The following is a 458,185-nucleotide window of genomic DNA, read 5'->3' as shown; positions in this document are numbered from 1 at the left end:
CAGCCCCTCCACGTCGGTGAGGATCACCAGCTTGGCAGCGCCCAGCGCGGTGGCCAGCGCCGCCGCGGCGGTATCCGCGTTGACGTTCAGCACCGCGCCGGTGGGCTCGCCGTCGGCGTCGAACTCCGGGGCGACGGTGGAGATCACCGGGATCATCCCGGCGTCCACCAGCGAGTCGACCTGGTCGGTGCGCACGCGGGTGACCTCGCCGACCAGCCCCAGATCCACCGGCAGCCCGTCGACGACCGTCCCGGTGCGCACCGCCTGCAAGGTGGCGCCGTCCTCGCCGGACATGCCCACCGAGTAGGGCCCGTGCGAGTTGATCAGGCCGACCAGGTCGCGCTGCACCTGGCCGGTGAGCACCATGCGCACCACGTCCATGGCTTCGGGGGTGGTCACCCGCAGCCCGCCGCGGAACTCGGATTCGATCCCCAGGGTGTCGAGCATCTTGTTGATCTGCGGGCCGCCGCCGTGCACGACGACCGGGTTGATCCCGGCGTGGCGCAGGAACACGATGTCCTCGGCGAAGGCGCGGCGCAGCTCGTCGTTGACCATCGCGTTGCCGCCGTATTTGATGACCATGGTGCTCCCGGCGAAGCGCTGGATCCAGGGCAGCGCCTCGATCAGCGCTTCGGCCTTGGACTGGGCGGTATCCAGGTTGGTGCGGGCGGTGTGGGCCATAGCTGAATTCCCTTGCTTCTGCCTAGCTGGAGTAGGCGGAGTTCTCGTGGACGTAGTCGTGGGTCAGGTCGTTGGTCAGCACGGTCGCTTCCTCGGTGCCGGCGTTCAGGTCGATCTCGATGCGCACATTGCGCTCCTCGAGGCTGACCAGGTTGCGGTCCTCGCCGACGCCGCCGTTCTTGCAGACCATCACGCCGTTGATCGAGACGTTCAGCTCGTCGGGTTCGAAGGCCGCCTTGGTGGTGCCGACCTCGGAGAGCACGCGGCCCCAATTCGGGTCCTTGCCGAAGACGGCGGTCTTGACCAGGTTGGAGCGCGAGACGGCCTTGGAGACTTCCAGCGCGTCGGCCTCGGTGGCGGCGTTGAAGGTGCGGATCGCGATGGTGTGATCGGCCCCTTCGGCATCCTCGATCAGCTTCGCCGCCAGCTCGCAGCAGGCGTCGGTCAGCGCGGCGGTGAAGTCGGCCAGGTCCGGGGTGGTGCCCGAAGCGCCGGAGGCCAGCAGCAGCACGGTGTCGTTGGTGGACATGCAGCCATCGGAATCCGCGCGGTCGAAGCTCATCGCGGTGGCGGCGCGCAGGGCCGCATCGGCCTGCTCGGCGGTCAGCTGCGCGTCGGTGGTGAGCACCACGAGCATGGTGGCCAGCGCCGGGGCGAGCATGCCCGCGCCCTTGGCCATGCCGCCGATGACCACCTGGCCGGAGCCCGGGGCCCCGACGATGCGGGAGACCAGCTTCGGCACGGTGTCGGTGGTCATGATGCCCGCGGCCGCCTGATCGGCGGCGTTCTGGTCACTGGCCAAGGCGCTGGCGGCTGCTTGCACGCCGGGCAGCAGCTTGTCCATCGGCAGCTGCACGCCGATCAGCCCGGTGGAGGCCACCGCAACATCGCCGGCGGAAACCGAGAGCAGCTGCGCGGCGTATTCGGCGGTCCTATGGGTGTTGGCGAAGCCTTCGGCGCCGGTGCAGGCGTTCGCTCCGCCGGAGTTGAGCACCACCGCGTCGATGCGGCCATCGGCCAGCACCTGCTTGGACCAGTGCACCGGGGCGGCGGCCACGCGGTTGGAGGTGAACACGCCGGCGGCGGTGAACTGCGGGCCGAGGTTTTGCACCACGACCACGTCGTTCTTGCCGGTGGACTTCAGCCCTGCCGGCACGCCGGCGGCGCTGAAGCCTGCCGGGGCGGTGACGCCGGTGCCGGATGCCGAGGGGTGGGTGGGGGTGTAGGCGAGGCTCACGGTGCGACTCCTTGCATGAGCAGTCCGGTGTTTTCTTCCAGTCCCAGTGCGATGTTCATCGACTGGACGGCGGCACCTGCGGTGCCCTTGGTCAGGTTATCCAGCGCTGCGGTGGCGATCACGCGGTTCGCGTGCGTATCGAAGGCCAGCTGCAGCTGGACGTGGTTGGATCCGAGCACCGCACCGGTGGTCGGCCACTGGCCCTCGGGCAGCAGGTGCACGAACAGCTCGTGGGCGTAGGCCTCGGTCCAGGCCTCGCGCAGCTGCGCTGCGGTGACGCCCGGCTTCACCTTGGCGGTGGCGGTGGTCAGGATGCCGCGCGGCATCGGGGCCAGGGTCGGGGTGAAGGAGACGGTGACATCTTCGCCGGCCAGCTTGGAGAAGCCCTGCTCCATTTCCGGGATGTGGCGGTGCGAGCCGCCCACCCCGTAGGTGCTCATCGAGCCCATCGCCTCGCTGCCCAGCAGGTGGGGCTTGAGCGACTTGCCGGCGCCCGAGGTGCCCGAAGCCGAGATGATGACCACGTCGTCGGCTTCCAGCAGCCCGGCGGCGAAGCCGGGGGCCAGGGCCAGCTGCGCGCCGGTCGGATAGCAGCCGGGGACGGCGACGCGCTTGGTTCCGGCCAGCTTTTCGCGCTGCCCGGGCAGCTCGGGCAGCCCATAGGGCCAGAAGCCTGCGTGCTCGGAGCCGTAGAACTTCTCCCAGGCGGCGGCCGATTCCAGCCGGTGGTCGGCGCCGGCGTCGATGACCAGGGTGTTCTCGGGCAGGGCGGCGGCCACGGCAGCCGAGGCGCCGTGCGGCAGGGCCAGGAACACCACGTCGTGCCCGGCAAGGTTTTCCACGGTGGTGTCCACCAGGACCCGGTCGGCGAGCGCATGCAGGTGCGGGGCGATCGAGCCGAGACGCTGCCCGGCCTGCGAATGCGCGGTGATCGCGCCGATCTCTACCTCTGGGTGCGCTGCGAGGATGCGCAGGACCTCGCCGCCGGCGTATCCGCTGGCGCCGGAAACAGCTACTGAAATCGTCATGACCAGATTCTACCGCGAAATATTCACGCACGCTAATAAATATTCATAAAATTCTTCGTCACGTAACCCGACATCCACCCGCGCGGCGCCCGCACGGCCGCCCGAAGTCCTACACTGGCCGTAGAGACCGCCCGGCATCGAGCGCATCGAGCGCCGGGATCCAAATACGCAGAGTTTCGAGATCTGCAGAGCCAAGGAGCGCCATTCCATGCAGCAGCAAGCCATCGTGGTCAACGAACCGTCCGACGCCAGCGGACTGGTGCCGGCAGAAATCCCGGTCCCTGCCCCGGGACCGGGCCAGCTGCTGGTGAAGATCGCCGCCACCGGGGTGAACTTCATCGAAACCTACCAGCGCAGCGGCGTGTACGCGGTGGACTACCCCTTCACCCCGGGCTCCGAGTTCTCCGGCGTGGTTCAGCAGATCGGCGACGGCGTGCAGAACTACAAGGTCGGCGACCGGGTGGCCACCGCCTCCGGTTCCCGGGGCTACGCCCAGTACGCGCTGGTGGATGCCAAGCGGGCGGGCAAGGTGCCCGACGCGGTGAACCTGAATATCGCCGCCGCGCTGCCGCTGCAGGGCATGACGGCGCACTACCTGGTGCATTCGAGCTACATGGTGCGCTCCGGCGACGTGGTGCTGACCTATGCCGGCGCCGGCGGCGTGGGCCTGATCCTCACCCAGCTGCTCAAGCTCAAGGGCGCGACGGTGATCACCACCGCCTCCACCCAGGAGAAGAAGGACCTGGCCCGGGCCGCCGGTGCCGACTACGTGGTGGACTACGACCAGGTGGCGGCCACCGTCGAGCAGGTCACCGGCGGGGCGGGAGTGCATGCGGTCTACGACGGCATCGGCAAGGACACCTTCGAGACCTCGCTGGCGGCGCTGCGCCGGCGCGGCACGCTGGTGCTCTTCGGCGGCGCCTCCGGCCAGGTGCCCGACTTCAACCTGCAGCGGCTGAACGCCGGCGGCTCGCTGAGCGTGACCCGGCCGAAGCTCGACGACTTCCTGGCCACCGAGCAGGAGCTGCACTGGCGCTTCGGCGACATCTTCGGCTGGGTCGCCGCCGGCCAGATTGATGTGCGCATCGGTGCCGAGTACCCGCTCACCGAGGCCGCCGCGGCGCACGCCGCGCTGGAATCGCGGGCCACCACCGGCAAGATCATCCTGGTTCCCTAGCGCAGGATCCCCAGCCATGAACGAGCATCAATCCGGCCGGCACGCCGGCATCGGCCCCGCCACCGACGAGGAGGTGCCGGCATACCTGCAGGCCCTGGGCATCCCGGGGCTGATCGACCTGCACGTGCACTTCATGCCGGATAACGTGCTGGCCAAGGTCTGGTCCTACTTCGATGGCGAAGCGCAGCGCACCGGGCACCCGTGGCCGATCAGCTACCGGATGCCCGAAGCACAGCGCGTCACCGCGCTGGAGGAACTGGGCGTGATCGCCTACGGCACCTTGAATTATGCCCACCGGCCGGACATGGCCGCCTGGCTCAACGAGTACTCGCGGCAGTTCGCGCAGCGCCATCCCAAGGCGATCCGTTCGGGCACCTTCTACCCGGAGCCCGGGGCCGCCGAACTGGTGCGCGCCGCGCTGGTCGAGGGGGTGCAGCTGTTCAAAGTGCACGTGCAGGTGGGCGGCTTCACCCCGCTCGATCCGCTGCTCGACGGCGCCTGGGAGCTGGTCGCCGAGGCCCGGACGCCGGTGGTGATCCATTGCGGGCATGGGCCGCATGCCGGCCGGTTCACCGGGATCGAGCCGATCCGCGAACTGGTGGCACGGCATCCGCAGCTGGTGCTGGTCATCGCCCATGCCGGCTTGCCCGACTACGTGCAGTTCGCCCAGCTGGCCGCAGAGAATCCCAACGTCTACCTGGATACCACCATGGTGGGCACCGGGTTCATGAACCGCATCGCCCCGCTGCCGGCGGAATATCCGCGGCTCGTGGCCGGGCTCTCGCACAAGATCGTGTTCGGCTCCGACTTCCCGAATATCCCCTATTCCTACAGCCACCAGATCCAGGCGCTGGAATCCTGGTCGCTGGGCGCGGGATGGATGCGCGACGTGCTGCACGATTCCCCGCGCAGGCTGCTGCAGGCGGTGCGCAACAGTTGAGAGATGCATGACAGTTCAACCATATTCTTGCGGCGGTCCGCCCGCGGCAGGCTTTAATGGTTGATGGAACCCCGTGTTCCGCCCCTCCAGGATCCGCTTCGCTTCCGGACCGCTCTCCCCCAGCGGACCGACACGCTCTTTGGTGAAGGGACGGATCCGATCAGCATGGACAACGGACAGACTCCAGCGCCGGATGCACCAATCCACCCACCCCAGTTCCCCTCCGGAGCCCTGGCGCCGCCTGCGCGCACCCTCATGGACATCCTGCAGGCCACTGCAAAGGCCCACCCCGGCGCTCCGGCCAGCGACGACGGGCAGCGCGTGGAAAGCTACGCGGAACTGCTGGACGAGGTCAAGGACAAGGCCCGGCGGCTGCACGAGCAGGGCCTGGGCGCGGTCTTGGAATCGGCGTGCTGGCGCATCGATGAGAATTCGGCATTCCAGGAAATCCAGCCACTGCCTGGTCAGCGGAAACCAGGCCTTGAAGACGCTTTCCTTGGCGCTGAAGATCAGCCGCTCCCAGAAGATATGCGGATAGCGTGCCGATAGGTCTTCGACCATCGGCCGCTCTTCGGGAAGCAAGATGATGTCGAGGATTTCTTCTGGCAACGGGACATGCAGCTCGGCGTCGATGCCCACGCCACGGATATCATTCGTGGAAGCTACAGCGGCTGCCCGGAAGCCCGCGCAGTGGGTCATGCTCCCGGCAACGCCAGCTGGCCAGATTGGTGCCCGCTTCTCATCCGGGACCAGGGCAGCACCTTCATGGCCCAGTTCTCGAAAGGCTCGGCGAGCGCACACCCGGACGGTGCGGAATTCACGCTGCCTTTCGGGCACCGCATCGGCGATGTACCGTTCTTCTTCGGGATAGTACGGGCCTTCCTCCAGCTCGATGCGGGTCTCAACGACCCGCATCGCCGGCGGCAGCAAGTCTGCAAAGATATTGTCGGATTTCATCAGAAGCGGGAGGATCCGCCAGCGCCCGAGAAGCTTCCGCCACCGGAGTAGCCGCTGGATACTCCGCCGGAGGAGCTCGCCGCTTCACGCGAGGCAGTTACTGCGCTGACGCCTGAAGAATATCCGTGGTGGTAGCCGCTCACCCGCCAATACATCGATGCGGGATTCAGGACATCCAGGATGGTGCCGGAACGGCCGTCATAGGCACGGGTTTCGTACCGGGATTTCTTGAGCTCCGACTGCATATCGGCCTTCTCTTCCGCATTCTCCGCGTACACCTCGATTTGCGCTTGGGCGAAGATGTCCAGCTTTTCGGTCAGCTCGGCACGCAATGCGGATAATCCATCAAGCGCCTGGTCCACGGTGATCGATTCTTCCGTCAGCTGCGCCGTCAGCTCGTTGAGCTCGGTGGTTGCAGTTTCCCGGTAGGAAGCCAAGGCGGCAGCGCTGCCCTTCAGCTCCGGTTCGACGTCATTGAGCAATTCACGGATATCGTCCAGGTCGTCTTCCAATGGCTTGGTCTGCGCATGCCAGGCATCTTGCCATGAGGCCGAACGGGTATAGAGCGCGGCCGCGGCAATGATGGCGTCATCCGTCAGGTCCAAGGACTGGGTTGACTCTCGGAATTCCTTGGCCTGGCGCACGCCGTTGGTGCCCGAACGCTCTTTCTTGCTCTGTTGCTCCAGCGACTGCTGCGCTTCGAAGCAATCACGGTATTTGGCCATGAACTTGCTGAAGCGTTGTTCCAGCTCGGCGGCATGACCTGAAGCGGACGGCAGGGTACGAGCCGCCAATTCGGTCTCTTCCAGATCCATCGTGACGTTGGTCAGGTGAACGGTTCCCTGATGCAGTTCTTCGGCGAAGGTTTTCCGCCGTGCCGACCGGGTATGTAGCACGGCTCCGCCGACGCTGGCGGCAACGAGTCCACCGATGCCGGTGGTAATCCACAATGCAGGGTGCTGGTACCAGGGACGATTCATGATCACGGATGCCTTGTCGGCTACGGCGATGACGCCATCGGTCCAGCGGGACAGGTTGAAATCGTCGTAGCCGGCTTCATGGATGCTCTCCATGGAGCTCTCGGAAACTTTGCGGTCTTCACCGAAGTACGTGCCGATCTGCCCGTCTCCCTCTCCTTCGATGGACAAGGTGATGATGAACAGGCCGTCGGCCCAGTAGTCGCCGTAGTCTTCGGGCTTGCCGGATATCCATTCGGGATGCGTTGACTTGGCGTAGTCGAGAGTTTTGGTGTTGATGTCGTCGGAGTATTCCCCGTTACGGGCGTAGATCGCCACATCGGTCGGCTCATTGAAATCGAGTTCTTCCAAGGCATCACGCAGCCGCTGCTCATTGAGCTTGCCCGTGGAGTCATCGATGGTGACCGATTCCAGGTTCTGCCCCGCAGCGACCTGTACTCCGGTGGCCGCATGCGCGGCAGGCAACGCCCCGGCCAGTCCCAAAGAGAGCATGGCTGCGGCACCGGCTATCCGGATGTTCCAGGTTCGTGGGCTCAAGTTGCGTCTCCTTCATGGGGATTCCGGATTATCTCCGGCTGATGGCCTTTCCCCATCCTAGCGATCTTGGATGCGGCACGGGTCATCATTAAGACGGCTTTTGGCGCATCAAGCCTGCCATGCGCTGGCGCCGGGCACGGTTTCGCCAAAAGTGATGGATTCCTCAAGCTGGTCCATTGCCTGCCTATTCTTGCCTAATCAACGGATGGGAATCCTCCGGGCTCGGCAGGAAAAAGTGAACGGTCGGTTTCAACTGTGCATCGCTGCCACGAATTCGGGGATAAAATTGCAGAATGACTAGCATTGACGATTCAGGGGCATCCGTCCTTTCAGAACCAGAGCGCGAAATCCTCACCTGGGACACCTTCGGTGCGGCTTCCCGCGAGCTGGCACAGACCATTGTCGACGATGGCTTCGAGCCAGACATCGTCCTGGCAGTTGCACGAGGCGGCCTGCTGCTCGCCGGCTCCATTTCCTACGCCCTGGGTGTCAAGGCCTGCGGTGCGCTGAACGTGGAGTTCTACACCGGTATCGGCACCGTCCTGCCTGAACCAGTGGTTCTTCCCCCAATGCTTGATGACGGCCACCTGCGCGACAAGAAGATCCTGATCGTCGACGACGTCTCCGACTCCGGCCGCACCCTCGAAAAGGTTGTCGATCTGGTGTCCGCCTGGGGCGCCGATGTCAAGACCGTCTGCCTGTACACCAAGCCACGCACCATCATGGTCCCGGACTATGAATGGCGCCGCACCGATAAGTGGATTACCTTCCCATGGTCGGACTTGCCACCGGTTACCGCTGGTGGAACCAAGTAAAGTTCTTCAACTTCAGCAGGGAACGACGAAATTTCGTCGTTCCCTGCTTTTGTTTTGCCGTGCCTGCCACGGGAATGGAAGAGGCCAGTGTTCCAAGCAATGCCCGCAAACTCGGTGCGACTCAATCAGATCAAGTCCAAATTTCGGTCTCCAGTCCAAGCCATGGCCGTCTTTACTGGGAACTGACGGTTCTTGCCATGAAACCGCTTGGCTCGTGAAACGAAGCTTGCCTTCCTGCCGTGCCGGCATAGGCTGAAGCCATGGGTCCTTCACTGGTGCTAACGCCGATGGCCACGACAGATACGGATTTCGTTGCACGCCTCGCGGCAGATGAACGCGTCACGGCCTTTATCGGAGATGGCAGCACCTGGAGCCACGAATACACCGCGCAACGCGTGGAGCACGCCCTGAGCGATCCGGCGATCTCCTGGTTCATCGCGCGCCGCCAGAATTCACCGGTTGGCCTCTTCACCGCTACCGAACGCGGACAGGCCACCGAAATCGGCTATTGGATCGACCCGGAATACTGGGGCCAAGGCTTGGCGAAGGCAGTCGTCGGCGAAGGGCTCTCACAATTGCAGGAATCCGGCCGCAGCGCTTTTATCGCACGGGTGGACGACGCGAATATCGCGTCGCTGAAAGTGCTTGTCCGCTACGGGTTCATCGCCCAGGCGAAGGAAGGACCCGGGCTCATTACGCTGACACTGGCTATGCCCACCGTTCAGATGCCGCCTGCCAGCTAAGGCGTGAACGTTTCCGACGGGCGAAGCGGATCGGGTGCTTCTTCCTCCACCGAAACGCTCGGCGTGGGCGGCTCATCGAGGTGGGTTCCTGCACCGCGCTGGATAAACAGCACCGCCGCCCATCCGGCCGCGATGAGCACGGCAACGGCCAAGATGCCGAGGAAGAACACCAGCAGCGCAGCACCGCAAGAACGCAAACCCTTCACTTCCAGCCTCCTGCTGCATCTCGACGCCGTGTCGGTTCATCCCAGATCAAGTGTAGACCTCAAACATGCAGTCCCTGTGCACGGCCAGAACGCGAAATGCCCTGCTGCTATCCCGAGTTCCGGGATAGCAGCAGGGCATGCGGCACATTCAGGGCCTAGCGCTGGGAAGCACCGAACTTCTCGGTAGCCACTGCCACCGCGGCGGCGCGGGCCTCGGACGCCTCATCGGCGGTCAAGGTGCGGTCGGCGGCACGGAAACGCAGGCCGAAGGCCAGAGACTTCTTGCCGTCTTCGATGCCCTGGCCCTGGTACACGTCGAACAGCGCGATGTCTTCGAGCAGTTCACCGGCACCTTCACGCAGCGCGTCGCGCACATCGCCGGCCACGACGTCCTGGTCGACAACCAGTGCCACGTCCTGGGTAGCCAGCGGCTGTGTGGACAGGTGCTGCTGGGCGACCACCACGGCAGGTGCAGCGGCCATCATGGCAGCGGCGTCCAGTTCCATGGCCACGGTTCGAGCTGGCAGGTCCGCATCCTTCAGCAGCGCCGGGTGCAGTTCGCCGGCGTAGCCAACGATCTCGCCAGCAACCTTCAGCGCCGCGACGCGGCCCGGATGGAAGGCCTGGTGGCTGCCCTGGCCAACCTCCAGCTCAACGCCAAGGATATCCGCCGCGCAATAGGCGGCATCCAGTGCGTCGGCCCAGTCCCAAGCACGCGGTGCGAAGCCGGCAGCAGGCGTTGCCTCGCGGCCGGTGAGCACTGCGGCCAGGTGCCATGGCTGGTTCGGGACGCCATTGAACAGCTCGGCCAGGACCTCATCGCTTGGCTTGGCGCCCAGCGGAGGCAGCACCGAGGAGCCCAGCTGCTCACCTGGCACGAAGACGAGTCCGCCCTCGTACAACGCCAGATCGCGGAAGCCGCGGCCGATGTTGCGGCGTGCGGTGTCCAGCAGGCCTGGCAGCAGCGAGGTGCGCAGGAAGCGGAATTCCTTGGAGATCGGATTGGCCAGCGCAATGGACTTCACCTCGGTCCCCGCCTGCGCGGCACCGAAGGTGCTGTTCTGCGCTTCAGAAACGAACGGGTAGTTCAGGACCTCGGTCAGCCCTGCATCCGCCAAACCCTGCAGCAGGCGGCGGCGCTGGGACTGGGTGCGGGTCAGGCCGCGGCCCGGAGGTGCCACCGGCAGGGTTGCCGGAATCTTGTCGTAGCCGACGACGCGGGCTACTTCCTCGACCAGGTCTTCCTTGATGGCCAGATCCGGGCGCCAGCTTGGCGCGGTGACCGCGAAGCCCTCGGCGTTCTGCTCGACGCTTGCGCCGATGCCTTCCAGCGCGGTGATGGTCTGCTCGTCGGTGTAGTCCACGCCGACCAGTGCGCCAGCGAAACCGGCCGGAAGCTGGATCGTGGTGTCGGCAGGAACCTGGCCCGCATCGGTGACCTTGGCGGTCTCGGTGCCGCCGGCCAGCTCCACCAGCAGGTCCACTGCGCGCTGCGCGGCGATCTGCATGACGCGCGGGTCCACGCCGCGCTCGAAGCGCTTGGAGGCTTCGGACGGCAGCTTGTGGCGGCGGCGCGAACGGCCGATGGACACGGCATCGAAGTGGGCGGCTTCGATCAGCACGCGGCTGGTCGAATCCGAGACCTCGGTGGCCGCGCCGCCCATGACGCCGGCAATGCCAATGGCGCCGGACTCGTCGGTGATCAGCAGATCCTCGACGGACAGCTCGCGTTCCTTGTCGTCCAGGGTGGTGAGCTTCTCCCCTGCGGAGGCACGGCGCACGGTGATGGCACCGGTCAGCTTGTCAGCGTCGTAGAAGTGCAGCGGCGCGCCGAGTTCCAGCATCACGTAGTTGGAAATGTCGACCACCAGCGAGATCGAGCGCATGCCGGCCAGCTGCAGGCGCGATGCCATCCAGCGCGGGGTCGGACGGCTCGGGTCGATGCCGTTGACCTCGCGGGTCAGGAAGCGGGTGCAGCCTGGCACGCCGTAGATCGGCGCCTCATCGGCCAGCACGACCTCATGGCCGGCTTCTGCCGCGTCGGAGACGACCACCTTCGAAGCCGGATCGGTGAAGGAGGTGCCGGTGGCCAGCGCGTACTCGCGGGCTACGCCGCGGATCGAGAAGCAGTAGCCGCGGTCCGGGGTCACGTTGATCTCCGCCGCCTGGTCATCCAGGCCGAACAGCTCCATGACATCGGTGCCCAGCTCGGGGTCCAGGCCCAGGCGGGAGAGCACGATGATGCCGTCGTGGTCCTCGCCGATGCCCAGCTCGCGGCTGGAGGCGATCATGCCGGCCGAGGTGTGCCCGTAGGTCTTGCGCGGGGAGATCTTGAAGTTCCCGGGCAGCACGGCGCCGGGCAGGGTGACAACAACCTTGTCGCCTTCCACGAAGTTGTGCGCTCCGCACACGATGCCCTGCACGCCTGACGGGTCGATGCCCTTGCCGGCCAGGGTTTGCTCGGCCCCTTCGGGAACCACGCGGACCTGGCACCAGTTGATGGTCTTGCCGTTGGAGGCGACTTCCTTTTCCAGGGACAGCACCTGGCCGACCACGATGGGGCCCGAGAGCTCATCGGAGGGGCGGTGGACGTCTTCTTCCTCCAGGCCGACCTTGACCAGGTCTGCCATGACGTCTTCAGCCGAGGCGTCGGCTGGTACCTGCGCGTACTCGCGCAGCCAAGATAGTGGAATACGCATTGCTTAGATCTCCATCCCGAAGTGCTGGCTGAAACGGATGTCGCCCTCGATCATGTCGTGCATGTCGGGGACATCGTTGCGGAACATGAGCGTGCGCTCGATGCCCATGCCGAAGGCGAAGCCGGAGTACTCTTCCGGATCAATGCCTGCGGCGCGCAGCACGTTCGGGTTGATCATGCCGCAGCCGCCCCACTCGATCCAGCGCGGGCCGCCCTTGGCGCCCGGGTGCCAGATGTCCAGCTCGGCCGATGGCTCGGTGAACGGGAAGTAGGCAGGGCGCAGGCGGATCTGCGCTTCGGCGCCGAACATCTGCCGGGCGAAGTGCTCCAGGGTGCCGCGCAGGTCGGCCATGGTCAGGCCCTTGTCCACGGCAAGGCCCTCGAACTGGTGGAAGACCGGGGTGTGGGTGGCGTCCAGCTCATCGGTGCGGAAGGTGCGTCCAGGGCACAGCACGTAGACCGGCACATCACGCTCGAGCATCGAGCGGACCTGCACCGGGGAGGTATGGGTGCGCAGCACCAGGTGCGCGTCGGCAGGCTCCACGAAGAAGGTGTCCTGCATTTCGCGGGCCGGGTGATCCGGCTTGAAATTCAGCGCATCGAAGTTGAACCATTCGGATTCGACTTCCGGGCCCTCGGCGATTTCCCAGCCCATGCCGACGAAGATGTCAGCGACACGGTCCTGCAGCACCGAGAGCGGGTGGCGGGCGCCGACGCGGCGGCGGCGGGCTGCCGCGGTGACGTCCACGGTTTCCTCGATGAGGATGCGGGCGGCTTCGGCTTCTTCCAGCACCACGGTGCGGGCGGCCAGCGCCTTGTTGACCCGTCCGCGGGCCCCGCCCACGAGCTTGCCGGCCACGGCCTTTTCGGACTTGTCCAGCTTGCCGATCTGCCGGTTGGCCAGCGACAGCGCCGACTTTTCGCCGGTATGGGCCAAGCGGGCTTCCTTCAGCTCGTTCAGGTCGCCAGCTGCCTCGATGGCTGCCAGGGCGGCGTCGACCGTATGCTGGATGCCTGCTTCATCGGTTGGGTGCGGAACATTTGACTCCCCGACAGGAGCTTGTTCAGTTGTCTGATCAGACATGGGATCGATCGATCCTTACTCTTATCTTGTACTTACGCGTAGAATTCTCTGCTTCCATTCTATGGCTAAGGGCCCGTGATCGTTTCACCGATGACGGGCCCTTGGCGTGAAGCTTCTTACCTTGAAGCGGGGTTGCCGCTTTCTAGTGAGCTTCCTTGGCGGCCTTGGGTGCGAATGCAGCCACGAAGACCAGGCTCAAGACCAGCAGCGCACCGCCGAACACTGCGGAGTAGAACATGGCGTGGTTGACCTTGCCGGTGGCCTCGTAGGCGGCGGCGCCCTGGATCATGTCGAAGGTGACGGTGTGGTGCTCAACGGTACCCGGGGTGTGCGAGGTGACAGCTCCCGGGAAGGTGACGTGCAGGTTAGCTTCGGTGAAGGAGGAATCCACGGCTGCCTTGTCGCCCGGCATCGAGAAGGTGTATTCCTGCCCGTCGTCGCTCAGGTTGATCTCGAAGCCGAAGAGGCTGAATGCGTCGGCCAGCTGGACGTAGGTCATCGGGCTGGTGGTCTCGAAGCGCAGGCCCACGTTCTCGCCATCATCAACGTTGCTGTAGGTCCACTTGTCCCCCAGCTGCTGTTCCATCGCTTCGATGTCGATCTGGCTGTTGAGCACTTCCTCGAAGCTGACGCCGTTGAGCGTCGACTTGTGCAGGGTCAGCTGCATGGCCCCGGCGACCTTGTCCTTGCCCAAGATGTCGACTTCTGCGTTCATGTTGACGCAGCCGGAAAGTGCTAGGACGGCGGCGAAGGCCAGAGCGATAACGCTCATAATTCGCTTCACGAAGTGTGCTCCTCAAAAAATATCGGTGATAGGCAATATGCCAGATGCTGGCGTGGTATCAAGCTTACGGGTGTTCAGCGCTGCGCCCCTGCACGTGCCTGGGCCAGGCATGCCGCAACGATCGGCGCATCGGCTGGAATCCATGGAACGATAGCGCCCAGCGAGTCATCGAGCTGGAGCCAGGCCAGCTGGTCATGCCCGTCCAGGGGTGCTGGTTCGCCCTCGGCGATCTGGGCGAACCACATGCGCATGGCGGCCTTCTCGTTCAGCTGCCAGCCTTGCGGATGCGGGCCCGGGATAGGGGCGCCAAGACGCAGCTGCACCCCGAGTTCTTCGCGCAGTTCGCGGTGCACGGCCTGGATTTCGCTCTCCCCCGGTTCGACCTTGCCACCGGGAAATTCCCAGAGTCCGGCGAGGGCTGCTGGGCGGTTGCGGCGCGCGGCCAATAGCTTGGTGGGCTTCGCCAGGTCATCGACAATGGCCACGGCGACAATTTGCTTGAGTTCAGTGCTCATGGGAAGTCAGGATGCTCCTCTGCGCCTAGCGCTGGGCGCGGGCCGAGGCGTACAGGCAGACGGTGGATGCGGTCCCCACGTTCAGGGATTCGGCGACACCGTAGAGCGGCACTGCCACTCGGTAGTCGGCGGCATCCTTCTCGTGCTCGTCCAGGCCCTGGCCTTCGTTGCCGAACAGCCACAGGGTGGGCGCTTCGAGCACCGGCTGGCCTTCGGGCGCGGCGGTGCCCGGTTGGTGTGCACGAAGCACGGCGGCATCCTGCAGGGTATCGAGGTTGTGGGCGGCATAGCCGTCGGCTGCCAGCACTTGGCTTCCGGTGCTCTTCGCGGCGGCGACCAGGTGGTCGAATTCGATGTTGCTCAGTACCGGCAGGTGGAACAGCGAGCCGGCGGTGGAGCGCACGGCCTTCGGGTTGTAGATGTCCACGCTGCCCTTGGTCAGGATCACCGCATCAGCTCCGGCGGCATCGGCGGCGCGCAGGATGGTGCCGGCGTTGCCCGGATCCTGCACGCGGCAGAGCACGGCGATCAGCTTCGGCTTGGTGTCCAGCACCTCGCTCAGCTGCGGCTGGGACATGGCGACGACCGCGAGGATGCCCTGCGGGGTCTGGGTGTCGGCCATGGCGTGCAGCACCTCGCCGGTGACGATGCGGGTTGGCACCTTCGCCTCGTCGAGCAGCTGCGCGAATTCCTCGTGGCTTTCCAGGAAGCCGCCGACGGCGTAGACGCCTTGGACCAGGTTGTCGTCCTCCAGATGGGCCTTGAGCGCTTCGCGAACAGCCTGCGGGCCTTCGGCGAGGTATTCACCGGTGGCTTCGCGGCCCTTGATCTTGGCCAGCCGCGCGATGGCCTTGACCCGTTCAGCGCGTGGATTGGACATCACTTCTGGAGGAAAACTGCTCATGACTCGAGAATACCGGTAGATGCACGCAAAGGACGGGTCCGCGCTATGCGCGGGACCCGTCCTTCGTTGTGATCTGTCCTACCTGAGCCTCAGCTCAAAGGGAGAAGAGATTTACTTCATCTGCTGACGGGATTCTCCGCCAGCTGGTTCGAAGCCTGCAGCCTTGGCAGCTTCGATGGAGTTGAACCAGTACTCTGCTTCAGTCTGCTCGTACCAGGTCGAACCTGGAACGTGGTACTTGTTCGAGCCGGCGTTGCCCTTGATGACGAAGCCCTCAGGAGCGTCTTCGCCTTCAACAGCCTTGATTACGCCTTCACCCTCGACAGCCTTGGCAGCAGCCTTTGGAGCCTTCTCAGCCTTAGGGGCAGCAACCTCAGCAGCAGCCTTTGGTGCGTTGACGTCAGCTGGAAGAGCGTCCTTTGCAACCTTCACCAGGGTGGCGAAAGCGTTCGAGTCCGAAACAGCCAGCTCTGCGAGCATGCGGCGGTCAACCTCGATCTGGGCAGCCTTCAGGCCCTGGATCAGGCGGTTGTAGGTCATGCCGTTGGCGCGGGATGCAGCGTTGATGCGCTGGATCCACAGGCGGCGGAAGTCGCCCTTGCGCTTACGGCGGTCGTTGAAGCTGTAAACGAACGAGTGGAGCAGCTGCTCCTTGGCCTTACGGTACAGGCGCGAACGCTGACCGCGGTAACCCTTTGCGCGTTCCAGAACGACGCGACGCTTCTTGTGGGCGTTTACTGCCCGCTTCACACGTGCCACGTGTGTACTCCTTCAAGTCAGTTCCCCAGTGCCCGCAATGTCGCGGGATGGGTGAAATCTATGGGTGGTGGGGTATTGCTTCCCCGTAGTGCGAAAGGGAGAGCTTAGAGGCCCAGCATCCGCTTGATGGTCTTCACATCGGCCTTGGCGACGATCTGGTCAGAAGCCAGGCGACGGGTAACGCGCGAGGACTTGTGCTCCAGGTAGTGGCGACGGTTGGCCTGCTGGCGAGCGAGCTTACCGCTGCCGGTGAGCTTGAAGCGCTTCTTGGCGCCACTGTGAGTCTTGAACTTCGGCATAGCTGCCGTTCTCCTTACGTGCTCCACCCGGTAAGGCACCGGGTGGGGATCATCCGAAGCGGGCCCCGATAAAGGTGACCGCTGTTGTTCTCTTGTAGTTGGATCTTCCCGGAGGAAGTTCCTTCACCGTGAACGGTGACGGGCCCGAAAGCCCAACAGGCTTGGCTAGGCGTCGCCTTCAGCTGCCTGACGTGCCTGCTCCAGCTTGGCGCGGGCGTCATCATCCATGGAAGCTGCGACATTCTGGCCCTCGGTCTCAACCGGAGCGTCGGTGCGGATCTTGCGCTTGGCCGAATTGCGGCCACCCGACTTCTGCTGCTGCTCGCGGCGAGCCTCTGCCTTGTTCTTCAGCGGACCAACAACCATGACCATGTTTCGGCCATCGATGCGCGGGCTGGACTCAATGACCCCAACTTCGGCGACGTCTGCTGCAAACTTTTCAAGCAAGCGGATGCCCATTTCTGGTCGCTGCTGCTCACGACCACGGAACTGGATCATGGCCTTGACCTTGTCGCCTGCGCCCAGGAAGCGCAGTGCGTGGCCGACCTTGGTCTCGTAGTCGTGGGTGTCGATCTTCAGGCGGAAGCGGACTTCCTTCAAGACCGTGTTGGTCTGGTTCTTACGAGCTTCGCGAGCCTTGACGGCGGCTTCGTACTTGTACTTGCCGAAATCCATCAATTTGCACACTGGAGGCTTGGCGCTGGGTGCCACCTCGACCAAGTCCAGATCGGACTCGAGAGCAAGACGAAGCGCGTCCTCAATGCGGACGATGCCTACCTGCTCACCATTAGGGCCGACGAGACGTACCTCTGGCACGCGAATGCGCTCGTTAATGCGTGGATCGCTGATGTGTCACTCCTGAAATTCGTAATCCATGACCGCAAACAAAGAAGGCCTCCGTCTGCGATTGCAGGCGAAGGCCAGAAATAACGACATAGCCGAACACGAGAAAGTTCCCGCGTAAGCGCTTGGGGATCGCATTGCTGCGATCCTGCCGAACTACCCGGAAGCCTCAAACGGCGACAGCGGGTGGGAGTTGGCCTCCACTTGCATGGCTCAATACTAGTACGAATCCCTCGTCCAGGGCTAACTGGAGAACTGCGAGAAGTACCGGCATCGAGTCGGTCTGTGACAAGCTTAGCAGTATGACTAACGAAGACACCAACTCGCACCAGCACTCTGTGGACCAGCAGGTGCGCGATATCGCTGAAGTTGCAGCAGTTGAAATCATCACCACTGCCGCTGTCCACCTGATGAGTGCAGCAGCAGTCAAGTGCGGCCTTGCAGAGGGCGAAGATGCCAATGAGCTGAAGGATCTCGACGAGGCCCGCAAGCTGATCACCGCGCTGGCAGGCCTAGTCACCGCCGGTGCGCCGGAGATCGGCTCGCAGCACGCGGCGCCTTTGCGCGACGGCCTGCGCAGCCTCCAGCTGGCCTTCCGCGAAGCTTCGATCATCCCCGATGCACCAGGCAAGGGCCCGGGCGAGAAGTTCACCGGACCGGTCAACTAGGTAATATTGGCTGAATTTTAAGAGATTAACATCATGGACTCGTTTCCTTCGGGAAACGGGTCCATTGTTGTTTGGATCACCGGCTAGGTTGGAAGCATGCAGATGCTCGAACAGCCAGTGCTGGACGCCGGGGCCTACCGGCTGCGCCCTTTCCAGCCCAGCGACATCCCTGCCGTGCGGCAGGCGTCCGCCGACCCGTACATTCCGCGAATCACCACTGTCCCGGCGCAAGGGACCGAAGCGGACTACGCGGCATTCATCGAACGCCAGCATCGCCGTGTCGCCGAGGGCAGCGGCTACTCATTTGCCATCGCCGACGCGGCGACAAATGCTGCCGCCGGGCAGATCGGCCTCTGGCTGCGCGATGCCCATCAGGGCCGGGCAAGCATCGGATACTGGATCGCCCCGGGGTTCCGGCGCCGGGGCATTGCCAAGCAGGCATTGACGGCGCTGGCGGCCTGGGGCTTGGAGCATCCGGGCATCGAACGGGTGGAGCTCTACGTGGAGCCCTGGAACGAGGGGTCGTGGCGGACCGCCGAAGCCTGCGGCTTCCAGCGCGAAGGGTTGCTGCGCAGCTGGGAACGGGTGGGCTCCGACCGCAAGGACATGTACATGTACTCGCGGCTCAGGCCAGCGCCTCGCGCCTAGGCGATCGTTTCCAAGCGACGGCGGCGGGCACGGCGCACGCGACGGCGGATTTGCTGGGCGATCAGCGCGATCACCACAACCAGCGCGGCCATCGTGCTGATGCCGATGAAGGCAGGGGCCGGACCGAGGTTGTCGACGAAGATGCCGGTGATTGGAGAGCCCAGCGCGGTACCCGCAGTCATCGCCGAACCGTACCAGCCCATGGCTTCGCCGCGGCGCTTTTCGGCCACCAGGTCGGTGAGCCATTCGGAAGCCGCCGACAGCGTTGGCGCGCAGAGGAAGCCGGGCAGGGCGGAGAACAGCGCCAATGACCAGGTATCCCACGCAAAATACATCGGTATGGTCAGCACTGCCATGCTCAGCAGCAGCACCAGCGGAGAGATAACCCGGGTCATCGACCCGTAGATCAGGCCGCCGATCAGCGAGGCGCCGCACCAGAAGAAGAACACCAGCCCAAGCTGGTGGCTTTGCGCCGACGCATCCAGTTCGGCCACGATGGCCACCTCGGTGCCGGTGAGCAGCATGCCCGCTCCGGCCGAGGCGATGAAGACCGCCAGGACCGAAGCGCTGACCCAGTTGAAACGGTTCTTGAAGTTGCGTCCGCGCTGCTTGATCCGGGCACGGGCGGATTTCATGCCGGCGGCAATCAGCTCGCCTTCGACTTCGGGCACGCCCATCGGTGCGGCGGCAATGAAGCTGGCTTCCGCGCCCAGGCGTTCTTCGTGCACGTTGGCCCGCGAAGCAATCGCCTTGGGGTCGTCGCTGCGTGTTGGCGGATTCAGGATCATCAGCGCCAAACCGGCCACCGTCGAGGTTACGCCAATTACGCTCAAGCCGATGACGCTGCTGACCTGGGTGGCGACAATGCCGGCACTGGCCGGGCCGACGATGAACACCAGTTCGGTGGCGGTTGCGTCCAGGGCGAAGGCGGTACGGCGCTGCTCACCGGTGGTCATGATGCCCAGGGCGGTACGCACCACGGAGAAGACCGGCAGTGCGAAGAGCCCGCCGATGAAGGCCAAGGGGTAGACCCAAACCAGCGGAACATGGGGCACCGTGCACCAGACGAGGGTTTCGACGATCACCGAGGGGATCATCGCGCGGCGCAGTCCCCAGACATCCACGCGGGCTCCGCGCCAGGGGGCGCCGATGGCGATGCCCAGGGTCATGACTGCCGTGACCAGGCCCGCTGAAACCCAGGATTGGTCGAGGTTGTTCACCAGATGCAGGAGCAGCAGCATGCTCAAGGCAGAGTGCGGCAGGCGGGCAATCATGCCAATCAGCAACAACAGTGAGATCTGCGGCTGGCGCAGGATCTGCCAATAGCTTTTCATGCCCGGAAAGTTCCTTATCTGGTCAAAAGGAGCCCGCCGGTCTAGCTCGGCGCGCTGTGCAAACTGAGTTCGAGGGAATCCACTGCTTCAGCGAATTCGGTGTTCTGGGACAAACGTCCGTGGATTGCGCGAGTTGCCTCGCGTGCGTCGTTCTCGCTCGTTCCAGGAGCAAAGACGAACTGCAGGTTAAGTTCCGGTCCGGAACCTCCGCCAAGGACAACTTGCCCGTCCTTGCTGCGGGAGCCGACTCCCCTGCCCGGGGCAACCTTGACGGTCTGCAACTGGCTGAAGCCTTCGGTTGCATCCTGCACTAGGTTGGCGATCTGCTGATTCTGATAACTCGGAATCCACTCGATCTGCTTAGCCAGGTTCCAGACCCCGGGTCGTCGAAGCACGAAGGTGAAATCGCTTCCGGGATCGAGGACCAGCAGCTGGCATTCCTCGCTGACTGCCGAGAGGGCCGCCCGCGGGGCGTAGACCGCCACCGGCCGAGCTTCCTTGTGCCACGTCTGAAGCCGTTCAACTGTGGTGAAGATCGGCAGGGCCATGCGGCCATCCGGAGCCTTGATCTTCACCAGCGCCATATCGGCTTCCTTATCGGAGGCGAAGCCGTGTTCAGTCATCGCTTCTTCACCGAGCTGGGCGACCACCGCAACGAAAACGCGCGCCTGTGACAAGGATTGATGCACTTCGCCCTCCCCCGCGGTGCCGGCTCGCAAGGCTGCCAAGGCGGCAACGACATTGGCGTCGGCCATGCCGTCGTCCTTGTCGAAGTTATGCAGGGGGTTGCCTTCGCCGCTCAGGTCGCGGCCTTCCCAATCCTGGCCGGCAGAGTCGGTTTTTGAACCTGCCTGCGCCAGCGCAGCGACAATATGTCCCGGCAGATGGCGTTTGGGTGCAGATTCAGGTTGCTCGGTGCTCATAGCTCCATGCTATCGGTGGTTTCGAGGTTGTTGGCAGGAAGTTCCAAAACTGCATTCATGAGCTTGGACACCCCGAGCGGGGCATTTCAGATTTCATCCCCTGCCGGCTGTGCGCCATCGCTGCCAGGAGAAGGTATTGCAGGAATCTGGCTTCACAAATGGAAAGGCGATTCAGAAGCAGGGAGCTTCTGAATCGCCTTTCGCGGATGGTACTTGGTGCCTAGCGGCGGCCTGCCACATCGAGCGCTTCTTGCAAGGTGAACTGGCCTGAGTACAGCGCCTTGCCCATGATGGCGCCTTCGATGCCTTCAGGAACCAGCTCACGCAAGACGCGGAGGTCTTCGAGCGAGGAGATGCCGCCCGAGGCGACAATCGGCTTGCTGGTCTTGGCAGCGATTTCGCGCAGCAGTTCAACGTTTGGACCGCGCAGCGTGCCGTCCTTGGTCACGTCGGTGACAACATAGCGGGCGCATCCGGCGTCTTCCAAGCGAGCTAGGACGTCCCACAGGTCGCCGCCGTCCTTGGTCCAGCCGTGGCCGGACAAGGTGGTTCCGCGCACGTCCATGCCCACGGCGATCTTGTCGCCGTGGCGGGCGATGGCCTGCTTCGTCCATTCCGGGTTTTCCAGTGCGGCGGTACCGAGGTTGACGCGGGTAGCGCCGAATTCCAGTGCACGTTCCAGGGAGGCGTCGTCGCGGATGCCGCCGGAGAGCTCGACCTTGATGTTCAGTTCCTTGGCAATGCGCTGGACGATCTCGACATTGCTTCCGCGGTCGAAGGCTGCGTCCAGGTCGACCAGGTGCAGCCATTCGGCCCCGGCGTTCTGCCAGGAAAGCGCAGCTTCCAGCGGGTCGCCGTATCCGGTCTCGGTACCGGCTTCGCCCTGGACCAGGCGCACTGCCTGGCCGCCGGCGATATCTACCGCAGGCAGGAGTTCGAGGATTGGTTGCTCGCTCATGATGTCCTTAATGAAGAAATAAAAAGTGGTTAGTAGGTCAGGGCCCAGGCTGCGATCAAGCTCATGCCTGCAAGCACCCAGAGCGCGATGATCCATGAAATATGGGCCTTCTGGTTCTTCAGCGAAATGGCCCCGCCGATCAGGAAGGCCCCGATAACACCCAAGATGAGGCTCCACATGCCTAGAGTGTCCCCAACCAGTTGCGCAGCAACTGTGCGCCAGCGTCGCCGGACTTCTCCGGGTGGAACTGGACTGCCGAGAGCGGGCCGTTTTCGACGGCGGCCACGAATGGCGTCCCGTGCGTCGACCAGGTCACCTGCGGCGGGGTCATCGCTGGCTGGGTGACGTCGAATTCCCACTTCTGCACAGCGTAGGAGTGCACGAAGTAGAATCGCTCGTCCTCGATGCCTGCGAAAAGCTTGGATCCTTCCGGCGGGCGCACCGTGTTCCAGCCCATGTGCGGAATGACATCCGACTGGAGGCGTTCAACCTTGCCCGGCCATTCGCCGATGCCTTCGGTTTTCACCCCATGCTCCACGCCTTCTTCAAAGAAGACCTGGTGGCCCACGCAGATCCCCAAGACGGGCAGGCCACCGGCGATGCGGCGGCCGATCCAGCGCAGGGAACCGGTTGCGGTCAACTGCTCCATGACCGAGGCGTAGGCGCCGACTCCCGGGACTACCAGTCCGTCGGCAGCCACGATCTTCTTCGGGTCTGCGGTCAGTTCCACCTCGGCGCCGGCGGCTTCCAAGGCGCGCACGGCGGAACGGACGTTGCCTGAACCGTAGTCCAGGACAACTACTGTTTTCTTCTCCACTTACAGGGCACCCTTCGTGGATGGGATCTTGTCGCCCATGCGCTCATCGCGCTCTACGGCTTCGCGCAAGGCGCGGGCGAAGGACTTGAATTGCGCTTCGACAATGTGGTGCGGGTCGCGGCCCGAGAGCACCTCGATGTGAGCGCAGATCTGTGCGTGGAAGGTGATGGCTTCGAAGACGTGGCGGGTCATCGAGCCGGTGAAGTGCCCGCCGATCAAGTGGTATTCCTGGCCAGCAGGCTCGCCGGAGTGCACGAGGTATGGCCGGCCCGAGACATCGACGACTGAACGGGACAGCGCCTCGTCCAGCGGAGCGTAGGAGGTGCCGAAGCGGCGGATGCCTGCCTTGTTGCCCAGCGCCACGCGCAGCACTTCGCCGATGGTGATCGCGGTGTCCTCAACGGTGTGGTGGACATCGATGTGGGTATCGCCGGTAGCACGCACGGTGAGGTCGATGAGCGAATGCTTGGAGAGCGCAGTCAGCATGTGGTCATAGAACGGCACCGAGGTGCTGATCTCCGAGACGCCGGTTCCATCGAGATCCAATTCAACGAATACGGACGATTCGCTGGTCACGCGTTCCATGCGGGCGCGACGTGCGCCAATCAATTCGGCAGACATGTCTTCCTTCGCTTGTCTTTGATTACTTCTGCGAGCCGAGCAGTTCGGCAAGTCGTTCCAAGAAGGCTGTGGTTTCTGATTCGGTTCCGGCCGTAACACGCAAGGTCCCCGGAATTCCATTGTCGCGGATGATGATGCCGGCTTCCAACAGGCCTTCCCAAATAGCGTGGGGGTCTTCGACGCCACCGAAGAAGACGAAGTTGGAGTCGGAGACCGATGGCTTCAGGCCCAGTTCCTTCAAGCGCGCGACGATGCGGTCACGCTGGGACTTGATGTCTTCGACCTGCGCCAGCAGCAACTCGATGTTCTTCAAGGCGGCGATCGCCGTTGCCTGGGTCACGGCCGACAGGTGGTACGGCAGCCGCACCAAGCGGATGGCATCGGTGACCTCTGGCGCGGCGGCCAGGTAGCCGACGCGTGCGCCGGCCAGGCCGAATGCCTTGGACATGGTGCGCGAGACGATCAATCGCTGGCGGCCTTCAAGCAGACTCAGTGCGGACTTGGTGCTGGCCAAGGAGAATTCGGCGTACGCCTCGTCAACGATCACCATGCCGTTGTGCTCGCTCATGGCTTCGTACACGGCCGTGATGACATCAAGGCCAAGGGCGGTGCCGGTGGGGTTGTTCGGCGAGCACAGGAACACGATATTCGGCTTGTGCTCGCGGACCTGCGCGGCTGCAGATTCGGCGGACAGGGTGAAATCCTCGGCGCGTTCACCGGCGATATAGGTGGTATCAGTACCACTGGCCAACAGCGGGTACATGGAGTAGGTGGGGCCGAAGCTCATCACGGTACGGCCTGGACCACCGAAGGCTTGCAGGATCTGCTGCAGGATTTCATTCGAACCGTTCGCGGCCCAGATGTTCTCCTTGGTGAGCGAGTGGCCGAGGTAATCGGCAAGAAGTTCACGAAGCTCGGTGAACTCGCGGTCGGGATAGCGATTCAGAGTTGCCGCTGCCTTGGCCACTTCCTGGGCAATGGCGTCTACGACTACCGGTGGCAACGGATGGGTGTTCTCGTTGACGTTCAACTGGATCGGCACGTCAATTTGCGGTGCGCCATAAGGGGATAGCCCGCGGAGATTCTCACGCAAGGGCAGCTGACTCAAAAGTTCACTGCGGTCATTCACGCATCAAGTCTACGTGCGCAGCGAGCCCGCCAGTGAATCCGCTACGGCTGCAGGTAACAAACTCTAGACAGCGGGGGAAGCTAGCCGGCAATGACCGGAATCGACAAGGTATCTCCAACCTGGATTTCGCTGCCGTCCAAGGCGTTGAGCTCCGCGATGTGGCCAACTGCGGAAGTCACGTCGTAACCGGTGGCATAGTCGCGAGCCAAACTCCATAGCGTATCCCCGGGGATCACGGTGACATCGATGGTTCCAACCCCAGCAGGATCTTCTGCCGCGGCATGCGCGTCAGAGGCGAACATGGAGAAGAAGAAAGCAGCAGCGATCGTGAGTGCGAAAACGGGCATCCCCACCAGCACAGCCCAACCGCGGCGGTTGATGCGGATTTTCAGCGGCGCTTGGGTCTGATCTGAGTCAAGTGCGACGGTAGCCATGACGTTGTCTCCTCAAGAAATTCAAGTGATGCGAATTTTTATTCGAAAGAACGGATTCGAAAACTTGTTCGAACCTCGTATATCTGTTCTAACAGAGATTCGCGGAACTTGTCCAGAAGTTTTCGAACAAATCTTTGAAAGAAGCTCGCTTATCTACTAAGATTTCGAAGTAGACGAGCAATGAAAACATCTCACCATCTAGCTCCGACAGTTTGGACACGCAAACTTTCGAATGATTGCTAGGGAAGGCAAAATCTCATGTCAGCATCACAACGCACTCCCCGATCGAATGCACGTTCGCTGACGATTCGCCAAAAGAAGATCCTTGAGACGATCCAGCGGTCTATCGGCAAGAACGGTTATCCGCCATCGATGCGTGAGATTGGCGACGCTGTCGGACTCAAGAGTCTTTCGAGCGTGACCCACCAGTTGAGCCAGTTGGAAAAGCTCGGCTATATCCGTCGAGACCCACGCCGTCCGCGCGCGATGGAAATCCTGCTTCCGCTGCAATTGTCCGACGATGCCGAAAAGGCCGAGGTCTCGGAGCCGGTCGAGCCGGCTGCCAGCGAAGACGCCAAGATCATTGAGCTGAGCACTTCTGCTGACACCACCATGGTTCCGCTGGTTGGCCGTATTGCTGCTGGCGGTCCGATCCTGGCAGAACAGTCCGTCGAAGATGTTTTCTCGTTGCCTCGTCAGCTCGTGGGCCACGGGGAACTGTTCATGCTCAAGGTTTCCGGCGATTCAATGGTTGACGCCGCGATTTGCGATGGCGACTGGGTAGTTGTCCGCCGACAGCAGACGGCAGACAACGGCGACATCGTCGCAGCCCTGCTGGACGAGGAAGCGACCGTCAAGACCTTCCGGCAGCGTGATGGGCATACTTGGCTGCTTCCACAGAACTCGCGCTACGAACCGATTTTGGGTGATGCAGCAAAGATCATGGGACGGGTCGTCTCGGTCATGCGCTCACTCTAGATTTCGTGTGGATATTGCGCTGGTGCTTGGCACCAGCGCAATTTTCGTTTAATCAGCTACTCGCCGGCCTCGAGCTCGATCTGGGCGGCCGCGGCGAAGATCATCCAGCGCTGGACTGCCGCCGAGAGCCGGCGCGGTTCCTGGTCGATCAGATGGCCTGCAGTTGCCGTGACCAGTTGCCTGGCCTGCTCCCTGCTTGGTGCTTCCAAGCGGTGATCTTTCGCGGCGAGGGCCAGATACCGGCACAGGATTCCGGCAAAAAGGTTCCCGTCTCCCCCGCGGTTGAACGCGAGTACTCGGGCCGCGGAAGACAGCGAGTGCGTGGTCGCATCGATCAGCACCTGGGCGTGAGCCAGATCGGCTGGCTCGCCAAGCTCAAGCAACGCGCCTAGCACCGTGCCCTGGTTATAGGTATAGATCGCTGGCTCCACCGTATGCCCCTGGCTGGCCAACCGCAGCCCGTCCAAATACAGCCCACGCTCGGCGCTGAACAGGTTCTTCTCCAGCCATTGGAGAACCTGCCGTGCGGTGTCCTTCTGTCCGGTTCGGCCGAAGAACAGTGCCGCCGGCGCATTGGCCGGCGTATTCTTGAAATCCCGTTTTTTCGACCAGTACAGGCCGCCGCCCAGCACCTCGTCCATGCCAGCTTGAAGCTGTTCTCCCAGCACCCGCATTGCAGTCTGAGCAGCGTGGTTTCCTTCTCCCCTCACGGCCAGCGTGAACTGCGCCAGACGGCCGCTGGCCAAGGCAAGCCACGCCATATCGTCGAAGAAGTAGTTGGGCAGCATCCCGAAGTTGCGAATTCGAATGCCACGCAACAGATGATTGGCCCGGGCCAGCTCGGCACGCGCCGATTCCGCGTCGCCTGCGGCCAGATAGGAGTGGCCGTCATCAATGATGGCATCCAGATAATGCGCCTGCCACCAATAGTTCCACTCCGAAAACGGGTGCGCGCAGCCATTGAGATCGCTGAGCAAGCTTCCGTCGCGCAACCGGTGCGCCCTGCTGTAGCTCTGCCCAATCCAGGTTCCGGGCAGCCGCAAGAGGCGCCGTCCGAAACGCTGGTGGGTGTCGATGGCGGCTTGGTGTGCCAATTCCTGCATGGACTCCATGGTGCCTTCCGGTTCACGCGGCATCAGTTCTTCTCACAGACCTTAGTGCATATCCAACCATCCTGCTGATAGTGCTTTAAGTACTTGAGCTGCCCCAAGTCCAAGGACAGCTCAAGTTCATGCTCTGGCTGCGGCTATTTCCCGTCCGGGTTCAAGCGCTGGAGAACTCCGGTGATGACCTTCTTGTCGACAGTCGGCCACATCGGCGGCAGCGTCGCTTTCAAGAAGCTGCCGTACCGTGCAGTGGCCATGCGCGAATCGAGGATCGCCACCACGCCCTTGTCCCCGACCGAACGAATCAGGCGTCCAGCGCCCTGGGCTAGGCGAATCGCCGCATGGGTGGCGGCCACCTGCATGAAGCCGTTGCCGCCATGCTTGGCCACGTCCTCGGAACGGGCTTTGGAGATCGGATCGTCCGGGCGCGGGAACGGGATCTTGTCGATGATGACCAGCCGGCAGGAATCTCCTGGCACGTCCACGCCCTGCCACAGGGTCATGGTTCCGAACAGGCAGGTGTCGCGTTCGCTGCTGAACTGCTCGACCAGCGACTTCATGCTGCCCTCGCCCTGGCACAGGATCTCCACGTCCAGGCGTTCGCGCAAGATGCTTGCCGCTTCTTCGGCGGAGCGTTTCGAAGTGAACAGAGCCAGTGCACCGCCGCCGGAGGCCTTGATGAGATCCTCGATCTCATCAAGCGTCTCGGCGGCCAGTTGGCGGCCCGGCTTGGGCAGATGCTTGGCTACGTACAGGATGCCCTGCTTCGGGTAATCGAAGGGACTGCCGACGTCCACGCCGGTCCAGGACGGAGCCCCGGCGCCCATCAGACCCAGGGAGCCTGCGACCGAGTCGAACTGCGCGCCGATAGCCAAGGTAGCGCTGGTCAAGACGACCGTGCGCCCGTCGAAAAGCCCTTCGCGCAGCTTGCCGGCAACGGACAACGGGGCAACGTTCAACGTGGCTGGCTGGGTCTCGTCAGCTTCGACGTAGCCCCGGCCTTCGACAAACTCCCGCGGACGGGTGGTGTACAGCACCTCGCGGCGCTCTTCGGATTCGAGCATGCGAATCGCATCGTCCATCACCGCCTGCAGCTGGGAGCGGGCGGTCTGTCGTCCGCCGTCAGCCGGTGCATTGGCTTCGGGCTTGGACAGCGCCAACGCCAGCCGGGCCTGTTCCACGATGTCGTTCAGGGCGATGCCCATGTCTTCGCGCAGGCCATGTTCCAGCAGTCCCGTGGGCACACCGGTCAACGACTTCTCCAAGCGGTTCGCCGCCTTGACCATCTCGTCCACGTTCACTCCGCAATGGCGCTTGGCGCCGCCTGCCGCGGTGAGCACCATGCGTGCGGAGAGCGCCCCGGACACCGAGCTGGTCACGCGGTCTTGCAGTTCGTGGGCCTCATCGATGATTGCGACTTCGAAGTCCGGGAGGACCGAAAGCCCCTCGAAGGCCGATACCGCCAGCAGGGCGTGGTTGGTAATGACCACGTCCGCCTCCGCGGCACGGGCACGAGCCATCTCCGAGAAGCATTCATCAGCCATCGGGCACTTCTGCGACCCCAAGCACTCCATGGCCGAAACCGAGACCTGCTTCCACGCCTTGTCGCTGACCCCGGGCACCAGCTCATCGCGGTCACCGGTCTCAGTCTCTTCAGCCCATTCGCGCAGCTTCATGACCTCGCTGGCCAACGGCGAATAGGTGGTGCCGGCAGGAGCTGCCGGCTCATCCATCGAGAAAAGCGTGCCTTCGTCATCCGGGTACCCGCCGCCGAGCTTGTACTGGCACAGGTAGTTCGAGCGTCCCTTGAGCAGGGCCACATCCATCGGGCGCGAGAGCTTGCCCTTGAGCGATTCGAGCAACCGCGGCACGTCACGGCCGACAATCTGCGATTGCAGCGCCAAGGTCGCGGTGGAGACGATCACCGGCTTGGCGCTGGTCTGCGCGTGGGCCAATGCCGGAATCAGGTAGCCCATCGACTTGCCGGTGCCGGTGCCTGCCTGCACCAGCAAGTGCTTTTCATCTTCCAGCGCGCTGACCACATGCTTGACCATTTCCTGCTGGCCGGTGCGCATGGCACCGCCCATGGAAGTGACCGCGGCCTCCAGGAGCCCCAGGGCCTGCTCTTGCTTATCCATGGAGGTTGAAGGTCTCCAACTCTGCAGCTAGGGAATCGCGCACCTTGACGATCATCCGGGTGCCCTCCTCCAGGTGTTCGCTTTCCAAGATCTCTGATTCGCTCTGGTGCAGCTTGGCGATCAAATCCCCGCGGTTGTAGGGAATGAGCACCTCAAGCTGGATGCCGGGGCGTGGAATCGATGAGCTGATCTTTTCGAGCAGCTCCTGGATGCCTTCACCGGTGTGCGCGGAGACGACCACGGTGTTGGATTCCCGGTTGCGGATGCGTTCGATAACGAACGGGTCAGCCACATCGGCCTTGTTGACCACGATGATCTCTGGAATGTTCAACGCGTCGACTTCGCCGAGCACGGTGCGCACGGCCTGGATCTGCCCTTCGGGATCAGGGTGGGACCCGTCAACGACGTGCAGGATGAGATCCGAATCGGCGATTTCCTCCAGCGTGGATCGGAAGGCTTCCACCAGCTGGGTCGGGAGGTTGGATACGAAGCCGACGGTATCGGCCAGCGTGTAGGTCAACCCGTCCTCGGTCGCCGACTGGCGGACGGTTGGATCCAGGGTAGCGAACAGCGCGTTCTCCACCAGCACCCCGGCGTTGGTCAAGCGGTTGAGCAGCGATGACTTGCCGGCGTTGGTGTAGCCGGCAATGGCCACGGCTGGAACCGCATTGCGCTTGCGGTTGGCACGCTTGGCTTCACGCGCAGGCTTCATGGCCTTGATCTCGCGGCGCAGCTTCGCCATGCGGTCGCGAATGCGGCGGCGGTCCATCTCGATCTTGGTTTCACCCGGTCCACGCGAACCGATGCCACCACCGGCGGCACCTACGCGGCCACCGGCCTGGCGGGACATCGATTCGCCCCAGCCACGAAGACGCGGCAGCAGGTATTCGAGCTGGGCCAGTTCAACCTGGGCCTTGCCCTCGCGCGATTGGGCATGCTGCGCAAAGATGTCCAGGATCAGGCTGGTGCGGTCGATGACCTTGACCTTGACGATGTCTTCCAGGGCGCGGCGCTGCGATGGCGCCAGCTCTGCATCGACAATCACGGTATCGGCACCCGTTGACGCAACGATTCCGCGCAGCTCTTCGGCCTTGCCCGAGCCGAGGAAGGTCGAAGGGTCCGGCTTGCTGCGGCGCTGCACCAGGCCATCGAGGACTTCGGAACCTGCGGTCTCCGCCAAGGCGGCGAGCTCGCGCAGGGAGTTCTCGGCGTCGGCGACGGTACCATCGCTCCAGATGCCCGCCAGCACGACGCGTTCCAGGCGCAGCTGGCGGTATTCAACCTCGGTGACGTCTTCCAGTTCCGTGGACAGGCCTGCGACGCGACGCAGCGCGCGGCGATCCTCCAGATCTTCCTGGTCCCCGTCGAAATTGCTGAGGCCTGAGGAAAAACGGTTCAGTGCAGTAGCCTGGCCAGCGAAAATGGAATTCTCTTCTTCGCCGAAGTGCTGAACCTGCGGGCTCTGCGCATCATCGGCTGCGAGAATTCGATCGATGGCGGCCTGGATCTGGGCATCATCCATCGATGCCGAATCGTGCTCGTGTGACTCGGAGTTAGTCATGGTCTCCTTAGAAGTACTTCGCTTTCCAGAATAGTGCGGGTGGACCCCACTTTGCGACGTGGCGCGTTCAGTTTCGGTTGGTTCATCAAACATTCGTGGTCCTTTGCAAGGAGTAAAGGTCTATGGGCAGACAGGTGAATGCATGGTTACCGGTAAGCAAAGGCGTGTGCGGGGTTCTGGAAAGAAGAACTGCCAGGTAATGGGAAATGACTTTGCCGTCTGCTGATTCAGCCCGGTGGGCGCGCAAGAACTGCGCGGCCAGCTCGTGGAACCGCGGGTAACCAAGAGGGCTACGTATTAGACGAAAATGAAAGTCATAGGGAAAACTCTATCAGTGATATCTGCTCACGCCCATATCGCCTTGCTCACGTTGCCGACGCTGATCTTTGGGGTATCCGTACTGGGCGATAAGCTTTGCCTATGACCTCGGATCACTACTTCACCGCCAGCCCGGCCTCGGCAGATGAACGGCGCACCATCGAAGTCGAGCTCAACGGCTCGTTGCGCAAAGTGCAGACGGCCTCGGGAATCTTCTCCCCCGCCGGTCTGGACAAGGGAACGGCGGTGCTGTTGCAGTACGTGCCAACCCCTCGCGGACGCATTCTGGATATCGGGTGTGGCTGGGGACCCATCACCCTGGCCGCCGCCGAGCAGTCCCCGCAGTCCGAGGTCTACGGCGTGGATGTCAATGAGCGTTCCATCGACCTGGCCCGCTTGAACGCCGCGGCGCTCGGCTTGTCCAACGTAGTTGTCGGCACCCCTGAGTCCGTGGATCCGAGCCTGCAATTCGACACCATCTGGTCGAACCCGCCCATTCGCATCGGCAAGGATGCCCTGCATGAATTGCTGATGCTGTGGTTGCCGCGGTTGGCCCCGGGTGGCGAGGCATGGATGGTGGTGCAGAAGAACCTAGGCAGCGATTCGCTGCAGAAGTGGCTGGTTGAGCAGCTTCCCTCGGATTGGAAGATCACCCGTGAAGCGACCGCCAAGGCCTTCCGCGTGCTGAAGGTAGCGCGTCCGGCCTGATTGCCAAAAGCAAAATCGCAGAATAGCTCGCGAAGCTATTCTGCGATTTTGCTACGGAGCCGATCAGGTCTACTCCGAACCGATGATCCCGCGGGCAACCAGGTCTGCCGGGCCGCTGAGGATCGTATCTTCGCCGCCCTCTGCATTGCCACGGAATTCAACGCCGACGACTCCGCCGGGCACCTTGACAGCCCACTGGTTGATCAGCGCGGTGCTGCGTGCCCAGTAGCGTACGGCTGCCGCGGCCGCACACGCACCGGTACCGCATGAGAGCGTCTCGCCGACCCCGCGTTCATGGACGCGCATCTGGACCTGGGCAACCCCGTCCTCTTCGATCAGCGGCTCGGAAGGAACCACGAATTCCACGTTGGTGCCGTTGGCAGGGATGGGAGAAACCTCTGGGGCTTGGAACAGGTCCAGTTCTTCAAGCATCTGGACGTCTGGCAAGGCAACTACGGTGTGCGGGTTGCCCATGGTGATGCTCAAGGCCGGCAGCGCCTGCTCCCAGCCTCTGGGCTTGACCATGGAGTCCACCGATTTTTCCGCGGCTTCCTGCTCGAAGATCAATCCCCAGGGGCCGAGGTTCACCGCGTAGCCATCAGCGAGTCGGGTAATTTCCTTGACGCCGGCACGGCTGCCGAGCTGGAAACTTTGCCCGACCTGGAGGCTCACGAGCCCTTCGGCAATCAGGTAGTGAGCGAAGGCGCGTACGCCGTTGCCGCACATCTCGGCGATGGAGCCGTCATTGTTCCGGTAATCCATGAACCAGTAGGCCTTGGGATGCTCCAGGAACTGCCCTTCGTATCCGGGAACCTTGGCGGTGGGCACGGCACGGATCAGCCCGTCACCGCCAACGCCGAAGCGGCGGTGGCACAGGGCCGCCACCTGTTCGGCGTTGAGATCCAGCTGCGCTTCCGGGTCGGCAATCAGCACGAAGTCGTTGCCGGTGGCATGGCCCTTGGCGAAACGTTGTCCAGCCAGCTGACCTAATTCGGTGCGGTACATCAATGCTCCTAGAGTTTTCGTTCGTACGTTGGCTAGCCGATGATCTTCAGTGTTTTTTCCAGCAGCCCAGGTTCCAGCGGGTTCAGCCAGTTGACCCGCTCATCTGCGTTGAACCAGGTGATTTGGCGGCGCGCGAACTTGCGGGTGGCAATGACCGTCTGGTCAATGGCTTCGTCCCGGGTGATCTGCCCGTCGAGGAAGTCGATGTACTGCTGGTAGCCGATGGCGCGCGAGGCGGTCTTGCCGTCACGCAATCCCTGGCCGAGCAGTCCCTCGACTTCCGCGGCCAATCCCATGGCATCCATCTTGTGCACTCGAGTTTCCAAGGCCTCATGCAATGCCTGGCGGTCGTAGTTCAAGCCGATCTGGATTGCCGGAGCGGCATACTCGCGTTGCGGCATGAAGGAGCTGAAGGCCCGACCGGAAATCTCGTGGACTTCAAGGGCGCGGATCGCGCGGCGCAAGTCAAGATTGCGTGCTGCGGATACCGGGTCAACCTCGGCCAGCCGGCGGCGCAGCGGTCCGTCTCCTTGAGCCTCGACCTCGGCCTCCAGCCGTTTCCTGACGTCTGGATCTGTCGGCGGGAAATCGATGACATCAAGGGCCGCCCGCACATACAGTCCCGAGCCTCCGACCATCACCGGAACCTTGCCGCGGGCACGGATTTGGGCGAAGTGGTCGCGGGCTTCGGCTTGGAAGGCGGCAACGGATGCTTCCTCGGTGATGCCCATGGTGTCGAGCAGGTGATGCTCGATGCCGCCACGCTGATTCACCGGCAGCTTCGCGGTGCCGATGTCCATGCCGCGGTAGAACTGCAGGGCATCGGAATTGACGATTTCCCCGCCCAGTTCTTGCGCCACGGCGATGGCCAAGTCCGACTTGCCGGTACCGGTGGGGCCGACGATGGCAATCACCGGCAGGTTCGAAGTGGCCATATGGCTAGCTGCGCACTTTCAACGTCGGCATGCCCAAGCTCGTGCGGCCCTTGGATCCGCTCCCCGCCGGTGCTGGAACCCCGCAGCTTTCGGCCTGCGCCCGGTCCCACGCATCCCCGGCGCGTGAACGGCGCAGGGAGTACTGGTCCACGGTGGGATCCGAGATCAGGTGGAATGCCGCCACTTCGGTGATCGGCAGGGTCACCAGGTCGCCAGGGCGCGGGGCCTGGGCACCTTCAGGTACCGAGAAGTGCACCAGGCGCTGGTCCTGCGAGCGTCCGGAGAGACGGTGGGTCTCTTCGGCCTTGCGTCCGGACTGTTCGGTGGCCATGACTTCCACGGTACGGCCCAGCTGCTTCGCGTTCTCCTCCTTGGAAATGCGGTCCTGCAACGCCGTCAAGCGCTCATAGCGTTCCTGCACCACTGCCTTGGGAAGCTGCTCGTCCAGGTCGGCTGCCGGGGTACCCGGACGTTTGGAGTATTGGAAGGTGAAGGCCGAGGAGAACCGCGACGCTTCAACCACGTCGAGGGTGGCCTGGAAGTCTTCTTCGGTTTCACCCGGGAAGCCGACAATGATGTCGGTGGTGATTGCCGCATGCGGGATGCGTTCGCGGACCTTGTCCAGGATCCCGAGGAATTTCTTGGACCGGTAGGAGCGGCGCATGTCCTTGAGCACCTTGTCCGAGCCGGACTGCAGCGGCATGTGCAGCTGCGGCATCACGTTAGGTGTTTCCGCCATGGCATCGATGACGTCATCGGTGAAGGCCGCCGGGTGCGGGCTGGTGAAGCGCACGCGTTCCAGTCCTTCGATTTCACCGCAAGCGCGCAGCAGCTTGCCGAAGGCCAGGCGGTCTCCGAATTCCACGCCGTAGGAGTTCACATTTTGGCCCAGCAGGGTCACTTCGATGGCGCCGTCGTCTACGAGGGCCTGGATTTCGGCGAGGATCTCGCCCGGGCGGCGGTCCCGCTCCTTGCCGCGCAGGGAAGGGACGATGCAGAAGGTGCAGGTGTTATTGCACCCTACGGAGATGGAGACCCAGCCGGCGTACACGGATTCGCGTCGGGTAGGCAACGTGGAGGGGAAGACATCCAGGGATTCAAGGATCTCCAGTTGCGCCTTCTGGTTGTGGCGCGAGCGGGCCAGCAGCGTGGGCAGCGAGCCGATGTTGTGCGTGCCGAAAACCACGTCGACCCATGGGGCCTTCTTGATGATGGTGTCGCGGTCCTTCTGAGCAAGGCAGCCGCCGACGGCAATTTGCATATTGGGGCGTTCAGCCTTCAGGTTCTTGAGCATGCCCAGGTGCCCGTACAGCTTGTTGTCTGCGTTCTCACGCACTGCGCAGGTGTTGAAGACAACAACGTCGGCGACTTCTTCGGCCAGCTCTTCCGGCTTGCGGCTCAGCCCTGCATCTTCCAGCAGGCCAGAGAGGCGCTCGGAGTCGTGGACGTTCATTTGGCAGCCGAAGGTACGTACCTCATAGGTACGGGGTAGTTCTTCGCTGCCGATGTTGCTCAAGGTATGTTGCTCAGTCACCCTTAAAGATTACCGAAGATCGGGTGCCGCTGAAATGTAGGCGAGCCTCCGCTGGACTCCTGGTTGCCTTCACGGTTACGGCCTAGTGGCCGTCGGTGCGCGCCTTCGGGTGGAAGGCCAGGAAAAGGAATAGGCTTTTCGATAGCTGATTCGGCGTATGAAAGGGCAATCCGTGGAAAACCATTCGCCAGGCAAGCACCAGAAAACCGGCAAGTACCGACCGTTGCGGTTGTCGCGCGGCATGAAGATCTTCCACTGGTGGATGGCAGGATTATCCGCGCTTTTCCTTCTCGCCATCCCGATCGCTATTGGCATCATCCCGCCCATTGATGGACAATCCGACAGCCTGCTGTTCAATATCGGTGTCGGCTCGATGCTTGCCGGGGTCCTGGTTTTGAGCCTCTGGGCCTACCAGGGCATTGACGATTGGCTTGAGCGCCGGAGAAACGCACCAGGGCGGCATCCGAAACGACATCAGTAGCGATTGCCGAAGCGCTCTTCCCATTCCTCGCGGGCGACCTTGAACGCCATGCCGCCGTTGTAGCCTTTGCGGCCCAGCATCCCCACGAGCCGGCGCAGGGCTTTGTCCCGATCGGCGCCCATGGATTCGGGACGCAGCTTCGCGCGCACCAGTTCGCGGGCTCGCTGCTCCTCCGCTTCGTCATCGATTTGCTCCAGCGCTTCAGCGGCCAGCTCGTCGTCCACCCCCTTGGTGCGCAGCTCGCGCTTGATCGCACCGCGGGCTAATCCACGCGAGCGAGCGCGGGCAACGACCCAGGACTTCGCAAAGCGTTCATCATCCACGAGGTTGATCTCGGCATAGCGGTCGATGACCTCATCGGCAATGTCTTCCGGGCATTCATTCTCAAGGAGCTTGTCCTTGAGCTGCTTGGCGGTCTTGTCGCTGGCCGTAAGCTGGCGCAGCAAAATTCCGCGCGCCTTTTCCCGCCACTGGTCGTCGCTGAGCTCTTCAGGCTCCCCCGCTTGGCGGGCAGCTTTTCGCGCTTCGCGCGCTTCGCGCGCTTCGCGGCGTTCCTGCTTCGACGGTTTGGCCGGCGCGGGCGCAGCCACAATCTGCTCCATGGCCGCGCGCAGCTCTTCGATGCTGCCCGGTTTCGCCGGCTGCTCGGAGAAACTGGCAATGGTTCGCGAGGTGCTGCCGGCCGGCATTGCAGGCGCCGCAGCGCGCTGGGATGCCCGCTGAGCCGCCCGGTCCCGCTTGGCTGATTCCCCAGCCGCTTGGGCTTCCAATTCTTCCGGGCTGGGCTTGGCCCAGTCCGGCATGTCTTCGAGGTCGCCCTGGAACTCTTTGGAAACGGACGTAGCGTCCGACCCGGAATTCTTTCCGGGTCGGACGCTACGTCGTTGGAAGCCTGAAGCCACTACTGATCGCCCTCGACGACTCGCAGTTCTGTCTCGTCTTCTTCAACTTCTTCCATTGGCAGGACGCCGAGCTTCTGCAGGATCTGGCGTTCGAGCTCGTTGGCCAGATCCGGGTTGTCGCGCAGGAAGCGGCGGGCGTTTTCCTTGCCCTGGCCCAGCTGGTCTCCGTCATAGGTGAACCAGGCACCGGACTTCTTGACCAGGTTGTGCTCGACGCCCATGTCGATGAGCGAACCTTCCTTGGAGATGCCGTGGCCGTACAGGATGTCGAACTCGGCCTGCTTGAAAGGAGGAGCCATCTTGTTCTTGACGATCTTGCAGCGGGTACGGTTGCCGACCGCGTTGGTGCCCTCTTTCAGGGTCTCAATGCGGCGAATATCGATGCGCACCGAAGCGTAGAACTTCAGCGCCTTGCCACCTGTGGTGGTTTCCGGGCTGCCGAAGAAGACACCGATCTTCTCACGCAGCTGGTTGATGAAGATTGCGGTGGTCTTCGAGGCCGAGAGGCGGCCGGTGATCTTGCGCAATGCCTGGGACATCAGTCGAGCCTGCAGGCCGACGTGGCTGTCGCCCATCTCGCCTTCGATTTCGGCGCGGGGAACCAGTGCCGCCACGGAGTCGATGACGATGATATCCAGTGCACCGGAGCCCACGAGCATATCCATGATTTCCAGTGCCTGCTCGCCGGTATCCGGCTGGGAGACCAGCAGCGCATCGGTGTCGACGCCCAGCTTCTTGGCGTATTCCGGATCCAGCGCGTGCTCGGCATCGATGAATGCCGCGACGCCGCCGGCCTTCTGTGCGCTGGCGACTGCGTGCAGGGCAACCGTGGTCTTGCCCGAAGATTCCGGACCATAGATCTCCACCACGCGGCCGCGTGGTAATCCGCCAATGCCAAGGGCGGCATCCAGGGCAACCGAGCCGGTAGGGATTACTTCAATGGGTGCGCGGGTTTCGTCGCCCAGGCGCATGACCGAGCCTTTGCCATAGGCCTTGTCAATTTGGCCCAGGACAGCCTCTAGCGCCTTTTCCCGATCATTTTTTGCTGCCATGGTTCACCTTTGCTCTTGCAAGCCTGCTACGTACTTGCTCATGATTTTTGTCCTGCAATAGACAGTATGCTTGCCCACCGACACTTTGGACTCCGATAGCCCAGAAGTGTGGACAATCCCAGTGCTTAAGTTCTTGGCGCAGTTTCCTGCGTTGTTTCCAGCATAACCCTATCCGAACAGGTGTTCGAAATTCAACACGGCGTGTTCGAAGAATTACTGCATGGGTATTCGAATGGAATCCCTACGATTGCTTCGGCTCGATATCCACGCCAAGCCAGCGTTCAGCCGGAACATCTTGCGCCCGGCACAGGGCTTCCCAGATCTGCTTGGGCTTGATGCCCCTATCGAGCGCCTGTGCCGCAGTCAGGCTGCCGAGTTCGGTCAGGGCCATGGAATCGGCCAGCACGCGGGAGTACCGCGGGCCGAACTCGTTTTCCATATTTCGCCAGAAATCGCTGATTTTCACCTGATAATTCTCCCACGCAAAGGCAAGGAGCCCGCGCATTTCGCGCAGGCTCCTTGCATGGCTGCCGGCAGTCTCGATTACTGAGTAGCGGCGGCCTGGAAAAGATGATGCTAGACCGAGGCCAGTGGCTTGCTGTTGCCCTTGTCGGCAAACTCGTCGGCCATATCCGTCGGGACGGTATCCGGGATCGCAATACCCTCTGCCAGGGCAACGCGCTCGGATACTTCACGGAGCATCAATGACAATGGGATTTCCAGCGCAACGCAGATTGAGGAGAGCAGCTCCGAAGAGGCTTCCTTCTGGCCGCGCTCAACCTCGGACAGGTATCCGAGGGAAACTCGTGCGCTGTGCGAAACCTCGCGCAGGGTACGACCCTGGCGCTGGCGGACGTCGCGCAGGACATCGCCGATTTCATGACGGAGTACTACCATTTTGTGCTCCTCCTTCTCGGGCTGGACCATATGGGCTTCTCCCATATCGCGCCAACGGACGACACCATTGACAGTTACGGGTTGCTTGACCATGAATTTAGCCTCTGCTCCTAGGTCCATCTCGAAGATCTAATCAAATACGGGGGCCATCCTTGCGGCCCTGCAATTCGTACAACGACAGGTCATACGATTTTGTTCCCGTACGTTCACCCTAATCACATAAATGCGAGCTACGCCACATCCGGGATGGTTTTTGCGTAATATCCCAGGAAGAAAAGTATTTCGTGTCTTACTGTGAAGAAGCTTTATCCAAGATGGCAGCGAACTGGTGAAGTGCCGCTTGGGTGCTCTGCTCGCGGATCTGCGCCCGGTCCCCCACAAAGTGGTGGGCCTCGGACCCGGAGTCGTCTCCCATGGCCCATCCAATATACACGGTGCCCACGGCCTTGCCATCGTGCGGCTCAGGGCCGGCGACTCCGGTTGCCGAAATCGCCGCGTCTGCGCCGCAGGCTCGCTGCGCGCCGACGGCCATCTGCCGGGCCACCTCGGGGTCCACCGATCCGTTGGCCGCAAGCAGTGCTTCGTCGACGCCCAGCAGCGAGGCCTTCACTTCGGAGGAATAGCTGACAACTCCCCCGCGCAAAACCGCCGAGGCACCGGGAACTTCGGCCAGGCGCGCGGCGATCATTCCGGCGGTCAGCGATTCCGCGGTCGCCAGCTGCACGGCGCCGTCGATGGCCTTGGCAATCACCTCGGGGGCTGCGGGCTTCATCTGTCCCTACTTCCGCTTCTTGGCGGCCGCCACCAGCTGGCCGGCCTTGATGAGGTATTCGATGCCGGTGACCACGGTGACCGCCAGGGTCAGCAGCATCAGGTACCAAGCCGCGGTGCCCAGCCAGTCAATGGTGTGGGTGTAGGGCAGCAGGTAGACCCCGATCACGATCGCCTGCAGCACGGTCTTGATCTTCCCGCCCATGTTCGCGGCGATCACGCCGTAGCGGATGACCACCACGCGCAGCAGGGTGATGCCCCATTCGCGGACCAGGATCACGATGGTGACCCACCAGGGCAGCTCGGCCAGGATCGAGAAGCACACCAGCGCCGAGCCGGTGAGCAGCTTGTCCGCGATCGGGTCGGCGATCTTGCCGAAATTGGTGATCAGCCCGCGGCTGCGCGCCAGGTCCCCGTCGAGCTTGTCGGTGTACATGGCCACCACGAACAATGCCAGGGCGACCCAGCGCCACAGGCCCTGCTCGTGGTTGTCCGCCATCAGCGCCCAGATGAAGAACGGCACCATGATGATGCGGATGGTGGTGAGCACGTTGGCGATGTTCAGCGTCGGTACCGGTGGCTGGGCACTGCGGCCAGCTTGCTCGCTCATGGGTATCAGTTTCTTCCTGTCAGGTTCCAGGCGTCCTCGCCCGAATCGTCGTCATCGGAGCCGTCGAAGTAGTCCACGGCCTGCGGGCGATCCTCCAGATCCCTGGCGACCAGGTCCTCGGCATAGTCGGTGACCGGCTCGGCATGGTTCACATTGGCCTCGGCGACCAGCGCCGCCTCGGTGGCCGACGGGGTGCTGGTGGCCGGATCGTCCCCGCGCATCGCAGCCAGCACCATCGGCAGGTCGTCCGGCTGGATCAGCACGTCGCGGGCCTTGGAGCCCTCGGAAGGGCCGACCACGCCGCGCGATTCCATCAGGTCCATCAGGCGACCTGCCTTGGCGAAGCCCACGCGCAGCTTGCGCTGCAGCATCGAAGTGGAACCGAACTGGCTGGTGACCACGAGCTCGGTGGCCTGCAGCAGCAGCTCCAGGTCGTCTCCGATGTCCTCGTCGATCTGCTTCTTCTTCTCGGCGGCCGGGATCACGTCGTCCCGGTATTCGGGCTGCAGCTGGCTCTTGACGTGCTCGACGACGCGGTGGATCTCCGATTCGGTGACCCAGGCACCCTGGACGCGCATCGGCTTGGAGGTGCCCATCGGCAGGAACAGCGCGTCGCCCTGGCCCAGCAGCTTCTCCGCGCCGGGCTGGTCGAGGACCACGCGGGAGTCGGTGACCGAAGAGGTGGCGAAGGCCATGCGCGAAGGCACGTTGGCCTTGATCAGGCCGGTGACCACGTCCACCGACGGGCGCTGGGTGGCCAGCACCAGGTGGATGCCGGCGGCACGCGCCAGCTGGGTGATGCGCACGATGGACTCTTCCACATCGCGCGGGGCGACCATCATCAAATCGGCGAGCTCGTCGACGATCACCAGCAGGTACGGGTAGGGCTTGAGCACGCGCTTGGAACCCTCGGGAGGGTGCACCTTGCCGGCCTTGACCGCCTTGTTGAAGTCGTCGATGTGCTTGAAGCCGAAGTTGGCCAGGTCGTCGTAGCGGGTGTCCATTTCGCGGACCACCCACTGCAGGGCCTCGGCGGCCTTCTTCGGGTTGGTGATGATCGGGGTGATCAGGTGCGGCACGCCTTCGTAGGCGGTGAGCTCCACGCGCTTGGGGTCGACCATGACCATGCGCACCTCGTCGGGGGTGGCGCGCATCAGGATCGAAGTGATCATCGAGTTCACGAACGAGGACTTGCCCGCGCCGGTGGCGCCAGCCACCAGCAGGTGCGGCATCTTGGCCAAGTTGGCCACGACGAATCCGCCCTCGACGTCCTTGCCCACGCCCATCACCATCGGGTGCTCGGACTTGCGGGCGTTGGAGCTGCGCAGCACGTCGCCCAGGGCGACGACTTCCTTGTCGGTGTTCGGGATCTCGATGCCGATGGCGGACTTGCCCGGGATCGGCGAGAGGATGCGCACATCCGAGGAGGCCACGGCGTAGGAGATGTTCTTGGACAGCGCGGTGACCTTCTCCACCTTGGTGCCCGGAGCCAGCTCGATCTCGTAGCGGGTCACCGTCGGGCCGCGCGAGAAGCCGGTGACCTGCGCGTCGACCTTGAACTGCTGCAGCGTGTTGGTCAGCGCGTCGACCACCACCTGATTGGCTTCGGAGGCTTCCTTGGCCGGCGGGCCGGCAGGCAGGTAGTGCTCCTCGGGCAGGGTGTAGGTGACATCCCCGGAGAGCTGCAGCTGCTCGCTGCGCGCCGGGATCGGCGCCTGCGGGGAAGTTCCGAGCCCGGCGGCGCGCGAGGAGACCTGGTCCATCGCGGAGGTGGTGGCTTCGGGTTCGGCCTTCAGCCCGATGTTGGCCATGATCTCGGCCATTTCGGCCTCGGCCTTGGTGGGGCGTTTGACCCCCGGCGGCGGGCCGGCCGGTTTCGGGATCGCCACTGTGGCGGCGTCTTCGCTGGCATCGGCGGGGCCGGAGCCATCCAGCTGCGGGCGGGCGATGGCCTGGGTGGCCGCCTCGTCGGCGTCGAAGATCTTGCCGGAGTTGCGGCTGGCCGCAGGCATCGCGTCGGTGGCAGGATCATCCTCGCCGATGACCGCCTGGTCGTAGGCGATATCGCCCGAGCGGTCGGAATTCTCCGTCCCATCCACGTCGTAGACTTCGGTGACCTTGCGGGCCGCGGCTGCACGGCGCTCGAAGAAGCCCGGCTTCTTCTTTTTCGGTGCCGGGGCCTCGGCCTCGGCCTCGGGATAGAGGTAGGACTGGTCGTGGTCCTCGCGGGTGGCATCCAGTTCCATCGCGGCGGTGGCCCGGGTGGCGCGCGGCGTATCCGGGTCCTGCCCAAGCAGGCGGTTGTAGCCGGCGCGCACGCGCGCAGGGATCTGCATCACCGGGGTGGCGGTGACGATCAGGATCGACATGAACACCAGGAAAATGAACACCGCCATGGCGCCCGGAACCGATATCAGCAGGCCCAGCGGGGTGCCCAGGATGGACCCGGCCATGCCGCCGGCATTCCACAGCGCTTCGAAGTCGTCGGTGACCGCCGGCGAGCCGTTGGCCAGCGAGGCGATCGATGAGCCGGAGAGCGTCATGATCAGCAGCCCGATGCCGATGCGGTTGTTCGCGGTGACAGCTTCGGGGTAGCGGAAGAGCCGGAAGGCGCCGATGAACAGGATGACCGGCAGCAGCACCGCCATGAAGCCCAGGGTGCCGCCGGCGACAGCGTGCACGCCGGTGCCGAACCAGCCGGCATCGCGCAGGCCCCACCATTCGATGACCGCGACAATGATCGCGATCAGCGCGAGGAACAAGCCGGTGCCGTCGCGGCGCAGCTCGTAGTCAGGCTTGACGGTTCCGCCGATGCGGCGGAACGCGCCGCCGAAGATCCGGGCAATGCCCATCCACACGCTGCGGATTGCGCGCAGCGGCAGGGCGAGTTCCGCATCCGGGTTCTCGGGCGTTTTCTTGGAGGACGAGGAGCTGGACGCCTTGGGTTTGCGCGTCGCAGTCTTCTTCGTCCCCTGAGACTGGGTACGTGGGGCCATACTCCAAGGGTATCGCCATAGGCTGGATGCGCCCCGAATTTACACGTCTGCACAGGGTTTGGCGAGGACTAGAGAATGATCACGTACCCAGCAAGGGGATCAACTTACTTGTCGTAGTTGATGACCATCATGTATCCACTACCATGGCGCATGCACGATGCGCTGTAGACGGTGTAGTTCGCATCCTGCAAGACGCGCACCTTGGCACCCTTGACGGCATTGCAGATTTGATAGCTGCTGTAGCCATAGGTCACTTGGGTGTCGGCTTGGGCAGCTGGCGCGAGGGCCAGACCAACGCCTGAAGCGAGCGCCAAGGCCATCAGGCCCGATGTGAATCGACGTTTCATACTCATGATCTCTCCTTTGAGATTTCGGTGATTCTGACGTCGCGCGGGCACAGCTACCCTGCAGCAGTCGAACGCGCCAGCGCAGTACTCACGGTTCCACAGCAGACGGTCAATATCAATAGTTTCTGGATTTAAAGCGTAGAAACCTGAAAAAGATATTAATTGACATGGCTATATTGCGGATATTTGTTGTAATTTCAAGGAGATATGAGTTGCAACCGGGCAATACTCAAGGTTCACGGGAATGCAGCGAAAACCGGCGAGCGCATCGGCTCAAGACGGGAAAAGCGGCGCTTGGCTTCCAATCGATGCGGTGTACGGCTGAAAGCATTGTCTTAGAAGCGGTTCAGAAGCCCATGGATCGCTGATGGTGGCAGTTCAGGCCCGCGGTAATGAGGTACCCGGTGGCACTGCAAACAGACAGGAACCCGAGGGCGATCAAGCTCAGCAAGCCCCACTGTCCCGCGGAACCGCCCATCAGTATCAGAATCGACGCAGGCAGCAGACCGCCAATGCCTGCGCCAAGTGCCGCGGAAGCTGCTTGCCGGGATGGGCTGTCACCCTCATTGCGCACTGCGCGGATTTCCAGGGCGACGTATATTCCTGAGGCGCACAGCAACCCCACTGCTAGTCCAATGCCGCAAGCGATCGCGACAATCTGCAAAGTTGCAGCAGCCGAGCCTGGCTGGAATCCTCCGGCAACTACTTCCCAGAAGAGCGCGAGCAACGCGAGCACACCGAATAGCGCTCCTGCCGCACCAGCGATCAAGAAGATCCGCGAGGCGATCGATGACACTGGTGCGGCAGTTTTTGCGTTCATGGCTCAAGCGTACGACGGCTTAGCCGTATTTCAAATAGTCGGTTAGCTAGGGACTTTAGGAGAAGTCCAGGCCGAGCAATGCGTTCTCGGTGACCTCCGGCAAGGCAGGGTGGATCCAGTACTGCTGCGTGGCGACCTCGCGCACATCCAGTCCGAAGGCCATGACCGTAATCATCTGCTGGATCAGCGTTGAAGCTTGCGGTCCCATGTAGTGCGCGCCCAGCAGCTTGCCGGTTTCCCTATCAGCGATGAGCTTTGCGATACCGGTGCTGTCTTCCAACGCCCAGCCGTAGGCCACATCCCCGTACCTCTGCACCTTGGCGGTAATGGCATGCCCGGCCTCGCGGGCTTCTTCCTCGGTCATTCCGACGTAGGCGATCTGCGGGTGGGTGAAGACCGCCGCTGGCACGTGCTCATGCGGCATCTTCTTCATGTTCTGCGGGTTCAGCAGGTTGTGGCGCACCGCGCGCATTTCCGCGTTGGCCACATGCTTGAGCAAGAATGGCGAGGAAATGTCGCCCAGCGCCCAGATGCCCTCGGCGGACGTCGAACGGCCGTATTCGTCCACGCTGACCCGTCCGTCCTCGGAGTCGATGCCCGCACGGTCCAGATCCAGCTGGTCGCCGTTGGGGATGCGCCCCGTGGCCACGAGCAGCACTTCTGCACTGGCGGTGGAGCCGTCATCCAGGGTCAGTGCTACCCCGTCGGGCTCCTGCACGGCACTGATCACGGTCCTGCCCTTGCGAACGTCATAGCGTTCTGCGGCCATCTGGTTGAACGGCTCGCGCAGATCGGCATCCAGCTGGCGCATGAGTTCGGAGCGGGCCAGGATGGTGACCTTGGTGCCCAGTGCTTCGAAAACGTGGGCGAACTCCATGGCAATGTAGCCGCCGCCGATGATCACGATGGACTTGGGCTGGCGGGCCAAGCGCATGATGTCTTCATTGGTGTGGAAGGCCACGCCCGAATCGATGATTTCCTGCGGAATGAAGGGGCGTGAACCGGCGGCAAGGACAATCTGGTCCGCGCTGATGGTCTTGGTTTCTGCTCCCTGCCCGGTACGCAGCGTGCGCTCGCCGACAAAACGCGCGTGCTGGTCGTAGACATCGATATTCGGTGTCTGCCCGCCACGGCGGTAGTCTTCGCCGCCCTGGGCAATGGGATCGATGCGCTTATCGAAGACCCTGCTCACGATGCCTGGCCAGTCCACGGAATTGACCTGGGCATCGATTCCCAGCCTTGCCGCTTGCCTGGTTTCCAGGGCGACGTCTGCGGCGTAGACATACATCTTGGTGGGGATGCAGCCGACATTCAGGCAGGTACCGCCGAAAGCGCCCTTCTCGATGATGGCAATGGATTTTCCATCGAATTCTGGACCCGGAATGGAGTTGCCAGAACCTGTGCCGAGGATGATCAGATCGTAGTGCTTGCCTGCCTCGATTGCGGCGGAAGACGTCATGGCAGTGGTACCTTTCACGGTCAATGCTGGGGCCCGGCAGGCAGGCGCTTGGCCATTGCTTGCCTACCGGGCAGGCTATCATCCGGGCACTGAACTGCCACTATGTTGCAGTGCTGGCTCATCTGCCAGGCTGAAGACCAGTTGCACGATGCCGTTCACGAGCACCGGCTGCGCATGGATCCCGTAGACCTGCAGCAGAAGTTGAGGTTTCAGCACCTCCTGGGGCGTCCCCGAAGCGATGACCCCGCCGTTGGCCAGCATGACCAGCTTGCTGCAGTAGCGGGCGGCCAGGTTCAAATCGTGCAGCACCACCACCGTGGTGGTTCCCAGTTCCCCGACCATGCGCAGCAGCTCATGCTGGTAGCGGATATCAAGGTGGTTGGTGGGTTCATCCAGTAGCAAGTGCTCGGCCTGCTGGGCCAATGTCCGGGCAACCAGCACGCGCTGCTTTTCGCCGCCGGACAGGGTCGAGTAGCGGCGGTCGGCCAAGTGCCGGGCGCCGACCCGGGACAGCGCCGAGGCAACTGCCTGGTGGTCCTCGCGGGCAAAGGCGGCCAGCGCCTTGCGGTGCGGAGCCCTGCCCAGGAGCACCATTTCGGCGACACTGACCGGCAGCTCGGTGGGCGTTTCCTGGGCCACGACGGCAATCCTGCGAGCAAGGTCGTTGCCGCGCAGCTCGGTGACGGGGCGCTCGTCCACGAGCACCAGTCCTGCCTTGGGCCGGAGCGCCGCATAGAGCGTGCGCAGCAGGGTGGATTTGCCGCTACCGTTGGGGCCGATCAGCCCCACGACTTCCCCGGGACCCGCCTGCAGCCCTGCCGATTCAATGACCAGCTTTCCGCCATAGCCCACGGAAATATCTGTAGCAGTAATCATGGTTCTTGCCTTCTTCCAGGTCTTTGGTTCTTATTGGGCCGCATTGAGCTTGCGAACCAACGCGAACAGCAGCGGGGCGCCGAGCAATGCGGTGACGATGCCCAGGGGCAATTCCTGCGGCGCCATCGCCGTCCGGGCCAGCACATCGGCCCAGACCAGGAAGATCGCGCCGAGCAGGGCGGCTACCGGAATCAAGGTTCGGTGCGTGGAGCCGACGCACAGCCGGGCTACGTGCGGAATCACCAGCCCGACGAATCCAATGCCGCCGGAGGACGCAACCAGCGCGCCCACGCACACCGCGGTCACCACCATGACGGCCGCACGCAGCTTGGCCGGAGATATTCCCAGCGCTTGCGCAGTGCCATCGCCAATGGCCAGCGCGTCCAGCGGCCGCGACCAATAGGCCAGCAGCGTGGCGGTCCCGAGCACCACGATCCAGGTGATCATTACCGATTGCCCGGTTGCCTGCGCCAATGAACCCAGCGTCCAGAAAAGCACCGAGCGGCCCGCATTGGGATCATCCGAAGCGAAGATCAGCAGCGAGGTGAGCGCGTGGAGCACATAGCCCACGGACACCCCGGCCAGCACCAGCCGGGTGGACGTCATCTCCGAACCGACCCGCGCCAGCAGGTAGACGAAGATCCCGGCGGCCAGCGCGCCGGCAAAGGCGCTCGTCGCCAGCGAGGCCGTGCCGATGCCGGCGGTGGCGCCAAAGAGGATCGAGGCCGCCGAGAGCGTGGATGCCCCGGAGGTCACGCCCAGCAGGTAGGGTTCGGCCAGGATGTTGCGGGTCAGCGCCTGCAGCGCCACCCCGGCCAGGGCCAGCCCGGCCCCGACGGCGGCACCCAGCAGCACCCGCGGCACGCGCAGCAGCAGGACGATGGACTCATCGGAAGCGCTGAACGCGCCAGGTGCGGATATCCCGGACAGATGCGCCTTGAGGATCTGCAGCACGGTGGCCGGCTCGATGGACACCGGGCCGAGCCCTACGGCCACCGGCAAGGTGGCCAGCAGCGCGGCCAGCAGCCCGGCGATCCACAGCCACGTGTGCCGGGCCCGCCGGTCATGGTCCAGGTCATCGCCGGAGCAGGCCAGCGGTTCCCGGAGTTCTCGCAATGCAGGTTCCAACGGGGTCATGGTTGCCTTTCCGGGGTTACGCCAATGGAATCGGTGCGCAGGCTCAGTGCCGCAGCCAGCGCAATCAGGGTCAATGCGCCAAGCACGGCAGCGGCGGCCAGGTAGCCGGCGGCGCCCAGCGCCGCTCCGGAGGCCGCTGTGCCCAGGAACAAGCCCAGGGACATTCCGGCCGCGTTCAGGCTCAGCGCGGTGCCGCGCACCTGCGTGCAACGGCTCACCAGCAGGCTCATCACGGCGGCCGAGACCACCGCGTGGCTGGCCGAAAGCACCGCCGTGCCGGCCACCGCCAGCGGCAGCACCGGCGACAGGTAGACGCCGAACAGCGCCACCAGGGAAATGCCCAGGCTGAGGGCCATCACGGCACGGGTGCGCCGCTGCGAATCCTCGGCATTGAGCATCCGCCCGGCCAGCAGGTGGCCGAGGAAGAAGGCCCCGCCGCTGACCGACCAGACGAAGGCGAACCAGCTGGCGGTCAGCGCGAACTTCTCCGCGTACAGCGGGGCGAGGAAGGCCAGATGCCCCATGAAGGCGCCGGCGCGGCCGAAGGAGACCAGGAGCAGCGCCCGGGCTCCGGGCACGCCAGCCAGGGTGCGGAAGGCAGCCAGGTAGCCCAGCCGGGCTGGAGCGGCGACAGGGTTTCCGGCGGATTGCCCGGCACCGCGGCGGCCGTAGCGCAGTACCGCCGGAATCAGGGCCATGCTGACCACGGCGATGGCGACCAGGTTGCCCTGCCAGCCCCAGAACAGGGCCGGCAGCACCAGCAGCGGCGCACCTACCGTGGAGGCCAGGGTCTGGGCCGTCATCACCAAGGTGGCTGCCCGGCCCGCGGCCGGGGTGGTGCCGAAGCGGTCCGCGGCCGCGGTGGACAGCGCGGGGTAGAGCAGCGCGTTGGACACGCCGGTGGCCAGGCAGAAGACGGCCAGCGCGGCCAGGCCCGAAAAGGTCCCCACGATGGCAGCCAGTCCCATCAGCCCCAGCGCCGCGGCGGCCACGGTGCCTGGGGCGATGCGCCCGATCAGCGGGGCCAGCGCGACTCCGGCGAGCACCGCGCCGATGCCGGCCAGCCCGCGCAGGGTGCCGGTTTCGGCATAGCCGGCCCCGGCCCAGTCGGCGATGGGCACCAGGAAGGTGCTCAGCACCGTGAAGGGCAGCAGGCCCAGCGCCGAGGCCAGCAGGGCTGGCCAGATTTCGGCGATAATGCGCCGTTCGCTGGGCAGCGGGTGCGCAGTTTCGACTTCTGGCTGGCTCATGCGGCACTCCCGATTCCGGCGCTGATCATGCCCAGGTCCTCGGCGAAGTCCTGCACCGCGAAGGCCGGCGAGCATCCCTGGCCGGCCCGGGCCGAGGCGGCTTGCACCAGGGCGTTTTCGTAGGCGGCGAGCATCGAGTCGATCATCGGGCAGGGAACGGCCAGTTCCCTGGCCAGCCCGGAGATGATCTTGGTGCGGTAGTAGTCTTCCTTGGGCATCCGCGGCGCATCCCATTGGCCCTGGTCATTTTGGAAGACCGGGCGGAAGGCGATGGCCGAGAAGTCGAAATAGCGGCCCTGCGCGTCGGGCTGCGAGAAGGGATCGATGAGCAGCGAGGCATAGCGCACGTAGAGCAGGTACTCCTGCTCTATGGCCGGCAGCTGCTCGAATCCGGCCGCTTTCGCCGGGTCGATGCTCTGGGGGTGCACTGGATATCCGTCATCGAGCATGAAGGCCAGCAGGTTGACCGGCTGCCCGCCAAGCGCGGCGGTAATGGCCGACAGCTCCCGCCAGGCCTCGGCCATGGAGTGGATCAGTGCCGGGGTGACCGGGCCTTCGGGATAGAGCTTGTACACGTACTGGGTGGGCGGGGCCGGGGCGAAGACCGCGCGCAGTGCCACATCGTTGAAGAACAGGGCCGGATGCACGTACAGCGACATGTTCCGCGCTTCGGCTTCAACCGGCAGTCCCATCAGTTTCACCTGTGTGCCAGCTGCGGCATGCACTGCGCGCACCCGCTGCAGCGCTGGCGTGTCCCCGCCAGTGGAGCCGGCGTAGATTCGGTTCTTGGCGCCGGCGGTCAGCACCAGCGCTCCGCCGGCCCCCTCCACCTGCCTGGTGTCCGCCAGATAGCTGGAGAGGCTGATGATTTCCGGGTCGGCGCCACTGCTGCGAGCGAATTCGCGCACCAGCGCCGCCGAACCCAGCGTGGGCGAGAGCAGCACGATCCTCGCAATCGTGTCCAGCACTGCCTGCGGCAGGTCGCGCAGCACTGGCAGGTAGGCGTCGGCGGTGACCGCCAACACCAGGGTGCCCCAGACCCCGCGCACCTGCTGGTAGCTGCGGTAGCGGTGATCGATACACACCCTCCCCGCCAATGCGGCATGGCCAGTGTTCTGCACCTGGACCTGGGCGATGCCGGCATTGGCATCCAGCGCGGCGAAGAAGGCGTCCGAGCGCCGCGAGGCGCGCCCCGCAATGCCCAGTTCTCCGGGCAGCGCCCCGAGCAGCACGGCGCATTGCACCGCGGCCGGCCCAGTTCCGGCGATAAGGATATTCCCTAGTTCATTCATCGGCTAATTGCTTTCAGTTTTCGTGTGCGCCTTGGTGTACAGCGCGATGTCAAAGACCTGCCCGGGCTGGCTGATGGTGCCGGTCAGCTGCCACAGCCGGGGGTCCACCGGTTGCATCGGGTAGTTGAACAGCGATTTCAGCCCGTCACCGAAGCGCATTGCCACCACCACGTCATCGCGGGTGCACGCGTGCAGCTGGTGCAGCAACTCGTATTTCAGGGAGACCGTGGAGCTGAAGACGATGTGCGTGACGTCGTGCAGGAAGTCCAGCTGGTCGATTTCCTCGCCCAGCAGGCGGATATCCAGGCCCTCCCCCAACTGCTCTACGACTCGTCGGCCCAGGTCCAGCGCCTCAGGATCGATGTCGATCCCCACAGCGGTTGCTCCGGTGAGCGAAGCCAAGTTCAGCAGAGTCATCGGGAAGGAACCCGAGCCGACCAGCAGCACCTTGGAACCGGCATCCGGGGCGACAGCCCCAAATTCCTCCGCGATGCAGGATTCGATATTGGCGAAGTACCCGTCTGCTGCGGTTCGCCCTTCAAGCAAGCGCAGTGCCCTGTACTTCTCGATGACCGCGACGCAGCGCGCCGATTCGGTACGCAGCGCTGCCACCAGTGCCGTGCCGGATTCAGTGGCGGCCAGTTGGCCATAGCCCGGTTCATTGGCAGGGTCGGTGACCAGCTGGGCATAGCTGGCCAGCAGCTCTTCAAGTGCAGCCGCGTGGCGCGTCGAGCCGTCATAACCTTGGGCAGCTTCAGCGAACCGGTCGAGGTAGCCGCGCAACACGACAGCCAGGCCAGCCTCGACGGCGGACGGGGTGCCCGGTGGTATTTCAATCATGGATATATGCAGTCCCTTCGGCCACGATGCTGACTTCCGTGCAGATCTGCAGCGCGATGGCCCCGGTGCCGCAATCTGCGTGCACCTGCACGGTGCCTCCGGGCTGTTTCACGCTGGCTTTGACCGGAGCTCCAGTTTTCGCAGCGAGGTAGGCGCCTAGAGCGGCGCTTCCTGATCCGCAGCTGCCTTCCCAGACGAGGCTCCCAAGCGCCGGAACGCTGACCAGCGGGGCCAGCTGGCCACGTGCCGGATCGTAGAGCATGATGCCCACCACGGACACCGCTTCGCGAGCGCCCAGCTCCAGGGCCTGCTGCTGCGCCCGCTTGCGCAGCTGAGGATCCGAACCGTCGCATTCGGCGACCAGATGCACCGCATCGGCGAAGCGCACGAGTCCGGCGTCGGCAACGCCCGGGAATGGATAGGGATCGATGCGCAGCGGCCATGGAATCTCCAGCTGGCAGCGGTAGGCAGTGCCGGCCGGTTCTACCCGGCAGCTCAACGGCTCAATGGCCCCGGAAACCTCGATCAGCAGCTCCAATGGGCCGAGGCCGGCCCGGCGCGCGGCATGCAGCGCGGCGAGCGACAACGCGGCATTTGCGCAGAACTCCCCACCGGCCATGTGCAGCCGGGCATCGGCTTTCGGCGAGCTGGGCGGCAGGATGAACCCGACTTGCTCGGCATGCACATGCTCGGCGCGCAACAACCGGTCAGCAATGCTGTGGTAGTGCGCCTCCGGATGTCGGCTGGTCACCAGCACGGTGGTATTCGATGCCGGGCTGAGCTTGGCAAATTCCACTTCCGTAGCCCACCTGGCCAGAGCACTGCGGGGACTGTAACCGTGTACCGAGCGAGCTTGCCTGATCTGAGAGTGCATTGGACGGCGCACTGCCGCTGGCCGGCGCATCAACGGGCCAGCCGGTCGGCGATCAGCTCGACCCCGTCCACGGCCAGCGGACCGGGCGAGGAATAGTAGTAGTTCAGCGGCACAATGGCGCTGTCCTGGTCAATGGCGGGCAAACCCGCCAATTCGGGGCGGTTGCGCAGCTCGTCGATGACCTGCTGGTCCGTTTCCAAGTTCGAGGACCCGGTCGGCAGGTACATGGCGAAGACCTTGTCGGCTGAGCTGTTCACGAGTTCTTCGGTGGAGGGCTCGAAGTAGCGCTTGGGAACGTCGCTGAAGACGTTCTCCATGCCCAGTAATTCCATCTGCTCGGCAATCAGGGATTCATGGCCATAGGATCCCAAGGTGCCGGAGACGGGCACGTACAACGGCATGCCCCGCTGCCCACTGGCCTGCTTGGCATTGCGCGCTGCCTGCTCGACGCGGGAGCGCATGTCCTTCACCGAGCCGGCGGCTACCTGTTCGGTGCCGAAGAGCTGTCCGTAGGATTCCACATCCTTGTAGATCTGGTCGAAACCGCTCAGTCCTCCGGTGGATCGATCCTCGAATCCAGCGCAGTACCCGCTGACGGTCAGCATCTTCACTCCGGCGCTTTCCAAACGCTCTGCCAACGAATCCAGATCGATTCCGGCTGCGATATCGGTTCCGATCACCACGTCCGCACCCGAGGCCAGGATCATTTCGTAGGAGACGTCATGGGAGTCTTCGGTGATCCGATCGGCCTTGCGCACCACCGCCATGGTTTCTTCGTCGAAAGGCACCTGCATGCTGCCTGCGTAGTGCGTGAGCTTGTCTCCCGCTCCAGCGGCAGTCAATAGGGCTGGCGCTTCCGAGCCCACAGCGAGAACGCTTTCCGGGGCCTTGTCGAAGACTACTTGCCTTCCGCAGCTGTCTAGGACAAGGTTTGTCGTCTCGGCACCCTGCGGCGCGCCGCTGGCGGATCCGGGCGGCGTGCTGCACCCGGTTACCAAAGCCAAGACTGCAACTGGCACGGCCAGCTTCCAGGGGTTGAGTTTTTTCATCTATCAGTGCTCCATTCATGGCAGGCGGGCGTCGACCGCCGAATTCCAGCGAGTCCTCAGCCAACAACGCTAAACACTAATGAGAATCATTATCAATTGTCAAAATATGTCAGCACCGTGCTCTTCCCAGCCCAAGCCGTTTTCGGGCAATGAAAAGCAGCCGCACTGCCCGATATTGAACGGGCGGCACGGCTGCCGTGATGCTGCTTTTCTGTGCTGGATTGCGGGCTAGAGTCCCTCGGAAGCCAGCCAGGCCGAAGCGATGTCGGCTGCCGATTTCTTGTCCACGGTGCTTTGGACATTCAGGTTCACCAGAACCTGCGCCGTCAGTTTCTCGCTGACCGGATTGAGGACTTCCGCCAATTCCTCGGATTGATCAGCAGCCACCAATGGCACCACGTTTGATGCCAGGAACAGCGACTTCGGATCTTCCAGAACCACGAGGTCTTCGGTCTGGATGCGCGGATCGGCGGTAAAGACGTTGGCAATATTCACCGTGCCGGCGACCAGGTCTTCAACGGTCGTATCGCCCGTTGCAGAGAACTCCGCCTTCACGCCGTAGGTGCTTTCCAAGCCCTTGGGGCCGTAGGGGCGCTCAGCAAGTTCGGGCGGGCCGCCAACGATCAATGGTTCGGAGATGCCGGCAAGGTCCTCGATGCTGGTGAGCTTGTTGGCTTCGGCGAATTTTTTCGTCACCGTATAGGAGTCCTGGTCCGAAGCCTCGGCGGCTTCGAGCACCGCGAGTGATTCAGGCAAGGACTTCTTCAGCTCGTCATAGACTTCCTCGGAGGAACGTGCTTCGGTGTCTTCCTTGTAGAACTGCAGCAGGTTGCCCGTGTATTCAGGGAAGACGTCAATGCTTCCGTCTTCCAGCTGGGGCATATAGGCATCGCGCTGCCCGATGCTGAATTGCCGTTCTACTTCCATGCCGGCTCCTTCAAGTGCCTGGGCATAGATCTCGGCGACAATTTCATTTGAGTAGTAGGCCTGCGAACCTACCACGACCGTTGTTCCGCCATCCTGGGCGGCATCGCTTTCCGTGGCCAGCGGGTCCGCACTGGAGCATCCGGCCAGTACCAGGCTTCCGGCCAGCACGAGAGCGCTTGTGGAGAAAAACTGCTTCCTGTTCATGACATTTCCCTTTCGAGGGTGATTTGGTCATCGGTATAGTGGAACTTCTTCTTCGTGCGCGCACCCAGACCGCGCGGTACGGCAGCTTTCTGGGCCATGGCAAATGCCAAGTCCAGCACAAGGGCCAGCGCCGCAACCATCAAGGCTCCACCCAGGACCATGTCGAAGCGCCGCAGGTTCAGTCCGGTGATGATGGGCAAGCCCAGGCCGCCGAGGTTCACGTAGGCGGCGACAGTTACCGTGGCCACCACTTGAAGCACTGCGGAGCGGATCCCGCCCACGAGCAGGGCAAGGCCTAGTGGAATCTCGACTTTGAAGAGTATCTGCCATTCGGTCATCCCCACGGCCCTGGCAGCGTCAATGGTTTTGCGGTCAATGGCTTCGAAGCCGGTGTAGGCTCCCGCAAGCAGTGATGGAATCGCCAGCACAACGAAAGTCAGCAGGGCCGCTTCTGGCTTGTGCAGTACACCGAGCAGCAGCACCAGCAGGATCAGCAAGCCGAAGGATGGCACCGCCCGGGCAATGCCGGCGATGCCGACCGCAATTTCGCGCCCTTTGCCAGTGTGCCCGATTGCCCATCCGGCGGGGATGGCAATCACGCCAGCGATCAGCACTGCCAGCACGGTGAACAGCAGGTGCTGCCCCAGCAGGGCAGCCAGTCCCCCATCGCCCTGCCACTGTTCAGCTGCGAAGATCCATGACAGCGCATCGGAAATCAGATTCATGATGCCGCCTGTTCAGTGGACTTCGGCGCCGGCGTTCGCCGCTTCAAGGTGCTCGCCGTGGTCCACGGCATCAGCCAACGACCCGCCAAAAGCAACAGCAGGTCGACCAGCAGGGCGATCGCTGCCACTGCGATAATGCCGGCCAGGACTTCCTCGATAATGCGGCGCTGCAAGCCGTTGGTGAACAAGTAGCCCAGGTTGGTGACGCCGACCAGGATGCCAACCGTGGCCAGCGAGATCGTGCTGACCGCGGTCACGCGCAATCCGGCCAGAACCACGGGACCGGCCAACGGGAGGTCAACAGCAAAGAAACGACGTGCCGTTCCGTAGCCCATGGCCGTTGCCGCCGACCTGGTTGCCGGGTCGACCGAGTTCAGCCCGTCGACCACGCTGCGCACCATGATGGCGACCGCGTAGATCGCCAGAGCGAGAATCAAGTTGGCTTCGCTGATCGCGCTCATCCCGGTGAGCACGGGCAGTATCATCAGCAAAGCCAATGAAGGGATCGTGTAGAGCAATCCAGTGAGGCTCACGACTGGTCCGCGCAGGAGCTTGTATTTCCAGGCCACCCAACCCAGCGGGATCGACGCAGCGAATCCGAGAACGATTGCTATCACGGACTGGCGCAGGTGCTCCAGCGAAAGCGACCCAATGAGTCCGAGGTTTTCCAGGATCCAGTTCACTGGACTGTTCCGTCCTCGACAAGCTTGCCCTGCGTCCGACCTTGCGCATCGATAAGGACGGTTCCATGTTCCGTCTGCTTCAGGCTCAATGCCCGGGACCCGCGCTGCGCACCGATGAAGGAGGCGACGAAATCATTGGCTGGATGCTCAATAATTTCACTGGGGCTGCCTACTTGGAGCTTCTGTGCGCCGGCCGCCAGAATCACTACCTGGTCTCCCAGCAGGAAGGCCTCGTCAATATCGTGGGTAACAAAGACAATGGTCTTGTCGAGTTCTCTTTGGAGTCGAAGCAATTCTTCTTGCAGCTCGGCGCGAACGATAGGGTCAACCGCGCCGAAGGGCTCATCCATGAGCAGGATGTTCGGGTCCGAGGCAAGTGCCCTGGCGACACCGACTCGCTGCTGCTGGCCTCCCGAGAGTTGGTGCGGATAGCGGTCGGCCTGCGCAGGAATTAAACCTACGGTTTCCATGAGTTCGAGGGCTCGTTTGCGTGACGCGGCTTTGGACTTGCCTTGAAGCCGCGGCACGGTAGCGATGTTCTCCGCGACGGTGAAATGCGGCATGAGTCCCGAGTTCTGCATGACGTAGCCAATGCTTCGACGCAGTTCCACCGCTGGCTTGTTGGTGATGTCCTCCCCATCGATCCGAAGCACTCCATGGCTCGGATCAACCATGCGGTTTACCATCCGCAGCAAGGTCGTCTTGCCGCAGCCTGAGGATCCCACGAAGACTGTGGTGCGGTGTGCCGGAATTTGCAGGCTGAAATCCTTGACGGCAACCGTGCCATCCGGATAGTGCTTCGAGACGTTCTCGAACTCAATCATGCGCATTCCTCCTCGGCGGTTTCATTCCGAACCTTGTGCGATGCCTGAGCATGTTTCGTCTCCTTGAGCTGTCGTTGAGCCCAATTCTGCCTCAAATGCGCTGTGACAGCACCCAATGCCGGGAATCATTCAGCTTCAAACAGTTTGGCGCTTACCGTATTCCTACCAGAATGTCGGTAGAGTGAGCCAAAAGCATTTTTACGGCATTTGGAGAATACATTGCACAAACGCTCGAAATTCATGGCTACTGCCGCTTTGGCAATTGGTGCCTTGGCTCTCTCGTCACCAGCAATCGCTGACACGCAAGGTTTTACCCCAACCGGTGATTGGGACAGCGCAGTTATCATGGACACTCGCACCGGGGAGGTGCTGGAGCGGATCGATGCGGACCAGTGGGATTCGGTCATTGTCATGGACGCGCAAACGGGGCACGTCGTGCCTCAAAGTCCTGCTCCGGCAATCGAACGGCCTGACTGGCCGAAGCCTGCATTCTTGAGTTTCGTTGGATGACACTGAATTTCTACACAGGCACTGTTGGAGCTGTCCAAAAAATTATTGCCTCGAACCATAATTGGTTCGAGGCAATAATTCCGGAAGTCTAGGCTTCGAGCACTACCGGGACGATCATTGGGCGGCGGCGCAGCTTGCGCGATACCCACGAGCCGATCACGCGGCGGGTGATCTGCTGCAGCTGGTGCGTGGTGTGGTTCGGGTTGTTGCCCACTGCTTCCACAATCGCGGCTGCAATCTTCGGCTTGATCTCGTTGAAGACCGAGTCCTCTTCCGCCACACCGCGTGCGTGGATGTCCGGGCCGGAGATGATCGTGCCGTTCTGGCGGTTGATCACGGTGATGACCGAGATGAAGCCTTCCTCGCCCAGGGTGACGCGGTCCTTCAAGTCATCGTCGGTGATGGTGCCGACCTTGGAGCCGTCAACGTAGACGTATCCGCATTCGACCTGGCCGACGAGCTTCGCAACGCCGTCCTTCATGTCGATGACCGAACCGTCGTCTGCCAGCAGCACGTTGTCCTCCGGGACACCGGCCTGCGCGGCCAGCCGGCCGTTGGCAATCAGGTGGCGGGTTTCGCCGTGCACCGGGAGCACGTTCTTCGGGCGCAGGATGTTGTAGCAGTACAGCAATTCGCCAGCCGATGCGTGGCCGGAAACGTGGACCTTGGCCATGCCCTTGTGGATGACCTCCGCGCCCAGGCGCATCAGGCCGTTGATCACGCGGAAGACCGAGTTCTCGTTGCCCGGGATCAAGCTGGAGGCCAGGATGACGGTGTCGCCCGGGTTGACCTGGACCTTGTGCTCGCCGTTGGCCATGCGGGACAGGGCGGCCATCGGCTCGCCCTGCGAACCGGTGGACATCAGCACGACCTTGTGGTCCGGCAGCGAGTCGATCTGCTTCAGGTCGACCAGCACGCCCTGCGGCACGTCGAGGTAGCCCAGGCGTTCGGCGATGCCCATGTTGCGCACCATCGAGCGGCCGATGAAGGCAACCTTGCGCCCGTGCATCGCGGCCGCATCCAGCACCTGCTGCACACGGTGCACGTGCGAGGAGAAGGACGCGACAATGATGCGGCGGCGGGCGCGCGCGAACTTGGCTTCGAGGACCGGGCCGATCTCGCGTTCGGCCACGGTGAAGCCCGGGACTTCGGCGTTGGTGGAGTCCGGCAGGAACAGGTCCACGCCTTCCTCGCCCAGACGCGCGAAGTGGCGCAGGTCGGTGATGCGGCCGTCCAGCGGCAGCTGGTCCATCTTGAAGTCGCCGGTGTGCAGCACGGTGCCGGCCTCGGTGCGCAGGAATACTGCCAGGGCGTCGGGGATCGAGTGGTTCACGGCAACGAATTCGCATTCGAAGTTGCCAACCTGCGCGATCTCGCCCTCCACCACGATGTTGGTGTTGGCCTTGATGCGGTGTTCTGCCAGCTTTGCTTCAACGAAGGCCAGGGTCAGCTTGGACCCGTACAAAGGGATGTCTTCGCGCAGGCGCAGCAGGTAAGGAACAGCACCGATATGGTCCTCGTGGCCGTGGGTCAGCACGAGGCCCACCACGTCGTCCAGGCGGTCCTTGATGTAGGAGAAGTCCGGCAGGATCAGATCCACGCCAGGCTGGTGCTCTTCGGGGAAGAGCACGCCGCAGTCGACGATCAACAGTTTCCCGTTGAGTTCGAATACGGTCATGTTTCGGCCGACCTCGCCCAAGCCGCCGAGGGGAACAATGCGCATTGTCCCCTTCTTCAGCTTCGCCGGAGTCTGCATACGCGCAGCGTCAGCCTTGCCTACTGAACTCTCAGTCATATGTGGTTAGTCCCTTTCGTTACAGATCCCATCCACCTTCACGTAGGTCCGCGCGGATGGCATCTAGCTCTGCGTCCGACGGTGCCAACAGCGGCAGCCGGACGACGGTGTTCGGCAGGACACCCTGCCAGTGAAGTCCATATTTTGCGGCAACGGCGCCCTGAATGTGGCCCATGATGCCGCGCTGGATCGCGTCCAGCTCAAAGTGTGTGGTGCGTGCAGTTGCCAGATCTCCTGCATGCATTGCATTAACTAGCGTACGGTACTTGGCGGCTGCAACGTGAGCGGTGACCGAAACCACGCCGACTGCACCGGCCGCCATCAGCGGCAGGGTCAGGCCGTCATCGCCCGAGTACACGTGCAGATCGGTGTTGGCCAGCACGGTGGTGGTGGACTGGTAATCCGCTTTGGCATCCTTCAGCGCAATGACCTGAGGAATCTTGGCCAGCTCGATAATGGTTTCCGGTGCCAGCGCAATGCCGGTGCGTCCAGGGATGTCATAGAGCATGATGGGCAGCTCAACAGCTTCGGCGATGGCCTTCACGTGGGCGATGACGCCTGCCTGGCTTGGCTTGTTGTAGTACGGGGTGGTCAACAGCACACCGTCGACGCCCGCTTCCTTGGCTGCCAGCGAAAGCTTGATGGAGTGGCGGGTGTCGTTCGTGGTGGAACCGGCCAGCACCGCGGCCCGGCCGCCCACCGCTTTGGCGACGGTACGGAACATCTCGATGTTCTCTTCATCGGTCAAGGTCGAGGTCTCGCCGGTGGTGCCGGTGACAACTAGTCCGTCGCAGCCATCATCAACCAGCTTCGTTGCCAGTTTTGCGGCCAACGCGTAATCGACTTCACCCGCTTCGTCGAAGGGCGTGACCATAGCGGTCAGCACGGTTCCGAACGGGTATGCCTGCTTATCAATTGCACTTGTAGCCATGGGATTAAATCTACACTCGCGCATGTTGCATTGGCATCCCCGGAACTATTCGTGGTGCGATGATTCCATGAACGATTCGGGTAGTTCCCAGCGCCTGCTGGGCGTGGATGCGGCGCGGCTTGCCGCCATCCTCGGCATGTTCGCCGCGCACGTCTTCGCACTGTATGAAATCAGCGGCGCACCCGCCTACTCCCCAACGTTTACCGGGGCTGTCGCCTCCGGCAGGGCATCGGTCCTGTTCATGGTGCTGGCCGGATTATCCCTGTGTTTGCTCTCGAAATCCTTGGCCCGGAAGGGCTTCTCCCACCCTAAGGTTTACTCAGTCCTTGTGCTGAGAGCATTAATTATTGCCGTGCTCGGAATGGCAATTGGGTCAATAAATGAAGCCATCGCAGTCATCCTTGTCCACTATGGGCTACTATTTCTATTGCTTCCGCTGACTCTGAAGCTCTCAAGAATAACCATTTGGGTAGTCTCAGCTTTGTGGCTGCTGCTGATGCCGGCACTTTGGCGGCCCCTGGCCGGCAGCTGGATGGGGAACGCCCTGGGCCATAATCCAAGCTTCGGCGACCTTCTCGCCCCGCAATTGCTCCTCAAGGATCTGGTCGTCACCGGATACTACCCTTTGATGATCTGGTTCGGATTCGGCCTGCTGGGAATAGCCATCGGAAGATGCAATCTTCACAGCACGAGAACCGCTGGTCTGCTTGCCGCGGCCGGGACGCTCATCGCCGCGGCGACCTATGCAGCGGGACATCTGGTAAGCATGAAGAATGCCGCGATCATAGCCCGTGAACTGGATCTGGATCTGTCCCTCGTTCCAACAATGATCACCACCGGGCGCTTGCCGGGCACCAATCTCGATCCGTTCCTGGATAATCCCGCCTACCTCTGGTTGCCAACCGGCCACAGCAATTCCTTGCTGTCCACGCTGCACAACGCCGCCTGCGCTGCCGCTATCATCGGACTGCTATCGCTGATTATTGGCCGACTTGGCGTGCTGGGCCGGATTCTGGCTGGCGCCGGCCACGCACCACTGACCCTATACGCCGGACACATCATCTTGCTGCCGGCGATGAAAGAGAACATGGATCCGACGGCCATCTGGTGGATTCTCTGTTCAGCCACTGCCGTCTGCGGAATTTGGCTCGGCTTCAGCCGGGCATCCGGTCCGCTGGAATATGGCGTCAGGGTACTCAGCGGAGCTGACACCGATCCCGAAACGAAGATGAAGTTCTAGATCGACGGCCCGGGCTCGTAGGAGCCCGGGCCATCGGCACGATGCTGGTATTCGTGATTTCTACTGGCTGACCTTCTGATCTGCTTGCCAAAAGGTGATCGCCGTACGCATGGATTTGCGAGCCCGCGGCTTATCGCCACAGGCTTCATATGCCAGCGCCAGGCGGTACCAGGATTTCCATGACTCCGGGTTCTCTTCCACGTCCCGCTGGTGGTTGGGGAAATCCGCGTCGGCCGCCGAACGGATGAAGCGCCCCGATGGCATGCGTGGAAGATCTTCTGGCAGCTCACCCGAAGCGGCTAAGGCCTTGCCCATCTTCTCGGTGCGTAAACCGAAGAGCACTTCGCGAATCAGTATCCAGACGCACAAGGCAGGAATCACCAAGATCGCAATGCCCATGATCTGGGCGACCAGCTCCCCGGTATTCAGCAGTCGGATGGCCTGGGTGAATGTCATGCCAATGTACAGCGCGAACAGCAGCAGAATGCCGCCTACCCAGAGTTTGGTTTTCACTGGCCCAGCTCCAGGTAGCCGTCGAGCCCATAGGTCAACCCCGGACGGGAACCAACGGTGCGCAGGCCCAGAAGGACGCCCGGCATGAACGAGGCACGGTCAAAGGAATCATGGCGCAACGTGAACTGCTCGCCGGGTCCGCCAAAGAGCACTTCCTGGTGGGCTACCAAGCCACGCAAGCGGACCGAATGGACGTTGATTCCATCGACAACTGCACCGCGGGCACCGTCGAGCTGGGTCTCGGTAGCATCAGGGCTGGCAGGTACCCCAGCGGCCTCACGCGACTTGGCGATCAGTTCAGCGGTACGCACCGCGGTGCCGCTGGGAGCGTCCACCTTATTGGGGTGATGCAGTTCGATGATCTCGACGGATTCAAAGTACTTCGCTGCCGTGGCAGCGAACGCGCTGGCCAGCACGGAGCCGAGGGCGAAGTTGGGCGCAATCAGCACACCGGCTTCGGGATGCTCGCTCAGCAACGCTTCCAGATTTGCCCGGCGGGCATCATCCCAGCCGGTGGTGCCGACGACCGCATGCAGTCCATGCTCAACGGCGAAACGCACATTGTCTTCGGTGGAAGCTGGCACGGAAAGGTCAACGATGTGGGTTGCTCCGGCTTCAAGGATCTGCGACAGGTCGTCGCCTCGCCCCAAGCTTGCAACCAGTTCCATGTCTGCAGCCTCAGTCACGGCCTTGACCGCTTCCGAGCCCATTCGTCCTGCCGCGCCGAGCACGGCCACCTTGATCTGTGCACTCATGGGCTTAAGCCTATCCTCCTGAACGCACCAGTCCTGCCAACGATGACGTGATCTCTCTCGAGTTTTGCAACGGCTTCTCAGCAGGGAGCAGTCGGCAAATCATTGCGGAGGCACCCTACGGCCAGTCCAACTTGTTTTGCCCAGCAAATAGGGGAAAAATATGTGTCAGGAGTTCCCAAATAGTGAGCAGGGCCATGGGTCAGAAAATTAAGCGTATCGGTTTCGGCATCGGTGCAATCCTCGCCGCGACCTTCGCATGCACTTCCTGCGGTTCTGGCAGCGAACCGATCACCCTGTCGGATGACGAACGAGCATCAATCATCGATATCGTCCAAGAGCAGGGAACAGTTATCGAATCACCGACATGCCAGGTAGAAGTTTTCCGAATCGAGGATTCCACGACCTACGGCTGGGCTACCTGCGCACCCGATAGCCAGGAATCCGCGGATGCTGCGGCTCAAGCCGACGCCTTCCCATTCCGCATCGACGGGCAAGAACTGCGTCGTCCAAGTGACGGTTCCGACTACGAAAAAGACGTGAAGGAACTCTTCCCGGAAGATCTCCGTTCCGCCATTAATCAGCATTCGACCGGGGTGGGCGGCTAGCTCCCTTGGTGCTCGTCTCGCCATTTCTGGCGAGTGTGCCGATTTTCCCTACCGATAGTATGTGCGCACTTTTCGCACGATGAAAGGCTGGCGTGCGCCACGAGCACTTTGGGCATTTGCCCGAATCCTTGAAAACCAGGCTCTCGGTTCGAGTCGCGGGCCAGGGGCCCGACGTGGTGCTCCTGCATGGGCTCGGGGCTTCCAGCCGCTATTTCACTCCGCTGGCAAACATCTTGGCGCAGAAGCATCGGGTGATCGTTCCCGAGCTGCCCGGCCATGGCAAGAATCTCGATGATGGCCGCCCGGTGACCGTACCGCGTTTTGCACACGAGGTGGCACTGGCGTTGCGCGAGCTGAAGGTTGAGAACGCAATTGTCCTCGGGCATTCCATGGGTGCGCAGGTTTCCATTGAGCTGGCCCGCGCGTGGCCCGATCTGGTCAAGCACCTGATCATTGCAGCTCCAGCGGTCAACGACCGCGAGGCGACGCTCTTCAGGCAGGCACGCCGGCTCTTCGAGGATTTCCCGTATGAGTTGAACTCGGTGAAGGCAATCTTGCTCGTCGACTACCTGCGTTGCGGTATCCCCTGGTGGGCCAAAAGCTGTGCCCAGATGCTGGATTACTCCACCATCGATTTGCTCCGCACAGTGCACTGCCCGGTTGATGTCGTATGCGGCACCCGGGATCCGCTATCTCCCCCGGAGTTCGGTCTTCGCTTGGTCGCCAAAACCCCGCAGGCCAAGCTTACTGTCATGCGCCACGGTGCGCATGGGTTCAATTTCTCCCATGCGCCCGAGCTTGCGGCGCTAGTCGAAGCCGTTGCTTGAACAAATAAAACGGCAATGCCCCGTGAACCGACTTCGGCAGATTCGGTCCAAGGGGCACTGCCAGTGGATTCTAGAGGCCTAACACGGCTTCATTCTCAAACGGTCCTACCACGGTGATCACACGATCCTTGGCCGCCAGTTCCTGAGCCAGTTGCTGCACATCCTGGGCGGTGACTGCATTGACGCGGGACAGGGCTTCGTCGATATCTTGGAATTCGCCGGTAATCATTTCTGCCCGGCCCAAACGGGACATGCGGCTTCCGGGATCCTCCAAGGCCAGCACCGTTCCGCCGGATAGTTGGCCCTTGGCCTGCGCCAATTCAGACTCGCTGATGCCGTCCTTGGCCAAGCGATCCAACTCGTCGCCGAGCAACCCGATAACTTGAGCCGCCTTGGCCGGGGCGCAACCTGCGTACATGCCAAAGTATCCGGCATCCGTATAGGCGGCGGAGAAGGAGTAGGTCGAGTACACCAGTCCGCGCTTCTCCCGGATTTCCTGGAACAAGCGGGAGCTCATGCCGCCGCCGAGCACAGCGTTCAGCACCGCTAGCACCTGGCGCCGGTCGTCGTGGCCGGTGATGCCCGAGCAGCCCATGATGATATTGGCTTGCTCGCCCGGGCGGTTGATGACTTCCAGCCCGGCCTTCGAGGTGATCTGTGCCGGCTCGCCCATGCGGCGTGGCTCCGGTACGGCCATCGGGTCCAGTTCCCAGCCAGCTTCAGCCAGCGCCTTGAGAACCAGCTCGCACAGCTTGTCGTGCTCCAGGGAACCTGCGGCAGTAACAATCAGCTCGCTTGGGCGGTAGTGCGCACGGTAGTGCTCCATGACTGCCTCGCGGGAGATCTCCATGATCTCTTCTGGAGTTCCGCCAATAGGCCGTCCCAGCGGGTGATCGCCCAGGACGTTGGCAACGAAGCGCTCGTGGGCGACGTCCATCGCGTCATCTGCATCCATGGCAAGTTCTTCGATGATCACCCCGCGCTCCTGCTCCAGTTCCTGCGGATCGATCACCGCTGAGGTGACCATGTCAGCGATGACCTCCAGCGCCATCGGCAGATCCGTGTCAAGCACCCGGGCGTAATAGCAGGTCGATTCCTTGGCGGTGGCTGCGTTCGATTCGCCGCCCACTGCGTCGAAGGACTGGGCAATTTCCAAGGCGGTTCGCTTTGCAGTGCCCTTGAAGAGCAAGTGCTCCAGGAAGTGGGTGGAGCCGTAGTGTCCTGCTTCCTCGTCGCGGGAACCGACCGGAACCCAGAATCCCACAGTAGTGGACCGCTGTCCGGGCATCGCTTCCGTCAGGACTCGTACGCCACCAGGCAGGATGCTGCGCCGGACTTCAGAGCCGCCTTCGCCGCGGTGGACCAACGTCGGGTCCGCCGGGTCAATCGGAGAAAACTGCGTGGTCTCCACCGAATGCAACGGCAATGGAATCATGGCCACGAATATACGTCCTTAATTCGTCGAGAATAGCGATTTCAAGCTAAGTACACTGTCTTTCATTCTCCCATAGAAACGCTATTTGAAGGCAATAGCTCATTGGTGATGGAGCCATCACATTCTGGGAGATTACGAGATCGAACCGCTGCTATCGAAATACCGTCATGCAGATTTGCAGGTCATGTCGCATCGAGATATCCGCGTTTCGCGGCATCAGCGCACACTGGGGTCCGCCGCGCTGGGTCGCTGGAGGCACAGGCAAGGTAAACGGTGTTCGCGGCATCTTCTGTACTCAATTCCGGATATCCCATCGATCCGGGATTATAGGAGACAGCAGTGCTCCACTCATCGAGGTCCTTGCAAGCACTAAGCGACTTTTTCTCGGCTTCGCCGATCATCTCTTGGGATGATTCAGGATCGGACCAGGCTTGGTTCTGCCGCTGGATTGCCGATTGGCATTCCTTGCCGATGCTGGATGTCCTTGCCGCATCGAAATTCATGCATCCACTAACAGCCAACGACATGGCGCCCAGTACTGATGCCAAGGAAAGAACTCTGCGCATGATCTTCATGCTAGCGCCTGCTCGCAGTGGTTCTGCGGCTTATTTACGGCTTGGCGCCTGCCTTTCTGCCAGGCCAGGAAACAGCCAAGCAAGAAAAAATCCCGCGCGTCCCCAACAGAACACACGGGATTTCCAGTTCACAAGCTACTGCTTAGGCAATCTTGGAACGATCGAACGCGTCAAGGCTAATGCCTTGTTCCAAGACGACCTTCGCCCATTCGCGAGCCGAGTGCAGTGAATGGTCACGGTAATTGCCGCAGCTCACGGCTTCGGTTCCCGGAACATCCTCCCAGGTAACCTTCTCGGCAATGTCTTCCAGCGAGCTCTTGATAGCAGCGGCGACAACCGCCGGGGTCGGTTCGCCCCACAGGATCATATGGAAGCCGGTGCGGCAGCCAAATGGGGAGAAATCGATCAGGCCATCAATGCGGGTACGCAGCAAACCAGCCATGGTGTGCTCGATGGTGTGCAGGCCAGCCGTTGGAATCTCGCCGTGGTTTGGCTGGACTAGACGGATGTCGTAGTTGGTGATGGCATCGCCCTTGGGACCGTGTTCCACCCCGATTTTGCGCACATACGGCGCCTTCACCTTGGTGTGGTCCAGTGCAAAGCTTTCAACTTCAGCAAGTTCAATATCACTCATATGCAAAGTCTATCTGCTCACCGTCTGGCGAATCGAGACCTCAGTGAAGGAGGTAACCGATAGACTTCTTAGGACGTTCGGGGCAGCACTCCCCGAGCCGATTTCTTTAGAGGGGAAGTTCATGTCGGACCAGAAGTCCTTGCTCGTCTTTGCGCACGCAGACGAAGCCGTAGCCTTTGCAGATGTCGAGCACCTCGTTTCCGGTGTTGGCAAGATCAACGCATCGGTAGCCTTGGCTGGAGTGCTCGCTGAGGGCAACATCAAGAACGTCGTAGTACTGGGCACCGCCGGCGTTGTAGGTCATGCCGGTGAAGATCGCCCGAGCCTGGACACCATTTACCAGGTCACCAAGCTGATCCAGCACGATTTCCCGCTGCCTTCGGCGGATGTGGATCCCGCAGGTGAAATTCTGCTTCCTGATTTCCAGGCCACCATGGCTACCGGTGACGTTTTTGTTTCCAATGACGAACAGCGCATCCACATCAAGTCTTTGGGCGCCTCGCTCGTCGACATGGAAGGCTACGCCTACGCCAGCATCTGCCAGCGCTTCAATGTCCCGCTGCAGATCTTCAAGATCCCATCCGATTACGCGGACGATTCGGCGTCGATCGACGAATGGGATGACATCGCCAAGCAGAAGAGCGTCCAGCTGCGCGAGTTCTTCGACAAGCATCTGGTCTAGCAGGCCGCCGACGCGACCGCAGGCTGAAGGCTCGTTCTATTATTGTTACACCAGCATCGAAGGGAGACAGTTCCATGACAGCACAGGCAAAACCACACGTCGGTGCAGTAGAGGTCTCCATGCCCCGCCACCACCAGCTCATCGTTTCGCTCTTTGGAATGCATGCCCGCCAGCATGATGGAGCCTTGCAGGTGGCAGCAATCATCTCCTTGATGCAGGACGTGGGAGTCGAGCCTGCGGGTACTCGTTCCTCGATTTCACGGCTGAAGAAGCGCGGAATAATCGAAAGCGTGCAAGTCCGCGGCCGCAATGGATACTCGTTGTCCGAATCGGTGCTGACCACCTTCGCCGAAGGCGATGAGCGGATCTTCCATCCGCGCCGGGCAACGGCCGAAGATCGCTGGCTGCTGGCAACCTTCACGGTCCCCGAAACCCAGCGCAATATCCGGCACAAGATTCGTTCCGCTTTGGTGCGCATGGGCTTCGGTTCGGTGGTTCCCGGACTCTGGATAGCACCGGAACATGCCAAGGACCCCGCTTTGGGCTACTTTACCCGGCATGGCTTGGACAAGTACTTCGAGTTCTTCCTGGCCGAGCACATCGGCGGCGTGCAGTTGCGAGAGAACCTGAATTCTTGGTGGGATCTAGGAACCTTGGAAGCAATGTATTCCGAATTCCTAGAGGAAAATCAGGGACTGCTGGAATTCTGGAAGGAACGCGCCAATACGCAGCAGAGCGCTGAGCTCGATGCTCAGGGCTTCGCTGACCATCTGATACTGCTTACACAGTGGCGCCGATTCCCCTATTCCGACCCGGGGTTGCCAGCCGAGTTGCTCCCGGAGGGTTGGAACGCATTGAAGGCAGAAGCGTTATTCAAAGACCTGCATACCCTATTGTCGCCGCTCGCGTCACGGCATGTGCAACGGGTGATTAGCGAACAACGCTGATCCTTGCCTTCTCGCCACAGGAAAAAGGGCTGCGAAACCGATTGGTTTCGCAGCCCTTTTCCGCATTCCGGGGCTAGTCGCGGTCCTGGATGACAGCCACACCCTGGATTTCAATCAGGGCTTCCTTCTGCCACAGTCGGCTGACCCCGATTCCGGCCATTGCTGGATATTCCGAACCGGCCATCTCGCGCCAAAGGCGCCCAATTTCTCTGCCATGTGCCATGTAATCATCCACATCAGTCAGGTATATGGTCACACTGGTCAGATCCTCCGGACGCCCCCCGGCTTCAACCAGGGTGGTCAGCACGTTTGAAAAAGCCTGCTTGAACTGCTCCACAATGCCACCGGGAACGATATTCATGTCCTTGTCCAACGCCGTCTGGCCGCCGAGATAGACAGTATCTCCCGCTTTAACTCCGTGGGCATATCCAGAGGGCTTTGCCATGGATGCCGGGTTGATCGTCTCGTTGCGGTGCAGCTTGGTTTCAGTCATTTCCCACTCCTTGTACCGGGTGCATGAAATTTGCCCCAATTAGCTCTAGCGCCATCTTTGTGATGCGTGCTACATTGAGCTTACGTGACGACGGTAAAAAAGTCGACACATAGATTTTCACTCACGAACAAAGGGAATGCACTCATGAAGCTCGCAACGATCAACGCCGGCGGGAAGAGCCTGGCGGCAATCCAGACCGATCAGGGATACCTGCCCCTGCCAGCTGGCGATCTTAGCGAGTTCATCAAGCGTCAGGACTGGAAAGCAACCGCCGCAGAAACTCTGGCATCCGGCACCGCAGACGATCTCATCCCAGCGGGGCAGGCCCGGCTGCTCAATCCGCTGCCAGCACCCGCAAAGGTGGTCTGCTGCGGGCTGAACTACAGCGAACACATCATTGAAATGGGACGCGAACTACCCGACTACCCCACACTGTTCGCAAAGTTCGCAGACACCCTGGCAGATCCCGACGCGGAGATCTCCAGCGCTTCCTCGACCAATGTGGATTGGGAGGCTGAACTGGCAGTTGTGCTTGGTTCAGATGCATCCTCAGCGTCATTGGAAGAAGCCCAGGCCGCTATTGCGGGATACACGGTAGCCAACGATATTTCGATGCGCGACTGGCAGCGCCGCACCCTGCAATGGTTCCAGGGCAAGGCCTTCGATGGCACCACTCCCCTGGGTCCCGTGCTGGCTACGGCAGATGAGATCGACCCGGTTGCCGGGGCGGAGGTCATCTGCCGCATCAACGGCGAGGAAGTGCAGCGCGGCAACACCTCGACGCTCGTCTTCTCCGCGGCGCGGCTGATCAGCTACATTTCCGAATTCACCACTTTGCGTGCCGGAGACATCGTACTGACCGGGACCCCCGGAGGAGTCGGGATGGGCATGGAACCACCGCGATTCCTCGCTGACGGGGACCGGATAGAAACCGAAATCCCCGGTATCGGCATCCTCTCCAACAAATTCCGGATCCGGGTAAACAGCCCAGCCCTATCCCAATGACCATCAACAGCATCCAGCAACCAACACCGAAGGAGCACATCATGACCGAAACACCCATGACCTACCGCACCGAGGGCGATAACTCGATCTACGCCTCCGAAAATGGACAGGTTGTCCCCGTAGTCACCCGGGCAGGATCCGAGGACACCAACACCGCACAGTCCGGTGACTGCATCCGCGTCTCCGGCGTGAGCATCCAGCACACCCCGGCCACCAAGATCTGGTTCGGACAGGTCTCCAACGTCCCTGGCTACCGTTCCCTGCCGCACCACCATGGGGAGGCGGAAACCGGCGGCTACGTGCTGCGCGGACACGGCCGGATCTACTACGGAGAGAACTACGAGCAGTACGCAGATATGAAAGCCGGCGACTGGGTCTTCGTCCCTCCGTTCATGCCCCATGTCGAGGCCAACATGTCGGTCACCGAGGAACTGGTGTGGCTCACCGCCCGGACCCCGGAGAACATCGTGGTCAACCTGCCCGATGTCGCCGACGAAACCTTGGAAGGATACCGCCGAGCATGAACACCACATCACTGTCCGCCCAGGTTTTCCTGGACGCCATCAACATGGCCGAGTGCGAGGCCGAAGTCTTCGACCAGGCTTTCACCGCCACTCCGCAGTACGTGCCGTGGCCCAAGGCCTACGGTGGCGACATGGTCGCCCAGGGCGCCCTGTCGCTGATGAAGTCGGTTGGCACAGACCGCAAGCTGCACTCGATGCATTCCTACTTCCTGCGGCCCGTGGATATGCACCAACCGGTCCGCTACGAGGTGGAGCATCTGCGCGATGGCCGTGGCTATTCAACCCGCCAAGTGCGCGCTTTCCAGAACGGCAAGCCGGTCTACTGCGCACTGGGATCTTTCCACGTGCCCGAAGACGGGGCCGAATATGCAATTGACGCCCCGGGCGAATCCCTTGATCTGGATCCGCAGTCACTGGCCAGCGCAGCCCAGGTATTGGAGGGCGTCGAAGGCGATGCCGCCAAATACTGGGCCGGGGGCCGCAGCTTCGACATGCGCCATGTTCCCGAAGCGATCTACCTTCCCGGCGAGCGCGAGAAGACCGGTAGCCAGGCCGTTTGGATCCGAGCTTTTTCCCCGCTGCCCGATGATGCGGTGATCCAAAAGGCAGCGCTGGCCTATGTCTGCGATTACACGATTCTGGAGCCGATCATGCGCAGCCTCGGGTTGAGCTGGGGAGACGAAGGACTGGTGACCGCCAGCCTGGATCACTCCATGTGGTTCCACCGCGAAGGGCGGATGGATGAATGGGTGCTTTACGCCCAGGAAGCCATTTCAAGCCAAGACAACCGTGGTTTGGCCATCGGGCGATTCTATGCCCGCGATGGCAAGCTGCTTGCCACCGTAGCCCAAGAAGGAATGATCCGCCCCGCGCGGAATGCCCACTAGGACTTTCCACCGAATCTGCCAACGGAGTTGCCTCATGGAACTTTCACCTTCAGCACATGATGATAGCTTTACCCGAGATCATCTTCCCGCACCGGAATTATGGCCCACGCTGGAATTCACGCTGCCCGAGCTGCAGTACCCGGACCGGCTAAATGCCGCCGAAGTATTGATCGACCAGGCTGTCGAGCAGTTCGGCGCTGAGCGCACGGCACTGCTGGCACCCGATGGCACCAGCCTGAGCTATGGACAGCTGCTCCAGCGGGCTAACCAGGTAGCCCAGGTGCTAGTCGAGGACTACGGGCTGGTACCGGGAAACCGGGTGATGCTGCGTGGACCGAACAATGCATGGCTCGTGGCCTGCTGGCTCGGCGTGGTCAAGGCCGGTGGCGTCGTGGTGACCACCATGGCGGCCCTGCGCTCCGCAGAGATAGCCAAACTGGCGGCGCTGACCCAGCCGACGGCAATGATCACCGATCATCGCTTCGCCGAGGATGCGCTCACGGCCAGTAGCGGCAGCTACCCGGTGATCAGCTATGGCGGGGCGGAACCCGAGGACCTGGTCCGCAAAGCTGCAGCGAAGTCCGGCGAATTCGCCGCGGTGGCCACGGCCGCGGACGATGTGGCGTTGTTGGGACCGACTTCGGGAACCACCGGCGTTCCGAAGATCACCATGCATTTCCACCGCGACATCCTGGCCAATGCGGATACCTTCGCCCGCTACATCCTGGAACCGACCAAGGACGATGTCTTCGCCGGTTCCCCGCCGTTGGCCTTCACTTTCGGGCTGGGCGGGCTGGTGGTGTTCCCCTTGCGCTTCGGTGCCAGTTCGCTGCTGACCGAACGCGCCACCCCGGTGCAGCTGGCCGAACAAGCCCACGCGGCGGGGGCAACGATCCTGTTCACCGCGCCGACCGCTTACCGGGCCATCTTGAAGAACGGCAAGGCCGAGATGCTCAAGTCCTTGCGTATCGCAGTCTCTGCCGGAGAACACCTGCCAGCCGACACCTGGCACCAGGTTAGGGAAGCCACCGGACTGGAACTTGTCAACGGCATCGGCTCCACCGAGATGCTGCACGTTTTCGTCTCTGCCGCCGGCCCGGACATCAAGCCGGGAACCACCGGCAAGGCGATTCCTGGATTCCGCGCCACGGTGCTGGACCCCGAGGGCAACGAAGCCGCGGACAACGAACCCGGCAGACTTGCAGTCATCGGGCCGACCGGTTGCCGCTATCTGGATGACCCGAGGCAGACCAGCTACGTGGAAGACGGCTGGAATATCACCGGGGACATTTTCTCCCGGGACGAGGACGGCTACTTCACCTACCAGGCCCGTAGCGACAATATGATCGTCTCCTCCGGGTACAACATCGGCGGACCGGAAGTCGAACAAGCCTTGGATCAGCATCCCGAGGTGCTGGAAAACGCGGTAGTCGCCCGCCCTGATCCAAATCGCGGATCGATCGTCTGCGCATTCGTAGTCCTGGTCGAAGGTGCCCAGGCTGATGACGGCAAGGCCAAGGAATTGCAGGATTTCGTCAAGGCAACGATCGCTCCATACAAGTATCCGCGGGAAATCCGCTTCGTCACCGAGTTGCCGCGCAATCCCAGCGGCAAGTTGCAGCACTTCAAGTTGCGCGAGGCCTTCAACAGCTCGCCGGTCGCATAAAACTACCCAGAAAATTTTCGGGCCACGGCCCAATCGCCCTCCGGGGCTGATGAAAGGACACACCATGAAGATTGCAGTTATCGGCGGCGGCCCTGGCGGCCTGTACTTCGCGGCCCTGATGAAGCAGCTGGATGCACACCACGATGTCACCGTGTGGGAACGCAATGCCGCATCAGACACTTTCGGCTTCGGCGTGGTGTTCTCCGATGAGACCCTCGGAGGCATCGGCAATGCCGATCCGGTGGTGGCCGAGTACATGTCCCGGCGCTTCGCCCGCTGGAGCGACATCGATATCCACTTCCGAGGCCAGATGCACACCGTGGGTGGCCAGGGGTTCGCTGCCATGAGCCGCAAGGAACTGCTGCAGCTGCTGCAGCGCCGCTGCCTCGAGCTGGGCGTGGATGTGCGCTTCTCCACCGTTGCCCCGGATGTTGAGCAGCTGGCGGCCGACTACGATCTGGTGCTCGCGGCCGATGGGCTGAATTCCGCGGTGCGCACCAAGTACGCAGCTTCCTTCAAGCCCACCCTAGATCCGCGGACTTCCAAGTACATGTGGCTGGGTACCGACCAGGTCTTCGAGGCCTTCAAATTCTTTGTCAAGGAAACTGATGCCGGAACCATGCAGATCCATGGCTACCCATATTCCGACGAGGGTTCGACTTTCATCGTCGAAATGCACGAGGATGTTTGGCGTGCGGCCGGATTCGATGAGACCGAGCATGAGGTCTTCGCCCCCGGCGTGAGTGACCAGAAGTCGGTGGACAAGGTCGCGGAGATCTTCGCCGAGGAACTGGCCGGCTACCAAGTACTGACCAACAACTCGAAGTGGATCAACTTCACCACGGTACGCAACGAGAATTGGCGCCACGAGAACATCGTGCTGTTGGGCGATGCCGCGCACACCGCCCATTTCTCCATCGGCTCGGGCACCAAGCTGGCCATGGAGGATGCCCTGGCCCTCGCCGCCTGTCTGCATGAGCATGCCGACGTGGACTCGGCACTTGCCGCCTACGAGACCGAGCGCCGCCCGGTGGTGGAATCGACCCAGCGCGCGGCCCAGGCCTCGCTGGAATGGTTCGAGAACATTGGCCAGTATAAGGATCAGGACCCGGTTCAGTTCTGCTTCAACCTGCTCACCCGCTCGCGGCGCATCACCTATGAGAATCTCAAGCTGCGCGATACCGGATTTGCACAGCAGGTAGACGAGAACTTCGCTCGACTCAACGCTTCACCTTCCGCGGCACCAGCGATGTTCCAGCCGCACCGATTGGGCAACACCGACCTGGTGAACCGAATAGTGGTGTCTTCCATGGACATGTACTCGGCCACCGACGGAGTGCCCGGTGACTTCCACCTGGTCCATCTGGGCTCCAAGGCAATGGGCGGAGCGGGGCTGGTGATGACCGAAATGGTCTGCGTTTCAGATATCGGGCGCATCACCCCGGGCTGCACCGGCCTATACACCGATGAGCAGGCAGAAGCCTGGAAGCGCGTGACCGACTACGTGCACGGAAACTCGAATGCCAAGATCGGCGTGCAGCTGGGTCACTCGGGCCGCAAGGGCTCGACAAAACTGATGTGGGAAGGCATCGACCAGCCGCTGGAAGAAGGCAACTGGGAAGTCATCGCCCCGAGTGCACTCCCCTATGGCGAAGGCTGCCACGTACCGGTGGAAATGGACCGTGCGCAGATGGACGAGGTGCGCGAACAGTTCGTTGCAGCAGCCCGCCGTGCCGATGCCGCAGGCTTCGACGTGCTGGAAGTGCACATGGCCCACGGCTACCTGCTCTCGTCCTTCCTCTCCCCGCTGTCCAACCAGCGCACCGACGAGTACGGCGGCAGCCTGGAGAACCGGTTGCGCTACCCGCTGGAAGTGCTGGATGCGGTCCGCCAAGCTTGGCCAGCACACAAGACCATCGGCGTGCGCGTTTCGGCCACCGACTGGGCCGAGGGCGGGAATACCGACGATGACGCAGTTGACATCTCCCGAGCGTTCATCGCCCACGGCGCGCAGTTTATCGATGTTTCGTCCGGGCAGATTGTGAAGGACGAGAAGCCGGCCTTCGGGCGCAGCTACCAGACCCCGTTCGCTGACAAGATCCGCAACCAGGTTGCCGCACAGGCAGGAGCCTCGGTCATCGCTGTCGGTGCCGTGTCCTCCTACGACGACGTGAACTCGATCCTGCTGGCGGGACGTGCCGACCTGGTGGCGCTGGGCCGTACCCACCTCTACAACCCGCAGTGGACCTTGCAAGCAGCTGCCGAACAGGATTACATCGGCGACGGCGCAACGTGGCCGCTGCAGTTCAAGGCTGGACGCCGCAAGCCGCCTGCCGCGCGCACGGATGCCGTGCGCCCTCGGCTCGCGCTGGTCCGCGAGAACGAGGAGCTGGAGCAAACGCATCTTCGCTGGACGCCGGACAAGAAGTCCGAACCCTCTAATTTGGTAACCAGCGCATAGCTGTTACTGCAAGCCGCAGGTTCGACGGCCCATTCAGGGCCGTCGAACCTGCGGCTTTTTGCCGGGCCGGGAACCAGCATGCGGGACTTGGCACGGATCCCGGTCCATCACGGAACCGTCTTTGGACTATTCAATGAATCCTTCTCGGGCTCAAATCGCGCAGCGTGAAGCCGGCCTCTCAAAGCAATTGAGCTCGCGCCAGCTGGGCAAGAATGCCCTTGGCGACGACAGCATCAATGCTGGTTCCGACTTTGTTCGCCCAACAGCTCTCCATGGCATTGCTCCTTGGCATTCCATTCGCCTTGGCTGTCGCTGACGTGTCTTTCCAGTTGCGCAAACGCTTGAAGCTGGCGCAGGCTGGAACCTGCGCCTGGCAAGATGCGATCGGACTATAGGCCAGGCGCGCAATGCCTAGAACGTCAGCGGCGTCCTCTAGCGAAAAAAGAAGACCCCGGCGTTGCGCACTTTGTGCACGCCGCGCCAGGGTATCCAAGCAGCAACCGCTATTCCTGCACAGGGTTAGTGCCCCTTGAAGGCCTCCGCGAGCCACCAGGCGCCGCCGTCCGAAGCGATTTTCGCGTCAATGATCAGCGGCCGGTCGGGATCCGAGCCTAGCCACTCGGCGACCGCTGCGAGATCCGCAAGCGTGCGCACCGTGATGCCATCAGCCCCGAAGCCACGGCCGATGGCTGCGAAATCACTGTCCGGAAAAGTCACCGAATCCATATTCTGTTCCGTGCCAGGCTCGCCGAAATGATGCACTTCCGCCCCGTAGGCGGCATCGTTGTAGACGATGCACACAAGTGGCAGCTTCAGCCGGACCGCAGTATCCAGTTCGGCGATGGCCATGTGGAATCCGCCATCGCCGGTACCCAACACTGGCAAACGGCCGGGTTGGGCCAGCGCCGCACCGATAGCGGTGTACAGCCCCAGGCCGATCGCCTGGAATGCCTGGGTGAAACAGAAACCGTGCTCGTCGGGAACTGACAGGAACTGGCTGGGATACCCCATGAAGTTGCCCGAGTCCACGCTGACGAGGCGCTCTTTCGGCAGCAACTCATCCAGCGCCTTGGTCAAGGTTCGCGGATCGATGCAGTCTTCCGTGGACAGATCCCGATAGTCAACATGACTCCAGTTGGCGCCTTCGTCGATCCGCTGGCGCACCGCAGAGGTGCGGTAGCCTTCGCGCATCGGCATCCGCTGCGCCTCAAGATATTCCAGCACGTCGCGCGCGCATTGCGCCGAGTCGCCGACGACGCCCAAATCGATCGGACGATTCGCTCCCAGCGCGGGCTCTTCCAGATCCACCTGCACTACCTTGGTGCCATCGGATATGAGACGTCCATGGCGCATGGTCCACATATTCAGGGCGCAGCCAAATCCCACAATCAAATCCGCGCCGGAAATCAGCTCCGCAGCCAGCGGCGAAGAGAACCCGCCGGAAATCCCGAGACTGAATTCCTCGCCATTGAACAAGCCTTTGGCCACCGCCGAGGTCGCCACCAGTGCCCCGCTGTGCCGAGCAAGCGCGAGAATCTCTGCCTTGGCGCCGCGTCCGCCACGTCCGGCGATGAACACCGGGCGCCGGGCATTCTCGATCAGCACTGCCAGTGCCCGCACCGCGGCACGCGATGGGCGAATCGGCTCCATCGGAACGATCTCGGTTGCAGCAGGGACTTCCGGTGCTTCGAGGCCTTGGATGTTCAGTGGCAGATTCAACACCACGGTCCGCCGGTCGTTGACAGCCCTGCGGTAAGCACGAACTGTATCGGCCACCGCACTTTGGGAGCTGTGCACGCGTTCGGAAATGGCATAGATAGAGCCCGCTAGCGCATCCTGGTCCATGGCGAAATTCGAGTACACCGCGCTAGGTGCCGCCTCGGCCGCGAGCACAATCATCGGCGTGCGGGATTTGGCAGCTTCGCCAATACCCGTGGCGGCATTAGTCAAGCCGCAGCCCTGATGCACCGACAGCACAGAAACCTTGCCGCTGGTGCGCGAATAGGCGTCGGCCATCGTCGCTGCTCCGCCTTCATGCCGAGCAGCGGTGTACGGCACCCCGCTCGCAATCAGCGCATTCGTGACAGCGAAATTTCCACTGCCAACCACCCCGAAGGAATGTCCCACTCCGAGTTCGGCCAAGGTCTTGCCAACTAGTTCAGCGACATTCATTGGTTTTCCTCTCTTTCTGCGCAATGCCGGTGGCCACGGATCGCCGGAACCTCATTTCTGAACCATTGCCAGTACCCGGGTTGGCGCACCAGTGCCTCCGACGATGGGCAGCGGGGCGACGACGATCATGGCACCGAAAGCCGGCAGCTTGTCCAGATTCTTCAGCGAGGTGATTCCGTATTTGTCGGCACCGAGCAGGAAATAATGCATGGGGAACGGAGGATCCAGTTCACCGGCCCTGCCGGCGTCAATTCCCACGGTCTCCACACCAATACCGGAAATGTCCAGTTCCTCAGCAATGTACTTGGCGCATTCGGAGGTGAAACCCGGCGTATGCGAGCCGGACGCGTCGAAATTCAAGAAAGCCTGCTTGTCATGGTCATGCTTCTCCCACCCTGTACGGAACAGGAGCCAGGCATTGGCAGGGAAGGCTCCATGGTCCTCTTGCCACTGGTGCAGGTGCACAGCATCAATGAGGAAATCCGGATCGGCTGCCGCTTGTTCGCTGAAGTCCAGCACGACTGCCGGACCCACTAGCCGTTGCGGATCGATTTGCGACACATCCTTGCCTTCTCGACCTGAAACCCAATGGATCGGCGCATCGATATGGGTTCCGATATGTTCACCCGTATGGATATTGTGGTGTTTCCAGAACGGACCAGGCTCGTTGTAGGCCGAAACCTCCTCGAGGCTGAAATCGATCAGGTTCGAGAACGGATCTGGCAACACCAAGGTCGGTGTGGTGTCCGACAGCGGAGCAGTCAAGTCGTGGACCTGGATGGTGCCGGCGGCCAACGCCGTCAGCATCGTGTTCAGATCGGCTTCTTCTATGGCAGGCATTGCGTCTCCTCGGGCAAAGGTGATCCAGGGCCATGTGAACCCTAGAGTAATTATGACGATCGTCACATTTACCAAATTAGGTTCAATCTACCAGTCGCGCCACCAGGAACCAACAACATGCCCAAATGAGACCATGATCCGCAATGCACGGACGGGCACTCACGCCTGGCGGTACGCGAGCGAGGGATGAATCCAAGTCAGGAACCAGCCTCGATACTCTCGAGGATTTCCTGAGGCCAGGGGGCCGAGCTCTCCGCGCCGACAGGAACACACACGGTTACAAAGCGGCCTTCGGCGGCAACAACGAGCCCGCGATCTCGATGCGGATGTCCCCAGACCTTGAATCCGAAGGTCATGGAGCTGCGTCCAACTTTTTCCACGCGCACCGCCGCGGTCACCACTTGGCCGAAATACAGCTTGGCCCGGTAGTCGACCTCATGCCTGGCTCGCGGCGAGATGGAGAAGTAGGACTGCGCACCGGCCTCACGGAACAGCTTGGCTTCGGCCGCCTCGACGAAGCGCAGGATGGCCGAGTTGTGCTGGTGCCCTGCAGCATCGGTATCCACCCACTCGATAGTGCGCTCCAGCGACGTTCCCGCGATTCCTGAAGCAATGAAGTCGGCAGCCGGAGGCAGCGGCACTTCGCTCGGTTCATCTGCCCTAGCGGAATTCGGCATCAAGATCCCCCTCAATTATTCTGTATTGCTATTGTAACGCACGTCACTTTAACGTGATAATCCTATTGGTGTTCACCGAATTCCGCCCAACCCACCCAAGGAGAGTGAAAAGATGCAAAATTCCCCCGCATCCGCGGATTGGAAAATCCCCAAACGAACCACCACAATGGTGCTCTTCGCGTGCTGGCTCGCCATCCTGGCTGAAGGCTACGATGTTGGCGTGCTCGGTGCAGTGCTCCCGGCATTGGCAGACTACAAGGAATGGTCGCTGAGCCCCATGGAGCTCGGAGGACTGGGCGCCTACGCGCTGGTGGGCATGCTCTTCGGCGCGCTGTTCATCGGCACGCTCAGCGATATCATCGGGCGCAAGCGCATGCTCCTGCTGGCCATGCTGGTCTTCACCATCACCCAGGCCGGTGCCGCCTTTGCCCCAACCCCGGAGATGTTCGGGCTCTTCCGGCTGATCGGCGGACTGGGCATGGGCGGCATCATCCCGGTGGCCGCTGCGTTGACCATCGAGTATTCGCCACCCAAGAAGCGGTCGCTGAACTACGGAATCATGTACTCGGGCTATTCACTGGGAATCGTCGCGGCTGCTTTGGTCGCCATGTCGCTCCTGCCCACCCTGGGCTGGCGCGGGGTCATCGCGGTGGGTGCGCTTCCTGTCGTGCTGCTTCCGCTAGTTGCCTGGATGCTTCCGGAGTCCCTTGAGTATCTGGTGTCCAAGGGCCGGATCAGCGAAGCCAAGGCATTGGCCGCCCGGCAGGGCATCTGCAACTACGAACCCGTTGCGCCGCCGGTTCCCGCCGGAAAAGCCCCTTGGCGCCAAGTCATGGCTTCCATGTTCTCCGGCACGTACCTGCGTTCGACGATCTTCTTCTGGATCTCGCTGTTCTGCGGCATGGTCCTGGTCTATGGCTTGAATACCTGGCTGCCGCAGATCATGCGCAGCGCCGGGTACAACCTCGGTTCCTCGCTGACCTTCTTGCTGGTCTTCTCCCTTGCCTCGGCTGCCGGCGGATTGGCGCTGGGTTTCCTGGCCGACAAGTACGGGCAGAAGACAATTCTGGTGATCTTCTACCTGCTCGGCGCTGGCGGCATCTTGCTGTTGATGTTCCCCAACACCATGCTGGTCAACCTGTTCTTCGTGGCTTTTGCCGGCATCGGATCGATTTCTACCTCGCTGGTACTCACCGGATACATCGCCGATTACTATCCGGCCGCGCAGCGCGGCACAGCCACAGGCTGGGCCTTGTCCTTCGCCCGCATCGGCGCAATTTCTGGTCCCATCATCGGCGGCTGGATCGCGGCAACAGGAATCAGCTTCGAGTTCAACTTCGTATTCTTTGCTGTCGTCGGCGTGATCGCCGCAATTTCTGTGGCACTGATTCCTCCGCGAATCACCGTAAGCGCACCGCAGCCAGTTGACTCGCAGCGGGCGCTGGCCTCCGAATAATACTGGTCTTCTCTCGTCCGCGGCCTTCGGCCGCGAACCGTGGCATACCCCCTGGCGGTGGTGTGCCACGGTTCTTTCTTGTCCATCCTGAAACCGAGCCAGCCCATCCTTGATCCATGCCGACGCTGCAGCATGCGGACTTCGCTTTCTATCAAGTGATCTTGCAATACTCCCGGATGCATCTATTCCGTGCGATTCCCAACGTTGAGCATAGATGCGTTTGCCCCCTACTTCGCCTGTCCTTTTACTGCGTCCACCCCTTTGCCACCGCGTCCTTGGCAGGACCCCCTGCTTGGCTTATCGCATCTGCAGCGAGCCAGCGCAGCACCTTGCAACTAGACGTTTCCGAGCTTGAGCGGCAGAACCGGAGCGATCAGCAAACCCCATCCACACATTGTGCAGATGGGGTTTTGCCGCCCAGTTAGGGCTATCTCGATGGCCAGTGCTAGCCGGTGAACGTGAAGCTGGTCTGCAGCTTGCGGGCCGTCCGATCCGGATTGAGCATCAGGACGCAGAAGATGCCGACGATGACCAGATAGATGCCGATCATCCCGAATGAGGTATTCATGCCCTGGGCCAGCAGCCCTGCCATCTCCGCCGAGTCGGCCACGCCCTTCGGGCTGGGAATGTAGCCTGCGCGATCCATCAAGCCGCCAACCATTGCCGGAGCGACCACGCCACCCACTGAGGCCAGGCCCGTCAACGTGGCCATGAGAGCCGCACGCTGCTTGGAACAGACACTGAATGCGATCGCTGTGGGAGCCAGCGGGTAGATCATGGCGGTTCCTGCGCCCAGGGTCAGCATCGCCACGGCGGCGTAGCCGGAGAGGAACGGAAGGATCGAGAAGCAGATCCCCGAGATCAGCAGCGTAGCGCCGAACAGCGCACCCAGGGCCCAGCGAACAGTCACCCCGCGCTTCATCAAGTAGCGGGAGCCGAAGCCCAGGACCAGCAACGCGATGGCGCCGACCACCCATGGGAAGGTCGAAACCAAGCCGATCATCTCCGGGCTCAACGCCACTACGGATCCCAGGTACTTCGGCGACCAGGTGGTCAAGAATCCCTGGGCCCAGAAGCAACCTGCACCCGCGAGGACCGCCGCCACGAACATCCACGAGCCAAGGACGCGTCGTATCGGGACGATTTTCAGCAGATCGGAAGAATCCGCAATGCTTCCCTTGCCCTCGGGATCAAGCGCTGCCGGTTGTTCCTGCTGCGGTTCACCTGTTGCGGCGGATTCAGCATGGGCCCCGGAATGAGCAACGGAGTCGTTCTTCGAAGGTTCCGGCTTCGCATGGCTATAGGGTCCGTCGCGGCCTACCAGCAACCAACCCAGGCTCCACAGGAGCCCGAAAATTCCCAGGAAGCCGAAGGCCCAGCGCCAGCCGAGAGCCGGGTTGGCGATGATCCACGCCAGGATGGGAGCAGCGACAATCGGCCCCAACGTGGAGCCGGCAGCGATGACGCTGCTGGGCAGGCCTCGCTCCTTGGCGTTGAACCAGCCATGGGCATGCTGCAGCGAAATGGGAGTCGCAGGCCCTTCCGCGCCACCCAGCAGGATGCGTGTGACCAGGAGGATGGCCGCGCCTCCGCCAAAGAGCATCGGGAACTGCAGCACGGCCCACGCAACACCCATGGTCAGCAGGATCCAACGGGTGGATACCTTTCCGGCCAGGAAACCGACAACAATGCCGACGATGGCGAAGAGGAAGAAAAAGGCGCTGCCGATGAAACCGAACTGGCCTGCGCTTAGCCCCAGTTCGCGCATGGCAGGATCCGCCACAAGCCCCAGGACTGCCTTGTCCGCGAAGTTCACGATCTGGAAGAGCACCAGCATGCCGGTAACCAGCCAGGCGCGCCGGTTCATCTTGCCGTTGGCGATGGCAGCACGCAACGTGTGGTCAGCGAGATTCTGCGTCGTGCTCATACCAAGCTCCCATTGGATTCTGCAGCGGAGATTTCCACCGCTACCGGGCCGACGCTGTAGACGTCATTGTCTTCGGCGATGGTTACGTTCCCGGAGAAATCACCGCGTGCGGTCTCCAGCATAGCCTCCAAATCGGCGGCGCCAGGGGTGTTGGGAACAATATGGTGCAGCACCAGAGCACCAACTCCGGCCTTCGCGGCGACCTTGCCTACCTCGCTGTACGGGGTGTGCGACTCGCGCAGGTGCACCTCGATGCCATCACGCGTCGGGCCATCCGGGAATGTCGCCAGGATGCCCGGCAGGTCGATGACCTCGTGAAGCAATAGGTCGGCGCCCCGGGCAAGCTTGATGCAATTCTCCGAGTAAGCGGTATCGCCGGAGACCACGACCGATCCGTATTGCGAATCGATGCGGTAGGCAAAAGCCGGGAAGCAGAGGCGGTGGTCGACCAGGATTGCGGAGATGGTCACCAGCTCATCACTGTAGATCTCGAAGGGTTCCATATCCGGATGCCGGTTGTCCACGGCGCAGGCACCTGCCGATTCAGGAATCTGGATGTTCTGCGATCTGATCCATTCATGTGGTTCGTCGCGTCCTTCATCGGCCATGCGGATTACCACGTCAGAAGAGAAGACCTTGTCCAGCAGCGCATCCACAATTTCCTCGGTGCTCGTCATTTCCCGTTCGGCGATGCGTGCGGCGATCTGCTGTTCATGCTCCCCGTCAAGCGCGGGGATGCGGTTGGGCCGGCCGGGGCCGAATACTTGAATAGGACGGGTGAAGGACTCTCCCGGAACTTGCCACCCGGTCACCAAGTAGGAGCCGAGGTCGTAGATATGGTCCGAGTGGTGATGCGTCAGCAGCACCGCGCGCAATTCGCCCCAATCGGCATGCGCGCGGTAGTTGCGGATGCTTCCCATGCCGCAGTCGATCACGTAGGTTGCCCCATCGACCCGAATCGCCGTACTGGTGCCAGCACGGGAACTGGAGACGATCGGGCCGCCTCCGGTGCCGAGCGTATAGACGCTCATTCCTGTTGCCTGAGTGTTATTCACATTGGTGCCTTACTCGTGGAGTGCAGCAAAGGGTCCCATCGACCACGATGCGTGAATTGCGAGGGTAGTGAAGAATCCGGCGACATTGGCCGAAGTGTTAGAAAGCATATACAGCAGATTTTGCGATCGCAAGACCTATTGCATATCCAATGTGATTCATGTCATGCTGAATGCGCCAGTTATCTACCCTTCCTAGGAGTCAACATGGAACAGCAGCAAGGCCAGGAAATCATTCTCGGCGATTTGCCCAAGGGCATCACCTTGGCCAGCGAATCAATGGGCAACAAGACGTGGAATGTCCTGGGCCACACTTATCTGTCCAAGGTCGAGAGCTCCAGCAGCTTTGCATGGCTGTCCTTGGATCCCACCGGCACAGGCGTCCCCCCGCACGTGCACCCTAACCAAGATGAGCACATCTACATCATGGAAGGCACCTACACCCTCTACCTGGATGGAGAATGGTTCAAGGCCGGACCCGGCGATACGGTCCGAATGCCGATGGGCCTTCCACACGCGTACTACGTCAAGGATGGCGCACCGGGCAAATCGCTGTTCTGGGTCAGCCCCGCAGGCCAGCTGTCCACACTCTTCGACGAACTGCACAACTTGGCCGATCCGGAGGAAGTTGTCCGACGCTCAGCCCTGCGCGACGTGAACTTCCTGCCGCCGGGTTCCGTACCCGGTGCGGAGTAGCACTGCCAGAAATGTCTAGATGGCCGGCGGGGGTTCCCCGCCGGCCACTGCTTGATGAAAGGAACAATGCAGTGCCGGATCAGTCGCAGGAAACCGAAGTCTTCAGCTATGGGGAGCACCCCGACCAATATGTCTCACTAATGCACCCGGATCGGCGACCATCTGCGGGCACTGCGGTCCTGGTGCATGGCGGCTATTGGCGCCAACGAATCACCGCCGGCGTGATGCAGCCGCTGGTTGACGACCTGCTGCGTTCGGGCTGGAGCGTAGCCAATGTCGAATACCGGCGTGGACCGGAGCATTCCTGGCCTATCCCGTCTTTGGATACAGCCAAGGCCATCGCGCTCGTGCGCGGCACACTACGCCGTCAGGGGCGTCCGGACACGGTAATCCTCATTGGGCATTCGGTCGGCGGACAATTGGCGCTGCTCAACTCCGGTCTGGCAACGGCCGTAATCGCCCTCGCCCCGGTCACCGACGCGGCCAAGGTGCATGCAGAGGGACTAGGCGAGGATGCTGCGAAGGAATACTTCGGCGGTTCCCCGGCTGAGATTCCGGCGATCTACCGCATGGCCTCGCCAATCCAGGCTCTGCCGCCCGAGGTGCCGATTCTCCTGGTCCATGGGGCCAACGACGACAGGGTCCCGCTGGAGCACACGCGGCAGTACGTGCTTGACCTGGCCGGAAAAGCACGGCCGGACCAAATGTTCCATCAGCAACTCGACCACTTCGAGATCATCGACCCGCAACAGCACCACTGGCAGGACGTACGCTCCTGGATGGGGAAAGTGCTAGCCGACGCGCGAGCCGAGTAGCCGGTTCGCGTACAGCTCCGCATGCGGGGCCAACAACGCATGCAATGCCAGGAAGGTCTTCTTGGCTTGCGGGGCCTTCCACCCTTCAGGCAGGTACTCGAAGGGCAGGTTCGGGTCTCGGTAAGGGAATCGACGCCATCTGGTCAGCATCGGGACATAGAAAGAAAAGGCAGCACGCTCCAGTTCAATGCGCTGCTCGAAGGAATCGAAAGGTCCTTCCAGTTGTAGTTGCCAGCTTCCCAAACGCCCGACATATAGCTGGAGGAAGTCCGTATACTGCCGGTCCAGCGCTTCAAGATCCCACCATTGGGCCACCCGGTCCCGGATTTCTTCAGGCGACATGTAATCTGCCCGGAAGAACTCGACATACTTGGTCAGCTCTCGTGCGTCTAGCCGGGCTTTGGCTTGCTCGAAGGCCAGTTGCGGGCCCACGGCTACCCCGCCAGTCACCATCCCGAAGCCCATGCTCGCCAACTCGCTGCGAAGTTCGTAGCGGCGATTCCGCTCACTCTCGGGAACCGAGAAAATGGCCAAAATCAATGCTTCTCCGGAAGAAGAACGGGACGGGGCAAAGATCCGCCGGTCATCCTTGCGGAAGCTGTCCAGCACCTCGGCCGATAGCTGGTAGTGGGATTCGCCGCGCGCTCGCTCATTTACGAGCACGCCGTTGCTTTTCAAGCGCGAAAGGGTTGACCGTATGGCTTGAGAACGGATTCCCAGCGCGTCGAACATTTCGACAATGGCTGAAACGGGGAACGATCCACCTGAGGTTTCGCCATACAAGCCAAACAGCGTCACCAGCAGATTCTGGTGCTGCAATTTCGTCCCGCCGATATCCACTGATCCAACGTCCTTCATTTGCCGTACGGCCGAATTTCCATGTCTCATTACCATCCTAGGTGGTCAGTGCAAGAATTCCGGGTAGCGGCTCCCGACCGCGGAAGCCAACGCATTGCGATATTCCGCCGATGCCCCTCGTGAATTGCGCCCGGTACGCTGATCTCTGCCCGATTTGAACTGGTGCGCGCTCGGAGAAGCACAAATCAACCACGAGAGCGAGCATTGCAGCGCTCCCACCGTATCTTCTGACGAACCATGCCCTCGATAGGCCACCCCTCGGAATGGGCGGGCCACCGATTCGAGTCCCGACATGGGTCGGTAGCGTAAACTCACTTCCACGGGTTGCGCAACAGCGGTACAACCGCATCGCATAGTTGCGAGAAGCATAGGGTGCGGTCACTGCCGCCGGCAGAGGACACAAGGAGGATTCATGGTAAGAGCACTGAACTACGCAAAGCAGTCGCTGCGCGGAATCTGGTTCCGGGCCACAGTATTCACCGTAGCTGGAATCATTCTGGCCATCGCCGCACCAGCACTGGGCAATCTCATTCCGGCGAACCTGCTGGAAGCGCTCGGCAACGATGCCGCCGCGACGCTATTGCAGATCCTGGCCACGTCGATGCTGGCTGTCACGACGTTTTCCCTGACCACGATGGTCTCGGCATACTCCACTGCCACGCAAATCGGTACTCCCCGCTCCATCCAGCTGCTGATTGCCGACCGGACCTCGCATACTGCCCTGTCTACCTTCGTGGGGGCTTTCGCATTCTCCATCGTCGGGATCATCGCGTTGTCCTTGGATGTCTATTCCAGCTCGGAAAAAGCGCTGCTGCTGTTGGGAACCATCCTGGTCATTGCCGTGGTGCTGGTGACCTTGCTGCGCTGGATCTCGTTCCTCACCACCTTCGGCCGCATGGCCGACATCATCGACCGGGTCGGCGATGCCGCCTCGCAGGCCATGTCGGACTACGCCGAGCAGCCGCTGCTCGGCGGACGGCGGTGGGTTGATCCGCCTACTACTGCCATCCCGCTGGAATGCGACCATCCAGGATTCGTGGTCAAGGTCGACGTGGCAGCCCTGCAGCGCATTGCCGAGCAGGAAAACTGCCAGCTCTGGGTCGAACGCCGCCCAGGCTCAAGGATCTTTGCCGGGCACCCCATTGCGTACCTGAGCGGCAAGGTGTCGGAAGAGAGCCAGGAAGCGATCCAGCGGGCCTTCGTGATCGCCAACCACCGGACTTTCGAACAGGACCCGCGGCTCGGGCTGCTCGCGCTGTCGGAAATCTCCAGCAAGTCGCTCTCCCCCGGAATCAATGATCCGGGAACCGCCATCGAGGTCCTGGAAGCAACGCACCGCGTACTGGACATCGCCATGCAGGCAAGGATTCCGGATTCCCCGGACGCCGGGCGGGTCCACCTTCGCCTGCTTGAGCCGCAGGACATGCTCCAGGATGCCTTCCGGGCGACCTCGCGCGATGGCGCTTCGGACGTCGAAGTCATGATGCGGATCCAAAAGGAACTCGGTGCCCTGATTGCGCGCTCCGATGCCCCATGGACGGCAGTCTTGAAGGCTCAGGCAACGGATTCCTTCGCCCGGGCCGAGCGGGCACTGGAGCTGGAGGAGGATCGCCGCGAGGTTGAAGTCCTGCACGTCGAGGCGCTGAACGCCACCGGCATCAGCAAGGATGCGGCACCCGCGTAGGCGCTGACCTGCCAGCCATGCCAATCAAGCTGGTCTGAAGAGAAGGAAAACCCCGATTCACCAAAGTGAATCGGGGTTTTCCTTCAGGAATCTAAAGACTACTCAGCAGCTACTGATTCTTCAGCTTCTTCCTCGACGACTGGAGCCAGCGACAGCTTGCCACGGTCATCGATCTTGGTGATCTCCACCTGCAGCTTCTGGCCAACGCCGACGACGTCTTCGACGTCCTCGACACGCTTGCCGTCGTTGATCTTGCGCAGCTCGGAGATGTGCAGCAGGCCGTCCTTGCCCGGGGTCAGCGAAACGAACGCACCGAAGGTGGTCAGCTTCACGACGGTGCCCAGGTAGCGCTCGCCGACCTCAGGAACCTGAGGGTTGGCGATGGCGTTGATGGCCGAACGGGCAGCCTCGGCGGATTCGCCGTTGGTTGCGCCGATCAGCACGGTGCCGTCATCCTCGATCGAGATGTCAGCGCCGGTGTCTTCCTGGATCTGGTTGATCATCTTGCCCTTAGGGCCGATGACCTCGCCGATCTTGTCCACTGGAATCTTCACCGAGATGATGCGCGGGGCGTTCACATTCAGCTCATCCGGAGCGTCGATGGCCTGGTTCAGCACGTTCAGGATGTGCAGGCGTGCTTCGCGAGCCTGGGTCAGCGCGGCGGCCAGCACCGAAGCCGGAATGCCATCCAGCTTGGTGTCCAGCTGGATCGCGGTCACGAACTCGGAGGTACCTGCAACCTTGAAGTCCATGTCGCCCATGGCGTCTTCGGCGCCGAGGATATCGGTCAGGGCAGCGTAACGGGTTTCGCCGTCAACGGTGTCCGAAACCAGGCCCATGGCGATGCCTGCGACAGCGGCCTTCAGCGGCACGCCGGCGTTCAGCAGCGACAGGGTCGAGGCGCAGACCGAGCCCATGGAGGTCGAGCCGTTGGAGCCCAGTGCCTCGGAGACCTGGCGGATGGCGTATGGGAATTCCTCGCGGCTTGGCAGCACTGGAACCAGCGCGCGCTCTGCCAGTGCACCGTGGCCGATTTCGCGGCGCTTCGGCGAACCAACACGGCCGGTTTCGCCGGTCGAGTATGGCGGGAAGTTGTAGTTGTGCATGTAGCGCTTGGACTTCACTGGGGACAGCGAGTCGATCTGCTGTTCCATCTTGAGCATGTTCAAGGTGGTGACGCCCATGATCTGGGTTTCGCCACGCTCGAAGATGGCCGAACCGTGCACGCGAGGCAGCACCTCGACCTCGGCGGAGAGCTGGCGGATGTCAGCCAGGCCGCGGCCGTCGATGCGGATCTGGTCGGTCAGGATGCGCTGGCGCACGATGTGCTTGGTCACCGCACCGAAGGCCTTGGAGATCTCGGACTCGCGGCCTTCGAAAGCGTTGCCTTCGCCAGCCAGCGATGCCAGGATCTCGTCCTTGTAGTCGCTTGCGGCGTTGTCGCGCTCCTGCTTGTCAGCGATGGTGTAGATCTCTGCCAAGCGGGTCGAAGCGGCAGCCTCGACAGCGGTGAAGGCATCGTCTTCGTAGTCGCGGAAGACCGGGAACTCAACGGTTTCCTTGGCAGCGCGGGCAGCCAGGTCGGCCTGGGCCTCGCACAGGACCTTGATGAATGGTTTGGCAGCCTCAAGGCCTTCGGCGACAACCTCTTCGGTTGGAGCCTGGGCGCCGCGTTCCTTGATCAGTTCCCAAGCGTTGTCGGTAGCTTCGGCTTCCACCATCATGATGGCAACGTCATCGCCAGCGATGCGGCCGGCAACAACCATGTTGAAGACAGCGTTCTTCAGCTCGGAGTGCTTAGGGAAGGCAACCCACTGGGCGCCGTTTCCGTCATCAACCAGTGCAACGCGAACGCCGCCGATTGGGCCGGAGAATGGCAGGCCAGAAAGCTGGGTGGACATCGACGAAGCGTTGATTGCCACGACGTCGTACAGCTCATCCGGCTCGATGGACAGCACGGTGACGACAACCTGGACCTCGTTGCGCAGGCCCTTGACGAAGGCTGGGCGCAGCGGGCGGTCCATCAGGCGGCAAGCCAGGATGGCTTCGGTCGATGGGCGGCCTTCACGGCGGAAGAAGCTGCCCGGGATGCGGCCGGCAGCGTACATGCGCTCCTCGACATCCACGGTCAGCGGGAAGAAGTCGAAGCCTTCGCGCGGGTGCTTGCCGGCGGTAGTTGCCGAGAGCAGCGCGGTCTCTTCGTCGATGTAGACCATTGCCGAGCCAGCAGCCTGCTTGGCGAGGCGGCCGGTTTCGAAGCGAATGGTGCGGGTACCGTAGCGGCCGTTGTCGATCAGCGCTTCGGCGAATTGGATTTCTGGACCCTCCATTAAGGGGGTGCTCCTTTCGATCGCTCCCACATGGTGGATGAGCGAACCGTATAGCCCTACCCAGATCTGGTCTTCGATCGAGACCCGCGCTGGGGCAGCTATTTGCCCTAGCGAAAGTCACTACCGAGGACCGGGAAACTGGCGGTCGGGACCAACGGTCAGTCAGTCCTGGGAGTTATTTTCATTCGGGGCCCGCACAGAACATGCAGACCCATGTACTAGCCTACCGGGAATTGGCAAAAGACGCAGTTCTTGGGCGATGGGCGCGTGCTGTCCCCGGCTCCGCTGCATGCCGCGAACTCGGAGGAAGGAAATTTACTCAGACCGGGATTATTCATAGCCTGCCGATTGTTGTTCTCCATGGGCCACGCCCTGATGGACTGCGGCGATCGCCGCAGCCCAGAACATTGCCAGTCGCAACCCGCAAGACAAAGGAAATACCCTGATGGCAACTATGGTCAACGCATACGCAGCGCACTCTGCGGCTGAAGGACTCATCCCGACACAGATTGAGCGCCGTGCTGTAGGTCCGCACGACGTCTTGATTGATATCAAGTTCTCCGGCATCTGCCACTCCGATATCCACACGGTCCGCGGTGAATGGGGAAACCAGAACTATCCGCTGGTCCCGGGCCACGAAATAGCTGGCATCGTCACCGAAGTCGGCTCAGCAGTCACCAAGCACAAGCTGGGCGATCGCGTTGGCGTGGGCTGCCTAGTCAATTCCTGCATGGAATGCGAAAACTGCCTGGCTGGCGACCAGCAGTTCTGCGAGCAGAGCGTGGGAACCTACGGTTCGCTCGACCGTGATGGCAGCATGACCCAGGGCGGCTATGCAACGCACGTCGTGGTTGACGAGAACTTCGCCTTGAACATCCCCGAAGGCATCTCCTTGGATGTCGCCGCACCCCTGCTCTGCGCCGGCATCACCACCTTCTCCCCGCTGAAGCACTGGGGTGCAGGACCGGGCAAGAAGGTTGCCGTGGTGGGACTCGGCGGCTTGGGCCATATGGCAGTCAAGCTCGCCAGTGCCATGGGCGCTGAGGTCACCGTGCTGTCGCAATCGCTGAAGAAGAGGGAGGACGGCCTGAAGCTGGGCGCCAGCGATTACCGGGCCACCAGCGACGAGAACACCTTCAAGGATCTGCGCAAGAGCTTCGATCTGATCATCAACACCGTCAGCGCCTCGATCGACATCAGCTCCTACCTCGGACTGCTGCGCGTGAACGGCACCTTGGTCAACGTTGGCGCGCCGGCTGAACCATTGCCGGTCAACGCCTTTGCTTTGATCGGCGGACGCCGTTCCTTCGCCGGTTCGCAGATCGGCGGCATCGAAGAAACCCAGGAAATGCTGGACTTCTGTGCCGAACATGGAATTGGCGCAGAAATCGAGGTCATCGGTGCCACGCAGATCAACGAGGCCTACGAGCGCGTGCTGGCGTCCGACGTCCGCTACCGCTTCGTGATCGATACCGCGACGCTGGCCTAGCCTAGCGATCCCAACGCACGCGCATCACGGGAACGGCGCCGGTGCTGCCTCTGCATTGCAGGGCAGAACCGGCGCCGTTTCCTTTCTGCCGGACTAGCGGCTATTCGCCGCGGCGCGAGCGTCGCGTGCGGGGACTGCCCGTTTGGTTCCCGAGCTCCGTGACACCTGCTGTTATGGCGGGCGCGGGCAAGATCGCCTTTATCTCGGCGAGCTCGGCCTGCAGCTGCACCACCGTACCGCGGAGATTCAGCAGGTCCTTCCGGCGCCGGCGGGCAGCCCGGAAAGTCCGGATCATAATGGCAATGATCAATGGAATGGCCACGAGCAGTGCCCAGCCGCTGCGCGTAAAGAAGTCGAGAGCCACCGGCAGGGCCTGCCTGAATTCCCAGAAGGAGTTCACTCCCCCCGGCGATTGCTTCCAAAGCCGATTCCAGGGGAACCAGTTGCTGGCCCACGATCGGGGTTCCGGATAGTTCCGGTGCGCTCACCGGGGGCTCGCCTGCGGTCCACCGCGGATCACCCAGCCGTTTCAGGATATAGATCCCGGCGCCGGCGTTGAGAGTAGCGAACAGGAGCACCGAGGCAAGCGCGACAGCCACCAGTTGGCGCCGGCGCCATAAACCTACAGCGACGGCAAAGGCCAGCACCAGAATCCAAATCCACAGTCGAAGTTGTTCAAGGCTAATGCCGGTCAAAATATCCATGAATCTTGCCTTATTGCTCTTGGCCGTCACGGCCCCCAATTGCGTGGGAATTTATCCCATGCAAGTAGCGTATCCCCGGTAGCGGACAATCCGCCGCTTGGCTGGTTGACGGAACTTGAAATCGAGATGGCCGGAAGGTTCTGTGGCATCTCTGGCATCAGATGAGGTGGCATAGCCTCCCATGCCTAATCCCCGAGTCGTGTTGGCCACCAGCTCTTGCCCAGAAGCTGGTTCCCGTTGCCGCGACGGTCCATCTTCTGGGTTAATAGGTCTGGGTCTGCTAATCGGCGGATCATCCGAAACCCCGGAGGCAGGCATTGACGGAACCCAATTTCGCTGAGTACTACTGGGAGTTCCTTGAACGGGGAACTATCTTGGCAGTGACGCTCAGCGGTCCGGCCAATCTCCGATTGATGGATCCAGAGAATTTCGCGGCATTCCAAGACGGAGAAAAATTCGAATCGTACGGTGGGCTGGCACGCCGGGCACCCTACCGGATCAAGGTGCCCAAATCCGGGCCCTGGTTTCTCGCGATCGATTTGGCAGGTCTTGGCGTGCGCGGGGTACGCCACGAAGTCAGCGTCGTACCTCCACAGAAGCTGGAGGCGAGGCGCACTTCCCGTGACTAGCCGGACGGCAGGTCCGGGAACTTAGCCTGCAAGATCGTTTGAAATATCAATGAGCTCCTGCATCCGCATTCCTGGCCAGCCGTGGACCATCTCCACCCACTGCTCCGGGATGCTTTCCAAGCCAGTGGCCGCGCCGATAAGCGATCCGGCGATGGCTGCCACGGTGTCGGTATCCACGCCTCCGCGAACGGCAGCTTCCACCACCGGAACCAAGCGGGCTTTCCCGTCCACCGCATCGGCGGTGGTGATGGCGCTCCAGGCCGCCTGGAATGCTTCAACAACCCAGCCATTGTTGCCGAAGTCCCGAGGCAGTTGGGTTTCGGCCTGCCCGATGCGCTGTTCCCACACATGGGCGCGATCTGGCTTGAGAAGCTCAAGCCCGATGCGAATATCAAGTTCTCCGGTGAGCACCGCGTGCTGAATGGCGACGGTCCACAGACCGCACGCTTCAGCGGCTTCGTCATCGAAATGGGTCAGCTTGCTGATGGCCGCCGCTGCGTCGAATGCGGCGGCAGGCGTTCCGGACAGATAAGCCAGGGCAACCGGTGCTGTGCGCATCAGGCTGCCGTTGCCTCCTGAGCGGCCGGTTCGCCTGTGGATCTGCTCGGAACCGGCGAGCGCGTCTGCGGTGTTGGGTTCAGTTCTCCCGTCAGCAGACGCGGTGCTCTGGGCGAAGGCGAGGACGGCACGGGTCTGGTTGCCGACGTCCGGTGCGTTCACCGCCCATCTGGCCCATTCGCGCACCATGTAATCGCTTGCGGCGCCATCAAGCTTGCCGTTGGAACCCAGCAGGCCCTGGGCAACGACTATCGCCATCGAGGTATCGTCGGTCCACTCCCCGGGTGCAAAGTTGCCCAGCCCTCCGCCGATCATGTCCACTTGCGCGGAATCGGGCAACGGCGCATTGAATTCATAGCCCGCGCCTAGGGCGTCGCCGGCAGCCATGCCGGTCATGACCCCGAGAATCCGATCTAGCACTTCTACTGGATATGCCATGCGTGCCTTTCTATGGGTGGTCGCCAAGGCAGCGAAGAACTGCCTAGGTTCACTGTACCGATGCGCACCGACACCATGGCAGGCCGCGCGGTTTCGGATTACCGCAGCCACAAATGGCCAATGCCCTGCAGGAACCGGGTTCCTGCAGGGCATTGGCCGTCTTGGTTTGGGTCACGGTGTCAGGGCGAATCCAGGTGATGGCGGGGTCGTCGGGTCTGAGGGGTGCCCCGGTGGCGGTTGCGTGGGATCCAGCGGGCCTGGAGGCGCCATCGGGCCATCCGGGTGCGAAGGGCTCGGCGGCGCATCCGGGTGGGATGGGCTTGGCGGTGCGTCGGGAGCCGGCGGCTGCGCAGGAGGTTCAGGCTGGTCGGGAATACTCGGATCGCCCTGCATCGGAACACCTGATTCGTCTAAATGATTCATGGGAACCTTCCTTACCTTCCTTCATATCGATCCGACCATTCAACGACGGATCACCGGTGCGATGCAACGGCATTCAGGCTTCGCAAAGCTGGGACAACAACAGGCCTGGGCGGAAGCTGCCCAGCCCACCTACAAGAGCAGGCGCACGATCGGTGTCGCGATGAGGATGGTCAGGACAACGCGCACGAACCAGATGGCAACCATTTGCGGGATGTTCAGCGGAATCTGCGTTGCCAGGACGCATGGCACCAGTGCCGAGAAGAAGATGATCGCCGAGACGCAAACAATGGCGATCACCATGCGCAGCTCGATCGATTCATGTCCCGCAACCAGGGTCGCTGGCAGGAACATTTCGGCGATGCCGGTCGCCGACGCCTTGCCGGCCAGTAGCGGATCTTCCAACCCGACGATCCAGGCGAAGGGCACGAACAGGTAGCCCAGCCAGTCGAAGACCGGAGTGAAGCGTGCCACCACCAGCCCGAGCAGTCCGACGGAAAGAATGGATGGCAAGATCGCCATCGCCATTTTCAGTCCGTCCCACACATTGGCGCCGATGTTCTTGGCCAGCGACGGTGCCCGCCGAGAGGCTCCCAGAGCTTCGTTCCAGGCCACGCGTGCGCGGTTGCCAGTGACCACCTGTTCCTTGTCGTGCTCCATGCCCAGGTACGTGGTGTCCGGAACCCGGCTCAGCGGCGGAATGCGCACCGAAATGGCAGTCACCGCAAAGGTGACGACCAGCGACAGCCAGAAGTACAGGCTCCAGTGGTCCATCAGATCCAGCGCCTTGGCAACGATCACCATGAAGCTGGCTGACACCGTGGAAAAGCCGGTAGCGATAATGGCCGCTTCGCGTCCGGTATAGCGCCCACCGCGGTACATGCGGTCGGTGATCAGCAATCCCAGCGAGTAGCTGCCAACGAAGGACGCCACGGCATCCACGGCCGAACGGCCTGGGGTACGCCAAATCGGGCGCATGATCGGCTGGCAGAAGACGCCGAGGAATTCCATCAGGCCGTAGCCCACCAGCAAGGCCAGGAAGATGGCCCCCACGGGAACGATCAGGCCTACGGGAATCACCAATTTTTCCAGCAGGAACGGCCCCATGTCCGGATCGTTGAGCCATGCTGGAGCGAAGTCGAAGAGCAGGGAGCAGCCGACAACCAGGCCGAGGATGTTCAAGAACGCGAAGACGCCCCGGACCTTTGATGCCTTCCAGCCACCGGTGGCGAAGGGAAGAACCGTTCCGCAGACGAGCATCAGCAAGATGATGTACGGAACCACCGGTGCCGCGGCCGTTTGGATCCAGGTAATCAGGTGATCCAGCGGGATGGTGCTCTTGCCGTTGATGGTGATGGGCAGGAAGAAGAACACGATGCCGACGAGGCTGTAGACCACGAATCGCAGAACGACTGGAAACGTGCCTTGGGTTTCAACGCTTGAAGTTGTCATTGGATACCGCTTTTCGATGAGGACAGGGCCGTCAAAATGAATCGATGCGATATCCAATACAACGCGATCTTCGACCGTGAATGTGAGCTGGATCGCTTTTCATGTCCGGGGTTTCAGACTTGCTTTCGATCAGCTGTGCGGATGGAAGAAAGCCCACAGGATGAACGGCCCACTTTTCATGATTCTCATAGGACTAGTCTGTAGGATCGATATAGTCTGCATAGATCCTGCATCTAGCTTTCGGCTGAAAACTCGCGCTCAAGTACGTCTTGGCGCGATGCAGGGAATAACCTAGGGAGTATACATTCGCAGCCCTGGGCACTTTCCCATCGGCACAGACGTTTCAACGCAGTACGCAGCATATAGATAGTCCAGCAGAAACGAAGGCACCATTTTGAACGGCAATGCCACCTTTAAGCACCACAACGTTGCGCTTTTATCAGTGAACAGCGTTCTCGCACCAGAGGTGGTGAGCTCGGCAGAATTCGATGAGCGGCTGGCTCCTAGCCTGAAACGCCTGCGCCTGTCCAAGAAGCTTCTGGAACGTGTCTCCGGTGTCAAGGAACGCCGTTGGTGGTCCGACGGTGTCGGCTTTGACGATGCCGCGATCATGGCCGGCAAAAAGGCCCTGGATGCCGCTGGTGTCGACGCCAGCAGCATCGGACTGCTCATCAACACGTCGGTGACCCGCCGCAACCTGGAACCATCGGTGGCCTCCAAGGTGCACAACGGCTTGGGCCTGCCCTCCTCTGCCATGAACTTCGACGTGGCCAACGCCTGCCTCGGTTTCGTCAATGGCATGAGCCTGGCGGCGAACATGATCGACTCGGGCCAGATCAAGTACGCCCTGATTGTTGCCGGCGAAGATTCCAAGCCGACCCAGGAAACCACCTTCCAGCGCCTGAACGCCGAGAATTCCACGCGCGATGACTACATGCGTGAATTCGCCACCCTGACCCTGGGCTCCGGTGCCGCGGCTGCGGTCATCGGCCCGGCCGATGCGCACCCGGATGCGCACCGCATCCTCGGCGGCGTCTCGCGAGCCGGCACCGAGCACCACGAACTGTGCGTCGGAGGCCCCTCGGGCATGTACACGGACACCAAGGGCCTGCTGGACAACGGCCTGGAACTGGTGGTGAACGCTTGGAACGAAGCTCATCAGTCGGGTTGGAACTGGAAATCCATGGACCGCTACGTCACCCACCAGGTGTCCAAGTCCTACACCAACGCCATCATCAAGGCCGTCGGACTGGTCAAGGACCGCGTGCCGATCACGTTCTCCAAGTGGGGCAACGTCGGTCCGGCTTCCCTGCCGATGACCCTGTCCCAGGAAGCTGATTCGCTGAAGAAGGGCGACCGGGTGCTCTGCATGGGCGTCGGTTCCGGCCTGAACACCGCGATGATGGAGATTGCCTGGTGACCGAGCTGTTCCCCGGTGTAGATGCAATTTACTCGACGTATCTTCAAGTGCCGTCCACCTCGCAGGTTGACACCCCGGGCAGCACGCACCGGTGGCACATCCTGGACAACCATGAAGAACTCCAGCAACGTGGCATCGATCCGGTCGGCACCCTGCTGTGCGTGCATGGCAACCCCACCTGGTCCTACCTCTGGCGCAGCCTGCTGAACCACGTCAGCGAGCACTCATTGCCGTGGCGCGTGGTGGCAGTCGACCAGCTGGACATGGGCTTCTCCGAGCGGACCGGCACCTTCCGCCGCCTGTCCGACCGGGTCAACGACCTGGGCGACCTGACCGGCGCGCTGGGGCTGGCCGGCAAGGTCACCACCGTGGGCCACGACTGGGGCGGCATCATTTCCCTGGGCTGGGCCGTCTCCCATCAGGAGCAGCTGGAAAACGTGGTGCTGACGAACACCGCAATCCACCCGGCAGGCTTCGAGCTTCCCGCCGCGCTGAAACTCGCCTCCCACCCTGCGGTGCATTCCTGGGGCACCAAGACCTCCCCTGCTTTCTTGCAGGTCACCCACTCGTTGGCGCAACCGGCCTTGGCCCCTGAGGTCCGCAAGGCCTTCATGGCCCCGTACACCAGCGCGGCGAAGCGCGATGGAGTTGCCAACTTTGTCGCCGACATCCCCTTCTCCCCCGAGCACCCGAGCCGCCCTGCCCTGGACGAGATCTCGCAGGCCGTGCGCTCGCTGAAGGTGCCGGCCCTGATGCTCTGGGGCCCGAAGGACCCGGTCTTCTCCGACCGGTACCTGCGCGATCTGCTCTCCCGCCTGCCGCACGCCCAGGTGCACCGCTTCGAGGGCTCCAGCCATCTGGTGGGCGAGGACAACGACATCGCCGCCCCGATCTTCCAGTGGCTTGCCGGCGAGAAAGAATCCAGGAACACTTCGCGGGCCGAATCCCTGGGCGATTACCGTCCGATGCTTGCCGAACTCGATTCGCGCACCAATGACCATTCGGCAGCTGTGGTGGACATCAACCCTGCGCGCTCGCTGTCCTGGGCCGAGCTGGGTGAGCGGGTGAACGCCCTGGCCACCGGCTTGCGCCAGATCGGGGTGAAGGCCGGAGACCGGGTGAACCTGCTGGTGCCCCCAAGCATCGAGCTGACCTCGCTGATCTATGCTTGCCTGCGCTTGGGCGCGGTCATCGTGGTGGCTGATGCAGGCCTGGGCGCCAAGGGCATGGGACGCGCCATCAAGGGTTCCGGCCCCCGCTTCCTGATCGGCATCGAGCGTGCCCTGACCGGCGCACGGCTCTTCGGCTGGCCAGGCACCAGGATTTCTGCAGACAACCTGCCAGCTGCCAAGCGCAAGCTGCTGGGCGTTGCCCACACCCTGCCCGAGCTCTATGCAGCCGGCGGCAAGGCAGCCACCGGATCCTCGGCCTTCGAGCCGGCCGACCCGGATGCCGACGCGGCAGTGCTGTTCACCTCCGGCTCCACCGGCCCGGCCAAGGGCGTGGTGTACACCCACCGCCAGCTGGCAGCCATGCGCGATACCCTGCGCGAAACCTACAACCTGAAGGCCGGTTCCGCGCTGGTGGCAGGCTTCGCTCCGTTCGCGCTGCTGGGTCCTGCGCTGGGCGCCACCTCGGTCACCCCCGACATGGACGTGACCGCCCCGCGGACCCTGACCGCCACCGCATTGGCCGATGCGGCCGCCGCCGTGCACGCCACCACGGTCTTCGCCTCACCCGCGGCGCTGGCCAACGTGCTGGAAACCAAGGATGCGCTGGACCAGGTCCAGCGCAAGACCCTGGAAGGGGTCTCGCTGATGCTTTCGGCCGGGGCACCGATCCCCGAACCATTGCTGGCCAAGGTGCAGGAACTGGTTCCGCAGGCCAAGATCCACACCCCCTATGGCATGACCGAGGCCTTGCCGGTCACCGATATCGACCTTCCCGGCATCCGCGCTGCCGGAGCGGGCAATGGAGTGTGCGTGGGCACCGCCGTGGCCGGGGCCACCGTTGCCATCGCACCGATTGATGCGTTGGGCGTGGCCGGCGATGAGCCGGAGTACACCCCGAATGCCACTGGCGAGATCCTGGTGCGCGCGCCGCACGTCAAGGACCGCTACGACCGCTTGTGGGTCACCGAACAGCACAGCAGCTCGATCCCCGGCTGGCATCGCACCGGCGATGTCGGGCACCTGGATGACCAGGGCCGGCTCTGGGTCGAGGGCCGGCTGGGCCATGTGCTGCGCACCGCCACCGGCGCGATTACCCCGGTGGCGGCCGAGCACGCTGCCGAGGCGGTCGCCGGGGCCGGCCGTGCCGCGCTGGTTGGCGTGGGACCCGACGGAACCCAGGCAGCAGTCGTCGTCATGGAGACCGTGCCCCCGGCCCGCAAGCCGGGCCCGGCCAGCAGCGAACTGGCGCGCCAGGTGCGCTCCGCGGTCGCTGCCACCGGCACCGACGTGGCAGCCGTGCTGGTAGTGCCCAACCTGCCGACGGATATCCGCCATAATTCGAAGATTGACCGTGCCGCGCTAGCCGGCTGGGCCGCCGCTACGCTCGCCGGTGGAAGGATCCGCAACCCGTGAGTGCTCCAGACACTGCTTCGACCCCTCGCCGCGTGCTGGTCACCGGCGCCAGCGGCATGCTCGGAGGCGCCGTGGCACAGCTGCTGCGCGACAACGGCCACCACGTGCGCACCTTCCAGCGCGGTGCCTCGGCCGGTGCCACCGATGAAGTCCGCGGATCGCTGACCGATCTGGACGCCGTGGCTGCTGCCGTAAAGTCCATGGATGCAGTCATCCATCTGGCGGCAAAAGTCTCCTTTACCGGCCAGTGGGAGGATTTCGTCGCCACGAATATCGACGGAACCAGCAATCTGCTGGCAGCCTCCAAGGAATCAGGCGTCAAGGATTTCGTTTTCGTTTCCTCGCCATCCGTAGCCCACTTTGGCGATTCGCTGGCCGGCGCCGGTGCCGGCGAAGCCGATCCGCAGCAGGCGCGTGGATTCTATGCACGTTCCAAGGCAGCCGCCGAGCGGGAGGCCCTGGGCAACGACTCGCCTGAGTTCCGTGTAGCAGCCATTCGCCCGCACGTGGTGTGGGGACCGGGAGACACCCAGCTGGTAGAGCGGGTTATCGCGCGGGCCAAGGCCGGACGGCTCCCGCTGCTGGACCATGGCGCGGCATTGATCGACACCACCTTTATCGATAATGCGGCGGCGGCCATCGTGCGCGGCTTGGAGCGCATGGAGCACGCCCATGGACGTGCCCTGGTGGTCACCAATGGCGAACCACGCCCGGTGGGCGAACTGATCGCCGGCATCTGCAAAGCCGGCGGAGCACCTGCCCCGAAGCTCAACGTTCCGGGCTGGCTGGCCCGCGGTGCCGGTTCAGTGATCGAGAAATTGTGGTTGGCCGCAGGCTCGCGCGATCTGGTGCACGATGAACCGCCAATGACGCGCTTCCTGGCTGAGCAGCTGTCCACTGCGCACTGGTTCGACCAGCGCGAAACCCACGAAGTGTTGGATTGGAAACCTGAAGTGGGTATCGATGAAGGCTTGCAGAAGCTGGCGGATCATTACCGCGCATCCTGACACCGCTTAGCGACCAGCGCGATACAGCCCCGAAGCCTTGGGGGAAGCTTCGGGGCTGCATTCCTGCTTAGCTGGCGTTTCTCCGTTTTGGGGGAACGGGTGAAAAGCCTTGCAGTTCTTTTCAGGCGATGTTGGCAATCGCCGAGTTCTGGATAACGACGGCTCCCTCCTCGACTAGATGAGTCAAGACGCCGGCGGCCGGTGCGTTGATTTCCATGTCAATCTTGTCTACGGCAACTTCTGCAATCAGTTCGCCTTCGGCCACGGTGGCTCCGCTATCCACAAACCAGGTGGCAACGGTGCCTTCAGCATCGGGGTCTTTCTCGGAAAGTATGGGGAATAGTACCTGGCTCATCGTCCCACCTGCTTCAATACCGCTTCCTTAATTCGCTCCGGCGTCGGCAATACCGTGTATTCCAGCGTCCGAGCGTATGGGATTGGAAGATCTGGATTGGCCACGCGGCCAATCGGCGTCTTCAAGATGGTTGGATCATGCTCCGCGATCCGGGCAGCGATCTCACCGGAAAGGCCAAAGGACTGGTAGTCCTCGTCTACGATGACCAGGTGTCCGGTCTTGGTTACCGAGTCGATAATCGCTTGGGTATCCATGGGAACAATGCTGCGCAGGTCGATGACCTCGACATCCACGCCCTCACCGGCCAACTCCTCGGCCACGTCCAGTGCGTGGTGCACCGAAAGCGAAAGCGTCACGATGGTGACATCCTTGCCGCTGCGCGGTACCGCGGCCTTGCCGATCTCCACGACGTGGTCCCCCTCAGGAACCGGGCCAATCGAACGGCGGTTCTTCTTCATCCACGCCAAGCCTTGGATGCCCTTGTGATACATGAACACCACTGGGTTGTCGTCGCGGATCGCCGCGGTCATCAGTCCAGCTGCATCCGCTGGGTTGCTGGGCACCACGACCTTCATTCCCGGCAGGTGGGCGAAGGTGCCCCACAGGCATTGGGAGTGCTGCGCGCCGTCGGAGTATCCGCCGCCCACTGCGGTGGTCAGCACCAGCGGAACCTTGACGTTGCCGCCGGATTCATAGTGGATCTTGGCCATGTGGTTGTAGATCTGGTCCATGCAGACTCCGAAGAAGTCCACGAACATCAATTCCACAATCGGGCGCATGCCCTCGGTGGCAGCACCGATCGCAGCCCCGATGAAGCCTGTTTCGGAGATGGGCGTATCGATGATCCTCTCTGGCCCGAAACGCTCCAGCAAGCCGGTAGTCGAGGAGAAGATGCCGCCGTAGGGTCCCACATCCTCACCCATGACGAACACGTTTTCATCGCGTTCCATTTCCCGGGCGATCGCCTCAACGGTGGCCTTGGCAGTATTCAGGCGGCGAGTGCCTGTCGCTTCCGTAGTCATTTCATGCTCCTTATTCGCTATGCGAAAACGTAGTCGCCGGCGGTGGCTGGGTCAGGTTCAGGGCTGGATTTGGCGAATTCCACTGCAGCTTCCACCCGCTTGACCGCTTCGCTGCGGGTTTGCTCCACGAAGGAATCGTCAATGACCCCTGCATCGCGCAAGGTCTGCTCGTAAGTCGGAATCGGGTCGCGGCCCGGAACTCCTTCCAGATCGGAGCGGTATCCCTGGGCATCGCCTTCGAAGTGGCCCCACAGGCGCAGCGTGCTCACTTCCAGCAAGCTCGGTCCCCCGCCATTGCGTGCCCGTTCAAATGCCTTGCCGGCTTCTTCGTAGACGGATTCAACAGCGTTGTCTTCAACCCGGACTCCGGGAATGCCGTAGGCGGCTGCTCGCACCGCGTTGGATGGCACCGAGGTGGACTGCGAGCGCGGAACCGAGATTCCCCAGTCATTGTCTTCCACCACGAAGATCACTGGCAGCTTCCACAGGGCCGCAAGGTTCAGCGATTCGTGGAAGGCACCTTGGTTGGCGGCGCCTTCGCCGGCTACCGCGATAGCTACATTATTGGTGCCTCGGCGCTTCATGGCCAGGGCCTGGCCGACGGCTACTGGCAAGCCTTCGCCGATGATTCCGGAACAGGAGAATTTGGCTTTCGGATCAAACAGGTGCATGTGTCCGCCTCGACCGCGGCCTAGCCCGTCAACCCTGCCGAAGATCTCGGCGGTCATCGCATTGATCTCCACGCCGTGGGCCAGTGCGAAGTGATGCGGACGGTGCGTCGCGGTGACGGAGTCGCCGTCGATGGCATGCGCGCAGACTCCGGCGGCTACTGGTTCCTGTCCTGCGGCCAGGTGCATCTCGCCGGGAATCAGGCCAGCACCAATATCGAAGACCGGCTTTTTATCGGCGTGATACTCACGCAAGATCGTCTCTTCGTATGTCCTGATCGTTACCATCTGCTGGTAAAGCTCACGTTGAGTGTTCGAGTCCATGTCCCCTCCTTGGGCCTAGGATTCAATGATGTAATCCACGTCACACACTCAACAAGAGGAGGAATTTCAAATGGTGATAAGAGGTGTCCCCATGGCCAGCCCCAACCTGCGAGCGGCGCGCTTCAGGCTCACCAATTCTTCCGCAGCCAACGTGCGCTGCGAGGGTAGTGAAACAGCAACAGCACCGACCAAGCCATTGGAACAGATCGGGGCGGCATGGCAGCTGATCCCCAGCAGGTACTCTTCCTTATCCGACCAGATGGGAACATCCTCGGCCAGGCTGCGCTCCAGGTTGCCCTTGCTGGTGATGGTGTTGGGTGTCAGGTCATGCAGGTCATGGCTGTTGATGTAGTCATCGCGCAATTCCTCGCTCAAGTTGGCAAGTATCGCCTTGCCGAACGCCGTGGCATGCCCCGATTCATGGACGCCCACCCACAGATCCACACTGCGACCTTCAGGCCCTTCGACCATGGCGAGCAAATGGATTTCGCCTTCTTGGTAGGTAGTCAAATAGGTGGCCGCGCCCAGCTCGGCACTAAGTGAGCGCAAAACTGGCCTTACACGAGGAAGGAATTCTTGCACGGCCTCGTTCTGGACGGTCAGCGCTGTGGCGCCTATCGCATACCCGCCGTCAACCTTGGACAGATACCCCTCGAACTCCAAAGTTCGCAGCAAATGGTAAGTGGTCGGCAAAGGAAGCTCTGTCATACGTGCCAGCTTTTTCGCAGGCAAAGGCATGGTGCTGGACGCCACAGCTTCAAGCAGGCGAAGCGCCTTTTGCACCGAACCAATCAAGGTAGGTTCTGCCAACTTGCACCCCCAAGAACAGAAGAAGACCCCACAGCTTCATCTGTGATCCGCATCATACCCCAATGATGCTACTGCCCAACAGGGAGCCGATTCAACATCCATCGCACTCCAGAAGCACTTTCCCGAAAGGCGCACGAAACCTTGGTATTTGCTTTTCTGCCCTCCGGTAGAGCTGGGATATGTTGGTTCAATGCGCAAGAAGATTTCCTACCAAGGCGAGGCCGGTTCCAACTCGAATATGGCCTGCATGCAGCGTTTCCCCGAGATGGAAGCCGTTCCGTGCGCCAGCTTCGAGGACGCATTCGCCATGGTGGAAAACGGCGAATCCGAACTGGCAATGATTCCGATAGAGAACTCCATTGCCGGCCGCGTTGCCGATATCCACGTCCTGCTTCCCGAATCGGATCTGCACATTGTCGGCGAGCATTACCTGCGCATCCGCTTCGACCTGCTCGGGCTGCCGGGCAGCAGCATCGCCGGAGCCACCGAAGTGCACAGCCACATCCATGCGCTCGGCCAGTGCCGCAAGGTCATCCGCAAGCACGGGCTGATCCCGGTGATCGCCGGTGATACCGCAGGTTCGGCCCGCGAAGTGCGCGACTGGAACGATCCTGCCAAGCTGTCGCTCGCGCCGCCCATGGCAGCCGAACTCTACGGCTTGGATGTGCTGGCCTCCGGGGTCGAGGACGACCAGACGAATACGACCCGCTTCGTGGTGCTCGCCCGCAAGCAGGACCTGCCGCACCGCTCGCAGCTTCCCGACTCAGTGATTACCACCCTGGTGTTCCAGGCGCGCAACGTGCCCAGCGCCCTGTACAAGGCATTGGGCGGATTCGCGACGAACGGCGTGAATATCACCCGCTTGGAAAGCTACATGGTCGGTTCGTCCTTCGCCGCCACCACCTTCATGGTCGACATCGAGGGCCATCCCGAAGACTTGCCCGTGCGCCTGGCGTTGGAAGAGCTGGAATTCTTCACCTGGGAAATCAAGATCCTCGGCACCTACGCCGCCAGCGAGCATCGCCAACGCGTTTCGGCAGCTTTCGTCTAGGCCTGCACCCGCTTCCGGCGCCTGCAGGCATCGGGAAGCGCCAGGGGCCTATGTCCTCCACGAGTAGCGGCGTTCGGGCCTGCCGACTCCCCCGTAGCGCAGGTTCACCTGCGCCAAGTTCTCTTCGGCAAGGTATTCCAGATACCGGCGAGCGCTCACCCGGGAGGTCCCGAGCTTTTCAGCCGTTTCGGTGGCCGAGATGGGTTCGGCGGCTTCCTTGACGATGTTCTGGACCAGCTCCATGGTTTCGGCGCTGCAGCCTTTGGGCAGCGGGCGGCGCTGCTGTCCGGCGAGGCCGAAGAGCCTGTTGACGTCGGCCTGCTGCAGTTCCTGGTCGGTGGCCTGCCCCAGCGGCTGGTAGGTCTTGGCGTAGTGCTCCAGGCGCTCGCGCAGGTCCTCGCGCGAGAAGGGCTTCATCAGGTAGTGGACAATCCCTCCGCGCAGCGCACGGCGCACGGTCTCCATTTCCCGCGCCGCACTGATCACCAGGACGTCGAGTTCCGGCTGGACTTCGCGCAAACGCTGCAACAGGTCCAGTCCATTCATGTCGGGCAAGTGGATGTCGAGCAAGATCAGATCCGGAGATAGTGCGGCGGCGGCCTTGAGCGCGTCGCTCGCGGAGTGCGCCACGCCGACCACGGTAAATCCAGGCTCGCTGTTGACGAACCCTGCGTGCACCTTGGCGACCATGAAGTCATCGTCGATCACCAGTACTTTGATCACTTCTTGCTTCCTACTTCCTGAGCGTGGCGGTAAACCGGGCACCGTGGCCACTGGCTGCGGCCAGCTCCCCGCCGCGGCGCCGGCACACGAGGCGGCTGATCGCCAGGCCGAAGCCCCGGCCGCCGGAGACCGAGCTGTCCTTGGTGGAGAAACCCTGGGTGAAGATCTCGTCGATGGCATCTTCGGCGATCCCTTCTCCATTGTCGCTCACGATGACGCGGACCAGCTCGTTGGTTTCCTCGATGCCGACCTTGATTTGAGGCGTGGATGCCGAGATGGCCGCGTCCATCGCATTATCGACGAGATTGCCGATCACCGTGGTCAGATCCCGCGCCAGCTGGTCCTCGCACCGGCCCAAGGCCGAGTTCGGCACCATCGCCAGTTGCACCCCGCGTTCGGTGGCGACGCTGGACTTGGCAATCAGCAGCGCAGCAATCGTGGGTTCTGCGATGCAGGCGGAGACGTCCTCGAAGATCTTGCTCCTGCTGAAGCTCACGCCATCGATGAAGCCGATGACCTCGTCGTATTCCTCGAGCTGGATCAACCCGGAAATCGCGTGCAGCTGGTTGGCGAATTCGTGGGTCTGCGCCCTTAGCATGTCGGCCGTGGCCTTGCTGTCGCCCAGTTCCTGCTCCAGCAGGGTCAGTTCGGTCTTGTCGCGGAAGGTGGTGACGGAGCCCAGGTCCCGCCTGGCGGTCTTGACCGGCATGCGGTTGAACACCAGGACCCGCTCGCCGACAAGGAATTGGCGGTCGGGCTGCTCCTGGCTGGTGTTCAGCGCGTGCCGCACCTGCGGCGCCACCTCCAATTCGTCCAGGGTCTTGCCGACACAGTCATCAGGCAGTTGCAGCAGCTCGACGGCGATGTCATTGGCCAGCATCACCCGGCTGTCCGGAGACACCGAGATGATGCCTTCCTTGACTCCGTGCAGCAGGGCCTCTCGGTGCTCGAACAGCTCCGCGATTTCGCCCGGTTCCATCCCGCGGGTCTGGTGCTTGACCCTGCGGGAGAGCAGTACCGAGCCGGTGGTTCCCAGCACCAGGGAAATGAGCAGGGTGGCCAAGGCGCTGGGAGCGATATCCTGGATCATTTCGCCGGTACTGGGATAGCTTTGGCCTGCGCTGACAATGCCGACCATCTTCCCGTCGTCATCCAGCACCGGTACCTGGGCAATCAGCACATGGTTGCCATTGCGCCAGATTTCCCCGGTCCATCCGCGGCCTTCGGCGACAGCGGATTCGGGGTGCAGGATCGAGGTTCCCACTTCATCGGGGTAGCTGGAGGTGATGACGGTGCCCTGGGGATCGGCGATGATCACGAATTGCAATCCCGAGGTGCTGCGTACCGATTCACCCATGGCAGGCAACGCCGAGCCCATTTCCGGCTCCGCTTGCGGAAGCAGAACGCGCAGCAGCGGGTTGGCGGCCAGCGATTCGGCTGCCGAGAGGCTGCGGCGCCCCTCGATCTTCTCGAAGTTATTGGTGGCCTGGGTCAGCGCGACCGTGATGACTCCTGCGAGCACCACGGCGATAATCAGCAGTTGCAGGACCAGGTACTGTCCGGCCAGGGTCACCCTGCGGCGCGGGTACAGCTGAGCGAGAAATAAACGCATGGACTTCATTGCCTCGCCCCCAAAATTCCAGAATTCCACTGCGCCCACGGCAAACCCCCGCTGGGCGGCTTGCAGCTGGCACTGTGCTACCTTATCGAAGATTCGAATGGTTCAGATCACAATTTCTGGTTACACAATGAACAGTATTTTCTTTGAGTACGCAAGAGTGACTTGCTTCACCATCGCGCATAGGTTGGAATCACTCGCAACCCCGATGAAAGCAAAGAGGCTGAGTCAACATGAAACCATTCAAGTCCTTCCGTGCGCTGACGGCGCTGGCCGCGGCTGCCGCGCTTGCACTGACCGCCACTGGCTGCGGCGTGACCTCCGAGACCTCCAGCACCGACGCTGCAGAGTCCAAGGGCCCAATCGCGAACCTGCGCATCATGGTGCCGAACACCCCAGGCGGCGGCTACGACACCACCGCCCGCGTTGCTGCCAAGGTGATGGATGACGCGTCGCTGGCCAGCAACCCAGAAGTCTTCAACCTTGCAGGTGCCGGCGGTACCGTCGGCCTGGCCCGCATTGTCAACGAGAAGGGCAATGGCGATCTGGCCATGCTCATGGGCCTGGGTGTGGTCGGTGCCAGCTACACCAACGAAACCGACGCCAAGCTGACCGAGACCACGCCGATTGCCAAGCTCATCGAAGAGCCCGGAGCGATCATGGTGTCCAAGGATTCGCCATACAAGACCATCGATGACTTGGTGAAGGCCTGGAAGAAGGATCCGAGCAAGCTCTCGGTCGGCGGCGGCTCCTCCCCTGGCGGACCGGACCACCTGCTGCCGATGCAGCTGGCCGAAGCCGTGGGCATTGATCCCAAGGACGTGAACTTCGTATCCTACGACGGCGGCGGCGATTTGCTGCCTGCCATCCTGGGCAACAAGCTGGCCTTCGCGGCCTCCGGTGCCGGCGAGTACATGCAGCAGATCGAAGAGGGCTCCGTGCGTGTGCTGGCCACCAGCGGCGAGGAGCGCCTCGAAGGCGTGGACGCGCCAACCCTGAAGGAATCGGGCATCGACCTGGTCTTCTCCAACTGGCGCGGCCTGGTGGCTCCGCCGGAGATCTCCGAAGAGGACAAGGCCAAGTGGGTCAACCTGATCACCGATATGCACGATTCGGCCGAATGGCAGGAAGCCTTGAAGACCAACGGCTGGAGCGATGCCTTCATGACCGGCGATGAGTTCTCGGCCTTCCTCACCGAGCAGGACGAGCGCGTTGCCAACGTCCTGAAGACCCTGGGTCTGGCGTGAGCGAAGTAGGCACCGCAAAGAAGAAACGCGTCGAACTCCTGTTCGCCGCGTTTCTTCTTCTCGTCGGAATCATCGTGTTTGTTGATGCGTCGCAGCTGCATGTGACGTACTCCCAGGCAGACGTGGTCGGCCCCAAGGCCCTGCCCTACGTCGTCTCGGGCATTCTTGTTCTTTCAGCCATTGCCTTGGCCATTACCGTGATGCGCGGAAACCTCGCCGAGGGCGAAGAAGGCGAAGACGTGGATCTGAGCCAGCCCTCGGACTGGAAGGTCCTGCTGCCGCTGATCGGCGTCTTCGTGCTGAACCTGCTGATCGTGAACTGGGCCGGCTGGGTCATCTCGGGAACCATCATGTTCTTCGGTGCGGCGACCTGCCTGGGCGCCCGGCGCTGGGTTTTGACCCTGGTCATTTCCCTCGCACTGGCTCTCGGCTCCTTCTACGGCTTCTACCTTGGCCTGGGCATCAAGCTTCCGGCCGGAATCCTCTCGGGGGTGCTGTAAGTGGAAACTCTTGACCTCTTGATGGGCGGCTTCGCCTCGGCGCTGACCCCGATCAACCTGCTCTTCGCCTTCGCCGGAGTCCTCCTGGGCACCGCTGTCGGCGTGCTGCCGGGCATCGGCCCGGCCATGGCCGTGGCCTTGCTGCTGCCACTGACCTTCGGCATGGAAACCTCCAGTGCGCTGATCATGTTCGCGGGCATCTACTACGGCGGGATGTACGGCGGGTCAACCACCTCGATCCTGCTCAATACCCCCGGCGAATCCGCGACAGTCATCACCGCCATCGAAGGCCACAAGATGGCCAAGGCGGGCCGGGCCGCGCAAGCTCTGGCCACCGCGGCCATCGGATCCTTCGTTGCCGGCACCATCGGCACCGCGCTGCTGGTGACCGTTGCCCCGATCGTCGTGAAGTTCGCCGTGAGCCTGGGCGCGCCGAGCTACTTCGCAATCATGGTCCTCGCTTTGGTCACCGTGACCGCCGTGCTGGGTTCTTCCAAGATCCGCGGTTTCGCCGCCCTGGGCCTGGGCCTGGCCATCGGCCTGGTCGGCATGGACCCGGTCTCCGGGCAGAGCCGCCTGACCTTCGGCTTCGCGCCACTGGTCGACGGCATGGACATCGTGGTGGTCGCCGTGGCGATCTTCGCCATTGGCGAGGCGCTGTGGATTGCCGCGCACCTGCGCACCAGACCTGCACGCACCATTCCGGTGGGTGCCCCGTGGATGGGCAAGGAAGACTGGAAGCGTTCGTGGAAGCCCTGGCTTCGCGGCACCGCCTACGGGTTCCCCTTCGGCGCGCTGCCTGCCGGCGGTGCCGAAGTTCCGACCTTCCTCTCCTATGTCACCGAGAAGAAGCTCTCCAAGCATCCGGAGGAGTTCGGCCACGGCGCCATCGAGGGCGTTGCCGGCCCGGAAGCTGCCAACAACGCCTCGGCCGCTGGCACGCTGACTCCAATGCTTGCCCTGGGCCTGCCCACCAATGCCACCGCTGCGGTGATGCTGGCGTTCTTGACCATGAAGGGCATCCAGCCCGGTCCGCTGCTCTTCGAGAATGAGCCCGACTTGGTGTGGGCGCTGATTGCCAGCTTGTTCATCGGCAACACGCTGCTGCTGCTGATCAACCTGCCTTTGGCACCGCTATGGGCTAAGTTGCTGAAGATCCCGCGCCCCTACCTGTATGCGGGCATCTTGTTCTTCGCTACGCTCGGTGCCTTCTCGGTGAACATGCAGGTCGCCGACCTCTGGCTGCTGCTGATCATCGGCTTGCTGGGCTTCGCCTTGCGCCGCTTCGGCCTCCCGGTGCTTCCGCTGATTCTGGGTGTCATCATCGGCCCCATGGCCGAGGAACAGCTGCGCAAGACCTTCCAGCTCAGTGCCGGCGAGGTCTCGGGGCTGTGGAGCGAGCCGCTGGCCGTGGGCATCTACGTGCTCATCGCCTTCCTGCTCCTGCTGCCGGTGCTGATCTCCATCATCCGGCGCAAGCGCGGAACCGGGTCGGACGTTGCAGAAGCCCTGCTGGGCGAAAACGCAGCTGGCGGCGACCAGACCGAGCTGGCAGAGCCTGCCCACCGCAATGAGCACAGCCACGGTGCTGGAAGGAATGAATCATGACAATCGTAGTGGGGTACATCCCCTCTCCTGAAGGCGAAGCCGCCCTGGAACGGGCAATTATCGAGGCTAGGCGCAACGAGGCGCGATTGATCGTGGTGAACTCCTCCAAAGGCGACCAGCTGGTAGACGACAGGCTCATTGATGCGAAGCAGTATCACGAGCTGGAAGCCCGGCTTGCTGAGGCAGGCATCGATTTCTGGATTGAACGCCATTCCCAGGGAGCCGATGCGGCAGACCAGATCCTGCACATCGCCGAGGCGCAACGTGCCGAGCTGATCGTGATCGGTCTGCGCAAGCGCACGGCCATGGGCAAGTTCCTCATGGGGAGCAACGCGCAACGGATCCTGCTCCAAGCCTCCTGCCCGGTGCTCTCGCTGAAGGCATCCAGCGACTGGTAATCCTGCCAGTCCTTCGCGCGAAACGACCGATGGCCCGCACCAGTGGTGCGGGCCATCGGCCTCTAACCCTACTTCTGGTAGGGGTTGGCTGGCGGAGTGTTGTTGCCGCCATTGGCAGTTGGATCCTGCGGCTGCTGCGGAGCCGGGGGATTTCCCGGGTGCGGGCGGTAGCCGCCGTCTGCCGGCGGGATGCCGCCGGCCAGGCGAACCAGTTCAGTGGTGTTCTCCGCGGTGCGGATCTGCGCCAGCAAGGATTCGAGGCTTGCACGGACCAGAACCAGGTAGACCAGGGACACCAATGGACCGACGATCAAGAGCATCAGGAAGCCGAGCATTGCATCAGCCATGAACCCGGTAATCACCAGTCCGAGGTAGCCGATAGCCAACAGGACCATGATCAAGATGTAGACGATCTTGATGATCGATGGCGTGATGAACTGCCTGAAATCCAAGTCGAAGAGGGACTTCACCGTATTTCCTGCTTTCTTTAGAGAAATCGTGCTGTCACGCCCACGCTATCGAATTTCTCAGGAATCGCACAGTAGCTGGAGCGGAATATCATCATTTGTTGCAAAAAATTTCGCCAACAATTCCCGAACAGTCACTGCAGCTATTCCCCCAAGCTACGCCAGGGCCTAGACTGGTGGAATGCCAAGCCCACTGAAGCCGACCGTCATCCCTGCCCGATTGCAAGCCGGAGACGCCGTCAGGGTCATCGCACCCTCGTGTTCCCGCACCTTCGTGATGGAATTCGACAATACGCAGTGGGTCAATGAACGCTTCGATGCCATGGGGCTCAAGCTGGAATTCGGCGAGCACGTGGATGAGAATGACGATTTCGACAGCTCGCCCATTCCATCGCGCGTGGCCGATCTGCACGCCGCGTTTGCTGATGCATCTGTCTCAGGGATCATCTCGGTCATTGGCGGCTTCAATTCCAACGAACTGCTCCCCTACCTCGACTGGGAGCTCATTGCCGCCAACCCCAAGGTCTTCTGCGGCTACTCGGATTTCACTGCGCTGGCCAACGCCGTGCACGCCAAGACCGGGTTAGTGACCTACATCGGCCCGCACTGGTCCAGCTTCGGCATGCGCGATCACTTCGAGCCGACCGGCCAGTGGTTCCGGGCCGCAACCCACGAGCATGCCTGGAGCATCGAGCACGCCACTGAATTCACCGACGACCTGTGGTTCATGGACCAGGACAATCGCAGCGTCAACGCAAGCAGCGGACCATGGATCCTGAACGAAGGCGCTGCCACGGGCATGGTGATCGGCGGGCACCTGGGCACGCTGAGGCTGCTGCAGGGAACCGAGTTCATGCCGTCCCTGGACGGGGCTGTGCTATTCGTCGAGGACGACGGCGCCGCGGACGTCCACGAATTCGCGCGCAGCCTTGCCTCGCTGCTGCAGATTCCTGGAGCCGAGAAAATCCGCGGCCTTGCCATCGGCCGATTCCAGCTCGAATCCAGCATTTCGCGTGACCTGCTGGAACAAATCGTTGCCAAGCATCCGTTGCTCTCCACCGTGCCGGTGGTCGCCAACCTCGACTTCGGGCATACCTCGCCGATGTTCACCATCCCCATCGGCGGCATCGCCCGGCTCGAAGCCCGAGGTCAGGTGCCCCGCATGGATTTTGCCCACGAGGCGCACCAGCTGGATTAGCAGCCATTCCCAGCCGCACGGGCTGAGCACCTGAGGCTCCCGCGTGCTTCTAGTGCTGCAGCAGGTAGCGGGACAGCTCGGCCAGCCGCGGGTTGAGCTCTTCCTTCTTGTCTTCCCGGTGCAGCCGGTACTCCAGCAGCCGTTCGACCAGGTACCACTCTTCGACGCTGGGCAGCCACGATTCGCCGTTGACCGGGCGTTGCTGGTTCGGGTCCCAGTAGCCGAAAATTTCCAGGATCTCGGACTTGTCCAAGAAGAACTCCGGCTGCGCCGAGTAGCGTTGCATGCGATCCGGGATGTACCTACCGGCGCGGATGAACCACCCGGCGAACGTCGAGTCGCACTCGATGTTCCGGTCCCGAACATCATTGCCCTTGTACTGTGCCAGGCGCGAGGCCATGTGCTCCGCCATCGCCGTTGGATCATCCATGAGCTTGCGCCCCCGCTGGGTGGTGGTGAGCACTCCCTTGGCCTTGCGCAGAAGCCCCATGCGCTGCGCAGCTTCGCGAATCGTGGCCACGGTTAGCATGTTGTTTTCGCGCTTGGAGGACCCGCTTTCGAAGTCGATGCCTTCCAGGTCTGAACGTTCCACGAGATCGCCGACAACTTTCGGCGGCATCCAGCCAGCCTTGGTGAGAATCAGCCCGTCGCTGCACAGCTCGGCGAGCACCGTGAAGGGCCGCACCAGCTGAATGAACCAGGACGGCTGCGGCCCGCCGGCCGGCTGCAAGCCCAGGCCGATTTGGGCGGCAGGTACGGACATGGCCAGGCGCAACTCCGGATCCATCGACTCGAACCAACGGCCCAGGCCATTGAAGCCGGCGCCCTGGGCGGCGAGCAGTTCCAAGCGCCGACCGGCTACTTCGGCATCGAAGACTCCGGGATTGAACGGATTCCAGCGCCCACCGCGCCAGTGCATCCAGGCGATGATCTGCTCCGCTTCATCGTCTTCGAGGTCTTCCCAGCTGTCGGGCGCTGGATTGCCGTTGAAGATACCCAGCTTCTCGTACCAGCCGTGGATTCCGCCGCTATCCTCCAGCGGGGCACGCAGCTCGCCGTCCACGACCCGGTAGGGCGGGTCGCCAGCCGCCTTGGCGTGCTGCGATACCACCGTGATCTTGTGCATCCAGCCGTCGCCGAAGTCGTATTCGAAGTAGAGTTCACCTTCCGCCGCCTTGAGCGCCTGGCCCAGGGTGGTGGTCTCCTGGGCTTCGCCCAGTCCGATCTCCAGCCGGCTCTGTTCCTAGTACCAGGTGATGGCCTCGTCGGTGCGCGATCGGAGATGCGGGTTGATGCTGTGGAAGGCCTGCAGGTGCGCGTGCTCCCAGCCCATCGCGCACTGCAGGGCCAGTCCCGCCTCGTCGAGCATGATGATGTCGTCCATGTCCATGGTGCGCCAGATCAACGGGTCGGACCCGACAAGTTCGATTCGCACGGTCAGCATTCGTTGCAGTGAAATCGCACCAGTCATGGTCTTGAGCGTATCTGCCCACTGCCCGAATCCAGAACGGCGAGCACGGAAGAAGACGCGGCAAGCATCCGCGAAAAGGTCGAGGGACCCGCCCGGACAAATCCCGGCGGGTCCCTCGACAGCAAAAGTGGGCGATCAGGCCTTGGCGATCGCTTCTTTCAGCGCGGACAGCAGCAACGCCACCGACCCCGGATTCGCGTTGGGGCCCATCATGCCGATGCGCCACACGGTGCTCGCGTACTTGCCCACGCCGCCGCCGATTTCAATATTGAAGCGGTCAAGCAGGTAGCCGCGGACCTTCGCAGAGTCAACGCCTTCAGGAACGTAGACGGTGGTCAGCTGCGGCAGGCGGAACCCCTCCTGGGCAAAGAGCTCCAAGCCCATTTCCTGCAAGCCAGCTTGCAGCAACCCGCCAGCTTCCTGGTGGCGAGCAGTCACTGCTTCCAGGCCCTCGGCCATGATCCGGTCGATGCCCGCCTCCAGCGAAGCAACCATCGCGACCGGCGCGGTGTGGTGGTAGGTGCGCTGCCCTCCGGTGGAACCGGTGGCGTAGCCTCCGAGCAAGCCCAGATCCAGGTACCAGGACTGCGGCTTCTGGACCCGGCGTTCGAAAGCGCGGTCCGAAATCGTGAATGGCGCCAGGCCGGGAGCCACGCCGAGGCATTTCTGCGTGCCTGCATAGCCGACGTCGATGCCCCATTCATCTGCCAGCACTGGCATGCCGCCAATGGAAGTCACTGCATCGGTGATCAGCAGGGCGTCGCCCTTGATTGCTCCGAGCGCGGCAATATTGGAAACAACGCCGGTACTGGTTTCGGCATGCACGCCGGCAATGACGGTTGGGTTCGGGTGCGCTGCGGCAACGCGTTCGGCGTCGATTGGAGTTCCGTATTCATGCTCAACGCGGACCACTTCCGCGCCAACGCGCGATGCAACTTCGCACATGCGCTCGCCGAACAGGCCGTTGATGGCGATCACCGCAACGTCGCCCGGATTGATGGTGTTCACGAACGCGGCTTCCATGCCGGCTGATCCCGTCGCGCTCAGCGGCAGGGTGCGGGAGTTCTTGGTTCCCCAGAGAGTGCGCAAGCCATCGGCAACGCGGTCCATGCGGGCGATGAACTCCGGATCCAAATGTCCCAGCAGCGGCAGGCCCAGTGCCGCTGTGGCTTCTGGGTACGGGTTGCAGGGACCTGGTCCGAACAGATGGCGCTGAAGAACAGTCTTGCTCATGACGACTCTCTTTCATCTCAATGGGATGTTCCAACTAGAGCCCAGCTTATCCCTCATTTCACGGCAAAACGAAACATATCTTCCGCATTGCAAAATTTTCGCAAGGGACTAGGCAGCCTCGGACTCGATGGCCGCAAGATACTCTGGCAGCTCTGCGACCGACTCGAGAATGGCGGCATGCGGGTGCCGCTCCAGGTCCTCGCGGCCCAGTTTGCCGGTAAGCACGCCGATCCCATTGACTCCCGCATGGTGGGCGGCCAGCAAATCATTGGCGGTATCCCCGGCGGCAACGACCGTGGCTACATCCCGGACTCCGGTCAGTTCCATGGCGCGATGGATCATGTACGGAGCGGGGCGCCCGGCGGCGGTTTCATCCCCGGCAACCACAGCATCCAGAAGCTCGCCAGGACCCACCTTCCAGCCCAGGCCGTCAAGGATGATATCGGCGACATCGCGTGAGAAACCCGTGGTCAATGCGATCTTCGTGCCACTGGCAGCCAAGTGCTGCAGCGCTTCGACGACTCCTGGCAGGGCAACGGGCGGGTTCTCCTGGTAATAACCGAGCAGCAGCTCGCGGAAACGGTCGAATTGCGCTTGAACCTGCTCATCGCTCGCGCTGCCGCCACCGAGTTCAATCAGCGCCTTGATCGCTTCCTTCTTTTCGGCGCCCATCCAATGCTGCAGGTCTTCTTCCCTGACCTCGACGCCGAATTCGCGCACAGCATTCTCCAATGCCCGGTAGACGTCGGCATGCTCGTCAATGGTCGTTCCAGCCATATCGCAGGCGATGAGTTCAAACATTTCTTCTCTTTTCGTCGTGTTTTCTGTTTCAGCCAGCAATGCTTCGCACACGGCTTAATGAGGCACGCTGCTCGCTGGTGTTTTCAATGGTGAAGTTGGCAAGGTGGGGCAGATACCGGTCATCGGAGAACTCGAGTTTCTGCCCCGATTTGGAAGACGTCACGCGCTGCTCGCGCAGCAGAGGGGCGCCGACGGGCACGCCGAGCAGCTGCGCGTCCACTTCATCGGCCGCCACCGCATCAATGGTGTGCTTTCCGCGGTAAAGGTCAACCCCTTGTTCGCGCAGGTACTCGAAAATCGACCCGCTGTCCGTATCGAAGTCGAAGAGCAACCGGCCAACTTCTTGCGGAAAGCTGGTCCGCTCCAGCATCGCCGGGCTCCCGTCGAGCAAACGCAGGCGCAGGAGCTGCACCACCTTGGCGTCTTCGTCGAGTTCAAGCTGCTCGGATACGAAGGCTTCGGGCCGGCGCTGCGCCAGTTCCCTGGTGTCTTGCCCAGCTTCCAAGCCGATGGAACGCGCCCAGTCAGTGAAGGACATGAACGTGGTGAACGATTGGGATTGAACCTGCTGCGCCACGATAGGCGGCTTGCCTTGCCCGCCGGCGATGACTCCCTCCGATCGCAACTGGGCGAGTGCATGCCGAACCGTGCCGCGCGAGGCATTAGCCCGTGCGCAGAGCTCGGACTCGCTGGGCAGGACGTCTCCTTCATGCCAGGTGCCGGCCGCGATTTCCTGCCGCAACCAGGTGGTGAGAGCTTGGTACTTGGGTTGCTTCTTGTTCTCCATCACCACTTGATCATACAAGCCGTTTCACCGATAAATCAGCGATTCATGTGACATTTTGGTGAACTGAATATGAACGAATGGGCCTCATTCTGAACACTTGGAAAACTTGTACAGACAAGTGCAGATCTGGCTTGATTCCCTGACTTTCGAGCATGGATGATCACTGTCGTGAGCAACGAAAAAACTTCCCCGCAAACCCAACCAGGCACTAACCAGGCAGACGTGCTGGTTATCGGCGCAGGCATTGTCGGTATGGCCCATGCCGCCCGTTCCCTGGACGCAGGCCTGTCCGTCATCGTCATCGACCGCGACCATGAGGCCGTCGGTGCATCGGTCCGCAACTTCGGCCACTGCTGCATCACCGCACAGTCCGGAGAACTCTACGACCTCGCGCAGTCGGGCCGCCCACTATGGCTCGACTACGCTGAACGGGCCAGTTTCTGGGCCGTTGAATCGGGTGCCGTTGTGGTCGCCACGACGGAAACAGAATTGCAGGTGCTGCGCGAGCTGTCCGCGCGCCGCGACACCGGCCAGGTCGAAATGCTCAACGCGCAGGACGTCGCCGAACAGCTCGGACGCGAAGGCGCAGAAGGCATCCTCGGCGGAGCGTTCCTGCGTGATGATCTCCGGGTCGATCCGCGCACCACGGTAGCCAAGCTGGCCCAGTGGGTTGATGCCCACGTTGCTGGCAGCGTCCAGTTCAACACCAGCGCCTTGGGGTTCGGTGCCGGCAAGCAACGCCGGGCCAGCGTGCAAACCAATCGCGGCAGCTTCGAGGCCGACCAGGTCTTCATCTGCGTCGGGCACGACGTGGACTACCTCTTCCCGCAGGTCGCGCAAGAGCACCAGATCACCCGCTGTGCACTGCAGATGCTCCGCGCAGAAGCATCCGAGGACCTGGAGCTGAAGCCTGCAGTGCTTACTGCCACCTCCATGCTGCGCTACGAAGCCTTCACCGAGGTGCCGGCAGCCAAGGCCCTTCAGGCTGAAGTCCTCGCCGAACACCCCGAGCTGCTGGACATCCAGGCGAACGTCATGTTCACCCAACGGCCCGACGGCACCCTGCTCCTGGGAGATTCCCACAGCTACGCCGCAACCCAAACTCCCTTCCTCAAGGAATCCACCTCGCAGACCCTGCACTCGGCTATCGGCGGCTACCTGCGTGGCACCGAGCTGAAAGTGCTTGAACGCTGGCAAGGAATCTACGCGTCCAGCGCTATCGGCCCCTTGCTGGTCCGCAATGTTGCCGACGCCATCACCATCGTCTCCGTCACCGCCGGTGTCGGCATGACCCTGTCCTTCGGCCTGGCCGATAAGAACGTCAACGAAATCGCCCTCCCGGCGACTGCTTCCCCAATCACCGCCTAACGCAGCAACAGAACACTTGGAGCAAACCATGAAGATCTCCCCGATGATCAAATTCTCTGCCGTCTCGCTGGGCCTGCTGGCCCTCACCGCCTGCGGGTCCGCCCAGGCAGATGGGCAGGCCAATTCCGAGACCCCGGCGTTCTGCGCCGACGGCCCGATCAATTTCGGCATCGAGCCTTATGAGGCCCCTGCCAAGCTGGAACCTGCCTACGGCGTGCTCGCCGACGCATTGGAACGCGAGCTCGGCTGCGAAGTCGAGGTGCAAGTTGTCGAGGACTACGCCGCAGAAGTACTGGCAATGCGCAATGGAAAACTGGACCTGGGCCAATTCGGCCCCGTGGGATACGTGTTCGCCAGCCAGCAGGCTGGAGCTGAACCGCTTGTATCCTTCGGCACCTCCGAAGGCGAACTGAGCACCTACACCGGCGGCATCTGGGTGGCCAAGGATTCAGAGATCAAGACCCTCGAGGATCTGCGCGGAAAGGACTTCGCGTTGGGCGGCGTCGGCTCGACATCCGGAGATGTCCTGCCGCGCTACGCGCTGAAGACTGCTGGCATTCCCGAGTCGGAGGTCAACTTGAACTATGCAGGTGGCCATCCCGAAGCACTGCTCGCCCTGACCAACGGAACCGTCGACGCAGCCCAGCTCAACTCGCAGACCCAGGCAGTCGCCGAAGAAGAAGGCACCTACAACCCGGAGGACTACCGCCAGATCTGGACGTCGGACCCCATCCCAAATGACCCGATCACCATCAGCGCAGATGCCGACCCTGAATTGAAGAAGGCCGTCAAGGACGCGCTGCTGAACCTGCCCAAGGAAGACATCGCACAGGTCGGTGCCTTCCTGGATGTCTCCCCTCCAGGCCCGCTGTTGGAAGTCACCAAGGAGACCTACGCACCACTGTTCGACCTGGCATCCAAAATGGGTCTCACCGAGGATGACATCTAGCGATGAACACTACGCTGAATACCGGCCCAGCCCTCTCGGTGAAGTCCCTGGCCAAGACCTTCAACCAGCGCCGCGTGCTTGATGACGTCGATTTCTCCGTCAACCGCGGCGAGCTCGTGGCGTTCCTGGGTGCCAATGGCTCCGGAAAATCCACCACCCTCAAGTGCGTCGCCGGTTTAACCAATCCGGACACTGGAAGCATCGAATTGGATGGCGTCCACCTCGCTGATCTGCATGGCCGCGACCTGGCCCGTGCGCGATCCCGGGCAGCCATGGTGTTCCAGAAGATCCACCTGGTGCCCCGCCGCACGGCATTGGACAACGTCTGCGCCGGTGCCCTGTCCCGCGTCTCCGGCCTGGGATCGCTCTCCCCCGCGTTCTTTTCGCGAGAACTGCGCCAAGAAGCGATGGCCTGCCTGGACCGGGTTGGCATGGCTGACCGGGCACTGGACAAGGTCGGACGCCTATCTGGCGGACAGCAGCAGCGTGTAGCCGTCGCCCGGGCACTGTGCCAGCGTGCCTCGGTGCTGCTTGCCGATGAGCCGGTTTCCGCGCTGGACCCGCATGCGGCCGAGAACATCATGGAATTGCTCGCTACCCTGGCGCACGAAGAAAACCTCGCTGTGGCAGCGGTATTGCACCAGCCAGTGCTTGCCCAGAGGTACGCAGACCGCGCCATCGGGCTGCTGCACGGGCGCATCGCCTTCGACGGCCCCGTACAGAACCTCAGCACCGACTTCCTGGATGTTCTCTACTCCCCCGAAAGGATTGCAGCATGAGCCTCCATACCCCAAGCCGCGTCAAGGAGCAGGCAGTGGAACGAACTTCGCACAAGGCCGCGGCAAAGACGGCACCGGCACTGCCCAAGGATCCGCACAAGACGACCCGCCGCACCCTCTGGGCAACCGGAATTGCCGTGATTGCCGTCCTTCACTACTTGGCCATCACCGGAACTGACTTCGATCCGGCGCTGCTCGTGGAAGGCTGGCGCGGTATGGCACGCTTCATCAGCGATGCATTCCCGCCGGATCTGAGCTGGGACAAAGTCATCCGACCTGGCTTGGAGGCAACGCTGGTCACCTTGTGGATCGGCCTGCTGGGCACCACCCTCTCCATTCCCACGGCCCTGGTGCTCGCCGTGCTGGCCTGCCGGACAACGACGCCGCATCCGCTGGCCTACCAAACCGCACGCAGCATCCTGTCGTTCTTCCGTGCAGTACCCGATATCGTCTTCGCACTGATCTTCGTCACCGCGGTGGGCCTGGGTCCGTTCGCCGGTGTGCTGGCGTTGATCTGCCACAACACCGGCGTGATGGGAAAGCTCTGGGCCGAATCCCTGGAAGAAACCGATCAGGGTCCGCAAGAGGCACTGTCCACCACCGGCGCATCACGACTGCAGCAGCTGGCTCATGGATCATTGCCACTGGTCATCCCGCAGTTCGTTGGCCTGCTGCTGTACCGCTTCGATGTGAATGTCCGTTCCTCGCTGGTTCTGGGCCTGGTCGGCGCCGGCGGCATCGGCCTGCTCATCAACCAGGCGATCAAGTCCTTCCAGTTCGATACGATGCTCACGCATATCATCATCGTCCTGCTCTTGATCATCGTGGTTGACCAGGCATCGGGCTTCATCCGCCGGAAGCTGGCTGTCTAGCCTCCACAACAAGCGGCAAAACTCGCTCGACCCCAGCTGGTGTCCATGATCCGGAAAGGATCATGGACACCAGCTGGGGCTCTTGGCGTCTGGGCGGCTTTCAGCTTACCGGGCCTGCGTCTAGCTCACCGGCACGCTCAAGGATTCAAGACGGTCATAGACTTTCTGCCCGCTGAACCAGGTTTGCTGCGCAGTGATCAGCGGCAACTGGTCGAGGGCCACTTCGAACGGGTCCGCCGAGAGCATGATGAAGTCGGCGGATTTGCCTACTTCCAGCGATCCGGTCAGTTCCTCCAGCCCCATGGCCTTGGCGCAATTGATCGTGTAGATGCGCAAGGCATCAGCCAAGGTCGCCGCTTCCTCTTCCCAGAGGGTTCCGGGGAACGACCCGGTAGGATCCTTGCGGGTGATCAACCCGTAGATTCCCTCCCAGGCATTCGGAGAGACGCTCACCGGCCAGTCCGAGCCTCCGGCAACCAGCGCCCCGCTGGCCAGCAAGGTCTTGTTCGGGTGCATCCTGGATGCCCGTTCGGCGGGAAGGACCAGTTTCATCGCTTCGGCGATCACCCCCGGGAACCACAATGACGGCGAGATGTCCGCGGTGACTTCCAATTCTGCAAAGCGCGGCAGGTCGTCCGGGTGAATGAACTGGCCATGGGCGATATGGTACTTCGGCTCGCTTAAGCCAGCCTCGCGCACCTTCTGGATAGTGTCCAGGACCAGTCGCACCGAGGCATCGCCGGTGCAGTGGATCTTTGCTGAAATGCCCCGCACTGCTGTGCTCATCAGCCAGCCTTCGAGTTCTTCTGGCGGCATGGTCGTGCTGCCGCAATGGCATTCCGGGAAACCCACGCCCTCCAGATACGGTTCGATGAAGGCTCCGGTACCGGCCGGAGGGACGCCGTCGAGGAAGATCTTGATGAAATCCGGACGGTGGTGGGCGGACCTGGTTGGCTCACGCTGCGCAATGATCCCCTCGCCCAGCGGATGGGTTCCGAAAATGAAGTCGTTGGCCTGCATGCTGGTGACCACCCAGGCGTGCAGGTTCCCCGCATTGTCCAATTCTTTCAATGCCTGCATGAGCTGCAAGGAGGCGGCGGCATCCTGGAATCCGGTGATGCCGTAGGAATGCAGTATTTCCATGCCTCGTGCAGCGGCTTCGGCCACTTGCGAGGTCGGTGTCGGGCTCAAGCTCTCGCGTGCCTGCTCGACAATGACTCCGGCGGCTTCAAGCAGCACACCGGTGGCACGCCCTTCGGCATCCCGCATGATTTTCCCGCCGTCGGGGTCAACGGTCGCATCGGTGATGCCAGCAAATTCCATTGCGCGGCTGTTCGCCCACCGGTTGTGCTTTGCATCGTCCTTGAACAAGGCCGGCCGTCCACCGGTGGCCTCATCCAGCCGCTCCAGCGCCTGGGGTGTGTTGAGCTCGCTGAACAGGCTCGAGCCCCAGCTGCCGCCGATAACCCACTGGTCCGCGTCCAGCTTCTGCGACCATGCCGCTACGGCTTCCAGGAACCCATCGAGGGTGAGCGTCGGCGGCACGTTGAGCTCGAACAGGTCCATCTGCCCGGCAATCATGTGATGGTTGTGCACATCCATCAGCCCGGGCATGATCGCGGACCCGCCCAGATCGATCATCTCCGTTTCTTCCCCGCGCAGCTCCAGGGCATCATCGCCAAGCGCAACGATTTTTCCTTCGCTGACCGCCATCGCTGTGGCGATGCTGTCTCGCGGATCCAGCGTATGAATGGTGCCGTTGAAAATAATCAGGTCAGGGACTGTGTTCACGAATGCATTCCTTTCGACAGGGACCCGTGGCGGATGGCCTGTGCAACCTTCTGGAAGCAAGGCGGGCGGCCGCCCGGCGGGTGCATTCATTCTGGCAAAGTCCGCACCTGGGGTGTTGGCTTTGCGCGCAGGATTCGTTGTCATTGCACGCCAACGTCACATGGAATTGCAGGCCAGGGAAGGTTCCGCTAGCTCACATCTTGGTGCATGGTTCCGCACAACATGCTGGCAACTTGTGCGTCCCCCTTGCGACAGCCTGCAGGTTGTACAAGGGTGGAAGGACGAATGCGAAAGGAGCACACCTTGAAGAAAATCCTCATGGTCCTGACCAGCGTTTCCGAAATCGGCGAGGACAAGGAGCCTACCGGTTACAACGTCGCCGAGGCCGCGCACCCATGGAAGGTGTTCCGGGATTCCGGGCACTTCGTCGACTTTGCGTCCATCAAGGGCGGACAGCCCCCGCGCGACACGGTGGACCAGGATGACCCGATCCAGGTGCAATTCACCCAAGACGAGACAACCCGTGCCGGCTTGTACAACACGGCACGTGTCGAGGTGGTGGATCCTGCGCAGTACGACGCGGTGTATCTCGTGGGTGGCCACGGCACCATGTGGGACTTCGCAGGCAATGCTGGCCTGCAGAAGGTGGTCAGCGACATCTACAACAAGGGTGGCGTCGTCGGCGCCGTCTGCCACGGACCAGCTGGACTGCTGGATGTCGAGTTGCATCATGGCCTGAAGCTCCTGAGCGGCAAGACCGTTGCAGCGTTCACCAACGACGAAGAAGTGGCCGTCGGCAAGGACAAGATCATTCCATTCTTCCTCGCAGACAAGCTCACCGAGCAAGGCGCTACGCATATCGCCGCCGATAACTTCGAAGAAAATGTACAAGTCTCCGAACGACTGGTGACCGGGCAGAACCCGGCGTCCGCAGCCGGGGTCGCGAAAGAGATGGAAAAGCTCTTGGCCGAGGTGATCCATCAGGAAAAGGCCGAAGAGGCCGCGGCAGCCGAAGCTGAAACTGAGGCCAAGGCAGAGTAAGCGGCGACGCGGTTCAGCCTGGAGCAGCACGGAAAGGGATCGCCCCCAACCGCGGCTAAGCGGATCTTCCCCTGCCAGGCAAGAAAAATCCCCGCCTCCTGGAATGGAGGCGGGGATTTTCTTGCTCTGAAGCCAAGGACTACTTGCGCAGGCCCAAACGCTCGATCAGCGAACGGTAACGCTCGATGTCGGTGTTCTTCAGGTAGCCGAGCATACGACGACGGCGACCAACCAGAGCCATCAGGCCACGGCGGGTGTGGTGGTCATGCTTGTGCATTTTCAGGTGCTCGGTCAGGTCCGAAATACGGCGGGACATGACGGCAATCTGAACCTCAGGCGAACCGGTGTCACCCTCGTGGGTAGCGTAAGCCTTGATGATTTCGTTCTTGATAGTGGCATCCAAAGCCATAACAAACTCCTAGAGTTGGACCGCGTTCATAAGTCAGTGCGAACGCCGAGGCATTCACAGGGGAAACTCGCAACCGCGGACTGCAGCGAGAACCATCGTCAATCATATCACCGACGGGGACGCCGGCGGGACCTCCAAGCATGGGTGAGATACGGCACCTGCACCTTCTTATCTGGCTCATGCCCCAAATGCTCATGCCAGTACCATGCCAGGTTCGCTTCGACCTTGGCCCGCGTGGTGTCCGAGGACTTGCGGTAGTAGCTGCGTGATTTGGTCAGCTCGATAATCTCGTGGAAGTCCAGCTCCATGGACCAATGCCAGATGCCATGCTCCGGCTTCTGGAACTGCGGTCCCAACGGCGGCTCCAGCTCGGGCCGGTGCACGTCGCCTGCATGCATGATCCGTGCCAAGCGGTGCACCCAGGGAACGGTGACATCCAGCTGGTTCCACAGCAACGTCAGCCAACCGCCGTTACGCAGCAAGCGCGCCGCTTCGGCACTGGCTTGCGGGTGGTCAACCCAATGCCATGCCTGCGCGTAGGTCACCAGGTCGGCACTGCCAGCGTCCAAGCCGGTGGCTTCGCCCGTGGCGCAGACCACCTCGATCTGCGGCAAGCGCTTGGATAGGACCGAGAGCATGTCCGCGGACGGATCTACGGCGGTGACTTCCAAGCCTGCAGAAACCAGTTGCTCGGTGAAGATCCCCGAACCGCAACCGATATCCACCGCAGTTGCCGGTCGGTTCTGCAACGTGAAATCCAGCGCTTCCTGGGGATAGGAAGGACGGATCTTGTCATAGCTTTCGGCATCCGACTGGAACGCCGATGCCAATTCTTCGCGGCGCTGTGCTCCCACAACGAAGGCGCGTTGCGGCAACGAAGGTATTTCAGCCATGATTCCTAGTGGCGTTCGGCAGCCAGTACCGCACGGGCCTGGTCGACATCCTCGGTCATCTGCTCAATCAAGGCTTCGATGCCGCGGTAGGCGACCATCGGACGCAGATGGGAAATGAACTCGACGACAATCTGCTGGCCATACAGGTCGAAATCTTCCACCCCTTCTTCGGGACGGTCGATCACATGCGCCTCGACCACGCGGGAGACACCATCGAAGGTCGGGTTCGAGCCAACGGAAATTGCCGCCGGCCAACGCACCTCGGCCTCATCAATGACCCAGCCGGCATACACGCCATCGGCAGGGATGATCCCGGTGGCTTCGGGATCCAGATTTGCGGTGGGGAATCCCAGCTCGCGTCCGCGGGCGTGGCCATGCACTACTTCGCCGCGCATGCGATGCGGCCGGCCGAGGATCGCGGCGGCGGCCTCAACGTTGCCAGCCGCCAGTTCCTCGCGCACCCAGGTCGAAGACAAGCGCCGCTTATCCCCCACGTCTTCAACGCCGATGACCTCGAAACCGTATTTGGCTCCCAGCTCCTGCATGTAGCCGAAGTCTCCGGAATTGCCGCGGCCGAACCGCACATCGTGCCCGACAACGACGGCTACGGCGTTCAGCTTCTCCACGATGATGGAACGGACGAACTCTTCAGCGCTTTGATCCGCAAATTCCAGGGTGTAGTGGATCATCAGCGTGGCGTCCAGGCCAACGCTAGCCAGGGTGTCGATGCGGTCGGCGATGCCCATGATCAATTCAGGAGCACTCTCGGGACGGTGCACCAGCGCCGGGTGCGGGTCGAAAGTGATTGCCACCGATTGTGCAGAGCGCGCTTTGGCCTGTGTGACAGCTGCATCCAGCACTTCGCAGTGGCCCAGGTGGACACCGTCAAAGTTGCCAATGGTCACGACAGTGGGCGCCATATCCGCGGGGACGGCATCCAAGCCCTTCCAATAGTGCACTTTGCTCCTTCAGAAATTCTGCTGCGGTGGATGGAAAACCCACCGAGGTAATTCTTGCACGTCTTTAGACGTGACGCTCATTACGGTTACGGTACAGCCACCACAATCCGATGAGCGGCAGAACCAGCGGAACGTATCCGTACCCTTCGCCAAAACCGCTCCACACCGATGGATGCGCGAATTCTTCGGGGTGGGTCAGCGACAGGATTCCCACGACGATCACGCCCACCAATTCAATGGCTACCGCATACAGCGAGACCAGCCAGGCGCCACGCTTGGCCGAGGACAGCGAGAACGTGGCCAGGATGTAGATCAGGCCGGAAACCAGCGACAGGCTGTACGCGATCGGAGCCTCGTCGAATTTGCTCATGATCTGGTAGACCGCGCGGACCGTCGCCGCAAGAGCGAGGATGCCGTAGACGGCAATGATCACGCGGCCCAGGCCGGTGGACCGGCTCGGCTTGGGGGCCTTGTTGGCGCTGCGGGCCTCGGCGGCCTGCATGATGCGCGAGTTGCGCTGCTTTTCACCCATGGGGTACTCCTACTGCCAGATCTGTTCCATGCGGAACACCATAACGAAAGTGACCGCGGCTGACGCGGCCAGCACGGCGTTGGACCAGCGGCTCTTCTCGCTGATGGCCCAGAAGAAGGCGATCGGCGGCATGATCAGCGCCGTGATGAAGTAGCCCCAGAATTCCACCGGGTCCCCCTGCACCGCGTTGCCGCCAGCCTGGCGGATCACCGCCGCAATGCCGTAGGCAATCAGGAACAGCTCGGTGGCCACCGCGCCGATCAGCGCCCAGTCATCCGGGTGCTTGCGAATTGCTGTTGCAATCACTGCCACCAGAAACGCCAGCGCACAGACCACCGCGCCGGCGATGAAGAATCCATTCAGGGCAATCAAGCCAGGTCCTTTCGGGATTACTTGGCGGTGAAGACCAAGGCGGTACGGGCCTTGTCGCCCTTGTCTTCCAGCAACGCGACGAGCACGCCGTTGGGCGCGAACGCGGCAACGGTCTGACCTTCGGCGATGTCCATGCTCAAGTGCGAGGCGGGGATGGTGCGGCCGAACGACAGCTCGACTGCTTCGTCGACGCTGACCGTGCGGTTGGGGAACAGCGCCGCGGCAGCCTTTTCAATGGGGAGGATCTCGAATTCCTGGGCCAGCTGCTCCAAGGTGCGGGTGAGCTCGATCTTGTACGGGCCCACCTCGGTACGGCGCAGCGCGGTGAGATGCCCGCCCACGTTCAATGCTTCGCCCAGATCGCGGGCCAGCGCACGGATGTAGGTTCCGGATGAGCAGGAGACGGTGACGTCAACGTCGAGGATCTTGCCGCCGTTTTCGCGGCGCACCTCGTGGATCTCGAAACGCGAAATGGTCACCGGACGGGCCTTGAGCTCCACCTGTTCGCCGGCGCGCACGCGGGCGTAGGAACGCTTGCCATCGACCTTGATGGCCGAGACCGAGCTCGGGGTCTGCTGGATGTCGCCGCGCAGCCGGGCCACCTCGCGTTCGATGTCCTCGTCGCTGACAGCTGCTGCGATGCGTTCGGAAATGATCTCGCCTTCGGCATCGTCGGTGACGGTGTTCTGCCCCAGGCGGATGGTGGCGGTGTAGGTCTTGTCGTGGCCCACGATGTAAGTCAGCAAGCGGGTTGCCTTGTTCACGCCGATCACCAGCACGCCGGTGGCCATCGGGTCCAGGGTGCCGGCATGGCCGACTTTCCTGGTCCCAGCGAGTCGGCGGATGCGGCCCACCACGTCATGGGAGGTCATTCCCTGGTCTTTGTCGACTAATACGAGGCCTGATGCCTGCTCTTGCGTGTTCTGCCCGGCTTTACTCACGCCTTCCAGTATATGGGCTGTGCAGAGAATAAGCCTGCCGCGGGTTCCAAGCGTGGCAGATCCCACGTGCGGACCAATCCCCCTCCGATAGCGTGGCTGCAGACCCGCCCGGACGCCGCGTCACAGAGGGACTGGAAAATTATTTTGACGGGATTCCAATCCGCCAGGCATCCGGCACCGAATGCTCCATGACAGCCTGCTCCGCACGGACAGGAAAGGAACCGACGACAATAGTCGCGGCGAAGCAAGGAGAAAATCATGAAGCGCACATACAGCAAAGCCGCTGGAGTCTTCGGGCTCATCGCAGTCGCCGCCATGGGACTGAGCGCCTGCTCGACAGGTTCGGAAACCATGGAATCGCCCACCGCTTCCGCTTCGGAAAGCAGCTCTCCGATGGCCAGCGAGTCGGCCATGGATCCAGCCGGAAATCTCGTTGGCCCAGGCTGCGCAGCCTACGCCGAAGCAGTCCCGACCGGTGATGGCTCGGTAGAAGGCATGGCGCAGGATCCAGTAGCCGTCGCCGCCTCGAATAACCCGCTGCTGACCACGCTGACCTCGGCGGTATCCGGTGAGCTGAACCCGGACGTGGACCTGGTCGATACGCTCAACGGCGGCGAATTCACCGTCTTCGCACCGGTGGATGACGCCTTCGCCGAGATTCCGAAGGATGACTTGGCAGCAGTGGCCAAGGACGCCGACACCCTGACCAGCGTGCTGACCTACCATGTGGTTTCCGGCCAGATCGCACCGGCTGATCTTCCCGGAACCCACAAAACGGTCCAGGGCGAGGATCTTGAAGTCACCGGCAGCGGTGATGATCTGGAAGTCAACGGGGCCTCGGTCATCTGCGGCGGCGTGCAAACCGCCAACGCGACCGTGTACCTGGTGGACACCGTCCTGATGCCGCCGGCCAAGAAGTAGCACCCCCGGAAACAGCAGGTCCGCCGGCATGGAGGTGGTGCGTGGAATACCTTCCATGCACCACCTTCGCCGGTGCTGCGGGAACGTGGTTCCCTCAGCCCAGCTATTTCCCGAACGCCACGCCACCGCAGAGCGCCGCTGAGGCACAAATGCATGAGACTCTAGGATTCATGAGTTCCAATAGACTCGACGCCATAGAAGACGATTCCGTGCAAACGCCAGACGACTTGTTGCGGCAGGTCGCGCTGGGGGCCGAATCTGCCTTCGAATCGCTCTATGATGCCATGGCATCGCGGGTCTTCGGCCTCGTGCTGCGGGTGCTTCGCGACCAGGCGCAGAGCGAAGAGGTCACCCAGGAAGTATTCGTCGAAGCGTGGCAGCAGGCCAAGCGCTTCGATCCGTCCCGCGGAACCGCTGCATCCTGGCTGCTGACCATAGCCCACCGCCGAGCCGTGGACCGGGTGCGCTCCAGCCAAGCGAGCCAAGCCCGGGATCTGCGCATTGGAATCAAGGAATTCCAGGACAGCTACGAAGACGTGGAAGAGAACGCCATCTTGCACGACGAGACCGTACGCGTTGCCCGGGCACTGCAACAGCTCAGCGCACCGCAACGCGAAGCCATACAGCTGGCCTACTTCGGCGGATACACCCACCTGGAAGTCGCTGAGCTGCTGAAAGTACCGGTGGGAACCGCTAAAACGCGAATACGCGATGGCATGGGCAAGCTTCGAGAACTGATGGGAGTGGCGTAATGGAAAAGCATGAGAACGAGCGGACCGACAGCTTCGCCCTGGAAGCTCTGGGAGACGAGGACCGCGGCAAGCTCGCGCACCAGGACTCAGATGCCGCCCAGGCCCGCCACGAGCTGGATGCCTTGCAGGAAACTGCTGGACTGCTCGGCTTGGCAGCGCAGCCGGTTGCTCCCCCAGCACGGCTCAAGAACGATGTCATGGCAGCTATCCGCGCCACCGAGCAGCTGCCGCCCGTCCAGGACCAGGAGCCTGCCTCGGGCAGCTCCCCCGCCAGTGGCTCCACGGCTGGTGCGGAACGTGAATCCGATACCCCGGCTACGCCCCCGGCGTCGCAGCCCGGGGCACCGCGCGGCAACCAGCGCTTCTTCGCCTTGGCCGCCGGCGTCCTGCTACTGGCAGCGGCGGCGTTGGGCGGCTTGGCCATCCAGCAGAATTCCGAGCAGCGCGAGCTGGAAAGCAAAATGGCAGCCATGGCCGAACATCAGGAAGAGCTCGCCCGGATCCTGGGGGCTCCCGATGCCAAGTCCAAGACGCAGACCTTGGATGACGGGGCAACGATCACGCTGTCCTATTCCGCGGCCGAAGGACTGATGGCGGTTTCCACCTCGGGCATGCCGGAGCTGTCCAGCGACAAAGGGTACGAGCTGTGGCTGATTTCCGCCGACGGCGCAGTCCCGGCAGGAATGCTCACGGGCAGCGATGCCAACGGCATGATCATGGTTTCCGATCCGATGCAGGGGATCACTCATTTCGGGATCACCGTCGAGCCGGCCACCGGCTCCCCCGCCCCGACGACGGATCCCATCATGCTGCAGTCGCTATGAGATCGCAGAAAATCTTGTAGCCGGTTCCAATCTGCTGTGCGTCCCGTTCCGAAAACACTGTGAGTGGTTGTTCCCCCGCATTAGGGAGGGGAACATGGAACGAAACGCATGAGGTGAGTGGCAGTGGGCTTCAAGAACAAGCGCGGCAGCAGGGTTTACGTTTTCCACGCGGTAGCCGGAATATGTTCGGCAGCGCTCATGTTTGCCGTCGCCCAGTTGGCCTCGGCATTTTTCAAGAGTGCTTCCTCGCCGTTTTTCGCACTGGGGTCTGCCATCATCGACTTGACGCCTCCATGGCTCAAGGACTTCGCCATCGCCACCTTCGGGACCAATGACAAGCTGGCGCTGTTCATTTCCATCGGCGTGGCGGCAGCGGTGCTCTCTGCCCTGATCGGCCTGCTGGCCAAGCGGAGTTTCGCGTTGGCCTGCACCGCCATCATTGCTTTGGCGCTGGTGCTTGCCAGCGCTGTGGCCGCCCGCGCGTCCACCAGCCTGCTGGATGTTGTCCCTACGGTGCTGGGCGCAGTCGCCGGCATCGGAGCTCTTCATTGGCTGGCCCGGCTGGCTACAGCCACCGTCCCCGAACCCGGCCAGGGCACGGCAGCTGCCGGCCCAAGCCGCAGAATATTCTTGCGCGGCGCGGTCCTGTCCTTGGCGGCCGCGGCACTGGCCACCGCGGTGTCCACCTCCGTCTCCGCTACACGCAATATGGCTGTCGCCGCCCGCAACGCCCTGCGCCTGCCAGCGGCCCGGACGAAGGCCAAGGCCCTGCCCGAAGGAGTGCAAATAGAGGAGGCGAATATGCCCCGCTTCGTTACTCCCAACCAGGATTTCTACCGCATCGACACCGCGCTGTCGGTGCCGCAGATCGACCCGAACCAGTGGTCCTTGCGCGTGCACGGCATGGTGGAGAATGAATTCACCATCGGCTTCGACGAGCTGCTGGGCGAGGAACTCGTGGAAACGTATCTGACCCTGACCTGCGTATCGAATCCTGTCGGAGGAGATCTGGTAGGCAACGCGAAGTGGCTGGGCTACCCGCTGCGCAAGGTGCTGGAGCGCGCGGTTCCCCAGGCCGGCGCCGATATGGTGCTTTCGACTTCTCATGACGGTTTCAGCGCTTCCACACCGCTACAAGCGCTGACCGATGACCGGATGGCCTTGCTGGCTATCGGCATGAACGGCGAGCCGCTGCCCTTCGACCACGGATTCCCCGTGCGCATGGTGGTTCCCGGCCTCTACGGCTATGTCTCGGCCACCAAATGGGTGATTGATTTGGAGGTGACGCGTTTCGAGGACAAGGCCGCCTATTGGACTACCCGCGGCTGGTCTGAACGCGGTCCCATCAAGATGTCCTCCCGCATCGACACGCCTCGGCCCTTCGCCGAGGTCCCTGCAGGGGAAGTTGTCTTGGGCGGAACTGCTTGGGCGCAGACCCGGGGCATTTCACGCGTGCAGGTGCAGATCGATGACGGCCCCTGGGAGGATGCGCAGCTGGCCGCCGAAGCGTCGCTGGATACATGGCGGCAGTGGCGCTTCGTGTGGAAGGACGCGGCACCGGGCATGCATGCGGCGTCGGTGCGAGCCTATGATGCGCAGGGCAAGATGCAGACCCGCGAGAAAGCCAACCCTGTGCCCAATGGCGCCAGTGGTTGGCAGCGTCTGCAGTTCACCGTGCAGTAGCCTTGCTCACCAGCACCCTATTCGTCGCGCAGCGCCTTGATAGCTTTCTCGACCCGGCGCGTCCTGGTGTCTTCGCCGCGGGCAGCCACGATGGGCTCCACATGGCCTCGTTGCTTGCTGTAGGACAGCTTGTTCCACGCTTCAAGGAGCTGCGGCTCGGCGGAGAGCAGCACGGCCAGTGGCTCGGGAATTTCGACGGTCCGCGGCTCTTCATCCAATTCGAGTTTCACGCTGATCTCATCGCCTGCGCCCTTGCCCGTGGCAGCGCGGGTTTCAGCGTTGAAGGAAATCAGGAGCTGGCCACGCATCGATGAAATGGTGTTCCGGTAGCTATATCCCCCGTCAATGGTTACCAAGACAGGAACGCGCTTGCCACGGCCGAATCCGGCAACGACGTCATCTGGAACGACAATTCCGACGTTGTTCCCGCCGGTGGCACTGAGCACGGTGATGAATTCTGGCATTCTCGGGACCCCTGTTTCGGCTTATGCTGGTGATGGCTACGCTATCCCACGAACTCGGACCGGGTCTATGGGCCCGCACGGTTCCATGAGTGCTCCCGGCACGAGTCAGCCAGCACATCACACCGGTCCAGAGCATCAGAACGGCCAGCTGCCGCTCGGGGTTCGCGAGCACTTTAAAATGAGTCTCGACGGACCCTTGACCACCCCTGTGCCCCGGCCTAGAGTTCGATTCATATGAGCGCATTGCCACGCGCCACCGCTGGGCTCGACATCCATGGGGGATGCCGCCAGGACCGTGTTCCACGGATTCAGCAGGCTCGTGCCATGGTTCTGGAAGCATCTGGTACTCAGCGGGTTCAAGTCTGCGTCTTCTTCGCGGCCGTCATCTGGTCGCGGCTCACTCGCACTCCCAGGAGAATCTCCCATGAAATCCCGAGTTCTCGCTGCCCTCGCGGCGGGATCGCTACTTGCCGTGCCGCTCGTCGCTGCCCCGGCCCACGCTGCCGGTGCGTCCGAGCACAGCAAGCCGTCCATTGATTCGGTGCAGTCCGTTGCCGAGGGACTCGTCGGTCCGCTCAAGGTGGCTTTCGGTCCCGAAGGCTCGTACCTTGTCGCCGAGGCCTTCGGCGGAATCCTGTCATCCATCTCAACTGATGGCACCCGCCAGGTCTTGGTATCGGCTCCCGGCAAGGAAATCGCGGGCGTCTCGCATGACCGTGGCAACACCTATTACTTCGAGAACCTCGCCGGCACGGATGAAGATCCGCAAGCCGAAGGGCCCGCACTGGTCAAGGCCATTGATGCCCAGGGATCCACCCGTACCTTTGCGGACCTGTTCGAATACGAGGTGGCCCACGACCCGGATGGCCAGACGCTCTACGGCGTACGTGACGCCTCACCCGAATGCCTGGCCCAGGCCCCGTACCTCCAGACGCATGGCGAGGTGTACTCGCACCCGTACTCCAGCGTTCCGGCCGCCAACGGCCTGTACGTGGGCGATGCCGGAGGCAACGCCCTCTACCACGTCGCAGCCGACGGCACGGTCACCCTGCTGAAGACGTTGCCGGCTGAGCCGATCAAGATCGCCGAGCAAGTAGCGGCTTTGGCCGGGGAAATGGGCTTGGCCGTTCCGGAGTGCATGATGGGCCTGGATTACTGGGCCCAGCCGGTGCCTACCGACATCACCGTGCACAAGCAGTGGCTCTACTACGCCGTCTTGCCCGGCGTTCCGGGCGAGGGCCTGTCGAAGGGCAAGGTCTACCGGATGAACCTGCACAGCAAGGTCACGCAGCTAGTGGCCACCGGGCTGAATGCCCCGACCGGGGTGGCGGTCGATGACCGCGGCCGGGTGTTCGTGGCCGAGCTCTTCGGTGGCGGCGTGGGAGCCATCCGGCACAGCGAGTCCATGACGGTGCTGCCGGTGCCGATGGCTTCTGATGTGGCAATCGACGGCACCAGGGTGGCGGTCACCGCCAACGCCCTGACGCCTTCGGGCACCCTGCTCAGCGCCCGGATAGCCCGCTGATCACCGGCATCCACCGGAGGGCTTGCCGCGACGGAAACTCATGAATTAAAAATGCTGGGGATCGCACCATGGTGCGATCCCCAGCATTGCATCCGGGCGGAAGGATTCCGGGAAGCTCCTAGGCTTCTTCGGCGTCCTCGTCCTTCTTGTATGGGTCCTGGTCTCCGGCGAAGTCCTTGCCTTCGCGCAGGGCCGCGACCTCAGCGTCCTTCTCGCGGGCCTTGGCCAGCAGTTCCTCCAGGTGCGAGGCACCCTCGGGAATCTCGTCAGCGACGAAGGCCAGCGTCGGGGTCAGGCGGATGGTCAGGTTCCGGCCCAATTCCTTGCGCAGGGCGCCGCCACGCTTTTCCAGCAGGGCGGCGATGTCCTTCTTCATCTCGTCATCGCCAAAGACGGTGTAGTACACCGTAGCGTGCTGCAGGTCGTTGGTGACGCGGGCATCGGTCACGGTGACGTTGTCGATGCGCTCGTCCTTGATGACGTTGCGCAGCGACTGGGCCATGAGGACCTGTACGCGCTTAGCCAGGCGTGCGGCGCGGGCTGAATCAGCCATGGTTTTCTCCTAATGGTTCAAAACTCGTGGGCGCTTGACCAAAGCTTATCGGTCAAACGCCCACGAATCAGTGAGTCACACTGCTAATTGCCTGTCGGCAATTAGTCGCGTGGCTTTTCGCGCATCTCGAAGGTCTCGATGATGTCGCCTTCCTTGATGTCGTTGAACGACCCCAGGCCGATACCGCATTCGAAGCCCTCGCGGACCTCGGTGACATCGTCCTTCTCGCGGCGCAGCGAATCGATCGACAGGTTGTCGCCCACGACGTTGCCGTCGCGTACCAGGCGGGCCTTGGAATTGCGCTTGATAGTGCCCGAGCGGATGATCGAACCGGCAATGTTGCCGAACTTCGAGGAGCGGAATACCTGGCGGATCTCGGCGGTACCGAGGGCCACTTCTTCGTATTCCGGCTTGAGCATGCCCTTGAGCGCTGCTTCGATGTCGTCGATCGCGGAGTAGATGACCGAGTAGAAGCGCATGTCGACGCCTTCCTTGTCGGCCAGTTCTGCCACGCGCTCGGCTGGGCGGACGTTGAAGCCAATGATGATGGCGTTGTCCACGGTTGCCAGGTTGACGTCGTTCTGGGTGATCGCACCGACACCGCGGTGGATCACGCGCAGCTGCACGTCGTCGCCTACCTCGATCTTCATCAGCGAGTCTTCCAGTGCCTCGACAGCACCGGAAGCGTCACCCTTGAGGATCAGGTTCAGGGTATCGATCTTGCCATCGGCAACAGCCTTGTCGAAGTCTTCCAAGGTGATGCGCTTGCGGCGCTTGGCCAGCAACGCATTGCGCTCTGCGGTCTCGCGCTTGTCAGCGATCTGGCGGGCGGTGCGCTCGTCTTCGGTGATCAGGAAGCCGTCGCCAGCACGCGGAACCGAGGACATGCCCAGGACCTGTACCGGACGCGATGGCAGTGCCACGTCGAGGTTCTCGCCGTTCTCGTTGAACATTGCACGCACACGGCCGTGGGCGGTGCCCACCACCATGGTGTCGCCAACGCAAAGGGTACCGGACTGGACCAGGACGGTGACAACCGAACCGCGGCCCTTGTCCAGGTTCGCTTCGATAGCCACGCCGCGAGCGGACTTGTCCGGGTTCGCCTTCAGTTCCAGGACATCGGAGGTCAGCAGGACAGCGTCCAGCAGCTCTTCGATACCTTGCTTCTGCAGTGCAGAAACCTTCACGAACATGGTGTCGCCACCGTATTCCTCGGGTACCAGGCCGTACTCGGTCAGCTGGCCCATGACCTTGTCAGGGTTGGCGCCTTCCTTATCGACCTTGTTCACTGCGACGATGATCGGCACGCCGGCAGCCTGTGCGTGGTTCAGCGCTTCCACGGTCTGCGGCATGACGCCGTCGTCCGCTGCGACAACCAGCACTGCAACGTCGGTGACCTCGGCACCGCGGGCACGCATGGCGGTGAACGCCTCGTGGCCCGGGGTATCGATGAAGGTCATCGCGCGCTGGCGGCCCTCGTGCTCATGGTTGATCTGGTATGCACCGATGTGCTGGGTGATGCCGCCGTGCTCGCCCTCGATGACGTTCGACTGGCGGATGGCATCCAGCAGTCGGGTCTTACCGTGGTCGACGTGGCCCATGATGGTGATGACCGGGGCGCGCTCTTCGAGCACGTCTTCGCCTTCGGCCTCAAGTTCGGCTTCCAGGTCCAGTCCGAAGCCTTCGAGCAGCTCCTTGTCCTCGTCCTCTGGGGAGACGACAAGCACCTTGTAGCCCAGCTCTTCACCGAGCACCTCGAAGGTCGCCTCATCCAGCGACTGGGTTGCGGTAGCCATTTCACCGAGGTGGAACAGCACGGTCACCAGCGCGGCCGGGTTGGCGCCAATCTTGTCAGCGAAATCGGTGATCGACGCGCCGCGGCGCAGACGGATCTCGGTGTCACCGGTGCCGCGCGGAACATTCACGCCCCCCAATGACGGAGCACTCATCTGCTCCAATTCCTGGCGCTTTGCGCGCTTGGACTTGCGCTGCTTGCCGCGACCGGCGCCTCCCTTGCCGAAAGCGCCGCCAACGCCACCGCGGCCGCGTGGTGCGCCTGGGCGGAAGCCGCCACCGGTGCCGCCACCGCCGCCGCCACCTGGGCGACCGCGTCCGCCGGCACCTGCACCCGGACGTCCGCCGCCTGCTGGGGCTGGACGATCGGTGCGATTAGGCATCATGCGCGGAGTTGCAGTGGTGCCGGCGCCTGGGCGTGGACCGCCTGCACCAGCTGGGCGTGGAGCGCCCTGGCCTGCTGGGCGTGGGCCGCCTGCGCCGGCTGGACGTGGACCGCGCTGGCCATCGCGTGGCGGGCGTGGGCCGCCCTGGCCGTCGCGGGCCGGGCGTGGACCGCCAGCACCAGCTGGACGTGGACCGCGCTGGCCGTCACGTGGCGGACGAGGACCGCCCTGGCCACCTTCGCCGCGCATGCCCTGCTGCGAGGAGAACGGGTTGTTGCCTGGACGTGGACCGCCCGGACGTGGGGCGCCTGGACGTGGGGCACGACCGCCTTCGCGGCTGCCGCCGCCACGGCGTTCGCCGGACTCAGCGCCGCGCATTCCCTGCTGGGACGAGAACGGGTTGTTGCCTGGGCGCGGAGCGCCTGGCTTTGGAGCCGGCTTGGCGCCTGGCTTCGGTGCTGGGGCTGCACCCGGCAATGGAGCGCCAGGGGTTGCCTTCGCGGTTGGAGCGGCAGGTGCTGCTGGTGCAGCAGGAGCCGGAGCCGGCTTGGCGCCTGGCTTCGGCGCCGAGCCACCTGGGGTAGCTGCCGGCTTTGGAGCTCCAGGGGTCGCTGGCTTGGCGGCGGCTGGCTTCGCAGCTGCTGCTGGCTTGGCGGCACCGTTCGAACCCGGGAATGCGTCGCGCAGCTTGCGCGCTACGGGTGGTTCAACGGTCGAGGAAGCGGAACGAACGAATTCGCCCATGTCCTGCAACTTGGTTAGTGCTTCTTTTGAAGTGATTCCGAGCTCTTTGGCGAGCTCGTGAACGCGGGGTTTAGCCACATCTCTCCTGTGTCGATGTGATCTGCTCAAACCCCGGTATCAAAAGATAAATCTTTGGATCAGCGGTCTGGCAGATCAGCTGTGTAATTCGTGAAATTCTTCCGTCGCACGGTGGATCACGCAGAACTGATAATTCATCGTTGTGCGCTCAGCATTGCCGACTCATCGGGTTGCCATCAGATTTCTGACCCGCTTTCATCATGTTTGCCAGATAGCTGGCTTGCTGCCAACTGATCTTCGTATGCAGTGAATTCCTGCAGTACCTGCGAATCGTCTACCGCGGATCTGAAGGTCCGCGCGAACGCTCGGCGCTGCACTGCTTGCTGCACACACTTTTCGGTCCCGTGGGTCCAAGCGCCCCGCCCGAAAGCGGAACCTTGCAGATCCAGATTCACCGCACGCAGCGGTGCACCGTCTTTGAGGACCCAACGGAGCAGCTCGTTCTTATTGGTTACGGTTCGACAGCCAATGCACGTGCGTTGCTGATGCAGCTTCATGCGAGCGCCGTCGCCACCTTCCCAAGTTATTACGAGCCATCTACTAGTCTAGCGCGTTTGGACGCCATAGCGCGCATGAGATGCGGCTCACACGCAACCAGGCGTCCAGCACGCTGAACCGGAATTCTTCGGCAGCTGCTTACAGCTGCGGTTCCTTGCCGCCCGATGCGGCCAGGATGTCGATGCGCCAACCGGTCAGCTTGGCTGCGAGGCGGGCATTCTGCCCTTCCTTGCCGATCGCCAGCGAGAGCTGGGAGTCGGGGACAACCACGCGGGCACGGCGTTCACTTTCGTCCAGGATCTCCACCGAGATGACTTTCGACGGGGACAGAGCCGCTGCGATGAATTTTGCTGGATCCTCGTTGTAATCGACGATGTCGATCTTTTCGTCATTCAGCTCGTTCATCACAGCGCGCACGCGGGTTCCCATTTCGCCAATGCAGGCGCCCTTGGCGTTGACGCCGGCCTTGGTTGCACGCACGGCGATCTTGGTGCGGTGGCCAGCTTCGCGGGCCAGCGCCTCGACCGCGACGGTGCCGTCAGCGATTTCCGGAACTTCCATTTCGAACAGCCGGCGAACCAGGTTCGGGTGGGAGCGCGACAGGGTAATGGCCGGGCCCTTGTTGCCGCGCTCGGCCGAGACAACGTAGGCGCGCAGGCGGTTGCCGTGCTGGTACTTCTCGCCTGGCGACTGCTCGACCGGCGGCAGCAGCGCTTCCAAGTCGCCGAGCTTGACCTGCACCATGTGCGAGGAGTAGCCCTGCTGGATGACGCCGGAGATCAAGGTGCCGACACGGGCCGCGTACTCGCCAACGACCTGCGCATCTTCTGCTTCCCGCAGGCGCTGCATGATCACCTGGCGTGCGGTCGAAGCGGCAATGCGGCCGAAGCCGTGAGGAGTATCGTCGAATTCGCCCAGCAGCACGCCGGCGTTATCGCGGTCTTCCACCAGGATCGCCACATGGCCGTTGCTGCGCTCAATATGCGCGCGAGCGCCAGGCATGGCGCCTTCGGTCTTGTTGTAGGCCAGCAGCAGGGCCGACTCGATGGTTGGAATCAAGACATCCATCGGGATGTCGCGGTCTTTTTCCAGGATGCGCAGCGCATTCATATCAATATCCACGCTTAGCCCTCCAAATCTTCAGTATCGACAGTGTCCAAGAGCGCGTCGTCGAAGTTCAGTTCTGGATCGACAACTGCTTTGCGGATATTTTCAAATGCATGGGCCGCAGGTTCGAGCACCTTGACCTTCATGCCCTTCTTGGCCGGCTCGCGGTGCTCGGCAACCAGCACGTCATTTTCGTTGACCTCTAGCAGGCGTCCGCGGAGCTTCGTGCCGTCCGCCAGTGAAAGCTTGACCATGCGGTTGATGGCGCGGATCCAGTGGCGCTGGGCAGTCAACGGTCGGGAGAGTCCAGGGGAACTGACTTCGAGTTCGTATGGAGCCGCATTCGCATAGACGGCGTCCTTGTCCAGGGTATTGGAGATGGTGGTGGTGACTTCGCCAAGTTCATCGAGATCCAGCGTTTCATGCCCGTCAGCTTTGTCGACGATGATCTGCAGGATCATTTGCTTGCCGGAGGGACGCAAGGTGACTTCTTCTAAGAGAAGCCCGTGGGATTCTACGTCTTTGGAGAGCAATGCAGTCAGACGCTGCGCTTCCTGTTCGGTATCGGCCGGCATTCCGGTCATGGATATCCTCCCACGCTATTCGATGTTGTCCTTTAAGCCTATATTGCGTTCCGCTCATTGAGAACATCCAAACGGGCACAGGTGAAGGAACTCACGCCCATTTTCCATTCATCGTGGCGCGCGGCACCGCCAATGCCCTCATTGCCTGTGTTGATCATGGCATGATCGAAACGCTATGACTGAAAAAACGCCTTATTCCTCCCCTCGCTCCGACAGGCAAGCACGCCGTGCTCCGGGCTGGATTGCTCCGGCCTTGGCTGGCGCAGTTGCCGTGGGAGTGACGTGGGGAATAGGCAGCACGCTCTTTCATGGTGCCCTGGTCGAGCACGGACTGCCCGAACAAGTCAGCGAGGCCAGCGCCGATCAACGCACGATGTGGGAACAGGGAGCAAAGCTCGCGGATCTGGCATCCCAGGCCCAGGCTTTGGCCAAACTGGCACCCGAGGAAAACGCATCGCAGCTGTCCGCACTGGCAACTTCCTTGTCGCAGGGTTCAGCGCTGCTCGGCGAATTGCGTTTCGATGACCAAGAACCTGCGGCGTTGCCGCAACGCTACTCCCCCGACGCACTGGTTGCCCTTGCCACGAATGTCGCCCATGCCTCGGCACAGATGCCTGCATTCGAGGAGCCGTCGCTTCCCAGGGATTCGAAACTGGCCGAGATTGCCTTCCAGATCAATCTGGATGCCCGCCGTGCAGTTGCATCATCAGGTGACGAGCGCGACCTCGACTTGGCCCTGCCGCTGAGCAAAGTCGCGGGCGAGGAAAAGCAGAATGACCAGCTGGTAGCCTGCCTGCCGCATGCAGATCTGCTGGACCCGGCTATGGAAATCACCGGAGCGCAGGACATCGAGCCAACGGCCGTCGCCCGTGCACTGGACCGCGGCTACGCGCTGGATTTCCTTCTTCAGCTCACGGCTGCTCGTGGCGCCGAGTCAGCCAAGGATGCCATTGAAGATCGGCGCAGCGAATTGGGAAATCAGCTTCGCGGCCTGCGCGACGTCGTTGACGACCGGTGTGCAGACCTGCGCGAGCCCGCCTATGCATTGCCCGAAGGCGGACTGGAAGAACTAGCCAAGCTCTCCGCAGCAGCCGAAGAAGATTTTGCTGAATCGCTGGTCGTAGCAGCGGGAAATACCGATGGCGCCGCTGGATTGGAAATTTCCGCCCTAGCATTCCAAGCTCTCCGCGAACTCCACGGATCAAGTAGCGACTACCGTCTCTTGGAAACTGCCGAGTCCAAGAAATAGCTTGAGTTCCAGCAGATTTTTCTGGCATATTTCCCACGTCGTTGATTTATCACGAAATAATTACAACCTTGATTCTCCACGGCGAATTATGGCCAGGGTTGGAACAGGCGTTTCTGCCGCGTTGAAGCGTGCAATACTTCAACGATCAGTGGTTTTTAACCTTGCGTCTCGTTGAAACTGGTATGCGCAATACCGGTTTTTCGTAATCGACAGTATTTTCAGCTACCAGCCTCCCCTATTCCCTCCACCATGGAATGAAGCTGCAACTATGTGAATTTCAATCCTATTCAACTGCTCTCGATATTCACTGCCAAAGGGTCTATGGTGAATTACAAGTGCTTAAGATTCGGCATTCAGCTCCGCTAAAACGGAGTGAAAATTTCCGCTTTCTTCCACTTATTGGGGAACTAACCACTTGCAGCTAGGTCGTCAATTGGAGGTATTGAAATGTCAGGTCGATACATGCGTTCGACGATAGCTGAACTGGTCAGCGAAGTGATCAGTTCACGGCAAGGCCGTGCGCAGCTCAGCGCACATGGTTGGATTCAGGGCATGCCCATTGTCATCGCGCAATCCGGAGAATCTGTCAACGACGTCATGTCGCTCGTAGCCGCGCATCAGCCTCCGGTGCTGGTCGCTACCCTCGACCCCGAGAACAACGATTTGTGGTTCTTGTACGTATCAATCGGCTGCACCGCGTTGAAGACCGTGGATCCGCTGGAACCCCGCACGACAATTGCCCAACTCTACAAAGCCGCATTAGGCTCTAGCTTCCTGACCTTCAGGATCGCGCAAATGCCGTCCAGTTCCATGGTTCATGCCATCGAACCGCAACAGGTCCAGCATCATGCCGGTTACCCGCCAATTAGCACATCAGCTGCCGGAAGCCGCTAGACCTTTCAGTTTCCGGCCAGGATCAGGTCCGAACCGAGCTTGATGATCAGTGCCGAAACGACGATCACGAAGACGATGCGTATGAAGGCGCTGCCCTTTGAGATGGCCATGCGCGCGCCGAGGTAGCCGCCGAGCATATTCATCAAGCCCATGGCCAGGCCCAAGGCCACCAAGACGTGCCCCGTCGGGACGAAGAGCAGCAACGCACCCAGATTGGTGCACAGGTTCACGATCTTCGCCTTGGCGGAGGACTGCAGGAAGTTGTAGCCCAGCACCGTCACCATGGCGATGATCAAGAACGATCCAGTGCCTGGCCCGATCATCCCGTCGTAGCCGCCGATCAGCAGCCCGATCAGGATGGCGCGCACATAGTGCCCATGCCCGGTGTAGCGCAGGCGCGACAGCTCCCCCGCTTTGGGCTTGAGGATCGTGAAGAGCAGCACCGCAATGAGTGCTGCGATGATGATGGGCTGAATCGCTTCGGCTGGAAGTATTGTTGCCAGCGCGGCTCCGCCGAACGCCCCGAGCATCGCGGTCAATGCCATCGGAATCGCAGTTTTCAAATCCGGGCTGGTGCGCCGGTAGTAGGTCACCGCGCTGGTTGCAGTCCCGAAGATCGAGCCGAGCTTATTCGTGGCCAACGCCTGCACCGGAGTGATGCCGGGGAAAAGAAGCAGCGCGGGCAATTGGATCAGGCCGCCGCCGCCAACCACCGCGTCGATCCATCCAGCGCCCAAGGCTGCCAGAAGCAGCAAGGCCAGGGGCCAGAAGGAGACGGGTTCACCGTTGACGGACAGCAATTCCAAGATCTCTTGCACCGCGCTACTCCCCTATTCAGTTTTCGGCTGCCGCGCTCTTAGGCAGACAGCTCCCCAACGACGTCCTCGACCTTGACGTCGCGGCGTTCGCCTGAGGTACGGTCCTTGACCTCGACTACGCCCTCTGCGAGGCCACGGCCCACCACGACAATGGTTGGGATGCCGATCAGTTCCGCATCGGAGAACTTCACGCCAGCGGAAACCTTTGGACGGTCGTCCAGGATGACCTCCAGGCCGGCCGCTTCGAATTCGGCGGCCAGCTTCTCGGCGGCTTCCAGCAGCTCTGGGCCCTTGCCGGTGACAACCATGTGGATGTCGGCTGGGGCAACCTGCTTTGGCCATGCCAGGCCGTTTTCGTCGTGGTACGCCTCGGCGAGCGCGGCTACAGCACGGGTGACGCCAATGCCGTAAGAACCCATGGTGACGACGGTCAGCTTGCCGTTCTGATCCAGGACCCGCAGATCCAGTGCTTCGGCGTACTTGCGGCCGAGCTGGAAGATGTGTCCCATTTCGATGCCGCGTTCGGTGCGCAGCGGGCCGGAGCCATCCGGTGCCGGATCTCCTTCGAGCACGTTGACCGACTCGATGGTGCCGTCAAAGCCGAAGTCGCGCTCGGCCACCAGGCCGAAGACGTGCTTGCCCTTTTCGTTTGCGCCGGTGATCCACGAGGTGCCGGATACAACACGGGGATCAACCAGGTAGGTGATGCCGCTGGTTCCCTCGGTACCCAGAACAGCCTTGTCCAGGCCGTTGCCCGGGCCGATGTAGCCAGCAACCAATTCTGGGTGCTTGGCCAGGTCTTCGCCGTTAGCGGCTTCAACCTGGACCTCGCCGATGATGCCCAGCGGGGCACCTACGGTAGCTTCGACGCGCTTCAGGTCCACCTGGCGGTCGCCTGGAACACCGATGATTACCAGCTGGCGGTTGCCTTCAGGGTCGGTCACGGCCAGGACAACGTTCTTCAGGGTATCCTTGGCTTCCCAGGCACCGGCCTCGCGTGGTCGCAGCTCGTTGGCCGCGGCCACCAGGGTTTCGATGGTCGGGGTGTCCGGGGTATCGACGACCTCGAACGCAGGTGCGTTGGTGTAATCGATGGATTCTGGCACCACGGTGGTCACAGCCTCGACGTTCGCAGCATAGCCGCCTGCCGAACGCACGAAGGTGTCCTCGCCGATAGCCGTTGGATGCAGGAACTCCTCGGATTTGGAGCCACCCATGGCGCCTGCCTGCGCGAAGACCGGGACAACTTCCAGTCCCAGGCGCTCGAAAATCTTCAGGTAGGCGGCGCGGTGCGCCATGTAGGCCTCGTCCAGGCCCTCGTCATCGATGTTGAAGGAGTAGGAATCCTTCATGATGAATTCGCGGCCGCGCAGCAGGCCCGCGCGCGGACGTGCTTCGTCGCGGTACTTGTTCTGGATCTGGTACAGGTAGACCGGCAGATCCTTGTACGAGTTGTACAGGTCCTTCACCAGCAGGGTGAACATTTCCTCATGGGTCGGAGCCAGGAGGTAATCCGCATCTTTGCGGTCCTTGAGGCGGAACAGGCCTTCGCCGTATTCGGTCCAGCGGCCGGTCTGCTCGTAAGGCTCGCGTGGCAACAGCGCTGGGAAGTGGACTTCCTGGCCGCCGATAGCGTTCATTTCCTCGCGAACGATAGCTTCAACACGCGCAAGGACCTTCAAACCCAACGGCAACCAGGTGTAGATTCCCGGGGCCGCACGACGGATGTAACCGGCGCGTACCAACAACTTGTGGCTGGCGACTTCGGCGTCAACCGGATCTTCACGCAAGGTGCGCAAGAAGGTAGTGGAAAGCTTCAAAACCACTCGGGGTGTCCTTTTCCGTCCGTCGACTTCAGAGATATTTCCGGATGCCGACTAGCTATGCAAAATCAAATGGGTTTTGGCCAGAAAATTGGCCTTAATCAATGCTACAGCTTTCGGCGACTTCCCAATAAATTCAAGGGGTCGAGCGGAACCGTGTTGCGTTTTCAGTAGCTTGCTCCCGCTTCTGGGCCACTGCTGGGCGTTGCAAGGTTCTTGCTTATTGAGGAGGTGACTTTAAACGAGACACCGCCTCGGTGCGCGTTTCTCACTGATTCTTGCTCGGAGCGTGTCCGCACATTGCGCCGCTCCACTGGCCATGGACACGGTTCATCAGCAGGTTCTTAACCGAACCTTCGTCTGAGACCACTCCATCCATCGGCAGCTGCTGCCTCACTTTGGAAGTATTTTCCATGCAAATGCGCGAAGCCCCTCTGGTCCAGGAACCAGAGGGGCATTCGCCACCGGAAGCGAGCTTACTTGGCCGCCGCCTTGACCTCTGCAACCGCCTTGTTCAGTTCATCAACGAGAGTCTTCACAGCCTCGTCTTCACTTTGTTCGGTGGTTTGGGTGTGGGAGACGGCAACGACGTTGTCGCCAACTACGCCCTGAATCTGGTACGAACCGCCCGGCACTTCAGCACCGTTCATGGTCATGGCGGTGTGGGTAGCGATAGTCTTGTCTGCGTCAGACTCAGCATCCAGGATCTTGGCAGAGGCCGAAACTTCCTGGCCTGCTACCTTCATCGAGAAGTCCTCGCAACCCTGCAAGTCCTTGGCATCTGCCATCTTGTTGATTGCTTCCAGCTTGGCAGCATCCTCGTAGCCAGCGACCGAATAGCTGCTGCTCTCACCGGCCTCGCCGACGACAATCGCTGCAGCCATGTTGACGCCGTCCAGGTCCTGGGTTCCCTGCTGCGCAACGTATTCCGCGCACTGCGCTGGTTCGATCTCCATCTGATCGATCAGTCCCTTTGCGCTTTCAACCGAGGCGCTCAGCGCAGCGCTATCCAGAACCTGCACATTCGGTTCGTCTCCACCGAGAGTTTTGGCGACCGCAGCGGCTTGCTCGGCGGTCAGCGCCGGGACTGCCGTGCTTTCCTGTTCCTGAGGGGCCTCCGAAGAGCCTGCAGCTCCTTCGGTTCCCGAATTCGAGCTGCAACCGGTCAGTGCCAGGGCAACTGCTACGGGCAGCACCCAGAGTGAACGCTTTTTCATGGTGATTTCCTCACTATGGTGATGATAAGCCACCCCCAGCATTTCACAATATGTTGGAAATAAAAAGACAACAAGAGAGTGTTGCAGCGAATGGACTTGGGCAAGCTGTTCACTTGAATCGTCAAGAGCTGGTCAAGCGCCACCCACTGCCAGGAAAGCATCAGTCAAAGAGAAATCCGCAGGTGCCACACATGGACAAGCCCCTGGCAGTCGAATCGCACTTCAACTGCCAGGGGCTTCAATGTGACTCGGAAGATGCATTGCTTCTCGGCAAACTATCCGCGTCGCTACCGCCACGGGCATCCCGCTCCTACGCGCAGCACCGCCTGATATTGGCGAGTCGGGGCACCGAGCACATACGACTATTGCTTTCGAACCGCGTCGATTTCGGCGAACGCACGATCCGTCAATTCCACGGCTTGCACGGCCAGCTCAGCTGCTTGCTGCGAACCTGTCTGCAAGGTAACCAGGACGAAATCGCCGTCCCGCAGCGCCTGCACCACGACCGAGGTCAATAGCTGTCCTCCACCTGCGTCCATTTGAGTCGACATGGTCAACGACTGGTCAGCTTTGACATCCAAGGGCAGGATCTGGCGTTCAGTTTCGATTTTTTCGCCACCGGTCTCAACGGTGACGTTTTCGCATCCCTCTAGATCATCCAGGGTCAGCGCCTGTGAAACGTTGTTGCGGGTGGCATCGTCTGTCAAGGAGAAGACCTGCACGACCTTGCCGACGGATTCCGAGGAGCTGGTTGCCGTTGCGGATACGGATGCTGTCAAGTCGGTGACTGAATACTTGGCATTCAACTCGGCGCATTTCTCCGGCTTGATGCCGCTGGGAGCCTTCGCATTCTTGGCAATTTCCAGTTGCTGCTGCATTTGCTCGTTGCCGACCACCTGGACTGCGTTGTCGCCTTCCATAAGCTTGGAAGCGACGGATTTCACCTGCTCGGCAGTGAGCGCGCCATCCGAGGCAGCCTCTTTCTGGCTGTCTACGGAGGTCGTTGAAGCAGCCGATTGCGCAGGTTCACTAGCTGAATTTGAAGAACAGCCGGCCAGCATCATGCTCATCGCCAATGGCAGGGCCCAAAGGGTTAAACGCTTAGTCATTTACTGCTTTCCGTTGTTGCCGCCGAAGAGCCGACGACGTCGTAAAAATAAACTACTGGGTCAGCTGGCCCATGAGCTTTTGAAGGATCTCTGACGCTTCTTCAACTTCATTCGCGGTGTTCCCCGCTGATGTGGAGCGCTGTAGGCCGAGAAGGACATTCGAGCTGGCAGTGCGAATGATCAGCTGCTGCTGGGTCGACGACCCATCACTGCTGGTGATCACATACCCATCGGATAATCCTGCTGAAGAATCTATGGGCTGCTTGGCAAGATGATAGGCACGAGTCTCGTTGCCCCGCTTTACGGTGTACCGCGCGCAATCAGCGTTGGCCGCCGTTTTGGCATCCCATTGGGCCTGCAAGAATTCAGAATCCTTGTAGATTGCGACCGTGAGGTAGCTGTCCTCGAATTCAACGGCGCCCATCGTGGCGTTCCTCAATTGATCGGCTACTGGCTCAGCAAAAGTGACCCCGCATTTGCTGGGATTCACTTTGACGTTCTCGATCCATTCCTGGGCTTGCGGAATGTTCTCACGAAGTTGCTTGTCGCTGATGACCTCGGAATTCTTTTCTCCTTGGGCGAATTCCTCGAGCAGGTTCTCCAGCTGTGCGCCATCGAGGCGAACCTGGGCTACCGGTGATGCGCCGACTTCGGATTCTGGTGAGCTGCACCCGCTCATCAGGAGTACTGCTGCGCACATAGCAGCGCCCAAGTGCGCTCTAGCGCCAAAGCCTCGAACCACCAATTTTCCCATCACCGTCGCCGTTACACCTTCGAGTCTAGAAGACCGCGGATCATTCGCTGGGCATTGTTGCTTCCGCGTTGGGCGCAAGACGAAACATCACGAGGACAATGCCGGGGTCGACATTTTCATTGCGGCGCCCGTCGCGCGATCGGGTTGCGCTGCAATTCCCCACGGCATCGAGGCTCGCTGTGCTGAAGCCATACAGGAATCTGCGAACGAATCAGCATCGTCGGCTTCGAAAATTAACGCTTTTCCATGGCGCCGGCTTCGGAGATCAGAACAGGATCGTCGCGAAGGTTCCGACCTGTTCAAATCCGATGCGCTGATATGTCTTAATCGCAGCGGTGTTGAAATCGTTGACGTAGAGGCTCACGACTGGCGCGAACTGCATTGCGTAGTCCACAGCGGAGGCCATGTAGCCGGCAGCCAACCCCTGTCCGCGGTACATCGGATTCACCCAAACACCTTGGATTTGCACAACTTCATCGGTGACCGTGCCCAGGTCAGCCTTGAAAATCACGTTGCCCCGCTGGTCGCAGTCCATGAGGGTATGCCCGTCACGAATTAGCTGGCGTACACGATTGCGGTAGAAGCTTCCCCCGTTTTCCAACGGCGAATAGCCAAGTTCCTCTTCGAACATTGCTGCGCTGGCCGGCAGCACTCGATCGAATTCCTGGACCTGGGCCGGACGGAGCCGATTGCGTCGAACGCCCGACGGGTTGTGCGAGATCGCCATTAATGGCTGATTCGCCCGGAGCTCGAAAATTTCTTGCGGACCGTCCCGCAAGACCTCATGCATGGCCAGCACGGTTTCCGCCGGGCCGAAGACCGAGGCGAATCGCTGGCGGGTCTCGATGGCATGCATGGCGAATTTCTGGGCATCGGCCTCCGGCATGGCGGTGGGCGCCATATTGGCGCCCACCCAGCATGCCGATTCAAGGCCTTCGCTGCCGTCCAAGCCAACGATATGGGCAAAGCCATCTGGAACCGCTGACTTGTGGATGTTCACCTGCGAACGGGTGAAGATGTTGGCGACGGGGTCGCGATCGAGCAACTCGATGAGGGCGGCCGTGTCACGACGGCCCAAGATGCGCGGCGCTCCCTCGACGCTTCGTCGGCTAGTTCTAGCTGACGGAGACCACGGGAGAACCCGAGGAAGGATTCTCGTCATTGTCCAGTCCCATTTCTGCCGCCAAACGGTTGGCTTCTTCGATCAAAGTCTCGACAATCTGGTCTTCCTGGACGGTCTTGATGACCTCGCCCTTGACGAAGATCTGTCCCTTGCCGTTGCCCGAAGCTACACCGAGGTCCGCATCGCGGGCTTCGCCCGGTCCGTTGACGACGCAGCCCATGACTGCCACGCGCAGTGGAGCCTTCATGCCTTCCAGCCCAGCAGTAACCTGCTCAGCCAAAGTGTAGACATCCACCTGGGCACGACCGCAGGATGGGCAGGAAACGATGTCCAGCTTGCGCGGACGCAGGTTCAGCGATTCCAGGATCTGGTTGCCGACCTTGACTTCCTCGACCGGTGGGGCCGACAGCGATACGCGAATGGTGTCACCAATGCCCTGGGAAAGCAGTGCACCGAAAGCGGTCGCGGACTTGATGGTGCCCTGGAACGCAGGACCGGCCTCGGTCACGCCCAGATGCAGCGGCCAGTCGCCGCGCTCTGCCAGCATCTCGTAGGCGCGGACCATGATCACCGGGTCGTTGTGCTTGACCGAGATCTTGAAGTCGTGGAAGCCGTGTTCCTCGAACAGGGAGGCTTCCCAGACAGCCGATTCGACCAGTGCTTCAGGGGTGGCCTTGCCGTACTTCTGCAGCAGGCGGCGGTCCAGTGAGCCGGCGTTGACGCCAATGCGGATCGACGTGCCGTGGTCCTTGGCAGCCTGTGCGATTTCCTTGACCTGGTCATCGAACTGTCGGATATTGCCCGGGTTCACGCGTACGGCGCCGCAGCCTGCCTCGATGGCGGCGTAGACGTACTTCGGCTGGAAGTGGATGTCGGCGATGACCGGGATCTGCGACTTCATCGCGATGATCTTCAGCGCTTCCGCGTCCTTGTCCGTTGGGCAGGCAACGCGCACGATGTCGCAGCCGGCAGCGGTCAGCTCAGCGATCTGCTGCAGGGTGGCGTTGATGTCGTGGGTCTTGGTGGTGGTCATCGACTGGACCGAAATCGGCGAGTCGGAGCCGACACCTACGGATCCAACCTGGAACTGGCGAGTCTTACGACGTGGTGCGAGTACCGGCGGTGGGCCTGCCGGCATGCCTAGGCTGACCGAAGTCAATGGACGCCTCCGAATAGATTGTGGGTATTTCTCTACTCCAAGTATGTCACCGTATCGCGGTGAGCGGGTATTGATGCGAGAAAGGCCACGGGAACCGTGGCCTTTCTCCCGTCATTTTGCAGCTGGAGCCTGCGAAAGCCTAGTTGGCTGCGGCGATTTCCTTGATGCTCTTCAGCACGCCGGAAACCTGCTCGACAACTTCAGCGTCGTCCTTCGGGTGCAGTTCTGCGAAGCGCACTACCGAGTTCGGGATGGCCAGCTTGACGTTTTCAAGTACGTTGGCGCCGGCGATGTTCAGTGCCTTGCGTGCTTCGTCCTGTGCCCAGACGCCGCCGTACTGTCCGAAGGCGGTGCCCAGGACTACGGTTGGCATGTCCTTTAGTGCACCGGCACCGAAGGGACGGGACAGCCAGTCGATGGCATTCTTCAAGACAGCTGGCATGGTGCCGTTGTACTCGGGGGTGACCAGCATCAGCGCGTCTGCTTCGCCGGCTGCGTCGCGCAGGGCCTGGGCTGCGGCTGGAACGCCACCTTCCACGTCATGGTCCTCGTTGTAGAACGGGATATTCTCCAAGCCGCTGAACACTGAAACTTCCATGCCTTCGGGGGCGTTGTGCGAAGTGGCTTCCGCCAGCTGCTGGTTGGTCGAACCGTTGCGCAGGGAACCGACGAGGGTGAGGACTTTGGTGGTCATAAGGTGTTCTCCTTGGGGCAGAATAAATAGAAAGCTGACGCTTCATCTACTTTCAACCGCATCGCCAAACCGGGCATTCCGCCGATTCCAGTGACATGGGACACAGTAGTTGCTTTCTCCGGTCAGTCCATTCCCGGCTTGCGGCGAAGCTGCTTCGTGGCCGAGCGATTGGCCTTGGCGCTCAGCCTGCGCCGGTGCGATCCCCGGGTGGCTTTCGTTGCTTTGCGCGCGGGCGCATCCGGGGCCAGGGCTTTTTCGATGATGCGTCCCAGCTTCTCCTGCGCAATCTGGCGGTTGCGCCATTGAGATCGTTCCTCGGCGGCAGTCACGACCAGTGCTCCAGCCACGAGGCGCGGTCCGAGTTTCTCGAGCAGCCTCTGGCGCTGCCAGTCGGACAATGCCCGTGAAGCGCCAATCACCCAAGCGAGCTCCACGCGGGAGTCAGAGGTATTCACATGCTGGCCGCCTGGGCCTGAAGAACGGGAGAAATGCCATTTCAGCTCCGCTGCAGGGATCGCCAGTGCCGGCGTAATCTGCACATCCATAATGCTCTCCCCTTTCTTCTCCCCTACCAGTCTGGGCCATCGATGCCGTTTAAGGCAGCCAGCCTCCGCCGTTCTTGGTACAGAACAACGGAGGCTGGCACATGCAACCTGTCGCCTAGGAAGCGAATTCCTTCAGCAGGCCCATGACCGGGTTCCATTCTGTGATGGTGGCCGAGCCGACTGCGCCAACCAGCTGGAATGGGTCATTGGACAGCACGTCTTCCAATGCCACCTGCGATTCGGCTGCGAAGATCAACAGCGCGCCGTCGCTGACCGGAGTTGGCCCCGAAGCCAGAAGGCGTACCGAACCTTCGCCAAGGAATCCCCCGAGGTACTCGCGGTGCGCTGGACGGTGTTCGTCGCGCAGCTCGGTGGAATTTTCGGCGTAAGCGTATTCAACAGCAAAAACAGTCATGTCTACAGCTTATTTCTCTCGTCTCAGAACAGTTGTATCGGCTTGAAGATATCCGCATATATTAAGAGCCCGCCCATGACCAGCATCGCCACCACGACGACATAGGTCAGGGGCAGTAGCTTGACCGTGTCAACCGGCTTGACCTTCTTGATCTTGAAGATCCGTGCAAACATGCGCTTCAGCCCCTCGTACAACGCGCCCACCACGTGGCCGCCATCCAGCGGCAGCAGCGGGATCAGGTTGAAGGCGAACAGCGCCAAGTTCAGGCCCCCGACGAGCGACAGCAAGGTTGCGAATTTGTCGGCGACCGAGATGGAATCCTCGGCGCTAATCTCACCGGCGATGCGTCCAACGCCCACAATGGACACCGGCCCGTTGGGGTCGCGTTCCTCATTGCCGAAGGCCGCTTGGGCGACATCCACCATGCGCTGGGGTAGGTGAAGGATGACGTCACCGATCTTCAGCAGCTGCTCCCCGATCACACCGGGAACCGCGCTCAGGGGCTGGGTCAAGTCGCGTTGCAAAGAGCCCATCCCGACGAAACCGACCTTGGTCATGATGTATTCGCCGTGCTCATCGAGCAGCACATAGCCGTTCTCGTCAGTGGCCGGACGCTCGGTCAGGTACGGGGTCAGCTCAGTGGTATGGCTCTGCCCGTCACGGGAGTATTCCAGGGTGATGGGCTCTCCTGGGTGATCGCGGATGACATCGGTGAGCTTGTTCCACTCGGCTTGCGCGACAGGGGTGCCGTTCACCGCGGTAATCGTATCGCCGGGCAGCAGGCCAGCCTCGTAGGCAGGAGCCGGGACGTCCTCGTCGGTGCATTCGGTCTGCTCCGCGTTCTGCGCGCTGGCAATGCACTGGTACACCTCGGAGACCGTGGTGGTCGGGGTGGCCTGCCCGAAACTGGTGAGCACTATGGCGATCACCACGAACCCGATGAGCAGGTTCATGATCGGGCCGCCGAGCATGATGATCACGCGCTTGTAGATCGGCAGCTGGTAGAACAACCGGCCTTCATCGCTGGGCAGCACGTTTTCGTTGGCCTGCGAACGCGCGTCATCGACCATCTGGCCGAAGACCTTCTGGAAGAGATTCGGCTTCTTCCCCGGAGCATCGGCAGCGACCTGCTCGCGTGGCGGGTACATGCCGACCATCGAGATGTAGCCGCCCAGTGGCAGCGCCTTGATGCCGTATTGGGTTTCACCCCGCTTGAAGGAAACCAGTGTCTTGCCGAAACCGATCATGTACTGCGGAACCCGCAGCTTGAAGAGCTTCGCGGGCACCAGGTGCCCTATTTCATGCAGCGCGATGGACAGCCCGACGGCTACCAGCATGAACAGGACGCCGCCGATGAACAGCAATGCACTCATGCGCTCGCCTCGATGATCTTCGTTGCATGGGCGCGGGCCCAACGATCGGTTTCCAGCACTGTTTCCACCGACAGCTCGGCATTCACCGGGGTGTACGCGTCCAGTGCGCGTTCAATGGTCTCGACGATGCCGGTGAAGCGGATCTTTCCATCATGGAAGGCATCCACTGCAACTTCGTTGGCGGCGTTGTAGACGGCCATATGCGTCCCCGACGAGGACGCTGCCTGCTTGGCAAGCTTCACAGCGCTGAAGACTTCTTCATCCAGCGGTTCAAAGGTCCAGCTGGCCGCGGTGGAGAAATCGCAGGCCTTCGCGGCCCCGTCGACCCGATGCGGCCAATTGATGCCCAGGGCGATGGGCAGGCGCATGTCCGGCGGCGATGCCTGGGCAATCACCGAACCGTCGATGAACTCCACCATCGAGTGGACGATGGACTGCCGGTGCACCACGGGCTCGATCTTCTTCAGCGGCACGTCGAAAAGCAGGTGGGCTTCGATGACTTCCAGGGCCTTGTTGACCATGGTGGCCGAGTTGGTGGTGACCATGCGCCCCATGTCCCAGGTCGGGTGGGCCAGTGCCTGGGCAGGGGTGACATCACGCAGCTGCTCGTAGCTGCAGCCGAAGAATGGGCCTCCGGAGGCCGTGACCAGCAACTTGGCCACTTCCTCCGGCGCACCAGAGCGCAGGGCCTGGGCAAGGGCGGAGTGCTCGGAGTCTACCGGCGAGATCTGGCCAGGGGCTGCGATCTGCTTGACTACCTGGCCTCCGATGATCAGGGATTCCTTGTTTGCCAGGGCCAGCAGGTGGCCGGCTTCCAGCGCAGCGATGGTCGGAGCCAGTCCAATGGCACCGGTGATGCCATTGAGCACTACGTCGGCCTCGGCGAACGCGGCTACCTCGGTGGCTGCCTGCGCGCCAACCACCAGCTCGGGTTCGTATCCGGTCACCGATGCGTCCTCGGCGGCCTCCTGGATGGCCGCGGCCAGCTCATCCTTTGATTCCACGGCGCTGCCGACCATTGCAGGACGGTGCTTGATGGCCTGGCGAGCCAACAGTTCAAGGTTATATCCGCCGGATAAGGCGGCCACGGAGAATTGGCCGGATGCCTCTTCGATGACGTCCAGTCCCTGCGTACCGATGGAACCGGTGGAACCGATCAGGCTGACTCGACGGGGATGCCCGGCTGGAATGAAGGTTTTCTGGAAGCTCACCTAACCTATTATGGTTCGTTTAACTGTGAGCGCCCAAAGAGCGCCACACCCTGGAATCAGAATGCGGCGCTCCCTGCGGGTGGTGTTCAGAGACCAAGGCTGCGGGCAATGAGCATCTGCTGGACCTGCGTGGTCCCTTCTCCGATTTCCAGGATCTTCGAATCGCGGTAGTGGCGTGCCACCAATGACTCATTCATGAATCCGTACCCGCCAAAGATCTGGGTAGCATCTCTTGCATTGTCCATCGCCGCTTCGCTGGCAATCAGCTTGGCGTGCGCGGCTTCAATCTTGAAGTCCTTGCCGGCAAGCATTTTTGCCGCGGCCGCGTAATAGGCCAAGCGGGCAGTGTGGGCGCGCGAGGCCATGCGGGCAATCATGAAGGAAATGCCCTGGTACTGGCCGATTGCCTGGCCGAAGGAGGTACGGGTCTTGGCATATTTAACCGCCTCGTCAAGGCAGCCCTGCGCAGCGCCGGTGGCCAGGGCGGCGATGGCGATGCGTCCTTCGTCGAGGATTTCCAGGAAGTAGGCGTATCCGCGTCCGCGCTCGCCCAGCAGGTTCTCCTCCGGAACCCGCACTCCGCTGAAGCTCAGCGGATGGGTATCGCTGGCACGCCAGCCGACCTTGTCGTAGGCCTTTTCCGCGGTGAATCCCTCGGTACCGGTCGGCACGATGATGGCAGAGATTTCCTTTTTACCGGTTGCTTCATCGACGCCAGTCACTGCGGTAGCCGTGACGAGGGAGGTGATATCGGTGCCGGAGTTGGTGATGAATTCCTTGGCGCCGTCGATGACCCACTGGCCACTTTCAAGTTTCGCCTTGGTCAAGGATGCTGATGCATCGGATCCTGCGCCCGGCTCGGTCAGGCCGAAACCGGCCAAACGTTCACCAGCGGCCAGGTCAGGCAGCCACTTCTGCTTTTGCTCCTCGCTGCCGAAGCGGTAGATCGGCATCGCGCCCAGGGAGACACCGGCTTCCAGGGTGATGGCTACCGACTGGTCGACCTTGCCCAGCTCTTCAAGCGCCAGCGCGAGGTGGAAGTAGTCGCCGCCGGAACCGCCGAATTCTTCGGAGACCGGAAGTCCAAAGAGACCCATCTCCCCCATTTGCTTGACGATGTCGTAAGGGAAGGCATGGTTCGCATCGTTCTGCGCGCTCTGCGGAGCAACGACTTCTCGGGCGAATTCGCGGACCATGTCAACCAGGTCTTGATGCTGGTCGTCGAGTTCGAGGTCAATCATCAGGCTCTCTCTTCGTTGAGGGACGAACCGACACCGGCTGCGGAGTGTGCATTATCCGATGGCGGTCATGTTCTGCGCTTGGTGCGCGAGTTTCTTGGAAGCGCACGCTGCGACGAGTATGGTTAATATTTATTAACTGGTCACTGCCTACGGGTGGGTAGAACAGCTACATTTTTGACAGTAGTGGCAGCCGTCACAGTTGTCCAGACTGGGCTTGGCAAACGTAAGGAGTTGATGGTGTTGGCGAGCAAATATCAATCGCTCAATGAACCAACAGATCGCGAGCGCGCCAAAGCTGAACGACGCGAAGCGCTGTTACGCGAAGCCACGAGGCTATTTGCCTTGAATGGCTACGCGGGCGTTTCCCTGGAAGACCTCGGCGCGGCCTGCGGAATTTCCGGTCCGGCAGTGTACCGGCATTTCGCTGGCAAGCAGGCCGTGCTTATCGCCCTGCTGGTAGACATGTCCAAAGACATCTACGCCGGAGGTTGCACAGCGGCGGAAGCCGGCGGCACTCCCCTGGAGGTGCTGTCGCGCTTGGTGGATTTCCACACCGATTTCTCGCTGTCCCGCCCGGATATCCTGCAGGTCCAAGACCGCGACCTGAAATCGTTGCCGAAGGCCGAGCTGGAACTGGTTCGCAAACTCCAGAACTCCTATATCGGGCTATGGACTACCGAATTGGCAAAATTGCATCCCACCGGAAGCAAGCAGTCGCACCGGTTCCGTGCGCATGCTGTCTTCGGCTTGCTTAACTCAACAGCCCATTCCGCTCACTCACCGAGGACTAAAAAATCGGGTTTGAAGCCGTTATTGTCCAATATGGCACTCGCGGCGCTCACTTCCCCGGTAGTGTAGGTTTCAAGCCACTATTCCCTGGCGTGCCGAAACCGGCACGCTGACCCATACGATTGAAAGGCCTTTATCGTGCAGCTACGTGAAGTCCGCCCTTCCGACTTGGACGCATTCTTCGCTCACCAGCAAGAACCCGAGGCGAACCTCATGGCCGCTTATCAGGCGCGTAACCCAGCCGACCGCGCGGTATTCGACCACCACTGGAACTCGATTCTGAACGATCCTAATGTTCTAGTTCGCACCATCGAGAATGAGGGCGAAGTCGTTGGATCCATTCTGGTCTTCGACGGCGAAGTACCAGAAATCAATTTCTGGACTTCGACCAAGTACTGGGGCAAGGGACTGACCACCAGCGCAGTAGAAGCATTCCTTGCCGAATACACCAAGCGCCCCTTGACCGCACACGTGGTCCAGGACAACCTGGGTTCGATCAAGGTCCTGGAACGCCGCGGTTTCAAGACCATCGGCACCGAGCAGATCTTCTCCAACGCCCGTGCAGAGGTTGTCACCGAAAACGTCATGCAGCTGGATTAATTTCCCAACGCATTAAGCAAGAGCTGGCTCTCAATTGAGAGCCGGCTCTTGCTTCTTAACACGGTCCTGCAGCCAAAGTTGGCCCCTCGGCGGGCCGCAACGTTGCCTTCGTTCTGCGAAAGGCAACGTTGTTTCCGCGGGAGGCTGGCTGGGCGTCTGTTCATCGGAATTGAGCCTTCACCCAACCTGCCGGGCACAACGCTGTGGTACTCAACTCCCGTCTTCCGCGGGCCTGCAAGCACCGCTTTCAACGTGCGGACAACCGCAAAATGCCATGGCGGGCGAAAGGGGCGCGTTTCCAATGGCAATATTGGAAACGCGCCCCATTCGCTGTTCAGCGCAATGCCTACTTCGTGTTGTTCAGCAGGCGCCAAGCCTCTCGGCGTACTGCCTGCTCATGCGGATCCGGAACAGGTGCCGCAGCCAACAGCCGCTTTGTGTATTCATGGGTTGGGGCGTGCAGCACGGTGTCCACCATGCCCTGCTCAACCGCCTTGCCGGATTGCATCACCACGACCGCGTCCGCCAGCATGTCCACGACCGCCAGGTCATGGCTGACGAAGAGGCAGGCGAAGTTGAAGTCCCGCTGCAGCTCCTGGAGCATTTCCAGGACAACTGCCTGCACCGACACGTCCAAGGCGCTGGTCGGCTCATCGGCGATCAGCAGCTCCGGGTTCAAGGTCAACGCACGGGCAATGCAAATACGCTGGCGCTGGCCGCCGGAAAGCTCGTGCGGGTACCGGTTGATCACGTTGCGCGGCATCTTCACGGCATCGAGCAATTCTTCGGCACGCTTGGTGCGCTCGGCCTTGCTGCCGATCTTGTGCACCACCATGGGTTCTGTGATGCATTCTCCAATCGGGAATCGCGGGTTCAGGGATGCGGCCGGGTCCTGGAAGATCACGCCGATGTCCTTGCGGACCTTGCGTGCTTCCTTCGGGGAAAGCTTGGGCAGGTTGTGGCCCCTGACCGACAAGGTGCCGCTAGCTACCGGCAACAGGCCCAGCACCGCCTTGGCAATTGTGGACTTGCCCGAGCCGGACTCGCCCACAATGCCCAGGACTTCGCCCTTGGCAACATCGAAGCTCACGTTTTCCACGGCGCGGAAGATCTTCCCGCGCATGTCGTACTCCAGCACGAGGTCCTTGGCTTCCAGAACCAGCTCGCGCCCTGGAGGGGCGGTTTCCGAGCTGTGCGCAGCGGCCTGCGTGGTGACAACGGCCGGAGTGGACAGGCGGGGCACCGCAGCCAGCAGGCGCTGGGTGTATGGATGCTCTGGGCGCAGCAATACCTGATCCACGGTGCCCGTCTCCACGAGGTTGCCCTGGAACATCACTGCCACTTCATCGGCCATATCCGCAACAACACCCATATTGTGGGTGATGAGCAGGATGCCGGTATTCAGCCGGTCTTTCAGCTCGCGCAGCAGATCGAGGATCTCGGCCTGCACCGTCACATCAAGTGCGGTGGTCGGCTCATCGGCGATGATGACCTTCGGGTCGCAGGAGATCGCCATGGCGATGACGATGCGCTGCCGCTGGCCGCCGGAGAACTGGTGCGGGTACTGCTTGATGCGCTTGGCGGGATCCGGGATGCCCACCATTTCCAGCAGCTCGATAGCCCGGTCGGTCGCTTCCTTGCCGTAGGCGATGTCGTGCAGTTCCAGCGCTTCGGTCAGCTGGCGCTCGATGGTGAGCACCGGGTTCAGTGCCGTCATCGGCTCCTGGAAGACCATGGCGATATCGGTGGCGCGCATCTTGCGCAGCTTGCCTTCGTCCAGGCCAACTACGTTGACGTTTCCGACCTTGGCGGCACCGGAGACATTCGCGTTTTCCGGCAGCAGGCCCATGGCCGCCGTCGAGGTGACCGACTTGCCGGAACCGGACTCGCCGACCAGCGCGACGACCTGCCCCGGGCGGACGGCCAAGGACAAGCCCTTGACCGCGTGGACGTCGGCACCGCCGGTGGCAAAGACGACGTTGAGGTCGTTGAAGCTCAGTGCGAAGTCTTCTGAGCCTTGTTCATTCATTGGTGCTGCGTGGCTCATGGCTTCTCCTTGCGGGTTGGAAGGGCGAACATGCCAGCGCGGCGGCGGCGCTTCTTTCCGACCTGGCGCGGGTCGAAAGCATCGCGCAGGCCGTCACCCAGGAAGTTCACCGACAGGGCGATGGCAACGATGATCATGCCTGGCCACCAGAACAGCCATGGACGGGTGGTGAAGGCGTTCTGGTACTGGCTGATCAGCAAGCCCAGCGAGGATTCCGGGGCCTTCACGCCGAAGCCGAGGTAGGACAGCGAGGACTCCAGCAGGATCGCGCCGGCGATCGCGAAGGTGGCGTTCACGATGATCACGCCCATGGTGTTCGGGATCAGGTGCTTGAAGATCACGCGGCTGGTCTTCGAGCCCATGGCCTGGGCTGCGGCCACGTATTCGCGTTCGCGCAGCGACAGGATTTCGCCGCGGACCAGTCGGGCCAGTCCGGTCCAGGTCACCAATCCGAGCACCAGGGCCAGTGTGATGATGGAGCCGGTGGAGGCACCGGCCATCTTGCCGAGCACTGCCGCCAGGACCAGCAGCGGGATCACGATGAACAGGTCGGTGATGCGCATCAGGATTTCATCGACCCAGCCGCGGAAGTAGCCGGAAACAGCTCCGATGACGGTTCCCAGGACGGTGGCGACCAGGCCGACGACGACGCCGATGATGATGGACTTCTGCGTTCCGTTCATGACCAGCGCGAAGTAGTCCTTCCCGACCGAGTCCTGCCCGAAGGGGTGCTCGCCGATGCGGAAGCCTTCGCCGCCAAGCCAGGTGGGAACCAGGCTCAGCGTCGGCTTGCCGCCGTCCACGACCGCTCCGGCATGGTAGTAGTTCTGCCCCCACCAGCCGGGGAACGGGCCCCAGCCGATGGAGCTGAATGCGAAAACGGTGATGACGATCAGCACGATCGTGGAAATCATCGCCGGCTTGTGGCTGACGAAGCGATCGAAGACGATGCGTCCCTGGCTCTTCGGCTTTTCGTGGATCTGGGCCAGCTTGGCGTCTTCCACCTCGGCCACGGAAGAGAGATTTTGGGGCTCGTTCAAGTTGTTATTCGTGGTGCTCATCGCTGGTCCTTAGGGTTGCAGGCATGAAGGAAATTCATTGGTTCATGCCTCCTAGACTCGGATTCGTGGGTCAAGCAGGGCGTAAACGATATCCGCCAGCAAGTTGAAGAGGATGGCGGCGGTACCGGTAACCAGGAAGAACGCCATCACAGGTGCCGGGTCGACATGGTCCAGGCCGGTGGCGAACATTTCGCCCATGCCCTTCCAGCCGAACACGCGCTCGGTGATCACTGCGCCGCCGATCAGGCCGGCGAAGTCGAAGGCGGCGATGGTGGCAATGGGGATCATCGCATTGCGGAACGCATGGCGGAAGATCACGGTGCGTTCGCTCAGGCCCTTGGAGCGCGCGGTGCGGATGTAGTCCTGGCGCTGCACTTCGAGCATGGAGGAACGCGTGTAGCGCGAGTAGCTGGCCAGGGAGATCACCGCGAGCAGGATCGTTGGCATCAGCAGCTGGGTGCCGTTATCCAGGAAGTGGTCCCAGAAGCCGCCCTCGAGGTTGGCCGTGGAGGAACCGATGGTCGCGATGGGGCGTCCCTTGACGTCCAGGAACCCGGGCCACGCACGGAACAGGTGGTCGATAACGGTCAACGCTGCGCCGGCGACACCGGTGATGATGGAAACGGACATGGCTGCCTTGCGCAGGCGGCCTCCCATGAAACGCCCGATGGCTGCCGGGATCACTACCGCGAGAACCAGGCCGAAGAAGAGGATCCAGCCATTTGGCTCCAGCAGCATGTAGAAGGTCGCGTAGTACATGGCCAGGACCAGCACCACGGTAATCAATGCCGGGTACAGCACGCGCTTTTCCTTCAGGCCAACGCTCATGGCGGTGGCGCTCAGGGCCAGCAGAGCCGTCAGCACGATGATGATGGCCGGGCCCATTTGCGGGTAGCGGTAGAAATTCAGCCACAGGCTGTACTGCAGCACCAGCGGGACGAAAACCGCGGAGGCGAAGAAGGTGATGCCACGGCGCTTGAGCGAGCCGCCGAGGAACATCTGCAAGACGAGGCCGACAACGATGCCTATGGCTATGGACGTCCCCACGGATATCTGCGGATCGGCCAGCCAGTCGTTGTAGCTGATCGCCAGGTACTCCTTGAGCAGCACAGCTGCCCAGAAGACGGGAAGCGAGAAGAAGAGGAAGGTCAGGAAGGTAACGATGTAATCCAATCCGGAGTACTGGCGGATTGCAGTCAGCACGCCAATGGCGATACCCAGAACCGCGGCAATCACCGTAGCGAGCACGACCAGGCGCAAGGTGGATGATGCGGCGTTGGCCAGCAGGCCGGAGACCTCTACGCCGTTGATATTCCGGCCCAGGTCGCATTGGCCAATCAGGCACTTGCTGGCACCTGTCAGCCAGTCCCAGTAGCGGCCGTACCACGGTGCATCCAGGTTCATGTATTCCACACGCTGGGCCATCAGGTACTCGCGGTTATCCGCGTTGCTTTCGCGGAGGTCCTTGAGCGGGTCGCCTGAATTGATAACCAGTACGTAGAGCAAGAGCGATGCGGCAAACAGCACTGCCAGCGCTGAGCCCAGTCTCTTGGCGATAAATTTCCACACGGTTCTAATGTCCTACTTTCATCTCACGGAAGTGAGCCGGCCCTTGCGGTTGGGGACCTTTGAACACACTGCGGGGCCCGACTTGTGATCGGGCCCCGCACGTGTTCGCTCACGTTGTGCAAGTACGCTGCCTAGGGCAATTACTCAGCACGTACCCACTGCTCGGCGTTCCAGACGATCTGGTCCTGCGTTGCGGTGTGGCGGACATTCTGGATATCCGAACCCGAGGCGCTCAAGCCTGGGTGGGCGAATACCGGGATGCCGAACAGGTCATCCCACAGCAGCTTCTCGATCTTCTTGGTCTGTTCCGCGTGGACTGCTGGGTCCAGCGAACTTGCCAGGGTCTCCCATGCGGCGTCGACTTCAGGGTTCGAGTACTGGCCGAAGTTCTGCGGCTTGCCGGTGGCGTAGATGTTCTGGCCGGAGGTGATCTGGCCGGAACCTGCCCAAGCGAACAGCGCTACCTCATAGTCGCCACGATCCTGTGCACCATTTGGCGAGAAGAAGTCAGCCGAACCGGAGTCCACGATCTTGAAGCCGGCTTCGTCACAGGAGGACTTGATGGCCGAAACCTCGTTGGCACGACGCTCGTTAGGTGCCGAGTAGCCGATGCGCACTTCGGTGCCAACAGCATCCTGCTCTTCGAGGATCTTCTTTGCGCCCTCGATGTCCACTTCGTCGTAGCGGCCGTCATAGGATGCGTCCACTACTTCCTGGTAGTTGTCCTGGAATGGGAAGACTTCGCGGGCGTTCATCACGATGGCGTCAGGGTTCAGCGGCTTGACCAGGTTGTCAACAATCTGCTGGCGTGGAACGCACATGGCGAAGGCCTTGCGCAGTTCCAGGTTGGTCATTGCGTTGCCCTCGGCAAAGTTGAAGTCAAGGTGCTCCCAGGTCAGGGTGTCACCCTTCTGGATAGCCACCGCGTCGCCCAGGTTCTCCAGCTGCGCGAGCGTATCCACGGTCGGCTGCGGATTGATGACGTCGACGTCCTTGTTCTGCAGCGCCTGGACCATGCTGGCGTCTTCAAGGAATCGGAAGGTCAATTCCTTGGTTGCCGGTGCAGGGCCGTAGTAGTTCTCGTTGGCAACCAGAGTTACGGATTCGCCAGCCTTCCAGCTGCCCAGCTTGTACGGGCCGGATACAGGCGAGATCTTCTCATCGGGCAGCTTGCCCGGGTCGGTCATCCAGCCTTCGTTCCAGAAGTCGGCTGCCTTCTTCAGCTTGTCGGACTCCCCGGCGCGGATGGCGCTGACGAGTTCTTCGGTGCTCATGCCCGATTCCTCGGCCACAACGTGCGCTGGGTGCAGCATCCAGGTCTGCAGAGCCCAGTCCGGATCAGGCTCGGCGAACTCAACAGTGAATTCCTTGCCGTCCCAGTCGCCCTGCGGGCCTTCTGGCACGGTGTCGCCGAGATCAACGGAAACCGAGTTGAACAGCGGCTTTTCCTTGGAACCCTCATTGAGGTTCAGGTTCTGCACTGCCCATGCGAACACGGAGTCGGCGACGGTGATCGGGGTGCCGTCAGACCACTTGGCATCTTCAGCGATCGTGTACTTGATGGTGAGCGGGTCGTCGCTGACCTTTTCGTAGCTGCCCAAAGCCTCGTTCGGGTACAGGGTGCCGTCGGTGCCGAAGTAGCTGAAGCCGGCAAACATGCGATCCACGATCGCCGAGTTGTAGGTGGAGTACGTGTTCGGAGTAAAGCCGTTGTAGCTGATGAATTCCGGTGCACCCACGGTGACGTTGATGGTGTCGTCGGCAGTGGTGATATCACCGAGATCAGCCTTGCCGCTGTTCGCTGCTTCTGCCGAGCCGTTGCCTCCACCTGCGTTGGCATCCTTCGATGCGTCTGCGCCGGTGTCTCCGCCGCCTGGAGCACAAGCCGACAGGGCCAGGGCCAGGGCAGCTCCTACAGCTACTGCTTTCGAAACGCGCTGAAACCGCATTTCGCCTCCTAGAGTTCTTGAATGGTACGAGTTCCGGATCGGTGGATCCACTGTGGATCAGATCACATGATCAATCCATTGAGGAATAGACTAACCCGAATTTTCTGGCTTGGATATAGAAAGAAGCGCTTCAGATCTCCGCCACCCCCTGCCCCTGAGAGTCATTCGCAATGCGCTTGTTACTCGCCAGTTTTCGAGACGCACCTCACATCCCCGAGATTTCAAGGGTTTCTTTCAGATTGGGAAAAATCAATCGGGCAACTGTTTCACGCATGTTGACTCGCGGAGTGATTTATAACATTTTTGCAACGTTTGTTTCAGTTTCATTAAATCTGAAATATTCGTTGAATATGACGCCGGTTGAGCTTACATTAAGCGCCGAATGGGCCGGCGAAACCTTTCGGTTTCACCGGCCCACTCAGTTGATTCCGGAGCTGCTAGATCAGTGAAGCACCAGGAATAGCAGCCAGCAGATTGCGGGTGTAAGCGCTCTTTGGCGTATCGAAAATCTCGTCCGTCGTTCCCTGCTCTACGATCTTGCCGTGTTCCATCACGCAGACGTTATCTGCAATCTGGCGAACCACGGCCAGGTCGTGGGTAATGAACAGGTAGGTGAGGCCCATCTCGCGCTGCAGTTCATCGAGCAGCTCCAGCACCTGGGCCTGGACCAGCACGTCCAACGCGGAAACAGCCTCATCACACACGATCATTTCCGGTTGCAGGGCCAGGGCACGCGCGATGGCGATGCGCTGGCGCTGCCCGCCGGACAGCTCATTCGGGAAGCGGTGCATTGTGGAAGCGGGCATGGAGACCTGCTCCAGCAGCTCCTTGACCTTCTTCTCCCGCGATGCCGCATTGCCAATGCCGTGAATGCGCAGCGGCTCTTCGATCGTCCGGAAAATCGAGTACATCGGGTCCAGGGAACCGTACGGGTCCTGGAAGATCGGCTGCACACGCCGGCGGTACTTGAACAAGTGCTTCTCGCTCAGGTTGCCGATCTGCTCGCCATCAAAGATGATCTCGCCCTCGGTCTTGTCCAGCAGGTTCAGCACCATCTGGGCGATGGTCGACTTGCCTGAACCTGACTCGCCCACCACGGCAGTCGTGGTGCCCCGGGGGATCTCAAAGGAAACGTTGTCCACCGCGGTGAACTTCTCCTTCTTGCCGAAGCCCTTGCGGATATCGAAGACCTTCGTCAGGTTGCTGACCTTCAGCAGCGGTTCAGCCTTGCCCGGCTCAATCTCGTCCACAATGGCCTCGTGCTTGTCCCCGCGCTGCGCAGACAGCGACGGAGCCGAATTGATCAGGCGCTGGGTGTACGGGTGCTGCGGGTTGCGCAGGATCTCCAGCGCCGGGCCGTATTCGACGACGCGTCCCTTGTACATCACGACGACCTTTTCGGCACGCTCGGCTGCCAGGCCCAGGTCGTGGGTAATGAGCAGCACCGCGGTGCCCAGTTCACTGGTCATGGTGTCCAGATGGTCCAGGATCTGCTGCTGCACGGTGACATCCAACGCACTGGTTGGCTCATCGGCAATCAGCAGGCGCGGACGGCAGGCCAGGCCAATGGCGATCAGCGCACGCTGGCGCATGCCACCGGAGAATTCGTGCGGGTACTGGCCAGCACGGGTCTCCGGATCGGGCAGACCTGCATCAGCCAAGACCTGGGCCACGCGCTTGTTGGGGTTGTCCCCCGCCAAGCCGTTGGCCTTCAAAGTTTCCTTGACCTGGAATCCGATCTTCCACACCGGATTCAGGTTGGACATCGGATCCTGCGGAACCATGCCAATATGGTTGCCGCGCAGCTCGACGAAACGCTTTTCGCTGGCTTGGGCAATGTCTTCGCCGTCAAAGAGAATCTGGCCGGAGGAGACCTTGCCGTTGCCGGCCAGCAGGCCGATAGCGGCCAGGGCCGAGGTCGACTTGCCCGAACCGGACTCGCCGACGATTGCCACGGTTTCGCCGGGCATCACGGTGAAGTTCGCGTCGCGGACCGCGTGGACCGGACCGTCAGGGGTGGAGAAGGTAATCGCCAGGTCCTTGACTTCCAGCAGCGGCTTTGGAGTTGCACTCTGAGTCATTGCTTAGGCTCCCTTCCGGGCCTTCGGATCCAGTGCATCACGCACTGCATCACCGAGCATGATGAAGCTCAAAACCGTCACCGAAAGGAACAGCGCTGGCCACATCAGCATGGTCGGGTTGTTGCGCAGCTGGGTACGCGCCGAGGAAATATCGTTGCCCCAGCTCATGACGTCAGGTGGGAGCCCGACGCCCAGGAAGGACAGCGTGGCTTCGGCCACGATGTACACGCCCAAGTTCACTGTGGCAACAACGATGATCGGTGCCAGGGAATTCGGAATCACGTGCTTGAGCAACGCGCTGAACTTGGACAGGCCCAGAGCGCGCGAGGCCTTCACGAAGTCCGCATTGCGGGCCTCGATCACAGCACCGCGGGTAATGCGCGCCAGCTGCGGCCAGCCGAAGATCGCAAGCGTGACGATAACCGTCCAGACGCTTCGGTTCTCGCGGAATGCCGGCAGCTGCATCACGATGATGGCGCCCAGGATCAGCGGCAGGGCGAAGAAGATGTCACCCAGGCGGGCCAGGATCGTGTCGACCCAGCCACCGTAGTAGCCTGCCAGCGCGCCGATGGCGCCACCAAGCAACACCACGATAAGGGTAGTGAAAACGCCTACCAGCAGCGAGGCACGCGTGCCGTAAATAGTGCGCGCATAGATATCGCAGCCCTGCAGGTTGAAGCCCATGATATGTCCAGGGCGTGCTGGTTCGTTGGAATTCTCCAAGAGGCAAGCCTGGTTGCCAGCCGGATCAATCGATGTGAAGAGCTGCGGGAAGGCAGCTACGACGATGACCGCGATGATCATGATCGTGGAGATGATGAATAGCGGCTGCTTGCGCAGCGAACGCCACGCTTCGGCCCACATGGACAAGGGCTTGCCGGTTTCCTTGACCGAGTCCACGGCTTGCAGGGGGGTTTCGTCCAGCGGAGCAACGTAGTGCTCGATCTTGTACTTGGAAACCTTGCCGGCGCGGTTGCTGCGGATGGGCAAGCCGTCTTCGGGATTAAAGTTCTGGTTCTCAGGCATAACGGATCCTTGGGTCAAGCAGTGCGTACAGCATATCCACGATCAGGTTGGCAAGTACGAAGACGATCACCAGAACGCCTACGACTGCAACCACTGTCGGGGTTTCGCCCTTCTGGATTGCTTGGTAGAGCAGGTGGCCGACACCGGGCACATTGAAGATGCCTTCGGTGACAATCGCGCCACCCATCAGTGCACCCAAGTCGGCGCCTAGGTAGGTCACCACGGGGATCAGGGAGTTGCGCAGGATGTGCACGGTAACCACGCGATTGCGACTCAGGCCCTTGGCGGTCGCGGTGCGTACGTAGTCAGCGGTCTTGTTCTCGATGACGGAAGTACGCGTCAGGCGCAGCACGTAGGCCAGCGATACCAGGCCGAGCACCAATGCGGGCAGGATCAGTTCGCCCCAGGTTGCCGCGCCGGAAACTGTAGGTTTGGCCCATTCGAGCTTGACACCGACCACGTACTGCAGCAGGAAGCCGAGCACGAAAGTTGGAACTGCAATGACCAGCAGCGACGCAACCAACACGGTCGAGTCGAACAGCTTGCCCTTGCGCATACCAGCAATAACGCCGAGGATGATGCCGAATACGGCTTCAATCACCAATGCGAGGATTGCCAGGCGTGCCGTGACGGGGAACGCCCGCGCGAGCATCTCCTTGACTTCCTGTCCGGAGAACGAGGTTCCCAGGTCCAAGGTCACCAGGTTCTTCAGATACAGGCCATATTGAACCCAGAACGGCTTGTCCAGGTTGTATTGCGCGGTCAGCGCGGCTTTGGTGGCATCGCTCATGGGCTTGCCACCAGAAAGCGCGGCGATCGGGTCACCTGGAGTGGCGAAAACCAGGAAGTACACTAGCAGCGTTGCTCCGATGAAGACCGGGAACAGCTGCGAGATTCGCTTCAGGGTAAAACTTAACATGCTTGCATCTCACCTCGAGACACGTGAGGGCACAGGGCCATTTTCATCCTCTTTCCGTCGATAAGTAATTCGACGTTTGTTTTTGCGAGGCAGGACAAACACGCCAAAGGGAGACCCTGTTGTTCTCGGGTCTCCCTTAGCGCGTTTTCAGCTTCTATCCGGTCTGACTTGGTCGGAAGCTGAAGGGAACTTATTTGCCAGTGATTTGCTGGTACAGCGGAACACCGTTCCACCCGAACTCGACGTTATCCACGTTCTCGCTCCAACCACCCTGGACTGCCTGGTACCACAGCGGGATGGCTGGCAGATCCTTGAACAAGATCTCCTGTGCCTCGTTGAAGATCTTTGCGCCCTCGGCAGGATCCGTGGCCGACAGGCCCTCGGCCAGCTTGTCGTCGAATTCCTTGCTGGAGTACTTGCCATCGTTCGAGCCAGCCCCGGTGCCGAATAGCGGACCAAGGAAGTTGTACAGCGATGGGTAGTCGGCCTGCCAACCGGTACGGAATGCACCGGTCATCTTGTAGCTGGTGACCTTCTCGCGCAATTCCTTGAATGACGAGAATGGCTGGGCAACTGCATTGATGCCCAGGTTGCTCTTCAGCTGGTTGACGACAGCTTCGACGTATTCCTTGTTGCCAGCGCCGTCGACGTTGTAGCCGATGGAGAATTCGTCGCCGGAGTCCCACTTGCTGATCTCATCAGCCTGTTCCCACAGCTTCTTGGCTTCAGCTGCATCGAAGTCCAGGACTTCGCTGCCTGGAATGTCTGCGCTGTAGCCTTCGAGCACTGGTGCGGTGAAGTCATCGGCCTTGACCTTGCCACCCTGGTACACCTTGTCGATGATCAGCTGGCGGTCAATGGCCCGGGAGATCGCAGCACGGCGCAGGTTGCCCTCTTCGCCCTGCTTGAAGTGATCCAGGTAGCCCGGGATGGTGATGGTTGCGTTGCCGGCATATGGCGAGTTGACCGAGCGGTCGCCCAGGTCAGTCTCGTACGAAGCCAGAGAGCTTGGCGGGATCTGGTCCAGCACATCCAAGTTATTGGAGAGCAGATCGCTGTAGGCCGAGTCCGTGGACTGGTAGACCTTGAAGTCGATGCCGCCGTTCTGGGCTTCGCGTGGGCCCTCGTAGCTTTCGTTGACTTCCAGCTTCAGGTTGACGTCGTGGTTCCATTCGGTCAACTTGTAAGGGCCGTTGCCAATTGGCTTTTCGCCGAAGGCCTTTGGATCCTCGAATGCCGCTTCAGGCAATGGCATGAATGCGGTGTAGCCCAAGCGCAGCGGGAAGTCGGACTCAGGCTGGGACAGCTCGACGGTGAAGGTGGTGTCATCCACGACCTTCAGGCCCTCCATCTCATCCTTCTTGGAGCCTTCCTTGTTGACCTCGTCGAAGCCCTTGATGGACTCGAAGAAGTACGAGTTCAACTGCGCGTTCTTGGCTGCGGCACCGAAGTTCCAGGCATCCACGAACGAAGCAGCAGTTACTGGGGATCCATCGGAGAAGGTCTGTCCGGCCTTCAGCTTGATGGTGTAGTTCTGGGAGTCTTCGGTTTCGATGGACTCGGCGAGTTCATTGACCGGCGCGCCCTTGGCGTCGTAGCTGACCAGGCCGGTGAAGATCAGGTCCATGACGCGACCGCCGCCAACTTCGTTGGTGTTAGCCGGCAGAAGGCCATTCTGCGGTTCGGTGGTGTTTGCGGTTACGACATACGAGCCGTCACCTTCGCCACCGGCGGTTTCGGTCGAACCGCCGCCACAAGCGGACAGGGTCAGCGCCAAGGCTGCAGATAAAACGACAGCCTTAGATGCGTGCGAGTATCGCATCCTATTTCTCCTCAACAGATCGTTGCTGCTTCTGCATTTCGCAGAGCCGTGCAGGCAAGCGTGAGCTATAGCACGTAGTGAATGAGATTACATCAAACATTGCGAAACAACCAATGAATAGTCATGAAAGTAATGCTTGAAATCGGTTTATTCACCCGGCTGAATTTACTTCAGCCCGGTCATGATTTACTTTGAATCAAATAAAAATATTCATCATTCCGGGGTCCTCCAGCACCGAGCCGACACCTGCGAGGAACTCGCTTGCTTCTTTGCCGTCGACCACCCTGTGATCGAAGGACAACGCCAGTGTCATGGTATGGCGAAGTGCAACTTGGTCTTGGTATTCCCAAGGTCTGCGCTTCACTTGGCCTAGTGCCAGAATTCCTGCCTGCCCCGGCGGCAGAATTGGGGTGCCGGCATCCACGCCGAAAACCCCCACGTTGGTGATGGAGAATGTGCCACCTGTCAATTGGGCTGGTGACAATGTTCCTTCGCGGCCTTGGAGAATAATCCCGCTGAGTTCGGCAGCCAATACTGGCAGCGTCTTAGCTTGGGCATTTTTCAGCACCGGAACCAGCAGACCACGATCACTTGCCACGGCCATGCCCAGATTCACTGACCCGAATTCAATGATTTCGTCAGCCTTTTCATCCCACGTCGAGTTCAGCGCGGGATAGGTCTTCAACAGTCTCGTCACCACGAGCGCTGCCAGCGTTGTGATATTGAGCTTCAGATCCTTGAGCAGTCGATGCGACCGCATGCGTTCCAGCAGCTCCATGGATTCGGTGACATCAACCGTGAGGAACTCCGTGGCATGCGGGGCGGTAAACGCCGACTGCACCATGGCCTTGGCCGTGGCCCTGCGGACCGCGGTGATCTTCACATGGCGATCCGCTCCTAGTGAAGACATGGATTCGCTGTCCTTGGCCGCTGGCGTGCTGGCACCGGCGGAGTCGATGGCCTGCTGGACGTCCCGGCGCAGCACCAGGCCGTCCTCGCCGCTGCCGGCGAGCGCCGAAATATCGACCCCGTGATCGCGTGCCAGCTTGCGTACCGGCGGGGTGCACCTGGTCACCGCATGCTGTTCACGTTCATGGGTGCCCGGACCGTCAGCCGACTGGGATGCAACTGGTGCCGAAGCTGCTGGTGCAGGTGCTGGCACAGCTTCCGGGTTGCGCGAGCCGCGGGCTTTGCGCTTCGGACGGTTTCCGGTATCTGCCGGCGCACCGTAGCCAACCAGGGTGGGGGTGCGTTCGCCGGCCTTGCTTTGCTCCTGTTGCGCCGAATCAGCCGCTGCCGGCTGCTCGCCGGACCCGCCGGGCTCCTGGTCGAAAGTGACCAGCGGACCGCCGACCTGCACGGTTTCGCCTTCGGTGGCGTGCAGGGCCTGGACGAATCCGGCAAAGGGCGAGGGAAGTTCAACGACTGCCTTGGCGGTTTCGACCTCGGCAATGATCTGGTTGAGCGCAACATGCTCGCCAACCTTGATCTTCCAATTCAGCACCTCGGATTCGGTGAGCCCTTCGCCGAGGTCGGGGAGTTTGAAGGTGTGGGCGGTCATCACTTGGCAGCTCCTTCGGTTGCCTCGTGGTGGCGCATCACGGTATCGACCGCGTGCATCACTCGATCCAAGTCGGGCAGGTGGTGGCTTTCGAGCCGCGATGGCGGATACGGTATGTCGAATCCGGTGACGCGCAAGGGTGCGTGCTCCAGGTAGTCGAAGCAGCGCTCGGTGATTTCGGCGCAGATCTCCGCGCCGATGCCGCTGGTCCGGCTGGCCTCATGGACCACCACTAGCTTGCCGGTGCGCTTGACGGACTCGGCTACGGTGTCGATGTCCAGCGGATCCAGCGTGCGCAGGTCGATGACCTCCAGGCTGGTGCCTTCATCTTCCGCGGCCTTGGCCGCATCGACCAGGGTGTAGGTGGTGGGTCCGTAGCCGACCACGGTGACGTCCTCGCCGGGGCGAACGATCTTTGCCTTGGGCGATGCATCGGGCGCCGGGGGGAGAAGTTCCGCGGTGGTTTTCTCGTGGTAGCGGCGCTTCGGCTCGAAGAAGATCACCGGATCATCGCAAGCGATGGCCTGGCGCAGCATGGAGTAGGCGTCCTCGACGCTCGATGGCGCGAAGACCCGCAGGCCTGCGGTGTGGGCGAAGTAGGCTTCGGGCGATTCGGAGTGGTGCTCCGGCGAGCCGATTCCTCCGCCATAGGGAATGCGGACGGTGACCGGCATCTTCACCCGTCCCCGCGAACGGTAGTGCAGCTTGGCCAGCTGGGACACCAGCTGGTCGAAGGCCGGGTAGGTGAAGCCGTCGAACTGGATCTCCACCACCGGGCGATAGCCTCGATAGGCCAGGCCGATGGCGCTGCCGACAATTCCGGATTCTGCCAGCGGGGTATCGACGACGCGGTGCTCACCGAATTTGGATTTCAGCCCATCGGTGACCCGGAAGACTCCACCGAGGGTTCCGATGTCTTCGCCGAGCAGGATGACCTTCTCGTCCTGGTCCAGCGCATCGTGCAGCGACTTGTTCAGCGCCTTGAGCATGGTGGTTGCCACGGTTACTCTCCACCTTCAAAATCTGCCAAGTAGTCAAGGTAGTTCTTGGCTGCTCGTTCGGTTGGCTCATGCTTTTCTGCGTACACATTGGTGAACAGCTCTTCGGCCTTGGGATCTTCCATGCTGGTGATCGCCGCGCGAAGCTTCGCGGCGAGGTCATCGGCGGAGTTCTGCGCGCGCTGCTCGTAGGACTGCACATCGGCACCCATCTCATGCAAGTACTTCACCAGGCGGTCGATGGGATCCTTGGCCTTCCACTCTTCGAGCTGCTCGCTCTTGCGGTAGCGGGTTGGATCATCGGCGGTGGTGTGCGAGCCCATGCGGTAGGTGACCGCTTCGATGAAAGCCGGGCCCAGGCCATGGCGCGCATGGTTCAGCGCGGCCTTGGTGGCGGCGTAGACGGCCAGGATGTCGTTGCCATCCACCCGCCAGGTCTTCAGCCCGAAACCGTGGGCGCGGTCGGCAATCTGGGTGCGGCTTTGCAGGGCTACAGGTTCTGAGATTGCCCACTGGTTGTTCTGGCAGAAGAACAGCACCGGCGCCTGGTAGCTGGCGGCGAAGACCATGGCTTCGTTCACGTCGCCCTGGCTGGTGGCGCCATCGCCGAAGTAGGCTACGGAGACTTGCTTGCCGCCATCGAATTTGATGCCCATGCCGTACCCGGCGGCGTGCAGGGCCTGCGAGCCGATGACAATCTGCTGGCAGGCGATATTGACTTCATTCGGATCCCAGCCGCTGGCCTGCGCTCCGCGCCACACGCTGAGCAGGTCCTCTGCCTTCACTCCCCTGGCCCAGGCGACACCATGCTCGCGGTAGGAGGGGAAGATGAAGTCGTCGTCATTGGTGGCCCGCACGGAGCCGATTTGCGCGGCCTCCTGGCCGAGCAGCGGAGCCCACAGGCCCAGCTGGCCCTGGCGTTGCAAGGCGGTGGCTTCATTGTCCATGCGGCGCAGGACAACCATGTCGCGCAGGAAATCTGCAAGGTCCGCTTCCTTGAGGTCCTTGAGATAGTGGTCAAGTTCTTCGTCCGGGATTCGTTTCCCGTCGACGTTCAGCAGCTGATGCGTGGGTAGGCATCCGGCGGCTACGTCAATGTGCTGTGTGGACACGATCGGCATCCTTACTCTCACGTAGTCGGTTGCGGGTTTTGATTCTCAAACGCCGCTTAATGTGATGCTACTCACGCAAGGCAGGATGCACAATGGTGTTTTTAAAATTAGAGCAAAACGCACTGTTTGATTGCCGTTAAGGATGCTAACGTGCACATTATGCAACTTCTGGACACCACCGACCGGCGCATCCTGCTTGCGCTTTCCAGCGCTGCCAAGCGCACCGGCGCAGCCATTGCCACGGCCTTGAACCTCGGGCGCAATACAGTGCAGACGCGGATGACCCGCCTGGAAAACGAGGTGCTTGATTCCATCGACCGCCGCATCCCGCCCGAAGTCCTGGGCTACGGGCTGCTGTCCTTTGTCGAGCTGCACGTCGACCAGCGCTGCCTGGGCGACATTGCCGCCAAGCTTGAAGCCATCCCCGAGGTGCTTGAGGCGCACGGCCTCACCGGCTCTGCCGACATCCTGGTGCGGGTAGCTGCCAAGGACGCCGAGGAACTGTTCCGGGTGCACGGCCAGCTGCTGCATATCGACGGGGTGAATCGCGCGGATTCGGCGCTGTCCATGGCCGAGCTCGTCCCCTACCGCACCACCGCCCTGCTCCAGCACTCGCTCTCCGGCAACGCATAGCGCTCTAGGGCAGCAAAAAAGTTCCGGGAACCAGCCTGCTGGCTGGTTCCCGGAACTCTGCTTTTGCGCTTTGCCGGTTTCCCGGCTAGTGGTCGACAGCCTTTTCAGCACCGACACCGGTCAGCGAACGGACTTCCATTTCCGCCTGCTTGGTGATGTCCTCGACACCCTTATCGGTGACCGAGCCCAGCCAGCCCAGGAAGAAGGCCAATGGAATCGAGACGATGCCCGGGTTGGCCAGCGGGAAGATCGCCATGTCGATGCTCGGGATCATCGAGGTTTCCGAACCGGAGAAGACCGGCGAGATGATGATCAGGAGCAGGGCCGAGCCGAGGCCGCCGTACATGGACCAGACTGCACCGCGGGTCTTGAAGCCCTTCCAGAACAGCGAGTACAGGATGGTCGGCAGGTTTGCCGAGGCTGCCACCGCGAAGGCCAGTGCCACCAGGAAGGCCACATTCTGGCCCTGGGCGCCGATGCCGCCGGCGATGGCGAAGACGCCGATCACCAGAACCGTGCGGCGAGCCACCTTCATTTCCTTCTCCGGGGTGGACTTGCCCTTGGCGATCACCGAGGCGTACACATCGTGGGCGAAGGAAGCGGCTGCGGTGATGGTCAGGCCGGCAACCACCGCGAGGATGGTTGCGAAGGCCACCGCGGAGATCAGGCCCAGCAGGACGGTGCCGCCCAGTTCGTAGGCCAGCAGCGGTGCCGCCGAGTTCACGCCGCCGGGAGCCGCCTGGATCCGCTCCGGGCCGATCAGCGCGCCGGCGCCGAAGCCCAGCACCAGGGTGAACAGGTAGAAGGCGCCGATCAGCCAGATGGCCCAGACCACCGACTTGCGGGCTTCCTTGGCGGTAGGAACGGTGTAGAAGCGCATCAGCACGTGCGGCAGGCCTGCGGTGCCCAGCACCAGGGCCAGTGCCAGCGAGATGAAGTCCAGCTTGGAGGTTTCCGAAACGCCGTACTTCATGCCCGGGTTCAGGATCTCCGGGTTGCCGGCCACTTCAGCTGCCTTGCCCAGCAGTTCGGAGAAGTTGAAGCCGAACAGGGCCAGCGTCCACACGGTCATGATCAGCGCGCCGGCAATCAGCAGGCAGGCCTTGATGATCTGCACCCAGGTCGTGCCTTTCATGCCGCCTACCAGCACGTAGAGGATCATCAGTGCGCCAACGATGACGATCACCAGAGACTGGCCGAACTTCTCGTCGATGCCCAGCAGCAGGGAGACCAGCGCACCTGCGCCAGCCATCTGCGCCAGCAGGTAGAAGACGCACACCGCGAGGGTGGAGATCGCCGCAGCGATGCGCACCGGGCGCTGCTTGAGGCGGAAGGACAGCACGTCGGCCATGGTGAACTTGCCGGTGTTGCGCAGCAGCTCTGCGACCAGCAGCAAGGCAACCAGCCAGGCGACCAGGAAGCCGATCGAGTAGAGGAAGCCGTCGTAGCCCTGGATGGCGATAGCGCCGACAATGCCCAGGAAGGATGCCGCCGAGAGGTAGTCGCCGGCAATGGCGGTGCCGTTTTGCGTTCCGCTGAAGGAGCGGCCGCCGGCGTAGTAGTCGGCTGCGGTCTTGTTGTTCTTGGAGGCACGGAGCACGATCACCAAGGTGACGCCCACGAAGGCCAGGAAGATGGCGATATTGACCAGGGGGTTGCCGACCTGGGTCGACTCGCCTGCGGCCTGGGCCAGGATGCTGAGCTGGTTCATTTAGTTCACTCCCTCGCGCTCAAGGCGCTCACGGATCTTGGTTGCCTTCGGGTCGAGCTTCTTATTCGAGAAGCTGACGTAGGCAGCGGTGATCGCGAACGTCGACACGAACTGCAGCAACCCGAGAACAATACCCATGTTGATATTGCCGAGGACCTTGATGGACATGAAGTCATGGAAGTAGTCGGCCAGCAGCACATAGGCGAAATACCAGACGAGGAAGAAGATGGCCATCGGGAAGACGAAGCTGCGGTGGGTCTTGCGCAGTTCCTGGAATTCCTCGGATTGGCTCTCCTTGACGAAATCAACGCCGGCAGAGACGTCGTGTTCCGGGTTGGCACTCATGATGCCCTCCTTGAGCGAGTTGGTGATGTGACTGAGCGCACATCGCTTGTGTGACTAAGTTCACTATTGGGGATTAATCCTTTGGCGACTAGGGGGCCTGTGCCGCTCGTGGCTCAACGGACTGCTTTCTGCGCCCAACGGCGCACCTTGGCGCGCTGAACGGTCAACGGATTTCGCGGGGCCCTAAGATGGGGTACATGTCTCCAGCACTGCAAGTCACCCTGATCGTCGCCATCGTGCTGGTCGGAATCGCCCTTGTCGGCTACTTCGGTTTCAAGATCTCCCGCTCCACCCGGGAAATGGGCACCGACGTCGAAGAAGCCACCTACAAGACGCTGCACCACATGTCGGTTGCGGTCCCCCATTTGGAACGCGGCCTGACCGAGGACGGAGCGGCGAAAAGCGCCAAGGCGCTGCGCCGGCTGCTGAACTGCCAGGTGCTGCTGATCTCCGACACCACCCACGTGCTGGCCACCGATGCCGGTGCCGATTTCACTGCGGAGCATGAAGAGACAGCAGCCAACGTTTCGAAAAGCGCGCTGGCGACCGGCAAGACCCAGGTAGAGCGCTCTTCCGGCATGGACTTCGTTTCAGCACCCATTACCGTAGGAGATCTGAGTGTCGGGACCGTGACGGCCCTGTCGCGCAGGGCAGGCGCCAGCTTTGTGCGGGCCGTCTCCGAGGTGGCAGTCTTCGTTTCGGCGCAAGTCTCCACCGCGCAGCTGGATGAGTCCAAGGCCATGCTGCTCGAAGCGCAGATGCGGGCCTTGCGCGCCCAGATCTCCCCGCACTTCATCTACAACTCGCTGAATGCGATCGCCTCGTTCATCAACACGGATCCTGCCCGCGCCCGCGAGCTGGTCATCGAATTCGCGGACTTCACCCGCTACTCCTTCCGCCGCCGCGGCGAATTCACCACCCTGGCCGAAGAGCTGGAAGCCATCGACCGCTACCTGCTGCTGGAAAAGGCCCGCTTCGGCGAGCGCATCAAGGTCTCCCTGCAGATCGCCCCCGAGGTGCTGCCCACGCAGATTCCGTTCCTGGCCCTGCAGCCGCTGGTTGAGAATGCCGTGCGCCATGGCCTGGAAGCACGTCCAGATGGCGGAGTCATCTCCATTACCGCCACCGAGGACGGAATGCACGCGCTAATCAGCGTGGAAGATGATGGCATGGGCATGGATCCCGAGCAGCTGGCCAGCGTGCTGGCCGGCGACACCCCGAATATGCATGTGGGCCTGCGCAACGTGGACCTGCGCATGCGCCAGCTCTACGGCAATTCAAATGGTCTGGTCATCGAGACCGCGCCGGGGGCAGGAACACTGATCACCTTGCGCGTCCCGAAGTTCCGTCCACCCAGCGCCATTGCGTCCGATGTTTAGATAATCCCGATAAACGGTAGAATTTTCGCATGATTAACGTGGTGGTTGCCGATGATGAACTTCCAGCGGTAGAAGAGATCGCTTTTCTGCTCAGCCAGGATTCCCGCATCGGGAAAATTCACCGCGCCACCTCGGGTGCCGCGGCGCTGAAGGCGCTGGAGGAAAATGCGGTCGACGCGCTGTTCCTGGATATCCACATGCCTGCGTTGTCAGGCCTGGATATCGCCCGCGTCATTTCCCGCTTCGCCAATCCCCCGCTCATCGTCTTTGTCACTGCCGATGAGGACCAGGCACTGCAGGCCTTCGAATTGGCCGCCATCGACTACGTGCTCAAGCCCATTCGCCCGCAGCGCCTGGCCGAATCCGTGCGCCGCATCTGCGAACTGGTGGAAGATACCCCTGCCAAGCCGGAAATGATCACGGTGGACCAGGGCGGCATCACCAAGCTGATTCCCCGCTCGGACATCGCCTATGTCCAGGCGCAGGGCGACTATGCACGCCTGCACACCAAGGATTCGAGCTACCTCATCCGGGTTCCGCTCAACGATCTGGAGCAGCAGTGGGGCGAGTCCGGCTTCGTTCGGATCCACCGTTCCTATCTGGTGTGCATGGACAAGATCGAGACCGTGCGCCTGCAAACTGGCAAGGCCGCCGTGGTGGTCAACAGCACCGAGCTTCCCATTTCCCGTCGCGCATTGCCCTACCTGCGTGAGCGCCTGGCCGCCAATCGCGTCCGCCCGCTGTAGGAAGCAGCTGGCCTTCCGTGGAACAGATTCCCCAAGACAGCAGCCGGCAAGAGCCCCCAACGCCCGGACGATTCGCTGAACAGCGTCCGCAACGTGTGCGCGTGCAGGCTCCGCAAGACGCCTCCTTGACAGTCTCCCCTGCCCGCCCCGAGCACACGGCAGAAGAGTTCTATGTTCGCCAGCTGATCCGTTCCCAGCTGCGGCTGGCCTGCGCCGTGGCTGCGGGCCTGCTGGCGCTGCTGGTCGGCATCAGCGCGCTGCTCGTCTTCTGGCCGGTCTTCGAGGACATCCGCCTGCTCGGCCTGCCGCTGCCTTGGTGGGTTTTGGGCATCGGGATGTATCCGCTGATCATCGTGGCTGGAATGCTCTATAACAGGGCCGCCGAGCGCAATGAAGAACGGTATCGGAGCATCAGCCGTGGCTAGCTTGCTGTCAGTTTCATCCTTGGTGCTGGTCTGCCTGACGACCATGCTGATTGCCTTCCATGGCTTGCGCCTGTCCCGCACTACGTCCGACTTCTACGTCGCTTCGCGCACCGTGCGCCCGTGGTGGAATGCCTCGGCGATTGGCGGCGAGTACCTTTCGGCGGCGTCGTTCCTGGGTGTTGCCGGGCTGATTGTGCTCTCGGGGCAATCGGGGTTGTGGTTCCCCATCGGCTACACGGCCGGCTACTTGATGCTGCTGCTGTTCGTTGCCGCTCCCCTGCGGCGTTCCCGGGCCTACACCATTCCGGACTTTGCGCAGATCCGCTTTGAAGGCTCCCCGATGCTGCGCAAGCTCACCACCTATCTGGTGGTGGTGATCTGCTGGCTGTATATCGTTCCGCAGATGCACGGAGCAGCCCTGACCCTCTCCATTGCCACCGGATTCCCCAGCTGGGTAGGTCCGGTCATTGTCGCGGCGGTGGTCTGCGTGACGGTGCTGTCCGGCGGGATGCGTTCGGTGACCTTCGTCCAGGCATTCCAATACTGGTTCAAGCTGGCTGCCCTGGTCATCCCCACGATCTTCTTGCTGGGGCGCGCCATCCCAGAGCATTCGTCCTCCGGCCATGCGCAGGCCCTGTACGCGCAGCTGGAGTCCGCGAATGCGATGAATCTCTACGAGACGGTCTCCATCATCTTGGCGCTGCTCTTCGGCACCCTGGGCTTGCCGCATGTGCTGGTGCGCTTCTACACGAACCCGACGGGCCAGGCAGCGCGTACCACCACGGTGATTGTGCTGTGCTTGCTCTCGGCCTTCTACCTGTTGCCCACGACGTTGGGTGTCCTGGGCTTGCTGTACACCCCGGAGCTCGGGGCCACCAATGAAACAGATGCCACCATCCTGTTGCTGCCCTCACGCCTTTTCGAAGGATTCCTGGGCGACGCGCTGACCGCAATCGTGGTCGGCGGCGCCTTCGCGGCATTCCTGTCCACCACCTCCGGGTTGGTGGTATCCCTCGCTGGCGCTCTGTCGCAGGAATTCTTTTCCGGCACCGTGCGCGGGTTCAGGATCTCTACCGTTCTGGCTACCGCACTGCCGGTCTTGATTGCGGTGGTGACCAATTCCTTGGCCTTGGCCGGTGCCATTGGCAACGTCTTCGCTTTCACTGCATCGACGATCTGCCCGCTGCTGCTACTAGGCATCTGGTGGCGTTCGCTGACCGCGCGAGGTGCGATTGCCGGCCTGCTGGCCGGCGGCATTTCCTGCGGGCTGTCCTTGATGATCGGCACCTTCCTGCCCCAGGAAGACGAGATCTGGATCCATCTCTTGCGCCAGCCCGCGGCGTGGAGCGTTCCGCTGGCCTTCCTGGTGATGATCTTCGTTTCGCGCAGCACCAAGCGCAGCGTGCCAGCCAACGTTGAACGCGTCATGGCCCTGCTCCATGTCCCGGACTGGCGGGCGAAGTTCTAGCAGCTCTTCACCGCTTGCCCGGCAGGCGCGTCGCGGCTCGGCAACTCTGGTTCGGGAAGCGGTTTGCGCCGGGAGCCGTTGGCCAGCCCCAGCAGGACCCCGCCGAGCACCAAGCCCATCCCCAAAATGCTTTGAAGCCCAAGGCTTTCGGCTGCCAGCAGGGATCCGAGCAGGACGCCGGTGACTGGATTGAGCAGGCCGATAAGGCCCACGGACGATGCTGTCAGTTGGCGCAGCCCGGTGAACCAGGCGAGGTATGCGGCCGCGGTAGCGACGAGGCTGACATATCCGAAGCCCGCCGCCGCCTGGATACCAAGCTGAGGCGGAGCTCCATGCACGAGCAGCGCGCAGGGCACCAGGACTGCCCCTCCGGCCACCAGCTGCCAGGCCGTGACCCGGACAATCGGCAGCCCTTGCGACCACCGCTTGGTCAAGATGAATCCGGCACTTGAGCAGAGCATCGCGACCAAGGACGAGATGATGCCCCGGATATCGATGCCGCCCTGCGCATCGAAGACCATGACGGCCACGCCGATGAATCCCATGAGCGCTCCGATCATCGGCCAGCGTGCAGGTCGCTCGCCGAGCATGAGCCAGGCGAACAGCATGAGCACACCGGCGGAACTCGCCATGGTCGTCGCAGCGACACCCGATGGCAGCAGTTGCGCCACCACGTAGACCAGAGCGAAGAAGGCGCCGATGTTCAGGATGCCCAGGACCGCGGATTTCCACCACCAGCTGCCGTGCGGCAGTTTCCTGGATATCGCCAGCAACACCAGGCCTGCGGGCAACGCGCGGATCGCCGCACCCCAGAGCGCCGAGTCTTCCGGAAGGAATTCCCTGGTGACGTAGTAGTTGGACCCCCACGCGATCGGGGCAATCGCGGTCAGCGCAACCCATCCGAGTGTCCGCAGCCGGATTCCGGCAGAAGCTAAAGTATCTTCCATGGAAGATACTTTAGCTTCCTTGGAAGATATAATAAAGGGATGCAGCACAATGACCATGTCTCGCGCATCCAGCAGCAGTGGGCCGAACAGCGTCCGGATCTCGACACCGGTCCGCAGGGAATTATCGGACGGCTTCACCGGCTGGCCAATTACCTCACTGAAGAGCTCTGTGCGGTGTATGCAGAACACGGGCTGACCGAAGCCGAATTCGATGTGCTGGCAACCTTGCGGCGGGCAGGCGGACCGTTCTCCCTGACTCCCGGCGAACTTGCCTTGCAGACGATGGTGACCACCGGAGCCATGACCAAGCGGCTGGACAAGCTTGTAGGCAATGGCTGGGTCACCCGGACCCAGTCCGGTGAAGACCGTCGAGGACGCCTGATCTCCTTGACTGCCACCGGCAAAGAGAAAATCGACGAAGCCTTTGCCGCCCACATGCGCAACGAAAAGCGCCTCGTGGAACAGCTCTCCCCCGCCGACCGTCCGGTGCTGGAGAACATGCTGCGCGACTGGTTGGCCCACCACGAACAGCCAGGCCTCTAAGCTGTCCGGTTCTTCCCTCTATGAATGCAAAAAGCCGCGGACGGCAACGGGAGAGAATTTCCCGCTGCCGACCGCGGCATGGCTTTGGAGCCGGTGGCGGCGACTAGTCGATCGAAGCCATCAGCTCGACTACACGGTCGAGGAACGCATCGACCTGCGACTCCTCGTAGCCATCGGTGCCCTGCGCAGAACGGAATTCCACGCGGCGCACGGTGTCAACGGCCATCGGCACGTCGTTCTCGAAGTAGTCGATGAGCTGATCGCACAGGCGATCGACGTCCTCGATGTTGTAGCTCGACGCGTTGGAACGCGAAGGACGGCGGAAACGCTCGCCCTTGGCACGGTGCAAGCGGCCACGCAGGATCGCGGCCAGGCGGCCAACCTGCTGCAGCCAAACCTCTTCGCCCTGATGGGCAATCAAGTCATCACGCTCGCGCTTGGCAAAAACATCTTCCAAGCGGTCCAGCGCGCCATCGACTTCGCGGGCCTGGTACCCGCCCTTCTGCGGTGCAAAAGTGGTGCGGCGGATCAGGTGGCTGGTGACCACGCTGTCGTCGTTTCCTCCACCGTTGAAGGTGGCACGGGCACGGCTCAGGAACGCATCAACTTGCTTTGCGTTGTAGCCGAATTCCGAGTCCGGTACGCGGGAAAACGGAGCATCTTGCTGCTGCGACACGACAGTTCCTTTTTCTCTAGGGAGATATCCGTTGGGCACCGCACTCAGGCGATACCCCTCATATTCTATTGGCTTGTGCCGATAGTTGGCCTGATGGCCACACCAGCGAGTGCATTCCGGTAGCGGATCACACCCGCTGGCGTCGCGGGACGGGGACGCGGTCAGAAGACTGCGACACTCCAGGCCAGCACATGTGAAATCACGTAACCCAGCGGAATGACGAACAAGACCGAGTCCAAGCGGTCCATGATTCCGCCATGGCCCGGAAGCAGGTTGCTCATGTCCTTGATGCCCAGTTCGCGCTTGACCATGGATTCCGAGAAGTCGCCGGTAGTCGCTGCAATGGTAGTGAAGAACGCCAGGATGACACCCGTCCACCACGGCATGTCCATCCAGAAGTGCATTGCGCATGCGCCGATGGCCATGGAACCGAGCATTGATCCGGCAAAGCCTTCCCATGACTTCTTCGGCGAAATCTTCGGCGCCATCGGATGCTTGCCGATCAGCACGCCCACGATGTAGCCGAAGGTGTCATTGGCGACCGCAAGCAGCAGTAACGTGGCGATGAGCCACTGGCCATTGACCGAATCGAGAATGAGCAGGGCAAAGGACAGCAGCAGCGGCACCCAGCTGATGATGAACACGCTGCTCATCACCGAGGCCACCGCTCCCTTGGCGCCATCCATCAGCCTGAAGAGCAAAGCGATCAGGATGCAGGCAATATAGCTGAACCCGAGTGCCTCTACCCCGCCCCAGATGGCACTGGCTGGCAACAAGATCGAAGACAGGTACAACGGCAATTGCGGTACCGCCGTCTTGGCATGGGTAGTGGCCCTGGCCACCTCCCAGCAGCCAATGCAGCTGAGCGCGATCAGCGCGATGACCAGCAACGGGTGGAACCACAGCAGGCCAACCAGCACGACTCCGAGCAACAGCACGCCGACGCCGATGGCCGCTGGCAGATTGCGCCCTGCACGCGACTTCTTCGGTTCCGGGGTTCCGATCAGCAGCTCGGCAGGGATATCTGCTTCTTCCGCGTCGGGTTCCCCGGTCTCGGCAAGATCCGTGGAATCGGATACCGGCGGAGCAGGCAGCTTGCTGTCTGCGGGCGCGGGATTCTGCGCCGCAGATGCAGCTTCCGGTGTGGCTGTTTCTGCCTTCTTCGGCTTGTCATCTTCGGCCGCGGGGTCCGGAACCGTCTTGTCGTTTCCGGGTGCCGCCGGCTGTGCAGGCTTCGCTGGTTCTGCCTGCATGGCAGGTGCCTGCGCCTCATCTTTCACCGGCTTGGACAGGTCGGCCTTGAAAGCGGCTTTGGCGCGCTCTTTCGCTTGCCCGGTATCAGCCTTGGCGGTATCAGCCTTGGCGGTATCAGCCTTGCCGGTCGATTCCGCGGCTGCCTGGCTGCCAGCCGCAGCTGGTTGAGGGGTCGGCAAGGCGGCATCTTTTCCGGCATCCGGTTTCACTGCTGATACCGGCGTTGGCATGGCCGGTGGAGCGGGTACCGTAGTGGCAGGTGCAGGCTTGACCGGTTCCTGGATTCCAGTGGCAGGTTCTGGAGCTTCCTTTGCCCCGCGGTTTTTCATGAAACCGCGTTTCTTCCCCTTGGCGGCGGCCTCGCGCCGCGCGCGAGCTTCACGTCGGGTCAGGGGCTGGGATTCTCCGGATGCCACTGAGGGCACCGCCGAAGCGTTGCCCTCAGTGTTGTCTGTCGAGCCTGGCATTAGACTTCCAGCAGCTCTGCTTCTTTTTTCTTCAAGATCTCATCGACTGCGTCAACGTGCTTCTTGGTCAGCGCGTCGAGGTCCTTTTCTGCACGGGTACCCTCGTCCTCGCCAATTTCGCCATCCTTGACGAACTTGTCGATGGAATCCTTGGCCTTGCGGCGGTGATTGCGCAGTGCAACGCGAGCGTCCTCGCCCTTGGCCTTGGCCAGCTTAACGTATTCCTTGCGGCGCTCTTCGGTCAGCACCGGAAGGACAACGCGGATCATCTTGCCGTCCGAGGATGGGTTGGCGCCAACTTCTGGATCGCCCAGAGCCTTTTCGATTTCGCGCAAAGCGGTCACATCGAATGGGGTGATGGTGATGGTGCGTGCTTCTGGCACTGCGAAGGAAGCCAGCTGCTGCAGCGGGGTTGGGGAACCGTAGTAGTCCACCATGACCTTCGAGTACATGCCTGGGTGGGCACGACCAGTACGGATCGTCGCGAAGTCCTCCTTGGCGGCCTCAATGGTGCGTTCCATCTTTTCGGCGGTATCCGCCAGCGTTTCCTCAATCACCGGTACTCCTCAAGTACTTCATCTGTGTTTCCGCTACGGGAAATTAAATCTACTTCAATCCTAAGCCACGATCACCGATTAGACGGTGACGGTGGTGCCAATCCGCTCGCCGCGAATTGCCGCGGCCACATTTCCTTCGCCTTCCATGCCGAAGACCAGCATGTCCAGCTTGTTGTCCTTGCACATGGTCATGGCGGTCTGGTCCATCACGCGGATGTTCTTGACCAGGGCGTCGCTGTAGGTCAGCGTATCCAGCTTGGTGGCGGTTGGGTCGGTCTTCGGGTCGGCAGTGTATACGCCGTCCACCCCCGACTTGGCCATCAGGACTTCGTCAGCATCGACTTCCAGGGCACGCTGCGCGGCCACGGTATCGGTGGAGAAGTACGGCAAGCCGGCGCCGGCGCCGAAGATGACGACGCGATCCTTCTCCATGTGGCGGATGGCACGGCGCGGAATGTAGTTTTCGGCGACCTGGGCCATGGCGATGGCCGACTGGACGCGGGTTTCAACACCGCACTGCTCCAGGAAGTCCTGCAGCGCCAGGCAGTTCATGACGGTGCCGAGCATGCCCATGTAGTCCGCGCGCGAGCGGTCCATGCCGGAAGCGGAGAGTTCCGCGCCACGGAAGAAATTGCCGCCGCCAACCACGATTGCCACCTCGACCTCGCCAACGGTCTGGGCGATCTGCTGGGCGATGCCGCGAACGGTATCTGGGTCAACGCCGATCTTGCCGCCGCCGAATACTTCGCCGGAGAGCTTGAGCAGTACGCGGCGTCGTTTGGTTTCTGGGGTGCTTGGCATGAGGTGTCTTACTCCTGGAGGTCGGAATCAAGCTGGGGGTTCTACGTCCCAGATCCCAAGCTATCGTGAGATCCGGGCTCAAGAAAAGGGAGGCGAGTCACCGAGTTTTCTCTCGGTGCCCACCTCCCTTTGATCTTGTGCGCTCAGGTTGCCCCGAACGCGGTTCGCTTAATGCGTATGGCTACTGCTTAGAGCTGTAAAGCCTAGGCGCCAACGCGGAAGCGTGCGAAAGCCACTGGCTTGGTGCCAGCTTCTTCGAAGACCTGGCCAACGGACTTCTTTGCGTCCTTGGCGAAAGCCTGGTCAACCAGGACGATTTCCTTGAAGAAACCGGTCAGGCGGCCTTCAACGATCTTGGTGAGTGCAGCTTCTGGCTTGCCCTCTGCGCGAGCGGTTTCGTCAGCGATGCGGCGCTCGTCGGCAACCTTGTCAGCTGGAACCTCTTCACGGGACAGGTAGGTAGGAGCCATTGCAGCGGTGTGCACTGCAACGTCGTGCGCGACGGTTGCGGCAGCTTCGCTGTCAGCGTCAACAGCCATCAGGACGCCAACCTGGGCTGGCAGGTCCTTGCTGGTCTTGTGCAGGTACGAAGCAACCTTGGCACCCTCGATGCGTGCAACACGGCGTACGACAACCTTCTCGCCGAGGATTGCGCCCTCTTCGATGACGGTGTCGCCAACGGTCTTGCCATCCAGCTCGTAAGCCAGCAGTGCTTCTGCATCTGCAGCGCCGGAAGCCACAGCGGCATCCAGAACCTTGTTGGCCAGTGCGATGAACTTGTCGTTCTTCGCTACGAAGTCGGTCTCGCAGTTGATCTCGATCATCACGCCGACGTTGCCCTCAACCTTGGCAGCAACCAGGCCTTCAGCAGTCGAACGGCCTTCGCGCTTGGTAGCGCCCTTCAGGCCCTTGACACGGATGATCTCGATGGCCTTCTCGGCGTCGCCGTTGGCCTCGTCCAATGCCTTCTTAACGTCCATCATGCCGGCGCCAGTGCGCTCGCGCAGTGCCTTGATATCAGCAGCGGTGTAGTTTGCCACGTGCAATCCCATTCAGCTAGGAGTTTCAAGTTTATTTTGCTTATGGGACGGGTCGGATTTCCGGCCCGTCCCACAAGACTTGGTGAAGTTCACCTCGAGCTACACGCTAGTGCGCCCAGGCAAACTTCTGGAGTCACGGAGGTGACTACTTGGCTTCTGGAGCCTCGGTTGCAGCGTCTGCAGCTGGAGCTTCGGCCTTGGCCTTCTCGCCCTCAAGCAGTTCGCGCTCCCACTCAGCCATTGGCTCAGCAGCACCCTCGGTCTTGCCGGCAGCCTTGTTGTTCTTGGCGATGAGGCCTTCGGCCACAGCGTCAGCAACAACGCGGGTCAGCAGGTTGACGGAGCGGATTGCGTCGTCGTTGCCTGGGATTGGGTAGGTAACCTCGTCTGGATCGCAGTTGGTGTCCAGGATGGCCACAACTGGGATGCCCAGCTTCTGGGCTTCGTCGATAGCCAAGTGTTCCTTCTTGGTGTCAACGATCCAGATAGCGGAAGGGGTGCGGGTCAGGTTGCGGATACCACCGAGGTTGTTCTGCAGCTTGGTCAGCTCGCGCTTCAGCAGCAGCAGTTCCTTCTTGGTGTGGCCCGAGCCGGCAACGTCCTCGAAGTTGATCTCTTCCAGTTCCTTCATGCGCTGAACGCGCTTGGAAACGGTCTGGAAGTTGGTCAGCATACCGCCGAGCCAACGCTGGTTGACGTATGGCTGGCCAACGCGGTTAGCCTGCTCGGCAATGGCTTCCTGAGCCTGCTTCTTGGTACCGACGAACAGTACGGTGCCGCCGTGGGCAACGGTCTGCTTCACGAACTCGTAAGCGCGGTCGATGAACGACAGCGACTGCTGCAGGTCGATGATGTAGATGCCGTTGCGCTCGGTGAAGATGAAGCGCTTCATCTTCGGGTTCCAGCGACGGGTCTGGTGGCCGAAGTGGACGCCGCTGTCAAGCAGCTCTCGCATGGTTACGACTGGCATGTCGCAACTCCTTTCAGCAGTGGCGGACCGGGCGCGCGTGCGCCCGCGGTAACTGCTCTTGGTTGTTCGGGTTGATGCAGATAGCCATTGTGGATATCCGCCCTAGCATGAGTACCGATTGATGCTTGGCATCTCGACTTCGGTCCACCGATTCTCTCGGACCACTGGAACCTCAGGCCACAGCCGATTTAGCTGTGAATACTCATACGCGAAGTCAATCTCCTGCCCGATGCACCCAATTTTGGACACACCTGTGACAAGACACTGCTGCTTCAAGTGTACTACAGAGAACCCCTTGCCCCGCACCGCGGTTTCGGTGATGTGCAGCCCATTGCCTTGCCCACAATCCGTTCCCCCGGTTGCCCATGATCCATGTTCCGGGGACACCTTGGAAGGATGAAAATCAAGTATCTCTTCGCAGGATTGCAGGTTCTGCTGCTGGCCTTCAGCTTTCCTCCGGCCGCGCCCACGGACGCCGAGCCGCAGCAAGTCCAGATACCTGCCGCACTTGCCGCCACCAATGGCTGGCGCTGGCCGCTGGCTGGCGAACCGGCAATTCTGGCGCCCTTCGACAAACCGGAGAAAAATTGGCTTCCCGGGCACCGAGGCGTGGACTTGGCAGCCAGCGCTGGTGATGCCGTTTTCGCACCGCAGCGCGGCCGGGTCTCGTTTGCTTCAGTGATCGTGGATCGGCCTGTGCTGGTTATCGATCACGGTTCCGGGTTCAAGACCAGCATCGAACCGGTTTCCGCTGAAGTCTCGGTGGGCGACTGGGTGGAGGCCGGCACCAAGGTGGGCCAGACAGCAACCGGGGCGCATTGCTCTGGCCGTTGCATCCACTGGGGTGTGCGCCTCGATGGAGAATATATCGACCCGGTATTGCTGATCCGCGACATGCGTCCATCGATTCTCTTGCCGTTGAACGAATGACGCGGCATCGCCCGAGGGCCGCACGAGCCGGATCACCATCCGGCTCCAATGCACTACTTCACACACCCGTGCATCCAGCGGGATCAGGCTGTGCACTGGAGCGGAACCGGGAACAAGAAAATCGTCCAGCAACTCATTTTTCAATAGCTGCTGGACGATCTGCCTTGGTAGGGAGTGACGGACTTGAACCGACGACCAAGGGATTATGAGTCCCCTGCTCTAACCAACTGAGCTAACTCCCCACATGGGTCCATCGCCGAAGCGGTGCAACCACACTCGAAATATTCTAGGGCATCACTAGCCGAAACACCGATTTGGCGCACCCAATGATGACATTCCGGCTAGTGGGTGCTCACTTCTTGGCCCCGGTAGAGGGCTTCGAAGGAGTTCATCGTCTTTTCCTGCGCGTGGTTCTTCACCTTTTCGTGCCCAGCTTCACCCATCTTGGCGCGGCGCTGCTCGTCCAAGGCCAGAACCTGGTCCAGCTTGTTGGCCAGATCCTGCCGATCACCCGGCGTGAACATATAGCCATTGACGCCTTCATCCACCAGATGCGGCAGCGCCATCGCGTTGGCCAGGACCACTGGCTTGGACGCCGAAAGCGCCTCAAGTGTCACCAATGACTGCAGCTCGGCGGTGCCTGGCTGGCAGAATACGTCGCAACGCAGGTAGGCCTGGCGCAATTGCTCGTCACTGACGTGTCCCAGGAAACGGACGCGGTCTCGGATCTGCAAATCATCTGCGATCTTCTCCAGATGAGCGCGCTGCTCTCCGCCTCCGACGATCTCGATGATGGCGTCAGGCACCTTGCTCATCAGAGGCAAAGCCTCGATCAGCTCGTTGATGTTCTTTTCCACCGCGAGGCGGCCCGCGAACAAGATCGTAGGGAACTCATTGCGGATGATTTCTTCCCCGTCCGCCAGCTCGTAGTTGCCGATCTCAATGCCATTGGACAGCGGGAGCACGTGATTCAGTTTGGCCCGTTCGCGCATGGCCTTGGCGGCCAGCGGAGTGGGGGTCGTGACGGTATCCGCACGGCCAAAGATCTTCCCCATGTCTTTCCACGAATTGTGCGCGACAATTCGCTTGAACCATTGCGGGAACGGCAGGAATGGGTCCAGGTTTTCCGGCATGAAGTGGTTCGTCGCGATGGAGCGAACGTTGTTCTTCCGCGCCCATGCGATGGTGCGCTGGCCAATCATGTAGTGGCTCTGGGCGTGGACCACGTCGGGCTTGATATCCGAGAGCAGCTTGCTGATCTGCTTATTGACTTCCCACGGGAACACGATGCGGAAGTATTCATGGGTCGGTACCGAGTGCGATTCCAAGCGATGGACAATAGCCTCATCGCGGATTTCCGTATAGGTCTTTCCCTTGTCGCCACGGGCTGCCAACACGTGCACCCGGTGGCCTCGCGCATGCATCGCCGTAGCCAACCGGTAGCAAAACATCGCTGCTCCGTTAACGTCTGGCGGATAAGTGTCAGCAGCAATGACGATGGTCAGCGGTTTTTCCTTGGCCACGGGCATCCTTCGGCGTTCACACGCGTTGTAGTTTTTGATAGAGAAATTTGCAGCTTCAGTCTATTTGGAATCAGGCATGGATTTTTCGCCTTCGGTCTTGTTCCGGCGTTCGATCACGTCGGGGTGGTGCCTGGACAGCGCGGTCACGCCGACGATAGCCAAACCGGCAGCCACCAGCATCAGCACGGTGACCAGTACCGGGACATCGGGACGCAGCTCTCCGAGGATGCTGATTCCTATGGCAATGCCAATGATCGGATCGATCACGGTCAACCCTGCGATGACGAGGTCTGGAGGCCCTTTTGAGTAGGCCTTTTGCACAAAGTACGAGCCGAGCAACCCGGCGACTGCCACCGATAGTCCAGCCAGCCACGGCAGCTGGAAAAAGCTGCTGTCGCCGATATTCAATACGGCGATGGCAATGGTTCGCACCAGCACGGCAACGAATCCGAAAAGCACACCGGCGCCGAGGATGAAGAAGAACGCGCCAAGCTTCTTGTGGAAGAAGATGGTGGCCAATCCCACGATGGCGACGACTACCGCCAGGATCATTTCAATCAGGTGGGCTTCGGTTTCAGTCACTTCCTGGTTGCCGCTGGTGGCCGTGACTGCCAGCAGCACGAACCCAACCGAACCAACCATGCAGCTGATGATCGCCAGTACGGTGGGACGGTTCATCGTCAGGTCGGTTTCCTTGGCATTGACCATAGCGGTGATCACCAGTGCAATGGCGCCGATCGGCTGTACCACTGTCAGCGGTGCGCTGGCCAGGGCGAAGACGTTCAAGGCCATGCCCAGGGCCATGAGGCCCAAACCGCTCATCCAGCGTTTATTGCTGGCCAGCTTGCCGACATTCTTAAGCGTCAGATCCAGCCCACCGACTGCGTTGCGTACTGCCTGCGATTGGAAGTGCGCGCCAAAGGCAAGGCAAAAGGCACTGCATAGTGCCGCTGCGATAGCGATCCAAACCATGTCAGTGCCTTTCTAGCCTAAGTTTTCAAATGACGGGGCTGGTACACGCGTATTAAGGCCGATACACGGCCCCGTCGGCGAAAGACCTAGGAGCGCTTGAACAATGCCCGGATAACAGCGACCAGTGCCAGCCCGGAACCTGCCATCACGATATATGGACGTGCCTGTTCAGCGCGGTGCGAGCCGACTCTGTCAGCCTCCGATTGGTCTTCGGAAGACGAAGACGAGGAAGGGCGGACAAATCCCTTGGCCTTGGCCGCTGCCCCGGCAAACTTTTCTCCAGCACCGTGGGTGAAGGAACGCACCTTGTCGATCTTGGCCAGCGGAGCCTGCACGCTTTCGCCCAGGTTGTCACGCAGTGCCTGGATCTGGCGGCGGCGACGCTTGGTGCGAAGGACCAGCTCATCGGCGCTCGGTGCCGGCGGCTTCGGTTCCTTCTTCTTGTCTGCGGACTCATCATCCTCAGCCGACTTCTTCTTCAGCGGCTCGTCAAGAGTGCTGACATCGAAGGCGCTGCCATCCTTGAGCACGCCAAAATCGTGGCGGAGTCCGCGAATAGCTGCTTCCGGCTTCAGCGGCAGTGCCTTCTTGACCTTTGAATATCCGACCAATCCCAAGATGGCGGCAATCAGCAAGAAGAAACCTGCAACGATCAATGCGGCGGCCCAACCTGGCAGCCAAAGAGCCAACACGTTGACCAGGGTTACTACTACGGCAATGACGAAGAGCAGCACTACGAGCAGTGCGGCGCCTGCAAGCGCCGCGGCCATGCCAATGCTGATTCCCTTGCCCTTGAGCACGGTGGTCGCAAGCTTGATCTCGTCCGAGAGCTGTTGTGGAACAAGCTCCTTGAGTCCATCAACCTGCGCCTTAGCACTCTTGACACTCGACTTAAGGCTTTCGTCAGCTTGCGTCGATTCAGCTTCAGACATGGTTTCTCCATATTCTCGATCGCTCAGCAACCGGTACAACAAACGCTAACACCCCGGTTGCCGCATACGACTCAGTCTTCAGGCGTAAAACCCACTGCTTTATCTCATGCTGTGGGTGTAACTGGTAACGATTCGAAAGTCTATCGTCTAATCACCTGTGGTTATAGGAGATTCAGGCGTTGCCGGGTTTTCACTTCAATTTTGCGCACCGGCACCACTGTTTTCGGGTAAAGCAAAACCTCCCAGTTGCTGGTGCAACTGGGAGGTTTTCTTGGCTCCTCCAACTGGACTTGAACCAGTAACCCTTCGATTAACAGTCGAATGCTCTGCCAATTGAGCTATGGAGGAATGCAACGAGTAATACTTTAGCACTGGCCAAGTCCGGTTTTCAAATCGGCAGCTCCTCATGCGGAGCACACCTTCCCTTCCCCGATTTTCCGCCATTATTCGCGTGCGACAAGGTGCTCAACCGCCACTGCGAAGCAAATTACTTTCTGTGATCTGCCGCATACCTGGCCAACTCCAGCAGCTGCTGCGCCGACTGCTCCCATGAGTAGTGGGCGGCTCGTTCCACAGCCCGTTGCGAATATTCTTTCCAGGCTCCGGGCTCATCCAGGGTGCGTACTTGGTCCGCGAAACCCTGCGCATCATCTGCCGACGCATACAGCGCGGCGTCTTCTGCGACTTCCCGGAAGATCGGCATGTCGGTGGCAATCACCGGAGTTCCCATGCTCATGGCTTCAACCAGTGGCAGGCCGTAGCCTTCTTCGCGCGAAAGGGTGACCAAAGCCGTGCACTCGCTGAGCAACCGTTCGTATTCCTCATCGCTGACTCCCCGGTGGAATACCACAGTGGCACCTGAAGGAATGAGCTTGGTTAATTCGGCATGACGCTGTTCGCTGATCCCGCTGAGCAGATGCAGCTCATAGTCGGGCAGATGCGCCATACCTCGGATGAGCGTCTCGGCATTCTTGTATTCCATGAAAGAGCCCATATAGATCAGGGTCTTCCTTGGCCGCTGCGCCTGGTCCCGGGGTGCAAAGTTTCCCGTCGGTGCGTTGGACACCAAGCCAATATGCTTCTTGGTCAATCGATGCTTGCGCATCAGCTTGGCGGTGGTGTTGGAGACGGTAGCTACCGCGTCGGCACGATTCAGCAGCATTCTTTGCGGCCAGTAGACCTGGTGGAACAGGAACCACCCGGCACGGATCGGCAGGGGCAGGAATTTCGGCGCGTGCGGATGCGAGTAGTAGATCAAATCATGCAGGGTCAGGATCACGGGATATTTTCGCCCCACGGTCCCCATGGTTTGCATGGGCGAAAACACGACATCAGGGTTGAGCTTATTGACCTGCAAGGCCACGAACGGTTCGAACACACTGGTGGGTCCGGAAATCTTCAAATACGGGACATCTGGAAGCATACCCAGTTGCCTGGTGTCGTTGACCAGCATCGTGACGTCGGCAACTTTGCTGGCGGCTTCGATCAACCCAGCGGTGTACCGGCTGATGCCGTCGTGGTGGGTGATGCGGGTGTATCGAGCGTCGATAACGAGTTTCACGTGCGCAGTTGCCTTTAGTTCGTGGTGCTTACGCTGTCCAGCCTAACGGGTTGCCGGGCCGCGCATCGCCAGATAGCTGATAACCGAGAGGGCCGCGGCAACAACCCAGCCAAGCAGTCCGGCGGCAATCCCCCATGCGCTGGCCACTGCGCCGCCAGCCAAACCGCCGACGGGAACCACTCCAAAGGTGAATAGCCGTCGTGCACTGAGCACTCGTCCCAGCAGGTGCTCGGGAACGATCTGCACGACCCATGAGGAGGCAGCAATGTTGAAGAGCAGCACGATGATTCCCCAGCCCAACGAGAACGTGCCCAGCAGCACCATGGACCACAGTTCTGGTGCGTAGGCTGCGGCCAGTACACAGCCAGTCAATGCCGCCTGCAGTGAACCGGTGTAGACCAATAGCGTTGCCGGCGGAAACTTCCCAGCCAGCTTTCCTGCGACTGCTGCGCCGATCAGCCCGCCGATGCCGCCAATCGAGACGAAGATGCCGTACCCGAATTCGCCAAAGCCGAGCTCGTTGATGATGAAGATCGCCTCCACCGACGAGCCGATGGCCAACCCCAAGTTGGAGAACATCACGGCAACCGTGATCGCCAAGAGCAGCCGATGCCGGAGAAGATATCTGAGGCCGGCGAGCATGCCGCCCTGTTCGGCCGACGGCTTGAGCGTGCCATCAGGGCCTTGCGATGGGCGATGGGAATGCACACGCAGCGCCATCAGCAAGGCCAGCAGGCCCAGTGCCGCCGAGATGCTCAGCAGCGGCGGCGCTCCCCACAGCGCGAAGCCGGTTCCCGCAAGGGCCGGGACAACCACTGTCATGGATTGGTCCGCCGCGCTCAGCGAGGCGATCAGCTTGCTAATGCCCGCTGATCGGTTCTCGGGATCATCTTCGATGAGTTGCGGGACGGCAGTGGTTTGCGACGTTTCGGAAAAGACGTTGCAGATGCCAAGCAATGCGCACAGCAGCATTCCCATCGGGATCGATAGCGCGTCTGCGGATGACAGCACCGCCAAGCACCCCAGCAGGAACAGTTTGGCCCCGAGACCGATGCGCAGCACACGGAACGCGGAATACTTGTCGACCATATGGCCCGCGGGAATGCTTGCGAGCACGAAGGCCAGGGAACCAAGCGCATTGAGCATGCCCATTTGCATGGCGGTTGCCCCGAGGGCGCCAACGAACAACAGGTCAATCGTGATATCCGATAGCGAGCGTCCTGCCGCGTCAGTGGCATTCGCCCCGAGGAGCAGACGCTGGGATCGCTCGGCTTTCCGTGGGCTTACCGTAGTCACCTGCCCTCCCTTGCTCCAACTGTTTGTTCATACATCCTCGCACTGAAAACACAATCAAACGATTAGCGATACTTCTTGAACGCTACAAGTCGAGTCGATTACTCCGCTTCGCTATTGAAAGAGCTAATTATTGAAACATCAACATACAGGTCAGAGGGCAACTTACCACAACCACGTGCCACTGATGCGAAAATTGAGAAATTTTTCCCTGGGAGAAGCCATCGAATTACTCGGCTTGCATTAACTAATTGAAGTGTGTTGTTAATAGATTCTTGTTAGGTGAGCCTGACCAATTATTGATTGTCTCTATCTGAGGAGCATGCTCTTGGGTGCCTCACTGCCTACCCTGCAAATACCTGATCTGCCGCTGCCGATCTACGACGATGCGCTGCTCTGCGCAAACACCGTCCACGTCTACGAAAACGAATCACGTGATGCCATCTCACATGTGGCCAACCGATTGGCATCGGTCAACGCGCCGACAACCGGACCGACCCCGCAGCAGCTGAAAGCACGCATCGACCTGGTCGATCTGCATCGCCCCTTGGGTTCGACCCAGGACTCGTTCACCGAGTTGAACGAGTTGTACTTCAACGACGCGGTCTACTTCCACGACCCGAAGTATGCTGCGCACTTGAACTGCCCCGTCGTGATCCCTGCAGTCGCCGCCGAAAACTTCGTCACGAGCATCAACACTTCGATGGACACTTTCGACCAGAGCGCCGGAGCCACACTGATCGAACGCAAGCTCATCGAGTTCACCGCCGAGCTGATCGGCTTCGAGGCCGGGCAGGCCGATGGAATCTTCACCTCTGGCGGAACGCAATCCAACCTCCAAGCCATGCTGATCGCGCGGAACACCGCGACCGCGAAGCTGCGCGGAACTTTGCCTGAACGGCTGGCCAACCTGCGGATCTACTGCTCGGAGGACGCGCATTTCTCGATTCGCAACGCCGCGATGCTCCTGGGCCTGGGCTACGACGCAGCCGTGTCCATCCCTACCGACGCCCAGCACCGCATGGATGTACAGGCCTTGCGCGTGCAACTTGACGCGGATCGCGCCGCCGGCCTGGTGCCCATGGCCATCTCCGCCACCAGCGGGAATACCGACTTCGGGGCCATCGATCCGCTGTCCCAGTTGCGTGCCATCGCCACGGAAGTCGGTGCTTGGTTCCACGTCGACGCCGCGTACGGTTGCGGTCTGCTCGTCTCCAGTTCCCACCGCCACCGGCTGGATGGAATTGAACAAGCCGACTCGGTCACCGTCGACTACCACAAATCGTTCTTCCAGCCCATCGGTTCAAGCGCCTTGGTGGTCCGCTCTGCGGCTTCCATGGAATCCATCGCCCACTATGCCGAGTATCTGAACCCGCGTGCGGAGGCCGACGCCACCCCTAACCAGGTGGCGAAGTCGTTGCAGACCACTCGGCGCTTCGATGCGCTGAAGCTGTGGGTCACCTTGCGCTCCTTGGGGGCTCAACGCCTGGGCGACATGTTCGACCAGGTCATTGCGTTGGCCGAGGACGCGCAGCAGGAAGTGGCCATGCGCGCCCAGTTGCATATGGCAGCCGATGTGCAGCTGAGCACGCTGGTCTTCTCCTTTGAAGATCCGCAGCACCCTATGGACCTGGCAGAGCACAATGCACTGGCCAACCAGATCCGCCAGCGCCTCTATTCCAGCGGCGAGGCAATGATCGCCGCCACCACCGTCAAGGGCAAGCGGCTGCTGAAACTCACGCTGCTGAATCCGAATACGACCCTGGCCGATATCAACGAGATCCTCGACGCCATCTGCCGCATTGGTTCCGGCATCCTGGCCGAACGCACCCTTGGAGAGAAGAAATGATTCAACCTGCCGAACACTTTCATGCCATCGCCATTGGAGCTGGCCCCTTCAACCTGGGCTTTGCGGCCTTGACCGACGGCTTGGCCGATCTGGATGTCGCCGTGCTCGAAGCCGGAGAGGAGTTCATCTGGCACCCCGGGATGATGCTTCCCGGAACCCACCTCCAGGTTCCCTTCATGGCGGACCTGGTGACCATGGCGGACCCGACCAGCAAGCATTCATTCTTGAACTACCTCAAGGAAAAACAGCGGCTTTACCCGTTCTACATCCGCGAAGACTTCTATGCCTTGCGCGAGGAGTATTCCAACTATCTGGCATGGGCGGCGGAAAATATCCGCAGCGTTCGTTTCGGGCACCGGGTGCTCGAAGCCGACTACCGCGATGGGACCTACCAGCTGTCGGTGCTCACCGCCGCGGGACTGACCCGCTTCACCGCAGACAAATTGGTGCTCGGCACCGGAACCCAGCCTTATCTGCCGCCTGTCATCACACCGGAAGCGCAAGCCAGCGGCAAGGTGCTGCACTCCAGCGACTACGCGTTCCACCGCGAACGGATCCTTTCGCCCCGGGCACCAGGTTCATCTCCGCAGGTAACAGCTGTGCTGGGCAGCGGCCAGAGTGCCGCAGAAGTCTTCCTGGATCTGCTGCGCAGCTTGCCAGCCGAGGACCATCTGGTGTGGGCAACCCGTTCGGAACGCTATTTCCCGCTGGAATACACCAAGCTCACCTTGGAAATGACGTCTCCGGAGTACATCGACCACTTCCACTCCCTGCCCATGGACCAGCGGGATGTGCTTTCAGCTGAGCAAAAGGGGCTCTACAAGGGCATCAATGCGGATCTGATCAACGAAATCCATGAAGAGCTCTACCAGCGAAGCGTCAATGGAGCCCCGAATGTGCACCTGCGCACCGGTTGCGCTGCCACGAGCATCGACGCCGACCCGGATTACCTGGCCGTCCGCCTGCACCATGAACGCACCGGAGAAGACTTGGAGTTCCTTGCCGACAACCTGGTCATGGCAACCGGCTACCGTGCCAGCGCGCCGGACTTCCTGGAAGGCATCAGCCAGCGTATCGACTACCTCCCCGACGGCCGATTCAATGTCGACCGCGAGTATTCCATCGGGCTGGATCAGGACATCTTCGTGCAGAACGCCGAATTGCACACCCACGGCTTCACCGCCCCGGACCTCGGCATGGGCGCCTACCGCAATTCGGTCATCATCAACCGCCTGGCTGGACGCGAGGTCTACCCGGTAGAGCAACGGATCGCCTTCCAGCGATTCGGCGCCGCTGAACTCAGCGGCCTGCCCACTTCCTCCAATGCCAGCGCACGAGCCTAAGGATTTACCGATGACCAGCTACACCTTCCGCCCCGTTTCACTGCCCGACAATTCGGCGCTGCTTCATTCGTGGATTGCCACCGAACACGCCTCGTTCTGGGGCATGCCCAATGCGACCGAAAAGGAGATCGAAGCGGAATACCGCACCTTGCTCTCTACCCCCGGATACGAAGTGCTCCTCGGCATTGACGCTTCGGGCGACGAGAAATTCCTGGTCGAGCTCTACGACCCAGCCGCATCCCCACTGGCCGACGCGTACAACTATGTACGTGGCGATCGCGGATTGCATTTCCTGGCGCCGGCGGCAGCGAACCCCCAGCCCGGGTTCACGCTGGAGGCGCTGGCCGCAGCCATGGTCCAGGCATTCGCCCTGCCTGGAACTGAACGAATCATCGTGGAGCCAGATGTGCGCAACAAAGCCATCCATGCGCTGAATGCCCGCGTCGGCTTCCGACCGGTACGGCCAGTGGAGCTTTCCGAGGCAGACGGCTCGATCAAGCAGGCTCTGCTGTCCATTTGCACCCGCCAGGATTTCGAGAGCGCAACCGGCCGCCGCTTGGAATCCTCGTTCCTCTCCCCCGTGCGTTGGGATATCGCCAATCGCCATGTTCTGGCCAAGGCCTTGGGCGAATTTTCGCATGAGCGCCTGCTGGAACCTGCCGAGCATGGAGAGAACCGATATTCAGTCCAGAAGGACGCGCACCGCTACAGCTTCAGCGCCCAGCGCTACCAGCTGAACCACTGGATGGTTTCACCGCAGTCTGTGGAACACCACGTTTACGTTGCCGGCAGCTGGCTGGCGGCAGACGCGGATGCCATCGAATTCATCACGCTCTTCGCCGAGGAACTCACGCTCTCCCCAGCGCAGCTTCCCACCTATCTGGAGGAGCTCTCCTCCACGTTGAGCAGCCACTGCTACAAGCAGGTCCATGCAACCCATGATTCAGCGCAGCTGGCCGAATTCAATGGCAGCGCCGCACAATCATTCCAGCTCATCGAATCCTCGATGACCGAGGGGCACCCGTGCTTCGTTGCCAACAATGGACGCATGGGCATCGGACGCACCGACTACTTGAAGTACGCCCCCGAAACCGGGGCCGCGCTGCACCTTGGCTGGGCGGCGGCCCACAAGTCCAGGGCGCAGTTCGATGCCATCGATTCGCTGGATTACGAAGGCCTGCTGGCTAGCGAGCTGGATCCAGCCGAACGCCAGCGACTGGACGAGGCCTTGGAGTCCGCCCTGTTCGGTACCGGCTATGCATCCGAAGACTACCTGTTCATTCCGGTACATCCCTGGCAGTGGGAGAACCGCCTGTCGATCACATTCGCCAACGACATTGCCCGCAAGCAATTGATCTGGCTCGGCAGCAGCGCCGACGAATACCAGGCGCAGCAGTCGATCCGCACCTTCTTCAACCTGTCCACCCCGCACCGGCACTACGTCAAGACGGCAATGTCGATCTTGAACATGGGCTTCATGCGCGGCTTGAGTGCCGAGTACATGAAGGTGACTCCGGCCATCAACCAGTGGCTGGGCGAGCTGTTTGCAAAGGATCCGGTGCTCTCGACCCAGCCGGTCGCCCTGCTGCGTGAAATCGCGGCCGTCGGCTACCGCAACCCGCAGTTCGAAGCGGCCACGGCCAAGAGCGATCCGCAGCGCAAGATGCTTGCCGCGCTGTGGCGGGAGTCCCCGATCAGCTTGCTCGGCCCGGAAGAGAAGTTGGCCACGATGGCCAGCTTGCTGCACGTCGATGCATCCGGCCGATCCTTTGCCGGCGCCCTTATTCGCCGCAGCGGACTGGCTCCGGCCGAGTGGCTGAGCCGCTATCTGGATGCCTACCTGATTCCGCTGGTGCATTGCCTGGCAGCCTATGATCTGGTGTTCATGCCGCATGGCGAGAACGTGATCATGGTGCTGGAAAACGGTGTCGTGGAGAAGGTGCTGCTCAAGGATTTGGGCGAAGAGATTGCGGTGCTGTCGGATCGGGTGGAGTTGCCGGAGGAGATCCGCCGGGTGCGTACCGGAGGGGACCCGGTCTTGTCGGTCTTCACCGATGTCTTCGATTCATTCTTCCGCTTCCTCGCCCCGCTGCTGGATGCCGAAGGCCTGCTGTCCGAAGCTGAATTCTGGAAGACCGTGGTGGATCGGCTGCTTGAGTACCGTGGGCAGCACCCGCAGTTCGCTGGCCGCTTCGACGAGCTGGGGCTCTTTGCACAGAGTTTCCCGCTCTCCTGCCTGAATCGCTTACAGTTGCGCAATAACCAGCAGATGCTCGACTTGGCCGACCAGTCCGGAGGACTGCTCTACGCAGGGGATCTGGAGAACCCGTTGGCCGCCGTGGCCGCCCCGGTATCCTGACCGATTACTTTCCCCAGCGCCGCCGCGCCCAGATCAGGCGCGGCGGCGCTGCCGTTCATTGGCCTAGTCAACGCCCCAATCCACAATTCCAGAAGCAGTACGGTGGCTATTGGTGAAATTTTCTTTGGAAAATTACTTGACGCTTCAATCAATTGCTCCTAGTATTTAGTTAAAGCTTCAATCAACATTTCCAAGGAGTCATCATGGTCAACGTCAGCATCATCGGCAAGGGCAACATGGGCCAGGCCATCTCGTCAGTCTTCAGCAAGGCAGGGGCAACCATCCAGCTGCTCGGCTCGGGCGATTCGGCCACCGCCGCCTACGGCGACATCATTGTTCTTGCCGTCCCATACCCGGCCATCGAAGGCATCATCGCCGAGCGCGGCGAACAGCTGGAGGGCAAGATCATCGTGGACATCACCAACCCGCTGAACTTCGAGACCTTCGATTCCCTGACTGTCCCGGCAGACAGCTCGGCCACCGCAGAAATCAGCAAGGCGCTGCCTAACTCGCGCGTGATCAAGGCCTTCAACACCAACTTCGCCTCCACCATCGCTGAAGGCAAGGTCAGCACCACCCCGACCACCGTGCTGATCGCCGGTGATGACGAGGATGCCAAGTCCCAGCTGGCCGATTTGGTCACGGCCGGCGGCCTGCGCGCCATCGACGCTGGCGCCAGCAAGCGCGCCCGCGAGCTGGAAGGCATCGGCTTCATGCAGATCTCCCTGGCTGCCGGCGAGAAGATCGCTTGGACCGGAGGCTTCGGGGTCAACTAATCCCGCCAACCCCTCATGCGCACCATGCCCCGGCGGTGGACAATGTCCACCGCCGGGGCATGGCCGTTCACAAAGCTGCCCGCACTCCCCACCTCTGGCTGGCAGTTGCCTATGTCCGCGCTTGCGCTGCGATCCTGCGGTCGAGTTCTTCAACCCCTGCGCCTTCAAGCCGCGGGAGCACCTGTTTCCTGCCGGCCATGGCGAGGAGAAGATCGAGCAATCCGCCGCGAACCTCGGGTCCCGCCCCGCTGCTGAAATCATCATCGGCTGCCGAGATCCGCAACCCCTTGACCAGGGTGCTGCTGTTGACCGCGAAATCCCTGGAGGCGAAGAATTCTGCCACAACGCGCAGCACCTGGGGATCCGGGAACAGCGGCAGATCCAGCGCCTTGGCGATATCTTGTCCATGCACCACCACTTCGCCCAGCAAACCGGTCACCGAGTTCAGCGGGGCAATGCATTTGGCCGCGGAACGGTTGAAGTTCTCCAGTGTTTCCCGGGGACTGGCCCCAAGCTGCTTGCGCAGCAGCCGTTCATTGTGCCGGCCGGTATTGAATCCGGAGCGGGCCATGCTCGCCAACCAGTGGACGGTGGTAGTGGATCCGGCCGCCGCCAGATGCGCTGCAACGTCACGCACCTGCCAGTTCTCGCACAGCGACGGGGCAGTCCACTGCTCAGGCGCCAAGCCGCCCAGCATTTCTGCCAGCTTTGCACGCTCGGCATCAACCAGCCCCCAGTGCCATTTCGCATCTTTCATGGTGGCCCTTCCCATCGGGTCCAGTTCCGGATCAGCTTCAAGGAGCATACCGGATTGGGTGCCTCGTTATCTTGCCGCTGGTCATCCCCCACTTCTCTGGATCCCCGAAGAAAGTCCCTGAAATCCTTCGGTACTAAGTGTTGCTAAATACCGCTACCTAGTTCTACTATCTACTTGTACTCAATGACGCTAAGTAGAGAGGGGCGCAGCATGGCCTCGCAGATGACCGAGATGCTCAAAGGCACCTTGGAGGGGATCGTCTTGGCGATCCTGGCCGAACGCCCGGCCTACGGATACGAGATCACCACGGAACTGCGCGAACGCGGCTTCACCGATCTGGCCGAGGGGACCATCTACGCACTGCTGGTGCGCATCGAGCAAAAGGGCCTGGTTTCGGTGGAGAAAGTCCCCTCCGAAAAAGGACCTCCACGCAAGGTCTTCACCCTCAACCCCCGAGGCAGGCAGCAGCTCGACGATTTCTGGAGCACCTGGAACCTGCTCGTTTCCCGCATCGACAACCTCCCCCACCCAACCACTCCGAAGAAAGGGCACTGATCATGGTCGCCAAATGGATTGAAACCTTCACTGGATCGCTGGAACAGAAAAAGCAGTACAAGCAGAGCCTGGCGCGCCTCAAGGAGCTGCCGCAGCCCTATGCGAAGGCCGCTGCGGGATTGCAGCGCTACCTGATGAACCAGAGCGGAATCACCGACGCCGAGACGATGATCTCGATGTACGCGGATCTGGCAGACCTCTTCGAAGGGGCGGCCGCCAACAGTACCTCGCTGCGCGAACTGCTAGGCGACGATCCAGCGGAGTTCGCCGACGACTTCGCCCAGGCCTACGGCGGCAAGCGCTGGACCGACAAGGAGCGCGCCCGTCTGGCACAGGCCATTTCCGAAGCGGAAAACGAGACGAAGGAGCAATGACATGAACACCGCACTGGCCCCCGAACCGGCCATCGAGGTCATCGGCTTGGCCACGTCGTTCAAGAACCTGCCCGTGCTGCGCTCACTGGACTTCGCCGTGCAGCCTGGCAGCATCTTCGCCTTGCTCGGCTCCAATGGCGCCGGCAAGACGACACTCGTGCGGATCCTGGCCACCCTGCTGCCCGCCGATGCGGGGACTGCCCGGATCTGCGGAAGGGCAACCTGCGAGAATCCCGCCCAGGTCCGCAGGTCCCTGGGCCTGACCGGCCAGTTCGCCGCCGTGGATGGGGTCTTGACCGGACGCGAGAACCTGCTGCTGGTCGCCCGGCTGCTGCGGCTGCCCGATCCGCCAGCGATCGCCAGCGGACTGCTGGAGCGATTCAGCCTCTCGGACGCGGCCGACCGCCCCGCCGGCACCTACTCCGGCGGGATGCGCCGGCGCCTGGATATCGCCATGGGCCTGGCCGGCGACCCGCCAGTGCTCCTGCTCGACGAGCCGACCACGGGACTGGATCCCCAATCGCGCCGCGAGGCCTGGCAGCTGATCCGCGGCTTGGCCGAGTCCGGAACCACAATCCTGCTCACCACGCAGTATTTGGATGAAGCGGAACACCTGGCCGATCACATCGCCATCCTCCACGAGGGCACCATCATCCAGCAGGGCACGCTGGCCGAGCTGCAGGCCCAGCTGCCGCCGGCCACCACCGAGCTGGTCACCAAGCGGCCGAGCCTCGAGGAGATCTTCCTGGAACTGACCGGCAGCAACCAGCGAACCGAAGGGAGCCAGCCATGAGCATCGCAGCACTGCGTGAAACCCGGATCCTCACGGGCCGCTCGATGCGCCACGTGATGCGCAGCCCCGACAGGATCATCACCACCGCAATCACCCCGGTAGCCATGATGCTGCTGTTCACCTATGTCTTCGGCAGCGCCCTCGGCACTGGCGCCCCCGGTCCGTACATCAACTACCTGCTGCCGGGCATCCTGGTCATCACCATCGCCTCCGGGGTCGCATACACCTCCTACCGGCTGTTCCTGGATCTGCGCGATGGGCTGGTGCAGCGCCTGCGCGCCATGCCGATCTCCCGTTCCAGCGTGCTCTGGAGCCATGTGGCCACCTCGTTGGCGGCCAATTTGCTCTCGCTGGCGCTGGTGCTGGGGGTGGCCGTGGCCATGGGCTTCCGCTCCTCGGCCTCCGTTGCCTCGTGGATCGCGGTGCTTGGGCTGCTGTGCCTGGTGACCCTGTGCCTGACCTGGATCGCCGTGCTGGCCGGATTGAGCGCGAAATCGGTGGACGGCGCAAGCGCCTTCAGCTACCCGCTGATCTTCCTGCCCTTCATTTCCTCGGCGTTCGTTCCCACCGCGGCCATGCCCGGCCCGGTGGCCTGGTTCGCGCAGCACCAGCCGATCACGGCGATAGCCGATTCCCTGCGCGCCTTGCTATCGCAGGACCCCGTGGGCTCCGAGCTATGGGCAGCACTGGCGTGGCTGGCGGGCATTACGCTCCTGGCTTGGGCGCTGGCCGCGCGGATCTACCGGGGCAAGACCACCAGCTGAGCAGCAGATGCCGCATGCAGAGCAGTGCAAGCCCCTAACTTGAACATTGTTCAAGTTAGGGGCTTTTCGTGCTACATTGAGGCCAGCAATTGAACACCGTTCAGGACTGGCTGATTCTTGGCAGGCAGTCGCCCAACCACGCGAAGGACCCCATGAGCATCTCCACGCAACGCATCGGCACCGCAGAATTCACCGAGCTGGCCGCCCGCATCGCCAACGGCTACCAGCTCACGGAGGCAGAAGCCCTCGGCCTGCTGGCAACGCCGGACGCCGACACGACACGGCTGGTCAACGCGGCCGGACTGCTTCGGCGCAAACATTTCGGCAACACGGTGAAAGTCAACTACCTGGTCAACCTGAAGTCCGGCCTGTGCCCCGAGGACTGCACGTATTGCTCGCAGCGTTTGGGCTCCACCGCGGAAATCCTGAAGTACACCTGGCTCAAACCCGAAGAAGCGGTGCACCAGGCCGGCCTGGGCATCGCCGGCGGCGCCTCGCGGGTCTGCATGGTGGCCTCCGGAAAGGGGCCCACGGACCGCGATGTCGACCGGGTTGCCACGATGATCGGCGCACTGAAGGAAGACCATCCCGAGGTCGAGGTCTGCGCCTGCCTGGGCATCCTGAAGCAGGGGCAGGCCCAGCGGCTCAAGGAGGCCGGTGCCGATGCCTACAACCACAATCTGAATACTGCCGAATCCCTCTACCCGGAAATCTGCAGCACGCACAGCTTTGACGAGCGTGTCTCCACCGTCCAGCAGTCCCAGGCCGCCGGCCTCTCCCCCTGCTCGGGGCTCATCGTCGGCCTGGGCGAAACCCCAGAGCAGCTCGTCGAGGCGATCTTCGCACTGCGCGCGCTGGATGCCGATTCCATTCCGGTGAACTTCCTGATGCCATTCGATGGCACCCCGCTGGAAGGGACCTGGAACCTGACACCGCTGGCCTGCCTGCGGATCCTGGCCGTGGTGCGCATGGCCTGCCCGGACAAGGAATTGCGGATGGCCGGCGGTCGCGAGATGCACCTGCGCTCCTTGCAGGCCACCGCGCTGGAAGTGGCCAATTCGCTGTTCCTCGGCGACTACTTGACCAGCGAAGGCCAGGATGCGAAAGCCGACCTGGCAATGATTGCCGACGCCGGGTTCGTCGTGCTCGGGCAACAGGGCAAGGACCCGATGCAGCTGGCCGCGGAACTGCGCGAAGCCGCCGGCCATGCAGCGCGCCAGCCATCGGATGCCGGCAATGCCGGTTCCACGGGCTGCGCAGGTTCCTGCTGCTCCGCTGCTGATTCTTCGCCCTGCGGCAGTTCTGCCCCCGGTTGCGGCAGCGGCAACGGAAGCGCCGAACCGGTGCTGCGCCGCCGCGGCGCCGGAACCGCGCAGAGCCCTAACGCATGATCGCCACCGGAACGACGCTGTTGGAGAGGGATGCCGGGCTGCTCTGGCACCCCTATGCTTCCCTGGATGCCGGCGCGCACTATGCGGTGCGCGAGGCGCACGGCGCCCAGCTGGTCCTGGAAGACGCCGCAGGAAACCGGCGCGAGGTCATCGACGGGATGTCCTCATGGTGGTCGACGGTGCACGGCTATCGCCACCCGGCTCTGGATGCCGCGGCCCGCGGCCAGCTGGAGCGCTTCAGCCACGTGATGTTCGGCGGCCTGACCCACCAGCCGGCCATCGAACTGGCCGAACGCCTGGTCGCGCTGGCCCCGGAGAGCTTGCGCCACGTGTTCCTGGCCGACTCCGGGTCGATCAGCGTCGAAGTCGCGCTGAAGCTCGCCCTGCAATACCAGGAGGCCAAGGGCCGCACCGGACGCCACCGCTTTGCCGCGCTGCGCGGCGGCTACCACGGGGACACCTTCGCCACCATGGGCATCTGCGATCCGGTGGACGGGATGCATGCCGCGTTCGCCCCGCGCTCCTCCGGCGAGCTGTTCCTTCCCAAGCCTCCTGCGGCGCGCCGCGACGCCGCAGGCGGCTGGGAATATTCAGTCGCCGAATTGGCGCAATGGGAACAGGAAACGCACGAGCTGATCGCGGCCCACGCCACCACGCTGGCCGGGCTCGTCTTCGAGCCGGTGCTGCAGGGAGCCGGCGGGATGCACATCTATCCCCCTGCGGTGCTGCGCACCCTGCGCGAGCTGGCAGACCGCCACGGACTGGTGCTGATCGCCGACGAAATCGCCACCGGCTTCGGGCGCACCGGGCAGCTGTTCGCGGTGCATCATGCCGGCATCGAACCGGACATCATGTGCGTGGGCAAGGCGCTGACCGGCGGGTACCTGACCCTGGCGGCGATGCTGTGCTCTTCGCGGATCGCTTCGGCCCTGTCCGGCAGCGGGGGCTCGGCGGGCGCGGCATTGCTGCACGGCCCGACGTTCATGGGCAACCCGTTGGCCTGCGCGGTGGCTTGCGCTTCGCTGGATCTGCTCGCCGGGGAACCGGGCACCTCGGCAGAGCGCGCTCCGTGGCGGCAGCAGCTCGCCACCTTGGAATCCGGGTTGCGCACCCACTTGGCACCGGCCGCACAGCTGGCTTCGGTGCAGGAAGTGCGGGTGCTGGGCGGGGTGGGGGCCATTGCGCTCGCCTCCCCGGTCCAGGTGGCCGCGGTAACCGAAGCTGCCGTCCAGCGCGGGGTCTGGATCCGTCCCTTCCGGAACCTGGTCTACGTGATGCCGCCGTATATCAGCACCGCCGAACAGCTCGCGGAACTGGGCCGCGGCGTGGTGGGCGCCGTGGAGCAGGTCCATGGCTGAGCCGGGTTGGGACTCCTGGCTGGCCACGCGCGCCACGGTGCGCCAGCGGCGGGGGCTGCAACGCAAGGACTCGTCCGCGGCGGGGCTCTTCGACTTGTCTTCCAACGACTATTTGGGGTTGTCCGGGCACCGCGATGTCCGGCAGGCCGCCGCTCAGGCCGCCCTGGATTACGGCGCCGGAGCTTCGGCCAGCCGGGTGGCCGCCGGAACCCTGCCGGTGCATCGCGAGCTGGAAGCCGGGCTCTGCGATTACTCCCAGCGCCAAGCCGCCCTGGTGTTCTCCAGCGGCTACACCGCCAACCTCGGGGTGCTCGCCGCCCTCGGCGGTCCGGGGAGCCTGTTCATCCTCGACGCGCATGCCCACGCCAGCCTGATCGACGGCGCCCGTCTTTCGGGTGCCGAAGTCGCCACCGCAGCGCATAACGACCTGGCTGATTTCACCCGCCTGCTGGAAGCCAACTGCAGCGCCCCAAGCCCCAAGCCCCGCGTCCTGCTGGTGGTCGAATCCGTCTATTCGGTATTCGGCGACGCCGCGCCGCTGCCCGGGCTGGCGGCACTGTGCGCCAAGTTCGACGCTTTGCTGCTGGTGGACGAAGCGCATTCGCTGGCCGCCACCGGCCAAGGCTCTGCAGTGCTGGCCGCCGGACTGGCCGGCCACGGGCGGGTAGTCTCCACGGCGACCTTGTCCAAGGCCCTGGGGTCGCAGGGCGGCGCGGTGCTCATGGGCGGGCCTGGCGCGGCGGCACTGCGCGATCATCTGGTCAACACCGCCCGCACCTTCATCTTCGATACCGCGCTATCCCCTGCCGCGGCAGCCGGAGCGCTGGCGGCCTTGCGCTTGGCCGGGCCGCAACGCCGTGGCGCACTGGCGGAGAATGCGCTGCTGATCCGCGACCAGCTGCAAGCCCACCCGGCCCTGGCCGGCCGCGTGGAAGCCGGGGCCGGAGCCGTGCTCTCGGTGAAGATGCCCAGTGCCGGCGCCGCAGCCCGGGCGGCCGAAACGCTGGCCGTCCAGGGCATCTCGGTAGCCTGCTTCCGACCGCCCAGCGTGCCCGATGGCATCTCCCGCATCCGGCTCACCGCCCATGCCCACCACGGGCACCCGGAATTGTCTGTAGCCATCCACGCGGTAGCCCGCGCCATCATCCAGGAGGATTCATGAGCTGCCCTTTCGCCACGACGGCGAGCGCTTTGGACCTGGCACCGCTCGCCGGGCCGCTGTCCGAGGCCTACCCGGACGTTGTCAACGCGCGCTACCGGAGCATCGAGGATCCGGACACCGTCCGCGCCATCCTGGCGCGGCCCGATGAGTTCTCGCCGGCCAATGCCCTGTCCACTGCGGTGAAGCCGGAACCTGCGGCGCTGCGGGTCCTTGCCCGGGCGCGCTTCGCGCTTCCCGAGGTGCTGGCCAGCGCTTCGGGCCCAGGGCATCTGGAAGTGCGCCGGATTGTCGCTGGATTCTTCAGTCCCGCCAAGGTCCGTGCCCAGCGCGAGCCGATCCTGGACCGGGTGCGCGGGATCTGCGCGGAGCTCGAGCCCAGGCTGCGCAAGGGGGAATCGGCGGATCTGGCCACCGAATTGGCAGCGGTGATCCCGGTGGAAGCCATGGCCCGGCTCACCGGGGTGCCGGTGCCCGAGCTGGGGACGCTCAAGGCCTGGAGCCGGGACTCGCTGGAGCTGTTCTGGGGTTGGCCCGATGCGCAGCGGCAGCTGGTGCTTGCCCGCAGCGCGGCGCAATACTTCGGCTGGCTGGATGCATCGGTGCACCAAGCAGTGCAACGCGACGATGGGAATCTCTACGCCGCATTGCACCGGGCCGGGGTATCCGAACCCCAGATCCGCTCGCTGGCTTATTTCCTGGGCATCGCCGGACAGGAAACCACTTCGATGCTCATCCAGACCGCGTTGCATGCGGCGTTGCATGATCATCGCTGGGAAGCCCTGGCGCAGGCGGGCACGGAAGAGGCCGCGGCCCAGGGGCTGGTGCGCGAGGTGCTGGCCCGGGCCTCCTCGGTGCCGACTTGGCGGCGTATTGCCCTCAAGGACACGCGGATCGGGGACCTGGAATTCGCCACCGGGGAGCAGCTGGTGCTGCGCTTGGCCGGTGGCGAGCTCGGCGCCGCCGGCGATGATTCACTGGCTTTCGGCTACGGGATCCACCGGTGCCTGGGCGCTTCCCTGGCCAGGATGGAAACCGAGCTGGTGCTCTCCGAAGCCGCACGCTGCCTGCCGCTGGCCGTCGCCGATGGGCCGCCCGTGCCCTTCGGCCATCTGCTGTCATTCCAGGCGCCACCCGCAGTGCCCATCACCTACCCTGCAGAGAGGATGCTGGGATGATCCATGCAATGACCGGAACCGATACCGAGGTCGGAAAGACCGTAGCCACCGCGGTGCTGGCCGCCCGCTCACTGTCCCACGGGCAGAGCGTCGCCATCTACAAGCCGACGCAGACCGGCCTGGGCAAGTCAGAACCCGGGGACGCCCAGGATGCGGCACGCTGGCTGGGCAATCCCGGCCAGCTCTCGGCCTTCGAAGGGGTGCGCCTGCGCCACCCGATGGCACCGGTGGATGCAGCGCTGTGCGCTGGGCTGGATCCGGCTGCTGTGCTGCCCACCTTGGCCCAGCACGTGCAGCAGGTCGGCGAGCTCGATGCCACGCATGATGTGGTGATCATCGAGGGGGCCGGCGGCTTGCTTGTGGAGCTGACAGCGGCCGGGGAAACCATCGCCGATCTGGCGCAGGCCGTGGGGGCCAGCCTCGTCGTGGCCGCCCGCCCGGATCTGGGAACGCTGAACCATACGGCATTGACCCTGGAGGCCTGCAGTACCCGCGGTTTCACCCGGGGCACGTTGCTGCTGGGCAGCTATCCGGAACACCCCGAGCCGCTGCATCAACGAAATCTGGCGAATCTGCGGAACATGGCCGCCGGCCATGGCTGGGATTTTGCCGGGGCGCTGCCAGCTGGCCTGGTCCGCGATCCTAGCCGGTGCCGCGCCGCCCTGCATGAAGCGGCCGCGACACTGGCCTGGCCGGGCCTTGCCCTGGACCCTGCTAGTTCTTTGGCAGGGTGAGGATCTCGGCTCCGGTATCCGTGATCGCGATGGTGTGCTCGGTATGCGCGGTGCGGCAGCCGGTGGAGCTGCGCAGAGTCCACCCATCCTTATCAGTGACCAGCTTGCTGGTGTCTTCCATGATCCAGGGTTCAAGCGCGAGCAGCAGGCCCGGGCGCAGCGTGTAGCCCCGGCCTGCACGGCCGTCATTGGACACGTGCGGGTCCTGGTGCATCGTGCTGCCGATGCCGTGGCCGCCGAATTCCAGGTTCACCGGATAACCTTCGGCGGTGAGCACCGAGCCAATAGCGAAGGAAATATCGCCAATCTTGGCTCCCGGGACCGCAGCTGCGATACCTGCGGCCAAGGCGCGCTGGGTTACCGCGATCATCTTGAGATCTTCTGCCCGCTGCTTCTCTCCCACAATGAAGCTGATGGCCGCGTCCGAAGCGATGCCGCGCAGCTTCACCGCCAAATCCAAGGTCAGCAGGTCGCCGTCGGCGAGCGCATAGTCGTACGGCAAGCCATGCAGCACCGCGTCGTTGACACCGGTGCAGATGTAGTGGCCGAAGGGACCATTGCCGAAGGCGGGGGCGTAATCGACATAGCAGGATTCCGCGCCGGCTTCCTCGATCAGTTCCTTGGTCCAGGTGTCGATTTCCAGGAGGTTGGTGCCGACCTTGACCCGGTTCTTGAGCGTTTGCAGGATGGTGCCAACAAGGCGTCCGGTGTCCCGGGCGCGGTCCAGTTCGCTGGGGGTGAGTATCTCAATCATTCCAATTATTATACCGGTCAAACTTTACCGGTACTATAATTTTTCCATGGTCAGATTGCCGCTTACTCCCCGCGAAATCGAGCAGGGAAAGAACCTTGGTGCACTGCTTCGGCGGGCGCGCGGGGAACGCACCATCCTCGATATCGCGCTCGAGGCCGGGCTTTCCCCTGAAACATTGCGGAAAATCGAGACCGGACGCGTAGCCACTCCCGCGTTCTCAACCATCGCCGCCATTGCAGCAGTGCTGGACCTTTCCCTGGACAGCATCTGGTCCAGCATGAACGACGCGGAGCCGGATAGGGCCGCAGGGCTTTCGGATAGGCGGCTGCTGCGCCGCTAGCCGTGCTGGTCCGCCGCGGAATAACGGGATGCGGCCGCTTGTTGCCCCAAACTTGAAGAACATCGGCTTTTTGTCCTTCGGCCACTGGACCGACCATCCGCAATCCGGCACCCGCTCAGCATCTGACGCACTGCTGCAGGCCATCGACCTGGCAGTCGCAGCCGAGGAGCTCGGCGCGGACGGCGCCTACTTCCGCGTGCACCACTTCGCGCAGCAATACGCTTCCCCGTTCCCGCTGCTCGCCGCCATCGGCGCACGGACCAGCCGCATTGAGATCGGCACCGGCGTGATCGACATGCGCTACGAGAACCCGTTGTACATGGCCGAGGATGCAGGTTCAGCCGACCTGATTTCCAATCGCCGGCTGCAGCTGGGCATCAGCCGCGGCTCGCCCGAGCAGGTTATCGACGGTTGGCGGCATTTCGGCTTCGAGCCCCGCGAAGGCGAATCGGATGCCGACATGGGCCGCCGCCACGCCGAGCGGCTGCTCGAAGTGCTCTCCGGCGAGGGCTTCGTCGAACCCAGCCCCAAGCCGATGTTCCCCAACCCTCCCGGCTTGCTGCGCATCGAACCGCACTCCAGCACCTTGCGCGAGCGCATCTGGTGGGGTTCGGGCTCCAATGCCACCGCAGTATGGGCGGCGAAGCTGGGAATGAACCTGCAAAGCTCCACGCTGAAGGACGATGAATCCGGCAAGCCTTTCCACGTCCAGCAGGCCGAGCAGATCGCGCTCTACCGCCAGGCCTGGAAAGATGCCGGCCATGCCCGCGAGCCACGGGTTTCGGTCAGCCGCAGCATTTTCGCGCTGACCGACGAGCGCGACTGGCAGTACTTCGGCCGCGACCGCTACAGCTCCGACCAGGTGGGCAACATCGATGCGAAGACCCGTGCGGTCTTCGGCAAGTCCTACGCCGGCGAACCCGATGAGCTGGCCAAGAAGCTGGCCGAGGACGAAGCGATCGCCGCAGCCGACACGCTGCTGCTGACCGTTCCGAACCAGTTGGGCGTCGATTACAACGCGCACGTCATCGAATCGGTGCTCAAGCATGTGGCTCCGCAATTAGGTTGGCGGTAGCACAACGAAGGATGGTGCGCCTAGATTGACCGTGCCATCATAGCCACATCATGATCAGCCCGTTGCCGCAAGGCGCGGGCTGGTTTTCTGTGTGCAGGAGAGCCAGATGGCATAGCATTCGAAGCACCGGCTAGAGCGTATCAAGGTTCGCCGCGACAGTTCCAAACCAGCCGGGCGTCGATTACAACGCACATGTCATCGAATCGGTGCTCAAGCACGTGGCCCCGCAACTGGGTTGACGCCGAACCGACTGAATCGTTACGCCGACTCCTTGCCCAGTTATTTCGTTGAGACCTGCACCACTAGTGTGGATCAAGAGAACAAGAAGATTTCACGCAGATTCAGGGAGTAACACATGAGCAAGCCATTGAACGTCGCCTTCATCAAGGCCAGCTGGCACGCGGATATCGTTGACCAGGCGCTTGCCGGGTTCAAGGCCGAGATGAAAGCTTCCGGGCAGGAATGCTCCATCAACGTCGTTGCCGTACCCGGTGCCTACGAAATGCCGCTTCAGGCCATGCGCCTGGCGAAGACCGGGAAGTACGATGCAGTGGTGGCCGCGGCCCTGGTGGTTGACGGTGGCATCTACCGCCACGACTTCGTGGCCCAGGCTGTGGTCGACGGGCTGATGCGCGTGCAGCTGGACACCGACGTGCCGACCTTTTCGGTCAGTCTGACCCCGCACCACTTCCACTCGAACGATGAGCACCAGGCCTTCTATTTCGAGCATTTCCTGAAGAAGGGTGCAGAAGCTGCCCGCGCAGTGCGGGCAGTGGCAGGTATCGAACTCTAGCGAATTCGCGAAAACAGGAGTTCCGCCTTGGCCAAGATTTCACTGGCCAAGGCGGCACACCTGCGTTGTTTCGAAATGCTATACCTGCCACGGATCTACAATGGTCATTTTTCACGCTTACCTTGCTTCCACAAGGCAATGTCCAAAACTCGCAATAGCGACAAATGATGTTGGCCTGCTGCAAGCCTGATCGCTCTGAGCATGCCGACGAATTCGGCTGCTTCAGGCGAACCGTCGTGGAACGCGGAATACCAAGCGTTCCACTGTTCTCCGCTACCCTTGATGCCGACAACTGCTTTGACAACCGAATCATAAACCGGAATTAAATCTGGCCGTTTACGAGCCATAATTTTGCTCACTGTGGTTTGGCCGAGGTTCCAAGGATCATCATACTGCCGCAGAATCTTCCACAATTTATCTGCAGGCGATCCCGGGGCGAGATATTTCTCGAATTGCTCAGGCGTCAGATTCTCAAACTTCAAGTCCTGCGGAATTTGTGACAGCAATTCACTGATTTGCTCGGCTAGTGTTTCAAGGATTCCCAAGGAAGCCTGCGCTGGCACGTCCACGGACAGCATCGAGACTGCCACCAAGTCGATCGCAGTGATCTGATTTGGATCAATGTCGACATCTTCGCCAAGAGTTTCAAAGCGGGATCCAGAATATTTTGGCCGGCCGTTTTCCATGGTCGCAAAATAGTCCTGTATATCGGTTACCGCAGAGTCGAAGTCGACTTTTGATCGAAGTTGCATTTATGCCGATCCCATCCTTGGTTGAATCTCTGATCATTACAACATATCCGAGAATACCGACGTTTTGGACTGTCAATCTTGATTTAAGAAATTAGGCGACACGTAGTTTGTCCTCCGCACTCGATACGCTCGATGCATGATCGATTTCAATAATTCTTCCGTCTTCAAATTGGGTCCCTGGGACCTGTCGCAGGTAGCTCCTGAAATCATGCCCATGCTGGTTGCTGGCGAAGAGCTGCAGGCCGCCTTCAAGGGCGCCCGCGACTACGTGGTGTTCACCGATAAGCGGCTCATCGCCGTCAATGTGCAAGGCATGACCGGCAAGAAGCGGGACTACACCTCGTTGCCGTATTCGAAGGTCCAGTCGTTCTCGGTTGAAACGGCTGGAACCTTCGATCTGGATGCTGAACTGGATCTCTGGTTCAGCTCATTGGGCAAGGTCCGTTTGGAGTTCAAGGGCAAGGTGGATATCCGTGCCCTGTCGCAGCTGGTCGCCGGCTACGTCTTGTAGCGGACCCTTTTACCAAGCCTCGCGCGGGCTCAGCCGTGCCGCGGCCATCGAGGCACCCAGGATGATGGTGCGCATGAAGCGCTCGGCCGCTTCGATGAGCAGCCGTTCCCCGTCATCCACTGCTTCCTGCAGTGTCATGGGAATGGGCATGATCGAGGCAATGGCATCGATGCCGATATCGTGCACGTCGCGGCAGCCGCGGCCCAGCGTTCCTGCCAAGGCCACTACCGGCACGCCATGCAGCGAGGCGCGCCGCGCGACTTCGGCAGGCACCTTGCCCTTGGGAGTCTGGAAGTCGATGGCGCCTTCTGCGGTGATGACCAGGTCCGCTCCGCGCAGCATCGAGTCCAGATCGATGCCGGCCAAACCCGAGTCCAGGATCGCCTCGAAGCGGGGCAGAAGCACCGCTCCCACCGCGGCCAGACCGGCACCCAGTCCGCCCGAAGCACCGGTTCCCGGGGCCAAGGCGAAATCGGTGGAGCGCGCGGACTCCAGCGCATCGCGGCGCAGGATCGAGGCCCAGCGTTCGAAGCCTGCCGACATGCTTTCCACCTGTTCCTCGGTGGCGCCCTTCTGCGGTCCGAATACGCGCGCCACTCCGCGCGGTCCGGTCAGCACATTGTGCTGGTTCAACGCCATCGTGATTTGCACTGTCCCGGCGGCCAATGCCGGGTGCAGGCCGGAGAGATCGAGCCGGTCCACGCGGCCGAGGTAATTGCCGCCGGCTTTGACCTCACGGCCCTTGGCATCGAGGATCTGTGCTCCCAGTGCCTGCAATGCGCCCATGCCGCCATCGGAGGTGCCCGAGTCGCCGCAGCCCACCAGGATCTTCGAAGCCCCGGCATCGATCGCGGCCGCGATCAGCTCCCCCACTCCGTAACTGGTCGTGGTTCCCGGATCCCGCTGGTCGCGGGGAACCAGCCGCAGGCCTGCCGCGGCTGCCATTTCCACGACAGCAGTTCCCTCCGCCTCGCCGCCGAGCATCGCGTAGTGCGACTGGACCTGCTGGCCGACCGGACCGGTGACCGTTACCGGCACCAGCTGGCCGCCGGTAGCGCAGGCCAGGGTTTCAGCGGTGCCTTCGCCGCCATCGGCGATGGGCACGGCCTTGACAGCCGCTCCGGGCAATGCCCGGCGGACGCCGGCGCCGATGGCTGCCGCTACGGCTGCGGCGTCGAGGGATTCCTTGAAGCCCGACGGTGCGACCAGGATGCGTTGTGGAAGTGCGTGTGCCATGATTCTTTGTCCTATTCAGTGAGGATGGATGCGTTGGAAATGAAGCTTTGAAGTGAGTCAGAGGAACAGCGGCAGTCCCATGGCCGGCCAGATCCAGAAGGCGAAGGCCAAGACCAGCAGGACCATGAGCGGTCCGAGCACCGCGCTCAGGCGCAGCAGGTCTGCTGGCCGGTAGGTTTCGATGCTTTCGATCTCGGAGAACAGGTTCACCGGTTTCGCGCTGCTGGTCAGGGTGTGGCAGAAACCGGCCGCGGCGGTGGATGCCAGGGCAATAGCCACCGCATTGACCCCGACGCCCGGGGCGAGGGACACCACCAGCGGGATCAGCACCGCTGAGCGGGCTGAGCGGGACTGGATGACCAGATGCGCCGCGGCGGAGATCACCACCACCAGAATGGTGAAGACCCAAGCGGCGGCAGCTCCGAGCTGCTCTACCGGGCCAAGCACCCGGCGGGCCAGCCAGTCAGCGGCTCCGGTTCCGGCGAGCGCGGTGCCCAAGGTCAAGGTCGCTGCCATGAAGATCAGCATCGACCACGGCACCGCCTTCAAGGCCTTGGCCAAGCCGACCGAGCCGTATCCCGGACTGGCGACCAGCAACGAGCCGAGCAGGGCCACGATGGCGGGATGGAGCTGATGCAGCGGCTCGGTGCACCAGAGCACCACCACCGCCGCGACCAGTAGCGCTGCCCTGGATTGCCCTACCGTGAGCGGGCCGGTCAGCGGCACCGGCGAATGCTCCTGCAGCCGTTCGATGCCCACGGCCAGCGGCTGGGCACGATCTTCAGCGCGGGTGAACATCCACAGCACCAGTTCGGCGCACAGATGAGAGGAAACGAAAGCCAACGGCAAGCCGTAGACCAGCCAGCCAGCGAAGGAGAAACCTTCATGCCCTGAGGCCGTGAGGATCTGGCTAGTGATCAAGTGCGCTCCCGCACCCAGGTAGGATGCCACCGCCGAAAGCAGGATGACCGAGGGGAAGACCAGGGCCAGGGCCAAAACGACGCGGCGGCGATCCGCCAGGGCCTTGGCCAGGGCGATGAACACCGGAATGGCCAGGGCCGCGCGCCCGGAGGTGGAGGGCACCGCAAATGCGGTGGCAACCAGCACCCCGGTGGTCAGGTGGATCAGCTGCCGCGGGGTGTTCGCGCCCGCGGCAATCCAGGCTGCGGCACGGGTCGCCAGTCCGGTGGCGGTAATCCCCGCCGCGATCACGAAGGCGGCCAGCAGCAGCCAGATGGTGTCTTCGCCCAGCGAGGAGAACAGTTCGGCTTCGGGCAGCACCCCCATGAGCACCAGTACCACGGCTGCACCCAGGGCGATGTAGGTATCGCCGACCGGCGAGAAGATCCAGAGCCAGATGGCCACGGCGAAGACCGCCAGGGTCAGGGCTCCTTGCGCAGGCAGTGCCTGCGCTGTTCCGGCCGCCGGGCCGAAGGCTCCGTAGGCGCACCAGGCAAGGAAGGCCAGCAGGAGCAGCGCGGCGATGACCCGCGCGGCGCTCTGCCTGCTCCATCGGCTTGGTGCAGCGCCGGCCTTGCCCGGTTCGGCACTCTGGCCCATGGGCCGCTGGGCGGTGTAGCGGAATCCCGCGTGGGGCGCGGTTGGCTTGATGCTCATGCCTCGCCTCCGAGGCTGCTGGCCATGGACTGGGCGAAGTCTTCCTCGCAGCTGCTGCCATTGCCGGCGTCGGCCAGCGGCAGGGAGAATCCGAAGCTGGTCCCGTTGCCCTGTCCCGATTCCACCCAGGCCGTGCCGCCGTGGGCTTCGGCAACCGCTTTCACCACGGCCAGTCCGAGACCCATGCCGGACCCCTGCTCGCCGGTACCCGGTGCGCTGCGGTAGTTCTCCAGAAGGGCACGGGCTTCTTCCGGGTCCAAGGCCGGTCCATCATTGGCAACCCAGAAGCTGGCCATGCCATCGACTGCGGCAGAACCGATCCGGATGCTTTGGCCATCTTCGGTATGCGCGACCGCATTCTGGATCAGCTGGTGCATGGCCTGGGCTACGCGCAGCGGATCCAGCCACGCCTGGGCCTTGGCGGACTCGGCGATCCTGAATCGGCGGTCCGGGTAGGCTCCCGGACGGGAAGCCGCCGCGGCGACATCCGCCGTGACTTCGCCAACGGAGATCATCTGCCGCTGGATGAAGTTCGGGGTGGAGCTTTGCGCCAGCAAGTCCAGGTCGGCAAGGGTCTGTCCCATTTGCGAAATATGGTCGTGCGCGGTGCTGATGATGGCGTTGCGTTGCTTGCGCGGAAGATCTTCCTCATTCAGCTTCTGCAGGGCGGAGGCCAGCTGGCGTTGCGGGCTGCCCAGGTGCTCGCGGGCTTCGGAGATGAAGTGGCGTTGGGCCAGATGCGAGGCTTCAACCCGGTCGAGCATCGCGTTCAGCGTGCTGGCCAGTTGCGCCAGGTCGTCTCGTCCTTCCACCAAAACGCGGGCCGAGAGGTCTTTGGCGGAAATCGATGCGGCGGTTTCGCTCATGGTGCGGATGGGGCGCAAGATCTGGCCGGCTGCCAGCCAGGCGATTCCCGCCGTCAGGGCCAGTCCCCCGGCTGCTACGCCAAAGAGCATCGTTGCCTGCCGGTTGGCTTCTTCCTGAGCACCGCCGATGAAGTGCGCGACAACCAGGTGTGCCTGGTGGCCTTCGCCATTGGCCCCTGAGGCGTCCTTCGCCTCGGCTTTCGCCCAGCGGACCGTCCCATGGTTGCTCTCCTGGATTCCAGAAGTCTTCGCGTCATTGAGAATCCGTCCCAGGAGCGCCGGGTCTTCAGCCAGCCAGCTCCCGGCCTGGTTTGCGGCGGTTCCTGCGGCGAGCACCCGGCCGTCGGCCTGGCCGATGATCGCTTCGCCGGCCATTGGCTGCTGGCGGGCCAGATAGCGTTCCATCAATTCGCCCATGGAGGAAAATGGCCGGGCAGTCTTCGGATCCAGCCCCTCGGCCGCGAACGTCCTGAACTCCTCGATTTCCTGCGCGATGCCCACGTTGGCTGCCTCGGCAACCTGGCCGGACATGATCGAACGCATCGAGACTGTGACCGCCAGCAGCGCCAGTGCAGTAGTCAGCACGATCCAGCCGACAATGCGCAGCCGCGCCGAAACCGTTGATCCTTGGTTCTCCCGGGAGTCAGTCATGGTTTCCGCCGTCCTGCTCCTGCGATTTTGCAGCATTTGGCGCCGGGGCTAAAGAGAGCTGGACAACGATCGGTTCATGATGCGGGATGGGCGGATTGGCCTTGTCGGCAAGAGCCTGGCTGGCACCTGCCAGTCCCGCTGGCACGGCCAGCACGACGAGGATGAGAAGTATGCGACGAATCATGTTTTGAACATTAAAAAACCCTTGTGAGGGGGTCATTAGGGACTTGTTAGAAGATCATGGCTCGCCCATGAGAATTAAATGAGAGCGTTCGAAAACCCCGTGATCTCGCGCTTTCCCCGGGCTCTGAGTCGCGGAGAATTTCATGAAGATTTGTTCAATCCCGCGGATATCCATGTTCTTGGTGCTGTAACAATTGCTGGTTGGCCTTCGGCCACTGAAGAAGGCAGGGAATCAACGAGGTCCGCGGATGGAAGGCTCTTGAGGTGCCGGCGCGAAAAAGCGGTACAAGAAAAGAGGCTCCGCCATCCTTGATTGGATGGCGGAGCCTCTGCGAATGCGAGCTACTTCGTAGCCCAGAGCACCGATTCATCGGAGAACGAGATCGTCTCGCTCACGCGGATTTTCGCATCTTCCACGGCCTCGGCCGGCACGTCGAAGACTACCTGGTAGCTTCCCTTGCCGCCGTTGGCCAAGGTAGGCAGGTCCATGCCCGGCTTCGCGGGGACCGCGGTCGCGCTGGAAGTGCTGTAAATGCTGGCATCCGATCCCACGAGTTCCGGATTCAGATCCAACCAGGCATCACCTTCTTCGTCCCCGTTGTAGACCACGGAGAGGTCAACCAGCACATACTGGCCTTCGGCCTTCTCATTGAACTCGTTGGCCTTGGCGATCTCTGCTCCGGCGTCCAGGTTCACTGCGCTGACGTTCACCGAATACTCGCCAACGGTAGCCGCCTCACCCAAGGCCAGTACCTGTGATTCATCTTCGGCCTGCTCGATGACCTCCGCCGGGGCTGCCACCTCGCCGTCCGATGCGTCGGCAATATCGTTGGCAACCTCATCGATCGCCTTCACGTACGCTGCCTGGGTGGCAAAGACCAGGATGATGGCCACGATGGCAATGATGCTCGATGCGATGCCCAAGCCCTTGCTGCCACGGCGCTTGGAGGCGACGACGAGCGAGATGACACCGAGCACCAGGGCAATGAAGCCGAGCACCGCGGCGATGTTGTTGACGATCGGCACCCAGCACAATGCCAAGGCAACGATGCCCACGACCAGGGCCGCGATGCCCAGGCCCTTGCCAGCCGTGGTCCTGGCCTGGGGCGCCGGCGGCGCCACGTTCGGGTCGAGCGGATTTTGTACAGACATGAAAGTTTCCTTCGAGTGAAGACGGCGCCACGCTGGCACCGAGTCGGCGATCGGCTCAAGCGGATGACTGCTCCAGCCGATTCGGAGTCCTTGTTGACTCTTCAAGAGCTTGTCATTGCGCACCGACAATTTAGCTTCCCGCAATTCTTTGCCTGCGATTCTGCCGAGAATTTTCGTCCCCTTGGCGGGCCGTTCGCACAACCCGGGCGATTAATTACAGAATGCAGTCATGGCCACTTCCATTGAACGTTCTCCGGGCCGCAGCACGCTGCGCTATGTGCGCCTGATGCTGCTCGTGGTGCCCCTGCTCCTCGTCGTCGCGATTGTCATCTATGGCATTGCCAACCAGCGCATCGAAGACTCGCTGAGTTCCTACTACCTGGGACCGGCACGAGACCTCTTCGTCGCAATGCTGGTGACTACCGGGGTGTTGCTGGTGGTCTATACCGGAGAAGAGCTGGAAGATTTTGCCCTGAATTTAGCCGGCTTCTACGCCATGTTCGTTGCAGTGGTCCCCACCAGGCTGGGAGAAACGCTGGCAGACCTGCCAATCGGCGAGCAGCGGCGGCTGATCTTCTCCGTGCAGGTATCGGTCATTGCGGTACTCGTCGTCAGCGTGGTGTTCATCTGGCTGGGAATCCGGACCAGCAACGCTCCGCACCGCGCGCTGTTCCAGAGCAACTTGACCAAAATCCTGGGATTGCTCAGCACCCTGCTCCTGATCGCCTTTGTCCTTCTGCTGTTATGGCGGACCATCGAAGGCGGGCAGTTCGCCGGAGTGCATGCCGGCGCCGCGTTCCTGCTGATATTCTCCATGGGCATCGCCATTGCAAGCCATCTGGATCATAGGCCACTGTGCTCGATGGATACCAGCGGCGGCAAGAAGACCCACTATGCAATCCTCTTGGTGCTAATGCTGCTTGGGCTGATTGCCTGGCCGATTCTGCTGGCGCTGGGCATCGAAGAAGCGTTGTTCATTGTCGAATGGTTCGAGATCGGGTTGTTCTCGTACTTCTGGTATCTGGAATCCCGGCGCTTGTGGAACCCAGCGGACTGACTGCTACTGGGAAAAATTGCACCGGCATGCCCGGCCCGAGGCCCCGATGCACGGCTCGTGGATTCCGGCTTTTCAGGCGAAAATAAAAAGTTCCGGCTCGCAGATGCGAGCCGGAACTTTTCTGTAAGCTCCTCCAACTGGACTTGAACCAGTAACCCTTCGATTAACAGTCGAATGCTCTGCCAATTGAGCTATGGAGGATTGCAACGAGATATAACTTTACCCAAGAATCCCGTGATTGCAAAATCGGGATCCTAGGTCCCGCGCAAGATCCTCCGGCGCATTTCCAGTTCCATTAATTCCCGGTTGATCTGCGCATATTCTTCACCCTCAGGTTCCATTTCCGCACGCTGCAGCCGGCCGATGAGCTCGGCCTTGCGGTGTGTGATTTGAAGCTCAATCAATCCATTGATGATGTCGGCGCAGTAGCGGTTCAGGCTGTGCTCATCCGATGCCGGAATGCTGGTCACGGCAAGTTCCGAGACGAAGCTGCGCAATTGCTCCGGGACTTCGTTGCGGATCACTTCAACCCAAGAGGTCGCCGAAGCTCCTGCACTGGAAGCGGCAACGATCCCGTCGTGGACAGCCGAGTGGGCCGGGGCCAGGAACCGGGCCTCGTAGAACGCCTGCCATTGCTCGTCCTTCAGCCGTTGCGGCTGCTGGATGACAACTTCCAGTGCCTGCCGTTCAAGGCGCATCACCGGGTCTCGGTGATCAGGGCGTTCGAAGGCCGGCGCGGCCGGGGTGGCCGGTTCGGCTTCGCCTGGTTGCGGGCGCGGTGCCTGCAATTCAGCGTTTTTCGGCAACCGGGCGCGCTTGATGGAGGCGCCGACCGAGCGGTTGACGTCTTCGTTGTTCATTCCCAGCCAACCGGCCAGCTCACGGGCATACGCCGGACGAATGGCGGAGTCGCGAATCTGCGCAACGATGGGGGCGGTCTGGCGCAAGGCCTGGACGCGTCCTTCAACGGTGTTCAGATTGAATTTCTTCAGTTCGGCACGGATGGCGAATTCGAACAGCGGACGCTTGAGCTCAATGAGCTCGCGTACCGCTTCATCCCCGCGGTGCAACCGCAGATCGCAGGGGTCGGCACCGGTTGGCTCAACGCACACATAGGTCTGGGCGATGAACCGCTGGTCTTCTTCGAACGCGCGCAGCGCGGCCTTCTGCCCCGCGGCGTCGCCGTCAAAGGTGAAGACCACTTCGCCTCCGGTGCCGTCATCCTGCAGCAGGCGGCGGGCAATCTTGATGTGGTCGGTGCCGAACGCGGTACCGCAGGTGGCCACCGCGGTGGTGATGCCAGCCAGATGGCAGGCCATCACGTCGGTGTAGCCTTCCACCACGACAATCTGCCGGTTCTTGGAGATCTGCTTCTTGGCCAAGTCGATGCCGTAAAGCACCTGGGACTTCTTGTAGAGCTGGGTCTCCGGGGTGTTCAGGTACTTTGGCCCCTGGTCGTCCTCGTAGAGCTTGCGCGCACCGAAGCCGATGGTTGCCCCCGACAGGTCGCGGATCGGCCACATGACCCGTCCGCGGAACCGGTCGTAGATGCCGCGGTTGCCTTCGGAGAACATGCCGGTGAGCTTCAGCTCGTCATCGACGAAGCCCTTGGAACGCAGGTGCTTGAGCAGCGAATCCCAGCCCTTGGGCGCATAGCCTACCGAGAATTGGGCTGCGACTTCCGCGTCGAAGCCGCGGCCAGCGAGGAACTCGCGGCCCGCGGCGCCTTCATCGGTGGCCAGCTGCGCGCGGAAGAATTCCTCGGCGACCTTGTGCGCGTCGACTAGGCGCTGGCGCTTGCCGTAGTCCTCGCGGCGCGGCCCCGGTCCCCCGTCCTCGTAGTGCAGCTCGTAGTTGATCCGGGCTGCGAGCAGTTCCACCGTTTCGGTGAACGAGGAATGGTCCATTTTCTGGATGAAGGCGATGACATCGCCGGACTCGCCGCAGCCGAAGCAATGGAAGGTGCCCAGCTGCGGGCGGATATGGAAGGACGGGCTGCGTTCGTCGTGGAAAGGGCACAGGCCCTTGTACGAGCCGATGCCCGCGGATTTGAGCGTGACGTAGGATTCGACAACCTCGCGGAGGTCGGTGCGGTTGCGCACCTCGTCGATATCTTCACGCTTGATCAGCCCTGCCATGATTCCCTTCTAGAACAACTTTGCGTCAGGGGCTTCGCCCTTGACCAGATACGAGTGCCACTCGGTGGCCGACAGGTCGGTGAGCGAGGCGACCTGGTCAATCACCACGCGCAGCTGCGCGGCCTCATCAGCGGCGTCCTCCCAGTCGGCTGCGAAGATCGGCTCCAGGTTATCCCGGCCGGTCTCGAAGAGCAGCTGAACCAGTTCGGCCAGCAGCGTGCGCTGGTCCTCATAGAGCGGCTGGCGCACCTCGGAGGTCATCACGTAGCTGGCGGCGATGCCCTTCATCACGGCAATCTCATGCTCGGTTTCCTCGGGCACGATCAGGCTCGCGTTGTAGCGGGTGAGATTGCCGTCCCCGTAGCGGGCACGGGTGGCATCCATGGCGGCGGCGGCGAAACGGCCAATGAACTGGCTGGTCATGTCCTTCAGCGCGGCCATGGAACGCCGCGAGCCGTCAAAGTGGGCAACCCACTCCTCGCTGGCTTCCAGGCGGCGCAGCGCAGCATCGATATCGGCCTCGTCGGTCATCGGCAGGTACCAGTCCTTGGTCACCTGCAGCGCACGGTCGCGCTGCATATCCTGCTTGAGCCAACGCAGCTGCAGCTTGCCGCCGACAATTGCGTCTTCCACATCATGCACGGAGTAGGAAATGTCGTCAGCCAGGTCCATGACCTGGCCTTCCATGCAGACTGCTCCCGCGGTGGCCTCCGGAACATTGCGCAGCCACGCGAAAATCGTCGCGTCATCTTCATAGACGCCGAACTTCTTGGTCTTCTTGCCGTTGACTTCGGGGGCATCAGCCTTCAACCACGGGTACTTGCATGCCGCGTCCAGCGAAGCGCGCGAGAGATTCAGCCCGGCCGAATGCCCATTGTGCCTGAAGGTCTTCGTTTCCAGGCGGGTCAGCAAGCGCAGCGTCTGCGCGTTACCCTCAAACCCGCCGATGTCCTTGGCGACCTTGTCCAGGGCTTTTTCCCCATTGTGGCCGAAGGGCGGATGGCCCAGATCGTGTGCCAAGCAGGCGGTATCAACGACATCCGGATCGCAGCCCAGGGCTGCACCGAGCTCGCGGCCCACTTGGGCCACTTCCAATGAGTGCGTCAGCCGATTGCGTACGAAGTCATTCTGGTTCGGTGCCACAACCTGGGTCTTGGCACTCAAACGGCGCAATGCAGAGGAATGCAGGACGCGGGCACGGTCCCGCTCAAACGCGGTGCGGTACGACTTCTTTGCTGGTTCAGGCACCCACCGTTGCTGGTCGGCTTCGGTATATCCGGGGATCTGAGTCATGGTTCCCAGTCTAGTGAGTGATTGCCTGCATTTCGGAGTTATCCACTAGTGGCGTAGCCGTGGCCAGCGAATGGGACCTAGCCGCCGGAAATATCCAGTTCGGCGGCCTTGATCATTTCGCGGTGGGCGTCGCTCATCACGCGGTTATCCAGCCAGCCGTCGGGCACGTGGGTTTTCTTCGGGTGGCCGGCGCGGCCACGGGTGCCCTCAGCGCCCTCGCCCGGGTACGGCAGGTCCAGATCCAGCTGGTCCAGCAGTTCGCGCAGGCGGGCCAGGGATGGCACCTGGGCCAGCTGCGAGCGGATCTCGCCGCCGACCGGGTAGCCCTTGAAATACCAGGCGATGTGCTTGCGGATATCGCGCATGCCCTTGCCCTCATCCTCGAAGAACTCGGTGAGCAGCTCGCCGTGGCGGTACACGGTGTCAGCCACCTTGCGCACCCCGGGACGGAAACGGTCCGCGCGGCCCTCGAAGGCAGCCTGCAGGTCGCCGAAGATCCATGGGCGGCCCTGGCAGCCGCGGCCCACCATGATGCCGGCGGCACCGGTCTGCTCCACCATCTCGATGGCGTCCTCGGCGCTGAAGATGTCGCCGTTGCCCAGCACCGGCATGTCGTCCATGGCCTCGCGCAGGGTGGCGATGGCCGACCAGTCCGAATGGCCGGCATAGTACTGGCCCGCGGTGCGCGCATGCAGGGTCACTGCGGCGGCGCCGTGGTCGCGGGCGATCTTGGCGGACTCCAGGTAGGTCACGTGGTCCTTGTCGATGCCGATGCGCATCTTCACGGTCAGCGGGATATCGCCCTTGGCGGCCTCGGACGTGGCTGCTTCAATGATCGAGGTGTAGAGGTCGGTCTTCCAGGGCAGCGCCGAGCCTCCGCCCTTGCGGGTGACCTTGGGCACCGGGCAGCCGAAGTTCAAATCGACGTGGTCCGCCAGGTTCTCGTCAACCACCATGCGCACGGCGGCACGCACGGTTGCCGGATCCACGCCGTAGATCTGGATGGAGCGGATCTCTTCATCGGGGTCGTGCGAAATGATGCGCAAGGATTCGGGGTTGCGTTCCACCAGCGCGCGGGCGGTGACCATTTCGGTCACGTACAGCCCGCCGCCGTATTCGCGGCACAGGCGCCGGAAGGCGCGGTTGGTCACGCCGGCCATCGGAGCAAGGACCACCGGGGTATCAATGGTCAGCTTGCCCAGCTGCAGCGGTGGCAGCTTGAGGGTCGGAGTGTTGGTGGGCGCATCAGTCAGGGTCGTCACCCATCCATTGTCTCGCATGAACGCAAATCGGGAACTGAGATCTTGATCAAACTGTGTTCGGCAGACGCTGGCTTATTGCCTCGTTATCAACCAAAATGGTGCAATGACAAGTAAATTTTCGGCGGCGCGGGTGGTTCTGCTCGCCTTGGCCGCCGTCATTGTGGCTTTGGTTATAGCCGCGCTGCTCGTGGTTTCGCTGCGCCCGGCACCACAGGCCCACGCGGAGAATACCCCCGAAGGGGTCGTGCAGCGGTATCTGATGGCCTTCGAAGCCGAGGATTTGCCTGCCATGCAAGGCTATGTCATGGAGGGCGAATCCAGGACGCTGTGCAATCCGGAGCCCTATGCCACGCAGCCGCTGGACGTGCAGCTGCTCAGCAGCACCGTGGGCACTGCGAGCGCTACCGTCCACACGAGGTTCGATTCCGGGGATGCCAGATTCCTGCCCTGGCCGGATCTGTCCTCCTACGAGGATGCCTTCGAGCTGCGCAAGGTCAACGGGACCTGGCTGATCGACCGCATGCCATGGCAAGTCGGACTGTGCACCGCCGAGGAGATGGGCTACTGATGGCCACCACTACTGCTCCAGCGCCGCTGTCGCGAGGCGGCAGCGTGCTGCGTCCGGTGATCCTCCACGGACTGCTGTTCATCTTGCTGATGGTCGTGGCCACCGGCCTGGCCGCCTTGCTCACCGCGGTGTTCCATGGGTTCGATGCGCAGCAGGTCAGCACCGAACAGCTGGCGATGGCCTGGGCGTTCAGCTTGGTCGGGATCCCGTTGGCCTGGTTGCTGTGGCGCTCCATCCGCAAGCGGCTGGCCCACCCGACGGCCTTCGATTCGGCGGTCTGGTCCTTGCAGGCCTCGGCCGCGTATCTTGCGACGCTGGCTGCCAGCAGCTGCGCCGCGTTGGCGGTGCTCTCCGGACTGGTCGCCCCTTCCATTCAGGGGGCGTGGCAGCCGACCCTGGGCACGGCTTTGGGATGGGGAGCGGTGTGCGCCTGGCAGCACCGCCAGATCGTGGCTGCGCGGACCGCGCCACGGCAATTCGCGCATCTGGCCGCGGCGGTGGGGAACTACTTCAGCATGGTGCTCGTCGCGCTGTCGCTGGTGGCCACGCTCAAGGCTGCACTGGAAATCCTGGTCCGTCCGGACAACACGTTGGCAGGTCCTACCGGCATGCGGCATCTGCTGGTTGCGTTGATCTGGCTGGCTGGCTCCACGGCACTGTGGTTCTGGCATTGGAAATTGCGCCGCGTGCAGAAAATGTCCGATCCCTTCAACGACATCCTGTTGATCGCTCTGGGACTGGCCGCACCGGCACTGGCGCTCCTGCTCTCGGGCGCCAAGCTGTTTTCCTGGGCGTGGCCGCAAGCGTGGACCACCCAGGAACGCACCGGGCTTTTCCTCGCCGGCGGTCCAGAGCTGCTGGCCATCGTGGTGGCGGCCGCGGTGATCTGGATCTACCACCAATTGCAATTGCGGACCGGGTTGCGCTCGGCCTCCGTAGTCGACGCGGCGCGCCTGGTGATTGGCGGGATCGGCCTGGCGGTGCTGGCCACCGGCTTGGGGATGGTGGTCAATGCGCTCTTCGCGGCAATCGCCGCCAGCGTCACGTTGGAATACTCGGCGGGATTGCTGGGCCATGGCCTGGGACTGCTCATCCTCGGGGCGGCGGTGTGGGTTGCCTATTTCAAGCCGTTCAAGCCTTCGCCGGCGGATTCCCGCAGCGTCTACCTGGTCTTGTTCTTCGGAGCCAGTTCCGTGGTCGCCCTGATTTCCCTGCTGGTCCTCGGATACCGGATTTTCGAATACTACCTGGGATCCGAGACTCGCCTCGATTCCCTCCTGGACACCGTGCGTGCCCCGCTGGGCTGGCTGGTCGCAACCGCTGCCGTGGCTGGCTACCACTTCGTGCTGTGGCGTGCGGACAAGCAGTCCAAGGCCGAGGCTTCCGGCGTATCCGCGGTGGACCACAGCGCGGTGACGCGCCGTGCCGTGATCATCGTTGGCCCAGCTGCTTCCGAGCCGATGGCCGCGCAGCTCGTAGCGCGGCCCGAGCTGTCGGTGACGTGGGTTGCTTCGGCCGGTCCGGCCTTGGACGACCGGGCCGAGGTGTCGGTGCTGGCGAGAATCGAAGAATATCTGGACTGCGAGTCCGGGCCGTTGCTGGCCATCGCCAACGACGATGGCACCGTGCAGTTCACCGATCTGGCCTAGGCCAAAAGGCCCAGCAGCACTCCCCCGAGCCCCGAGATGGCAACCACGATCCATGGTGCCGTCTTCCAGGCGGTCAGCAGGACGAAGCAGAGCAGCGCCAGCACGAACGCGGGAGCGGAAGTAATCGCCGAGGTGAAGACCGGGTCGTAGAGGGCGGCGGCCAGCACGCCGACCACTGCCGCGTTGGCGCCGCGCAGGATGGCACGTGCCGCCGGCCAGTGGCTCACCCGGTTCCAGAATGGCAGCACGCCCAGCAACAGCAGGAATCCCGGAAGGAAGATGGCCAGCAAGGCAATGGCCGAGCCGAGCACACCGCCGGGGCCTGATTCAACGAGGACGCCGAGGTAGGCGGCAAAGGTGAACAGCGGTCCGGGGACTGCCTGGGCGGCGCCGTAGCCGGTGAGGAAATCCTGCGAGCTGATCAGCCCGGGATCCACGACTGCGCTTTGGAGCAGCGGCAGCACCACATGGCCGCCGCCGAAGACCAATGCGCCGGAGCGGTAGAACGCATCGATGAACGCCAGCAGATCCCAGCCGGTAGCCCAGGCAGCCAGCGGCAACCCGACAAGCATGAGGGCGAACAGCGCCAGGCAACTGATCCCCAAGGTCCGCGAGACCGGGAACCGCAGGGCCGACGCTGGACCCGAATCCGCATCACGGCACCAGAAGTACCCTGCCGCGGCGCCGAATGCAATGGCCAGCAGCTGCCCGAAGGATCCCGCCAAGAGCAGTGCAGAGGCCGCGGCCGCCACGGCGATGGCTGCACGGGTCCGGTCCGGTGCCAGGTTCCTGGCCATGCCGGACACCGCCTGGGCGATGATGGCGACCGCAACGATTTTCAGGCCGGTCAGCAGCCCGGTTCCGGCAGGGCCGGTAAACAGCGACGCACCGAAGGCGAAGACTGCGAGCAGAACCGCTGAGGGAAGGGTGAAGGCGAGGAATGCCGCCAAGGCCCCTGGCAGGCCGGCGCGGTGCAGGCCGAGGCCGAAACCTACCTGGCTGGAGGCCGGGCCGGGCAGGAATTGGCCCAGCGCGACCAGCTGGGCGTATTGCTGGTCATCCAGCCAGCGGCGCCGGTCCACCAGTTCGGTACGGAAGTATCCCAAGTGGGCGATGGGACCGCCGAAAGAAGTCAGGCCGAGCTTGAGGAAGACCTTGAAGACTTCGCTGGCCGAGCCCTTGTCCAGCTGCTGTGATTCCATGGATTCCAGCATAGGAGGAGAAAGGAAACGGACGGTGAACACCCACCGCCCGGCACGCTATTCGCGCACTTCCAGCGGCCTGCGTCCGCTGGATTCCTGTGCGCTGCGCGCCCCGGAGATCGAGGCCAGGCCAACGGCGAGCAGCGTCAGCACGGTGCCCATGACGGTGGCCGCGGTGACGGAGGAACCCGGGGCTGGGAAAAGCACATCCATGAGCAGCGAGCCGGCCAGCTGTCCACCCACCGCCGCGAGGCTGGTGACCAGCACTCCCAGCCGCTTGACCACCAGCGCGGTGATGCCCACGAACAGGCAGCCGAGCAGCCCGCCGATGTAGTACCACCACTGGCCGGGCAGCGGATGCAGCTTCGCGCCGGCCGGCAGCCGCACCAGCATCACCGCCGCCAGTACCAGGAACCCGACGGAGAAGTTCACCAGGGTTGCCGCCGTGGCGCCGCCATAGGCTGCCGCTTGCACGCCGTTGGCGGCGGCTTGGAAGCCCATGAGCATGCCGACGGCTGCCGAGAGCGCCATCGGCACCAGCAGCGATGTGAGCTGCGCATCCGCGCCGCGCGGGCTGACCGCCCAGATCACTCCGGCAATGGTCAGCACCACGCCGAGGATGCGCAGGGCATTGATCTTGCGCGGTTCGGCCCCGCCAAAGCCCACCCGGTCCATGAGCATGGAACCGATTGCCTGTCCGGTCACCAGGCAGACGGTGAACAGCGCCACGCCGATGAGCGGCACCGCGGCGGCCTGGCTGAAGACCACCAGTGCGCCCACCGCGCCGGCCACCAGGTACCACCGCGGGAAACTGCCCCGGGCCAGTGCGCGCGGCACCTGCCGCACCGTGTTGCGCACCCGGGGGACGGCGATCGCCAGCAGGATCAATGCCGCCAAGCCGACGCCGAAGCTGATGGTTGATGCCGCCATGGCATCTCCCAGCTTCGCGCCCAGCGCCCCGTTGATGCGCGACTGCACGCACAGCAGCAGGCCCGAAGCGATGGCAAGCAGGATGAACAGGAGCTTTCCGCCGGTGCGGACCGGCGTGGCGGGGATGGTGCTGGTGGTCAACGGGGTTCTTTCAGGGATCTGGAGGATGGCTCGGCAACGCAAGAACGGGACCCGCCTGGCGGGTCCCGTTCTGTCTGGCATTACTTCGCCGCGTCGCTGGCGAGGATATGCGTCGTGGAAATGACGGTGGCCTGCTCAACCGCTGCCAACGCGTCGATCAGCGAGGAGAGGACAAACATCGACGAGTCGACTTCCAGCTTCACCGGGTACTGGTGGATCAGCATGGCGACCATGTCGCGCACCGCTTCGGCCACCTCGTCATCGCTGAAGGCCGGATTATGGCCCACCAGCACGTCGGTCGGGGCGTTCTCGCGGGCCGGCACGTAGCTCACCGCGAAGGCCAGCGGCACGCCGCCCTCGCGCTTGGGCTTGTCGCGCAGCACCAGTGCGCCCTGCGCGCCGGTGTGCTCATCGAGCAGCATGCGCTGCGCCGAGCCTACGGTCATCTTGGCCGGATCCCAATCGGTGTGCACCGCATTGTAGAAGTCCATCACCAGCTTGGTCAGCTCGACGCTGCCGGTGGACAAGTCCTCGATCACCCGGTCGTTGGTGTCGAACACCGGCTCGGCCAGCGCTCCCGGTTCCAGCACGACATCGCGCGAGACCTCGATTTCGCCCAGGCCCAGCGACTGGCAGAAGCCGGCCGCCGCGGTGGCCGGATCTCCGGCCGTCACGGTGTAGCGGGCCTTGAGCTCCTGCGCCTGGCCTGCCGGGATCTGCTGGCGCAGCTGATGCACCAGCGCGGTGCCCACGCCGGAACGGCGCTGCTCGGCAGCCACCTCGACATAGAGCCAGAGGCGCTGCGGATGCAGCGAGGAGGCGAATACCACGCCGGCGCCGATGGCCACACCGTCAACCGTGGCCACCAGCGTGCGGGAGAACGGCGCATCGCTGTTCTCGCGCAGCATGGTGCGGTCCTGGTGGGCCTGCGGCGAACGCGGGTCCCCGAAGATCTGCAGCAGCTCCAGGTCGTCGCCGGAACGCCAGGGACGGAATTCCAGTTCGTTCATCGGGCTCTAGGCTCCGTTCAGGCGCTCGGAAAGGTAGGCGGTGACCTGGTCCAGGGACACGCGTTCCTGGGACATGGTGTCGCGTTCGCGGATGGTCACTGCCTGGTCTTCGAGGGTGTCGAAGTCCACGGTGATGCAGAACGGGGTGCCGATCTCGTCCTGGCGGCGGTAGCGGCGGCCGATGGCTCCGGCATCGTCGAAGTCGATGTTCCAGCGCTTGCGCAGCTCGTTGGCCAGGTCCTTTGCCTTCGGCGAGAGGTTCTCGTTGCGGCTCAGCGGCAGCACGGCGGCCTTGACCGGGGCCAGGCGCGGATCGAGCTTGAGCACGGTGCGCTTGTCCACCCCGCCCTTGGTGTTCGGTGCCTCGTCCTCGGTGTACGCATCGACCAGGAACGCCATCATCGAACGGGTCAGGCCGAAGGACGGCTCGATCACGTACGGGGTGTAGCGTTCCCCGGTGGCCTGGTTGAAGTAGGACAGCTCGGAGCCCGAAGCCTTGGCGTGGCTGGACAGGTCGTAGTCGGTGCGGTTGGCGACGCCCATCAGCTCGCCCCACTCCGAGCCGGCGAAGCCGAAACGGTATTCGAAGTCGATGGTGCCTGCCGAGTAGTGGGCGCGCTCGTCTTCGGGCACGTCGAACTGGCGCAGGTTCTCTTCCTTGATGCCCAGGTCGATGAACCATGCCCAGCAATCCTTGACCCACTGGTCGAAGAACTTCGGTGCGTCTTCCGGTGCGGTGAAGAACTCGATTTCCATCTGCTCGAACTCGCGGGTGCGGAAGATGAAGTTGCCCGGGGTGATTTCGTTGCGGAAGGCCTTGCCGATCTGGCCAATGCCGAATGGCGGCTTCTTGCGGCTGGCGGTGAGCACGTTGGCGAAGTTCACGAAGATGCCCTGCGCGGTTTCCGGACGCATGTAGGCCAGGCCGGCTTCGGAATCAACTGGGCCCAGGAAGGTCTTCATCAACCCGGAGAACATCTGCGGCTCGGTGAACTGGCCCTTGGTGCCGCAGTCGGGGCAGGCGATCTCGCTCATGCCGTCCTTGGGCGCACGGCCCTTCTTGGCTTCGAAGGCCTCGATCAGGTGGTCCTGGCGGTGGCGCTTGTGGCACTGGATGCATTCGACCAGCGGGTCGGTGAAGGTGGCTACGTGGCCCGATGCTTCCCAGACGGCCTTGGGCAGGATGATCGAGGAGTCCAGGCCCACCATGTCCTCGCGGCCGCGAACGAAGTTCTGCCACCACTCGCGCTTGATGTTTTCCTTCAGTTCGGTGCCCAGGGGCCCGTAATCCCATGCGGAACGGGAACCACCGTAGATCTCACCGGCCTGGAAAACGAATCCTCGACGCTTTGCGAGGGAAATAACCTGGTCTAGCTTGGACTGTGGCGCCATATCAACTCCAATGGGACTTACGAGGCCGCTGGTTGCGGTCCGTAGAAAAATACATACATTTCAAGGGTATCGTTTCAATGCCCTGCGCACGAAGCCGAATCAGGTAACGCTGGCGTGAACTTCCACGCCTTTGGGCCATATCCACGGTGCAGGCCGGTTATATAGGGAAGAATGGAAGCCATGAGTGCCAATGAAGCTTTTGACCTAGAAATCCGTGACGAGTCCATCCGCTTGGGCCAGCTGCTCAAGCTCGCCTCGCTGGCAGAGGACGGCATCCACGCCAAGGAAATGATTTCCGAGGGAATTGTCACCGTCAACGGCGAGGTGGACACCCGCCGCGGGGCGCAGATCCGCCCCGGCGACGTGGTGTGCGTGAACGGCGAATGCGTGCGCGTCACCGCCCAGCCGTAGCTAGCCCTTCTTCAGGACGACCTTGGTGAGGAAGCCGGCAACGTCCTGGATTTCTTCCATGCACACCGAGTGGCCGATCTGCGGGTAGGTTTCGCTGGTCAACACGGTATGCCCCGGGACCCAGCCCAAGGTGTATTCGATCTTGTCCCGGGTGATCACCGGGTCAGCCAGGTCGCGGCCCCAGAACATCGGCAGCGGCTTGTCCGTCAGCTTCGCATCATCGAAGATGTCCAAGGTCTTGGGATCCACGGCAAACCCGGAGAGACCCACGACTGCTTCAATGGCATCGCGCTGGTAGCGGGCCAGCGAGGTGGCCATGGCCATGCCCTGGGAGAAACCGAGCAGGGTGATCGACGAGTGCTGCTGGGACAGCGGTTCCAGCAGTGCCCACAGCGCTTCGACGCTGCGGGCCACCGACTCGATGGAGTAGTCGATTTCCTGGGTCAGCGGGAACCAGCTGTATCCCGGGCCTGCCGGCAGCGGTGCGCGCACGGAGAGGTAGGTGAATTCTTCGGGCAGGTGCTGCGAGAGCCCCATGAGGTCTTGCTCGTTGGAGCCGTAGCCGTGCAGGAACACCAGCAGCGGAGTTCCTAGGCGGGATTCGTCGTTGCGGGAGATGATGGCTACCGGAGCCTGGTCTTGGTATGTCATAGTTCCCCAAGACTATCGAACAGCGCCGCGCCGATTCGGCGGTTCCGCAAAGCCCTGCCATCGTTTCCCCGGGTATCGCGATCCGCAGCGCCAGGATGCAGGTGAAAGTCCGGTGTTTGGCCGATGGAGCGGTTGCCAACGGCATGGAAAACCAGTTTCTCCACCTCCATAAATCCGCATGGCATGTAACAAGATAATAAAACTCCAAAATTATCTTAGGCATTCAAGCGCTTTTCGTGTTCAACTGGATTCACTGCTTCACGGCCGCCTGACTTGGGGATCCCACCGGTAGAAGCTCCAACCGGCAAAGGACAATGGCACCATGGGCGAAATCGAATACAGCGAGGAAATTTCAGGACTGGCACCCGAGGATCTTGCTGAACTCGACTACGTCGATTTGGATCCCGGCACCTCGTCGTCGCTCTTCGATACCGTCGACACGATGTTTTCATTCAGCCTTCCCTTGTTCTGCGTGCTTTTCATCGCCTTTGCCGGACTCATCATCTTCGTCATTGTGCGCAACTTCCGCAAAGCCAAGAGCGCCGGCTTCGATCCGTTGACCATGGAAACCGACCTGATGGCCAGAGCAGCGAATTCAGCTTTGCTGGCGCCGAAGAAATCCATTGAAGACAAGCTGTCCGAACTCGACTCGCTGCACTCGCGTGGAGTCATTACCCGCGACGAGTACCTGCAAGCACGCAGGGATGCCCTGGGCGGGTAGAGTGGCGCCCACCGAATCATCCTCTGGAATGATTGACTAGAAGTTACCCTTTGGTAACAATGGATTCGTGCCCAACAATATTGCTTCTGAACCGTCAAATACCGCCGACTCCCCGCTCCACCCATGGCGCCGCTATGTAGCCATCGGGGACTCGTTCACCGAAGGCATCGGCGACCCCGATCCATCGAGCGCAGGACGGCACCTAGGCTGGGCCGACCGCTTGGCCCAAGAGCTCAGCCGCACCGTCCCGGACTTCTCCTATGCCAACCTGGCCATCCGCGGCCGGCTCATCGGCCAGATCGTTGCCGAACAGCTCGATCCCTGCATCGATCTGAAGCCGGACCTGATCTCGCTGTGCGCGGGCGGCAACGACGTGCTGCGCCCGGGCGGCGATCCAGACAAGATTGCCGACATCCTCGACGACGCGGTAGCCAAGCTCACCGCCACCGGTGCCACGCTCCTGCTCTTCACCGGGCCCGATATCCGCGATACCCCGGTCCTTGGAAGCATCCGCGGCAAGGTGGCGATCTACAACGAGAACGTGCGCACCGTCGCTGCCCGGCATGACGCCATCGTTGCCGACATGTGGGCATTGCAGGAATTGCACCAGTCCCAGATGTGGGCGCCTGACCGCCTGCACTTCTCCCCCATCGGCCACCAGCGCATTGCCGCCATGGCACTGGACTCGCTGAACGTCCCGCATCAGCTGGATACCGACATCGTTCCGGTCGTGGATGAGCGCAGCTGGCGCGAAGCACGCAAGGAGGATCTGCAGTGGGCCCGCGAGCATCTGGCACCCTGGGTGCTGCGCCGCCTGCGCCACCAGTCCTCCGGCGACGGCATCACCCCGAAACGGCCTTCGGCTACGCCGTTCGCCGATGCCAAGCCCAACGACTCGCTCGGTGCCGGCGACAGCGCCAAGTAGCAAGAAAGACTGAAGCGGTTCCGCCGATTACTGGCGGAACCGCTTCAGTCTTTAAAGGCTTGCCAAACTTCGCCCAGATTCTAGTCTCCGAAGACCAAGGTCCGAAGCACCCCGTCCAGCTGCGTCGCATCGGTCAAGAATCCGTCATGGCCAATGGGCGAATCGATGTAGTGCACCGGCTTCGGCTTGGCCAGCGACGAGGCCAGCTTCACCGACTGCTCGGGGAAGTACAAGCGGTCGGTGGTAACCGCGGCAACCACCACGTTGACCTTCTCCAGGCGCGCCAGGGCGGCCTCCAGGGATTCATGGCCACGAGCAACATCGTGGCTCATCAGCGCCTCGGTCAGCACCAGATAGCTGTTCGCGTCGAAACGATTCACCAGCTTGCTGGCCTGATGGTCGAGGTAGCTTTCCACCTGGTATCGCCCGCGCGGCCCGTCCAGCTGGCCCGTCGGCTTCTCGCCATCCTGCGGATTGCGCGAGAAACGGGTTTCCAGCTCGGCCTCGGAACGGTAGGTGATGTGGGCCAGGCGGCGAGCCAGGCCGAGACCGGCGTCAGGACGGGCATCGTTGCCGTAGTAATCGCCATTGCAGAAGTGCGGATCCAAGCGGATGGATTGGGTTTGCACCTGCGCAAAGGCAATTTGCTCGGCAGTCGCCCGGGCGCTAGAGGCCATCACGACCAGGTTCTTGACCTGCTCGGGGAACTCGACAGCGTATTCCAGCGCGCGGGCACCGCCCATCGAACCGCCGATGACCGCATGCCAGGATTCGATTCCCAGCTGCTTGGCCAGCCGCGCCTCGAGGCGCACCGAGTCCTTGATGGTGACGAAAGGGAATCTGGAGCCGTAAGGCAGGCCCTGCTCGTCCAAGGACGAGGGGCCGGTGGATCCATTGCAACCACCCACCATGTTGATGGACACGACAAAGTACTCATTGGTGTCAACCGTGGCGCCGGGGCCAACGAAGCCTTCCCACCAGCCGGCGCTGTGCGAATCGCCTTGGGCGACGTGGGCGTCACCGGTGAGTGCATGCATCACCAGCACCGCGTTGGAGCCATCAGCTGCTAGCTTCCCCCACGTCTCGTAGGCCAGCACCACGTCGGGAAGGTATCCACCGAATTCAAAGTGGTACTCCCCCACGGAACTACGGCGCAAAATGCCGTCTTGTCCGCCAGCGAGCTCTTCGGCGCGCAGAGTATCTTCAGTAGTCACAATGGATGGCATGCCTAGAGGGTTTCCTGCAATTCCTTGTTTTCAAGGGCCGCAACAGCTTCGAAGCCCAGCTCAAGATCGGCCAGGATGTCCTTGATGTTTTCCAGCCCGACGCTCAGCCGCACCAGTCCCGGGCTCACACCGGCGGCAATCTGCTCCGCTTCGGAGAGCTGGGCGTGGGTGGTGGAGGCCGGATGGATGACCAGCGAGCGCACGTCGCCGATGTTCGCGACGTTGGAGTGCAAGACCAGTGCGTCCACGAATGCCTGTCCGGCTTCCGCGCCGCCCTCCAGCTCGAAGGCGATGATCGAGCCAGCGCCGTGATCGCTGTACTTCTGCGCGCGCTCATGCCACGGAGAGGACTGCAGGCCGGCGTAGGCGACCTTCTGCACTTCCTCGCGGGCTTCGAGCCAGTTGGCAACTTCCACTGCGTTCTGGCCGTGGCGCTCAATGCGCAGCGACAGGGTTTCCAGGCCTTGGGCGATCAAGAACGCATTGAACGGCGCCACTGATGAACCCAGATCGCGCAGCAGCTGCACGCGTGCCTTGAGGATGTAGGCCAGATTCGCGCCGAGGATGCCGTTGACGCCCAGGTCGCGGGCGAAGACCAGGCCGTTGTAGGACTCGTCCGGGGTGTTGAATCCCGGGAAGCGTTCGGCGTCCTTGGCGAAGTCGAAGTTGCCCGAGTCCACGATGACCCCGGCGATGGCATTGCCGTGGCCGCCAAGGAACTTGGTGGCCGAATGGATCACGATATCGGCGCCCCACTCGATGGGGCGGATCAGGTATGGCGTGGCCAGGGTGTTGTCCACCAGCAGCGGCACGCCGGCTTCGTGGGCGATCTCCGAGATGCCCTCGATATCCAGCACGTCCTGCCGAGGATTGGAGATGCTTTCGCCGAAGAAGGCCTTGGTGTTCGGGCGCACCGCGGCACGCCATTCGTCCAGGTTGTCCGGGTCGGAGACGAAGCTGACTTCGATGCCCAAGCGCTTGAGCGTGTGCTTGAGCAGGTTCTGGGTTCCGCCGTACAGGCTCGGGCTGGCTACCAGATGGTCGCCGGCTTCGGCCAGGTTCAGGATGGCGAAGGTGGTGGCGGCCTGTCCCGAGGACAGCAGCAGCGCGCCAACGCCGCCTTCCAGATCAGCGATGCGGGTTTCCACGGCGTCGGTGGTCGGGTTGCCGATACGGGTGTAGATCGGTTCCAGTTCCTGCAACGCGAAACGGGCAGCGGCACTCTCGGCGCTCGGGAAGACAAAGGAAGTGGTTTGGAAAATCGGGAGAGCTCGCGCTCCGGTCGTCGGATCCGGGGTCTGGCCGGAATGGATCTGACGGGTTTCAAATGACCAGTTGTTGCTCATGGTTTCCTCCAAATAGCGTTTCATGACTATGGGGGTACGCCGCTGAAAAGACACCGACAGGAAGCACCGTATCGAAACGACTTCCAGGGGGTAACCCGCGCTTGTCCTTGATGCCTTGTGCATTCAAGGGCCAGGTCTTCACCCGGGGCACCCCACCGCGGTTGGAGGGTTGCCGCCCAGTAAGCCGGGGCTTGTTACTGGAACTCATGACCTGCTATCAGTTTGCCCGAAAACCGAAGATCTTTGCAACGCAGTGGACCAGGATTGGACTCAATCGGTCATATTTCGCGAATTCCGCAGATTTTCCGCAGAGTATTCGATAACATCAGCGCACTTAGGGGAGCCTAAGTAGAGACTCGCATCACATGTTGCCATGATGGGCACATGATGAGGCTAGATCACGTAAGTTATGCATGCGGCCCGGACGGGCTGCTGCCAACCGCTGAAAGAATCTCCGAGTCCCTGGGACTGGAATTCGTCAAGGGCGGCGTGCATCCACGATTCGGAACACGCAATGTCATCTTCCCGCTCAAGCATGGCCAGTACCTGGAAGTGGTTGAAGTCCTGAACCACCCGGCCAGCGACAAGGCTCCCTTCGGCCAGGCCGTGCGCGCCCGCTCGGAGCTCGGCGGCGGATGGATGGGATGGTGCGTCTCCGTGGAGGATCTATCCAGTGCCGAAGACCGCTTGGGCCGCAAGTCCGTGCCGGGGAACCGCAAGTTCCCGGATGGCCGCGAACTTACCTGGCAGCAAATCGGCATCAAGGGCCTGATCGCTGATCCGCAGGTCCCGTACCTGATTTCCTGGGATGAAGGCTCCGAGCCGTTGCATCCGTCCAAGGCGCTGGAGCCTGTCGGCGAGATCAGCCAGATCTCCATCGCCGGCTCACGCGATCGGGTGCTGGATTGGCTGGGCCAGCCGCAGAACGTCAATTTGGGCGCCGTCACCATGCAATATGAAGCGCCGAATGGCACTCCGGGCATCATGTCGGTAACCTTTGAAACCGAGTCCGGCACCGTGGTGCTGTAGGAAACTCGGAAACGAACGCAGGTAGGCGGGGACAATGGCGTCCCCACCTACCTTTTTCGTTAATGGCGTTTCAGTCGCTGGCGCAGGCCTTCGGGCACTACTGGCCGATTCCGATGGCAGGCCCAATCAGCGCGTAGCCGACGAAGCCGATAGCATCGAGCAGGAAGTGCGCGATGACCAGCGGCATCACCCGGCCGTACTTCTGGTACACCCAGCCGAAGACGATGCCCATGAGCATATTGCCGATCATCGGCCCCACGCCCTGGTAGAGGTGGTAGCTGCCGCGGAGCACTGCAGAACCGATAATGGTGCTCCACAGTCCCAGCTTCAGCTTCTTGGCATAGGTGAACAGGAAGCCGAGCATCAGCATTTCTTCGAGCACTGCATGGCGTACAGCCGACAGCAGCAGCACGGGGACGCTCCACCAATAATCACCGAGATTGGCTGCTGACAGTGCTGTGGTGACGCCCAGTGCCCGTCCGGCAGCATAGACGCCCAGCGTCCCCACGCCCATGGCCAGGAACAGCCCCGCCCCGAGCATCGTGTCCTTGCCCGGACGTCGCATGTCGAAGCCGATGTCACGGATGGTTCGGCCGGTCGTGCGCTTCATCAGATAGAGTGCCAGCACCACGGGCACCAGCGCGAAGATAATGTCCAGAAGCTGGTAGATGAAATCAAAGAACTCGCGTGTGCTCAGCGGGTTGTTCAGCGATGTCGTCTGATCACGCAACGGTGCCCTGGTGACTTTATCCGCAAAGCTCAGCAGCGAGTAGACCGCGCTCTGCCCCAAGGACAGGGCGAGAACCAAAATGATCTCGAACCTGAGGGTTCTGCGGGTTGCCGTCGACTCAATTTGTTCAGCGTTCACGTTCTCGATCATAGGCCGATCTGGCTGTGCGCGTACTGAGTAGCCACGTGGCAAACCTGCGATAGCCTGAAAGTGAGACCACCAGCGAGCTGAACGAGAAGGGTACGAATGAGTCGTCCTGCCACGAGTGGAGAACTGCAAATCGCCCGCCAGCTCTGCCCCGATCTTTCGTGGGAAGATGCGGCCGTGAATGAAGGCGGACAATTCCACAAGGTGGTCATTGGCAATCCGCAGGCGGTGATTCGCATGGCGCGCACGCCAGCGGCGACCGAACAGATGCCGCGAACCGTCGAGCTGCTGTCTTTGCTGGAAAGCCAGCTCAACTATCAGATCCCGGTGGCGGTCTCCGAGATCCTACATGTCGACGGGCTCAGCTCAGTTGCCATGTCCTTCATCCCCGGAAGCGCGCATGAGCCTCACTACGGGGATCCAAAGGTGCTGGGCCAGCTGGTGAAGGAATTGGCCGAGGTGCCGCTGGAACAGATCGGCGCTCATCTGGCCAAACCGTTTTCATTCCGTGGCGAATGGACCCAAGCCCGGCAGCAGCAATGCTTCGATGCGCTGCCCGAGGAACTTCGAGCTCCTGCAACCGCACTTTGGGATCAGCTCGATATTCTGGCGCAGGTTCCAGCGGGACTGGTGCATGGTGATTTGGCTGGCCACAACATGCACTGGATTGACGAGAAGCTGATTGGCATCTTGGATTGGGACCTCGCAGCAGCGTGGGACCCTGCCTTGAACACCGCGTACCTGAGCCTGTGGCATGGTTTGGAAATGGTGGATTTGATTGCTCCCAACTCTGAGGAAGCGCACCGGGCCAAAATCTGGTTGGGTCTCATGAGCCTTGAACGGTTATCGGATACGCTCTCGCGCTCGGACAACCCGAAGATAGGCAAGCTCATGCGCAAGATTGGTCCGCGCATCCTCACTGCAGCGCAATCAATCAATGGATAGGAAGCAATTTGGCCTGACCCGCCGATGAGCAAGCCATCTGGAGCGTAAAGAAAACCCGCCTGAATGTTGTCAGGCGGGCTCTCATGCACCGTATCGGGTGCAATGCTTGCTTAGCTCAGGGCTGCGATAGCTGCATCGTAGTCAGGCTCGGTGGTGATCTCCGGGACGATCTGGTTGTAAACAACCTTCCCGTCCTCATCCAGCACAACAACCGAACGGGCCAGCAGGCCAGCCAGTGGTCCATCGACCTGGGTGACTCCGTAGTCCGAACCGAAGTCGGAACGGAAGACCGAACCAGCGGTAACATTCTCGATGCCTTCGGCACCGCAGAAGCGGCCCAGTGCGAATGGCAGGTCAGCAGAAACACACACGACGGTGGTGTTCTCCAGGCCGGCAGCCAGTTCGTTGAAGCGACGCACGCTGGCAGCGCAAACGCCGGTATCAACCGACGGGAAAATGTTCAGGACAACGCGACGGCCAGCCAGCGATTCGCTGGTGACATCTGCAAGGCCGGTGTCGGTGAGAGTGAAAGCTGGAGCCTGCGAGCCAACGGCTGGCAGATCACCAATAGTCTGTACAGGGGTTCCCTTAAAAGCAGTATTAGCCATAGGTCTTGTCTATCATGAATGCCTAATTCGGAGCTATATTTTCAGCCTACTAGCGCAAACAAGTCGTTCAGACACTGTATCCATGCAAAACTGTGGACATGGGCCCCAACTACGATTCATACGCGGCGAAAATGCGTGCTCAAACAATGGACGGGATTGATCTGGACGTAGTTGCCCGTTTCGCGGACATGCTCTGTCCTCGTAATTCACGAATTCTCGATATCGGTTGCGGGATTGGCAATACCGTCAATGCGTTGCGTCGCTGCGGACATGATGCCTATGGCGTAGATCCAACGCCCCAAGTTCTGGATGTAGCAAAAGACCTATTCGATGGAAGCTGGTTCAGACAGTTATCAGCCGACCAGCTGAGCTTGGGTACACTCAACGAGCATTCGCTGCCGGAACAGTACGACGCCATATTGATGACCGGAAATGTGCCTGCCTTCATTTCACGTGGCGAACTGCGAAGCGTATTCGATTTTGCCGATCGGGTGATCCGTTCAAATGGAGTACTCATCGTTGGGACCACCAGCAACGCCCATGGCGGACCCACGGACCAGACCGATCTTCTCAAAGGAACCTCGCTGCAGCTCGTACATCGATTTGCGGACTGGCATTTAGGCCCCTGCGGTTCAGACTCTCTGTGGTCCGTGAGTGTGTATGCGCGGACTGCGCAACGGTCCGGGTTCGGGATGCCTGACGGAATATTCGTCTTGCCTTCCTAATGTCGTAATTCCCTTCGAAACTCTAACCGCTACCGGATTGGGCACAAGCTCTGCAACTCCGGAAATCATTTCCTGAAATCGAACGGTACTTCGTAGCCAACTACATTAAAAATCGAGATGATCGCTCTATCCCACCGGATGGCCGGATCATGTCTCCTTTGGAAGAACAGCTTCCGAGGAATCACGTAAGTCGATCAACTAGTTCGCCCGCCCGATACACGCTATGCGTCAGGTTCATTCCGGGGCGGTACGCCAGATGCGCCGCAACCGGAGCGTCAAGCACATGCAGATCTGCGCGCTTGCCGACCTCGATGGATCCCACCTGGTCGGCAACCCCGAGCGCGAGCGCCCCTCCGTAGGTTGCCGCCTCGATGGCTTCAGCCAGGGACAGGTTCATCTGGAGCACCGCCGTAGCAACGCAGAAGTTCATGTTGCTCGTATAGCTGGTCCCCGGATTGCAGTTGCTCGCCAGCGCGATTCGCACCCCTGCATCAAGCAGTTCGCGGCCCGGCGCAAGCGGCTGCCGGGTGGACAGGTCGCAGGCGGGCAAGCAGGTAGCTACCGTGCCCGGCTTGCCCGAACGCGCCGAGGCATCCCAACCGGCCCAGCTGTCGGCGAGCGCCTTGAAGTCCTCTTCATCCAGGTAATTCACGTGATCTACCGAATGGCTGCCGAATTCTACGGCCAGCTTCACTCCCGGGCCGGGGCCCAACTGGTTTCCATGGACCTTGGTCGCCAGCCCTTTGCGCTGCGCGGCTTCCAGAACCCGGCGCGATTGATCCTCGGTGAATGCACCGCGTTCGCAGAAGACGTCGACGAAGTCGACGTTGCCTGCCACCGCATCAAGCATCGGTCCGGTGACCAAATCCGTATAGGCCTCGGCAGCCCAACCAGCCGGAACCAGGTGGGCTCCAAGGAAGGTCAGTGAATCCACCAGCGGCTTGCCGAGCACGGAATGCCGAGTCTCTTCTTCCAATGTCAACCCATAGCCGGTCTTGGTTTCCATCCAGGTGGTGCCCATGGCCAGGGCTTCACGGCGGCGTTCGCCCACAACGCCGGCCAGCTCCGTGTCGGAGAGCTTCCCGGTGGCCGAGGTGGTGACCGCGATGCCTCCGGCGGCGTAGGTCTGGCCTGCCATGCGGGCCACGAATTCTTCGGCGCGGTCGCCGCCGAAAATCAGATGGCTATGGGAATCAACCCAGCCGGGCAGCACCGCACGGCCGCCCAAATCGATCTCGTGCGCCGTTGCTGGCGCCAGCGCCATGTGGCCGACCCATGCAACAATCCCATCTTCGATTAGCACCGCGGCGTCTTCCAGCACGCTGCCTTTCGAGTCAACCGTCGTCAGCTGTCCGATGTTGGTAAGCAACAAGGTTGCCATGAGCGCTCCGCCTTCGTGGTAATTCCAATCCTTCAGGCACGAGCCTACCTATGGCTTGCCGCCTGCGGGGCAGAACAAGAGGGTGCCCGTCTGAAATTTCAGACGGGCACCCTTGTGCCTTGTTTCAGGGCAGGTTTATCCCTTGGTGGCGCCTGCCAGCAAGCCGCGCACGAAGAACCGCTGCAGCGCGAAGAACACCGCCAGCGGAATGATCATCGAGATGAACGCGCCTGCGGTAAGCAGCTCCCAGGATTGCCCATAGGTACCCGAGAGGTCCTGGAGCGCCTTGGTAATCGGCAATTCCCCACCCGAGGTGAAGACGGTTGCCACCAGCAGGTCATTCCACACCCAGAGGAACTGGAAGATTCCGAAGGAAGCAATGGCCGGCATCGACAAGGGCAGGACGATTTTCGAGAAGATCTTCCCGTGCCCGGCTCCGTCAACGCGCGCGGCCTCGATGACCTCATCCGGGATCTCCGAAATGAAGTTGTGCAGCATGAAGATCGCCAAGGGCAAGGCGAAGATCGTGTGCGCAATCCAGACCTTGGCGTAGGCGCCATCCAATCCGTTGACGCCCAAGCCTGGCAGGATATACAGCCCGCCGATTTTCACCCCGTCCGAGAAGAGCTGGAGCAGCGGCACCAGCGCCATCTGGATCGGAACGATCTGCAGGGCGAAAATGAGCACGAAGAGCGTATTGCGTCCCTTGAAGTTGATCCAGGCGAACGCGTAGGCAGCCAAGCTGGCAATCAGGATCGGCACAATCGCCGCCGGAATGGTGATGACCAGCGAATTCAGGAAGGCCTTGGACAGCGGAAGGCTGTCGCCGGAGGCGAAGGCCTGCACATAGTTGTCCAGCGTGAACGACGGGTTGGACAGGGCCGTCCACCAGCCCGTGGTCTTGATGTCATCAGCCTGCCTGAAGGAGGAAACGAACAACCCGAAGGTGGGGATGGTCCACACTGCGGCAATGATGAACGCCGCAATGGTGGCGCCGCGGGAGGTCGTGGCCTTGCGCAGTTTCCCGCTGGATTTCTCGGTGGCCGCCATCAGGCGCCGAGTGGATTCGCCGACGGTGCTCATCGCATGACCCCCTGCTTCTTATGCTGCCTGACGTTGTAGATGATGATCGGCAGCACCAGGATGAACAGGATGACGGCCAGGGCCGAGCTGTAGCCGGTACGGGCCCCAAGCTGGAACTGGCGCACCATTTCGTAGGCCAGGACCGTCGTATCCGAGCGGCCGCCGGTCATCGAGGAGACGATGTCGAAGACCTTGAGCGAGGCAATGGAAATCGTGGTCAAGACAACGATGACCGTGGAGCGGATCCCCGGCAGGGTGACATTGGCGAAGCGCTGCCACGGGCTGGCTCCGTCCAGGGCCGCCGCTTCCAATTGCTCTGCCGGCACGCCCTTGATGGCCGCGGACAGGATCACCATGGCGAATCCTGCCTGTGTCCAGATCAGGATGACCACCAGGAACAACGTGTTCCACGGTTCGAGCCCGAGCCAGTCGACCGGCTTGGCGCCGAATGCCGTGATGATCGCATTGAGCACGCCGATCTGGTCGCCTTGGCGAATGTCGTAGAAGAATTTGAAGATGATTGATGCGCCCACGAAGGAAATTGCCATGGGCATGAACACGAGCAGCTTGAAGAACTTCTCGCCGCGGCTCTTGTCGATGAACACCGCATAGGCCAAGCCGATGATGGTGGAAACCACCGGCGCCACCAGAACCCAGACCAGGGTGTTGAGCAGGGCTGTCAGGCCATCGGGGCTGGTGAATACCCAGCGGAAGTTCCCTAGGCCCACGAAGCCCGACCCGTCATTGGCCATGAAGGCGCTGATGGCGGTGCGGATCGTCGGGTAGATCAACCCGATGGCAAGCAGCAGCATGGCCGGAGCCAGGAACCCTGTCAGCTGCAGCAGCGAGCCGGCACCGTGCCGCGAGCGCCGGTCCGCGAAGAACAGCACCGCGCCGAGCACGGCGGCCAGCGCGGCCACCCACATCACCGAGTTGTACAGCCCCAGGACCAGCAGGATCGCTGCCGGAACCACGACCGCGGCGAGGAAGCGCACCACGGCGAATGCGCGTCCGCCATTGGTTGCTATCTCGACAAAGCCGAGGATCGCCGCGATCAGGATCGCGAAGGCAAGCAGCACCACCGGCACCTGGATCAGCGGCGGGACGCCGGCAAGCCATTGGAAGAATTCGGTCATGGTCTCAGGCTCCTGTCATCTCGCCAACGGCCGGGATTCCCGGCCGTTGGCGGCTTGCAAGTTGGTGGCTAGGAGTCATAACCGGACTGGATGTTCTCCAGCACTTCCTCGGTCGGCTTGCCGTCGATCCAGTCCACCAGTCCCTTCCAGAAGGAGTCGGAACCCACGCTCTTGGGCATCAGATCAGACCCGTCGAAGCGGAAGGTGGTGTTCGGATCCTGCAGCAGTTCAACGGCGGAGCGCAGCAGGTCGCTGCTGGCGTTCGCTGGATCGAGCCCGGAGTTGGCCGAGATCACGCCGCCGAGCGAGACCCTGCTATTGGCCCAATCCGCGCTGGCCAGGTATTCCTGGACCTTGGCGGTCTCTTCATCGTTGGAGAAAGCTGCGACGAATTCGCCGCCGCCGACGATGGATACCGGGTCATCGGCCTTGGCTGGAGGTGCGACGAAGGCCCAGACATCTCCGTCAGGTGCCACGGTGGCCTTCTCGCCATCGGCATTCTTGGAATCGAGGACATAGCCTTCCAGGAAGGAGGCCTGGTGGGTCAGCGGGCAGGTTCCCTTGGCCACTGCCGTACCGACATCGCCGAAGGCGGTGGCGTTGATCGACTTCACATCGCCATATCCGGCATTGACTTGTTCGGGGTCGAGCAGGATCTTCCCGACGGACTCGAAGGCGCTGGTGATTTCAGGCGAGGTGAATTCCAGGTCGCCGGAAACCCACTTGTCGTAGGCCTCGGGCCCGGACTGGCGCAGCACCGCGTCCTCGATCCAGTCGGTGCCCGGCCACCCCGATGCCTCGCCTGATGCGAATCCGGCACACCAGGCCGGTTCATCGGTCTTCTTCGAGATTTCGGTGCCCAGGGCGATCATCTCATCCCAGGTTTCAGGCACGCTCACGCCCCACTGCTCGAACTGCTTGGGCGAATACCAGATGTAGCCCTTGACGCTGGCCATCAGCGGCACCCCGTACTGCACGCCATCGACCTTGCCGTAGTTCTGCCAGTCCTCGGACCAGTTGCTCTGCAGCTGTGCCTGCACTGCTTCGGGCAGCTGCTGCACCTTGCCCTGTGCCACGGTGGCGTGCAGCAGGCCGGGCTGCGGGAAGACTGCCAAATCCGGGGTGTCGCCGCCCTGGACCTTGATCCCGATCTGGGATTCGAAGTTCTTGTCTCCGGTGTAGCGGATCTTGATGCCGTTTTCCTCGGACCACTTGGCCCACGACTTTTCCAGCAGTTCCGCCTCGATGCCGGTGACCGGGCCATAGATGTCCACGACACCGTCGGCTTCGCCCACCTGGGCTGCGCCGCCTCCGGAGGCGTTGGGGTCATTGGGGTCTGCCCCGCCGGAGCAGCCGGCCAGGAGCATGCCGATAGCTGCCATCGAGATAACCGGCGCGAGCTTCAGCCTGCGTTGTGCTTTCTTCATGATGCCCTCCACGTTGACTAGTACCTTGCCGAGTGAAGCGGCCTGGCACGAATGATCCTCTCTATAGTGACGCAGGTCATCGACGCGCGTCAACACCTATGGAAGTAGATCGTCCAGAGATTGTCGTGGGGTGCTCAGCGCGGAGCCGGGCCGGTGCTGTCGCGGACCGTCATCAGCGGCGCGATAAGCTGCTGCATGGCACCCTGGGAACGGCCTTCGATTTTCTGCACCAGTGCGTCCACCGCCGCATGGGAGACCGCCTCGCCCGGTGGGGCGACCGTGGTCAGTGCCGGGGCTACCATTTCGGCCGAGCGATCGCCGACACCCAATGCAATTACCGAGAGGTCTTCTGGGATGCGCAACGACGCCATGCCAGCGGCGTTGACGAAACCGGCAGTGGCGAATTCCTTGAGCGCCAGCACCGCCGTGGGGCGCGGGTGCAGGTCCCGGTAGGCATCCAGCGCCGTCCGTCCGCCGCGCGCGTTGTTTTCCACCGGGACTTCCCGCATCGACATGCCGCGGAGGCGCGCGGCTTCAGAGATGGCGCGGGCCGTGCGGATGGCCGGACCGTTGCCGGCCTCCTGGTCTTCCACGGAGACGTTGATGTACATGATGGATTGGTGGCCGAGGTCCGCCAGGTAGTCCACCGCGATGCGCCCGGCCTGGGCGAAATCATTATCGACATAGGACAGGTCGGCATTGTCATCGGGACGGCCAATGGAAGCGAAAGGTATGCCCGCGCGCCGAAGGACATCGAAGCGCGGGTCATTGATCGATACTTCCATCAGCAGCACCCCGGCCACCAGTTTCTGCCCGACCAGGCTTTCCAATCCCATGACATCGGTCATCGGATTGGACCATAAGAGCATGTGGTAGCCCAGCGCGCGGGCACGCTCCATGGCGGCGGTGACGTATTCGAACTCGGTGGAGGAATAGCCGTCCACGCTGGTGGGAAAGTGCAGGGCAAGGATCCCCCGGCGGGATCCGGCCAGGCCCTGGGCAAAGGCATCCGGGGTGTAGTTCAGCTCCCGCATGGCCGCCAGGACCCTGGCCTTGGTCGCCTCGGAAATGGTGCGCCTGCCGCTGATCACGTAGGACACGGTACTGGGAGATACGCCGGCCAAGCGCGCCACATCATCCCTGGTAGCCATGAGCCCTCCGCCTTTGGTTATGCCAATTCGTCATCCCTATTGAAACACGGCGCCGGGCCAACCGAGCTGGTCAGCGGCTGGCGACGAAGGCCTGCACGCAAGCCTCGATGTCCTCGGCCGAATGCGCGGCGGAGAGCTGCACGCGGATGCGCGCGGCGCCCTTGGGCACCACCGGGAAGCTGAAGGCGGTCACGAAGACGCCCTGTTCCAGCATCTTGCCTGCCACCTCTGCGGCCTTGACCGCGTCGCCGAACATCACCGGGATGATGGCGTGCTCGCCGTCGAGCAGCTCGAAGCCCTCTTCGGTCATGCGGCGGCGGAAGTGCGCGGCGTTCTCGAAGAGCTTCTCGCGCAGGTCCCCGGAATCCACCACGAGGTCCAGCGCCTTGAGGGTCGCGGCGACAATCGACGGGGCCAGCGAGTTGGAGAACAGGTACGGGCGGGCCTTCTGGCGCAGCATCGCGACGATTTCGCCGCGGCCGGAGACGTAGCCGCCCGAGGCTCCTCCCAGGGCCTTGCCGAAGGTGCCGGTGTAGATGTCCACGCGGTCCGAGACCCCTGCATGCTCGGGAGTGCCGGCACCGGTGGCGCCCATGAAGCCCACCGCGTGGGAGTCGTCGACCATGACCAGCGCGTTGTACTTGTCGGCCAAATCGCAGATGGCTTCGAGCGGTGCCAGGTAGCCGTCCATGGAGAAGACGCCGTCGGTGACGATGATGGTGCGGCGTGCACCGGCCCCGTCGTTGAGCTGCGCGGCGGCCTGCAGCTGGGTTTCCAAATCGGCCATGTCCTGGTTGGCATAGCGGAAGCGCGCGGCCTTGGACAGGCGGATGCCGTCGATGATAGATGCGTGGTTCAGCGCATCGGAGATGATGGCGTCTTCCTTGCCGAACAGCGACTCGAAAACGCCGCCGTTGGCATCGAAGCAGCTGGAGAACAGGATGGTGTCGTCGGTGCCCAGGAACTTGGAGAGCTTGGCTTCCAATTCCAGGTGCAGGTCCTGGGTGCCGCAGATGAAGCGGACGGAGGCCATGCCGAAGCCGCGCTCGTCCATGGCGGACTTGGCGGCGTCGATGATCTGCTGGTTATCGGCCAGCCCCAGGTAGTTGTTGGCGCAGAAATTCAGCACCTTCCGTGCATCGTCACCCAGCGAGCCGGCCAGGATGGACGCGGACTGGGCCGAGTCGATGTGGCGTTCTGCCTTGAACAGGCCGGAGGACTTCAGCTCGTCCAGTTCGGCGGCAAGCTGGTCTTTGAGATCCGTGTACATTGCAAATACTCCTTGTTGATCCGGGAAATTCTTAGCCTGGGAAAACGGTCCAGTCGAGCACGACCTTGCCGCCGTGGCCGCTGCGGGCAGCTTCGAAGCCCTGCTGCCATTCGGTGGCCGGCAGGAAGTCGGTCACCACCGAGGCAATGCGCTCGCGCATCACTTCCGAGGAGGTGAGCATGGCGCTCATGGCGTACCAGGTCTCGAACATCTCGCGGCCGTAGATGCCGCGCAGGGTCAGCATGTGGGTGACCACCTTGCCCCAGTTGATATCGATGGAGGTGCTGGGCAGCCCGAGCATGCAGATCTTGCCGCCGTGGTTCATGTTCTCGATCATTTCCGGCAAGGCGGTCTTGTGCCCGGACATTTCCATGCCGTAGTCGAAGCCTTCGACCATGCCCAGCTGCTGCTGCGCTTCCCTGATGCGGGTGTTCGCGACGTTCACGGCCAGGTCGATGCCCATGCTCTGGGCCAGTTCCAGGCGCTGCTCGGAGACATCGGTGATGGCGATGTTGCGGGCGCCGACGTGGCGGGCCACTGCCGCGGCCATCAGGCCGATGGGGCCTGCACCGGTGATCAGCACATCCTCGCCGACCATCGGGAATTGCAGCGCGGTGTGCACGGCATTGCCGAAAGGGTCGAAGATGGCGCCGAGCAGCGGGGTGATGCGCTCGTCGCGGTGGATGTAGACGTTGCTTTCGGGGATGACCACGTATTCGGCGAAGGCGCCGTCGCGCTGCACGCCTACCGAGTCGACGTTGATGCACATCTGCTTGCGGCCCGCGCGGCAGTTGCGGCACAGCCCGCACACGACATGCCCTTCGCCGGAGACGCGGTCGCCGACCTTGACACCGTGGACGAAGCTGCCGACCTCCACGACCTCGCCATAGAATTCGTGCCCGGGAACCAGCGGGGTATTGATCATGGCCTTGGCTGCATCGTCATAGGCTTCGATGTGCAGGTCGGTGCCGCAGATGCCAGCAGTCATGACGCGGATCTTCACGTCATGGGCGCCGGTTTCCGGTTCTGGGCGGTCAACGAGTTCCAGTCCCGCGTGCGGGCCGGACTTGTACAGTGCTTTCATGCTGGTTCCTTAGGATTGTGCACCTGCTGTGCGCAAGACAGACATGGGATCGCTTCAAGTGTCGCACCCAACAGCACGCGGTAACACCTTAGAAGATCACTGATTTACTGATCCAACGATTTAGTATTTACTTCATGGAATTGCATCAGTTGAGGATTCTGCGTGAACTCGCGGATCTGGGCAGCGTCAACGCTGTCGCCAAGGCCCTTTTCGTCTCGCCTTCGGCGGTCTCGCAGCATTTGGCGCAATTGCAACGCAACTTCCCTGCGCCCCTGACCCAGAAGGACGGACGCAGGCTGGTGCTGACTGCCGAGGGAAAATTGCTGGCGTCCGCAGCGGCCTCGGTCGCTTCGACCCTGGCCGAGGTGTCAGCGAGAATCCGCACCCAGGAGCAGGAACGGGACACCCCCATCCGGATCGCCGGATTCCACTCCATCGGGCAGACCATCTTCGCCCCGCTGCTGAGCTACCCGGAAGGGCAGTTGCCGCCGCTGCGCTTTTCCGACGAGGATGTCTCGCAGCAGGATTTCCCTGCCCTGACCTCGACGTACGATCTGGTATTGGCACACCGGATGCCGCACACGGCCCCTTGGCCAGAAGACCGGATCAGCGTCATCCCGCTGGCTTTCGAACCGCTGGATGTCGCAATCCACCGGGATCATCCTCTGGCCGAATTCGAACAACTCTCCCCCGAACAGGTCATCGACGAACCATGGGTCGTTTCACGCGCAGGGTACTCACCGGCCGATGTCCTTGAAACCATCGCCGCACTGGCTGGCCAAGGCCCGCGAATCGAGCACCGGGTCAATGATTACGCCACCGCCGGCGCTCTGGTTGCAGCCAGCGGCTGCCTCGGGATCCTGCCTCGATATACCGCACGGAAATCACTGGACAGTATGGTGACTTTACGACCAATCAAAGGCCTTTCAGCCGGTCGACAAATCGACGTTCTGGTGCGTGCGGAGCACCTCCACCGTGAACCAGTCATGGACGTCATCGAGGCGATCCGGCAAACCATCCAGGGGCTTGTCGGCGCCTAGACGGGAACTTCCTTTCCACCTGCCGAAGCCGCCGCTGAATCAAACCTGGCTGCTTGAGAATCTGCAAGGAACACGTTCCGGAGTAAACCGCCGAAATATGCATGCAGGATGGCCATCGACGCGACTCCCGCAGTTAAGCTGGGGGCGTGGTTGATCAGAAACGCGGCATGGGTCCGCTGTACTTGGCAGGATTCACGACGGCCTTCGGCGCCCACGGCGTCGCTGCGGCGCTTGGCACCGAAACCGAAAATCTCGGCCTGTCTTTTGCCGCCCTCGGCCTCATCCTGGCGACCTACGACATCGCCGAGGTCATCTTGAAACCGGTCTTCGGTGCGCTGAGCGACCGGATCGGGGTGAAGCCGGTAATCGTGGGCGGACTGCTGGTGTTCGCGGCGGCCTCATTGCTCGGTGCCTTCGCCGCATCCCCGCTGCTGCTCGCGCTTGCCCGCCTGGCGCAGGGAGCCGCCGCGGCAGGCTTCTCCCCAGCCTCTTCTTCGGCCGTTGCCCGGATGGTCGGGCCGTCCATGGCTGGACGCTACTTCGGCAAATACGGGTCGTGGAAGGGGCTTGGATATGCCGGTGGTCCGCTGCTGGGAGCAGCCCTCATCACCTGGGCTGGCTTGCCGGCTCTATTCCTGGTCCTGGCAGTGCTCTCGCTGGGCGCGGCCCTGTGGACCGGCATTCGCATGCCGTCCATACCTGTGCTGCCCAAGCAGCGCTCCACCCTGGCTGACATGGTGAAGCAATCCACCGCGCCGGCCTTCCTCGGCCCGGTGCTCTTGTTGGCCGTAGCCACCGCGATTCTGGGGGCCGCGGTGGGCTTCATCCCGCTGCTGGCAGCCCGCCTCGGCGCGGACCCGATCATCGGCATGGGAGCCGTCAGCATTCTGACCGTCATCTCGGCCGTGGTTCAGCCGCGGATCGGGCGGATTCACGATACAGCCCCGCAACGGGCCAACACCCTGATGCTAGTCGGGGCGGTCCTGCTGATTGCAGCAGTGGTGCTCTTCGCGACAGTTCCGTCCGTACCGGTGATCCTGCTGGGCGCCGCGGCGATCGGTCTGGGAGTCGGCCTGATTACCCCGCTCGGATTCGCACGCCTGGCGGCATCCACGCCGCCAGAACGCATGGGCCGCACCATGGGCAGCGCCGAGCTTGGACGCGAGGTGGGAGATGCAGGTGGTCCGATCCTCGTGGGACTGGTAGCCGGTGCAGTTACCCTGCCACTGGGTCTGGGCGCGCTGGCTGTTGCCTGTACTGTGGCGGTGGCCGGCGGCGCCAGCATGATGCGTTCCACGGCTTCATCCGCGGATCGGCCGCAGAGCGCCAGCTAACCCGTTCCCGGATCCTGCAATGCCCTACAGCCACAGAAAACGACAGCGAGGTAGGGGTGCCGCGAGGACCTTTCGGCGCGTACAGTATCCGCATGAAAACCCTTGAGCTACTCACTCTGCGCGGTGCCCATGTCACCCTTGAACCGTTATCCATGGACCACCATGACGATCTGGTGCAGGCTGCCAGCGACGGCGAGTTGTGTAACCTCTGGTACACCTCGGTGCCGCGTCCGGAGAACATGCGCGAAGAAGTCGACAGGCGGCTGGCATTGCAGTCAGAGGGTTCAATGCTGGCCTTCACCACCCGGCTCAATGTTCCAGTTAGCGGGCTGCCTCACAGGAGCAAGACCCGCATCCCTGACCGAGGTCGATAATTGGACCAAGAAATCAGAAATACCAGACGTGAATGCTGAACGTGGAAGACCACGAACCTGCGCAACTAGCACCGCGAAAGTGGTTGCTTTCCCGGCCGCCAAACTGTGGGATAGCCTCACCGCAGCCACCCGGCCTGGATTCTAAGTCCTTTCGAAATCGTTGGTGACGAAGGGTTCTGCGCAATGGTGCTCGCCATGCTCAGCGAGCAGACATCCAAAGCGGATACCATCAGAAGAGCCTACCCAGATCTCGAGGCTCCTCCCCTAGCGCGTGCCGCATGTGAACATATGGGTCGGTGCAGACCGATACATATTTCCGTAATATGACCCGCTACTTCCTTTTCCCTTTCTTTGGTGGTCAAATCATCAAATACGGGAATACACATATAACGATCCACTGTGCAAAGCGGCACCTGGCGCGAATCAGCCAAATCAGTGCCACCGGCACCAATTAACCGGCCAGCACATCCAAACTTGGAATAAGTAGGAGCAGCACTGTGAAAATTGGAGTCATCGGCGCTGGCGGCGTCGGCGCATACTTCGCCGCCGCCCTGGCCAAGAGCGGATCCGAAGTACACCTACTGGCCACCGAACGACACATCGCACCCATCACCGCACACGGGATCACCGTCACCACCGGGGATGGGAGTCTCGGCTTCACCACCCCTCTGGCCAGTGTCAGCACCGCGGCAGAATCAATCGGCGCTTGCGACGCGGTCATCCTGGCCTGCAAAGCCGGGCAGGTCTCCGCAGCCATGAGCGGGGCGCACGCCTTGATCGGGCCGAACACCGCGGTCCTGCCGCTGCAAAACGGCGTCACGGCCTCCGAGCGCATCACCGAAGCGGTCGGTCCGGGCCACGCACTAGGCGGGGTCGCCATGATCATTTCCTACCTCCAGCAACCCGGCACCGTCCACCACGTCGGCGGGCAACCAGCCATCACCCTGGGCGAACTCGACGGAACAACAACAACCCGGGCCACGCAACTGGCCCACGCCTTGAACGCAGCAGGAGTCGCCACGACCGTTTCGGCCGATATCATCACCGACATGTGGCGAAAATTCATGCTCATCACCTCCTACGGCGGAGTCGGCGCACTATGCCGCCAACCGGTTGGCCAAACCCGCACCAACCCGCAAACCCGAGCCCTGGTCGAAGATGCCATGCGAGAGGTTGCTACCCTTGCCGGCCACGTCGGGGCGAAGCTGGGCGAATCGGACGTGGCCCGGATGATGGCGCAATTCGACGCCTTCAGCCCGGATAGCACCGCCTCAATGCAACGCGATCTGGCCGCAGGGCGTTCCTCGGAACTCGAGGAGCAAAACGGTACTGTCGTCCGGCTGGCTCAACATCACGCAGTCCCGGTTCCCATCCACCGCACCATCTACCGCGCGATGACCCTGCTCGACGGAGCAGCCCTACACCCCTCGGCCTAGCGGCTCTTGTCTTTTGGGGGATGCACTGTGGTTTCGCCAGCACTGCCCCGGTCAGGGTTCCGCTTGCAGACGGCGAGCCGATGCTGGAATGCATGCCTGATTTGACCTGATTGCGCCTCTCCGCAGTGCTGAGCGTCTTCGATAGACGCCGGTGAGAAGATCTGGAAGAGTTGCAGCATGGAAAACACCTGGCTGCTCGTTGTTCTAATTCTCGTTATTCTCTTCGCGAGCATAAGTATCATTGGTGCGCTGAATCGGATAAGGAATGCGAGCGAAAAGGCCCTTGCGCTCCTTGAAGAACAATTCGCGCGGCAAGGTACGGGGAAAGCGTCCCAGTAACACTTCTTCGTTCACAACGTGCCTGGAAGATCCAAGCCTGAGATGCTGCCCGTGGCTGTTTGAGGGCATGGGCAGCATCCAGGTTGCTGTCATCAAATCAGCCGTTGAAGGTCTCCGGATGCGGGCCGGTGCGGCCTTCGCTATCCAGCGCGTCAATTGATGCCAATTCCGCGGCGGACAGCTCGAAGCCGAACAGATCCAGGTTCGCAGCGATGCGTGATTCAGTCACAGACTTCGGGATGATCACCCGGCCCTGCTGCAAGTGCCAGCGCAGGATCACCTGGGCGGCGGTCACCTGATGGGCCTGCGCGATCGCCAGGATGGTCTCATCGGTGAGCACGGCACCCTGAGCCAGGGGGCTCCAGGCTTCGGTGGCAATGCCATGCTGCGCATTGGCCGCAATCACCTCGCGGTTCTGCAACGCCGGATGCAACTCCACCTGGTTCACGGCAGGAACGATCGTTCCCTCATCGATCAGCTTCTCCAGCTGCGCCGGCTGAAAGTTCGACACGCCGATGGCGCGGATCTTCTTCTCTGCATACAGCTTCTCCAGCGCCTTCCACGTCTCAACGTAGAGATTCTTTTCCGGGGCTGGCCAGTGAATCAGGAACAGGTCGAGGTAGTCCAGGCCCAAGCGCTCAAGGCTTGCCTCGAAGGCTTCCATAGTCGGTTCGTACCCCATGTCGGCGATCCAGACCTTGGAGGTGATGAACAGTTCGTCACGAGCAATTCCAGACTCGGCCAAAGCCTTGCCGACACCCTCTTCGTTGCCGTAAATCGCGGCCGTATCGATGCTGCGGTAGCCAGCCTTGAGAGCTGACCTCACTGCGTCGGTGGTTTCCTGGTTGGGGACCTGGAAGACGCCAAATCCTACTTGGGGCATTTCTACGCCGTTGTTCAGGGTGATGGTTGGAATGGCGGTAACCATGCCTAGCTCCTAAAAATTAGTTGTGGGAGAGGGGAAAACTGCGGATTAGCCGGCTGCGACCAGCTGGGGCGATGCGACTGAAGCCTTCTTGGCCAAGATCATGGCCAGAACGATAACGAGCAACGCAACGAGGGTGATCAGTGCACCAATCCAGATCGGAGAGGTGTATCCGAGTCCTGCCGCGATGCCGAGTCCTCCGGCCCATGCACCTAGGGCGTTGCCAACATTGAAGGCACCGATGTTGGCGCCTGAGGCCAAGGTGGGCGCGTCGCCGGCGTAATGCATGATGCGGCTTTGCAGGCCAGGAACGGTGCCGAAGCCGAAACCGCCCATGAACAGCAAAGCGAGTACGGTGGCGACCTGATTGCCTGCAAAGAATCCGAAGAGGACAAGCACCACCAGCAGCGCGGAGATGAAGAAGAGCAGTGTGCGGTCGATGCTCTTATCGGCCATGCGCCCGCCGATCCAGTTGCCTGCGAAGAGGCCAACTCCGAAGAGCATCAGCAGCCAAGGCACGGTGGTTGCGTTGAATCCGGTAATTTCGGTCAAGGTGTAGGCGATGTAGGTGAAGGCACCGAACATGCCGCCGTAGCCCAGGATGGTGACGCCCAGGGACAGCCAGACCTGCAGCGAGGTGAATGCGCCAATTTCCTGGCGCAGCGAGATTCCCTCGGCGACGTGCCTGATGGCCGGAACCAGTGCAAGAATCCCAACGAGCGCCAGAACGCCGATGCCGGAGATTGCCCAGAAGGTCGAGCGCCACCCTGAGTGCTGGCCGAGCAGGGTTCCAAAGGGTACGCCCAAAACGTTGGCTGCGGTCAGGCCAGTGAACATGATGGCAATGGCGCCGGCCTGCTTGTTGGCCGGCACCATGTCGGCAGCTACAACCGAGCCGATGCCGAAGAAGGCACCATGGCACAAGGCGGCAATCACCCTGCCGAGCATGGCCACTTCATAAGTTGAAGCGATTGCGGTGAGCGAGTTGCCAACGATAAACAAGACCAGCAGGCCGACAAGCACCGGCTTGCGCGGCAAGCGGATGGTTGCCGCTGTAAGCCCCAATGCACCAACCACAACGCTGAGTGCGTATCCGGAAATGAGCCAACCAGCTGCTGCCTCGCTGACGGCGAAGTCGGCGGCCACATCTGGCAACAAGCCCATGATGACAAATTCAGTAAGCCCGATGCCGAAGGCACCGATGGCTAACGCAATAAGGCCGAGCGGCATAGCGATACTCCTGATAGACTGGACAAATTAGTTGCACACGCTTGTTATTGCGCGATAGTCAATATCGTTGCACACGCAACTAATAGGCGCAAGCAAGTATTTGTTGGAGGAACCATGGGAATCGCAGATGATGCTGTCGAAATCCGTGCTCGCGGATGGCGCACTTTGGCGTCATTGCACGGATTAATCGATGCCGCACTGGAAAAGGATCTGACTGCCCAGGTCGGCCTTTCTGTGGTCGAGTACACATTATTGGACGCCTTGAATCGGCAGGATGGGTGGCATATGCGCATGGCTCAGCTCGCCCGCGCCACCGCCTTGAGCCCGAGTGCAACCACGCGCTTGGTCACCCGGCTCGAAGACCGCAACCTGCTTTCGCGAGTTCTGTGCGCCGATGACCGTCGTGGAATCTATACCGAGCTGACCCCCGCAGGCCACGAGCTGTATCAAAAAGCCAAGCCCATTCACGATGCCACGTTGGAACGCGTACTGAAACAGGCCGAAGAACAGCCTGAGCTGGCGCCGCTGGCCCGCATTCTTCACGAATTCTCCGCAGTCTAGCGAATCGCACATTTGAAGGAAGAGCCAGCCATGTCCTTGTCGCGTCCAAAATTCTCCGCCGCCCTGTTCGATTGCGATGGCGTGTTGGTCGATTCCGAATCCATCACCAACGCAGTGCTCCGCGAAATGCTCATTGAGTTGGGATGGAACATCAGCCAGGAAGAATGCATCAGCATCTTCATCGGCAAGGCCCTGAAAGACCAGTGGGAACCCATCTTTGTGAATACGGGTGTACGAATTGATGAGCAGTGGATCGCTGCCTTCAGGCAGCGTCGAGATATTGCCCTACGTGAAGGCTTGCAGGCCATACCTGGTGCCCTGGATGCAGTGAAACACATCTCCGCAAACTACAACGGCATAATTGCATGCGCCACAGGAGCTGACCGCGGAAAAGTCGAGATGCAGTTGTCCCTGACGAAAATGGCACCATTCTTCGGCGAGCATGTTTACAGCGGCATGGAGTGCGCGCGGAGCAAACCTGCTCCGGATGTCTATCTGGCAGCGGCTGCTGGCTTGGGAATCGATCCGAGCCAGGCAGCGGTCATCGAGGACACTGTCACCGGCGTAACTGCAGGCGTCGCGGCCGGAGCTACGGTCTTCGGCTACTGCCCAGGCGGACCTATCAGCAGCACCAGGGAAAACCTCTTGGCCGCGGGGGCCACCGCCGTGTTCACGGACATGGCTCAGTTGCCAGGACTTCTCACCCAGAATTAACTGAGCTCATGCCTCCCAGACCCGGACATCACTTCAACCCAGCCCCACGGTTCTCGAGCGAAGTCGTTGCTGCGGCACGAGCGCCAGCTCAACCACGCGAACGGAATCGAACACTCGGCTCAAAATCACGTTCTTGATAACTGGTCAAGGCTTGGCTCTGTAGCCGTTGTCAGTTATCTATTTCTATTCTCATACTTGCCCCGTGCATGGTCCCGCGAGAACCAGTGAATGCATGAAGAGCTCCTCTCAATTCCGAAAATGCGTACTGTTGGCCACCGGTAAACCCTCTCGGCATTCGAATGCCGTTCAAACCAGCAAGTTCGTGTTCCGTAACCCGCCAATTCACGACGGCCGTGCCGTTGTCGTCGAAATTGGGGTATTCAATATAGATACCCCATGGTGTTACCCGGGCGTCATATCCGTGTTCACCCACCAAGTAATCAACGTACTTTTGGCGCTTGCTGGTCTCCATGAATCAAGTCTAAGGAAACACTCCTGCGGCGTTGTCGAAGACCTCCGATTATGAATCCTACGATTGACGTTGAAATCGTTCTATCGTCAAAAGGACCGATCAGGATTCCTAAGGTCATTTGGAACTCAGCTGACGGACTGAGACAGGTCGGATGGATCTGGAGTGCGCCTACACGGAACTACCCAAGAGTGAGTTCAGGGTCTCCCGCCCAACTATGCCCAGAAGATCGTCGGCGCCTAGATTTGCGGTCATCATGGCGTAGCGCAGACCCCAGCCTCGCGCTCGCCTCCACGTTGGGCTTCCCACCGCGATGCCGTATGCCTCGAAGGCTTGGCCGATGCCCGCGGAACTGAAATGCATCCAGCACATGCCTAGATCTGATGCCGGGTCGCCGACGCATAAGTCACCGTAGTCAATCAGAGAAACGGTCAGGGATGGCTCTTCGCCGTCTACAACAGTGTTGGATGGATGCGGATCTCCGTGCAGCCACACTGGGCTGCCCTCGTACACCTCCGCATCCAGCGCTTCCTGCCAAAGTTCCAATGCCGCCCTCTGAAACGACGGGTCCAAGGTTGAGATTTGCACTCGAGTCCGCTCATCAACTTGGGACAATGCGCAGCCTCGGAAGTCGCTTCGTGGTTCCGTCGAGTTTGCGATTTGATGGATGGCTCTCAGCAAACGAGCAAACTCCTGCACGTATTCATCGCGTTCCTGCCGATTGAGCCGAGCTGCACTTATGCCCGGAACGTAGGGGCAGATCGAAAAGGTAAAGGGATAACTGGAAGTGGGACGGCCTTCAAAGATCGCCAGGTCGATGTCCACCCCGGAGTCGTGTGCCAGCTGAGGGAGCCAGCGTCGCTCCTTGACTCCGATGTCCTCCCCCAGCTGTCGCCGGGGCAAACGAATCAGCAGGGATTCTCCGAGACGATAGACTTCGTTATCCCAACCGGTAGCCAGGTAACTGATCTTTTCATGGTCCCATTGCGGAGCTTGTGCTGCAATCAACTCGCGCACCAATGCCAGATCAATGGACACTTCAGCCTCGGGCATGGCTGTCTTCTTAACCGGTGGCAGGTTCATCGCTCAATCGTAATCGTCCTCATTCGCAGGCCTCAACCTTGTTCTTCAGGCCGATCTGCCCAAAATCACGCAGAGTCAGGCGCAAATCGAATTCAACCAGCACTTGGGGCATCTGGAAATTACCCGGGACGTGCTGGTCCTCCCCGCTTCTTGAAACCCTGGGCGTAGAACTCAGATTTACACATCGTTCCAGTCGAAGGCGGTCGTTTCTCCTGACTCCCAGTCCTGGCGGAGAATGGCGTAGGCGACCGAAGCCAATCGTAAGCCGTCTTCAGCTGGCCAGCCCATCCGGTAGTGGGCTTCCTTGAGGAAGCCGGACTTCAGGAACACCTTGCGCATCGCAATGTTGTCTTCCCGGGTTTGCCCTTCGAAGCGCACAGTCTCCGGGTTCTCATTGAAGACCTTGGTGCACAGTTCCTTCAGTATCTGCGTACCCAATCCTTGCCCCCGATAAGCCTCCGCAAGGCGGAGGTCGAACATCGGGGTGTCGTCTTCCAGATCTTCAAGAACAACCATGCCCAGGCAATCGCCATTGCCCATGATCCAGAAACCTTGGCTCTCGCTGTTCCAATATCTTCCGCCATCAACCAGTGCCCGCAGCTCCGTCTGCGTCCAGTCTCGACGGACATGGAAAGGGAACTTGTTGCCGAGCAGAAATGTGACAATGCCATCGCTGTCTTCAGGACCCAACGGCGTGAACGAGATATTCATGGCCCAAGCCTATCCAAAACGGCGTTGCCTTCGGCCGACCACCGTGGCAACTTCGTATTGCTCGAACCAGGGGACCCGGAGCGGCACAGGGATGGCTATGCGGCTTTCCTGTTCATAGAAACGTAGCGCGAAAAGCCAGCACGTTTCGTGAACCTGGCCGGGCGCGAATCCGACTCGCTAAAACCGAGCTTGCGGTACAGCGACAACGCAGCGACATTGGTGTCCTTGATATCGCGGAGCACGAATTCATCGAACGGCAGGGCCAGCAGGTGCTTCATCAACTCCGTGGCCACCCCACGGCCTTGGTATTGGGGTGCGGTAGTCACGAATCCGATTTCCGCCAGTCCGGGCCGAGCCCCCTTGAAAGCTCCCAGGAACTGCGTGCGGACGATGAAATAACTGATCAGCCCGTGCCACGTTCCGAGATGGCGCTGGAATTCGCTCCGGTCCGGCGTGAAGCACTCCTGATCGGCTTCGGTGAGGCTCGCGATGGCGGCGGGAACCCCGTCCACCAGCGCCACATAAAAACGTTCCGGGATGATCATGTGGGCAAACGCCCGCGCCAACGTTTCCTGATTCTTCGAAAAATAGGCGAAGTCCTCGGCGAAACCGCCGACGAGCACCGCGGCAATGTCCGATGGCTGAAATCCGGCCAGTGCATCAACCCGTTTAATTTCGATCATTGCGATTCCTTCAGCCTCGGTCAGCTCAATGCATTCGACTCAGCCCCCGGAGGGGCCTGTGCATGTGCTTACGCATACTCTAGCGAACCCGGAGTCCGGGTTCGACCTCTCCGAATCCATCCGCGTGCAGCCGCCAAGCCGCATTCGGCTTGATAACCAGCACTCGGCTTCCCGGCAGTGCCGTGATGCCGGCCCTTCGGCCAGCTTCGATGCAGTGCATGCAGGGAGCCGATGACGAAGAAGCCCAAACGAGACAGCGGCGGCCCGTACTCCCCACCGGGAATACGGGCCGCCGCTGCAAGAATGCGGACCTTACAGGCCCAGTTTCTCCATCACGATCTCGCGAACGCGGCCGGCATCGGCCTGTCCGCGGGTGGCCTTCATGACAGGGCCCATCAGCGCACCGATGGCCTGCATCTTGCCGCCCTTGATCTTCTCGACCACATCAGGCATGGCGGCCATGGCGTCATCCACAGCCTTGCCCAGGGCATCATCGTCATTCACCACAGCCAAGCCGCGCTTCTCGACGATTTCGCTTGGGGTGCCTTCGCCGGCGATGACGAATTCAAGCACCTGGCGGGCGATCTTGTCGTTGATCTTCTTGCCCTCGATCAACGAGTTCAGCTCGACGATGGTTTGAGGGGTGACGCCCAGATCAGCGATCTCCTTGTCCGCGGCCTTGGCCAGGCGCGCGATCTCGCCCATCCACCACTTGCGGGCCACGGCAGCGCTTGCGCCGGCAGCCACGGTGGCTTCGATCTCGTCGAGCACACCCGCGTTGACCACGTCGCGGAATTCCTTGTCCGCGTAGCCCCACTCGGCCTTCAGGCGCTTGCGGCGCTCGGCTGGAGGCTCCGGCAGGCGTGAGCGCAGCTCTTCGACCCACTCGGCGGTGGTAACGATCGGCACCAGGTCAGGCTCCGGGAAGTAGCGGTAGTCATCGGCGTCCGACTTCGGGCGGCCCGAGGTGGTGGAGCGGGTGTCCTCATGCCAGTGGCGGGTTTCCTGGACAATCTTGGCCCCGGAATCCAGCACTGCAGCGTGGCGCTCGATCTCGAAACGCACTGCATGCTCCACAGCGCGCAGGGAGTTCACGTTCTTGGTCTCGGTACGGGTGCCGAACTTGTCCGCGTCCTTTGGCATCAGCGACACGTTGGCGTCGCAGCGCACGTTGCCGCGTTCCATCTTCGCATCCGAGACGCCCAGGTTCTTCACGATCTCGCGGATCGCCGCCACATAGGCGCGGGCCAGCTCCGGGGCGCGCTTGCCGGCGCCCACGATCGGCTTGGTGACGATTTCCACCAGCGGCACGCCGGCGCGGTTGTAGTCCACCAGCGAGTAGTCGGCGCCCTGGATGCGGCCTGCGGCGCCGCCCATGTGGGTCAGCTTTCCGGCGTCCTCCTCCATGTGGGCGCGCTCGATCTCCACGCGGAAGACCTCGCCGTCCTCCAGCTCGATATCCAGCCAGCCGTCGTGGGCGATCGGGTCATCGTACTGGGAGGTCTGGAAGTTCTTCGGGGTGTCCGGGTAGAAGTAGTTCTTCCGGGCGAAGCCGCACTTCTCGGCAATCTGGCAATTCAAGGCCAGGCCGATCAGGATGGAGTACTCCACGGCGGTCTTGTTGACCACTGGCAGCACGCCGGGCAGGCCCAGGTCCACCGGGGTGACGTTGGTGTTCGGCTCGTCGCCGAAGGCGTTCGGGGCGTCGGAGAACATCTTGGTCTTGGTGTTCAGCTCGACGTGGACCTCGAAGCCCAGGACCGGGTCGTAGCGGTCCAGCGCCGTATCGAAGTCGACCAGTTCATCGGTGTAGTTGCTCATGGTGCCTAGGCCTCCTGCGCGATCGAAGCGGTGTCAATGGCTGGTGCCTGCGAGATCAGCGAGTGGCCCCACTGCTTTTCGAGCAGCGCTTCCAGCGCCGCGCCGGCACGGTACAAGCGGGCGTCCTCGTAGGCCGGAGCCAGGAACTGGATGCCCACCGGCAGGTTCTCGGACAGGCCGCCAGGCACGGTGATGCCCGGGACGCCGGCGAGGTTGGCCGGGATGGTGGCCACGTCGTTGAGGTACATGGCCAGCGGGTCGTTGTCGTTCGCGCCCAGCTCGAAAGCCACGGTCGGCGCGGTCGGCGAGACCAGCACGTCTGCCTGCTCGAAGGCGGCGTCGAAGTCGCGCTGGATCAGCGTGCGGACCTTCTGCGCCGAGCCGTAGTAGGCGTCGTAGTAGCCGGCGGACAGCGCATAGGTGCCCAGGATGATGCGGCGCTTGACTTCGTCGCCGAAGCCTGCGGCGCGGGTGGCGCCCATGACGCGCTCGATGGTCATCGGGCCGTCTTCCGGCAGCACGCGCTTTCCGTAGCGCACCCCGTCGAACTTGGCCAGGTTGGAGGAGACCTCCGAAGGCATGATCAGGTAGTAGGCGCCCAGCGCGTACTTGAAGTTCGGGCAAGAGACCTCGACGATCTCGGCGCCGGCAGCCTTGAGCAGTTCCAGCGATTCGTTGAAGCGCGCCTGCACGCCTTCCTGGTAGCCCTCGCCGGTCAATTCCTTGATGACGCCGATGCGCAGGCCCTCCAGGTCCCCGGCGGCGCCGGATTCGGCGGCGGCCACCAGGCCTTCAAGGGCGTTCGGCAGCGAGGTGGAATCCTTCGGGTCGTGCCCGCCGATCAGTTCCTGCAGGTAGGCCGAGTCCAGCACGGTACGGGAGACCGGGCCGATCTGGTCCAGCGAGGAGGCCATGGCGATCGCGCCGTAGCGCGAGACAGCACCGTAGGTCGGCTTCACGCCGACGGTGCCGGTGACGGCGCCTGGCTGGCGGATGGAGCCGCCGGTGTCGGTGCCCAGGGCCAGCGGTGCCTCGAAGGAGGCCACGGCTGCGGCCGAGCCGCCGCCGGAACCGCCCGGAATGCGGTTCAGGTCCCACGGGTTGCGGGTCACGCCGTAGGCGGAGTGCTCGGTGGAGGAACCCATGGCGAATTCGTCCAGGTTGGTCTTGCCCAGCATCGGCAGCTTGGCGGCGCGGATCTTCTCGATCACGGTCGCGTCGTACGGGCTCATCCAGCCCTCGAGCATCTTCGATGCCGCGGTGGTGGGCTGGCCCTTGGTGACGATCAGGTCCTTGATGGCGATCGGCACGCCGGCCAGCGGGTGCAGGGCTTCGGCTCCGGCACCGCCGGCGGCGCGGATCGCGTCCACCTCGGCGGCCACGGCGAGCGCCTCGTCGGCGTTCACGTGCAGGAAGGCGTTCAGGGTGCCGTCGACTTCGGCGATGCGGTCAAGGTGGGCCTGCACGGCTTCGACGGAGGTCACCTCGCCGGCGCGCAGCTTGGCTGCCAGCTCGGTGGCGGAAAGCTTGATCAGTTCATTCACTGGGATTATTCACCATCCAGAATTGCCGGGACCTTGAAGCGGTCCGAGTCCGAATCAGGCGCGTTGAGCAGAACTTCCTCGATGCTCAGCGTCTGCCCCACCGTATCTTCGCGCAACACGTTGGTCAGCGGGATCGGGTGGCTGGTGGCTGGGACGTCGGAGGCGGCGACTTCGCTGACGGACGCGATGGCACCGACGATAGCGTCGAGTTCACCGGTCATTTTGTCCAGCTCCGCGTCGCTCATCTCGATGTGGGCAAGGTGTGCCAGATGCACAACGTCCTCACGGCTGATGGCAGACATGTATCTCCCTAGAATGGCGGTTGGGTTTCATAGACAAGTCTATCCCTTGCGCGCCGGGCCCGAGGCATTATTCCGGGGCCTTCATTATGCTGTGCGCAATACCAAACCGCTCAGATCCTGCCCGAGGGCGTTCTCCCAGAACCCGATCACCCCTGCTTCGGCTGGTTCGCCGGCCACCGGCTTGCGGATGATCTCCGCCTGCTTGCCGGCGGTCTGCCCGCTGACTCGGATCCGCGGATCGTCGGTGAAGGATTCGGTGCGGTGCTGCGGCACCGCGTTCCCGGCCAGCAGCTCGCGGGCCTGGGCGAGGAAGACGGGATCGCCGGCGGCATCGTAGACGTAGCGCAGGCCCAGGATCGCGTGCTCGCTGGTGCCCAGCAGGTGCTGCTCCGCGCCTTCGATAGGGGCATCTCGATAGGTCAATGGAACGTGGTAGACCACGTCGGAGGTGTCGGCGTGGTCGGCGTAGAAGCTCAGCTCGATGCCGACCTCGCCCTGCGGGTCTTCGAGGCGGAATCCGCCGATGTTCTCAAGTTTCGGGGCGCCCTGGCCGGTGTAGAACTCCTGCTTGGCCAGCCAGGCGGTCACCAGCTCGGTCTTCGTTGGAGACATGGTGGTGTTGTAGACGATTCCCATGAGCATAGTCTGTCAACAGCTCGTATTAGGCACAAGTGTTGGCGCAATGGTTCTTGGTCCGGGCAAAAGCTCCTACGATGGATCCATGCACACCGATGAGCCGTGGAATGATCTCCAGCAGGCGCAGCAGTACGGCGAGCGCCTGCTGCGCGATGCCGCCGTTGAACTGCGCGAGTCCGAGCCGGAGGACTTCGCGGCCATGGCCCGGTGGTGGAATGACCCGGCTTGGGCGGTGCTCCAGCAGCGGATCATCAAGCCGCGCCCCGAGACTGGGCTCATGGACATGTTCGCCCAGTGGAGCCGCAACGAGCCGAATAGCGGCGATGCCGGTTTCAGCATCTTCGAGCGCGGCTCCGGAAGCTTCATCGGCCACATCACGCTGCATGGCGGACAGCTGCCGCATCGCGCGGCCGAGCTGGCGGTGATGATTGGCCCGGACTTTGTCGGCCAGGGCTTCGGCACCCGCGCCACGAAGCTGATGTCAGCCTACGGTTTCCGCGAGCTGGGGCTGCACCGGATCAGCCTGTGCGTTGCCGCCTTCAACCAGCGGGCCATCAAGGCCTATGAAAACGCCGGGTACATCCAGGAAGGACGCCAACGCGAGGTGTATTTCCATGACGGGGCATTCCACGACCAGGTGCTGCTGAGCCTGCTCTCCGGCGAATATTTCGCCCAGCAAGGCTGAGCGGCACCCCGCGAAGCTACTTGGCAGCTTCCTGGAGCATGGACTTCACCAGTGGTCCGGCCGATTGGGCACCGCCGTCCCCGTCCTCGACGAATGCGGCAATGGCCAGATCGCCCTGGGCGGCTATGGCCCAGGCATGCGCGTTCTTCTCGCTGTCGTATTCTGCGGTGCCGCTCTTGCCGATGATCTTGCCGCTGCCTGTCCCCTTCAAATCCTTCAGGGTTCCATGGTCCACGACCTCGGCCATCATCGCCGACAGCTGCTCGGCTTCCTTTTCGGTGAGCGTAGACGCCGGCTTGGCAGCCGCCTCGGGTTCAGGCGAGAGCACCAGCTTGGGTTGCACGGTGGATTTGGCCTGGATAGATGCCATCACGGTGGCCATGCCCAGCGGCGAGGCTTCCACGACGCCCTGGCCAATCATGTTCGCGGCCTGGGTGGTGCCTGTCGAATCCTCGGGCACCGAACCGAACACGGCGCCGGTACCGGTGCCGTCCTCGGCCAGCAAGCCGAGCGAGGTTGCGGCGTCGGCCAGCTTCTTGCCGCTGATCTCCTGCCCCTGGTTCACGAAGACCGTGTTGCAGGATTGGGCAATCGCCTCGGAGAGCGGGATGGTGCCTACCGCTGAGGCCGGGTAGCCGTCGTAGTTCTTGAAGCTCTTTCCGTCCACCACCGTGGTTGCCGGGCATTTGACCTCGGAGCCCGGGGTGGCGCCTTCACGCAGCATGGCCAAGGCGCTGATGACCTTGAAGGAGGAGCCCGGCGCATAGGACGCTTGCAGGGCGGTGTTCAAGCCGGAGGATACCGGGCCGGAAGATGCAGCCAGGACGCTGCCGTCCGAGGGCCGGATAACCACTATGGCCGAGTTCGATTCGGCATCTTCCAGCAGTTCATCCGCTGCTTGCTGCAGGCTGGTATCAAGGGTGGTCTTCAGGTCCTTGCCTGGCACCGGGGCGTTGGCGAACAGTTCCGCTAGCTCTTCATGCTCAGCATCGTATTGCGACACCGTGACTCCGGCGGTTCCCGAGAGGGTGTCATTGTAGGCGGCCTGCAATCCCGATTTGCCTACCTGGTCGCCGGCCTTGACCTTGCCCTCGGACTTCTCGATGATTTCCGCGGTGGCCTTTCCTACGCTGCCCAGCAGCGGACGGGCGAAGGAACGGGTGGGTGCCAATGACAGCTCGTCATTCTGGAAGTTGGCTCCCGGGATGGCCTTGATTTCTTCGTCGGTAACCTCACGGGTTGCGTCATCGCGCAAGACGATGGCTTCCACCCATGCCTTATCGCCTGCGGCCATCACGCGTTTCGCGTACGCGTCCTCATCGATGTCCACCAGCTTGGCCAGCTTCTTCGCTGAGCTTTCCCAGTTCTCCTTGCCGGTATGGGTCTTGTCCATGCCGACGCGGATCACCGGCCGGTCAGCGACAATGTTCTCGCCTTCTGCATCGGTGATGCTGCCGCGTGCTGCCGGCTCGAATGCCGCCTTGAGATAGTCGCCGCTTTCGAATCCCGGGGCGAGGATTGACGGGTCGAAGCGCAGTTTCCAGGCCTCGGCTTCCTTGTCGTATTCCCAGACGGCCCGGGTGTCATAGCTCAGGTCCTTGTCCGATGCGTCGACATCCCACACCGTGGTGATGTTCGCGGTGGCCGTCTTGACTCCGTCTTGTTCCTCTTCGTCCTCTGCGACCGAGCTGACGGTACTCGTGTGCTTGATTTCGCCCATGGTGCCAAAGGCTGTTTCCTGGGCCTTCGCCGCGTCCTGCGGGCTGGTGCCGGTAAATTGCACGCCGGCGAAATCGCCGCTGTTCATGGCGGCCACCAGCGCATCGGCTGATGGTGCCGGGTCGGGTGCGCCGGCGCTGCAGGCGCTCAGCGACCCGAGGGCGAGAGCGGCGACGGACAGGGCGGTGACACTTCGGCGAACAGCACTCATGGCGCCATTCTATTCATGCGCTTTGGCAGACCACAATGCGTGTCTGCCTATGTCATGGGCAGTTCAGCTGGGGCGTGGAAGAAACCGTCAGGACTGCAGTCGATAGGCGTAGACCACCAATTTGATATCGGTGTTCGGCACCACCCAATCGCGTTCTGGATGGTGGGCGAATCCGAGGGTTTCATACAAACCCCGGGCGGAAGCCCAGGTGCTGCCGGTGGTCAAGGAGACGGCGTTGATTCCCGGAATAAGCCGGGCACGTTCAATGGCGGCCAGCACCATGGCCCGTCCGATCCCGCCGCGCTGCGCGGCGGGATCGACGCTGAGCATGCGGATTTCCAGCTCGTCGTCCCGGGCGATGTCCGCATAGTCGCTACCCGCGCGGATCAACGTCATGGAACCGGCAATTTCGCCGGCTCGGCGCACCACATAGATTTCGCTCTGCTTTGCACGCTCGGCGACCTTGCGGACAAAGTTCAGGTATTCGTCCTGCGGGCTGCTGAAATGCCCAGCGGCAAAGTAGGACTCAGCGGTCAGCTCCCCCACCCGCTGGTAATCGGCCGGCGTGGCTAGTTCAATCGACAGATCGCCACTGCAGTATGAAAAAGTTTGCTCGTCAGTCATGATCTTCCAAGTGTGCCACGGCTCCTGGAGGTTTTCCGCAGTTGACCGGACGCTGCGGAAACAATGCATCGTTGCAAACTCTTGCCGCCGACGATTCTCCGATTTGCAGCAATTGGCGCAAAAGACTCTTTCTATGCAATGTCCACGGAGCAGACTTGCCCAGAGGTTTGTTAATAGAGTTAACTAACCCTGTGACTTCCCCGCGCAAGGACTGGAATGTGCTGACCCACGGCAGCGCCATCTTGCCGTCCCATGGAAGGGAGCACAACCTGTCGCTGGTTCTGCAAACTCTTTCAGACCGAGGTGCACTGAGCCGTGCAGACCTGGCCCGCGCCACGGGCCTGACACGTGTCACCGTCTCGGAACTCGTCGCCGAACTGCTCAATCGTTCCCACGTGATCGAAACCGGCCAGCAAGAAGGCAAGCGCCCGGGAAAGCCCTCCACCCTCGTCGATTTGAATCGTCCTGGGCTCAGGATCATCGGCGTGGATCTCTCCGGAGTTGTCCCGTTCCAAGCGGCGGTCATGGATCTGGATGGCACCATTCTCAAGAGCTTTTCTTCCCCGAATCGTGGAGCAACCAAAGAAGCCGCCACCGCCCAGCTCCTCGAATTGCTCGACACAGCCATAGGGCACTGCGACTCACCGGTACTTGGCTTGGGCATCGGCTCCCCCGGAGTCGTGACCGACCAGGGAATTATCGTCGATTCCGAAAAATTCGATTGGCGTGGCTTCGACCTGGGCTCTGCCGTCAAGCAGGCCACCGGCATCAACACCCATATCCTCAATGACGCCGACTGCGCCATACTCTCCGAGCACACCTTTGGCCAAGGCAGCGACCACATGATCCTGCTCCGCCTGGGACGCGGCGTGGGGTGCGGCGTCATCACCCACAACACCCTGGTGCGCGGCTCGAATTTTGCCGCCGGCGAGCTGGGCCATGTCCGCCAGCGACCAGAGGACACTGCCCCATGCAGCTGCGGTGAAATCGGCTGCCTGGAAGCCTACGTTTCCATTCCTGCCATCTGGAAGGCCCTGGCCGAGGGAGAGTCGAAAGAGCAGCTGGATCAGCGGATCGCCTCGTATCTTGCAGGCGCGGTTGCTCCGCTGCTTTCAACCCTGGACATTCGCAATGTCGTTTTCACCGGCATCCCAGAGGTCGTGGACCAGCCGCTCGCCAAGGCCCTGCACGAAGCATTGGCCCTGCGCTCGCATGCTGCGCGTGCCGAAGACTTCCGTCTTTCGCTCAGCGAAGATCCAGAACATCTGGTACTTCGAGGGTGCGCGGTCAACGTGCTGTTCCATGAACTGGGGATCACCTGACCGAACCGTTCCGTTCACCTCACACCTGCTACACCGCTCATCATCACTGATATTCATCACTGCCAAGATTGGAGAGTGCACACCATGCGCGTGCTCATTGGTTCATCCCCAGAAGAAGTCGCAAAGATCGCAGCCGACAACGTTTTAGCTGGTCTGGCCCACCATAGTGCCGGCGCTGCCCCGGTCCTCGGGCTCGCCACCGGCTCCTCCCCGCTGGGACTGTATCGTGAACTGTCCCGCGCAGTTCAGGAAGGACGCGCCGATTTCAGCCGTGCACAGGGATTCGCCCTCGATGAATACATCGGGATCCCTGACACCCATGAACAGTCCTACCGACAGACCCTGCTCAACGAAGTCTGCAACGTCATCGGCTTGTCTGCGGACTCATTGCATGTTCCGCAGGGCATGGCCGCCTCGGTAGAAGCCATTGAGGCAGCGGCCCGCGCGTACGATGCGTCCATCGCACAGGCCGGAGGCATCGATGTGCAAATCCTGGGCATCGGATCAAACGGCCACTTGGGCTTCAACGAACCGGGCAGCGCGCTGCGAAGCCGCACCCGAATCAAGCGCTTGGCGGCGAACACCCGTGAAGACAATGCGCGCTTCTTCGACGGCATTGAGCATGTTCCCACCCACTGCGTCACCCAGGGCCTCGGCACGATCCTGGACGCAGGTCGCCTGGTCCTGGTTGCCGTGGGCTCCGGCAAGGCAGATGCAATTGCTGCTGCCGTGGAAGGCCCGATCTCAGCTTCCTGCCCGGCATCTGTCCTGCAACTGCACCAGGACGCAGTGGTAGTCGTTGACGAGGCAGCGGCCGAGGGCCTGAAGCTGCGTGACTACTACGATGACGCGGCTGAAGAACTGACCGTTCTGGACCTCACCGTCCGCTAAAACTCCCATGCCAGTGGCATACTTTAGCCATGGCCGTCTACTTTGAATGCGTTACGCAAGCCAACCTCAGCCCTGCTGAGCTCTTCGAGAAATCGTTGAGCATCGACGCGCATACAGGCTCGATGGCCGACGCGAAGGAGAAGGCAGTAGCTGGGGTGACCAGCGGAACCATTGGCCTGGGCGAGCAAGTTACCTGGCGGGCCAAGCACTTTGGCATTCCCATCCGGATGACCTCCACGATTTCCGCCGTGGATGCCCCGCGCAGCTTCACCGACCAGCAGCTGCGCGGACCGTTCAAGTACTTCCACCACGTCCATGAATTCCATGAGTTGGACCACGGGACGTTGATGATCGACAAGATCCAATTCAGCGCTCCGCTTGGTCCATTGGGGTGGCTGGCCGAACGGCTCGTCCTCGGATGGTACCTGCCCAAGCTCATCCGGATCCGCAATGACTACCTGGTCGCGGAGCAAAGCTGACTCTGCAGAATGGGAGCACCGGAACTGCTTGTACAGTGGACTAGTCGCATAGTCGTCAGCAACCCGCTACCCAGATGAAGGCCAATGACCCGAATACAGCAGACCTCGCAAGCCAGCGCCCCGACCGCAGCGCGAAAATGCGCTCTGGTGGTTTCCCACCTGCTCTCCCCTATCATCTTGGCTACCGTGCTGCTGCTGGCCACTCCATGGCGGGATGCTTCGGTGCGCTGGAGCGAGTCGGTCACCGCGGCCCTGTTCACCACGATTATTCCGTGGCTGATCCTGGCCGGCGCGAAACTGCGTGGCAAGGTCACCGACATGCACGTGACCGTAAGGCATCAGCGGCATTGGATCTACGCCTATACCGCCGGATTGATCCTCTGCGGCCTGCTCGTGCTGCGGCTCATGGACGCCGGGACGCGGATGTACCTCGAAGTGCTCAGCATCCTGCTGGGATTGGCAGTCGTCGCTGTGATCAATATGTGGTGGAAGGTCTCGGTGCACCTGGCCGTGGGCACCTACGTGATCTTGCAGGTGGCCGGGCAGTTGAACGAGCTGATGCCGCTGGTGGTGTTCTTCATTGCGGTGCTGTCCTGGGCACGCATCCGCAGTTTCCAGCACACCGCCACACAAGTGTGTGGCGGTGTCGCCGTGGGCATTGCCATCCACTATGCGCATGAGTGGATGGCAGCCGTTCTGCTTTAGGCGCCAGGCTCCGCGAGCTTTGCCGGGTCCACAAATCCGGCGTACTGCCAGCCCGGATTGCTGCTGGGCCGGCCAACCTGGCATCCTGCTTCCTCGGCAATCAGCGCGCCGGCGGCCCAGTCATACTCCTGGGTGCCGTATTCGGCGTAGGCGTCCAAAGACCCCTCGGCCACGAGGCACAAATCCAGCGCAGCCGAGCCGAGCCGGCGCACATTCACATAGTCCTCAAGCATTGTCCCGAGCACCTGGGCTTGGAACTGCCGGCGCTCGGAATCATAGCCGAAGCCGGTGGCCAGGATCCTGGTTTCCGATTCAACCGGGCCGCTGAGCTGGGTGAGCTTTCCGGAACGCAGGTCGAGTTTCCATGCGCCCAGTCCCTTCCCGGCAAAGTACTCCACCTGCAAGGCAGGGGCGACGATGGCCGCGGCCACCCAGGTCTCGCTGCCATCATCGTTGCGCTGGCAGACGCCCACCGACGAGCAATAATAGGCAATGTTGCGCACGAAGTTCGTGGTGCCATCCAGCGGATCAATGCTCCAGCGCAGACCGCTGGGATGCGCCGGCTTGGCGCTGGGATATTCTTCGCCGGTCAACTCGTCGTTGGGCCGGGAGGTCACAATGGCATCGCGAATCGCTTCCTCGGCAGCCCGGTCGAAGTCGGTGACCCAGTCCCCTGCCGCCGACTTGTCGGTGAGGTTGAACTGCGATTCGTCGCGGCGGCCAAGTACTTCAGCGCCGGCGGCGGCAGCCCGGCGGGCCACCATCACCAGCGGATCGTGGGTTACTGTGCGGTCCATGTCTAGCCTTCCGTTGGTGCGGTGAGTGCTGCCTTGCGTGCTGCTTCCGGTCCTTGCTCCAGCAGGATGCCGAATCCGGCTTCGTCCAGTACCGGAACGCCCAGGGACTGGGCTTTGTCCAGCTTCGACCCGGCGGATTCGCCGGCCACCAGGAAGTCGGTCTTCTTCGAGACGCTGCCGGTGGCCTTGCCGCCACGGACAATGATCGCTTCCTTGGCGGTATCCCGGGAATAGTTCTCCAGGGTACCGGTCACCACGATGGCCAGGCCTTCGAGGTTCTTGGTGATGTTCGCATCCTGCTCGTCTTCCATCTGCACGCCGGAGGCCTGCCAGGAGGAGACGATCTCGCGGTGCCAATCCACCGTGAACCAGTCAACCAGCGCTTCGGCGATGATGGTGCCAACCGAATCGATTTCGGCCAGTTCCGCCACCGCGTTGCCCGAGTCCAGGACCTGAAGCAGGGCGTCCATGGAGCCGTAGCGGGTGGCAATGGCCCGCGAGGCGTTCGGGCCGACGTGGCGGATGGACAGGGCTACCAGCACCCGCCACAGCGGGTTGCCCTTGGCCTTCTCCAGCTCATCAAGCAGCTTCAGGGTGCTCTTGGTCGGCACCGAAGGCTTTTTGGCGGTGGCCTTGGAATAGAAGTACGGGACGAGCTCGTACTTGCCGGTGTCCTCCCCCTTGGAGCGCTTTTCCCGCCAGACCTTGACCTCGCCAAGCTCATCGAGCTTGTCCTTGAGGTTGAACAGGTCGGCCTCGTTCTTCAGCGGGCCGGGTCCGGCGGGCAGGATGACGCCGCCCTGGGTGGCCGGGTCCTCGCCCGGACCGCTGGTCAGGGCAGCAGCCGCTTCGTAGCCGAGGGCTTCGATGTCCAGTGCACTGCGTCCGGCAAGGTAGGCCACGCGCTCGGTGAGCTGTGCCGGGCAGGATTCAGCGTTGAGGCAACGGATATCCACGTCGCCTTCCTTGGCCGGGGCCAGCGGCTGCCCGCAGGAAGGGCATTCGGTGGGCATGACGAAATCACGCAGGTTCTCGTTGCCATCGCGCAGCGGGAGCACCGGGCCGACAATCTCCGGGATGACGTCTCCGGCCTTGCGCAGGATGACTGTGTCGCCGATTTTGACGTTTTTCGCCTTGACGACTTCCTGGTTGTGCAAAGTCGCGCGCGCGACGGTGGAGCCGGCGACGAGGACTGGTTCCATCACGCCGAAGGGGGTCACGCGGCCGGTGCGGCCCACCTGGACCTGGATGTCCAGCAGCTTGGTGTGCACTTCTTCGGGCGGGTACTTGTAGGCGACGGCCCAGCGCGGAACCCGCGAGGTGTAGCCCAGCTGTTCCTGGGTGGCCAGGTCATCGACCTTGATGACAATGCCATCGATGTCGTGGATCAAATCGTGGCGCTTCTCGCCGTGCTCGGCGATGTAATCCTTGGCTTCCTGGCGGCTGCCGACCACGCGGCCGTACGGAGAGACCGGCAGGCCCCAGCTGCGCATCAGCTCATAGGCCTGGGACTGCTCGGTCAGGTTGAAATCGCGGCTGCGGCCCAGGCCATGCACGAACATGCGCAGCGGACGCTTGGCGGTCTGCTCCGGATCCTTCTGGCGCAAGGACCCGGCGGCGGCGTTGCGCGGGTTGGCCAGCGGCGCCTTGCCCTGGGCGATCAGTGCCTCGTTGAACTTGTTGAAGTCCTCGGTGGCGATGAAGACTTCGCCGCGGACTTCGAATTCCGCAGGCCAGCCGGAGCCGGACAGCTGTTGCGGGATATCGCTGATGGTCAGCGCATTGTGGGTCACGTCTTCTCCGGTGGTGCCGTCCCCGCGGGTGGCCGCGCGAATCAGCTTGCCCTCGCGGTAGGTCAGGTTCAGTGCCAGGCCGTCGATTTTGACTTCGCACAGCCATTTGACCGGGGTCTGCGGGTGCAGGCGTTCGGCATTGGCCTGGGCACGCTCCAGCCACGCGTCGAGTTCATCAAGTGAGAAGACGTCTTCCAGCGAGTACATCCGGCTGGCGTGGGTGACCGATGCGAAGGCGGCGGAGGCTTCGCCGCCGACTTCCTGGGTGGGCGAATCCTGTCCAGCAAGGATGGGATAGGTCGCCTCAAGCAGCTGGAGCTCCTGGAATAACGCGTCGTATTCTGCGTCGGAGACCAGGGGAGCATCATTTTGGTAATAGGCCTCGCGGTGGGCGCGGATCTGCTCGACCAGCTGTTCATAGCGGGTCTTGTCAGCTTCCGGCGGTACGTTGGCGGTCTCGACTGGTGCTGCGTCTTTTTCACTCACGTATTCAATTGTGCCCCACCGGCGGACAGTTTAGCTGGCTTGGAGCCCTAGTTCCCAGGTGCGTCCGCTGGTGCGGGTTCGGCTGCCAGCACGTCAATCACGATCACTGCGATGTTGTCCCGGCCGCCGGCTTCCAGCGCAGCCGCAGTGAGAATCCGGGCCGCTTCGGTGCGGTCCTTGTAGTTCACCAGCAGGGTCTGCAAAATGTCCTCGGTCAATTCGCCGGAGAGCCCGTCGCTGCACAGCATGTAGCGGTCGCCGATGCGTGGCTGCAGGACGGTGACGTCCGGCTGGCTTTCGGCGCCTGCGCCCAGGGCGCGGGTAATCAGGTTCCGGTGCGGATGGTTGCGCGCTTCCAGCTCGGTGATCTGCCCGGCATCCACCATTTCCTGCACGGCCGAGTGGTCGCGGGTCAGCTGCTGCAGCGCACCGTCGCGCAGCCGGTAGCCGCGCGAGTCTCCCACGTTGACCAGCAGCAGGCTCGGGACTTCCTCGGTGGCCACCGGCAGCGGCGCGGTAGCCGGGGCCAGGTTGGCGCGGTGGTTCTCCAGCATTTGCGGAGTGATCTTGGAAATCACGTCGGTATTCTGCGTCATTGCGAAGCTGGAGGTCCACGGCGGAACGGCGGCCAGCGGAGCGGTCACGCTGTCCCGGCCCTTGCTGGGGGTCCTGATCTGCACCAGGGCGCACAGGGTCGTGCCGCCGCGCGATTCAAGCGCTTCGCGGATGCGGTCATCGGCCAGCTGCACCTGCCGCTGGACATCCGGCACCGAGGGCAGTTTCCGCACCGAGGTCTTATTGGCGAAGGTGCAGATTTCTTCCATGGTTTCCACCGCAAGCTGGCTGGCCACCTCGCCGGCTTCATGCCCGCCCATGCCGTCGGCAACCGCGTACACGATGTCGTGCATCAGGATACGGTCCTGGTTCTGCGAGCGCTTGCGTCCCACGTCCGTCAGGCCCGCCGCGGCGAGGATGAAGGGAACCGGGGCTGGTTCATTAGCCATCAGTCAATCACCAGTCCTGCTCCCTCGCCTGCCGAGAGTTCGTAGGGTTGGATATCCCCGAAGCCGCGCACCGCGGTAATTTCCTGGGCGGTGAGCACGAAGCGTGCATCATTGCGCAGCGTATTCGCGGTAATCGCATCGGTCAGCACGGTACCGGGCTCGGCCAGCGAGGTCAGCCGGGCCGCCATGTTCACCGTCGGTCCGTAGATATCGCCCAGGCGCGAGAGCAGCCGGCCCCAGACCACCGCTCCGCGGGTTTGCGGGAAGAGCTCGTCCTTGGCCAGCTCGCGCGAGAGGGACAGCGCGATCTGCGCGCCGGCCTGCGGGGTTTCTGCCACGTAGAGCACTTCATCGCCGATGGTCTTGACCAGGCGGCCGCCGCCCACAGAAATGATTTCCGCGCACTTGGCCTCGAAACGCTGGACCAGCTGGGCCAGCGTGCGCTCGTTCATGCGCCGCGACAGCGAGGTGTAGGAGACCAGGTCGGCGAAGCCCACCGCACGGGCCAGCGGCAACGGGGTGCCGCCATCGTCCTCGCCGCGGTCCTGGTTGTAGGCGGCCACACCGGTTTCCACGCGCAAGGCCATGCGGTGCACGGCGGAGTTCAGCTGGCGGCGCCACGAGTAGAGCAGCAGGTCCTCGATGGCGGGGATGATTTCAGGCAACAGACTGAACAGCTGGCGGCGGGCTTGGCGGTCGGACAGGTTCTGGTTGGCGATCATGTCTTCGACCAGGGCCTCGATCTGCCAGACCACCATGCGGTCGGTCATCTGGCCGACCGAACGCATCAGCGAGATGGCGGTTTCCTCGGTCAGCGTGCCTTCGCGGACCATGCCCACCATGGTGCCCAGGGCTTTCTTGTCGGCCTCGGTGAAGAACACTTCGTCATCGCTGAGTTCCGGGAAGCCTATGGCGCGCCACAGCTTGCGTGCCGAGTGCAGGGAGACCCCTGCCTCGGAAGCGACTTCGCGTCGGCGGAATTCGCGCTGGCCGCCGATGAGCCGTTTTTCCAGCGAGGCGACGGTGTCGCGGACAGCCTCGGGGGTGTGGGCCGGAATGCGCAGCGGGCCTTCCATGGCCTCGGCAAGTTCGAGAATTGGATCCGATTCGGCGGGGGTTGCCGCGGGAGCGTGCTGGCGGGCGCCACGGACAGCCTCGGCGGCGGACTGCGGAGAGTCTGCCCGAGGTGTGTTGGTGTGCTCGGTGCTCATGCCCCCATGCCCTCACTGTTCGTCGTTTCGGTGTGCGCCATACTCTGGCTGCTGCGCAGGTTCGCCATCGCCTCCATTGCCAGGGAACGGAAATACTGTACCGAGGGCACATGCGAGAGCCGCACGTATCCCTGGTTCAGCACGATATCCAAGGTTCCCGCACGCGTCATGGCATTTTTCGCCTTGCTGTGCGCGACCAGGTCGCGAACTGTAAATAATCCTACAGATTGCAGCTTGCCGTCGTTATACGTCGGCCGGAACATGATCCGCTCGGTAGTCAGCACGATGCGGCTGCGCAGCCACCGGGCCCAGGGAATCACGCTCCAGATGAGCACCAGCGCGGCCCAAAGGACTACCGCAACGATCATCCACACATTTGCATTGGAAGCCAGCCAGTCCGAGAGATCATCCCGGGAAAGATAGCCAAGCGAAAACGTGCATAGTGCGGTCAAGACGAGGAAGGCTCCCACGGGCTGGCGCAGCACTCGGGAATGCTCACGAGTTTTGATGATCACTCGTTCCCTTTCATGCAGCGGCAACTTCATCGTGTTGTTCCTCGTCCCTCCTGTTCCCGGCTGAGTGCTTAGGTCGTCTCTTCCAATACTAGTCCCGGGCCAATACCCAAGCCGGGTTAGGCATACTTTCCGTCGGCGCGCCGCACGTGGTGCACGTCGCCTGCCAGCACATGTTCACGCTGCCCGGTGCCGTGTTCCAGCACCAGCGAGCCATCGGTGCCCAGCTCTATGGCAGTGCCCACCAGCGTGGACCCGTCAGGGAATTCCACACGCACGTCATGTCCCAGCGTGGCCAGTTTGGCGCTGACCAGCTGGTGCAAGGATTTGCCGTTGCTTGCCGGCAACGGCATCTGCGCCATGCCGCCGACTTGGCGGAATCCCCGGTCCAAAGCCGCAAATTGCTTCAGGTACTCAGCCAGCAATTCGGTGCGGTTCAGGTTCTTCGCACCGGCCAGCCGCAGGGATGTCGCGGTAGCCACCGGAAGTTCCTCCCGGCTCTGGTTCACATTGATTCCGGTCCCGACCACCACGCCATAGCCGTTGCCGGCAGGAACCATTTGCGCCAGGATGCCGCAGACTTTCTGCTCGCCAGCCAAGAGGTCGTTGGGCCATTTGATGCCCAGTGGAACGCCGCAGGTATTCTCGGCCGCCCGGCTCCAGGCCAGCGCCGCCAGCATGGTGTACCAGGAGAGGGATTCGGGAGGGAAGCCAGGTCCGGGCACGGCCAGGACGCTGACGGTGAGGGAAGATCCTGCCGGGGTCACCCATTCACGGCCCAAGCGCCCCTTGCCGGCCTGCTGGTGCTCGGTGTAGTACACGCTGAGATGTCCGGCCTCGCCGGTGCTGGCCAGTTGCGCCAGCTCGGTATTCGTAGAACCGGAGGTTGGCTTGAGATTGACCAGCCCCAAATCCAACGGGGCGGTGAGCTCATTGAAGATCCGGGAATCGAGAACAGCGCGGTCGGTGCCATACGGGTTTTCCATATCTCCAACCCTATGGCACCGGCCGCCCATTATTCCCTGTTTTACCCCGCTTGACTGCCTACAGGAAGATGTCCTGGACCAGCGGGATCTGCGGGTTCAGGGTGTACTTCTCCAGATCCGTCTCCCCGGCCAAGGTCAGCACCTGGCCGTCGGTGAAGAAATTGCCGCTGACGCCCGCGGGCGGGCTGGCAAGAATTGCCATGGCCGCGTCTGCCACGACCGAAGCGTCGCGTGCGCCCTGGACCATTTTCTGCCCGCCCGGCAGGTTGCGGATTGCTGCGGTGTCGATCAGGGTTTCAGGCCAGAGCGAGTTCACCCCGATGTTGTCTTCCTTCAGCTCCTCAGCGAGCCCAAGGGTGGTCAGCGACATCCCGTACTTGGCCATGGTGTAGGCCAGGTGCTGCCCTGCCCACTTGGGGTCCAGGTTCAGTGGCGGGGAGAGGGTCAGGATATGGGCATGCTCGGAAGCGTGCAGGTACGGGAGCGCGGTCTTGGACAGCAGGAAGGTGCCTCGGACGTTGATGTCCTGCATCAGGTCGTAGCGCTTCATATCGACCTGGTCGGTCTTGGCCAGGTTGATCGCCGAGGCGTTGTTGACCACGATGTCGATGCCGCCGAATTTTGCCACCGCTTCCTCCACGGCGCGCTGCACGTCGGCGTCCACGCGGACATCGCCGACAACGGCCAAGCCCTGGCCGCCGGCTTCCTCGATCTGCGCAACGGCGGTATGGATGGTCCCTTCCAGCGTCGGGTGAGGTGTATCGGTCTTGGAGAGCAGAACCACGTTGGCCCCTTGCCGGGCTGCGGCCAACGCGATGGCCAGGCCGATGCCGCGGCTGCCCCCGCTCATCAGGATGGTGCGGTTCTTCAGGTTGCCGGGAACGGGCGCGATATGAGTGCGAGATTCAGTAGTCATGTGATACAGATTACGCGATGATCCGCCACTAAGCTACCGATCAGTAACTTATTCTGGCGTGCCACGCACCAGATATCGGGCCATTTTGTAAGATTCCTACAACCGAAAGAGCTGTTTCCCCAGCTAGACTGGCTTGGATGGCATTTTTCTTGTGCCATTCCTACACATTGAAGACAACTCAAGGGAGTCGAAGGCATGACGCAGGGCAGAACTGAGGCAGCCGAGTCAATCGACCTGTCCACCACCGCCGGAAAGCTTGCTGAGTTCCGCCGCCGCCAGAAGCTCGCTGAAGCGCCAAGCGGCGAAGCGGCGATCGAAAAGCAGCACTCCCGCGGCAAGCACACTGCCCGCGAACGCATTGAAATGCTCATGGACGAAGACTCCTTCGTCGAGTTCGACGCACTTGCAGTCCACCGCTCCACCGCCTTCGGCATGGAGAAGAAGAAGCCATTGGGCGATGGCCTGGTCTCCGGCTACGGCACCGTGGATGGCCGACTGGTGGCCGTCTACTCGCAGGACTTCACCGTTTACGGCGGCTCGCTGTCCCAGGTCAACGGCGAGAAAATCGTCAAGGTCCAGGAATTCGCGCTGCGCAACGGCTGCCCGGTAGTCGGCATCCTCGATGGCGGCGGTGCCCGCATCCAGGAGGGCGTCGCGTCCCTGGCCATGTTCGCTGACATCTTCCGCAACAATGTCCACGCCTCGGGCGTTGTCCCGCAGATCTCGCTGATCATGGGCCCATCGGCCGGCGGCGCCGCCTACTCCCCCGCGCTGACCGACTACGTGATCATGGTCGACAAGACCAGCCACATGTTCATCACCGGCCCGGACGTCATCAAGACGGTGACCGGCGAGGAAATCGACATGGAAACCCTGGGCGGCGCCCGCCAGCACAACGCCAATACCGGTACCGCCACCTACCTTGCCTCCGATGAGGAAGACGCTGTGGAGTTCTGCAAGGAACTGCTGGACTTCCTCCCGTCCTCCAACCTCTCGGATCCGCTGGTTGCCGAATTCGATGAAGAACTGGATATCACCGCCGAGGACCTGGAGCTCGATACGCTCATCCCGGATTCGGCAAACCAGCCTTATGACATGCGCACCGTGATCGAGTCGGTTGTCGATGATGAGCACTTCTTCGAGATGCAGTCGCTCTACGCACCCAACGTGATGATTGGCTACGCCCGCATCGAAGGCCGCACCGTGGGCATTGTTGCCAACCAGCCAATGCAGTTCGCCGGAACCTTGGACATTGCCGCCTCGGAAAAGGCCGCCCGCTTCGTGCGCAACTGCGACGCCTTCAACATCCCGATCCTCACCTTCGTGGACGTGCCGGGCTTCCTGCCGGGCAAGGACCAGGAGTTCCAGGGCATCATCCGCCGCGGTGCAAAGCTGCTCTACGCCTACGCCGAGGCCACCGTGCCGAAGCTGACAGTGATCACCCGCAAGGCCTACGGCGGAGCGTACATCGTGATGGGCTCGAAGAAGCTGGGCGCAGACCTGAATCTGGCTTGGCCTACCGCGCAGATCGGCGTGATGGGTGCCCAGGGCGCGGTGAACATCCTCTACCGCCGCGATCTGGCCGCGGTGGAAGCCGAAGGCGGAGACGTCGAGGCCCGCCGCAAGCAGATCATCGACAACTACGAGGCCGAACTGCTCAACCCCTACCAGGCCGCTGAGCTGGGCTACGTGGATGCGGTCATCGCCCCGAGCGAGACCCGCTTCCAGCTGGTTCGCGGTCTGCGCGCGCTGCGCGAGAAGCATGCGACCCTGCCTCCGAAGAAGCACGGCAACATTCCGCTGTAAGCGGCAGATCCTGCCCGACCAGTACTCACCAGAACCACAAAGGAGCACGCCGATGGACCAGAACAGCGCCTTGCCTGTTGCCCCGCAGATCCGCGTCACCAAGGGAAACCCGAGTGACGAGGAATTGGCGGTGGTCACCGCATTGCTCGCTGCCTTGGGCAACGCTCCCGCGCCTGCACCGCAGGCCGCAGAGCCCAAGAAGCGCGTAGATCGGATTCGCCGGCGCCGCGCACTCGTTCCGCGTTTAGGCTGGACCATCGGACGCCGCTGAGCATTCCAAAGGCCAATGTGCTGAACAATTCCGCGGGGAATCGTCCAGCCCATTGGCCTTTGGCGTACCAGCCGGGAACCTAGTCTTCGTCGGGTACTTCGGAATCCAAGATGGCCAAATCGGCACGGGTGACCAGATGCGAACTCACGGCGTGCTCCACCAGCCGGGCGCGACGGTTGGTGGCCAGTTTTCCCGGTCCCCCGCGCAGTCCGGCAACGCCCGCCTTGTCCAATTTGTCGCACACGTTATCGAGTTTGCGATTGAACTTCGTAATTCCCCACCCCAGCCGTGCGGCAGCCGCCGCGCTGGTGGGAATCGAGCTCAGCCCGGTGCCTTCGCGGCGCAGCATCGGCTCAGCCAAGACCACTACCAGCGCCCGCTGGGCACTGGTCAGCAGCACCGGCCCAATGGTGGTTTCTCCGCAGGCATCGTATTCCAGGTAGTCCTGGCGGAATGCCGGCTGCGCGACATGAATAGACAGCTCATAGGTGGTGGGACCGGCAGTGAACACCACGCCCACCCGGTTGAGCACCAGCGGCAGGCTCGACTCCGGCGACAGCCAGGCTTGCAGGCCGCCGGTTCGATCCGCAATGGTCGCGGTCAGCCGGCTGCCCACGTTGTTGAGCCACCACAGCCCGCTGTGCTTGCTAATCGTCAAGAAGTGCCGGTGCAAGTACGGATTGTCGTCGATTGCGAGGTCGCCTTCACGTCCGATGGTGAAGGGCTTGCCGTCCTGGACAGGATAGTACTGCCCGCAGTACTCGATAGTTACTTCACTCATCGCTTATGCCTACCTTGCTTAACCTGCGCCGGTGCAGAACCGTGCTCCATCCGAGATACGTCCATCATCGCGCACGAGCTTGACCTCGATACAAGTTTGCCCGCCTTCGCCGATGTCGGTAGTCGCGCTGGGAGACTTCGTCTGCTTGAACTCTCCCGTTTCCGTTGCGGTAATGGGAGCCCAACGGTAATGGTCATCCTTATTCGGTTCCGGGTTGGACCAGCGGAAGGTTACCGTTTCTCCCACCGTAGAGTACTCGAAATTATCCACCTTGGGGACGGTGCCGCCAACTAATGCGTCCTTGGGACCGTCCGTGGCGGTAATGGGCGGGCCGGTACGCTGCGCGGCTTCCTGCTCCGGCAAGAACATGTTTGCAATGAAGGCGCCGCCAACCAAGATGAACAGCACTATGCCCACCGCGATGAATACCTTCGGCAGGCTCTGGCGTTGCTTCGGCTCTGCCGGCTTGGCCGATGGCGTTCCGGATTCGTCTTGCGCTTTATCTTCTGGGTTCGGAGCCGGCGCAGGTTCCTTCGGCATGTGCAGCCGCGGTATCGGCGCTGACGGTCGTACCCGCCGTGCCTGTTGCCCGGGAACGGAGGAAATCATCGGTGCAGAAGGCAGCGGACGCTGCACGTCGCTGATCGAAATGACATTGCGGACGCGCGTGCTTTCACCGTCCTCCTCCTCAGCCGCTTCGGCAGGTTCTTCGATAACCTCAAAAGGAGTGACCGAGAAGCCCAACTCGATCTGGATTCGTTGCAGGGAGCGGGCGAATTCGGCGGCCGAGCCGAATCGCGAAGCCGGGTTCTTCGCCATGACTACCGACAACGCCTGGTTCAGCGACTCGGGAACGTCAAGTCGCTCCAACGGCTTCAATGGAGAATTGCAGATCCGCTCAATGAGCACTGGCTGCGCATTATCCTGTCCCGGCCGGACGAACGGCGAATGCCCTGCCAGAACTGTATAGATCGTGGCACCGAGCGAGTATACGTCCATGCGCACGCCCGGAGGCGTGTCGCCGCTGAACGCTTCCGGGGCGGACCATGGCACCGACAGCCCTGCGGTGTGCGATCCGATGGTTCCCGAGATGCCGAAGTCGGTCAGGGCCGGCCGGTTGTAGTCAGTAGTCAGCACGTTTCCCGGCTTGATGTCTCGATGCACGATGCCCGCTAGATGCGCGGTATGGACCGCTGAGCACAATTGGATGGCCAAGGTCAGCGTTTCATCGATGCTCAAGACACCGCGGCGGTAACGGGCATCCAAGGAAGGCCGGGAGCAATACTCCATGGCCAGATAGGAACGTCCGTCATCGGTGATCTCCGCTTGGTAGATCGTGACGATATAAGGATGGGTGGACAGCTGGGCCATCAAATTGGCCTCGGCCTCGAAACGTTGGCGGGCTTCCTCATCACTGACATCAGCCAGCAGCACCTTGACCGCCACCTTGCGGTTGGGCCGGTGCTGCTCGTAAAGATAGACATCGGAGAATCCGCCGGTACCCAGTGGCTTGACGTACGCGAATCCCGGTATTTGCGGTGCCGGAGCTGGCGCGCGCTTTGGGCTCACGGCAGATCCTCGAAGCGGATGCTGACGCCATCACCCAAGTCAGCGACGTCGCCGTTGATCAGCATGATCTCCTGGTGGCGGGACAGGCGCCGTGGCCGCTGCCCTTCGCGCAGCAGCACGGTGCCATTGGTCGCACCAAGGTCCACCAGTTGCACATGCCATCCCTCCACACGCACGTGCAGGTGCGAACGGGAGATGTCGCCGCTGGGGCTTTCAACCTTCAGCAGGCGGGGTTCGCTGTCGGATTTGACGGCTCCTGCGCTTGGCTGGCGTCCGAGAACCACCGAGCGGTTCAGCTCGTGGGCGTATTCGCGGGTACCGCCGTGGTCGCTGACAATCATGCGGCCCATGGCAGGCTTGCGAACCTGCTGCGCCTGGGCGGTCAATCGCTCGCCGCATTGCCTGCACGTCGACGCGGTGGGTGGATTGGGGTGCCGCTTGGAGCAAGAGCGCGCCAGGATGAATTCATTCAGGGACACCGAACTTTCTGTACCGTCCTTGGCATCCAGCCCTGATGAAGGTCTGGATTTCGGAACACTGGAGCCGCGGATGATCGTGTGCTCGTCGTCAGCTGGTTCGGCGGGAGGCGCAGCGATGGCAGGACCTGCCGGACGGGGCTTGATAATCGTGTCCTGGTCATCGCCCTGGCCGGTATCGTAAACGGTCTCTGCCGCACCTCTGGCTCCGAGCAGCTGCCCGGCAAGCGAGAATTCCTCCGAGGAAACTTCCTGCTCGTATTGCGCTGGATCCTGGGTTGCTTCTGAGTCAAAGGTCCGGTCGTCCTCGGCATCCTTTGCCGATGCCTTGACTAGCGTGGCCTCATCGGCCGCCTTGGCAGCGTCGGCTGCCCGTGCCAGCACATCAGCTGGGCCCTTGGGATCTGCGGCTTCCTTGGCTGGTGCAGCGTTCGGTGCAGCAGCAGGCTTGGCCGCCGCCGGTGCCGTGTCCTTTGCTGGCGGCGCAGCTGACTTGGCAGTAGCCGGTGCTGGATTCTTCGCTGGCGTTGCATCCGACGTGGCAGCCGCTGGTGCAGGATTCTTTGCTGGCGCCTCAGTTGGTTTGGCCGCATAAGATGCGGAAGCAGCCTTAGCCGGAGCAGAAGCTGGCTTGGCCGCAGCCGGTGCCGGATCCTTTGCTGGCGCCTCAGCTGGTTTGGCCGCATCAGACGCAGAAGCAGCCTTAGCCGGAGCAGAAGCTGGCTTGGCCGCAGCCGGTGCCGGATCCTTTGCCGGCTCCGCTGCCGGCTTAGCCGTGGCAGGCGCAGGGGTCTTGACCGCAGAAGGCTTAGCCGCGGCAGGCGCAGGGGTCTTGACCGCAGCAGGCTTGGCTGCGGCAGGCGCAGTGGTCTTTGACGAGGCAACAGCCGGCTTGGCAGCATCTGTCGCAGGGGCAGACTTAGCTTCGGAAGGCGCAGGAGTTTTTGCCTGAGCTACCTCAGGTTTTGCAGCATCGGATGCTGCAGCGGGCTTAGCCGCAGCAGGAGCCGGAGCCTTCGCCGGATCAGCGGTAGGCTTGGCATCAGCCGGTGCCGGGGCTTTAGCCGGTGCCGGGGCTTTAGCCGCGGCTGGAGTCTTTTCCGCAGCGGTGGGGTCCTCTCCTGCGGCCCATTCCAGCTGCGATACGCGTACGATGCCTTCGCCAATTGGCAGCGCGAATGGGGCTTCGGCTTTCGCCGAACCGGTGCTCAGCGTCCACGACTTCGACTCCCCCAGCTTGCGTTCGGCCCAGGTGGCGATGCCTGCGCCGCTCACCTTCTCCTCGCCGGAGGCAGTCCGGGCGATGAATTCCGGGGCACCGCGCAGGATCAGATGCGGTGCGCTGTCACGGGAGATCAGAGCGAAGTTCGGCAGGTCGGCAATGGTCATCTGGTACATCGGCAACAGCTCCGAGAGCAGTGCTTCCACCGTGGTCTTCCCATTGAGCTTGGCCCACAGGCCATTGACCTGTTCCGCGCTCGCGCTGGAAGGAAGGAGGACAATGTGCTGGCCATTGACTAGTGCGTACCAGTCTCCGGGAAGGTAACGCAGGCTGTTCATGATTTCTCCTCTTGGTGGCTCGTAGTCGATACGCGCGGAATAGTAATGCCAACATCATCGGGGTGCCCATGCTCCACATCGGCAACGATCACGCTGATATTATCGCGTCCCCCGGCATCCAGGGCCGCTTGGACCAGTTCTTCGGAAGCTTGCTGGGGATCCGGGAACCGCGCAAGGATTTCCTGGATTGCGGCATCGCCGACTTCGCTGCTCAGACCGTCTGAGCAGACCAGGATGCGCTCCTGCCCTGCCAGCGGCACCAGCCAGTAGTCCGGTTGGCTGTTGGCGTTGATCCCCAGGGCGCGGGTGATCACATGCCGGCGTGGATAGGTGGCTGCCTGCTCGGCGTCCAGCTCTCCGATATCCATCAATTCCTGCACTTCGGAGTGATCTACGCTGACCTGTTGCAGCACTCCCTGGGTCCACAAGTAGGTGCGCGAATCGCCGACATTGAACACCAGCAGCTGGGGTTCTTCCGCCCGCCCGCTGGCGGCGCCTGCATCAATCAGCACGGCCCCGGCCAGGGTGGTGCCGGCTCGACCCGAGCCCGCCTCCACGATGCTGCGATCAGCTTCGACCAGCAGGGTATCCAAGGTCTCGGGATCCAGTTGCGCGCCGGCATCCATGAATCCATCGCCAAGGATCTTGAGGCACAGGGCGCTGGCTATTTCGCCTGCTTCATGCCCGCCCATGCCGTCGGCAATGGCCAGCAGCCGTTCAGAGGCCAGCAAGCTGTCCTCGTTCAGGGCGCGGCGCAGTCCACGGTCAGTTGCCTGGCCGTGGCTGAATCTGAGGCTTGCCCCAGGGTTGAGATCTGTCACGGACGTTCCACCTGGAAATAGCGGTCGCCAAAGTACACGGTATGGCCAATCATTGCCTGCTCCGGCTTGCCCGGAACAAGTTCGCGCACGTTCCCGTCCTCGTCGACAATGCACGAGCCGTTGCCCGAATCCCGGTCGGTCACCCAGACGCTGCCAACGCCTGGCTGGATCAGCAGATGCGTTTTGGAGACCGTGCGGTCCGGATCATCCAGTGCAACCAGGTGGACACCCACATCGCCATCCGAGTACGAGGGGTTGCGCCCGATCAGGATGCTGCCGGCCAGGTCGAGGCACTGGCTATCGTCGAAGAGCAGATGCACGGCATCCGGGGATTGCGGACGAATTTGCGTATGACCGAGGTCTTCATCCGGATCAGCTGCGGCCTCGGTGGAGGGAACCTCAACGATCTTCGCTTCCGGCTTGGGCCGTGCGGAGGGACGGGGACGAACCGATTCCTGCGCTTCGGGGGCAGCGGCGCGCACAGCACCTGGCACCGAATCGATGACTCCACCAGAAGTGCCCTGCGCATCGTCCGGCTCCCCCACAAAGCGCCGGCCCGGAGCATACTGCTGCGGAGGCGCGAAGGACTGCGGCCCTGCGGCGCCCCCGGTGGTCAGCGGGTCACGTCCAGTCTTGATATCCAGCACCAGCGTCCCGGCCATCTTGTCATGCCAGCCCTGCTTCTTGCCGTTCGCATCGAAGTGATTGGAGATGACCATCAGCACCGATCCAAGAATCGGGACGATGCCTGCCACAGCGATCAGCAAGCGGCGGATGATGGTTTTGCCCCAGCCCGGGCGCTCGCCCTTGAGGGTGGTGGTGCGCAGCCCGAGGAGCACATTGCCCAGGGTCTTGCCCGAGGTAGCTTCCCACCACCACAAGAACACCGTGTAGGCCAGTGCGAGGACGCTGTACAGGATATTTGTTCCGGCGATTTCGCCCGCAAGCTGCGGAGCGCTCAGCGAGGCCACCATCTTGGAGGCGATCATCGGCAGGAAAATCACCGACAGGACCAGCACCGGCAGGAAGTCGATCAGCCATGCGAGCAGCCGCTGGGTAGTTCGGGCATCGACCAGATCCATCTTTACCGCCATGGCTTCCTCCGGTTTTTCTGTTGCAGTATTCGTGCCGTCTTGGCTGTCTTCGCAGCCAGCTCATGTATCAGGGATCGTGGGGAGTACTTCACGCGCATCTTGCCGAAGAATCCCAGCGGTTCCTGCATCTTCCGGGTATGCGCAATGACATCTTCCCAATACTTCCGCACCTGTTCCTCGGTCGGCTGCTCATGGGAGAAGTTCGCCGCGTCCGCACGCTGCGCCAGGGAGCGCACCGGATCGGACAGCGCCGGGAAGCCGGCGGCCAGCACGCTCGCGCTTTCCCGCCGGGTCGCGCCGTTGGCCGTAGCGATACGGTGATCCGTGGCATGGCTGAGCAGTTCCTGCCAGCCGCCGCTCATGCGGTCCCCTGTGCTGCCGGACTTCGCCCGCTTCTCGCGGCGGCGCAGCTTCAGCAGGGCAATCAGCAGCAGCGGCGAAAGCAGGAGCAGCAGCGACCCCAGCGAAATGCCGACAACGATGATGACCTGCCCCCAGCGCTCCCAGAAGGTTTCAGGTTCCTCTTCCACTTCCTGCGGCTCCGGTGCGGTTTGCGGCGGCAAGTCGGCTTCTTCCTGCGCCGGCGGCGGAGGCTGCAGCACCTGCGGCTGCGGCACGGCCTTGGGTTCCTGTTCCGGAGGGGTCGGCTGCTCATCCTCGTTCGGGGTCGGGTTGAAAGCCACCCAGCCCACATCTTCAAAGGCGATCTCCACCCAGGCGTGGACATCGGAGCCCTTGATCTCGACCGCCTTTTCAGGCGCGTACTCCTCGGGATAGAAGCCCATGACCACGCGCGCAGGAATCCCCTGCTCGCGGGCCATCAGCGCCATCGCAACAGCATACTGCTCGTCATCGCCAATCATCTGCTCGGCATCGAGCAGGCTGGTGATGCGTCCCGCGCCGTGCCCGGACAGCGAGGGCACCTGTCCCTCGGTGCCGTTGGAGAAGAACCCGGTTCCGGAGAGCATCGCTTCGATGCTCCGCACACGCTCCAGGTCCCCGCGGCCCGATCCGGTGAATTCAGCGGCTTTCGCTCCGGCAATGGCTGGCACATTGGCCAGCTCAGGCATACGGAACTGCGCCAAGTCCAGTTCGTTGAGCTGCTCATCGCTGGGCTTGGCCGGGAACAGCACCTTGGCCGTGTAGGCATCGCCCTCCGCCAGCCCGATGGAGCTCAGCGCGCTCTCGGAGGAATCGCTGTAGAACAGCGAACGGGCCAGTTCATCTTCACGCCCGCCGGTCAGTTCCATGCCCAGCAGCTTGCCACCGGACGGAACCCACACGCCTTGATAGTCCTTGATCGAGAATTCAAGCTCGGCGGCTTCGCGGCCTTCCACCGTGTCGGCCGAACGGATATCGCTGGCATCGCCCACCGGGGCGAAACTGCCACCCGCGGACGGATCCACGTTGATGACCATGCCGTTGTAGGAATCCAGGGCGGCCAGGCGGATGCGCTCGTCCTTGGGCAGGCCCTTGACGGTCATCAGGGTGTCGTCAGCCATCGTTTTCACATATTTGCGGAAACGCGTCAGGGGGCTTGGGTAGTCATAGAGGTCCACCGGCGGTTCCAGTGCATCGCGCAGCACCTGGCGTGGGGTTTCCGGGGCCAGCAGCGGCGTGGCCGCCGCGGTCGCGACGCCGGCACCGGCCAGCACCAGGGTTCCGGCAATCACGCGGCGCAGCAGCAGCTGCTTGGAACCCTGGGAGTCTAGCTGCTCGTGGTTCAGCGAACTGAATCCGCCGGAAACACGCGTATCGATGAAGCGCCGCCAGGCAAGCCAGCCGACCAGCACCGCGATGAAGGCGACGCCGCGGGCGACGGGCATCGGCACATCGCGGGTGCCGAAGACAATGCCGAGCACGAACATTGCCAATAGCGGCAGCAGCGTCCAATACGGCGAGCGCAAATGCCAGGCGGCCAAGCCGGCCAGCAGCGCGGTGAGCAGAGCGGACAGGAAGGCCACTATCAGCACGCCCCCGTAGGAACCTACAGGTGGCGCCACGGTGAGCATGTCTTTCCAGCTGAAGACCAGGCCGGTCAGCAAGGTGCGCAGGGATTGGCCGGTGGGCAGGAGGCCAAAGGCTGCCTCGCGCGGGGTCGCCAACGGCGTGCCAAGCACGAGGTACAGCAGCGCGAACAGGCCCAGGGTCCGCCAGGTGCCCAGCTTGAAATGCACATTGGCCCAGGCCAAGGCCAGGCCGGCAACCAGTCCGCCAACAGCAGCGAGGATGAAGTTCAGGCTCGCGCCGTAGGCTTCCAGCAGACCCAGCGCGCCAAGCACCAGGGCCAGGGCGAGGCAGGCCGCGTCGACGCCATAGCGCCAGAGGGGAATCGTCTGTTTCATGCCACGGCCTTTCGCAGCATCACGCCGAGTTCTTCCAGCTTGCCGAGGCTCAATACGGTCAGCTCGCCAATATTCGAGCGCGAAGGTTCAATCCCGGTTTCGCAGCGGATGGCGATGGCGCGCACGCCGGCCGGCACGTGCATCCATGCCTCGCGCAGCGATTTGGCGCTGGTTCTGGTGCCGGTGAGGAAGAAAATCACCGAGGCGCCGGGCACCGTGCCAGCGGTGTGGCGCACCACGTCCACCAGGTTCTCGCGCTGGCCGGTGGCCGCCTCGATGCGGGTCAGCCCGTCCATCATCTGCCGGCCGCTGCCGGTGCGCACCGGGCCCTGCTGGGTCAGGATGGCCAGCTTGCGCTGTTCGGCCACGGCCTGCTGGCCGATGGAGGCCGCCACCGAGATGGCCAATTCGAAATCCTCCTCGGCGTGCGCCTCGGCGTACTCGTCCAGGTTGGTGCTCAGCGACAGGGCCAGGTGCGAGCGCCGGGTCTCTTCGAACTGGCGGACCATCAGCTCTCCGGTGCGGGCCGTGGATTTCCAGTGGATGTGCCGGCGGTCATCTCCCGACTGGTATTCGCGCAGTGCGTGGAAGGACACGTCGGAATTCGAGAGGTCGGAGGTGGGCATGCCTTCCAAATCACGGATGAACCCGGCCGAGGAGCCATCCAATGCGGTGGTGCGCGGATGGATGAACAGCTCGTAGCTTTCGGTCCATTTCACCTGCCGGCGCAGGATCGCAAAGGGGTCCTGGCGGACCGAGCGGACCGGGCCCACATCGAGCACTTGGCGGCGCTGGGTGGGGATGGTGAACAGGTCCTCATGCGTTTGCTGCGGTTCCAGACGCGGGATCCGGAACTGGGCGGCGCCGTGGCCCACCGGAAGTTCCATCATCACCGGTGCCGAGCTGCGCGAAGCCTTGTTGGCTACCTGCATGGCTCCCACGGCACGGTCCCCCACTGCCACGCGGGTGCGGTGCAGATCCAGGTCGACGCTGAAGTCGTTGCGACCCAGGACGAAACCCACCGAGGCGAGCAGCAGCACGGTGGCCATGAAGGCACCCAGCAGGGCTTCCTGCCAGCCGAAGTTGGCGCCCAGGATCCACAGCAGCACCGCGGTGCCCAGCAGCACGAAGCCCAGCGGGGAGATGACCGTGGCGATCGGTGCGAGGTACCGGGTGGACAGTTCCCTGGCCCGTGCCGTGGCAGGGTCCAGGTAGTCGCGCAGCACCGCTATGGCCTCGCTGGCCATGGTCAGCGACTTCTCGGCCCCGCGATTCAGCTTGCTGTTCCGTGCAGGACGCTTAGCTCGTCGGCTCATTAATGCTCGTCCTGGTCCTTGCTCTCGGCTTCGGCGGAGTCCTCGTCGCCACGGCGGGTCGGGGCCGGGACCTTGCGCAGCACCGAGGCGATGACCTGCTCGGCGGTGGTGCCGGTGAACTCGGCTTCCGGGTCAAGCACCAGGCGGTGGGTGAAGACATGCGGCGCCAATTCCTTGATGTCATCGGGCAGCACGTAGTTGCGGCCCTGGCTGGCGGCCCAGACCTTGGCCGCGCGCACCATCGCCAGGGCGCCGCGCACCGAGACGCCCAGCCGGGTGTCGGCGGAGTCGCGGGTCGCTTCGCACAGGGCTGCAACGTATTCCAGCACGGCGGTGTCCACGTGCACGGCGGTGGCCAGCTCGGCCATTTCCACCACTGCTTCGGTGGTGATGATGGCGTTCAGCGCGGCCGAGCGGTCGCGCTGGGTGCTGCCCGAGAGCAGCGCCACGGTGGCCTCGCGGTCGGGGTAGCCGATGGAGGTCTTGATCAGGAAGCGGTCCAGCTGCGCTTCGGGCAGCCGGTAGGTGCCTGCCTGCTCGATCGGGTTCTGGGTGGCGATGACCATGAACGGGCGGGCCTGCGGGTAGGTGGTGCCATCGACGGTCACCCGGCCTTCTTCCATGACTTCCAGCAGCGCCGACTGGGTCTTGGGCGAGGCGCGGTTGATCTCGTCGGCCAGCACGAGGTTGGCGAAGATCGGCCCGTGGTGGAAGTCGAATTGGCCGCTGCGCTGGTCGTAGATGGTGATGCCGGTGACGTCCGAGGGCAGCAGGTCCGGGGTGAACTGGATGCGCGAGTTGCTGCCGCGCACGGTGGCGGCCAGCGAACGGGCCAGCATGGTCTTGCCGGTGCCCGGTGCGTCTTCGAGCAGCACGTGCCCTTCGCTGAGCATGGCGGTGAGCACCAGCTTGATGGTCTGCTCCTTGCCCAGCACGGACTGGCCGACGTTGGACACCAATTTGGCGAAGGTATCGCAGAACCAGTTGGCCTGCTCGGTGCTCATGGTCATGGCAGTGTTTGTTCTTTCTGTACGTCTTGATGCCCGGTCGATGCCGCGCTTATCTGAAATTAACGTGGTCGGATTCGGTGCCGTCGATGCGTGCGAAGTACGGCTGGGAGTATCCCGGCTCGATCACGCATGGCAGGTCCTTCGAGGCCCGGCCATTGCCGTTGACGTTGAAGGTCACGTAGTTATCCGAGAACATCCCGCCGGAGTGGTAGCACTGGGCCAGGTAGGTGTGGGTTCCCGGGGCGAAGTTGTAGAGCTCCACGTGGTACTTGTAGCAGTTCGGCGGGCAGGTCGAGTTCGAGTAGCCGTTGTACATCGGCCCCTCGGACAGCTTCACCGAACGCGCCGGCTTCGGGTTGGTCTTCTCCGTCTTGGACCATGACCTGGATTGGCCTTCGGTGTCCGTTGCCACGATCTTGATGGTGCGGCTGGTGGAGTAGCCCAGGCCGGTGACCTTCTGCGAGCCGTCGTTCTTGGTGCTGTTGCCGCCGATCTTCACCGTCTGGGTGACCTTGCGCCCATTGGATTCCCCGGCAGCCGTATTCCAGCTGAAGGAGATCCAGTCGTTGCCATGCGAGGAAGAAATCTTCGCGTTGTCGCGCAGCGGACCGTAGGCGCTGGTCTTGTTGCTGGCCGGGCTGGCGGTGCCTGCGCCGGCGGCATTCAAGGCGCGCACGCGCCAGGTGTGCGCGGTGCCGTTGGAACCGGTGTCGATCACCGAGCCCGGTCCGCCGAAGGAGTTCCATCCTCCGCCGTCAGTGGAGTACTGGTATCCGGTGATCTTCGATCCGTTCGCGGCAGGGGCCTGGAAGTCCAGCCGCACCTTGCGGTTGGCTCCGGTGGCCTTGGCGCTCACGCTGGACACTGCCTTGGGCCGTCCGTACGGGGTCACCGCCACCGACTTGGAGCTCTGTTCCGAGCTGCCCTTGCGGTTGGTGGCGGCAATGGTGAAGGTGTAGGAACCGGAGGTGCTCAGGCCGGTGACCGACTGGCTGGTCTGGTTGGCGGGAATCGAGCCGATGGTCTTCTCCAGGGTGCCGGACTTGAAGACGCGCAGGGTGTAGCCGGTGATCGGCGCGCCGTTGGTGCCCGGGGCGTTCCATGCCACGTTGACCACGCCGCCATCCACCGCGGAGTCCTTGCGGGCCGCGGTAGGCGCCGCTGGCTTGAATGGCTTGCCTGCCGGGGTGACCGCTGCCGAGTAGGCGCTGAAGGCCGATGGCTTGGAGGCCTTGTTCACCGCGCGCACGCGCACCTGGTAGTCGGTGCCGTTCTTCAGACCCTTCCAGGTGTAGGAGGTGCCGGTGATGCCGGTGACCTGGGTGACGCCGTTGGCCGGTGCCGGGGAAATCTCCAGGGTGTAGCTCTGGATGGCCGAACCCCGGCTGACCGGGGCGGTCCACTTGAAGGCGGCCTGCTGGTCGCCGTCAGTGCCGGTGGGGGCGGCCGGCTGCTCGGGTTCCACGTCCGGACGGGCGTCGGCCGATTGCGCCGAGGCCGGGGATTCGCCGATCTCGTTGGTGGCGGTGACGGTGAAGTTGTACACGGTGTCGTTGGCCAGCGGGGTGATGGTGCAGGTGGTGGTGGCGCACTTCTGGGTGTGCCCGCCGCCGCGCACGGTGTAGCCGGTGATGTCCGAGCCGTTATTTGCCGGTGGATCCCACTGCAGCACGACCTTCTGGTCGCCGGTGGACTGGACGCGAGGCAGTCCCGGGGCTTCCGGGGCGCCCTTGACGTTCAGCGTCACGGTGCCGATGACGTTGCGTGCCACGTCTTCGGTGACATCGCCAATGGTGTATTCCACCCGCATGGTGCCCACGAAGTCGTCGTTCGGGGTAATTGCCACCTGGTCGCCGCGCTTTTCCACCGTCCCGGTGTCTTCCAGGGCGCGGGCGTTGATCAGGCGCAGCGGACCTTCATCCGCGTACGGGTTGTGGTCATTGGCCAGCACATCAACCACTTCGGTCTTGCCCTGGGCGGCATCGGGGACGTTGTCGGCCACGGCTACCGGCAGCTCGCGCACCGAGCCGGTGACGGTAATGGCCATGGCGGCCGGGACCGGCGGGTTGACGCCGTCGCTGACCGTGACGGTCACGCTGCCGGTGGTGCCCTTCGGGGTCGATGCTTCGGCGCTGACCTTCAGGTTGTGCCCCTCGACCAGTTCGGCCGTCACGCCCTGGATGTCCACCGAGGCAATGGCGAACTTCAGGTTCGGGACGTCCTCTTCATTGGCATCGCCGGCGGCCATGCGCAGGTCCAGGAAGGCAGGCTCCTCGCCCTGGCCCACGGCCAGGGAATTGGCCTGCAGGGTCGGAGCGAAGTTCTCCTCGTCGGGCTGCTCCTCTTCTTCTTCCTCTTCCTCAGGCTCGTCCTCTTCCGGCTGGCCTTCCTCGTTCTGGTTCTGGCGTTCCTCGGAATCGTTCTGGCGCGGCGCCGGGGTGACGTTGATCGGCAGGGTCAGCTTGGACTTCAGCCCCTTTTCATCGTCGGGGCCGGTGCCGTCGGTGACTTCGAAGCTGACGGTCGCCGAGCCGTCGAAGTCAACCGGGGCGCGGAAGGACAGCTCGGTGGCGGACTTGACCAGTTCGCCGTCGTTCTGCGGCATCGAGGTCACCGATTCCTCGGTGGTCAGGCGCGGGGTGCGGCCATCGCGCACGAGGACCAGGTCTTCCAAGTTCAGCGGCAGGACTTCTCCCGCCTGGACCTGCAGGTTCAGCCCGCTGCGCAGGATCGGCCGGGCTCCGGCGGTGCCCGGCACGTGGACGAAAGCAGTTGAGGTCAGTTCGTCCGGGTCGGTCAGGGTGTAGGCGATGATCTGCGCCTCTTCGGTGGCGGTGACCACCAGGCCGTCCTCGGTCACCTGGGCGGTGGACGGGTTATCCGGCAGGCTGATTTCAAGTTCGCTGGAGCTGCCGTCCGGGTCCTCGTCGTTGCGCAGGATATCGACGGTCACCTGCTCATCGGCAATGACTTCTTCGAGCGACACACGGTCGTCGCGGGCAATCGGGGCGAGCAGCTGCGCCTCGGGATCGGACTTGACGCTCAGCGTGCCCGCCGCGGTGCCGCCGCGGCCATCGGAAATCATGTAGCGGATCGACACGTTGCCGTCTTCCGGAGGCGAGGTGAGGGTGACGCGGCCGTCAACGACTTCCACTTCAGTGCTGGATTCGGTGGAGACCTCGCTCATCAAGGCGATCGGGTCGCCGTCCGGGTCGGTGTCGTTGTCCATCACGTCCACGGCGACCGGGCGGTCCGGGCGCACGGTCAGGAAATCGTTGACCGCTACCGGGGAATTATTGGATTCGGCCAGCGGCGCCACACCGATCTTGATCGTGCCGGTGGCGCGGGCACCCAGGCGGTCTTCCACCACGTAGCTGAATTCGTCGGTGCCCGAGGCATCGGGATTAGCCGTGTAGTCGATGGAGGCCCCGCGGATCTTCGCGGTGCCCATGCGCGGCGAATCGCCGAATTGCACGAGGGACACCGAGTCGCCATCGGGGTCGATGGCGTCAATCGGGACCAGCACGTTGGTGCTGGATCCGGCGAACACGCGCCCGGTGACCGGTTCAGGGTTCGGCGGGCTGTTCTTCTCCAGGTCGTTGGCTTCCGCTTCGGGCAGCACGTTGAAGGTGACGCTGGCGCTGGTTTCCTGGCCGTCGGGTCCGGCCACGGTGTAGACCGCGGACACCTGCTTGGCCTTGCCGCCGAAGTCGCCGGCACGGAAGCGGATCGTCTCATCGGCGACCGAGATCAAGGATCCCTCGCCCAGGTCATCGGCTTCTTCCAGATCCGGGCGCAGGATCAGCTCTCCGCCGTTGGGGTGGATGTCGTTTTCCAGGACCTTGACGGTGGCCACGTCGTTTTCGCGGACGGTGACGGTGTCGGGGTTGGCCTGCGGCGGATCCATGCGCGGCGGGGCCGGAATCGGGATCACCCGGATGGAGCCGGTCGCTTCGCGGGAGCCGTTGGAGACGGTGTAGCTGATGGTGGTGGGGTCGGTGAGGCCGCGCACGTCGGTGATGCGCACGAACGTATTGCGTTCCACCGAGGTGGAGAATGGCTTGTCGCTGGCGGTCTGCACGCCGGTGACCACCAGCACGCCGCCGGCCGGGTCGGTGTCGTTGCCCAGCACGTTGACCAGCACATCCTGGCCGGCAGGCAGCAGGGCTACATCGCGGACAGCGATCGGGTCCTCGGCCTTTTCCTCCGGCTTCTTGATGTCGATGCGGGCCAGGCCGGGGGCGCTGGCCGGGCCGTTGGTGGCCATGTATTCGACGTAGTAGGTACCGGCCCGTTCGGCGCGGGCGGTCACGGTTCCGGTCTGCGCATTGGTCTTCAGTTCCAGTCCGGGCACATCGTCCACGCCGGCCAGGCGCAGTCCTTCTCCGGTGGGGTCCGTGTCATTCTCCAGCGGTGTGAAGCTGGCGGATTCATTGATGGTGGCCACCACGTGGTCGGTGGCGGTCACCGGCTTGACCACGGAGTCGGCCAGGACCTCGATCAGCACCCGGCCCTTGGTGCCTTCCTGGCCGTCGGAGACCTGGATGGCCAATTCCTTCTGGCCCAGCTTCTTTCCATCGTCCTGGAAGGTCAGGGTGCCATCGGGCTGGACCCGGATCACGTCATCGCCCTCGGAGGTGCCGCCGAGCAGGCGCAGGTCATCGCCTTCCGCGTCGGTCCAGTCGGTGAGCACGTTGTGGCTGACCGATTCGCCCTGCTGCACGCGCAGCACGGTGGTGCGCTGCTGTTCCGGGGCCTTGTTGGTGTCTTCATCCACCACGTTCAGCTTGACCCGAGCGGTGTCCTGTCCCCCGCGGCCGTCCTTGGTGGTGTAGGCGAAGCTCGCCCCGCCCTTGGCGTCCTCGGGAACCACAATCTGGAATCCGGTGCCGTCATGGACCGGCTGCACGGCTCCGATCGAAGGCGCAGCGCCCTCCAGGTTGGCAGTCAGCAAGTCGCCGTCCGGGTCCACGTCGTTATAGAGCACCGGGAGCAAGGTGGTGCGGCCGGGGCGCACCGAATAGGTGTCGTCTTCGGCAATCGGCTTCTTGTTTTCTTCGGTGCGGTTGGGCAGCTCGATGGCGTCGGTGATTTCCTTGGTTTCTTCTTCCTTGGCCTCGCCCTCGCCGGCAGGCGGTTCCAGATCGCTCCAGTTGCTGACGATTTCCATGCCTTCATTGGCCAGCCAGACCTGTCCCGAATGCACATCGTTCAACACGACCACGTCGCGGTTGACGCGGAATGCCAGTTCAGCGCCCTCGGTCATTTCCGGGATTCTGGTGTTCTGGTTATCGGCCGGGTTGTCGCAGAAGCGAAGGTACTCGCCGCTGGTCTGCCAGGCCGCGTAGGTGCAGGATCCGACGCGCACCGGCTGGATCGGGGTGCCTGCGGTTTCCAGCTGCTCGTAGTTGGTGTCTTTGCCGGACAAGCTCACCGTTGCCAGCGACTGGTCCAGTGCGACGGCAATGCTCTCGGCTTCCGGACCCGGGGACTGGATTTTGGCGTTGGCCGGGTTCTCCAGGATCGCGGAGCCGCCTTCGGAGGTGACCAGCTGGCCGCTGGCATCGTCGAAGACCACGCCGACCTTGCCCACGGCCGAGAGCTGCGGCTTCTTCATTTCGGCCAGTTCGGGAATTTCGATTTCCTCGCCGAGCTCGGCTGTTCCCTCGTCGTCCAGGGTGAAGCTGGACAGGGTTCCGGCGCCAATGTCTGCGGCCCAGATGGTGTCATCGGCGCCAACCACGGCGGCGACTTCGCCCTTGGATTCGATCAGCGGTTCGGCGCCTTCGCCTTTGAATTCCGCGATCTGCTCGAGATTGCTGGCATGGACGGTACCGTGTTCTGCGTCGGTAACTGCAACAACTGAGGCGCCGAAAGAGAAGGACGAGTTGGCAGGCAGGTTGTTGTCGCCGGCGAATTGCACCATCGCGGGGTCGATGGTGGTCAATGATGCCTGTTCAATGTTGCGCACCAGCACGCTTTCCTCATGCTGGACCAGGTCGTAGTTGGCCAGAGGGGTGGCGACGCCGCCGTCAATGGTGCGCGACTGGTAGTTGACATGCCCGATTTTGCCTTCGGACTGATTCACCACCCAGACGCCGCCGTCGTTCAGTTCCACGTCAGCGGTTTCGAAGCCCGGATAGATAATGGCACCGGTTACGGCAAGCGCCGCCACCACTGGAATAGCAGTCACCTTGAAGCCGGTGCTTTTGAGCAGTCCGGTCCATCCGGTCGAAGCGGCTTTTGCCATCTAGAGGTCAGTCCTTGTTTTGCTGGTACGAGTGCGCGCTGGAATCCGGCCTTATTCCCCAAAATCAGATTCGTCGCCCTCCAATTCTAACGAACTGACAAAACCATCGCCATGGAGAGTTCTCCCCATGCATGCTGACTAGGCGGTTCGGCAACGCAACACAATCCGGAAGGCCGTTCATGGCTTACCGCGGATCACTGCTTTCCAAGGTGTTGCACACACACATCCATCGCTGGCAACTCTAGCGATGCAGCCCTCACCCTTTGAATGCCAGCTTGGGCGAGGGATAAGTAATAGAGAATGAACCCGCGGAAAAGTCTTCAACAAATCTTTCATATCAACTACTGTTAGCTACATGACATCCCCCGCACCGCACCGCGATCCCTCGGCCATCGACCAGATCGCCGAAGATTTCTTCGCCAAATCCCTTGAACTGACCCCGGAGTGGGGAGTTTCCCTTGGCATGCCGGGTTACGAAACCGCCTACGGCGACTATTCCCCTGCCGGCACGACCCAGATGATCAGCTTGCTGCGCGAGACCTTGGGCGCATTGGCCAACGCCACCCCGGTCGACGCCATTGACGAGGTCTCCCTCGATGCGATGACCGAGCGATTGAGCCTGCAATTGGAAATCCTGTTCACCGGGCGCACCGAACTGAACAATATTGCCAGCGCGGCACAGGAAATCCGCTCGATCATCGATTTGATGCCGCAGGATACCTCCGCGGATTATGCCTTCATCGCCCAGCGGATGTCGAACATCCCTGCCGCGATTGACGGCTACATTGCGTCCCTGCGAGATTCCGCCTCGAACGGCTTGGTCGCCGCACAGCGACAGGTCTCCATTGTGATCACGCAAACCACCGACTACGCCAAGGACGGCGGCTTCTTCGACCAGCTGGCCGTCTCCGGCACCACGGTGGATGCCGCATTGCAGGAACAGCTTCAAGCCGGTGCAGACGCCGCAAAGACGGCCTACCGCAAGCTCACCACCTACCTGCAAGATGAACTCCTGCCGCGGGCACCAGCCGAAGACGCGGTGGGCCGGGAGTACTATTCGCTGATGTCCCGCCGCTTCCTGGGCGCAACAGTGGACCTGGAAGAGACCTATGCCTGGGGAGTTGGCGAGCTCGATGCCATCATCGCCGAGCAGCAGCGCGTCGCCGAGCAGATCAAGCCGGGCGCCACGATTGAGGAAGCCAAGAGGATCCTCAACGAGGATCCGGCACGAAAGCTGAAAGGCACCGACGCCTTGCGCGATTGGATGCAGGGCAAGGCGGATCAGGCCATGGCCGATTTGTCGGGCACGCATTTCGAGATCCCGGCACCCATGGACCGCATCGAGTGCATGATTGCGCCCACCCAGGATGGCGGCGTGTACTACACCGGACCGTCGGAAGACTTCAGCCGTCCGGGCCGGATGTGGTGGTCGGTTCCGCCGGGAGAAGATGAATTCACCACGTGGGCCGAACTGACCACCGTGTACCACGAAGGCGTGCCGGGCCATCACCTGCAGATTGGCACCGCGCAGATGCAGGCAGCTACGCTGAACAGCTGGCGCCGATTGATGTGCTGGGTTTCCGGCCACGGCGAAGGCTGGGCACTGTATTCCGAGCGTCTCATGCACCAGCTGGGCTACCTCGACGACCCAGGCGACCACATGGGCATGCTTGACGCGCAGCGCCTGCGTGCAGCTCGCGTGGTCTTCGACATCGGTGTCCATTTGGGCTTGGAAGTCCCCGCGCAGTGGGGCTCCGGCACCTGGAATGCCGAAAACGGCTACGAGTTCCTCGAGAAGAATCTGGACATGTCTAAGGGGCAGCTGGACTTCGAGTACAACCGCTACCTCGGTTGGCCGGGCCAGGCCCCGTCCTACAAGATCGGCCAGCGACTCTGGGAGCAGATCCGCGATGATCTCGCAGCGGCCCAGGGCGAGAACTTCTCGCTCAAGGATTTCCACACCGCGGCATTGCAGCTCGGTTCAGTGGGCCTGGATACCCTGAAGCGCGCACTGGTCAAGTAGCTTCCAGCAATGCGAATTGGCGGCCCTGCAAGACTGCAGGGCCGCCAATTTGCATTACGCCTTGTAGCTGGAAATCTGGATCAGATTGCCGCAGGTGTCATCAAAGGTCGCCACCATCACGGGACCTGCGTCCATTGGCTCCTGGGTGAACTCCACTCCCAATGAGCCCAAGCGCTCGAATTCCGCCTGGACATCATCAACGGCAAAAGACGTTGCGGGGATGCCATCGGCTTTCAGGGCCGCGCGATATGGCCCGACAGCTGGATGCGCCGCCGGCTCGAGGAGGACTTCAGGACCATCCTCCTGGTCGGCAGCGACGAGGGACAGCCAGCTGTACTCCCCGACGGGAATGTCGTGTTTCACCTTGAAGCCCAGCACCTCGGTATAGAACGCCTTGGCTTTCGCCTGGTCATCGACGAAGACACTCGTGATGTATACGCGCATTAGTTTCCTTCTTTCCGCTCCGGAATGGACCACGGCAATAAATTCGCACCGCTTTGCTGGCTCCTACGTTTCCACAAGACACCGACAGGTCAAGGCTGGCAGGCCCTGCGTGCGAGATCACCGCCCCGAATCACGGAGTCCAGTAGCGTGAAATCGCGATACACTCGACAGATCTTATTGATAATCGATAGATTATGATTGATAATCAATCGTATGACGAATTCTGCCATTGCTCTGCTTCGGGCTTCGCTGATCGCTATCTTCCTCGGCGCACTCTCGGCCCAGACGCTGATTTTGCCGCTGCTTATCGCAGAGTCCGTCAGCATCCATCCCGAAGTTGCCTATCTGGCCACCCCATACCGATGGGTGGTGACGGCGGGAATCATATGCCTGCAGGTTGCCCTGGCCTGCATCTGGATACTGCTGTCAAAGGTTCAACGCCAGAGAATCTTCGAGAATAGTTCATTGCGCTGGGTCACCACCATCATCTGCGCATCCGCGATCGCCACCTTCTTGGTCCTGGGATTGGGATTTCACTTGCTGGCGATCGTCGGCGCCGGCGGTCCCGGCGTATTCTTGATGGTCGCTGGCACCGTGGCATTCGGCAGCGCCGCCACCTGGCTGCTGGTTGTGATGCGCAATCTGCTCGCGTCGGCAATAGGACTGGAAGCCGAGATGCGTGCAGTGATCTGACTTTCCAGTACACAGTCAAGGCAAATAGTCCAGAGACAATGAACGACACGCAGAAATTCCCAAATGGCGAACTTTGTTTCGGCGCCCAAGGAACCCTTCATTTCTCGCGTAGTTTCGCCGGATTTGTGACCCCCGGCACCGCTTTGGAGTGCAGTGAAGCACAAACAACGAAATATCGTCATGTTCAGTAACATTGACTGCCGCCCAAGCAGATGAGCACCCTAATCTTGAACGCATGTCTACTAACGCACCTGCATCTAAGCTTCCCCGCTGGATGACCAGTTTCGGACCGCAGATCATTGCGGCACTGATTGTCGGTCTCCTTTTGGGCCTCGTGGCCAAGTACACCGGCAGCACCGCCGAAGAGCCCAACGGCCTGGGTGAAGCCCTGTCGATCATTGGATCCAGCTACGTAGCCCTGCTGCGCACCGCGGTAATCCCGCTGATCTTCTTTGCAGTTGTCGCCTCGATTGCCAACCTCGCCAAGGTCACCAATGCAGCACGGCTCGCATGGCAGACCCTGCTGTGGTTCGCCATCACCGCTCTGGTCTCCGTTGTCATCGGCATGGTCCTCGGCACCGTTTTCCGCCCCGGAGCGAATACCGGCCAGGACATGCCGGACGACTACACCGGCAAGACCGGCGACTGGCTAGGCTTCCTCACCGGATTGGTCCCAGCCAATTTCCTGGGCCTGGGCGCCAGCACCAAGCTTGCCGATGATGCCACCGCCACCACCTCGATCAGCTTCAATGTCCTGCAGATCCTGGTGATTGCCATCGCTGTGGGCATCGCCGCACTCAAGGTCGGAAAGGCAGCAGAACCCTTCCTGGCGTTCTCCACTTCTATCTTGGCGATCATCCAGAAGGTCCTCTGGTGGATCATCCGCATTGCACCGATCGGCACGGTTGGCCTGATCGGCAACGCTGTAGCCACCTACGGCTGGGACACCATCGGCGCGCTGGGCAAATTCACCGTAGCGATCTATGTCGGCCTGGCACTGGTGCTGTTCGCGCTGTACCCGGTCCTGGTCCGTGCTCATGGCCTGTCCATCAAGCAGTACTTCTCGGGCGTTTGGCCAGCCGTGCAGCTGGCCTTCGTCTCGCGCTCGTCGATTGGCACGCTGCCATTGACCCAGCGCGTCACCGAACGCAACCTCGGCGTGCCTTCGGGCTACGCTTCCTTCGCGGTGCCGTTGGGCGCCACCACCAAGATGGACGGCTGCGCTGCCATCTACCCGGCGATCGCCGCCATCTTCGTTGCCCAGTTCTTCGGCGTCGAGCTCTCGCTCACCGATTACTTCCTGATTGCCCTGGTATCCGTCCTGGGCTCGGCGGCAACCGCAGGCACCACCGGCGCCATCGTGATGCTGACGCTGACCCTGTCCACCCTGGGCCTTCCACTGGCAGGCGTCGGCTTGCTGATGGCCGTTGACCCGATTATCGACATGGGCCGCACCGCGGTGAACGTCGCGGGACAGGCACTGGTTCCAACCATTGTCGCCAAGCGCGAGGGCATCTTGGACATCGACATGTACAACGCTCCACGCAATGGCAATCCTTTTGCCGACGAAAGCATCTCGGCTCCAGATGCTGAGGCAGCCGCGGCCAAGTAGGCATTGCTGGTGATGATCGGCGCACGGGCATTTTCGCCCGTGCGCCGATTTCTTGTTTAAGGTCACACCCACTCCTTTTGCACAGAGTGCAACTTTGCACGTAGTGTAATCATGTGACTTCTCCAAGTACCGGCACCCGCCGCGAACTGAACAAGCAGGCGACGAAACAAGCCATCGTCGAAGCCGTCGCGGATCTGCTCCGCCACGGCTCTGGCACCGCGCTCACTGCGACCCAGATCGCCGAGGCGGCAGGAATCTCCCGGCGAACGCTCTTCAACTACTTCCCCTCGGTGGATGCGGTCTATTCCTATCCGCTGCATCAGGTTCTGGGAACCATGGTGGATTCCATCAGCGACCTGACTGATTCCATGCCATTGGTGGAAGCGATCATCGAAGCGCTCAAGTCCGATGATGTCGCGCGGCTGCTCGGACAGGTGGCTCACTTCGGTGCGTTCTTGCGGACCGAAGGTGCCAACTGCGGCTTCCCCGCCATGATGAATGAATGGCAGACAGCCGCCACTGAAGTCATCGAGAAGGTGGCCCGACGCTATCCGCACGCCAATACCTTCACCGTCAGGGTCTTCACCCATGCGCTGCTCGGCGCAGGCCAAGCCGCCTTCGACGAGTGGATCGAACGTCTGCCCGCCACCGAAACTGTCGGCATGGACATCTCCCCCGAACTCATTTCCGTCTTCCATTCCTTGATTACCCAGGCCATGGAAACCCTTGACGAGGGTTTCAAGGCCTTGCCGCTTTCCAGCACTAGCACCATGAAGGACATCTAAGCTCATGGCTTCCCTCCTCTACCGCCTCGCGCGATGGGCACACCTGCACCGCTACCGCGTCATTTCGATGTGGCTGGCAGCCTTCATCTTCATTGGGCTGTGCGCCAGCTTGTTCATGGGCCAGCTGTCCAATACCTTTACCCTTCCGGGAACCGAAACCCAGCGCACCCTGGACCGGATGAAGGAAGAACTTCCGGATCTCGCCGGCGGTTCCGGCTCCATCGTGTTCCGCGAAAGCTCGGACCGGCCGCTGAATGAAACCCAGAAGCAGGCCATCGCCGAGTCCTTGGACCAATTGGGCATGCATTCCCAGGTCATCGAGGCCATGAGCCCTTTCGAATTGCAGGAACAGCTCGACAAGGCGCAGCCTGAGCTGGACAAGGCGCAGCAGGAACTGGTTGACGGCCAGAAAAAGCTGGACGATGCCAAGGAGCAAATTGCCGAAGGCAAGGTGCAGCTCAAGGATGGCCGTGAGGAGCTCACCGAAGGCTGGGCCCAGTACTTCGACGGGCAGAAGGAAATCCAGGATGCTGAACCGCAGATCGCCGCAGCCGAAAAGCAGCTGGCCGATAGCCGCGCACAGCTGGATGCCGGGCAGCGTGAGCTGAACTCCGGCCGCGAGCAGCTGGAGGCTGGCGAAGCGAAGTACGAGGCCGGATTGGCCCAATACAAGGACGGCAAGGCCGAATACGACGCGGGCCGGGAACAGTTCAAGGCTGGCGAGAAGAAGCTCGAAGCCGCCGATGCCAAACTGGCCGCGGGCGAAAAGGAATACCAGGCTGGCATGGACCAGCTGCTCGGCGACTCCTCCCGCAAGGAATTCGAGGCAAACCTGTCCGACGGCAAGAAGGAAGCCACCGCGGGTCTGAAGGCTGCCGAGGACGGACTGGCCGAGGCACAGGCAGGCCTGGCCGAAGCTGAAGCGGCGATCAAGAATCTGCCTGCCCGGATAGAGAACACCCAGCAGCTATTGGCTGAGGCCGAGGCCGCTGGAAACCAAGAAGAAATTGATACATACACCAAGCAGCTAGCGAAGCAAGAAGGCAGCTTGGCTGAGGCGAAAGCCGCGAAAACCGCAGCAGAAACCGGAATCGACGAAGCGACCGACGGCAAGCAGCAGGCTACCGACTCGCTGGAGCAGATCGCCACCGCCGAAGCCGGCCTGAAGCAGCTTGATGCCGCGCGCAAGGAACTCGACGCCGGCCAGGCCCAGGCCAAGGCCGGCCACAAGGAACTGGAAGCCAACCGCGGCCAGCTTGATGCCGCCGAAACCCAGCTGGATGCAGCCAAAGCGCAGCTGGATGCAGCCAAGAAGGAAATCGCCACCAACAAGGCGAAGCTGAACCAGGGCCAGGCCGAGCTCGATGAAGGCCGCGCCAAGCTGGAAGCCGGGCAGCGTGAATTCGATGCCAAGAAGGCCCAGTTCCTTGAAGGCAAGGCTGAACTGGCAGCAGCCAAGAAGCAGCTTGAAGACGGCGAAAAGACCATCAAGGAAAAGACCGCCGAGCTCGAGCAGGGCGAAAAGGATGTCGAGCAGGGCCTGAAGGACCTGGAGTCCGGCCGTGCTGAGCTGGAATTCGCTTCCCGACAGGTGGGCGCGAGCTCCGGCATGCGTTTCGTTTCCGAGGACGGAAGCACCGCAGTTTCGCAGGTAAGCTTCAAGGTCCAGACCGATGCCCTGACTCCCGATGACCGCGAGCAGATCAAGGCCATCGCTGCAGGGCCGCAGGCCAATGGGGTTCAGGTGCTGTTCTCCAAGGAGATCATGCAGGACATGTCCCAGGTCTTCGGCGCTTCGGAAATCGTTGGCGTGGTGATCGCCGCCATCGTCCTGCTGGCCATGCTCGGCACCTTGGTTGCCGCCGGCTTGCCGCTGCTGCTGGCGATCCTCGGCGTGGGCGCCGGCGTGGGCACCACCATGGCGTTCTCCTCGCTGATCGACATGGCCTCGATTACCCCTGCCTTGGCGCTCATGCTGGGCTTGGCGGTGGGCATCGACTACGCGCTGTTCATCATCCACCGCCACCGCTCGCAGCTGCTGTCCGGCATGGAGGTCGGAGAATCGATTGCACGCGCAGTGGGAACCAGCGGCAACGCGGTGGTCTTCGCCGGCCTGACCGTGATCATTGCGCTGGCAGCACTGGCTGTCCCGGGACTTCCGTTCCTGACCGTCCTGGGCCTGTCGGCCGCGTTCACCGTATTGTGCTCGGTGCTGCTGAACATCACCCTGCTGCCTGCGCTGCTGTCCTTGGCTGGCAACAAGTTGGTATCCAAGCGGGCCCGCAACAAGGCGGCCGCCGATGCCGAGAATCCGAAGGTCAGGGAATCGGTCTCCACCCGCTGGGTGCGCATGGTCACGAAGATCGCAGTCCCAGTGGCCTTGCTGGTGGTCGTCGTTCTGGGTGCCATCGCCCTGCCGGCCACGCAGATGCGTACCGCATTGCCCGATGGCAGTGCTGAACCTGCTGATTCGCAGGCCTTCCAGGCCTACGAGCAGACCAGCGACAAGTTCGGCTCGGGCTACAACGGCCCGCTGCTGGTCCTGGCTGACCTGCCGGCCGGGCTGAGCGAGCGCGAAGCCGAGGAGAAGAGCCTCGACGTGGCTGACCTGCTGCGCGAATACGACGGTGTCGTGGCCGCCATCCCGGTCACCATGACCGACGACCGCAGCTTGGCCGCCATCCAGGTGATCCCTACCGATGGCCCGTCCTCGGAAGCCACCGAGGCGCTGGTGCACGAGCTGCGCGCAGACTACTCGAAGTTCTCCGAAGCCACCGGCACCGATATTGCATTGACCGGCCAGGTTGCCGCGCAGATTGACGTCTCCGAGAAGGTCACCTCCGCGCTGGTCCCATACCTGAGCATCGTGGTTGGCCTGTCGCTGATCCTGCTGCTGCTGGTCTTCCGCTCGGTAGTGGTTCCACTGCTGGCTACCGGCGGCTTCCTGCTTTCGCTCGCGGCCGCCTTCGGCGCCAGCGTCATGGTCTACCAGTTCGGCTGGTTCTCCGCGCTGTTCGATGTCAACGTCCCAGGTCCGCTGCTGTCCTTCCTGCCGATCCTGCTCACCGGCATCCTGTTCGGCCTGGCCATGGACTACCAGGTCTTCCTGGTCTCGGCGATGCGCGAACGCTACGCCCACGGCGAGCCTGCCAAGGAGGCGGTCCGTTCCGGCTTCTCGATGGCAGCACCGGTGGTCACCGCGGCCGCGCTGATCATGATTTCGGTCTTCGCCGGCTTCGTGTTCTCGCACCTGGCAATGATCCGGCCGCTCGGTTTCGCGCTGGCCTTCGGTGTGCTCTTCGATGCGTTCATCATCCGCATGACCCTGATTCCTGCAGTCATGCACCTGCTGGGCGACAAGGCCTGGTACCTGCCCAAGTGGCTGGACAAGATCTTGCCCGACGTTGATGTGGAAGGATCGAAGCTCAACGAAATGCTGGAATCCGAGGACAACGCTTCCCAAGACGGCTCCAGCCAGGACCAGACCAAGGAGAACGCGGCAGTATGAGCGAACAGCTGAATCCCGAACCCCGGCTGCTCTTGGCTTCGGCTTCCTGGGGACGCAAGAAAGTTCTGTCCGATGCCGGCATCATGTTCACCACCCAGGTATCCGAGGTGGATGAAGACGCAGTGCTTGCCGCCGCGGTGGACCGCGATGGCGATCAGTCGCCAGCGCAGACCGCCTTGCTGCTGGCCCGTGCCAAGGCTGAGAATGTGGCGCAGGCCGGGCAGCCGGATGGCACCGTGGTGCTGGGTTGCGATTCGGTCTTCGAGCTTGATGGCGTGGCCTACGGAAAGCCGCACACCGCGCAGGTGGCCCGCGAACGGTGGCAGCAGCTGAGCGGTGCCACCGGCATCCTGCACTCGGGCCATTGGCTGATCGATACCGCCGATCCAGCCCAGGCCCGCGGCCAGGTCTCGTCGACCGTGGTGCATTTCTCCACCGTGAGCGATGCCGAGATCGAGGCCTACGTAGCCAGCGGGGAACCACTGCCCTGTGCCGGAGCCTTCACCATTGATGGGCTGGCCGCGGCCTTCATCGAGTCCATCGAAGGCAACTTCCAGAACGTTGTCGGTTTGGATGTCTTCGTGCTGCGCGGCCTGCTGGCGCAGGCCGGGATCAGCCTCGTGGATCTCTGGAAATAGCCCGGCTCTTGCCGGATGGTGGTGCCTTCCGCTGCATGGCGGAAGGCACCTTTTTCATGCCTGCAGTTCCTTGCTCAGCAGCATCTGCTCCTCGGCGAAGCCGCGCTGGCGCATGATGCGGCGCCGGCATCGGCGGCATTGGAGGTATTCAACAATTCCAGTGGACGTCGGATGGCTGGATTCGGTCTGCCAGCAATGCTCGTGGAGACCAGTTTCTTCGCGGGAACCAGCGGCTTGGATGTGCTGTGCAGTAGTCATGGCTCCAGCATGATGTAATCTTCTTATGCAACTCAACCCTTACGGAGAATATGCGGTGCTGCTGGCCGCATCGCTGGCCAATGATTGGCCCGCGGACCGCGATGGCATCGAGCGACGCGCCCGTGAGCACGGCATGACCATGCCCTTTCCGCGGCTTGGTTCGGACTACGTCCAAATGCGCGCAGTGATGGATGACTGGCTGGACATCGTTGACGCACCGTCGGATGCCGAACGGGCACGGCTGCTCAATGCGCAGACCGCTCGCGCTTCAGCCTATCCGCGCCTGGTTGACCATGATGACGAGGGATGGCACCTGCACTATCGCGATGACGGCCAGAGCATGCCCCAGGTGCTGCGCTCCGTTTTTTCCGTTGGCACGGCATTGCATCTGACCACCCGAGGCATGCACCGGCTGCGGCACTGCGAAGCGGAACCGTGCACCAACGTGGTTGTGGACGTGACGCGCAACGGGCGCCAGCGCTACTGCTCTGTGCGCTGCGCCAATCGCGCGGCAGTCAGGCGCCACCGTGAGCGGCAGGCGTAGCTGCCGAGCCCGCTCCACGCTGAATCCAAAGCACATTGACTTGGCTGGATGCCCCGTGGGTTTGCCAAGGCATGAAGTCCCGTCCACAGTTGCCTGTCCCGGGCGCGGCTCCGGCATGGGCGGGCCCCTCAGAGCGCAAGGTAGATTGGATTAATCAGCATTTCAGGAATTCCATGCCAGCCACCCAGCTAGAACACGAGAACGTTCTCGTGGATCCTGGTCCACCCCGCATCTTCCCAGTGCGAGATGTCAGTTCCGGCCCGGACCAGCATCATCGCTGTTTCGGGAGTACTCACCTCAACAATGGCATCCGCACCCCCTGCTCCGCCGCATCCGCCAGCAGCGGAGTCTTCTCCATCGACGAACTTGAAGAGGCAGGCAGTCTGCTTATCGGCAGAAGCGACGGCGAAGTAGTCAGCACCGCCATTTGCCACCAGGAAACGCACGGACTGCGAGTCAAGGTTTGCCAGCTGGCTCTTATCGCCTGGCCACTTGTCAGCTTCGCCAGGTTCTCGGTCCAGCGCCGGAATTCCGGTCCCGCTGGAACAGGCTGCCAGTGCCAGCGTTCCAGCAGCGAGCAGCGCGCACAGCGCCTTTCTCCGGTTTCCCACGGCGGCCTCCTTGTTTTTCATAGTATCGACAGCCTAGTTCGACCGGCACAGGACGGATAGGGCAGATGCCAGCACCTCCGACATGCAAGCGGAAAGCGGCGTTCCCTCCATGGCCCGGCGGGTGGTAGCGGCCGCAGGCCATATCGGGCGGGTGCAACGAAGCCATAGAGCGAGGCAGCTTTGTAGGATTCCTCTAAAAATTTCACCCTAACACCCTCGTTTTAGGCGATAACTACATATAGTTCCCACAAAAACGATAGGCTCTAAGCTGAGAAACCCTATTTTTAAAAGACAAGGTTCATGATGAATCCATTGACGAAGGTGCTTATCGCCAACCGTGGCGAGATTGCAGTGCGTATTATCCGTGCCGCCCGCGACGAGGGAATCGAGTCTGTTGCGGTCTATGCCGACTCGGATCGCGATGCGATGCATGTGCGCCTGGCTGACGAAGCCTACGCACTGGGCGGTACCACCGCCGCTGAATCGTACCTTCGCATTGAGAAGATCCTGGACGCCGCCGAACGCTCCGGCGCCGACGCAATCCACCCTGGCTACGGCTTCCTCTCGGAGAACGCCGAGTTCGCCCAGGCCGTGATCGACGCAGGCTTGACCTGGATCGGTCCTTCGCCGGAATCCATCGACAAGCTCGGCGACAAGGTAAAGGCCCGCCACATCGCTGAAAAGGTGGGTGCTCCGCTGGTGCCCGGCACCAAGGACCCGGTGGCCTCGGCGGACGAGGTGTATGCCTTCGCCGACGAGCACGGACTTCCATTGGCGATCAAGGCCGCTTACGGCGGTGGCGGACGCGGCATCAAGGTTGTCCGCAACCGCGAAGAAATCGGCGAGATGTACGATTCGGCAGTCCGTGAAGCCGTCGCGGCTTTCGGCCGCGGCGAATGCTTCATCGAACGCTTCCTGGATGCACCGCGCCACGTGGAGACCCAGTGCCTGGCCGATACCCATGGCAATGTGGTTGTCGTTTCCACCCGCGACTGCTCGCTGCAGCGCCGCAACCAGAAGCTGGTCGAGGAAGCCCCGGCCCCGTTCCTGAGCGAAGAGCAGACCTCCCGGCTGTACGAAGCTTCCAAGGCCATCTTGCGCGAGGCAAACTACACCGGCGCCGGCACCTGCGAATTCCTCGTGGGCCAGGACGGCGTGATCTCGTTCCTCGAGGTCAACACCCGCCTGCAGGTCGAGCACACGGTCTCCGAGGAGATCGCCGGCATGGACCTAGTGCACGAGCAGTTCCGCATCGCCCGCGGCGAGGAACTGGGCTACGGCGACCCCGAACTGCGCGGCCACTCCTTCGAATTCCGCATCAACGGCGAGGATGCCGGCCGCAACTTCATGCCGACCCCAGGCACCATCACCAAGATGAACCTGCCCACCGGCCCCGGCGTCCGCGTGGATTCGGGCATCGAGCAGGGCGAGACCGTTTCGGGGAACTTCGACTCGATGATCGCCAAGCTGATCGTCACCGGCCCGACCCGTGCAATCGCCGCCGCCCGTTCACGCCGCGCCTTGGAGGAATTCCAGATCGAGGGCATGGCCACCGTGCTGCCATTCCACCGCGCAGTCATGAGCGATCCGTCATTCGTTCCGGCAGAGGGATCCTTCAAGGTCCATACCCGCTGGATCGAAACCGAATTCGATACCGTCATCGAGCCTCACCCTATGCCCATGGGCGGCGAGGAGGCAGCCGAGGAAGAACGCACCTGCGTGACCGTCGAGGTTGGCGGAAAGCGCTTGGAAGTCACCCTTCCCTCGTCGCTGGGCTCCGTATCCTCGAACGGTGCCGAGAAGGCCGCAGGCAAGAAGAAGCGCAAGCCCGGCCGCAAGGCAGCCGGCGCCGCTGGCGCGAACAGCGCAGAGCTGCGTTCGCCAATGCAGGGCACCATCGTGAAGGTTGCCGTCGAGAATGGCGACACCGTTTCCCAGGGTGATCTGATTGTCGTGCTGGAAGCGATGAAGATGGAGCAGCCGATTACCGCCCACCGTGATGGCGTGGTCAGCGGCCTGGACATCGCTCCGGGCGAGACCCTGTCATCGGGCGCCGTCATCGCGTCGATCGACGAAGCCAAGTAGTACCCGCCATGAACACCTGAGGGCCTGGACAGAATTGTCCAGGCCCTCAGGTGTTCTTCTTTCAGCCCGCTGCTTCTATCCTGGCGCCTGCCCATGCTCTGCCCAGTGCACCATGGATGCCCTGAGATGATCGGGCATGAGCAGGAACTTCGGTTCAAGTTCTTCCCAACCCGGCATTTTCGCCTGGCGGCTAGCCGCTTCGTGGGTCGCATCGATATCTTGTTCGGTATCGAGCCCGCTTCCGTTCTCGCCCACCAAGCTCAGGTGGTAGATCCACACCGAACCATCGGCTTCCACATGCTTGAAGGTTGCTTCCAGCGCGGCCCGCTGCGCGGATAAGGATGCTTCGCATTCGTCGTAGCGATTATTGAGCGTTTCCATCCAGGCACCAAAGTTCTCGTCTTGCCCATCCTTGATCCTTGAACGGCTCAGCTCCAGCCGCATGCCCTGCGGCACCGAAGACGGCATAGCAAAACCGGGAAAGTCACGAGGCGTGGGGTTATAAGGAACATAAGGCTCTTTGTCGTCCATGATGTGATGCTTGCAGAATCCGCCAGTTTTGTCACGGCCACGCAGAGGTGGGAATTCGGGCAGACCCAGGCTACTGCCGAGCGAGCCAGGCTTCGAATGTTTCGTGGCCTAGCCTGGCGGAACTGCCGGGCAGCAGTCGCCCATCGCGCATTGCCTTGCCCATGGGACCGGGAACAGGCACTTCAACAATCTTTGGCGACTTGCCGCGGGATTTCAGGTACTTGGCAATCAAGTCGGGAGCGTATTCCTCTTGCGGTCCCGCAAGGTCTAGCACCACACCCTGTGCGGGTCCCCCGGCAAGGGCAACGAGCGCGGCGGCCACCTCGCTGCCTGCGATGGGCTGCATCCGCATTTTCGGCGCCATCTGCACCGGCCCCGCGCCCAGCCGGCCGACATTCTGACCAATGAATTCGTGGAACTGTGTAGTGCGCAGCAGGGTGTAGCCGCCGGGAAGCATTTGCAGCATCCGCTCTTGCGCCGCTTTGCCGGCGTAGTAGCCAGAATCCACCGTGGCTGCGCCAATGATTGAAAGCGCCACGTGGTTCTGCACCCCGGACTCGCGTCCTACGCTGACGAGGTTGGCCGTCGATTGGGTGAAATAACGCATGGAGGCCGCCGCACTCGCGGTGCTGGCTCCGGAAACATCGATGACCGTTTGGCAGTCAACCAGCCACTGCTCGACCGCGCTGCGGTTCGTCAGGTCGCATTCCGCAGACCGTGCGAGCACCACTGGTTCGTGGCCTGCATTCTTGAGCTGTTCCACCACCAGCGTGCCGATGGCACCGGTGCCTCCCGCAACTGCGATACGCATGAGCGCTCCCCTTCGGTATGGAACATGTCGTGTCCCATGCTTCCATGCCGTGCATGAAGTTGTAAGGGCGGGGCACTCATTCATCTCGCCTTCACCCATGCTCGGCGGCAATGGGAAACGGCCCGGCGAATCATCATTGCCAGATGATTCGCCGAGCCGTTCACTCAGCAAAGCTGTCGAATTACTCGACCCATTCTTCCATGTCCATGTCCGAGGTGTCGCGAGTCATGAACAGCGCAACCAGGGTCAGTACCGCACCAAGCGCCAGGTACAGGCCAACACCCAAGGTGTTGCCGGCACCGGCCTTCCACAGGGCCACAGCCACGAAGGAGGCAGGGGCCGCGCCGATCACCGAGGACAGGTTGTAGGCAACGGCCGAGCCGGTGTAGCGAACGTTCGAAGGGAACAGCTCTGGCAGGTAGGCGGCCATCGGGCCGAAGGTCAGGCCCATCAGGGTGAACCCGATGATCAGACCGGCCATGGCAGCGCCCTGGCCTGGTCCGAAGAACAAGGTCCATGCCAGTCCGAAGACCAGGATGCCCGAGGTGACCCAGATCAGGAACTTGCGGCGGCCGAACTTCTCAGCCAACGGGCCCGAAACCACGGTGAAGATGCCGAAGAAGACAACGCCGATGATCAGCATGGTCAAGAAGGTTGGGCGTTCAATGCCCAGGCCTGGAACGAAGCCGGTTGCGTCAAAGGTCTTGCCCTTGGCTTCAGCGGCAGCCGTCGCCTGCTCGACGCTGGCTGGCTGGGTGCCGTAGGTCAGGGTGAAGGAGGTCATCAGGTAGAACAGCACGTAGGTTGCCAGCATGATGAAGGTACCTGCCAAGGTTGGCCGCCAGTGCTTCTTCATGGTCACCGCGAATGGCGACTTCACGACCTTCTTCTGGTCCAGAACCTTCTGGAAGGAGGAGGATTCGACCAGCTTCAGGCGTACCCACAGGCCAATGATCACCATAACTGCCGAGAAGTAGAAAGGAACGCGCCAACCCCAGGCCATGAACTGTTCTGCAGTGCAGAAGGTCTGCAGGGCCACGAACATCAGGTTTGCAATGATGAAGCCGATTGGGGCGCCCAGCTGAGGGAACGTGCCGTAGATGGCGCGCTTGTTCTTCGGAGCATTCTCGGTGGCCAGCAGCGCCGCACCGGACCATTCGCCGCCCAACGCCAGGCCTTGGGCGAAGCGCAGCAGCACCAGTGCGGTCGGAGCCAATACGGTCCAGTGGCCGGCAGCCGGCGGCAGGAAGCCGATCAGGAAGGTAGCGATACCCATCAGCAGCAACGAGGCTACCAGCGTGCCCTTGCGGCCGAGCTTGTCGCCGTAGTGGCCGAAGATGATCGAACCCAGCGGACGAGCCACGAATGCCACACCGAAGATCGCAAACGAGGAAAGGATCGCGTTGATGGTGGAAGCGTTGGGGAAGAACAGGGCTGGGAAAACGAGAACCGACGCGGTGGCGTAGGCATAGAAGTCGAAGAATTCGACAGTGGTGCCAATCATGCTGGCGAACAGCACGCGACCGCGGGTGTTTTCCTTCGGCGCCACTGCTTGGTTAGCCTGCGACATGTGAGGCTGCTCCTTAGAGTGAAAGTACGAGTGAGATATACAATTTTGCTGTCATAATCGTAAACCTCAGTGACCAGTATTCGGATATTGATGTCCATTATTTGGACACATGCTTAATGGAATCTGAACCACGATCGGCAAATCGCAGGCCTACTAGCGCGAATATGCACTTCCACATATTGAGACGTGACCTGAGAAAACAGTTTTTACACTTATATCAGAGTCGTTCGCCAAAGTGAATGGAGTCACAACATCTTGTATTACGGATGTTGGGAAAACATGTCGCGTTTCAGGACTTCGCTGGCGTTCTCGGGCAGGTTCAGCATCGTTAAATGCCAGAGGCGGCATCTGCCCCCCCAATAAAGGACAGATGCCGCCTGGAAAAGCTCTTCAGGACCTACCGATGGCGGTGCAGGCGGCGAGCCGCTTCAGCCAGCGAACCCGACAGCGACGGGTACACGGTGAAAGTTTCAGCCACGTCGTCAACGTGCAGGCTGTTCTGGACTGCCAGTGCCAGTGAGTAGATCAGCTCGCTCGCGCGCGGTGCAACCACGACACCGCCGATGACGGTGCCCGAGCCCTTGCGGGAAACGATTTTCACGAAGCCCTGGTCCACGTTCATCATCTTGGCGCGGGCGTTGGTGTTCAGGTCAACCTTGATGATGTTGGCCTGGTACTTGCCCTCAGCCACCGCACGCTGGGTAACACCCACGGTAGCGATTTCCGGGGAGGTGAAGACGTTGGACGCCACGAGATCCAGATTCAACGGCTTGACCGAGTCGCCAAGCAGGTGCGCCACGGCAATGCGGCCCTGCATGGCTGCCACCGAAGCCAAGGCGAATACGCCAGTGCAGTCGCCGGTTGCGTAGATGTTGGTTGCGGTGGTGCGCGAAACGCCATCCACCTTGATGTGACCCGAGTCGGTCAGCTGCACGCCGGCTTCTTCCAGACCCAGGTTGGCGGTATTAGGGATGCCGCCCACGGCAACCAGGCAGTGGCTGCCTTCGAGCACGCGTCCGTCAGCCAAGGTAACCAGTACCTTGTCGCCCTGGCGCTCCACGCCTTCGGCGCGGGCCTGGGAAACAACATTGACGCCGTTTTCCTTGAAGGCGTCTTCCAGCACGCCCGCTGCGTCCGCATCCTCGCCGGGCAGCACGCGGTCGCGCGAGGAAACCAGCGTGACCTTGGCACCGAGCAAGTTGTAGGCCGAAGCGAACTCGGCACCGGTCACGCCAGAACCGACAACGATCAGGTGCTCAGGCACCTCGTTCATGTTGTAGATCTGGGTCCAGTTGAAGATCCGCTCGCCATCGGGCTTGGCGGTAGGCAGTTCGCGCGGGTGGGCACCCACGGCAATCAGCATGGCGTCTGCTTCGATTTCCTGCTCGGAACCATCTGGGTGCGATACCGCAACCGTGTGGTCGTCGAGCAGGCGGCCTTCGCCGATCACGATGCGCACGCCGGCGCGTTCAAGGGTGGTGCGGATATCCGAGGACTGCTCCTTGGCAAGGTCCAGCAGTCGGTGGTTCACCACCGAGAAGTCGGTGACGGCCGAGTCGAGTCCGTCAACGTGAACTCCAAAGGTTTCCGCGTGCTTCACGCGGCGCACCGCATCCGCCGTGGCAATCAGGGTCTTGGAAGGCACGACGTCGGTCAGCACCGCCGAACCGCCCATGCCTGCACGTTCCACGACGGTGACATTGGCACCCAACTGGGCTGCGCCCATGGCGGCTTCGTAGCCGCCTGGTCCTCCGCCGAGAATAACTAAACGGGTTGCTTCATTCCTACGATCTGCGCTCACAATCACCATTGTTCACCATGCCGGGTAATTGCGCACATCGAAGCACAATCCCGGAACGTGATTTTGATTCTGAAGCACTAGTTTCACCTGACAAAGCGCCCCGCTAGCGGTAGCGTATTTCCCGTGACTGATATGCAAAATGACCCACAGGTCCTGGCAGCGCAGGCTGCCCAGGCAATCGCCGAACAGACCGGCGTCGCAAAACACGACATCGCGCTGGTCCTGGGCTCCGGTTGGGGCCAGGCCGCCGAACTCATCGGCGAAACCACCCACACCCTGGATGCCACCGAAATTCCAGGCTTCCATGCCCCGGCCGTACCCGGCCACAAGGGCAGCATCTCCTCGATCCTGACCTCCACCGGCAAACGGGTTCTGGTCCTGGGTGCCCGCACCCACTACTACGAGGGACGCGGCGTCCGCGCGGTAGTCCACCCGATCCGCACCGCGGCGGCTGCCGGCTGCGAGCAGCTGGTGCTCACCAACGGCTGCGGCGGCCTGAATCCAGACTGGAATCCGGGCACCCCCGTAATGATCTCGGATCACATCAACCTGACGGCCACCTCCCCACTCGAGGGCGCGACCTTCGTCGACCTGACCGACTTGTACTCCTCGCGCCTGCGCGAAATTGCGCTCTCCGTTGATCCGACACTGGATCAGGGCGTGTACGCGCAGTTCACCGGCCCGCACTACGAAACCCCTGCCGAAGTGCAGTACGCCAAGACCATCGGCGCGGATCTGGTCGGCATGTCCACCGCGTTGGAAGCCATCGCGGCCCGCGACGCAGGCATGGAGATCTTCGGCATGTCCCTGGTGACCAACCTGGCAGCCGGCATCAGCCCGGTTCCGCTGAGCCACGAGGAAGTCATCGAAGCCGGCCAGGCAGCCGGTCCGCGCATCTCCAAGTTGCTGGCGCAGATCATCGCGAAGCTCTAGGCCTCGCGTACTTAGCGCACAGCAAGCAGTCAGTGTCCTTTGAAGGGAAATCAGTGAACCACACGCAGAAAATCCAGTTGCTTGACGCGGCGGGCCAATGGGCGGCCCAGGATCCCGATCCGCAAACGCAGGAAGAACTGCAACTGCTCATCCAGCGCGTCAACGACGGCGACGCGCTGGCCTTCGAGGACATTTCCGACCGCTTCAGCGGCGTGCTGGAATTCGGCACAGCCGGACTGCGCGCCGAATTGGGCGCCGGCCCGATGCGCATGAACCGCGTGGTGGTCATGCGCACCGCGGCGGGCATAGCCCGCTTCCTGGCCGAGAAGGCCAATGGCCAGTACACGCCCAAGGTGGTCATCGGATTCGATGCCCGGTTCAACTCGGATGTCTTCGCCAAGGATTCGGCCGGCGTCTTCGCCGCGGCCGGGTTCGAGGTGCTGCTGATGCCTTCGGCACTGCCCACCCCAGTGCTGGCTTGGGCCGTGCGCGAATTCAGTGCCGAAGCCGGCATCATGGTGACGGCCAGCCACAACCCTCCGCGGGACAACGGCTACAAGGTCTATGTCGGCGGGAAGATCACCGATGAGTCGGGTCGCGGAGCCCAAATCGTCTCCCCGATCGATGCGCAGATCGCTTCGCTGATCGACCACGGCCAGCCGGTGGCGCAGATCCCGCGCGCCGAAAACGGCTGGAAAGTGCTCCCCGCAGCCGGCGCAGAAGGCGACATCGAAGCAGCCTACCTGGCTTCCATCCGCCCGATTATCGACGCTGGCCAGCCGCAGGATCCAGCGCGCAAGAACCTGCGGATCGTGGTTTCGGCCATGCATGGCGTGGGCGGCCACACCATGCGCCAAGCCCTGCTGAACGCCGGATTCACCGACGTTCACATGGTTGCCGAGCAGGAGCACCCGGATCCGCTCTTCCCTACCGTGAAGTTCCCCAACCCCGAAGAACCCGGGGCCATCGACCTGTCGCTCGAGCTGGCCCGCACGGTGGGCGCAGATCTGGTGATTGCCAATGACCCGGATGCCGACCGCTGCGCGGCGGCGATCCAAGATAACGGCAGCTGGCGGATGCTGCGCGGCGACGAGGTCGGCTGGTTGCTCGGAGACCAGGTTTCCAAGACCTTGCCTGAGGGCAAGAAACTGGCCAATTCCATCGTGTCCTCGCGCATGCTGGCAGCCATTGCCAAGGATGCCGGACGCGAGCACGAGGAAACCTTGACCGGTTTCAAGTGGATTTCCCGCGTTGAGGACCTCGGCTACGGCTACGAAGAAGCCCTGGGCTACTGCGTGGCCCCGGATCTGGTGCGCGACAAGGACGGAATTTCAGCTGGCATCGTCCTGGCTGATCTCGCAGCGCAATTGAAGGCAGCCGGAAGCACCATTGCCGGCCGCCTCGATGAGCTGGCGGCCAAGCACGGCGTGCACGTCACCGACCAGCTCTCCCTGCGCTTCACCGATCTGGCGCAGATCCCCGCGCTCATGGACAAGATCCGCAACGACGCTCCGGCAACCCTGGGCGGCTCCGAGGTTTCCGAGGTCACCGACCTGTCCCAAGGCACCGAGAAGCTGCCGGCGACCAACGCCATGGTTCTGCATACGTTCTGCGGTTCCCGGGTGATCGTGCGCCCCTCGGGAACGGAGCCGAAACTCAAGTGCTACTTGGAAACCATTGAACCGGTCGATGATCCGGCCGAAGTCCCCGAAGCCCGCCAACGCGCAACAGCGAAGGTCCTGGCCATCAAGGAAGAATTGGCAGCTTACCTGAATGCCAACTAGGCTTACCCCTTCGAGACCTTCATTTGAAATGATTGAATTCTTTATTGTTAGAGGAAAAGATGACTGAACTAAGCGCCCGCGAGATCGCCAGCTACATCGACCACACCCTGCTGGCCCAGAATGCTTCCCGCGAACAGGTGGTGCAGATCTGCGACGAGGCCAAGAAGTACGGCTTCAAGTCGGTTTGCGTCAACCCTTTGTGGGTTTCAACCGTTTCGCGTGAGCTGGAAGGCTCGGACGTGCTGACCTGCTCGGTCATCGGCTTCCCGCTGGGTGCTTCGGCCACCGACACCAAGGTCTTCGAAACCAAGCACGCTGTTGCCGACGGCGCCAACGAAATCGACATGGTCATCGACGTTGCCGCCGCCCTGCGTGGCGATCGCGATGCCCTGGTGAACGAGATCTTCGCCATTGCGCAGGCTGCGCATGAAGGCGGGGCCATCTTGAAGGTCATCATCGAAACCTGCCTGCTCACCGAGGAAGCCAAGGTCCTGGCCTGCGAGGCTGCCAAGGCCGCCGGCGCCGATTTCGTCAAGACATCCACCGGTTTCTCCACCGGTGGCGCAACCGTTGAAGATGTGGCGCTGATGCGCAAGACCGTCGGCCCGGAGATGGGCGTCAAGGCCTCGGGCGGCGTGCGCAGCGTTGAAACCGCGCGGGCAATGATTGCAGCTGGCGCAACCCGACTAGGTTCTAGCTCAGGAGTTGCTATCCTAGAAGGAGAGCAAAGCGGTTCCAGCTACTAGGAATTCGCCCCCATCTGTTTCCCAAGGAGAAAAAGTGTACTCGAACGGCAAGAACACTGCCCATTCCGGTGAAGGCCGCCTTGTCGGCAATATCGTCAGCTTCGTGATCTTCTTCGTATTGTTCGCGGCTGGCGTTTACACCTTGGGCTACTGGACCCTTGAGGTTGCCTGGTGGCCGACCCTGGTCAGCTTCGCTCTGATGTTCTTGGCTTTCGCCATCCCGATGCACCTGATGGGTCGTGCGGAGAAGGCTGAGGATCTGGTTGCCGCGGCTAACGCCCACCAGAACTAGCTAGAGCTTTCCGAGAGAGGGAAACCCGACTCCGGGTTTCCCTCTCTTGGCGTTTAATCGCATTTCCTTGGCCTAGACTGGCCGGATGGAATCATGGGACCAACACATTGAAGAGTTCTGGAACTCGGTCGCAGGCAAACGCCCGGAACAGCTGCGCACCGAGCTGGCAGGTCTTGTCCAGGGCCGAGATCCGCAGGATCCGCGGGTGCTCTTCGAAATCGCTTCCCTGCACGACTATCTGGGCGAAGAAGAACAGGCGGTTGGCCCCTACCGGGCAGCGCTGGACGCCGGGCTGGACGCGCCGCAGCATGATGAAGCGCTGCTCCAGCTGGCCAGCACGCTGCGCAACCTCGGGCAGTGCACGCAATCCATTGAGCTGTTGCGGCAGATCCCATCCGGCTCGCCGATCTTCACCGACGCCCAGGCATTCCTGGCTCTGGCGCTGCACGATGCCGGCCAGCCCACCGAAGCCCTGCAGCTGGCGCTCAGCGCCATAGCGCGCCATGCCTCGCTCTACACACGGGCGATCAACGGCTACGCCGCCGAACTGGGCGCGCCAGCTGGATTAGAACAGCGCTAGCAAGCGTGGGCCAGCGGCCTGCCGGAAACGGCAGGATCCTGTCCCACGCGGTCAGCGACCGCCGCATCAGTCGTTCGCTGCCGGGGTCGGCTCGAAGATCGCGTAGAGCAGCTTCTCTGCCCATTCAAGGATCTCCCCGTCGGCCAGATCCCTGCCGCCGATTGGCGAGGTCTTCGGCTTCGGAATGAAGATCGAATTCAGCGCCGGCTTGTTCGCAGCCCCCGGGTACAGGCGTTCCAAGCGCACCTGGCGCGAAGCAGGCAGGTCCTCGATCTTTGCCGGGGCCAGCTTGATGTGGTTGCCGATCTGCTGGATATCATGCAGTCCCACGGCACGCGCACGGATGCGCAGGGCCGCCACCCGCATCAGGTTCTCCACCGGAACCGGCAGCTTGCCATAGCGGTCCACCAGCTCATCACGGACCTCGGCGAGCGCCTCGTCGGTCTCGGCCTGCGCAATGTTGCGGTACGCTTCCAGGCGCAACCGCTCGCCTGGTACGTAATCGTGCGGCAGGTGGGCATTGACCGGCAGGTCGATCTTCATTTCGGTGGCTTCTTCCTCGCCCTCCCCCTTGTAATCGGCCACGGCCTCGCCGACCAGGCGCAGGTACAAATCGAAGCCCACCCCGGCGATGTGCCCGGACTGCTCGCCGCCGAGCAGGTTGCCGGCTCCACGCAGTTCCAGGTCCTTCATGGCCAGCTGGTAGCCCGAACCCAGCTCGTTGTGCGCGGCCACAGCCTTCAGCCGCTCCAGGGCGATCTCGCCCAGCGGCTTCTCCGCATCCCATAGGAAGTAGGCGTAGGCGCGCTCGCGGCCACGGCCCACGCGGCCGCGCAGCTGGTGCAGCTGGGACAGGCCGTAATTATTCGCCCGGTCGACGATCAGCGTGTTCGCGTTGGAAATGTCCAGGCCCGTTTCGATAATGGTGGTGGAGACCAGCACATCGAATTTCTTTTCCCAGAAGTCCTGGATGATCCGTTCAAGCCTTGATTCGCTCATCTTGCCGTGGGCCACCTCCACGCGGGCTTCGGGAGCCAGTTCGCGCAGTTCGGCCGCCACCCGTTCAATGGAGCTGACCCGGTTGTGCACGAAGAACACCTGGCCATCGCGCATCAGCTCGCGCTTGATGGCAGCGGAAATCTGCTTGTCGCTGCGCGGACCCACGTAGGTCAGCACCGGATGCCGCTCTTCTGGCGGGGTGGCCAGGGTGGAGGTTTCGCGGATGCCGGTCAGCGACATCTCCAAGGTGCGCGGGATCGGGGTGGCACTCATCGCCAGCACGTCCACGTTCGTGCGCATCTTCTTGAGCTCTTCCTTGTGCTCCACGCCGAAACGCTGTTCCTCGTCGATGATCACCAGGCCCAGATTCTTGAATTCCACGTTCTTGCTCAGCAGGCGGTGGGTGCCGATGACGATATCCACACTGCCGTCCTTCAGCCCGGCCAGGATCTCCTTGGATTCCTTGGCAGTCTGGAAGCGCGAGAGCGTCTTCACGCGCACCGGGAACCCGGAGTAGCGTTCGGTGAAGGTCTGGTAGTGCTGGGAGGCCAGCAGCGTGGTGGGCACCAGCACGGCCACCTGCTTGGAGTCCTGGACCGCCTTGAACGCGGCGCGCACCGCAATCTCGGTTTTGCCGAAGCCCACGTCGCCGGAGATCAGCCGGTCCATCGGGATTTCCTTCTCCATATCGGACTTCACCTCGTTGATGGCGGTGAGCTGATCCGGAGTCTCGATGAAGGCGAAGGCTTCCTCCAGCTCGTTCTGCCACGGGGTGTCCTGGGCGAAAGCGTGGCCGCGGCTGGCCATGCGAGCCGAGTACAGCTTGATCAGGTCGCCGGCGATCTCCTTGACCGCCTTGCGGGCCTTGGATTTGGTGCTGGCCCAGTCCGAGCCGCCCATCTTGGACAGGGTCGGCGCTTCGCCGCCGACATACCGGGTGACCATATGCAGCTGGTCCATCGGGACGAAGAGCCGGTCCCCCGGCGCGCCGCGCTTGGAGGAGGCGTATTCCACCACGAGGTATTCGCGCTTGGCGTCCTTGCCCGAGCCGTTGACCTTGCGGGCCATGAGCTCAACGAACTTGCCGATGCCGTGCTGCTCGTGGACGATGAAGTCCCCCGCTTCCAGGCTCAGCGGGTCAACCGCATTGCGCTTGCGCTTGACGGTGAGCTTGCGGCCCTTGCGGTTAGGGTAGGCGCTGGAGCGGCCCAGCAGGTCTGCTTCGGTGAGCAGGCCCAGTTTGAGCTCCTCGAAGACGAACCCTCGGCCGGCGGTGGCCTGGGTGATCTCGATCAGACCGGCGGTTGGCTCGGCGGACAGGTCATCCACGCGGTGCGCTGGGATCTTGAATTCGGCAAAGAGCTCGGAGAGGCGGGCAGCCGGGCCCGGTCCCTCGGTCGCCACGACAAAGCGCCATTGGTCCTTGACCCGCCCGGCAATGAATTCCATCATCGCCTCGATGTCGCCTTGGTAGCCGTGCGGTTCGCGGGCCAGCACGCGGATGGTCGCGGCACCCAGATCCAGTTCGTCATCGGCGCCCAGTGAGGTGATCGCCCACCAGGAGACCTTGGCGGCGCGTGCGTGCTCCACCGTTTCGGCCAGCGAGGCGAAGTCGCCGGTGGCCAGCTTGCGTTCAGACCCGGCGGTGGCCAGATCCAGCGGGGCGCTGGCCCCATCCGAGGCCGAGGCCCACGCGGCTGCCAGGAACTCGGCGTTGGTGGCATTCAGGTCCTGGGCTCGGGCGCGCACCCGCTCTGGTTCCATGACCAGCGCGATGGAGGATTCGGGCAGCAGCGAGAGCAGCGGCACCATCTTGTCCACCAGCAGCGGAGCCAGGGATTCCATGCCTTCCACGGCGATGCCGCCGGCAATCTTGGTGAGCATTTCCTGGGCGGCCGGGAACTGGTTCTTCAGGTTCGCGGCCCGGCTCATCACCTGCGGGGTGATGAGCATTTCGCGGCAGGGCGTGGCGATGATCCGCGTAGGCCCGGGGTCATCGGTGGAGCGCTGGTCTGCGATGGCGAAGTAGCGCATCGAGTCGATCTGGTCGCCGAAGAAGTCGATGCGTACCGGATGGTCCAGCGTCGGAGGGAAAACGTCAATGATGCCACCGCGCACAGCGAACTCGCCGCGGTGCGTCACCATGTCCACGCGGGCGTAGGCGGCGGCCGCCAGGTCCTTGATGACGTTGTCGAATCCCGGCTCGGCGTCCAGTTCCAGTACCACCGGGCGCAGTTCGCCCAGGCCTGCGACCAAGGGCTGCAGCACAGCACGGATTGGCGCGATGATGATATTCAGGCTCTCGTCCCGGTCGTGCAGCCGGCGCAGCACTTCCAGCCGGCGGCCCACGGTATCGCTGCGTGGCGAAAGACGTTCATGGGGCAGGGTTTCCCACGAAGGGAATTCGGCGATTTGCCCTGCCGGGAGGAAGGCGCCCAGGGAGCTGGAGACCTCTTCCGCCTCGCGGCCGGTCGCGGTGACGATCAGCGTCACGCCCGGATGCTCGCTGCGGCTCAGTGCCTGGCTGATGTGCGCCGAGAGGATGGGGCGCATGCCCTGCGGGGCGGCGATTTCCAGTTCTTCGCTGCGTGCATGGTAGTCATGAGCGGCGCTTTGCCCAATGCGCCTGAAGGAAGGTTCTTCGCGCAGGAAATCATGAAGTCCGCTTAGGCTCATGGGGGTTCGGGTCCTCTCATGCAGACGCTTGGCTCGGTGCTTTCGTGCGGCGGTGCGCCGATATGACACCACGAGCGCCGGCCGTCGATGATTATCCACGGCCGAAACGTCAATATGTTGTTTTGGGTGCAGTCCTAGCCTACCCAATGCGCCTTTGCGGATAGGGTTAATACTGTCCGTCGCCGGGCCTGCACTTTTGCTGCCCGGCCACTTAGATTTCCAGATTGGGATTAGCTTTCATGGCATTGAACGCAAGCACTCAGATCGCCCACCCTGCAGACCAGGTCATCGCAACACTCAGCGATCGCGGCTTTGCCGAGCACCTGACCAAGGTGGCAAACGGTTCCCTGACCGACTTCTCCGTGAACGGTGACACCGCCGGCGCCTTCACCGTGACCACCGTTCGTTCGGTCCCCACCGATCGCGTCCCGGATATCGCCCGCAAGTTCGTTGGCGCAACCATCGAGATCACCCAGGTGGACCAGTGGACCGCCCCTGATGCTGCCGGCAACCGCTCGGCCACCGTGAAGATCTCTGTTGCCGGCGTTCCGGTGAACGTTAGCGGCACCGAGCAGCTCACGGCGGAGGGCGAAACCTCCGAATTCTCCATCGATGCCAAGGTTTCTTCCTCGATTCCGTTCATCGGCGGCAAGCTGGCTTCGGCTGCGGAGCCATACCTTGGCAAGGCACTGAATTTGCAGGCAGCCCAGGTCGATGCCTGGCTCTCGAAGCAGGCCTAGCGAATAGTTACGCAACAGCTTAATCCCCGGACGTGCGATTTCTCGCAATACGTCCGGGGATTTGTGCTCTGGAGCACTGTTCGCGCTAGTGTTGATGGCAGGTGTGCCGGGAAGTCTGGTCGGCGAGAAATATTCATTAACGAAGTAAGCGAGTTAAACGCATGAGCCAAACTCCGTCTTCGGGTTCCGGCAAGAACCTGTTTTCGCGCCCCAGCTATAACGAATCGGTCCGTATCGGCGACATCCTGCGCAAGGAAACCGTCGGCGGCATGGTTCTCATCGCCGGCGCCCTGCTGGCCCTGGTCTGGGCCAACACCCCGCTGCGCGACTCCTATTTCGCACTGCGCGATTTCCACTTCGGTCCAACCCTGTTCGGCGTGGACCTGAATCTGTCCATCGGCCACTGGGCCGCCGATGCGCTGCTGGCGGTGTTCTTCTTCCTGACCGGCTTGGAGCTGAAAAAAGAATTCGTCATTGGCGATCTGCACAATGTGAAAACTGCAGCAGTTCCGGTCGCCGCCGCTTTCGGCGGCGTGCTGGTGCCGGCGTTGATCTTTGTCGCCATCGCGTCCATGTCCGGTGGCGGCGAGCTGCTGCGCGGCTGGGCCATCCCGACGGCAACCGACATTGCCTTCGCCGTGGCGGTCCTCGCGGTGATCGGCTCGGCGCTTCCTGCTGCGCTGCGCATCTTCCTGCTGACCCTGGCTGTCGTCGATGACCTGATCGCCATTGTCATCATCGCCGTCGTGTTCACCGACGATCTGAACTTGTCCTACCTGGGCCTGTCGCTGATCCCCATCATCCTGTTCACGGTGCTTGCCCGTACCCTTGGCAAATTCTTCGCCAAGCGGGCGTGGGCCGCGTGGGTCATCTTGCTGCCTTTGGGCATCATCACCTGGATCTTCGTCTTCGGTTCTGGCATCCATGCCACGATCGCCGGTGTGATCCTGGGCTTCTGCGTCCCGGTCAAGCGCACCGATGGCCGCGAAGGCATCGGCCTGGCCGAACGATTCGAACACCGGTTCCGCCCGCTGTCCTCCGGCTTCTGCATCCCGATCTTCGCCTTCTTCGCCGCAGGCGTGACTGTAATTTCCCCTGATAAGGGCAGCGGTGGCCTGCTCACTGATCCGGTGTTCTGGGGCATCGTGCTGGGTCTGGTGCTCGGCAAGCCGATCGGCATCATGGGCTCGACCTGGGTGCTGACCAAATTCACCAAGGCCTCGCTGGACAAGGACGCGCGCTGGGGCGATCTCTTCGGCGTCACACTGCTGGCAGGCATCGGCTTCACCGTTTCCCTGCTGGTTTCCGAATTGTCCTTCGGGCTGGAGTCCGCGCACTATGAGCACGCAAAGGTAGCGATCCTCGCCGGATCGTTCCTTGCCGCGATCCTCGGCGCCCTGTGGCTGATTCCGCGCAACCGCCGCTACAAGGCCCTGCACGAGCAGGAGACCCGTGACGACGACAAGGATGGCATCCCCGACGTATACCAGCAGGGCGACGAAGCGAACTAGTTTTTTGAACTGCTGAGGATACAGCTCGGGCGCCGGCTTTCAGATGTGAAAGCCGGCGCCCTATCTATTTGGTTGTGTTGCTACTTGCGCGCTTCATGCATGGCGACCTCGGCGGCCACCCAGGCGAGCATGGCGCACTTGACGCGTGCGGGGAACTTGGAGACGCCGACAAAGGCGGCGGCGTCTTCCAGCACGTCCTCATCAGGCTCGAAGTTTCCCTTGGAGCGCATCATCTCGCGGAAATAGTCCCGCTTTCCAAGGAATTCTTCCTTGGTCAGTTCCGGCAGCATCTCGGCCAGCACCGATGCCGAGGCCATGGAGATGGAGCAGCCATCTCCTTCCCAGCTCATCGAGGTGAAATGGTCCTGGTCATCGAGCTCGACGCGGACCCGGATCTGGTCGCCGCAGATCGGGTTGTGCTGATGCGATTCACCGTGCACTAGCCCTTCGGTGTGCTCTACCAGCGGCGAACCGATCCGGCGTTTCGAGTGGTCCAGGATGACCTGCTGGTAGAGCTGATCCAATTCGTTCATTTAGACTCCAAAGTATTCGCGCACGGAGCCCAAGGCCTCAAGCAGGGCCTTGATGTCTGCTTCCGTGTTGTACAGGTAGGTGCTGGCGCGGGTCGTGGAATTCACGCCCAGGGCGCGGTGCAGCGGCTGCGCGCAGTGGTGGCCCACGCGCACCGCGATGCCGCGCGAATCCAGGTACTGGCCGACGTCGTGCGGGTGCACGCCGATCACTTCAAACGGGACTGTACCGATGCGCTTGGCATCGGCCGGGCCGAAGACGCGCACGCCCTCGATCTTCGAGATGCCCTCGTAGAGCATCGCGCCGAGGTGCTCTTCCCAGGCGGCAATCCGGCCCATGCCGATTTCATCCAGGTAGGCAACGGCCGTGGCCAGACCGTGGGTCTGGGCAATGCGCTGGGTACCGGCTTCGAAGCGCTGCGGCGATGGCATGTACTCCGCATGCTCCATGTCCACCACGGTGATCATGGATCCACCGGTCAGGAATGGTGGCATGGCGTTGAGCAGTTCTTCGCGTCCGTAGAGTGCGCCAATGCCGGTTGGGCCGAGCATCTTGTGGCCTGAGAAGGCCATGAAGTCCACGTCCAGGGCCTTCACGTCGACCGGCAGATGGGGCACGGACTGGCATCCGTCCAACACCGTCAAGGCGCCGACATTGCGGGCGGCATCAACGAATTTCTGGGTATCGGTGATGGTTCCCAGCACGTTGGACACGTGGGTGAAGGCCACCAGCTTGGTGCGTTCGGTGACCAGTTCATCGAGCAGGTCGTAGCGCAGCGCTCCGTCTTCGGTGATCGGCACGTAGCGCAAGGTGGCACCGGTTCGGAAGGCCAGTTCCTGCCATGGGATCAGGTTCGCGTGGTGTTCCAGTTCGGTGGTGAGGATTTCATCGCCCGGACCCAGACGGAAGCGGGCTGCAGCTTCTCCCCCGCGGCCCAGGGAGGCATTGGACATCGAGTAGCTGATCAGGTTCAGCGCTTCGGTGGCGTTCGCGGTCCAGACCAGTTCGTTGGTGCGTGCACCGATGAACTTGGCCACCGTCTCGCGTGCCTGCTCATAGATTTCGGTCGCTTCAACTGCCAGGGAATGCGCACCGCGGTGCACCGCGGCATTGGCGTTCTCGTAGTAGTGCTGCTCGGCTTCGTAGACGCAGCGCGGCTTCTGGCTGGTGGCGCCGGAGTCCAGGTACACCACGTCAACGCCGTTGACTTGGTGCTCCAGAATTTCAAAGTCGGCCTTGATGCGCTCAACTTCTCCAGCTGTCAACGCTTCAAGTGCTTCTGGCTGACCGGTCATCGTGTGCACGTGGTCCTCCGAATAATTGTCTTGGATGCCTGGCAGAACGCGGAATCAAGTAATCGGCGACCTATTAGGCAAGGGGTACATTGGGTAATTATTCCATTCTGGGCCTCGAAGCACATCTAAGTCAGGCCTTAGTAAGGAACGCCTCGCTACATGGCATTCCCAATTTTTAACGAGAGGAGGACCGCTGCGAACTGGTCCAGTCCGCAGCGGTCCCCCGCTTCACCGCTCCCGCCAGGGGCAGCGATCAGCTGATATGGAATTTTGCCTGGGCGGCTTCCAAGCCCGAGGTCATCAGCAATTCCACTGCGTCAGCGCAATTGTCGACCAGGAACGGAAGATCCGCCTTCTCGGTCTTTGAGAAGTCTTGCAAAACCCATTTGGCGGTATCCATGCGGCCCGGAGGACGTCCAACGCCTGCGCGCACGCGCAGATAATCCTTGGAGCCCATGGCCTTTGAGATATCGCGCAATCCGTTATGCCCGCCTTCGCCGCCACCGCGCTTGAGCTTGATGGTGTCGAACGGAATATCGATCTCGTCATGCACGACGATCAAGCGGTCCACTCCGATTCCGAAGAACTTCGCGGCATTGGCTACCGGCCCGCCCGAAAGGTTCATGTACACCATGGGCTTGGCCAGCACGATGCGCGGACCGCCAACCCCCATGCGCCCCTCGACCACTTGGGAGCGCGAAGAGTGGGTCTTGAATTTCGAGCCGACGCGATTGGCCAGCTCGTCGAGCACCATCTGCCCGATATTGTGCCTATTGCCAGCGTAGCCGGACCCGGGGTTCCCGAGTCCGGCTACGAGCCAAGTTCCATCACTCATGATGCTCAGCTGAAACCTAGGTCGCTGGAATTAGGCAGCGATGATCAGGTCCAGGTGATCAACGGTGCGGTTCAGCGCGTGGATCTGGATGTCCTTGATGGTGGTCTTGACGGTCTTGCCTTCGATGTTCAGAACCAGCTCAACACCGCGGTCGCGAACGGCCAGGGTGGTTTCGCGGCCTGGCAGCAGGACGTGCTGCGGCTCGGAGCCTGCGCCGTAGACTACAGCTGGGATTTGGCCGTCGCGGCGAGCCTGGCGGGCAGCGCCCTTGCCGAAATCGGTGCGTACAACGGCGTCAAGGTTGACAGATGCCATGATGATTCTCCTTAGGAAATGGTTGCTTCGTTCAGGCCCTTGCGTGGACTCGGGAAGCAACCAACATCTAGAGATGAAAGAGCTTTTCCGGCCTTGTCGATAACGGTCCCACCATTGCTGGTGTTTCCCTCGCCTGGGCACAGTCCACAATTCTACCAGCTGAAATCCCCAACGAGAAACCCTGTAGCGAACGCCACTAAACCCTGATTACAATTCAACGGCACCGGAAAACAAAGGTATCGGCTAACGCAAAGCCGTTGGTGTCATCGCAGCGATAACCGCGCAACCACGCCACCTCGTCCACAACCCGCAGATAGAACCCACGAGGAAAATCCTCGCCTCCCACTGAAGCAGAAGCGATGGTCAACGATCCGGCCGGCTTCTTCCCAGCACTGAGCACCGAATCGTCGGAAGCGGCTTGATCCAAGAAATCCAGGCGCAGATATGGCCCGGCATAAGCAGGGCACAACTTCAATCCGACACTGACCGCACGCTCAAAAATCTGCGGCAATGTAGCTCCGGCGTCCAGACCCAGTTGCTGCAGGTTGCGGCTGGTCAGGGTTAGATTATGGGCTGGCACCAGCTCATCGAAGATTTGGTGCTCCAGCAGCTGTTTGGCAAAGCCATTGAGCTGCACTCCGGATTGGGCCAAGTGTTGCATCAGCTCAGCGCGTTCCAGCCCGCCGACAGCAACCTGGCGTATTCCAAATTCCATGCTGTCATCTTCTGGTCCTTGGTCCATCATAAATGGTCGTTTTCGGTGTCCGCATAAGGCACCCTCACCGGGCATTTTATCGGGCGGGGTATACGGGAATTTCAAATACTTGAAACCTCAGAGTTTCAAAAAATGAATGAGTCACAGAGACAGAGGTCCCGCATAAGGACCGTCTTACGGGACATATTGAACGTACAGATCAAATGACCTGCGCGGACACTTATCTAGAGCCAAAATCTTCGCAGAAACTACTCACCCGCAATGACGCGCGAGATAAATTGAGCTTTTCCGTTGTTGTAGGAGAGCCGGTCAGTGCTGTAGCGGTCAGCGAGACCGGACTTAAGCGTGGCGTATTCGGCGGCAAGATTCGGATCGGCTCGAAGCTTTTCGCGGAAACGCAACACGTCGTGTTCCCAAGCTGATCCTTCTTCGCAGACGTGTATGTGCACGACGCGAGGTTCACCGGCTGGTGGGCGAAAGAATCGGTGGTCGGGTTCGCGTTGCCGAAGCACGAGACCTAACGATTCAAGTCCAGGACGATAGGCCGATTCATCGTTTATATCTGGCACAGATACTTGTAGGTCAAGTACGGGCTTGGCGATCAGGCCAGGGATCGATGTTGACCCTACATGTTCTATTCGCGCAACCGTGGGAACGATGGCCGATTGGATTCGGTTAGACCATTCAGCCGCTACCAATGGCCACAGTGGATCAGCTTCCTTTAGTTCCACTGGCTCCCCACCAGGCTTATCAAACCACTCATTTGTCATGATCCAATTCTCACCCAAATTTCCCGCTCAAGGTTCGGCAAAAGGAACAGTCATCTGCACTAGCAGCACCGTTGAAGCTAGTGCTGAAGGATCTTTTCTAGCTGAGCTGTATTTAGCTTGCGGTCAGCGTAAATGAGTCGGATAGCTTCGCCATCTACATTTCCGATGTCTGAACCCCGATAAGCCACTTCAAGTCCGACCTTTTCAGCGATGCGAGCGGACGCCGCATTGTGCTCAAGTAGGAATGCAATGATCGGCAGATCAGGTCGACTTAACAACGCCTGGCGCGATGCTTCTAATGCAACCTCTGTTGCATACCCTCGGCCCTGCGCTTCTACTGCGAACCGGTAACCAAGATTCCAGAAGGTATCTCGTTTGAGTGAGCAGCCACCGTAACCAATAACTTGGTTTTCGTTCGGCTCACGGACTATCCATGGACCCAGCGAATCTCTTTCCCACGACTCATTCCAAGAATTGAGCATCGCTTCGGTTTCGTGGATAGATGAGTGACGTTTGGACGGTGCATGGGTCCACACCCGTGGGTCACTGAAGATTTGATGCACATCCTGGGTGTCTTCAGAAGTGGGGCGCGCGAGGTACAGTCGTTTCGTTTCTGTTTGCATTCCGCAACTCTATCGGAGGCTCAGGACACTGTATGCGGATCTGTCCCAGTCAGGGTTCCCCCTACGGACCATCTTGCGGGACACGGATAAATTTTCATCGAACTGGCGGTAGCCGGCAGCATGTCATCGAAGTTGAAAAGTTTTTAGGTTGAAGCTTCGAGGAAGTCGTGGCTAACTAGTTGCACAGCAATACGTTTTGAGTCATGTCGACCATGCAATTCTCAAAAGCTGATCGACTGCCCCGCAGAGCGTTCTCTCTAAAAGGCTCCTTGGATGCTGGTTTAAACGCCTCTGGCCGGCGCCCATGCGGGTGCCGGCCAGAGGCGGTGCGAAACGAGGGCTGCTAGGCGCGGCCGTCAAACAGGTTCGTAACCGAACCGTCGTGGAACACCTCGGAGATCGCGCGGGCGATCGTCGGTGCGATCGAGAGCACGGTCAGGTTCTCGAAGCGCTTCTCTTCAGGGATCGGCAGGGTGTTGGTGACCACGACCTCGCGGGCACCGCACTCGGCCAGGCGCTGCGCGGCCGGATCCGAGAATACGGCGTGGGTCGCGGCGATGATGACATCCTTGGCACCGGCTTCCTTCAGCACGCGCACGGCGCCGGCGATGGTTCCACCGGTGTCGATCATGTCGTCGATCAGGATCGCGGTGCGGCCCTCGACCTGGCCCACCACGGTCTTGGACTCGGCCTGGTTCGGCACGGTCAGATCGCGGGACTTGTGCACGAAGGCCAGCGGAGCGCCGCCCAGGCGGTCAGCCCACTGCTCGGCCACGCGCACGCGTCCGGTATCCGGGGACACCACGGTCACTTCGCTGACATCCACCTTGGACTTGATGTAGTCGGCCAGCAGCGGGAAGCCGAACAGGTGGTCCACCGGACCGTCGAAGAAGCCCTGGATCTGCGCGGTGTGCAGGTCGCAGGAGATCACGCGGTCGGCGCCGGCGGTCTTGAACAGGTCGGCAACCAGGCGGGCCGAGATCGGCTCGCGGCCGCGGCCCTTCTTGTCCTGGCGGGCGTACGGGTAGAACGGCGCCACGACGGTGATGCGGCGAGCCGAAGCACGCTTCATCGAGTCGATCATGATCAGCTGTTCCATCAGCCAGTTGTTCAACGGTGCTGGGTAGGACTGCAGCAGGAACACGTCCTTGCCGCGCACCGACTCGTCCGAACGCACGTAGATCTCGCCGTTGGCGAAGTCGTAGGCGTTCAAAGGCAGCAGTTCGGTGTCGAGTTCCTTGGCTACTTCTGCGGCAAGTTCCGGGTGCGCGCGACCGGTGGCCAGCACCAGCTCTTTGTCGACGTTATGGCGGATTTCACTCATGGGGTTTGCTTTCTCGCTCGCTTCGCTATCACGTATGAGGTTGTTGTCGAGGAAATGTAGTCCGTAGCTGGATTACTCGGAAGCCGAGGAGTTCAGCGAGGACTTGAATGCTGCGTCAGCCGAAGGGGTGCCTGGGCGCTTTTCCAGCGTCCATCCCTCGGAGTTGCGCTGCGGTGCCACAGACAGTGCCAAGGCACCGGCCGGGACGTTCTTGCGGACGATGGCTCCGGCTCCGGTGTATGCGCCGTCGCCGATTTCCACCGGGGCGACGAATACGGTGTTGGAGCTGGTGCGCACATGCGAACCGATCTTGGTGCGGTGCTTCTTCTCGCCATCGTAGTTTGCGGTGATATTGCCGCAGCCGATGTTGGTGAATTCACCGATTTCAGCATCTCCGGCGTAGCCGAGGTGCGAGAGCTTGGAGCCACGGCCAATCGTGACATTCTTGGTTTCGTAGAAAGCGCCGATCTTGCCATCTGCACCGAGGTCGGTGCCCGGGCGCAGGTAGGCGAACGGGCCAACCGAAGCGCCGTCAGCGATGCGCGAGTCGGTGGCGTCAGTGCGCTTGACGGTAGCGCGCTGGCCAACCACCACGTTGGTCAAGGTGGTGTCCGGGCCAACGGTGGCGTTGGCGCCGATGACAGTCTCGCCATGCAGCTGGGTTCCCGGCTTGATCGTGGCGTCCTGGCCGATCATGACGTCGGCGTCGATCCAAGTGGTCGCAGGATCGACGATGGTCACGCCCTGGCGCATCCAGAATTCGGTCTTGCGCTGGTTGTAGATGCGGGCCAGGTTGGACACCTGCACACGGTCGTTGGCGCCCTCGATCTGCCAGCGGTCGGCGATCTGCGAGGAAGCGACGCGGCCGCCTCGTTCACGGGCGATGGCGAGCACGTCGGTCAGGTACATCTCGCCCTGTGCGTTGTCGGTGGTGACCTCGGTCAGTGCCGAACGCAGCATCTGGGCATCGAATGCGTAGATGCCCGAGTTGATTTCCTTGACTGCCAATTCCTCCGGCGAGGCGTCCTTCTGTTCGCGGATGCCGGAGACGTCCCCGTTGGCGTCGCGCAGGATGCGGCCGTAGCCGGAAGGGTCATCCAATTCGGTGGTCAGCACGGTCACCGAGTTGCCGTTCGACTCATGGGTGGCCACCAGTTCCTGGAGCACCTCGCTGGTGAGCAACGGCACATCGCCGTAGGTCACCACTACGGTGCCCTCAAGCGACGGGTCGACAACTTCCAAACCCTGCTGCACGGCGCGGCCGGTGCCCGGGATCTCATCCTGGTCGGCAATGGTGATGGAAGGGAACTGCGTCAGGATGTGCTCTGCGACCAGATCGCGCTGGTGGCGGACAACTGCGACCAGATTCTGCGGCTGCAACGCCGAAGCCGCGTGCAGTGCGTGGCCAATCATGGACCGACCTGCAATTTCATGCATGATCTTCGGCTTCGCCGATTTCATGCGAGTACCGGCGCCGGCGGCGAGGACGATGACAGCTACTGGTGCATTGACCTGATCACTCAAGTGCATTCTCCTGCAAATTGGTTTCAAGGTTTTGGGCAGAGAAGTAAAACCTCAGAGCAAGTCTATCGCGAGCGACGGGATGTGCTGAATTGATTAAAAAATAACGGCGCCACATCCGTGGCGCCTTATCAATGGTTCCGCCCCTAGGATTCGAACCTAGAATGCACAGCTCCAAAGGCTGGCGTGTTGCCATTACACCAGGGCGGAAAATCGCTTGCGCAGGGCATGCCCGACAAGCACGCTAATTATTCTGCCATGATCGGCCCGTTGTGCGAAATCGCAAAACACCGTAGCTAAACTCACTTTTGTCCTCTGCTTTAAACAGCCCGGGCCAGCCTGCAATGACCTCGATTTGCCTCCGGAACGTAAAATGGGAATCGTGGCTCATTTACTCGGGGGCGAAGCCCTGCATCTGGAATATCCCACCCATGTCGTTTTCGACTCGGTCACCATCGGCATCTCCGACGGCGACCGCATCGGCCTGGTGGGTCGCAACGGTGAAGGCAAGTCCTCGCTGCTCGGCATGCTCTCCAACAGGATCGAGCCCAACTCCGGGCGGGTGACCAAGCGCAACGGACTGCGCGTGGGCGTGCTGGACCAGTCCGACACCCTGGATCCCGAAGCAACCGTGCACTTCAGCGTGGTCGGCGAAATGGACGACCACGAATGGGCCGGCCAGGCCCGGATCCGCGACATCATCTCCGGGCTGGTCGCAGACCTGGACTGGGAGGCGAAGGTCGGCACCCTTTCCGGCGGCCAGCGCCGCCGCGTGGCCCTTGCCGCGCTGCTGGTGCAGGATTGGGATGTCATCATCCTGGACGAGCCGACCAACCATTTGGACGTCGAGGGCATCTCCTGGCTCGCCGAGCACATCAACAACCGCTGGTCCAAGAACTCCGGCGGCCTGATGGTCGTGACCCACGACCGCTGGTTCCTCGACGCGGTCTGCACCACCACCTGGGAAGTGCACGACCGCCTAGTCGAGCCGTTCGAGGGCGGCTATGCCGCCTACGTGCTGCAGCGCGTGGAACGCGACCGCATCGCCGCGGTCACCGAATCCAAGCGGCAGAACATGATGAAGAAGGAGCTGGCCTGGCTGCGCCGCGGCGCCCCGGCCCGCACCTCCAAGCCGAAGTTCCGCATCGAGGCGGCCAACCAGCTGATCGCCGACGTGCCTCCTGTACGTAACCCGCTGGAACTCAAGCAGATGGCCACCAGCCGGCTGGGCAAGGACGTCATCGACCTGCTGGACACCGAGGTCTCTTTCGGGGAAAAGCAGGTGCTCAAGCCCTTCACCTGGCGCATTGGCCCGGGCGAGCGCACCGGCCTGCTCGGGGCCAATGGCGCCGGCAAGTCCACCCTGCTGGGCCTGATCGCCGGCACCGTGGCGCCCACCGGCGGCAAGATCAAGCGCGGCCAGACCGTCAAGCTGGCGGTGCTTGACCAGCAGTTCCGCGAGCTGGAGCAGATCGGCGAGGACCTGGTCCGCGAGGTGCTCGGACGCTTCAAGACCACCTTCAATGTGGACGGCAAGGACCTGACCCCGGCGCAGCTGCTGGAGCGCCTGGGCTTCTCCTCCGCGCACCTGTCCACCAAGGTCCGCGAGCTCTCCGGCGGCCAGCGCCGCCGCCTGCAGCTGCTGATGATCCTCATGGGCGAACCAAACGTGATGATCCTCGATGAGCCGACCAACGACGTCGATACAGACATGCTGGCCGCGCTGGAAGACCTGCTGGACTCCTGGCCGGGCACGCTGATCGTGGTCTCCCACGACCGCTACCTGCTCGAACGCGTCACCGACCAGCAGTACGCCATCCTCGATGGCACCTTCCGCCACGTGCCTGGCGGTGTGGACGAGTACCTGAAGCTGCGGGCCGCCCAGGGATCGGCTGGCGGATCGAATCCCACCCAGGCTTCTGCCCAGTCTGGCGAGAAGCCTGCCGGCCCGTCGGGGGCCGAACTGCGTGCCGCGCAGAAGGAATTGAACGCCAATGAACGCAAGGTAGGCCAGCTGGAGGAAAAGATCGCCAAGGTCCATGCCAAGATGGCCGATCATGACCAGAGCGACTACGCGGGCCTGGCCAAGTTCACTGCCGAGATCAACGACTACCAGTCGCAGATCGATAAGCTGGAAGAGCGCTGGCTGGAACTCTCCGAGCTGCTCGGATAGCGCCTACGCGCTGCGACTGAACTGGAGGGCCCGGAAACGATCGTTTTTGGCGTCCGTATAAGGCACCTTCACCGGGCATTTTCTCGGGCGGTGTATACGGGAATCTAGCATTTGCGGATACAAGCAGTTTTCGAAATTTTCCAAAGTCCTCTGCACCTGAACCGGTGAACGACCGTCTTACGGGACATTTTGCGAACCCTCTATGGACGCCAATGAATTTGACGTTAATCGTCCGTGCAGACGACTTCTGAAAGCTGCACCATCACCTAAAATCGGTTCATGACCCACACCAGCCCCTTCCCCGAGGCACCTAAGCCTGACAATGACCCCAATCGGCCTCGGCCTTTGGAATGGGGACAGTATTCCGACCAAATAAGGGCGGAGTGGTTCAAATTACTGAGTACTAATCCTGAAGAACACGAAGTCCAGGCGTTCATGGAGCTCCATCCGGCGATGATTCCTGGCGGTAGCGGTGACATCGGGCCGGGAGGACACCACGGGTCCCAAATGTCTGCAGTTTTCCGCCAGCCGACGCTGTCGGGTGCCGGCAGTACATTCGTTCCCGACTTCATGTGGGTCACGAAATCTTCAGGACTAATCACCCCGATCCTGATCGAGATCGAGAAACCTTCTAAGCCGTGGTTCAACAAGAATGGCAGCCCCACCGCAAAGTTCTCCCAGGCGAAGGACCAGCTCGATGAATGGCGGTCCTGGTTCGCACAAGACTCGAACCCTTCGATATTTCGTCAGAAATACATGTTTGAGGATCTTCATCTGAATCGCCCCCTGAAACCACAGTTCGTTTTGATCTATGGTCGAGACGTTGAGTTCACTTGGGCCGGTGGTCATTCAAACCCAGACGGTCTGCGCCATAAACGCGAGTCAAAGCGCAATTCCGACGAGACGTTCATGTCCTTTGACTCTGTGATCCCCCGGTATGATCACCGGAACTCCATTACTGTTTCCATGACCGCCAACGGGCCTGTACCTTTCGCGTTTTCCCCCGTTTACCAGACCAACTCCATGACAGGCATCGACGCCAGAATACTTGGAAACCCAGCAGCCGCTCTGGAGCGATCAGTCATGATGACTCCCGAACGCAAGGCCTACTTGTCTACGCGTTGGAAATACTGGCAGCAGGTGGAGGATCAGCAGGATCCCAATAAGACTTACCTTCGCTCGTCCGGGCTAGAATAGACGTCGCTACCCTAATGTCCTGTCGCCAAAGACGCTGGGAGATCGGGCACCCTGATTGAGTAGCTGCATAGGCGCTAGCTGACCGAAGCCTTTCCAATCAGCTTTCGTCGTCGATCTTCATCGAAGACTTGATCTCGCCTTCTTCCGAAACGAAGCTGCTGTCACTGTCACTCGGTCTTTACGTTGCCACAGCTACCGCGTCTTGATTTACAACGCGGCACGAACGAGGCTGCTAGCTTTGAACCTATGTCGATTCACCCGAAAGACTCAACGATGACCTACTGGCAGACCATGCCGTCCACGTACAGCGATCGCCTCGAGGAGTTGGCGCAGACGTTATCGGCTTGCCGCGAGGCCTTCCACAAAACCGCCAGCGAGTTTCACTGGGAACCGGCAGCAGGATCGGGTGCGGCTCAAGCAGCGATGGAACTGCCATCGCCGGATCCGGCAATCCACAAGCCGAGTGGCGAAACCGGCCACCGCCTCATCACAGAGGCCATCCAGATTTTTCTCTTCAACGCCGCGGCGCATTTGGGTAGTTGGGCTGCTCTACTGAGAGCTACAGAGGTGGTTGCCACTCCGCCATTGCTTCTGCGCGCCGTAATCGAGAATTGCGCACACGCTGTGTGGGTGACGGGCAACGACCCGACGGAGAATCCGGAAAACCGTCTTGCTCGCGCCTATCTCGAGGAGTTGATTAGCGCCGAAGAAGCCAAGAAGAACGCTGGCCGTCTTCACGGTAAGAACGGCCCAACTTACACGCGAACGGTGGACGCCTACAAGAAGGTTAAAGCGGACATTGCCACCCGTTTCCCCGGCTCTACCCCAGAGGACCTGGGCAAGAACATGCTTCACGGTCAAAAGCTGCCCGGCCTTGAAGACTCCGTCAAGTGGATGTATGACCTCACTGCCAGCTTCGGTGGGAGTATTGATGCGAATGTGGCCTCGGGCATGTATGGGTTGCTCTCGAACCTCACCCACCCTACCCTCTACACGGTGAGAGAGATGCGTGTCTGGACAAAGGACAAGAAGACAGGCCACAATGTCGCGAACGTTCGCGTCACTATCGAGTCGGTTGAGAAGGACGTTCGTGCAGCTCTAGCGACCTTCTACAACGCTATGAGCTACGTGACTAGCTACTACGGTTGGCCAGAGACGGCACTGAGGACTCTTGAGAGCAAGATCGAAGCGGTGATCCTAGACTTCTTCAATGCCTCCCTTGAAGACGAATGACAAGGTCTCGCAATCGCGGTGGACGAGTACCCCCGACCGGGAATGCTGGACCGTTGTGACGTCCGCAGATTCGGCGCCAACTTTCAGGACCTCTGTGAGCGCGTGATAACGACGACGCTCCAACCGGACTCCGAAAACAATTGCACCAAGGAACACCCAAGTCCTCGATTGGCACCAGTTAAGACGACCAGCTTCTTCAACCTTCAGGCCGGCCCTCGCACGAGCATCGGGGTTGCGCTGAATCGTGTCCCGCAGTGGGTTCGGCTTACGGAACCTGCCTGGGAGCGCTCCTGCGGAGGGCGTGAGCGCTAGTCTTGTGGGATGGAAGAGGTTCACCTGGCAGGAGGCAACGCCACGGATGGCGTGGTGCGCGTCGGCTCGACGGTACGTAAACCGTGGACGGCAGCCACTCCGAGTGTGCTCGCATATATGCAGGCTGTTCGCAACGCGGGCGTTGATGTGCCTGCGGTATATGGGCAAGACCCGCAAGGGCGACAAGTGACAGAGTTTGTCCCCGGTTGCCTTGCCATGGGCTCTGGGCCGTTGTCGCTCTCAGAACTTTCCCGGGTAGGTTGTCTGGTGCGCGCTATCCATGACGCTAGCGCAGCCTATGAGCCGGACTTCGGCTCACCTTGGATCACGCACATTCCGGCACCCGGCGCCGACCTGATCTGCCACAACGATCTGGCCCCGTGGAACCTTCTCATCGGTGATCGATGGGTATTCATCGACTGGGACGCCGCCGCACCAAGTACACGCCTATGGGATCTTGCATACGCGGCGCAGTCCTTCACACTAAACGACGCATCGGCCGACCCGCGTATGGCCGCACAAGCACTGGCAGTCTTCATTGACGGCTATGGCGCCGATGACGAGCTCCGGGCAGCGCTCCCCTCCACGATGTGGCAACGGACGATGGCTATGTACGAACTGCTTAAAAATTCCCATGCCAGGGGAATCGAGCCGTGGGGGACAATGTTCACGACTGGCCATGGTGACCACTGGAACACGGTGACCCAGTTCGTCAGGAACAACGAGTCTCTTTGGCAAGAAGCGATCCGGGCTGTCCGATAGACCTTCCTCTGACAGACGGACCGGGGCAGTGCTGGGGACTATGGAAAGAAATCCTGAGGACTTCGGAAACTGACAAAGGACTTTGAAAGCACATACTTTGGGTTGTTCCGTATACCCCGCCCGCGAAAATGCCCGGTCAAGGTACCCTATACGGACGTCAGAAACGACCGTCGTTGATTTGTCAGATTCGGCCGTTGATACGCCCAATGAACGCCGCCTGCCCACCAGCAAGTACGTGAGACTGATTGAGGCCGATCCAGTAAAGCTCAAACCGTGTTGGGGTCCCAATATCGTCGTGGGTCTCTTGCCATTCCCACTATTCAGGTACTTTGCCATCGTCGGCAGTGAGGTGGAAATAGTGGCGCATATGAAATGCATCCGCGTATGGGCGCATATTGTACTCACCCGCTCCCAAATTGGTCACGATTCGAAGGTTCTTAAGCCCTGTTTCTTCGTAAGCTTTCCGCAGGACAGCTAGCTCAGGCAGTTCCCCTGGCTTGGTAGTTCCCGCAGGAACCTGTAAACCGGTCTGCTCTAACGGGAAGTCAGCATGACGAATCACCAAAACACGGTCATTCTTGACGATGTACGCTATGACTTTCTGCGGACGCTCCATATTCGACCTTCGTTTCGTCTCATAAGGACTCACTAGCGATGGTATCCGGGTCTCCAGCTTCTCAGGGAATTTTTCTCCCAGTCTGCCACCGATCGTGGCAGACTTGCTGGTATGGGAACCGTGATCTTGGAGGGACGCCTGCTGTGCAAGGACGCGGCTGAGGCTGAGGTAGTGAAGAAATTGCTGCCGAAGCATATCCGCCTGACCAAGGCCGAGCCCGGCTGCATCTCGTTCTCTGTCACGCCAACCGAAGATCCCTGGGTGTGGCTGGTCCACGAGGAATTCGAAGACAGTGCCGCCTTTGAAGCCCATCAGCAAAGGGCCGCCGCTAGCAAGTGGGGCCAATCCACATCCGGCTTGCAGCGGATCTACAAGATCAAGGGTTTATAGGCAGCCTCATCTTGAAGCCCACATGCGACGCGGTGAAGCCCAGCGCCTCGTAGAATCGGTGCGCATCGGTGCGCTGCGCATCGCTGGTCAATTGGACCAGCTGGGCATTGTTGTTCTCTGCTTCGGAAATAGCCCAGCGGATCATTGCAGTTCCCAGTCCCCTGCCGCGCAACGCGGAGGACACGCGCACTGCTTCGATCTGCATCCGCGTCGCTCCCCTGCGTGCCAGTCCCGGCAAGTGGGTCAGCTGCATCGTGCCGACCAGTGTTCCGTCCTGGGCTTCCACCACCATCAGCGAATGCGCCGGGTCCGCATTAATTTGGTTGAACGCGTGGAGATACTGTTCCATATCCTCCTCGGCGCCCTGATGCTCCGCTCGGCGAATGTCATCGTCTGCCATCAAGGCAATGATCTGATCGAGATCCGCTGCTTTCGCTTCGCGCAGCAGGTAGTCCTGGCCGCCGGCCCACAAGCTTCCGCGCTTTGCCGTTTCCATGGCCACAGCCTAGGCCTTGCAAGGCCAAGCCCTCAAGGCTTCCCGGTGATCTTGTCGGCCAGTACTGCCAGTGGAGACGAGCTGGCACGCCCCTTCAGCTCGCTTCGATCTGCCGCGCCATAGGCCGCATACAGGCCCTTGGTTGCCAGCCAGCGCAACGGTTCCGGCTCCCATTTGCGCACCTGGTGGTTGACCCACGGCAGGCTGGTCAATTCAGTGGTTTCCCCGAGGATCAAGTCGCGCAGGGTGCGTCCGGCAAGATTCGTCGTGCTGACCCCGGTGCCGACATAACCGCCGGCCCAGCCAATGCCGGTCGCCGGATCCAGTCCCACGGTAGCCGCCCAGTCGCGAGGCACGCCAAGCACCCCGGACCATGCATGGTCGATTCCTGCGCCACGGGTCTGCGGGAACATGCGGTGCAGGATTTCCTGCAATCCGTGGACGGTGCTGTGCGGCGTCATGCCGTCTGTATCGGTGCGCGAACCGTACTTGTACGGCACGCCCCGCCCGCCAATGGCGATGCGATCATCCGCGGTTCGCTGGGCATACATGTACACGTGGGCGTAGTCGCCCAGCACCTCGCCGTGATTCCATCCCAGCTCATCCCACACGGACGGCGCCAGCGGTTCGGTGGCGATCAGCGAAGAATTCATCGGCAGCCACAAGCGCTTGTGTCCGGGCAGCCCGGCGGTGAACCCTTCGGTGGCACGGATGATGCATTCGGCGTCCAGCGCGCCGCCGTCGAATTCGACGCGGTGCGGGCGCAACGCGGTGGCACGGGTGTTTTCATGGATCTTCACGCCGAGCCGCTCCACCGCGACGGCGAGACCGCGGACCAGTTTGGCCGGGTGGATCCGGGCGGCATGCGGATGCCACACCCCTGCCCGGGCGTTGGCCACGTTGACCTTGCGGCGCACCGCGTCGGCTTCCAGCAGCTCGGTGTCCGAGTGCTGCCATTGCGCAGCTGCCACAGCGTCGGCACGCAGCCGTCTCTCCTGGGCCGGGGTGTACGCGACTTCAAGTTCTCCGCCTTGCAGGATATCTGCGTCAATCCCTTCGGCGGCACACACCTCGATGACCTCGGCAACGGTACGGTTCATTGCCAGCTGGAAGTCGTTGACCGCCTGCCTTCCATGGGATTTCAGGTAGCGTTCGCGACCGGCGGTGATGGTATTGGTGAGCCATCCCCCGTTGCGTCCCGAGGCGCCATAACCCACGTGCCGGGCTTCGAGGATCGCAATGCTCAGCTCCGGGTTGGCCTTGGCCAGGTAGTAGGCGGTCCACAGGCCGGTGAATCCGGCACCTATGATGGCGATGTCTGCGCTGCCATGGCCGCGCAGCTGCTGGCGTGGCTCTGGCAATCCGATCTCTTCCCACCAGTGCGAGACGCGTCCGTTGAGCATGTTGTGTTCCGTCCCAGAGTCATAAATGAATAGTCTTCAATATTTGCTTTGGGATTCAGCCTAGGGCCATGCCGAAGCGGCAACAAGGGGACGGGAGCAAATGATGAAAGAAATCCCTGCCCGGCTCAACGCCAGACAGGGATCTATCGGAAGATTATTCTGCGAGGGTGATGTGCGCTCCGGGTGCTGGTGCTGTCACCGGGATGGTAGCCACACCCACCTCGTCGCCCAGCTGGGCCATGACCTCCTCGGCATGCTCGGCGTCCTTGACCAGCAGGGCCAAGGTCGGGCCTGAACCGGAAACCATGGCGCGCAGCGCGCCGGCGCCTTCTGCCATATCGCGCATGGTGCCCAGCTCCGGGGCCAAAGCCAGGGAAGCCTGGGTCAGGTCATTGGCCAGCACCCGGGCCAAGGCTGGCGCGTCCGAGGCCATCAGCGCCTCGATCACCGCAGGATCGATTTCCTGCGGAACTTCGATTTCCATGCCCGCGCGCAAGCGATCGAGCATGCCATAGACGCGCGGGGTCGACAGGCCATAGCTGGCCGGAATCAGCACCCAGTGGGTCTTGGCGCGGGTCAGCAACGGGGCCAGCTTGTCGCCGATGCCCAGTCCAATGGCGGCCCCGCCCATCAAGGCGAAAGGCACGTCGGCACCGAGCCGTGCACCCAGGCGGCCGAGTTCCTCGCGGTCCAGCCCGGTGCCCCACAATTCGTTGCAGGCCACCAAGGTGGCCGCGGCGTCGGCGGAGCCGCCGCCCATGCCGCCGGCGATGGGAACGCGCTTGGTGATGTGCAGGTCCGCGCCGAGGCTGCAACCGGTGTGCTCGCGCAGCAGCTGGGCCGCCCGGTGCACCAGGTTACCGGCGCCCAGTGGGAAATTCTCCGGTTCGGAAACTACCGGGGAATTCGGTTCCAGGCTCAGCTGCAGCTCACCGTCGGTGCGCAGCCTCGCTTCGATCTGCTCGGTCAAGGACACCGCGACGTAGAGGCTGGCCACCTCGTGGTAGCCGTCTTCGCGCGGAGGGCCGACCTTGAAGTAGCAGTTGATCTTGCCCGGTGCGGTTGCAATGACGCGCTGCTTGGACATGCCTAGGCCTCGCTCGCCGCAGCTTCAGCCGGAACATCGTGGGCTGCCCGGGCAATGTCGATGTATTGCTCGATGTCCAGTTTCTCGCCGCGTTCCTTCGGATCGATGCCGGCGGCCACCAGGATCTGTTCTGCGCGCGCACCGGATCCGGCCCAGCCTGACAGGGCCGCGCGCAAGGTCTTGCGGCGCTGGGCGAAAGCCGCATCGATGATGGCGAAGACTTCTTCGCGGTCCGGGGCATCGCTGCGGTCCTTGTCGCGGGTGAAGCCCACCAGGCCAGAATGGATCTTCGGAGCTGGCCAGAAAACATTCATGCCGATCACGCCGGCCTTGCGCATGGTTCCGTACCAGGCGCCCTTCACCGAAGGTACGCCGTAGATCTTGCTGCCTGGGGTGGCGGCCATCCGGTCGGCCACTTCGTCTTGCACCATGACCAGGCCGTTGCGGATGGACGGGAAGTGCTCCAGCAGGTGCAGCACCACCGGGACGGCGACGTTGTAGGGCAGGTTGGCGACCAGCGAGGTGGGTTCGCCGGGAAGTTCGGTGACCTTCATGGCGTCGGAAAGGATCACGGTCAGGTCGTCTTCGCGGCCCGGGCGGAATTCGGCCATGGTCTGCGGGAGGCGCTTGGCCAATGGCGGATCAATTTCCACGGCCACGACCTTGGCGGCGGCGTCCATGATGCCCAGGGTCAGGGAGCCCAGGCCCGGGCCTACTTCCAGCACCGTTTCCGAGGGGTCGACTTTGGCGGCGGCGACGATGCGGCGGATGGTGTTCCCATCAATCACAAAGTTCTGCCCCAGCGTCTTGGTAGGGCGAATTCCCAGCTCTTCGGCCAGACGACGGATTTCGGTGGCCCCAAGCAGCGGCAAAGATTCCTTAGACATCACAGATCCAATTCTAGTTCAGCTAGATTCATCCAAACATAACAACGCGACGCGTCCACCGTGATGGTGGACGCGTCGCGTTGCTGCTTGGCTTATGTCTTTAGCGCAGGCCCAGCTTGGCCGAGCATGCTGGCCAGTGGCCCCAGCCACCGGAACGGCGCAGTACCTCAGCCGCGGCGATCTGCTCCTGCGGGGTTGCCTGGTGCGGCAGCGGTGCGTACTGGGTGCCGCCGACTGCACGCCATGAGGAAGCGGAGAACTGCAGGCCGCCGTAGTAGCCGTTGCCGGTGTTGATCGACCAGTTGCCACCGGATTCGCATTTGGCCAGTGCTGCCCAGGTTGCGGAGATGCCGCCCGGGGTTGGCGTGTTCTTGGAGGAAGATGATTCCTTCTTCTCTTCCTTGGTGCCCACGCGGATTTCCTCGGCCACTGGCTTCTTGGTGACCTTGGACTTGAGGACTTCTTCCTCGCCCTTCTTGCCGTTGCGGGTTTCCTGGCGCAGGGTCAGCTGGCGCTCGCCCTTCTTGCCTTCGGTCTTGACCTCGGTGTCGCCCTTGTCCAGCGAGCTGTCCTTGATCTTCTTGGTCTCGAAGTCGATGTCGCGGGTTTCGTCCCAGGTCTTCACGGTGACGTCGATGACCTCGACGGTAATGCCGGCTTCCAGCTTGACGCTGTCCTTGACGTTCTTGTCGGTTTCGTCCTTGATCTTAACGTTGATCTCGTCGTTGCCGTCGACCTCGATCTTTTCCTCGGCAAGCAGTTCCTTGACGGTCGAAGCGGTCGTTGCGACCTTCTTCTTCTTATCCTTGACGACCAGGGTCATTTCCTTGGGCGTGATGACTTCCAGGTCATCGCTCAAGGCGGCCAACTGCATGTCCTCGTCCAGGGATACCTCGGAACCCTTTTCCAGGTCGAGCTGCTCGACAACGTCGGCAACGGTCATGCCGGTGGTGTGCACTACACGCTCGGTGCCATCCACGGTGACTTCAATCGACTTGTTGCGCTTGATGTCAACCAGCTGCTGGTCGACAAGTTCGGAATCCAGTGCTGCGGAGATCTCATCGCGCTCAGCCAAGGTGACATCCTGCTGTTCCAGCAGTGCGCCGACGGTGGCGGCACGGGTGGTGATTTCCTGGCGCTGTCCGTCAACCGACATGACAACCGACTTCTGTCCGGAAATGTAGAAAACAGCGCCGGCGATAACCACGGCTACGGCGAGCGCCTGCGCCAGGTATTTCACCCAGGTCTTCTTGAGCAAGTGAGTCACGGTAATGAGATCCCCATCGTTTGTAGGCCCGCTTCCGCCGATTCCGTCCAGAATCATCGGTGGGCCCGGCAGTGTTCGCTGCCTGTCCTTCAATCAAAATTGCGCCGTGTTTCCACCTGCTGCAAAGCGTTGAGGATCAGGCTGTCCCGAACACGCCTTGCCAAAAACAGGCAGAGGCGGTACCGGACATCTCATCCACCGTAACCGAATTGTTATATTTGTGGCAAGTGTCCTGTAACGAGACACACAACCGGCGGGTCTAGAATTCTCCGTACACTTCCCGGGTATTCGCATCGATCAGGGTGCAGAATTCTGCCAGCTCGATTCCCTTGTTTTCCGCCAAGAACCTAGTCGTGTAGGGAATCATGTAACTGGCGTTCGGGCGGCCACGGAAGGGGTGCGGGGTCAAAAACGGCGCATCGGTTTCCACGAGCAGCAATTGCGGATCCGCCAGCGACAAAGCCTCGCGGAGATCGTGGGAATTCTTGAACGTCACGGTTCCGGAGAACGACATGTACCAGCCGTTGTCGTTGCAGACCCGGGCCAGCCGGGCATCACCCGAGAAGCAATGGAAGACCACTTTCCCAGGCAATGGCGCATCCTTGAGCACCCGCACCACATCCTCGTGGGCATCACGGTCATGGATCTGCAGCGCCTTGCCCTGCTCCACCGCAATGCGCAGGTGCTCGCGGAAGGAATGCTCCTGGGCGCCCCGCCCGTCTTCGCCGGTGCGGAAGTAGTCCAACCCGGTTTCGCCAATGGCACGTACCCGCGAATCCGCGGCGAGCTCCTCGATCCGGGCAATTGCCGCTTCCAGCTCTCCGCGCTCGGCCAGGCGCGCGGCATCGTTGGGGTGGATGGCCACCGCGGCCAGGATATTCGGGTACTGGTTGGCGACCTCGACCGCGTACTCGGATGATTCCACGTCGCAGCCGACTTGGATCAGCCCCTTGACACCAACGGAGGCGGCCGCGGCCAGCGCATCGGCAGCCTCGACCTTCACGGTTCCATCCAGGAAATCCAGATGCGTATGGTTATCGACCACGGGCACCGGCAGCGGCTCGGGCGCTGGCGGGTAGTGCAGGTTGCGCTGGCTTCCGCCATTTTCGTTGCCCGTGGCGCGCGCCCGCTCCCCCTGGCCTGCTGCTGTAGCTTGCTCCGCGGGGCGGTAGGCCTCGGGAACCAAGGTGGGATCAGTGTGCTTCTTCTTGGACACGATAATCCTTTGCGCGTGGGTACTGGGATGGAATCTGTGGTTAATTGTGGCACCACTAGGCGCATTGGCAACAATCAGGCGCTCATTCCGCTGCAGTTAGGCTCTGTTACTGGATAAAAGAACCCCATATGATGTGATGCAAGACCCAATTGAATGCATCCCGGGACGGTGGATCTTGTCCCTGGTTCATTCTCCAGGAGGAACTGCGCATGAGTGCTAACCGAACAGTGCCGTCGCTCGATTCGGCATTCCAGTCCAATTGCCAGCGCATTTTCGACGCTGTCCAAAGCGTCATCACCGGAAAGCCCGAGGCTGTGACCAGCGCGTTGACGGTCCTGCTGGCACAGGGCCACCTGTTGCTGGAAGACGTTCCCGGTGTCGGCAAAACCATGCTGGCCAAGTCATTGGCCCGCAGTGTCAACGGTTCGGTGCACCGCATCCAGTTCACCCCGGATCTCTTGCCCAGCGATGTCACCGGCGTCTCGGTGTACTCCCCGCAGACCCACGAATTCACTTTCCATCCCGGGCCGGTCTTCGCCAATATCGTCATCGCCGATGAAATCAACCGCGCGAACGCCAAAACCCAGTCGGCACTGCTCGAATGCATGGAAGAGCAGCAAGTCACCGTCGATTCGATCACCCATCGGCTGGAGCAGCCATTCATGGTCGTGGCCACGCAGAACCCGGTGGAGTCCGAAGGCACTTTCGCTTTGCCCGAGGCGCAGCGCGACCGATTCATGGCACGGCTGTCACTGGGCTACCCGCAACGCGACGCCGAAATCACCATACTGACCGGCCGGCATGAATTCGACCCCCTGGAAGCGCTGCAGGCAGTGGTGCAGCTAGCGGATTTGAGGCACATGATCGAGCAGGTGAAAGCGGTAACGGTCACCGAACGGCTGGGTGCCTACGTGGTGGACCTGGGCCGGGCCACCCGCGAGCATCCGCAGATAGCGCTCGGCGCTTCGCCCCGCGCGCTGATCCAGTGGGTTCGCGCTGCCAAGGCCCACGCAGCGATCCATGGGCGCGACCATGTCTTGCCGGAAGACGTCCGCAGCGTCGCCGAGATGGTGCTGAACCACCGGTTGATCCTGACCCGGCGAGCGGTGGCGGACGGGTTGGGTGCCAGTGCGGTAATCCAGGAGCTGGTTGCCAGCACCCCGGTGAACTAGCGCCGCAACCATGGAGAAGATCCCCCGCTATGATTCGCGCGACGCGCTGTCCTGGACGCGCACCGAAAGCGCGGATACTGCATTGCGCCGCTGGCACCTTGACCTGTTCACGGTGCGCGGCTGGTGCACCGCCGGGGCAGGCGGGCTTCTGCTCTTCCTGGCCTATCTGCTAGGCCGGCACGAAATGATGGCCTTGGGCCTGGGCCTTCTGGCCTTGGCTTTGGCCAGCTGGGGTTTGGCCATGCGCCTGCGCGGACGCACCAATATCCACCGCGAGCTGCTCTCGGAGGTTCCCACAGTCGGCGAGGTCAGCAAGTTCCGCTTGTCCTGTGCTGAGCGGTCCACCATCCAAGAGCGATTGCCCGAAGATTTCGGTCCCGGCCCACGGCTCCAAGCTCCGGGATCCATAGAGTACGAATTGGTGTTCCGCACCCGCGGGATCCATCTCATGGGCCCAGCCCAGCAGATCGTCGTTGACCCGCTGGGGCTGATCCAGGGCATGGTGCGCACCGGTGAGTCATTGCAGGTTCCGGTGCGCGCGCAATTGCATGAGCTGGATCGTTTCGCCTCGCTCGGAGAGCGAACGCTCACCGGCGATGCGAAGTTCTCCCGGAGCACCACCGCCGATTACTACGATGTCGCGACCCGCGACTACCAGCAGGGCGACTCCATCCGCCAGGTGCATTGGAAGGCCAGCGCCCGCCACGCCAAGCTCATGGTCCGCCAGGAGAACCATGTGGCAACCGCCCAAGCCCTCCTGGTCTTGGATACCTCCTTCGAGCATTGGAACCACAGCGGATCGGATCTGCGGATCTCCCTGCCGCAGGCTCACGCTGAAGCGCTGACCAGCAGCCGCCGCTTTGAAAACGCGTTGTCCTTGGCCAGCAGCATCGGCCTGAGATACGCCACCAGCGGCTACCAGCTCGCCTTCCGCAACCTCGCCGGGACCTCCTTGGCCCAACGGGACCTGCATAGCATCTCCGAGCTTGGCGCACTGAACAGTTTCGAGGATTTCCATGCCGCGACCACGGAGCTGTCCTTGGACAACGGCAGCGTTGAAGCCAACGGTCCCGAGATCCTGGGCAGCACCCTGCACAAGGAGCTGCTGGGATTCCGCGAAGAACCGGTCATCATGATCCTCGGCGAACTCGATGCCCCGCAGGCAGCCTGGCTGGCGACGCTCTCACGCACCGTACGCCATGTTGAAATTTTCCTGCTGGTCAGCCACCCTGAACGCTATCTGGCGATCCAGCATGAGCTGGCACGCACCAGCTGGAAGGTGCATATCCTTCCCGGCAATATGGCAATAGACGAGATGTGGGGATGATGAGCGCTGGCCTTGCTGTGGCTCCCGGTCAATCCCTGGAGCCCGAAAATCACGTTCCGCGCCCCGGTCCTGCGGCCGCGATGCGGTTCTTGCTGCTGCGGGTGGCCGCTGCCTGCTGCCTTGCAGTCGCAGTCTTGGCCGGGACCGCCTCGCTGTCCGGGGTCATCGAAGGTTCCGGCTGGTTCCCGGCCATCGTCGCACCGGTCTTCGCCGTGCACCTGTGCGCCGGGCTGCTGCGCGCAGTCCGCGGCGTGCGCTGGGCCGCCCTCCCTGCCGCCGCTGGCATCGCCGTGGCATCCATCGCGCTCAGCCCTGCCAGCGAAATCAACATCTATGGGGTGCCGTTCGCCCAATGGGTCTGGTCTGCGCTGGCTGAAGCGGGCATGCAATTCGCTACGCAGGTTCCTCCGGTAGCCAATTCCCGTTATGTGGCGTTCAGCATCTTGTGCTTCACCCTGGCCATCAGCCTGCTCGTCGAGCTGCTGGCCAGCTTCCGGCGCACCGCCATGCTGATCATCATGCCCTTGTCCCTGGCACCTGTCATTGCCTCGCTGTTCAAGCAGGAAGGTGCGGGAGTCGGCTATCTCTCGCTGCTGGTGCTGGGAGTTCTCGGCTACATAGCGCTGATTCCCTATCTTTTCGCCCCTGCATCGTCCAAGCACTCTCAGCCGAAGCTTCCCACGCCCAGGTCGCTAGGCATTCTCGGCATCAGCGCGATGACCTGTGTCGGTGTGCTCTTGGCAGCCAGCTTCTGGATGCCTGGTTTCCGCAGCGGCATGTTCCCCGAGGGGCAACGGCCATCCGGCGACCTGCTGGCCAGCAATGTCGATCCGCTGATCAACCTCGGAAGAGACCTCCGCTCTAACAGCGGAGCTCCCATCCTGGACTATTACACCACCGCTGGAGAAGCGCCCTACCTGCGCACGCAAGTGATCAAGGATCTTTCCACGGACCGCTGGGAACCAACTGAGGGCCTGATGCAGCACACCCTTGATGGCACGTCAGCGGTGACACGGAATTTCAGCACGTTCAACAGCACCAGCGAAGTACTGCGCATGAGTTGGCCCGAAGGCATCAGCAGCCCCGTGCTCCCCCTGCCCAATCAGTCCTATTTCGTGCAGGGCATCGTCGGAGACTGGAACTGGACCCACGAAACTTCGGTGGCCAGGCTCACTGGCGACGCCATGGCAGCCACCAACGACATTTCAGTGGCCTACTCGGATCTGGACATCAGCACGCAAATGGTCCGCAATATCGGGCACTTCGGAATTGATGCCGGGGACCAGCTGGCCGGTGAATACCTGCGTCTTCCGCAAGATCCGGACAACACCCTGGAACCGCTGTTGCAGCAAACCCTCGACGAGGCCTTCGGCGACGAGGGGAAGCCGGCCAATGACATCGATGCCGCTGTGGCCTTGCAGCATTTCTTCCGTTCCGGGAATTTCGTGTATTCCGAACGCACTCCCCTGCGCGAAGGCTACGACGGGGCCAATCGCCGCGTCGTTGAAGCGTTCCTGACCCGGCGCCAGGGGTACTGCGTGCACTTCGCCTCGGCCATGGCCCTGCTGGCCCGTGAAGCCGGCATCCCATCGCGTATTGCCGTGGGGTACGCACCGGGCGAAGCCAACGGGGAAACCCTCGAAATCACCGGGGACACAGCCCAGAGCACGCCGGAACGCCGTCTGGCAGAAGGTACCGAGCTCACCGGCTACACCGTCAGCGGAAAGCAGTCCCACGCATGGCCAGAACTGTATCTGAACGGGCTGGGCTGGATTCCCTTCGAACCCACACCTGGGCGCGGCTATGCCCCGAGCTACGCGCCGGAACCAACCCGCACCACTGCCCCGCAAGAAAGCACAGCACCTCAAGTCCCCACCGAGCGCAGCAACCCTAGCCTGCCTGCCAGTGGCAGCCCTTCCGTCCAGGCGCAGCCCGCAGAGCCCGTGGAACAAGGCGCGCAGGCTGCGTGGCTGCTGCCGGCCATCGTGCTGCTGGCCGCCGTGGCGCTGGGGATCGCCCCGTGGCGCCGCCATCGCCTCCGCGAAGAACGGCTGGGACGCGTGCGCCAAGGCGGGGATGACGCCGCGCCAGCGCTGCTGGCCGAGCTGCAGGCCATCGGGGCCGATTACCGGGAACCAGCCGGCAACCACGAGTCAGCCGGCGACTACACCACCCGGCTGGGCGAAGACCACCCCCAGATCGCCAAGGAACTGCAGTCCTTGAAAACTGTCATCCAGGAAAGCTTCTACGCCAACCGGCATCTGGGCGCTGATGATGCCGCCACGTTGCTGGATACCTTGCATGCGGTCCAAGCCAATTTGCGTGGCGAGCTGACGGTGTTGCAGCGAATCTCGGCGTTCTTGTTCCCTGCTTCGGTGCACGCGCGTCATGGCCGCACGCGCAGCTCCCGTCGAATCCAGCTGTAGCACCCGGGTCTTAACGGCCAACGCCCAACCGGAACGTTCCGGTTGGGCGTTGGCAGGAGCTGGAGAATCTACTTCTTGGCTGCGTATGGATCGGCAATGCCGATGTACTGCACGGTGGTGTATTCCTCCAGGCCTTCGGCGCCGCCTTCGCGGCCCAGACCCGACTGCTTAACGCCGCCGAATGGAGCAGCGGCGTTGGAGATCACGCCAGCGTTGAATCCAACCAGGCCGAATTCGATCTGCTCGGAAACGCGGAACATGCGGTTCAGGTCCTGCGAGTAGATGTAGGAAGCCAGACCGTATTCGGTGGAGTTGGCCAGCTTGATTGCCTGGGCCTCGTCCTTGAAGGTGGTCACTGGTGCCACTGGGCCGAAGATTTCCTGGGACAGGATCTTGGCGTCGTTAGCGACATTGGCCAGCACGGTTGGCTGGTAGAAGTAGCCCGGACCCTCAACTGGGGCACCGCCGGTGACGGCGGTCGCGCCGGCGGCCACGGCGGCCTCGACCAGCGAGTGGACCTCGTCGCGGGCCTTTTCCTCGACCAGCGGGCCCACGGTGGTGTCGGCTTCGGTGCCGCGTCCTGGCTTCAGCGCCTTCATCGCCGCGGCGAACTTGGCGGTGAATTCCTCGGCAACATCCTCGTGAACCAGGAAGCGGTTGGCCGCGGTGCAGGCTTCGCCCATGTTGCGCATCTTGGCGGCCATGGCGCCCTCGACAGCGGCGTCCAAATCTGCATCTTCGAAGACGATGAATGGAGCGTTGCCGCCCAGTTCCATCGAGGTGCGCAGGACCTTGTCAGCCGCGTCCTTCATCAGCTGTTTGCCCACTGGGGTCGAGCCGGTGAAGGATACCTTGCGCAGGCGGTCATCGGCCATCAGCGGGCCGGAGATCTTCGAGGCCGAAGCGCCGGAAACCACGTTCAGCACGCCTGCTGGAAGTCCTGCTTCCATCATGGTGGCAGCGAACAGCTGGGAGGTCAGCGGGGTCAGCTTGGCTGGCTTGAGCACCATGGTGCAGCCTGCTGCTACTGCCGGTCCGACCTTGCGGGTAGCCATGGCCAGCGGGAAGTTCCATGGGGTGATCAGCAGGCAGGGGCCAACCGGCTTGTGCTGGACCAGCACCTTGTTCTTGCCCTCCGGGGTGGTGATGTAGCGGCCGTAGTGGCGTACGGTTTCCTCGGAGAACCAGCGCAGGAATTCGGCACCGTAGGTCACTTCGCCGTAGGCCTCGGCCAGCGGCTTGCCCATTTCCAGGCTCATCAGCAGCGCGAAGTCGTCCTTGCGCTCGGTGACCAGGTCGAAGGCGCGGCGCAGGATCTCTGCGCGTTCGCGTGGTGCGGTCAGTGCCCATTCGGCCTGGACAGCGTCAGCCGCATCCAGGGCTGCCATGGCATCTTCGCTCGTAGCGCTGGACAGGGTCAGCAGCTTCTCGCCGGTAGCCGGGTTAAGCACGTCGAAGGTGCCGCCGTCGGAGGCATCCCTCCATTCGCCATTGATCAACAGGCCGGTTGGTACCTTGGCGAGCAGCTCTGCTTCGCGCTGGGCAGTAATCGACATACGAGCATCTCCTGATAGAAAATAATGAAAACTGATCGTCTTTGATGTCTACGCTATTCCCGGCAGATGGCAGCTGTAAATCTCCGTCTGCACCATGGAAGCGAGCATTCATTGTGCATTTAGCCTATGCGGTCACGGCTATTTTTCCGCTTCGTGACGTGCTGCCAGGACCGCCTCGTAGAGCTCGCGTTTCTTCACGCCGGATTTTTCTGCCACTTTGGCCACGGCCTGCTTCATCCGCATGCCTTCGTCAACCAGTGCTGCAACCTTGGGCAGCAGGTCCTCGATCGAGGCGGCCTCGGCTTCCGGGGCGCCGTGGATGACCACGACAATTTCCCCGCGGACGCCGTCTTCCGCCCAGGCGCGCAGTCCCGCCAGCGAATCCCGGCGGACTTCCTCGAACTTCTTGGTCAGCTCGCGGGCTACGGCGGCCTGGCGATCCGGGCCGAACGCTTCGATGGCAGCGTCCAGGAAATCGTTGAGCCGGTGCGGAGCTTCGAAGAACACCATGGTGCGGTCCTCGGCAAGCAGCGAGTCCAAGCGCTTGCGGCGTTCGCCTGCCTTGCGCGGCAGGAAACCTTCGAAGGTGAAGCGGCCGGTGGGCAATCCGGACAGGGCCAGCGCGGTGAGCACCGCCGAAGGCCCAGGTACCGCGGTGACCCGGATGCCAGCGCTCATAGCGGCTGCCACCAATGGGTACCCGGGGTCCGAGACCGCCGGCATGCCGGCGTCGGAAACCACCAGCACGGTAGCGCCCTCGGCGGCCAGTTCAATCACCTCGGAGCGCTTGTGCGCCTCGTTGTGCTCATGCAGGCTCATCACCTTCGCGGTGATCTTGATGCCCAAGGCATTGGCGAGGTGATGGAAGTTTCTGGTGTCCTCCGCGGCGATGATATCGGCGCTGGCCATGATCTCCCGCAGACGCGGGGAAGCATCGGACAAGTTGCCAATCGGGGTGGCACCCAGGACGATTACGCCCTCATTATCTGAGTTCTGCACATTCTTAACCCTACGCGACGCAGGAAAAGCCCACTTTCTGGACTTTCCACCGGTAGCATGAACTGGTGATGGGCACCTCGGCTTTAGACACTCCGCACACCGGCCACGTACGCTCGGCGCGACAGGCCTTCACCTTCGAGAGCCTGAAACAGCGGCTCCTGCCTGTGGTGGCCCCTGGCGGCCCGCTGATGTGGATCGTTCCGCTCGTCGTAACAGCCATTGCCGGCCTGCTGCGCATGGTCAATCTCGCCCACCCGCACCTGCTGATCTTCGACGAAACCTACTACGTCAAGGATGCTTTCGCGATGCTGCAAAGCGGCTATGAGCGCGAATGGGCCGACGACAGCGACGAGCAGTTCATCGCAGGCAATCCGCAATTGGAAAATGAATCTTCCTTCGTCGTCCACCCGCCGCTGGGCAAGTGGATGATCGGCGTGGGAATGCTCCTGTTCGGCGACTTCAACGGCTTCGGCTGGCGTTTTTCCACGGCCCTGATCGGCACCCTTTCGGTTCTGCTCGTCACCCTGTGCGCCCGACTGCTCTTCGGTTCCCACCTCCTGGCCGGCATCGCCGGGTTGCTCATGGCCATCGACGGGCATTCAATTGTCATGTCGCGCACCGCATTGCTGGACATCTTCTTGATGTTCTTCGTGCTTGCAGCGTTCTATGCCTTGCTCAAGGACCGGATCCATGGCAGAACCGCGCTGGCGCGGAAGCTCTCGGTGCCCGAGGGCAATCGCCCCGATGATTTCCTGCTCATGCATGGCCCCATGCTCTGGTGGCGTCCTTGGCGGCTGATCGCCGCAATCATGCTCGGCGGTGCCGTTGGCATCAAGTGGTCGGCGCTGTCCTTCGTGGCAGTCTTCTGCCTGATGGCAGTGCTCTGGGATTTCGGCGCGCGGCGCACCGCAGGAATCCACAAGTGGCAATCGGCGGCATTCATCCGCGACGGCGTGTATTCCTTCTTCACCATGATGCCGCTGGTGCTGCTGACCTATTTGTCCACCTGGACCGGATGGCTGGTAACCCAGGGCGGACGCTACCGCCATTGGGCCGAGGAGAACCCCGGCGAAGGCATCAGCTGGCTGCCAGCTCCACTGCGTTCCTTGTGGCACTATCACCAGGCCGGCTACGAATTCCATACCGGGCTGAATTCCGAGCACGGCTGGCAGTCCTCGCCGTGGACGTGGCCGTTCGCTGGACGTCCCGTGCTGTTCTACTTCGAAGGCTACGACAAGGGCGTCAACGGCTGCGAGCTGGACCGCTGCACCGAGGTCATCACCGACCTGCCCAACCCGCTGATGTGGTGGGCCTGCACCATCAGCATGTTCCTGCTGATTCTCTGGTGGATCGGCGCCCGGGACTGGCGCGCCGGAGCGATCCTCTCCTCGGTGGCGGCCGGGTTCCTGCCGTGGCTGATGTACCCGGAACGCACCATGTTCTTCTTCTATACCCTGCCGCTGGTCCCGTTCATGGTGCTCGCATTGACGTATATGATTGGCAGGTTCATTCCACGCCATCCGAATTCCGGTGCCGTGTACCGGTCACGCGTCATCGCGGTCACCGCATTCATGGCGCTGCTCCTAGTCACATCGGCCTTTTTCTGGCCGATCTGGAGTGGGGAAATGATCGCGGATGACTACTGGCGCTTGCACGTGTGGCTCCCCAGCTGGGGCTAGGCCGCCCGTGGCTTGGCCACCTGTTTCCATGAAATAGGCCACTAAGACGACCATCGATTTCCAAAGGATAGTTCCTCAATGCAAGAAGTGACCGTCGAGCTGCTGACTGATCTGGCACCAGAGGTCAACACGACGAACCTGCTCCTTGATCGCGTAGCACGCGGCGCACAACGCCCGCTGTTCAGCGTGCAGCGAGACGGCACCTGGCATGATCTCAGCGCCGGTGATTTCCTCATCGATGTCAAGCGCCTGGCAATGGTGCTGATCAATGATGGATTGCAGCCCGGCGACAAGGTCGCCATTATTTCCCGCACCCGCTACGAGTGGGCCTTGGCCGAGGAAGCCGTGTGGTTCGCCGGCGGCGTGTCGGTGCCAATCTACGAAACCTCCAGCGCTTTCCAGGTCGAATGGATCCTGCGCGACTCCGGTGCGCGCGTGGTGTTCGCCGAAAACCATGAGCTGCGCGCTACCGTCCGCCAGGCGGCGGCTCAGCTCGGCGAACCGGTACGCACCCATATCTTCGAGGGCTCCGACGCGGACGATACGACGCTCATCCCCTCCGCCGGTCTGCACCAGCTGATGGTTCCGGCCGATCAGATCGACGAGCAGCTGATCGAGTCACGCCGCGCATCCATGGCCCTCAAGGATGTGGCCACGATGGTCTACACCTCGGGCACTACCGGACGCCCCAAGGGTTGCAATATGACCCATTCGAACTTCGCCATGGTGGCGCACAACCTGGCCGGAAACATGCTCGAAGTGCTCGGTGAAGAACGCCGGACGCTGATGTTCCTTCCGCTGGCCCACGTATTGGCTCGTGCCGTCCAGCAAACCTGCATCCACGGCGGATCGGTGATTGCGCACTCCAGCTCGATGGCCAACCTGGTCGAGGACATGTCCGCGGTCAAGCCCGGCTTCCTGCTGGCCGTGCCGCGCGTCTTCGAGAAGATCCGCACCAGCGCCCTGGCCACAGCTGAACGCGGCGGCAAGGCTGACCTCTTCCTCAAAGCCGAGCAGGCGGCCATCGAGGTCTCCAAGATCCGTGATGCGCGGTCGCGTGGCCTCAAGGCGCGCATGCCGTTGGGCTTGCGTGCCCGCCATGCCATCTTCAGCAAGGTGCTCTACCCGAAGCTGCAGGCAGTTTTCGGCGGCCAGTGCGGTTACGCGATCTCCGGAGCCAGTGCGCTGAATCCGGATCTGGCGCACTTCTTCCGCGGCGCCGGCATCCAGCTGCTGGAGGGCTACGGCCTGACCGAAACCACCGCACCGGCCACGGTGAATCAGGCATCGCGAAACCGCGTGGGCACCGTGGGCCGTCCGATTCCCGGCACCTCCATCAAGATCGCGGATGACGGTGAAATCCTGGTCAAGGGGATCGGAGTTTTCGCCAGCTACCACAACAACCCTGTAGCCACGGCCGAGGTTTTCGACGAAGACGGCTATTTCAAGACCGGCGATACCGGTGTCCTGGATGATGGCGGATTCCTGCAGGTGACGGGCCGCAAGAAGGAACTGATCGTCACCGCCGGGGGCAAGAATGTCTCGCCAGGCCCGCTGGAAGAGATGGTCCGCGCCGGACGCATCGTGGCCCAGTGCGTGCTGGCCGGCGAACAGCGCCCATTTATCACGGCCATGATGACGCTCGATCCCGAAGAGTTGGCAGTGTGGGCCAAGGCCAAGGGCCTTGGGGCAATGACCTTGGCTGAGGCGGCGGTTGATCCTGCGGTGATCGCCGAGGTCCAAGGCTACGTGGATACCGCCAACTTGACCGTTTCCAAGGCCGAGTCCATTCGCAAGTTCGTGGTGCTGGAAGAGGAATTCACCGAAGCTTCGGGGCACCTGACGAACTCGCTGAAGCTCAAGCGCCAGAGTGTTCTCGAGGAATTCGAAGACCGGGTGGAAGCCCTCTACCGCAAATGATTCTCGCTGGAAATAGCCAAGGGGAGCAGTTCATGGTGAACTGCTCCCCTGCTGTTTATGGCCTGTGCCGGCTAGTTGCCAATGCCGAAGGCGCGGGCCTCCTGGCGCAGCCGGGCTGCCTCGCGACGGCGCCCGGTAGGCCAGCAGCTGATGATCACGGCGATGATGGTGGCCAGCACCAGCACGGCAATGGCGATCGCGCTATCGAGCCAGAACTGCTCCGGGTACAGGCGGATCAGCGTATCGCTGACGTTGAAGGTCCAGGTGCCGTCTGAGAAGAACAACGCGTGGAACTGGGTGAAGAAGTTATCCCATCCCATGATCGCAAAGACTGCCAAGGCTGCAATGCCGACCAAGGCCAAGATGGCTCCGGAGAACAACGCACGGCGTACGCCGCCTGCATAGCGCTTGGCCAGATACCAGATCCCGATAATCAAGATGACCGCGAGCACCGCTCCGAGGATGTAGGCGAACCCGATGAGGTTCTTCACGTCCACCATGTGCTGGACCTCCCCCTCGGTGAACATGCTTGAACCGGTGGAAAGCTTCAGCCCGGACAGGTATTCCGGTCCGGCGAAGTTGTTCAGGTAGTCCACCCCGTAGCTGCCGTAGGTCAGGCGCTCGGCATCGGTGAAGCCGAAGGAATCGCTAGGGAATCCAGGGCGGCTGTAGGACAGGGCAAGGAACGCCGGTGTAGCGACCAAGCGGATCGCGGCAATCAGGGTCAGCAACGGGAAGACCAGCGCCACAATCACCTGCGCCGTGCGCCCGAGGGCAGGCTTCGAGTTCAGCGCCCGTTCACGTGCAACCCTGCGCTTCATCGCCGCTTCGGAGGGTTCTGGCTCTGGGGCGTAGCTGCCGAAGACGCGATTGCGCGCTTGGGCGACGGCTGCCTTGGTTGTCGGCAGGGATCCGGTCTTCGGAGCGGCGGACACCGGCGGCACGCTTTGCGCAGTGGAGCTCTTCTCGTCGGCTTGCGGCTCTGCGGTCTTTCCGGCTGTTGCCTTGGCTTCGCTCTGCGCACGCTTCTCGGCTTCGATTTCGTGCGGCAGCTTGATGGCGCGGATGACATCTTCCACCGGCTCTTTGGCTGCCGGCTTGGCGGCGGCCGGCTTGGCCGCAGCCGGCTTGGCGGCGGCCGGCTTGGCGGCGGCTGGCTTCGCCGCGGCCGGCTTGGCCGCAGCTGGCTTGGCTACGGCTGGCTTGGCTGCAGGTGCCTTGGCTGCGGCTGGCTTGGCTGACGGGGCCTTGGCTGCGGCTGGCTTTACCGGGGCAGGCCGCGCCTTGTCCGCTGGTGCTGGAGCAGGGTTCTTGGCATCGGCTTCGGTCTTGCCTGACATCGCGCGGCGGATAGCCTCCTTGCGAGCCTTTTCCCGTTGGGCAACGGCGTCGGCTTGGGCCTGGTTCTTGTGCTGTTCCAGGCGCGCAGTGAGCTCTTCAGCTTTTTGGCTCAGGCTGGCCTGTGGGCTTGGCACGTTGCCAGTGGCAGCCGGTGCCGGCTGGCCCGTAGATCCTTGCCCTCCAGTGGGGTTCTTCGCCGCCTCAGCCATGAGGAGTCCTCCTGCAATTCGCGCGATGGTGTGCTGTTTTAGGGTCGCATCATGGGCCGAACACGGCCCATGCGCCTTTAGCATATCCAGCACGCCCAGCCATCCGGCGGATTACCACACCAAAAACGGGTTTCAGCTAGGACACAAAGCGGTGGGGCAAATGCCGCCAACGAACGGAGGCAGCTTCAAGAATTCGTGGGAAAGAGGTCTAGGATTCTTCGTCGGCCGCCGGAAGAACAGCCAAGCGGACCCGGGAGTCGAAGCGCTGGGCACTGGTTTCGCGGGTACGGACCGAATCAATGGGCGAATTCGATGCGTGGCGTGGTTGGCGAACCTTCGGTTCCCGATCACGGACGGCATTCACCAAGGCGTTCAGTTCGTCCTCCGGTTCCAGCACGTCCGGGATGGCTCCACGGATCAGGTTCCAGCCGCTGGGAACAGTCAGGCGGTTGGCATGCTGGGCACACAGGTCATAGCAATGCGGTTCGGGGTATGTCGCCAAAGGTCCAAGAACGGCAGTTGAATCTGCGTATACGTAGGTGAGAGTAGCGCGGGCCGCTTCACGGCAGGCAGGGCGAGAACAAAGACGAAGACCTTCCACGCTTCCCATTCTACTTCGCCGGCCAGCACATCTTTGGGATCTTCGCCCAATTGCGGGCTTATGGGCATCGGCACAGCGCCCGACGCGCTAGGCTGAATCAATGAGCTCCGAGTTGCCTGATCGTCCCAGCGGTCCGCGGCGCGGCCGTCACGGACGCGGGCGGCGTGGTCCGCTGATGCCCATGCATCTTCCCGCCTACCGTTCGCGCCCGGAAAGATTCGATGATGCGGTGATGGCCAGCGCGCAACGGCTGTCGCAACGCTGGCCCGGAGAAATCGAGAAGATAGATTTCCTGATCGATCCGGTGCCCAGCGGAAAGTTGCTGGATCAGGCTGCCGCGCTGGGCGAGCGGGTGCCGCTGGCATCCTCCAAGCCGGCTGCGCCCGGCCGGCCAGCGCGCATCGTCATTTACCGGTTGCCCATCGAGCAGATTGCGGAGAACGCCGGCGAACTCCTGGACCTGGTCCACCAGTGCGTGGTGCATGAGGTCGCCCAGCTCTGGATGAAGCCGATCTCGGAAGTCGATCCCATGTATTTCCCTGAGGATCCTGACTTCTAAGCGGACATTTCCCTAGCCGTTTTGGGGCTGGATGCCACGTGCCGTTGCATGGGAGGCCAAGCCAACGCGCACGGCGCCGATCCAGACCAGCGCAGAACCTACCAAGTGGGCCACCACCAGCAGCTCTGGCAAGCTGGTCACGGCCTGGACCACCCCGATCAGCCCCTGCCCGGCCAATACCCAGATGAACAGCTTGGCCTTGTGCGCCACAACCGGAACTTGCTGCTGTATTGCCTGATGCCACAGCACCAGGGCAACAACCAGCGCGCCGACAGCTGCGGCGGCATGCACGATGGTGATCTGCAGCCAGTCGAAGCCCATCCGCGGGACCTCGGCCGAGTCCCCTGCATGCGGGCCTGATCCGGTCACCCCGGTGCCGATGATGACCAGCAGTGCGCTGATCGCCACCAGCCAGGTTCCCATCGACTTGAGCGAATCGGTGCTGGTCGCCTCGCTGGCAAAGCCCAGATTCTGGACCTTGTCCCAAGTTGCCGCCGCGGCGGTGAGCAGCAAGGTTGCGGCCAGGAAATGCGCGGCCACGACATAGGGGTTCAGTTTCACCCAAACGGTGATTCCGCCGATGACCGCATTGAGCACGACAAGCCAGAATTGGAACCATGCCCATCGGGTGATGCCCGGAACCGGCTCGCGTTGCAGCCGGGCGGCAATGATGACCCAGCCGACGGCCGCGCACAGCACAAAGGTGAGCAGCCGATTCACGAACTCGATGGTCGCGTGAATTCCCATTTCAGCGCTTGGGGCGATGGAACCACCGGTGCAGGTTGGCCAGTCCGGGCAACCCAGCCCGGAACCGGTGACGCGCACGACACCGCCGCCGACGATAATCAGGATTGCCGCGATCATCGCCGAGAGCGAGGCCGCCTTGAGCGAGCGCCGCTCCAGCTTGATCCGCTGCGCCAGCCACGCGAAGGGAGTCGTCAAAGTTCCAGTTCCTTAATGGCGCGTTCCTAGCCGCCGATGTTCACCACAATGCCGTCGCGTCCGGCATTCGCCTGCGGCATGGCAGCCCAGGCGATGGAACGGTCCGAGCCGAGCACCAGCTGGGCCAGGTAGGCGTTGGCATCCGTCGAGAAGATGACTGCCTGGGCGTCGTCGGAGACCGACTTCGGATCAAAGACAATGCTTTGGCCGGCCTTGATCTGCAGTTTCTCTGGGTCCTCCAGCTTGCCGTCCTTATTGACGACCACTGCTTCCACCGCCGAGTCCGCCGCGACGGCGGCGATGGCGAATTTGCCGGTGCCGTTAGCCGACAGCGGCATGGCTTGCGTCCCGGCGAGCACATTGGAGCTGGCCGCCCACGCAGTGTCCGAGGACTCCTTGGGATCAGCGCCGCGGACCAGCTTCACCGCTGCGGTGACCGGGGCATCGGATTCGACGACCACCGTGTAGTACCCGCCAGCCAACTGGTTCAGGTTCACGACCTTCGTGGCGTCCGAATCAACGGCAAGGTTCTCGTCGAAGCTGGCAGCAACTTCACCGTCAGCCCCCAGGACCTTCACCTTGAACCCGGCGCCCGAGGAGCCGGTCGCCGAGACATGCAGCTGCGGAACCAGGGATTTGTCGTCCTTGCTCAGCTTGGAAACATTTTCCTTGCTCTCGATCCACACGCCCGGAATCACCTGGCTGTTGGAAGCCGTCGCGTTCGCGCCGACCAGTTCAACACCCGATGGGGTCAAGCCGCGCAAGGCGGCCTGCTGGACCGAGGCGGTGATCTTTCCGCCAATGCTGGTGACCTCAGCCGAAATGGAATTCAAATCCTGCGCATAGCCGCCGAGCACGATCGCCCGGCTCTCCCCCGCTGCCAGGACAATGTTCTGCAGCGTGGAGGTGTCGATCAGGCCGTCCGGGCCCCGAAGACGCAGGGACACCTGGGCCGTGGTGTGCGTTGGGTTGGCCAAATGCATCACGCTGGTGGATCCGGTGCTGGTCTGCAGGCCGGTGAAGCGCCAGTTGGATGCCGGAGCCTGGCATGTTGCGGCGGCAAGCCCGGCGAGGTCGCCGTCCTTGGCCTGGTAGCTGCGCAGGGCGCTGCCCTTCGAAGCGAGTTGGCCCAGCGGCTGCAACGTGTAGACCTGGGTGTCATCGATATCGTTGGCAGTTGAAATCTTGCTGGCGCGCCCGGTCAGCCCCTCCTCATCGGCGCCACGGGCCTGGGCAGCTTCATCCTCGGCGATGCGCTCGGTCAGCTGACGCGCATCGCTGCCATCAAGCTTGGTGAAGGATGAACCAGGAATGCGTTTGGCCAGATCCGATACGGCAATGCTGCGCAGGTTGCTGGAAACGTCCTTGGCGCCAGGGGCGAACTGCGCGTCGGTGCCTTCCACGCCCTTGAGCAGCTGCGGGGTTCCCGGGCAGACGCTGCTGGAGTCGCCGGCGGGCAGGTTCGTCACGGCAGCCGGCAACGACTTCTCGGCCGGTGCCGGGGCAAAAATCGATCCGGCGCCTACGACAGCTCCGGCGGCCACCACCGCAGCCAGGCTGAGCAGTACCGCGCCGGTTTTCTTCCGCACCGGCGCGGACACCGCATCCTTGGAAGCCGCGGCTCGGGCCTTGTCCAGCTTGTGGCGGCGCTCGGCGACCTTGCCGTCTGCAGGCTCCGCCTCCGGCTCGGCTGCCGGATGAGCAGCCGTGCTGGCAGCCGCAGGGGCAGCTTTCGCGGCTTTCCGTGCGCGGACCTTCTCCAACTTCTGGCGGCGCTTGGCGGCTTTCGGATCTTCCGGTGCTTGTGCCGTCGCGGCTTCTTCTCCGGACTGTGAATCGCCGGCTTTGGCCTTCCCTGCGGCAGCAACGGCTGCCGCGGCGGCACCAGCTTCTGAATCCTTGGCGGAGGAGGTCTTCGACTCAGCCTCGCGCGCAGGTGCAGAATCGGCATTGCCGGCTACTGCCGTTGCGCCCTCCTCCTTGGAAGGCTCCGCCTCGGCGACGTGATCCGGCTTGGCAACCGGTTCTGGGTTGGCTGCTGCATCGGTCTTGCCGGCAGCGGACTCACCAGCCGTTGCCGGCTTGGCGGGCGCGGCTTCGGGGGCCACCGTGCTGGTCTTGGCGGAGTCGTCCTTGGCTGAGCCGTCCTGAACGGAATCAGGCTTGGGTGCCTGTTCCTGTGCTGCGCGCTTGCCTTCAGCCTGCTCGTCGGCCGGAACCGCAGCAGGCGAGGTTACCTTGCTGTCCTTTGCGCCGGAGTCCGCCTCGGGCAGCTGTTCTGGCTTTGGATCTTCCTGCTTAGCGGCCTTGGGCTCAGCCTTCGCGGCCTTCGCCGCTTCCTTCGCCTCGGTCTTGGCCCGGGCTTGGGCTTCCTTGGCGCGAGCCTTCTCCAGCTTGGCGTCGACCTTGGCCCTGGCCTTGGCGGCCTTGGCCTCGGCACGCGAGAGCGTCGCCGACACCGGGGTGGCGTCCTTGGCTTCCGGCTGGGCCGAGACCGGCTTCGGGGCCGGGGTCTGTGCAGTTGGCTGGTCAGCAGAATCCGCTGAGTCCACGTTCTTCTCGTCGCTCACTACTTCTTCTCCTGCTCGGCATCAGCATCCGAAATCCGGTCGCTGAGCTTCGGGGTCAAGTTCTCACGAATCTCGCTGGCGCGTTCGCGTGCCTCACGGCGGCTCAACGGCATCGTTCCGGTGGCCGTTGCCGGGCTCTGGACTTCGGCCGCGGCCAGAACTGCCGAACCATCGGCAAGTTCTTCGTTCTCGCCGCGTGGTTCACGGAAGCGGTATTCGATGTTCCGGTAGTTGGCCAATCGGCGCGAACTTGGCACTGGAATGGCCAGCAGCACCGTGATCAGCAGAACCACTGCACTGAGCAGCAGCACCGGAATGGCCATGGAGTCCTTGTGCGACAAGGTCAGCTTGCCGCCCTCGGCAGGAAGCTCGTAGGCCTGGGCCCAACGGGTTTCCGAATCCTCGGGATAGGCCACCGAACGCAGGGATTCGCCATCGACGCTGGCGCGCAGCTTCGGATCCGACGCGGTAGCCAGGACCAGCGTGCGCTCGGAATCCGCGGACGGGATCTGCAGATTGGTGATCTTGCCACGCTGGGTCGGCAAGACCGTCACGTCTCCATCGGCGGAGACGATCCGGGCAAAGCCAGCGCTTTGCTGCTCGTCATCGGCTTCGTAGTCCACGCGCCACAGCCAGCCGCTGTCGGTCTGGCCAACCGATGCCAACCCCGTTGCCGCATCCAAGGTGCGTACGGTCGCCGGGACGGATTCGCCGGTTTCGTTCAGCACCACGAAGCCCACGCCCAAGTCGCGCAAGGACTCGCGCGAGTCCAACGCGGATTCGGACAGCAGCATCGCTACGGCATTGCTCTGGACCTTTGCGGTGGCGGAATCTTCATTGCGCTCAGGCTCCAGCAGCGGACCGGCCAGCTGCTTGACCTGCGAGTAGCGGCTGATGCTGTCCAGCGTCTCGCCGGAACCCGACACCAGCTGGCTGTCGATCTCGCCGGAGGACCGCGGGCTGAGCACCAGGGTGCGCTTCTGGAACTCGGAGCGGCCTGCATCGGCTGCGGTTGCCGGCAGGGTGCGCGGCTGCGAGCCGTGGACCTGCTGGGCCGAGTTCATCGCGGTCAGCGTTTCGGATTCGGCTGCCGGATTCAGCTGGGCGCCGAGCAGCACGCTGCCCGAGGCCAGCACGGCAAGCACACTGAAAGCGGCCATCAGGCTCATCGCCGGACGTGAACCGGCGGCACGCATTGAGCGCGGCTGGTCCTCGTGGCGCAGGGCGGCCAACGCGTTGGCGGCAGCTGCCAGCAGCGCGAACATGGCGAAGGAAACGTACGGGCCGGTGTAGGCGCTCACCGCGGTATGCGAGTCCAGGGTGAAGGGCACAAAGCCGACGGCCCAGCCCGCTGCCAGCGACAGCACCGCGCCCCACAGCAGGCGCCGGGAGTTGCGGCGCATGCTGGCGCTGTGGCTGAACGAAGAACTCAAGGTTCCGAAGACCGCCAGCGCGAGGATCGGGGCACCGACCAGCAGGGCTGCGACCAGGGCCCACGGTCCGGCAGGCAGGAAGTCCCAGCCCACCAGCGAGGCGTTGGCGTTGAAGGCTTCCGGGAAGCCCAGCAGCATCTGCCACGGGGCAGCCGGCGTGAACGCATTCGCGGCGCCGGGCTCAGTGAACAGCAGCCGCGCATCGCCCAGGCCGGCGAACAGCAGCGGAAGGTTCCACACGATCGCAGGCAGCGGGATCCACCACAGGCTGCGTGCGCGGCGCACCGAGAAGAAGGCCAGCACGTAGACCAGGATGCTCGCGGTCAGGAAGAAGGAGACGGAGCCGGCGGAGATCACCCAGAGCAGCAATGCGGCGCTGGCCGAGGCGGTCCATGCGGAAACCGACTGCTGCTTCGCGGTCTTCGGCTTCGCGCCCTCGATCGCCACATGGGCGTTCATGGCGCGGATAATCGCCAGGAAGAACAGCGGCAGCAAGATGTGGATCAGCACCGAGCCGATGCGTCCGGAAGCCAGCGAAGAAATCAGTGACGGCAGCAGCGCCCAGATCAGCGCGGCAAGGAACCGCACCGCGCGGGAGCGGCTGACCGCGCCAATCCCCCACCAGGCGGTGAGTGCTGCAAGCGGCATCGCGGCGAAGAAGAGATAGACGGAGGCTTCATTGGCATGGTTGAAGGTCACCAGCGAGAAAAGCCAGAACAGCAGGTCGGAATTATCTGGCGGGGCGCTCAAGCCGGTGGTGATGTTCTGCCACCAGGACAGGGCGTTGGCGCCGATTTCCCGGCTGCTGTTGGACAGCGGGCGCAGCGCGCCGCCGGACAGCGCGGTGGAGCCGAACAGGCTGCGCCATGCGATCAGGGAGGCCGCCGCGGAGAGCAGCAGAGCCAGGATCAGCGAGAGCACCGCGGTGGTGCGCGGCGGGCGGGCGATCCGCACGAAGTCGGAGAAGTTGTCGCCACTGGGTTCAACCATGGCGTCGGCACCACTGCCATCGCCATAGACTTCGCCATCGGCACGCCCGGTATTCACATTGCGGCGGTACTCGCGCACCTGGGCACCGGAGACCATCAGCTTGCGGACCTGGCGGCGCGGGATCTCGCGGATCTGGGCGACATTGCGGCGCGATGCCGCCAGCTTGCCCGGGGAGAACAGCCCGCGCAGCACCGATCCCAAATGGCCGAACCCGTGGCCCGGATCCTTGGCCAGCAAGGCCACGAGGAAGTGGCCGATGCCGCCGAGCAGCAACCCGATCCACAAGAAGGGCAGCACCGCTGGCGAAGCGAACTTCAGGCGCTGGAAGACCTCGGAGCGCTTGGCTTCGCGCGGACCAGCCAGCGAGTCGACAACTTCGACCTGGTGGTACATCTTGGCGCTGGGCACCACGACCACGCGGTGCCCGGCCAGGCGGTTGCGCCAGCACAGGTCCACGTCGTCGCCGCGGCCCGGGATCGCCGGGTCGAATCCGCCCAGCTGCTCGAAGACCTCGCGGCGGATGAACATGCCGGCGGAGGACACGGCGAAGTAGTCGCTGCGTCCGTCGTATTGGCCCTGGTCGACTTCGTCGATGTCGATCATGGTCAGGCGCTGGGCCTTCCGGTCGACGCTCAGGCCCACCTCCACCAGGTGGCGGGGGTTGTCGATATCCAGCAGCTTGCATCCGGCAATGGAGACGGACTCGGAAGCCTCGACGGTGCGGGTCAGCTGTTCCAGCGCGTCGGGAGCCGGCATGGAGTCATCGTGGATGATCCATAGCCATTCGTCGCGGTCCGCACGCGCTTCGGGCAGCTGCGACACCGCCACTTCCAGCGACAGTCCCAACGACCCCTCATCGGCCACCAGCAGGGCGGCGTTCGACGGCAAGTTCGCCCGCAGGACCTCTAGCGATGCGTCGGAGGACGATGCGTCGACTCCGACAAAGCGTTCGATAGGCCGCGACTGGTTGCGCAGTGCGGCCAAAGTGCGTGGTAAAAAGTCAGCGCCATCGTGCGAAGCAACGATGGCGGTGACGTGAATTGGCGGACGAATTAGATTGCTCGTTTCCGTAGACGGCGACGTTCACGCTCTGAGAGCCCTCCCCAGATTCCGAAGCGCTCATCATTGCTCAAGGCATATTCTAGACATTCCGAACGGACAACACATGCGCCGCAGACACGTTTCGCGTCGCGGGTCGAGCCGCCCTTTTCAGGGAAGAATGCCTCGGGGTCGGTCTGTGCGCACAGGGCACGGGCCTGCCAGCCCAGCTCACCCTCGTCAACTTCTCCGCCAACACCAAGCCATACTGCCTTGATGGTCTCGCGCACTTCGTCATCTTCATCGAGCTCCGGCGCCCAGGATCCAACCGAGGAGATTTCTTCGGTGTCGGATAACGTGTCGTGTTCTTTCAAGAAGTTGTCGGCCGCGGTCTCCAGATCGGCTGCAACTGCAACCCGTGCGGACTCACCGGCTTGAGGATCGACAAACCAGTCGGATGGTGCGTCCTCCAGCCCGTATTGAGCCGACGCAACAGCCGAGGTCGAAAATTCGGAGTACCCCTGCTCCAGATTCGCCATGGTGATGTTGACCTTTCGATTGGTTTGAGAAGATCGGACCATCACTGCTCCCGATCCATCCGGCAGCATTTATTCCATCGAACTAGCGAAAAGTGATGAACCTGCCGGGACTCACCATCTAATTACAGCCGTGTAACTCCGCTAGAGTCAAGTGGGGAGGTCATTCTAAGAAGACTTCTCAGGAAACTCCCGGCACAACACGCCGTCAAAAGATGCAGATGAGACGGGCATGTCCCGTCTTGGCTGAATTCTCGGTGAATTCTCAGTAATTAAATTTAAGGACACCCAATGAGCAACACCCTGCAATCAGGAACCTTTGTGGAGAATCTCCTCGCGCCGCGGCGCGCTTCGGCCTCGCCGTGGCTTACCTGGTACTCCGCCAGCGGGGAACGCATCGAGCTCTCCGGACGGGTATTCGACAATTGGGTCGCGAAAAGCGCCAATCTCCTAGGCGAGGTTTTCGATCTCGAAGAAGACTCGCTCGTGGTGCTTGACCTGCCAGCGCATTGGAAGTCGCTGGTGGTGGCCCTGGCCGCCCTGCATCATGGCGCCACGCTGGTTGATGCCGAGCATGATGATGCCCAGCAGGCAACGCTTTGGGTTACCGCCCAGCCGAATGATGAGCGCATCCCCGGCAGCTGTGAAATCCTCGCCGTGAACCCGGCAGCTCTCGCGCTGTCCTTCGGCTCGGATCTCGGCCCGGTCGCAGAAGACTTCAATGCCTCCGTGCGTTCCTATGGGGACCAGTTCTATCCCTCGCCGGTTGCTGGTGGTGCAACAGCCATCGCAACCAATGGCGACGCCCCGATCAGTCTTGCCACGCTCTTCGGCGCCGAGGCGAAGAGCCAAGGAACCATTCTCGTGCGTGCCCAGCTGCCTGTGCTCGACTTGCTGCCTTATGCCATCGGCCAGTGGGTGGCAGGAGATGGAATTGTGCTAGTCGAAGATGGAGTGGAAGTGACCGCGCGCCTGCGCGACGGCGAACGCATCAGCTTCGACTATTCGCCTCAGGACTAGCGAACCACCGTCGGCACGGTGCCGGTATCGCCCTGGCCAGCGGAACCCGCTGGTTCGGTGTCGGTATCGGCCTTGTGCTTGCCCAGAACCTCGTGGTCATGGGCAAAGGCTTCCTCCTGGTCCATCTCCTTGCCGAAGACCCAGAAACGGTAGGCGAAGAAACGGAAAATCGTGCCGAGCACCAGGCCGACGACCGAACCTGCGATGAACACCGAGGTCGGATCGGTCAGGCCCAACCAGTATTTGGTGACCCACACGCAGGCCGCTGCAATGCCCAGGCCGATGGCATTCATGATGATGAACATCACCAGTTCGCGCAGCACATTGGCCTGGCGGCGGTGGCGGAAGGTCCAGTAGCGGTTGGCTACCCAGGAGAACATCGTCGCGACGACACCAGCGACGATCTTTGCCTTGACCTGCGAATCGCTCATGGGACCATGCAGGAGCCAGACGTAGATCCCCGAGTCGATGACGAACGCAACGCCACCGACCACGCCGAACTTCGCCACCTCACGCCACAGCAGCGAGATGAGTCCGGCTATTTTGAGTTTGATGCGCTCGAGCAATTGTCCTCCAGGGAATGAAGTTCCCGTCTGGCTAGCAGTAACAAGGCGCGCTCAGCACTGGGAAAAGCGCGCGATCTTGCTATTTTATCGGCACTTTCTGGAAATTGGCCGAATTCTGAGAGTAATCAGACATCGCGCATGCGATTCTCCACGCCGCTTTCGTTACCCTTGTAATCGTGAGCTTTCCAAAAATTGGTGTGATTGGTGGCGGGCAGCTGGCCCGAATGATGGCCCCCGAGGCCTTGAACCTAGGTTTTGAACTGCATGTTCTCGCCGAAGGTCCGGATGTTTCGGCTGCGCGTTGCGTTCCCGACGCACCGGTAGGCGATTACAAGGACCTCGATACCCTGCGCGAATTCGCCAAGGGCAAGGACGTCGTCACCTTCGACCACGAGCACGTTCCCAATGAATTCCTGACCACCCTGATCAATGAGGGCGTGAACATCCAGCCGCGTCCGGCAGCGCTGATCCATGCCCAGGACAAGCTGGTCATGCGCGAGGCCATCGAGCGCCTCGGCCTGCCCAACCCTGCCTGGGCCAAAGTCGACGACGTCGAGGCGCTGATCGCTTTCGGCGAGCAGACCGGCTGGCCCATTGTGCTCAAGACCCCGCGTGGCGGCTACGACGGCAAGGGCGTGCGCATGCTCGACGGCATCCAAGATGCCAAGGATTCCGCCGACTGGTTCGCCAACGGCCCGCTGCTGGCCGAAGACAAGGTTGGCTTCTCCCGGGAGCTGTCCGCATTGGTGGCCCGCACCCCTTCGGGCGAGGCCAAGGCGTGGCCGGTGGTCCACACCATCCAGGTCGATGGGGTCTGCGACGAAGTGATCGCGCCCGCCCAGGACATCGACGAGGCTACCGCTGCCACCGCGGCCGAAGCCGCCCTGCGCATCGCCGAGGAATTCGGCGTCACCGGCGTCATGGCCGCCGAGCTCTTCGAAACCCCGGGCGTCGGCGCCGGCTTCGTGATCAACGAATTGGCCATGCGCCCGCACAACACCGGGCACTGGACCATGAACGGCTCGGTCACCAGCCAGTTCGAGCAGCACCTGCGTGCGGTGCTGGATCTGCCGCTGGGGGAAACCCGCGAGCTGGGTGTGACCGTCATGAAGAACTACCTCGGCGGCGCCAACCAGGACCTCTACTCCGCGTTCCAGGCCGCGCTGGCCGCCGGCCCGGAAGTCAAGGTGCACGCCTACGGCAAGTCCGTGCGACCGGGCCGCAAGATCGGCCACGTCAACGTCGTGGCAAACGCAGGGCAAAGCGTAGATGAACTTCGTTCGCAGGCGAACAAGGTGGCCGCGCTAATCCGCGACGGCGCCGGCACCGCCAACTAGCATTTATATTAATCAAGAGCCGCTGCCTGCCGGGCAGCGGCTCTTACTGAAGCACTGCAAGGAAATATCTGATGACTCAAGCACCACTCGTCGGCCTCGTAATGGGTTCTGACTCCGATTGGCCGGTGATGCGCCTGGCCGCGCAGGCGCTGGCCGAATTCGGCATCCCCTTTGAAGCGGATGTCGTTTCGGCGCACCGCATGCCCGAGGAAATGATCGATTACGGCAAGAAGGCCCACGAACGCGGGCTGCGCGCAATCATCGCCGGCGCAGGCGGCGCAGCGCATCTTCCCGGCATGCTCGCAGCTGTTACACCGCTGCCCGTGATCGGAGTTCCAGTTCCACTGGCTAAACTAGATGGAATGGACTCCCTGCTCTCCATCGTCCAGATGCCTGCAGGAGTCCCCGTAGCAACTGTTTCCATTGGCGGAGCACGCAATGCCGGCCTGCTGGCCGTGCGCATGCTCGCAGCGGGAACCGATGAGCTAGCCGAGTCGTTACAGGTAAAGTTGCTTCAGTTTGCAGATTCGCTGCGCGAGCAGGCCCATGCCAAGGGCTCGGCTCTGCGCGATGAAGTTGCCAACGAGAATTTCGCCTCCTAGGGAAAGTCCAAAAGTACATGGGTTCTGCCAGTCACCGCGCACCAAGTCCGTTGCGCCAGCCGGAGACCATCAGCTCTCCGCAGCGCAGCAAGCGTGCCCTGATCCTGGTCCTGCTGACCATCTTCTTCCCCGGCGGCGCCCAGCTGGTTGCCGGAAATCGCAAGCTCGGACGGATCGCGGTGTCCATCACCATGCTCTGCTGGGTGGCGGTGCTGGCGCTGGTTGCCCTGTACTTCATTGATCGCTCGATCCTGCTCGGCTGGGCGGCCCACCCGAACTTCCAGCTGTTCCTGATCATCGTGCTCGGCACGCTGGCGCTGGGCTGGCTGATCATGTTCATCAACACCCTGGTGATCATCCGGCCCAAGCTGCTGGCCCCGGGCATGCGTGCCATCGTCACCGTCTTCACCCTGGCAGCCGTGGTGGCCACCAGCGGCCTGTTCGTCTACGGCGCCTCGATGCTGAACACCGGACGCGAAACGATTCAGGCAGTTTTCGACGAGGGCCCGGCCTTCGATCCCATCGACGGCCGCTACAACATCGCGGTGTTCGGTGCCGACTCCGGTGCCAACCGCGACGGTGTGCGCACCGACGTTGCGGCGTTGCTGTCCGTGGATGCCAAGACCGGCAAGAGCCTGCTGATCTCGGTGCCGCGCAACTTCCAGAGCGCACGCTTCGCCCCTGGCTCCCCCATGGAGAAGATCTGGCCAAACGGCTACAACTGCGGTGATGAATGCATTTTCAATTCCATCTACCGCAACGCCGAAATGGAGCATGCCGATGCGTTCCCCGACTCGGTGAAGAACGTCGGCGCGCAGGCGGCCATGGACGCGCTGGAAGGCACCACCGGCCTTCCGGTCCAGGGCTACGTCATGGTCAACATGGCCGGCTTCGAGCAGTTCGTCGACGCCCTGGGCGGCGTCACCATCAACTCCGGCGGCTGGGTTCCGTACAACGGCAAGTACTACGAGAACAGCACCGTGCGCACCCACTGGTTCGCCCCGGGAACCCATGAATTCACCGGCAAGCAGGCCCTGTGGTTTGCCCGCTCGCGCGACTTCACCGATGACTACCACCGCATCAAGCGCCAGCAGTGCTTGCAGCAGGCAATCATCAAGCAGTTCACCCCGCAGACGATCCTGACCAATTTCACCTCCATCATGTCCGCTGGCGAACAGCTGGTGGAAACAGACATTCCTGCCGGCCAGCTCGGTTCCTTCGTCTCCCTGGCTGAAAAGGTGTCCAAGGAGCCAATGGCCCGGCTGACCCTCGGTGCCCCGGACTTCGAACGCAGCTTCTCCACCTACCCGGACTTCGACAAGCTGCAGGAGCGCATCCAGTCGCTGATCGCGAAGCAGAACGAGCCGAAGAAGGACAAGAAAAAGGACAATTCGGAGAAGGGCAAGGATTCCTCCAAGTCCTCGGCTCCGGAAGAAACCACCGAGGCCTCCGAGGAGGCTGAGGAAACCACCGACGTGAACAATGCTCCGAAGCTGTCCAACAAGGAGGACCGGGAATTCACCCAGCCCGATGGCAGCCCGATCACCGAAGAATACTTGGTGAATCTCGAAATGGCTGGCTACCGCACGTTGATCTCGGAGATCGCGGCAAACAACGACGAATGCTCGGTTCCATAAACGGTTAAGACCCCCCGACCGCCATGCGACCCATTTACCGCTCTTGAAAGGCTATGGTCAAAAGACGTGTTCGAGTTGAAAAACGCGATTAGGGACTACCACTGGGGATCTGCTTCGCAGATTTCCGATCTGCTGGATCTGCCTGCAGAAACCACCCCGCAGGCCGAAATGTGGCTCGGCGCCCACCCCGGGTGCCCGAGCCGGCTCTCCGATGACGGCACCGCGCTCAACGATTTCATCGCCCAGGACCCGGAGCGCATTTTGGGTTCGGCGGTTGCCGAGCGCTTCGGACGCCTGCCTTATTTGTTCAAGGTGCTCTCGGCGACCCAGCCGCTGTCGATCCAGACGCACCCGACGTTGCAGCAGGCGCAGGAACGCTTCGCCCAGGAAAATGCCCAGGGCAAGCCGTTGGATGCCGCCGACCGCAACTACCGCGATGACAACCACAAGCCGGAAATGCTGTTCGCCTTGACCGACTTCGTGGCGCTCTCCGGGTTCCGCCAGCCAGCGCAGATCGTTGAAGACCTGCAGTTGCTGGCCGCGCACCTGCCGGACTCGGCCCAGGCCCCGGTCAGCCAGCTCGTCGGCCTGCTGCAGGGCAGCGATCCGCTGGCCGCGATTTTCAAGCATGTGCTGACCGCCGGGGACGAAATCTCCCAGCTGGTACGCCAGATCAGCGATGCAGTGGCGGCCAGCGGCGAGCTGCAGCGCAACGTGCATTTCGCCGAACTGGTGTCGATCAGCAAGATCTATCCGGGCGATCCAGGGGTCCTGGTGGCGTTGCTGCTGAACCTGATCTTCCTCGAACCGGGCCAGGCCATCAGCCTGGGTGCGGGCAACGTCCACGCCTACCTGCGCGGTTTGGGCATCGAGGTCATGGCCAATTCGGACAATGTGCTGCGCGGCGGGCTGACCAGCAAGCATATTGATGTTCCCGAGCTGCTCGATGTCACCATCGCCCAGCCCTCCCCTGCCCCGTTACTGGAGCCGGTGGCGCTGGATACCCACGATCGGCTGTACAAGCCGGACTTCGAAGAGTTCCAGCTGCAGGTTCTCGATCCCACCGAACCCGGCCTGGCCGCCGACCTGCAACTGCACGGTGCCGCCGTCCTGCTGTGCACTGCCGGCGAGTTCCTGGTGGCCACCCGCGAAGGCGAGCACCACATCAGCCGTGGCCAGTCGCTGTTCGTCACCGCGGCCGAGCTGCCGGCCACCGCCACGCTGCAGGGCATCGTGCCGGGCCAGCTCTTCGCCGCCAGCGCCCAGATCGACTAGCCGCGCTGCCGCAAGGCCCCAAACGAAAACTGCGAGCCATGGACTTGTTTCAAGTCCATGGCTCGCAGTTTTGCAAGCAGCTAGCGGCTAGCGGGTGTAGGCTTCCCACTTGTCCTGGTGGTGCTCACCGTCGACGAAGCGGATGGTGCCGGACTTGGCACGCATCACGATCGACTGGGTGTGGATGCGGCTGTTCTTGTAGCGCACCCCGCGCAGCAGATCGCCATCGGTGATGCCGGTCGCCGCGAAGTAGCAGTTGTCCGAGGTCACCAGGTCGTTGGTGGTCAGCACGCGGCCCAGCTCGTGGCCTGCGTCGATGGCCTTCTGCTTCTCATCGTCGTCGGTTGGCCACAGGCGGCCCTGGATCACGCCGCCCAATGCCTTGATGGCGCAGGCAGTCACGATGCCCTCGGGGGTGCCGCCGATGCCCATCAGCGCGTCAACGCCGGTGCCTTCGCGGGTTGCGGCAATGGCGCCGGCAACGTCGCCGTCCATGATCAGCTTGGTGCGCGCACCAGCCGCGCGGATCTCTTCGATCAACCCGGCGTGGCGTGGGCGGTCAAGGATGGTCACGGTCACTTGGCTGATCTTCTTGCCCTTGGCCTTGGCGATCAGGTGCAGGTTCTGCTTCACCGGCAGGCGGAGGTCGACAAGCTCGGCTGCCTCTGGCCCGGTGACCAGCTTCTCCATGTAGAACACTGCCGAAGGGTCGAACATCGAACCGCGGTCGGCAACAGCCAGCACGGACAGGGCGTTGTTCAGGCCCAGGGCGGTGAGCCGGGTTCCGTCAATCGGGTCAACTGCGACGTCGCACTCGGCGCCGGTTCCATTGCCAACCTGCTCGCCGTTGAACAGCATCGGAGCTTCGTCTTTTTCGCCTTCGCCAATCACGACAACGCCATTGAAGTTCACGGTGGACAGCAGGCCGCGCATAGCGTCGACTGCGGCACCGTCTGCGGCGTTCTTGTCACCGAAACCAACCCATGGCGAGGAAGCGATGGCTGCCGCTTCGGTTGCGCGCACCAGCTCCAGTGCCAGGTTGCGGTCCGGCTCCGCGTCGGAAACCGACAGTCGCGGAGAAAGGTGGGCAAAATTGTTCTTTTCGGTCACGAAAGATCCCATCACTGAGTCGTAGTCATTGCGCCTATGCAAACAAGGCCATTCTATCCCCTAGGGTTTTCCCTTTACAGTTCGTGTCGGGCGCGCCTGATCATCGGTGGACGTGCGATTGGGCACTCCAGTTCGAATTACACAGAATCTTCGGGGAGAATGGAAGGCGTGGAACCTGAGAACAACACCGAGAACAACGCCCAGGCAGCCGCCAATGCGGCAAGCGGTACGCAGATGCCTGCCACGGCTCGTCGAAGCCTCGACGATCCCAACGCCACCTTCGAGGACCTGCCGTTCAAGCCGCAGCTGACCGAGAAGCAGGCCAAGCGCGCGAACCAGACCTTCAAGGGCATGGTGCTGTCCATCGGTTTCACTATTGCCATCCTCATTCCGGTGCTCATGCTCAACCCTGCGCCCAAGGACGACGCGTTTGAAAGCGACGTCAACCTGCAGGCCACCGCAGAACAGACGGAGAAGATTTCAGGCTTTGAGATCTTCGCCCCGGAATTGGGCGAGAAGGAATATGCGAACTTCGCCCGCTGGCAGGCTAATACCGCACAGGGCGTCCCCTATTGGGAATGCGGACTGGTCTTCGAGAACAAGGACTTCGTGTGGGTTCGCCAAGCCGCTGAAGCCAACCCGACCTGGATTGCCCTGATCACCGATGCGGCGGTGCCAACCGAGACCCGCACCATCGGCGGAGCCCAGTGGGAAGTGCGCACCAAGGACCAGGGCACCTACCTGATCTCCGAGTTCAAGGACTCCACCGTGGTGCTGTCCAGCGACACCTCTGACGAGCAGCTGAACGTTGTTGCTGAACAGGTTGCCAGCGAACTGGGTTAAGTCACGTTCACGGGGATAGCCAGTCACATATTCGATATTCGAATACATTCCCGTAGAATCTGAGTCATGCACGCAGAATCAAAAAAACCATCCATGACTCCTCAAGAGGCGTGGGAAAAGCTCAGCGCAGGAAATTTCCGTTTCGTCAATGACGATACCCAGCACCCTAACCAGGACAGTGCACGACGCGAGAAGCTGATTTCCGGCCAGGAACCCTTCGCTGTCATCTTCGGCTGCTCGGATTCCCGGCTTGCCGCTGAGATCATTTTCGACGTGGGATTGGGTGACATGTTCGTGGTGCGTACCGCGGGCCACGTCCTGGACCCGGCTAGCCTCGGTTCGCTGGAATTCGCCGTCGACATCCTCAACGTCCCATTGATCGTAATCCTCGGGCACAACTCCTGCGGTGCGGTCACCAGCGCCATCAAGGTCAAGGAATCGGGCAACATGCCCAAGGGCTTCGTGCGCGACCTCGTTGAGCACATCACCCCATCGGTCCAGGCCGCCGAGCGCAAGGGCATCACCGACGTGAACGGCACCGTCGTCGAGCACGTCAAGCAGACCACCGACCGCCTCGTCGATTTGTCCAGCATCATTGCGCTGGCTATCGAAGAAGGCCGGACCGCAGTCGCGGGCGTGTCCTACCACCTGCACGATGGCCGAGCCCAGCTGGTCTCCAGCCTGGGTCTCGACTAAGAACTCGAAGTTCTCGGGAAAAGCCTTGTAAAACGGCTTTTATTCCCATTTCGGCGAAGCGTCACTGTTGGTTGTGATGTTTACGTCAGAGCCCTGTCCTTTGATTGCGGTTCGGGCGTACTCTGGGCTCATGACTAACAGTGACGATTTCCGCATCGAACATGACACCATGGGCGAAGTCCGGGTTCCGGCTCAGGCCCTGTACCGCGCGCAAACCCAGCGCGCCGTCGAAAATTTCCCGATCTCGGGCAAGACCCTGGAATCCTCGCATATCAAGGCCCTGGCCCAGGTCAAGAAGGCCGCCGCCCAAGCCAATCTGGCGCTGGGGGTGCTGGATGAAGAACGCGCCACCGCCATCGTGGCCGCGGCCGATCAGGTCGCTACCGGCCAATACGATGAGCACTTCCCGATCGACGTCTTCCAGACCGGATCCGGAACCAGCTCGAACATGAACACCAATGAGGTGCTCGCCGAACTGGCAACCCGCGCCCTGGAGGCCAAAGGCAGCGGCACCGAGGTCCACCCGAACGACCACGTGAACGCGTCGCAGTCCTCCAACGACGTCTTCCCCACCTCCGTGCACGTTGCCGCCACCGGAGCGCTGATCAAGGATCTGGTCCCGGCGTTGGGCACCCTGGCCTCCGCACTGGAAGCGAAGTCTGCCGAGTTCAAGGATGTAGTCAAATCCGGCCGCACCCACCTGATGGATGCCACCCCGGTCACCCTTGGCCAGGAATTCGGCGGCTATGCAGCACAGGTCCGCTACGGCATTGAACGCATCGAAGCCGCGCTGCCGCGAGTTGCCGAAGTTCCCTTGGGCGGCACCGCAGTAGGCACCGGTATCAACACTCCGGATGGCTTCCCCCAGCGGGTCATCGAATTCCTCCGCGAAGACACCGGGCTGCCCATCACCGAGGCGCGCAACCACTTCGAAGCCCAAGCCAACCGCGATGGCCTGGTCGAGGCATCGGCTGCTTTGCGCACCATCGCGATCTCGTTGATCAAGATCGCCAACGACCTGCGCTGGATGGGCTCCGGCCCGAATACCGGATTGGGCGAAATCGCGATCCCAGACCTGCAGCCCGGTTCCTCCATCATGCCCGGCAAGGTCAACCCGGTCATCTCGGAGGCAACCATCCAGGTGGCAGCCCAGGTCATCGGCAACGACACGGCCATCGCCTGGGCCGGGACCAACGGAGCCTTCGAGCTGAACGTGGGCATCCCGGTCATGGCCTCGAACCTGCTCGAATCCATTCGCCTGCTCTCCAACACTTCGACGGTGATGGCTGAGAAGATGATCGACGGCATCAAGGCCAATGTGGAACGCGCGCGCTTCCTGGCCGAGGCTTCCCCATCGATTGTCACCCCGCTGAACAAGCTCATCGGCTACGAGAATGCCGCCAAGATCGCCAAGAAGGCTGTGGCCGAGTCGCTGACCGTCCGCGAAGCAACCATCGCGCTGGGCTTCGTCGAGCGCGGCGAAGTCACCGAGGAGCAGCTCGATGCGCTGCTGGATGTTTCCACCATGGTGGGCAAGCACTAGCACCGAGCTATTCCAAGCTCAGCTACCGCGGACAGTTGCCGGCAACTGGCCGCGGTAGCTTGCTTAATCAGTTGGGGCGCAGCTAAATGAGCCGCCGTGGGGTGCCTCCAGCGAACTAGACCAGTTCAATCCAATAGCGTCGCAGGTCCTCCCGGGAGCCGAAGCGAGGACCGATTTCGGAAACCGGAGCGATGCTTTCGAGGACTCCTCCGCAAGCTTCAATAGTTCTCGCCGAAGCAATATTGGAGTCGTTGCACGTGAGCATGACTCGTGGCAGGCCCAGGTTGCGCGCCTGTTCCAAGGATCCGGCGAGCGCGATTCTGGCCAGGCGGTTTCCGCGGGCACTCGGGCGTATTCCATAGCCGATATGCCCGCCAACTTCGCGGAGGAAATCATTGCCCAGCTCATGACGCAAGCTGGCTGCACCCAAGTATTCATCGCCATGCACTAGCCACAGTGTGCTTTGCGCGACGAAACCTTCTGGTGGCGTGAAGTTCGGCGTTTCCAGATCCTTGAGCAGCTGGACCCATTGAGCGAAGTCGTCCGCGTTGTGCAGATCCCAGCCGTATTTGGCAGCGAAGAAGACCGAGGCGCCGTCTTGATCCGTTCCCGCCCATTCAGCAGTGCTCCGTATGAAAGAAGCGTGGAGTGAGGCAGTTGGTTCAATCAGTTCGATCCCAGTCATGGAACAAGCCTATGCTCATGCCATCGGCAAGTGATTGCCGGACTCATCAGCTGGCGAAGTATCCGCCGGGCCGCGGGTCCAGTGCCCACTGCACAGCCCGCTCATGCAGCGGCGGGAGCTCTGGCCGCTCAGCGAGCTCGAAATATCCCACTTCCAGGTTCTCGTCATCGTTGACCCTCGCATCGCCGGAGAGGTGGCGGGCTTTGAAAACCACATCGAGGTACTGGGCGTGGTCCCCATTGGGATAAACCGTTGGCGCGGTCACTCCGACACCCAACAGGTCCGTGATCTCGCATTCAACGCCGGTCTCTTCCAGGACTTCGCGATGCGCAGTGTGCGATGGTTCTTCGCCAGGGTCGATAATCCCCGCCGGCAGGGTCCATTGCCCATTGTCGGCACGGCGCACCAGCAGCACTCGGCTGTCCCGGAAGACAACAACTTTCACCCCGGAGAGCCACAGCGGTTCATGTCCGATACGTTGCCGAAGATGGGTGATGAATTCAGGAGTTGCCATGATTTCATCGTGCCATAAGCAGTACTGCCAATGCTCCAACCAGCATGAAGGGACCGAAAGGGACAGCTGATTTCAGGGTCAATTTCCGCACTGCCATTCCCCCGATCACCCAGCAGGTCGCCAGCACGAAGGTCAGCACGGTTGCGAAGAACAAGCTGGGCACAGAATAGTAGCCCAGGTTCAGTCCCAGCACTCCGGCCAGCTTCACATCTCCCATGCCCATGGCGCCGGCGGAGATCAGCGTAATGAGCAGATATCCTCCGCCCAGCAGCAGCAACCCCAGCAGGCCCATGAGCACGCCGTGAGCATCAGAACGGAGGATGCCCAGCAACACGATCACCACGGTGCTGGCCGCCAGCCAGTACGCGATAAGTCGATTGGGCAGGCGATGCGTTGCGATGTCTTGCCTGGCCAGGAGGAACCCGAAGCCGGCAAAGCAGGTCAGCTGGACAACGACTGCTGCCGCGACCGCCGGGCCTTCCTGGGCTACGTTCCAAATTTCCGACATGTGTAGAGCATAAGCATGTCCACGCCTGTGCGGCAGAGGGGTGTTCCCCTTGTGAATAATTCTGCCGCTTCTACAATTAGGGTATGGACGTTCCTGCAGTTCCACTTCTTTTCCCCGGGCAGTCTGCCCCTGAATCCGCTGCTCGGCGCCGTTTCCGCGCCCTGGCCCGTTCAGCCCCTTGGCTGAGCACCTCGCTGCAGTTCCAGGTCCAGGTCCCGGGCGAATACGCCAAGCCGGAAGATGGCTTGGAAGGAACGCTGACCGCCATCATCCGCCAGCGCGAAGCCATTGCCGTGCGTTCGGCAGATGGGCAGCTGGTGTACCAGCAGGAGAAGTTCACCGCGGACCGCAGCCGCGGCTATGTCGCTGCCACGAATTCCTCCTGGAAGCTGCCTGCCTCACTGACCTCCCCGGTGTACACCTCGGACCAGTTGATATTGCGCCGTCCAGATATTTCCGGCTTCAACGGGCTGCTGCCACTGGAGCATTGGGAATCGATGCTCGATCCCGTGGAGCTTGCCGGAACCGAGCCCGCCTCGCATGATCTGGCATTCGACCACCCCACCTACATCCACGAGCTGGCCGAGATCACCCACGACGGCCGGCCAGCGCTGGCCGCCGTCCTCACCGCGGGGCATACCTACCAGCCCACGCTGGCCAGCGCTCCCCTGGTTCCCGAAGGTGCTCGGACACTCTTGGTCCTGGATCTGGCAACCGGCGTCTGCCTGAACCGCCGGGTGCTGGCCGCCCCTTCCGGAATGCCGCCGGCCCCGGAACTCTCGCTCCAGGTTCTCGCGCACAACGAGTACTACATCGATTCGCTGTTCACGGCCCCAGCTCCCACGCTGACCGATGTCCGGGCACCGATTCCGTGGGAGCTGCGCAGCGAACGCCGGTCCTAGGCCAGCGTCGGAGTATCCAGCAGGTTGGTGACCAGCGCGGCGATCGCAGAGCGTTCGGATCGGGTCAGGGTCACATGCCCGAAGAGCGCGTGCCCCTTGAGCTGTTCCACCACCGCGGCGACGCCGTCATAGCGGCCCACATGCAGGTTGTCGCGCTGCGCCACGTCATGGGTGAGCACCACCTTGGAATTCTGCCCGATGCGCGAGAGCACCGTGAGCAGCACATTGCGTTCCAGGGACTGGGCTTCGTCGACGATGACGTAGGAATCATGCAGCGAACGCCCGCGGATGTGGGTCAGCGGCAGCACTTCCAGCATCCCGCGTTCCACCACTTCATCGATGGCGTTCTTCGACACGATCGACCCGAGGGTATCGAAGACCGCCTGGGCCCACGGTCCCATCTTCTCCCCTTCGGATCCGGGCAGGTAGCCCAATTCCTGGCCGCCGACAGCGTACAGGGGACGGAACACGGTGATCTTCCGGTGCTCCCTGCGTTCAAGCACCGCTTCCATGCCGGCGCACAGCGCCAACGCGGACTTGCCGGTGCCGGCGTTGCCGCCCAGCGAGACGATGCCCACGGAAGGGTCCATCAGCAGGTCCAGGGCGATGCGCTGCTCCGCGCTGCGGCCGTGCAGTCCGAAGGCCTGCTGGTCTCCGCGCACCAGCTTCACGGTATTCACATCCACCTTGCGGCCCAGGGCGCTTCCGCGCGGTGAGGTGATCACGAAGCCGGTGTTAATCGGTTCATCGGCTGCCGCAGGGTGGTTCAGCACCTGCTCATGCTCGTAGAGCTTGGCCATGGTCTCTTCATCCAGGTCCAGCTGCTGGATGCCGGTCCACCCGGTCGAGGCGATCAGCTCATTGCGGTACACCTCGGCATGGATCCCCATAGCCGAGGCTTTGATGCGCATCGGCAGATCCTTGGTCACCAGGGCAACGTCGAGGCCTTCATTCAGCAGGTGCTTGGCGACAGCCAGGATGCGTGAATCGTTATCGCCTGAGCGCATGCCTACCGGCAGGACCTCGGGGGCAATATTATTCAATTCGATGCGCAGCGTTCCACCGGTCTTGGACACTGGCACCGCCTGGGCCAGCCCGCCATGGCTGGCGATCAAGTCATCAAGCAGCCGCAAGGCCTGGCGTGCGAAGAAACCCAGATCCGGGTCCTTGCGCTTGTTTTCCAGCTCGGTGACTACGGTCAGCGGAATCACGACATGGTGCTCATCGAATTGGAACATGGCTTTCGGATCGGAAAGCAAGACCGACGTATCAATGACGTAGGTTCGTACACCCTGTTCGGCTGTTCGTGTCATGGCAGCGCACCCATTCTCGAATCCGGCGTGGGGACTCTCCCCACGCGTCAGTGGGGAATCCCGGCACCGGATGCCCAAGGCGATTCCGGAAAGCAATCCGGCTGGCGCTGCATTTGGTCATCTAGTGTGGAACCCTTCGCTCAGCTGGGACTTGATGCCCCAGCCTTATGATCACTTTAGACCCCGAAACGCCACCAAGAGACGACGCACACACTACGTTCAGGTAACGATTAGTTGAACAGCCGAGCCTGGCGCAACGCGCTCGGCTCAGGTTCCGAAGCGGCGCTGGCGGTCAGCGAAGTCGCGCAGGGCGCGCAGGAAGTCAACGCGGCGGAAATCCGGCCACAGCGCCTCGCAGAAGTAGAACTCCGAGTAGGCGCTTTGCCAGGTCAGGAAGCCGGACAGGCGCTGCTCGCCGCTGGTGCGGATCACCAGGTCCGGATCCGGCTGGCCCTTGGTGTAGAGGGCCGATTCGATGTCTTCGGTAGACAGGCCCTCGGCTAGCTCGTCGATCGTGCGCCCATCCTCGGCGGCCTTGCACAGCAACGCCTTGAACGCATCGAGGATCTCGCGGCGCCCGCCGTAGCCGATGGCCACGTTCACATGGACGCCGGTGCGGTTGGCAGTCACGGTTTCCAGGGCGGCGAGCTTCTGCGCCAAGTCCTCAGGCAGCAGGTCCTTCGCTCCCACCTGCTGGACCTTGACCCGGTTGGTCTCGCCCAGCCGGTCCAGGGTCGAGCCGATGACCTCTAGCAGGTCGCGCAGCTCGCCGGCTTCCCGGTTGAGGTTGTCGGTGGAGAGCATGTACAAGGTGACCATCTTGATATCCAGGTCCTCGCACCAGTCGAGGAATTCCAGGATCTTGTCGGCACCGGCCTGGTGGCCCGCCATGGTCGGGGTGCCGGCCAGCTTGGCCCACCGGCGGTTGCCGTCGACCATCACGCCAATATGGTGCGGAAGCTTGTCGGCTGGAAGGGACTTCGCCAAGCGCCGTTCATAGTAACGGTACGCAAGGTTCGGTAGCTGCACCTTGTCCCTTCCTTTCGGTAGATTCCAAAACTCTAGATTCTAAATCTACCGCTATTTATCACCAAGCGCGGGCATCTGCCCGCCGCACCGCGTCCACGGCGGACGCTTCGCCCTGGACTCAGGCGTCCTTTCCGGAGGCGAACAGCGAGAAGAATCCGTCCATCCCGGCCACTGGCATCTGGCACAATTCCTCGCGGCACGGCTGGATCTGCAGGCCGTTCTCCGCGCCGGGCAGCGACGGATCGTGACGCACAATCATCCCCAGGCTCAACGCCACGGAACGCACGCGCTTGGCTTCTGCCGAATCCCACTGCGACAGCGCAAGATACTGGACGGGGCTGGAAACGATGCATTGCACTTCCAAGGCGGTCGCCACCTGTGTCGGCGCATCGCTGGCCAACGCCAGCGCATGGGCCGAGAGCACGCGGGCGCTGTCCAAGGCCGCCGCATCAGCTTCGCTGTACTCCCCTACAGCCATGGACTGCAGCGCATGCATTGCCAACGCCTTGGCGTAGAGCGCCCCCGAAGCCGGCAGCGCGTCATCAAGCACCGTGACCGCAGCGATGTTGCCGCGCTGGGCGGCGATCCGCGCATCGGCACCCACCGCGTCGCGCGGCACCCCGGTTTCCGGATCCACGAAGTCGGCTGCACGTCCCAGCAACTGGCTGGCCCTCGCTGCCCACTGCTTCTGGCCGCTGGCCTGGCCCAACGCCAAGAAGCCCAGGGCCAAGGCGGCGTAGTCCTGCAAGGTGCCCTCGTTGCCGTGCTCGGCACGGTTGGAGAAGCTCACCCGAGCCAGCCGTCCGGCACGCTCATCCCACTGCATCTGCCACACAGAATTGGCCGCCTTCTCGGCGAGCTCCAGGGCCCTCGGCTGGTCCAGCAGCAGCGCGGCTTCAGCCAGGGCTTCGATGGCCAGGCCATTCCAGCCGGCGATCACCTTTTCGTCGCGGACCGGCATGATCCGCGAGCGGCGCAGCGCCCGCATTGCCTCGCGCAGTTCCTGCAGGACGCCCAGTTCGCTCGGCTCGGGCACCCGCAGCAGCGAGAAGCAGAAATTCTGCGGGTCCTCGGCCACCGGCGCGAAACGCAGCAGCCCCTTGGGCAGGCGATGAATCAGCGGGTCGGAGACCAGCGCCATCTCCTCGCGGTTGAAGGTGTAGTACGCACCTTCGATCTGCTTGCCATCACGGGATGAATCGGCATCCAGCGACGCGGCGAAGGCCGGAGCGGCGGACGACGCGGTGAGCAGTTCCTCGTTGAGGAAATCGATGATGCCTTCGGCGCTGCGCCGGGCCAGTCCTGCAAGCTTCTGCGCGCGCTGGGCCGCTTCCCCTTCGGAGGTACGGGAGAATTCGGCGGCCAGCACGCTGGTGCGTGCCGCCAGCGACAGCAGCCCGGCATTGTCGTAGAGCATCTTCTCGAAATGCGGGACCGACCAGTTCTCGTCGACGCAGTAGCGGGCGAAACCGCCCTCAACGTGATCCTGCAAGCCGCCGAGGAACATCGCTTCGAGGTGGGTGGCCGCGGCAGTGAAGGCCTCTTCGGCGCGATCCGGGGTGGTGATTACTGCACGCCACAGTGTTTTCAGGGCCCAAGTCGGAGGGAATTTGGGTGCAGGGGTGAAGCCGCCTTCCGGCTTGGTGCCGGCGATCCACCGGTCCAGCGCTGCCCCGAAGGCCTTGTCCGCTGGTTCCTGGGATTGCAGGGACAACAGCGAGCTTTGGCGGCTCCCGAGTTCGGCCAGATGCCCGGCGAGCATCTGGGCCTGCTCTTCCAGCGCTTCGCGCTTGGTCTCCCAAGCCTCATGGACCGCATCGAGCACTTGGCGGAAGCTCGGGGTCTTGCCGCGGGGCTCCTTCGGATAGTACGTGCCGGCATGCACGGTTCTCCCGTCGGGCAGCGCGAAAATGGTCATCGGCCAGCCTCCGGCACCGGTGAGCGCCTGGGTGGCCAGCATGTAGGTGTCGTCGACGAGCGGATGCTCTTCGCGGTCGACCTTGATGGCGACGAAGTTCTCGTTCAGCAGCGCCGCGATCTCGGGATCGTCGAAGGACTCGTGGCTCATCACGTGGCACCAGTGGCAGGCCGCGTAGCCGATGGAAAGCATCACAGGTACGTCGCGCAACCGGGCCTGTTCGAAGGCTTCGTCCCCATAGGGGAACCAGTCGACTAGTTGATGCGAATGCTGTCTGAGGTATTGGCTGGATGAGCCAGCGAGTCGTTGTGCCACGCAATCATGCTATCGCGCAGCTCACAAAGCTCCTACTGCTGCTCGTCGGTCTTCGGGTCGTGCGGCTCATCGGGTTCCTGGAGCTTGCGCTCTTCGCCCTTGGACACCATCTCCTGCTGCTTTGCCTCTGCTTCCGAGGTGTAGCGCACGCGGCGGACACGGCGGATCATGTCGCGGATCAGGAAGATCACGGCAACGACCATGGCTGCGGTGAAAATGAATCCGAGGAATCCTGGACCGTAATCGCTGGCGGTCTCCGTGCCGAAACCCAAGGTCGAGGAAGTCAGAGCCAAGGATTCAAAGATCGTATTCACGATGTAAAGACAACTCATTTCTAGTACTGGAAAAGCGCTTAGTACTATCTTAGTCCGGCGAACAGGTCGGTCTCGGGCAACTCGGTGGCTACCTTGGAGGAGATCAGCGTGTAGTCCTCCCACGGCCAATGCTCCGCGTAGACGTGTTCCGGCACGGCGAAGAAGAAACCTTCCGGATCAATCTGGGTTCTATGCGCCAGCAACGCCTGATCGCGCTGCGAGAAGAAGTCCGCGCAGTGGATCTGGGTGGTCGTGGTGTGTGGGGAAACCCACTTGAACATCTGGTTGCCTTCGTCCGCTTCCCACTGCGCAACGCGCTCGGTGTACGGGGATTCGTACCCGGCTTCCAGCATCGCGTAGTGCAAGGTGCGGAAGCGATCCGAGGCGAAGGCACGGTCGTAGTACAGCTTGCTGACCGACCACGGGGCGCCCAGCTCCGGGTACATTTCAGGATTGGCCGCATGCTCGAAGGCAAAGGTGGAAACCTTGTGGCAGTGGATATGGTCTGGGTGGGGGTAGCCGCCATTTTCGTCATAGGTCGTGATGACATGTGGACGGAATTCCCGGATCAGCTTGATGATCCCGGCAGCGGCGATTTCAACTGGCTGCAAGGCGAAGGCACCAAAAGGCAGCTCGGGCATCGGATCGCCTTCCGGCAGGCCGGAGTCGACGTAGCCCAGCCAGCGGTGCTTGACGCCCAGGACCGCAGCGGCCTCGGCCATTTCGGTGCGACGAACGCCCGCGAGGTCGCGGTGCGCATGGGCGAGTTCGCCAGCGGCGGCGTTGAGGATATCTCCGCGCTCTCCGCCGGTGCAGGAAACGACCATGACCTCGGCACCGGCATCGACATAGGCGGCCATCGTTGCGGCGCCCTTCGAAGATTCGTCATCCGGGTGCGCGTGAATAGCCATGAGCCGCAGACCCTGCGAAGGAGCAATTTTCTTCACGTCGTGAATCTCCACTTATCTTCTTTCCTTATGCCACGTTTTTGGACAGCCCGAAGCCTTAAATCTGCCCGTCATCCATAACAACTCATAGCCGACCACCGGTTATTCCCCCATGCCGAAAGACGGTAAACTTGAGCAGGGAACCTCTATACGGCATTCCCTATTCAAATTCCGCCAGGCAAGAGAGTGGTGCAAGGCAAGTAATGTCTGATCCAAGCTTAACGGCTCGCTACAACAACCCCAAGAAACGCAGTCTTCCTAAGAAAACGCGTAATTGGCTGATTGCTGCCGCGCTCTCCGTCGGCGTTGCCGGGGCCGCTTATTTCGGCTTCAGCAACTACACCGCCATCCAGGCGCAGGACATCGAGTTCGAGGTCGTTTCCGCAACCCAGGCCAAGGCCATTGTCGCGGTTGAATACAACGCCAAGCACCGCGTGCAGTGCGACATTCGAGCGATGAATGAATCCAAGGCGATTGTCGGTTACGAAACCGTATTGCTTGATCCAGGAGAAGCTACCGGGCACATCACCCAGCGCCTGGATGTCGACCTGCACACCGATAACCTTGCGACCACGGTTGGCGTGGAGTCCTGCTACGAGGTTCCGCAAGAATACAAGGGTTAACATTTCAGCTTGTTCATCCCCTAATAGCTGAATCTATTGGGCTTAAAGCGTTTTGGCGACTACTATCGTTGAAAAGATACGTTTCGCCCCGCATCGGCGCATGGTTCTAGCAAAGCAAAAGGACATGAGCCTAGCGGGGTCTTTGCTTGCATCTCCAATAACGTGCGAGCCCGCAGATCCGTACCGAATCCGACTTCGTCGACGCCACCGTTCCGGTGGCGTTCGGCTTTAGGACCTGTTGCAGGTTCCCAAGGCAGAGCGAAGTCCCTACTGACCAAAGGAAGTACAACGTGAGCACCAACAGCAACGAACCTGTCGTTTGGCTGACTCAGGAAGCCTACGATCGGCTCCAGGACGAACTGACTTTCCTCTCAGGCCCGGGACGTGCCGAGATCGTTGCCCGTATCGAGCAGGCACGTTCGGAAGGTGACCTGAAGGAGAACGGCGGTTACCACGCCGCTCGTGAAGAGCAGGGCAAGGCTGAAGCCCGCATCCTGTACCTGAAGGATCTGCTGCGTCGCGCCGACGTAGGCGAAGCTCCTGCCGATGACGGAGTTGTCGAGCCTGGCATGCTGGTAGTCGCCAATATCGCAGGCGACGAAACCACCTTCCTGTTCGGCTCCCGCGAAGTCGCCGGCGACACCGACCTCGAGGTCTACTCCGAGCAGTCCCCTATCGGCGTTGCCGTGCACGGCGCCAAGGTGGGCGACAAGCTGTCGTACCTGGCACCAAACGGCCGCGACATCAAGGTTGAGATCATCTCCGCGAAGCCTTACCAGGCCTCGTAACAGGATCCACAGAAAAGCGCGATGGCCGCCACCCCTGCGGGGTGGCGGCCATCGCGCTTTGCTGCTCGTGGCTAGGCGACCGAACCGCCAGCCGTGTTGGTGACCTGCGGGTCGAAGCCCTCGGCACGCAGGTTGTTCAGCACCGTCTTGGAATGCTCATGGCCCTTGGTTTCCAAATCGATGGTGATCGCGACATCGCCCATGGACAGCGAACCGCCGATGCGGGTGTGGTCCAGGCGGGTGACGTTGGCATCTGATTCGGCGATGATGTTGGAGATCTGCGCCAGCGAACCGGGACGGTCCGGAAGCATCATCCGGATGGTCAGGAAGCGGCCGGCCGCAGACAGGCCGCGCTGGATCACCTTGAGCATCAGCAGCGGGTCGATATTGCCTCCGGAAAGGATTACAGCGGTGGTTGCCGGGTTGATCCCGTGTGCCTCCAGCTTGTTCTCCAGCAGGGCCGCGACGCCCACCGCGCCAGCGGGTTCCACCACGAGCTTGTTGCGTTCCAGGAGCACCACCAAAGCACGCGCAAGCGTATCTTCCGATACCGTCACCACGTCGTCGACCAATTCCTTGATGATCGTGAACGGCAGCTGCCCCGGCTTGCCGACGGCGATGCCATCGGCAATGGTGTGCACGGTATCCAGCGGGACCAATGCGTCAGCGGCCAGTGATGGCGGGTAGGCCGCGGCGTTTTCCGCCTGGACGCCCACCACCTTGATCTCGCGGCCCAGTTCGCGGGCCTTCTCCTTCAGCGCGATGGCAACGCCGGCCAGCAGCCCGCCGCCGCCCACGCCCATCAGCACGGTGTCGACCTCAGGCAGTTGCTCAAGCAGCTCCAGGCCGATGGTGCCCTGTCCAGCGATGATGTCCGGGTGGTCGAAGGGATGCACGAAGACTGCGCCGGATTCGTCGGCGAAACGCTGCGCCTCGGCCAGCGCTTCATCGACATTGTTGCCGAACAGCACGACTTCCGCGCCATGGTCACGCGTTGCGGTCAGCTTCGGCAGCGCGACGCCTAGCGGCATGTAGATCCGCGCCTTGATGCCGAGGTGGCTGGCGGCCTGGGCGACGCCCTGCGCGTGGTTGCCTGCCGATGCGGCGACGACGCCGCGCGCCTTCTCCTCGTCGCTGAGCTTGGACATGCGCACATAGGCGCCGCGGACCTTGAAGGATCCGGCGCGCTGCATATTCTCGCATTTGAGGAAGACTTCGGCGCCAACGTGCTGGGAGAGCACGCGGGAGTGCTCCACCGGGGTGCGGGCAATGACCGGCTTGAGTACTTCGGCCGCGGCTTCGATCTCAGCCAGCGTTACGGGCAACGTAGTTTCAGTGCTCATGGTTTATTCCTCATCTGCTGTGGGCTCAGGGTGCCGGGACTCCGGAGAAGCTTGTGGGGCGGGGGCGGCGCCTGCAGCCGTTGCGGCTGGGCTTGCCTTCCCCGGGTCGCTGGTTTTGGGACTGTCCGCCGCGATCTGGCTACCGTAGAGCTCAATCACGAAGTCATCGGTTTCCCAGGCTCTGCCCGACAGGTATTTCGCGACCGCGTTGATCACTGCCAGCAGCGGTACCGCGAAGAGCGCGCCGGGAATGCCTGCGAGCATCGTGCCCCCGGCGACGGCCAGGACGACTGCCAGCGGGTGCAGGCTGACTGCCTTGCCCATGATCAGCGGCTGCAGGATATTGGATTCGGCTTGCTGGACCAGCAGCACGACGGCCAGCATGATCAGCGCGTTGATCCAGCCATTGGCGACCAGGGCGAGCAAAACTGCCAGGGCGCCGGTAAACAGCGCACCGACGATCGGGATGAAGGAGCCGACGAAGACCAGCACGCCCAGCGGCATCGCCAGCGGCACGCCGAGGAAGAAGGCGCCGAACCCGATGCCGATAGCGTCGATCAGCGCCACCACCATCTGGACGCGCACGTAGCGGACCAGCGAGCCCCAGCCGCGGGTCAGGGCCCCGTCCATCGCCGGGCGGGCGCGGCGCGGCAAGAGGTTCACCAGGAACAAACCGATCTTGCGTCCGTCGAGCAGCAGGAAAATCAGCGCGAAGACTGCCAGCAAGGTGCCGGTCAGGATCTGCCCGATCGCGGAAGTCCAGCTGATGGCCTCGCTCAGGATGTTGGTGGCATTGCCGCGAAGCTGGACCAGGGCGTCGTCCAGCACGTTTTGCAGGTCGTCATTGGTCAGCTTGAGCGGGCCGTTGAACAGCCAACCCTGGACCTGCTCGATGCCCGACAGGGCTTGGGTCCACAGGGCGGTGAATCCGGCTGAGAGCTTTTGCCCTGCAACCGAGAGTCCAGCTGTAACTAGCGCCAGGAACCCGATGAGCGTAATGCCGACGGCCAACCCGCGGGGCACCGCCAGCTTGCGGTTCATCGTGTTCACGACCGGTGAGAGCAGCCCGGCCAGCAGCGCCGCGACGAGAACCGGGATGACAAGCAGGGAGACTTTTGACAGCGCCCACACCAGTACGCCCACGGCCGCGACGATGATCAAAAAACGCCAGGCCCACGCGGCTGCCATGCGCACTGCGTAGGGCATGTCCTCGGCGCTTTTGAAATCCGTCAGGTCTGGGCTCGGTGCGGCAGGGATTTCCGCCGGCTTGCTCGGAAGCGAGACACGAATACGGCGTAGACGTTCCAACCGGCTGCTTTTCATGGAACTACGCTATCGCGTTTGCCAGACAGCGTCTTGATCCATGTCTCAATTGTGACAAATTCCAAAGACCAGTGCCCGATATGGGCACTGGTCCTAGAAATCTAATTCAATATGTGTATTTCACTCCGCCGCAGGTAACCAGATTGCGCAGGCCGCCCAATCCTGGACATGGGGCGTGGAAGCCGCGGTTCATCAGGCGTTTCGCGCACCCTTGCTCCGGCGGCGCATGACAGCTTCAAGGACCTTTTCCTCGGCGTCTTCGCCGGGCTTGATTCCGGCTGGCACCTTGAAGAAGTAGATTGCGCCCAAGGCCCACCAGATGGCGAAGATGGCCCATGGTTCCCAGCTCAATGATGCAGGCATGCCCGGCATGTACAGGCTGAAGAGCGCAGCGGTAAGCAGGACCGAAATCCAGCCGATGACCGCTCCAGCATTTCCGGTGCCGCCGACGCGCAACGGCCGGTCCATCTTCGGTTCGCGCTTGCGCAGCACCAGGAAGGTGACCGAGACCAGGAAGTAGGCAACGATGATGCTTGGCGCTCCCGAATCAACGAGCCATCCCAGCATTTCGGCACCGAAGAATGGGGCCAGCATTGAGATTCCGCCGATGAAGACCAGGGCGTTGGCCGGGGTGCGGTACTTGGGATGCAGTTTGCCGAACCAGGATGGGAGCATGCCGCTGCGGGCCAGCGAGTAGACCAGCCGGGAGGCTCCGAGCAGCAGCGAGTTCCACGAGGTCAGGATGCCGGCGATGCCGCCGGCGATCAGCACCTTGGCCATCAGATCCGAACCGAACAAGGCTCCGAACGCATCCGCCGTTGCAATGTCGGCTCCGGCCAGTTGCGCTGCCGGCATCGCCGAGGACGTGGTCAGGACGACCATCACGTACCAGACGGTGGCTAGGATGACGGAGAGGACCACGAGCTTGCCAATTTGCTTGGCCGGAATCTTCACTTCCTCGGCAGACTGCGGAATCACGTCGAAGCCGATGAACAAGAAGGGCACGGCCACCAGTACGGCAAAGAACCCGCTGGTTCCCGGGGTGAAGAACGGTTCCATGTTCTTGGCTTCGCCACCGGCAAAGGCCCCGGCTATCATCAAGAGGCCGATGGCCACGAGGAACAGCACCACGAAAGTCTGCAGCACCCCGGCTTGCTTCACGCCGCGAATATTGATCCAGGTGATGATGATTGCCGACAGCACGCCGACCAATGCCCAGGTCAGGTTTACTTCAAAACCGGCAATGGTCCACAGGGGAATCCGGCTCATGCCGGGGAAGATGTATTCCACGGTCCGCGGCAAGGCGACCGCTTCGAAAGCCACGATGGTCACGTACCCGCCGGTGATCGCCCAGGAACCGATAAATGACGGCCGGGCTCCCAAAGCACGCAGGATGAAGTTGTGCTCGCCGCCGGCTTTCGGCATGGCCGCGGTCAGTTCGGCATAGGTCAAGCCGACGACAGCCATGATGCCACCGCCAACGACCATGGCCAGCACAGCGCCCATGGTGCCAGCGTTATCCAGCCATCCACCGGTGAGCACCACCCAGCCGAAGCCGATCATCGCTCCGAACCCCAGGGCCAGGGCATCCAGGTTGCCCAGGGACTTCACCAGACCCGGCGAATTTCCTTCTGCTTGCTCGACTGCCATTGCGCTCTTCCCTGTCAAAATAACTGTGAGTTGGATAACTGAATAGCTACAGGGAAATCTAACCAAGGATTCGCGTAGCTGCCCAATCAGCTGTCATTTTCCATCGCATTGGCGGTTTCGGCAGTACATATTGGATTCATATTTGAACAGCCGCTTAATACAGAAAGACCAGCGCCCTGAATGGGCGCTGGTCCTTGTAAGCTGTGCTGCTGCGGCTAGTCGTCGCCGCGCAGGATCGCGAGGATGCGTAGGATCTCGGTGTACAGCCAGATCAGAGTCATGGTCAGGCCGAAGGCACCGCGCCAAGCCATGATGGCCGGAGCGCCCTGGTTGGACAGTTCCTCGATCATGGTGAAGTCGGCAACCAGTGCGTAGGTTGCCAGCAGTACGGCAACGACACCGATAACCAGGCCGAGCACGCCACCGCGCATGCCGAACATGCCGTCGATCACGCCGGTGAGCATCAGGACCATGTTGAGCAGCGAGAAGACGATCAGGCCCACCATGCCGATCATGAACATCTTGTTCAGCTTAGGCGTCATCCGGTACTTGCCCGAGCGGTACAGCGCCAAGGTTACGCCGGCAACACACAGGGTCGCAAGCACCGCCTGGATGGCGATTCCCTGCATGCCTTGCATGTTCTCGAGGAAACCGGACAGACCGCCGAGGAACAAGCCCTGGGCTGCAGAGTACAGGAGGATCAGCACTGGCGATGGGCGCTTCTTGAAAGCGTTAACCAGGCCGAGGACGAAACCAACCAGGGCGCCTGGCAGCATGAGTGCCGGCATGACCCAACCAATCGCGGCGCCAACGACAACCAAGGCCAGGCAGAACACGGTCTTGTTGATAGTGTCACCGATGGTCATGCGGCCTGTGTCGGCACTGGTTGCGGCAGGCTGCTGGTACATCTGATTCAGCTGGTCTGCGCTCATGTTTTCGGTGTCGCGGAATCCAACAGGACTTCCAGGCTTGGTTCCCCAAGCATCGGAGCGGCTGCTAGAACCAAAAATTGGATTGCCCAATGTCATTCCCCTATAGATTGCGAATTCGCCAGCCGCTTGGCTAGCTGAAGATCTTTTGCTTAATCCTATTGAGGATTGCTGTGAAATCACTCAGTCGGAAGGATGATATAGGGCAATCTCCCGAGGAAAAACTACTCTCTCAGCGATATTCTTGAAACTTCCAGCATCATGGTTGCGTCAGACGAAAATATGGTCGAGGAACGATGCCGGAGGGTGGACGGCGAACGTGCCCTTGCTGGCGGCAAGAGAAAAGACCGATGCGGACCGGAAAATCCGGAACACGTCGGCCTTACTCTGTACCCCCAGTGGGACTCGAACCCACAAGCCTTGCGGCAGCTGATTTTAAGTCAGCCGTGTATGCCAATTCCACCATAGGGGCAGGACTCTCAAATTTTACGTGATCGGCAAAGCAAATAGAAAATTCAGCTTTGCTGACGCATGCGAGGAGCCAATCGCTTGGCCCCTCGCATCATCGTCGATCATCTGCGTCCCAAGCCTACTTCTTTGGCTTGGCCGACTCCTCGAAAGCGGTGCGTGGCGCTTCGAGGTTGTTCAGCTGCAGCGCATCGCGCTTGAAGAACAACGCAACCAGCCAGTCGCCGACAACGCGGAACTTGCGCTCGAAGGTTGGCATGGCCATGCCGTGGTAGCCACGGTGCGCCATCCATGCTGGCCAGCCCTTGAGCTTGATGCCGACAACCTTGGCAACGCCCTTGTTCTTGCCGAAGCCGGCGACCGCGCCGAGGTTCTTGTGCTTGTATTCCTTGATGGTGCCAACGCCGTAGCGGGCAGCATACAGGTTCTTCGCCAACAGCTTGGCCTGGCGCACAGCGTGCTGCGCGTTCGGAACGCAGGTGCCGTCTGGCAGGCCACCGGTGACGTCCTTGACTGCCGAGATGTCGCCGGCTGCCCAGGCGCCTTCCAGCGGTTCGCCGTTGGCGTCCTTGATGCGCAGGTCGGTGCGGGTCTCGATGCGGCCGCGCTGCTCGATCGGGAAATCGGTGGAGCGGACCATCGGGTTGGCCATGACGCCAGCGGTCCAGATCAGGGTGTCTGCACCGAACTCGCCCGCTGGGGACTTGTCAGCCATGTTGATCAGTTCCAGGTTGCCTTCTTCAGCGTTGTTCAGCGAAGTGTTCAGCAGTACCTCGATGCCGCGGCTGCGCAGGTGCTCGACAACCCACTCGGCCTGCTCCGCGGTGACCTCTGGCATGATGCGGCCCATGGCCTCGACGAGAACGAAGCGTGCTTCCTTTCCGTCAATGCGGTCATTGAGCTTGATCAGGTGGCGAGCCATGTCTTCGAGCTCGGCGATGGTTTCGATGCCGGCAAAGCCGCCACCGACAACGACGAAGGTCAGTGCGCGCTTGCGGGCCACTGGATCAGTCATGTTCGAAGCGGACTCGATGCGCTCGGCAACCTTGTTGCGCAGGGCGACGGCCTCTTCGATGGTCTTCAGGCCGATGCCGGTTTCAGCCAGGCCGGAGATCGGGAAGGTACGGGTAACCGCACCAGCGGACATCACGATGTCGGTGTACTCCAGCTCGAACTGCTCGCCATTGACCGGAGCAATCACGGCCTTCTTGTTGGCGTGGTCGACGCTCAGCACGCGGCCGTTGACCAGCTCGGAGTGCTTCAAGTGCTGGCGGTGCGAGACCACAACGTGGCGTGGCTCGATCTGGCCACCTGCAACTTCTGGCAGGAAAGGCTGGTAAGTCATGTAGGGGTTCGGGTCGACAACGGTGACGATGCCGCCGTGTGCCTTGACCTTCTTCTGCAACTTCATCGCGACGTACAGGCCAACGTAGCCACCGCCGACGATCAGGATGCGCGGACGCTTCTGGGAGGTTTCGATGATCGACATACTGTTGATTCTACGCGGATTTTCCGAGTTAGTGAAAACATTCACTAACGAATTTCGTTCGGTGCGTCACGTCTTCGCAAGGCTGCGGAGCTTCCTGCCGGCACAGCCTGCATCCAGCGGTCGAATTAACTGCCGGCAAGCGCGCAAAAGCGGGGTGGATCTTCAGGATCCACCCCGCTGGAAACGCTATTTACTTCTCTTCTTCGGGAATCTCGTCGAACAGGTCCCGTCCATCTGACTGGTCCGGGACTTGCAGCGAGCTCAACGACGCCGAACCGAGCTGCGCCGCGGCCTTCTCGCGTCGGCGGCGCACCAGGGTCTGGGTGGAGCCGGCAATGAGCACCAGCAGCAGGAGCACTCCCCCGCCCACGATGAGCACCGGCTGCAGCGCCGGTGCCGAGTCGTCCGGAAGGATCGGCTTGGGCGCAGCGACCTGCTTGAGGTCCGATTTCTCCATCGAAACACCCGGAGCCGGGGTATCGGTGGTCTTCTCGGTGTTGCGGCGATGCACTCGGATCCACTCGCTGATCGTGCCCAGCGGGTTTTCCGAAACTGCAGGGACGGTCGCCGTCACCGCAGCCTGGGCATCGATGATTCCGTAGCCGTAGAGGTTGTCCACGCCGGGTGCGCCGGTGTCCTTGGCAGTCTTCAGGATGCGGTTGATGACCTCGGGAGCCTTCATCTCCGGGTACTGCGAGCGGATCAGCGCTGCCACGCCGGCCACCAGCGGGGCCGCGCCGGAGGTGCCCGACCAGCGTGCGTAGCCGTCATCCGGCAAGCCGCCGACCAATTGCTCGGCAGGGGCCGCCACGCCGATGGAGATGCCTTCGGTCGAGGAATCCTGCGACGCCTTGCCGCTGGTATCGACGCCGGCCACGGTCAGCACCCCGGGAATGGTCGCCGGGGCGCCCACCTGGCTCATGCCGCCCGAACGGTTGCCCGCCGCTGCGACAATGACGACGTCATGGTCTTCTGCATACTTGAAGGCGTCATCCCAGCTTTCCGGCCACGCCGGGCTGGTGGAGCCCAGGGACATGTTGATGACCTTGGCTCCGGAATCCACGGCCCACTTCACCGCGCGGGGAATCTGGGTTTCCACCGGAATCTTCGACGGGTTGCCCTCGCCCATCCACAGCGACACTGACAGCAGATCCGCTGCCGGGGCGACGCCGAGCACGCCGTCCTTGCCGCTCTTCAGCTTGGGAACCTTTTCGTATTCAGGCTCCTCGGGAATGTCCTCGTCTTCTTCCTCGGCGTGCTTCTTGGCCTTTTCCCACGCGGCCTTCAAGCGCTCGTTCTCGGATTTGATCCGCTTGATCTCGCCCTTGTTGTTCCCGCGTCCTGCGAGCAGGGTCGCCACCAGGGTGCCGTGCTCGCTCATTACGCCAATCGGCTTGTTGCCTTTTTCGCCGCCCGAGCCGGACATGTCCGCACCGCCGACCACAGCACCCTTCAGATCCGGATGAGTGGTATCGATGCCGGTGTCGATGACCGCGACCTTGACGCCTTCGCCCTTGGTCGTCTTGTGCGCTTCGGTCACGCCCAGGGAATCGAGCCAGTACTCGGACTCGCGCATGTTGTCGGCGCGGGCCGGAGCGCCCACGCTGAGCAGGGTGGCCGCCAGCAGTGCTGCGACGAGCAGAGAGCTGAGCTTTATCAAGCCCGTTCTATTCCTGGCGCGCAAAGCTGAGCTCAAAACAACTCCTTGGGTCGGTGACTGGATGACAGGTTCAGGCCACGGCAGCTGAAGCCGCGATTCCGTCGAGGATATCGTGTTCCGAGGCAATCAGGACCATTTCGCGGTTTCCGCTGGCCTTTTCGAGGTAATGAAGGATGCGTTGGACAATTGCGGCACCGGCCTGGATCACGTCGACGCGGCCAGGATGCATGAAGCCCAGCGCGGCGCGCTCGTCCCGGGTGTAGGACAGCATGCTTGCGGTCGCCTGGCGCATCTGGGCGAAACTCAGCTGCGCCCCGTGGATCTTCTCGGACTCGTACTGCTTCAGACCCAGGGCCTGGGCGGTGAGCGTGGTGAAGGTGCCGGCAACCATGATCACCGCATCCACCTGCGTCACATCAACGGTTCCGGACAGGGTTTCCAAGGTGCTGTCCATGAATTCCAGCGCCTCATCCGAACGCAGTCCCGTCTGGTGGAAGCGCTCGGTGACGCGTACGCACCCCATGTCCAGGCTCTTGGCCGCCAGCGGACCGGTGGCATCGCCGAGCACGAATTCAGTGGATCCGCCGCCGAGGTCGATCACCAGCGACTTGCCGCTTTGCCCGGCCCGGACCGATGCCGCCCCGGCAAAGGACAGGGAGGCTTCCTCCTCGCCGCTGATCACTTCAGGGGCCACGCCCAGGATCTTGGTGATCCGCTCGGAGAAGACCTCGCGGTTCGATGCATCGCGGGCTGCGGAGGTCGCGGCGAAGCGGATCGCTTCCACGTCGTGCTCATCGCACAGCTTCTTGTACTCGCGGGCGGCTTCGAAGGTGCGCTCCAGGGCTTCGGGGGCGAAGGCGCCGGTCGCGTCGACGCCCTGGCCCAGGCGCACGATGCGCATGGTGCGCAGCACGTCGACCAGCTGGCCATCGGCATCGACGTCGGCAATCAGCAAACGGATGGAGTTGGTTCCGCAGTCAATACCGGCAACGCGCATCAGGCATCACCCTGCTCGGCGGACTCGGCCGCCTGGGCCGCCTCGCGCTCGGCACGCTTGCGGGCACGCTCTGCACGCTTGGCCTCCGGGTCCTGCTGTTCCTGGGTCTTCACGTGGCGCGAGCGGTCACGGCTCGGCGCCTCGGATTCGGTGTCCCACGCGCCAACGCAGTAGCACTTGTCCTTGGTCCACCACTCGGCGATGGCGGCCAGCGCCTCGTCGCCCAGCGGGTTCACGCCCTCGCCAGCTGCCAGCGAGTGGCCTACCAGCACGTGCAGGCACTTGACGCGGGTCGGCATGCCGCCGGCGGAGACGCCGGCGATTTCCGGAACGGCACCGGTGCCCGAGCGCTGGCCGATGGCATCGCGGTTGGCCAGGTACGACTCGTGGGCCGCGGCGTAGGCCTGCGCCAGCTGCGCGTCTTCGCCCAGGCGGTCATTCATCTCGTTCATCAGCCCGGCCGCCTCCAGGCGGGAAACAGCCGAAGTGATCACCGGGTGCGCCAGGTAGTAGGTGGTCGGGAACGGGATGCCCGAGGACAGCCGCGGGGCGGTCGTCGCCACCAACGGATTGCCGCACACGCAGCGCGCACCAATCTCCACCACATCGCGCACCGGGCGGTTCAGCTGGCGGGACAGGGTGTCCAGGTCGGCTTCGCTCGGTACTCGTCCGGCGGCGTCAAGTGCTTCGCGGATTGGCTGTTCAGTCACGGTTATAGGTCTCTTCGCGTTTAAAGTGGTTAGTCGGTGGCAGAACGTCGAACAGAGTCGAGCAGCGCATCAACCCATGGAAGTTCCTGGCGCACCTCGAAGGTGCTTCCATTGCCGTCGGCGGGCGTCTCTTCATCCTTGGGGCGTTCGCCCACCACCATGTAGAGCTTCTCGCCGGGCATGACCAAGTTTATCCGCTCGCGTGCCTGCTGCTTGATGTACAGCGGGTCATCCCAGCGCGCGATTTCCTCCTTGAGGTCATCGCGCTGCGCCTCCAGCGCTTCGATCGAGGCATGCAGCTCGTTCAGTTCCGCCATCTGCGTGCGGTAGAAATTCACCGTCGGCACCAGCATCACTGCGAAGAAGGCCAGGACCACGATCAGCGCGGCGATGCGGCCGGAAAAACGGTGCGCCGCAACGGGTTCGCCCTCGGGGACCTGGTTCTGGTCCACCGGCTTTTCTCCCGGCTTGCGGCGGACCGCGGCGGAGAACTTCAGCCGGTCATCGCGGCGGCGTTCGCTCTGCTTTTCCTTGGCGCGTTCACGCAGCGGCACCTTGGGCTTCTGCGCGTAGATGCCGGCAAATTTTTTCGGCGCACGTGACGCATCTGACGCTGGGGAGGCACCCTGTTTCGGCTTGGCGGCAGCGCTCTTCGGCTTCGGCGCGGAGGAGGCGTCCTTCACCCGGCGGGGTTTCGCGGGAGCCTGCTTGGCCGCCGGCTGCGGCTCGACAATGCGCAAGGCGTCGGTTGGCGGTTCAGCCTGGAAATCCGCGCCGGCGTGTTTTGTCTGGTCAACCGGGGTTGCTGTGGCGTCTTTAGCCGGATCCGGAGTATTACGACGAGGCATTCGCGGTGGTCGCTGAGCCATACTCCCCCAATTCCCATGGTGCTTGTCGTGCGGTCTTGCCGTGGACTTGGCAAGATAATTCCATTAAATAACGAAAAGCCCGCCGGTATCCACTACCGACGAGCTTATTCGCTATTGCTGAATATTAGCTGTTGAAACGCGGGAACGCGCTGCGGCCAGCGTAGACCGCCGAGGCGCCCAGGTCCTCTTCGATGCGCAGCAGCTGGTTGTACTTGGCTACGCGCTCGGAGCGGGCCGGTGCACCGGTCTTGATCTGCCCGGCGTTGGTTGCCACGCAGATGTCAGCGATGGTGACATCCTCGGTCTCGCCCGAACGGTGCGAGGTGATGGTGGTGTAGCCGGCACGCTGCGCCATGGTCACCGCATCGATGGTCTCGGTCAGGGTGCCGATCTGGTTGACCTTCACCAGCAGCGAGTTGGCGGTGCCCTTGGCGATGCCGTCGGCCAGGCGCTGCGGGTTGGTGACGAACAGGTCGTCGCCCACCAGCTGCACCTTGTCGCCGATGGCGTCGGTCAGGGTCTTCCAGCCATCCCAGTCGTCCTCGTCCAGCGGATCCTCGATGGACACCAGCGGGAAGTCGGCCACCAGGCCGGCGTAGTAGTCGCTCATGTCCTTGGCGGACAGCGCCTTGCCTTCGAACTGGTAGGCGCCGTTCTCGTAGAACTCGGAGGAGGCGACGTCCAGCGCCAGGGCGATATCCTGGCCCGGGGTGTAGCCGGCGCGCTTGATCGCTTCGGTGATAAGTTCCAGTGCCGCGCGGTTGCTTGGCAGGTTCGGGGCGAAGCCGCCCTCGTCGCCCAGGCCGGTGGACAGGTTCTTTTCCTTCAGCACTGACTTGAGGCTGTGGTAGACCTCGACGCCCCAGCGCAGGCCCTCGGAGAAGGTCGGTGCGCCGATCGGGGCGATCATGAATTCCTGGATGTCCACGTCGGAGTCGGCGTGGGAGCCGCCGTTGAGGATGTTCATCAGCGGCACTGGCAGCACGTGCGCGTTGGGGCCGCCCAGGTACTTGAACAGCGGCAGGTTGGAGCTGGTTGCCGCGGCGTTGGCGACGGCCAGGGAGACGCCGAGGATGGCGTTGGCGCCGAGCTTGGACTTGTTCGCGGTGCCGTCCAGCTCGATCATGGCGGCGTCGATGGAGCGCTGGTCGGTGGCGTCCAGGCCCTCCAGCTCGTCGGCGATCTCGTCGATGACGGACTCTACAGCGCCCAGTACGCCCTTGCCGAGGTAGCGGTCCTTGTCGCCGTCGCGGCGCTCTGCCGCTTCGAAGGCGCCGGTGGATGCACCGGAAGGAACAGCGGCACGGCCGTGCGAGCCGTCGGAAAGCAGGACCTCGACCTCAACGGTCGGATTGCCGCGGGAATCGAGGATTTCGCGCGCGTGAATGGCGTCAATCAATGCCATGAGTATGGACTCCTTGTAGAAAGGGGTGGTCTTGGGGCAGGCCAACCAGCGGTCGCTGATTAGACCGTCGGCGCCATTGCCTGTCTCTAGCCTAGCGCTTCGATGGTGATTTACGCGATGTTATGTCATCCAGTTCCGCGCCGTATTGCTGGTTCAGGGCCGAGCGCAGCACCGACTCTGCGTCCAGGCCCAGCTCCTCGGCCCGCGCTGACAGGGCCATCAGTTCATTGGCCAAGGACTGCTCATCGGTGATCCGCTGGCGAACCTGCTCGGTGGCAAGCCCGCCAGCAGGCTGCGCCGACCCGGCCCTGGCATGGCGATCAAGCAATTTCTGCGCGAGCGCCAGGGAAGGCAGCCCGGCGGGCAGTCCCGCGTTCTTCCGCTTCTTCGGCTGCCCGGCGCGCTCGGCCTGCTTCGCCGCATCCCAAACCCGGATGATTTCATCGATGTCAGTGATGATGTCTTCGCGGACCTGCCCCTGCTCGTCGAAGATATGCCGGTTGCGGCGCAGCAGCTTCGCGTTCAGGGTTTCGGCAACGTCCTCCAGGCCGAAGTGCCCGTGCTCCTCGGCGATCAGCGAGTGCAGCAGGATCTGGAAGTACAAGTCCCCCAGCTCCTCCTTGAGCAAGGCCGGGTTCTGCTCCGCGATGGCATCGAGAACCTCATAGCTTTCCTCGATCAGGTAGGTGCGCAGGGACTCGTGGGTCAGCGCCTTGGTCCACGCGCATCTGCTGCGTAGGGTCCGGACGGTGGCGGCGAGCTGTTCGAGTTGCGTTCTGTTCTCCGGCATATGGCCATGCTATCGAAGCGGGTGTTCAGCTGGCGGCCGATTCGGTCCCATTCACTGCCTATTCGGGCTAGCATGGCCGTAGTTCATCCCGACGACGCGAAGGATTGCCAATGACCATCCAAGATACCGCCCGGCTCGAATTCCTGGAGCAGGTTCCAGCCAAGCTCTTCATCGGCGGCCGGTGGGTTGAAGGGCGCTCCGAACACGTGTTGCGCACGGCCAACCCGTTCGATGACTCGCTGCTGGCCGAGATCCGCCAGGCCTCGACCGACGACGTCGACGCCGCCTACCAGGCCGCCGAGCAGGCCCAGGCCGGCTGGGCGGCGCTCTCCCCCGGCAAGCGTTCCAAGATCATGGGCCAGGCCGCAGACTACCTGCAAGCGAACTTCAAGGACATCCTGGCGCTGCTGATTGCCGAGTCCGGTTCCACCCATCTGAAGGCGAACATCGAATTGGGCGGCACCATCGCCGCCATCCGCGAAGCCGCCACCTTCCCCACCCGGGTGCACGGCAAGATCCTTCCCTCCAATGCCGAAGGCAAGGAGAACCGGGTCTACCGCGAACCGGTCGGCGTGGTGGGCATCATCAGCCCCTGGAACTTCCCGATGCTGCTCTCCGCCCGATCCGTGGCTCCCGCCCTGGCACTGGGCAACGCAGTAGTGCTCAAGCCTGCCTCGGACACCCCATTGGTTGGCGCCCTGGTCCTGGCCAAGGCGTTCTCCGCGGCTGGCCTGCCCGAGGGTGTCTTGAACGCGGTGGTCGGTTCCGGTTCGGAAATCGGCGACTACTTCGTGGCGCACAAGACCCCGTCGCTGGTGTCCTTCACCGGATCGACCCCGGTAGGCAAAAACGTCGGCAAGATCGCGGTCAGCGGCGAGCACATGAAGCGCGTGGCGCTGGAACTTGGCGGCAACGCGCCCTTCGTGGTGCTGGAAGATGCCGACCTCGACGAAGCGGCCAAGGCCGCGACCCTGGGCAAGTTCCTGCACCAGGGGCAGATCTGCATGGCAATCAACCGCATCATCGTCCAGGCCCCGGTCTACGAGGCGTTCATCGAGAAGTTCATCGAGCAGGTCAGCAAGCTCGGCTATGGCGATGCCGCGGATCCGGCCAACCTCGTGGGACCGATCATCAATGATGCGCAGCTTGAGTCGGTCAGCGGCAAGATCGCCACCGCCCGCGAGCAGGGTGCGCGCGAAGTACTCGCCGGCTCGATTACTGGCCGGGTGGTCTCTCCCCACGTCTTCGCCGATGTCACCAGCGGCATGGAACTGTTCCGCGAGGAGATTTTCGGTCCGGTCGTGGGCATCGCCAAGGCCGACTCCGAAGAGCATGCGCTTCAACTGGCCAATGACACCGAATTCGGCTTGTCCTCGGCAGTCTTCACGCAGAACCTGGAGAAGGGCGTCGCCTTCGCCCGCGGCATCAAGGCCGGAATGACCCACGTCAATGACATCACGGTCAACGACGAGCCGCATGTGATGTTCGGCGGCGAGAAGAATTCGGGGCTGGGCCGCTTCAACGGCGAATGGGCCATCGAGGAGTTCACCACCGACCACTGGGTCGGGGTGCAGTCCACCAAGAAGCAGTACCCGTTCTAGGCATCCTCCCGGATGCAGCGAAGCCGCCCGTGCACTGCACGGGCGGCTTCGCTGTTTGGGAATTGAATCCCGGGAACTAGTCGGCGACGTTCTCGTATTCGTCTTCGTCGTAGTCTTCCTCGTCATCCAGCAGGTTGTCGTAGTAGTCGTTGATGTACTCGACCAGCAGCTCGCGCATTTCCAGCGGAACGAAGGCGGCCTCAGCTGCATTCAGCGTCAAATCCAGCAGGTCTTCCAGGTCGTAGTCGAAGGCTTCGACCAGCAACTCGAACTCGTCGGACAAGCTGGTGCCGGACATCAGGCGGTTATCCGGCGAGATGGTGACATTGAAGCCGGTCTGGACCAGCAGGTCGATTGGGTGGTTCTCGATGCCTTCGCCGAACTTGGCGGTGGCGCCGGTCTGCAGGTTCGAAGACGGGCAGACTTCCAGCGGGATGCCGCGTTCGCGAACCCAGTTCGCGACCGGGCCCAGGGAGACCAGGCCGGTATCGTCGCTGAGTTCTTCGCCGTTCTCGTCGATCGCGCCGAACTCGATCTCAATGTCCTCGGCAACGCGGACGCCGTGGCCCAGGCGCTGGGCGCGGCCCACCAGGATGGCTTCCTTGATGGAGTCCAGCCCGGCTGCTTCGCCGGCGTGCACGGTGGTCGGGAAGAGGTTCTCGGCCAGCAGGTCGAAGGCTTCCTTCATTGCCGATGGCGGGAACCCGTCTTCGGCGCCGGCGATATCGAAACCGACCACGCCGCGGCCACGGTGGCGCAGGGCCAGCTTGGCGATTTCCACGCCCTGGTCGCCATGGCGCATGGCGACCAGGATCTGGCCGATCTGCATTGGGTGGCCTTCGGCGTTGAGCTGCTCGCAGGCCTGGTCCAGGCCTTCCTGGATCGCGTCGACGACGTCGTCCAGGCTCAGGCCCTCGCGGCGGTGCTGTTCCGGGGCGTAGCGGACTTCGCCGTAGATGACGCCGTCCTCGGCGAGGTCCTCGACGAATTCGCGGGCTACGCGGATCAGCGCATCGCGGGTCTGCATGACCGCGACGGTGTGCTCGAAGGTTTCCAGGTAGCGTGGCAACGAGCCGGAATCGGCTGATTCACGGAACCATTCGCCCAATGCTTCGGCTTCGGTCTCTGGCAGCTCGTGTCCAATCTCGGCGGCCAGCTCGATGATCGTCTGAGGGCGCAGGCCACCGTCGAGGTGGTCGTGGAGCGAAACTTTAGGCAGATCCCGGAAGTCGAACTCGGGATCGTAGTCAGTATGAATCATTTCTTCAGTCACACCACTGAGCCTAGTCGCATTTTCGCTGAACTGACAGCTCCTGCGGGTAAAGATCTGCAAGCCGCAATGTGACCCTGGTCAATACTGCAGGTTAACCCTCGTCACCGGTTGGCGGCACGGTCTCGCGGACCCGTTCTTCCGCGTGTTCTTCGCGCTTCTCGGCACGGCGATGCAGGCGCCCCAGCACCCAGCTGACGATCCGGTCGATGACGAAGCCGAGCACCACGGCAATGACAATCGAGACGATGATTCCCAGCAGCTTGTTGTCGTGCATCCAGTTGCCGGCCAGTGCGCCGATGCTGATGGAATAGGTGGCCCAGGTCAGCACACCGATGGTGTCGAAGAGGGTGAAGCGCTTGTGGCTGAACCCGGTGGCGCCGGCGGTCAGGTTGACGGCCACACGGCCAATGGGGATGTACCGGGCGGTGAAAATCAGCAGTGCTCCGGAGGTTTCAAGTTTTTTCTCGGCATAGGCCAGCACCCGCTGCGCGCGTTGCCCGCGCATCCATTTGAACCCCCGGGATCCGATTTTCCGCCCGATGGCGTAGGTGATCTGGTCGCCGATCAAGGCACCGCCGGCACCCAGCAGGCCGATCAGCACGAGGTTGGGAACGCCGGTGTGGACGCCGACCGCGGCCAATGAAACCAAAAATGATTCGCTCGGCACGATTGGGAAAATCGCATCGATCATGCAGAACAGAAACAATAACGGCAGGATCCACCATGCGCTGGCTGCCTGCGCAATTGCTTCATTGACTAATTCCATGCGTGCTTACATCTACTTTCCCAATGCGCTCAATGCGCTGAATTTCTATCCATTTTCGCTCGAGAACTCACCCGTCCGCATCCTGCTTAAGTGGCGTTGTGGACAATTCCCACCCGCTACCTAGGTAGGAGATAACTTGTCCAACGTTTGACTACTCCGTTTTGGTTCCCGGGAAATCTCTGGGAACTTCCATGGGGCATCTCCCGCTGCGCAAGCAACGAAAGAGCCGGGAAACACTGCACAGTGTTTCCCGGCTCCTTGCCATGGATTCTTGTCCGCCTACTTGGCCGCGATGCGATCCAGGATCAGACGAGTGTCCGGACGGTCATCGGCCGAACCGATCATGATGGCCCGCTGGACCAGCTCGATGGCACGCTCCATTTTTTCCGGGGTGTCGGTCAGCAAAGTGGCAATCGGCTCGCCGCGGCGGACCAGGGCACCCGGCTTCACGTGCATGCGCACGCCTGCGCCGGCCTGGACGCTGTCTTCCTTGCGGGCACGTCCCGCACCGAGGGTCCATGCGGCCAAGCCGATGTCCATCGCATCGAGCTTGAGCAGCACGCCCTCGGCCTCAGCCACCACGGTGTGCGACTCCTTGGCTACCGGCAGCTTGGCATCCGGGTCGCCTCCCTGAGCGGCGATCATCCTGCGCCACACATCCATGGCCTTGCCATTTTGCAGCGCGCCGGCGACATCCACGTCCTTGATGCCGGCACCGGCCAGCATCTCGGTGGCCAGGGCCACGGTCAGCTCCACGACATCGCTGGGTCCGCCGCCGGCCAGGACCTCGACGGATTCCTCCACCTCGATGGCGTTGCCTGCGGTCAGGCCCAGCGGGGTTTCCATGTTGGTCAGCAGGGCCACGGTGTTCACCGACGCATCGGTGCCAAGGTTCACCATGGTTTCTGCCAACTCGCGGGCCATGGCCTCGTCCTTCATGAACGCGCCGGAACCGACCTTCACATCCAGCACCAGGGTGCCGGTGCCTTCGGCGATCTTCTTGCTCATGATCGAGGAGGCGATCAGCGGGATGGCTTCCACGGTGGCGGTGACGTCGCGCAGGGCGTAGAGCTTCTTGTCCGCCGGAGCCAGCCCGGTGCCGGCGGCGCAGATGACCGCGCCGACGTTGGACAGCTGGGAGAACAGCTCGTCGTTGGACAGATCCGCCTTCCAGCCGGGGATGGCTTCGAGCTTGTCCAGCGTGCCGCCGGTGTGGCCCAGCCCGCGTCCGGAAAGCTGCGGGACGGCCACGCCGAAGCTGGCGACCAGCGGAGCCAGCGGCAAGGTGATCTTGTCCCCCACCCCGCCGGTGGAGTGCTTGTCGGTGGTGGCCAGCTTCTTGCCCGACGGGTCGGTGAGGGCGGAGAAGTCCATGCGTTCGCCGGAATTGATCATCGCGGCGGTCCAGCGTGAGATCTCGTTGCGGTTCATGCCCTGGAAGTAGATGGCCATGTTCAGCGCGGACATCTGCTCTTCGGCGATGACCCCGCGGGTGTAGGCATCGATGGTCCAGTCGATCATCTCGTTGCTCAGTTCGCCGCCATCGCGCTTTGCGCGGATGACTTCGACGGCACTGAATTGCTCGGCAGCCATGTAAGGCACCTTCCGTTCTGCTGTTGGCCGGTGTGCTCCGGCGCTAGGCGTTGAGGTTGTTCGGCCCGAACGCGTCAGGCAAGAGGTCGTCGATGCCGAGAATTCCGCGGGCGGTCTTGATCTTCATATCCGCCCCGCGGTGCTCGAAGAGCAGCTGGCGGCAGCGGCCGCACGGGGTGATCAGCTCCAGCTCGCCGTCGCGCAGCTGGCCGAAGCACAGGAAGTATTCAAGGGTGCCCCCGCCGGTGGCGAAGAGCTGGCCCACCATGGCGCATTCGGCACACAGGGTGACCCCGTAGGCGGCATTCTCGATATTGCATCCGGAAACCAGGCGGCCGTCGCTGGCCAGGGCCGCGGCGCCCACCCGGAATTCCGAGTAGGGCGCGTAGGCCTGGGACAGCGCGGCCGCGGCCGCTGCTTCGAGCTGCGGCCACGGCGCGTTGTTGCTATCCATGGGTAATCGCTATTCCTTCACATACGGTTCGCCGGCGGCGGCAGGTCCGCGGGAGCGGCCCACCAGGCCGGCCACCGCGAAGATGGTAACCAGGTACGGCAGCATGGCCATGAACTGGCTCGGTACCGGGGTGCCGATGATGGTCAGGATGACCTGCAGGTTGTCGGCGAAGCCGAAGAGCAGGGCGGCCAGGAAGGCGCCGATCGGGTTCCACCGGCCGAAGATCACTGCGGCCAGGGCGATGAAGCCGCGTCCGCCGGAGATTTCCTTCGTGAAGGAGTCGATGGCCACCAGGGTGAAGAAGGAACCGCCGATGCCCGCCACGATGCCGCCGAGGGTGACGTTCCAGAAGCGGATCGAGTTGACCTTGATGCCCAGGGTGTCGGCGGCCTTCGGGTGCTCGCCTACGGCGCGCACGCGCAGGCCCCACTTGGTCTTGAACAGGCCGAACCAGACCAGGAACACTGCCAGGTACATCAGGTAGCCGATGACCGACTGCTTGAACAGGATCGGTCCGATGACCGGGATGGCCGAAAGCAGCGGGATCTCGATGACCGGCAGGTGCACCGGCGAGTTGAACAGCTCCGGGTCTTCCTGCATCACGGTGGTGAACAGGAAGCCGGTGATGCCGGAGACCAGCACGTTGAGCACCACTCCGACGATGATCTGGTTGACCACGTACTTGATGGAGAACAGTGCCAGCACCAGGGACACCACGGCGCCGGCCAGGCCGGCGGCGATCAGGCCCGCGAAGGCGTTCTGCGTCACCGAGGCGACGATGGCCGCGGTGAATGCGCCGCCCAGCAGCTGGCCCTCGATGGCGATGTTGACCACGCCGGCGCGTTCGGAGAGCACGCCGGACAGGGAGCCGAAGACCAGCGGCACGGCCAGCACCACGCCGCCGGCCAGCAGGCTGGCCAGCGAGATGCTGTTGATGTTGGCGCCGGAGACCACCCACACCAGGAAGCCGAGCACGAAGAGGATGGCCGCGACGGCGATCATCCAGGTGGCCAGCGCCTTGCCCTGCTTGCGCTGCATCCACGAGTAGGCGGCGATGGCCAGCAGCAGCACGCCGAACACGATGTTGGTGATCCGGCCCGGGAAGACCAGTTCCGGCAGCTCGAAGGCGTCGCCGGCGCTGTTCAGCGTGAAGTGCGCTGCCTGGTCGTTGCCCAGCAGGCCGAAGCTGAAGAAGGTGATCACGGCGATCACCGTCAGGATGATCGGGGTCTTCTTGCTCGGCAAGACGTTGATTGCTGGTTGCAAGGTGGTTGCGGTCACTTGGCACCTGCCTTAGTAGGTTCGAGCTTGGAGCTGCGCTTCTTCTTGCGGTTCATCCCGAAGATGGCTTTCACCAGCGGAGGTGCGGCGATGAACAGCACGATCAGCGACTGCACCACCGACACGATGTCGATCGGGGTGCCGGTGGTGATCTGCATGTTCACCGCACCGGCCTGGAATGCGCCGAAGAGCAGGCCGGCGAAGAAGGTGCCCCATGGGGTGGAGCGGCCCAGCAGGGCCACGGTGATCGCGTCGAAGCCCAGCGAGCCGGCAATGCCGCCGGTGAGCACCTTTTCGGTGCCCGCCACCTGGGCCACGCCGGCGGCGCCGGCCAGGGCGCCGGCCAGCGCCATCGCGATGATGGTGGTGCGCGCGACGTTGATGCCGGCGGTCTGCGCGGCCTCGGGGTTATGCCCCACGGCACGGAATTCGAAGCCCACGGTGGAGCGCTTGAACATCCAGGCCACTGCCAGCACCAGCAGCACCGCCATCACGAAGCCCAGGTGCAGGCGCGAGCCGGGGATCGCCGGGAAGATGGCCGAGCTGTCGAGGATCGGCGAGATCGGGTTGGTCTCGCCGGGGCGGCGGAAGGCCTGGGTGTTCATCAGGAAGTCGATCAGGTATACGGCCACGTAGTTGAACATGATCGTGAGGATCACTTCGTGGGCGCCGGTCTTGGCCTTGAGCAGGCCCACCAGTCCGCCCCAGATCGCGCCGCCGAGCAGGCCGAAGACGATGACCAGCAGCAGGTGCAGGCCGATCGGCAGGTGCCAGGCGAAGCCGATGTAGGCGGCCAGCACCGAGCCGATGATGATCTGGCCCTGCGCGCCGATGTTGAACAGGCCGGCGCGGAAGGCCACCGCCACGCCCAAACCGGCGCAGATCAGCGGGGTGGAGACGGTCAGCGTCTCGAGGAACGGCTTGAAGCCCTGCGTGGAGTTGTAGATCGAGCCGTTGAACAGCGCCACGTAGCTTTCGGTGGCGGCACGCCAGAATTCGCTGAAGAACGCCGAGGGCTTGGCCAGCAGGTAGCCGGCGGTTTCGCCGACCTTCTCGTCGGTGACCGCGATCAGCAGGCCGCCGATGACCAGCGCGACGATGACGCCGAGGACCGAGACCAGGCCCGGTCCCTGGGTGATCTGGCGCAGCAGGTCGTTGCCCGGCTTGCCGGAGTCGGGAACCACAGGTGCTTTCTCGCTCACTGCGCTTCTCCTTCCTGGTTGTCGTGCTCGCTGGCCGGCTGCGCTTCAACCGGCTCCTTGTCCGCCTTGGCGTATTCGGCCTGGGCGAAGGCCTCTTCCTGCGATACGCCGGCCATCATCAGGCCGAGCACCTCGCGGGAGGTGTCCCCCGGCACGATGCCGTTGATCCTGCCCTTGTATAGCACGGCGATGCGGTCGGCCAGTTCCATGACCTCGTCCAGCTCGGTGGACACGATCATCACCGGGGTGCCCTTGTCGCGTTCGGCCACGATGCGCCGGTGCAGGAACTCGATGGAGCCCACATCCACGCCGCGGGTCGGCTGCGAGGCGATGAACAGCTTCAGATCGCGGGACAGCTCGCGGGCCATGACGACCTTCTGCTGGTTGCCGCCGGAGAGGCTGGAGGCCGGGTTCAGCGGGTTGTCGGTGCGCACGTCGAAGCCCTCGATCTGCTCCTTGGCGTTCTTCTTGATCGCCTCGAGGTTCATCGAGATGCCCTTGCCGAACGGCGGGCGGTCGTAGAGGTCCAGCACCAGGTTCTCCTCGATGGAGAACTGGGTGACCAGCCCGTGCACCGAACGGTCCTCGGGAACGAAGCCCAGGCCCGAACGCAGGATCGACTTCACCGACTTGCCCACCAGCTCTTGGCCGGCCAGCTTGACCGAGCCGCCGGTCACCGGCTGGGTGCCCAGGATCGCTTCGGTCAACTCGGTCTGGCCGTTGCCCTGCACGCCGGCCACTGCAAGGATTTCGCCCTCGTGGATGGTGAAGGACACCGAGTCCAAGGTGGTGGTGCCTGCCGGGTCGACGACGCTCAGGTCGCGCACTTCCAGGGCGGCGGCGCCAGGGGTGGCGGCCGCCTTGTTCAGGTTCAGCTCCACCGCGCGGCCCACCATCAGGTTGGCCAGCTCGGTGGTGGAAGCTTGCGGGGAGACCGAGTCGATGACTTCTCCGCGGCGGATCACGGTGATGACATCGGAGACGGCACGCACTTCGCGCAGCTTGTGCGAGATGAAGACGATGGAGGTGCCGTTGGCCTTGAGCTGGCGCATGATGTCCAGCAGCTCGTCGGTTTCCTGCGGGGTCAGCACGGCGGTCGGCTCATCGAGGATCAGGATGCGCGCATCGCGCACCAGCGCCTTGATGATTTCCACGCGCTGCTGCACGCCCACCGGCAGGTCTTCGACGATCGCGTCGGGATCCACGTCGAAGCCGTAGCGGTCCGAGATTTCGCGGATCTTCTTGCGGGTGACCTGAAGGTCCAGCATGCCGCCAGCCTTGGTGGTCTCGGCGCCCAGCGCAATGTTCTCGGCCACGGTGAAGACCGGGACCAGCATGAAGTGCTGGTGCACCATGCCGATGCCGGCGGCCATGGCGTCGCCCGGTCCGGAGAACTCGACGGGCTTCCCGTCCAGCAAAATTTGGCCCTCGGTCGGCTGGTACAGGCCGTAGAGCACGTTCATAAGCGTGGACTTTCCAGCACCGTTTTCGCCAAGCAGACAGTGAATCTGGGCGTCGTCGACCGTCAGGTCGATATCTTTGTTGGCGTAGAAAGAACCGAAGGCTTTCGAGATTCCTCGTAGTTCGAGTTTCACGATTCCACCATCTTCATTGTTCGTTTGGCGAAGTTCTTGCTTGCAAGTTGTTTTGCCCCTTAGGCAGGCATAAAGCGCGTCACCTGCCCACCGCTGTGCTGCGGCGAGCGGTGACGCGCTCCATGGCTGACTAGCCTAGTCCTACTTGGGGCTGGAGGCCGATTCGATCTTCAGCTCACCGGAGATGATCTGCTGCTTCAGCGCCTCGATCTCCTTCTTGGTGTCCTCGCCGATCTCTTCGTCGAAGTTGTGGAACGGTGCCAGTGCAACGCCCTCGTTCTCCAGGGTGCCGACGTACGGGGTCGAGTCGAAGTTGCCCTCGGCGTCGGTGCGGATGACATCCTCGACTGCGGTGTCCATGGTCTTGACCACCGAGGTCAGCATGACGTCCTTGTAGTCAGGAGCGGTCAGGAAGCCGTCGGAGTCGACCCAGACGAGCTTGGCGTCCTTGCCGCTGTTGTTGGCCTCGACCACGGCAGCGCCAGCGCCCTTGCCCACTGGGCCGGCAACAGGCATGATCACGTCAGCGCCGGAAGCGATGAAGTTCTTGGTGATCTGCTTGCCCTTGTCCTGCTTCTCGAAGTCGCCGGAGAAGGTGCCGTCCTGCTTGTCCTTGTTCCAGCCCAGCAGCTTGACGTCCTTGCCCTTGTCCTCGTTGAACTTGTCAACGCCGTCGGCGAAGCCGTCCATGAAGATGGTCACGGTAGGGATCTTGATGCCGCCGAAGGTGGCAACGGTGCCGGTCTTCGAGGCGGCAGCTGCGGCGTAGCCTGCCAGGTAGGCAGCCTGGGCCGTGTCGTAGATGATCGGCTTGACGTTCTCGATCGGCTTGTCGTACTGGAAGTCGACGATCGCGAAGTGCTTGTCCGGGTTGGCAGCGGCGGCCTCGGCGGTGGCATCGCCCAGCAGGAAGCCGATGGTGACGGTCAGGTCGCAGCCTGCGTTGACCATGCCGTTGAGGTTGGTGGCGAAGTCCGCGTTGGACTTGGATTCCGCGTCCTTGGTCTGGATACCCAGGTCCTTCTCGGCGTTCTTCAGGCCGCGGAAGGAAGATTCGTTGAAGGACTGGTCGTCGAATCCGCCGGAGTCGGACACAATGCAGCCGACGTAGTCCGGGTACTGGCCAGCCGAGCTGCTCTCTTCCGGTGCAGCGCCGCAGGCGCTCAAAGCTAATGCCGAGATGCCGAGCATGGCTGCCGCCACACCGGTCTTGCGCGATACGAAGCGCATCTGTTCCTCCAAAGAATCTTGCGAGATAATGCGGGAGGCAAGACACCTGACCCTCGTGCAAGGCTCCATTGCCTAGGCCTTACGCGAGCACACCAAAAGTCCTAGCGTTCCCATCGTTTCCATAGCCTATCGGAGATACGTCACAGGTAAAGACGAGAAAGATTACAAACAGATAACTTGCAGGCCGCAAAACGGCAAGCGCTTAACGTCAATGCCCAAGTCACTGACCGAATTGTTAAAGTGTCAAAGAATTGTTAAAAATTTTTGGGTTTACTGTGGCCAACGCCCTATTTGGCGTTCGCCTCATGCACGGCCTGCAGGGCGGCAGCCACCATGATGCGCACTCCGACGCCGATGCACGATTCGTCCGGGATGTAGTCCCCGCGGTGCAGGTCGTAGGTCTTGCCGCCCGGGGTGCGGGTTCCCAGCCGCAGCATCGCGCCGGAAACCTTCTGCGTCATCCAGGCGAAGTCCTCCCCGCCCATGGATTGCGGGGTCAGCTCGATCGCGTCGGCGCCGAACTCGCGGCGCGCGGCATCCTCGATCAGCGCGGTCTGAGCCGGGGCGTTGACCACCGGCGGCACCCCGCGGGTGTGCTGCAGCTTGATCTCCACTCCGTAGGGTGCGGCGATCTGGCGCACCGCCGCATCCAGCAGCTCGCCGGCCTCGTACCAGACATCCCCATCCAGGCAGCGCATGGTGCCGGCCAGGTAGCCGGTGGCGGGAATCGCGTTGGGCACGCTGCCTGCATGGATCTGCCCCCAGACCACCGAAACCGCCGAGCGCACGTCGACCTTCCGGCCGAGCACGGCTGGCACCTGGGTGGCGATCTGGCTCATGGCGAAGACGATGTCCTCGGTCAGGTGCGGTCGCGAGGTGTGCCCGCCGCGGCCATTGACCTCGATGCGGATGGTGTCGCTGGCCGAGGTGATCGCGCCGATGCGGGTGCCGATATGCCCGGCGTCGATCCGCGGGTCGCAGTGCAGCGCGAGGATCCGCGGCACGCCATCGAGCAGGCCCTGCCCGATCACCGACAGCGCCCCGCCTGGAAGCTTCTCCTCGGCAGGCTGGAAGATCACCCGCACACGTCCGTCGAGCTGGCCGGCGGCATGAATCCTGCCCAGCGCCAGCGCCACGCCGAGCATCACGGTGGTGTGGATGTCGTGGCCGCAGGCGTGCGCCACACCCTCGGTCATCGAGGCGTACTCCAGGCCGGTTTCCTCCACCACCGGCAGCGCGTCGATATCAGCGCGGAACGCAATGCGGATGGGGCCTTCGCCGATGTCCACGAAGGCGCCCGTGTCGGCCATCTTCTGCGGCGACAGGCCGGCGGCGCGCAATGCCTCAAGGATCCGCTCGGTAGTCTGGTGCTCCGCAAAAGACAGCTCCGGGTTGCGATGCAGCTCGCGGCGGAAGCCGATCAGCTGGTCGATGAGCGGCTCGGTGAAGCCGCTGACGGAAGCCAAATTGCCATTTTCATTCACGGTGGACACCTTTTGACGATACTCGGCACGGCGGCGGAAATGACAGTTTTGCGTAATGTTCACGCGCACCGCGCAACAGTCGCATGAAGCAGAACGGCGGCGGGCCCCGGTTCTCCGGTGCCCGCCGCCGCCCTGCGACAGGGCTCTAGCCCTGCTGGATCAGCTCGGCGCAACGCTCGCCGATCATCATCACCGTGATGTTCGGATTAACCGTCACCAGCTCCGGCATCACCGACGCATCAGCCACCCGCAGGCCGCTCACGCCCTTGACCCGCAGCTGCGGATCCAGCGGACTCATCGCATCATCTTCGGCGCCCATGCGCACCGAACCGGCTGGATGGTAGACGGTGTTGTGGGTGCGGCGCAGGTAGTCGAAGATCTGGTCATCGGTTTGCACATCCTTGCCCGGGAACTGCTCCTCGCCGGCCCAATCAGCCATTGGGGACTGGGCGACGATCTCGCGTGCCTTGCGGATGCCGAAAGTCATCACCCTCGCGTCATGGCCTTCAGGGTCGGTGAAGTAGCGCGGATCGACCTTCGGCTTGTCCCGGAAGTCGCAGCTGTGCAAGCGCACGGTGCCGCGCGACTTCGCATGGGTGACATTCGGGGTCAGGCAGAAGGTATTCTCCCCGGTGGGGTAGCCCTGGCGCAGGGTGTGCATGTCGAAAGGCACCTGCCCGTAGTGCATCATCAGATCCGGGCGGTCCAGGCCTTCGCGGGTCGGGGTAAAGATGCCGATCTCCCACCACTGGGTGGAGGATTCGACCATGGGCTTCTTCGCTTCCCACTGGATCACGCCCTCCGGGTGGTCCTGCAGGTGCTCGCCCACGCCCGGGGAGTCGACCAGCACCTGAACGCCGACCTCTTCCAGGTGCTTGGCCGGGCCGATACCCGAAAGCATCAGCAGCTTGGGCGAATCGATGGCGCCGGCCGAGACCACGACCTCGCGGGCCGCGTTCAGGGTCGAGGTGCGCCCGAAGGCTCCGTCCACCACGTCGACGCCAGTGCAGCGCTTGGACGCGTCGAAATTCAGCTTGCGCGCCTGCAGCCCGGTGAGCAGGAAGAAGTTCTCCCGGCCGGTAATCGGGTGGATGTAAGACACCGAGGAGGAGGAGCGTGTGCCATCTGGCAGGCGGTTGATCTGGAAGAAGTTCGCACCGTTGACCACGGTCTGGTCATTGTTGAACTTCGCGCGCGGGATGCCAGCTTGTTCGGCGGCATCCAGGATCGCCACGCCGCAAGGGTCATTGGCCGGCACATTCATCAGCTTCACCGGACCCGAATCGCCATGGTGCGGCGCCTGCGGGCCGGCATCCTCATTGGTTTCCAGCTTCTTGTACAGGCGGTAAGCCATCTGCGAGTTCCAGCCGGTGGCACCGAACTTGGACTCCCATTCGTCGATGTCCTCGCGCGGCGCCCAGAAAGCGATGCAGGAGTTGTGGCTGGAGCACCCGCCCATCACCTTGGCCCGCGCATGGCGCATGAACGAGTTGCCGTTCTCCTGCTCCTCGATCGGGTAGTCCCAGTCAAGGCCGGATTCGAGCAGTTCCATCCAGCGGTCAAGCTGCAGGACCTCATCATAGCCGCGGTCATCGGGACCGGCTTCCACCAGCGCCACCGTCACCGAGGGGTCTTCGCTCAGCCGGGAGGCTACCGCCGCGCCGGCGGAGCCGCCGCCGATAACGATGTAGTCGAAATCCTTCTTATGCATGCTCACGCTATGCCCTTTCTCGTTCAGCTTTGCTTCTGTGCGAACCAACCGGTAACCTGCGGGTTCAGATTCTGGTAGACGTGCTTGGCTTCCTGGTATTCGCCCAGGCCGGTCGGGCCCAGTTCGCGGCCCACCCCGGACTGGCCGAAGCCGCCCCATTCTGCCTGCGGCAGGTAGGGGTGGTAGTCATTGATCCAGATGGTGCCGTGGCGCAGGCGCTTGGCCACGCGCGCGGCCTTTCCAGCATCCTGCGACCAGACAGCCCCAGCCAGGCCGTAGATGGTGTCATTGGCGATGGCCACCGCCTGATCCTCGGTTGAGAAGGTCTCCACGGTGATGGTCGGGCCAAAGGCCTCGTCCTGCGCCACCGACATCGAACCGGTGACCTGGTCGATGACCGTTGGCAGGTAGAAATGGCCGGAGCCCAAGCCGGCGCCGTCCTGTTCGGTGGCCCGGCGTCCGCCGCAGCGCACCCGCGCGCCCTCGGCGATGCCGGCCTGCACATAGGCGTCCACCTTTTCCAGATGGGCTGCCGAGATCAGCGCGCCGGTCTCCGCCTTCTGGTCGAAAGGCCCGCCCAGGGTAATCTGCTGCGCGCGGCGCACCAGCTCGTCGACGAACTTCTCGGCGATCGATTCGTGGATGACCAGGCGCGCGCCGGCGGAGCAGACCTGCCCGGAGTGCACGAACGCCCCATTGAGGGCATTATCCAGCGCAGCGTCGAAGTCCGCATCGGCGAAGACCACATTCGGGTTCTTGCCGCCCAGCTCCAAGGCCACCTTCTTCACCGTGCCAGCGGCAGCGGCGGCGACCTTGCGCCCGGTGACCAGGCCACCGGTAAAGGAGACTAGATCCACGTCCTTGTGCTCCGAGAGCACCGCGCCGGCCTGCGCGCCGGCGCCGGTGACCAGGTTGGCCACGCCAGCTGGCAGCCCAAGGTCCTTGAGGACCTCCATCATCAAGATCGCGGTGGACGGGGTCAATTCGGCCGGCTTGAGCACGAAGGAGCAGCCCGCGGCCAAAGCCGGAGCGATCTTCCATGCCGCCTGCAGCAATGGGTAGTTCCACGGGGTGATCATGGCGGCCACGCCCACCGGCTCGTAGTCGATCCGCGAGATGACATTCGGGTCGTTGGCATCGACTACGCGGCCGGCTTCCTGTCCAGCCAGCTTTCCGAAGTAGCGGAAGCAGGCGATGATGTCGTCCATGTCCAGCTCGGATTCGACCAGGCGTTTGCCGGTGTCCAGGGTTTCGGCCAGCGCGAATTCGGCCTTGCGCGCCACCAGCTGCTCGGCGGCTTTCAGCAGGAAGTCCCCGCGCTGCGCGGCCGGCACGCTGGACCAGATGCCCGAATCGAACGAGCGGCGGGCAGCTTCGATGGCCTTGATCGAATCGGCTTCCCCTGCCTCGGAAACGGTGGCCACCGCTTCCCCATTGGCCGGGCAGTTGATGGTGCGGGTTTCGCCGCTGGCCGCGGGCGTGAAAGCGCCGTCGATGAACAGCGTCGCGCCATGGTGCAGGAGCGGATTCTGGTTGCTCGGAGAACTCATGCTTCCTCTTTCAGGGTTGTTTCGAAATCTGATTCCCAGTCGGTTTTGGACGCGCCGTCGGAATTGATCTGGCTGGGAGCCGCCGATTCGGTTTGCGCTTCCAGGAATTCAAGGTGGGCTTCATACTGGTCCAGCACATCGCAGATCAGCTGTTCCTTGGTGAGCCCCATCAGGTCGTAGCCGTGGCTGCCTTCCTGGGAGAAGACCTCCAGGCGGTAGTACACATCGGTGCCGGCCGAGACGCGGGCGTAGGTGGGCACCGGCAGCTGCACCGGATAGATCTGGTACTTGAAGGGCCGTTCGGCGCCGTTTTCCACCACCAGGTCCAGCGAGTTCAGCTCTAGGTTGGCCACTTGCTCGATATCCAGCGCCACCGTGGCGCCGCGGGCGGTGAATTCCTCGCTGACTTCCTGCAGGGCCGGCAGTGCGACCTGCCCCAGGTAGCGCTTGGCCGAGCGGTGCCCGGGATAGGACATGGCCCGGGACAGCCGCTGCTTCCAATTGCGCTTCTCGGCGCCCGATCCCATCCGGCTGGTGAGCACCTTGTGCATGTTGTTGCGGTAGCGATCGGCCAGCGCCGATTCCATGCGCAGGGATTTGAACAGCCCCAGCATGATCAGCAGCAGCACGAAGGAGAAGGGCAGGCCCATGACGACCGTGGCGCCCTGCAGGGTGGAGATCCCATCGACGAAGAGCATGCCCAGGGTCAGCAAGCCGGTGGCCAGCGACCAGAACAATCGCACCGGCTTGGAGCCGTCGGACTGCGGATCCTTCAGGTGCGAGGTGAAGTTGGCCATCACCAGGGCACCGGAGTCGGCGCTGGTCACGTAGAACAGCAATCCGGTGAAGGTGGCGATCGCCGCGGTGATCGGTGCGCCGGGCATCTGGTCCAGCAGCGAGTAGAAGGCCCGTTCCGGGGTGTTCATCGCGACCTCGCCAAAGGCTTGATTGCCCGAGCGGACGATCGCCAACGCGCTGTTGCCGAAGATCGAGATCCACAGCAGGATGAAAGCGAAAGGCACCACCAGCACGCCGGTGACAAACTGGCGGATGGTGCGTCCACGGGAAATGCGGGCCAGGAACAAGCCGACAAACGGCGCCCAGGCGATCCACCAGGCCCAGAAGAACAGTGTCCAGCCGTTGAGCCACTCATCGGGGCGGTCGTAGGCGAAGGTGTCCAGCGCCATTGAAGGGAACATCGCCAGGCTGTCGCCGATGTTGTTCACAATGCCGTCGAACAGGTAGGCGGTGGAGCCGGCAATCAGCACGAAGAGCATCAGCGCAACGCACAGCAGCACGTTGAGCTCGGAGAGCCGGCGGATGCCCTTTTCCACACCGGTGAGCACGGAGATGGTCGCCATCACCACGGCGGCGACGATCAGGATGATCTGCCAGGAGCGGTTTTCGGGAATGCCGAACATATAGTTCAGCCCGTAGTTCAGTTGCGCGACGCCGATGCCCAGCGAGGTGGCGATGCCGAAGATCGTGCCGAGCATCGCGGCGATGTCCACGCTGTGCCCCACCCAGCCTTCGGTGCGCTTGCCCAGGATCGGGTAGAGCGCCGAGCGGATGGACAGCGGCAGGTTGTGGCGGTAGGCGAAGTAGCCCAGGGCCAGTCCCACCAGCGCATACAGGCCCCAGCCGAGCAGGCCGTAGTGGAACAGCGTCCAGACCAGCGCCTGGCGGGCCGCCTCGACGGTGGATCCCTCCATGGCCGGCGGAGCCAGGTATTGGGTGACCGGCTCGGCCACCGAGAAGAACATCAGGTCAATGCCGATGCCGGCGGCGAAGAGCATTGCCGCCCAGGTGAAGATGTTGAAGGACGGGCGCGAATGATCCGGGCCCAGCCGGGTTTTGCCCACCTTCGAGATCGCGACGCCGATCACGAAGACGAGCACCGCGACGACCACCAGGGTGTAGTACCAGCCGAAGTTCCGGCCAATCCAGGTTACTGCGGCGCTGATGGCCAGGTTGGCGGAATCGCGGTCGATAATGGCCCACAGGGCGATGGCCAGCACCAGCAGCGCAGAGCCGTAGAAGACTGCCTTGTTGATCCGGGTCTTGCCCGGCGGCGGCAGCGAGCCCGGCGGCGCGGGCTTTGCGGATTCGGACGGTTCGGAACTGATCTTGGCCGTAGTCATGGCTACCAACCTATCAATGCCCGGCAAGGGCGCCAAAGCACCGCAGGGCAAAACCCCACCTAGAATGCCATATCTGCGCAGGTCAAAGGAAGTCCCAGCAAATACCGGGCAGTAACATCCCGTGCTCCCCCAGCAGGGGCGAAGCTGTGCTAGAGCACCTCGGTGGCGCCGTCGGCCTTGAGCTGCTCCACGGTCTGCTTGACCTTCTGCGCATGCTCCTTGGTGGTCACCAGCAACGCGTCGGCGGTATCCACCACGACCACGTCCTCGATGCCCACCAGCGCCACCACGCGCGGGCGGTCCGAATAGACCACGCCGGTCGCGCTGTCCGCGTACACGCGCACCGATTCGCCACCGAGGTTGATGATGCCCTGATCGGCGCTGGCCTTGTTCAGCCGGCCGATCGCGGCGAAATCGCCCACGTCGTCCCAGTTGAACACGCCAGGGATCACCGCGACGTCCCCGGCCGCGGCGGCCGGCTCGGCCACCGCATAGTCGATGGCGGTCTTGGGCAGATCGGCCCAGACCTCGCGCATCACTTCTTCGCGCTGCCCGGTCTCCCACGCGTCGGCGATCTTCATCAGCCCGGCATGCAGCGCCGGCTCGTTGGCTTCCAGATGCTCGAGCATCAGGCTCACCGGCGCGACGAACATCCCGGCATTCCACAGGAACCCGCCGGAGGCCAGGTACTTGCGGGCAGTGTCCTCATCGGGCTTCTCCACGAACTGCACCACCCCGCGCGCCGAGGGCGCGTTGGGCACCCGCAGCGGCTCGCCGGTCTGGATGTAGCCGAAGCCGGTGGACGGGTGCGTCGGGTGGATGCCGATGGTCACGATCTTGCCGGTGGCGGCGGTGTGGATCGCTTCGCTCAGCGCTGCCTGGAACACCTCGACCGGCTCGATGACCTGGTCCGCGGCGAAGGAGCCCATGATGATGCTCGGGTCGCGGCGGTACAGGATGGCGGCGGCCAGGCCGATGGCGGCGGCCGAGTCGCGCGGCTCCGGCTCGAGGACCAGGTCCTCGTCGCAGAGCTCGGGCAGCTGGGAGACGACGGCTCCGCGGTGCGCACGCCCGGTGACCACCATGATGCGTTCGCCGGCCAGCGGGACCAGCCGGTCATAGGTGGCGCGGATCAGCGTGGAACCGGATCCGGTCAGATCGTGCAAAAACTTCGGAGCGGAGGCCCTTGACAGCGGCCACAATCGGGTGCCGACACCGCCGGCGGGGATCACGCCGTGGAATCGGGCTAATAGGTCTGCATTCACGCATTCCAGACTAATTCATTCGGTGGATAATCCCGTCCATTGAAACCTGTGCAAGAAATTAAATACGAAACCCTCCCATGAGGTATTACGGGCGGAATATCGGCCTTTTAGCGCATAATTACCCCTTTTCGGTGAACATGCTCACAGGAACAAGACACGAAATAGATCGGAGCTGGCTAAGTGGTTTAGACTCGCACAAGGAACGCTCGCACAAGTGCGTCAAATCTCATTGTGTGCAATATACACATGCGCCGTTGCGAGCCTTGGAGGTTTAGTTCAGTGTCGAAGACTTCGTCAGGCACCCTATACCGCGGCCATGAAGGCATGTGGTCCTGGGTGGGACACCGAGTCACCGGTGTCGTTATTTTTCTCTATCTGCTGGTGCACGTGCTCGATACGGCAATGGTCCGTGTCGATGCCGGCGCATACGACGCAATCATTAGCACCTACCAGACTCCGTGGATGGCACTTGGTGAAACCGGTCTGGTTGCAGCAATCCTCTTCCACGCATTCAACGGCCTGCGCTTGATCCTGGTCGACTTCTGGAAGCAGGGCACCAAGTACCAGCGCCAGATGCTCTGGGGCGTTCTGATCCTCTGGGTCATCGTCTTCGCAGGCTTCGCTATCCGTCACCTGTCGATCGCATTTGGGAGCCACTAAGCCATGAGCGTTTCTATTCCTGCTCCGCGCAGCCAGCGCATTGATCCAAAGTACAAGCGCGGACCGAAGTCCCGCGGCAGCTTCGAGATGCTGGCATGGCTGTTCATGCGCCTGTCCGGCGTCGTGCTGGTCATCCTGATCTTCGGCCACCTGTTCTCCAACCTGATGGTCGGCGAAGGCATCTCCGGCATCGGCTTCGGCTTCGTCGCCGGCAAGTGGGCCTCGCCGCTGTGGCAGTTCTGGGACCTGGCCATGCTGTGGCTGGCCATGCTGCACGGCACCAACGGCGTGCGCACCATCATCAACGACTACGCAGAGAAGCACGCAACCCGTGCATGGCTCAAGGGCATCCTCTACGTCGCAACGATCTTCATCATCGTGCTTGGCTCCCTGGTGATCTTCACCTTCGATCCATGCGTCACCGGCAGCACCCTGCCGCAGTGCTAAGTGGAACTCCCCTAGTTCCAACCAATAGCCACAAAGATTTTTAGAAAAGAGAGCATCAAGAATGCAGGTACATAAGTACGACGTAGTCATCGTCGGTGCCGGTGGTGCAGGAATGCGTGCAGCGATCGAATCCGGTCAGCGCGCACGCACCGCAGTGCTAACCAAGCTTTACCCAACCCGCTCGCACACCGGTGCGGCCCAGGGAGGCATGTGCGCAGCACTTGCCAACGTCGAGGAAGACAACTGGGAGTGGCACACCTTCGACACCATCAAGGGTGGCGACTACCTGGTTGACCAGGACGCAGCCGAGGTCATGGCCAAGGAAGCCATCGACGCCGTGCTGGACCTGGAGAAGATGGGCCTGCCGTTCAACCGCACCCCAGAGGGCAAGATCGACCAGCGCCGCTTCGGCGGACACACCCGCGATCATGGCAAGGCCGCCGTGCGCCGCGCTTGCTACGCAGCTGACCGCACCGGCCACATGATCCTGCAGACCCTGTACCAAAACTGCGTCAAGCACAACGTCGAGTTCTACAACGAGTACTACGTGCTGGACCTGCTGCTTGTCGAGGAGGATGCCTACCGCGAGGACGGCACCGCCTACAAGCAGAAGCGCGTTGCCGGCGTCGTGTCCTACGACCTGGCTACCGGCGAACTGCACGTCTTCCAGGCCAAGTCGGTCATCTTCGCCTCGGGCGGCGCCGGCAAGGTCTTCAAGACCACCTCGAACGCGCACACCCTGACCGGTGACGGCATGGGCATCGCCTTCCGCGCAGGCCTGCCGCTGGAGGATATGGAGTTCTTCCAGTTCCACCCAACGGGCCTGGCCGGCCTGGGCATCCTGCTCACCGAGGGCGCCCGCGGCGAAGGCGCGATCCTGCGCAACTCGGATGGCGAACGCTTCATGGAGCGCTACGCACCGACCATCAAGGACTTGGCCCCACGCGACATCGTCGCCCGCGCCATGGCCAACGAAGTGCGCGAAGGCCGCGGCTGCGGTCCGAACAAGGACTACGTGCTGCTGGATTTGACCCACCTGGAACCAGAGCACATCGAATCCAAGCTGCCGGACATCACCGAATTCGCCCGCACCTACCTGGGTGTGGAGCCATTCACCGATCCGGTTCCGGTCTACCCGACCGCGCACTACGCCATGGGCGGCGTGCCAACCAACATCAACACCGAAGTGCTGCAGGACAATGACACCGTCATTCCCGGCCTGTACGCTGCCGGCGAGGTCGCCTGCGTTTCGGTGCACGGCTCCAACCGCCTGGGCACCAACTCGCTGCTGGACATCAACGTGTTCGGCAAGCGCGCTGGCGTGGCAGCTGCCGAGTACTCCAAGACCGCCGACTTCGTCGAGCTGCCTCAGAACCCGGAAGCCTTCGTGTCCGCACAGCTCGAAGGCGTGCTGAACGGCACCGGCACCGAGCGTGTCGCCGAGCTGCGCTCGATCCTGCAGGAGACCATGGACGCCAACGTCCAGGTGTTCCGCGACGAGCGTTCGCTGAAGGAAGCGCGCGACGTGATCGAGGATCTGCGCCGCCGCTACAAGAACATCAGCATCCAGGACAAGGGCAAGCGCTTCAACCTGGATCTGCTCGAAGCCGTCGAGCTGGGCTTCCTGCTCGACTTGGCCGAGGTCATCACCGTTGCCGCATTGCACCGCAAGGAATCCCGCGGCGGCCACTACCGCGAGGACTACCCAGACCGCGACGATGAGAACTTCATGAAGCACTCGATGTCCTACCGCGACGCAGAAGCCGTCACCGAGGACATCAAGGGCATCCGCATGGAGACCAAGCCAGTGGTCTTTACCCGTTACCAGCCAATGGAGCGTAAGTACTAATGAGCACCGAACTGCCAGAACCACCGTCAAAGATCGAGCTGAAGCCAGGCGTCGGCGGCGGCGGAGAAGTTCCAAGCTTCGACATCACCCTGCGCGTTCGCCGCTACCTGCCAGAGGCTACCGCAGACGCATACTGGGAAGATTTCAAGCTGACCATGTACGGCACCGACCGCGTGCTGGACGCCCTGCACAAGGTCAAGTGGGACCACGACGGCACCCTGTCCTTCCGCCGTTCCTGCGCCCACGGCGTGTGCGGTTCCGATGCCATGCGCATCAACGGCCGCAACCGCCTGGCCTGCAAGACCCTGCTCAAGGACCTGGACACCTCCAAGCCGATCACCGTTGAAGCCATCAAGGGCCTGCCCCTTGAAAAGGACCTCATCGTCGACATGGAACCGTTCTTCCAGTCCTACCGCGAGATCATGCCATTCCTGATCTCCAAGGGCCACGAGCCAACCAAGGAACGCTACCAGTCCGCCGAGGACCGCGAGCGCTTCGACGACACCACCAAGTGCATCCTGTGCGCTGCGTGCACCAGCTCGTGCCCGGTCTTCTGGACCGATGGCCAGTACTTCGGCCCGGCAGCGATCGTCAACGCGCACCGCTTCATCTTCGACTCGCGCGATGATGCCGGCGACATGCGCCTGGAGATCCTGAACGACAAGGAAGGCGTGTGGCGCTGCCGCACCACCTTCAACTGCTCCGAAGCATGCCCACGCGGCATCCAGGTGACCAAGGCCATCGCCGAGGTCAAGCAGGCAATCCTGGCACGCACCGTCTAAGTGCCGGAAAAGGCCCGAACCGCCCAGCGGTTCGGGCCTTTTTGCACCCCTTCAACTCCTGCCCGTGACGTGGCATGATGGGCAGTACTCGCCCTTTTCCCAATGCACCACAACGCGCAGGAGCAAAACATGGACAGTGAACCAACATCGACAACCCAGGCAGGCATCCCGGCAGCCAGCGACCGCAACTCGCTGACCGTGGGCCCCAACGGGCCGATCGTGCTGCACGACCACCACCTGATCGAGACCCTGCAGCATTTCAACCGGATGAACGTGCCCGAACGCCGCCCGCACGCCAAGGGCGCCGGCGCCTTCGGCGAATTCGAAACCACCGAGGACGTCTCGGCATACACCAAGGCCGCCCTGTTCCAGCCCGGGGTGAAAACCGAAACGCTGCTGCGCTTCTCCACCGTCGCCGGCGAGCTCGGCTCCCCCGACACCTGGCGCGATGTGCGCGGCTTCGCGCTGAAGTTCTACACCACCGAAGGCAATTTCGACCTGGTCGGCAACAACACCCCGGTGTTCTTCGTGCGCGACCCGATGAAGTTCCCGCACTTCATCCGCTCGCAGAAGCGGCTGCCCGATTCCGGGCTGCGCGACGGCACCATGCAGTGGGACTTCTGGACGCAGAACCCCGAATCCGCCCACCAGGTCACCTACATCATGGGCCAGCGCGGCCTGCCCAAGACCTGGCGCGAGATGAACGGCTACGGCTCGCACACCTACATGTGGGTCAACGCGGCCGGCCAGAAATTCTGGGTCAAGTACCACTTCCTGAACAAGCAGTCCGAGAAGTTCGAGACCATGCGCGGCGAGCAGGCCGAGGAGCTGGCCGGGGCCGACGCCGACTTCCACCGCCGCGATTTGTTCGAGGCGATCAAGGCCGGCAACTTCCCGCAGTGGGACCTGTACGTGCAGGTCATGCCCTACGAGGAGGCGAAGACCTACCGCTTCAACCCCTTCGACCTGACCAAGGTCTGGTCCAAGAAGGACTATCCGCGCATCAAGGTCGGCACCCTGACGCTGAATAGGAACCCGGAGAACTTCTTCGCGCAGATCGAGCAGGCGGCATTCTCGCCGGGGAACATGGTTCCGGGCATGGGGATGAGCCCGGACAAGATGCTGCTGGGCCGCAATTTCGCCTATGCGGACGCCCAGCGCTACCGCATCGGCACCAACTTCCAGCAGCTGCCGGTGAACAAGCCCAAGTGCCCGGTGCACTCGTACAACTTCGAAGGGAATATGACCTACGAGCACACCGGCGATCGCAGCGTCTACGCGCCGAACTCCTTCGGGGACTCGTGGAGCGATGAAACCGGTCCGGCGGAGAATTCCTTCGAATCCGACGGCGAGCTGGTCCGCGAGGCCTACACGCTGCGCAAGGACGACGGGGACTTCGTCCAGCCCGGCATCCTGGTCCGCGAGGTGATGGACGATGCACAGCGCGCCGAGCTGGTCGAAACCGTCACCGGGGCGCTGGACGGGGTCATCGAGCCGGTGCTGTCCAACGCGATCCAGTACTGGAAGAACATCGACGCCGATACCGGAGCGAAGATCGAAGCGAACGTGCGCGCCAAATAGCGCGCATGAAAAAACGCCAGCCGCATGGCTGGCGTTTTTTCATGCACGGGATGCGCTAGGACCCGAGTTCGATGTCCTCGCTGAAGTTCCACTCCCCGCCACGGGTATCGAACAGCTGGATGCGATCGGCGGTGAAGGACAGCCGCGTCCCGGCCAGCGCTGCCTGCGCGGCGTCCAATTGCTCCGCCGGCACGTTCTGCGCGATGGTCAGGTGCGGATGGTAGGCGAAGGCCGATTCGTGCCTCAGCGCGTCGCCCAGCAGCGCCCGGTGCAGCGCCCAGCACTCGTCCGCGCCGGTATCCAGCGGCAGGAACACGACGTCGCTGGCCGGCCGGAAGGTCTGCGCAGCACCGAGTTCGATGCCGAAGGGCTGCACCGCGGCGGCCACCCGGCGCACCTGCGCGGCCGCCTTCTCCCAGGAATTCAGGTAGGAACCGGACACCAGGGTGATATGCGGGGCGATCGGCGCGGTGGCCTCTCCCCCGTATTCCTCGCGCCACGCGCGCAGCGTCTCCCGGTGCGGCTGCGGCACCGGGATCACTACGCCCAGGGTGTACTCGAAGACCATTGGCTCAGCTAGATTCCCAGCGGCGGCAGGAAGCCGACCTTCTGGTAGACATCGGAGACGGTCTTGGAAGCGACTTCGCGGGCCTTGGCGGCACCGGCCAGCAGCAGCCGGTCCAGCTCCGCCGGGTCATCCAGCAGCTCCAGGGTGCGGGTGCGGATCGGGGCCAGGCGCTCCACGACGGCGTCGGCGACGGCCACCTTCAGGTGGCCGTACATCTTGCCCTCGAACTCTTCGACCAGCTGGGGCACATGCTTGCCGGTGACCGCGGCCAGGATGTCCAGCAGGTTCGAGACCCCTGGCTTCTCGGCCTTGTCGTAGGCCACCACGGAGCCGGCGTCGGTCACCGCGGACTTGATGCGCTTGGCGATCAGCTTCGGCTCGTCGAGCACGTTGATCAGCCCTGCTGGGGACTCGGCGGACTTGGACATCTTCGAGGTCGGGTTCTGCAGGTCGTAGATGCGTGCGCCCTCCTTCGGGATGAACGCCTCGGGCACGGTGAAGGTCTCGCCGAAACGGTGGTTGAAGCGCTTGGCCAGATCGCGGGCCAGCTCCACATGCTGGCGCTGGTCATCGCCCACCGGAACGCCCTGCGGCTGGTAGAGCAGGATGTCGGCGGCCATCAGGATCGGGTAGGTGAACAGCCCGACGCTGGCGGCGTCCGCGCCGCCCTTGGAGGACTTGTCCTTGAACTGGGTCATGCGGCTGGCTTCGCCGAAGCCGGTGATGCAGTTCAGCACCCAGGCCAGCTGGGCATGCTCGGGCACCTGCGACTGGACGAACAGGGTGGACTTGTCCAGGTCGATGCCGCCGGCGATGAACTGCGCGGCGGTCTTGCGGGTGCGGGCGCGCAGCTCGGCCGGATCCTGGGTCACGGTGATCGCGTGCATGTCCGGGATGAAGAAGAAGGCGTCGTGGTCGTCTTGGGTCTTGACCCAGTTGACCAGTGCGCCCAGGTAGTTGCCCAGGTGCAGGGAGTCGCCCGAAGGCTGCATGCCCGAGAGAACGCGGGGCTTAGTCATGAAAATTCCTTAGAACTGGTAGTCGACGACCAGCGGTGCGTGGTCGGAGAAGCGCAAATCGTAGGCCGAGGCGCGGTCCACATGTGACTTGATGGCCTTGCCGGCCAGCGCCGGGGTGGCCATGTGGTAGTCGATGCGCCAACCGGCGTCGTTGTCGAAGGCCTGGCCGCGGAAGGACCACCAGGTGTACGGTCCCTGCACGTCGCCGGCCAGTTCGCGCGCCACATCCTTGTAGCCGATTTCCGGGCCGAAGAAGCCGTCGAAGTAGGCGATTTCCTCGTCCATCACGCCGGCGCGCTTATTGTGGTTCGGCTTCCAGTTCTTGATGTCCTTCTCGGTGTGCACGACGTTCAGATCGCCCACCACCAAAACGTGGTCCTTCTCGTTCTTCAGCTCCACCAGGCGCACGTTCATGCGCTGCAGGAAGCGGTACTTGTCCTCCTGCTTCTGCGTGCCCAGCTCGCCGGAGTGGACGTAGGCGGAGACCACGGTGAAGATCTCGCCGTTGACGTCGAAGTCGGCTTCGACCCAGCGGCCGGATTCGGCGAAGTAGTCCTCGCCGATGTGCTCGCGCACGGCGACCGGCTCGGTGCGCGAGAGCACTGCGACCCCGGCGCGGCCCTTGTCCTTGGCTTCGGCGTGCAGAATATGCCAGCCCTCGCCGATCAGCTCGCGCAGGATCTTGTCCGGTGCGCGCACTTCCTGCAGGCACAGGATGTCCACGTCGCGGGCGGCAATCCAGTCGGCCATGTTGCGCTTGTAGGCGGCGCGAATGCCGTTGACGTTGACCGACGCGACGCGCAGCGCGCCGGCATCCTTGCTGAGAATTTCCACACTGGTAGGTATCACCATTCCACCTTACAAAACTATGTGCCCTATTACGCGCTGATCTGGCCTGCGCCGGAATACGCGCAACGAAAAAGGGCAACGCTTTCGCGTTGCCCGGATCGGTTAGTCGATGATTTCGCCGTCCATCGGCTTGGCCGGCTTGATCATGTCCCGCGCATTCGCCGCGGTCATCTGGATCGTCTCCAGCGCCCGGTCGATCATGCCCTCGTAGTCCTCGCCCTTCGCCTCGCGCTGCTCGGCGATCACCCGGGCTTGGACCTGGACGATCTTGAATGAGTGGTCCAGCTTCATGTCGCGCTGGCTGGTGGATTCGTCGACGATCACCGAGCCGGACTGGGCGCGCGGGGTGGCCGCCGCGGTCGCTTCACGCAGCGAGCTGTTGAGCTTGTCGGCGCCGCGCTTCAGGCCGAACATCATGAATGCGGCCAGCAGCAGCCAACCGGCGGAGATGACCACGACAAACCAGCCGACGATCTCATTGGAGTTGGCGGCGAAGACCACTGCCACCAGAAGGACGATGACCATGACGGCCATTGCCAGAGTTGATGCGTTCAGGGTGACTTTCTTGCCCTGCTTCGCGCTGCTGCCTAGAGGTTCCATGCCTCCAATTCTCGCACCATCACCCCGCTTCTAGCCAATTTGAACCCTGCCCTTTCGCCCACAGCGTGGCTAGCCGAACAGGCTGTGCAGATCCTGCCCGGAAAGGCTCGCGCGAATCAGCAGGTAGCCGGCGATGCCCACCACCCAGCCGAGGGTTTCCTGGGCGTAGACCGCGGCCTTGGCCCCCATCTTCTGCATCCAGGCTTCGATACGCGGCCCGGCCAGCGCACGCGCGCCCACCAGCGCCAGGGCAGGCACGATCATCACCAGGCAGTAGCCGATGAGCGCGAGCAGCTGCACGCTGGTGCCCCAGCCGGCACCCTGCATCACCCCGACGGCCGCCAGGTAGGGAAGCATCGTGGGCAGTTCCAGCAGTCCGGCGAACAGCGCCAGTGCCACCAGCCCGGTGCGCGTATCCAGAGCGGTGCCCAGGGGTCCGCGCAGCCGCCGCGGCACCTGCTCGATAGCCTCCGTTGATTCTGCTGCGTGGGCTTGGTGCCCCGCGCCAACGCGCGCCGCGGCTTTCTTCCGCGCACTGGCAGCCTTCTGCGCGTCGGTGCGGTAGGACAGCGCCCAGACGATCATCAGCGCGCCAACCGCCATGCCCGCCAGCCGGAAGAACCGGTGCTCGAAGATGCTGGGGTCGATGAGCAGCAGCCCGCTGCGCAGCAGCACCCCGATGACCCAGTAGAACCCGGCGATGACCATGAGGTAGGCCAGCACTTTGGCGATGGCCTCGCGGCGCCCGCGCAGCAGCAGCCACAGCGGGATGACCAGGGTGCCGATGCTGGTCGAGTCGATCAGCGCCAGGATGACCAGGGAAAGTTCGGGATTGCTCGTGATGATGTCCATGCTTTCCACTCTTCCGTGCCTTGCCGCAATGCGGTATCGGCCAGTAGTCTGCGCTTTCTCCTCCTTAAGGGGGATACCCGGCGGGCAGGGCGTCGGGGATGCTGGAAGCATGAACTTCATTCGGCGGATGGGCTGCGGCGACAAGGAGCCCGAGGTCGTCGGCACCTATCTGGTGCTGACCGTGATCCTGCACCTGTCCGGGCTGACCAACCCGCCGTGGGTCGCGATCGGCGGCTACGAGTGGATTGTGCTGCTGCTGATCGGCCTGGCCGCCGTGCTGGTGCGCCGCCGGTTCCTGCTCGCCAGCACGCTGATCGTGCTGCTGTGCGGTGCCGGCCTGCTGGCGGTGGGCAGCATCGGCGGGTTCTTCCTGCTCTTCGAGTGCGTCTTCGGCCTGTTCCTGCTCGGCTCATCCAGGCTCCGGACGGTGGCCTTCGCGCTGCTGTGCCTGGCCGCCATCGTGCTGGGCATCGCCGCCTGGCTGGGCAGCGGTGATGCCCAGGAGGTGGTGCTGAGCCTGTTCATGGCCGGCTTCATCCTGTTCACCCCGATGCTCTGGGCGCAGAATGTGCGCACGGCCAAGGACCTGGCCACCGCGGAGGCCCAGCGGGTGCAGGCGGTGCAGTCCGCGGCGGCGGCCCGCGAAGACCAGCTGGTGGCGGAGCACGAATTCTCGCGGGTCGAGGAGCGCACCGCCTTGGCCAGGGAGATGCATGACGTGCTGTCGGCGAGGTTCTCCTCGATCGCCCTGCTGTCCGGCGCGCTGCTGCCCTCGGCACCCGATGCGGTGCGCGCCCCGCTGCAGAGCATCCGCGACGAATCAGTGTCCGGGCTGGAGGACATGGCCGGCATGGTGCGGATGCTGCATTCTGGCGGGCCGGCGCTGCAGGCGCGGATCGAGGACCTGCCCGAGCTGGTCGCAGGGTTCGGCAGCCCGGTGCGCTGGGAGTACCGGGTGGCACGGCCGCAGCGCTTCTCGCCGGCGGTGCACACCGCTGCGCACCGCACGGTCGCCGAGCTGCTGGTCAACCATGCCAAGCATGCCCCGGGCACCGATCTGGAGCTGAGCGTCATCCAGGACCGGAATCTGTCCATCACCGCGCGCAACGCCATGGGGCATGATGCCGGATCGTCCCCGGGCGCCGGAACCGGGCTGGAGAACATCAAGACCCGCGTCGCCGCGCTGGGCGGGCACGTCGAGGTGCGCAACGACGCGGATTTCGCGGTGCACGTCGAATTCCCTGAAACAACGGAGGAAGAATGAAAGTGCTGATCGTCGATGACCACGCCACCGTCCGCATGGGCATCCGGCTGGTGCTGCAGGCGGCCGATGACCTGGAGGTCGTCGGCGAGGCGGCGGACGGGCGCTCGGCCATTTCCATGGCCCGGGCCCTGTCCCCGGACGTGATCCTGATGGACCTGCGCATGCCGGTGCTCGATGGCATCGAGGCCACCAAGGTGCTGCACGAGAAGTACCGGGTCGTGGTGCTCACGACCTTCGACGACGACGAATACCTGTTCGGCGCACTGCAGGCCGGCGCGCACGGGTTCTTGCTCAAGAGCGCCGAGCCGCAGGCGATCATCCTGGGCGTGCGGGCCGCCGCCCGCGGCGAATCGGTGCTGGATCCGCAGGTGACCGACCGGATCCTGGCCCGGGCGCTGGCCGTTCCCGAGGCCGCGGCGTTGCCGGAGCTGACCGGCCGGGAGCGCGAGGTGCTGCAAGGCATCGGCGAGGGGCTGAGCAACCCGCAGCTGGCGCAGCGCCTGGGCATCGGGCAGAGCACCGTGAAGACGCATGTCTCCCAGGTGCTGGCCAAGCTCGGGGTGTCAACCAGGCTGCAGGCGGCGAGGATCGCCTACGGGGCTACCAGCTCACCAGGCAGAACGGGTGGTCCTGCGGATCCAGGTACACCCTGAAGGTCTTGGTGCCTTCGCCGGTGGCATTCGCGCCCAGGTGCAGCACCTGCTCTTCGGCCAGGTCCAGGTCGGCGACCTTCACGTCGATATGCGCCTGCTGCGGGTGCACATGCCCCGGCCATTGCGGCGCCACATAGGGGCTGACCGCCTGGAAGGCGAGCGCAGGATGATCCGGGGCATCGCCAATGGAGACCCAGTCGGGCTCGTTGTCGATGCGCACCATTCCGAGGAGCTGTTCATAGAATCCGGCCAGTGCATCGGGGTCCTCGCAGTCGATGACCATGGCCTGCCATGTGCCAATCATGTGGCCATTATCCGCGCAGCTTTGCTCCGCGTCTACCAGGATTCAGCCATTGCGCAGGTGCAGTGGTCGATCAGCGCCTGCACGCGGGCCGGGACCTGCACCCCCTTGGGCGTGATCGCCACGACCGCGTTCGGGTAGTTGGGCGCCTTCAGCTCGCGGTAGGCCAGCGGGCGGCCCTCGATGGAGAATTCGGCGTTGTTCGGGCGGCGCATGAGCAGCCCGTAGCCCAGGCCGCGGCCCACCATCGCGGCGACCAGGATCATCTGCGGGACCGAGGCGGTGATCTTCGGGACCAGGCCCTGGGAGGCGAAGAGCTGCATCTGGTGCTGGGTGCTCGGGTCGGACTCGTAGACAATCAGCGATTCACCGACCAGGTCGGCCAGTTCCAGCGGCCGATCGAGCTTGGCCAGCCGATGCTCGGGGTGCAGCACCACCTGCATCTCGGTCTGGTAGATCGGCTGCTTGTCCATGTCGGCGGGCAGCTGCAGGTCGTAGACGAAGGCGACGTCGATCTCGCCCTCGCGCAGCGCCGGCAGCAGCTCGTCGTGGGTGCCCACGCGCACATCGAGCTGTACCTCGGGATGGTCGAAGCCCTGGAGCGTGGCGGGGATCAGGTGCGGGGAGAGCGAGGCGAAGCAGCCGAAGCGCACCGGCCCGCGCAGCGCTCCCTCGGTTTGCGGAAATGTTGCGCGCAGCTCGCCGACCTCGGCGAGGATCTTGCGGGCCATTACCGCGAAGTGCTGGCCGGAGGCGGTGAGCCGGATGCCGTGGGCCTTGCGGCGCAGGCACAGGGTCTCCCCGGCGAGCTTCTCGATCGCGGTGATGGCCTGCGACAAGGCGGATTCCGAAATCTTCAATTCGCTGGCCGCCGAACCCAGGGTGTCGTGGATGGGCAGTTCGGCCATGATTTCCAGATGCCGCATCGAATACATAAGCCAGCCTTCAGAAGTTTTGCAGATATTTGAAGTTTACCTTACCTATGAGGGGTGCCACACTGGAGTGACCCAAAACTCACCAGCCAGTGATCGATGACTCGATCGCGGCTCGCAAGGGAAGCACACATGACTTCAACAGCACACGCCGGAAAGGCCACGCAGCGCCGCGTAGCATTCGCGACGGTCATCGGAACCACCGTTGAGTGGTACGACTTCTTCATCTACGCCACCGCGGCTGGCCTGGTCTTCAGCCAGCTGTTCTTCGAACCGGCAGGCCAGGACATCGCACTGCTGATCTCTTTCGCCTCGGTGGGCCTGTCCTTCCTGTTCCGCCCGCTCGGCGCGTTCTTGGCCGGCCACTTCGGCGACAAGATCGGCCGCCGCGCCATGCTGGTGCTCACCCTGGCCCTAATGGGTGCTTCCACCACGCTGATCGGCGTGCTGCCGACCTTCGAGACCGCTGGCCTGTGGGCACCGGTGCTGCTGTTGCTGCTGCGCATCCTGCAGGGCATCTCCGCCGGCGGCGAATGGGGCGGCGCGGTGCTGATGGCAGTGGAGCACGCTCCGGTCGATGGCCGCGGCCGTGCCGGTTCCTACCCGCAGGTCGGCGTGCCGCTGGGCATGCTGCTGGCCTCGGGCACCATGGCGCTGATGACCGGCGTGATCTCCCCCGGCGAGCAGTTCCTCGAATGGGGCTGGCGCATTCCGTTCCTCGTCTCGATCGTGCTGATCGCCGTGGGCTACTTCGTGCGCCGCTCGGTGGACGAATCCCCGGTCTTCGAGGAAATCAACGAGCAGAAGGCGCAGACCGCTGTGCCGATCCTGGTGCTGTTCAAGAAGCACTGGCCACTGGTCATCATCGCGGCCCTGGTCTTCGCCGGCAACAACGCCGCCGGCTACATGACCACCGGCGGCTTCTTCCAGGCCTACACCACCGATCCCGAGGGCCCGGTAGGCCTGGAGCGCACCGACGTGCTGGTCGCCGTGGCCTTCGGTGCCGCAGTCTGGCTGGTCATGACCCTGGTGGCCGGCTTCCTGGCCGACAAGATCGGGCGCAAGCGCACCTACCAGCTGGGCTTCATCATCCTCGCAGCCTCCCTGTTCCCGGTCTTCGCGCTGGTGAACTCGGGCTCGCTGGCCCTGCTGTACGTGGCCTTCGGCCTGTTCTCCATCGGGCTGGGCCTGACCTACGGCCCGCAGGCGGCACTGTACTCGGAGCTGTTCCCGGCGTCGGTCCGCTTCTCCGGTGTCTCGATCTCCTACGCGATCGGCGCGATCGTCGGCGGCGCGTTCGCTCCGACCATCGCCCAGGCGCTGGTGCAGGCCACCGGCGGAACCACCGCGGTTGCCGTCTACCTGCTGGTCGTCGTCGCGCTTTCCTTCACCGCGGTGAGCATGATCCGCGACCGTTCGGGCATCGATCTGTCCTTCCGCAACCAGGCGGCGCAGGAAGTCGGCGCGCTGGTCTTCGACAAGCGCCGTGCTGATGCGGTGAAGGCGACCCAGGACGCCTAAATACCCTGAAAAGCCCGATGCTCCGATTACGGGACATCGGGCTTTTTTCTGTTCGCGCCTATTTCAGTTTGGTGCGCAGCACCGTTTCGGCTCCGGTGCTTGGCTGTAAGCGCCGGCTGCGGGCCTGCGGCATCGGCCGGCGGGAGTAGCCGTATGCTCCCCCGGGAGTATTCCAGCGATATCACCGAGTGCCGTTGCGCAAGATGCCGCAGGGATCAAAAAAACCGGCAGCCCATCTGGGCTGCCGGTTTTCTCGCGTCTACTTCGCGGCGTTGCGCTCCGCGGCTTCGACCACGTTGTTCAGCAGCATTGCGCGGGTCATCGGGCCCACGCCGCCCGGGTTCGGCGAAACCCAGCTGGCGGTCTCGTACAGCGCTGGATCGATATCGCCGGTGACCCTGCCGTCCACGCGGGAGACGCCCACGTCCAGCAGGATCGCTCCGGGCTTGGCGGTCTTGATCATGTGGGCCGAACCGGCGGCGGCGATGACCACATCCGCCTGCGCCAGCAGCTCGTCCAGGTTGGTGGTGCCGGTGTGCGCCAGGGTCACGGTGGCATTGATGTTCCGGCGGGTCAGCAGCAGGCCGACCGGGCGGCCGATGGTCACGCCGCGGCCGACCACCAGCACGTGCTTGCCGTTCAGGTCGATGTCGTGGCGGGCCAGCAGGTCCACGCAGCCCAGCGGGGTGCACGGCAGCGGGGAGGTCATCGGGCGGTTGACGTTGGCAACCAGGCGGCCGAGGTTCATCGGGTGCAGGCCGTCGGCGTCCTTGGCCGGGTCCATGGCTTCCAGGATCATGTCCTGGTCGATGTGCTTGGGCAGCGGCAGCTGGACAATGTAGCCGGTGCAGTCAGGGTTCTCGTTCAGCTCCTTGACCTTGGCCAGCAGCTCGTCCTGGGTGGTTTCCTCGGGCAGGTCCACGCGGATGGATTCGATGCCCACCTCGGCGCAGTCCTTGTGCTTGCCGCCGACGTACCAGGCGGAGCCCGGGTCATTGCCGACCAGGATGGTGCCCAGTCCGGTGGTGTGCCCGGCTGCCTTGAGCGCGGCAACGCGTTCGGCCAGTTCCTGCTTAATGGCGGCCGCGGTGGCCTTGCCGTCGAGAATGCGTGCGCTCACGCGTATCCTTCCGTAGGTGCCCTGTTCAGGCGGATGGCATGCAAACCCAGGCGCGCGGCTCGCACGATTAGCTCCCTGGTGGTTACCCACCTAACGCCAGTCACGCCCTCCAGTGTAGCGAAAATGGCCTCGGGAATGACTTTGAAGTGTGCAGGGTTACCTTGATTGTGTACTCGACAATCGTGATCGGCGCAGGGCAAGCCGGGCTTGCCGCCGCCTACCATCTGGCCAAGCGCGGCATCGACTTCCTGGTGCTCGATGCGAACCCGGGACCCGGCGGGGCGTGGCAGCATCGCTGGGATGCCCTGACCCTAGGCACCGCGCACCATATCCACCCTCTGCCGGATTTCCCGCTTGAGGTGCAGGATTCAACGCGCCCGGCCTCCCAGGTGGTCTCCGAATACTATGCAGAATACGAGCGGCGCTTCGCGTTGCGGGTACGCCACGGCGCACCGGTGACCTCGGTGACGCGGGATGGCGAGAGCTTCGTGGTGCACGCCGATGCCGAGTACCGGGCCCGGACCATTATCAACGCCACCGGCACCTGGAGCAACCCGTTCTGGCCGGTCTACCCCGGGCAGTTCGACGGCCCGCAGGTGCACACCAACGGCTTCCGCTCCCCGCAGCAGTTCGCCGGGCAGCGGGTGCTGGTGGTCGGGGCCGGAGCCAGCGCCACCCAGTTCATCGTGCAATTGCGCGCTGCCGGGGTGGACACCCTGTGGTCCACGCGCAGCGCCCCGGACTGGCGCGAAGAACCCACCGGCGCGGAATGGGGTCTGGAAGTGGAGCGCCAGGTCAACGAGCGTACCAGCGCGGGACTGCCGCCGAAATCAGTGGTGGGTACCACCGGGCTGCTGCTCACCGAGACCATGCGTGCAGGAATCGCCTCCGGTGCACTGGTCTCGCGCGGGAAGATCGACCATCTGGAATCGGATGCGGTGGTCTTCACTGACGGGTCACGCGAGAAGATCGATGCGATCCTGTGGGCCACCGGTTTCCGCCATGCCCACCGGCATTTGCGCGACCTGAAGCTGCACACCGCGGCCGGCGGCATCCTGATGGAGGACGGGGTCGCGGCGGTAGAGGTGCCGGGGCTGTTCTTTGTGGGCTATGGCGCATCGGCTTCGACGCTGGGCGCCACCCGGGCTGGGAGGAAGGCCACGCTGGCGGCCAGCAAATTCCTGTCCGCGGTGGCGGTATAGCCTGCAGAGTTACTTCTTGCTGACCTTGGTGACCACGGTGGTGTATCCGGGTTTCGAGGCCGTCACCCACACGCCTAAGGTCTTCCGGGCATCGGCTTTGACGACCTTGTAGTTCGGATTGGTGGCCTTGGGGATGAGCTTTCCGGAGCGCGTCCATTGGTAGGAGATCTTTACGTTTTTAGTGTTGTAGCTGCCTGCCGTGGCTTTCAAAGTCTTGCCGGTGGATTTCTTGCCGTTGATCACCGGCTTCTTCATCACCTTGAGCTTGGCTGGTGCGATCTTCCCTGTCGCAGTGCTGGTCACGGTCTTGGTGGTGTAGTTGGTCTTGGCATAGGCCACCGAGACTGAGATCCGTTGGTTCAGATCTGCGGGTTTGAGCGTATATGTTTTAGCCGTGGCACCCTTGATCTTCTTGCCGCCGCGCAGCCACTGGTACTTCGTGGACTGGGCGGCTGGAGCCGGCATAGCGGCGTTGGCGGTGAGTTTCGAACCGACTTTTGCCGTTCCGGAGACCTTTGGCTTGGCAACAGTGATGGTTCCCTGGACGACTTTCACCGCGTTGCTGGTCGGCAGCCAGACCGATTCTCCATCCGCAGCATGCATTGTTACCCGTACAGAGATCTTGCGATTGGCGTAGGACCGAGGCGGGGTATAGGTTTTCGCGGTAGCCCGCGGAATCTCGAAACCGTCGACTAGCCACTGATAACGGCGTGCAAAGTCCGGGAAGTATGCGGACTCGAGGGAAGCGGTGAGCTTGTGTCCCACGATTTTGCTGCCGCTGATCGTTGGTTTGGCAATCGAGGCCACCGTGGCGGCGATCGGTGCGCCGTACTTCATTGTCCCTTGTGCCGAGGGGACCCATACTTCGCCGTTTTGACGAACCGCTTTCGTCTCGTAGCTCAGCGCGATGACTTTATTAGTGTCCTCGCGCACCAGCTGGTAGCTCTCCCCCACCGCATCTGGAATTGGTTCCCCGTTGCGGGTCCACTGCAGGGCAGTGTATGGGTAGTTGGTCGTGGGTGCCAGCAAGGAATCGCCGACTACCGCCGCATCATGGCCCGCCAGCGACGGGTTCCTATTCAGTGAGATCCTGCCAAGCTGGACGGTATCGCGCACGCCAATGTGCCAGCTGGCTGCGTAGCTGACAGACTTCAGGTTGTCCTGTCCGGGGATCACCGCCTCGAAGTCGGTGAGTTCTGTCCTCAATCCCGCGAATCCGGCTTTATTCGCGGTGAATCCGGTGGGGCTGATCTGACCCAGGATTCGTTCGCCGGTATATTCCCACGGCCTGAGCACACGGCCATCCACCGTTATCACCGGTTCAATTTCCGCACTGGCGCCGATCTTCAGTTCGATGAGCGGCTTGGTGTAGCTGGCGAGATCCAATTTTTCCAGATTGGACAGGTCCTTGGCCCACCGGTAATCCGTTGAACTCGTGGCCAGCACTTCAAGCTCCTTCAGTCCCGAAAGCTGGCCTAGCCCCGCCAGTTGCACCTGCTGCCCCTTGGGGAATGTCAGAGACAGGGATTCCAGCACTGGCAGCTGTGCCAATTCCGGGATGATTTCCTGTGGAGCTTTGCTGATCCGAACCGATTTCAACTGGGGGTTAGCCGCCAGGACTTCCAGACCACCGAGCACTTGATCCTTCTGGGTGTCGATGCCGATCCACTGAATATCGCCCGTCATCGGCAGTTCCTGCAACGACGTCACATTCTTGCAGGATAATCCCACGACGACGCTGGCGGTCTCATCCGTGTGTTCAAAGCAGTCTGCAGGACTGATAAGACCCTGCGCCGGAGGCACGAGCCCGGCGAAAACCAAGGCTGTTGCGCCCACTACCGAAGCAAAACGATGCAACAACCCCATGTGTTTCCCCAAGCGTGAATATGCCAAATTTATAGACATCATGCCATAGCTTTGCCAAGCACCTATCATCGGTTCGTAAGATGCCATTGACGGCGCATCAAGCATGCCTCTGGGTGCGATTGCTGCTGGTGATTGTGTTTTCTCGATGCATGACTATGTAACTCCACCGTGACGAATGTGCGTACAGCGCGCCAGCCGGTTAATCTCAATGCATGAACAAGTTCATCGTCACCCTATCTTGCATCGACCGCCCTGGCATCGTCCACGCCATTTCCGGAGGTCTGCTGGGTGCCGGTTGCAATATCACCGAGTCCCAGCAGTTCCTCTCGCCGGAGACCGGCACCTTCTTCATGCGCATCGAGGTCGCCACCGAGCAGTCGCTGGCGCAGATCCGCGCGGGGCTCGCACCGATCCGCGACGACTTCCACATGGCGCTGCGCGTGGATGACGGCGCCAAGCGCACCCGCACCATGCTCATGTGCTCCAAGGCCGGGCATGCGCTCAGCGACCTGCTGTTCGCCCAGCGCGCCGGCACCTTGCCCATCGACGTGCCGGTGATCGTTTCCAACCACTTGGATCTGAAGCCGATGGCCGACTTCTACGGTGTGGAGTTCGTGCACCTGCCGGTGACCAAGGAAAACAAGTCGCAGGCCGAGGCCGAGCTGCTGTCCATCGCGGAGAAGCATGACGTCGAACTGGTGGTGCTCGCCCGCTACATGCAGATCCTCTCGGATTCACTGTGCGAGCGCATGGAAGGCCGGGTCATCAATATCCACCACTCCTTCCTGCCGTCTTTCAAGGGTGCCAAGCCCTACCACCAGGCCTACGCCCGGGGCGTGAAACTGATCGGCGCCACCGCGCACTACGTCACCGCGGACCTGGACGAGGGTCCGATCATCGACCAGGAAGTCACCCACGTCTCGCATACCCGCACGGCCGAGCAGCTGGTTGAGCTGGGTCGCAGCGTGGAAGGCCGGACGCTGACCCGCGCCGTGCAGTGGCATGCCGAGCACCGGGTGATGCTTGACGGCCAGCGCACCATCGTCTTCTCCTAAGCATGGATTATGCAACGCTGGCAGTTGTCGCCCTGCTGGTTGCAGCCTCGGCGTGCTGGCCTTTGCTTAGGGCAGCTGGCAAACGCCGGAAGGGGTTGAAGCCCCAGGCGCTGCAGCTGCCGGAGCGTTATCGGCCGCGCTACCAAAAATCGCTGGCCTGGGATCCGCTATCTTTTCCGCTGGCCATAAGCAGCGGTTATGTGCTGTGCCGAGATGCGGACACCGCACGCTCATTCTGGCGGGCGCAACCGGACAGTGCGCTAGGCTGTGCCAACGACGTGCGTCGGACGCAGGTACGCTCCGGCCCTGAGCGTTCTTTCGCGCAGGTGGCTTTCGCCGCACCGGTACCGGCCAGCCAGCTGTTGCTTCTTGAAGCCGCGCGGGTATTGGGGCTGACTTTGCGAGCCGCCGAAGAGGATCGGGATTGGCAGCATTCGTTGGTGGCCGCGGCCCGCTCGCGGACTTGAGATCTTCGGTAGTGAACTCGCTGTAGCAATGCTTGGCCATTACAGTAGGTGAAATGACGCACATTATTACCATTGACGGCGCGACCCCGAAGGTCGGCCAGGACGTTTTCGTAGCCCCTACCGCCACCTTGAGCGGCGATGTCGAGCTGGCTGACCGTGCCAGCGCCTTCTATGGTGTTTCCGTGCGCGGCGATTCGGCGCCGATTCGCGTGGGCGAAGGCACCAACTTGCAGGACAACGTCGTACTGCACGCCGATGAAGGTTTTCCTTGCACCCTGGGCGCCGGCATCTCGGTGGGCCACTCGGCAGTGGTTCACGGTGCCAGCGTGGGTGATGGCTGCCTGATCGGCATGAGCGCCACCGTCATGAACGGTGCCGTCATCGGCGAACAGTCGCTGGTTGCCGCTGGTGCACTGGTGCTGGAAGGCACCCAGGTTCCGCCGCGTTCGTTGGTTGCCGGTGTACCTGCTAAGGTCCGCCGCGAGCTGAGCGAAGAGGAAGTCGCCGGCTTGAAGACCAACGCCGATCACTACCTCGTTCTGGCTGCCAAGCATCTGGAAGCCAACGCCTAGAGTTTTCAATGAGCTTGTCAGTTTGTTTGCGTAAGCCCCTAGTCACGTCCGTTATTCAGGGCTTCGTAACAATCAATTCAAATACGGCTCAATCCGCTCCGGGTAAGCCATCGCCAACTGCTGCAAGGCCTGCTTCCAGCCGCTCGTCCCAGCCTCTTCCACCAGATGCGCTCCAGCACCGGCCCGCGGGGTCCGACCCTTCTTCTTCGCATCCTTGAAACGCTCCCTCGCCCGCTTGTCCTCGATATTGCAGATCGCCAACCACAGCATCTTCACCGCCGCCGCATCGATAAGGAAATCGCCTCGGGACTTGGTGACCTTGCGCAGCTCATAGTTCATCGACTCAATCGCATTCGTCGTGTAAATGACCTTCCGCAACTCGGGAGGGAACTCCAAAAACGGGGTGAACCGCTCCCACACGTTGCGCCAGGTGGCCACCGCCGATGGATACTTCCGGCCCAGCTCGGATGCTTCGAAATCATCCAACGCCTTTCCCGCGGATTCGATGCTCGGAGCGGTGTAAATCGTCTTAAACTGCTTGCTGACCGCCTTGTGGTCACCGTAGGAGACAAACCGGTTCGCCGCCCGGATCAGGTGCACCACGCAGGTCTGCACGGTTGCCCGCGCCCAGGTCGCCTCGATCGCCTCGGGGAACCCGGTCAGTCCGTCGCAGCAGGCAATCAGCACGTCCTTGACCCCGCGGTTGGCCAATTGCGCGCAGACTTGCGCCCAGAACTTCGCGCCCTCGTTCTCGGTGACCCAGATGCCCAGCACGTGCTTGATGCCTTCCACGGTGACGCCGATCAGCAAGGGCCACTGCCAAGTGCTCGAGCAGAACGTGCACCTTCAGGCTCCGCGGCGCCTAGGCAAGAATTCGTCGGCACCCTGCCGAGAAGCATAGACCCTCAACGGTCTTGATGATTCAATCCGCGCCTTGCCGATGAGACTGCTTTGCAAGTGCCTTACGCAACGCCTCATTTTCAGATTCCAGCTCCAAGATGATGCCAATTCCCGCCAAATTCACGCCTCGATCAATCAACTCTGAGATTTGCTGCAACCGAGCTAAATCCTTGGCTTGATACCTGCGCGTGCCACCGCTGGTACGTGACGGGGTGATCAAACCACGTAACTCATACAACCGCACTGTTTGCACGCTCACTCCCACACTCTGGGCAGCGGTAGCAATCGAATGCGATCCAGCAAGAGGAACGGATCGAGGCGAATTTTTTGTCATTTTTTACTTTCAATAGGCTTGCATGAACTCAGAATCCCATGCTATAAAATCTACATCGTTAGACATAGATCTAACGGAAAGTGAATTGCAGCATCGTAGAGAGTCACACCAGAAAGGAATGAGTTCAGATGATGCAGACCGAGGTACTTCGCGATTTCGACCGCTTGGTACAGCGAGCTTTCAACACCCAGCTCAGCTCCGAACCTGTCCACCCAATGCCAATGGAGGCTTGGAAGGACGACACCGGATTTCACGCTGAGTTCGACCTGCCAGGGGTCGACGCCGAGCAGATCGACATGGCAGTGGAAAAGAACATCCTGACCATCCGCGCTGAACGCGCCAAACCAGGAGACCGCCAGCACATCGCCGGCTCGGAACGACTCTGGGGCCATTTCACCCGGGAACTTATCCTTGGGGATCATTTGGACACTGAAAGTATCCAGGCCACCTACGTGGATGGCGTGCTACGTGTCGACATCGCTGTTGCCGAGAGTGCCAAACCTCGCCGGATTCAGGTCGCGGTCGGCCAAGGCAAGAAGAACCCCAAGGAAATCACCAGTTAACCCAAGAAAGGCCCCTTGGAGGCCTGTGCGGAGATGATGTGTCATGTCTGCCCACATTGATTCGGAACTTGATCCGCTGGTCGCTGATGACGAGTTGCTTCTGGCCATATACGAGCTCGAGCTATCCACAGCTTCCCGTCAGCATCAGCCGCCTCGATCGCACCTTTGCACCTCGATCGAGGATGTTCCGCGGCCCAGTCAGCGGTGCCCGGAAGGAACCAACGAAGTACGAACAATTCAACGTTCGGTGCGTCGGGCGGGTCCCGTCCGGGTGTATTCACGCTCGCCACCGAACAAGAGATGACTCCCGGGGAAACTTTTAAGGAGTGGTTGATTCGGGGGTGCGTCCGGAACGCACCGGACGCACCCTGGCAACGAAAGGATCAGCACCATGCGTGAATCATTGCTCAACGTCCACCTCAATGACGAGCAAATCGAAGTTCTCAATGCTGCGCTGTGCGCCTACCGAGACCATTTCAGCGAGCTTCTTGAGTTGAACGAAGAAGCAGAAGGACCGCAAGCTCGCGAGAACAACAAGTACTGGCAGAGCAAAGTCCACGCGATTCAAGAAATGATCGATCAAGTCAACGACTCACTGTATGGTTCCCAACCCCCGGGAGGGGCCTCAATAACACCCAGACATTCCGCCACCGCACACTATTCACCTATCTGCCTGTTGATCGTCGACCTTCGAGTGTTGGAATAGGCGTTTCGAGGCTAGGTACCGTGTTTAGGAGACTGATCGAATATAGGTCTTCGAGCCGGCGGCCCGCTGCAGCGCGTGCTCCGCGATCCTGCGAATGTTCTTGCGGACCGTGGAGCACGCGCAAGGTTTGCCGTCGCATTGTGCACGCGGGCCTTCCTGAGCGGAAGGCCCGCGTGCTGCAACGACAGGTCAGGCGGTGGCCAGGCTGCGGTGCTGGATGCTGTCTGCTCCGGATGCTTTCGCGGCCGCGGCCAGCCCGCGTTCCAGATCCGCAATCAGGTCCTCGGGCTCCTCGATGCCCACCGAGAGGCGGACCAGGTTGGCAGGGATTTCCAGCGGGGTGCCGATCAGCGACGCGTGGGTCATTTCGCGCGGATAGCAGACCAGTGATTCCACCCCGCCCAGGGATACGGAGAGCTGGAAGTACTCCATGGACTCGGCGAAGGCGCGGGCCGCGGGCTCGTCGGCCAACTGCAGCGAGAGGATGCCGCCGAAGCCGCGCTGTTGGCGCTTGGCCAGCTCGTGGCCCGGGTGGGTTTCCAACCCGGGATAGTAGACGCGGGCGACCTCGGGACGGTCATCGAGCCAGCGGGACAGGGCGGATGCGGTGGCGCAGTGGCGTTCCATGCGCAGGCCCAGGGTCTTCAGCCCGCGGGCGGCTAGGTAGGAATCCTGCGGCCCGGAGACCGCTCCCCCGGCGAACTGCTGGTAGCCGACGGCTTCGGCCAGCGATTGGCCGCGGTGCAGGTAGTCTGCCACGATGACCGCCCCGCCGAGAACGTCGGAGTGCCCGCCGATGTACTTGGTGGTCGAGTGCACCACCGCGTGCGCTCCGAAGTCAAGCGGCCGCTGCAGGTATGGGGTGGCGAAGGTGTTGTCCACCACCAGCAGGGCGCCGTGCTCGGCTGCGATGGCTGCCCAGCCGGCCAGGTCCGCGATGCCCAGTAGCGGGTTGGATGGGGTCTCCACCCAAAGCAGCGCGGTGTTCGGGCGCAGCGCGGCGCGCACCGCATCCAGGTTGGTGATGTCCACCGCCGAGGAGCTGATCCCCCATTTGCCGTGCAGCTTCGAGATCAGCCGGTTGGTGCCGCCGTAGCCGTCGGCGCCCAGCACGATGTGATCGCCCGGTTCAAGCACTGCACGCAGCAGCGCATCTTCGGCGGCGATGCCCGAGGCGAAGGAGAAGCCGGCGGCGCCGCCTTCCAGGGCGGCGAGCTGGGATTCGAAGCCGTTGCGGGTCGGGTTTGAGCCGCGCGAGTACTCGTGCCCGGCGCGCAGCACGTTGATGCCGTCCTGGATGAAAGTGCTGGTCTGGTAGATCGGCGGGATCACCGCACCGGTGTGCGGGTCCTTGTGCTGGCCGGCGTGCACGGCGAGGGTGTTGAAGCCGCTCATGCGAAGCTCACTTCCTTGGTGTCGGCGGTGGCCCGGGTTGCGGCCAGCGCGTGATCCAGCGACTGGGTGATATCTGACAGCAGGTCGGCCGGGTCTTCCAGTCCCACCGACAGGCGCAGGGTGGAGGCGTTCAGCCCGGCGGCTGCCAGCTGCGCTTCGGAGAGCCGGCAGTGCGTCATGGTGGCCGGGTGGGCCACCATGGTGCGGGTATCTCCCACATTCGCGGCCAGGCTGATCAGCTTGAGCCCGTCGATGACCGGGGAAACCAGGGATGGGTGGACCAGCTCGATGGCCAGCACGCAGCCGGTGCCCTTCGGCGCCAGCGTCCGGGCCAGCTCGTGGCTGGGGTGCTCGGGCAGTTCGGGGTGGTGGATGGCGGCAATGCCGGGATACTCGGCCAGCGCGTCGATCAGCCTGGTGACGCTGCGCTGCACGTGGGCCGCGCGCACCGGCAGGGTCTCGATGCCTGCAAGGATGCCCTGGGCGCTGGCCGGTGCGAGGGTCGGGCCCAGATCGTGCAGGAACTTGGAACGAACCAGCATCGCGTAGGCCGCCGGCCCGTGGCGTTCGAGCAGCGAAGTGCCATTCAGCCGCTCGCGCGGGGCGGCGATTTGCGGCCAGCGAGAGGAATCGGAGAAGTCGAAGGTTCCCGAGTCCACAACTACCCCGCCAAGCACCGAGCCGTGCCCGGCCAGCCCCTTGGTGGCCGAGTGCACCACGATGTCCGCGCCGAGTTCCAGCGGGCGCACATTCAGCGGGGTGGCCAGGGTGTTGTCCACCACCACCGGGATGTTGCGCTCGTGCGCGATGGCCGCAATGGCCGGGATATCGGCCACGGTACACAGCGGGTTGGAGACGGACTCCAGGAAGAACGCGCGGGTGTCTTCCTCGATGGCCGCAGCCCAAGCCAAAGGATCGGCCTGGTCGACAAAGCTGACGCGGATCCCGAAGTCCGCGAAGGTGTCGGTGAACAGGTCCACGGTGCCGCCGTAGAGCGAAGAGGAAGCCACGATGTGCTTGGGTCCCTGGGTCAGCGCCAGCAAGGACAACGCCACCGCGGACTGGCCGGTGGCGGTGGCTACCGCCTGGGCCCCGCCTTCCAGCGCGGCCACGCGCTGCTCGAGGATCGAGACGGTGGGATTGCCGGTGCGCGAGTAGGTGAAGCCGGCCTGGCGCAGCGCGAACTTCTCGATCGCTTCGGCATGCGACTGGAATTGGTAGGCTGCGGAATTGTGCAGTGGCGGCAGCATCGGGCGGAAGTCTCCGCTCGGGCGGTATCCTGCGTGGACCGCGTCGGTTCCTTGGCTCATAGCTCCTCCTCGATTCTCTGCGAGGGAGTGCACCGATTAGGCATCGTGCAAAGGCACGAAGCACAGCGCGAAAGCGCGTTCGGAACTGCTCCATCGTTCCTGGCATTAGCACCTTTCGGTTTCCCGATGGTTGCTGCGACGTCAACGAGCCAGATCTCTTAGTCGCTCTTGATGGTTTGTTGTTCTTCCATGGTTGGCCATGGGCTGCGAGGGGTGCAAGCGCTATCGGGCGGCCGGCTTCATACAAGGCCGCCAAGCTTCATATGTCGTGCACTTGTCATGATGACGCGGTGGCTAGCGCCACTTTATGACGCACCGAAATGAGAAAAACCCCGAGACTTTCACGGTTTTTCCGGAAGTTTATGACGATGGAGCAGCACTCGATGACCGAGAGTTACGCTGTTGGCGGCTCAGCCGAGCACTTCCACCCCGAAGCTGGCCACCACTGCGCGGACTTCTTGCAGGTAGCGCTGAGCCTGGTCGGTGAGCGGGATCGCGGCGTGATCGATCCAGCCGATCTCGATGCGCTCGTCGATGTCCAGCGGGATGGCAACGATGGATGGATCCAGCTCGTCGCTGATGATGCCGGTGGAGATCGTGTACCCGCCCAGGCCGATCATCAGGTTGAAGATGGTCGCACGGTCCGAGACCTGGATTTCCCGCTGACTGGAGCGCGTGGAGAGCACTTCCTCGGCGAAGTAGAACGAGTTGTTCGCGCCCTGGTCGAAGGTCAGCCGGGGCAGGTCTTCGAGGTCTTCGAGGGTGACCTGGTCATGGGTGGCCAGCGGGTTGCTGCGCGATACGAAGATATGCGGGTCGGCGAGGAACAGCGGGTGGAACACCAGGCGGGATTCGCGCAGCAGCTTGTCGATGACTTTCCGGTTGAAGTCGTTGCGGTAGAGGATCCCGATATCGCTGCGCAGGGTTCGCACGTCCTCGATGATTTCCTCGGTGCGCGTCTCGCGGAGCGAAAACTGGTACTCCTCGGCCCCGCTGGCCTGGACCATCCGGACAAAGGCATCCACCGCAAAGGAGTAGTGCTGGGTTGAGACACCCAGCAGTCGTCTTGCCGCCGGCCGGCCGAGGTAGCGGTGCTCCAGCAGTTCCACTTGCTCTAGGACCTGGCGGGCGTAGCCGAGGAATTCGGCGCCGTCGCTGGTCAGGGCAATGCCCCTGGCCGAGCGCATCAGCAAGGTGCGCCCCACCCGGGATTCGAGCTCCTTCATCGCCGCGGACATGCTGGGCTGGGCGACGTAGAGCAGGTCGGCGGCAGCGGAGATGGACCCCTCGGCGGCGACCGCCACAAAGTAGCGCAGCTGCTGGAGCGTCAATCCATTCGAAACCTGAACCATAGTTTGAGTCTATATGAATCCATAGTTATATCGAGTTACCTGATATCGAGAATCGCCCTGCATGATTGACGCAACGACTTCTCCTCGGCCTGTCCAGGCCTCCCAAATACAGATTGGCCATCATGGCAGACGCATTAAATTTCAGCATTAACACCACCAGATTCGACGAGAATTACTCCCCTTCTGCGAATTCTCGCACCACGACAAACTTCGCCAATTTGGCACGCGGAGAGCGCCGCGAAGAGAACCTTCGCAATGCCCTGACGATGATCAACCGCCGCTTCAATTCCCTGGCTCACTGGGACAATCCCCAAGGTGACCGCTATGAGCTGGAATTGGAAATCATTTCCGCAAATGTACATTTTTCTGCCAATAATGCCGATCAGGAATTTCCTCTTTTAGAAGTGCTTGAAACCACGATCGTGGATAAACTCACGGGCACCCGGTCCCAGGGCATGGTCGGCAATAATTTTTCTTCTTATGTCCGCGATTACGACTTCAGCGTGGTGCTCCCAGCATCGTGCAACGACAGCGGAGCTCCGGTGCTTCCAGAAGATTTTGGCGATCTCCACGGACAGCTCTTCCAACATTTCTTGAACTCACAGGCATACCGTGAGCGTTTTGCCCAGCTGCCGGTGGTCTGCATCAGCATCTCGACTTCCAAGACCTATTTCCGCACCGGCAACAGCCATCCAGTGCTCGGTTTGGAATACCAGCAGGACGAAAATTCATTGACCGACGCGTACTTCGGAAAAATGGGTTTGAGCGTCCGCTACTTCATGCCACCAGGCGCTGTTGCCCCGCTGGCGTTCTACTTCCGCGGCGACCTACTCAACGATTACACGAATCTGCAGTTGATCAGCCTCATCAGCACGATGGAAACGTTCCAGAAGATCTATCGCCCGGAAATCTATAACGCCAACTCGGCCGCTCCTTCTGTGTACCACCCGAGCCTGGGCGCCGAAGACTTCTCCCCCACTCGCGTCTTCTATGACCGCGAAGAACGCACCCAATTGGGAAAGATCCAAGGCAAGTTCACCGAAGAGCATTTCATCATCCCGAATCGCCAACTGCTAGATCAGTGGTCTTCCTCCTACCCGACTCCAGTCGCCTAAGATTCCGAAAGATAACTCATGACTTCCCCGCTTATCCCCACGTCGATTGTCGGTAGCCTGCCCAAGCCTTCATGGCTTGCCGAGCCTGAAAAGCTCTGGTCCCCTTGGAAGCTTGAGGGCGAGCAATTGCGCGAAGGCCAGCAAGACGCCATGCGCGCAGCGGTCCTCGAACAGGCCCAGCGCGGCATCGACATCATCTCCGATGGTGAACAGACCCGTCAGCACTTTGTCACCACCTTCATTGAGCACCTGAGCGGTGTTGACTTCGAAAAGCGTGAGACCGTGCGCATCCGCAACCGCTACGACGCCAGTGTTCCCACCGTCGTCGGCGCAGTAGAGCGCGAAAAGCCGGTATTCGTTCAGGATGCAAAGTTCCTGCGCACGCTGACCGACCGCCAGATCAAGTGGACCCTGCCAGGCCCGATGACCATGGTTGATACCTTGTACGATGCGCACTACCGCAGCCGGGAGAAGCTGGCGTGGGAATTCGCGACCATCCTGAACCAGGAAGCCCGCGAGCTTGAGGCAGCCGGGGTGGATGTCATCCAGTTCGACGAGCCTGCTTTCAACGTCTTTTTTGATGAGGTGGCCGACTGGGGCATCGCTGCCCTGGAGCGCGCCTGCGAGGGACTCAAAGCCGAGACCGTAGTCCACATCTGCTTTGGCTACGGTATCAAGGCGAACAACGATTGGAAAGCGACTCTGGGCGCTCAGTGGCGCCACTACGAGAAGTCTTTCCCGCTGTTGCAGGCTTCCTCCATCGACACCGTTTCGCTGGAGTCCCACCATTCGAATGTCCCGCTGGAGGTTGTCGAATTGGTGCGCGGCAAGCGAGTGATGCTCGGAGCTATCGACGTGGCCAATGACGCTGTGGAGACTCCCGAGGAAGTCGCGCAGACTCTGCGCAACGCACTCGAATTTGTCGATGCCGACAAGCTGATTGCCAGCACCAACTGCGGCATGGCACCATTCCGCCGCGATGTGGCGCTGGCCAAGCTCAGTGCGCTCAGCGCAGGAGCTGGCATCCTGCGCGAGGAGCTTGTTGGTGCCCGCGTCTGAAGTGACAGAATCAGCGACACCATCGTTGCCCGCAGATGATTTCAAAGCGATCTTCCGCGGGCACCCCGGTGGCGTAAGCCTGATATCCGCCGATGCCGGCGACGGACCAGTTGCCCTCACGGCAACGTCCGTGGCTTCGATCAGCGTTGATCCGCCATTGCTCGTTTTCTCGATTTCTGCGCTGTCCTCGGCGGCCAAAGTGCTTACCCGCGCAATTTCTCTTGTCGTTCACAGCTTGGATGCGCATGACATCGAGGTGGCTAAATTAGGGGCAACCAGTGGGATCGACCGCTTCGCACAGAACCAAACGTGGTCAAGGCTGAGCAGCGGCGAACCGGTATTTGATGACGTTCGGGCCTGGGTTCGTTGCGCAGTCATCGAGCGGGTTCAGGCAGGAACATCCACAGTTTTTGTCGCGCGCGCCCTTGAGTCGCACATTGAACGCGATAGCGAACCCGGCCAGCCCAGCAACGGACTGGTTTACCACAACCGCGCCTGGCACCGCTTGGATGAAAACTCGCAAATAAAGAATTGAAGCTGTTCGGCCACCGTCTCAAAGACGGTGGCCGAACAGCTTCAATTGGCATTTCGCCAGTAATATCTCGCCGCGCTAGTGCTTGGCCGATTTCCGACGACCCAGAGCAACAACGACTGCACCAGCCAGGGCCAGCAGTAGCCCCACCCCGGCAGCCGCGACACCGTCAAAACCGGTGTTTGCCAGTGCCGGTGTAGCGGCGTCGGCGCTCTTCTTGGGCTCTTCCTTCTTGTCCGAAGATGCTGTTTTTGCGTGACCTGCAGGCTCGATGACAACCTTGGCCGAAGGAGATTGATTCTCGGACGGAACCAGTTCTTCTTCAGTTACAGTTCCACCAGAACCGTTATCCTCGGGAGCTGCCTCGATGCCGAAGAACAGTTCAAGATAGTACGCTCGCAGTTCGGGATCATGGGCAAATACTTCTTCGAGGAACGCCTGGAACTCAGCGGCGTCTTCATCGCTTTCGATGCTTTCGGCGATGAATGGCAGTAGCAGGTCAAGGAGTTCGAGGCCTTGGTCAGTGCTGAAGTAAGCTTCCCACTGCGCTTCATCCCAGTCGAAGCTTTCCTCGGGAAGAAGCTCGGTAATGGACTCCCAGAACGCCAGCCCTTCATCCGAAAGCTCGAATTCTTCATCCCAGAAGTCATCTTCAACAAGCAATTCCTCAAGAAGCCGATTCATCTCCTGCCCGGCTTCAGTCTGCTCGAAAGCTTCCCACTGAGCTTCGTCCCAATTCTCGCTGCCCTCAGGCATCAGCGCATTAATTTGAGCCCAGCGAGGATCTTCGTCCTCAACCGCGACGTCCGATGACGTTTCGGTGGCCTCGGCGGACTCACTAACTTCAGCAGTGAGCTCAGATCCAGGGTCAGATTCTGCCGACGCGGCTGGTTCCGTCACCGTGGGTTCTGATTCCTCGTCCACATCGGAAACTACAGTTGGAGTAGCCGAGGACTCGGTTGCCGGGTCGGTGGCAGGTTCTGATGTTTCGGCCACGGCGGGTTCCTCGGCATCGGGCGTCGCCTCTGGATCAGCTGGAGGGATGCTTTCCTCGGATTCAACGACGTTCGCTACAGGAGACTGAGACACAATGGGTTCCGACTGTGCGTCCGCTGACATTGACGATTCCGTTGGGGTAGAGACGACCTCATCCGAAATCAATTCTGCATTTGCTGCCGGGCCGCTAAGCACCAATCCCGTGATCAGTGCCGTCGCCATTGTCACCGAACTTAAATTAGTTTTCAATTATCCTGCTTCAAAGAGTGCGAATCGGCGCAAAAACCTCGCAACAGAATAAATTAGCGGTTATCGCTAAAGCCGTTCTGTCCCGTGCCGAAGAATTGATGCTTAGAATTAATGTAGCTCGTCACCCGAAGATTCACCAAGAAATCTTTTCACATAAAACACGTTGCTTGCGAGCCCAGTCAACCAAAGAATATTCGAGATGACATTAGTCTTTTACTAATGTCAAGAGACCCACCAGCAAGTCGTCGACCGCCGACTAAAAAACTGCTGGAACCTGAGCGGCAATAGATTTCTCTTCACAGTGAAAGATCGACTTATCCCGCAGATCTGGCTCTGTCACTTTTTACGACAATTCAACCCGCCATAGGTCGTGATAAGAACTGATTGTCGGGACCTAGATATCGCATTGGAAGCTACAACGTGCGGCATTGACGGAGGGGAAAACAAGAAGCCACGCGGGCAGCAATGCTGGAGCAGACCCGCCAGCGCTTCGCCACCGCCTTGATTGGTCCTTCAAGGGGATACGCATACTTAGTCCAATTATTTCATCAGGAATCTGTCAGCCACCGAAATCCATGTCCTCGGTTTTCTATCGCAGTTGTCAGCTTCGCTCTTGACAATAATCGCCTTGTCGCACCGGCATAGGGCGCCGGGCTCCACGCACTCGGAACGAGCAATCTTTTCATAAATGAAGAATCCTAGGAGTGGCCACCAGCATCAGGCAACCAGCTCACGGCACCGCCACCGCTCGAACAACGAGCCGATTCCCTCATTCAGTAGGCGTAACAACTTCACTTCTGGCGCTTTTTCAGGAATCAGCAGCGGGCGCCGCCGGACGCCAGCGACGATTTTCCCTGTCATGGAGAACATCCTCACCGTTAAGGCGCAGCAACCAATAAGCAACGGGACGCTTGACAAGTATGGAAGAGTCAATCACCACGCGTCCATCCCAAGCTCGGTGGCGACACCCCGGAATATTGGCAAAGCAGAAGCAGGACACCATGCCGAGATTGGTCGGCCGGCAGCTCCTGTGTTCCGCTGTGTTTAGGAACTGCCAACAACATAACGGGGAGAACGGTGCAGGCAATTCTCATGTGTATCTACGCGCTGTCGCAGCCCTTAGCCTATCTTTGGTGCACTCGTGGATAAGGTCTCGATTGAGCTCAGCATGAAATGCGAAAATATTGAACTAGAGCCGATCATCCGAGTGCTTGGTGTAGACGTTTTATTGACCAGACTTGAACGCGACACCTCGTTGACAAATTGTATTCATGTAGGTTCAGTGGATCCCGAGGATCGCTACCAATCATCAGTCTAAGCTCGTCCGGATCTCTAAAAACCGAAATCTTGTTTGATGTCGAATAGTTCGCCCACAATATCGGTGATATTCTGCGCCACGTGTCGACTTCGATGATTCCGAACTGTTTCTGACGCACCGAGCCTTTGATTGGCACGATACGACCAACTGGCGGTAGGCCCATCTGTTTGCAACAAAGAGACCTTCCAAAGCGTTGATACGGTGACGGAAACGTGTAGTGAGCTTTGGATCTGCGAGCATGAGCTCATTGTTGAACACGATTCATCAGATGTCGGAGCGGTATTTGTTCGCCCGATTCGTTTTCCTTTTGCCAAAAGTCCGCTCCGGGAACGTTGTCCGCTCCGGAGTGATGGGCGGCGGCGTCCAAAGTGGAAAACTCATGACCGTCAATGACGACTACCCCGTCTTGGGTGACCTCGGCGCGTAACCGAATGGAGTCGTCGGCTGGAATGAGGAAAACACCAGATGACAAGATGCCCATGTCGATTAGGTCAGCCACTTCGGTTTCAACGGAGGTGGCGGGCCGTGCCGAGACTTTAAAGACGGGGGAGGCTATCGATTTCCCGGACTTCAGCCGTTCATAGCCATCCCTTGTGACCTGAGCCATGAGGATCCGTCGCTGATGGAGGAACTCTTCATAGCCCATTTTTTCCCAGTCTTGTGGCAAAGCATGCCAGAACATCTGGCGCTGCAACGACTCCCCTTCGAACCCTCGTTCCGCAACGAGTGCCGGCCAATACTCTTCAGGATCACGATCGGAAATTAAGATATTGGTACTCCAGTCGGTGGGCGCGAAGTTGGCGACTTGGTTAATCTTCTTCAGATCCTTGATACCAACGACGTTCTCCAAATACTTGCGGGGATTTAGGTGGTGACCCTCAGTCCCCTTGACGACCGGCAGTGAAGGATCCATCCACTGCTGCACCTTGTTATTGAGCATGAACATGTCCGCATCAAGGATATTCAGAGCTGCTAGATAGGTCTGATATGCCGGAGAAAGTGCAGAGGCAGACGAAATCAGAGAGTCTGGCATCCGCAAAGTCCAGAAATCGTCTGAAAGTTCTGCAGCGATGATCGTTTCGAAGACTGTAACGAACGCTTCGGAATCGTCGCCTTCAATGGCGAGCAGGCGGTCGAGATCCTTCTGGAGCTGGGTCTCGGCGCTGCCGGTATATCGGCCAGAGAGTTGAGACATGAAGAGCCAACGGGCCATCAGATTCCGTAGGACGGTGAGGTCAACATTGAAACGGGTGCGGCCAATGAGCCACAAGGCGTAGCTGGACAGGACATTCATGTCCGAGGTGAGCATTTTCCGTGATTTGAATCCTGCAACGGCTAGGCAGCGGATGAACTCTGTCCAGTGCAGGTCTTTGAGTACCAACGGGAGTGCAGCCTGAAGCTTTGCAAGCTCGGCTTCCTGTCGATCCGCTGCCACGAAGCCAGTGCTACGGTCTTTGGCCTGCAGCGCATTGTAGGCGTCTCCGAGTTTGGCACGGTTCTGCCCCACAGCCACCAGTACGCGCACCAACTGACCCGCGTCGACCGCGAGGTAATTGTTGATAGGAGTCCATCTCACTGGATGCTCGGCAATTTCACTTGCCCGCTGCGGTGTAAGCCGTGAGTTGCGGGCGAAGTCCTCCAATTTCTCACGGCCGTCAGGCCAAAAGACACTGAGCCAGGTGAGAATAAAATCGGAGGCCTTAAGGCTTACTCCCTCCGAATTAATACGCACAAATATGTCCGCCACCACCTTTTTATCGGCGTGGTCTTGGATTTCCACGACGGTAAAGTCGTAGTTTCGGAGGTTGTTAAGGTGGTTCAAGGTTGTGACGAGGCTTTTATACTCCTCGCGTTCCATGGGTCCATTTGCACGCTCGAATCGTTCGATGAATTCGAATTGGGCATCCACGGGGCTTCGGAAGAATTCTGAGATGTTTTGGATCCACTGGCTGGAACGTTCGATGGCCTTGTTAAGCACTTCGAATTTCTCCGTGAACGGGTTGAAGCTGATAACAATCGAGCGGCTGTTGTAGTCCGCGTCGCGAACAGATTTACCCTTGAAAACCGCATAAAGACTGGTCAGACGCTGTTGTCCGTCAATAATCTGGTGTGATCCCTTACGGTCGCTGGCACCAGAAATTGCGCGTGATGTGTCCTCCTGCGAGACGTTCCAGAACATGATTTCTCCGACCGGATAGCCTCGATACATTGAATCGAGCAAGTCACGAATCTTGGATTTTGGCCACACGAAAGGCCGTTGCAGGTCGGGCAGTTGTACGGCTCCACTGTGGACGGAGTCCACAAGGCTCTGGACATTCCAAGACACTGGCTTGAATAGAGTAGTCATACTGAAATCTCCTGAGTTCCAATAGTGATCTTCCCGGTTGCGGCATCGCAAATGAGGGAGCGTAGGCGGCGGAGCCCTGCGTGCATGAAGTCTATCTCGATATTGATGCCGTTCTCCGGGCGAATTTCAATTGTGGCGGATTCCTTCACCACGTGGTTTAGCAGATCCGCTCCGTTGCGTTTTTTGAGTGATTTGTCGAGCTCGAATCGCTAGAAGATGTCTCGGGTATTCTCCGAGAAACCTCGGACACAATTGAATATGTTGGTCTAAATATTGGTCGGGCGTCAAGGAACTTGGGGAAGTTGAACTGGTAGGTCTTGAAGATGATGTCTTCCGTCGCCTCCTGGAAAAGGACGCCCATGGGGATGGTGAGGTTTTTCTTGGCCGACATCGCATTCGTGACTGCATTCGTTATTTCTGCAAATCATCCGCGGTTCAGTATCGTAGGAGGGCGGAGCGGGAAAACCGCCGGGCTCGGACTCGACGTAGGGAAATCCGACCACTAGGCCTGCGCAGTCACCAAAGACGGCACCAAGATCTGGACGCAAGACCCTCCCCAACGACGAAGCCAAACTCGTCTCGGTCTACCAGAGCCTCAGTGTCAAAGTGAACCGTCCCGAAAATCATGCCGCTAATTTACTAGCGACAACATTGGGTAACGTTTCGGTCATTTCATCATAGTAGAGTTCCTCGAACTCCACCGGAGTCCGATAGCCGAGCGTCGAGTGCAACCGAGCATGGTTGTACCATTGCACCCATTCGACCACCAGATCATCCACGTCAGCTTTGGCAGCCAAGGTGCCCGTGCGGAACGGGGAATCCCTGGCCACGGCCTCATTCTTGAACAGCCCCATCACCGTCTCGGCAGCGGCGTTGTCGAACGCGTCGCCGATCGAACCGATCGACGGGATCAGTCCTTCGGTGGCCAGCGTCTGAGTATACCTCTGCGACGTATACTCGGCCCGCGTCCGAGTGGTGCACGGTGCCCTGAACAGGGCTTTTACGAGACCCTGAGCCCTTGCGGCGCTGCCATAACGCCATCCGGAGAGCTTCCTCCACAAACTCCGTATCATGCGAGGTAGAACTCGCCCAAGACAAGATCCGCCGGGAGAACAGGTCGATCACGAACGACACGTACGTGAACCCAGCTCTGGTGGGAACATAAGTAAAATCGGTAATCCAAACCTTGTCAGGTGCATCAGTATAAGAGTTGCGGTTCAACAGATCCTTGGCCCGTACGGTGTCCTTGGCGCGGATCGTGGTGACAGTCCGCCGGCCCCGGACCAGGCCGTTCATTCCGCGCCTCGCATCAACCGGTCCACGGTGTGCTTGGAGACATCGGGGAATGCGTTGCGCTGCAGCCAGGCCCGCATCTTCCGCCGCCCGTACAGCACCTCGGGTCGAGGCCTGCCGGTCTTCGGGTCCGGTTGCTGCAGGTCGTGCAGGACGTTGAGGATCTGGGCATCGGTGACGGCCCGGGATGCCGGTTGGCGTTGCTTCCAGCCGCGATACGTGCGCGCAGAGACCTTCATGCCCTGGAATCCCAGGGCCTGGCAGATCTGCTCGACTGCGTAGCCGCACTCGCGCTGCTGGTCGATGAACTCGGTGATTAGTGCCGGCGAGGGTCGAGCTCCCTCGCGAAGAAAATCGCTGACTGCCGGAGGATTTCATTGGTCTCTTCCAGGTCTTTGACCTTGGCTTTCAGGGCTTTGATCTCGGCGAGTTCTTCGCTGGTGGGTCCAGTGCGGTCCCCGGCATCGACTTGGGCCTGGACGACCCAGCGGCGGAGCGTCTCGGCACCAATGTTCAGTTTCGGTGCGAGGTCTTGGCAGGCTCCGTAGACGGACTTGTAGCGGTCCAGACGATCCAGGACGTAGGAGACGGCGCGGCCCTTGACTTCAGGGGTGTACTGCTTGGGCATGTGTTCCATTCTCTCAAATAGGAACGGCATGAAACCCGGGACGATTCAGCTTTTGCCAACCTGTCTAAATTTATCGTGTCCGAAGTGCCTTTGAGCCCAGTTTAGAGGCGGGGGCAAGACACAATTTGGCCACAAAACACCGATCAACCCGAAGATCAGTCACCAGGCCTTATTTTGGCAGGCGAGTTCACCGACCTGAGGGGCTCATCAAGGTGGCGCTCGTGATAGCGGCACAACCGCGGAGACTTGTTCGCAGAGAACGAATGGCGGGTGCACGAGGCG

418 protein-coding genes, 5 tRNA genes, 6 pseudogenes and 2 riboswitches (1 of these 431 only partly in view) are annotated in these 458,185 nt (G+C 62.2%); of the genes and pseudogenes, 151 read left to right on the top strand and 278 right to left on the bottom strand.

The genetic code is table 11. The features are described 5' to 3' along the window. The 3 genes in view from argB to argC are tightly spaced (at most 22 nt apart) and all read right to left on the bottom strand, a layout consistent with a single transcriptional unit that may run on beyond the window. Positions 1–681 carry the 5' portion of an acetylglutamate kinase gene (gene argB / locus F0M17_RS05680; protein ID WP_149596638.1) on the bottom strand. 282 nt of this gene lie to the left of the window's left edge, so 681 of the gene's 963 nt are visible here — the first part of the coding sequence; its start codon is at positions 679–681; the stop codon falls past the left edge of the window. A gap of 22 nt (positions 682–703) precedes the next feature. Next, positions 704–1,918, bottom strand: coding sequence for a bifunctional glutamate N-acetyltransferase/amino-acid acetyltransferase ArgJ (gene argJ / locus F0M17_RS05675; protein ID WP_149596637.1), 1,215 nt, complete (start codon positions 1,916–1,918; stop codon positions 704–706). Further along, positions 1,915–2,946: an N-acetyl-gamma-glutamyl-phosphate reductase gene (argC, locus tag F0M17_RS05670; RefSeq protein ID WP_149596636.1), complete on the bottom strand. Its 1,032-nt coding sequence runs from the start codon at positions 2,944–2,946 to the stop codon at positions 1,915–1,917. Before argC ends, argJ begins: the two co-directional genes overlap by 4 nt. 208 nt (positions 2,947–3,154) lie before the next feature. Between argC and F0M17_RS05665 the strand changes: the two genes are divergently transcribed. Both F0M17_RS05665 and F0M17_RS05660 read left to right on the top strand, forming a co-directional pair. After that, positions 3,155–4,123, top strand: a complete 969-nt coding sequence (locus F0M17_RS05665) for a quinone oxidoreductase (protein ID WP_149596635.1) — start codon at positions 3,155–3,157, stop codon at positions 4,121–4,123. Positions 4,124–4,139: 16 nt separating this feature from the next. Beyond that, entirely contained in the window at positions 4,140–5,063 is a 924-nt protein-coding gene (locus F0M17_RS05660; protein ID WP_149596634.1) for an amidohydrolase family protein, read from the top strand. Between the two features lie 15 nt (positions 5,064–5,078). On the opposite strand, the gene F0M17_RS05655 is transcribed toward F0M17_RS05660, so the two are convergent. Both F0M17_RS05655 and F0M17_RS05650 read right to left on the bottom strand, forming a co-directional pair. Further along, positions 5,079–6,020: a 4'-phosphopantetheinyl transferase gene (locus tag F0M17_RS05655; RefSeq protein ID WP_149596633.1), complete on the bottom strand. Its 942-nt coding sequence runs from the start codon at positions 6,018–6,020 to the stop codon at positions 5,079–5,081. Further along, a complete protein-coding gene (locus tag F0M17_RS05650) occupies positions 6,020–7,534 on the bottom strand; it encodes a DUF5129 domain-containing protein (protein ID WP_149596632.1) in 1,515 nt (504 codons plus the stop codon). The genes F0M17_RS05655 and F0M17_RS05650 overlap by 1 nt, the downstream gene beginning before the upstream one ends. A gap of 293 nt (positions 7,535–7,827) precedes the next feature. Between F0M17_RS05650 and F0M17_RS05645 the strand changes: the two genes are divergently transcribed. Both F0M17_RS05645 and F0M17_RS05640 read left to right on the top strand, forming a co-directional pair. Further along, positions 7,828–8,349 (top strand): phosphoribosyltransferase, encoded by a 522-nt coding sequence (locus tag F0M17_RS05645; RefSeq protein WP_073706807.1) that lies wholly within the window; start codon positions 7,828–7,830, stop codon positions 8,347–8,349. Positions 8,350–8,609: 260 nt separating this feature from the next. Beyond that, a complete protein-coding gene (locus tag F0M17_RS05640) occupies positions 8,610–9,092 on the top strand; it encodes a GNAT family N-acetyltransferase (RefSeq protein ID WP_149596631.1) in 483 nt (160 codons plus the stop codon). Here the strand turns inward: F0M17_RS05640 and F0M17_RS05635 are convergent. From F0M17_RS05635 to infC, 9 genes are all read right to left on the bottom strand, one after another. After that, positions 9,089–9,298: a hypothetical protein gene (locus tag F0M17_RS05635; RefSeq protein WP_149596630.1), complete on the bottom strand. Its 210-nt coding sequence runs from the start codon at positions 9,296–9,298 to the stop codon at positions 9,089–9,091. The two genes, F0M17_RS05640 and F0M17_RS05635, sit on opposite strands and share 4 nt — an antisense overlap. A gap of 155 nt (positions 9,299–9,453) precedes the next feature. Then, the gene (gene pheT, locus F0M17_RS05630; RefSeq protein ID WP_149596629.1) at positions 9,454–11,997 is read right to left on the bottom strand and encodes a phenylalanine--tRNA ligase subunit beta; all 2,544 of its coding nucleotides are present in this window, start codon (positions 11,995–11,997) and stop codon (positions 9,454–9,456) included. A 3-nt stretch (positions 11,998–12,000) separates the two neighbouring features. Next, positions 12,001–13,080: a phenylalanine--tRNA ligase subunit alpha gene (pheS, locus tag F0M17_RS05625; protein WP_149596628.1), complete on the bottom strand. Its 1,080-nt coding sequence runs from the start codon at positions 13,078–13,080 to the stop codon at positions 12,001–12,003. Positions 13,081–13,222: 142 nt separating this feature from the next. After that, positions 13,223–13,852: a hypothetical protein gene (locus F0M17_RS05620; protein ID WP_121866480.1), complete on the bottom strand. Its 630-nt coding sequence runs from the start codon at positions 13,850–13,852 to the stop codon at positions 13,223–13,225. An 86-nt stretch (positions 13,853–13,938) separates the two neighbouring features. Continuing rightward, positions 13,939–14,379 (bottom strand): (deoxy)nucleoside triphosphate pyrophosphohydrolase, encoded by a 441-nt coding sequence (locus F0M17_RS05615; RefSeq protein WP_038993690.1) that lies wholly within the window; start codon positions 14,377–14,379, stop codon positions 13,939–13,941. A gap of 25 nt (positions 14,380–14,404) precedes the next feature. Beyond that, positions 14,405–15,259, bottom strand: coding sequence for an RNA methyltransferase (locus F0M17_RS05610; protein WP_246857139.1), 855 nt, complete (start codon positions 15,257–15,259; stop codon positions 14,405–14,407). Between the two features lie 135 nt (positions 15,260–15,394). Continuing rightward, a complete protein-coding gene (gene rplT, locus F0M17_RS05605; protein ID WP_038993693.1) occupies positions 15,395–16,042 on the bottom strand; it encodes a 50S ribosomal protein L20 in 648 nt (215 codons plus the stop codon). Positions 16,043–16,146: 104 nt separating this feature from the next. Continuing rightward, positions 16,147–16,341 (bottom strand): 50S ribosomal protein L35, encoded by a 195-nt coding sequence (gene rpmI, locus F0M17_RS05600; RefSeq protein WP_013348480.1) that lies wholly within the window; start codon positions 16,339–16,341, stop codon positions 16,147–16,149. A 165-nt stretch (positions 16,342–16,506) separates the two neighbouring features. Beyond that, entirely contained in the window at positions 16,507–17,157 is a 651-nt protein-coding gene (infC, locus tag F0M17_RS05595) for a translation initiation factor IF-3 (protein WP_038993694.1), read from the bottom strand. 329 nt (positions 17,158–17,486) lie between these two features. Between infC and F0M17_RS05590 the strand changes: the two genes are divergently transcribed. Together F0M17_RS05590 and F0M17_RS05585 are read left to right on the top strand one after the other, a co-directional pair. Then, the gene (locus F0M17_RS05590; protein WP_038993696.1) at positions 17,487–17,852 is read left to right on the top strand and encodes a DUF1844 domain-containing protein; all 366 of its coding nucleotides are present in this window, start codon (positions 17,487–17,489) and stop codon (positions 17,850–17,852) included. Positions 17,853–17,948: 96 nt separating this feature from the next. After that, complete coding sequence (locus F0M17_RS05585) at positions 17,949–18,500, top strand: GNAT family N-acetyltransferase (RefSeq protein WP_149596627.1); 552 nt, start codon at positions 17,949–17,951, stop codon at positions 18,498–18,500. Here the strand turns inward: F0M17_RS05585 and F0M17_RS05580 are convergent. From F0M17_RS05580 to F0M17_RS05550, 8 genes are all read right to left on the bottom strand, one after another. After that, positions 18,497–19,834, bottom strand: a complete 1,338-nt coding sequence (locus F0M17_RS05580) for an MFS transporter (RefSeq protein WP_066139119.1) — start codon at positions 19,832–19,834, stop codon at positions 18,497–18,499. The two genes, F0M17_RS05585 and F0M17_RS05580, sit on opposite strands and share 4 nt — an antisense overlap. 41 nt (positions 19,835–19,875) lie before the next feature. After that, positions 19,876–20,757, bottom strand: coding sequence for an SseB family protein (locus F0M17_RS05575; RefSeq protein ID WP_149596626.1), 882 nt, complete (start codon positions 20,755–20,757; stop codon positions 19,876–19,878). 220 nt (positions 20,758–20,977) lie between these two features. Continuing rightward, complete coding sequence (gene priA, locus F0M17_RS05570) at positions 20,978–21,715, bottom strand: bifunctional 1-(5-phosphoribosyl)-5-((5-phosphoribosylamino)methylideneamino)imidazole-4-carboxamide isomerase/phosphoribosylanthranilate isomerase PriA (protein ID WP_149596625.1); 738 nt, start codon at positions 21,713–21,715, stop codon at positions 20,978–20,980. A 29-nt stretch (positions 21,716–21,744) separates the two neighbouring features. Continuing rightward, positions 21,745–21,894: a hypothetical protein gene (locus F0M17_RS17420; RefSeq protein WP_162989234.1), complete on the bottom strand. Its 150-nt coding sequence runs from the start codon at positions 21,892–21,894 to the stop codon at positions 21,745–21,747. 2 nt (positions 21,895–21,896) lie between these two features. After that, the gene (gene hisH, locus F0M17_RS05565; protein WP_038993703.1) at positions 21,897–22,532 is read right to left on the bottom strand and encodes an imidazole glycerol phosphate synthase subunit HisH; all 636 of its coding nucleotides are present in this window, start codon (positions 22,530–22,532) and stop codon (positions 21,897–21,899) included. Beyond that, the gene (gene hisB, locus F0M17_RS05560) at positions 22,533–23,153 is read right to left on the bottom strand and encodes an imidazoleglycerol-phosphate dehydratase HisB (RefSeq protein WP_013348471.1); all 621 of its coding nucleotides are present in this window, start codon (positions 23,151–23,153) and stop codon (positions 22,533–22,535) included. A 22-nt stretch (positions 23,154–23,175) separates the two neighbouring features. Next, the gene (locus F0M17_RS05555) at positions 23,176–24,282 is read right to left on the bottom strand and encodes a histidinol-phosphate transaminase (protein ID WP_038992594.1); all 1,107 of its coding nucleotides are present in this window, start codon (positions 24,280–24,282) and stop codon (positions 23,176–23,178) included. Positions 24,283–24,362: 80 nt separating this feature from the next. Next, entirely contained in the window at positions 24,363–24,716 is a 354-nt protein-coding gene (locus F0M17_RS05550) for a LysM peptidoglycan-binding domain-containing protein (RefSeq protein WP_073706798.1), read from the bottom strand. A 258-nt stretch (positions 24,717–24,974) separates the two neighbouring features. Between F0M17_RS05550 and lexA the strand changes: the two genes are divergently transcribed. Continuing rightward, positions 24,975–25,694 (top strand): transcriptional repressor LexA, encoded by a 720-nt coding sequence (gene lexA / locus F0M17_RS05545; RefSeq protein WP_073706797.1) that lies wholly within the window; start codon positions 24,975–24,977, stop codon positions 25,692–25,694. Positions 25,695–25,750: 56 nt separating this feature from the next. Here lexA and F0M17_RS05540 read toward each other — a convergent pair whose 3' ends face one another. The 3 genes from F0M17_RS05540 to hflX all read right to left on the bottom strand — a co-directional run bounded on the left by F0M17_RS05540 (position 25,751) and on the right by hflX (position 30,592). Next, positions 25,751–26,830 carry a glycoside hydrolase family 76 protein gene (locus F0M17_RS05540; protein WP_083586693.1) on the bottom strand — a complete coding sequence of 360 codons (1,080 nt, stop codon included), beginning with the start codon at positions 26,828–26,830 and terminating at the stop codon, positions 25,751–25,753. A gap of 110 nt (positions 26,831–26,940) precedes the next feature. Further along, entirely contained in the window at positions 26,941–28,938 is a 1,998-nt protein-coding gene (locus F0M17_RS05535) for an ATP-dependent DNA helicase (protein WP_038992597.1), read from the bottom strand. After that, a complete protein-coding gene (gene hflX / locus F0M17_RS05530) occupies positions 28,931–30,592 on the bottom strand; it encodes a GTPase HflX (protein ID WP_369826773.1) in 1,662 nt (553 codons plus the stop codon). The genes F0M17_RS05535 and hflX overlap by 8 nt, the downstream gene beginning before the upstream one ends. Positions 30,593–30,919: 327 nt before the next feature. Between hflX and F0M17_RS05525 the strand changes: the two genes are divergently transcribed. Then, a complete protein-coding gene (locus tag F0M17_RS05525) occupies positions 30,920–31,525 on the top strand; it encodes a class I SAM-dependent methyltransferase (protein ID WP_038992599.1) in 606 nt (201 codons plus the stop codon). A 69-nt stretch (positions 31,526–31,594) separates the two neighbouring features. Here F0M17_RS05525 and dapF read toward each other — a convergent pair whose 3' ends face one another. Genes dapF through miaB form a run of 3 tightly spaced genes read right to left on the bottom strand, consistent with a single transcriptional unit; the run spans position 31,595 to position 34,999 of the window. Continuing rightward, positions 31,595–32,530, bottom strand: a complete 936-nt coding sequence (gene dapF, locus F0M17_RS05520) for a diaminopimelate epimerase (RefSeq protein ID WP_149596624.1) — start codon at positions 32,528–32,530, stop codon at positions 31,595–31,597. Between the two features lie 32 nt (positions 32,531–32,562). Next, positions 32,563–33,465, bottom strand: coding sequence for a tRNA (adenosine(37)-N6)-dimethylallyltransferase MiaA (miaA, locus tag F0M17_RS05515; protein WP_149596623.1), 903 nt, complete (start codon positions 33,463–33,465; stop codon positions 32,563–32,565). Between the two features lie 4 nt (positions 33,466–33,469). Further along, a complete protein-coding gene (gene miaB, locus F0M17_RS05510; protein ID WP_149596622.1) occupies positions 33,470–34,999 on the bottom strand; it encodes a tRNA (N6-isopentenyl adenosine(37)-C2)-methylthiotransferase MiaB in 1,530 nt (509 codons plus the stop codon). Positions 35,000–35,171: 172 nt separating this feature from the next. Between miaB and F0M17_RS05505 the strand changes: the two genes are divergently transcribed. Further along, on the top strand, positions 35,172–35,480 hold the full coding sequence (locus F0M17_RS05505; RefSeq protein ID WP_168201961.1) for a hypothetical protein: 309 nt from the start codon (positions 35,172–35,174) through the stop codon (positions 35,478–35,480). Here the strand turns inward: F0M17_RS05505 and F0M17_RS05500 are convergent. From F0M17_RS05500 to F0M17_RS05400, 21 genes are all read right to left on the bottom strand, one after another. Continuing rightward, positions 35,474–36,382, bottom strand: coding sequence for a regulatory protein RecX (locus tag F0M17_RS05500; protein WP_246857138.1), 909 nt, complete (start codon positions 36,380–36,382; stop codon positions 35,474–35,476). The two genes, F0M17_RS05505 and F0M17_RS05500, sit on opposite strands and share 7 nt — an antisense overlap. Then, positions 36,382–37,434, bottom strand: coding sequence for a recombinase RecA (gene recA, locus F0M17_RS05495; protein WP_038992608.1), 1,053 nt, complete (start codon positions 37,432–37,434; stop codon positions 36,382–36,384). Before recA ends, F0M17_RS05500 begins: the two co-directional genes overlap by 1 nt. Before the next feature lie 241 nt (positions 37,435–37,675). Further along, the gene (locus F0M17_RS05490; RefSeq protein ID WP_223308912.1) at positions 37,676–37,939 is read right to left on the bottom strand and encodes a DUF3046 domain-containing protein; all 264 of its coding nucleotides are present in this window, start codon (positions 37,937–37,939) and stop codon (positions 37,676–37,678) included. A 71-nt stretch (positions 37,940–38,010) separates the two neighbouring features. Next, a complete protein-coding gene (locus F0M17_RS05485; RefSeq protein WP_149596620.1) occupies positions 38,011–38,424 on the bottom strand; it encodes a helix-turn-helix domain-containing protein in 414 nt (137 codons plus the stop codon). 196 nt (positions 38,425–38,620) lie between these two features. Further along, complete coding sequence (locus F0M17_RS05480; protein WP_149596619.1) at positions 38,621–39,103, bottom strand: CinA family protein; 483 nt, start codon at positions 39,101–39,103, stop codon at positions 38,621–38,623. Between the two features lie 6 nt (positions 39,104–39,109). Beyond that, the gene (gene pgsA / locus F0M17_RS05475) at positions 39,110–39,712 is read right to left on the bottom strand and encodes a CDP-diacylglycerol--glycerol-3-phosphate 3-phosphatidyltransferase (RefSeq protein WP_121866470.1); all 603 of its coding nucleotides are present in this window, start codon (positions 39,710–39,712) and stop codon (positions 39,110–39,112) included. A 5-nt stretch (positions 39,713–39,717) separates the two neighbouring features. Continuing rightward, the gene (locus F0M17_RS05470) at positions 39,718–42,708 is read right to left on the bottom strand and encodes a DNA translocase FtsK (protein WP_121866469.1); all 2,991 of its coding nucleotides are present in this window, start codon (positions 42,706–42,708) and stop codon (positions 39,718–39,720) included. A 104-nt stretch (positions 42,709–42,812) separates the two neighbouring features. After that, entirely contained in the window at positions 42,813–43,061 is a 249-nt protein-coding gene (locus tag F0M17_RS05465) for a hypothetical protein (RefSeq protein WP_143181063.1), read from the bottom strand. Between the two features lie 340 nt (positions 43,062–43,401). Then, the gene (locus F0M17_RS05460) at positions 43,402–43,875 is read right to left on the bottom strand and encodes a hypothetical protein (protein ID WP_149596618.1); all 474 of its coding nucleotides are present in this window, start codon (positions 43,873–43,875) and stop codon (positions 43,402–43,404) included. 55 nt (positions 43,876–43,930) lie between these two features. Continuing rightward, positions 43,931–45,334: a mycothione reductase gene (gene mtr / locus F0M17_RS05455; RefSeq protein WP_149596617.1), complete on the bottom strand. Its 1,404-nt coding sequence runs from the start codon at positions 45,332–45,334 to the stop codon at positions 43,931–43,933. Between the two features lie 78 nt (positions 45,335–45,412). Further along, positions 45,413–46,210 carry an ABC transporter ATP-binding protein gene (locus tag F0M17_RS05450; RefSeq protein WP_149596616.1) on the bottom strand — a complete coding sequence of 266 codons (798 nt, stop codon included), beginning with the start codon at positions 46,208–46,210 and terminating at the stop codon, positions 45,413–45,415. A gap of 30 nt (positions 46,211–46,240) precedes the next feature. Then, positions 46,241–47,347: an iron ABC transporter permease gene (locus F0M17_RS05445; protein WP_149596615.1), complete on the bottom strand. Its 1,107-nt coding sequence runs from the start codon at positions 47,345–47,347 to the stop codon at positions 46,241–46,243. Then, positions 47,344–48,597, bottom strand: a complete 1,254-nt coding sequence (locus F0M17_RS05440; RefSeq protein WP_149596614.1) for an MFS transporter — start codon at positions 48,595–48,597, stop codon at positions 47,344–47,346. Before F0M17_RS05440 ends, F0M17_RS05445 begins: the two co-directional genes overlap by 4 nt. Continuing rightward, complete coding sequence (locus F0M17_RS05435; protein WP_149596613.1) at positions 48,594–49,889, bottom strand: opine metallophore biosynthesis dehydrogenase; 1,296 nt, start codon at positions 49,887–49,889, stop codon at positions 48,594–48,596. The genes F0M17_RS05440 and F0M17_RS05435 overlap by 4 nt, the downstream gene beginning before the upstream one ends. A gap of 3 nt (positions 49,890–49,892) precedes the next feature. Next, positions 49,893–50,729 carry a class I SAM-dependent methyltransferase gene (locus tag F0M17_RS05430; RefSeq protein WP_210416698.1) on the bottom strand — a complete coding sequence of 279 codons (837 nt, stop codon included), beginning with the start codon at positions 50,727–50,729 and terminating at the stop codon, positions 49,893–49,895. Further along, positions 50,722–51,525: a diaminopimelate epimerase gene (locus F0M17_RS05425; protein WP_149596612.1), complete on the bottom strand. Its 804-nt coding sequence runs from the start codon at positions 51,523–51,525 to the stop codon at positions 50,722–50,724. The genes F0M17_RS05430 and F0M17_RS05425 overlap by 8 nt, the downstream gene beginning before the upstream one ends. A 107-nt stretch (positions 51,526–51,632) precedes the next feature. Continuing rightward, positions 51,633–52,652, bottom strand: coding sequence for an ABC transporter substrate-binding protein (locus tag F0M17_RS05420; RefSeq protein ID WP_149596611.1), 1,020 nt, complete (start codon positions 52,650–52,652; stop codon positions 51,633–51,635). A 228-nt stretch (positions 52,653–52,880) separates the two neighbouring features. After that, complete coding sequence (locus tag F0M17_RS05415) at positions 52,881–53,783, bottom strand: ABC transporter substrate-binding protein (protein ID WP_149596610.1); 903 nt, start codon at positions 53,781–53,783, stop codon at positions 52,881–52,883. Next, on the bottom strand, positions 53,780–54,508 hold the full coding sequence (locus tag F0M17_RS05410; protein ID WP_038992621.1) for an ABC transporter permease: 729 nt from the start codon (positions 54,506–54,508) through the stop codon (positions 53,780–53,782). Before F0M17_RS05410 ends, F0M17_RS05415 begins: the two co-directional genes overlap by 4 nt. After that, complete coding sequence (locus F0M17_RS05405) at positions 54,505–55,191, bottom strand: ABC transporter permease (protein WP_121866463.1); 687 nt, start codon at positions 55,189–55,191, stop codon at positions 54,505–54,507. The genes F0M17_RS05410 and F0M17_RS05405 overlap by 4 nt, the downstream gene beginning before the upstream one ends. Beyond that, on the bottom strand, positions 55,188–56,015 hold the full coding sequence (locus tag F0M17_RS05400; RefSeq protein ID WP_149596609.1) for an ABC transporter ATP-binding protein: 828 nt from the start codon (positions 56,013–56,015) through the stop codon (positions 55,188–55,190). Before F0M17_RS05400 ends, F0M17_RS05405 begins: the two co-directional genes overlap by 4 nt. A 207-nt stretch (positions 56,016–56,222) precedes the next feature. On the opposite strand from F0M17_RS05400, the gene F0M17_RS05395 reads away from it, so the two are divergent. Beyond that, a complete protein-coding gene (locus tag F0M17_RS05395) occupies positions 56,223–56,525 on the top strand; it encodes a hypothetical protein (protein WP_157801625.1) in 303 nt (100 codons plus the stop codon). An 88-nt stretch (positions 56,526–56,613) separates the two neighbouring features. Here F0M17_RS05395 and F0M17_RS05390 read toward each other — a convergent pair whose 3' ends face one another. After that, complete coding sequence (locus F0M17_RS05390) at positions 56,614–58,320, bottom strand: ribonuclease J (RefSeq protein ID WP_038989607.1); 1,707 nt, start codon at positions 58,318–58,320, stop codon at positions 56,614–56,616. Between the two features lie 19 nt (positions 58,321–58,339). Continuing rightward, on the bottom strand, positions 58,340–59,251 hold the full coding sequence (dapA, locus tag F0M17_RS05385) for a 4-hydroxy-tetrahydrodipicolinate synthase (RefSeq protein WP_038989608.1): 912 nt from the start codon (positions 59,249–59,251) through the stop codon (positions 58,340–58,342). Between dapA and F0M17_RS05380 the strand changes: the two genes are divergently transcribed. Then, positions 59,187–60,491 carry a heparan-alpha-glucosaminide N-acetyltransferase domain-containing protein gene (locus F0M17_RS05380; RefSeq protein WP_210416697.1) on the top strand — a complete coding sequence of 435 codons (1,305 nt, stop codon included), beginning with the start codon at positions 59,187–59,189 and terminating at the stop codon, positions 60,489–60,491. The two genes, dapA and F0M17_RS05380, sit on opposite strands and share 65 nt — an antisense overlap. 60 nt (positions 60,492–60,551) lie before the next feature. Here the strand turns inward: F0M17_RS05380 and F0M17_RS05375 are convergent, their stop codons facing one another. Together F0M17_RS05375 and dapB are read right to left on the bottom strand one after the other, a co-directional pair. After that, positions 60,552–61,004, bottom strand: coding sequence for a tetratricopeptide repeat protein (locus tag F0M17_RS05375; protein WP_038989610.1), 453 nt, complete (start codon positions 61,002–61,004; stop codon positions 60,552–60,554). Then, positions 61,001–61,759 carry a 4-hydroxy-tetrahydrodipicolinate reductase gene (gene dapB / locus F0M17_RS05370; RefSeq protein ID WP_038989611.1) on the bottom strand — a complete coding sequence of 253 codons (759 nt, stop codon included), beginning with the start codon at positions 61,757–61,759 and terminating at the stop codon, positions 61,001–61,003. Before dapB ends, F0M17_RS05375 begins: the two co-directional genes overlap by 4 nt. Before the next feature lie 194 nt (positions 61,760–61,953). Between dapB and F0M17_RS05365 the strand changes: the two genes are divergently transcribed. Continuing rightward, positions 61,954–62,364, top strand: coding sequence for a hypothetical protein (locus tag F0M17_RS05365; RefSeq protein ID WP_038989612.1), 411 nt, complete (start codon positions 61,954–61,956; stop codon positions 62,362–62,364). Between the two features lie 92 nt (positions 62,365–62,456). Beyond that, positions 62,457–63,191, top strand: a complete 735-nt coding sequence (locus F0M17_RS05360; RefSeq protein WP_149596607.1) for an alpha/beta fold hydrolase — start codon at positions 62,457–62,459, stop codon at positions 63,189–63,191. A 70-nt stretch (positions 63,192–63,261) separates the two neighbouring features. Here F0M17_RS05360 and F0M17_RS05355 read toward each other — a convergent pair whose 3' ends face one another. From F0M17_RS05355 to F0M17_RS05345, 3 genes are all read right to left on the bottom strand, one after another. Further along, entirely contained in the window at positions 63,262–64,632 is a 1,371-nt protein-coding gene (locus tag F0M17_RS05355; RefSeq protein WP_371737256.1) for a M16 family metallopeptidase, read from the bottom strand. A gap of 176 nt (positions 64,633–64,808) precedes the next feature. After that, complete coding sequence (locus F0M17_RS05350) at positions 64,809–65,201, bottom strand: hypothetical protein (protein WP_149596606.1); 393 nt, start codon at positions 65,199–65,201, stop codon at positions 64,809–64,811. 142 nt (positions 65,202–65,343) lie between these two features. Further along, the gene (locus tag F0M17_RS05345) at positions 65,344–65,835 is read right to left on the bottom strand and encodes an S-ribosylhomocysteine lyase (RefSeq protein ID WP_038989613.1); all 492 of its coding nucleotides are present in this window, start codon (positions 65,833–65,835) and stop codon (positions 65,344–65,346) included. Between the two features lie 121 nt (positions 65,836–65,956). On the opposite strand from F0M17_RS05345, the gene F0M17_RS05340 reads away from it, so the two are divergent. Both F0M17_RS05340 and F0M17_RS05335 read left to right on the top strand, forming a co-directional pair. Next, positions 65,957–66,517, top strand: coding sequence for a purine-nucleoside phosphorylase (locus tag F0M17_RS05340; protein WP_038989614.1), 561 nt, complete (start codon positions 65,957–65,959; stop codon positions 66,515–66,517). A gap of 74 nt (positions 66,518–66,591) precedes the next feature. After that, a complete protein-coding gene (locus tag F0M17_RS05335) occupies positions 66,592–67,464 on the top strand; it encodes a PaaX family transcriptional regulator C-terminal domain-containing protein (RefSeq protein ID WP_038989615.1) in 873 nt (290 codons plus the stop codon). Between the two features lie 73 nt (positions 67,465–67,537). On the opposite strand, the gene F0M17_RS05330 is transcribed toward F0M17_RS05335, so the two are convergent. Continuing rightward, entirely contained in the window at positions 67,538–67,957 is a 420-nt protein-coding gene (locus tag F0M17_RS05330; RefSeq protein ID WP_038989616.1) for a RidA family protein, read from the bottom strand. A gap of 144 nt (positions 67,958–68,101) precedes the next feature. Here F0M17_RS05330 and F0M17_RS05325 point away from each other — a divergent pair, with 144 nt between their 5' ends. The 6 genes from F0M17_RS05325 (at position 68,102) to F0M17_RS17600 (ending at position 74,895) form a co-directional block, all read left to right on the top strand. After that, a complete protein-coding gene (locus F0M17_RS05325) occupies positions 68,102–68,962 on the top strand; it encodes a fumarylacetoacetate hydrolase family protein (protein WP_038989617.1) in 861 nt (286 codons plus the stop codon). Positions 68,963–69,003: 41 nt separating this feature from the next. Then, positions 69,004–69,486: a cupin domain-containing protein gene (locus tag F0M17_RS05320; RefSeq protein WP_149596605.1), complete on the top strand. Its 483-nt coding sequence runs from the start codon at positions 69,004–69,006 to the stop codon at positions 69,484–69,486. After that, positions 69,483–70,373: an acyl-CoA thioesterase II gene (locus F0M17_RS05315; RefSeq protein WP_149596604.1), complete on the top strand. Its 891-nt coding sequence runs from the start codon at positions 69,483–69,485 to the stop codon at positions 70,371–70,373. The genes F0M17_RS05320 and F0M17_RS05315 overlap by 4 nt, the downstream gene beginning before the upstream one ends. Before the next feature lie 34 nt (positions 70,374–70,407). After that, on the top strand, positions 70,408–72,039 hold the full coding sequence (locus F0M17_RS05310; protein WP_038989619.1) for an AMP-binding protein: 1,632 nt from the start codon (positions 70,408–70,410) through the stop codon (positions 72,037–72,039). A gap of 64 nt (positions 72,040–72,103) precedes the next feature. After that, a complete protein-coding gene (locus tag F0M17_RS05305) occupies positions 72,104–74,500 on the top strand; it encodes a bifunctional salicylyl-CoA 5-hydroxylase/oxidoreductase (protein ID WP_149596603.1) in 2,397 nt (798 codons plus the stop codon). A gap of 218 nt (positions 74,501–74,718) precedes the next feature. After that, on the top strand, positions 74,719–74,895 hold the full coding sequence (locus F0M17_RS17600; protein WP_210416696.1) for a hypothetical protein: 177 nt from the start codon (positions 74,719–74,721) through the stop codon (positions 74,893–74,895). Between the two features lie 124 nt (positions 74,896–75,019). Here the strand turns inward: F0M17_RS17600 and F0M17_RS05295 are convergent, their stop codons facing one another. The 3 genes from F0M17_RS05295 to F0M17_RS05285 all read right to left on the bottom strand — a co-directional run bounded on the left by F0M17_RS05295 (position 75,020) and on the right by F0M17_RS05285 (position 78,189). Continuing rightward, positions 75,020–76,672, bottom strand: coding sequence for a thiamine pyrophosphate-binding protein (locus tag F0M17_RS05295; RefSeq protein ID WP_149596601.1), 1,653 nt, complete (start codon positions 76,670–76,672; stop codon positions 75,020–75,022). Between the two features lie 51 nt (positions 76,673–76,723). Beyond that, positions 76,724–77,512 carry a cyclase family protein gene (locus F0M17_RS05290; protein WP_038989623.1) on the bottom strand — a complete coding sequence of 263 codons (789 nt, stop codon included), beginning with the start codon at positions 77,510–77,512 and terminating at the stop codon, positions 76,724–76,726. A gap of 197 nt (positions 77,513–77,709) precedes the next feature. Then, a complete protein-coding gene (locus tag F0M17_RS05285; protein WP_084083599.1) occupies positions 77,710–78,189 on the bottom strand; it encodes a thioesterase family protein in 480 nt (159 codons plus the stop codon). A gap of 112 nt (positions 78,190–78,301) precedes the next feature. Here F0M17_RS05285 and F0M17_RS05280 point away from each other — a divergent pair, with 112 nt between their 5' ends. Further along, positions 78,302–79,645, top strand: a complete 1,344-nt coding sequence (locus F0M17_RS05280) for an aromatic acid/H+ symport family MFS transporter (RefSeq protein ID WP_149596600.1) — start codon at positions 78,302–78,304, stop codon at positions 79,643–79,645. A 445-nt stretch (positions 79,646–80,090) separates the two neighbouring features. On the opposite strand, the gene F0M17_RS05275 is transcribed toward F0M17_RS05280, so the two are convergent. Both F0M17_RS05275 and F0M17_RS05270 read right to left on the bottom strand, forming a co-directional pair. Then, positions 80,091–81,572 carry an MFS transporter gene (locus F0M17_RS05275; RefSeq protein WP_149596599.1) on the bottom strand — a complete coding sequence of 494 codons (1,482 nt, stop codon included), beginning with the start codon at positions 81,570–81,572 and terminating at the stop codon, positions 80,091–80,093. Then, the gene (locus F0M17_RS05270; protein ID WP_149596598.1) at positions 81,569–82,603 is read right to left on the bottom strand and encodes an MBL fold metallo-hydrolase; all 1,035 of its coding nucleotides are present in this window, start codon (positions 82,601–82,603) and stop codon (positions 81,569–81,571) included. Before F0M17_RS05270 ends, F0M17_RS05275 begins: the two co-directional genes overlap by 4 nt. A 228-nt stretch (positions 82,604–82,831) precedes the next feature. On the opposite strand from F0M17_RS05270, the gene F0M17_RS05265 reads away from it, so the two are divergent. Both F0M17_RS05265 and F0M17_RS05260 read left to right on the top strand, forming a co-directional pair. Continuing rightward, the gene (locus tag F0M17_RS05265; RefSeq protein WP_038989627.1) at positions 82,832–83,320 is read left to right on the top strand and encodes a cupin domain-containing protein; all 489 of its coding nucleotides are present in this window, start codon (positions 82,832–82,834) and stop codon (positions 83,318–83,320) included. Between the two features lie 71 nt (positions 83,321–83,391). Then, the gene (locus F0M17_RS05260; protein WP_168201959.1) at positions 83,392–84,135 is read left to right on the top strand and encodes a S9 family peptidase; all 744 of its coding nucleotides are present in this window, start codon (positions 83,392–83,394) and stop codon (positions 84,133–84,135) included. On the opposite strand, the gene F0M17_RS05255 is transcribed toward F0M17_RS05260, so the two are convergent. Then, positions 84,112–84,975: a PaaX family transcriptional regulator C-terminal domain-containing protein gene (locus tag F0M17_RS05255; protein ID WP_038990083.1), complete on the bottom strand. Its 864-nt coding sequence runs from the start codon at positions 84,973–84,975 to the stop codon at positions 84,112–84,114. The two genes, F0M17_RS05260 and F0M17_RS05255, sit on opposite strands and share 24 nt — an antisense overlap. 430 nt (positions 84,976–85,405) lie before the next feature. Here F0M17_RS05255 and F0M17_RS05250 point away from each other — a divergent pair, with 430 nt between their 5' ends. After that, entirely contained in the window at positions 85,406–86,677 is a 1,272-nt protein-coding gene (locus F0M17_RS05250; protein ID WP_149596596.1) for a DUF2254 domain-containing protein, read from the top strand. A gap of 98 nt (positions 86,678–86,775) precedes the next feature. On the opposite strand, the gene F0M17_RS05245 is transcribed toward F0M17_RS05250, so the two are convergent. Then, positions 86,776–89,007, bottom strand: coding sequence for a polyribonucleotide nucleotidyltransferase (locus F0M17_RS05245; protein ID WP_149596595.1), 2,232 nt, complete (start codon positions 89,005–89,007; stop codon positions 86,776–86,778). 445 nt (positions 89,008–89,452) lie between these two features. On the opposite strand from F0M17_RS05245, the gene F0M17_RS05240 reads away from it, so the two are divergent. Next, positions 89,453–90,496, top strand: coding sequence for an NAD(P)-dependent alcohol dehydrogenase (locus tag F0M17_RS05240; RefSeq protein ID WP_038989630.1), 1,044 nt, complete (start codon positions 89,453–89,455; stop codon positions 90,494–90,496). 100 nt (positions 90,497–90,596) lie between these two features. Here the strand turns inward: F0M17_RS05240 and F0M17_RS05235 are convergent, their stop codons facing one another. Beyond that, positions 90,597–90,896 carry a hypothetical protein gene (locus F0M17_RS05235; protein WP_149596594.1) on the bottom strand — a complete coding sequence of 100 codons (300 nt, stop codon included), beginning with the start codon at positions 90,894–90,896 and terminating at the stop codon, positions 90,597–90,599. Positions 90,897–91,517: 621 nt separating this feature from the next. On the opposite strand from F0M17_RS05235, the gene F0M17_RS05230 reads away from it, so the two are divergent. Then, positions 91,518–91,829, top strand: a complete 312-nt coding sequence (locus F0M17_RS05230; RefSeq protein WP_038989631.1) for a DUF1883 domain-containing protein — start codon at positions 91,518–91,520, stop codon at positions 91,827–91,829. A 21-nt stretch (positions 91,830–91,850) separates the two neighbouring features. Here F0M17_RS05230 and F0M17_RS05225 read toward each other — a convergent pair whose 3' ends face one another. The 3 genes from F0M17_RS05225 to F0M17_RS05215 all read right to left on the bottom strand — a co-directional run bounded on the left by F0M17_RS05225 (position 91,851) and on the right by F0M17_RS05215 (position 94,697). Beyond that, positions 91,851–92,825: an ADP-ribosylglycohydrolase family protein gene (locus F0M17_RS05225; protein ID WP_168201958.1), complete on the bottom strand. Its 975-nt coding sequence runs from the start codon at positions 92,823–92,825 to the stop codon at positions 91,851–91,853. Positions 92,826–92,996: 171 nt separating this feature from the next. Beyond that, positions 92,997–93,248, bottom strand: a complete 252-nt coding sequence (locus F0M17_RS05220) for a hypothetical protein (RefSeq protein ID WP_141357491.1) — start codon at positions 93,246–93,248, stop codon at positions 92,997–92,999. Positions 93,249–93,377: 129 nt separating this feature from the next. Next, on the bottom strand, positions 93,378–94,697 hold the full coding sequence (locus F0M17_RS05215) for a YjiH family protein (protein ID WP_121867781.1): 1,320 nt from the start codon (positions 94,695–94,697) through the stop codon (positions 93,378–93,380). A gap of 394 nt (positions 94,698–95,091) precedes the next feature. Between F0M17_RS05215 and F0M17_RS05210 the strand changes: the two genes are divergently transcribed. From F0M17_RS05210 to F0M17_RS05200, 3 genes are read left to right on the top strand one after another with little or no spacing between them, the layout of a single operon-like run. After that, the gene (locus tag F0M17_RS05210) at positions 95,092–96,117 is read left to right on the top strand and encodes a 3-oxoacyl-ACP synthase III (RefSeq protein WP_038989634.1); all 1,026 of its coding nucleotides are present in this window, start codon (positions 95,092–95,094) and stop codon (positions 96,115–96,117) included. Further along, on the top strand, positions 96,111–98,702 hold the full coding sequence (locus F0M17_RS05205; RefSeq protein WP_168202064.1) for an alpha/beta fold hydrolase: 2,592 nt from the start codon (positions 96,111–96,113) through the stop codon (positions 98,700–98,702). The genes F0M17_RS05210 and F0M17_RS05205 overlap by 7 nt, the downstream gene beginning before the upstream one ends. Next, on the top strand, positions 98,699–99,709 hold the full coding sequence (locus F0M17_RS05200; protein WP_149596591.1) for an NAD(P)-dependent oxidoreductase: 1,011 nt from the start codon (positions 98,699–98,701) through the stop codon (positions 99,707–99,709). The genes F0M17_RS05205 and F0M17_RS05200 overlap by 4 nt, the downstream gene beginning before the upstream one ends. A gap of 121 nt (positions 99,710–99,830) precedes the next feature. Here F0M17_RS05200 and F0M17_RS05195 read toward each other — a convergent pair whose 3' ends face one another. The 4 genes from F0M17_RS05195 to F0M17_RS05180 all read right to left on the bottom strand — a co-directional run bounded on the left by F0M17_RS05195 (position 99,831) and on the right by F0M17_RS05180 (position 102,888). Next, positions 99,831–100,064, bottom strand: coding sequence for a biotin/lipoyl-containing protein (locus F0M17_RS05195; protein ID WP_141357484.1), 234 nt, complete (start codon positions 100,062–100,064; stop codon positions 99,831–99,833). Further along, entirely contained in the window at positions 100,061–101,086 is a 1,026-nt protein-coding gene (locus tag F0M17_RS05190; RefSeq protein WP_149596590.1) for an alpha-ketoacid dehydrogenase subunit beta, read from the bottom strand. Before F0M17_RS05190 ends, F0M17_RS05195 begins: the two co-directional genes overlap by 4 nt. Positions 101,087–101,103: 17 nt before the next feature. Beyond that, positions 101,104–102,078, bottom strand: coding sequence for a thiamine pyrophosphate-dependent dehydrogenase E1 component subunit alpha (locus tag F0M17_RS05185; RefSeq protein WP_149596589.1), 975 nt, complete (start codon positions 102,076–102,078; stop codon positions 101,104–101,106). A 66-nt stretch (positions 102,079–102,144) separates the two neighbouring features. Beyond that, positions 102,145–102,888: an IclR family transcriptional regulator gene (locus F0M17_RS05180; RefSeq protein ID WP_149596588.1), complete on the bottom strand. Its 744-nt coding sequence runs from the start codon at positions 102,886–102,888 to the stop codon at positions 102,145–102,147. Between the two features lie 190 nt (positions 102,889–103,078). On the opposite strand from F0M17_RS05180, the gene F0M17_RS05175 reads away from it, so the two are divergent. Then, positions 103,079–103,939, top strand: a complete 861-nt coding sequence (locus F0M17_RS05175) for a prephenate dehydratase (protein ID WP_149596587.1) — start codon at positions 103,079–103,081, stop codon at positions 103,937–103,939. A gap of 48 nt (positions 103,940–103,987) precedes the next feature. Here F0M17_RS05175 and F0M17_RS05170 read toward each other — a convergent pair whose 3' ends face one another. Continuing rightward, positions 103,988–104,662: a response regulator gene (locus F0M17_RS05170; protein ID WP_141357475.1), complete on the bottom strand. Its 675-nt coding sequence runs from the start codon at positions 104,660–104,662 to the stop codon at positions 103,988–103,990. 10 nt (positions 104,663–104,672) lie between these two features. After that, on the bottom strand, positions 104,673–106,274 hold the full coding sequence (locus tag F0M17_RS05165; RefSeq protein WP_371737255.1) for an ATP-binding protein: 1,602 nt from the start codon (positions 106,272–106,274) through the stop codon (positions 104,673–104,675). A 239-nt stretch (positions 106,275–106,513) separates the two neighbouring features. On the opposite strand from F0M17_RS05165, the gene F0M17_RS05160 reads away from it, so the two are divergent. From F0M17_RS05160 to F0M17_RS05145, 4 genes are read left to right on the top strand one after another with little or no spacing between them, the layout of a single operon-like run. Beyond that, entirely contained in the window at positions 106,514–107,527 is a 1,014-nt protein-coding gene (locus F0M17_RS05160; RefSeq protein ID WP_141357473.1) for a tripartite tricarboxylate transporter substrate binding protein, read from the top strand. Next, entirely contained in the window at positions 107,524–108,027 is a 504-nt protein-coding gene (locus F0M17_RS05155) for a tripartite tricarboxylate transporter TctB family protein (protein ID WP_149596585.1), read from the top strand. Before F0M17_RS05160 ends, F0M17_RS05155 begins: the two co-directional genes overlap by 4 nt. 21 nt (positions 108,028–108,048) lie before the next feature. Beyond that, on the top strand, positions 108,049–109,635 hold the full coding sequence (locus F0M17_RS05150; protein WP_149597707.1) for a tripartite tricarboxylate transporter permease: 1,587 nt from the start codon (positions 108,049–108,051) through the stop codon (positions 109,633–109,635). Continuing rightward, positions 109,632–110,033, top strand: coding sequence for a universal stress protein (locus F0M17_RS05145; protein WP_073706764.1), 402 nt, complete (start codon positions 109,632–109,634; stop codon positions 110,031–110,033). The genes F0M17_RS05150 and F0M17_RS05145 overlap by 4 nt, the downstream gene beginning before the upstream one ends. 68 nt (positions 110,034–110,101) lie before the next feature. Here F0M17_RS05145 and F0M17_RS05140 read toward each other — a convergent pair whose 3' ends face one another. Continuing rightward, a complete protein-coding gene (locus F0M17_RS05140; protein WP_038989647.1) occupies positions 110,102–110,503 on the bottom strand; it encodes a DUF4282 domain-containing protein in 402 nt (133 codons plus the stop codon). A gap of 178 nt (positions 110,504–110,681) precedes the next feature. On the opposite strand from F0M17_RS05140, the gene F0M17_RS05135 reads away from it, so the two are divergent. Further along, positions 110,682–111,698 carry a S66 peptidase family protein gene (locus tag F0M17_RS05135; RefSeq protein ID WP_149596584.1) on the top strand — a complete coding sequence of 339 codons (1,017 nt, stop codon included), beginning with the start codon at positions 110,682–110,684 and terminating at the stop codon, positions 111,696–111,698. 49 nt (positions 111,699–111,747) lie between these two features. Here F0M17_RS05135 and F0M17_RS05130 read toward each other — a convergent pair. The 4 genes and pseudogenes from F0M17_RS05130 to F0M17_RS05110 form a co-directional block, all read right to left on the bottom strand. Further along, positions 111,748–113,133 (bottom strand): annotated as a pseudogene (locus F0M17_RS05130) (plasmid pRiA4b ORF-3 family protein). Positions 113,134–113,304: 171 nt separating this feature from the next. Further along, complete coding sequence (locus F0M17_RS05120) at positions 113,305–114,402, bottom strand: alanine--glyoxylate aminotransferase family protein (protein ID WP_073706761.1); 1,098 nt, start codon at positions 114,400–114,402, stop codon at positions 113,305–113,307. A 108-nt stretch (positions 114,403–114,510) separates the two neighbouring features. Then, positions 114,511–115,203, bottom strand: coding sequence for a phosphonatase-like hydrolase (locus F0M17_RS05115; protein WP_073706760.1), 693 nt, complete (start codon positions 115,201–115,203; stop codon positions 114,511–114,513). Between the two features lie 28 nt (positions 115,204–115,231). Beyond that, positions 115,232–115,990: a GntR family transcriptional regulator gene (locus tag F0M17_RS05110; protein WP_149596581.1), complete on the bottom strand. Its 759-nt coding sequence runs from the start codon at positions 115,988–115,990 to the stop codon at positions 115,232–115,234. A 168-nt stretch (positions 115,991–116,158) separates the two neighbouring features. Between F0M17_RS05110 and F0M17_RS05105 the strand changes: the two genes are divergently transcribed. The 4 genes from F0M17_RS05105 to phnE are packed head-to-tail and all read left to right on the top strand — an operon-like array spanning position 116,159 to position 119,958. Beyond that, a complete protein-coding gene (locus tag F0M17_RS05105) occupies positions 116,159–117,358 on the top strand; it encodes a TIGR03364 family FAD-dependent oxidoreductase (RefSeq protein ID WP_246857137.1) in 1,200 nt (399 codons plus the stop codon). 28 nt (positions 117,359–117,386) lie between these two features. Next, on the top strand, positions 117,387–118,307 hold the full coding sequence (locus tag F0M17_RS05100; protein WP_149596579.1) for a phosphate/phosphite/phosphonate ABC transporter substrate-binding protein: 921 nt from the start codon (positions 117,387–117,389) through the stop codon (positions 118,305–118,307). Positions 118,308–118,309: 2 nt separating this feature from the next. Then, positions 118,310–119,086: a phosphonate ABC transporter ATP-binding protein gene (locus F0M17_RS05095; protein ID WP_073706757.1), complete on the top strand. Its 777-nt coding sequence runs from the start codon at positions 118,310–118,312 to the stop codon at positions 119,084–119,086. Next, on the top strand, positions 119,083–119,958 hold the full coding sequence (gene phnE, locus F0M17_RS05090; RefSeq protein ID WP_073706756.1) for a phosphonate ABC transporter, permease protein PhnE: 876 nt from the start codon (positions 119,083–119,085) through the stop codon (positions 119,956–119,958). The genes F0M17_RS05095 and phnE overlap by 4 nt, the downstream gene beginning before the upstream one ends. A 120-nt stretch (positions 119,959–120,078) precedes the next feature. Here phnE and F0M17_RS05085 read toward each other — a convergent pair whose 3' ends face one another. Next, positions 120,079–121,749: an amidohydrolase gene (locus F0M17_RS05085; protein ID WP_246857136.1), complete on the bottom strand. Its 1,671-nt coding sequence runs from the start codon at positions 121,747–121,749 to the stop codon at positions 120,079–120,081. Positions 121,750–122,052: 303 nt separating this feature from the next. On the opposite strand from F0M17_RS05085, the gene F0M17_RS05080 reads away from it, so the two are divergent. After that, positions 122,053–122,790: a type 1 glutamine amidotransferase domain-containing protein gene (locus tag F0M17_RS05080; protein WP_073706849.1), complete on the top strand. Its 738-nt coding sequence runs from the start codon at positions 122,053–122,055 to the stop codon at positions 122,788–122,790. A 139-nt stretch (positions 122,791–122,929) separates the two neighbouring features. Here F0M17_RS05080 and rpsO read toward each other — a convergent pair whose 3' ends face one another. The 6 genes from rpsO to truB form a co-directional block, all read right to left on the bottom strand. Beyond that, on the bottom strand, positions 122,930–123,199 hold the full coding sequence (gene rpsO / locus F0M17_RS05075) for a 30S ribosomal protein S15 (protein WP_013348393.1): 270 nt from the start codon (positions 123,197–123,199) through the stop codon (positions 122,930–122,932). 107 nt (positions 123,200–123,306) lie between these two features. Then, on the bottom strand, positions 123,307–124,092 hold the full coding sequence (locus F0M17_RS05070; RefSeq protein WP_149596577.1) for a class I SAM-dependent methyltransferase: 786 nt from the start codon (positions 124,090–124,092) through the stop codon (positions 123,307–123,309). 5 nt (positions 124,093–124,097) lie between these two features. Next, a complete protein-coding gene (locus tag F0M17_RS05065; protein ID WP_121866442.1) occupies positions 124,098–125,051 on the bottom strand; it encodes a bifunctional riboflavin kinase/FAD synthetase in 954 nt (317 codons plus the stop codon). Between the two features lie 64 nt (positions 125,052–125,115). Continuing rightward, complete coding sequence (locus F0M17_RS05060) at positions 125,116–125,583, bottom strand: hypothetical protein (protein ID WP_174787679.1); 468 nt, start codon at positions 125,581–125,583, stop codon at positions 125,116–125,118. 9 nt (positions 125,584–125,592) lie between these two features. After that, on the bottom strand, positions 125,593–125,955 hold the full coding sequence (locus tag F0M17_RS05055; RefSeq protein WP_083586687.1) for a hypothetical protein: 363 nt from the start codon (positions 125,953–125,955) through the stop codon (positions 125,593–125,595). A gap of 17 nt (positions 125,956–125,972) precedes the next feature. Next, complete coding sequence (gene truB, locus F0M17_RS05050; protein ID WP_121866441.1) at positions 125,973–126,896, bottom strand: tRNA pseudouridine(55) synthase TruB; 924 nt, start codon at positions 126,894–126,896, stop codon at positions 125,973–125,975. A 258-nt stretch (positions 126,897–127,154) separates the two neighbouring features. Here truB and F0M17_RS05045 point away from each other — a divergent pair, with 258 nt between their 5' ends. From F0M17_RS05045 to F0M17_RS05030, 4 genes are all read left to right on the top strand, one after another. Continuing rightward, a complete protein-coding gene (locus tag F0M17_RS05045) occupies positions 127,155–127,817 on the top strand; it encodes a fasciclin domain-containing protein (protein ID WP_038989659.1) in 663 nt (220 codons plus the stop codon). Positions 127,818–127,987: 170 nt separating this feature from the next. Further along, positions 127,988–128,569, top strand: a complete 582-nt coding sequence (gene sigK, locus F0M17_RS05040) for an ECF RNA polymerase sigma factor SigK (RefSeq protein ID WP_073706751.1) — start codon at positions 127,988–127,990, stop codon at positions 128,567–128,569. Further along, positions 128,569–129,393: an anti-sigma factor gene (locus F0M17_RS05035; protein WP_121866440.1), complete on the top strand. Its 825-nt coding sequence runs from the start codon at positions 128,569–128,571 to the stop codon at positions 129,391–129,393. Before sigK ends, F0M17_RS05035 begins: the two co-directional genes overlap by 1 nt. A 198-nt stretch (positions 129,394–129,591) precedes the next feature. Then, positions 129,592–131,076 (top strand): molybdopterin-dependent oxidoreductase, encoded by a 1,485-nt coding sequence (locus F0M17_RS05030; RefSeq protein WP_149596576.1) that lies wholly within the window; start codon positions 129,592–129,594, stop codon positions 131,074–131,076. A 17-nt stretch (positions 131,077–131,093) separates the two neighbouring features. Here the strand turns inward: F0M17_RS05030 and F0M17_RS05025 are convergent, their stop codons facing one another. Further along, complete coding sequence (locus tag F0M17_RS05025) at positions 131,094–131,540, bottom strand: YdeI/OmpD-associated family protein (protein WP_149596575.1); 447 nt, start codon at positions 131,538–131,540, stop codon at positions 131,094–131,096. A 424-nt stretch (positions 131,541–131,964) separates the two neighbouring features. On the opposite strand from F0M17_RS05025, the gene F0M17_RS05020 reads away from it, so the two are divergent. Beyond that, positions 131,965–133,065, top strand: coding sequence for a ScyD/ScyE family protein (locus F0M17_RS05020; RefSeq protein WP_168201956.1), 1,101 nt, complete (start codon positions 131,965–131,967; stop codon positions 133,063–133,065). 118 nt (positions 133,066–133,183) lie between these two features. On the opposite strand, the gene rbfA is transcribed toward F0M17_RS05020, so the two are convergent. The 5 genes from rbfA to rimP form a co-directional block, all read right to left on the bottom strand. After that, positions 133,184–133,618, bottom strand: a complete 435-nt coding sequence (rbfA, locus tag F0M17_RS05015) for a 30S ribosome-binding factor RbfA (protein WP_073706748.1) — start codon at positions 133,616–133,618, stop codon at positions 133,184–133,186. A 101-nt stretch (positions 133,619–133,719) separates the two neighbouring features. Beyond that, positions 133,720–136,620 (bottom strand): translation initiation factor IF-2, encoded by a 2,901-nt coding sequence (infB, locus tag F0M17_RS05010; RefSeq protein WP_073706747.1) that lies wholly within the window; start codon positions 136,618–136,620, stop codon positions 133,720–133,722. Positions 136,621–136,796: 176 nt separating this feature from the next. Beyond that, a complete protein-coding gene (locus F0M17_RS17825) occupies positions 136,797–137,117 on the bottom strand; it encodes a YlxR family protein (RefSeq protein WP_052253499.1) in 321 nt (106 codons plus the stop codon). Between the two features lie 139 nt (positions 137,118–137,256). Beyond that, positions 137,257–138,240, bottom strand: coding sequence for a transcription termination factor NusA (gene nusA / locus F0M17_RS05000; protein WP_038989667.1), 984 nt, complete (start codon positions 138,238–138,240; stop codon positions 137,257–137,259). 2 nt (positions 138,241–138,242) lie between these two features. After that, positions 138,243–138,809, bottom strand: a complete 567-nt coding sequence (gene rimP / locus F0M17_RS04995; RefSeq protein WP_149596573.1) for a ribosome maturation factor RimP — start codon at positions 138,807–138,809, stop codon at positions 138,243–138,245. A gap of 175 nt (positions 138,810–138,984) precedes the next feature. Here rimP and F0M17_RS04990 point away from each other — a divergent pair, with 175 nt between their 5' ends. Together F0M17_RS04990 and F0M17_RS04985 are read left to right on the top strand one after the other, a co-directional pair. Next, positions 138,985–140,058 (top strand): hypothetical protein, encoded by a 1,074-nt coding sequence (locus tag F0M17_RS04990; protein WP_149596572.1) that lies wholly within the window; start codon positions 138,985–138,987, stop codon positions 140,056–140,058. 552 nt (positions 140,059–140,610) lie between these two features. Next, positions 140,611–140,952 carry a hypothetical protein gene (locus F0M17_RS04985; protein WP_210416695.1) on the top strand — a complete coding sequence of 114 codons (342 nt, stop codon included), beginning with the start codon at positions 140,611–140,613 and terminating at the stop codon, positions 140,950–140,952. Positions 140,953–140,957: 5 nt separating this feature from the next. Here the strand turns inward: F0M17_RS04985 and F0M17_RS04980 are convergent, their stop codons facing one another. From F0M17_RS04980 to F0M17_RS04920, 13 genes are all read right to left on the bottom strand, one after another. Further along, positions 140,958–141,749: a TSUP family transporter gene (locus F0M17_RS04980; protein WP_149597706.1), complete on the bottom strand. Its 792-nt coding sequence runs from the start codon at positions 141,747–141,749 to the stop codon at positions 140,958–140,960. 59 nt (positions 141,750–141,808) lie between these two features. Then, positions 141,809–143,596, bottom strand: a complete 1,788-nt coding sequence (locus F0M17_RS04975; protein WP_073706744.1) for a proline--tRNA ligase — start codon at positions 143,594–143,596, stop codon at positions 141,809–141,811. Between the two features lie 473 nt (positions 143,597–144,069). After that, entirely contained in the window at positions 144,070–144,810 is a 741-nt protein-coding gene (locus F0M17_RS04970) for a hypothetical protein (protein WP_038989677.1), read from the bottom strand. 362 nt (positions 144,811–145,172) lie between these two features. Next, the gene (locus F0M17_RS04965; protein WP_149596570.1) at positions 145,173–145,919 is read right to left on the bottom strand and encodes a hypothetical protein; all 747 of its coding nucleotides are present in this window, start codon (positions 145,917–145,919) and stop codon (positions 145,173–145,175) included. 52 nt (positions 145,920–145,971) lie between these two features. Further along, the gene (locus tag F0M17_RS04960) at positions 145,972–146,676 is read right to left on the bottom strand and encodes a hypothetical protein (RefSeq protein ID WP_168201953.1); all 705 of its coding nucleotides are present in this window, start codon (positions 146,674–146,676) and stop codon (positions 145,972–145,974) included. Positions 146,677–146,938: 262 nt separating this feature from the next. Then, positions 146,939–147,751, bottom strand: coding sequence for a DUF4081 domain-containing GNAT family N-acetyltransferase (locus F0M17_RS04955; RefSeq protein ID WP_083586685.1), 813 nt, complete (start codon positions 147,749–147,751; stop codon positions 146,939–146,941). 37 nt (positions 147,752–147,788) lie between these two features. Further along, positions 147,789–148,955, bottom strand: coding sequence for a flavodoxin-dependent (E)-4-hydroxy-3-methylbut-2-enyl-diphosphate synthase (ispG, locus tag F0M17_RS04950; protein ID WP_038989684.1), 1,167 nt, complete (start codon positions 148,953–148,955; stop codon positions 147,789–147,791). A 139-nt stretch (positions 148,956–149,094) separates the two neighbouring features. Beyond that, positions 149,095–149,649 carry an NAD(P)H-dependent oxidoreductase gene (locus F0M17_RS04945; protein WP_073706740.1) on the bottom strand — a complete coding sequence of 185 codons (555 nt, stop codon included), beginning with the start codon at positions 149,647–149,649 and terminating at the stop codon, positions 149,095–149,097. A 122-nt stretch (positions 149,650–149,771) separates the two neighbouring features. Next, positions 149,772–150,194, bottom strand: a complete 423-nt coding sequence (gene arfB / locus F0M17_RS04940; protein ID WP_038989686.1) for an alternative ribosome rescue aminoacyl-tRNA hydrolase ArfB — start codon at positions 150,192–150,194, stop codon at positions 149,772–149,774. Positions 150,195–150,309: 115 nt separating this feature from the next. Next, positions 150,310–150,609: a YciI family protein gene (locus F0M17_RS04935; RefSeq protein WP_038989687.1), complete on the bottom strand. Its 300-nt coding sequence runs from the start codon at positions 150,607–150,609 to the stop codon at positions 150,310–150,312. Between the two features lie 23 nt (positions 150,610–150,632). Further along, positions 150,633–151,982, bottom strand: coding sequence for an RIP metalloprotease (locus F0M17_RS04930; protein WP_121866432.1), 1,350 nt, complete (start codon positions 151,980–151,982; stop codon positions 150,633–150,635). Then, positions 151,979–153,193, bottom strand: a complete 1,215-nt coding sequence (gene dxr / locus F0M17_RS04925; RefSeq protein ID WP_149596568.1) for a 1-deoxy-D-xylulose-5-phosphate reductoisomerase — start codon at positions 153,191–153,193, stop codon at positions 151,979–151,981. The genes F0M17_RS04930 and dxr overlap by 4 nt, the downstream gene beginning before the upstream one ends. 86 nt (positions 153,194–153,279) lie before the next feature. Then, positions 153,280–154,434 carry an acyl-CoA dehydrogenase family protein gene (locus F0M17_RS04920; RefSeq protein WP_038989689.1) on the bottom strand — a complete coding sequence of 385 codons (1,155 nt, stop codon included), beginning with the start codon at positions 154,432–154,434 and terminating at the stop codon, positions 153,280–153,282. A 183-nt stretch (positions 154,435–154,617) separates the two neighbouring features. Here F0M17_RS04920 and F0M17_RS04915 point away from each other — a divergent pair, with 183 nt between their 5' ends. Continuing rightward, the gene (locus F0M17_RS04915) at positions 154,618–155,292 is read left to right on the top strand and encodes a TetR/AcrR family transcriptional regulator (protein ID WP_223308907.1); all 675 of its coding nucleotides are present in this window, start codon (positions 154,618–154,620) and stop codon (positions 155,290–155,292) included. A 69-nt stretch (positions 155,293–155,361) separates the two neighbouring features. Beyond that, positions 155,362–155,823: a GNAT family N-acetyltransferase gene (locus F0M17_RS04910; protein ID WP_149596567.1), complete on the top strand. Its 462-nt coding sequence runs from the start codon at positions 155,362–155,364 to the stop codon at positions 155,821–155,823. 346 nt (positions 155,824–156,169) lie between these two features. Here F0M17_RS04910 and F0M17_RS04905 read toward each other — a convergent pair whose 3' ends face one another. The 11 genes from F0M17_RS04905 to pdhA all read right to left on the bottom strand — a co-directional run bounded on the left by F0M17_RS04905 (position 156,170) and on the right by pdhA (position 171,977). Continuing rightward, positions 156,170–157,870, bottom strand: coding sequence for an ABC transporter ATP-binding protein (locus F0M17_RS04905; protein ID WP_073706737.1), 1,701 nt, complete (start codon positions 157,868–157,870; stop codon positions 156,170–156,172). Continuing rightward, on the bottom strand, positions 157,867–158,931 hold the full coding sequence (locus F0M17_RS04900) for an ABC transporter permease (RefSeq protein ID WP_038989696.1): 1,065 nt from the start codon (positions 158,929–158,931) through the stop codon (positions 157,867–157,869). Before F0M17_RS04900 ends, F0M17_RS04905 begins: the two co-directional genes overlap by 4 nt. Before the next feature lie 51 nt (positions 158,932–158,982). Beyond that, positions 158,983–160,500: an ABC transporter permease gene (locus F0M17_RS04895; RefSeq protein WP_073706736.1), complete on the bottom strand. Its 1,518-nt coding sequence runs from the start codon at positions 160,498–160,500 to the stop codon at positions 158,983–158,985. Between the two features lie 140 nt (positions 160,501–160,640). Then, positions 160,641–162,449 carry an ABC transporter family substrate-binding protein gene (locus F0M17_RS04890; RefSeq protein ID WP_038989700.1) on the bottom strand — a complete coding sequence of 603 codons (1,809 nt, stop codon included), beginning with the start codon at positions 162,447–162,449 and terminating at the stop codon, positions 160,641–160,643. A 437-nt stretch (positions 162,450–162,886) separates the two neighbouring features. Then, the gene (locus tag F0M17_RS04885) at positions 162,887–164,530 is read right to left on the bottom strand and encodes an ABC transporter ATP-binding protein (RefSeq protein WP_038989702.1); all 1,644 of its coding nucleotides are present in this window, start codon (positions 164,528–164,530) and stop codon (positions 162,887–162,889) included. A 3-nt stretch (positions 164,531–164,533) separates the two neighbouring features. Beyond that, a complete protein-coding gene (locus F0M17_RS04880) occupies positions 164,534–165,556 on the bottom strand; it encodes an ABC transporter permease (RefSeq protein ID WP_223308906.1) in 1,023 nt (340 codons plus the stop codon). Beyond that, positions 165,549–166,475, bottom strand: a complete 927-nt coding sequence (locus F0M17_RS04875; RefSeq protein ID WP_038989703.1) for an ABC transporter permease — start codon at positions 166,473–166,475, stop codon at positions 165,549–165,551. Before F0M17_RS04875 ends, F0M17_RS04880 begins: the two co-directional genes overlap by 8 nt. 190 nt (positions 166,476–166,665) lie before the next feature. Beyond that, positions 166,666–168,297, bottom strand: a complete 1,632-nt coding sequence (locus F0M17_RS04870; protein ID WP_073706735.1) for an ABC transporter substrate-binding protein — start codon at positions 168,295–168,297, stop codon at positions 166,666–166,668. A 196-nt stretch (positions 168,298–168,493) separates the two neighbouring features. Next, a complete protein-coding gene (locus F0M17_RS04865; RefSeq protein WP_149596566.1) occupies positions 168,494–169,858 on the bottom strand; it encodes a dihydrolipoamide acetyltransferase family protein in 1,365 nt (454 codons plus the stop codon). Continuing rightward, positions 169,858–170,847, bottom strand: coding sequence for an alpha-ketoacid dehydrogenase subunit beta (locus F0M17_RS04860; RefSeq protein ID WP_073706846.1), 990 nt, complete (start codon positions 170,845–170,847; stop codon positions 169,858–169,860). The genes F0M17_RS04865 and F0M17_RS04860 overlap by 1 nt, the downstream gene beginning before the upstream one ends. Positions 170,848–170,861: 14 nt before the next feature. Next, positions 170,862–171,977, bottom strand: coding sequence for a pyruvate dehydrogenase (acetyl-transferring) E1 component subunit alpha (gene pdhA, locus F0M17_RS04855; protein WP_073706733.1), 1,116 nt, complete (start codon positions 171,975–171,977; stop codon positions 170,862–170,864). 150 nt (positions 171,978–172,127) lie between these two features. Between pdhA and F0M17_RS04850 the strand changes: the two genes are divergently transcribed. Further along, entirely contained in the window at positions 172,128–172,601 is a 474-nt protein-coding gene (locus F0M17_RS04850; RefSeq protein WP_038989709.1) for an Lrp/AsnC family transcriptional regulator, read from the top strand. An 85-nt stretch (positions 172,602–172,686) separates the two neighbouring features. Here F0M17_RS04850 and F0M17_RS04845 read toward each other — a convergent pair whose 3' ends face one another. Beyond that, positions 172,687–174,312, bottom strand: a complete 1,626-nt coding sequence (locus tag F0M17_RS04845; protein ID WP_052253503.1) for a cation acetate symporter — start codon at positions 174,310–174,312, stop codon at positions 172,687–172,689. Further along, positions 174,313–174,657, bottom strand: a complete 345-nt coding sequence (locus F0M17_RS04840) for a DUF485 domain-containing protein (protein WP_038989711.1) — start codon at positions 174,655–174,657, stop codon at positions 174,313–174,315. 197 nt (positions 174,658–174,854) lie between these two features. Here F0M17_RS04840 and F0M17_RS04835 point away from each other — a divergent pair, with 197 nt between their 5' ends. The 4 genes from F0M17_RS04835 to F0M17_RS04820 are packed head-to-tail and all read left to right on the top strand — an operon-like array spanning position 174,855 to position 178,675. Then, the gene (locus F0M17_RS04835; protein ID WP_073706732.1) at positions 174,855–176,036 is read left to right on the top strand and encodes a sensor histidine kinase; all 1,182 of its coding nucleotides are present in this window, start codon (positions 174,855–174,857) and stop codon (positions 176,034–176,036) included. Between the two features lie 29 nt (positions 176,037–176,065). Further along, a complete protein-coding gene (locus F0M17_RS04830; RefSeq protein ID WP_038989713.1) occupies positions 176,066–176,782 on the top strand; it encodes a LytTR family DNA-binding domain-containing protein in 717 nt (238 codons plus the stop codon). 17 nt (positions 176,783–176,799) lie between these two features. Continuing rightward, the gene (locus tag F0M17_RS04825; RefSeq protein WP_052253504.1) at positions 176,800–177,207 is read left to right on the top strand and encodes a hypothetical protein; all 408 of its coding nucleotides are present in this window, start codon (positions 176,800–176,802) and stop codon (positions 177,205–177,207) included. Further along, a complete protein-coding gene (locus F0M17_RS04820; RefSeq protein WP_369826770.1) occupies positions 177,200–178,675 on the top strand; it encodes a cation acetate symporter in 1,476 nt (491 codons plus the stop codon). Before F0M17_RS04825 ends, F0M17_RS04820 begins: the two co-directional genes overlap by 8 nt. Here the strand turns inward: F0M17_RS04820 and F0M17_RS04815 are convergent. Then, on the bottom strand, positions 178,672–179,622 hold the full coding sequence (locus F0M17_RS04815) for a DMT family transporter (RefSeq protein ID WP_246857135.1): 951 nt from the start codon (positions 179,620–179,622) through the stop codon (positions 178,672–178,674). The two genes, F0M17_RS04820 and F0M17_RS04815, sit on opposite strands and share 4 nt — an antisense overlap. A gap of 39 nt (positions 179,623–179,661) precedes the next feature. Here F0M17_RS04815 and F0M17_RS04810 point away from each other — a divergent pair, with 39 nt between their 5' ends. Further along, positions 179,662–180,165: a MarR family winged helix-turn-helix transcriptional regulator gene (locus F0M17_RS04810; protein ID WP_149596565.1), complete on the top strand. Its 504-nt coding sequence runs from the start codon at positions 179,662–179,664 to the stop codon at positions 180,163–180,165. Between the two features lie 103 nt (positions 180,166–180,268). Here F0M17_RS04810 and F0M17_RS04805 read toward each other — a convergent pair whose 3' ends face one another. The 6 genes from F0M17_RS04805 to rpsB form a co-directional block, all read right to left on the bottom strand. Further along, on the bottom strand, positions 180,269–180,841 hold the full coding sequence (locus tag F0M17_RS04805; RefSeq protein WP_038989718.1) for a DivIVA domain-containing protein: 573 nt from the start codon (positions 180,839–180,841) through the stop codon (positions 180,269–180,271). 161 nt (positions 180,842–181,002) lie between these two features. Then, a complete protein-coding gene (locus F0M17_RS04800) occupies positions 181,003–182,562 on the bottom strand; it encodes a phosphatidate cytidylyltransferase (protein WP_246857133.1) in 1,560 nt (519 codons plus the stop codon). Further along, positions 182,562–183,119: a ribosome recycling factor gene (frr, locus tag F0M17_RS04795; protein WP_038989719.1), complete on the bottom strand. Its 558-nt coding sequence runs from the start codon at positions 183,117–183,119 to the stop codon at positions 182,562–182,564. The genes F0M17_RS04800 and frr overlap by 1 nt, the downstream gene beginning before the upstream one ends. A gap of 78 nt (positions 183,120–183,197) precedes the next feature. After that, positions 183,198–183,920 carry a UMP kinase gene (gene pyrH, locus F0M17_RS04790; RefSeq protein ID WP_038989720.1) on the bottom strand — a complete coding sequence of 241 codons (723 nt, stop codon included), beginning with the start codon at positions 183,918–183,920 and terminating at the stop codon, positions 183,198–183,200. Between the two features lie 203 nt (positions 183,921–184,123). Continuing rightward, positions 184,124–184,960 (bottom strand): translation elongation factor Ts, encoded by an 837-nt coding sequence (gene tsf / locus F0M17_RS04785; protein WP_038990119.1) that lies wholly within the window; start codon positions 184,958–184,960, stop codon positions 184,124–184,126. Between the two features lie 145 nt (positions 184,961–185,105). Next, positions 185,106–185,930, bottom strand: coding sequence for a 30S ribosomal protein S2 (rpsB, locus tag F0M17_RS04780; protein WP_038989721.1), 825 nt, complete (start codon positions 185,928–185,930; stop codon positions 185,106–185,108). Positions 185,931–186,326: 396 nt separating this feature from the next. Here rpsB and F0M17_RS04775 point away from each other — a divergent pair, with 396 nt between their 5' ends. Then, positions 186,327–186,860 (top strand): M23 family metallopeptidase, encoded by a 534-nt coding sequence (locus tag F0M17_RS04775; RefSeq protein WP_149596564.1) that lies wholly within the window; start codon positions 186,327–186,329, stop codon positions 186,858–186,860. Between the two features lie 165 nt (positions 186,861–187,025). On the opposite strand, the gene F0M17_RS04770 is transcribed toward F0M17_RS04775, so the two are convergent. From F0M17_RS04770 to F0M17_RS04740, 7 genes are all read right to left on the bottom strand, one after another. Further along, positions 187,026–187,102 (bottom strand) — tRNA-Ile (locus F0M17_RS04770). A 99-nt stretch (positions 187,103–187,201) separates the two neighbouring features. After that, positions 187,202–188,389 carry a glycosyltransferase gene (locus F0M17_RS04765; RefSeq protein WP_149596563.1) on the bottom strand — a complete coding sequence of 396 codons (1,188 nt, stop codon included), beginning with the start codon at positions 188,387–188,389 and terminating at the stop codon, positions 187,202–187,204. Between the two features lie 54 nt (positions 188,390–188,443). Then, positions 188,444–189,355, bottom strand: coding sequence for a DMT family transporter (locus tag F0M17_RS04760; RefSeq protein ID WP_066139382.1), 912 nt, complete (start codon positions 189,353–189,355; stop codon positions 188,444–188,446). A gap of 86 nt (positions 189,356–189,441) precedes the next feature. After that, positions 189,442–190,287 carry a phage holin family protein gene (locus tag F0M17_RS04755; protein WP_149596562.1) on the bottom strand — a complete coding sequence of 282 codons (846 nt, stop codon included), beginning with the start codon at positions 190,285–190,287 and terminating at the stop codon, positions 189,442–189,444. A gap of 272 nt (positions 190,288–190,559) precedes the next feature. After that, positions 190,560–190,635 (bottom strand) — tRNA-Asn (locus F0M17_RS04750). Between the two features lie 139 nt (positions 190,636–190,774). Then, a complete protein-coding gene (locus tag F0M17_RS04745) occupies positions 190,775–191,848 on the bottom strand; it encodes a glycosyltransferase family 1 protein (protein WP_149596561.1) in 1,074 nt (357 codons plus the stop codon). A 42-nt stretch (positions 191,849–191,890) separates the two neighbouring features. Beyond that, entirely contained in the window at positions 191,891–193,144 is a 1,254-nt protein-coding gene (locus F0M17_RS04740; protein WP_149596560.1) for an MFS transporter, read from the bottom strand. 325 nt (positions 193,145–193,469) lie between these two features. Here F0M17_RS04740 and F0M17_RS04735 point away from each other — a divergent pair, with 325 nt between their 5' ends. From F0M17_RS04735 to F0M17_RS04720, 4 genes are all read left to right on the top strand, one after another. Next, positions 193,470–194,990 carry an aspartate aminotransferase family protein gene (locus F0M17_RS04735; protein ID WP_149596559.1) on the top strand — a complete coding sequence of 507 codons (1,521 nt, stop codon included), beginning with the start codon at positions 193,470–193,472 and terminating at the stop codon, positions 194,988–194,990. Next, positions 194,987–196,333, top strand: coding sequence for a lysine N(6)-hydroxylase/L-ornithine N(5)-oxygenase family protein (locus tag F0M17_RS04730; RefSeq protein WP_149596558.1), 1,347 nt, complete (start codon positions 194,987–194,989; stop codon positions 196,331–196,333). Before F0M17_RS04735 ends, F0M17_RS04730 begins: the two co-directional genes overlap by 4 nt. A 10-nt stretch (positions 196,334–196,343) precedes the next feature. Further along, the gene (locus F0M17_RS04725) at positions 196,344–198,692 is read left to right on the top strand and encodes a GNAT family N-acetyltransferase (protein ID WP_149596557.1); all 2,349 of its coding nucleotides are present in this window, start codon (positions 196,344–196,346) and stop codon (positions 198,690–198,692) included. A 203-nt stretch (positions 198,693–198,895) separates the two neighbouring features. Then, entirely contained in the window at positions 198,896–199,468 is a 573-nt protein-coding gene (locus F0M17_RS04720) for an NADPH-dependent F420 reductase (RefSeq protein WP_149596556.1), read from the top strand. Between the two features lie 109 nt (positions 199,469–199,577). On the opposite strand, the gene F0M17_RS04715 is transcribed toward F0M17_RS04720, so the two are convergent. Beyond that, the gene (locus F0M17_RS04715; protein ID WP_143181052.1) at positions 199,578–200,225 is read right to left on the bottom strand and encodes a maleylpyruvate isomerase family mycothiol-dependent enzyme; all 648 of its coding nucleotides are present in this window, start codon (positions 200,223–200,225) and stop codon (positions 199,578–199,580) included. 210 nt (positions 200,226–200,435) lie between these two features. On the opposite strand from F0M17_RS04715, the gene F0M17_RS04710 reads away from it, so the two are divergent. From F0M17_RS04710 to bioD, 9 genes are all read left to right on the top strand, one after another. Then, positions 200,436–200,780 carry a PadR family transcriptional regulator gene (locus F0M17_RS04710; RefSeq protein WP_149596555.1) on the top strand — a complete coding sequence of 115 codons (345 nt, stop codon included), beginning with the start codon at positions 200,436–200,438 and terminating at the stop codon, positions 200,778–200,780. 2 nt (positions 200,781–200,782) lie between these two features. Further along, positions 200,783–201,154: a DUF1048 domain-containing protein gene (locus F0M17_RS04705; protein WP_149596554.1), complete on the top strand. Its 372-nt coding sequence runs from the start codon at positions 200,783–200,785 to the stop codon at positions 201,152–201,154. Between the two features lies 1 nt (position 201,155). After that, a complete protein-coding gene (locus tag F0M17_RS04700; RefSeq protein ID WP_149596553.1) occupies positions 201,156–201,947 on the top strand; it encodes an ABC transporter ATP-binding protein in 792 nt (263 codons plus the stop codon). Continuing rightward, positions 201,944–202,711, top strand: coding sequence for an ABC transporter permease (locus tag F0M17_RS04695; RefSeq protein WP_149596552.1), 768 nt, complete (start codon positions 201,944–201,946; stop codon positions 202,709–202,711). The genes F0M17_RS04700 and F0M17_RS04695 overlap by 4 nt, the downstream gene beginning before the upstream one ends. A 152-nt stretch (positions 202,712–202,863) precedes the next feature. Next, entirely contained in the window at positions 202,864–204,102 is a 1,239-nt protein-coding gene (gene bioB, locus F0M17_RS04690; protein WP_149597703.1) for a biotin synthase BioB, read from the top strand. After that, positions 204,099–205,460, top strand: a complete 1,362-nt coding sequence (gene bioA, locus F0M17_RS04685; RefSeq protein WP_149596551.1) for an adenosylmethionine--8-amino-7-oxononanoate transaminase — start codon at positions 204,099–204,101, stop codon at positions 205,458–205,460. Before bioB ends, bioA begins: the two co-directional genes overlap by 4 nt. Beyond that, positions 205,453–206,622 (top strand): aminotransferase class I/II-fold pyridoxal phosphate-dependent enzyme, encoded by a 1,170-nt coding sequence (locus F0M17_RS04680; RefSeq protein ID WP_149596550.1) that lies wholly within the window; start codon positions 205,453–205,455, stop codon positions 206,620–206,622. Before bioA ends, F0M17_RS04680 begins: the two co-directional genes overlap by 8 nt. Beyond that, positions 206,619–207,797 (top strand): cytochrome P450, encoded by a 1,179-nt coding sequence (locus tag F0M17_RS04675; protein ID WP_149596549.1) that lies wholly within the window; start codon positions 206,619–206,621, stop codon positions 207,795–207,797. The genes F0M17_RS04680 and F0M17_RS04675 overlap by 4 nt, the downstream gene beginning before the upstream one ends. Beyond that, the gene (gene bioD, locus F0M17_RS04670; protein WP_149596548.1) at positions 207,794–208,531 is read left to right on the top strand and encodes a dethiobiotin synthase; all 738 of its coding nucleotides are present in this window, start codon (positions 207,794–207,796) and stop codon (positions 208,529–208,531) included. The genes F0M17_RS04675 and bioD overlap by 4 nt, the downstream gene beginning before the upstream one ends. Here the strand turns inward: bioD and map are convergent. Beyond that, positions 208,512–209,285 (bottom strand): type I methionyl aminopeptidase, encoded by a 774-nt coding sequence (gene map / locus F0M17_RS04665; RefSeq protein WP_149596547.1) that lies wholly within the window; start codon positions 209,283–209,285, stop codon positions 208,512–208,514. The genes bioD and map overlap by 20 nt on opposite strands. A gap of 46 nt (positions 209,286–209,331) precedes the next feature. On the opposite strand from map, the gene F0M17_RS04660 reads away from it, so the two are divergent. The 3 genes from F0M17_RS04660 to F0M17_RS04645 all read left to right on the top strand — a co-directional run bounded on the left by F0M17_RS04660 (position 209,332) and on the right by F0M17_RS04645 (position 211,493). After that, complete coding sequence (locus tag F0M17_RS04660) at positions 209,332–209,625, top strand: helix-turn-helix domain-containing protein (protein ID WP_058255293.1); 294 nt, start codon at positions 209,332–209,334, stop codon at positions 209,623–209,625. A gap of 52 nt (positions 209,626–209,677) precedes the next feature. Then, a complete protein-coding gene (locus F0M17_RS04655) occupies positions 209,678–210,700 on the top strand; it encodes an LLM class flavin-dependent oxidoreductase (RefSeq protein ID WP_149596546.1) in 1,023 nt (340 codons plus the stop codon). A gap of 355 nt (positions 210,701–211,055) precedes the next feature. Next, positions 211,056–211,493, top strand: coding sequence for a 6,7-dimethyl-8-ribityllumazine synthase (locus F0M17_RS04645; protein WP_149596545.1), 438 nt, complete (start codon positions 211,056–211,058; stop codon positions 211,491–211,493). Positions 211,494–211,597: 104 nt separating this feature from the next. Here the strand turns inward: F0M17_RS04645 and F0M17_RS04640 are convergent, their stop codons facing one another. Beyond that, positions 211,598–212,245 (bottom strand): DUF6308 family protein, encoded by a 648-nt coding sequence (locus tag F0M17_RS04640; protein WP_149596544.1) that lies wholly within the window; start codon positions 212,243–212,245, stop codon positions 211,598–211,600. Between the two features lie 136 nt (positions 212,246–212,381). Between F0M17_RS04640 and F0M17_RS04635 the strand changes: the two genes are divergently transcribed. Further along, positions 212,382–212,756, top strand: a complete 375-nt coding sequence (locus F0M17_RS04635) for a PH domain-containing protein (RefSeq protein WP_038989752.1) — start codon at positions 212,382–212,384, stop codon at positions 212,754–212,756. A gap of 9 nt (positions 212,757–212,765) precedes the next feature. Here the strand turns inward: F0M17_RS04635 and F0M17_RS04630 are convergent, their stop codons facing one another. From F0M17_RS04630 to F0M17_RS04610, 5 genes are all read right to left on the bottom strand, one after another. Continuing rightward, complete coding sequence (locus F0M17_RS04630; protein ID WP_149596543.1) at positions 212,766–213,992, bottom strand: glycerate kinase; 1,227 nt, start codon at positions 213,990–213,992, stop codon at positions 212,766–212,768. Between the two features lie 57 nt (positions 213,993–214,049). Then, positions 214,050–215,609 carry an SLC13 family permease gene (locus F0M17_RS04625; RefSeq protein WP_149596542.1) on the bottom strand — a complete coding sequence of 520 codons (1,560 nt, stop codon included), beginning with the start codon at positions 215,607–215,609 and terminating at the stop codon, positions 214,050–214,052. Then, on the bottom strand, positions 215,606–217,126 hold the full coding sequence (locus F0M17_RS04620; protein ID WP_073706711.1) for an ATP-binding protein: 1,521 nt from the start codon (positions 217,124–217,126) through the stop codon (positions 215,606–215,608). Before F0M17_RS04620 ends, F0M17_RS04625 begins: the two co-directional genes overlap by 4 nt. After that, the gene (locus F0M17_RS04615; RefSeq protein WP_073706710.1) at positions 217,119–217,346 is read right to left on the bottom strand and encodes a hypothetical protein; all 228 of its coding nucleotides are present in this window, start codon (positions 217,344–217,346) and stop codon (positions 217,119–217,121) included. The genes F0M17_RS04620 and F0M17_RS04615 overlap by 8 nt, the downstream gene beginning before the upstream one ends. 305 nt (positions 217,347–217,651) lie before the next feature. Beyond that, on the bottom strand, positions 217,652–218,461 hold the full coding sequence (locus F0M17_RS04610; protein WP_149596541.1) for a DUF4352 domain-containing protein: 810 nt from the start codon (positions 218,459–218,461) through the stop codon (positions 217,652–217,654). A gap of 229 nt (positions 218,462–218,690) precedes the next feature. Here F0M17_RS04610 and F0M17_RS04605 point away from each other — a divergent pair, with 229 nt between their 5' ends. Beyond that, complete coding sequence (locus tag F0M17_RS04605) at positions 218,691–219,518, top strand: hypothetical protein (protein WP_149596540.1); 828 nt, start codon at positions 218,691–218,693, stop codon at positions 219,516–219,518. Between the two features lie 128 nt (positions 219,519–219,646). On the opposite strand, the gene F0M17_RS04600 is transcribed toward F0M17_RS04605, so the two are convergent. The 4 genes from F0M17_RS04600 to dusB form a co-directional block, all read right to left on the bottom strand. After that, a tRNA-Asn gene (locus F0M17_RS04600) sits at positions 219,647–219,719 on the bottom strand. Positions 219,720–219,772: 53 nt separating this feature from the next. Further along, positions 219,773–221,656: a DNA primase gene (dnaG, locus tag F0M17_RS04595; protein ID WP_149596539.1), complete on the bottom strand. Its 1,884-nt coding sequence runs from the start codon at positions 221,654–221,656 to the stop codon at positions 219,773–219,775. A gap of 9 nt (positions 221,657–221,665) precedes the next feature. After that, the gene (locus F0M17_RS04590; RefSeq protein WP_149596538.1) at positions 221,666–222,949 is read right to left on the bottom strand and encodes a deoxyguanosinetriphosphate triphosphohydrolase; all 1,284 of its coding nucleotides are present in this window, start codon (positions 222,947–222,949) and stop codon (positions 221,666–221,668) included. Between the two features lie 77 nt (positions 222,950–223,026). Further along, positions 223,027–224,229 carry a tRNA dihydrouridine synthase DusB gene (gene dusB / locus F0M17_RS04585; RefSeq protein WP_073706707.1) on the bottom strand — a complete coding sequence of 401 codons (1,203 nt, stop codon included), beginning with the start codon at positions 224,227–224,229 and terminating at the stop codon, positions 223,027–223,029. Between the two features lie 85 nt (positions 224,230–224,314). On the opposite strand from dusB, the gene F0M17_RS04580 reads away from it, so the two are divergent. Together F0M17_RS04580 and F0M17_RS04575 are read left to right on the top strand one after the other, a co-directional pair. Next, positions 224,315–224,779, top strand: a complete 465-nt coding sequence (locus tag F0M17_RS04580; RefSeq protein WP_141358677.1) for a hypothetical protein — start codon at positions 224,315–224,317, stop codon at positions 224,777–224,779. Then, positions 224,779–226,428 carry a DUF5671 domain-containing protein gene (locus tag F0M17_RS04575; RefSeq protein ID WP_149596537.1) on the top strand — a complete coding sequence of 550 codons (1,650 nt, stop codon included), beginning with the start codon at positions 224,779–224,781 and terminating at the stop codon, positions 226,426–226,428. Before F0M17_RS04580 ends, F0M17_RS04575 begins: the two co-directional genes overlap by 1 nt. On the opposite strand, the gene chrA is transcribed toward F0M17_RS04575, so the two are convergent. The 4 genes from chrA to F0M17_RS04555 all read right to left on the bottom strand — a co-directional run bounded on the left by chrA (position 226,425) and on the right by F0M17_RS04555 (position 231,103). Continuing rightward, positions 226,425–227,630, bottom strand: a complete 1,206-nt coding sequence (gene chrA / locus F0M17_RS04570; RefSeq protein WP_149596536.1) for a chromate efflux transporter — start codon at positions 227,628–227,630, stop codon at positions 226,425–226,427. The two genes, F0M17_RS04575 and chrA, sit on opposite strands and share 4 nt — an antisense overlap. A gap of 57 nt (positions 227,631–227,687) precedes the next feature. Continuing rightward, positions 227,688–228,701 (bottom strand): DMT family transporter, encoded by a 1,014-nt coding sequence (locus tag F0M17_RS04565; protein ID WP_210416694.1) that lies wholly within the window; start codon positions 228,699–228,701, stop codon positions 227,688–227,690. A gap of 80 nt (positions 228,702–228,781) precedes the next feature. Then, positions 228,782–229,711: a GNAT family N-acetyltransferase gene (locus tag F0M17_RS04560; RefSeq protein ID WP_149596534.1), complete on the bottom strand. Its 930-nt coding sequence runs from the start codon at positions 229,709–229,711 to the stop codon at positions 228,782–228,784. Positions 229,712–229,717: 6 nt separating this feature from the next. Continuing rightward, positions 229,718–231,103, bottom strand: a complete 1,386-nt coding sequence (locus F0M17_RS04555; protein ID WP_066139473.1) for a glycine--tRNA ligase — start codon at positions 231,101–231,103, stop codon at positions 229,718–229,720. A 180-nt stretch (positions 231,104–231,283) separates the two neighbouring features. Between F0M17_RS04555 and F0M17_RS04550 the strand changes: the two genes are divergently transcribed. Continuing rightward, on the top strand, positions 231,284–231,514 hold the full coding sequence (locus F0M17_RS04550; protein ID WP_073706704.1) for an RNA-binding S4 domain-containing protein: 231 nt from the start codon (positions 231,284–231,286) through the stop codon (positions 231,512–231,514). Here the strand turns inward: F0M17_RS04550 and F0M17_RS04545 are convergent, their stop codons facing one another. Then, positions 231,515–232,165 carry an alpha/beta hydrolase gene (locus F0M17_RS04545; protein WP_149596533.1) on the bottom strand — a complete coding sequence of 217 codons (651 nt, stop codon included), beginning with the start codon at positions 232,163–232,165 and terminating at the stop codon, positions 231,515–231,517. It lies immediately after the preceding gene. Positions 232,166–232,487: 322 nt separating this feature from the next. Here F0M17_RS04545 and F0M17_RS04540 point away from each other — a divergent pair, with 322 nt between their 5' ends. Together F0M17_RS04540 and F0M17_RS04535 are read left to right on the top strand one after the other, a co-directional pair. Beyond that, a complete protein-coding gene (locus F0M17_RS04540) occupies positions 232,488–232,886 on the top strand; it encodes an SHOCT domain-containing protein (RefSeq protein WP_149596532.1) in 399 nt (132 codons plus the stop codon). Between the two features lie 67 nt (positions 232,887–232,953). Beyond that, the gene (locus F0M17_RS04535) at positions 232,954–233,811 is read left to right on the top strand and encodes an SGNH/GDSL hydrolase family protein (RefSeq protein ID WP_038989775.1); all 858 of its coding nucleotides are present in this window, start codon (positions 232,954–232,956) and stop codon (positions 233,809–233,811) included. A gap of 80 nt (positions 233,812–233,891) precedes the next feature. Here the strand turns inward: F0M17_RS04535 and F0M17_RS04530 are convergent, their stop codons facing one another. Both F0M17_RS04530 and F0M17_RS04525 read right to left on the bottom strand, forming a co-directional pair. Then, positions 233,892–235,037 carry a homoserine O-acetyltransferase gene (locus F0M17_RS04530; protein WP_149596531.1) on the bottom strand — a complete coding sequence of 382 codons (1,146 nt, stop codon included), beginning with the start codon at positions 235,035–235,037 and terminating at the stop codon, positions 233,892–233,894. Between the two features lie 2 nt (positions 235,038–235,039). Further along, entirely contained in the window at positions 235,040–236,383 is a 1,344-nt protein-coding gene (locus F0M17_RS04525) for a bifunctional o-acetylhomoserine/o-acetylserine sulfhydrylase (protein ID WP_038990134.1), read from the bottom strand. Positions 236,384–236,475: 92 nt separating this feature from the next. Beyond that, positions 236,476–236,595, bottom strand: a riboswitch (SAM riboswitch). A gap of 172 nt (positions 236,596–236,767) precedes the next feature. On the opposite strand from F0M17_RS04525, the gene F0M17_RS04520 reads away from it, so the two are divergent. After that, a complete protein-coding gene (locus tag F0M17_RS04520; protein WP_038989778.1) occupies positions 236,768–237,412 on the top strand; it encodes a VOC family protein in 645 nt (214 codons plus the stop codon). A 97-nt stretch (positions 237,413–237,509) separates the two neighbouring features. On the opposite strand, the gene F0M17_RS04515 is transcribed toward F0M17_RS04520, so the two are convergent. Then, the gene (locus F0M17_RS04515) at positions 237,510–238,292 is read right to left on the bottom strand and encodes a CPBP family intramembrane glutamic endopeptidase (RefSeq protein WP_149596530.1); all 783 of its coding nucleotides are present in this window, start codon (positions 238,290–238,292) and stop codon (positions 237,510–237,512) included. Between the two features lie 96 nt (positions 238,293–238,388). On the opposite strand from F0M17_RS04515, the gene F0M17_RS04510 reads away from it, so the two are divergent. Further along, positions 238,389–239,234 (top strand): phosphotransferase family protein, encoded by an 846-nt coding sequence (locus F0M17_RS04510; protein WP_149596529.1) that lies wholly within the window; start codon positions 238,389–238,391, stop codon positions 239,232–239,234. 110 nt (positions 239,235–239,344) lie between these two features. Here the strand turns inward: F0M17_RS04510 and tpx are convergent, their stop codons facing one another. Continuing rightward, complete coding sequence (gene tpx / locus F0M17_RS04505; protein WP_066139500.1) at positions 239,345–239,842, bottom strand: thiol peroxidase; 498 nt, start codon at positions 239,840–239,842, stop codon at positions 239,345–239,347. A 98-nt stretch (positions 239,843–239,940) separates the two neighbouring features. Here tpx and F0M17_RS04500 point away from each other — a divergent pair, with 98 nt between their 5' ends. Next, positions 239,941–240,567, top strand: coding sequence for a bifunctional 2-polyprenyl-6-hydroxyphenol methylase/3-demethylubiquinol 3-O-methyltransferase UbiG (locus tag F0M17_RS04500; protein ID WP_149596528.1), 627 nt, complete (start codon positions 239,941–239,943; stop codon positions 240,565–240,567). Between the two features lie 181 nt (positions 240,568–240,748). Here the strand turns inward: F0M17_RS04500 and hutI are convergent, their stop codons facing one another. The 7 genes from hutI to tdh form a co-directional block, all read right to left on the bottom strand. Continuing rightward, a complete protein-coding gene (gene hutI / locus F0M17_RS04495) occupies positions 240,749–241,948 on the bottom strand; it encodes an imidazolonepropionase (RefSeq protein WP_149596527.1) in 1,200 nt (399 codons plus the stop codon). 135 nt (positions 241,949–242,083) lie between these two features. Next, the gene (locus tag F0M17_RS04490; RefSeq protein ID WP_038989785.1) at positions 242,084–243,031 is read right to left on the bottom strand and encodes a carbohydrate ABC transporter permease; all 948 of its coding nucleotides are present in this window, start codon (positions 243,029–243,031) and stop codon (positions 242,084–242,086) included. Continuing rightward, complete coding sequence (locus tag F0M17_RS04485; RefSeq protein ID WP_038989787.1) at positions 243,028–244,167, bottom strand: carbohydrate ABC transporter permease; 1,140 nt, start codon at positions 244,165–244,167, stop codon at positions 243,028–243,030. The genes F0M17_RS04490 and F0M17_RS04485 overlap by 4 nt, the downstream gene beginning before the upstream one ends. A 68-nt stretch (positions 244,168–244,235) precedes the next feature. Next, complete coding sequence (locus F0M17_RS04480; protein ID WP_121867771.1) at positions 244,236–245,594, bottom strand: ABC transporter substrate-binding protein; 1,359 nt, start codon at positions 245,592–245,594, stop codon at positions 244,236–244,238. Positions 245,595–245,728: 134 nt separating this feature from the next. Further along, positions 245,729–246,745, bottom strand: coding sequence for a LacI family DNA-binding transcriptional regulator (locus tag F0M17_RS04475; RefSeq protein WP_149596526.1), 1,017 nt, complete (start codon positions 246,743–246,745; stop codon positions 245,729–245,731). 70 nt (positions 246,746–246,815) lie between these two features. Continuing rightward, complete coding sequence (locus F0M17_RS04470) at positions 246,816–248,015, bottom strand: glycine C-acetyltransferase (protein ID WP_149596525.1); 1,200 nt, start codon at positions 248,013–248,015, stop codon at positions 246,816–246,818. A 31-nt stretch (positions 248,016–248,046) separates the two neighbouring features. Then, positions 248,047–249,099 carry an L-threonine 3-dehydrogenase gene (gene tdh / locus F0M17_RS04465; protein WP_038989792.1) on the bottom strand — a complete coding sequence of 351 codons (1,053 nt, stop codon included), beginning with the start codon at positions 249,097–249,099 and terminating at the stop codon, positions 248,047–248,049. A gap of 134 nt (positions 249,100–249,233) precedes the next feature. Between tdh and F0M17_RS04460 the strand changes: the two genes are divergently transcribed. The 4 genes and pseudogenes from F0M17_RS04460 to F0M17_RS04445 all read left to right on the top strand — a co-directional run bounded on the left by F0M17_RS04460 (position 249,234) and on the right by F0M17_RS04445 (position 253,283). Then, a complete protein-coding gene (locus F0M17_RS04460) occupies positions 249,234–250,139 on the top strand; it encodes a LysR family transcriptional regulator (protein ID WP_149596524.1) in 906 nt (301 codons plus the stop codon). A 146-nt stretch (positions 250,140–250,285) separates the two neighbouring features. Beyond that, a complete protein-coding gene (locus F0M17_RS04455; RefSeq protein WP_246857132.1) occupies positions 250,286–251,473 on the top strand; it encodes an MFS transporter in 1,188 nt (395 codons plus the stop codon). A 92-nt stretch (positions 251,474–251,565) separates the two neighbouring features. Next, positions 251,566–251,814: pseudogene (locus F0M17_RS04450) on the top strand (N-acetyltransferase); the annotation flags it as partial. 530 nt (positions 251,815–252,344) lie between these two features. Then, positions 252,345–253,283: a ketopantoate reductase family protein gene (locus tag F0M17_RS04445; RefSeq protein WP_168201952.1), complete on the top strand. Its 939-nt coding sequence runs from the start codon at positions 252,345–252,347 to the stop codon at positions 253,281–253,283. 204 nt (positions 253,284–253,487) lie between these two features. Here F0M17_RS04445 and F0M17_RS17415 read toward each other — a convergent pair whose 3' ends face one another. From F0M17_RS17415 to F0M17_RS04435, 3 genes are read right to left on the bottom strand one after another with little or no spacing between them, the layout of a single operon-like run. Further along, the gene (locus F0M17_RS17415) at positions 253,488–253,715 is read right to left on the bottom strand and encodes a hypothetical protein (RefSeq protein WP_168201951.1); all 228 of its coding nucleotides are present in this window, start codon (positions 253,713–253,715) and stop codon (positions 253,488–253,490) included. A 4-nt stretch (positions 253,716–253,719) separates the two neighbouring features. Next, positions 253,720–254,550, bottom strand: a complete 831-nt coding sequence (locus F0M17_RS04440) for an aldo/keto reductase (protein ID WP_149596522.1) — start codon at positions 254,548–254,550, stop codon at positions 253,720–253,722. A gap of 45 nt (positions 254,551–254,595) precedes the next feature. Continuing rightward, a complete protein-coding gene (locus tag F0M17_RS04435) occupies positions 254,596–255,777 on the bottom strand; it encodes an MFS transporter (protein ID WP_149596521.1) in 1,182 nt (393 codons plus the stop codon). A gap of 114 nt (positions 255,778–255,891) precedes the next feature. Between F0M17_RS04435 and F0M17_RS04430 the strand changes: the two genes are divergently transcribed. Together F0M17_RS04430 and F0M17_RS04425 are read left to right on the top strand one after the other, a co-directional pair. Continuing rightward, on the top strand, positions 255,892–256,338 hold the full coding sequence (locus tag F0M17_RS04430; RefSeq protein WP_038989796.1) for a MarR family winged helix-turn-helix transcriptional regulator: 447 nt from the start codon (positions 255,892–255,894) through the stop codon (positions 256,336–256,338). A 30-nt stretch (positions 256,339–256,368) separates the two neighbouring features. Then, positions 256,369–257,052 (top strand): HAD family phosphatase, encoded by a 684-nt coding sequence (locus F0M17_RS04425; protein WP_038989797.1) that lies wholly within the window; start codon positions 256,369–256,371, stop codon positions 257,050–257,052. 169 nt (positions 257,053–257,221) lie between these two features. Here the strand turns inward: F0M17_RS04425 and F0M17_RS04420 are convergent, their stop codons facing one another. From F0M17_RS04420 to F0M17_RS04385, 8 genes are all read right to left on the bottom strand, one after another. Continuing rightward, the gene (locus F0M17_RS04420) at positions 257,222–257,524 is read right to left on the bottom strand and encodes a hypothetical protein (protein WP_149596520.1); all 303 of its coding nucleotides are present in this window, start codon (positions 257,522–257,524) and stop codon (positions 257,222–257,224) included. A gap of 168 nt (positions 257,525–257,692) precedes the next feature. Beyond that, positions 257,693–258,574, bottom strand: coding sequence for an aminoglycoside phosphotransferase family protein (locus F0M17_RS04415; protein ID WP_038989799.1), 882 nt, complete (start codon positions 258,572–258,574; stop codon positions 257,693–257,695). A 207-nt stretch (positions 258,575–258,781) separates the two neighbouring features. Further along, complete coding sequence (locus F0M17_RS04410) at positions 258,782–259,315, bottom strand: GNAT family N-acetyltransferase (RefSeq protein WP_149596518.1); 534 nt, start codon at positions 259,313–259,315, stop codon at positions 258,782–258,784. 95 nt (positions 259,316–259,410) lie between these two features. After that, entirely contained in the window at positions 259,411–259,998 is a 588-nt protein-coding gene (locus F0M17_RS04405) for a GNAT family N-acetyltransferase (RefSeq protein WP_149596517.1), read from the bottom strand. A 312-nt stretch (positions 259,999–260,310) separates the two neighbouring features. Then, entirely contained in the window at positions 260,311–261,819 is a 1,509-nt protein-coding gene (gene gatB, locus F0M17_RS04400; protein ID WP_149596516.1) for an Asp-tRNA(Asn)/Glu-tRNA(Gln) amidotransferase subunit GatB, read from the bottom strand. A 5-nt stretch (positions 261,820–261,824) separates the two neighbouring features. After that, on the bottom strand, positions 261,825–263,363 hold the full coding sequence (gene gatA, locus F0M17_RS04395) for an Asp-tRNA(Asn)/Glu-tRNA(Gln) amidotransferase subunit GatA (RefSeq protein ID WP_371737254.1): 1,539 nt from the start codon (positions 263,361–263,363) through the stop codon (positions 261,825–261,827). 5 nt (positions 263,364–263,368) lie between these two features. Next, complete coding sequence (gatC, locus tag F0M17_RS04390) at positions 263,369–263,665, bottom strand: Asp-tRNA(Asn)/Glu-tRNA(Gln) amidotransferase subunit GatC (protein WP_038989805.1); 297 nt, start codon at positions 263,663–263,665, stop codon at positions 263,369–263,371. 84 nt (positions 263,666–263,749) lie between these two features. Then, positions 263,750–264,301 (bottom strand): 1,4-alpha-glucan branching protein, encoded by a 552-nt coding sequence (locus tag F0M17_RS04385; protein ID WP_149596515.1) that lies wholly within the window; start codon positions 264,299–264,301, stop codon positions 263,750–263,752. 85 nt (positions 264,302–264,386) lie between these two features. Here F0M17_RS04385 and F0M17_RS04380 point away from each other — a divergent pair, with 85 nt between their 5' ends. Next, on the top strand, positions 264,387–264,986 hold the full coding sequence (locus F0M17_RS04380; protein WP_168201950.1) for a GNAT family N-acetyltransferase: 600 nt from the start codon (positions 264,387–264,389) through the stop codon (positions 264,984–264,986). Between the two features lie 16 nt (positions 264,987–265,002). On the opposite strand, the gene F0M17_RS04375 is transcribed toward F0M17_RS04380, so the two are convergent. Further along, complete coding sequence (locus F0M17_RS04375) at positions 265,003–266,916, bottom strand: penicillin-binding transpeptidase domain-containing protein (protein WP_149596513.1); 1,914 nt, start codon at positions 266,914–266,916, stop codon at positions 265,003–265,005. An 87-nt stretch (positions 266,917–267,003) separates the two neighbouring features. Further along, positions 267,004–267,540, bottom strand: coding sequence for a GNAT family N-acetyltransferase (locus tag F0M17_RS04370; RefSeq protein ID WP_149596512.1), 537 nt, complete (start codon positions 267,538–267,540; stop codon positions 267,004–267,006). A gap of 191 nt (positions 267,541–267,731) precedes the next feature. Here F0M17_RS04370 and F0M17_RS04365 point away from each other — a divergent pair, with 191 nt between their 5' ends. The 4 genes from F0M17_RS04365 to F0M17_RS04350 all read left to right on the top strand — a co-directional run bounded on the left by F0M17_RS04365 (position 267,732) and on the right by F0M17_RS04350 (position 270,937). Then, a complete protein-coding gene (locus F0M17_RS04365; RefSeq protein WP_149596511.1) occupies positions 267,732–268,862 on the top strand; it encodes an ROK family transcriptional regulator in 1,131 nt (376 codons plus the stop codon). An 84-nt stretch (positions 268,863–268,946) separates the two neighbouring features. Then, positions 268,947–269,753 carry a glucosamine-6-phosphate deaminase gene (nagB, locus tag F0M17_RS04360; protein ID WP_149596510.1) on the top strand — a complete coding sequence of 269 codons (807 nt, stop codon included), beginning with the start codon at positions 268,947–268,949 and terminating at the stop codon, positions 269,751–269,753. A gap of 29 nt (positions 269,754–269,782) precedes the next feature. Continuing rightward, on the top strand, positions 269,783–270,232 hold the full coding sequence (locus tag F0M17_RS04355; protein ID WP_121866378.1) for an SRPBCC family protein: 450 nt from the start codon (positions 269,783–269,785) through the stop codon (positions 270,230–270,232). Positions 270,233–270,316: 84 nt separating this feature from the next. Beyond that, positions 270,317–270,937 carry a hypothetical protein gene (locus F0M17_RS04350; RefSeq protein WP_121866377.1) on the top strand — a complete coding sequence of 207 codons (621 nt, stop codon included), beginning with the start codon at positions 270,317–270,319 and terminating at the stop codon, positions 270,935–270,937. On the opposite strand, the gene F0M17_RS04345 is transcribed toward F0M17_RS04350, so the two are convergent. The 7 genes from F0M17_RS04345 to F0M17_RS04315 form a co-directional block, all read right to left on the bottom strand. After that, on the bottom strand, positions 270,934–271,734 hold the full coding sequence (locus tag F0M17_RS04345; protein ID WP_121866376.1) for an inositol monophosphatase family protein: 801 nt from the start codon (positions 271,732–271,734) through the stop codon (positions 270,934–270,936). The genes F0M17_RS04350 and F0M17_RS04345 overlap by 4 nt on opposite strands. A gap of 2 nt (positions 271,735–271,736) precedes the next feature. Continuing rightward, the gene (gene ligA / locus F0M17_RS04340; protein ID WP_246857131.1) at positions 271,737–274,013 is read right to left on the bottom strand and encodes an NAD-dependent DNA ligase LigA; all 2,277 of its coding nucleotides are present in this window, start codon (positions 274,011–274,013) and stop codon (positions 271,737–271,739) included. A 47-nt stretch (positions 274,014–274,060) separates the two neighbouring features. Continuing rightward, positions 274,061–275,017 (bottom strand): PP2C family serine/threonine-protein phosphatase, encoded by a 957-nt coding sequence (locus F0M17_RS04335; protein WP_149596508.1) that lies wholly within the window; start codon positions 275,015–275,017, stop codon positions 274,061–274,063. After that, positions 275,017–276,228: an adenylate/guanylate cyclase domain-containing protein gene (locus tag F0M17_RS04330; RefSeq protein WP_149596507.1), complete on the bottom strand. Its 1,212-nt coding sequence runs from the start codon at positions 276,226–276,228 to the stop codon at positions 275,017–275,019. The genes F0M17_RS04335 and F0M17_RS04330 overlap by 1 nt, the downstream gene beginning before the upstream one ends. Continuing rightward, positions 276,225–276,773, bottom strand: a complete 549-nt coding sequence (locus F0M17_RS04325; RefSeq protein ID WP_066139600.1) for a hypothetical protein — start codon at positions 276,771–276,773, stop codon at positions 276,225–276,227. Before F0M17_RS04325 ends, F0M17_RS04330 begins: the two co-directional genes overlap by 4 nt. 86 nt (positions 276,774–276,859) lie before the next feature. After that, positions 276,860–277,726 (bottom strand): biotin--[acetyl-CoA-carboxylase] ligase, encoded by an 867-nt coding sequence (locus F0M17_RS04320; protein ID WP_168201949.1) that lies wholly within the window; start codon positions 277,724–277,726, stop codon positions 276,860–276,862. Positions 277,727–277,784: 58 nt separating this feature from the next. Further along, on the bottom strand, positions 277,785–278,642 hold the full coding sequence (locus F0M17_RS04315; protein ID WP_149596505.1) for an NAD(P)-dependent oxidoreductase: 858 nt from the start codon (positions 278,640–278,642) through the stop codon (positions 277,785–277,787). A 195-nt stretch (positions 278,643–278,837) separates the two neighbouring features. Between F0M17_RS04315 and F0M17_RS04310 the strand changes: the two genes are divergently transcribed. After that, positions 278,838–280,448 carry an acyl-CoA carboxylase subunit beta gene (locus F0M17_RS04310; protein ID WP_149596504.1) on the top strand — a complete coding sequence of 537 codons (1,611 nt, stop codon included), beginning with the start codon at positions 278,838–278,840 and terminating at the stop codon, positions 280,446–280,448. Between the two features lie 52 nt (positions 280,449–280,500). After that, positions 280,501–280,719 carry an acyl-CoA carboxylase subunit epsilon gene (locus F0M17_RS17410; protein WP_168201948.1) on the top strand — a complete coding sequence of 73 codons (219 nt, stop codon included), beginning with the start codon at positions 280,501–280,503 and terminating at the stop codon, positions 280,717–280,719. 79 nt (positions 280,720–280,798) lie between these two features. On the opposite strand, the gene F0M17_RS04300 is transcribed toward F0M17_RS17410, so the two are convergent. The 9 genes from F0M17_RS04300 to F0M17_RS04260 are packed head-to-tail and all read right to left on the bottom strand — an operon-like array spanning position 280,799 to position 297,941. After that, positions 280,799–281,500: a hypothetical protein gene (locus F0M17_RS04300; protein WP_038989819.1), complete on the bottom strand. Its 702-nt coding sequence runs from the start codon at positions 281,498–281,500 to the stop codon at positions 280,799–280,801. Positions 281,501–281,518: 18 nt separating this feature from the next. Further along, a complete protein-coding gene (locus tag F0M17_RS04295) occupies positions 281,519–283,069 on the bottom strand; it encodes a serine/threonine-protein kinase (protein WP_149596502.1) in 1,551 nt (516 codons plus the stop codon). Further along, positions 283,066–285,105, bottom strand: coding sequence for an FHA domain-containing protein (locus F0M17_RS04290; RefSeq protein ID WP_149596501.1), 2,040 nt, complete (start codon positions 285,103–285,105; stop codon positions 283,066–283,068). Before F0M17_RS04290 ends, F0M17_RS04295 begins: the two co-directional genes overlap by 4 nt. Continuing rightward, the gene (locus tag F0M17_RS04285; protein ID WP_121866369.1) at positions 285,102–285,926 is read right to left on the bottom strand and encodes a PP2C family serine/threonine-protein phosphatase; all 825 of its coding nucleotides are present in this window, start codon (positions 285,924–285,926) and stop codon (positions 285,102–285,104) included. Before F0M17_RS04285 ends, F0M17_RS04290 begins: the two co-directional genes overlap by 4 nt. Beyond that, positions 285,923–287,020: an RDD family protein gene (locus F0M17_RS04280; protein ID WP_149596500.1), complete on the bottom strand. Its 1,098-nt coding sequence runs from the start codon at positions 287,018–287,020 to the stop codon at positions 285,923–285,925. The genes F0M17_RS04285 and F0M17_RS04280 overlap by 4 nt, the downstream gene beginning before the upstream one ends. Next, on the bottom strand, positions 287,011–289,365 hold the full coding sequence (locus F0M17_RS04275; RefSeq protein ID WP_149596499.1) for a transglutaminase domain-containing protein: 2,355 nt from the start codon (positions 289,363–289,365) through the stop codon (positions 287,011–287,013). The genes F0M17_RS04280 and F0M17_RS04275 overlap by 10 nt, the downstream gene beginning before the upstream one ends. Next, positions 289,362–290,681, bottom strand: a complete 1,320-nt coding sequence (locus tag F0M17_RS04270; RefSeq protein WP_149596498.1) for a DUF58 domain-containing protein — start codon at positions 290,679–290,681, stop codon at positions 289,362–289,364. Before F0M17_RS04270 ends, F0M17_RS04275 begins: the two co-directional genes overlap by 4 nt. Then, positions 290,681–291,691: a MoxR family ATPase gene (locus F0M17_RS04265; protein ID WP_149596497.1), complete on the bottom strand. Its 1,011-nt coding sequence runs from the start codon at positions 291,689–291,691 to the stop codon at positions 290,681–290,683. The genes F0M17_RS04270 and F0M17_RS04265 overlap by 1 nt, the downstream gene beginning before the upstream one ends. 49 nt (positions 291,692–291,740) lie before the next feature. Continuing rightward, the gene (locus F0M17_RS04260) at positions 291,741–297,941 is read right to left on the bottom strand and encodes an Ig-like domain-containing protein (protein WP_149596496.1); all 6,201 of its coding nucleotides are present in this window, start codon (positions 297,939–297,941) and stop codon (positions 291,741–291,743) included. A gap of 355 nt (positions 297,942–298,296) precedes the next feature. Between F0M17_RS04260 and F0M17_RS04255 the strand changes: the two genes are divergently transcribed. After that, positions 298,297–299,964, top strand: a complete 1,668-nt coding sequence (locus F0M17_RS04255) for a DUF885 domain-containing protein (protein WP_149596495.1) — start codon at positions 298,297–298,299, stop codon at positions 299,962–299,964. Between the two features lie 54 nt (positions 299,965–300,018). Here F0M17_RS04255 and F0M17_RS04250 read toward each other — a convergent pair whose 3' ends face one another. Next, positions 300,019–300,408, bottom strand: a complete 390-nt coding sequence (locus tag F0M17_RS04250) for a VOC family protein (RefSeq protein ID WP_141359264.1) — start codon at positions 300,406–300,408, stop codon at positions 300,019–300,021. 213 nt (positions 300,409–300,621) lie between these two features. Between F0M17_RS04250 and F0M17_RS04245 the strand changes: the two genes are divergently transcribed. From F0M17_RS04245 to F0M17_RS04225, 5 genes are all read left to right on the top strand, one after another. Beyond that, positions 300,622–301,101, top strand: coding sequence for a DUF2975 domain-containing protein (locus tag F0M17_RS04245; protein WP_149596494.1), 480 nt, complete (start codon positions 300,622–300,624; stop codon positions 301,099–301,101). A 235-nt stretch (positions 301,102–301,336) separates the two neighbouring features. Then, positions 301,337–302,713 carry a dicarboxylate/amino acid:cation symporter gene (locus tag F0M17_RS04240; RefSeq protein ID WP_141359261.1) on the top strand — a complete coding sequence of 459 codons (1,377 nt, stop codon included), beginning with the start codon at positions 301,337–301,339 and terminating at the stop codon, positions 302,711–302,713. Between the two features lie 113 nt (positions 302,714–302,826). Next, positions 302,827–303,498 (top strand): TetR family transcriptional regulator, encoded by a 672-nt coding sequence (locus F0M17_RS04235; protein ID WP_038989831.1) that lies wholly within the window; start codon positions 302,827–302,829, stop codon positions 303,496–303,498. A 4-nt stretch (positions 303,499–303,502) separates the two neighbouring features. Further along, positions 303,503–307,006: an MMPL family transporter gene (locus tag F0M17_RS04230; protein ID WP_149596493.1), complete on the top strand. Its 3,504-nt coding sequence runs from the start codon at positions 303,503–303,505 to the stop codon at positions 307,004–307,006. Continuing rightward, positions 307,003–307,644 carry a nucleoside triphosphate pyrophosphatase gene (locus F0M17_RS04225; RefSeq protein WP_038989833.1) on the top strand — a complete coding sequence of 214 codons (642 nt, stop codon included), beginning with the start codon at positions 307,003–307,005 and terminating at the stop codon, positions 307,642–307,644. The genes F0M17_RS04230 and F0M17_RS04225 overlap by 4 nt, the downstream gene beginning before the upstream one ends. Before the next feature lie 54 nt (positions 307,645–307,698). On the opposite strand, the gene F0M17_RS04220 is transcribed toward F0M17_RS04225, so the two are convergent. Then, positions 307,699–307,902, bottom strand: coding sequence for a hypothetical protein (locus tag F0M17_RS04220; RefSeq protein ID WP_149596492.1), 204 nt, complete (start codon positions 307,900–307,902; stop codon positions 307,699–307,701). A gap of 25 nt (positions 307,903–307,927) precedes the next feature. Here F0M17_RS04220 and F0M17_RS04215 point away from each other — a divergent pair, with 25 nt between their 5' ends. After that, a complete protein-coding gene (locus tag F0M17_RS04215) occupies positions 307,928–308,446 on the top strand; it encodes a CGNR zinc finger domain-containing protein (protein WP_149596491.1) in 519 nt (172 codons plus the stop codon). Between the two features lie 188 nt (positions 308,447–308,634). Here the strand turns inward: F0M17_RS04215 and F0M17_RS04210 are convergent, their stop codons facing one another. Continuing rightward, positions 308,635–309,057: a hypothetical protein gene (locus tag F0M17_RS04210; RefSeq protein ID WP_149596490.1), complete on the bottom strand. Its 423-nt coding sequence runs from the start codon at positions 309,055–309,057 to the stop codon at positions 308,635–308,637. A 300-nt stretch (positions 309,058–309,357) separates the two neighbouring features. Here F0M17_RS04210 and F0M17_RS04205 point away from each other — a divergent pair, with 300 nt between their 5' ends. Next, on the top strand, positions 309,358–311,142 hold the full coding sequence (locus F0M17_RS04205) for a biotin carboxylase N-terminal domain-containing protein (protein ID WP_149596489.1): 1,785 nt from the start codon (positions 309,358–309,360) through the stop codon (positions 311,140–311,142). Positions 311,143–311,217: 75 nt separating this feature from the next. Here F0M17_RS04205 and F0M17_RS04200 read toward each other — a convergent pair whose 3' ends face one another. From F0M17_RS04200 to F0M17_RS04185, 4 genes are all read right to left on the bottom strand, one after another. Further along, positions 311,218–311,673, bottom strand: a complete 456-nt coding sequence (locus F0M17_RS04200; RefSeq protein WP_233125301.1) for a DUF6176 family protein — start codon at positions 311,671–311,673, stop codon at positions 311,218–311,220. Between the two features lie 70 nt (positions 311,674–311,743). Further along, complete coding sequence (locus F0M17_RS04195) at positions 311,744–312,484, bottom strand: SDR family oxidoreductase (RefSeq protein WP_168201947.1); 741 nt, start codon at positions 312,482–312,484, stop codon at positions 311,744–311,746. 181 nt (positions 312,485–312,665) lie between these two features. Continuing rightward, positions 312,666–314,054: an MFS transporter gene (locus F0M17_RS04190; protein ID WP_038989839.1), complete on the bottom strand. Its 1,389-nt coding sequence runs from the start codon at positions 314,052–314,054 to the stop codon at positions 312,666–312,668. A gap of 397 nt (positions 314,055–314,451) precedes the next feature. Then, positions 314,452–315,864: an NAD(P)H-quinone dehydrogenase gene (locus F0M17_RS04185; RefSeq protein ID WP_073706651.1), complete on the bottom strand. Its 1,413-nt coding sequence runs from the start codon at positions 315,862–315,864 to the stop codon at positions 314,452–314,454. Between the two features lie 123 nt (positions 315,865–315,987). On the opposite strand from F0M17_RS04185, the gene F0M17_RS04180 reads away from it, so the two are divergent. The 5 genes from F0M17_RS04180 (at position 315,988) to F0M17_RS04160 (ending at position 320,190) form a co-directional block, all read left to right on the top strand. Then, the gene (locus F0M17_RS04180; protein ID WP_149597701.1) at positions 315,988–316,788 is read left to right on the top strand and encodes a purine-nucleoside phosphorylase; all 801 of its coding nucleotides are present in this window, start codon (positions 315,988–315,990) and stop codon (positions 316,786–316,788) included. A gap of 53 nt (positions 316,789–316,841) precedes the next feature. After that, positions 316,842–318,572 carry a phospho-sugar mutase gene (locus tag F0M17_RS04175; RefSeq protein ID WP_149596487.1) on the top strand — a complete coding sequence of 577 codons (1,731 nt, stop codon included), beginning with the start codon at positions 316,842–316,844 and terminating at the stop codon, positions 318,570–318,572. Positions 318,573–318,631: 59 nt separating this feature from the next. Next, complete coding sequence (deoC, locus tag F0M17_RS04170; RefSeq protein ID WP_073706649.1) at positions 318,632–319,318, top strand: deoxyribose-phosphate aldolase; 687 nt, start codon at positions 318,632–318,634, stop codon at positions 319,316–319,318. A 34-nt stretch (positions 319,319–319,352) separates the two neighbouring features. Then, on the top strand, positions 319,353–319,610 hold the full coding sequence (locus F0M17_RS04165; protein WP_149596486.1) for a hypothetical protein: 258 nt from the start codon (positions 319,353–319,355) through the stop codon (positions 319,608–319,610). A gap of 85 nt (positions 319,611–319,695) precedes the next feature. Then, positions 319,696–320,190, top strand: a complete 495-nt coding sequence (locus F0M17_RS04160) for a tetratricopeptide repeat protein (protein WP_149596485.1) — start codon at positions 319,696–319,698, stop codon at positions 320,188–320,190. 66 nt (positions 320,191–320,256) lie between these two features. Here the strand turns inward: F0M17_RS04160 and mfd are convergent, their stop codons facing one another. Beyond that, positions 320,257–323,865: a transcription-repair coupling factor gene (gene mfd / locus F0M17_RS04155; protein ID WP_149596484.1), complete on the bottom strand. Its 3,609-nt coding sequence runs from the start codon at positions 323,863–323,865 to the stop codon at positions 320,257–320,259. Between the two features lie 239 nt (positions 323,866–324,104). Here mfd and F0M17_RS04150 point away from each other — a divergent pair, with 239 nt between their 5' ends. Together F0M17_RS04150 and nhaA are read left to right on the top strand one after the other, a co-directional pair. Then, positions 324,105–324,605 (top strand): DUF2505 domain-containing protein, encoded by a 501-nt coding sequence (locus F0M17_RS04150; protein ID WP_149596483.1) that lies wholly within the window; start codon positions 324,105–324,107, stop codon positions 324,603–324,605. A 161-nt stretch (positions 324,606–324,766) separates the two neighbouring features. Continuing rightward, the gene (gene nhaA / locus F0M17_RS04145; protein ID WP_168201946.1) at positions 324,767–326,116 is read left to right on the top strand and encodes a Na+/H+ antiporter NhaA; all 1,350 of its coding nucleotides are present in this window, start codon (positions 324,767–324,769) and stop codon (positions 326,114–326,116) included. A gap of 80 nt (positions 326,117–326,196) precedes the next feature. Here nhaA and sufU read toward each other — a convergent pair whose 3' ends face one another. From sufU to F0M17_RS04095, 10 genes and pseudogenes are all read right to left on the bottom strand, one after another. Further along, positions 326,197–326,649: a Fe-S cluster assembly sulfur transfer protein SufU gene (gene sufU / locus F0M17_RS04140; RefSeq protein ID WP_149596482.1), complete on the bottom strand. Its 453-nt coding sequence runs from the start codon at positions 326,647–326,649 to the stop codon at positions 326,197–326,199. Then, entirely contained in the window at positions 326,650–327,942 is a 1,293-nt protein-coding gene (locus F0M17_RS04135; RefSeq protein ID WP_149596481.1) for a SufS family cysteine desulfurase, read from the bottom strand. Between the two features lie 253 nt (positions 327,943–328,195). Then, the gene (pth, locus tag F0M17_RS04130; protein ID WP_149596480.1) at positions 328,196–328,777 is read right to left on the bottom strand and encodes an aminoacyl-tRNA hydrolase; all 582 of its coding nucleotides are present in this window, start codon (positions 328,775–328,777) and stop codon (positions 328,196–328,198) included. A 42-nt stretch (positions 328,778–328,819) separates the two neighbouring features. After that, a pseudogene (locus F0M17_RS04125) lies at positions 328,820–329,092 on the bottom strand (50S ribosomal protein L25); the annotation flags it as partial. Between the two features lie 214 nt (positions 329,093–329,306). Further along, a complete protein-coding gene (locus F0M17_RS04120; protein ID WP_038989856.1) occupies positions 329,307–329,807 on the bottom strand; it encodes a hypothetical protein in 501 nt (166 codons plus the stop codon). 248 nt (positions 329,808–330,055) lie between these two features. Beyond that, the gene (locus F0M17_RS04115) at positions 330,056–330,577 is read right to left on the bottom strand and encodes a GrpB family protein (RefSeq protein WP_105553846.1); all 522 of its coding nucleotides are present in this window, start codon (positions 330,575–330,577) and stop codon (positions 330,056–330,058) included. Positions 330,578–330,654: 77 nt separating this feature from the next. Beyond that, a complete protein-coding gene (locus F0M17_RS04110) occupies positions 330,655–331,200 on the bottom strand; it encodes a GNAT family N-acetyltransferase (RefSeq protein ID WP_149596478.1) in 546 nt (181 codons plus the stop codon). A 343-nt stretch (positions 331,201–331,543) separates the two neighbouring features. Continuing rightward, a complete protein-coding gene (locus F0M17_RS04105; RefSeq protein ID WP_149596477.1) occupies positions 331,544–332,524 on the bottom strand; it encodes a ribose-phosphate diphosphokinase in 981 nt (326 codons plus the stop codon). 72 nt (positions 332,525–332,596) lie between these two features. Continuing rightward, positions 332,597–334,048 (bottom strand): bifunctional UDP-N-acetylglucosamine diphosphorylase/glucosamine-1-phosphate N-acetyltransferase GlmU, encoded by a 1,452-nt coding sequence (gene glmU, locus F0M17_RS04100; RefSeq protein ID WP_369826769.1) that lies wholly within the window; start codon positions 334,046–334,048, stop codon positions 332,597–332,599. A gap of 132 nt (positions 334,049–334,180) precedes the next feature. Next, positions 334,181–334,255: transfer RNA gene (locus F0M17_RS04095), tRNA-Gln, on the bottom strand. Positions 334,256–334,427: 172 nt separating this feature from the next. On the opposite strand from F0M17_RS04095, the gene F0M17_RS04090 reads away from it, so the two are divergent. From F0M17_RS04090 to F0M17_RS04075, 4 genes are all read left to right on the top strand, one after another. Then, entirely contained in the window at positions 334,428–336,218 is a 1,791-nt protein-coding gene (locus F0M17_RS04090) for an ABC-F family ATP-binding cassette domain-containing protein (protein ID WP_149596476.1), read from the top strand. A 279-nt stretch (positions 336,219–336,497) separates the two neighbouring features. Continuing rightward, on the top strand, positions 336,498–337,415 hold the full coding sequence (locus F0M17_RS04085; protein ID WP_083586672.1) for a Shedu anti-phage system protein SduA domain-containing protein: 918 nt from the start codon (positions 336,498–336,500) through the stop codon (positions 337,413–337,415). Positions 337,416–337,688: 273 nt separating this feature from the next. Next, entirely contained in the window at positions 337,689–338,648 is a 960-nt protein-coding gene (locus tag F0M17_RS04080; protein ID WP_073706836.1) for a hypothetical protein, read from the top strand. 321 nt (positions 338,649–338,969) lie between these two features. Further along, the gene (locus tag F0M17_RS04075) at positions 338,970–339,722 is read left to right on the top strand and encodes a phosphotransferase (RefSeq protein WP_073706639.1); all 753 of its coding nucleotides are present in this window, start codon (positions 338,970–338,972) and stop codon (positions 339,720–339,722) included. 316 nt (positions 339,723–340,038) lie between these two features. On the opposite strand, the gene F0M17_RS17405 is transcribed toward F0M17_RS04075, so the two are convergent. Then, positions 340,039–340,338 carry an NUDIX domain-containing protein gene (locus tag F0M17_RS17405; protein ID WP_158024672.1) on the bottom strand — a complete coding sequence of 100 codons (300 nt, stop codon included), beginning with the start codon at positions 340,336–340,338 and terminating at the stop codon, positions 340,039–340,041. A 111-nt stretch (positions 340,339–340,449) separates the two neighbouring features. On the opposite strand from F0M17_RS17405, the gene F0M17_RS04065 reads away from it, so the two are divergent. Then, positions 340,450–340,728, top strand: coding sequence for a putative quinol monooxygenase (locus F0M17_RS04065; RefSeq protein WP_073706638.1), 279 nt, complete (start codon positions 340,450–340,452; stop codon positions 340,726–340,728). Here F0M17_RS04065 and F0M17_RS04060 read toward each other — a convergent pair. The 6 genes from F0M17_RS04060 to F0M17_RS04035 form a co-directional block, all read right to left on the bottom strand. Next, positions 340,715–341,224 carry a GNAT family N-acetyltransferase gene (locus tag F0M17_RS04060; protein WP_149596475.1) on the bottom strand — a complete coding sequence of 170 codons (510 nt, stop codon included), beginning with the start codon at positions 341,222–341,224 and terminating at the stop codon, positions 340,715–340,717. The genes F0M17_RS04065 and F0M17_RS04060 overlap by 14 nt on opposite strands. 32 nt (positions 341,225–341,256) lie before the next feature. Further along, a complete protein-coding gene (locus F0M17_RS04055; RefSeq protein WP_149596474.1) occupies positions 341,257–342,627 on the bottom strand; it encodes an FAD-binding oxidoreductase in 1,371 nt (456 codons plus the stop codon). 154 nt (positions 342,628–342,781) lie between these two features. After that, positions 342,782–343,714: a 4-(cytidine 5'-diphospho)-2-C-methyl-D-erythritol kinase gene (locus F0M17_RS04050; RefSeq protein ID WP_038989866.1), complete on the bottom strand. Its 933-nt coding sequence runs from the start codon at positions 343,712–343,714 to the stop codon at positions 342,782–342,784. A 2-nt stretch (positions 343,715–343,716) separates the two neighbouring features. Further along, entirely contained in the window at positions 343,717–344,601 is an 885-nt protein-coding gene (gene rsmA / locus F0M17_RS04045; protein ID WP_149596473.1) for a 16S rRNA (adenine(1518)-N(6)/adenine(1519)-N(6))-dimethyltransferase RsmA, read from the bottom strand. A 100-nt stretch (positions 344,602–344,701) separates the two neighbouring features. Next, the gene (locus F0M17_RS17795) at positions 344,702–345,868 is read right to left on the bottom strand and encodes a resuscitation-promoting factor (RefSeq protein WP_038990154.1); all 1,167 of its coding nucleotides are present in this window, start codon (positions 345,866–345,868) and stop codon (positions 344,702–344,704) included. Positions 345,869–346,127: 259 nt separating this feature from the next. Next, positions 346,128–347,084 (bottom strand): TatD family hydrolase, encoded by a 957-nt coding sequence (locus tag F0M17_RS04035; protein ID WP_066139731.1) that lies wholly within the window; start codon positions 347,082–347,084, stop codon positions 346,128–346,130. 209 nt (positions 347,085–347,293) lie between these two features. Here F0M17_RS04035 and F0M17_RS04030 point away from each other — a divergent pair, with 209 nt between their 5' ends. Genes F0M17_RS04030 through F0M17_RS04020 form a run of 3 tightly spaced genes read left to right on the top strand, consistent with a single transcriptional unit; the run spans position 347,294 to position 352,009 of the window. After that, on the top strand, positions 347,294–348,256 hold the full coding sequence (locus F0M17_RS04030; RefSeq protein WP_141359159.1) for a MoxR family ATPase: 963 nt from the start codon (positions 347,294–347,296) through the stop codon (positions 348,254–348,256). A 10-nt stretch (positions 348,257–348,266) separates the two neighbouring features. Continuing rightward, on the top strand, positions 348,267–349,583 hold the full coding sequence (locus F0M17_RS04025; RefSeq protein ID WP_149596472.1) for a DUF58 domain-containing protein: 1,317 nt from the start codon (positions 348,267–348,269) through the stop codon (positions 349,581–349,583). After that, positions 349,580–352,009, top strand: coding sequence for a transglutaminase domain-containing protein (locus F0M17_RS04020; RefSeq protein ID WP_149596471.1), 2,430 nt, complete (start codon positions 349,580–349,582; stop codon positions 352,007–352,009). Before F0M17_RS04025 ends, F0M17_RS04020 begins: the two co-directional genes overlap by 4 nt. 68 nt (positions 352,010–352,077) lie before the next feature. Here the strand turns inward: F0M17_RS04020 and F0M17_RS04015 are convergent, their stop codons facing one another. Continuing rightward, entirely contained in the window at positions 352,078–353,565 is a 1,488-nt protein-coding gene (locus F0M17_RS04015) for an NAD-dependent succinate-semialdehyde dehydrogenase (RefSeq protein ID WP_149596470.1), read from the bottom strand. Positions 353,566–353,703: 138 nt separating this feature from the next. Continuing rightward, positions 353,704–354,564, bottom strand: coding sequence for a 16S rRNA (cytidine(1402)-2'-O)-methyltransferase (gene rsmI, locus F0M17_RS04010; RefSeq protein WP_073706630.1), 861 nt, complete (start codon positions 354,562–354,564; stop codon positions 353,704–353,706). 68 nt (positions 354,565–354,632) lie between these two features. Here rsmI and F0M17_RS04005 point away from each other — a divergent pair, with 68 nt between their 5' ends. Both F0M17_RS04005 and F0M17_RS04000 read left to right on the top strand, forming a co-directional pair. Further along, positions 354,633–356,243, top strand: a complete 1,611-nt coding sequence (locus F0M17_RS04005; RefSeq protein WP_073706629.1) for a dolichyl-phosphate-mannose--protein mannosyltransferase — start codon at positions 354,633–354,635, stop codon at positions 356,241–356,243. Positions 356,244–356,321: 78 nt separating this feature from the next. Beyond that, positions 356,322–358,163, top strand: a complete 1,842-nt coding sequence (locus F0M17_RS04000) for a long-chain fatty acid--CoA ligase (RefSeq protein ID WP_149596469.1) — start codon at positions 356,322–356,324, stop codon at positions 358,161–358,163. A 71-nt stretch (positions 358,164–358,234) separates the two neighbouring features. On the opposite strand, the gene F0M17_RS03995 is transcribed toward F0M17_RS04000, so the two are convergent. Both F0M17_RS03995 and F0M17_RS03990 read right to left on the bottom strand, forming a co-directional pair. After that, positions 358,235–359,713 carry a TIGR01906 family membrane protein gene (locus F0M17_RS03995; protein WP_149596468.1) on the bottom strand — a complete coding sequence of 493 codons (1,479 nt, stop codon included), beginning with the start codon at positions 359,711–359,713 and terminating at the stop codon, positions 358,235–358,237. 208 nt (positions 359,714–359,921) lie between these two features. Continuing rightward, complete coding sequence (locus F0M17_RS03990; RefSeq protein ID WP_073706627.1) at positions 359,922–360,323, bottom strand: DUF3499 domain-containing protein; 402 nt, start codon at positions 360,321–360,323, stop codon at positions 359,922–359,924. 91 nt (positions 360,324–360,414) lie between these two features. On the opposite strand from F0M17_RS03990, the gene F0M17_RS03985 reads away from it, so the two are divergent. After that, positions 360,415–360,873 carry a metallopeptidase family protein gene (locus F0M17_RS03985; protein ID WP_121866334.1) on the top strand — a complete coding sequence of 153 codons (459 nt, stop codon included), beginning with the start codon at positions 360,415–360,417 and terminating at the stop codon, positions 360,871–360,873. Positions 360,874–360,885: 12 nt separating this feature from the next. On the opposite strand, the gene F0M17_RS03980 is transcribed toward F0M17_RS03985, so the two are convergent. The 4 genes from F0M17_RS03980 to F0M17_RS17790 are packed head-to-tail and all read right to left on the bottom strand — an operon-like array spanning position 360,886 to position 368,385. Further along, a complete protein-coding gene (locus F0M17_RS03980; protein WP_149596467.1) occupies positions 360,886–361,815 on the bottom strand; it encodes a heme A synthase in 930 nt (309 codons plus the stop codon). A gap of 26 nt (positions 361,816–361,841) precedes the next feature. Continuing rightward, positions 361,842–364,385: a DUF5719 family protein gene (locus F0M17_RS17400; protein ID WP_168201944.1), complete on the bottom strand. Its 2,544-nt coding sequence runs from the start codon at positions 364,383–364,385 to the stop codon at positions 361,842–361,844. Beyond that, the gene (locus F0M17_RS17595) at positions 364,385–367,849 is read right to left on the bottom strand and encodes a glycosyltransferase family 2 protein (RefSeq protein WP_256370208.1); all 3,465 of its coding nucleotides are present in this window, start codon (positions 367,847–367,849) and stop codon (positions 364,385–364,387) included. The genes F0M17_RS17400 and F0M17_RS17595 overlap by 1 nt, the downstream gene beginning before the upstream one ends. An 11-nt stretch (positions 367,850–367,860) precedes the next feature. Further along, positions 367,861–368,385 carry a WhiB family transcriptional regulator gene (locus tag F0M17_RS17790; RefSeq protein WP_073706835.1) on the bottom strand — a complete coding sequence of 175 codons (525 nt, stop codon included), beginning with the start codon at positions 368,383–368,385 and terminating at the stop codon, positions 367,861–367,863. Between the two features lie 288 nt (positions 368,386–368,673). Here F0M17_RS17790 and F0M17_RS03960 point away from each other — a divergent pair, with 288 nt between their 5' ends. Then, entirely contained in the window at positions 368,674–369,402 is a 729-nt protein-coding gene (locus F0M17_RS03960) for a TIGR03089 family protein (protein ID WP_149596465.1), read from the top strand. Here F0M17_RS03960 and F0M17_RS03955 read toward each other — a convergent pair. After that, entirely contained in the window at positions 369,399–369,968 is a 570-nt protein-coding gene (locus F0M17_RS03955) for a GtrA family protein (protein ID WP_038989884.1), read from the bottom strand. The two genes, F0M17_RS03960 and F0M17_RS03955, sit on opposite strands and share 4 nt — an antisense overlap. Before the next feature lie 176 nt (positions 369,969–370,144). On the opposite strand from F0M17_RS03955, the gene F0M17_RS03950 reads away from it, so the two are divergent. The 4 genes from F0M17_RS03950 to manA all read left to right on the top strand — a co-directional run bounded on the left by F0M17_RS03950 (position 370,145) and on the right by manA (position 374,819). Then, the gene (locus F0M17_RS03950; RefSeq protein WP_149596464.1) at positions 370,145–371,305 is read left to right on the top strand and encodes a 5-(carboxyamino)imidazole ribonucleotide synthase; all 1,161 of its coding nucleotides are present in this window, start codon (positions 370,145–370,147) and stop codon (positions 371,303–371,305) included. Between the two features lie 71 nt (positions 371,306–371,376). Beyond that, on the top strand, positions 371,377–371,907 hold the full coding sequence (gene purE / locus F0M17_RS03945; RefSeq protein WP_073706622.1) for a 5-(carboxyamino)imidazole ribonucleotide mutase: 531 nt from the start codon (positions 371,377–371,379) through the stop codon (positions 371,905–371,907). A gap of 17 nt (positions 371,908–371,924) precedes the next feature. Then, a complete protein-coding gene (locus F0M17_RS03940) occupies positions 371,925–373,544 on the top strand; it encodes an LCP family protein (RefSeq protein ID WP_149596463.1) in 1,620 nt (539 codons plus the stop codon). Positions 373,545–373,610: 66 nt separating this feature from the next. Continuing rightward, the gene (gene manA / locus F0M17_RS03935) at positions 373,611–374,819 is read left to right on the top strand and encodes a mannose-6-phosphate isomerase, class I (protein WP_149596462.1); all 1,209 of its coding nucleotides are present in this window, start codon (positions 373,611–373,613) and stop codon (positions 374,817–374,819) included. 87 nt (positions 374,820–374,906) lie between these two features. Here the strand turns inward: manA and glpX are convergent, their stop codons facing one another. Next, the gene (gene glpX, locus F0M17_RS03930) at positions 374,907–375,941 is read right to left on the bottom strand and encodes a class II fructose-bisphosphatase (RefSeq protein WP_066139805.1); all 1,035 of its coding nucleotides are present in this window, start codon (positions 375,939–375,941) and stop codon (positions 374,907–374,909) included. 156 nt (positions 375,942–376,097) lie between these two features. Between glpX and F0M17_RS03925 the strand changes: the two genes are divergently transcribed. The 3 genes from F0M17_RS03925 to F0M17_RS03915 all read left to right on the top strand — a co-directional run bounded on the left by F0M17_RS03925 (position 376,098) and on the right by F0M17_RS03915 (position 379,011). Beyond that, complete coding sequence (locus F0M17_RS03925) at positions 376,098–376,772, top strand: DUF4245 domain-containing protein (protein WP_066139808.1); 675 nt, start codon at positions 376,098–376,100, stop codon at positions 376,770–376,772. A 93-nt stretch (positions 376,773–376,865) separates the two neighbouring features. Continuing rightward, complete coding sequence (locus F0M17_RS03920; RefSeq protein WP_038989892.1) at positions 376,866–377,468, top strand: carbonic anhydrase; 603 nt, start codon at positions 376,866–376,868, stop codon at positions 377,466–377,468. A 130-nt stretch (positions 377,469–377,598) separates the two neighbouring features. Continuing rightward, the gene (locus F0M17_RS03915; protein ID WP_149596461.1) at positions 377,599–379,011 is read left to right on the top strand and encodes a class II fumarate hydratase; all 1,413 of its coding nucleotides are present in this window, start codon (positions 377,599–377,601) and stop codon (positions 379,009–379,011) included. Between the two features lie 115 nt (positions 379,012–379,126). On the opposite strand, the gene F0M17_RS03910 is transcribed toward F0M17_RS03915, so the two are convergent. The 3 genes from F0M17_RS03910 to F0M17_RS03900 are packed head-to-tail and all read right to left on the bottom strand — an operon-like array spanning position 379,127 to position 380,718. Continuing rightward, positions 379,127–379,696 (bottom strand): GNAT family N-acetyltransferase, encoded by a 570-nt coding sequence (locus tag F0M17_RS03910; RefSeq protein ID WP_149596460.1) that lies wholly within the window; start codon positions 379,694–379,696, stop codon positions 379,127–379,129. Between the two features lie 46 nt (positions 379,697–379,742). Next, positions 379,743–380,210: an NUDIX domain-containing protein gene (locus F0M17_RS03905; protein ID WP_038989895.1), complete on the bottom strand. Its 468-nt coding sequence runs from the start codon at positions 380,208–380,210 to the stop codon at positions 379,743–379,745. Positions 380,211–380,214: 4 nt separating this feature from the next. Further along, complete coding sequence (locus F0M17_RS03900; protein ID WP_149596459.1) at positions 380,215–380,718, bottom strand: A24 family peptidase; 504 nt, start codon at positions 380,716–380,718, stop codon at positions 380,215–380,217. An 83-nt stretch (positions 380,719–380,801) separates the two neighbouring features. Here F0M17_RS03900 and F0M17_RS03895 point away from each other — a divergent pair, with 83 nt between their 5' ends. Next, positions 380,802–381,620 carry a hypothetical protein gene (locus tag F0M17_RS03895; protein ID WP_066139822.1) on the top strand — a complete coding sequence of 273 codons (819 nt, stop codon included), beginning with the start codon at positions 380,802–380,804 and terminating at the stop codon, positions 381,618–381,620. Here the strand turns inward: F0M17_RS03895 and F0M17_RS03890 are convergent. From F0M17_RS03890 to mca, 5 genes are all read right to left on the bottom strand, one after another. After that, entirely contained in the window at positions 381,617–382,933 is a 1,317-nt protein-coding gene (locus F0M17_RS03890; protein ID WP_149596458.1) for a PhoH family protein, read from the bottom strand. The genes F0M17_RS03895 and F0M17_RS03890 overlap by 4 nt on opposite strands. Positions 382,934–383,200: 267 nt before the next feature. Next, positions 383,201–383,962 carry an isoprenyl transferase gene (locus F0M17_RS03885; RefSeq protein ID WP_149596457.1) on the bottom strand — a complete coding sequence of 254 codons (762 nt, stop codon included), beginning with the start codon at positions 383,960–383,962 and terminating at the stop codon, positions 383,201–383,203. Between the two features lie 118 nt (positions 383,963–384,080). Continuing rightward, complete coding sequence (locus F0M17_RS03880; protein WP_149596456.1) at positions 384,081–386,195, bottom strand: thioredoxin domain-containing protein; 2,115 nt, start codon at positions 386,193–386,195, stop codon at positions 384,081–384,083. A 32-nt stretch (positions 386,196–386,227) separates the two neighbouring features. Next, positions 386,228–386,509 (bottom strand): hypothetical protein, encoded by a 282-nt coding sequence (locus F0M17_RS03875; RefSeq protein WP_038989899.1) that lies wholly within the window; start codon positions 386,507–386,509, stop codon positions 386,228–386,230. A 44-nt stretch (positions 386,510–386,553) separates the two neighbouring features. Continuing rightward, positions 386,554–387,420, bottom strand: a complete 867-nt coding sequence (gene mca, locus F0M17_RS03870; RefSeq protein WP_149597699.1) for a mycothiol conjugate amidase Mca — start codon at positions 387,418–387,420, stop codon at positions 386,554–386,556. A gap of 239 nt (positions 387,421–387,659) precedes the next feature. On the opposite strand from mca, the gene F0M17_RS03865 reads away from it, so the two are divergent. Together F0M17_RS03865 and greA are read left to right on the top strand one after the other, a co-directional pair. Next, positions 387,660–388,079 carry a DUF4307 domain-containing protein gene (locus tag F0M17_RS03865; RefSeq protein ID WP_052253530.1) on the top strand — a complete coding sequence of 140 codons (420 nt, stop codon included), beginning with the start codon at positions 387,660–387,662 and terminating at the stop codon, positions 388,077–388,079. A gap of 290 nt (positions 388,080–388,369) precedes the next feature. After that, positions 388,370–388,867, top strand: a complete 498-nt coding sequence (gene greA / locus F0M17_RS03860) for a transcription elongation factor GreA (protein ID WP_038989900.1) — start codon at positions 388,370–388,372, stop codon at positions 388,865–388,867. Between the two features lie 71 nt (positions 388,868–388,938). Here greA and ilvA read toward each other — a convergent pair whose 3' ends face one another. The 12 genes from ilvA to F0M17_RS03800 form a co-directional block, all read right to left on the bottom strand. Further along, positions 388,939–390,210, bottom strand: coding sequence for a threonine ammonia-lyase (ilvA, locus tag F0M17_RS03855; protein WP_121866317.1), 1,272 nt, complete (start codon positions 390,208–390,210; stop codon positions 388,939–388,941). A gap of 3 nt (positions 390,211–390,213) precedes the next feature. After that, positions 390,214–391,518, bottom strand: a complete 1,305-nt coding sequence (locus F0M17_RS03850) for an AI-2E family transporter (RefSeq protein ID WP_246857128.1) — start codon at positions 391,516–391,518, stop codon at positions 390,214–390,216. A gap of 207 nt (positions 391,519–391,725) precedes the next feature. After that, the gene (locus F0M17_RS03845) at positions 391,726–393,183 is read right to left on the bottom strand and encodes an APC family permease (RefSeq protein ID WP_141358042.1); all 1,458 of its coding nucleotides are present in this window, start codon (positions 393,181–393,183) and stop codon (positions 391,726–391,728) included. A 215-nt stretch (positions 393,184–393,398) separates the two neighbouring features. Next, on the bottom strand, positions 393,399–394,115 hold the full coding sequence (locus F0M17_RS03840) for a Bax inhibitor-1/YccA family protein (protein WP_233125300.1): 717 nt from the start codon (positions 394,113–394,115) through the stop codon (positions 393,399–393,401). A gap of 387 nt (positions 394,116–394,502) precedes the next feature. Continuing rightward, positions 394,503–394,584, bottom strand: a tRNA-Leu gene (locus tag F0M17_RS03835). A 117-nt stretch (positions 394,585–394,701) separates the two neighbouring features. Beyond that, positions 394,702–396,069 (bottom strand): NAD(P)/FAD-dependent oxidoreductase, encoded by a 1,368-nt coding sequence (locus F0M17_RS03830; RefSeq protein WP_149596454.1) that lies wholly within the window; start codon positions 396,067–396,069, stop codon positions 394,702–394,704. Positions 396,070–396,259: 190 nt separating this feature from the next. Beyond that, entirely contained in the window at positions 396,260–397,645 is a 1,386-nt protein-coding gene (locus F0M17_RS03825) for a S8 family serine peptidase (protein WP_246857171.1), read from the bottom strand. Between the two features lie 154 nt (positions 397,646–397,799). Further along, positions 397,800–398,726 carry a Ppx/GppA phosphatase family protein gene (locus F0M17_RS03820; RefSeq protein ID WP_190264676.1) on the bottom strand — a complete coding sequence of 309 codons (927 nt, stop codon included), beginning with the start codon at positions 398,724–398,726 and terminating at the stop codon, positions 397,800–397,802. Further along, positions 398,726–399,436: a DUF501 domain-containing protein gene (locus tag F0M17_RS03815; protein ID WP_073706605.1), complete on the bottom strand. Its 711-nt coding sequence runs from the start codon at positions 399,434–399,436 to the stop codon at positions 398,726–398,728. The genes F0M17_RS03820 and F0M17_RS03815 overlap by 1 nt, the downstream gene beginning before the upstream one ends. Positions 399,437–399,465: 29 nt before the next feature. After that, positions 399,466–400,305: a septum formation initiator family protein gene (locus tag F0M17_RS03810; protein ID WP_246857127.1), complete on the bottom strand. Its 840-nt coding sequence runs from the start codon at positions 400,303–400,305 to the stop codon at positions 399,466–399,468. A 124-nt stretch (positions 400,306–400,429) separates the two neighbouring features. Further along, a complete protein-coding gene (gene eno / locus F0M17_RS03805; protein WP_038989910.1) occupies positions 400,430–401,710 on the bottom strand; it encodes a phosphopyruvate hydratase in 1,281 nt (426 codons plus the stop codon). A 91-nt stretch (positions 401,711–401,801) separates the two neighbouring features. Then, positions 401,802–402,500, bottom strand: coding sequence for a MazG nucleotide pyrophosphohydrolase domain-containing protein (locus F0M17_RS03800; RefSeq protein WP_038989911.1), 699 nt, complete (start codon positions 402,498–402,500; stop codon positions 401,802–401,804). A 110-nt stretch (positions 402,501–402,610) separates the two neighbouring features. Between F0M17_RS03800 and F0M17_RS03795 the strand changes: the two genes are divergently transcribed. Continuing rightward, positions 402,611–404,101 carry an aldehyde dehydrogenase family protein gene (locus tag F0M17_RS03795; protein ID WP_149596452.1) on the top strand — a complete coding sequence of 497 codons (1,491 nt, stop codon included), beginning with the start codon at positions 402,611–402,613 and terminating at the stop codon, positions 404,099–404,101. Between the two features lie 76 nt (positions 404,102–404,177). Here F0M17_RS03795 and F0M17_RS03790 read toward each other — a convergent pair whose 3' ends face one another. The 13 genes from F0M17_RS03790 to F0M17_RS03730 all read right to left on the bottom strand — a co-directional run bounded on the left by F0M17_RS03790 (position 404,178) and on the right by F0M17_RS03730 (position 421,646). Then, on the bottom strand, positions 404,178–405,362 hold the full coding sequence (locus F0M17_RS03790; RefSeq protein WP_121866309.1) for an adenosine deaminase: 1,185 nt from the start codon (positions 405,360–405,362) through the stop codon (positions 404,178–404,180). Positions 405,363–405,465: 103 nt separating this feature from the next. Beyond that, positions 405,466–406,140, bottom strand: coding sequence for a DedA family protein (locus tag F0M17_RS03785; RefSeq protein WP_038989915.1), 675 nt, complete (start codon positions 406,138–406,140; stop codon positions 405,466–405,468). 279 nt (positions 406,141–406,419) lie between these two features. Then, entirely contained in the window at positions 406,420–407,733 is a 1,314-nt protein-coding gene (locus F0M17_RS03780) for a thymidine phosphorylase (protein ID WP_149596451.1), read from the bottom strand. Positions 407,734–407,776: 43 nt separating this feature from the next. Next, a complete protein-coding gene (locus F0M17_RS03775; RefSeq protein ID WP_038989917.1) occupies positions 407,777–408,187 on the bottom strand; it encodes a cytidine deaminase in 411 nt (136 codons plus the stop codon). 9 nt (positions 408,188–408,196) lie between these two features. Then, positions 408,197–409,468, bottom strand: a complete 1,272-nt coding sequence (locus F0M17_RS03770) for an ABC transporter permease (RefSeq protein ID WP_073706600.1) — start codon at positions 409,466–409,468, stop codon at positions 408,197–408,199. Further along, positions 409,465–410,670: an ABC transporter permease gene (locus F0M17_RS03765; protein WP_073706599.1), complete on the bottom strand. Its 1,206-nt coding sequence runs from the start codon at positions 410,668–410,670 to the stop codon at positions 409,465–409,467. The genes F0M17_RS03770 and F0M17_RS03765 overlap by 4 nt, the downstream gene beginning before the upstream one ends. Then, positions 410,667–412,265, bottom strand: a complete 1,599-nt coding sequence (locus tag F0M17_RS03760; protein ID WP_149596450.1) for an ABC transporter ATP-binding protein — start codon at positions 412,263–412,265, stop codon at positions 410,667–410,669. Before F0M17_RS03760 ends, F0M17_RS03765 begins: the two co-directional genes overlap by 4 nt. A 141-nt stretch (positions 412,266–412,406) precedes the next feature. Then, positions 412,407–413,495, bottom strand: a complete 1,089-nt coding sequence (locus F0M17_RS03755) for a BMP family protein (protein WP_149596449.1) — start codon at positions 413,493–413,495, stop codon at positions 412,407–412,409. A gap of 287 nt (positions 413,496–413,782) precedes the next feature. Continuing rightward, positions 413,783–414,979 carry an amidohydrolase gene (locus F0M17_RS03750; protein WP_073706597.1) on the bottom strand — a complete coding sequence of 399 codons (1,197 nt, stop codon included), beginning with the start codon at positions 414,977–414,979 and terminating at the stop codon, positions 413,783–413,785. Positions 414,980–415,124: 145 nt separating this feature from the next. Further along, complete coding sequence (locus F0M17_RS03745; protein ID WP_149597697.1) at positions 415,125–416,690, bottom strand: GMC family oxidoreductase; 1,566 nt, start codon at positions 416,688–416,690, stop codon at positions 415,125–415,127. Positions 416,691–416,713: 23 nt separating this feature from the next. Further along, positions 416,714–418,240, bottom strand: coding sequence for an aldehyde dehydrogenase family protein (locus tag F0M17_RS03740; RefSeq protein ID WP_052253533.1), 1,527 nt, complete (start codon positions 418,238–418,240; stop codon positions 416,714–416,716). Next, positions 418,237–420,381 (bottom strand): choline BCCT transporter BetT, encoded by a 2,145-nt coding sequence (gene betT, locus F0M17_RS03735; RefSeq protein WP_246857126.1) that lies wholly within the window; start codon positions 420,379–420,381, stop codon positions 418,237–418,239. The genes F0M17_RS03740 and betT overlap by 4 nt, the downstream gene beginning before the upstream one ends. A 149-nt stretch (positions 420,382–420,530) precedes the next feature. Further along, a complete protein-coding gene (locus tag F0M17_RS03730; protein ID WP_149596448.1) occupies positions 420,531–421,646 on the bottom strand; it encodes a mannose-1-phosphate guanylyltransferase in 1,116 nt (371 codons plus the stop codon). 246 nt (positions 421,647–421,892) lie between these two features. Here F0M17_RS03730 and sdhC point away from each other — a divergent pair, with 246 nt between their 5' ends. From sdhC to F0M17_RS03705, 5 genes are all read left to right on the top strand, one after another. After that, complete coding sequence (gene sdhC, locus F0M17_RS03725; protein ID WP_369826774.1) at positions 421,893–422,306, top strand: succinate dehydrogenase, cytochrome b556 subunit; 414 nt, start codon at positions 421,893–421,895, stop codon at positions 422,304–422,306. Positions 422,307–422,309: 3 nt separating this feature from the next. Continuing rightward, a complete protein-coding gene (locus tag F0M17_RS03720; protein WP_038989927.1) occupies positions 422,310–422,753 on the top strand; it encodes a succinate dehydrogenase hydrophobic membrane anchor subunit in 444 nt (147 codons plus the stop codon). A gap of 61 nt (positions 422,754–422,814) precedes the next feature. Further along, positions 422,815–424,602 carry a succinate dehydrogenase flavoprotein subunit gene (gene sdhA, locus F0M17_RS03715; RefSeq protein WP_066139884.1) on the top strand — a complete coding sequence of 596 codons (1,788 nt, stop codon included), beginning with the start codon at positions 422,815–422,817 and terminating at the stop codon, positions 424,600–424,602. Next, on the top strand, positions 424,602–425,384 hold the full coding sequence (locus tag F0M17_RS03710) for a succinate dehydrogenase iron-sulfur subunit (protein WP_038989929.1): 783 nt from the start codon (positions 424,602–424,604) through the stop codon (positions 425,382–425,384). Before sdhA ends, F0M17_RS03710 begins: the two co-directional genes overlap by 1 nt. 129 nt (positions 425,385–425,513) lie before the next feature. After that, positions 425,514–426,965, top strand: a complete 1,452-nt coding sequence (locus tag F0M17_RS03705) for a catalase (protein WP_149596447.1) — start codon at positions 425,514–425,516, stop codon at positions 426,963–426,965. Positions 426,966–427,020: 55 nt separating this feature from the next. Here F0M17_RS03705 and F0M17_RS03700 read toward each other — a convergent pair whose 3' ends face one another. From F0M17_RS03700 to F0M17_RS03680, 5 genes are all read right to left on the bottom strand, one after another. After that, entirely contained in the window at positions 427,021–427,533 is a 513-nt protein-coding gene (locus tag F0M17_RS03700; protein ID WP_066139887.1) for a 2'-5' RNA ligase family protein, read from the bottom strand. An 8-nt stretch (positions 427,534–427,541) separates the two neighbouring features. Continuing rightward, positions 427,542–428,552, bottom strand: a complete 1,011-nt coding sequence (gene trpS / locus F0M17_RS03695; protein WP_128469641.1) for a tryptophan--tRNA ligase — start codon at positions 428,550–428,552, stop codon at positions 427,542–427,544. A gap of 9 nt (positions 428,553–428,561) precedes the next feature. Next, positions 428,562–429,404 carry an exodeoxyribonuclease III gene (locus F0M17_RS03690; protein WP_149596446.1) on the bottom strand — a complete coding sequence of 281 codons (843 nt, stop codon included), beginning with the start codon at positions 429,402–429,404 and terminating at the stop codon, positions 428,562–428,564. 99 nt (positions 429,405–429,503) lie between these two features. Continuing rightward, on the bottom strand, positions 429,504–430,001 hold the full coding sequence (locus F0M17_RS03685; RefSeq protein ID WP_038989932.1) for a hypothetical protein: 498 nt from the start codon (positions 429,999–430,001) through the stop codon (positions 429,504–429,506). 69 nt (positions 430,002–430,070) lie between these two features. Continuing rightward, positions 430,071–430,853 (bottom strand): GAP family protein, encoded by a 783-nt coding sequence (locus F0M17_RS03680; RefSeq protein WP_168201943.1) that lies wholly within the window; start codon positions 430,851–430,853, stop codon positions 430,071–430,073. Between the two features lie 109 nt (positions 430,854–430,962). Between F0M17_RS03680 and F0M17_RS03675 the strand changes: the two genes are divergently transcribed. Both F0M17_RS03675 and F0M17_RS03670 read left to right on the top strand, forming a co-directional pair. After that, positions 430,963–432,117, top strand: coding sequence for a sensor histidine kinase (locus tag F0M17_RS03675; protein WP_149596444.1), 1,155 nt, complete (start codon positions 430,963–430,965; stop codon positions 432,115–432,117). Then, positions 432,114–432,770, top strand: coding sequence for a response regulator transcription factor (locus F0M17_RS03670; RefSeq protein WP_149596443.1), 657 nt, complete (start codon positions 432,114–432,116; stop codon positions 432,768–432,770). Before F0M17_RS03675 ends, F0M17_RS03670 begins: the two co-directional genes overlap by 4 nt. Here F0M17_RS03670 and F0M17_RS03665 read toward each other — a convergent pair. Next, the gene (locus tag F0M17_RS03665) at positions 432,718–433,074 is read right to left on the bottom strand and encodes a VOC family protein (RefSeq protein ID WP_149596442.1); all 357 of its coding nucleotides are present in this window, start codon (positions 433,072–433,074) and stop codon (positions 432,718–432,720) included. The genes F0M17_RS03670 and F0M17_RS03665 overlap by 53 nt on opposite strands. A 32-nt stretch (positions 433,075–433,106) precedes the next feature. Continuing rightward, entirely contained in the window at positions 433,107–434,006 is a 900-nt protein-coding gene (locus F0M17_RS03660) for a LysR family transcriptional regulator (RefSeq protein ID WP_149596441.1), read from the bottom strand. A 129-nt stretch (positions 434,007–434,135) separates the two neighbouring features. On the opposite strand from F0M17_RS03660, the gene F0M17_RS03655 reads away from it, so the two are divergent. Continuing rightward, positions 434,136–435,524 carry an MFS transporter gene (locus tag F0M17_RS03655; protein WP_149596440.1) on the top strand — a complete coding sequence of 463 codons (1,389 nt, stop codon included), beginning with the start codon at positions 434,136–434,138 and terminating at the stop codon, positions 435,522–435,524. Between the two features lie 259 nt (positions 435,525–435,783). Here F0M17_RS03655 and F0M17_RS03650 read toward each other — a convergent pair whose 3' ends face one another. Continuing rightward, entirely contained in the window at positions 435,784–436,644 is an 861-nt protein-coding gene (locus F0M17_RS03650; RefSeq protein ID WP_149596439.1) for a bifunctional methylenetetrahydrofolate dehydrogenase/methenyltetrahydrofolate cyclohydrolase, read from the bottom strand. A gap of 167 nt (positions 436,645–436,811) precedes the next feature. Here F0M17_RS03650 and F0M17_RS03645 point away from each other — a divergent pair, with 167 nt between their 5' ends. Next, positions 436,812–437,846, top strand: coding sequence for an NAD(P)/FAD-dependent oxidoreductase (locus F0M17_RS03645; RefSeq protein ID WP_149596438.1), 1,035 nt, complete (start codon positions 436,812–436,814; stop codon positions 437,844–437,846). A 9-nt stretch (positions 437,847–437,855) separates the two neighbouring features. Here the strand turns inward: F0M17_RS03645 and F0M17_RS03640 are convergent, their stop codons facing one another. Then, positions 437,856–439,532 carry a hypothetical protein gene (locus tag F0M17_RS03640; RefSeq protein WP_149596437.1) on the bottom strand — a complete coding sequence of 559 codons (1,677 nt, stop codon included), beginning with the start codon at positions 439,530–439,532 and terminating at the stop codon, positions 437,856–437,858. 392 nt (positions 439,533–439,924) lie between these two features. Between F0M17_RS03640 and purU the strand changes: the two genes are divergently transcribed. Continuing rightward, a complete protein-coding gene (gene purU, locus F0M17_RS03635; protein ID WP_149596436.1) occupies positions 439,925–440,767 on the top strand; it encodes a formyltetrahydrofolate deformylase in 843 nt (280 codons plus the stop codon). Between the two features lie 520 nt (positions 440,768–441,287). Further along, entirely contained in the window at positions 441,288–441,806 is a 519-nt protein-coding gene (locus tag F0M17_RS03625) for a gamma carbonic anhydrase family protein (protein ID WP_073706575.1), read from the top strand. 72 nt (positions 441,807–441,878) lie between these two features. Here the strand turns inward: F0M17_RS03625 and F0M17_RS03620 are convergent. Together F0M17_RS03620 and F0M17_RS03615 are read right to left on the bottom strand one after the other, a co-directional pair. Beyond that, positions 441,879–442,616 (bottom strand): annotated as a pseudogene (locus F0M17_RS03620) (IS256 family transposase); the annotation flags it as partial. A gap of 112 nt (positions 442,617–442,728) precedes the next feature. Beyond that, positions 442,729–443,040, bottom strand: coding sequence for a MerR family transcriptional regulator (locus F0M17_RS03615; protein ID WP_149596434.1), 312 nt, complete (start codon positions 443,038–443,040; stop codon positions 442,729–442,731). A gap of 128 nt (positions 443,041–443,168) precedes the next feature. On the opposite strand from F0M17_RS03615, the gene F0M17_RS03610 reads away from it, so the two are divergent. Together F0M17_RS03610 and F0M17_RS03605 are read left to right on the top strand one after the other, a co-directional pair. After that, positions 443,169–443,603, top strand: a complete 435-nt coding sequence (locus F0M17_RS03610) for an Hsp20/alpha crystallin family protein (RefSeq protein ID WP_073706573.1) — start codon at positions 443,169–443,171, stop codon at positions 443,601–443,603. A gap of 391 nt (positions 443,604–443,994) precedes the next feature. Then, the gene (locus F0M17_RS03605; protein ID WP_149596433.1) at positions 443,995–444,309 is read left to right on the top strand and encodes a hypothetical protein; all 315 of its coding nucleotides are present in this window, start codon (positions 443,995–443,997) and stop codon (positions 444,307–444,309) included. A gap of 189 nt (positions 444,310–444,498) precedes the next feature. Here F0M17_RS03605 and F0M17_RS03600 read toward each other — a convergent pair whose 3' ends face one another. From F0M17_RS03600 to F0M17_RS03590, 3 genes are all read right to left on the bottom strand, one after another. Next, entirely contained in the window at positions 444,499–445,704 is a 1,206-nt protein-coding gene (locus tag F0M17_RS03600) for a cystathionine gamma-synthase (RefSeq protein ID WP_149596432.1), read from the bottom strand. Then, a complete protein-coding gene (locus F0M17_RS03595) occupies positions 445,701–447,014 on the bottom strand; it encodes an O-acetylhomoserine aminocarboxypropyltransferase/cysteine synthase family protein (protein WP_149596431.1) in 1,314 nt (437 codons plus the stop codon). The genes F0M17_RS03600 and F0M17_RS03595 overlap by 4 nt, the downstream gene beginning before the upstream one ends. 87 nt (positions 447,015–447,101) lie before the next feature. Beyond that, a riboswitch (SAM riboswitch) is annotated at positions 447,102–447,192 on the bottom strand. Between the two features lie 232 nt (positions 447,193–447,424). Next, positions 447,425–448,366: a LysR family transcriptional regulator gene (locus tag F0M17_RS03590; protein WP_141358105.1), complete on the bottom strand. Its 942-nt coding sequence runs from the start codon at positions 448,364–448,366 to the stop codon at positions 447,425–447,427. Between the two features lie 122 nt (positions 448,367–448,488). Here F0M17_RS03590 and F0M17_RS03585 point away from each other — a divergent pair, with 122 nt between their 5' ends. Genes F0M17_RS03585 through F0M17_RS03575 form a run of 3 tightly spaced genes read left to right on the top strand, consistent with a single transcriptional unit; the run spans position 448,489 to position 451,075 of the window. After that, on the top strand, positions 448,489–449,481 hold the full coding sequence (locus tag F0M17_RS03585) for a DUF1852 domain-containing protein (protein WP_149596430.1): 993 nt from the start codon (positions 448,489–448,491) through the stop codon (positions 449,479–449,481). 18 nt (positions 449,482–449,499) lie between these two features. Beyond that, complete coding sequence (locus tag F0M17_RS03580; protein ID WP_149596429.1) at positions 449,500–450,540, top strand: methionine synthase; 1,041 nt, start codon at positions 449,500–449,502, stop codon at positions 450,538–450,540. After that, positions 450,527–451,075: a flavin reductase family protein gene (locus tag F0M17_RS03575; RefSeq protein ID WP_246857125.1), complete on the top strand. Its 549-nt coding sequence runs from the start codon at positions 450,527–450,529 to the stop codon at positions 451,073–451,075. Before F0M17_RS03580 ends, F0M17_RS03575 begins: the two co-directional genes overlap by 14 nt. Positions 451,076–451,150: 75 nt before the next feature. Here the strand turns inward: F0M17_RS03575 and F0M17_RS03570 are convergent, their stop codons facing one another. From F0M17_RS03570 to F0M17_RS03565, 3 genes and pseudogenes are all read right to left on the bottom strand, one after another. Beyond that, a complete protein-coding gene (locus F0M17_RS03570; RefSeq protein WP_149596427.1) occupies positions 451,151–451,996 on the bottom strand; it encodes a hypothetical protein in 846 nt (281 codons plus the stop codon). A 1,038-nt stretch (positions 451,997–453,034) separates the two neighbouring features. After that, positions 453,035–453,190 (bottom strand): annotated as a pseudogene (locus tag F0M17_RS17385) (IS1380 family transposase); the annotation flags it as partial. A gap of 689 nt (positions 453,191–453,879) precedes the next feature. Then, positions 453,880–455,982 (bottom strand): DUF262 domain-containing protein, encoded by a 2,103-nt coding sequence (locus tag F0M17_RS03565; protein WP_149596426.1) that lies wholly within the window; start codon positions 455,980–455,982, stop codon positions 453,880–453,882. Positions 455,983–456,422: 440 nt separating this feature from the next. On the opposite strand from F0M17_RS03565, the pseudogene F0M17_RS03560 reads away from it, so the two are divergent. After that, positions 456,423–456,588: pseudogene (locus F0M17_RS03560) on the top strand (transposase); the annotation flags it as partial. 17 nt (positions 456,589–456,605) lie between these two features. Here F0M17_RS03560 and F0M17_RS17820 read toward each other — a convergent pair. The 4 genes from F0M17_RS17820 to F0M17_RS03545 form a co-directional block, all read right to left on the bottom strand. Continuing rightward, positions 456,606–456,875, bottom strand: a complete 270-nt coding sequence (locus F0M17_RS17820; RefSeq protein WP_371737260.1) for an integrase core domain-containing protein — start codon at positions 456,873–456,875, stop codon at positions 456,606–456,608. Then, the gene (locus F0M17_RS17815; protein WP_371737259.1) at positions 456,817–457,278 is read right to left on the bottom strand and encodes a DDE-type integrase/transposase/recombinase; all 462 of its coding nucleotides are present in this window, start codon (positions 457,276–457,278) and stop codon (positions 456,817–456,819) included. Before F0M17_RS17815 ends, F0M17_RS17820 begins: the two co-directional genes overlap by 59 nt. Next, positions 457,275–457,514, bottom strand: a complete 240-nt coding sequence (locus tag F0M17_RS17380) for a transposase (protein ID WP_168201941.1) — start codon at positions 457,512–457,514, stop codon at positions 457,275–457,277. Before F0M17_RS17380 ends, F0M17_RS17815 begins: the two co-directional genes overlap by 4 nt. Before the next feature lie 77 nt (positions 457,515–457,591). Continuing rightward, positions 457,592–457,903 (bottom strand): transposase, encoded by a 312-nt coding sequence (locus tag F0M17_RS03545; protein ID WP_149596424.1) that lies wholly within the window; start codon positions 457,901–457,903, stop codon positions 457,592–457,594. Positions 457,904–458,185 lie beyond the last annotated feature (282 nt).

Source organism: Glutamicibacter sp. ZJUTW (assembly GCF_008370855.1).
Taxonomy (GTDB): Bacteria; Actinomycetota; Actinomycetes; order Actinomycetales; family Micrococcaceae; genus Glutamicibacter; species Glutamicibacter nicotianae.
Note: the sequence above shows the minus strand (reverse complement) of the source record. Positions and strands in the feature narration are given on the sequence as shown.

What these genes read in the sequence shown, in the direction of transcription:
- F0M17_RS05400 (WP_149596609.1), bottom strand. Translation starts at nt 56,015, where the DNA reads ATGATTGAGTTCGAGAACGTCTCGAAGCACTATCCGGATGGCACGGTT.
- F0M17_RS05245 (WP_149596595.1), bottom strand. Translation starts at nt 89,007, where the DNA reads ATGGAGGGTCCAGAAATCCAATTCGCCGAAGCGCTGATCGACAACGGC.
- F0M17_RS04510 (WP_149596529.1), top strand. Translation starts at nt 238,389, where the DNA reads ATGAGTCGTCCTGCCACGAGTGGAGAACTGCAAATCGCCCGCCAGCTC.
- F0M17_RS04335 (WP_149596508.1), bottom strand. Translation starts at nt 275,017, where the DNA reads ATGGCTAATGAACCAGCCCCGGTTCCCTTCATCCTCGCCGCGGCGGGC.
- F0M17_RS04410 (WP_149596518.1), bottom strand. Translation starts at nt 259,315, where the DNA reads ATGAATATCTCGTTCACGCCGTTGGGTCCTGAAGACAGCGATGGCATT.
- F0M17_RS04765 (WP_149596563.1), bottom strand. Translation starts at nt 188,389, where the DNA reads ATGCCCGTGGCCAAGGAAAAACCGCTGACCATCGTCATTGCTGCTGAC.
- F0M17_RS05265 (WP_038989627.1), top strand. Translation starts at nt 82,832, where the DNA reads ATGGAACAGCAGCAAGGCCAGGAAATCATTCTCGGCGATTTGCCCAAG.
- F0M17_RS04245 (WP_149596494.1), top strand. Translation starts at nt 300,622, where the DNA reads ATGACGAATTCTGCCATTGCTCTGCTTCGGGCTTCGCTGATCGCTATC.
- F0M17_RS04215 (WP_149596491.1), top strand. Translation starts at nt 307,928, where the DNA reads ATGCAACTCAACCCTTACGGAGAATATGCGGTGCTGCTGGCCGCATCG.
- F0M17_RS03900 (WP_149596459.1), bottom strand. Translation starts at nt 380,718, where the DNA reads ATGTCGGAAATTTGGAACGTAGCCCAGGAAGGCCCGGCGGTCGCGGCA.
- rsmA (WP_149596473.1), bottom strand. Translation starts at nt 344,601, where the DNA reads ATGTCTAAGGAATCTTTGCCGCTGCTTGGGGCCACCGAAATCCGTCGT.
- rpmI (WP_013348480.1), bottom strand. Translation starts at nt 16,341, where the DNA reads ATGCCGAAGTTCAAGACTCACAGTGGCGCCAAGAAGCGCTTCAAGCTC.
- bioD (WP_149596548.1), top strand. Translation starts at nt 207,794, where the DNA reads ATGATCCATGCAATGACCGGAACCGATACCGAGGTCGGAAAGACCGTA.
- F0M17_RS03905 (WP_038989895.1), bottom strand. Translation starts at nt 380,210, where the DNA reads ATGGCAACTCCTGAATTCATCACCCATCTTCGGCAACGTATCGGACAT.
- F0M17_RS04870 (WP_073706735.1), bottom strand. Translation starts at nt 168,297, where the DNA reads ATGCGATACTCGCACGCATCTAAGGCTGTCGTTTTATCTGCAGCCTTG.
- F0M17_RS05070 (WP_149596577.1), bottom strand. Translation starts at nt 124,092, where the DNA reads ATGGCTGAAATACCTTCGTTGCCGCAACGCGCCTTCGTTGTGGGAGCA.
- F0M17_RS03795 (WP_149596452.1), top strand. Translation starts at nt 402,611, where the DNA reads ATGACCATCCAAGATACCGCCCGGCTCGAATTCCTGGAGCAGGTTCCA.
- F0M17_RS05185 (WP_149596589.1), bottom strand. Translation starts at nt 102,078, where the DNA reads ATGGACTCGAACACTCAACGTGAGCTTTACCAGCAGATGGTAACGATC.
- F0M17_RS04355 (WP_121866378.1), top strand. Translation starts at nt 269,783, where the DNA reads ATGGCCGTCTACTTTGAATGCGTTACGCAAGCCAACCTCAGCCCTGCT.
- F0M17_RS04800 (WP_246857133.1), bottom strand. Translation starts at nt 182,562, where the DNA reads ATGCCAGGCTCGACAGACAACACTGAGGGCAACGCTTCGGCGGTGCCC.
- F0M17_RS04480 (WP_121867771.1), bottom strand. Translation starts at nt 245,594, where the DNA reads ATGAAGAAAGCACAACGCAGGCTGAAGCTCGCGCCGGTTATCTCGATG.
- F0M17_RS04485 (WP_038989787.1), bottom strand. Translation starts at nt 244,167, where the DNA reads ATGACCGAATTCTTCCAATGGCTTGCCGGCGTCCCGCCGCTGATCCAG.
- F0M17_RS03810 (WP_246857127.1), bottom strand. Translation starts at nt 400,305, where the DNA reads ATGGCTCAGCGACCACCGCGAATGCCTCGTCGTAATACTCCGGATCCG.
- F0M17_RS05315 (WP_149596604.1), top strand. Translation starts at nt 69,483, where the DNA reads ATGAACACCACATCACTGTCCGCCCAGGTTTTCCTGGACGCCATCAAC.
- F0M17_RS04380 (WP_168201950.1), top strand. Translation starts at nt 264,387, where the DNA reads ATGCACACCGATGAGCCGTGGAATGATCTCCAGCAGGCGCAGCAGTAC.
- rpsB (WP_038989721.1), bottom strand. Translation starts at nt 185,930, where the DNA reads ATGCCAGTCGTAACCATGCGAGAGCTGCTTGACAGCGGCGTCCACTTC.
- F0M17_RS04755 (WP_149596562.1), bottom strand. Translation starts at nt 190,287, where the DNA reads ATGTCTGAAGCTGAATCGACGCAAGCTGACGAAAGCCTTAAGTCGAGT.
- F0M17_RS05460 (WP_149596618.1), bottom strand. Translation starts at nt 43,875, where the DNA reads ATGAACGCAAAAACTGCCGCACCAGTGTCATCGATCGCCTCGCGGATC.
- F0M17_RS04310 (WP_149596504.1), top strand. Translation starts at nt 278,838, where the DNA reads ATGACGCAGGGCAGAACTGAGGCAGCCGAGTCAATCGACCTGTCCACC.
- F0M17_RS03710 (WP_038989929.1), top strand. Translation starts at nt 424,602, where the DNA reads ATGAGCACCGAACTGCCAGAACCACCGTCAAAGATCGAGCTGAAGCCA.
- dapF (WP_149596624.1), bottom strand. Translation starts at nt 32,530, where the DNA reads ATGTACCGCACCGAATTAGGTCAGCTGGCTGGACAACGTTTCGCCAAG.
- F0M17_RS03690 (WP_149596446.1), bottom strand. Translation starts at nt 429,404, where the DNA reads ATGGTGATACCTACCAGTGTGGAAATTCTCAGCAAGGATGCCGGCGCG.
- gatC (WP_038989805.1), bottom strand. Translation starts at nt 263,665, where the DNA reads ATGTCTGCCATCAGCCGTGAGGACGTTGTGCATCTGGCACACCTTGCC.
- betT (WP_246857126.1), bottom strand. Translation starts at nt 420,381, where the DNA reads ATGACTACGGCCAAGATCAGTTCCGAACCGTCCGAATCCGCAAAGCCC.
- F0M17_RS03845 (WP_141358042.1), bottom strand. Translation starts at nt 393,183, where the DNA reads ATGGCAGTCGAGCAAGCAGAAGGAAATTCGCCGGGTCTGGTGAAGTCC.
- F0M17_RS04470 (WP_149596525.1), bottom strand. Translation starts at nt 248,015, where the DNA reads ATGTACACGGATCTCAAAGACCAGCTTGCCGCCGAACTGGACGAGCTG.
- F0M17_RS03700 (WP_066139887.1), bottom strand. Translation starts at nt 427,533, where the DNA reads ATGGTCTTCGAGTACACCCTGGGCGTAGTGATCCCGGTGCCGCAGCCG.
- F0M17_RS05445 (WP_149596615.1), bottom strand. Translation starts at nt 47,347, where the DNA reads ATGACCCCGTTGGAACCTGCATTGCGAGAACTCCGGGAACCGCTGGCC.
- miaA (WP_149596623.1), bottom strand. Translation starts at nt 33,465, where the DNA reads ATGGCCACTTCGAACCTGCCGGTGATTGCCATCGTCGGCCCCACCGGT.
- F0M17_RS05250 (WP_149596596.1), top strand. Translation starts at nt 85,406, where the DNA reads ATGGTAAGAGCACTGAACTACGCAAAGCAGTCGCTGCGCGGAATCTGG.
- F0M17_RS03625 (WP_073706575.1), top strand. Translation starts at nt 441,288, where the DNA reads ATGACGCACATTATTACCATTGACGGCGCGACCCCGAAGGTCGGCCAG.
- F0M17_RS03660 (WP_149596441.1), bottom strand. Translation starts at nt 434,006, where the DNA reads ATGTATTCGATGCGGCATCTGGAAATCATGGCCGAACTGCCCATCCAC.
- F0M17_RS04540 (WP_149596532.1), top strand. Translation starts at nt 232,488, where the DNA reads ATGGGCGAAATCGAATACAGCGAGGAAATTTCAGGACTGGCACCCGAG.
- F0M17_RS04150 (WP_149596483.1), top strand. Translation starts at nt 324,105, where the DNA reads ATGGCATTGAACGCAAGCACTCAGATCGCCCACCCTGCAGACCAGGTC.
- F0M17_RS05240 (WP_038989630.1), top strand. Translation starts at nt 89,453, where the DNA reads ATGGCAACTATGGTCAACGCATACGCAGCGCACTCTGCGGCTGAAGGA.
- F0M17_RS05640 (WP_149596631.1), top strand. Translation starts at nt 8,610, where the DNA reads ATGGGTCCTTCACTGGTGCTAACGCCGATGGCCACGACAGATACGGAT.
- F0M17_RS04195 (WP_168201947.1), bottom strand. Translation starts at nt 312,484, where the DNA reads ATGCGTATCGCAGTTGCGGGAGGCACCGGTGCCATCGGCACGCTGGTG.
- F0M17_RS04720 (WP_149596556.1), top strand. Translation starts at nt 198,896, where the DNA reads ATGGTCAACGTCAGCATCATCGGCAAGGGCAACATGGGCCAGGCCATC.
- F0M17_RS03790 (WP_121866309.1), bottom strand. Translation starts at nt 405,362, where the DNA reads ATGATTCATACTGACTACGATCCCGAGTTCGACTTCCGGGATCTGCCT.
- F0M17_RS05030 (WP_149596576.1), top strand. Translation starts at nt 129,592, where the DNA reads ATGTTTGCCGTCGCCCAGTTGGCCTCGGCATTTTTCAAGAGTGCTTCC.
- F0M17_RS04460 (WP_149596524.1), top strand. Translation starts at nt 249,234, where the DNA reads ATGGAATTGCATCAGTTGAGGATTCTGCGTGAACTCGCGGATCTGGGC.
- F0M17_RS04575 (WP_149596537.1), top strand. Translation starts at nt 224,779, where the DNA reads ATGGCCACCACTACTGCTCCAGCGCCGCTGTCGCGAGGCGGCAGCGTG.
- F0M17_RS03820 (WP_190264676.1), bottom strand. Translation starts at nt 398,726, where the DNA reads ATGCGCGTTGCCGGTATTGACTGCGGAACCAACTCCATCCGTTTGCTG.
- F0M17_RS04990 (WP_149596572.1), top strand. Translation starts at nt 138,985, where the DNA reads ATGACTGAAAAAACGCCTTATTCCTCCCCTCGCTCCGACAGGCAAGCA.
- F0M17_RS05535 (WP_038992597.1), bottom strand. Translation starts at nt 28,938, where the DNA reads ATGGATAAGCAAGAGCAGGCCCTGGGGCTCCTGGAGGCCGCGGTCACT.
- F0M17_RS04300 (WP_038989819.1), bottom strand. Translation starts at nt 281,500, where the DNA reads ATGAGTGAAGTAACTATCGAGTACTGCGGGCAGTACTATCCTGTCCAG.
- map (WP_149596547.1), bottom strand. Translation starts at nt 209,285, where the DNA reads ATGATTGAGATACTCACCCCCAGCGAACTGGACCGCGCCCGGGACACC.
- F0M17_RS05365 (WP_038989612.1), top strand. Translation starts at nt 61,954, where the DNA reads ATGGGTCAGAAAATTAAGCGTATCGGTTTCGGCATCGGTGCAATCCTC.
- F0M17_RS05320 (WP_149596605.1), top strand. Translation starts at nt 69,004, where the DNA reads ATGACCGAAACACCCATGACCTACCGCACCGAGGGCGATAACTCGATC.
- F0M17_RS05305 (WP_149596603.1), top strand. Translation starts at nt 72,104, where the DNA reads ATGAAGATTGCAGTTATCGGCGGCGGCCCTGGCGGCCTGTACTTCGCG.
- F0M17_RS03595 (WP_149596431.1), bottom strand. Translation starts at nt 447,014, where the DNA reads ATGAGCCAAGGAACCGACGCGGTCCACGCAGGATACCGCCCGAGCGGA.
- F0M17_RS04160 (WP_149596485.1), top strand. Translation starts at nt 319,696, where the DNA reads ATGGAATCATGGGACCAACACATTGAAGAGTTCTGGAACTCGGTCGCA.
- F0M17_RS04220 (WP_149596492.1), bottom strand. Translation starts at nt 307,902, where the DNA reads ATGACTACTGCACAGCACATCCAAGCCGCTGGTTCCCGCGAAGAAACT.
- F0M17_RS04005 (WP_073706629.1), top strand. Translation starts at nt 354,633, where the DNA reads ATGGGCACCTCGGCTTTAGACACTCCGCACACCGGCCACGTACGCTCG.
- F0M17_RS04185 (WP_073706651.1), bottom strand. Translation starts at nt 315,864, where the DNA reads ATGGTGATTGTGAGCGCAGATCGTAGGAATGAAGCAACCCGTTTAGTT.
- F0M17_RS05340 (WP_038989614.1), top strand. Translation starts at nt 65,957, where the DNA reads ATGTCGGACCAGAAGTCCTTGCTCGTCTTTGCGCACGCAGACGAAGCC.
- F0M17_RS05470 (WP_121866469.1), bottom strand. Translation starts at nt 42,708, where the DNA reads ATGGCCCCACGTACCCAGTCTCAGGGGACGAAGAAGACTGCGACGCGC.
- F0M17_RS05440 (WP_149596614.1), bottom strand. Translation starts at nt 48,597, where the DNA reads ATGAGCCAGCCAGAAGTCGAAACTGCGCACCCGCTGCCCAGCGAACGG.
- F0M17_RS03825 (WP_246857171.1), bottom strand. Translation starts at nt 397,645, where the DNA reads ATGCGCGAGTCCGAGTACTGGCTCGATTCCCTGGGCGTGACCGAAGCG.
- F0M17_RS05585 (WP_149596627.1), top strand. Translation starts at nt 17,949, where the DNA reads ATGCAGATGCTCGAACAGCCAGTGCTGGACGCCGGGGCCTACCGGCTG.
- dusB (WP_073706707.1), bottom strand. Translation starts at nt 224,229, where the DNA reads ATGCGAGACAATGGATGGGTGACGACCCTGACTGATGCGCCCACCAAC.
- F0M17_RS04085 (WP_083586672.1), top strand. Translation starts at nt 336,498, where the DNA reads ATGACCCACACCAGCCCCTTCCCCGAGGCACCTAAGCCTGACAATGAC.
- F0M17_RS05480 (WP_149596619.1), bottom strand. Translation starts at nt 39,103, where the DNA reads ATGAAGCCCGCAGCCCCCGAGGTGATTGCCAAGGCCATCGACGGCGCC.
- mfd (WP_149596484.1), bottom strand. Translation starts at nt 323,865, where the DNA reads ATGAGCCTAAGCGGACTTCATGATTTCCTGCGCGAAGAACCTTCCTTC.
- sdhC (WP_369826774.1), top strand. Translation starts at nt 421,893, where the DNA reads ATGCGCCGTTGCGAGCCTTGGAGGTTTAGTTCAGTGTCGAAGACTTCG.
- F0M17_RS05035 (WP_121866440.1), top strand. Translation starts at nt 128,569, where the DNA reads ATGGAAAAGCATGAGAACGAGCGGACCGACAGCTTCGCCCTGGAAGCT.
- F0M17_RS17825 (WP_052253499.1), bottom strand. Translation starts at nt 137,117, where the DNA reads ATGAAGCTGCATCAGCAACGCACGTGCATTGGCTGTCGAACCGTAACC.
- F0M17_RS03740 (WP_052253533.1), bottom strand. Translation starts at nt 418,240, where the DNA reads ATGAGTTCTCCGAGCAACCAGAATCCGCTCCTGCACCATGGCGCGACG.
- F0M17_RS03665 (WP_149596442.1), bottom strand. Translation starts at nt 433,074, where the DNA reads ATGATTGGCACATGGCAGGCCATGGTCATCGACTGCGAGGACCCCGAT.
- F0M17_RS05275 (WP_149596599.1), bottom strand. Translation starts at nt 81,572, where the DNA reads ATGAGCACGACGCAGAATCTCGCTGACCACACGTTGCGTGCTGCCATC.
- tdh (WP_038989792.1), bottom strand. Translation starts at nt 249,099, where the DNA reads ATGAAAGCACTGTACAAGTCCGGCCCGCACGCGGGACTGGAACTCGTT.
- F0M17_RS04500 (WP_149596528.1), top strand. Translation starts at nt 239,941, where the DNA reads ATGGGCCCCAACTACGATTCATACGCGGCGAAAATGCGTGCTCAAACA.
- F0M17_RS04255 (WP_149596495.1), top strand. Translation starts at nt 298,297, where the DNA reads ATGACATCCCCCGCACCGCACCGCGATCCCTCGGCCATCGACCAGATC.
- F0M17_RS04705 (WP_149596554.1), top strand. Translation starts at nt 200,783, where the DNA reads ATGGTCGCCAAATGGATTGAAACCTTCACTGGATCGCTGGAACAGAAA.
- F0M17_RS04000 (WP_149596469.1), top strand. Translation starts at nt 356,322, where the DNA reads ATGCAAGAAGTGACCGTCGAGCTGCTGACTGATCTGGCACCAGAGGTC.
- F0M17_RS04625 (WP_149596542.1), bottom strand. Translation starts at nt 215,609, where the DNA reads ATGAGCATCAAGCCAACCGCGCCCCACGCGGGATTCCGCTACACCGCC.
- F0M17_RS04900 (WP_038989696.1), bottom strand. Translation starts at nt 158,931, where the DNA reads ATGAGCACCACGAATAACAACTTGAACGAGCCCCAAAATCTCTCTTCC.
- F0M17_RS04260 (WP_149596496.1), bottom strand. Translation starts at nt 297,941, where the DNA reads ATGGCAAAAGCCGCTTCGACCGGATGGACCGGACTGCTCAAAAGCACC.
- F0M17_RS04060 (WP_149596475.1), bottom strand. Translation starts at nt 341,224, where the DNA reads ATGGAAACGGCAAAGCGCGGAAGCTTGTGGGCCGGCGGCCAGGACTAC.
- F0M17_RS04845 (WP_052253503.1), bottom strand. Translation starts at nt 174,312, where the DNA reads ATGAACCAGCTCAGCATCCTGGCCCAGGCCGCAGGCGAGTCGACCCAG.
- F0M17_RS03895 (WP_066139822.1), top strand. Translation starts at nt 380,802, where the DNA reads ATGGACGTTCCTGCAGTTCCACTTCTTTTCCCCGGGCAGTCTGCCCCT.
- F0M17_RS17410 (WP_168201948.1), top strand. Translation starts at nt 280,501, where the DNA reads ATGGACCAGAACAGCGCCTTGCCTGTTGCCCCGCAGATCCGCGTCACC.
- F0M17_RS04905 (WP_073706737.1), bottom strand. Translation starts at nt 157,870, where the DNA reads ATGAGCCACGCAGCACCAATGAATGAACAAGGCTCAGAAGACTTCGCA.
- F0M17_RS05135 (WP_149596584.1), top strand. Translation starts at nt 110,682, where the DNA reads ATGCCAAGCCCACTGAAGCCGACCGTCATCCCTGCCCGATTGCAAGCC.
- F0M17_RS04055 (WP_149596474.1), bottom strand. Translation starts at nt 342,627, where the DNA reads ATGCTCAACGGACGCGTCTCGCACTGGTGGGAAGAGATCGGATTGCCA.
- F0M17_RS05220 (WP_141357491.1), bottom strand. Translation starts at nt 93,248, where the DNA reads ATGAATCATTTAGACGAATCAGGTGTTCCGATGCAGGGCGATCCGAGT.
- F0M17_RS03600 (WP_149596432.1), bottom strand. Translation starts at nt 445,704, where the DNA reads ATGAGCGGCTTCAACACCCTCGCCGTGCACGCCGGCCAGCACAAGGAC.
- F0M17_RS05490 (WP_223308912.1), bottom strand. Translation starts at nt 37,939, where the DNA reads ATGCGCGGGCTCCTTGCCTTTGCGTGGGAGAATTATCAGGTGAAAATC.
- pdhA (WP_073706733.1), bottom strand. Translation starts at nt 171,977, where the DNA reads ATGCCGATCGTGTCCACACAGCACATTGACGTAGCCGCCGGATGCCTA.
- F0M17_RS04520 (WP_038989778.1), top strand. Translation starts at nt 236,768, where the DNA reads ATGATGAGGCTAGATCACGTAAGTTATGCATGCGGCCCGGACGGGCTG.
- F0M17_RS04810 (WP_149596565.1), top strand. Translation starts at nt 179,662, where the DNA reads ATGCAGCACAATGACCATGTCTCGCGCATCCAGCAGCAGTGGGCCGAA.
- F0M17_RS04725 (WP_149596557.1), top strand. Translation starts at nt 196,344, where the DNA reads ATGACCAGCTACACCTTCCGCCCCGTTTCACTGCCCGACAATTCGGCG.
- F0M17_RS04315 (WP_149596505.1), bottom strand. Translation starts at nt 278,642, where the DNA reads ATGACTACTGAATCTCGCACTCATATCGCGCCCGTTCCCGGCAACCTG.
- F0M17_RS05620 (WP_121866480.1), bottom strand. Translation starts at nt 13,852, where the DNA reads ATGAGCGTTATCGCTCTGGCCTTCGCCGCCGTCCTAGCACTTTCCGGC.
- F0M17_RS04250 (WP_141359264.1), bottom strand. Translation starts at nt 300,408, where the DNA reads ATGCGCGTATACATCACGAGTGTCTTCGTCGATGACCAGGCGAAAGCC.
- pth (WP_149596480.1), bottom strand. Translation starts at nt 328,777, where the DNA reads ATGAGTGATGGAACTTGGCTCGTAGCCGGACTCGGGAACCCCGGGTCC.
- F0M17_RS05120 (WP_073706761.1), bottom strand. Translation starts at nt 114,402, where the DNA reads ATGAGCAAGACTGTTCTTCAGCGCCATCTGTTCGGACCAGGTCCCTGC.
- F0M17_RS04545 (WP_149596533.1), bottom strand. Translation starts at nt 232,165, where the DNA reads ATGACATACCAAGACCAGGCTCCGGTAGCCATCATCTCCCGCAACGAC.
- F0M17_RS05660 (WP_149596634.1), top strand. Translation starts at nt 4,140, where the DNA reads ATGAACGAGCATCAATCCGGCCGGCACGCCGGCATCGGCCCCGCCACC.
- F0M17_RS05045 (WP_038989659.1), top strand. Translation starts at nt 127,155, where the DNA reads ATGAAGCGCACATACAGCAAAGCCGCTGGAGTCTTCGGGCTCATCGCA.
- F0M17_RS04370 (WP_149596512.1), bottom strand. Translation starts at nt 267,540, where the DNA reads ATGACTGACGAGCAAACTTTTTCATACTGCAGTGGCGATCTGTCGATT.
- F0M17_RS04180 (WP_149597701.1), top strand. Translation starts at nt 315,988, where the DNA reads ATGCAAAATGACCCACAGGTCCTGGCAGCGCAGGCTGCCCAGGCAATC.
- rimP (WP_149596573.1), bottom strand. Translation starts at nt 138,809, where the DNA reads ATGACCGGAATGCCGGCCGATACCGAACAGGAAGCGCAGCGTCTGACT.
- F0M17_RS05430 (WP_210416698.1), bottom strand. Translation starts at nt 50,729, where the DNA reads ATGATTGAAATACCACCGGGCACCCCGTCCGCCGTCGAGGCTGGCCTG.
- F0M17_RS03545 (WP_149596424.1), bottom strand. Translation starts at nt 457,903, where the DNA reads ATGCCCAAGCAGTACACCCCTGAAGTCAAGGGCCGCGCCGTCTCCTAC.
- F0M17_RS05575 (WP_149596626.1), bottom strand. Translation starts at nt 20,757, where the DNA reads ATGAGCACCGAGCAACCTGAATCTGCACCCAAACGCCATCTGCCGGGA.
- F0M17_RS05190 (WP_149596590.1), bottom strand. Translation starts at nt 101,086, where the DNA reads ATGACTACGGAAGCGACAGGCACTCGCCGCCTGAATACTGCCAAGGCC.
- F0M17_RS05345 (WP_038989613.1), bottom strand. Translation starts at nt 65,835, where the DNA reads ATGAGTGATATTGAACTTGCTGAAGTTGAAAGCTTTGCACTGGACCAC.
- F0M17_RS05435 (WP_149596613.1), bottom strand. Translation starts at nt 49,889, where the DNA reads ATGAATGAACTAGGGAATATCCTTATCGCCGGAACTGGGCCGGCCGCG.
- F0M17_RS05145 (WP_073706764.1), top strand. Translation starts at nt 109,632, where the DNA reads ATGACAATCGTAGTGGGGTACATCCCCTCTCCTGAAGGCGAAGCCGCC.
- F0M17_RS04320 (WP_168201949.1), bottom strand. Translation starts at nt 277,726, where the DNA reads ATGGAAAACCCGTATGGCACCGACCGCGCTGTTCTCGATTCCCGGATC.
- F0M17_RS05410 (WP_038992621.1), bottom strand. Translation starts at nt 54,508, where the DNA reads ATGAATCTGATTTCCGATGCGCTGTCATGGATCTTCGCAGCTGAACAG.
- F0M17_RS04930 (WP_121866432.1), bottom strand. Translation starts at nt 151,982, where the DNA reads ATGAGTGCATTGCTGTTCATCGGCGGCGTCCTGTTCATGCTGGTAGCC.
- F0M17_RS05420 (WP_149596611.1), bottom strand. Translation starts at nt 52,652, where the DNA reads ATGAAAAAACTCAACCCCTGGAAGCTGGCCGTGCCAGTTGCAGTCTTG.
- F0M17_RS03915 (WP_149596461.1), top strand. Translation starts at nt 377,599, where the DNA reads ATGACTAACAGTGACGATTTCCGCATCGAACATGACACCATGGGCGAA.
- dnaG (WP_149596539.1), bottom strand. Translation starts at nt 221,656, where the DNA reads ATGGCAGGGCTGATCAAGCGTGAAGATATCGACGAGGTGCGCAACCGC.
- F0M17_RS03655 (WP_149596440.1), top strand. Translation starts at nt 434,136, where the DNA reads ATGACTTCAACAGCACACGCCGGAAAGGCCACGCAGCGCCGCGTAGCA.
- gatB (WP_149596516.1), bottom strand. Translation starts at nt 261,819, where the DNA reads ATGAGCAACTACACCGATGAACTGGTCGACTTCGATACGGCGCTGGAC.
- nagB (WP_149596510.1), top strand. Translation starts at nt 268,947, where the DNA reads ATGCGCGTGCTCATTGGTTCATCCCCAGAAGAAGTCGCAAAGATCGCA.
- F0M17_RS04880 (WP_223308906.1), bottom strand. Translation starts at nt 165,556, where the DNA reads ATGCCTGAGAACCAGAACTTTAATCCCGAAGACGGCTTGCCCATCCGC.
- sdhA (WP_066139884.1), top strand. Translation starts at nt 422,815, where the DNA reads ATGCAGGTACATAAGTACGACGTAGTCATCGTCGGTGCCGGTGGTGCA.
- F0M17_RS17380 (WP_168201941.1), bottom strand. Translation starts at nt 457,514, where the DNA reads ATGAAGGTCTCTGCGCGCACGTATCGCGGCTGGAAGCAACGCCAACCG.
- F0M17_RS04425 (WP_038989797.1), top strand. Translation starts at nt 256,369, where the DNA reads ATGTCCTTGTCGCGTCCAAAATTCTCCGCCGCCCTGTTCGATTGCGAT.
- deoC (WP_073706649.1), top strand. Translation starts at nt 318,632, where the DNA reads ATGACTGAACTAAGCGCCCGCGAGATCGCCAGCTACATCGACCACACC.
- F0M17_RS04515 (WP_149596530.1), bottom strand. Translation starts at nt 238,292, where the DNA reads ATGATCGAGAACGTGAACGCTGAACAAATTGAGTCGACGGCAACCCGC.
- F0M17_RS03605 (WP_149596433.1), top strand. Translation starts at nt 443,995, where the DNA reads ATGCGTGAATCATTGCTCAACGTCCACCTCAATGACGAGCAAATCGAA.
- F0M17_RS04440 (WP_149596522.1), bottom strand. Translation starts at nt 254,550, where the DNA reads ATGGTTACCGCCATTCCAACCATCACCCTGAACAACGGCGTAGAAATG.
- argC (WP_149596636.1), bottom strand. Translation starts at nt 2,946, where the DNA reads ATGACGATTTCAGTAGCTGTTTCCGGCGCCAGCGGATACGCCGGCGGC.
- F0M17_RS03670 (WP_149596443.1), top strand. Translation starts at nt 432,114, where the DNA reads ATGAAAGTGCTGATCGTCGATGACCACGCCACCGTCCGCATGGGCATC.
- F0M17_RS04030 (WP_141359159.1), top strand. Translation starts at nt 347,294, where the DNA reads ATGAGTGCTAACCGAACAGTGCCGTCGCTCGATTCGGCATTCCAGTCC.
- eno (WP_038989910.1), bottom strand. Translation starts at nt 401,710, where the DNA reads ATGGCATTGATTGACGCCATTCACGCGCGCGAAATCCTCGATTCCCGC.
- F0M17_RS04435 (WP_149596521.1), bottom strand. Translation starts at nt 255,777, where the DNA reads ATGCCGCTCGGCCTTATTGCGTTAGCCATCGGTGCCTTCGGCATCGGG.
- F0M17_RS03785 (WP_038989915.1), bottom strand. Translation starts at nt 406,140, where the DNA reads ATGGAATTAGTCAATGAAGCAATTGCGCAGGCAGCCAGCGCATGGTGG.
- F0M17_RS05590 (WP_038993696.1), top strand. Translation starts at nt 17,487, where the DNA reads ATGACTAACGAAGACACCAACTCGCACCAGCACTCTGTGGACCAGCAG.
- F0M17_RS05335 (WP_038989615.1), top strand. Translation starts at nt 66,592, where the DNA reads ATGACAGCACAGGCAAAACCACACGTCGGTGCAGTAGAGGTCTCCATG.
- F0M17_RS04275 (WP_149596499.1), bottom strand. Translation starts at nt 289,365, where the DNA reads ATGAAACAGACGATTCCCCTCTGGCGCTATGGCGTCGACGCGGCCTGC.
- F0M17_RS05020 (WP_168201956.1), top strand. Translation starts at nt 131,965, where the DNA reads ATGAAATCCCGAGTTCTCGCTGCCCTCGCGGCGGGATCGCTACTTGCC.
- F0M17_RS05195 (WP_141357484.1), bottom strand. Translation starts at nt 100,064, where the DNA reads ATGAGCCAGGTACTATTCCCCATACTTTCCGAGAAAGACCCCGATGCT.
- F0M17_RS04330 (WP_149596507.1), bottom strand. Translation starts at nt 276,228, where the DNA reads ATGAGCACCGAGCACACCAACACACCTCGGGCAGACTCTCCGCAGTCC.
- F0M17_RS04290 (WP_149596501.1), bottom strand. Translation starts at nt 285,105, where the DNA reads ATGAACAGCCTGCGTTACCTTCCCGGAGACTGGTACGCACTAGTCAAT.
- sufU (WP_149596482.1), bottom strand. Translation starts at nt 326,649, where the DNA reads ATGAACGAATTGGATCAGCTCTACCAGCAGGTCATCCTGGACCACTCG.
- F0M17_RS04490 (WP_038989785.1), bottom strand. Translation starts at nt 243,031, where the DNA reads ATGAGCACCGTCGGCGAATCCACTCGGCGCCTGATGGCGGCCACCGAG.
- F0M17_RS03640 (WP_149596437.1), bottom strand. Translation starts at nt 439,532, where the DNA reads ATGACGGGCGATATTCAGTGGATCGGCATCGACACCCAGAAGGATCAA.
- F0M17_RS03755 (WP_149596449.1), bottom strand. Translation starts at nt 413,495, where the DNA reads ATGCGCTTCGTATCGCGCAAGACCGGTGTGGCGGCAGCCATGCTCGGC.
- F0M17_RS03775 (WP_038989917.1), bottom strand. Translation starts at nt 408,187, where the DNA reads ATGGATAGCAACAACGCGCCGTGGCCGCAGCTCGAAGCAGCGGCCGCG.
- F0M17_RS04075 (WP_073706639.1), top strand. Translation starts at nt 338,970, where the DNA reads ATGGAAGAGGTTCACCTGGCAGGAGGCAACGCCACGGATGGCGTGGTG.
- F0M17_RS05280 (WP_149596600.1), top strand. Translation starts at nt 78,302, where the DNA reads ATGCAAAATTCCCCCGCATCCGCGGATTGGAAAATCCCCAAACGAACC.
- F0M17_RS05095 (WP_073706757.1), top strand. Translation starts at nt 118,310, where the DNA reads ATGAACACTACGCTGAATACCGGCCCAGCCCTCTCGGTGAAGTCCCTG.
- F0M17_RS04240 (WP_141359261.1), top strand. Translation starts at nt 301,337, where the DNA reads ATGTCTACTAACGCACCTGCATCTAAGCTTCCCCGCTGGATGACCAGT.
- dapB (WP_038989611.1), bottom strand. Translation starts at nt 61,759, where the DNA reads ATGAGTGCACAGATCAAGGTGGCCGTGCTCGGCGCGGCAGGACGAATG.
- F0M17_RS05450 (WP_149596616.1), bottom strand. Translation starts at nt 46,210, where the DNA reads ATGATTACTGCTACAGATATTTCCGTGGGCTATGGCGGAAAGCTGGTC.
- F0M17_RS03720 (WP_038989927.1), top strand. Translation starts at nt 422,310, where the DNA reads ATGAGCGTTTCTATTCCTGCTCCGCGCAGCCAGCGCATTGATCCAAAG.
- bioA (WP_149596551.1), top strand. Translation starts at nt 204,099, where the DNA reads ATGATCGCCACCGGAACGACGCTGTTGGAGAGGGATGCCGGGCTGCTC.
- F0M17_RS05215 (WP_121867781.1), bottom strand. Translation starts at nt 94,697, where the DNA reads ATGACAACTTCAAGCGTTGAAACCCAAGGCACGTTTCCAGTCGTTCTG.
- F0M17_RS04620 (WP_073706711.1), bottom strand. Translation starts at nt 217,126, where the DNA reads ATGACTGACTCCCGGGAGAACCAAGGATCAACGGTTTCGGCGCGGCTG.
- F0M17_RS05465 (WP_143181063.1), bottom strand. Translation starts at nt 43,061, where the DNA reads ATGAGTATGAAACGTCGATTCACATCGGGCCTGATGGCCTTGGCGCTC.
- F0M17_RS03580 (WP_149596429.1), top strand. Translation starts at nt 449,500, where the DNA reads ATGACTTCCCCGCTTATCCCCACGTCGATTGTCGGTAGCCTGCCCAAG.
- F0M17_RS04695 (WP_149596552.1), top strand. Translation starts at nt 201,944, where the DNA reads ATGAGCATCGCAGCACTGCGTGAAACCCGGATCCTCACGGGCCGCTCG.
- F0M17_RS05270 (WP_149596598.1), bottom strand. Translation starts at nt 82,603, where the DNA reads ATGAGCGTCTATACGCTCGGCACCGGAGGCGGCCCGATCGTCTCCAGT.
- purU (WP_149596436.1), top strand. Translation starts at nt 439,925, where the DNA reads ATGAACAAGTTCATCGTCACCCTATCTTGCATCGACCGCCCTGGCATC.
- F0M17_RS03590 (WP_141358105.1), bottom strand. Translation starts at nt 448,366, where the DNA reads ATGGTTCAGGTTTCGAATGGATTGACGCTCCAGCAGCTGCGCTACTTT.
- F0M17_RS04970 (WP_038989677.1), bottom strand. Translation starts at nt 144,810, where the DNA reads ATGAAAAAGCGTTCACTCTGGGTGCTGCCCGTAGCAGTTGCCCTGGCA.
- F0M17_RS03985 (WP_121866334.1), top strand. Translation starts at nt 360,415, where the DNA reads ATGAGCTCCGAGTTGCCTGATCGTCCCAGCGGTCCGCGGCGCGGCCGT.
- F0M17_RS04920 (WP_038989689.1), bottom strand. Translation starts at nt 154,434, where the DNA reads ATGATTGACCTCGAACTCGACGACCAGCATCAAGACCTGGTTGACATG.
- F0M17_RS03910 (WP_149596460.1), bottom strand. Translation starts at nt 379,696, where the DNA reads ATGACTGGGATCGAACTGATTGAACCAACTGCCTCACTCCACGCTTCT.
- rpsO (WP_013348393.1), bottom strand. Translation starts at nt 123,199, where the DNA reads ATGGCTTTGGATGCCACTATCAAGAACGAAATCATCAAGGCTTACGCT.
- mtr (WP_149596617.1), bottom strand. Translation starts at nt 45,334, where the DNA reads ATGACGTCTTCCGCCGCAATCGAGGCAGGCAAGCACTACGATCTGATC.
- F0M17_RS05285 (WP_084083599.1), bottom strand. Translation starts at nt 78,189, where the DNA reads ATGCCGAATTCCGCTAGGGCAGATGAACCGAGCGAAGTGCCGCTGCCT.
- F0M17_RS04835 (WP_073706732.1), top strand. Translation starts at nt 174,855, where the DNA reads ATGTCTCCAGCACTGCAAGTCACCCTGATCGTCGCCATCGTGCTGGTC.
- F0M17_RS03990 (WP_073706627.1), bottom strand. Translation starts at nt 360,323, where the DNA reads ATGGGAAGCGTGGAAGGTCTTCGTCTTTGTTCTCGCCCTGCCTGCCGT.
- F0M17_RS04430 (WP_038989796.1), top strand. Translation starts at nt 255,892, where the DNA reads ATGGGAATCGCAGATGATGCTGTCGAAATCCGTGCTCGCGGATGGCGC.
- F0M17_RS05550 (WP_073706798.1), bottom strand. Translation starts at nt 24,716, where the DNA reads ATGGCTACCGTCGCACTTGACTCAGATCAGACCCAAGCGCCGCTGAAA.
- F0M17_RS05485 (WP_149596620.1), bottom strand. Translation starts at nt 38,424, where the DNA reads ATGGTCAAGCAACCCGTAACTGTCAATGGTGTCGTCCGTTGGCGCGAT.
- F0M17_RS04555 (WP_066139473.1), bottom strand. Translation starts at nt 231,103, where the DNA reads ATGGCGCCACAGTCCAAGCTAGACCAGGTTATTTCCCTCGCAAAGCGT.
- F0M17_RS04525 (WP_038990134.1), bottom strand. Translation starts at nt 236,383, where the DNA reads ATGAGCAACAACTGGTCATTTGAAACCCGTCAGATCCATTCCGGCCAG.
- F0M17_RS05525 (WP_038992599.1), top strand. Translation starts at nt 30,920, where the DNA reads ATGACCTCGGATCACTACTTCACCGCCAGCCCGGCCTCGGCAGATGAA.
- chrA (WP_149596536.1), bottom strand. Translation starts at nt 227,630, where the DNA reads ATGGAATCACAGCAGCTGGACAAGGGCTCGGCCAGCGAAGTCTTCAAG.
- F0M17_RS03940 (WP_149596463.1), top strand. Translation starts at nt 371,925, where the DNA reads ATGGGTTCTGCCAGTCACCGCGCACCAAGTCCGTTGCGCCAGCCGGAG.
- F0M17_RS17405 (WP_158024672.1), bottom strand. Translation starts at nt 340,338, where the DNA reads ATGGAGCGTCCGCAGAAAGTCATAGCGTACATCGTCAAGAATGACCGT.
- F0M17_RS04945 (WP_073706740.1), bottom strand. Translation starts at nt 149,649, where the DNA reads ATGACCACCAAAGTCCTCACCCTCGTCGGTTCCCTGCGCAACGGTTCG.
- pgsA (WP_121866470.1), bottom strand. Translation starts at nt 39,712, where the DNA reads ATGAGCGAGCAAGCTGGCCGCAGTGCCCAGCCACCGGTACCGACGCTG.
- F0M17_RS05100 (WP_149596579.1), top strand. Translation starts at nt 117,387, where the DNA reads ATGAAGATCTCCCCGATGATCAAATTCTCTGCCGTCTCGCTGGGCCTG.
- F0M17_RS04715 (WP_143181052.1), bottom strand. Translation starts at nt 200,225, where the DNA reads ATGAAAGATGCGAAATGGCACTGGGGGCTGGTTGATGCCGAGCGTGCA.
- F0M17_RS04550 (WP_073706704.1), top strand. Translation starts at nt 231,284, where the DNA reads ATGAGTGCCAATGAAGCTTTTGACCTAGAAATCCGTGACGAGTCCATC.
- F0M17_RS04560 (WP_149596534.1), bottom strand. Translation starts at nt 229,711, where the DNA reads ATGAACGAACTGGAATTCCGTCCCTGGCGTTCCGGCGACGACCTGGAG.
- F0M17_RS17815 (WP_371737259.1), bottom strand. Translation starts at nt 457,278, where the DNA reads ATGAACGGCCTGGTCCGGGGCCGGCGGACTGTCACCACGATCCGCGCC.
- ilvA (WP_121866317.1), bottom strand. Translation starts at nt 390,210, where the DNA reads ATGAGCACTGAAACTACGTTGCCCGTAACGCTGGCTGAGATCGAAGCC.
- phnE (WP_073706756.1), top strand. Translation starts at nt 119,083, where the DNA reads ATGAGCCTCCATACCCCAAGCCGCGTCAAGGAGCAGGCAGTGGAACGA.
- F0M17_RS04065 (WP_073706638.1), top strand. Translation starts at nt 340,450, where the DNA reads ATGGGAACCGTGATCTTGGAGGGACGCCTGCTGTGCAAGGACGCGGCT.
- F0M17_RS05175 (WP_149596587.1), top strand. Translation starts at nt 103,079, where the DNA reads ATGCGCAAGAAGATTTCCTACCAAGGCGAGGCCGGTTCCAACTCGAAT.
- F0M17_RS04420 (WP_149596520.1), bottom strand. Translation starts at nt 257,524, where the DNA reads ATGGAGACCAGCAAGCGCCAAAAGTACGTTGATTACTTGGTGGGTGAA.
- F0M17_RS04230 (WP_149596493.1), top strand. Translation starts at nt 303,503, where the DNA reads ATGGCTTCCCTCCTCTACCGCCTCGCGCGATGGGCACACCTGCACCGC.
- F0M17_RS17790 (WP_073706835.1), bottom strand. Translation starts at nt 368,385, where the DNA reads ATGGCGAATCTGGAGCAGGGGTACTCCGAATTTTCGACCTCGGCTGTT.
- F0M17_RS04020 (WP_149596471.1), top strand. Translation starts at nt 349,580, where the DNA reads ATGATGAGCGCTGGCCTTGCTGTGGCTCCCGGTCAATCCCTGGAGCCC.
- tpx (WP_066139500.1), bottom strand. Translation starts at nt 239,842, where the DNA reads ATGGCTAATACTGCTTTTAAGGGAACCCCTGTACAGACTATTGGTGAT.
- F0M17_RS05310 (WP_038989619.1), top strand. Translation starts at nt 70,408, where the DNA reads ATGGAACTTTCACCTTCAGCACATGATGATAGCTTTACCCGAGATCAT.
- F0M17_RS04345 (WP_121866376.1), bottom strand. Translation starts at nt 271,734, where the DNA reads ATGGACCGCACAGTAACCCACGATCCGCTGGTGATGGTGGCCCGCCGG.
- F0M17_RS04415 (WP_038989799.1), bottom strand. Translation starts at nt 258,574, where the DNA reads ATGCCCGAGGCTGAAGTGTCCATTGATCTGGCATTGGTGCGCGAGTTG.
- F0M17_RS05325 (WP_038989617.1), top strand. Translation starts at nt 68,102, where the DNA reads ATGAAGCTCGCAACGATCAACGCCGGCGGGAAGAGCCTGGCGGCAATC.
- F0M17_RS03615 (WP_149596434.1), bottom strand. Translation starts at nt 443,040, where the DNA reads ATGACAAAAAATTCGCCTCGATCCGTTCCTCTTGCTGGATCGCATTCG.
- F0M17_RS04580 (WP_141358677.1), top strand. Translation starts at nt 224,315, where the DNA reads ATGACAAGTAAATTTTCGGCGGCGCGGGTGGTTCTGCTCGCCTTGGCC.
- F0M17_RS04645 (WP_149596545.1), top strand. Translation starts at nt 211,056, where the DNA reads ATGAGCAAGCCATTGAACGTCGCCTTCATCAAGGCCAGCTGGCACGCG.
- dapA (WP_038989608.1), bottom strand. Translation starts at nt 59,251, where the DNA reads ATGGCTACAAGTGCAATTGATAAGCAGGCATACCCGTTCGGAACCGTG.
- F0M17_RS04630 (WP_149596543.1), bottom strand. Translation starts at nt 213,992, where the DNA reads ATGGCACACGCACTTCCACAACGCATCCTGGTCGCACCGTCGGGCTTC.
- F0M17_RS04265 (WP_149596497.1), bottom strand. Translation starts at nt 291,691, where the DNA reads ATGACCATGAGCACCGAGCAGGCCAACTGGTTCTGCGATACCTTCGCC.
- F0M17_RS05415 (WP_149596610.1), bottom strand. Translation starts at nt 53,783, where the DNA reads ATGAACAGGAAGCAGTTTTTCTCCACAAGCGCTCTCGTGCTGGCCGGA.
- F0M17_RS03680 (WP_168201943.1), bottom strand. Translation starts at nt 430,853, where the DNA reads ATGGACATCATCACGAGCAATCCCGAACTTTCCCTGGTCATCCTGGCG.
- glpX (WP_066139805.1), bottom strand. Translation starts at nt 375,941, where the DNA reads ATGGGATCTTTCGTGACCGAAAAGAACAATTTTGCCCACCTTTCTCCG.
- F0M17_RS04270 (WP_149596498.1), bottom strand. Translation starts at nt 290,681, where the DNA reads ATGAGCCGACGAGCTAAGCGTCCTGCACGGAACAGCAAGCTGAATCGC.
- F0M17_RS05225 (WP_168201958.1), bottom strand. Translation starts at nt 92,825, where the DNA reads ATGGCATATCCAGTAGAAGTGCTAGATCGGATTCTCGGGGTCATGACC.
- F0M17_RS04865 (WP_149596566.1), bottom strand. Translation starts at nt 169,858, where the DNA reads ATGACCGCCCACACCTTCAAACTCCCCGACCTCGGCGAAGGGCTCACC.
- sigK (WP_073706751.1), top strand. Translation starts at nt 127,988, where the DNA reads ATGAGTTCCAATAGACTCGACGCCATAGAAGACGATTCCGTGCAAACG.
- F0M17_RS04615 (WP_073706710.1), bottom strand. Translation starts at nt 217,346, where the DNA reads ATGACCCCCTCACAAGGGTTTTTTAATGTTCAAAACATGATTCGTCGC.
- pheS (WP_149596628.1), bottom strand. Translation starts at nt 13,080, where the DNA reads ATGTCTGATCAGACAACTGAACAAGCTCCTGTCGGGGAGTCAAATGTT.
- F0M17_RS04610 (WP_149596541.1), bottom strand. Translation starts at nt 218,461, where the DNA reads ATGTCTGTACAAAATCCGCTCGACCCGAACGTGGCGCCGCCGGCGCCC.
- hisB (WP_013348471.1), bottom strand. Translation starts at nt 23,153, where the DNA reads ATGTCTGCCGAATTGATTGGCGCACGTCGCGCCCGCATGGAACGCGTG.
- F0M17_RS05330 (WP_038989616.1), bottom strand. Translation starts at nt 67,957, where the DNA reads ATGACTGAAACCAAGCTGCACCGCAACGAGACGATCAACCCGGCATCC.
- pyrH (WP_038989720.1), bottom strand. Translation starts at nt 183,920, where the DNA reads ATGCCAAGCACCCCAGAAACCAAACGACGCCGCGTACTGCTCAAGCTC.
- F0M17_RS04530 (WP_149596531.1), bottom strand. Translation starts at nt 235,037, where the DNA reads ATGCCATCCATTGTGACTACTGAAGATACTCTGCGCGCCGAAGAGCTC.
- F0M17_RS04080 (WP_073706836.1), top strand. Translation starts at nt 337,689, where the DNA reads ATGACCTACTGGCAGACCATGCCGTCCACGTACAGCGATCGCCTCGAG.
- F0M17_RS05295 (WP_149596601.1), bottom strand. Translation starts at nt 76,672, where the DNA reads ATGAATGTCGCTGAACTAGTTGGCAAGACCTTGGCCGAACTCGGAGTG.
- F0M17_RS03960 (WP_149596465.1), top strand. Translation starts at nt 368,674, where the DNA reads ATGAGCAACACCCTGCAATCAGGAACCTTTGTGGAGAATCTCCTCGCG.
- F0M17_RS04700 (WP_149596553.1), top strand. Translation starts at nt 201,156, where the DNA reads ATGAACACCGCACTGGCCCCCGAACCGGCCATCGAGGTCATCGGCTTG.
- F0M17_RS04050 (WP_038989866.1), bottom strand. Translation starts at nt 343,714, where the DNA reads ATGTCCAAGCAGCGCGTCATTGCAACCGCACCGGGCAAGATCAACTGC.
- mca (WP_149597699.1), bottom strand. Translation starts at nt 387,420, where the DNA reads ATGGCTATTCACGCGCACCCGGATGACGAATCTTCGAAGGGCGCCGCA.
- recA (WP_038992608.1), bottom strand. Translation starts at nt 37,434, where the DNA reads ATGGCAGCAAAAAATGATCGGGAAAAGGCGCTAGAGGCTGTCCTGGGC.
- F0M17_RS05025 (WP_149596575.1), bottom strand. Translation starts at nt 131,540, where the DNA reads ATGCCAGAATTCATCACCGTGCTCAGTGCCACCGGCGGGAACAACGTC.
- hutI (WP_149596527.1), bottom strand. Translation starts at nt 241,948, where the DNA reads ATGGCAACCTTGTTGCTTACCAACATCGGACAGCTGACGACGGTTGAC.
- arfB (WP_038989686.1), bottom strand. Translation starts at nt 150,194, where the DNA reads ATGGATGTGCAGATTACGCCGGCACTGGCGATCCCTGCAGCGGAGCTG.
- F0M17_RS04015 (WP_149596470.1), bottom strand. Translation starts at nt 353,565, where the DNA reads ATGTCGATTACTGCCCAGCGCGAAGCAGAGCTGCTCGCCAAGGTACCA.
- F0M17_RS17420 (WP_162989234.1), bottom strand. Translation starts at nt 21,894, where the DNA reads ATGTGGAGCCTCATCTTGGGTGTTATCGGGGCCTTCCTGATCGGCGGG.
- F0M17_RS04815 (WP_246857135.1), bottom strand. Translation starts at nt 179,622, where the DNA reads ATGGAAGATACTTTAGCTTCTGCCGGAATCCGGCTGCGGACACTCGGA.
- F0M17_RS04190 (WP_038989839.1), bottom strand. Translation starts at nt 314,054, where the DNA reads ATGTCGCAGGCTAACCAAGCAGTGGCGCCGAAGGAAAACACCCGCGGT.
- F0M17_RS04025 (WP_149596472.1), top strand. Translation starts at nt 348,267, where the DNA reads ATGGAGAAGATCCCCCGCTATGATTCGCGCGACGCGCTGTCCTGGACG.
- F0M17_RS03995 (WP_149596468.1), bottom strand. Translation starts at nt 359,713, where the DNA reads ATGGCTGAGGCGGCGAAGAACCCCACTGGAGGGCAAGGATCTACGGGC.
- F0M17_RS05390 (WP_038989607.1), bottom strand. Translation starts at nt 58,320, where the DNA reads ATGACTGAGAGTTCAGTAGGCAAGGCTGACGCTGCGCGTATGCAGACT.
- F0M17_RS04385 (WP_149596515.1), bottom strand. Translation starts at nt 264,301, where the DNA reads ATGGGAATCGTCTACAACACCACCATGTCTCCAACGAAGACCGAGCTG.
- F0M17_RS04640 (WP_149596544.1), bottom strand. Translation starts at nt 212,245, where the DNA reads ATGCAACTTCGATCAAAAGTCGACTTCGACTCTGCGGTAACCGATATA.
- F0M17_RS05115 (WP_073706760.1), bottom strand. Translation starts at nt 115,203, where the DNA reads ATGTTTGAACTCATCGCCTGCGATATGGCTGGAACGACCATTGACGAG.
- F0M17_RS03800 (WP_038989911.1), bottom strand. Translation starts at nt 402,500, where the DNA reads ATGCCGGAGAACAGAACGCAACTCGAACAGCTCGCCGCCACCGTCCGG.
- F0M17_RS04205 (WP_149596489.1), top strand. Translation starts at nt 309,358, where the DNA reads ATGATGAATCCATTGACGAAGGTGCTTATCGCCAACCGTGGCGAGATT.
- purE (WP_073706622.1), top strand. Translation starts at nt 371,377, where the DNA reads ATGACTCAAGCACCACTCGTCGGCCTCGTAATGGGTTCTGACTCCGAT.
- F0M17_RS03890 (WP_149596458.1), bottom strand. Translation starts at nt 382,933, where the DNA reads ATGACACGAACAGCCGAACAGGGTGTACGAACCTACGTCATTGATACG.
- F0M17_RS04890 (WP_038989700.1), bottom strand. Translation starts at nt 162,449, where the DNA reads ATGCGGTTTCAGCGCGTTTCGAAAGCAGTAGCTGTAGGAGCTGCCCTG.
- F0M17_RS03685 (WP_038989932.1), bottom strand. Translation starts at nt 430,001, where the DNA reads ATGGAACCTCTAGGCAGCAGCGCGAAGCAGGGCAAGAAAGTCACCCTG.
- F0M17_RS05160 (WP_141357473.1), top strand. Translation starts at nt 106,514, where the DNA reads ATGAAACCATTCAAGTCCTTCCGTGCGCTGACGGCGCTGGCCGCGGCT.
- hflX (WP_369826773.1), bottom strand. Translation starts at nt 30,592, where the DNA reads ATGTTTGATGAACCAACCGAAACTGAACGCGCCACGTCGCAAAGTGGG.
- F0M17_RS04475 (WP_149596526.1), bottom strand. Translation starts at nt 246,745, where the DNA reads ATGGCTACCAGGGATGATGTGGCGCGCTTGGCCGGCGTATCTCCCAGT.
- F0M17_RS04660 (WP_058255293.1), top strand. Translation starts at nt 209,332, where the DNA reads ATGGTCAGATTGCCGCTTACTCCCCGCGAAATCGAGCAGGGAAAGAAC.
- F0M17_RS03705 (WP_149596447.1), top strand. Translation starts at nt 425,514, where the DNA reads ATGGACAGTGAACCAACATCGACAACCCAGGCAGGCATCCCGGCAGCC.
- F0M17_RS05615 (WP_038993690.1), bottom strand. Translation starts at nt 14,379, where the DNA reads ATGAGCACTGAACTCAAGCAAATTGTCGCCGTGGCCATTGTCGATGAC.
- F0M17_RS04105 (WP_149596477.1), bottom strand. Translation starts at nt 332,524, where the DNA reads ATGAGTGAAATCCGCCATAACGTCGACAAAGAGCTGGTGCTGGCCACC.
- F0M17_RS04675 (WP_149596549.1), top strand. Translation starts at nt 206,619, where the DNA reads ATGAGCTGCCCTTTCGCCACGACGGCGAGCGCTTTGGACCTGGCACCG.
- F0M17_RS05540 (WP_083586693.1), bottom strand. Translation starts at nt 26,830, where the DNA reads ATGCCGCGTGAACCGGAAGGCACCATGGAGTCCATGCAGGAATTGGCA.
- F0M17_RS03865 (WP_052253530.1), top strand. Translation starts at nt 387,660, where the DNA reads ATGTCTGATCCAAGCTTAACGGCTCGCTACAACAACCCCAAGAAACGC.
- F0M17_RS04115 (WP_105553846.1), bottom strand. Translation starts at nt 330,577, where the DNA reads ATGACAAATGAGTGGTTTGATAAGCCTGGTGGGGAGCCAGTGGAACTA.
- F0M17_RS05655 (WP_149596633.1), bottom strand. Translation starts at nt 6,020, where the DNA reads ATGAAATCCGACAATATCTTTGCAGACTTGCTGCCGCCGGCGATGCGG.
- F0M17_RS04850 (WP_038989709.1), top strand. Translation starts at nt 172,128, where the DNA reads ATGCAACTTCTGGACACCACCGACCGGCGCATCCTGCTTGCGCTTTCC.
- F0M17_RS04405 (WP_149596517.1), bottom strand. Translation starts at nt 259,998, where the DNA reads ATGATCGAAATTAAACGGGTTGATGCACTGGCCGGATTTCAGCCATCG.
- F0M17_RS05350 (WP_149596606.1), bottom strand. Translation starts at nt 65,201, where the DNA reads ATGAAGATCATGCGCAGAGTTCTTTCCTTGGCATCAGTACTGGGCGCC.
- F0M17_RS04760 (WP_066139382.1), bottom strand. Translation starts at nt 189,355, where the DNA reads ATGGTTTGGATCGCTATCGCAGCGGCACTATGCAGTGCCTTTTGCCTT.
- F0M17_RS04135 (WP_149596481.1), bottom strand. Translation starts at nt 327,942, where the DNA reads ATGACCGGTCAGCCAGAAGCACTTGAAGCGTTGACAGCTGGAGAAGTT.
- F0M17_RS04350 (WP_121866377.1), top strand. Translation starts at nt 270,317, where the DNA reads ATGACCCGAATACAGCAGACCTCGCAAGCCAGCGCCCCGACCGCAGCG.
- F0M17_RS05610 (WP_246857139.1), bottom strand. Translation starts at nt 15,259, where the DNA reads ATGTCCAATCCACGCGCTGAACGGGTCAAGGCCATCGCGCGGCTGGCC.
- priA (WP_149596625.1), bottom strand. Translation starts at nt 21,715, where the DNA reads ATGAGCGAGCAACCAATCCTCGAACTCCTGCCTGCGGTAGATATCGCC.
- F0M17_RS03830 (WP_149596454.1), bottom strand. Translation starts at nt 396,069, where the DNA reads ATGTCGATCATCGAAACCTCCCAGAAGCGTCCGCGCATCCTGATCGTC.
- F0M17_RS04830 (WP_038989713.1), top strand. Translation starts at nt 176,066, where the DNA reads ATGATTAACGTGGTGGTTGCCGATGATGAACTTCCAGCGGTAGAAGAG.
- F0M17_RS04590 (WP_149596538.1), bottom strand. Translation starts at nt 222,949, where the DNA reads ATGACTCAGATCCCCGGATATACCGAAGCCGACCAGCAACGGTGGGTG.
- F0M17_RS03675 (WP_149596444.1), top strand. Translation starts at nt 430,963, where the DNA reads ATGAACTTCATTCGGCGGATGGGCTGCGGCGACAAGGAGCCCGAGGTC.
- F0M17_RS04710 (WP_149596555.1), top strand. Translation starts at nt 200,436, where the DNA reads ATGGCCTCGCAGATGACCGAGATGCTCAAAGGCACCTTGGAGGGGATC.
- F0M17_RS04225 (WP_038989833.1), top strand. Translation starts at nt 307,003, where the DNA reads ATGAGCGAACAGCTGAATCCCGAACCCCGGCTGCTCTTGGCTTCGGCT.
- F0M17_RS03840 (WP_233125300.1), bottom strand. Translation starts at nt 394,115, where the DNA reads ATGAGCGCAGACCAGCTGAATCAGATGTACCAGCAGCCTGCCGCAACC.
- F0M17_RS04730 (WP_149596558.1), top strand. Translation starts at nt 194,987, where the DNA reads ATGATTCAACCTGCCGAACACTTTCATGCCATCGCCATTGGAGCTGGC.
- F0M17_RS04120 (WP_038989856.1), bottom strand. Translation starts at nt 329,807, where the DNA reads ATGGAATTTGGAATACGCCAGGTTGCTGTCGGCGGGCTGGAACGCGCT.
- bioB (WP_149597703.1), top strand. Translation starts at nt 202,864, where the DNA reads ATGAGCATCTCCACGCAACGCATCGGCACCGCAGAATTCACCGAGCTG.
- nhaA (WP_168201946.1), top strand. Translation starts at nt 324,767, where the DNA reads ATGAGCCAAACTCCGTCTTCGGGTTCCGGCAAGAACCTGTTTTCGCGC.
- F0M17_RS05110 (WP_149596581.1), bottom strand. Translation starts at nt 115,990, where the DNA reads ATGGAGAACAAGAAGCAACCCAAGTACCAAGCTCTCACCACCTGGTTG.
- F0M17_RS04840 (WP_038989711.1), bottom strand. Translation starts at nt 174,657, where the DNA reads ATGAGTGCCAACCCGGAACACGACGTCTCTGCCGGCGTTGATTTCGTC.
- F0M17_RS04985 (WP_210416695.1), top strand. Translation starts at nt 140,611, where the DNA reads ATGCCCATTGTCATCGCGCAATCCGGAGAATCTGTCAACGACGTCATG.
- F0M17_RS03920 (WP_038989892.1), top strand. Translation starts at nt 376,866, where the DNA reads ATGACTCCTCAAGAGGCGTGGGAAAAGCTCAGCGCAGGAAATTTCCGT.
- F0M17_RS03780 (WP_149596451.1), bottom strand. Translation starts at nt 407,733, where the DNA reads ATGGCTGCCGAGCAATTCAGTGCCGTCGAAGTCATCCGCGCAAAGCGC.
- F0M17_RS04775 (WP_149596564.1), top strand. Translation starts at nt 186,327, where the DNA reads ATGAAAATCAAGTATCTCTTCGCAGGATTGCAGGTTCTGCTGCTGGCC.
- F0M17_RS04605 (WP_149596540.1), top strand. Translation starts at nt 218,691, where the DNA reads ATGGCCACTTCCATTGAACGTTCTCCGGGCCGCAGCACGCTGCGCTAT.
- F0M17_RS04635 (WP_038989752.1), top strand. Translation starts at nt 212,382, where the DNA reads ATGATCGATTTCAATAATTCTTCCGTCTTCAAATTGGGTCCCTGGGAC.
- F0M17_RS05060 (WP_174787679.1), bottom strand. Translation starts at nt 125,583, where the DNA reads ATGGGTGAAAAGCAGCGCAACTCGCGCATCATGCAGGCCGCCGAGGCC.
- F0M17_RS05290 (WP_038989623.1), bottom strand. Translation starts at nt 77,512, where the DNA reads ATGCCTGCCATAGAAGAAGCCGATCTGAACACGATGCTGACGGCGTTG.
- F0M17_RS04860 (WP_073706846.1), bottom strand. Translation starts at nt 170,847, where the DNA reads ATGCTCAAGGCGCTGAACAAGTCGCTGCACGATGCGCTGGACCAGGAC.
- trpS (WP_128469641.1), bottom strand. Translation starts at nt 428,552, where the DNA reads ATGACTAAGCCCCGCGTTCTCTCGGGCATGCAGCCTTCGGGCGACTCC.
- F0M17_RS05645 (WP_073706807.1), top strand. Translation starts at nt 7,828, where the DNA reads ATGACTAGCATTGACGATTCAGGGGCATCCGTCCTTTCAGAACCAGAG.
- F0M17_RS04110 (WP_149596478.1), bottom strand. Translation starts at nt 331,200, where the DNA reads ATGCAAACAGAAACGAAACGACTGTACCTCGCGCGCCCCACTTCTGAA.
- F0M17_RS04375 (WP_149596513.1), bottom strand. Translation starts at nt 266,916, where the DNA reads ATGAGTGCTGTTCGCCGAAGTGTCACCGCCCTGTCCGTCGCCGCTCTC.
- F0M17_RS17415 (WP_168201951.1), bottom strand. Translation starts at nt 253,715, where the DNA reads ATGACAGCAACCTGGATGCTGCCCATGCCCTCAAACAGCCACGGGCAG.
- F0M17_RS04875 (WP_038989703.1), bottom strand. Translation starts at nt 166,475, where the DNA reads ATGTTAAGTTTTACCCTGAAGCGAATCTCGCAGCTGTTCCCGGTCTTC.
- F0M17_RS05665 (WP_149596635.1), top strand. Translation starts at nt 3,155, where the DNA reads ATGCAGCAGCAAGCCATCGTGGTCAACGAACCGTCCGACGCCAGCGGA.
- F0M17_RS04965 (WP_149596570.1), bottom strand. Translation starts at nt 145,919, where the DNA reads ATGACTAAGCGTTTAACCCTTTGGGCCCTGCCATTGGCGATGAGCATG.
- pheT (WP_149596629.1), bottom strand. Translation starts at nt 11,997, where the DNA reads ATGCGTATTCCACTATCTTGGCTGCGCGAGTACGCGCAGGTACCAGCC.
- F0M17_RS04680 (WP_149596550.1), top strand. Translation starts at nt 205,453, where the DNA reads ATGGCTGAGCCGGGTTGGGACTCCTGGCTGGCCACGCGCGCCACGGTG.
- lexA (WP_073706797.1), top strand. Translation starts at nt 24,975, where the DNA reads ATGTCAGCATCACAACGCACTCCCCGATCGAATGCACGTTCGCTGACG.
- F0M17_RS04935 (WP_038989687.1), bottom strand. Translation starts at nt 150,609, where the DNA reads ATGACTGTTTTTGCTGTTGAATACGCTTACGCCGAAAATTCCACCGAG.
- F0M17_RS04200 (WP_233125301.1), bottom strand. Translation starts at nt 311,673, where the DNA reads ATGGACGACAAAGAGCCTTATGTTCCTTATAACCCCACGCCTCGTGAC.
- F0M17_RS04280 (WP_149596500.1), bottom strand. Translation starts at nt 287,020, where the DNA reads ATGGCGGTAAAGATGGATCTGGTCGATGCCCGAACTACCCAGCGGCTG.
- F0M17_RS05150 (WP_149597707.1), top strand. Translation starts at nt 108,049, where the DNA reads ATGGGCGGCTTCGCCTCGGCGCTGACCCCGATCAACCTGCTCTTCGCC.
- rbfA (WP_073706748.1), bottom strand. Translation starts at nt 133,618, where the DNA reads ATGGCTGATTCAGCCCGCGCCGCACGCCTGGCTAAGCGCGTACAGGTC.
- F0M17_RS03610 (WP_073706573.1), top strand. Translation starts at nt 443,169, where the DNA reads ATGATGCAGACCGAGGTACTTCGCGATTTCGACCGCTTGGTACAGCGA.
- F0M17_RS03745 (WP_149597697.1), bottom strand. Translation starts at nt 416,690, where the DNA reads ATGCATAAGAAGGATTTCGACTACATCGTTATCGGCGGCGGCTCCGCC.
- F0M17_RS05165 (WP_371737255.1), bottom strand. Translation starts at nt 106,274, where the DNA reads ATGCGTTTATTTCTCGCTCAGCTGTACCCGCGCCGCAGGGTGACCCTG.
- F0M17_RS03565 (WP_149596426.1), bottom strand. Translation starts at nt 455,982, where the DNA reads ATGACTACTCTATTCAAGCCAGTGTCTTGGAATGTCCAGAGCCTTGTG.
- F0M17_RS04325 (WP_066139600.1), bottom strand. Translation starts at nt 276,773, where the DNA reads ATGAAGTTGCCGCTGCATGAAAGGGAACGAGTGATCATCAAAACTCGT.
- F0M17_RS05580 (WP_066139119.1), bottom strand. Translation starts at nt 19,834, where the DNA reads ATGAAAAGCTATTGGCAGATCCTGCGCCAGCCGCAGATCTCACTGTTG.
- F0M17_RS04885 (WP_038989702.1), bottom strand. Translation starts at nt 164,530, where the DNA reads ATGACTCAGAGTGCAACTCCAAAGCCGCTGCTGGAAGTCAAGGACCTG.
- F0M17_RS03585 (WP_149596430.1), top strand. Translation starts at nt 448,489, where the DNA reads ATGGCAGACGCATTAAATTTCAGCATTAACACCACCAGATTCGACGAG.